The following is a 461,373-nucleotide window of genomic DNA, read 5'->3' as shown; positions in this document are numbered from 1 at the left end:
CCATAACTGGAGCGCGGCCAAGGAGTCCGCCGAATTCGATCATTTCGCCTTCTTCTCTTCCTGGAACCGGAATGACGCGTACGGCTGTTGTTTTCTTATTGATCATACCGATTGCCGCTTCGTCTGCGATGATGCCAGATAATGTTGCAGGTGAAGCGTCACCTGTTAGGGCGATCATATCAAGACCCACAGAACAGACGCATGTCATCGCTTCAAGTTTTGACAAGGAAAGGGATCCTTCTGTTACCCCTTCAATCATACCTTCGTCTTCACTGACTGGGATGAACGCACCGCTTAAGCCACCAACATACGAACTCGCCATGGCGCCACCTTTTTTCACAGCGTCGTTCATAAGAGCGAGCGCTGCGATTGTCCCGTGCGTACCGACACGTTCAAGTCCGATCTCTTCTAATATGCGAGCAACACTGTCGTTTAGCGCATTCGTAGGTGCAAGAGAAAGGTCGAGAATACCGAATGGAACGCCGATTCGTTCAGCTACTTGGCGCCCAACGAGTTCACCAGCGCGGGTGATTTTGAAGACCGTATTTTTAATAACGTCAGATACTTCACCAAGATCAGCTTCCGGGTAACGCTTGAGCGCGCTCAATACAACTCCTGGTCCACTAACGCCAACGTTCAGGACCGCTTCGCCTTCACCTGTTCCGTGGAAAGCGCCGGCCATAAATGGGTTGTCTTCTACTGGATTACTGAAGATCACAAGCTTCGCACAAGCGATTCCGTTTTGATCCTTCGTGCGTTCTGCTGCGTCACTGATGACGTGCCCCATTTGTTTGACTACGTCCATGTTGATTCCTGTACGAGTAGTCGCTACAGAAACAGAACCACAGACACGCTCAGTGACACTTAGGGCTTCAGGAAGAGAGTCAATTAAGGTCTGATCGCCTTTGGTGACACCTTTATGAGTAAGAGCGGAATAACCACCAATAAAATCAACGCCAAGGTCTTTCGCTGCCTGGTCTAATGATTTTGCAACTTCAACAGCTTCTGCGACCGTTGCATTACCGAGAATCTCAGATACAGGCGTAATCGAGATTCGTTTATTGATGATTGGTACGCCGTATTCTTTCTCGACTTGTTCCGCTACAGTTGTTAAGTCTTTTGCGTACGTTGTGATTTTGTTGTAGACATTTTCTTTTAACTTATCGATATTGGGATCGGCACAGTCGCGTAGGCTAATCCCAATTGTAACCGTACGGATATCGAGGTTCTCCATTTGGACCATACGTATGGTTTCTGTTATTTCGTTAAATGCAATATTCATGGGGAGGCCTCCTTAAATGCGGTGCATAGACTGGAAGACTTCTTCTAGCTGCAGACTAATTTGCACGCCTAAGTTCTCGCCAGTTTCTTGTAGTACTTTTCTGATTGCATCAAGATCATGCGCTTCTTTCACATCGATAATCATGATCATGGTGAAGTACTCTTCCACGATCGTTTGGCTAATATCGAGCACGTTTAATTTATATTCTGCGAGTACGTTTGTCACGTTCGCGATAATGCCGACTTGGTCTTTTCCAATAACGCTTACTACTGCTTTACGTTTTTCCATGATGATCCACCTCTGACTTTATTTTCTGTGAACAAAAAAAGAGATCAGCTCTCGCCGACCTCAGACAAACGTACCCATACACGTATTCTGTATGTAGTTCGTTCCTGTCCGGTTGCCTGAGATCATGAACCCTTCGGCGTCGCTTTAAAAGCGATCTCTCCAGGATTGGCTCCAGTTATAGTGTTACCCATAACCTTCACAGCCACTATTCTTTTGAATAAATGTAATGGTACCAATATGCGTATCGTTGGTCAAGGACTATGTTTCATTTAAACCGTTAGCATATCGCTAGATATTTAACTCGATGTATTCAATACTTTGCAAAAGTACTAAGAGGGGCCAGACACCCTTCATCTCTTTAAAGCAACGCCGCGTGCCAGACACCCTTTCACGCTCTAAAGCACTACTGGGTGTCTGACACCCTTCACTGCTCTAAAACACAAAAAAGCAAGTACCTGCTACCAGGTACTTGCTTTCAAGTTTATTTTTGGTGGTAAACGACTGCTTCGTATGGGCGAAGGGTGATACCCTCCTTAGATGCGTCAGGTGAACCGCTATAGTTATGAATCATAACGGAAGCTTGATCAAAGCTTACGTCTTCTGGCCATGGACGTTCAACTGTTTCCCCTGTCCAGTTTGTTACAACGACAAGCGTTTCTCCTTCATGTTCACGCTTATATGCATAGACTTCTTCATCTTCCGGCCAAATGAGGGTGTGATCCCCATTTACGATCACCTCATGTTCTTTACGAAGAGCAATCAGCTTCTTATAGTAATGAAAGATTGAATCCGGATTCTCACGTTCTTTCTCGACGTTAATCTGATCGTAATTCGGATTCACTTTTAGCCAAGGGGTGCCAGAAGTGAAGCCCGCATTGTCAGAAGCATCCCACTGCATCGGCGTACGTGCATTGTCACGGCCTTTTTCATGAATGGCTTTTAAAATTTCATCCGGGTCATGCCCTTTTTCAACGACCATATCCTGCCAAAGATTTCGGATCTCCACATCTTCGTAATCCTCAATGGATGGAAAGTGCACGTTTGTCATCCCGATTTCCTGACCCTGATAGACATATGGCGTGCCTTGCATCATGTGGAGCCACGTTGCAAGCATCTTCGCACTTTCAGCGTGGTACTCTCCATCATCACCGAAGCGAGAAACCGAACGAGGCTGGTCATGGTTCTCCAGATAAAGGGAGTTCCACCCCTTATTAAAGAGCTCAACTTGCCATTTTGACATAATTTCTTTTAACTCAGTTAGCTTCCAGTCTTTCTCTTCCCATTTCCCCATCTGACCACCAGGCTGCGCATCGACATCCATGTGCTGGAACTGGAATAACATCGATAACACGCCTGAATCTTCATTTGTAAACTGCTTCCCTTCCTCAGGCGTTACAAATCCAGTCTCCCCAACGGTCAGAATATCGTAATGGTCAAGCACTTCTTCTTTCATTTCCTGCATAAATTCCATGAAACGAGGACCGTTGGCGAAATAATCGCTCCCCCACTGGAATTCATCATCAGGCTTCGTGACAGGCGCATCCGGTAGTCCTTCCACTTTTGAAATTAAGTTAATAACGTCCATTCGGAAGCCATCGACACCGCGATCTAACCACCAGCGCATCATCTCATATACTTTCTGACGCACATCTGGATTTTCCCAGTTCAAATCCGGCTGCTTCTTCGTAAATAAATGAAGATAATACTCGCCTGTTGGCTCATGGTACTCCCACGCTGAACCACTGAAAAAGGATAGCCAGTTGTTCGGCTCTTTCCCCTCTTCATTAGGTGGACGCCAAATATAAAAGTCACGATACGGATTGTCTTTTGACTTCTTCGCTTCCTGGAACCAAGGGTGTTCGTCAGACGTGTGATTGACAACAAGGTCCATCACAAGCTTCAGTCCTTTCTCGTGCATCGTCGTAATTAACCGATCCCACGTTTCAAGGTCACCGAACTCTGTCATAATGTCCTGATAATCACTAATATCATAGCCGTTATCATCATTAGGGGACTTATAGATCGGTGAGAGCCAGATGACATCAATCCCAAGCTCAACAAGATAATCAAGCTTTTCGATAATGCCTTCTAAATCTCCAATACCATCACCGTTGCTGTCATTAAAGCTTCTCGGATAGATTTGATAGACGACCGAGTTTTTCCACCATTGTGTTGATTGTCCCATTTCTTAAATCCCCCTCGTTTATTCTTTTACAGCACCTGAAGTCAGACCAGATACGATTCGGCGCTGGAATAACAGCACCATAATGACAAGTGGAACCGTCACAATTACCGTTGCCGCAGTGATCTCTCCCCACGGAATTGTGTACTGTCCCTGGAACATGCCAATACCAACCGGCACCGTCTTATGGCTTTCTGCTGTATTAATCGTTAAAGCAAATAGAAACTCATTCCATGCTGCTATGAACACTAAGATTGCTGTTGTAAAAATGCCTGGCACAGCAAGTGGCAGGATAATCTTGAAATACGTCTGCATCATAGACGCACCGTCCATTTTCGCTGACTCTTCTAAATCGAACGGGATCTTACGGAAAAACGTAACGAGTAACCAGATCGATAAAGGTAGTGCAAATGTCGTATATGGGATAATTAACCCGAGATAACTATTCGTTAAACCCAAATTCTTCATAAAAATATAAATCGGCGAAATCGTTGCGATTTGCGGAAACATAGAAACGGATAACACGATGCCTAGAATTACGGTTTTCCCAGGGAAATCGAGACGTGCTATCGCATAAGCTGCAAAAGCCGCTACAAAAACGGTATAAACCGTTGTGATCGTCGCTACGACGGTACTATTCCATAGGTACTTCAAAAATGGATAATTCACAAAGACAGACACATAGTTCTCAACTGTTGGATTACTTGTAAACCAATTAAATGCTTCATCACCAAACAATTCAGCTACCGGCTTGACGGAGCTCAATAAGATCCACAGAAACGGGAACATGATGATGAAAATAAACACCGCTAAGAATAGGTAGAAGCCTACCCCTGCTTTTTTCTGCATCTAGATCACTCCTTATTTTTTCGCTCCGTCTCCAAGTAAGTCTGAGCCTAAGAATTTAATGTAAATCATTGAGATAATCGCTACACAGATAAACACAATAACCGCAAGCGCCGAACCTTCTCCAAAATTCGTTTGAGCAAACATAACTTTATATGAAAAGATTGAGATTGTTTCAGTGGCGTTCGCTGGCCCTCCACCTGTTAATACGTAAATTAAGTCAAAAACACGGAAGGCATCGAGCGTACGGAACAATAATGCGACGAGGATACTCGATTTAAGGAGCGGAAGGGTGATTTGTGTGAACTGCTTCCACTTACTTGCTCCATCAATCGAAGATGCCTCATACAATGAACTTGGAATCGTTTGAAGCCCAGCTAGTAAAAGAAGGGCCATATACGGCGTTGTCTTCCATACATCTGTTAAAATAACCGCTGCCATCGAGCCAAATGGTGTGGTGAGAAGAGTACTCATTTGATCGATCATGCCAATATCAGCAAAGAATTTAGCGATGATTCCGTTTTGCCCATCGTAAAGAAAGCCCCACATTTTAGCGGAAACAGCTGTCGGAATGGCCCACGGTATTAGAATTGCCGCCCTAACCATACCTCGTCCGAAAAATGCTTTATTAATCAGAAGCGCAATCGCCATACCAAGGACGAGCTCAAATCCAACTGAGATGACAGTGAAAACTCCAGTATTCATAAGGGAAACCCACATGCGCTTTTCTGTTAAGCTATTTTTATAATGGTCGAGGCCAATAAAGTTCGACTCGACAACCGTTTTAAGTAAAGCATTCGATAAACCGGTGAGCTTGTCTCCTTGCTGCAAGACGCCTTCATCCTGCAACTCATTTAACTCTTTATTAATGGAAGCGAATTCGTCATCAAACTCTTGTCCGAATGATCGGTCAATCTCAACAAATTTAAGATCCTCACTTGGAACTTTAAAGTTAAATAGGAGTTCATCTACCTCTTCATAAGGACCTGCCACACCATCCTGAGCTTTTAACCGCTCATCAAACTCCGTTAACTCTGCCAACATGCCCTGGAGCTGATTTTGAACATCAGAGGGTGCATCATCGATCTCTTGGTCAAGTGCCGTCACTAAAAAGGGCTGGTTATTTAAGTACCGCTCGAGATCAAGCGTATAATCTAAATGAATGCTAGACTTCGTTGGGTCATTTAATCTGTAATCAAATAAGCTAAAATAAAAGGATTGCATAACAGGCCAAATCGCAATGGCCAATATGAGGATTAACGATGGAGCAACTAAAAGGTAACCCATTCTTCTCTCTTTCTTCTTTGAATCATTTACCTTCGTGGTGACATCCTGTTTTGACGTTTTCAGCCGAGTCGACACGACAACCTCCTCCTTTATTGCCCTAAAGGGTTCAGGAGAGTAGAAAAGGGCACTCCTCCTTCCCACGATATAAACGACTGTCATTTATAAAGTTGGAAGAAAAAGTCGCCCTTCACTTCATCTCTCTGAATGGACTTACTGCATCACTTCTTGTAATTCTTTTTCCATATTCGCTGCTGCTTCTTCTGGAGTAACCTCACCAGCAATCGCTTTTGATACATTAATTTGAATGATCTCAGAAACTTCTGGATAGTTTGGCGCTACAGGACGGGAAACAGCTGCTTCAAGTCCATTCTGGAACCCTTCTTGCTTGAAGAATGGGTTGGCTTCAAGCACTTCTTCGTCTTCAAATAGAGCTGGAAGTGTTGGTGCTAGGCCACCATGAATGGCAGAGATCTTCTGACCTTCTGGACCTGTCATGAATTTAACGAACTCCCACGCTTCTTGTGGATGCTCAGAGTATTTGTTGATCGCTGTCATCCAGCCACCAAGCGCTGCTGCAGAACCTGCATCACCTGCTGGAAGTGGTGCAACTCCGATGTTTCCAACGATGTTAGATTCGTTTTCATCATTTGCCAGATTCCATTGATATGGCCAGTTACGAATGAACGGAGACTGTCCCTCAATGAAAGCAGTATGAGACTCAACTTCAGTAAAGGTCGTTACGTTTCCAGGAACGAAATCAGAAGAAGCGACTTCGACCATCTTTTCAATCCCTTTAATCGTTTCAGGGCTATTTACAACAACTTCTCCGTCTTCATTTAGGATGGACCCGCCATAAGAAGCGATAAATTCAATCGCGTTACACACTAGACCTTCGTATTGCTTCGCTTGCATTAAGTATCCAAATTCTGTACCTTCAGCACCTTTGTTCTCTTTAGCAGATGCAATCAGCTCATCCCAAGTCGTTGGTACTTGGTCTTCTGAGATGATATCTGTACGATAGAATAATAGTCCTGTGTCGATAAACTTCGGCAGTGCCCACTGCTTTCCGTTAAAGGAAGAAGCAGATAGTGCTCCCTGGTTGTAATCATCAGTATTTACACCGTCTTTTTGCAAGAACCGATCAAGCGGCAGCACGTAACCAGCTTGTGCAAACTCGGCCGGCCATACAACGTCTAAGTCCATAACATCAATTTCAGAAGACTCAGCGTTTAGCATCGTTACATATTGATCGTGCTGTTGCCCTGTATCAGAAGGCATTTCACGAAATTCTACTTGAATGTTCGGGTGTTGCTCATTGAAGGCTTCTATGATTTTATCTGTGCCTTCTGTAGAATCTTGCCCACGTGCATAAACAAGTGTTACAACTTCATCAGATTCTGTAGCTTCTTCTTCACTATTGTCAGAAGACGTGTCCGTTTCTTCCGTTGTAGAATCATCTTCATTATTCGTAGACGATGTTGTATCATCATCTCCACCACAAGCTGCAAGGGCTAATACAAACACCAACATAAACGACAACAACCAGTGCTTCATTTTCATTAAAAGACCTCCCCTTAATTTTGAATCCGTTTTCATTAAAGCGATTTATTCAACAGCCCGGATTGGACTGACTGTTGACTCTCTGATAATTAACTCTAATGGATACTCATACACTTCTTGGTCGTTCCCTTTGTGATGAATCCGGTCAACCATAACCTCAACCGCCCTTTTTGCTAAAAAAGGAATGGGCTGTTCCACTGTTGAAATTTTCGGGTCCACCAGTTTCGTAATTACTTGATTGTCAAAACCGATTACAGCTAACGCTTCAGGAACGTTCACCCCGTATTCCTTCGCTCCTGTAATGATCCCTGCTGCCACTTCATCACTTCCTGTAAAAACAGCGGTAGGTGGATCAGACATCTGATTGATGTGTTTAAAAATGCGAATGCCATCTTCAATGGAAAACGCGTCATAGAATCCATGGCGATCATCAAATGATAAGTGAAATTCTTCTAAAGCAAGGTCGAATCCCCTTCGTCGATGGTGGCCCACATTACTTTTCTGCCCGCCTGTACAGTAGGCAATTTTCTTATGCCCCTGCCTGATCAGATGTTTGGTCGCGACATAGCCGCCATGAACCTGATCAAACTTAACGGTTGGGATCCTAGCCTCCTCTTCAAACTCATTACAAAGAATCATTGGACCATAGGATAAATACTCTTTCACTACGCCCCAGTCGTTCTCGATTGACGTTAAGATCATGCCATCCACTTGCCTCATTTTTAAAAGCTCCAGGTGCTTAAGCTCTGTTACTTTCGAGTACATCGTCTGACAGATTAATAGTTGGTAGCCATGTTTCGCTGCTTGTATTTCCATCGATTCTGTCAACTGTCCGAAGAACGGGTTCATGATTCGGGGGACCAGAACTGCAATCATTTGCGTTTTCTTATTTCGCAAGCTCCTCGCCGATGAATTGGGAACGTATCCAAGTTCCTTCATCGCTTCAAACACTTTCTCTTTCTTCTTAATGGATACGTGTGGGTAGTCGTTTATTACTCTTGAAACGGTTGACTTCGATAGCCCGGCCCGCTTCGCCACATCATCAATCGTAACCATAACCACCCCCCTTTCCTTGGGAGAAGACTTTTTTGAAACCGTTTTCAAAAATAACTAGATTAATTGATTCAAAATGCAAGTATATGTACTGAATTGCTTTTTGAAACCGTTTTCAATTTGTTGACTTGATTATATATCACCGCCTATTGACCCGCAACCAAAACCGTGCGACAGTAATCTACAAAATCTTACATTCCCACATGGGTTAGTTCCTCACATATAAATGGTACCAGGACAAGGACATCTGTTATGGTAAAAGAAGCAAATGTCTAACTCTTTATAGAAAGGAAACGTGATGGTCAATGAACGGGATACGTAGCAAAGTAAAGAACCTAATTTCTGAAAAAAATGCCTCTCAAGCAATATTGATCCGCTACCACAATCGCTCTATTATCTCAAAGAATGAAAACATCCCCTTCCGTGCCGCCAGCGTCATCAAAGTTCCCATCATGATGGAAGCTTTCCGTCAACAACAGGAAGGAGCACTTAATCTTGATAAAGTACAAACCATAAATCCCTCCAAAACAGTAGCTGGCGCAGGGGTAATTCACTATTTATCCGGAAAACAAGACTATACACTACGCCAGCTAATTGACCTTATGATAATCGTATCGGATAACACAGCTGCCAACATCGTGTTAAAAGCAGTCGGTATAGAGAATGTAAATATCCTTATGAACCAGCTCGGTTGTCAAAATTCAGTCATGGAGCGCTTCTTCATGGATACTATCGCAACCGACAAAGGCTTCGAAAACCGCACCACAGCCGGGGATATGATGGCCTGTTTACAAGCAATCAACGAACCCCACCCACTTTTTTCAAAAGATGACCAATTGGCAATGAAGCAAATCCTACATAATCAACAGTTTAAAGACATGCTCGGATCTTTTACATCCTCAGAAGAAATCGAGGCCTTTCACAAAACAGGCGAACTCGAAGGCGCCCAACACGACGTGGGTTTTTTTGAATATAAAGGTCAAACCGTCTATGTTGCTGTCTTAACTGATGATCTCACAAGAAACCAGGAAGGACGTGAACTGATTGCCTCTATAGGGCAACTGATTGTGGAAGAGATTGTAAAGAATCATTAATTTGTTCTTGGTCTTATAAAAAAACATTGAACTGATGTTGGCTCTTCTTTTTTATTTGCGAGGCCGTTACTCAAATTAAATCAGGGCAAGCTTTGGGAATGCGAGACTATCGCGGAGGTAAGAAGTCTATCCAGTTCCTGCGTGGAGGCTTGCAAATTTTTTATAGCAATAGCAAATATCGATATCTGCTTTAATAAGAATTTAGAAGTTTCTCAGATCATCCGACTGGAGGATGAGTATTGATTCCATAACGTCTATATTTTATAAAAACGCAGCATTACCTAACTTTCTATCCAATAAAGTATTGATGAGTAAAGAATACAGATGTGCACATACTAAACTAAACCTATAAAGGAGGTTTCATTCATGAATACTGAACATACTTCTCCTTACCTCTGTCCGAGTTGCAAAACGAATAAAACACGCTTCAACCTTATTGAACAAGTCGTTACCCCAGTAAAGAAAAATCCTCAGACAGGAGAGATCGTTGAAGAATATGAAGATCTCACCTCTCAGCCTATGCACATGCAATATCGAGGGCCAGAGATTCGCGTACAATGTGCAGCATGTGGAGTGATCGAAGAAGAAATATCGTTCATTAAACGTGCGGAATACGATAAAAGTTCGTAAATCAAAGAAGGATCAAGTCTCAATAGAGATGTTGATCCTTTTTTATTGTTAATTTCCGAACTATAACAAGAGTTTCCTTTTGACATTCTTACAAAAATGCGTTACATTACATTATGTACGAACGATAACGATTCAAGCGGATTTAAACATTCGCTTTTAGGAGTGTATATGATGGAAAATGTGTTTGATTATGAAGATGTTCAATTAATTCCGGCAAAATGTGTCGTAAATAGCCGCTCAGAATGTGATACAAAAGTGACGTTAGGCAACCATACCTTTCAATTACCTGTCGTACCCGCTAACATGCAGACCATTATAGACGAAACCATTGCAACGTTCTTAGCTGAGAAAGGTTATTTCTATGTGATGCACCGCTTCGAGCCTGAGACTCGCCGTGCTTTCATTCAAGATATGAAAACACGTGGGCTGATCTCTTCTATTAGTGTCGGTGTGAAAGAAGAAGAATACGGATTTATTGAAGAGCTTGCAGCAGAAGGACTTGTTCCAGATTACATTACAATTGACATTGCTCATGGTCATTCCAACGCAGTCATTCAAATGATTCAACATATCAAGAACCACTTACCTTCTACCTTCGTCATCGCAGGAAATGTTGGTACACCTGAAGCCGTTCGGGAATTAGAGAATGCCGGCGCCGATGCTACAAAAGTTGGCATTGGACCAGGAAAAGTATGTATTACGAAAATTAAAACAGGCTTTGGTACAGGTGGTTGGCAACTAGCAGCCCTTCGCTGGTGCGCGAAAGCCGCTTCAAAACCAATCATCGCAGACGGGGGAATTCGTACACACGGGGACATCGCGAAATCCGTACGTTTCGGTGCAACAATGGTAATGATCGGTTCCCTATTCGCCGGTCACGAAGAATCCCCTGGTGAAACTGTCGAGCGAGAAGGGAAGCTTTACAAAGAATACTTCGGCTCTGCCTCTGAATTCCAAAAAGGCGAGAAGAAAAACGTAGAAGGCAAGAAAATGTTCGTCGAGCACAAAGGCTCTCTTGAAGACACGCTAGTTGAAATGCAACAAGACCTTCAGTCTGCGATCTCTTACGCTGGCGGCACAGATCTTGATGGGATCAAACACGTAGATTACGTAGTTGTAAAGAATTCGATCTTTAATGGAGACAAAGTTTACTAAACTACTAAAGTGGAAACGTTTTGTTAGCAAGGTATAGATTGAATTTAAATACAGAAAAAACGAGCCGGGGGGCTCGTTTTTTTAGTTTCTAGTTAATTCTATTCCTTTTTAGTAACTTCTCTGGTCTCTTTGGTAAGTTCTCCGACCTTTTTCGTAACTTCTCCACTTCCTTTCGTAACTTTCCCGCCCTCTTTCGTAAGTTCTCCTCTCTCTTTTGTAAGTTCCCCGCCCTCTTTCGTAACTTCTCCTCTCCCTTTCGTAAGTTCCCCTCTCTCTTTGGTAAGTTCTCCTCTCCCTTTCGTAAGTTCCCGCCCTCTTTGGTAACTTCTCCTCTCTCTTTCGTAAGTTCCCTCTCTTCCTCCGCCCCCCATCTTTCATAAAAAGTCCCACAAACAAAAAAGAGCGGAACCTCAATCGGTTCCGCTCTCAGCTTTTCCAGCCCAAACATCTTTTGCATAAATCCCTTTTTGCTGTAAACCATCTAACCACTCTGATGCTTCTTCACGAGTAACAGAATGAATAACTTCGTAACTTTCCATTAAGACTTCTTCAACAGCAGGCGCCATCTGGCTCCCGTCGCCGCACACGTAAAGACGAGCGCCCCTTTCTAAGAGTTCAATAACATGCTCACGATCTTCACGAAGTAAATCTTGCACATACGTTTTTTCTTCACCTGATAAACGAGAGAAAGCGGTGTGAAGGGTAACGAGTCCCTCGTCCTGATAAGATTCAAGCTCACCTTGATATAAATAGTCTTGTTCAGGATGACGGCAGCCGAAGTAAAGGTGCGCTTCGCCAAGCTTATGACCTGATTCCTTGAGAGCCTTACGAGCTTGCAAGAAGCCGCGATATGGCGCCACACCTGTACCTGGTCCGATTAGGATCATTGGCGTTTCACTCGATTCAGGAAGCTGGAAGTTCGACTGAGGCGTGCTAATGAAGCAAGCTACCTCGTCACCTGGTTCTAAGGAAGCAAGATAATTACTTGCCACTCCTTTGTACTCTCCGTCCCCACTCCAGGAAGGTCCGCGTACAATACTCACGGTGATGCTCGGTGCCGCCTCTTGCACACTAGGCGAGCTCGAAATGGAATAATAGCGAGCTTTTAGTGGTGGCAATAAGGCAACGAAGCGATCAAACGGAAGTTCACAGGCCATATATTTTTCAAGTAACTGAAGCATTGTTGCGCGCTTAGCGAGCACTTCTGTTTTATACACTTCATCTTGTAAGAGATCTTCAAGCTCCACTTTGTGAGGAGGGCACGTTGTGTTTGACGCTAGTTCACGAATTTGAGCACGGGTTGCTGGTTCTTGTAGTTCCACGTAGTGCGTCATTAAGTCAGAAATACTAACAGGATGATCTAATGGAAGATGAGCGGTCTTGCCACCGCTTCCGCTTAAGACCATATACCGATTGCCATTAAGAGAGAAACGGCGAAGGACGCGGTCAACTAGCTCTTGATTGTTTTGCGGGATGATTCCAAGATGATCGCCCTCTTTATAAGAGACGCCCACTGGCAACTTGATATCCAAATGACGTGTACTTCGGTCACTTGTTTCCCCTTGCAACTCTTTATTTTGAGAGACACGTGCCGTGAAGGCTTTGTGGTCTTTTGCAAGAGGTGTACTCGTAACGCCATCGACAAATTCAACCGTTAAGGCATTGGCAGTTTGGCCTGTATCCCCTTTAAGATCGAGATCAAAAGTTTCAGCAAGCTTCCTCCACAATTCTTCTTCCCATGCTTCATACTGGCCTTCGAAGTCATCACTCGCATCCCCTTCACCACGGAAGGCGATGGATGTGGCTCCTTTATTAGTCATCTGCTCATCAATAAGCTTCGGTATGCTTTGATACGTACTCGCCCAGTTACGGTCACCACAACCAAACACTGCATAATGAACACCTTGGAGCTCATTGTCACCTGCTGAATCGAGCCAAGCAACGAACTCGTGGGCATTGTCTGTTGGGTTTCCGTTATAAGAAGCTGAAACGATAATCATTGCTCCTTCTAAAGGCATGAGCCCTGCGTATTCATCAAGGGAGGCAATATGAGTTGAGAACCCTTTCGCTTCTCCGATCTCAGCCAATTCACGAGCAACACCTTTTGCCGTTCCTAAATTCGAACCATATAAAAGAAGAAGTGGCGTACCGTGTTTTGGAACAGTAGCTTCTTTTTTACTTTCTTTTTGATCACTTTCCTGCTGAGGCGCTGTCATTTGAAAGGCCATTTGGGAACGGCGTGGTTGGACTCTCATCGTTAAGCCTTCAGGTTTTAGGGTTAGGGTTTCTTTTACGTCTAACTGGTAGTTGTCATGATCGATGAACCTGAAGTTCTGTAAAAGCATCCCTAACACAAGCGTCGCTTCGTGCATGGCGAACTGCTGACCGATACACGCGCGCTGGCCATTTCCGAATGGTTTAAACGCATGCTGTGGAATGGATTTCATGTCCTCAAAGCGCTCTGGCTTAAAGGCTTCCACATCTTCTCCCCAAACGGCGGGATCTCGGTGTAGCTGAGGTAGAAGCACCATAACTGTTTGACCTTGTTCAATCGGAATATCTCCCCCGATGACGGTATCTTCTTTCGCATGAAGGCCGAATGCAGGTGCTGTTGGCCATAAGCGAAGCGCTTCATTTAAAATCATGCGTACATATTTAAGCTGCTTTGTTTGTTTATAAGACGGCACGCCGCTGTCACCTAGAACTTCGTCCACTTCTTTATATGCTTTTTTTAGGACATCCGGATTCTTCATTAAGTAATGAAGGGCAAACGATAGTAGACCACTCGTCGTTTCGTGGCCCGCAATTAAGAACGTAATAATCTGAAAGCGGATGTTCTCGTCACTTAGCTTTTCCCCTGTCTCAGGGTCACGGCCTTTTAACATATGAGAAAGGAGATCGTCTTCGCCTCGGTCTCCCTGTTCTTTACGATCTTGGATCAGCTGATCAACAAGTGTGAACATACCTTGAATATCTTGCTGGAACTGACGTTTTTTTCGAAGCATCAATTTATCCTGCAGTCCTACGCGTTGCAGTTGATTCATAGCCTCATCTAACCCTCGAACCATATTCTGCACAAAGGGATGAAGTTCTTCCCGATAGAAGCTGTTAAATCTGTAATTAAATCCACATAATCCGATGGTATCAAGAGTAAGTCGTGTCATGTCGTCTGTCACTTGAATACTTTCGTGATCATTTAGACGTGACCATTTCTGCACAAGCTGCACAGCAATATCAGCCATCTTATCATGATAGCCTTTCATCGCCTGCTGACTGAAGCTTGGAAGTAAGATGTTATGAGCTTTCTTCCAATTTGGCTCTGACGTTTCACTTGTGAATAATCCATCCCCACCAAAAGCTTTTACATTTTGTAAGGCTGGTCCAACGGTTTTATCAAATCTTGACTCATCGCTAACTTCTGAAACGAAAGCATGACTCGATACAATCGTACTTACACGGCCTGGAAACTGAAACTGAAAGATCGGCCCGTATTCGTCAGCAAGTTTCATAAAGGATTGCATCATTTTTTCTTTATCAATTAGTGGTAGACTCCCGAGCGGTCCATACGTCTTCGGGGATGGAATCTGTCTAGCATTTGTCATACTCGATCATTCCTTCTTATATAAATTAATAGGAAACATAGGTGTAAAAGAGGTAATATTGGATGTAATGCGGAATGAATATTCATTCCGTTTTCGGTAAAGTGCAGTTTAGAGCCATTAATGAGCTCTAACTGCATCCCAGCAACTTTCTTCATAGTCTCGTAACAACTCTCTCGTTTCATCCACTGCACCTTCACGCACAAGTTGATGTAGTTGAATAAACGCACCAAATACAATGGCAATTAGTGCATTGGCAGGCATCTTCCGAATTTCATTCGCTTCTTTACCCGCTTCGAAAAAGTCACGCGTAAAGTCTAATAGCTCTTGATATAAGGCTAAACTTTCCTCATCGAGCACACGAGGTCGGTTGTGCGTTTTAATAAAATATAGCGCATGTTCGTTATCGAGCGTGAAGCGAACCATACTGTTAAATATATGACTGAACTGTTGCCTACATGTTCCGTTACTCGGAAAACCATTTCGTAAAGTCTCGAGGAATCGTGTTACGTACTGTCTGAAAAGCTGGTTCATTAGTGTTTCTTTGTTCACAAAATAGCGGTAAATCGTACCCGCTCCAACATTGGCTCTTGTTGCAATCATTGGAATGGTTGTCGCATCAAAGCCTCGTTCCGCAAAAAGCACAAGAGCTGCGTCTAAAATATCTTCACGTTTGTTCGTCACTGTTTCCATGATGGTTCCCTCCATTACATCCCAAGCGGAATGAACATTCATTCCCTTCTATGATAAGTATAAAAATGATTGTGTTTCCTAGTCAATTTATGGTGAAACGAATCTAACAAAATCCATCCATAGCACTAGAAAACCCGGGACCAATAGCCCCGGGTTTTCCCCGAAAATTCTATTTATTCTGCTCAACTGTTTCTTTCATTTGATCAAGATGACGAAGCTCATGCCAACCGATAAACTCGGCCCACTGCTCAAGTGACATATCCCCAAATACAGGATGCGGGAAGGAATAGCTTTGAAGGGTTTCCTCTTCTTTGTTGTGAAGGAGGAATAACGTGGCTTCGCGAGATCGCTTCAACCCCTCAAGCGCATCTTGAATGGTTTTGAAATCTCCCTTAGGCTTCAAGCCTTCAGGTGCGTCGACTTTGTGGGAACGATCAGGTGTATGATGGATCGGCTTCTTAGTCGTCTCAACCCGCTCACCACCGCGGATCGTTTTATCAATCTTCTGGATGATGAACCCTTCCATTAAATAAAGGTGTTCCGCTACCTCAAGCACGGACCAAGTATTCTCATCCGGCTTTTGTGATGCTTGTTCATCTGACAGGCTATTTAAATAGTCTAACACTTGTTGACGTTTCTCTTCTAAACCGTACATCCAATCATCCTTTCCTCTAGTCCCCTCCCACTTTACCATATTCCCCTCCCCCAATCACGCAGAAACCCCTTCCCTATCTCGATTCAAAGATAATCTCTGGCAATATGTATGAATTACCAAACAATGTAGAAGCTAACAAGAAAAGCAGAAGCGCCCTGGGTAGATTCGACACGCATAAGACAGAACACGCCGTGGCGACCTTTGCCACAGAGTGGTCTGACTTATGTCGCGAGAATCTGGGCGCTGGAGCTAGATCAAGAAAAGCAGAAGCGCCCTGGGTAGATTCGACACGCATAAGACAGAACACGTCGTGGCGACCTTTGCCACAGAGTGGTCTGACTTATGTCGCGAGAATCTGGGCGCTGGAGCTAGATCAAGAAAAGCAGAAGCGCCCTGGGTAGATTCGACACGCATAAGACAGAACACGTCGTGGCGACCTTTGCCACAGAGTGGTCTGACTTATGTCGCGAGAATCTGGGCGCTGGAGCTAGATCAAGAAAAGCAGAAGCGTCCGTTTATCCTGGCGCTTCAGCCAACTAAAGCGTGCCAGACACCCTGTTACCCTTCAAAGTACTAAAGGGTGTCTGGCACCTTGTGTCACTTTAATGCACTGAAGGATGCCTGACACCCTTCAGTCCTTCACTTCACCAAAGTGTTTAATAAGTCAGCCTTTTATGAGGGATGGTTATGAAAAAGTTATTTCGTTTATTTACGAAAAAAGAGAATAGTGAACAAGCTGAGGAGCGCCCTACGCAGATTGATAAAGATCTTCCTCAAAACCTTACCTTCATTAAGAATTCTTTGGGTGAGAGTACGGATCTTGTTATACGTAAGTTCAAGATAGGAGAAAAACGAACGGTAAAAATGGCGGTCGTTTATACGGATGGACTTGTTAATGAAAGTACAGTCCATGAATCTCTTTTAGAAACGCTCATGTCTGACGTTCGTCAAACCCAATTAAGTAAGCAAGCTTTAGAAAAAGGCATGTATTATACTGTTCGAGATCATGTTTTAACTGCAGGAGAACTCGACGAACTTGATACCTTAGATGACGTCCTCCTCCATGTGCTATCCGGAGATACGGTTTTATTTTTAGAAGATGAAACAAAGGCTTTATGTGTGAGTACCCGCGGATGGCAGGACCGCGGTGTGGAAGAACCAAGCACCCAAGCTGTTGTTCGAGGTCCTAAAGATGGATTTACAGAAACGTTAAGAACCAATACTGCTCTACTGCGTCGCAAGATTAAAGACCCTAACCTATGGATTACAACGCAAGCCATCGGATCTAAGACTAAAACCGATGTTGCCGTTGTTTACATGAATGGCATTGCGAACGACAAAATCGTTAAAGAGGTACATAAACGATTAAACCAGATCAATATAGACTCCTTATTAGACAGCGGGTATGTGGAGGAACTAATCCAGGATGAGACGTATACCCCTTTCCCAACTGTATACAATTCAGAACGCCCTGATAGTATTGCAGCCGGTCTCTTAGAAGGTCGCGTCGCCATCATCGTAGATGGTTCACCTTTTGTCTTACTTGTCCCTGCCCTATTTATGCAGTTCTTTCAGTCACCAGAAGACTATTATCAACGTTCAGACTTTGCAACACTCGTTCGCATCATACGCTTTATCGCTTTCTTTCTAGCTCTTTTAACGCCTTCTGCTTACATTGCGCTTACAACCTATCACCAGGAAATGATTCCAACGTCTCTGCTCATTAATTTATCTTCACAACGAGAAGGCGTCCCCTTTCCTGCGTTAGTTGAAGCGTTGATTATGGAAGTCACCTTCGAGATCTTACGAGAAGCTGGAGTAAGACTGCCGAAAGCTGTGGGGTCGGCCATTTCAATTGTAGGAGCACTCGTTCTAGGGCAAGCAGCGGTAGAAGCCGGGCTTGTTTCAAGCGCGATGATCATTGTCGTAAGTCTGACCGCGATCTCAAGCTTTGTATCTCCAAGCTTTAATTTTGCAATCTCGATTCGCATGCTCCGCTTCCTATTTATGATTCTGGCCGCGACGTTTGGATTATTCGGAATTCTACTAGGTTTAATTGTACTTGCTTTGCACCTTGCGAGCTTACGATCTTTTGGCGTTCCATACTTAAGTCCTTTAGCTCCATACATTACAAGCGACCAGAAAGATACCGTACTTCGCTTTCCACGCTGGGGACTATTTACACGCCAGCGCCTAATTAACCAAAAGAACATAGATCGAGAGGACATGCATAAACCAACTCCAACATCACGACCACCAAAAAAGGGTGATTCATCATGATAAGACGATGGTTTCTCTTATGCTTTACTTTTCTCTTTTTACTCATAAGTTTGACAGGTTGTTGGAGTAAAAGAGAACTGGACGAACTAGCTATCGCTACAGGAATTGGTCTTGATAAAACAGATAATGGGTATAAATTTACCGTCCAGATTATTAACCCAGCAGAAGTGGCAGCTAAAACGATTTCCACTAGAACTGCTGTGACCACTTATACGAGTGAAGGGCGTTCCATGTTTGAAGCCCTAAGAGGCTTGACCGATAAAGCCCCCCGGAAAGTGTATTTGTCTCATATTCGAAAAGTGGTTTTCGGAGAAAGACTGGCGCGGGAAGGAATTAGCGAAACACTTGACTTCCTGACAAGGGACCACGAACTAAGAACGGACTTTCACATTGCTGTGGCAAAGGGAATGGAGGCTCACGATTTGTTAACGATCTTAACTCCAATGGAGAAGATCCCCGCTAACAAGATGTACTTCTCGATGGAAACGTCAAGCGAGTACTGGGCACCTTCTCTCATTATGAAAATACAGCAATTAATCTCAACCATTCTTGAGGATGGAAAGGAGCCTGTAATAAGCGGTGTATACAATGTCGGTAATATCGAAAAAGGGAGTAATCTTAGTAACGTAGAAGATGTTGGGGCCCCGACAGATGTTCGTGTTGATTCACTTGGTGTTTTCAAAGGGGATCAGTTAATTGGCTGGATGGATCAACTCCAGAGTACTGGCTACAATTACATTGAAGGAAATGTAAAGAATACGGCTGAGTATTTCAAGTGTTTAGATGAAGAAGGTAGCATCACGCTCGAGGTTATGAAAGCAACAAGTGACAAAACCGTAACGATTAAAGACGGTGAGCCTCAATTTAACGTAAACGTGTCCGTTGAAGGAAATATTGCTGATGTTGAATGTCAAATAGAACTAATGAAAGTAGACACAATCAAAAGGTTAGAAAAGAACTTCAGCGACCAACTCTCCACCCTTTTAAATGACACGGTCTCTGATGTTCAAGATGATTTCCAAAGTGACATTTTTGGATTGGGTGACCTCATCCATCGAACAAAACCGAAGTACTGGAATACCGTGAAAGAGGATTGGGAAGACCGATTCCCTGAAGTTGAAGTTTCAGTAAAAGCCACCGTTAAAATCAATCGAACAGGAACCATCTCCAACCCTTATCAATTTGAAAAGGAGAAATAGACGATGTGGGTGATCTTGTATGGAGTTATTGTAACGATCAGCTGGATTCAGATTAGCGGATTATGGAAGCAATCACACAAGCGAGACTCCTTTATATATATAGGGACGATGGTTTTTTCGTTAACTTTACTGATCCTTTTCCAACTCGGAGTCCCTGTCCCGAATCCACTAGATGGGATCTCGATTGTTTATGATCCAGTTCATAGCTTATTTCAATAAATTTGATGGGCATACAGATAACACAAATGAGGAAAGGAGAGTATGTAGGTATGAATGGTAAAGAAGAAATTAATATGAGACAGTTTTTGCTGTTTTTATTTCTATTTGTAATCGGTACCTCAATTCTACTCTCTCCTTCAACCCTTGCATATGTAGCCAAAGAAAGTGCCTGGCTAAGTGTTGTGGGGGCAATAATCATTGGTTCAGTTTTTATTCTCTTCTTCCTATTAATCAGTATATGGTACCCGGAACAGAACATTGTGGATTTGAATCGCCTCTTATTCGGCAAGTGGGTTGGAACTGTATTCTCACTCTTATTCATACTATTTGCACTCGTAAGCGCAGCAACGGTACTCTGGACGATTGGTAACTTTATGATCACTCAAATGTTACACGAAACGCCTCAGCCCTTTACTCATATGCTGTTCATGTTTGTCGTCATATATGGAGTCTATTTAGGAATTGAGACCATTGCCAGAGTAAGCGAACTTTTCTTTCCATATGTGGCTCTATTATTGCTAGTTATATTTTTATTCAGTATACCGAGTATTGACCTAAACTACATTAAGCCATTCTTTAACACGGGGACGCAAGAGATTGCAAAAAGCGCTTGGTTTGATCTTAGTGTATCAACATTTCCCCTAGTCGTTTTATTTATGGTCTATCCAAAACTTGTTCAAGATAAAAAGAAGGTAGCTAGAAAAGTAACGCTAGCTTATATCCTTGGAATGTTAACCATTTTAGCAGCCACCTTTATCACTACCTCTGTATTAGGGGTAGCGTACACATCACACCACCTCTATCCAACCTACGTATTAGCAAAAACCTTGAACATAGAAGGTTTGATTCAAAGAGTCGAAGTCATCATCGCTGTCTCTTGGATATTGACGATCTTTTTCAAATTATCTTTATACTTTTACGCCGCCGTCACCGCTCTCTCTCAAGTTCTTAAGATGAAAAGCTACAGATCTCTCACCTTTCCATTAGGGGTTTTCGTCATTGCACTATCGCTAATTGTTTACCCTAGTAGTATCTATGCAACGGAATGGAATCAGACGACCTGGATCTATTACTCAGCAACGTTTGGGGTTCTTTACCCCCTTCTTATTGCAATCGCAACATTCATCAGAAAAATGCTCAAGCGCTATTGAAAGGAGTCACACGATGAAAGAATCCATCACACGCTATCAATTGTTGTCGCTCGTTATTCTGTTTGAATTCGGAAGCTCTATCATCGTGGGTCTTGGATTTGAAGCGAAGCAAAATGCCTGGATGGTTATCTTACTGAGCATGATCGGAGGGATTTTGCTTTACTGGCTATTCACTCGATTCGTTACCGCTTATCCTGACACCCCTTTTCCACAAGTTCTTCAAAAGTTGGCAGGCCCATACTTAGGGTATATATTAATATGGATGTATATAGCATATTTCTTATATATAGCAGCACGTGTGTTAAGGGATTTTACTATGTTAACCGCTCAAACGATCTTGCATGAAACACCTTTATTAGCGGTTTCCCTTTTATTTATGTTTGTCGTTTGTTTCGCTTGTTTCCTCGGGGTTGAGGTTATTGCCAGAACAGGTGAACTATTTCTCCCATTTGCATTACTGATGGGAGGACTATTCTTGATGTTTGTATTCATCATGGACCTACCTAAAATCCATCGCCTTCAGCCTTTTTTCAGTCAAGATATAGGGGAAATTTTATCATTCGTCTTCCCAACGGGGGTTACATTCCCTTTTGGAGAACTAATCGTCTTTGCAATCATATTCCCCCACCTGGAACATCCGTTAAAAAGCTTTCGGTATGGAGTAATGGGTATACTCATTAGCGGGACGATCCTATTAATCATAAGTGTAACAATCTTGATGGTTTTGGGGCCTTCGATTGCTATGAGGTCGGCCGTACCACTCCTTGATACCATTTCGCTCGTTAACTTACAAGGATTTATACAGCGAATGGACCCAATCGTCATCATTATTATGGTCATTACAGGTTTTTTTAAGATTACGATTTTCTTTTATGCGGCCATTGCCATGCTTCAATATTTGTTTAGACTTCCGAGAACACAGAGTAAAGGATTAATTGGGTTTATGGGCATTCTTGTTGTCATTCTCTCCATTCTAATTAGTCCAAATTTCGTCGAACATATGAAGGAAGGGTTGGATATTGTTCCTCTTTATGTACACGTTCCCTTTCAAATGATCATACCTAGCATACTGTTCGTCCTTCTTCTTATTAAAAATAGAAGAAGCACAGCATAAAAAATAGGGGGAAAGGCACGATTTACTCTTATTATGCAGTAAACCGTTCCTTTCCCCCTATTCCATTCCTTTAGACAATTTTCTTAATGAGACGACCAAGCATTCTTGGAATAAATGTAACAATAGCAACGATTTTATCAACTAGTTTATGCAACATGGTAAGTCCCTCCTTTTGTTTGTTAGTTATTCTTTTCACCCTAACAGTCAGCTCTAAACGCTGTTCATTCAATATGAGTCATAGGTTGCATGTTTCGACTATTTCCCCGGTAATATTTCTACGTCATTAGACACCATTCGTTGTGTGGGTGTTATTTGAGCCTAAAATATGACGAAAAAGCAGCCACCTGCATTTGCAGGTGGCTGCTTTTTCAATGCCGAACGGTCCCACATTGTGTGGGGCACATAAAAGCGAGTGATTTCCATTACCATCACACTATCCCAAAACGCTAATAGAAACATTATCTCAACTAAAGTTTTAAGCGATTATTTCCTATCGCTGTCTAGATTGAAACTCTGCTATAACTTCTTGTAACAAGTTATGGTCTGTTAATAAATCCAAACCTGTTAAGGCTAGTGCCTTCGCTCCGGTAATGAGCGCTTGGTCGCCTCCTTCTGATTTTGCCGCTTCTCTAAAGGCATCGGTGTGCGGAACAAGGTCAGAAGGGCCTATTTTTATATAAGGGTGAATGGTCGGGACGACTTGGCTAATGTTACCGGCGTCCGTAGAGCCAATTCCTTCGCGGCCCTCGTTTACGTAATCCTCTCCAAGGGCTATAGCTTTCTCGCGGAAAACGAAGTCAAATCGTTCATTTAACACAAGGTTGTCGACTCCGTTTTGAATAGGTGTTACCTTAACGCTTGCTCCGGTTGTGAGGGCTGCTCCTTCTGCGATCCGTTTCACTTTGGCTGTTACTTCATTACAAGCTTCACGGGTGGCTGCTCGAACGAAGAAGCGAGCTCTGGCGTAATCTGGGACTATGTTCGGTGCAACTCCACCGTCTAAGATCACTCCGTGAAGGCGAACATCGTCTGTAACGTGCTGACGAATCGCATTTACCCCATTAAAGAGTTGGATCACGCCATCTAAAGCGTTGATTCCATACTCTGGTTTAGCAGCCGCGTGAGCCGATTGACCGAAGAACTCAAAGTCTAGCGGGTCAACTGCTAGGGACTCTGATGTTCCGTTTGTCTGATTTGAAGGATGAATCATCATGCAAGCATCTAAATCCTGAACAAGTCCGTGCCTGACAAATGTCCCTTTGGCACTGCCATTTGGTCCCCCTTCTTCAGCAGGAGTTCCAAGTACAACGACTTCACCCCCAGTTTGGTCTAGAACTTTACTGAGCGAGATCGCTGCCGCAACGCTCGTTGTGCCGATAATATTGTGCCCGCACGCATGACCGAGTCCAGGCAATGCATCATACTCAGCAAGGAACCCTATTTTAGGGCCCTTCTCCGTCCCTTTTTTACGGGCAATGAAAGCTGTATCATGTTCTGGGATTTCCCGGGTAACTTCAAATCCTTCTTGCTCTAGCAATCCACATAACGTTTCGCTTGCGTAATACTCTTCATTACCGATCTCTGGATTCTCATGGATTCGGTGACTTACATCCAGGTATACCGCCGCTTGGCCATCCACATACCGCGTGATTTCTTGTTCTAATGTTGTTTCCAAAGTACTCATGCGACTCACTCCTTATTTGAAATTACCAACCAATTTTCTCTAGTGGTACGAATGTTGGAATTAGAGAATCGTTGTATGTTTCACGGATATGCTCTGCAATTTCTTCCGTTTGATAGATTTCTACAATCTTCTGATACGCTTCTTTATCGGCTTCATCTGCTCTTGCCGCAATAATATTGATATAAGGTGTTGCAGTATCTCCTTCAATGAAGACCGCATCGTCGACCGGTACAAAGCCTGCTTCTACAGCAACTCCGTTGTTAATTACACTTGCAGCCACATCCGGCAGCACGCGAGGCGTCTGAGCCGCAACAACTGGTGTGAATTCTATATTTTTTGGATTCTCTTTTATTTTGTCTAAAGAACCATTTCCATCGAAGTCATCCGGAAGTCCAATTAAACCTGACTTTTCAAGTAACAGAAGTGCTCTCCCCATGTTTGTTGCCTCTTTTGGAATCGCGATGGTGCTTCCTTCTGGAATATTCTCAAGATTATCGTATTCTTCTGAGTAAACTCCCATAGGAGCAATAAGCGTCGTTCCAATTGGTTCAAGATCAAGGTCATGCTCTTCAATAAATGAATCGAAGTAGGACACCGTTTGGAAGGCATTTAAATCAATATCACCATCAGCTAGAGCTAAGTTTGGTCTTACATAATCCGAAAACTCAACAAGTTCAATCTCGATGCCTTCTTCTGCAGCTTTTTCTTTAATCGGCTCCCATAACGGAACTCCAGAACCATTTAAACCGATCTTAACGGTCGTTGTCTCCCCTTCTCCTTGAGCCTCTGTACTACCACACCCTGCTAGAGCGGCTCCTACTGTTGCTAATAGTGCTATGAATAGAATGATTTTTTTCTTCATATGTAATCTCCTCCTTTATCGTCTGCGTACAGCTTTTGAAATGTAATTTCCTAACGTTTGAACCGTTTGAACAATGACTACCAATAAAATAACGGTTATAATCATGACGTTTGTTTCAAATCTTTGATACCCATATGAAATAGCCAAGTCACCAAGACCACCACCTCCAACAAAGCCAGCCATTGCTGATGCGCCAACTAATCCAATGGTTGCGATGGTAATATTTAAAACAAGAGAACTTAATGCTTCTGGTAAAAAGACGCGGTAAATGATTTGCCAAGGCGTTGCCCCCATCGATTCTGCTGCTTCCACAACACCTGGATTCACTTCTAGTAAACTACTCTCAACAAGCCTGGCAATATAGGGGGCTGAGAAGAATACAAGAGGCACAACGGCTGCTGCTGTACCGATTGAAGTACCTACGATAAAACGGGTAATCGGTAAGATTGCTACTAATAAGATAATGAACGGGATCGAACGAAAGAAGTTCACTATACCGTTTAATACTTTAAATAAAGGACCGTTTTCAAGAAGTCCGTTCTTTCTCGTTACGACTAGAGAAATGCCAAGGGGTAAACCTATTACAACCGCAAACAGTAAAGCGATGGCTACCATAACGATTGTCTCTTGTGTTGCTTCTAAAATCTTCGGCCAAAATGTGGCTAAATCAACTTGCATCTCGCGTCACCTCTTTCACTGTTACAGATTGCTGGATAGAATGAAGAGCTTTAAAGATCTCTTTCTCTCCTCCAATAAATTCGACGATCAGACTCCCGAATGGTTCGCCTTGCAGTTCGGTAATCTGCCCGTATAACACGTTCACTTCAACCTGATGCTGAGTAGCAGCCCGGTATAGGATTGGCTTTGAAGCTTGTTCCCTTAAGAACGTCACCCTGTATACGTGTCGGGTACTATCTAAGGCTTGTAGAATTGATTCCGGAATCTTATCGTTCATAACCGAGCTGACGAAATTCTTCGTTGTCTGGTGCGCAGGACTTGAGAAGATATCAAAGACGGTTCCTTCCTCAATCACTTTTCCAGCTTCCATAACAGCCACACGGTCGCAAATCTCACGAATGACCTGCATCTCATGCGTAATCATTAAAATGGTAATATGGTATTCTTCACGAATTTGCTTCAAAAGGTCTAAAATTGACTCGGTTGTCTGAGGATCCAGAGCTGAAGTGGCTTCATCGCAAAGTAGCACTTCAGGAGATCGAACGAGTGCTCTTGCAATACCCACTCGCTGCTTCTGCCCTCCAGAAAGCTCCTCCGGATATTTCCCTGCCTGATCTGCTAACCCGACAAACTCGAGGAGCTCCTTCACCTTTCCTTCCACTTGCTTTCCTTTTTGTCCATCGAGCAAAAGTGGAAAGGCCACGTTTTGGTAAACGGTTTTTGATTCTAACAAGTTAAAATGCTGAAAGATCATTCCAATGCGACGTCTCTCTTTTCGTAGTTTTGATTTTGGTAACTGAGTCAGATCCTCACCGTCTAGCTTCACTTCTCCTGATGTTGGACGTTCAATTAGGTTTACGCATCGGAGAAGAGTACTCTTACCCGCGCCACTAAATCCAATGACGCCGTATATTGCTCCTTTATCAATTGATACATTGACGCCGTCAACTGCTCGAATGGTTTGATCGTTTTTCTTGTACACTTTCTCAATATTATGTAACTCGATCATGTTGTTTGCCTCCTTTAATTAAACTAAAACAGATCTGAATACTTGGTTTATAAGCTAAAAATGCCCTTTTTCCTCCTCATCTGGTAAACAAAAAATCCCCTCTTCTTAAAATAATAAGAAGAGGGGATTTACGTATATGTAGATCCGTCTCTTCTCATCTTTCAAGCCTAAGCTTGAAGGAATTGGCACGGTGTTCTAATCGAATAGAATCCGTTGCCGAGGTTTCAAAGGGCCATTCCCTCCACCTCTCTGGATAAGAAGATTGTTTTAAAATGTGTTTTTCGTTAATCCATATACTACAAGGAGCAGTTAGAATTGTCAAAGGATTTTTAATAATTTAATAGTTAAAAATTTTATTAACCTTTTATAAGCTTAACTCACTATCCCCAAATAAACATCAGATAACCATTAAAGGCAGCTAAGCCTACACTTAATAGAAGTGTCAAAATAGGAGTAATCTTGCCTTTCCCTTTCTCTTGGATTACTCCCACACCCCCAACAACAAGGCCAATAATGGCTGTATATCGTGTTAAATGAGAGAAGGTCACAATCGTTAACAGTCCCTCCATAGAACCTACAATAATAAGAGCAAGCAACTGCCCTACAAATATGGCTAACATAAATAATGAAATCTTTCCTGATAATGCTTTTGGCACCGGTATTCCCTCCTACAATGGTTTATGTAAGGGAATACCCTTATCTGTTGAGTATTATTCCTTAAGAGGACAGTTTTTAACAAGTTAATCACCTTCCATAACAAGTCGTACTCACAATCATATCTACAGCTTTAAAGGGGCTCACGATAATAAACCCGTTACCTTGCCTCAGGAGTCAATAATCGATACAATATGATGTATGAAAATACCTTATCATCCACCAATAGAAAGTGTTACACTTACAAAAGTTTTGCAGGCACTTAGCGAACCGAACCGAGCAAAAATTGTTCGATGTCTGCGGGATACACATGAGAATAACTGTACCCACTACACGCTTCAACTTCAATTACCAAAGTCAACTGTATCTCATCATATAAAAGTATTACGAGAAGCTGGTTTAATCCAGGCCAGGATTGTAGGAAAGGAGCATTTTTACTCCATACGAACGGAAGAAATCGAAGGGAAATTCCCTGGATTACTCGATGCGATCGGAAAAGTAAATGAAGAAGATTTGTAGCGTGACTTGAGAACCCCCTTTTTAGGCGGTTCTCTTTTTTTGTTTGCATTCCACTAACCGAGGTGCTATAGTTTAAAACAGTTCGATGGTTTTCGAACAATAAAACTATTAAACAAAGGATGTTAATCATGAATAATATTCTAGTTATCAATGGTCACGAACCATACCCAATTGCTGAGGGCCGTCTAAATAAAACGCTTTTCGATGAAATTGTAACCAAGCTCTCCACAAAATATGACGTTCAAACAACGATTGTAAGTGAAGGATATGATGTAAAAGAAGAGCAAGAAAAATTCAAGTGGGCAGATACCATCGTTTTCCAAACCCCCATGTACTGGTTCAGTCTTCCGGGCGGGACTAAGACATATATTGATTCCATTTATGAACCAGGCGTTTTCTTTGGAGGTGGAGAAAAATACGGAGACGGTGGACTTATGCCAGGAAGAAAGTACATGTTCTCAACAACCTGGAATGCTCCAAAAGAAGCGTTCAGCAATAGCGAAGAGTTCTTTAAAGGGCAAGATCTTGAAGGAGCCATTGACCACCTTCATAACACACAAAAATATGTTGGTATGGAACCACTGAAAAGTTTCGGTGCCTTTGATGTCATTAAAAACCCTGACATTGATACGTATATGACAGAACTTCGCCAGCATCTCGCTGAAGTGTTCGGCGTTTAATGTTTGATATAAAAAAGGAGAGAGGCGCTCAAAGCCTCTCTCCTACACATGTATGATTTTTACAAAGGATCCTTTCATGGCTTTCTTATAAGCCTCTTCCCCCATGAGCTTCACTTTCTCGGATTGTTCAGACACCCTGATAAGATTACCATTGCTCATGATTAAAGGATCAATCAGCCTGACTTTCCCTTTTCTATGTAGATCATATTCCTGGTCATTCTCTATTACAGAAACAGAGTGACGGAGCTGCCTCAACCACATATGCACACTCGCCTCATTACAAGAATGAAGCAGATCCAAAACCTCACGATCTGTCTTTTGAAAATCGTTTAATGTAATAACACCTTTGTCTAAAGCGGCCTTTAATGCACGTGCAAGACGATCGTAACCGAATATGTTCAGAGGATGCATAAAGAAATTGATAACTTCTTTATAGTAAACCTCTACAAACCACTCTGCACATTCGGCATCGGCTACATACATTTTACCCTTATACACATGTAACTTGGTTAGAAACGTATCAATTTCCCCCTTTTCAATATGCCCGTACTGATACATATCTCTTAATGTATAGTCCACACGATCTGCACAAAGATCAGGAGCAGATTGTTCTAGTAACGTCCACTGCTCATCATTCCCAAGAAGATCCAGTGCGCTGTAACCATGTCTCTCTAAGATGTCTGGGATTTCTGAATGTTGAATAATTTGTTCATAAATTTCTTCATGATAGTCCTCCTCTTTATTGTCGATAACAAAGTCAATAACGTGTGAAAAAGCCGTATGAGACACATCATGAAGTAACCCTGCAATCTGTTCCTCAAGGCTCCCTCCTAAACGTCTAATCAGCAGCATTACACCAATAGAGTGTTCATATCTTGTCACGTTCCAACTATCATTAACGAGGACACTTGCTCCTCCTTGATAAATCCCCTTCAAACGTTGAACAAGTGAACTATTGATTAATTCTTCAAGTATCCCTTCAACCACAGCGGTTCCATAAATCTGATCTGTAATCCGCATTCTATCCCTCGCTTTATTTCCGATTAGACTCTTCTAATAATTGGTCAACTTTCTTCTCCAAACGATCTAAGCGCGCCACGAAATTTCTCTTTATGATCCCCTTTATAAACAGTGTTAAAGATACCAAAAACATAACGATCAATAACACCACAACAAACAACATCATAACCCCAGGCAACCCCACACCAGACATCCCTCTCCCCTCCCCCTTTCCTTATTATAGAATACCACCCCTACACCACCATATAAAGCAACACAACGTACCAACCGCGCTTTAATGCTTCAGAGCATTAACGGGTGTCTGACACCCTTTAGTACTGCAGAGAACCACCGGGTGTCTGGCACGCTTTAGTATGTTGAAGTGGATTTGGAGTTTAAATGTGAGGATATTGGTGAATATATATGAGGATACCGTCGGTGCGAAACTTGTTATTTACTAAATATGTAAAAATAACCTTTGATATTAGGTTGAAAACATGTTAAATTTTTGTAAGGTCATAGATTTAAAATCGTGACAATTCTATGAATAAAGGGTACATTTCATAGGCAATTTGGCTAATTTGAGCACTGTTCCCATTGACCTTTCTCAAAATAAATCTATAATGAAATTCTAAAGAATTTGTAAATGTAGGATCTCAAGCACTTTGACTATACAGATAAAAAGCACGATATCCTCAATCAGAATCTATCATGGAACCAGGCGATCAAAGGAGGATCACACATGAATAAAAGAGTAGACCGGTTGCTACAAAGTGGACTATTCTTCTTTCTCATAGCTACCGTACTGCTATGGGCCAAATCTTATTTAGCTTTTAGATTTTCGTTTTCCTTAGACTTAGAAAATACCATTCAAGAATATATTCTGGCTCTTACACCACTAGGGTCCATATTGTTCTTCTTATCACTAAGTTTCATCTTTCCAAAGGCGAAGCGAATTAAAGCATTTCTAACCTTGTACTTCATCATGTCGTTTGTTCTGTTCGCAAACGTCGTGTATTACCGATTCTTTAACGACTTTATTACTATCCCTGTATTAATGCAGTATAAGAACTTCGCTCAGCTTGGCGGAAGTGCAAAGTCTCTTATGAGTTTCACAGACCTCTTGTTCTGGATTGATGTAGTTGCTCTATTTGTTTGGGCACGAATGAAAAAAGGACAGCTTTCACTAAGCGTGAAAAAACGCACAATGGGAGCGATTGTTGCTACATCTCTTCTAGCGATCTCGTTGAACCTGAACTTAGCCAACGAAGAGCGTTCTGAACTGTTAACTCGTACATTCGACCGTGCCATGTTTGTTAAACTAATGGGAGTATACAACTTCCACCTATACGACACGGTTATGACGGCAAATACCCAATCACACCGCGTATTCGCAGAAAGCGATGAGCTAACAGAAGTACGTAACTACTTGTCCAGTCAAAAGGATCCAAAAAGTGAAAACTTTGGCGCTTTAGAAGGTAAGAACGTTGTGCTTATTTCAATGGAATCCTTACAAAACTTTGCTATTGATTACAAAGTAAATGGTAAGGAAGTTACGCCATTCTTAAACGACTTAATTGACGATAAAAACTCTGTTTACTTTAACAATTTCTACCACAACACGGGTCAAGGGAAGACATCAGACTCTGAGTTCCTACTTGCGAACTCCTTATACCCACTACCACGTGGCGCTGTCTTCACAACCAATGCTGGTAACGAATTTAATGGAACTCCTGAAATTCTAAAAGAAAAAGGGTATACATCCGCAGTGTTCCACGGTAATAACGATAGTTTCTGGAACCGTGATGTCATGTATCCAGCTCTAGGGTACGATCGCTTCTTCTCTAAGAAAGATTATGAAGTGACTCCTGAAAACTCAGTAAACTATGGATTAAAAGACATTGAGTTCTTTGAACAATCCATGCCTATGATTAAGAGCTTAGAGAAGCCTTACTACACGAAATTCATTACTCTAACGCACCACTACCCATTCGTTCTAAACGATGAAGAAGATGTAATGATTGACAAGACACAGACTGGTGACGGTACAGTTGACCGTTACTTCCAAACAGCGCGCTATATGGATGAAGCTTTCAAGAAATTCTTTGAAGATATGAAAGCAAACGGTGAATATGAAAACACCGTCTTCATTATGTACGGAGACCACTACGGCATCTCTGAAAATCATAACCGAGCAATGTCTGAAATTATGGGCACAGAGATTCGACCATTTGAGCACACTCAATTACAGCGTGTTCCTCTCATTATCCACTCTCCTGGTTTAGAGGGTAAAACAGTGGATACAGTCGGAAGCCAAGTTGACTTAAAACCAACCATCTTAAACCTTTTAGGTGTTAAGAACGAAAACGACATTCAATTCGGTACCGACCTGCTTGCAAAAGATCGCGAAGACTTAGCCATTTTACGTGACGGTTCCGTTATTACAGACAAATATGTCTACGATGGCGAATCGGAAAAATGCTATGACAAAGCGACAGGCCAAGAAGTAGAAGGTTCACAATGTGATTCTATTGCTCAAAAAGGGCAAACAGAATTGAACCTATCTGATAAGCTTGTGTACGGTGATTTACTTCGTTTCTTAGAAGACGAAGAAGAACCACTTACCAACTCACCAAATAAAGAGAAATAATACGAAGCCGCATAAACGAATGTTTATGCGGCTTTTTTTTACTATTCCTTTATCACTTTGAATTGCTCTCATAGAGCGGTAATGGAATCACCGTTTAAGATGGGAAGCGCTTTTGCAGGTTTGACGTGCTACCCGTATAATTCTCAGAGATTATTAAATCAGGCGGCTCGTTCAGATGCTGCACGCTCCCACTCAGAAGGGAATAAAACAACCTCCCCCACTACTATGATATGGGGAGGTTTCTAATGGATAGATTATTGCTGATCTTTCCTCCGCTGCACGAGTTCTAAAGCCAACTCTACGAATTGTTCGTGCGAGATTTCTCCTAACAAGCTTTTTCGAACAAGCTGTTCATGCTCTTTTGTAATGTAGTATCCCTCTAGCTCAATCGACGCTTTCGCACTCTTCATTGCTTTCTCTATAGATTGTTGATCATTCATGTTTTCACCTGCTTTTATTAATTAACTTGCCCTCGAACCCATTATGCCTTTGAAAAACGATTCCCTTCCTCGTTTTTGCTGCATAGACTAACTCAGAATCCCTGTTTATGTAGGAGGTCATTATCTATGAAACAACCAAAGCTCCCCCTCATCCCCATAGGAAAAGGAGAGAGAACATTCGAACAGGATGCTTTTTGGAACGGCTATCCCTTTCGAGGATTTCCCTTTGGCGCAACAGGGGATATCTTTTGGGGTGTATACGATGCCCTATTTTTCTATCCACCCTTCTACTCTACTACATTTCCCTACTCGCCAAAATGCCCAGGCCCATACCCATACGGATATCCACCTAACGAAGGAAAAGGACCCGCCTTCATCATAGGCGGCCCACCCCTCGGCCAACAAGTTGCTCCCATACCACCAGTACCGCCCATACAAATTAACGCTGATGTGTAGGTCCGTTCATCACATTATTGTCAGGGCTGGATGGGGGACTGCGAGACTCCAGCTGGAAGAGGAGCCTAGGGAAGACCCCCGCAGAGAGCGAAAGCGAACAAGGAGGCTTCCCAGCTCCCCGCAGGAAAGCGAGTTGTCCCCCATCCAGCCCTACCACACATATACGCAACGGACCCCCTACTAACATAAAAAACGCAATCCACACTATTGGTGGATTGCGTTTTTTTGCATCTATAATAAGGGGGAGATGCATTTTTTCCAAAGTCTATCTATTTATAATTAATCCGCATGGTCAATCCAATGCGAATAATCATGTATCGCTGTGCCTCCAAAGCCTTTATTCCCTTTGTAGGCGTCTTCTAAAACCTCTAGTTCTTGGTCCATGGTTCCTGGTTCATCACCATGGAACGTGGTATGAGTTCCTTCTGCACTATCGATAACATTGACCCCGACCACAACGGATTTACCTTCTTTACTAGCTTCATTTACAATCGGCTTTGAAATGGATTGAATACCGTTTGGTCCTTCTGCCTTGTTTCGATAGGCCATCAGCGTCATGGAATCGTAGTGTTCGATCATCCACTCGCTTAATGTCTGGTCCTTATAAGGAACTTTTTTCTCATGAATCCAGAAAGGGAAATCCCCACTGACTTGCAGATGATCCTGTTCTTTTGCTTCTCGAATCAAATGAACAGTATTCATCATCCACTGATTGATTACATTATCAGCATCCTCTTTCCATTGCGATAAGAGATATGGCTCAATATCAACATGAACGCCAGCGAATTTCTGATCCTCACCGACCGTATTATTGTAATCATGAACGATCGAAACAAACCGATCGAGGCTATCCCGATTCTTAATGAGCGCCCAGTTTGGGTCTCCACCTAGCGCATAAACATCAATATCCTCTTTACTGGCATGTTGAATAAAGGAACGATACGGACCTGGCCTAAAGGTTTCAAAATCGATATGGATGTAAACAAGGTTCACCTTTTCTTCTTTTAAAAAGGAAACATCTTGTTCAGGGTTTTCCTCAATTTTAGAGACGTCCCAAATCCAAGTTGCCTTTTTCGATTGATTTTGATTGTCACTAAAGACCATGTAACCCACTCCTAAAATAATCAACACACTCAAGATCATAGTGGAGATCTTGTACGTTTTGATGATCCTTTTCAGCTTGTTCAAAATAAATTTGCACACCCTTTATGAATGAATAGGGATTTTACAAATATCGTTCGTCATTGAGAAGTTCTGAACTCTTGTTTTGTCCCGAACTTCAAGATCTCTTAAGTCAACATCAGGTCCAATTACACAGTAAGAACCAATAACCGATTCCCCTCGTATATGAGCGCGTGGCTCAATCAGCGTATCCTGTCCAATCGTCACATCAGCCTCAACGTAGCTAGAAGAAGAATCGATGAAAGAAACCCCATTCTTCATGTGACGCTCAATGATTCGCTGCTGCATGATTTCTTCTGCTTTAGCAAGTTGGATTCGATCATTGACTCCAAGCCCTTCAGCTACATCTTCTGTTGAGGTGGCTGAGATCGTATAGCCTTGCTCTTCTAATATTTCGATTACATCAGGTAAGTAATATTCGCTTTGATTGTTGTTCGTTCCAACTTCATTGAGTGATTGGAATAGCAACTTATTATCAAAACAGAAGATGCCTGTGTTCACTTCCCCGATGGATTGCTCTTGTGGCGTGGCATCTTTTTGCTCTACAATACGCTCAACGTTTCCGTCTCTGTTTCGTACGATACGGCCGTATCCTGTTGGATCCTCAGGAAGCATCGTTAAAATCGTCGCTGCTGCATTTGTTTCACGGTGATGATCGAGCAAGTTCTGAACGGTGTTGCTCGTAATAAGAGGGGTATCTCCTGTAATGATCACAGTCGTCCCTTCTTGATGAGCAAGCTGGTCTGCGCTCATTTGAACAGCATGTGCTGTCCCTAATTGCTCAGACTGATGTGCATACGTAACAGACTCTCCTAACTGCTCCTTAACCATTTCACTCTTATGACCCACAACGGTTACAATTTCGTTCATCTGTAGGTCCTTTAATAAATCAGTAATATGTTCAACCATCGGCTTTCCGCAAACAGGATGAAGCACTTTCGGAAGATCTGACTTCATTCTCGTTCCCTTACCAGCCGCTAACACAACTGCATATGTACGTTCCATATCCTTCACTCCCTCACTTTTATATGTACTTTAGTGAAGTAAAGGGTGTCTGGCACGCTTCACTTCACTAAAGGGTGTCAGACACGCTTTATCGCTTTATCTTGCTACACGAGTAAAGGGTGTCTGTTAGAGTATGTTATTCGTTGCCTGCTTGTTGGAAATGGGGGCGCAGGTCGTTAATTAGTTTGTTTAAGATCTGGCCATCTTCTGAGATGGTTTGGTCGTTAATCTTTTCTTGGATGCCTAGCATGATTGTCTTCAGGTTTGATTCATCGAGCGTTGTTTGGTGACGTTCCTTTTGCAAGAGGGAACCTCCTTTTAGAATTATTCTACCGTTACACTCTTAGCCAAGTTACGTGGCTTGTCCACATCGTTTCCAAGGGCAAGAGATGTGTAATAAGAAATCAGTTGTAGAGGTAAAACGGATAGTAATGGTGTGAATAGAGAATAAGTTTCCGGAATGAAGCAAGTCTCATCGACGTATTGTGTTACTTTCACATTCCCTCTCATCGTTACTCCTAAAACATTTGCTCCTCGTGCACTCACTTCTTTGATGTTTCCAAGCATCTTATCGTATAGCTTTTCTTGAGTAAGTAGGGAGATGATTGGCGTCCCTTCTTCGATCAAGGCAAGCGTACCATGCTTTAATTCGCCAGCCGCATAAGCTTCAGAATGGATGTATGAAATCTCTTTTAATTTCAATGACCCTTCTAGTGCGACTGCGGTATCGATTCCACGTCCCAAGAAGAACACACTCTTCGCATCTTTAATGGACTCGCCGTACTCTTTAATCGCTTCATTATGGAACAAGATCTCTTCCATTTGCTCCGGTACTCCCTGAAGAGCAGCCATGTATTGAGCATTTTGTTCTGGTGTGATTTGCTTCTTCTTCTGAGCCAAGTAAATACCTAGTAGATAGAACGATAATACTTGAGTCGTGTATGCTTTCGTTGAAGCGACGGCAATCTCTGGTCCTGCTAGTGTTAAAATAACGTCATCAGCTTCACGAGAGATCGAGCTCCCTACAACATTCGTAATGGATAACGTTTTTGCGCCCAGTTCCTTACTTTGGCGCAGTGCTGCTAATGTGTCGGCTGTTTCACCCGATTGACTCACCGCGATGACAAGGGTATTTTCATTTACGATTGGATTGCGGTAACGGAATTCTGACGCCACTTCTACATCAACCGGGGTGCGCGTTAATTCTTCAATAGCCGTTTTGCCTAATAGTCCAGCGTGGTAAGCTGTACCGCATGCTACAATGTGAACTTTATCCCACTTCGCTACTTGTTCTTCTGTCCAAGCAAGCTCAGGGAAATCAACTTCGTTTGTTTCTTTATCTACTCGACCTGCCATTGTCTTTTCAAGAGCTTTCGGCTGTTCGAAGATTTCTTTTAACATAAAGTGGTCGAAGCCGTTCTTCTCCGCTTGTTCCATATCCCAATCAACTCGGAATAGATCGCGAGAGATGGCGTTTCCTGTACGCACATCCATTAAAGAAATGCTTTCTTCTGTTAGTACAGCCATTTCTCCATCTTCTAAAATATACACATCACGCGTATGCTCTAAGACTGCTGGGATATCTGAACTAATGAAGTTCTCGCCGTTTCCTGAGCCAATAATAAGCGGGCTTGCTTGTCGTACAGCGTAAAGTTTCCCTGGTGTATGACGAGATACAACACCTAACGCATAAGCACCGTCTAATTTCTCAACGACTTTCTGAATGGTGGAGACAACATCGCCGTCATATAGCTTCGTAAGTAAATGCGCGATGACTTCTGAGTCTGTTTCAGATGTGAATGTTGCGCCCTCTGCAACAAGTTCATCTTTGAGCTCGATATAGTTCTCGATAATTCCGTTGTGAACGACCGCGAATTCTGTCTCTTCACTGTCTGTATGAGGGTGAGAGTTCTCATCAGAAGGACGACCATGTGTCGCCCAACGTGTATGACCAATTCCGATAGAACCTTGAAGTGGTGCGTCTTCTAGACGAGACGCCAAGTTATCTAATCGTCCTTCTGCTTTCGTTACATGAACTGCTTCTCCGTCGTGGATTGCTACCCCAACAGAGTCATAGCCGCGATATTCGAGCTTCTTAAGACCGTTTGTTAAAATTTCTTGTGTGTGCTGCTGTCCGATATACCCCATGATTCCGCACATGTTTCTCATCTCCCTTGTCTCGTGTGTGTTTGTATAGTCGTTACTAGATCTACTTATAATGCGATAGAATGATCTTTTGTGTGAACTTTAGAAGATGTTCCAAGCTTGTGAATGTGATCACGGTCGAACTCTTCAAATGCGTTACGAGTATCAACAATTGGTACACCAAGATCAGCCAATTCTTGATAATCAAAGTCAGAGTGATTCGTTACAAGTACCATGCAATCATATTTCTTCAACTGCTCTTTGTTGTAAGGAACCGATCTTACTATCTCACCGTCATCATCAATGAAGCTATGAGCATGTGGATCGCAATACTCTACGTTAGCTCCGCTCTCTTTGTAAAGCTCATAAAGATAAAGACCTGGAGATTCGCGAAGGTCACTGATATTTGGCTTGTACGCCATTCCTAGAATCAAGATGTTTGAGCTATTCACAGAACGGCCGTAAACGTTAAGAACTTGTGATGTTTTAGACACAACAACGTCAGGCATGTTGCTATTAATCGATTGCGCCAGATCAATGAACTTGCTGTAGAAACGGAATCCTTTTGCTTTCCAAGAAAGGTACATTGGATCAAGCGGAATGCAGTGGCCGCCAATTCCAGGTCCCGGCTGGAATTTCATGAAGCCGAATGGTTTCGTCGCTGCTGCATCGATTACTTCCCAAACGTCGATGTCCATTCGTTCACACATCATCGCAATTTCATTGACGAAAGCAATATTCACACTACGGAACGTGTTCTCAAGAAGCTTAGACATCTCAGCAACTCGTGGAGATGAAACAGGAACAACATTGCCTACGTAGTTCTGATACAAGCTTGCACCAAGTTCGCTACATTTCGGCGTCACACCGCCAATGACTTTAGGCATGTTCTTCGTGTTAAACGTGTCGTTACCTGGGTCTACACGTTCAGGTGAGTAGCATAGGAAGAAGTCTTCACCAGCTTGGTAGCCTAACTTATTGAACTCACTAAGAATAAGCTCTTCCGTAGTTCCTGGGTACGTCGTACTCTCAAGCGTGATTAATGTCCCTTTTCTCATGCTTGGCTTCACTTTCTCGATTACGCTTGTGATATAAGACGTATCAGGATCTTGGTTCTCACTTAAAGGAGTTGGAACACAGATACTGATGGCATCTAGTTCATTTACAAGATCATAGTCTGTTGAAGGACGGAAACGCCCAGATTCAATTGCTTCTCTAAGATCTTGGTCGGTAATGTCCTGAATATAAGAATCTCCTGCTTTAAGCGCGTCGATTTTATTCGGGTCAAGGTCGATTCCTGTTACGTTGAAACCGGATTTCACCATTTCCACCGCTAGCGGAAGCCCTACATACCCCATACCAATTACACCGATATTTGCTTTTTTCGCTTCTATTTTTTGCGCTAAATGATTTGCATATTTCATGAATAAATCCCCCTAAATAAATTATGAATGTACTGCTTGTAACAACTGAACCATTCGTGACTCGAGTTCCATTAAAGAAAATGGCTTCGTAACATAGTCGGATACCCCGTATTCGAATGTTCGCTTAACATCTTCTTCTAATTGCTTATTGGTTAGCACCATAATAGGCGCAGCCTTTATAGCCTCTACATGTTGAATATGATGAATGAACTGATAACCACCAAGGGCCGATAAATTAATCTCTGTAATCACAAGGCTCGGATGATGCTTCTCGTATTGAGCTACACCCTCTTTACCATCTGTAGCGGTGTGAACGGTGTACCCTTTATGAGTGAAATACGAGGTAACCAGCTCCAACACTTTTTCATCACTATCTACAATTAAGATCGAATCTTTCTTCTTTTTATTTTCTTTCTTGAAGACGCGGATCTCACCTTGAGGTCCGTTCTCTGAAATAATTTCAGATACCATATCAAAGAGCATCTGCTCAGCGAATGGGCTGCTTTCAGGAAAACTCCCAACCAATATGGATCCCGAAAGATAGCCATTCTCTTCTAAGAAGTCTTTCACATATAAGGAATAAAAGTGAGAATACCCAATCGTACGGTTGTCTAGTAAAATCCCAACCAACCCTTCTGTCTGATCATGACTAAACTGAACACCAACCTCTGGCTCGAGGCGTTCCATATGAGTTTTTAGCTTCTCAAGCTCTTTGGCATTAAGATCTGCGCGAGCGATAATCATTCCACAAGCTAAGTTACTTTCCTGATAATACTCTAGAAAATGATGAAACGTCTGAATAATCCGTGATCCCACTTGCTGTTCCACAGCTCTCTACCCCCTTTTTGCATTAAGCTGATTTCTTATCTTCATTAAAACTTGTTCGGACCATCGTTCCCCAGGAGGTCTTCTTACGGAAGAAGTCGATGTGACCTAAGAACCTCCATAGAATACCAAGCTGTCTATAACCAAAGAACATAAGCACTGTATAGATCAACATCTTAAAGAAATCTCGAATTCTCGGATAACGTTGGAAGGCAATCTCTTCAAGAAGCATGGATCCAATTCCGAGTAATGTTCCGTAAAGAATATTGATTAAGCTGAAGACGAGTAAAATCTTCCAACCTGACATATCCATAAGAGCGTATCCAATTAGAGCAAGTAATCCTGTAATTCTGAAATAAGGACTTAACGTTTCGAAAATGATGTTGTAAGGAATCGTTAGCCAACCCATGATCTTATATTTCGGTCGCATAAACATAAAGCGCCCTTCCTCGATCATGTTCTTCAAGTTACCGCGACCCCAGCGTTTACGTTGGCTTCCAAGGATTTTGAATGTATCAGGTGCCTGCGTCCAACAAACAGCGTCAGGGCAAAATGCAACCTTATACGGTAAATTGTTCTCAAGCATGTGACGGTGAAGCTTAATAATAATGTTCATATCTTCACCTGGGTAACCACCTCGGTAGCCCCCTACTTCAACTACATAATCTTTACGGAATACACCGAACGCGCCAGAGACGATAATTAAACCATTTACTGAACTCCAGCCAATACGTCCACCTAAGAAGGCTTTCATATATTCGACTAGCTGCCACATTGGTAGTAGCTTTTTCGGTAGTTTTACATTTTTCACAACGCCATTTTCAATCTTACAGCCGTTTGCAATGCGGACATTCCCGCCAATCGCAACATATTCTTCAGGCTTTTCCATGTACATGCGGGCAATGCGAATCAACGCATCTTCTTCTAATAACGAGTCAGCATCAATAGATGAGATAAGTGGATAACTGGACAAGTTAATCCCTGCATTTAATGAGTCCGCTTTACCGCCATTCTCTTTATCCACGACATAAAGGTTTGGATAATCCGGGTTATAGTAAAGCCCTCTCACCTTCGCCGTCTTAATGACATCCTTGATCGATGTTGGCTTGTAATATTGAAGTTCAAATTCCTTAATTAGAACACCAACCGTGTCGTCACTTGATCCGTCATTCACGACGATAACTTCGTGTTTCGGATAGTGTAGAGCGAGAAGTGAACGAACGTTTTCTATAATCGTTAACTCCTCGTTAAAGGCTGGTACAAGAATCGATATGGGAGGTACGTTGTTCGATCCCGATAACGATTTGTATTTTGAGAATGTCGTGCTTTTTAGAATTTTAGAGATTTCTTTAAATGAGAATAAGATAATCCCGAAGTAGATCGTGTTGATGGTTAAGACATAATACATCGCGAATATGCCGTAACCGAGTAATATTTCTCTCATGCCTCTCCCCTTTCTACCAATTACATGGCGTCAATAAGCTCTTGGTCTTTGCCGAAGTAGGTTTCATAAATCGATAGTTTACGATGGTAATCAGCTACTTTACGATTCGTAGAATAACCAGCAGCGCTTTCTTTCAAGTATTCATGGATCATTTCAAAAGCGATCGTTCCGTTTCGTAAATTGCTTACTGAAAGCTTACAAAGGGTACGGAAACCAGAATCCCCTAGCTGAGAAAGGCTCTTCGCACTCTTCCTTGCAACCTGTTTATTCTCATCTTGAACACCTAGTTCAAGTACTTCTTGATACTTCTTCACGCCTGTCTGGCCAATCCATTCTGCTGTAAATAAGCGAATTTCTTCATCTTTAAACTTCATGAACTGTTCCATTTCTTGCGACGAGGAACCTCCAGAGGCAACCATTAGCTTCGCTGCGTTCGTACGAATATCGTAGTCTTCTGAATTGAGGTGAGGCCTTAGAATGGAATGCATTTCAGCGTCAGGCTGATCTCTTAGCCCAAACAGTCCCACTTTCGTTAGCTCTGGATTTGGTTCCTTTAATAAAGAGATGAATGGCCCGCGTAAATCCAAATCAGACTCTTTGGCAATATCTACAATTAATGGATAGTTATTCTCCTGGTCCTTAGCTAAATAATGAATCATATCATTGATTTGCCCTGTGGATGTTGCGGTTTGAGCAATAGATCTTGCTACGATAAAGCGCGTTGAGTCTTTCTTATTCTTGTAAAGCATTTTACAAAGGTTAGGAACAGCTTCCTCGCATCGCATAGCTCCTAAGTTATAAGCAGCTTCTAAGCGAACGTAATGGCGTCCACTCTTCAAACGTTTTAAATTAAATTCTGTGAGGCCAAGATCGTTGCAAAGCTGGATGAGCTTCTCCCGTTGAGCCCCCGATAGACGCTCGATTCGTTCAACTAACTCACGTTGGAAGACCTTCTTCTCAAATGTTGTTAGTTCTCTTTTTGGAGTTTGTAACGATTCCCTCGCATCCAATTGTTGTGTAATGTACGTAAAGTAGCTTTCATGTTGTTGCATGACTTTTTCTGTTTTCTTATGCGTTTGTTTCTTCCTAACTTTAATGCCGATAATAATGGATGACATCATCGCCATGAGTCCAGCCAGTACATAGATAACATAAAAAGCCGCTTCTAAATTGAAAAACATACTCAGTCCTCCTTTAGTTTGATAAAGCTTCTTTCATATAATAAAAACTACTCTTCTTTCGTTCTGAATACGTTACTTTGTTCCATTCATCCCATGTGTAGGAGAACGATGTTTCCTGTTCTTCTCCTATTAGCGGGAGAAATTCGACCGATTCAACTGATTCAGTCGTAATGCTTGATGATCCCTTTTGACCTGGGTAGCTGACAACCTTTCGCTGACTAGGATCAGAAAAGCCAAGTAACGCCCAAGGAATCTTCATCTCGATGACGTTTCCTTTCATTTCCCAAAAGGCTTGCGGATCGTAATCCTTACTTTTGAATGCTCCTGCGTCTCCTCTCTTTAACCCTCCAACGCCCACATCTTCAAACGGATGGGCATGTCTTGTGTTAGGAGGTTCAAATTTAAGACTTACAGGTAACTTCCATGGAACGAACTCTTGATCTAGAGAAGGTTGAGCAGCTTCTTCGTCTTTATATAAACGGTGATGAGGATCATAGTCTGATGAAAGCTTAACTTCACCCTCTTCACCACTTAGCGTAATGAGCGCCTCGACTCTTGTTTCAGAAGAAACCTCAGAGCCACCAGGCAATGTATTCACTCCTAAGCGAAACGGCTCATTCCCTATTTCATAACCTTCCGATAATCGAGCGTTGATGTAGACATATCCTTCATCATGCGTGAAAGAAATGGTTTCTATAGGATCGTTCTCAACATCGTGTGTTTGAACATCCTTAAGGTCTTTCCACTCCTCATTGCTACCGTCAATTCGAATATCATCTTCTAAGCCAGGGTACATGCCGATAAGTCCGTAAGACGTTTCGCTAGATAGATAGTTAAACCAATACGCTCGCCGACCTTTTTCCACGAAAGGCATGGTGTTCCATGTTTTCTTAAACCATTCATCCTGCCATGTAAAAAGGGCAGCTCCTGCATAGCCTTCTTCAGCGATCAACTCGTACAGCTCAGCGTTCATCTTCCCTTGCTCTTCTTCGCTATGTCCCCCCTGGTCGCGGTTGTACTGACCTAAGTGGGCGACACCGAGCGAAGATGGTAAACCGAACTCGGTAATCATGATGGGCATTTCCTTATGATACTCTTTCAATTCTTTAAGGTATCCTTTGTAAGCGTCTGGATTGCCTTCTTCATTTAACACATCCATATATGCCTTCCCCAGTCTTAAGAAATCGGGGTAGTAAGGATAAGCATGGAAGGATGCAAAGTACCCTCCGTCCCAGTCCTGCTCCTTAATATGAGTCGCATCAATGCTTACCTTGTCTTCCATAATGAGTGGTTCTTCAGGATGTTCTAGCGGGTCTGTCGTTACCCAATTTGTGAAGGTCATTGGATGCTCCCATCCTTTTTCCTTCTCAAGTTGAGCTGTGTAATCCAAGAGTTTAGAGAGCCAAGACTCAAATGGGTTCGCCTCCTCTGTTGCTCTGAACGACTCCCCCTTAAATACGTCCTCACCTTCGTGAGTGTTGTTTGTGTTTTGAACCATCTTAGGATCCCACTCTGTTCCTAAATGCCAGGCGAGTAAATACGGCGCTGCATTTGTATCAAATGTACCACTCGCTTTTCCTGCGTTTTCTTTGATCGTAGTCTCTCCGTAGACAGCTCCAACCGCTCTTTCAATTTCCTTTTTAAAAGCAGCTGTTACTTCAGGTGCTCGCGCATCATCTGTTTCACGTAGTTGTTCCACCGGTGACCATATGCCTTGTATGAAATAAAGAGGATCTTCAGGATGATTGCGGTTGAATTCTACTAGTGATTCATAAAACACCGGCTCGTGAATCGTATAAATGCGGACGGTATTGACTCCCATATCCTTCATGCTTCTAAACCAACGTTTATACGTCTCTTGATCAAGAGGGAGTGATCCGGGATAGTAGCCCGGAAGAGTTGCTCCCAGGTTCACCCCTTTAATATGAAGAGGCGACCAGGATTCGTTTTGATAGATTTCGATTGTTTGTTGTTGGGTACGAAATTTCATCTTTGTGCCGTCTTGCATTGTTTTACTTTCTACGGGCTTACTCGTTGACAACAACATGTAGCTGATCGTTAAAACAACTGCAAGAAGAAAAGCACCTACCCCGATCTTCTTGCCTGAGATGACTCTAGCCCCCTCCTGTGTAAGAAGTGTAGTTACATTTCCTTGTTTTTCTTTGTCTGTTGATTTGTTCTTGAAAATTATCTGACAAACATTTAACTTAAAATTGCTACTTGCCTTAGCACAGTTAATAACGTAACACGGTTCGACAATCACATCTTCGAAAACGCGATTTCGTAATCACGAATTTCCGTTGCGTTGCCCCCCTGATTCAGGTTTCGGTACTCGAATAAGGAGGAACCACGCAGGAAGCTAAAACCCTTGTCATTGCTGGATGTTGGTGATTATTCGGGGTCGTTAAATGGTTCCGAAATGCGGTTTTTACAAAATAGGAGAACGATTTCAGAACTGAAGCGCTTACAATAAAATTTACCGTTTTACGACATTATTTGCGGGATGGAGGAACACAATGAGAAAGTCTTTTTATTTGTTTTTGTTAACAGGGGTCGTCTTCTTTTTACTCGGATTTAAGCATTCACCAGATACAGATCACGCCATGTATGTTCACAAAGAGCAACTTGCGTCCGAAAGTGATCAAGTTCTTAAGGCAGCGAAGGATCAACAAGTCACCGTCCTATACGTTGAACTGGATCAAACCAAGTCTGTTTCCTTCTACCAAAGCTTTAATAAACAAGCTAGCGAAGAAGGAATAGCTGTATATGCATGGGGCGGAAACCCATCTTGGGGACTTTCGACTCATCAGGACATGGTCACCGAATTTGCACAATGGGTCAAATCGTTTAACTCACAATCACAACAAACTTCTAATTTCAAAGGGGTAAACATTGATATAAAAGCGTACCACTTACCTGAGTGGGACGTAGATCAAGAGCGCGTTTTACAGGAGTGGAAAGAAAACATAAACGTCCTTACCAAGGAGCTCAGAGGATCGGATTTAGAGGTCACAGCGACCATTCCTTTCTGGCTTGATGCACTTGTAACGCCGGACACTGATGGACAACCTTTTCACGAATGGATGATCCGCCAATTTGATCAAACGACAATCTTAGCCTTTAGGGAAACGCTTGAAGGAGACAATGGCATAATGTCACTCATTGAAACAGAACTAGCGACAGCAGATGAGATTGGACGTCCTCTTTTGATCGGGGTCACTATGGAAGACACCGGCCTTGATTACGTTTCATTTGCAGAAGAAGGAATTGCAGATATGAATATGCACTTAGGGGTCCTTGAAGAGCACGCTGGCGACTATTCAAGCTACAGTGGCACAGCTTTTCAAAGCTACCAGCATGTGAAAGATCAATTGAATCTTAATCCTGAGGAACCAATAGAGTCAGGAGAAGGACATGAGGCTGTGCGAGGGACTTATATATGGGAAGCAGAACGTTTGATTCAAGAAGGAGACGACATTTTAGCATTTGCGAAAGAACAAGACATCAACTTTATTTATGCACGTCTTGATTTACGTGAACCCTATTCCTCCTATAGTGGATTCGTTCAGAAGGCAAAAGAAGCAGGGATTGAGGTTCATGCAATGGGCGGTCACCCAACTTGGGCCAAGGAGAGCGAACGCTTTCGAATAAAAAAATTAATTGACTACGTAAAAACCTACAATCAAAATGTATCAGCAACATCTAAATTCCAAGGCATCCATTTAGATATTGAGCCATACGTCTTAGACGAATGGGACCAGGATAAGGAAAATCTCTTAGCGCAATGGATCAGTAACTTAGAATACTATGTCGAAGAAACGAGGCTTAATTCCAACCTTGAAGCAAGCATGGACCTTGCGATGTGGTTTGACGAAGAACCCGCTCCAGGTAAAGGGATGCCGTTTAATCGATGGGTCATCGAGACAATGGATCACACATCTGTCATGGCCTTTCGCGATTTCACCGAAGGCGCTGGAGGAATTATGTACATGGCAGAGGAAGAACTTCAGCACGCAGCTGATTTAAACAAAGAAATCTTACTATCGGTTGAGATGAAAGAAAATCCGTACGTGAACCACATTTCCTTTTACGAAGAAGGCGCAGCCTATATGGAACAAGAAATCGATCAACTAAACTCAAAGTTAACAGAACACCCAACCTACAACGGCACACTCGTCCACTCCTACAAATACTGGACAACCGCCAAACCATAAGCTTCACCCAACTAAAGCGTGCCAGACACCCTGCGTTACTTTAACGCACTGATGGGTGTCTGGCACGCTGTGTTGCTTTAATGTAAGAAAGAGAGACAGGCACTTGCACGGTTTTTACTGTGCGAATGGGTGCTTGTCCCTCTTTTTTTAAGGCTTTCTTTATTCGTTTATATCTTCATCCGAAATAATGCCAAGTTGTTTAGACTTTAATACGGCTTCAGCTCTTGATTTCACTTGTAATTTCTTAAAGATCTCAGTGAGATTGTATTCAATGGTGCGCTGACTTTTATAATGATCACTCGCAATTTCACGGTTGCTTTTACCTTTAGCCACTTCAATTAAAATCTTCTGTTCCTTAGAATTAATCGATACATCTTCCTGAATCTCTTCTTGTTGTTCTTCTTCTACTTGCTCTTCCTTAACACCTTGACTTTGGTCTACTTGCACTTCCATACGGCGTAACTGCTTAAACAATTGGATCGGTAAAATAACCTTCCCTTTTAACACCGATCGTATCGAAAGAATCAGCTGATCCCTTGGTTCTGTTTTATTTATGAACCCAGAGGCTCCAGCTTCAATGAGTGTGTTAAAGTATGGCCCAATATCGTACCCTGTGTAAATCAAGATCGGCGCCTCTTTCCCAAGAGCGCGCACTTCTTTAACAAGTTCAATTCCATTCATCCCTCGCATACGAAGGTCAAACAGCATGACATCAAATTCCTGTTCCTGCACAAGCGGTAGCGCCTTCCCAGCGGCATCTACAATCGTCACTTGCATATCTTCTTCTTTCTCGATCATCACTTTCGTACCTTCCCCAACAGAAGGATGGTCGTCTACTAGTAATATACGAATCATGTACGTCTCTCCCCACAAGTTAAGCTTAAACTGTCTATTTTTTTTTGGATTTTTTTAACGGAAATGAGAGATGTTTTCGTTAGCTTGATGGAGTGTAAGGTGGTTCGGGAAATCACTCGCTTTCCGCGGCGAGCTGGGGAGCCTCCTCAATCGCTACGCGCTTTCCGGGGTCTCCCCTAGTCTCCTTCCGCCGCAGGAGTCTCGCAATTTCCCGAACCACCTTGGCCATATGTAATAGAAACGAAAACACACCACATTAGGAAATAGGTGCTATCTCCCAATTCTGCGTAGGCCGAATGCACAACCTATAGTAAGGGGTGTCTGGGGAACGGTGAGACTCCTGCGGGAGAAAGAGGTCGACGAGACCCCACAGAGAGCGCTAGCGAACGAGGAGGCTCGACAGCTCGCCCGCGGAAAGCGAGTCGTTCCCCAGACACCCCAAGCTCTCATCAAAAGTATCGGCCATTTCCCACTAAAATGTCTCGGCTTAGAGTCATATATAATCCTATTCCATAAACAAAGCCATGGAAACTTCCAACCCACCTTCATCAGAAGATAGGAATTCAACATGCCCTTCTAAACTCCTCACACGCTGCTTGATTCCGGTGAGTCCCATACCTTTCGATAAATCTTGCTTATTTTGGTCAGGTAAACCAACACCATTATCTTTATAATTCAACACAATCATACCTCGATCACTCTTCAACTCAAACTCTACAAAATTAGCACCAGAGTGCTTGGAGGCGTTATTCAGCAGTTCCTGAACGACGCGGTAGATGGCGAGGGAGTGTTCATGATCCAAGGTAGCCCGAAATCCATCTGAATGGAAATCGACCTGGTAATCAGACCTCATACGGTAGTAGTCCATAAGCTGACTTAATGCTTCTACTATTCCTGTTTCTCTTAAAAACGGAGGTCTTAGGAACGTACACGTTTCCCGGATCTGTTGCACAACTCCTAGCAAGCCTTCTTTTACTTCTGATAATTCCGCCTCAAACTGATCCGGCATCTCTTTATCATCCATCATCGCTTCTATTTTCCGGTACCACACGAGCTGTTCCTGAAGCGCTTCATCGTGCAGATCAGAGGCTAGGCGGGCACGTTCTTTCTCGGATAAATTAAATAACAAGCGAGATAACCAGAGAGGTGCATCGGTATTTTGATACATCGAACGCTTTAACTCCTCTGTCACCCCTTCAATGAGTTGGAAGTTTTCATACACGATACTTGTATAATGAGCAAGCATTTGAAGCCAGTACCGTTCATCTTCGTTAAAAGGTGTATGGTTTACTTTCTGATCTACCCACAGTAAGTAAAGGGCATCGTTACTCTCACTTACAAGGAAACACATCCCTTGATGGATCTTCACGAAGTCACCGGGCGCTTTCATGCGGATTCGCTTATCTACATTCTCACGTAAAGCAATAACGGAGATCGTCTTATCCCCTTTAACCTCCTTCACATCCCACGTGTCTTTCCCATATTTCACAAGCGATACCCGATTGACAGGCAGAACAGACTTCACTTCCTCAATTAACCGTTCATCAAGCTCATCCCGATTTAACAATTTCGATAAATCTTTCGAGAATCGATCAAGGCTAACCTGATAATTGAACTTCTCCCCAAACAACTTAGGGCGTATATGTAATTTATTCTCTAAGTAAAATAATAAGCCAAAGGAAACATAGAGCAAGATCGCAATACGAATCCACTGCACGACTGTAAACGAAGTGGCGACAACGAGAATGCCAAGTATAAGTACCGTAAAGACAAGCGATAAAAAGGAATAATAACGAATTCTACTATTGATAAAATCAATATCAAATAACCGATTCGATAAAATAAGATATAAGAAGAATAACGGTAAAAATAACAAGAACACCGATGTAATCGAAGCTGGTATAATATCGATTCCAATAATCGCACTCGGCATCGCTGTCAACAAAATAAAGGGAAGGAAAGAGATCACAAGCCCGAAGATCATATTTTGAAAAACAGCTTTATGAGTCGTCTTCCGATAACTAATGTATCGAGTAATTAAAATATATAAACACAAAAAGATCCCAAATGAAAAACCAAACAGCTGCAGCTGTCTGATCAGCGAATACTGATCCCCAACCGGGATAAAGATCGAGTAGGTATCAATCAAAACGATGAGTAAATTAATCGTATAAAGAGACACAAGCATCCTTTTACTGACTAACTTAATCGCATATCGTTTAAAATAATGACTTAAAAAATGCAAAAATACAGCTGGAACTAATAATAAAGACAGGCCATTAATAAAGCGAGCCAAATCATCCGTTCTGGCCGAAGCTCCCGCACTTATATACCCATATCCCACAACAAGCAGAAACGCCGAAAACATCAACGCTGCCCGATCATCTCTTTTTTTCATATAAATAAATGCACTAAACGTAAAGAGAACGATAAACACAAGGGCCGGTATGACCGTATGATAAAGAAGCGTACTTGATAATATGGAATCTTGTTCGTCTGCCTCATACGTCACCGCACCTCCATCTTGCCCCACTGTAATTTTGGAGAAGTTATCAATAACTCCGAACTTTCGGATTGAGCGATGGGCGCCAGGGGAAATACCATTCAGACCTACAATTTTATCTCCCTTTTCAATGCCCTCTTCACTTGCCCAACCAATTGGATCAACATTTGTTACAACCCACTCGCCCTGATCATTTTTCTTAACATTTAAACCAACATAGGGTTCTGTTATCGTTACATAGGACAGATAGAACGCTACAGCAACGATGGCGATCCCTACTAATAGAATGGTGCGAGTACTCTGACGATGAATTTTCATAGAACCACCTTTTTAACGAGAAAAAATAGCCAGAGCATCCCTGGCTATCCCTTCTACAAAATCGATTGTTTCCTTTATTTCCAGAATGACATCTTCATTATTTCGCCTGTATTCCGAGAATCAAATACGTCCGCTAATGCAAGTTCTTCTGTCTGAGACAGACCCTCAAAGCGAACCGTTCCTTCTTTCCATTGCTTAAGAAGATCCGGATTTCCCACTAATTTCTCCACCACTGTTTGTAACATGACATATTCCTCCTATTAATTCCCCTATATTTTATTCAACTCACGAAGCATTCTTCATGAGGTATTCCTATATAGACTGCATAAACTCAACCAGCTGGGCTTTGATCTCTTCTTCTCCATCCACCTGCTGCACCTTTTCAACTGCGCTTAATTGGTAAACCCGCTTTTTCACCATTGAATAGGTTATAGCAGACGATCTGGAAGCCCACTCAAAGATCTCTTTTTTTCTCTCTAAAAAAGCATCTTGCGTAATCGCCCCGTTATAATAGTGCCGAAGCCAGTCTGCTTCGGCTCCCTCATGTTCCAACAACTTTAGTGTGGGAAGTGTTCGCTTCTTGTGCAACATATCATTTGTGGAGTCGAGCCTAAGAGCATCTTCGATATCATTAGCCAGCTGCGCCGCACAGCCAAACTCAATCGAGTAGACTCCCACACGCTCATCATCTTCCCCTTTAGACAAGAGTGTTCCAACCTTACATGCTAAGGCCATAAGAGAACCTGACTTATGCTCAACCATTCGGAAATACGTTTCCTCAGAGCGAATCGATTCTAGCAGATCGTGATGCTGACCTATTACCGCTCGTATTCCTGATTGAGATAGGAGCGCAACCGCTTGTCCCGAGGAATCCACTTTTTGAAGCATAGAATGAGCGAGCATGATAAGTCCTGTTGATCCATTCATTGAAATGGCAACGGGCTCTTCCATCCAACGCTTCTCTGACCCGTCCTGGTCCTCTAAATCATCCAATATATCCAAAGCCAATATAAATGCCTCAATCGCAGCAACAGATTGAAGAGCCACTGAACGGTCCTTACCACCGAAGAGTGCATAATGAAGATGAAGCATGCGACCAAAGGAAAATCCTTCTTCTTGCTTCCAACTCACGAATGTTTTGAGCAATTCAACTAGGTCAGCATCCCCCACCTCTTCATTTATAACTTTAAGAAGATGCTCCCCAATCTCCTCATCTGTAAATAGGTTCATTCTGTATCTTGTCCTTCCTTAAAAAAGGAGCTTGTTGATCCCTGTTTCATATTCTTAAAATTCAAAAATAGATTACCACACCTGTCGAATCATTGAATAGGTATTAAAGTAATAGGGGGTAGCATGAGGGAACATATTCCTAGTTAATTGTAAAGAAACTGCTCACACCACTATTAGGAGCATGCCAAACTAAACTCCCCCCTCAAAAGGTATCGCTTACATTACAATTGTATTTCGAAAAAAAGTACTATTTTCCGAGTTCATTAGATTTAGATTGTCGAATTTTTTTGTGTCAATTCTCTACTCTCTAGTCCACATCAAAAAGTAGACCTCTTATTTATAATAGGTCTACCGGCTATTTGGAGTATTTGTAAACAATCAGGAAGTAATGGATCGCCATTTCCACATCATCTGAAATTTTCCTCTAAAAAACCCAGACCAATCAGGCCTGGGCTTTCCGCTATGAAGACCGCACATTATACGAATAAGCTTGATCCTCATCAATCATTTTTTTCGCTGCATAGATTAAGACAAATTGAATGATAATAACCGGCAGCCCCATCAAGCCTGAGACCACCTCAAGAGGCGCCAATCCCCCAATTCTCATTAAAACGAGTGCTAACGTCGTAATAACAGCGGCGATTATAATACGAAGGTTTTTCGGAGGCTCGTATTTACTCATATCTCTTGTACTAGTGTAAGCTGCTACTGTGTACGTCGTTGAATCAAGAGTAGTGGTTAAGAATACAAGTGCTACAATCATAAAGATTGCAATCGCCACTTCCCCAAATGGAAGAGTGGATAAAATCTCTGGTATCGCAGCCATTCTCTCTTCTTCTTTTACAAGATTCAGAACTTCCATGTTTTCCTTTAAGTAGCGATGCACCCCGAGACCTCCTAACACTCCAGTAGCTACCCAAGAAATAAGAGTCGGAGCTAATAAGTAGGTTAAGATCATCTCTTTAATTGTACGCCCTTTCGAGATCTTGGCAGCAAAAACACTATGAAGCATTGCCCATGTGGCACTATACGCAAACCAGAAAACCGTATTGCTCTGAATATGGGAAGCCTGTCCCTGGTGAACAGAATCTGTGTTCAATGATATATTAAGATAATGGGATAGCAAGAACGAGACGCTATCAGAAAAGTAGTTAAGTATAAAGACACCTGGCCCTGCCACAATAATAAACACAGCAAAAAGACCTGCTAAATACATATTAAAGGTACTCAAACGCTTGATCCCTTTTTCAATTCCTAAGCATGCACTGAGCGAGAACAAGAACACCCATACAATCGTAACGATAATGGTTAATCCAAATGTAACATCCACCCCGAACAACGCGGACAAATTATGTGTGATAATCGGGGCACCAAGCCCTAATGTGACAGAGGCGCCGGCTAGTATACTAATGAGAAAAAGTGCATCAAGCATTTTCCCACCGAAACCGTCTGTAAACCGATCGCCAAACAATACTCGGCAAGCCTCTGAAATTCGCATAAGCGGGCGCTTTTTCACGTGCAAGATGTAGCCCATCGCCGGAGCAATCATAACGAAAATGGCAAAGACCTGAAACCCCCACAGAAACATACTGTACGCATTCCCCCAAAGGATTGCTTGAGCCGATCCAGGCTCCACCCCCGCTGGTGGATCATTCGCAACAGACGTCCACTGCAACATCCCTGTCCGCATAATCGTTGACCCCACTCCCATGGCGATCAAGATCGATGCATACTCAAATAGTGTGAACCTTGGCTTCTCTTTCGGATCCCCTAAGACAACTTGACCATACTTCGAAAACGAGAAATACAGACCCGCCCCAACTAAAAGAATGCCATACCAAAGATACCCCCAGCTAAACATATCCACAATAAATGAAAAGGTCGAATTCAGCATGCTTAGTGATTCCTTTTCGTAAAGAGCAAACGGAATGCTAATAGCTACAATAATAAGTAAGGAAGGAATAAAAATGCTGTAATCAATTAACTTTCTCCGATTCATATAAATCCTCCTATGTAAACGTATTCCTAACCCTCTACCCCAAACAAAAACCAATTAAAAGGAAAATTTACTATTTTTAAATAATTTCTATTTAAAACATTAAAGCAAAAAAGCGTGCCAGACACCCTGCGCTTAAGTAAAGCACTAAAGGGTGTCTGGCACGCTGTTGTTCTTGATAGCGTTAAAGCGATTAGTATGGTTCTGCGTCGTGGCCTTGTTGTTCGGCTTCTTCTACGGCGTCAGCTGCATCTTTGTTTCCTATTGGAGATCCTACTTCATCTGGTAACTTCCCTTTTGTCGGTGCAATGTTTCGACTGAATTCCGCTTCCATTGAGCCAAGGTTGTTAGGATCAAGTCCTAATCCATCGGCTACCCGCTTCCCATAATCCTCATCACACTGCGAGAACAAATGGATCATTTTATTCTGGATATGAGAGGCACATGGCTTCAATGAATTCACAAGGTTCGTAATTAAATCTTCACGCTCCCAGTCTTCAAACAAACGATAACGCTCACCAGCTTGCTTGAAATCATTGCGGCGATCGATTGAGTCCTTAGTTAAATTCCCTTCTGCATATGGCTCATAATAGGATTCTTTTCGTTTTGACTCTTCTAAACCGTTAAGAGAAGAGGGTTCGTAGTTCACATGAGGGTTTGAGCCTTCAGGACGGTCTACATAGTACGCCATCTGTCCACCTTCCATATTAGTCGCCAAGTGTTTTTTCGGAGCATTAACCGGTAGCTGCAAATAATTAGCGCCAACTCGATACCGTTGCGTATCTGAATAGGAGAAGGTACGTCCTTGAAGCATCTTATCGTCAGAGAAGTCAAGTCCATCCACTAGAACCCCAGTCCCAAAGGCAGCTTGCTCAATCTCAACAAAATGGTTCTCCGGATTGCGATCTAGCACCATTTTTCCTACTTTCAAAAACGGGAACTGATCCTCAGGCCAGATCTTCGTATCATCCAGTGGGTCGAAATCAAGCTCAGGATGTTCATGGTCCTCCATAATCTGCACGCACAATTCCCATTCAGGATAGTCTCCACGCTCAATCGCTTCATATAAATCCTGCGTCGCATGATTAAAGTTCTCCCCTTGAATCTTCATCGCTTCTTCCTGGGTTAAGTTTTTAATGCCCTGTTTTAGGGGCTCCCAGTGATACTTCACGAGCACCGCTTCATCTTGATCATTCACCCATCGATACGTGTTCACCCCAGACCCTTGCATTTGACGGTAGTTGGCAGGAATCCCCCAAGGAGAAAATAAGAACGTAGCCATGTGCATCGATTCAGGTGTATTACTTAAAAAGTCAAAAATTCGTTCACTGTCTTGAACATTTGTTACGGGATCTGGCTTAAAGGAGTGAATTAAGTCAGGAAACTTCATCGCATCACGGATGAAGAATACTTTCAGGTTGTTCCCTACCAAGTCCCAGTTCCCATCTTCTGTATAAAATTTAACCGCAAAGCCTCGCGGGTCTCTGAGCGTCTCTGGAGATCCTGCCGAATGCGTTACTGTGGAAAAACGCACTAGCACAGGCGTTTTCTTCCCAGCACCTGAAAAAACTTTTGCTCGTGTATATTTCTCAACTGGCTCTTCGCCTACCTTGCCATACGTTTCAAAAAACCCAAGTGCTCCTGTTCCACGCGCATGAACAACTCGTTCAGGTACGCGTTCTCGGTCAAAGTGTGAAATCTTTTCAATGAATTCATAGTTCTCAAGCGTTGAAGGACCACGTTTCCCTACCGTTCGTAAATTTTGATTGTTTCGTATGGAATGTCCCTGTCTTGTTGTTAGAGTCTTATCGCTCTCCCCTTCGGAAAAACGCTTGTCATTTGCGCCACCTGGGCCATTTCCTTCCGGTTGTTTGTTTCGATCTTGATCCACGTCATCGCCTCCTCGTTATATACAAGAGTACTTTCTCCAAATTTTGGGCGCTTATACGGAATGTGGACAACCTAGAAAAAATAAATAAAGCACCCCCCTTGAAATCTTCTCCCTTACCTTGTAATATAGAGAATACAAATTGATCCCCTCGCTCAATGAGGGAGCCGAGCCCTGCCATGTACGTCATTTCAGTATGTCTCAAACCGATGCTTGAACACAGGGATCTTTACATTTCATACTTGCCAACATGCCCATTCTTTTGGGAAGTTGAATGGTATGATGCGAGAACCCACCTGCCTACGCGGGTTTTGAGGCAACAGAAAGACGGCAGAGCGGGACGGCTACATAACTTCGACCTATACAACCTCTTCACTTTTGTGGAGAGTTTTTTTTGTATGTCGAAATTACTAGAATAGGAAGTCGGTTTCCTACAAATTAAGTCGCTTGCTGCCTACTGATAAGCCAACTCCTGGCGTACTTTGGCCGCTCCCATCAGCTTGAGCCGCTTCTGATCGAGTTGAGTCACTCCCGGCCCAACTTGAGCCATTTTTCCGAAGGCTTGAGTCGCTTATCTTCCTCTTGAGCCAGTTGCACCAAGACTTGAACCGGTTTTTTTGCTTCTTGAGTCAGTTTCAGGTTAGCTTGTGTCACTTCCCATCAACTTGAGTCGGTTTATTCAAGCTTGAGCCGCTCCCCCCGAACTCCGGCCGACGTTACCTGCTTGAGCTAGTTTTCCAGCCGCTTTTTTACTCTTGAGCCAAACTAACAAAAAAGTCGCCGTGCAGCCTTTTGTGCACGGCGACTTTCTTTATTGAATCGTGAATGTCATTTCTACAGGTTCCTCCATCTTCTTACCACCCGATGATATGAGATCTTTCACATAAATGGTATAAGACTCTCCTTTTTTATAAAGTTCTTCAGCATGAACAGTAATCAAGTTATCTTCTACAACGGCATCCTCGACCGATACAGATTGCCCGTCCATTGTTTGAATGTATACATTATCTCGATTTACACTAGTCGGATCGATATGTGTATTCAATTCAATGGTCCACGTTTTATCTTCTTGAATGTCTTTCTTTTTAGGAAAATCCTCAAAGTGAAGTAACGAATCAAACACTTCATTAAGCTCCGGATCGTTTATCGAACAGTTCCGTTTACATTGCTGATACCAACTATAATACTCAATACTTTGCTCTTGAGATAAATCATAGTTTTCCATGATATCTAAGGCTTTCTCATAATACTCATCGATATCCCGAGGAGGAAGAATGGCATTCTCCGTTGCCCGATCGCCTAAAACAACAGGCTGATCACCCGGGGTACGTTCCTGAGATTGTAACTTAATCGATTCATTTGCCATCGCTAAGCCTGCTTCCTTATTACGCCTCCACGTTTCAGGAAATGTGGCCGGATCCACATGTCTTTGCCCTGCGTATAAACCAAGCTCTGGGGTCAGACTAGGACGGTCAAACACCTCATTAATCCAATCCGTGTAGCCAGAACCAGCATACGTTGGCACCATGCGATAGCCACTAAGTGAAGCATACAGTTCGGCAATGCCTTTATCGCGTTTCAAGTCTTCTTGATCCACATTAAAATTCCAATAGATCACTCTACCAGACGTATGATAAGCAAGAGAAACTTCAGCATTTAACAAGTATGTAATATCACGCATTACTTTTGCCTCTGGAGCTTGGAATGGGTATTCACCTTTATAGTTTTTCCACCCTGGACTGGTCGTACTGACTTCTTCCCACCCAGAAGGATATTGTCGATTTAAATCAATCCCTTGAATATTCGCTTTCCAACGATCGAAATTAGAACTTCCATTATTCATTGAAATTAATGATTTATGAATATCTTTTGGAAAAGCCTGCAGCCCTTTTTGTTGAAGAGTCACACCGTCTGGATTCACCATTGGCACAAACCAGAGCGTCCCTTTTTCTAACAATGATCGAACGTCATACCCTTCAATCTTTGTGCCCGCTTCGGCTGCTTCCGCATAAGATTCAATCATCTTCATATTTAGGATCGTTGTTAACCACTCCCTAGCATGATGCGATCCGTTATAAAAGGTATCAGCTTGTCCGTTCCCCAATCGAACAAGAATGATATCTCTTCCATATACCGACTGCCCAATGGTATATAATTCAATGAGATCCCCATATGTTGCATCCAGTTTTTCCAAGTCCTTTTTCATAGTTTCGTAGGTATATGTACTGTTTGTGTCTACGACTGATGCGGATGTTGTTTGATTCGATGCGATGAATACTGTAAGAAAAAACGCCATTATTATTAGTTTCTTTACTATTTGATTCATCATTTCCCCCCTTTACTATAATCCTTTTCTATTATATAAGACTTTAGGGATAGATAGGGGAAAAAATAACAATCTCCACGGAATGTGAGAAAAACATTTGGTGCGAGTAGCTCATAAGACAAAAAAACCCGCTTGGGCCTTTATAGATCCAAGCGGGTTTATAAACCAATTATTAATTCGTTTGCTCTTGTGCTCTTTCTTCGCCTAAAGCACGCAGACGCTCGTTCCACTGCTCATCCGTTAAGTCATGCTCAACTACGTAGCGGTTACGGTGGTGAGAGCGGCACTCCGGGCTACAGCCGCGTACATATTTGTGCTCATTTTCTTCTGAAGTAATAATTTGCTTATTACATTCAGGGTTCGCACAGTTCACATAGCGCTCACAAGGCTCTCCGTCGAAGTAGTCTTTCCCTACAATATTGTGTTCTACTTGGTTAATCGGAACACTAATACGTTCGTCAAAGACATACATTTGACCGTCCCATAGCTGACCTTGAACTTCTGGGTCTTTTCCGTAAGTGGCAATTCCTCCGTGAAGCTGTCCTACATTGTCAAAGCCTTCACGCTTCAACCAACCAGAGAACTTCTCACAGCGAATACCACCTGTGCAATACGTTAAGATCTGCTTGCCTTCAAGCATTTCCTTGTTCTCGCGTACCCAGTCCGGAAGTTCACGGAACGTTTCAATATCAGGACGAACCGCATCACGGAAGTGCCCTAGGTCATATTCATAATCGTTACGTGCATCGATTACGATTGTATTTTCTTCTTGCATACGTTTATAAAATTCTTTCGGCTCCAAATACTCGCCGGTTAAGTCGTGTGGATTAATATCATCTTCTAGACGAAGCGTTACAAGCTCAGGACGCGCGCGGCAGTGCATTTTCTTGAATGCATGGCCATCAGCTGCGTCAACTTTGAACGTAGTGCCTTCGAACAATGGATGATTTTTCATATCTTCCATATACTTTTCTGTTTGTTCGATCGTACCAGAAACCGTACCGTTGATCCCTTCACCAGCAATCAGGATACGACCTTTCAAGCCAAGCTCTTTACAATACTCTAAGTGCTCGGTTGCTACTTGTTCTGGATCATCAATCTGAACATATTTGTAATACAATAATACCTGATAATTTTGTTTTTCCATTTTAATTCCACCTCTATTTATATTTGCAGGATATAAAATTAGGCTACAATGAAACCAATCATATAATCACTACTACAACACTATATTTTATACACCCTCCCCCCTAAAAGTCAATCTCCATTTTCTTGGAAACCCTTTAGCTAAGTGAAGCGTGCCAGGCACGCACCTATTCTTTAAAGCGCTGAAGGGTGTCTGGCACGCGTTCTCGCTTTACCGGAATAAAGCATCCTTGTAGCTTTATGTTTAATAGGGGCTATGGAGCGGGAAGTGTTTAGTAACAAATAGCTTAATAATTATAAAGGAGTTGATCGAATGGGACTGTTATCTAAGGCATATAAGGTTGCGCGTTTAAAGAATGATGCGAGTGCCGTTAAGCAAGGACGTGGCGGTCAACGGATGAAGCATCGTGCAGCTGAGAAAGGGATTCGAAAAGTCGTTAAACGCGTCTTTAAGTAAACATACACAAAAAGCAGGAAGCTCGTTCGATAATGAACGAGCTTCCTGCTTTTTTAGGTTCTTTCTATTTCTGCAAGGCCTTTTGGAAAGATTGCGGGATCTTCGTTTCAAACTTCAATACTTTCCCTGACGTCGGATGCTCAAATACTAGAGCTTTCGCATGCAACCCAAGGCGTCCGATTTGATTAGAAGTCGCACCATATTTCTTATCTCCTACAATCGGATGACCAATGTCTTTCATATGAACGCGAATCTGATTTTTACGACCTGTCTCAAGCTCAAGTTCCATTAAAGAAAAGTACTTATTCCCCTTTAACTTCTTATAATGGGTGACCGCATGTTTCCCGTCATTCTTACGCTGACTTGAATACATTATGAATGTTTTCGTTTCCTTTAACCAGGACTCAATTTTTCCTTCGGGCTTCTTCACATACCCTTCCACCAACGCCACGTACGTACGCTCTTTGACCATGTCTTTCCAGTTATCCTGAAGCTTCAATTTCGCTTCTTCATTCTTCGCGTACACCATAATCCCAGAAGTGTCACGATCTAAGCGGTGAACAATAAAGACACGATTCTTCAGCTGCTCACGTTTCACATGCTCGGTTAATTGTTTATAAGCCGTTTGTTCCTTTTCCTTGTCTGAAGCCATCGATAACAAACCAGAATCCTTCTCAACAACGATGATATCCTCATCTTCGTGAAGGATCTTCAATCCATTAAACGTAACCTTCGAAGGCGCAGGTGTCTTTAACACTTTTACCGTTTGTCCTTTTTTAACCACGGTACTATGCTTTGTCACAGGTTCATCATTTACGACCACTTGGCCTCGGGTCAGGAATGATTTAATTGAATTTCGACTCTTGCTTTTTATAGAATCCATTAAAAATGGTAGTAATTCAGTTGTTTCATGAACGTCAAATGTAAAGAGAGGTCCCTTTTTCTTTCTTGGTGTTGGTCCTTTTTTAGCCACAGTATTCCTCCTCGATGTATCCTTGTAAGCGTACCACGTCCAAGAAGGAGGTGCTACACCAATCTATATTAATCCTGAGACGTACGGTAGTAGAGCCCCATTGGGAAAATTCGCTTTGCTTCGTTTTCCTGCAAGTTCTCATCCTGAAGACCGTACGTAATCATATTAATGCGGCTGTCCATCATATCGATCTGATGCACAACTTCTGCCTCTAGAATCTTACTCTCAACAGGACTTCCGTACTCAAGCTTCCCGTGGTGAGCATTAATCACGTGCATAAGTTCATACACTTCATCAGCTTCCTTACGCGTCCACTGCATCTCATCTTTTAATACCTGCACTTTGCGATCGATGAACATGTTAATAATCGTAATATGTCCCAGGAAATTACCGACTTTAGAATAGTCAGGAGCGAAGTAATTCGTATACTCAACAACTTTCCCCATATCGTGAAGCGCAATACCAGCCATAACAAGGTCCTTCTTCACCTCTTTATACTGACCGGAAATATGATCACCCAGGCGAAGCATCGATACCGTATGATATAGCAATCCACCTGTGAAACAATGGTGATTCGACTTTGCCGCAGGATAGGTAATGAATTTGTCTTTATGCTCATCATACAGACGCTGACAAATCTCCTTCAGAACGGGGCTCTCAATGTTTGCAATATAATTCTCGTACTCTTCTCTTAAGCTTTCAATTGGTTCTGGAGCTGATTCTAAATAATCTTCAACCTGAACCACACCCTCTTCCGGGAAAGCAAACTCATCAATGGTCAACTGAAGCTGATCGCGATATTCACTCAATTTCCCTTTAATGTGAAGCACGTTTCCATTCTCAAAAATTCTCTTAAGCTGCGCCAGATCATGATTGTTAAATTTATTTTCCCAAAGCTTTGTTGAAATACTTTTCTCCTGCTTGCCTAATGTAATATTGAAAAAAGGCACGCCACCTTTTGTTGTTGCTTCTTGCGCTGATTTCACCAGGGCGTAGCCATCAAAATAGAGTCCTGATTCATTTAATTCTTTAAAATCTGTAATCGTCATGTCATTCTCCTCCTCTAGTTCCTATCACGAAGTCATGTGAACCCATTATATCAGGATACACCTTAGACGGATAGAACCGATCTTTCCTCAACCAACTTTTGTTTAGTCTGGAATCTTATGGGTATATGTTTATTAGACAAAGGCCGGCCTTACTAAATCATTCAAGTACGAAAGGAGAAACACATGAAGAAAGTCACATCAGTTTTTTGGATTACATTAGCCATTACACTCGCCGCATCTCTATGGGGTGTTTTAGCACCTAAAAATTTCGAAACAATATCAGGAAATGTCAAAACATATATTTCGATCCATTTCGGATGGTATTATTTATTACTTGTATCGATTTTCGTCCTCTTTTGCCTTTATATGATCATAAGTCCATTTGGCAAAATAAAGCTTGGAAAACCAGGGGACAAACCTGACTATAGCTATTCCACATGGTTTGCGATGTTATTTAGTGCAGGTATGGGAATAGGACTTGTATTCTACGGAGCTGCTTCTCCCGTTTCTCACTACATCTCCACACCGCCAACCGCTGAAGCAGGAACGAATGAAGCGATTCGCGATTCCATGAGAACGACCTTTTTCCATTACGGTGTTCATGCATGGGCCATTTATGCTGTTGTGGCACTAGTTCTCGCCTATTTTAAATTCAGGCACGGTAAACCAGGACTCATTAGCGCCACGCTTGAACCTCTCTTTGGCAAAAAGATGAAAGGTCCACTTGGCAAAACCATCGATGTAATCGCTGTATTCGCGACAATCGTCGGAGTCGCTACAACACTCGGGTTTGGTGCAGCTCAGATTAACGGTGGGTTTACGTACCTTCTTGGAATTGAAAAACAATATTGGATTCAACTTGTCATTATTGCTGTCGTCACTGTTTTGTTTATGCTGTCGGCCTATACTGGCTTGAGCAAAGGAATTAAATATTTAAGTAACGCCAATATGGGAATCGCTGGCGTATTATTTGTTGCCATGCTCATTATTGGACCTACTATGTATATCTTGAATTCGTTTGTCGATACGCTTGGGAACTATGTTCAAAAACTCCCGGACGAAAGCTTACGTATCTCACCAAACAACGAAGAAGAACGTCAGTGGATTATGGACTGGACGGTATTCTTCTGGGCATGGTGGATCGCCTGGGCACCATTTGTCGGGATTTTCATCGCTCGTGTGTCAAAAGGACGCACCATCCGTGAATTCCTATCTGGCGTTCTTCTCGTCCCATCACTAGTCAGTTTCCTATGGATGACAACGTTTGGAATATCAGGCATTCAAGCACAAAAAGACGGTGCCAAAATCGCCGAGCTTCCAGACGAACAAGCCCTTTTCGGGGTATTTGATCAATTCCCATTCGCTGTCGTGCTATCCGTACTCGCTATGATGCTCATCGCAACATTCTTTATCACATCAGCCGACTCAGCCACATTCGTACTCGGCATGCAAACAACAAACGGGTCCCTAAACCCACCCAAAACCGTAAAATTCGCATGGGGCGTTTCCCAATCCACCATCGCAGCTGTCCTCTTATACACCGGAGGACTAACCGCCTTACAAAACGCCCTCATCACAGCAGCTTTACCATTCTCATTCATCATGATTCTAATGGTCTTCTCCCTCTACAAGGCCTTACAACAAGACAAAAAAGAACTCGATCAACAAAAATACAAATCAACATCAAGCAGTTACTCGGCTTAACGAACTAAGGGCACCTAATTGAGGTGCCCTTAGTTTTGCCATGAGAAGGTAATTGTTTCCTTAGCGATAGGCTAGTGGTCCTATGTGATAGAGAAGAAAAGCTCATTGTTCATTTATTTTTTAGAACACACTTAGGTTTCACGCCACTTGATTGAGAAATGTGCACTCGTGTTTTGGCCGATTCGAGCCGTTATCCACTATAACGCCGGGGGTGGCTGGGGAACGGGGAGACTCCTGTGGGAGAAAGAGGTCGACGAGACCCCGCAGGGCATGCCTTTTGCCCAAGGAGGCTCGACAGCTCGCCCACGGGAAGCAAGTCGTTCCCCAGCCACCCCTAGCACCTTCCAAGGTAACGACGTGGTTCCACATCAATCAAATCGAGAAAATTCATCAACTTTTGAAACCTACCCCTCTGAAAATACGTAAAGATGTCATATAATAGAAGATACAAGGAACTTCTTGAAGGAGTCGATAACATGAAGTCTGTATTAATGAAATTCCTCTATGGCGTTTTAGCATTCCACGTGATGGTGATCTCCTGGTTCATCCTTTTTCTCGGAGATCTGGGATTCACTTCATCAAGCTTGTTGTCTACCGTTTTCGCAATAGGGACCTACTTTGCCCTTCAGTACTTGGGCGATCGTAAGAAATTAGCAACCAACCAACTGACGCGGAAAGATTACCAATACATTATGAAGAATATAAAAGAAGCAACGGAAAAGAAAAAACGGCTAAACAAAGCATTATTTAGCGTACGTTCTGTTCATGCGTTAAAAGAAATCGGACAACTTAACCGTTCCGTCTCGCGTGTTCTTAAAGTAGTCAAGAAAGAACCAGCTCGTTTTTATGAAGCAGACCATTTCTTCTTCTACCAGCTCGATTCGGTCGTTCAATTAACGGAAAAGTACACCTTCCTGGCCTCACACTCGTTAAAGGATGAAGAATCAAGTAAAGCGTTACATGAAACTGAAGACCTCATCCGTAAGTTAACGTTTGCAGTAGAGAAAGAGCTAGCCTCTATTCTTTCTAATGACTTCGAAGACTTGAGCGCTGAGCGAGAAATTGCTGAACATTCGATCCACTTACAAGGATCTGTTAAACCAGAGAAGGTCAAGCAACATGACTAATTATTCACTTCAACACGTTAGTGAAACGTTCAAAGAGTTGACAGGACACCAACAACAGAGAGCGATTGAGCTAGCGCGGGAAATGAATCTGGGTAAGGGAACGATTGATTTTGGACAAGACGTACAAGAACAAATTCGTACCTTTTCCCATACCATCCTTGGGCAAGTAAAAGACAGCAATATGTCTTCAGCAGGAACGATCATGAATGAACTGCTTGAGAACCTTGAACACATTGACCCGGACGAGCTTTCGCATAAGAGGAAAGGCTTTTTCTCCAAATGGTTCCGTAAAGGCGATACGGTTCATGCCACTTTATCTAAGTATCAAAAAATCGGCGCGCAAATGGAAAAAACAACTGTCCGATTACGACGCTCTCGGGAAAGCTTGCTACATGATAACGAGGTTCTTGAGCAACTTTATCAACAAAACGAGATGTACTATGAGGATCTATGCACCCTCATTGCTGCGGGCGAAATGAAGAAAGCCGAATGGCTCGAGGAAACACTCCCTAGCTTAAGAGCTGAATTAGAACAGACCGCAAATGACCTGACACCTCAGAAAATTCAGGATCTTGATGACGTTACAGAACAGCTGGACCAGCGTTTATATGACCTGCAAATGAGTCAGCAGATCGCCATGCAAACAGCACCACAGATTCGTATGATTCAAAAAGCGAATCAAACACTAGCTGAGAGTATCGAATCATCCATATTAACAACACTGCCGATCTGGAAACACCAGATCGCCATCGCCCTCTCTCAATATAAACAAAAAGAGGCCGGGCAATCACAACACACGTTAAATCGGAGAACAGATGAACTGTTTAAACGAACGGCTTATTTGTACCAAACTGGAACACAATCAGATCCCGCTTTAAACCAAACCTTACAAGAAACCCAGCAGGACTTTGTTGATCAAATTCGAAAAACAATCCAGCTTCAGCTTACAGAAACCGAACAACGTCAGGTCGCCGAACAGACACTTTCTTCATTGTCTGAATAGAAAAAGCCTGATCACTCGGTGGGATTAACGGGTTCGGTTTGGAGAACAAACAATAAAGATAACACTAGAAATAGAGGTCCAATTCATAGAATTGGATCTCTTGTTTTGCTTGATAGCAATTCTACTCCTAAGAAAAAAGTTGAACCCCGTCGGTGAGACGGGATCCAACTTTACAATGCAAATCCTTTGGTTTCCTAATTAATAATTAACGGCTTCTTCTTGTTGCTGTTTTAGATCCTTCTCAGTCTTTTTAATGTCTAACTTCATAAGAATGGAGACGACAAGTGCTAAGAATATTAAAGCAAGAAAAACGTAAAATACAGCAGTGTAACTATCGGTCCTAGCCCGAATTTGCGAAACCATCATAGGTCCAAATACGCCACCTAGAGACCATGTTGTCAACAAGTACCCATGAATGGCACCGAGTTGTTTCGTTCCAAACAAATCACCAATAAATGCAGGGAGATTCGAAAATCCTCCACCGTAACAAGTAACAACGAGTAAAATGAGAAACTGGAATAAGAAGATGTTTGTTGTAATGGGAAGCATGAAGAAAGCAACACTTTGTATTAAGAAGAAGATCATAAAAACATTAGGGCGGCCAATATAGTCTGAAGCTGTTGCCCAGCCAAGACGACCTCCACCATTAAATACCCCCATAATTCCAACCATCGTGGCAGCAGCACCGGCTGATAACCCTACAACTTCTTGGGCCATCGGTGAAGCAACTGAAATCATCATAATCCCTGCGGTCGTATTAATAAGCATCATTGTCCATAGCAGCCAAAAACGCTTTGTTTTAACCGCTTCTTTAGAAGTCAATTGTTGTAAATCCTTTTTATAAACTTTATTCCCAGAGGCCATATTTCGTTTCATAGAAGCTGGCATCCAGCCCTCTGGAGGCGGGGCTATGTAAGCAGCACCTAATGTAATAAAAATAAAGTAAGCTGCCCCTAATACGTAAAATGTATTAGATATTCCAATTGCAGTCATTAAGTTGGCTGCAACAGGCGCTGTAATGAGAGCTCCTGTTCCAAAACCAAGTACCGCTAATCCAGTTGCTAAACCTCTTCTGTCAGGGAACCATTTCACAAGAGTTGATACGGGTGAAATATAGCCAATACCAAGTCCAAGTCCACTTGCTAACCCGTAGGACAATAGGAAAAATGGAAGTGAATCAATCGCGATCGCAACCCCTGAACCGGCTTGTCCTAATCCAAACAAAACACCAGCCAGAATTGCTGATTTTCTTGGGCCATTTTTTTCAACAAACTTCCCGAACAACGCTGCAGATGACCCGGCCAGTGCCATCATAATGGTAAATGCGATCGTTACTTGAGTTGGGGTCCAGCCCATTTGTTCACTTACGGGGGTGGTATATACGCTATATGCGTAGGCACCTCCGATGGAAAGGTGGATGGAAATAGCTGATAAAGCAATTAACCATCTGTTTTTCATTGCTTGCATATTTTGTACCTCCTTCACTCTTTTGTAAGCGGATACATAAAAGAATACAACGAGCGGCGCAAAAAATCAAACTATTCTAAATTATTAGATATTAATGCAGGGTCCATACTTCTTCAACAGTCCTGCCGTGTTAGTTCAAGTATATTATGCCACAAAGCCCACAAAGATTTTACCATTAAACCCCAAACTCCTCTATTGAAATCATACTAATGGATTCATCAAAAAAACACACAGATAACAAATATCTGTGTGTTTTCGGGTGCGAATTTGGTTGCGATTGTCCTGTTATTTTTAGTGTAAATACGACCGTAAATTTGCTTTTTGTACTCCGAAACCGTTACAAAAGGATCGGGCTTTTTTCATTCATTTATTTTTGCCTCATCAACCTCATACTGTTCAAAATAACAATGAGTGCAGCTCCCGTGTCACTAAGAACGGCCATCCATAACGTCAGGAAGCCTGGGAAAATCAGTAGAAGGGCTGCAAACTTCGTAATAAGGGAGAACCAAACGTTCTGCTTAATAATTGATAAGGCTTTTCGGCTTAGGCGAATGGTGTGTGGCAATTTTTCAAGATTATCTGCCATAAGCACAATATCAGCCGTTTCCATAGCGGAATCTGTACCGGCACCGCCCATGGCAATACCAAGGTCAGACGTTGCAAGGGCTGGAGCATCGTTGATTCCGTCTCCGATCATAGCTACTTGTTTTCCTTCTGCTTGTAACTTCTGAATGGCTGTTACTTTATCCTCTGGTAACAGTTCAGCGAAATAGCGGTCAATCCCTGTTTCACCAGCGATACGCTTTGCTGTTCCTTCATTATCTCCAGTCAGCATAACCACTTCTTCGACCCCAACTCGCTTAAGCGATTGGATGGACTGGACAGTAATATCTCGTATCGTATCAGCTACGGCTATGATGCCTAGAATTTCGTGGCGTGTCCCTACTACAACAAGTGTATTCCCTTCTTGCTGCAGAGCGTCAAGTTCACCTTCCATGTCTCCAAATGAAACGCTCCATTCTTCGAATAACTTTGGTTTACCAGCAAAATAGTCTACACCATCAATGGTCGCTTGTGCCCCTTTTCCAGCAATGGATTTAAAGGCTTCCCCTTTTTTCGCGACAATTTGACGTTCTTTTGCATACGACGTGATCGCTTGAGCAATCGGGTGTGTGGAGTATTCTTCAATGGTCGTTGCAATCGCAACAAGTTCTTCTCTACTCCCCTTTGCCACTTTAACTTCGGCTACTTTCGGCTTCCCTTCTGTTAGGGTGCCTGTTTTATCAAAAGCCATCGCCTTAATAGCGCCAGCTTTCTCTAAGAAGGTTCCGCCTTTAATAAGGACCCCGTTCTTCGCAGCGTTCCCTATTGCTGAAACAATCGCAACAGGCGTCGAGATCACCAGCGCACAAGGACAAGCTACTACTAAGAGGGCAAGGCCTTTATAAAGCCATTCGCCCCAAGATCCCAAACCAACAAGTGGAGGCAGAATCATAACCGCAATCGCTAAACTAAATACAATCGGTGTATAAATACTAGCAAACTTATCAAAAAAGGCTTGCGTCGGCGCTCTCTTTTCCTGAGCTTCTTCCACCAGATGAATGATTTTCGCAATCGCTGTATCTTTGACTAACTTCGTCACTTTCACTTCAAGTGACCCGCTTTCATTGACGGTACCAGCAAAAACCGGGTCCCCTGTTGTTTTGTCAACGGGAAGTGATTCCCCTGTAATCGGAGCTTGGTTGAGACTGGATTCCCCTGCTTCTATATCACCATCAAGAGGTACCTTCTCACCTGGTTTCACGACAATCACGTCACCTATTTGAACGTGTTCGACAGCTTTTTGAACAAGCTGTCCTCCCTCTTTTACCGTTGCTTCAGACGGTGCCAGATTCATTAAACTCCGAATCGATTCTCGAGTCCGTTCAATGGAACGATTTTGAAGGGTATTTCCAAGAGCGAACAACCAAACAACCATGGCTCCTTCAAACCATTCTCCAATAATCGCTGCCCCTATTGCCGCAGACGCCATGAGAACGTTCATATCAAGAGAACCGCTCTTAATCGCATAAAAGGCACTTCTGGCTGGCTTCCACCCACCAATGAGAATAGCCAAAGCGTAAAAGGCCGTTACCCAAAAAGAAGGTAGTGCTATAAAGGATCCAACAAACCCAAAGGCTAACAGAGTACCTGAGAGGGCAGTAGCCGAGAAGGAGAATAAACCTTTTTCCTTTGGTTCAGATGAGTCTGACGATTGTAGCGCTGCGTCAAACCCCGCCCGCTGGACTTCTTTTACAATTTCTTTTGACGTTGTAGAATGGCCGACATTCATTTTCCCTGTCGAGAAGTTCACGTGAATCTCTGTCACATTCTTATTCTTACTAAGGTGTTTTTCAATCGTTTTGGCACAGGAACTGCAATCCATTCCTTCTATTTTATAAGTTTCCAGATGTGTATGTTGGCTTACAGGTTCAGCTTCAAAACCAAGCTTTCGAACTTGCTTTGGAATCTGTTCATACATTTCATTACGCTCAGCTCCAACCGCAAGCTTTCCTGTACTATAGCTAACTTTTGCGAAATGGATGCCTTCTGTTTTCTGCAAGCTTTTCTCAATTGTGGCTGCACAAGATGGGCAATCCATTCCTTTGATGTTGTACTCTTCTATATGTTCATTTGTCGTTGAAAAAGAAGCTGAAGACGCTGCTTCAACTGTAGCTGCTTGTTCTGTTGAACAACAAGTGGATGCAGGTTCCTCCTGCTTCGCACTAGAACAGCAAGGATCTTCTAGTTCAGTTTCTACTGCATTCGTTGAGCAACAAGAAGTCTCTTCGTCCAATTCTGTTTGGCTCAAACAGCATGTGTCTTGTTGTTGCTTCTTCTTTTCCTCCATTTTGAAAGTCCTCCTCTCTTGAAAGCAAGTATATTTATTTTTCGTTCGCGTGGATTAAGGCAATCGATACAAGCTGGTGTACGTGATCATCCGCTAAGGAGTAAAAGACGAGTTTTCCTTCCTTACGAGTTTTAGCCAGGTTCATGTCACGAAGCATCCTCAAATGGTGAGAGGCCGTTGCGGTAGTGGAACCGATAATATTGGCCACATCACACACGCAAAGTTCCTTCTCAAGCGTTAACGCATAAGCTATTTTCATACGCGTTTTGTCAGATAAAGCTTTAAAAAGCTGTTCAACACCTGATGCTTTCTCAATCTGGGGTTGGACACGCTGCACGAGTTCTTCATCGTAACAAAATGTGTCACAGGTATCTGTTTTGTTTGATTTCATTACTTTTTCACTCAAGTGGAAGACACCTCATTCTAATGATTGTTTGAATATGTACTTACAGTCTATGATTCAATTATGAAAACGTCAACACATTTCAATCAAATGGATGTTTGAATGAGAAGCAGAAACGAATCATTTGCTAGGATCACTCGCTTCTGCGACATAAAAAAATTGCCTTGCACGAATGCAAGGCAATTCAATCTTGTTATTTCGTTTCTTGATCTTCCTCTTCGCTCGTTAAATCTGGTTCTGCTTGTGCTTCTACGGAAGTGTGATCTTCTTTGTCTTCATACGAAGGTGCTTCTTCTGATTCCTTCGTAGCCGATGCTTCTTGCTTATGCTGATCTGGGTTCAGGTCAAAGTTGTTCACGTTCCCACGAGATACATAGCTTTCAAGCATCGCTTTTAAATCCATTCCTGTTGTTTCTTTCAGAGATTCCTGGATTCCAAGCATCGTTGACGTTACGCTGTTCGCGACGCGAGAGGAACCGCCTTGGGAATTTGAGCCACCCATGTCGATCACTTTCATGTCTTTAATTTGAGAAAGAGGTGCTGACACTTTCTCTGCGTATTCAGGCAGAACAGAGATAAGCATTTCCATAATCGCTGCTTCGCCGTAGTATTCCATTGCTTTTGCCATGCGTTCTTTCGACTCGGCTTCTGCAATACCGCGCTGGCGAATAACTTCTGCTTCCGATTCACCTTTAATGCGCTCTTGGTCTGCTTCTGCTTGTGCGCGTTTTGTTAACTCATAGGCCTCAGCATCCGCAATCGAGCGACGGCGTTTGTTCTCTTCTTCTTCAAGCTCAACGGCACGCTGTTTCTCGATATACTGAACTTTCAGCTCTTCTTCCTTCACCTGTTGCGCGAGCTTCTGCTTCTCAAGCTCTCCTGCTTGGTCAGCATTCGCACGAGCACGGTTCGTATCTTTTTGGAACTCAGCCTCGCGAATATCTTTCTCTTTTGTTGACTCCGCAACGGCCGTTAGACGACGGTTTTCTTCGTCTTGTGCTTCCTGGTCGTTCTTCGCCTGGTAGATGCGCGTTTCCTTTCGAGCATCCGATTCTGCCATATCCGCATTCTTCTGAACTTCTGCAATATGTGGACGACCTAGAGCATCGATGTAGCCATTCTCTTCATCCACGTCTTCTACATCATTTAGTGCAAAAGAAGTGATTTCAAAACCCATGCCCTTAAGGTCAGCTTCTGCTATGTTTTTCACCTGTGTATTAACTTCTTTAAAGTCATTATAGATCTTCTCAATTGGAAGAGAGGCAATGATGGAACGAAGGTGACCGTTTAATACGTCCTTTAACTCCGATTCACGTTCGTTTTGCTTCTTACCAAGGAATTTCTCCGCAAAGTTCGCCATAATCTCAAGCTCACTTCCGATACTGATAACGGCTGTACTTTGCACACGAACCGGAATACCTTCCTTTGTATAGGCCTTATCAGAATTAACCTGTAGCTGGAATGAAGTCAAATCAATCGGTGTCGCTGTTTGGAACATACGAAGGCGATAACCGCCACCTCGAATGATCTTAACAGAACGCCCATTGTCATCCTCAAATACGTTCTTCTCTTGCTCCGGATCTCCAAGCTTTGGTCCGGTCACAATCAGTGCTTCATTGGAACTAGCTGTTTTGTAACGAACGCGGAAAATAATAAACGTAACGATTCCGCCGATTAACAACAGCGCTCCTAAAATGCCTAGAATAATAAAAATTACTGCTCCTTGTAACATCAAAGTCCTCCCTATTTTTTACTTTTCCTACATTAGTGTAGCAATCCTTTCCAACTCAGTCGACCGGTCATTTGGAAAAATTGTATGTTTCTTAGTAGTATTTACCGAAAAAGGGTGGGCTTTGGTTTCAGGTTTTTTCAAATTTATTAAAATTTTGCTTCAGCAAGCTGATACACGTTATCAGAATAGGGCGTTGCCACAAGAGTGCGAGGGGTTGCTGGGGGACAACTCGCTTTCCTGCGGGGAGCTGGGGAGCCTCCTCAATCGCTACGCGCTTTCCGGGGTCTCCCCTAGGCTCCTTACCCCGCGGGAGTCTCGCAGTCCCCCAGCAACCCCTTGCGTTAAATAGGTTAACGTCCCTATAGCATCGTCCCACCTTAACCTGATTTAAATCTCACGTAAACGTTTCTCACCCTAACGCTATGCAGTATCATCTTGAACCAAGCTAATCAAAAAATAAGTTAACTTCAAGTAATTTACTGGAAATTAATAAAACAGTAGTGTAATATATAAATTGAATAATGTAAGATATACATTACATGACTCACAAGGAGTGAGATGTTAAGTTGAAAAACAATGTAAAGGTCGCTCGTGTGCAGGTTGATTTAACGCAAGCGCAGTTAGCTGAGCAGGTGGGTGTCACACGGCAAACGATTAGTTTAATTGAAAAAGGTAAGTACAATCCTTCGTTAAAGCTATGCCTCGAGATTTGCTATGCAGTTCATAAGACATTGGATGATTTATTTTGGGTTGAAAGGGAGGAGTGATTGGTCATGAAGAAGATTAAAGATGAACGGTTAGTGTTGAAGAATTTGAAGAATATCCGTACGGCTTATGTGATCCAAACGCTTGGAATCATTGGAATACTAGGGTATGACGTTATTCAAGGTGGATTAGACCAAATGAGGTCAAATCCATTGTGGAGTGTTTTCATGATTACTACTGTTATTTCAGCCTATTTGTCCATGAGCATTAGCGTCGACGAATACCCAAGCAAAAAATCGCCCAGAAAAGGATTTTTAATCTCCTTAATTGTCGTAACTTTAATATCAGTAGCAGTGGGGATCGCCATCTCTCTTAGCACAGGCATAGGAACAGGAATTTTGATAGGTGGTGTCATATTCTTGTGTAGCGTTCTCCCTTGCGCTTATTTTTTCTACTTACGGAAACAGCGTCAAGATGAGGAGCTTGATGGGTGAGCACTCAAAGTTCCGCTATAAAAAAAGCGTCGGAAGCTCAAACAAACTTCCAACGCTTTTACTCTTTATTTTACTGTAAACACAATCGCTTCATACGGCTCTAGTTCTACTTCCTTAAGGTCCTCAGCATCAACAACAACCCCTTCTCGGTTCGTTAAGAACACAGAACCGCGCTTACCAGAAAAGTCATCAAGCTGTGCGGTTTGCTTTTCACCTGTGAAGTTACACAATACCAGCAGCTGATCAGATTCAAGCGTACGCGTAAAGGCATAGATGGCTTCGCTTTCTTCTAGAAGGAGATCGTAACGTCCATACACCACAACGTCGTTCGATTTGCGTAATTCGATCAGTTTTTTATAAAAATGGAAGACAGAATCCGGGTCGTTCACCGCTTCTTCTGCGTTAATCTCCGTATAGTTTGGGTTCACCGCAAGCCATGGGGTCCCGTCTGTAAATCCACCGTTCTTATCAGAATTCCACTGGAACGGTGTACGCGCGTTATCGCGCCCTCTGTGGTGAATGCGCTCAAGAACAGAACCAGGATCTTCACCGAAATCATTCACTCGCTCTTCGTACATATTTAAAGACTCAAGATCTTCGTAGTCTTCAATCCGGTCAAAGGCAACGTTGGTCATGCCGATCTCTTCGCCCTGATAAATGTAAGGCGTCCCTTTCATCATATGAAGGCACGTTGCGAGCATTTTAGCAGATTTTTTTCGGTACTCGGCGTCATTACCGAAGCGAGAAACAACGCGTGGCTGGTCATGGTTGTTCCAATACAGACTGTTCCATCCTTTTTCCTCAAGGGCATATTGCCATTTTGAAAGAATAGATTTCAATTCTGTTAGTTTCCAAGGATTAAGCGTCCATTTCCCAAGCTCTCCGCCGCCAATATCCATATGTTCAAAATGAAAGACCATGTTCAATTCGTCACGGTCGTCCGCTGTGTAAAGTTTTCCCTCATCAGGCGTCGCGCCAGGCATTTCACCAACCGTCATCACATCATACTTTGATAGTACTTCCTGATTCATTTCGTGAAGGAACTCATGAATACGCGGACCATTCATGAAGTACTTTCCTCCATCACCGTACTGCTTACCAGGATGAACTTCACCGTCTGGGAAACGTGGGTCTTTTGAGATAAAGTTAATAACGTCCATTCGGAAACCATCAATTCCTTTATCGAGCCACCACTTCATCATATCGTACACATCTTTACGAACGTCTTCGTTCTCCCAGTTTAAGTCTGGCTGTTTTTTAGAGAAAATGTGCAGGAAGTATTCTCCTGTCGTTTCGTCATACTCCCAAGTCGAACCACTAAACGCTGACTCCCAGTTCGTTGGAGGCTGGTCGCCTTTTCCTTCTTTCCAAATATAATAATCGCGCTTTGGATTGTCTTTTGAAGACTTCGACTCGACAAACCAAGCATGTTCATCTGATGTATGATTGACAACAAGGTCCATCACAATTTTGATCCCGCGGTTATGAGCTTCCTCAAGTAACGTATCGAAATCTTCCATCGTTCCGAACTCGTCCATAATGGCTTGATAATCACGAATGTCATAGCCATTGTCATCATTTGGTGAGTCATATACAGGAGATAACCAAATGACATCAATACCTAGTTCTTTAAGGTAATCAAGCTTTTCAATAATGCCCGGGATGTCCCCAATCCCGTCTCCGTTACTGTCATTGAAACTCCTCGGATAGATTTGATAGACGACACTTTCTTTCCACCATTGTTTAGCCATACTAGATTTCCTCCCTTTTATAACGTAAACGTTTACGTTCACTTCTAAAAAATTTTCACCTGCGTTTTACCGAATCACGAACAACCAACTCATGAGGCAAAATCGCCGATTCTGCATCTTCCCCGTTTATTAAATCGACCATCATTTGAACAGCCCGGCTCCCCATACGCTGAAATGGCTGAGCAATCGTTGTGAGCGGTGGCACTGACATTTCAGCCAGAAGTAAATTGTCATAACCAATGATCGATACATCGTCAGGGATATGAATGGACTTGTTGTAAGCTGCTGAAATCGCGCCTATAGCCAGTTCATCACTTGCTGCGAAAATAGCAGTCAGTTCAGAATGACGATTCATTAAAGATGTGAATCCACTCTTCCCATCTTTATATTGAAAGCTTTCACATGGCTCGATAAGGCTATCATCAAGCGATAGTCCTGCTTCGCGCATGGCTAACCTGTACCCTTCTATACGTGGCCAACCGGCAATTAGATCGTCCGGATCTCCTGCCATCATGCCGATGTTCGTGTGACCCTCTTCAATCAAATGCCTTGTAGCCGCATAAGCAGCATGACGATCATCGACCTTCACATAGGGAAGGGGATGGTGATAGGACTCGGTGGAAACGAGCACTACAGGGATGTCCATACGAGAGAATATCTCGTAGTATTCATCTGTAACTGCTTCACTAACAAAGATGAGCCCATCCACTCGCTTCTCCTGTAAAACTTGCAAGTACTTGATCGTCTTTTCCCGGTTTTCGGCTGTATTACACACAATCACACTATTCCCATGTTCATGCGCTTTTGCTTCAATACCATGTAAAATCTCAGCTGATAATAACCCTGATACACTAGGGAATAGAACACCAATTGTACTTGTCTTTCGGTTCACAAGACCTCTCGCGATTGCGTTTGGCTGGTATCCGAGCTCTTCAATCGTCTTAAGCACCTTTTGCTTCGTTTTCTCCGAGTATCCTGGTTGATTATTGAGGACTCTTGAAACTGTCGCAATGGATACATTAGCTAACCTTGCTACATCCTGAATAGTAGGATTCATTCCATCACCCGCTTTTACGTAAGCGTTTTCGTAAATCTATCTCTACTATACATTCAGCTCTAATATGCGTCAACCAATCCTCTTATGAATGGGCGCAACAATTGTGCACAGAAATCTAGTAAATCTATCTTAAAAACTCTAATTTTGTTGTAAAATATAGTAAATTTTATCCTTGTAATACCGCCTCTAATTCTTTAATATAATATTAAAGTTATCTAAAGATTCAGCAAAGGAGTCTATTATGATTTCAAAAGTGAAACAAATGTTCTTCCTTAGAAAAATTGAAAAAATGCTATCGAACTATCAAATTCATGTTAAACATTACATACCAGGACGCGTACGCCTAGCTTCTCCTTATTGGGAAGGTAACTCGAAAATTGTGAATCGCCTCCTCCCCGCCCTTGAAGCAGAAGTCCGGATTCGTTCTGTTCGTCACACACCAGAAACCGGAACATTACTTGTCGAATACGATGCTTCTTCCGATGTTAACGAAAGCCAAATCGAGCAGTGGTTTGAAAAAGTACAGCAAATTCACAACGAAGTGATTACTGAGGAAGTGAGTCAGGCATGATGCAAACGTTAATAGGACTCGGGGCTTCATTTGCAATTCCGGGACTCATGAAACGACTTAAAGATCAGAATGTGCAGGTCATACACGCCATGCCAGGGCGTGTTCGCCTTCAAAGCAATCACTGGAAAGCAGAACCGATCGCGGAAGCATTAGAAGAGCAATTCTCTTGGGTACCCATTGTTCAGAGAGTTGAAGCATCAGGCGTGACGGGTAGCCTCTTACTAGAATTCAACACGCCTCATTTAACTAGTGAGCAATTTGATGAACTACTTCAACTTGCAGTAGACACATCCATTCAAACATACCCAGAAGTGGAAGCTTCAATGAAGACTTCTATGAAGAAAGGTCTATCTTCACTAGATTCTATGATTAAGAAGAAAACAGGAGCTAAAACAGACCTCGATTCCTTACTGGTAGCGGGGCTCCTCTTTAAAGGAGCAACAGGTTTTGCCGCAAATCCAGCATTCGCAAGCAGCCTGCTCTATTGGGCTTACACTATCTTAAAGGAGGACGGTGGACCATCGTGATGAAACATAGGCTATTGCATCACATGCCAGGGCGAACACGGATCAAACTACACACCGACCTCTCCCCTGCTTTAATTGAAGCGACGTACCGATCGATCCCCGGGGTTTGTTCAGCACAATTCACGCATGAGACAAAGACCATTTTAATCCATCACAGTCCGTCCATCCGAGCGCACAACCTCTTATGTATTTTAAAACCGATGCCCATCAAAAATCCCAGCCCGATCAAGACGCATAAACAAGAGCTCCTCTTTACATTGGGAGCCTTCATGATCGATCTTATCTTCCCTGCAAAAGGGTTGCTTGGTTGGAAACAACTCGTTCGACCTGGTGCCGTTGCAAGTATTGCCGCTTCACGTTCCATTATTTCAAATGGAACAACAGGACTCGTTCAACACAGGCGTCCTAATGCCGATACACTTAGCACCACAGCAATCTTTGCTTCTCTACTAAAAGGAAGCCCGAGATCTGCGTTGGTGGTTTTATTTATGTCTACACTTAGCGAAATGATTACGGAGTTCACCGCTCATCAAACGAGAAATTACGTTAGAGATATGATGAACGTTGATGTTCCCTACGTATGGAAAGTAAGTGGAGATTCAGAAAAGAAAGTGAGCATTGAGCATGTGAATGAAGGCGATCACATTGCTGTTTTTGAAGGAGAGAAGATCTCTGCAGATGGAACAGTGACAAAAGGAATCGCCACAGTAGATGAATCCTCCATTACAGGAGAATATATTCCTCGTGATGTTGTTACCGGTGAAACCGTTTATGCCGGGACTATTATTAAAAGCGGAAATATACGTCTTGAGGTTGAGAAAGTTGGCGATGACACGACTGTGAGCCGCATTGTCCAGATGATTGAAGATGCCCAGCAACAAAAAGCACCGATTCAATCCTATGCGGATGAGCTTTCAGAAAAGCTGGTTCCTCTTTCCTTCGGGTTGGCAGGTCTAATCTATCTGACCACCGGAAACTGGAACAGAGTTCTGAATATGCTCGTCATTGATTTCGTTTGCGGCATCAAGCTCTCTACAGCTACTGCCATTTCTGCCTCCATTGGGAAAGCAGCCAGGCGCGGTGCTCTTATCAAAGGTGGAGAGTATTTAGAGAACCTCTCTAAAATTGATACGATCATCTTAGATAAGACTGGAACCATTACAGAAGGAAAGCCCGTTGTAAAGAACATCATCCCTTATAACGGGTACACGGAAGTAGACATCTTGCAGTATGTCGCCTCCGCTGAGGAACATTCCTCTCACCCAATTGCTGAAGCTATTATGGCAGAGGCAAGAGAGAGACACCTTCGTATACCTGACCACGACCATGACCACATTGAACAAATTGTTGGGCACGGAGTTAAAGCTCTAATAGAAGGCAAAACCATTTTAGTTGGCAACAAGAAGTTGTTGATTCAGGAAAAGGTCTCCACGAATAGTCTAACCTTTCTAAATAAGAGAGCCAAATCTGCGAATACCGTTTATGTTGCGATTGATGGTGATTTGGCTGGTGTAATTGTGCTCGATGATCAAATCCGACCAGGAATGAAGCGAACGCTTCATCAAGTTAGAAGAAGTGGCATTGATGAAGTCATCATGCTCACCGGAGACAAGAATGAAGTAGCTAAAGGGGTTGCCGATTCTCTTCGAATTGATGACTATTATGCAGAAGTTCTACCTCATGAGAAAGCAGAGTTCGTAAAGCACTATAAAGCTATGGGCTATAACGTCATGATGGTTGGAGATGGCATTAACGATGCTCCTGCCCTTACTTACGCTGATATCGGAGCTACAATGGGTGGTAAACGAACAGACATAGCGGTAGAAGCAAGTGATCTCGTATTGACATCAGACCATCCTTTACTATTAGCGGATGTTTTAGACCTCTCAAAGCGAGCGATGCATACGATTAAACAAAACTTCACCATGACCATTGTTGTAAACAGTGCTGCCATCTTGCTTGGTGCATTTGGCTTAATAGCTCCAATCGTGGGTGCCGCTATTCATAATGCAGCAACCATTGGCGTAGTTATGAACAGTACGAAATTACTATTCCAGGAGGAGAGAGGTCAATGGAAAGAACCTTTACCATCATCCACGACATACCTGGTCGACTCCGCCTAAATATCCCAGCACTTTATGACAAGCAGGATTATACTCAGATTCGGGATATGTTTTCGTCGATTAAAGGAATTATCAGTGTACGGATTGAACCTCGTATTCAATCCATGATTCTTCAATACAATGACGAGTTAATCAATAAGAAGGTATTGTTGCGGTTTGTTAGTTTGTTTTTTAAACAAACCCGGTTCGATCCTCTTGATAACTTAATGGTCAATATGAAGCCATCTCTTCGCAAGGATGTGTTGCGATCGATGGTTACAGGGTTTCTGCTACTTCTTGCTTACACTCGTAAAAGAAGCAGTGTGCCTGGCCTTCTAGACTATGCAGTAGTCATCTCAACGGCTTATACCGTTTTATCACATGGCGAGCACAAATTCCGCCATCCGGATGTTCTTACGGGAATTGTAAGTATGCTGTCGCTTGGCGTTGGCAACATTTTGCACGTCGCTACAGTAACATGGGCGGTAAACGTTATCGAGATTTTAAATGAAGCTTATAGAAGCAAACATGCTTTTATTATATAAAAAATTAGTTTTACAGGAGGATGATTCGTATGATGAATAAAGATTTCTTAATGGGATTTGTATCCGGTACAGTGGTAGGAGCAGTTGGGTATCGTTTATATGAACAAAACCAAGGTCAGCTGTCTCAGCTTATCCAAAACCCTGGTATGATGAACGCACAGCAACCATCAGCCAACACGTTTCAACAAGTGCAAAGCCAAGACATCTCAGTTGAAGATTTAATCTCTCAAAAAGAACGTTTAGAAGATATGATTGCAGAGAAAAAAGTACACAGCAATTAGTAATCTGAGGTGAAACCATTGGAAGATAACAAGATTTACATCGGGTACTATAAGAACCAATTGAATCTTGAAGCTGTAGGATTATGGAATAAGTCAGGATGGCGCGTCTTCCTTTCAGAAGATGACCAGCCCAAAAAGGATCATTATTTGTTTACTGCCACATCCATTGATGAAGCTTATGATTACTTTTATGAATGGGTGGACCAGTATTTAGTCGGTGCCTGACTAAAAGCCTTCTAACTCCTTTAATAGGGAGTAGAAGGTTTTTTTGTTTGATTTGTTTTAGAAGACTCAAAAGGCCCCTCCTTCGCGGAGGGGCCTTTTTTTAGACAGTGCACCTGTCCCTACTATGCATCTTACTGGCCGGCTTTGTCTGTGATGCGGCCTTCTGTTTCTGGTGAAATAGTGTCACCTAGGGACTGCAGGTAGTCTACGAAGATTTCGTAGTCCATGAATCCTGGCTCACTTACGCGGTTTTCTTCATATGCTTTTTCAAATGTCTTGTAGCCGTCGCCACCTTGGATCGTGAACAGGTTACTTGCGACTTTATACTCTGTGTCGGCTTCAAGTGGAGCGAAACCGTCTTCTGTTTCAACATGAACGTCTACAATACGCTCACCAGCAGGCTTGCTGCTGTCGTATTCGAACTTCATGCCTGCGACAGAAAGGAACGCACCTGATTTCTCAGGAGCCATAGAGACACTGTGCTCAAGAGCTTCTTCCACTTCAGCACCTGTCAGCGTCATAATTCCAAGTGCGTTACCAAACGGCATAACCGTCAGTACTTCACCAAGCGTAATTGGACCTTCGTCGATGGAAGCACGAATTCCTCCGCCGTTTGTTACAGCGATTTGTGTATCTGGGTTTACGCTTTGCGCTTTTGCAAGCATACCGTCAGCGATTAAGTTACCAAGATTTGTTTCCTCTGTACGGACACTTGCGCGCTCACCGTTTAACACAACGTCTGTAGATACGCCGATTTCTTCATTTTTAATTTCATTCACTTGTTTGGTGTAAGGCTTTAGTTTATTTGCGAACCATGCATTTTCTTCTAGGCCTTCAAGTTCAATCAGTTCACCAGCAAAGTTTTTCACAACGCCATTCTCATCAAATTCAACTTCAAGCGTTCCGAGGTTGTCGCTGTATTCTCCTGTTTGAACAAGAACAGTCGGCTCGTCTTTGTCTAGCATCATCGGCTTCAGCTCTGTGTGGGAGTGACCGCCAACGATGATGTCGATGCCGTCAACCTCTTCAGCAAGGGCTACGTCGTTATCGTAGTCGATGTTATCGTTGTAGCCAAGGTGAGTAAGAGCTACAACTTTGTTTACGCCTTGTTCTTCAAAGGACTGCACCATTTTCTCAGCTTTTGCAATGTAATCTTCGAAGGCTATGTCGACTGGACTTGAGATATCTGGCGTTTCTACTGTTGTTAAACCGAAGATCCCAACCTTCTCTCCGTCAACTTCAGTTACGATTCCGCCGTAGATTTCACCGTCTTCTGGAGTAGATGAGACTTCGTCGCCATTATTCATGTCGTCAAACAATGGATCTTTCGAGAAATCTACGTTTGCTGCCACAAATGGGAACTCTGCATTTTTTACAAAATCAGCTAGAGCCTTGTGACCGTTCTCGCTCTTACCGAGGTCGAATTCATGGTTACCAAATGTCATCGCATCATAGTCGAGCAAGTTCATAAATTCAAGGTCAGCCTGTCCAAGGAACTCTTGGAAGTAAAGCGTTCCTGAGAAAACGTCACCTGCGTCAAGAAGTAGAGCTTCAGGGTTGTCTTCACGATACATATCAATGGCTGTTTTCTTCTTGGCGATGTTTTCGATGTGACCGTGGGTGTCGTTCGTGTGCATAATAGGCAGTTCAAACTTGCCGTCCTGCTCGTCCATCACGTCAAATGCTCGTTTTAGGAAAATAGCGTAGTCTCCGCGCTTAGCCATTTGGTCTGTACCGAAAGCTTCTTCTGAAACTCCTTCTGTCACACCGTTTGCCAATAGAGCTTCAACTGCATCTTTATAGCGATCATTTACATCGTTAAAAGGAAGTTGGTGTACCCCTTTTAAGCCAAACCCTTCCTCAATCCAAATGGCAAGTTCGCCGCGGGTGATTTCATCATGAGAACCGAACATTGTTTCAGATTTACCATTTGTGATGCCTGCTGCTTTTAATGCACTAACGGCATCCTTGGCTCGATCTGGTACATCTGTAAAACCGGATGGTTCAACGTCTTCTGTATCAAGCTTCAAAACATTCGCAAGTAAAACCGCTGCATCGACACGTTTGATGGCCATATGCGTTCCGAATTCAGTATCAGAATACCCATTCGTCGCCTCCATCTCGAGCAAGAAGTTCACAGCATCCGTATAACGATCGGATACATCACTGAAATCTTTAGCATCTGCAGAAACTGGAGCCGCCATCGCAGCCGCTACAGCCGTAGTCGCAGCTAAAGACGCGACCATTGTTTTGTGAGTTTTCCCCATGTAACTCTACCTCTCTCATGTTATGTATTTGGCCTTTCAAATCATCATTTCCAAAATTGAAAAGACCATCCAAAACTAGTATATCAAATCGCTTTCACTAGAATCTATGAAATTTACAGAATTATAACAAATTTTACGGAATCGTATACTTTTTGTCTGACACCTTTTAGTTCTGCACAGCACTGATAGGTGTCTGGCACGCTTTAGTTTGATGAAGGATTTTAGGCTGTATGATTGAAGTATAAGTGCAGTGGCTCGACTCATACTAATGGTAAAGGAGTTGATCCTAATGGATTTTGATTACGCTAATCTGCCAAAGGAAAAGCTACAAGAACTGAAGAAACTTGAAGAAGAACTAGATGTCGTGCTTATCGCTTTTGATTCCAAATACTTAGACCAATCTGAAATAAACGAGTAATATACAAAACGTGCCAGACACCCACCTTTGCTTTAATGTAGCAAAGGGTGTCTGGCACGCTTTTGTTCTTTACTGTAGTACAGTCCTTTTATTCCATCCAGTTAATAAGGCTGGCATCGAATTCGGATAGGAAGCGAGATGGTGTCGTTTCGACTTCCACTTTCTCACCGTCTTCGTTCTTTTCTTGTTTTTTCGCTGGATAGGAAAGATACAAATGGTCTTTAGCTCGGGTAAAGGCCACGTAACAAATGCGGCGCTCTTCTTCGATTGCGAATGGACTCGCTGCATACGGAGAAGGAAATCCTTCTTCCTTCATACCCACGACGAATACAACCGGGAACTCGAGTCCTTTTGAAGCATGAACCGTTAATAGCTGCACACGGTCAAAGTCCTCGTCTTCCGTTAATGTTGCATCGACGTCGGTACGCTTCACCCGCTCAATAAAGTCATCTAGCGTAAGAGCCTCTTCGCTTGCTTCAAACTCTCCAGCTAATTCAACTAACTTATCAAGATGGATCCGCTTCTCACGTCGCTGCCCTTCTTCAAGCCCTTCAAGCATCTCGTCATAACCACTCAGTTGAAGACAAGCTTTAAGCCACTTCGCAACGCCAACTTTTGAAACTCCGTCCTGAAGTCTCGCAGCAAGCTTGCCAAAATCACGAGCACGCTCTAATGACTTCCCTTTTACGCCAGGTAAATCTCCATCTACAAGGAGCGAAATAAAATCAACATCCTCTGTCTTCGCCTCTACGATTCGATCAACAGATGCCTTCCCAATTCCCCTTTTCGGAGTATTGATAATCCTCCTTAACGAATACGTGTCGTGAGGGTCGGTGACAAACGAGGCGTAAGCAAGAAGATCTTTTACCTCTTCTCGCTCGAAGAAGCTCCCTTCCTTCACAACGGTAAATGGAATCTCCTCTTCAGGCAGAACCACTTCAAAGAGACTCCCGTCAGAATGGCTGCGATAGAAAATCGCGATGTCCTGATAGCTATATCCTTCTTCATTCACAAGACGTTTAATCTCACCTGACACCCATTTCGCCTCATCTTGAACAGTCTCACCACGATACCCCGTGAGCCGCTCCCCTTCTTCCTGGCCAGTGAATAGGGTCTTCTCCTTCTGGTCCTGGTTATGGGCGATAAGCTGATTGGCCGCTTCTAATATGACAGGCGTCGAGCGGTAATTCTCCTCAAGTCTTACCGTAAAGGCATCAGGATAGTGCTTGTCAAAGTCTAAAATGTTCCGCATGTCACTTCCGCGGAACGCATAGATCGACTGAAAATCATCCCCAACGATCGCTAAATTGCGCGTATGTTCAGATAGCAACTGAGCTAATACATACTGGGCACGGTTCGTATCCTGAAACTCATCGATCATAAAGTACTGAAAACGCCCTTGTAGCTCAGCCAATAAATCCTCACTCTCCGTTAAGAACCAGACGCTTTTTAACAAAATATCATCAAGATCCATCTGGCCATATTCATCTAAAATGTATTGATACGTATGATACACTTTTCGGAACAGATCAAAACGCCCTCTTGTACCGATTTGGTCCCGGATCATACGCTTCACACGACTGCTGTCGATATACTCATCTAACGTCTCCCCATCGTATAAATACGAAGGCAAAACAAGCTCGCTTTTAAACAAAGAAATAAGAGAAAGAAGCTTAGCCGGGCGCGCAAAGTCTTCATCCTCTTCGTCAACGTGCATCCCTTCGACGATCTTCTTTAACACCTGTCGTGATCCAGCAGGGTGAAGGGTCACAAGCGTAGGGTCAGCCTCCCCTGTAATATGGAGCCCAAGACGGTGGAATGTGGATATCCACGCATGACCTGCCGCTTCTTCTCCTACACGCTTTGCCACTTGTTGTTGCAGTCCGCGCACAGCTTTATTCGTAAACGTTAACATCATAATCGAACGTGGATCTACTCCTGTATCGATCATACGCTTCGTTCGATGAGATAAAACGGTCGTCTTTCCACTACCTGCTCCTGCAATAATGAGCATCGGTCCCTGTAAATGCGCCGCTGCTTCTTCCTGTTTGTCGTTTAATCTCATATCCGTTCTCCTTTTACGTAGGGTATTGCTTCTATTGTAAAGGTAGGAAGAGAAGGTGTCTACTTACCTGAGGCACGATGGACCTTTTATCTTTTATTTTCTCCAAAATTCTAGGGCAATAGTTGCGTATTCGATCGTGATCGTTGAAAAAAAAGCCTAACAAGGTGTTACTCCTTCTTAGGCTTAGAAAAAACTTATGACAAAACATGTTTCCTTAGATGGTCTGCCAAATCTTTTCGATACTGCTCAATGTCTGGATGCTTTTTTACATCAAAACAAGAGAAGGTGTCCACCCTCGTCATCCCCGCATACTTATGACTTAAATGGAGATGAAACAAGATGTCATCCACACCTTTCCCTTCGAAAAATTGGTCTTCGTTGTGGAAAGCTTGACGTGGTGCGTTCCATGTTGTTGAGAACATGTAGCGCTTCCCACCTAATAAACCTCCTCCAATTCCATACTCTTTTGTGCCACCGGTAAAGTACACGCCGTGCTCATGTGTAACATCAATATACTTCTTAAAGAGCGCAGGAACGCTGTAATTATAAATGGGCGTTTGATAAATGATAAGATCAGCCCAGAATACTTTATTCTGCTCTTCCTCTTTATCAAAACCATTTTTAAGGATGCTAGTTTTCACCGAAAAGTCAGGCTGAAAGAAATCGGTTAACGCTTCAAACATCGTATCATTCAAACGTCCCTTGGAATGTTCGTAATACTCATGCCCGTTAATAATGAGAACGTTCATCTTCTCCCTCCTCTCATGTTGTTAAAATGCAAACGCCGACTCTTCATCATTCCCTTTCACAAAAGCCAGTAACAGCTGCTCTACAGCCTTCAAATCTTCCATATCTAGTACTTCCACCGGCGCATGGGAATACCGAGAAGGAATAGAGAGAACGCCAGTCGGAACGCCTTTATTCGCAAGCGCCATGGCTCCTCCATCTGTTCCGATGCCTGTGAAGAGTTCTGGCTGGTAAGGAATGCTCTCTTTCTCTGCTATCTGTATAAAATGATCTTTAACAGTTGGATGAGCGATTAAACTCATATCGAGAATCTTAACGCCTGCTCCCTTCCCAAGCTGAAGCGTGTCATCGAGCAAGGCCTCTGGCGTGTCACTCGTCACTGTCGCATCAAGGGCGATTGCAACGTCACATTCAATGGGCGCCATACCAACTTGAGCTCCCCGAAGTCCAACCTCCTCCTGAACGGTAAAGAGAGCGACAACTTCCCCGGCAAAATCACGATCCTCAAGCGCCTCAACCAGTTTCATTATCACAGCACAGCCTGCCCGGTCATCAAGTGACTTTCCAACAAACCGACCTGTCTCTTCATCCCCTAAATACTCAAGTTCTGACGCCCACGTCACCGTACTGCCCACATCAATTCCAAGCTTTGCAACTTCCTCTTTCGAACGAGCACCAACATCAATATACAGTTCATGATGCTTACGCACGCGTCCTGCATCATCAAACTTTTGATAGTGCGCAGGGATTGTCCCAATAACTCCCCGCTTTAACCCATAACGACCTTTGACTCGTACTTTCTGAGCAAGTAAGATCCGGTCATCATGCCCGCCAAGCTTCTCAAACCTTAGAAGACCATTCGGTTCGATCTTCTTCACAATAAAACCAACCTCGTCCATATGAGCCGTCACTAAAACGGTAGGGCCTGGCTTACTCCCCTTCACACGAGCCGTCACATTACCAATGCCGTCCACTGTCACCTCATCAAGCACAGACCTCATCTTCTCTTGTATGTAATACGAAACCTCCTGCTCATACCCACTAGGCCCATGAAGTTCCGTTAACGTCTTCAACAACTTCTCCATACTCTCACCCCTTCACAAATGAATTCGAAAAAAGTATAAACTTTCTGACTACTCACCGCAACACAAACGCCCCACCTCATCACTGCACAGCACTGAAGGGTGTCAGACACCCTGCTTTTCTGCACAGTACTAAAGCGTGCCTGGCACCCTTCTCCCCTGCACAGCATTAAAGCACCGTTTCTCCTGAAAGTAAAAAACTCGTTATGACAAGTGTCATAACGAGTAGGGGAATTCTTACATATTGGCACTGTTGTTGTCATTTGTCTTACCCAGCAGGATGAAGATGAGAACGAGAGACACGACGTACATATATACATTCCAGTCGTCATCCGCGAATTCAAACGCATCTACAAACAATTCAAACGCAAACGCCAGAGCTAGTATGATCACACTGTATGCTAAGCCGATCCATCTCGCAAAATATAAAACTAGCAGTACACCGATAATGAGAGCCGTAAAGGCATTCCACGGTTCTTCTATTTTAATTAGTGTCCCACCAAGTGCCTGGTCTGTATAATAAGTAATAACGATCATCACAATCGGTAACAGTCTAACCGCATAGTAACGAGCAGATTTACCTGCCTCACTTCCCGATGCTTTACGCCCTGCCCATGCAAAGAAAATCGCAGCTAGCGGGTATCCAATACATTCATAGATTGAAAGTTTGATCGTTCCATCAAGCGCCGCGGATACAAACAATATACCAATTACGCCCATAAATACGTTTACAAATTTGGTAAACCAATCTCCCTCATTTGTTAATGCCATAAGCATGTTCCTCCTCAATATAGAACCAGCCATTCCTTTGAAATCCATCAGACTCCCCTTATAAGAGAGTCTCATCCTTTCATTAGAGAGCCAGTCAACCGATACAACCTTATCTATTAAAGTCTGATTGTTAAGGTGTATAACCATCTTTACATAACGATTCTATTAAACAAGGTACATACAAATTATAAAGAGGAAGATCTTGTATGACAAGATCCATTTTTCACCGCTAAATAGTCAGACAACAGGGAAAGCCTTTTCACACTAGCATTAATATCAACCGACCTAAAACACATGTATACTAGGAGACAAAAAACTCCGATTCTAATGTTAGAATCGAAGCTTTCTGTGTGAATGGTAGATTTAATACCTAGTGTTAGAACGTAGAGCACTTTCTTAAGCGTTCAAACTATAGTGGCGGGATACCTGGGGAAGTGGACGGACCACTGACTAGAATGACTGGACAACGCACCAAAGTGGCCGGACCACTATCCAGAGTGACAGGACAACGCGCTAAAGTGGCTGGACTGCTACCCAGAGTGACGGGACAACGCACCAAAGTGGCCGGACCTCTACCCAGAGTGACTGGACAACGCGCTAAAGTGGCTGGACCGCTAGCTAGAGTGACTGGACAACGCGTTGAAGTGGCTTGACCGCCCCCCAGACCGGCGGGACACCACCTAAAAGCGGCCAGACAACCAACGCACTAACTCTTCACTGCCCCAACCCCAACATGCTGCTCAAAAAACTCCAGCACTTTCCGGTACACCATCATTTCATTTTCCTTCTTCGAAAACCCGTGACCCTCATCTTCTAACACAATATACTCCACATTGCGACCCTTCTTTTTCAAGGCAGCCACAAGCTGATCCGATTCAGCTTGTACGACACGAGGGTCCTTAGCTCCCTGAATAACGAGCATAGGTTTTGTCATTGAATCAACATATTTAATAGGAGAATCTTCTGTTAACTTCTCCTTATCCTTCACTGGGTCCCCAACAATTTGAGCCATCGCCGGCTTCCAATGTTCAGGGACAGAATCGATAAAGCTAAATAAGTCACTTGGCCCAAATATATCGACCACAGCTTTAAAATAGTCTCCGTTTCGGCCATGAAGCAATAATGCCATATAACCTCCGTAGCTCCCGCCCATTAACAAGATCTTGTCACGAGAAGCGTAGCCTTGCTCGAGCAGCCACTCTAATCCAGCTACGTTATCAAGACGTGGGCCGTGACCCCAGTCTCCCTCAACTTTTTTCATAAATTCTAGCCCATATCCTGTTGAACCTCTGAAATTAGGAGCAAATAACGTATAGCCAGAATACACAAGGAACGAGAATAAGGAACGGAATTTGGCCTGCTCCGCTGCCTGAGGCCCTCCGTGTGGCCAAAGGATCGTGTGCCCATTATCTACTTCTTTTTTCGGTCGATATAAAAGCGCCTCAATCGGAAGCACGTCAAAGGACGGATAGGTCACAACTTCTGGGGCAACCAATTCTTCTTCTTTTACTCCAGGAACACCGAAATTAGTAAGCGTAACCCAGTTCTCCCCTTCCCTCTTATAGATATTCATAGGAACCGTAGCATCATTCCCGCGCACGTAAATGCTACCGGAACGGGCGACGACGATCTCATCTATAATGCTGACAGGTGCTTCTATTCGCTCTACGCGTTGGTTCTTTATATCGTAGTTGTACAAATAAGTCCTGACACCTTTTTGACTAACGAGATACAAGGAGTCCGTTTTTTGGTCAAACTTCACATCCACTAAATCTTCCTTCTCAAGCTTAAGTACTCTTTCGAAAGTCTTCGTATCTATGTTATATCTACTTAAATAAGAGAAGTCACTATCGTAATTCGTAAGCAGATAAATTTCAGATTCTGACACAAACACGCCTCCAGAGACCGTATGCTGATCTTCTGTTTCTGGTGTAAGAAGTAAGTCCTCTTCGTCAGACTTCACATAGGCAAGGCTATAGGTATTAGCGAAAAATTTAAAATAAAGGAAGCGCTTCTCTGAAGGACTCTTATCAATGAGGGCTGTCGATCCTTTATCCCCGTGTAAAATGATTTCTTCCTTATCTGTGTCAAGATGATACACGTACGATTTCATAAAGGTAGGATCATCTTTGGTCGATGTGTAGTATAGGCGCTTCCCGTCGTCAGAAAGCATAGGGTCAAAATGCTTGGCACCTTCAACACTACGAACCGGCTTAAGCCCTCCCCCTTGTGAGGGGATGGCATAAATCTGACCGTTTTCATCTCCATCTTCATCACTAACGGCCAACATATAGTCTCCATTCCCATCATAAAGAAGCACATCCGTACTTTGATTATGAAACGTTAACGGGTAAGGAAATGTATTCGGTAAATCCATCCCCCATACGTTATACTTACCGTTTAAGTTCGTACTAAAGACAAGCTGCGTTTCATCCGGACTTACAGCAAACGTTTGAATTCCGTACGTTTGAAAAAATTGCTCAACATCTGGCTTAGGGAAATGTAGCATGGTTGATTCCTCCTAAATAATTATACTATCCACTATACTTCTTTCGCTTTTAACCCAAGCTCCACCTGCTTTTAGTAACAATTATCCATTTACCTTTTTTATTTATTATTCTGATAGATAATGTTTTTACTTCCTCTTAAATGCGGTTACATTTCTGAAAGCATCCAGGAATAAAAAAAGCACTCGAAACTAACATTCCGAGCGCTCTATTTTATGATCTTCTATTTTATATTCTTGATATTCTTCTTCAAGCTCAAGACACTATGAACAGTCCTGAACGGTAATACTCACATCTTGTTCAACACCATTTACTTCAGCTGTAATAGTAGCTGTCCCTGAATTTGATTCAGCTGAAAAAGTAGCATTGAATCTACCGTTTGAATCAGTCATCGCAGGGTTTGGAGACACTGAACCTAGCGTTGGGTCATCTACCGTAAATGAAACCATTGCTCCTTCAACAGGTGTACCGTTTTCATCAACAACATAACCGAATAAACTTGTGCTATCAGGAGTTCCAGTACCGTCTTGGCAAATAGTACTTCTACTAGCTCTGTATTGAGTAAAAGCCGCTGGTTCTTGATTACAAGACGGGAAGGTAAACGTAATTTTGATAGTCACAAGAGTGCCACCTCCTGCAGGGTCCTCTCCACAAGGGATATCTTGGATTGATTCAACCACAGCTCTTCCCACAGTCTGTGATAAATCTATACATTCTTCTCGGTCATCAGGTAATACGCATAGATATTGATCTACACAAAGTGTTCCCTGACAACAACGTTCTGCTATTCCTTGTAAAAATCCAATGCCGTTATACGTTCTTATACCATTGCCCCTAGCCCCATAATGTGACACTAAATAAGGGATACAACCTGTCACTCTGATACGTTTAACTTCCATTACACCTTGGATCATCTCTTCCCTATTACAAGGGTTTTCAGCTTCTACGGGTAAGGTACAAGGCTCAAGTCGACAATCTAAACAGTCTGTATTAAACGCTAAATCTGGGGTAGATCCGAGGAAATCGTATCCTGGAGGTACAATGACACTACAACACACCTCTGCTTCAGAACTACATTCTGTCATACTACAATCTTCGCCTGACTCTTGCTGGATTGCTACGCTTCCTTGCCTTTTCATTGGAACCAACTCTTCCTGAACAGCTCCTACTAACTCTTCTCGCATTTTCAGCTGTTCTTCTAGCTTTTCTGAGTCAGATTGCTCAGAATTGATAGAATTGAATAAATTTCTAATAAATTCTTTCATTTTTAACACCTCTTTCATTTTATATTCCAATATATGTATTTAAAGAGGTGTTGGTTGGACAAATCTCCTTCCCCTATTAAAATGTATGTTTACCTCAATTATATAGAGAAGACTCTAGAACAAAGGTTAAATTAGTAGTCTTTCTCGCTTTTAAGGGCAAAAAAAGATCACATCTGCCATAAGGATGTGATCGAGTGCAAAAATGCTTGTTAATTTCTACTTAATGAGAATTACTGGGGCCTGAACCCAAGAAACGCTGTAATAATAACGGACAAACCAACACTAAGTAAAAAGGAAATAGCCCAATGCTTCTTTTTCCGTTGTTTTAAATAAAATATTAAACGAGGACGTTAGAGCAAACAGGATTAAAAACGTAAACAGGACCTCCATCCTCTCATCCTTTTTCATTTTTTTCCATTATAACATACAAAAAACCGGACGAGGCTACCTGCCCCATCCGGAATAACCTTCCATCTTTACACTCTCACAGGCTTCTTCAACCGATCCTTCTCCACTTTCCCGTCTTTCATCACAAACGCAATATTCTCTTGCTTCTCGAGGTTTCGAACATTCTTCAACGGATTTGTCTTCGTAACGATCAAGTCAGCGAGCTTACCTTCTTCTAACGTACCAAGCTCATCGCCCCAGCCCATGCACTCGGCTGCGACTTTTGTTGTTGCTTTAATCGTGTCTTCAGGGGACATGCCCGCATCGACCATGAGGCCAAGTTCGCGCAGGTTCGTTCCGTGACGCATCACGCCAGCATCTGTACCCATCGCGATTTTCACTCCGGCCTGATAGGCTTTTGCGATACTCTCTTTATGCTGCTTGTACACATCTTTGGCTTTTTGAGCTGCATATTCTGGAATTTTATCAGAACGTTCGCTCGCTTCGATCACAGATAGCGGAGCCAGTAACGTTGGTACAAGATACGTCCCGTTCGCTAGCATTAGCTCGATCGCTTCATCATCTAAGAAAATACCGTGTTCAATGGAATGAATCCCTGCCCGAACAGCGTTCTTAATTCCTTCTGCCCCTTGAGCGTGGGCCATCACTTTTGTACCGCGTCGGTATTCACCTTCTTGAACCATAACGCGAAGCTCTTCTTCCGTGTACTGCGTAAATTCAGGATGATCGGTAGGGCTGAATACGCCGCCTGTTGCGTGTACTTTTAGCACATCCGCTCCAGCGCGTAAAATCTCACGCGATTTCTTCCGCACTTCTTCAACACCGTCACAACGACCATCCGGCATGCCAGGGTAGCTCCGCTGCGAATTGTCAATCCCTGACAGCATCCATTTGTCCCCGTGACCGCCTGTAATCGTCATCGGCACAATGCTCAGCTGCATACGGGGACCTTGTGCGAGACCTTTTTGCACCGCATCTTTCACACCCGCATCTGTGAAGCCGCAGTCCCGCACGGTTGTAATCCCAGCGTCTAGCGTTTTCTTCATATTGTGAACCGTTTTGTAAAATTTAAGCGAAAACGGTTCCTCGACCGTATCATTACCGTCCTCTAGCTCGAACATTAAATGAACGTGGGTATCAATAAGTCCCGGAAGAACATAACCCCCTTGTGCATCCACGACATTACCATCACTTGGTTCTGGTAGTTCGCTCGGCTGTCCGAGCGCTTCGATACGATTGTCGCGGATAAGAATGGCTTTCTTTACAGGTTCTCCGCCCGTTCCATCTATGACTGTTCCATTCTTGATTAGCGTTAATTTCATTTCAAGACACTCCCCTTACAGTAATTTCACTAATACACTCGCGATGATGATTGAAGCTGATGACACGGATACAAACCCGCCAATCAACATCGGAGATAAAATATCATCAAAAATTGCATTTTGTTCTTCTTCGGTTTCACCAACACTACGACTAACCTCTTGAGCTAAAAGATAATCCGCCGGGAATCCGTAAAGCGCCGTTAGCGCAACAGAGATCCCTTTGTACGGATGCCATTTCAGGAATTTTGATGCGATAAAGCCACCAACAACAAGTCCTGCCGTACCGATTGCAATAACAGAGAAGATGACCGGAAGCACGTTCCAGATTTGAGCTGGCGTCACGTCAGCCAGTGAACCAAGCACAATTAAAAGTAAGCTCACCATCGCAAGTCCAAATGCGTTCGCGCGCTCTAGCGCTTTTGGCGGGAAGATTCCAAAGTAAGAACCAGCAATACCAATGATCAGGCCATAGATACTTTGGTGAATGCCTGTTACTTCCCCAAGTCCATAAGCGATCGTACCAGCAATTAAGATCATGAATAACAAGATAAACGGACTATCTAAATAATGTTGAGGTAGTAGATAACGTTTAGAAGATTCCTGATCTGTTGCTTCTGCTTCCTCATCTTCATAGCTCGCATCCGCTACAACAGAAGCCGCCATATGACGCTCTGCCGCGCCTGATTCTTTAAAGTGATACGCGTATTTTCTTAATAAGTAAGATGTTACGGGCATGCCCATAATCTTTTGTAAAATATAAACACAGATTGCGATCGTCACTAGATTCTCAAAGCCCATCTCCTTCAGTGCGTCTGACGTGACAAGATAAGCAATTAAGCCGCCTGTCAGAGGCCCCGCACCTGCTACGGCTGATTCAAAGTCAAAGAAGATCGGGATCACAAACAAGATTAAGAGAACCGAAAACACAAGACCTGTCAACGAAATGATAACCGCTTTATATTGTTGCTTTAACCCCTCAAGCGGAACCGTTGTCCCAAGATGCACAAGCAAGATCGGGATCATTACCGTACCGATTGCGGTTAGTGTCGTGGATTCAATAATATTCGATGGAACCACTCCGGATTGAACTAATACATAGAAGAGAACCGATGCCACCAACAAACTCGGAAGCTTTGCCCGTGTCTTAAAGGACACCATCTCTCCAACGGCTAAAACGCCGACCATGATTAAACTTGCTACTACTGCGTTCATTCGTTCCACCTACTTTCAAAATTATGTATAAAGACGTATATGGAATCACCCGCAAGGAAGATTCCGTAAATAGAATGTGATGATGAGTATACGAGTTTTATAGTTGAGTGACAATACATAATTTTCAGAAAAGAAAGAGAAAAAATAAATTTGAGGAGATAGACTGGATTGGGCGGACGGCTCAAGTGGAGGTTCGGACGACTTGAGCGAGAACGCTACGGCTCAAATCAGCAACATAACAGACCAAGTCTAGACCAGCTCCAACTATCCACCCGCGTCACCACTAAAAAAGAGGTGATCCCCACTACGGAATCACCTCTAAAGCTTTTATCTATTCAATTTAGCAATCTCTTGTTCAGCTCGTTTATATATTTTCTCATAATCCAAGTCTACAACCGACTCATCATGAACAATTCGCTTACGAATACCGTCCACTAGTTCTTGCTCTTGCTCACTTCTATTCCGAGGGTCCCATTTCTTTTGAAAAACGGTATAAAGCTCAATATCCCTGAGCTTCAAGAAGTGTGGAATCCTCTTGATCCACTCCAGATCAAGACGGTTTTCCTGAAGGTATCCTACCAAGAAATGATACAGGACCTTCTCTCCGTATTTCGACCTCACAGCAAGAGACTCGCCGCGATGTTTCCACCACACTGGATAGTAAACAGGAATCGCTACATCACTCACATAAAAGTGATACGTACTATCATCAAAATCAAAGATATGAATATGCCCTTCATGATAAAAGAAGTTGCCCGGATGAATATCAGAATGAATCAGGCCGAAGCTCTCTTCCGTTTCAGGCAGGCGTTTTAGCTCCCGGACCACTTTCTCTCCTTCAAGAATAATCGCCCCATCTTTTTCTTCATCTAAGTACTTAGAGAAGTTCAGAAGGTCTTCTTCTTCCCATCTGTCTCTCTTATACTCTCCTGCTTGATAGACCCTCGTCACCTGGTGCATATGCCCTACGGCTCTCCCCCAACTCTTAAACAGTCAGGTCCAAACCGCTCATCATCCATTTTCACCAGTGAACCCGGAGCCTTATCGAATAGACAAATATAGAAGGAAGACCCCTCAACCCGAATCTCTTCCACAAGGACTCCATTAACAGAAGTGTAAGAAACGGATACATGGGCTCCGTTTTTATGTAAAAAGTTCACCCACTCCAACTCTGCCTGAATGTCCTCATGTTTGCGGTGAGAGCTATGAGTTAACCGTAAGATATAAGGCTTGCCGTCTTTATGTACCTCGTAAACATAATTCTCGAAATCCCCAAGCTTTTTCGCTTCAGCACTCGTCGTCCCAAAGCGATTCGCTGCCTCTTCTAGCAGAGGATCACTAAATAATGCGTCAATCCATTGTTCCATCACGATCACCTTTCCCACAAGATTCTTCACTCTACCTATTCGATTCTCTAAAGAGAATTCCTTTTATTCAATGTCTGATAGACGACTGGTTTGATAAAAAAAAGACAACCCCAACACGCTAAAAAGACTCTGCCATCTTCACTAACTGCCTTTTGCTAACTTCTCTTGGAGTCAGCTTAGGATAAAATATGATTTCATAAAACACATCATCTTCCTGCCACGTTAGGATTCTTCTGCCTGAAAGATTCGGAATAAACTTCGCTTGTGAATCTTCCCCTATCACAACTTGTTCACTTGTAACTCCTGAAAACTCAGGTTTTAATTCACTCATTTGGATGTCCAACCTCTCTTTATCAACGTTTATTAACGAAATGACAGCTTGTTGTTTCCCATCAATTTCAACATCCATGACCTTCATTTCTTTAAAAGGCACCTTAGTTGGAGTCTTTACCTCAAATGACAACTTGTCCATTTGTTCAATATCCTCAGCTAAATGAGCGTCATACACCTTCCCCCTGAACGTGTACCAACCAATGGCCAATGCTGTAATCACAGCTAAGATCGTTGCCATGATGACTATTCTCTTTTTAGTCACATTTATCAATCCTTTATACTTGCATACTTTTCATGACAAAAAGCAAAACACCTCTCAAACAGATCGTTCTTATGTATTTTTTCCTTCTGACGCTATCCTTTTTAAAATCACCCTAAAATCAAGCCCAACTAGGACAATGCCCCCTATAAGGAAAAAATACGATAATGCCATATTTTCTCCCCAGTAGCGATACGCTTGCAGAAAGGAAACAATCGTCATAAAAAAACCCACAAAAATTGTTGTTTTAGACACACGCTCCAAACTCTCACCTCTTTTCACTATCATTACGCTTGAACAGTTGTTTACGTTCCTATCAATTTACTTACAGATAGAGTTAAAAAAGCAAAAACGCTCATCCAGGTTAAATATCGGAATAATGTTTCTGTTTTTGAAACTAAAAGGAAGCAGAAACGTAACAAATAATGGATAATTACCAAAATTTAAAAAGGAGGATAACGTTTATGGAAGATAAAAAATGCCTTAAATGTGGAGGTACTGAATTTTCAGAGGGGACAGATTATATGCCCATCAGGAAAAGCAAATCGTCTTTCAAAAGCTCAAATAAAATTTATACATTTTGCATAAAGTGCGGAGAGGTTGAGTCCATACGTATTGAGAACCCATCCATCTTGAAGCAATAAGTAATGTCACACTTTATAATCCTGAAACAACCTCGGGTGATGAGAATACGAAAAAAGGCCAAGCACCTCTCATCACCCAATTCCTTAATCCGTTTCTTTCCCTGTCCCCACAGCCGCTTCACTAACCTTCAGCGTCATCCTCATCCGACTTAACCACTTCTCACTTTCCGTCATACCCCCAAGAACCCCATTCGTATCTTCATGGTATTCAAGCCCTTCTACGAGGCGATGACCAATGGAGAGATGTGCGAATCGGTGAACAATCATAGGCCACTCCGCATCCGTCATGTCAGCATGGGAGTGTTCATTTATGTAGTGAGCACTTCTTTTAGAAAACATACAAGAGCCTGCTGTGACATCGATCTCCTCACCTATCTCAAGGGAGAAGATTTTGTTCGCAATTCGTTCTGTTGCCTTCCACTCTTCTGGGTGGGTCTCAAACGCTCGTTCTGTTCTTCCTAAAATGAGATAATCCGTCTGATACGTTCCCTCTAACAAAGAAGTCAGCTCGTCTGGGTGATTCTCAAGCCACGTTAACAGACGGTCGAGATCACAATAATGAAACAGGTCACTCTCCCCCGTTAACCCAAAACGAACCACCTCACGCCGCGCATGAGCTGCCCCTTTTTTAGGAATCACTTTCACACGGAAAGCGCTATCTTTTAGATCTTCAATGAATGCAGGCTCTGTTTCCTCACTGACGGTTATAAACAACTCTGAGTATAGAGCCTCTAATCTTAATTTCCACTTTTTCCATAGCTGATGATGGTCTCCATTCGGTTCATGGGTTACAGTTACTAGTGCTACATTAGTCATACGAAAGCCTCCTATATTATACTGATAAGGTCTCTACTCCCCCTACCGAGAACGAAAAACAATTTTACTGTTACATCCATTTGCTTCTTATATAACACAAAGATAGATTTAATACTATAAAAGTAAAGGAGATTGTTATGGATATTCAAATAAGACACGAAACCCTTAATAATAGTGAGTTTATATAAAAAAGACCAGCTAAATCACCTTAGCTAGTCTTACATCGTTACACTTTTATAAAAACTTGAATCACGGGGCGGTTTAAGAAAGCACCGGCTGTTGAGTGAGCAGGTTGGTGTAGCGCTCGACTTCGTCCATAAAACCTTCCCATTCAGAAAGATCCATTTGCTGCGCTGAGTCGGAAAGGGCCTCTGCTGGATTAGGGTGCACTTCTGCCATAAGTCCATCTGCGCCAATGGCTAAAGCGGCTTTGGCTGTTGGGGCTAGGATGTCCTTTCGACCGGTAGAGTGAGTGATGTCTACGATAACCGGAAGATGAGTTTCTTGTTTTAATATAGGAACAGCGGAGATATCTAACGTGTTTCTTGTCGCTGTCTCATACGTTCGAATGCCTCGTTCGCATAAGATTACATTCGTATTGCCTTCTGCTAAAATGTATTCTGCTGCTAATTTGAACTCTTTTATCGTAGCAGCAAGCCCTCGTTTCAATAAGACAGGCTTTTGAACTCGCCCTACGGCTTTCAGTAAATCAAAGTTCTGCATATTTCTTGAACCAATCTGGATGATATCGACATATGGCAAAGCTTCCTCCAAAGCTTCTGCGCTCATAATCTCTGTCACCACAGCCATGTCATAGGTGCGCGCCACTTTGGCTAGCATTTTCAATCCTTCCATTCCTAACCCCTGGAAGTCATAAGGCGAGGTCCTTGGTTTGAAGGCACCGCCTCGTAGTATCTTCACACCTCGTTTGGCTAACGATGCAGCTACCTGGTTCATTTGCTCTTCACTTTCAACAGAGCAAGGCCCCATCATAAGGCTTGATTGACCTCCTCCAATCTTTGTACCGTTCACCTGAATGATGGTATCGTCTCTTTGATAGTCTCTTGAATGGAAGGAAGGGGCCTCTTGTTTCGCTTCTTTCACCCGTTGTTGCTCCAGTCCCTTTAGCATGTTCTGAATGGCCTTTGAAGAATAAGGTCCATGATTGAGATTCTCCAATTTTTGAAGCGAAAGGCCAGGCCCGGAGTTCCCCTCCTCTACTAAACGCCCTCTTTCACTTAGCAGCTGTACCACTTCTTTTTCAATATCTTCTAACCTTCTTTTCTCAGACACTCTACTCATCTCCTCTCGCTAAACTTCTTCTATTCTACTGCTTTCTCTTTCACAGCTTTTACATGATAGTAAGCTGACTCACTGCGAATGATATGATCAGGCTTAGGCTGCCCTGCCTTCTTTCGATGACCGGCTAGGTGAGCTTCACTCTTTTCCCACTTCTTCCACTTCTCTTCAGATTCCCACCGAATCATAATGATCACTTCCTCTTCGCCGCGGCGAGCTTTCTTCACCATCACCGATAAGTCTACAAATCCATCTTGCTGTTCAATAATTCCTTCTTTACTGAAACGCTGTACCACAAGGTCTGAACTGCCTTCTGTGACAATCGCTGTTCTCATTTGAATAAACATGTATTCTCCTCCATTTGAATAAGTGAGTCATACTCGATTTCTATAAATCTATCTGGAAGCTGGCTTACCTGTTCCGCACAAACCGTCAACACGTACTCTTCTTGGAATGAATAGGTTCTGCTTCTGTATTCTCTTTCATCGTTTAGCATGTTCACACGCCCATCCTGCTGAAATGCTACTTCAAAAGAAGATAAGGGATAGGATAAGCCCCTTCCATCTGCTTTTACCACACTCTCTTTCGCCGTCCAGGTTTGATAGAAAGCCGATAACGGATCAGGGTGTTCGACGACCCTCTTATATTCATTCTCTGTAAATACACCTTTGGCAAAATCAAACTGGATTGGCTTGATCTCTTCCACATCAACCCCAACGGGCGCATGGTGAATGGCACAAGCTATCCAATCGCCTGCGTGGGATGTATTAAAATGAAATGAAGGATAGTCAGGTAGATAAGGTTTGCCGTATGCTGTACGCTTTAAGCTGTCCCACTCTAGCGTTTGTCCGTATACGTTTGAGAACGCAAATCGGATCAACAAATCGCCAATTGCCGACCGAAACCGGTCATCAGGCTGATGAAGCTTTCTTAACTGTTCTATTCTGTCTCGGCTCAAATAAGGATATAACTCCTCTACCTTTCTCGCTATCCTCTCCTCTTTCAGGTGGCAAACCAATATCTTGACCATTGTTCTCCTCCTTATCCGCTTGCGGCTTTCACTTCATTTTGTTCTGTTGTGTCTTTTCTTTCTTTAAATGTCAGCATCGTTATAAAGCACAATCCAATAAACATGGCTGAGCCACCGAGTGCCCATTGATACGCGACAAGCGAGCTTGCTTCAGATGAGTCTGATCCTATGACACTGGCGAGAATGGCTACACCAATCACTCCACCAAACCGTTTCTGCACATTATGCAGGGTCGTGGCTTGACTCATTTGTGGTTTTGAAATCGTTTGAAACGCCGTAATTTGAGACGCCGTTACCGCATGTCCTAAAAAGATTCCGACTCCAATCATCAGCCCTCGAATGACCCATGGATTCGCTTCAACGAATAGAGCAAGTAGGGTAAAGATAACGATTGAACCAAACAAGGATAAAAGCATCAATCGGCGAATGCCTAACTTTTTCAAAGACCAGGGCATGAGCTGTGATGCCACCATAAGTCCTAACGCTTCTGGGAACATCGTTAAACCTGTCTGAAAAGCCGATACGCCGAGAGCGTTTTGATACATCAATGGAAATACATAAAGCATGCCGAACAATCCAGCAGCTGAAAACATACCAATTAGGCTCATCACACGAAACGACTGATCTTCAAACAACCTCAAATTGAGCATTGGTGCTTGATCTTGAAGCTCTACTTTGACAAGAACAATAAGCAACACTACCCCAACAAGTGCGAGCAAATAAACTTGCGGGTCACTCCACCCTTTGACAGGTGCTTGAATTAACGCATAGATAAGCGTTCCAAGCCCAGGTAAAGAGAGAGCAAAACCTTTTAAATCAAAACGACCAACAGACGCTTCCTTGCGCTCCTTGATATAGATACTCATTAAGACAAGCGCAACCAATCCAATCGGAACATTAATATAAAAGATCCAACGCCACGACAGGGCATCGACCAAATAGCCTCCCACAATGGGCCCTAAGGCTGGTGCAAGGGCGATGGGCACAATAATGACTCGTGAAAGCTTCGGTCGCTCTTCAGGTGAAAACGTGCGGAACAAGATCGACATACCAACAGGGGCGAAAAAACCAGCTCCCGCTCCTTGCAGTATGCGAAATACATTTAGCATCCATTGATTCTCTGCAAATCCACAAAGGACAGAAGCCATAATGAACGTGCTTAAAGCACTCATCAGCACCCGTTTCGATCCGAATCGATCTCCCATCCACCCGGCAATCGGTAACATCATAGCAAGACTCACGACATACCCAATGTTTACAGCACTTGTGGCCGAAGCCGGCACACCAAATTCTGCTCCAATTGTTGAGAGAGCCACATTCACAATCGTGGCATCCATGGCTACCATAAACATCGACATCACATAAACCGTGACGATCATTTTCTTATATAACGACTCACTCATATGAAGTTCCTGCCAACGCTTCGTTTCCCGATTGCACGCGTATATCGCTCCAATGCGTTTCGATATAAGAAACGCAATCTTCACGACTCGCTTCCCCGTAGCGAATGTCCCATCCTTCAGGGATATCTAGAAAAGAAGGCCAGAGGGAGTACTGGCCTTTATGATTTTGTAGTGCGTAAAACGTTCCTTCATTGTGTTGAAATGGATTCTTCATGTTACGACTCTCCTTTCGTTCGTTGCTCTAATGCTTCAAAGATGTGCGCGCCAATTTCAGCTAGCGGCTCAGGCTGACACATATCTTTATGGCGACAATGAACCTCATGCTCTTCAATGTGACCTGTAACATATGGCTTCCATGTATCTGTATAAATCGGATCAAACCAATCTGGAATAATCGTAGAACGGAAGAATAATAGGTCCCCGTGAAACGGCTTCGGTTGATAGGATGTTAAGATCCCGACTGAATTCATATACGTCTCTTTTAGATTCATAAGCGTCTCATGACTTAAGCTTGCAAGCGCACTGCCGTCTTTTTGAAGAAGGTCAATCACGTTATCAAACGTCACTTTTTCATCACTTAAGCCAGCTGGATCATATCCTCCTAATGCAAGCAGTGCATTCAATGCCTCTTCATCATCCGGGGCGGCTTGAATAGGTAAATAACGACTCGGATACGCATCAAGCATAGCCACGAGACCAACCTCTTCTCCCTGCCGCTCAAGCTCTGTTGCCATCGCGTGGATTACGTTTCCACCAAGCGACCATCCAACTAAATGATAAGGACCTTGAGGCTGTACCGTTTGAATATGAGCGACATAATCCTTTGCCATTTCTTCAATGGAATTTGGGAAGTTCCCTTTTTCCGCAATGCCACGAGCCTGAAGGCCATACAGTGGATAGTCTTTGCCAAGTGCCGTCAAAAGCCCTGCATAACACCAGCTCAAACCTCCTGCCGGGTGTATACAAAAGACAGGCGGTTTTGATCCATTTCGTCTAAGTGGCAACAAGATATCTAAAGCACTTTTGGCGTTGCCACCTTCAATTTGCTCAGCTAGCCCAGCAACAGTAGGCGATTCAAACAAGCTACCAATGGTAATCTCAACGCCAAGAGATTGTTTCATTTTGGTCATCAGCTTCACAGCCAGTAAGGAGTGGCCTCCTAAATCGAAGAACCCGTCATCAATCCCTACGCGTGATAGACCAAGCACCTCCTTAAACAACTCACAAAGCACTTCTTCCTGAGGCGTTCGTGGCGCTCGGCTGGATTGACTCCCCTCAAACTGTGGAGCTGGTAACGCCTTTTGATTGAGCTTTCCATTTGCAGTTAGCGGCCAATCCATTACTTTTACAAAAGCAGATGGAACCATGTAGTCAGGTAAATCGGTAGCTACATACGCCTTCCACGCTGAGAGGTCCAGCTCTTCATCGTGACGTGTTTGCACATAAGCAACCAGACGTTGATCCCCTGGCTCATCTTCTCGCACAAGGACAGCGACCTGATCCACATCAGGATGCTCGGCTAGGACCGTCTCAATCTCACCAAGTTCAATCCGAAATCCTCGCACCTTCACCTGATGATCCGCTCGACCGATGTAATCAAGCGTTCCATCTTCTCTCCATCTTGCTAAATCTCCTGTACGGTACATACGAGAGCCGTGTTCTCCATACGGATTGGCCACAAATCTATCAGCCGTCAAATCAGGACGACCATGATAGCCGAGCGCCAATCCGTCACCTGAGACATACATCTCTCCTACAACCCCTGGTGGGACAGGCTGAAGCCTAGCATCTAGCACGTAGACACCGAGATCTGGAATATTCTCTCCAATCGCACTAATGGCGCGGAGATTCACACTCTCGCGATTTAATTCGATATAGCTGACATGAACCGTCGTCTCAGTAATTCCGTACATATTGACAAGCTTCGGCGCATCATCAGCATGACGGTCGTACCATTCTTTCAACCGACCTAACTCAAGCGCTTCTCCTCCGAAGATCACATAACGAAGAGATAACGTTTCTCCAACCTCTTCTTGTTCGCGATCTGCCTGCATGAGCTGATAAAATGCGGACGGCGTCTGATTCAGTACGGTCACGTTCTCTCGAACAAGGAGGTGTAAAAAGTCTTGAGGAGAGCGACTGACTTCATGAGGGACAACGACTAAGCGTCCTCCTTTTAACAACGCTCCCCACATCTCCCAAACGGAGAAATCAAAGGCATAGGAATGGAACAGCGTCCACACATCCCCTTCGTCAAAATGGAACCAGTGGTCCGTTGAACCGAATAATCGGATCACATTCTGGTGAGGGATCACAACGCCTTTTGGATTTCCTGTTGAACCTGACGTATAAATCATATAAGCCGGATTATACGGATTGAGAGGGCGGATGCGCTCTTGATCGGTTACATTTATATACGGTTGCTCTTCTATCACTCGTTCTGTACTCGGCTCATCTAGGATGATGATGAAACCATCTTTCTTCTCTTGTAAACGCTCCGCATGCTCAAGGTCTGTAATGGTACAAACCGGTTCTGAATCCTGTCTCATATAATCAAGTCGCGCAGCCGGATAATTCGGGTCAAGCGGCACATAAGCTGCACCAGCTTTTAGAATAGCCACTAAACCTACCATCATCTCCACTGATCGTGGTAAAGCCAGGGCAACGAATTGGCCAGGGCCAACCCCTTTATGAACTAAAAGCCGCGCAAGACGATTGGACCTCTGATTAAGTTCCTCATACGTGACGGTTTGGTCTTTGAACGTAAGAGCGATCTGTTCCCGGTTCGCTTTTACTTGTTCTTCAAACACCCTAACGATCGTATCCTCCTCAACACGCATCGTAGGAGGGCTCCATTCTTCTAACAAACGAGTACGCTCATCGCGCCCGAGAATGTCTATGCTTGAAATGGGTTGATTCACATCACTTGTGACTTCATCAAAGAACCTCCATAACCGATCCACTAGTTGTTCGATCGTGTCCTTCTTGAACAGATCTGTACTGTATTCCACTAGTCCATGAAGCCCGCCTGAAGCGCCATGCTCAGTAAACTCAAACGTCAAATCAAATTTAGACGTTCCTACACTACGAATATTCACCGTGCTATCAAGTTCTGGTAAATCAAGCGATGATTCCGGTGTATTCTGTAGAATGAGCATCGTCTGGAACAATGGATGTTTAGATTTTGAACGGATAGGATTTAACTCTTCTACTAGCCGTTCAAACGGAAGATCCTGATGCTCATAAGCCCCTATATTTACGGCGCGAACGCGTTCAAGAAGTTCACGGAACGTAGGATCACCTGACGTATCGGTGCGGAGGACTAGTGTATTAACAAACAAGCCAACAAGGTCCTGCAGGGCTTCCTCGTTCCGTCCGGCTACCGGACTGCCAAGGGGGATATCTTCCCCTGCTCCAACTCTTGTTAAAAGCGCGCTTAATCCAGCTTGAAGCACCATAAATAAACTAACCCCATTCTCCCTGGCTATTGTTGTAAGCCTTTGATGGAAGGCAGGTTCAATCGTGAATTCGTAAGTGCCCCCTTGGTGCGAAGGCTCTGCCGGTCTTGGATAATCAGTCGGCAGCTCTAACTGATCAGGTAAGTGAGCAAGCTTTTCTTTCCAATAATCGATCTGACCTGCTAGTAAACGATCAGTCGCGTCTTCACTCAGGAGCTCAGTCTGCCACATCACATAATCACTATACTCAATCGGCAACGCTTCCCACTCAGGTGCTCCTCCATTTAGACGGGCTTTGTACGCCTGTTCTAAATCTCTTGTAAGCGGGTAAAGCGACCACCCATCTCCGACCATATGGTGAATGAGAACGAGCAAGGTATAATGCCCATTTCCCTCATCAAACAGCCTCACCTGGCAAGACGGTTCTTCCTCTAAGCGAAAAGCATACTGGACCGCCTCTTCTAACACACTTTCCATTTGTGACGGTTGAACCGATTCAACTGAAAGTTCAGAGAAGACGTGGTCCGGTTCAACGACTGTTTGCATCCCTTCCCCGTGATCGTCTTTAAACATCGTTCGAAGGGATTTATGGCGACTGATTACATCCAAAATCGCTTCCTGCAGAGCCTGTTGATTAAGTGTTCCCTCTAGCTTGATGACAATCGGGATGTTGTACGTTGGACTCGGTCCTTCTAACTGGTGCAGGAACCAGAGACGATTTTGCGCGAATGATAATGGAATGACGTCTGGTCTCTCCATTTTCGCAATGGATGGTCGTGCTTCCTTGCCTCTGTCTAATTCGTGGACAAGACCCGCTACCGTTGGGCTCTCAAAGATCTTGCCGATCGGGATATCCACTTCAAATACATCTCGTATCCGGTTCATTAACCGACCTGCAAGCAAGGAGTGCCCGCCTAAGTAAAAGAAGTGATCATGGACACCGACTTGAGGAATCCCCAATACCTCTGCAAACAGCTCACATAAAATTTGTTCCTGAGGCGTGCTTGGTTCACGGTGACTCACCGTATGATCTTGCTGAGGTTCAGGCAAGGCTTTCTTATTGATCTTGCCATTTGGCGTCACCGGAATCTCATCTAACTCAACGATGCTTGATGGGACCATATAATCTGGTACGAGTGCGTACGCTAACTCGCGTAACTCCTCAGAAATACCCTCAGTATGAGCCACAACATAAGCCACCAAACGCTTATCTCCGGGACGGTCTTCCCGAACCATAACGGTCACTTGTTTCACCTCGTTATGTCCCGATAACACGGCTTCAACCTCACCTGGTTCAATACGGAACCCTCTTATCTTCACCTGATCATCCGCACGTCCCACATAATGAATCGTTCCGTCCTGTCTCCATAAAGCCCGGTCTCCTGTACAGTACATGCGCTGCCCTGGTGCCCCGAACGGATTGGCTACAAAGCGCTCGGCTGTCAGGTCAGGTCGCTCATGGTACCCGGCTGCAAGTCCTTGACCTCCTATGTACAAATGACCAACCATTCCAGCAGGTACAGGTTGGAGACTAGCGTCTAGGATGAACACGCTCGTATTGAGAATCGGACGTCCAATTGATGGAGATCCCTCTTCTTCTCTGCTGCCAAGCGTCATAGCCGTCGACCAGATCGTTGTTTCCGTTGGACCATATAGATTCGTCACCGTGCAATTCTGTTCCTGGAGCGTATAAGCTAACTGTTTCGGTAAAGCTTCTCCGCCAACGAGGACATGGACGCCTTGAAGCGCATTTCTATCTTCTGACACGACAGACTGCCATAACGTAGGTGTCGCCTGCATCATCGTGATAGACTCTTGTTGGATGGTTCGAATCAGGGCTCTAGGATCTTGAATCGTCTCTTTGTCCGCAATAAGGCAAGTAGCTCCTCGCAGAAGAGGCAGGAAAAGTTCTAAGACTGATATATCAAACGCAATTGTCGTCACAGCTAAGAAGCGATCTTCATCTGAAAGAGTGACTGTCCGTTCCATTGCTGTCAGGAAATTCGTAACGCCCCCGTGTGTAACGACGACTCCCTTAGGATTTCCTGTAGAGCCTGACGTGTAAATCATATAAATAGGATCATCCACTGTCAGCGCTAGTTCACTGAAGAACTGTCCTTGATACTGAGTTAACTCTTTCTTTATAGCGCTCTCGTTCATCACAAGACAAGGAACATCACTGTGTTGAAACATTTGGGTCGTCGTGTCATATGTAATGGCATAAATGGGTTTGGCGTCGTTCAACATATAATCAATTCGATCAGAAGGATAGCTCGGATCAATCGGAACATAGACAGCGCCAATGTTCATCACTGCGAGCATGGCAACCACCATATCTTTAGAGCGTGGCAGCGATAAAGCGACAACATCCCCTTTTCTGACCCCACGGTTATGGAGGACGTAAGAGAACTGGTTCACTTTTTCATGAAGCTCACGATACGAATACGACTGTCCACCGTACAAGAGCGCTTCTGACTCAGGTGTTCTCTCAACCTGGTTCCTAAACCGCGACACGACGGTTTCCATTGGTTGGTCTTCAAACGTATCATTCCATTCCTCTAACACCTTGAGACGTTCCTCTTCTAATAAGAGCGGACGTTTGCCGATCGGTTCCTTCCAATCTGCTTCAGCAAGCTCCTCCAAACTACGAACGATGCGCCTCGCATGTTGATCGACTTCCTCTTCTTCGTATAGATCCTTGTGAAAGTCGAGGTCGATACGCAAGCCTTTCTCGTCTTGCTGGTCATACACATTGACAGACAAGTCTTCAACTGGTCCCGTCGCAAGCTTATGTGTTACACCTTTTGCCTCTCCAAATGTTAATTCGTAAGCGAAAGGCATAATATTTACTTGCGGTCCGAACAATCGACTTTGACCCCCGACCAAACCTAAGTCCCGTCTGATGTCTTCATGACGATAATGCTGATGCTTTCGTACTTGCTTCAGTTGTTCCTGAACGTGACGGACCACCACTTCGAATGACTGATCAGATCGAACGGATAAACGAAGGGGGAGCACGTTCATCACCATCGCAGGAACACGGATGGAAGACGTCCCCATACGGTTCATCACCGGAACACTTAGCACCACATCCTCTGATCCAGTTAACCGATGAGTGTAAAGCGCAACAGATGCCATCATCACCTCAGACCAGTGAGCCATGTGTTGACGCGCCTTTTCTTTCAACTTTTCAAAAGAATCTCGAGCAACGTAAGCCGTACACTGCCCTACTGTTTTTGAGAGCGTTGAGGTCTCTTCTGTTAAACTCGCCACGTCTGGCTGATCTTGAAATTGTTCCATAAAGAACTGGCGATCCTCTTCAAACGTTTCCGATTGACGATACGCCTGGTCATGATCAACGACAAGCTCGAAGGGAGCAAACATCCCCTTATCTTCACTTGCCTCATCCCTATTGATGATAGAAGAATAGCGACGGGCCACACCTTGACTTAGCAAGGAGAACCCATAAGCATCTGTCGCGATGTGATGAATCTTCTGATACCAGTAGTAGTGATCTTCATCTAATTGAAATAATACGTGTGTAAATAACGGATCCTCGCTCAAGTCAAGGGCAACAGAGACCTCTCCACGCATCCATCCTATTGCTTCTTCTTGAGGGTTTCGTTCATTCCGAACATCTTTCACGATAAAGGGCACGTGTCGCTCTGCTCGCTCCGCTTGCTTTGGGCCTTCTTCTGTATCTTCATACCGCATATGAAGCGCATCGGCTTCTAGCATCGTTTCTTTGACCGCTTGTTTAAAAGCTTCAACATCTAATTGTCCCTTAATCTCTACATACTCTGCTGTATTGAAAATAGGATTACTCTGCTCTACTTGTTGGGCGTACCAAATGCCAGCTTGGGCCCCGGTTAAGGGCCACTGCGCTGTCATCAACTTCTCCATACTTGCTCCCTCCTCAGCTCATCATTTAGACGTGTTGTCTGCTCTTCTCTTCTACAATGGCCCACCAACTCGTAAGTGTTGGTTGCTCAGCTAATGTCATAAAATCAATCTCTACTCCTACTTGCCTCAACTCTTCTACAACACTCATCATGCGAATCGAATCAAACCCAAGGTGCATAAGATTCTCCTCATTAGAAAGCTCTTCCGGGGACTGTTCAAGTAGCTCGGCAACCTTAAGGCGTAACCCCTCATAAGAATCAAGGCTTACCTCCCGTTGCACTTGGCTTAGCACTTGTTCGGTCGTTGTCGTAAACCCGCAACGTGTCGCTACATAATCAAGGGCCATCTTATGTTTTTCTTCAGAAAAGTCCGCTACAGCATCAGCCACAAGGAAACTTTGAACATCTTCCATAAAGGCCTCCGTCGCCGTCACCATACAGCCAATGTGAGCATACACCCCAGAAATAATAAGCTGATCGCGCCCTGTTTCTTGAAGGAAGGCTTGAAGGCTCGTCCGTTTAAACGCACTATAGCGCCACTTCGTTAAAACAAGATCCTCCTCATCCGGCTCAAGTCCATCAATCACCTTTGTAACAGACTCATCTTCACGAAGCCCATCTCCCCAGAAATCCTGCAAGAGCGCTCTGTCTTTTGGATCCTGATCACCCGGCTGAGCCGTATACACAACCGGAATCCCTCGCTCTTTACACGCTTCTTTTAACTTAATAATGTTTCGGATTAACTCAGGAATCGGCGCTTGTGTCTCATCGTATGCGTTTAAGAAATACTGCTGCATATCATGAATCAAGAAAACAGCCCGGGCCTCATCCACCTCCCATGACACTCTATTCGCTGGCACGTCCTTACTAGTTGGCATTTCATATGGCTTAATTGCTGGTAATCCCATTCTCTCCACTTCCTTTCCTTTAACTTGTTTATATAATGGTTTTTATTGTTCATAAAATGGACTAATAAATGTCTCAGTTCTAACTAAAACACCATCTACGTTAGCCTGGAGTAAGGTGGCCTGGGAAACTACTCCCTTTTCCAGCACCCCAACCACTTTAAACCAAGAAGGCCCCACTCTCCTTACGCTATTTAATTTACTGCCGTCAGTTTGGCAGCGATTTGTTGGCGTAGGGTTTTTTTGCTGACTTTGCCTAGCGCCGTTAGCGGGAACGCTTCTACCCATTCCACGCGGTCTGGTATCTTATAGGTCGCAAGCCCACGCTCTTGAAGGAACGACCGGATGACAGCACCGGATGGTTGGTTCCCTTTTGAAATGACAAAGGCACAGGCGCGTTCGCCGAGGAATCGGTCTGGCATAGCGACGACAGCTGCGTCATACACGTCAGGGTGGGCTAGTAGATGATTCTCCACCTCTTCTGCTGCGATCTTCTCCCCGCCGCGGTTTATTTGATCTTTGTCCCGACCTTCAACGATGATCGATCCGTCTTGACTCAATCGAACGAGGTCACCTGTTCGATAAAACCCGTCGTCGGTGAAGGCTTTTTGATTGTGCTGTTCGGCTTTGTAATAGCCTCGGATTGTGTAAGGGCCTCTTGTTAAAAGCTCTCCTACTTGTCCGTCCTCTACTTCATGGTCATCTTCATCAACAATTCGAACTTCATCATAAGGAGACATTGGCCTTCCTTGAGAGTGAAGGATGGTTTCTTCTGGGTCGTCTAAGCGGGTGTAGTTCACAAGCCCCTCAGCCATGCCGAATACTTGCTGCAACTGACACCCAAATGTAGGCTTGATGCGCTTGGCACTTTCTGAGCTGAACTTGGCTCCTCCTACTTGCATCACTTGTAAGCTTGATAAATCGTATGATCTTGATTTCACCGCTTCTAGCCACATCATCGCGATCGGTGGTACCATAGCGGTAATTGTGACGCGCTCTTTCTCAATAAGTGGGAACGCCTCATCGGGACTCGGGCCGCTTGATAAAACAATCCGTCCTCCCGCATAAATCGTGCCTAACACACCTGGTGAGCTTAACGGGAAGTTGTGAGCAACAGGCAGGACAGCCAGGTAAACACTTTCTTCGGTTAGTTCACATACTTCATTACTCATTCTTAAACTGTAGATATAATCATCATGCGTACGTGGTATGAGCTTCGAGCGTCCCGTGCTTCCACCTGATAGCTGCAAGAATGCCACGTCAGATGGATGAACAACAGGCTGTTGGAACGTCGATTCTTGATAGACGTCTGCGAGCGGCAAGAAGTCTTCTGTCTCGCCGCTTACGATGACATGTTCTAATCCTGCTACTTCCTCTTTGATCTGCTTAGCCATTGGCCGGTAATCAAAGCCCTCATGTGTATCAGGCACAATAAGTGCTTTTGCTTCTGAGAATTCACAGAAATAATGCACTTCACTATACCGATGGGTCGGCAGGGCAAAAACAGGTAAAGCCCCTAAATTAAATAAGGCAAAAATGACTTCAAAGAATTCTACTTCATTAGGCAACTGCACAACGACACGGTCTTCCTTCTCTATCCCTAGCTGCTGAAAACCAGCGGCTAATTGCTCCACTCTCTCTTGTAATCTCTTATAACTCATCTCTTCTGATCGGGTCGTTAGAACAGGGCGGTCGCCATACTGCTCAGCACGACTTCTTAACATCTCACCGAACGTTTCGCCTTTCCAGCAACCCTTTTCTCTGAAAAAGGCTGCATACTCTTTTGGCCACATTGGACATCCTTCCACTACGATCGCTCCTCTCGAATTCCCATGGCATTTAGCATCGTTTGAAACTTAGCACCTGTCTCCGCTAACTCTTCCTCTGGTTTTGATCCTGCGACAACGCCTGCGCCTGCAAAGAGCTTTATTGCTTGATCGGTTACTTCAGCACAGCGAATGGTTACAATCCACTCCCCATCACCTTGTTCATCGCACCAGCCGACCATGCCAGTGAAGAACTTACGGTCAAATGGTTCAATAGTTTGAATCGCTTCACGAGCTTTTTCCGTCGGATGCCCACAAACAGCAGGTGTTGGGTGAAGGGCTTCGGCGAGGTCTAAAGAGGACGTGTCTTCCTCCCCTACGACACCGTTTATTTCTGTAGACAAGTGCCACATCGCTTCTGTCTTAATTAAGGATGGTTCGCTCGGTACATCAAGCTCCTTGCATAACGGCTCAATCGCTTCTTTGACAGCTTCTACTACAACAGCATGCTCATGAAGATCTTTACTAGATTGTAAGAGTTCGGCTGCTCTTCGCTCGTCTTCTACCGGGTCTTCACTACGAGGACGAGACCCTGCTAATGGATTGGCTGTTACAACGCTCCCTGACTTTGAAACGAGCAGCTCAGGACTGGCTCCAATCAACGTTCGGTGCCTGTCATGTTGCTCCGCCTCTAAATCAAGAGCGAACGTATACCCTTTTGAATTGTGCTTGGCTAGATTGGTTAAGATCGGCTTCACCTGAATAGGTTGTTCTGATGTGATATGTAAAGAACGTGAAAGTACAATCTTATCAAGCTCGCCTTTTGCAATTCGATCTAACCCGTTTTGAACCCCAGTCATATAGGTTTCAGGGTTCGGGACTGGGTGTATGTGATAGGCGACCGGGGGCTGTTCTTCTTCACCTACGTCGGTCCAGTCGATCTTTTCTTTCATTTGCACTTCTTTTGGCACGACTAAGTGCGGTTTGGCTTTAGGGTCAAATGGGATGGCGCCTATGACGACAGGATGAGAATGACCTCCTTCCCTTGCCCGACGCAGTGTGGTTTGGACCTGTTCTGCTAACGACAGTGATTTGAACTCTCCAACCTCCCAGTCTACTGTGGTAAACACCCCACTTCCCTTTAGTGTTTGACCAGGTGAAGCGAGGAAGTAATCTCCGACTTGATAGTGTTCCAGAAGGTGCTTGCCGGTTTGTTCTGAACGTTTTGTCACACTCATAAGCTTGTGACCTCCTTATTGTATTTTGATTACACGCCGAGCGTGGCACCGCCATCGATGCATACATCCTGCATGGTCATATGTCCTGCATGATCCGACGCTAAGAATAGAACCGCCTCCGCAATATCTTCCGCTTGTCCTAATTTCTGTAGCGGTATGCCTAATCGATAAGCTTCCTGTGTTCCCTTAATCGACTGTTCAGCACCGTTTTCGTCTGTCCAAAGTTGCTTTAACATGTCGGTCTCCGTAGAGCCAGGAGAGACAACGTTGCAACGAATGCCATAAGAGGATAGCTCAAGGCCTAAACATTTCGTAAACATGGTAGCCGCAGCTTTTGATGCTGCATAAGCAGCCATCGACATCCGAGGCATGCGACCCGCATTGGAACTAACCGTGACGATCGAACCCTTCTGTCTCTCTTTCATTTTGCTACTTACAGCTTTCGATACGAGGAATAGCCCGGTCGTATTCACGCCAAACGTTTGCTCCCAATCGTCTTTTGAAAGCGTTTCGACCTCTCCTAAGTGAAGCATTCCAGCAACATTCACTAGAATATCGATGGCTCCAATCTCGTCTTCAACGTGGGCGACCATGTCACCGACCGCATGTTCATCCGTAATATCAATTTCAAACGGATAGACCTGACCAACATTTGGTCCCCACTTTTCTAAATGCTCTTTATTATGATCAACAGCAATAACTTTCGCTCCTAGGTCCAGGAAAGATTCGGCAACAACACTACCGATGCCACCTGCAGCTCCTGTCACTAGGACCGTTTTACCTGCCATTCTTTTTTCATTCATGGAATTCTCCTTTCTCAATGAACCCAATCGACGACTCACAAATGATAACGATTATCAATCGCAAGTAACATGGGTCAAATGATAACCGTTCTCAACCAAGAGTGCAATTCTTTTTCCATTTTTTAAAAATAAAGACCTATATTGATTACAAATATTTACCTTTCGTAACGTTTTTTAGGTCAAAATACCTTATTTTCTTCTGAAAAAACCCCTCTTCACAACATTTATCCATAATTTTCTCAAAAAAGTATTGAAAATCATTCTCAATACGTATATCATTATCTCCAGTATTGATAATGATTATCAACCTCATAACACGCGTCACCAAAATGGAGAAGGAGGAAATAGCAAGGTCTTTTAAAGCGTGACACGTTTTACCCACATATTTTGAAGGAGGAGACGGAAATGAAAAAAGGTATACAATTGAAAATGATGGCCATTCTAGCAATCTTAACTCTAGCTCTTGTCGCATGCGGCCAATCTGAAGGGACTTCTAGTGAGGGAGAACAGAAGGAAGAGAAAGAAGCGACTAGTCAAGAAGCTGACCAATCAGGTGAAGATCAAGAAGAACAAGAAAGTGAAGAAACTTCTCAAACGATTACATACTTAGGAGAAGAATACACGGTCCCTTCCCCAGTGGAATCTATTGCTACAGCTAGTTTAGAATCGATGGAAGATGCGGCGGTATTAGGCGTGAAACCGATGGCGACGATTACGTTTGGCGGTAAAATCCCTGATTACGTAGCTGATGAATTAGAAGGTGCCAAGGATATTGGTTCTAAGAGACAACCAAGTTATGAGAAACTACTAGAACTGAAACCAGACGTCATTCTAGGAACCTCTAAATTCCAACCAGAAGTAGTGGAAAATTTAAACAAAGTCGCTCCCATGTTCCCGGTTTCTCACATCTCAACAGATTGGGAAGATAACTTAACGTTAATGGGTCAATTAACTGGTAAAGAAGATCAAGCGAAAGAGGTCATCTCTCAATACAAAGAAGACGCTAAAGCGCTTCAAGGCGATGTGAAAGATGCTGTTGAAGGGAAGAAAGTCATGATGGTACGCATTCGCCGTGGAAGCATTTTCGTTTATCCTGAAGATGTTTACTTCAACCCTGTCCTTTACAACGACTTAGGCATTGACGTACCAGAAGACTTAAAAGCGGTCAAAGCGCAAGAAATGATGACACTTGAGAAACTAGCGGATATCAATCCAGATTACCTATACGTTCAGTTTGCCGAAACGGAAAACCCAGACTCTCCAGAATACCTGGATGAACTACAAAACAATGCGATCTGGAAGAGCATGAACGCTTCTAAAAACAATCAGGTCTTCGTCAATGCGATTGATCCGATGGCGCAAGGCGGAACAGCTTGGAGTAAAACGAACTTCTTAGACGTGGTAGAAGATACCTTAACAAAGTAAGGTGCTGTGTTAGATATGAATCAAAAGCGAAGAACCACCCCTATTATTATTATTATACTTTTATCACCGGTCCTCTTTATGGGGACCATTCTTTTATCAATTTTTATTGGAACAAAGGAAATCGACCTGGCCACGATATGGGAAGCCTTCTTCCACTATGACGCTGGTAATGTCGATCATGCGATTATCATGACCGCCCGTTTACCTAGAGCACTCGGGGCCATTCTTGTTGGAGCGTTCCTCGCTATATCAGGAGCACTTATGCAGGGGATGACGAGAAACTACCTCGCCTCCCCTTCTATTATGGGCGTATCTGACGGCTCAGCATTTGTCATTACGTTGTGCATGGTGTTCGCACCAGGATTATCCTCTTCTAGTTTGATCCTTTTCTCCATGCTTGGCTCAGCGCTCGGGGCAGGAATCGTATTTGGATTCGGCTCGTTATTACGAAACGGCTTATCGCCTGTACGCCTGGCCATAATTGGAACGGTGATCGGAACGTTTCTTAGTAGCTTGTCTGCTGCGATTGCGTCTTACTTTGAAGTGTCCCAGACGATTAGCTTTTGGTACAACGCAAGGCTCCATCAATTGAGTATGGACTTATTTCTGTTAGCGATTCCCTTTGGTGTCATCGGGTTAGTTTTAGCCTTATCCGTTGCTAAATCGATCACGATTCTTTCCTTAGGTGATGAGATGTCCACCAATTTAGGACAGAGACCGGCGATTTTGAAAGCCATTACGCTCCTATCCGTTATCTTCTTAACGGGAACGGCGATTGCGTTAGTAGGGAAGATTGGCTTCGTCGGCCTTCTCATACCCCATATGACGCGTTACATAGTAGGCATTGATTACAAGTGGGTCATCCCGTCGACGGGAATTATAGGAGGCGTATTCTTAGGATTATCAGACGTGTTAAGTCGCCTGATGAATTATCCATTTGAAACGCCAATTGGCGTCGTTACTTCTCTACTGGGTGTTCCGTTCTTCCTATACTTAATTCGGACGAGAGGGGGAAAAAGCCATGTTTAATCACTCTACGTCCTCTTATCGTTGGAGCTTATTCATTATACTCATGCTGACGGTTGTGATGATGGTTGTCAGCTTAATGAACGGGGCGTATACACTCTCAGCCGAAGACGTTCTCAGGACGGTATTTCGATTAGATGAAAACCCCGATCACGATCTGGTCATTTTTGATTTCCGCCTCCCTCGTATTGTACTGGCCGGTGCGGTTGGGTTTAGCCTTGGGATTGCCGGAGCTGTATTACAAGGAATTACAAGGAACGGCCTCGCTGACCCTGGGATTCTTGGTATTAACGCAGGTGCAGGAGCTGCGATCGTACTATTTATGTTTTTCTTTCAATCACAAATGGACTATGGCGGATTGCTTGCGATTATGACCCAGCCGTTATTCGGACTCGTTGGAGGATTAGCTGCTGCTCTCATTATTTTCCTCTTTTCATGGAGAAATGGATCCATTGACTCTCAGCGACTGCTGTTAACAGGGATTGCGATTGGATCTGGCTTTGGGGCGTTTGCTCTTTATCTATCACTGAAGATGAAAGCGTCTGATTTTGAAATGGCAACGGTGTGGATTTCAGGAAGTATTTATAACGCCAATTGGCTGTTCATTCTTTCTATGGTGCCGTGGCTCCTCATCCTCGTACCGATCGTTTATAAGAAGGCATCGCTCCTTGATTACTTTCAACTCGAAGAAGGAAGTATGAAGAGTCTTGGGATTAAAGTGGAACGGGAGAAAGCAATTCTTCTCTTAACCAGTATCGGTCTTGTCAGTGCAAGCGTATCGGTTTCCGGTAGCATTGGCTTTATCGGACTGATGGCTCCTCACATTGCGAAGCGACTTGTTGGCATTAAGCACAGACAAGTGATACCAGTTTGCGGAGCTGTTGGCATGTTGCTTGTGATTACCTCAGACTTCATTGCCAAAACGGTCTTTGCACCTGTTGAGATTCCGGTGGGGATTGTCATATCCATTATCGGGGTTCCTTATTTCCTCTACTTATTAATGAAAGAAAAAGCATAGGAGGTCTTTCCTTTTGAGCATTTTGCGAACAGACGGAATTGAAACAAGATATGAGCATCATACGGTGTTCAAAGATTTACATTTAACGATACCAAAAGGAAGCATTACGACGATTATCGGACCAAACGGCTGCGGAAAATCAACGCTTCTGAAAACGATTGGTCGGATTCTTAAACAAAAGAGCGGGCATGTGTACTTGCAAGAAGAAGACTTAAATACCATCCCGACAAAAGAGATCGCCAAACGTCTCTCCCTCCTTCCCCAGCATCCGACTGCTCCTGGAGAACTTACAGTAGAAGAGCTGATTACCTATGGCCGCTACCCTCACCGTAAGAATGTGAACAAGCTGACGGCAGAAGATCAGGACATGATTGAGTGGGCGATGGAGATGACACGAACGAAGGAATTCCGGTCAAGAAGCATCGGAACACTCTCAGGAGGCCAAAAGCAAAAAGTATGGCTCGCCATGGCGCTGGCGCAACATACAAAGGTTCTCCTGCTCGATGAGCCAACAACGTATTTAGACATGGCTCACCAACTCGAAGTCTTGCAAATTGTCGAAACGTTAAACCGAGATTATGACTGTTCCGTCGTGATGGTCCTTCATGACATTAATCACGCCGCCCGCTTCTCTCATGAAATAGTCGCGATGAAGCAGGGAGAAATTATGGCGACTGGGAAGCCAACTGAGATTATTACAGAACCCGTGCTACGGGATGTATTCGAGATTGAAGCTCGTGTCATGATCGACCCCCACAACGGCGCTCCCGTTTGCTACGGATATGAGCCTTACATGCAACAAGAGAAACAACACGCACATGGATAACAAAGGAGTGAATCATGTATGAAAACAAAGCAAAAGAGGCATCAAGACCCACAAATCGAGGCATGGATCATGGAGGGTGAGAGCGGCGCCTCGTATGAACTTTCCGTCTTCACACCGAACCAATCCGCCCCACCATCCGGCTATCCTGTTCTTTATGTACTGGATGGAAATGCGTTCTTTCAAATGGTAGCTGACGCCATCAAACTGCAATCAAGACGACCAGACGCAACAGGCGTCTCTCCCGCTGTTGTCGTAGGAATCGGCTATCCAGGAGGAGAACCGTTTAACCGCGACCGACGCTTTATCGACTACACCCCACCAGCAGAAACAACCGAACTCCCTCCGATGCCAAACGGGAACTCATGGCCTGAAAACGGAGGAGCTAATCAGTTTCTTTCCTTTATAAAAGAGGAAGTTCAACCATTTGTCATAGACCGATTTGAAATTAATCCGGATGAGCAAACGATTTTCGGCCATTCCCTAGGAGGATTGTTCGCCCTTTATACCTTATTCAATGACCCATCCACATTCAGCGGGTACATCGCAACGAGTCCTTCAATCTGGTGGAATCAACAAGCTGTCTTAGAACAAGAAACACCTTTTTTACATAAGTTAGATACTCACCAGGAACCAATTCGCCTCTTCTTATCTGTAGGTTCTCTTGAAAAAGCACACATGGTAACCGACGCAGATGCCCTTGCTGAACGGTTAGAAACGCACAACTGCTCCACTTTTACCAGTGCCTATGTGAAGGGTGAAGAGGAGAATCATATGTCGATTGTTCCGACCATACTTAGCAAAAGCCTTCGATTTGTCTTGGGTGCTTAACCAAAGGGTCTGTCATAATCGAAAAGAGTGAGACATTCGCAGTCTCACTCTTTTTTTAGCTTTATGTATCTGGGTTCTAACCACATTCCTTTTAATTGTCACGCAACAATAAGCAGGGAACGACGCATATGTAAATGAGTTCACTTAACAGCTCGATCATTGTTTGAGTAATGATTACCGCAGCAACGATACCTCCTATATCCGGGAGAGAAAAATATAGCCTATATCTTAAAGGACAGTTTCCGTTACCTTCTATCGCCCTTTTCACTCTTCTCTAACGTAATCTCAAACGTAGTGCCTTCAGAGGAACTTTCTAAAAGATCAAGATCCCCTCCCTGAGACTGGGCGAGCATCTTACTAAACGAAAGTCCAATTCCTAGACCACGGTGATGATTTTTCTTCTTCTCTCCTCGATAAAACCGCTCAAAAATAAAGGCTTGTTCTTCATACGATATGCCGCTTCCGGTATCCTGAATTCTCACAGCCCCTAGCTCTCTATCTTCTCGCACTTCAACCGTTATAACCCCGTCCCCTTCAATCGCTTGCTGGGCGTTATTTAAGAGATTCGTCATCATCTGATACAATCGATGTGGATCCACATGAACCAACAGATCATGCTCAGGAACTTTCATATCCAACTTAGCCCTATCTTCTTTATGAGCCATTTCCCACTGATGGACAATTTCACCGACAAGACGTGGGAGATTGTGTTCTTCGCACGTAACGTTCATGGCTCCTGTCACGAAGGCATTAAAATCTAATAAGTCCTCCACCATCCCTTTAAGCCGCTGCGCTTCCTGATAGGAGATATCCACAAATTCTTTCGCATCGTCCCCTTGGACAACGTCTTCTTTAACCGCCTGCAACAACCCGCTGATTGACGTCACAGGCGTTTTAAACTCATGAGTCACACTCGCAAGCAGTTCCGTTCTCAAATTCTCCAGTTGTTCAAGCCTTGAGGTCATTTCCTTAAATGAAGAGACAAGTTCACTTAACTCCTTTTCTCTCTGATCCTCCGGTAAATCTACTGTATACACCCCTGCTTCTATAGAGCGGGCCGCTTCTGCCACCTGCTTCACGGGTCGAGAAAGCTGCTTGGTTAACACGTATATGACGCCCCAGCCAAGAACACCAATACTCATTAACAGCACAATGAGAAGCCCATATTCCCGCTGTACGGTAACAAGCTCGTTCTTATCTTGTCCCACAAACACATACCCCGCCGTTTGCTCATTCACCGTAATATCAGACTTCACCAGGTAAAGGTTCTCACCATTCATTGAAACTTGTTCATACCGCTCATCACTTTCAAGTAATGCCTCCGGAACATGTCCTCGTCCCCGATTGGGTTTAGGATCTGCGAGAAACAAGACGTCTCCATTGGCATCAACAACCATGACACGTAATGGTGTGTTAAACTCAAACACCTTCTGCCGATTTTCAATCGATTGCCTAATTGCAGGAGCTACATTAATGCGATCACCATCCTGTGACACCACTCGTTCAGCCACTTCATCCCCGATTGCTTTCATAAAATCGAGTCGTTTATCTAATGTGGACTGTCTAATCCATATCGTCGAGATGACCCCGACCAGAATCAGACCAATCACTAAAACGATGACATAACGGAGCGTCCACGTATAAAGGAGGGACCGCTTCTTTTCCTTATTTCGCTTGAACACAGAACTGATACCCCAATCCGCGGATCGTTTGAATCGAGCCTTCTTCTTCCGGCCAATTCTTTAACGCCTGCCGTATTCGTTTAATCGATAAGTCAACCGCTCGATCGCTCCCATCAAAATCAAGCCCCCACACCCGATCAAGAAGTTGCTCCCGGGTAAACGTATGATTCGGATGTTGAGCTAAAAAGAAAAGGACCGACGTATCGCGTGGGGTTAACGATAACCGGGCACCGTGCAGTACAACACGATGAGATTTAAAATTTAATGAAAGATGGCCGTAACGCCTCACATCTTCCTCAGTCCAGACGTTTGGATTTCGTCTTAATATGGACCTGACTCTGGCGACGACTTCGTTCGCATCAAAAGGCTTCGGAATATAATCATCGGCTCCCTCGTTCAATCCTTTAAGCCTATACTCCACATCTCCAAGAGCCGTCAGCATAATGACCGGGCAAGAGCTTTCCGCTCGAACCTCTTCTAACACCGACCACCCATCTCGGTCCGGTAGCATCACATCTAATATCACGACATGAGGCTCATCTTGACGAAATTGCTTCAACGCTTCTTCCCCTGTAAAAGCCACCATTGTGTCATAATTCTCTTTCTTTAAATAGGCTTGTAACACACGAGAAATTGGAATCTCGTCTTCTACAACCAGGACCTTCTCCTTCACTTTTCACACCTCCAAAGCATGATGTAACTGTTATGTATTTTACTAGAAATTGTTGAATAAATCCTGCCTTCTCATAGGAAAAGAGCAAGGATCCTTTGACCCTTACTCTTCTCAAATTTCTTATAAATCAGAAGAGCCTTCGTCCTCTTCACCGTCTTCTGAAGATCCAAAGCCATGATGACCGAACCCACGTTTACCATGACCACCACGGTGAGGCAAAACATCAAGACCAAGCTCGTCCATCTGAGCTTTCGCTTCTTCCTTTGTCATCTCACCAGCTTCTACCTGGCTTTTAATTTCTTCTAGCTTTTGTTTCGTTTCTTCATCAAGCTCAGGGAATGACTTGTGCTTTGGAAAATCAATCCCTAGCTCTTCCATTTGAGCCTCGGCTTCTTCCTTCGATAATTCTCCTGATTCTACTTGTTCTTTAATGCTTTGAAGCTTTTCTTTTGTCTCATCATCTAAATCAGCAAAAGGCTTCTGTGGAAGCTCAATTCCAAGTGCTTCGATTTTTTCTTGCGCTTCTTCCTTCGTCAGGTCACCTGCTTCCACCTGTTCACGAATGTCTTTTAATTGCTCTTTTGTTTCCTCATCTAGCCCTTCTAAGTGCATGCCTTTATGATGGTGGCCGCCCCTTTTCATCTTTCCTTTACCTAATTCCTTCAACTGTTCCTGAGCCTCTTCTTTTGTAAGCTCCCCAGATTTAATCTTATCGAACAAATCACCAAGCTTTGTTTCAACCTGTTCTTGAACGCTTGATTCCTCACCTGTCGATGGAATCTCAGTCTCTCCCGTTGATGCGAAAGCAATTGTCGGCACCATTAACGCCGCCGCAACTCCTCCAGCTAATACTTTTCCAGATACTTTTTTAAACATAACATTCACCTTCCTGAATCTTTTTTGTACGGTGAGATCACCTTACACGTTGATTGTAATGGGCGAATGTGTCAGGAAGATGTCAGGGACAGACTTTTTTTAAATAAGCTTAAACGGTAATTATATGTAAACAGAAAAAGACCAGCATGAGTGCTACAGCTGGTCCTACATCGTTACACTTGTACAAAAGCTTGAATCACGTGGCAGATTCAGTGGCGTCCTCTCTCATACTGGGCCTTTCTTCCATAAAGTAGAAAAAGCGCCAGAACCGTATTCAGTTCTGGCGCTTTTCCACTTAACTCCCATACCCTTTTTATCCCAAATCCCTTAACCCTTCCTCCTGGCCCATCAGGTAAGAAAGGAGAGTTTGTTTGAGAGGGAGATCGACCTTTCCATTCAGTCCATCGACAGCCGTAATATCATACTGATTGCTGCGGTCTTTAACGTAAACGACCCAGTAGGGAATATAGAGAACGTGCTTATTGATAATTTCGACGCTGATTTTCTCACGACGCTTCTCCCTAGAAAACAACTCCCAGTAAATAACCTTCTTAGCTTCCTCCATAGATGTTTCCTTTCCTATAGCCACAGAAGCTGCTTCGACTTCTTGAATTGGAAATCCTTCCGGAAGAATAGCATTGGTCTCACTTAAGGGTTCAATCGCGATCTTCCCTTCCATTCCTTCCTCAACCGTATGAGTGAAAGCTTTATAGTCAAAGCACCAGCAAGGAACCCACATTTGTTCAATGGAAATCAGTTGGCGTTTTGGAAGCAATCGTTTCCAAAAACCCGCATTCATCTGGGCGCTTGCCTTCTGGATCGCTTCTTGTTTCCCAATTCGAAATTCCAGTCCATCTCCCATCATTCATCCTCCTATAGGTTTTGTAAATAAAGTAAAAAGCCGATGACAACAAAGAAGTAGATGACTAAATAAATTGGCCATTTCTTTGTTTTTTGTTCTTCTTTAATATCTTCTACACTGCTGGCTGATTCAGCACGTGAGGCCAACTGATCTTGCACATCATGGCTGCTTCGATCAATAGTCAGACCTTCAATCTTATCCTTAGAAGGTGCTTTAAAGAAGGAACTTACGCCTACACCTACGACGATCGCTACCACTGCTCCGACTAAGTTATTCCAAAGCCAAGATACATCTGCAAACGCGGTAACTGCCCACACGGATAACATACCAGCAATTACTCCGATAAACGCCCCTGAACCGTTGACACGCTTTGTGAATATCGCAAGAATGAATACACCTAGCAGTGCGCCATAGAAGTAGGACCCAACTTTATTTACAGCCTCAATGACCGGACCAAGGTTTCCAGCGAAAAAGGCGAAGATTGTAGCATAAATGCCCCAAAGAATCGTAGCGTAACGAGAAGCTTTCAGGTAATGCTCTTCTGAAGCATTCTTTTTCACAAACTTTCCGTAGAAATCACGAACCGTTACAGCCGATAATGAATTAAGGGCTGAATCAAGACTCGACATCGCCGCAGCAAACACTCCGGCCATAATGAGACCTGATATTCCGATCGGTAATTCATTTACTACAAATCGAGGGAACAACTCATTCAGATTATTAATATTCGGATCTCCTGCATATTGATAGTAAATGTATAGAAGAACTCCGATTAATAAGAATAAAAGCATCTGTGGAATTAAAAGCACACCACTTAATACAAGAGATAACTTACTCTCACGAATAGATTTACTTGTTAATACCCTTTGGATCTGACTCTGGTCTGTTCCGAAATAGGCTGCATGAAGGAAGAAACCTCCGAGTACCCCAGCCCAAATGCTGTATTCAACAGATAAGTCAAATGAGAAATCAATCGAATCTAACATACCAGTTTGAGAAGCCGTAGACATTACCTCTCCCCAGCCACCTGGTACATCCTGAAAAATGATAAATACACTAAGACCAGCACCAATCCATAACACGACCATCTGAATAACATCTGTCCAGATTACAGCGCTGATTCCACCTAATACCGTATAAGAAATTGCGATAATAGCCATAAGTACGATGGTTACGTTTACATCGAGGCCCGTAACAACCGATAATACAAGTGCCGGTGCGTATAAGACCACTCCTGTAGCTAAGCCGCGTGCAATTAAGAAGAGTGCCGCCGTTAATGTACGCGTTTTCACATCAAAGCGACGTTCTAAGTATTCATAAGCCGTATATACTTCCGTTTTATAGAAGAATGGCACGATTGTTGCAATTAGAAAGGCCATGGCAAGCGGTACGTTGACAAAGGTTGCCATACGTGTCAGACCGCCATCATACCCCCAGCCTGGCGCCCCAATAAATGTGATCGCACTAGCTTGCGTTGCCATAACCGAGAGACCAATGGCCCACCAAGGTATGCTTCTTCCCCCAAGAAAATAATCCTTCGTCGACTGCTGTTTCTTCCCAAACGCAGCCCCTACAAGTGCCGTACCTAATATATACACGACGAATATAATATAATCTATTAACGTAAAGCTACTCATTTTCATCCCCCTTTTGGCTTTTCTGGAGGGGCTCCTTTCGTAGATGCCCCGCCCCTTTGTTTAAAAACTACTTCGACCGTGATTTATCGGTTTAAATGATACACTTCCATGCAGCGCTTGCTAGCATGTTGGAGTAACATAGAACTAGATTGCATAGCTTCTTCTAGCGTAACCGGTTCTTCAACGATTGGAAGAACGCTAAGCAGTCCTTCATCCTTCAATCTGGTTAAGTCCCCTTGCATCTTTCCGGCAAACCCTACACATGGGACGCCGATTTCTTTCGCCAAGCGCGCAATTCCAATCGGACCTTTCCCATATAAGGTCTGTTCATCAATCTTCCCTTCACCCGTTATGACAAGATCCGCATCCCTCATCCTGCTTTCTAGTTCACCGAGTCTTGCCATTAATGTAAATCCACTCTCAACTCTTACATGTTTTAATAGAGCGTATAATGTAAATCCGAATCCCCCTGCTGCACCACTTCCGTCTTTCGATTGATAGGTAGCTCCTGTTGCTGTCTCTAATAGATCCGCGTAATGCTCCATTCCTGTTTCAAAAGCAGGGATATCTTCCTCTTGTACACCTTTTTGCGGTCCAAACACAGAGATCGCACCTTGCTTCCCTAACAAAGGATTGGTTACATCAGAAGCAATGAGCCACTGCACATTTTGAGCCCTTCTGTCTATTTGACTTGTATCAATCTTACTAACATGGCGGAGAGCTCCCCCGTTCATCTTCATTTCGCCGCCTTCTTGATCCAGGAATTTTACACCGAGCGCCTGAAAACATCCGGATCCAGCATCAACCGTTGCGCTTCCGCCAAGACCCAAAATAATTTGCTCAGCACCATGGTCTAAAGCAGCTGTAATGAGTTGTCCTGTTCCATAGGTGGAAGCTTTGTAAGGGTTTAGCTCCCCTTGTTGTAAGAGTGGGAGCCCAGAAGCCGCTGCCGTTTCAACAATGGCCGTTTTCGTTTCCTCAACCCAACCAAAAGAGGCATCTACTGGTCTACCAAGAGGGTCTTCCACTCGTTCGCTTATGAGCTGGCCACCTAGAATGGTGGTAAAAGCCTCGGCTGTCCCTTCCCCACCATCTGCAATGGGAATCGATTGTACTTCAATATCAGAGTCATAAGCATGAATACCAATGGTTACCGCTTCACACACCTCTTTGCCAGATAAGGATCCTTTAAATGAATCAGGTGCTACAATTACTTTCATGCTTAGACCTCCTTAAGCCACATAGCTTGATATGGCTTTAACACCACATCATTTACAGCTGATTCACTCAGGACATCATAGAACTTTTGCCCGTTCGTGGAAATGTTATCTGACTCTACATTCACCTCTTCATCAGATACGTTTACAAGAACGGTAAGGGGCTCACCCGTCTCTTTGTTAACGCGTTTAATCGCAAAGACCCGCTCATCTACAAACAATACTTCCTGCTCTGCATTCGGGTGGAACGCTTGTTGCTGTTTACGCTTTTCAATTCGATTAAGTAAAGCGTTGAAGACTTGCTCACGAACACTCCCTGTTGTTTGTAACTCACTTTCTAGCTCTGTAAGGTCTAGCTTCTCACGATTAATAGATCGATAGCGTCCTGTTGCTTCGACCCCTTTTTGGTCATTCACAGACCCTAGCAAGCTATGAATATAAATACCTGGCACCCCTTTGACAGATAAGAGGATTGTCTGCGCCGCGAGGAACCGGTTCACTTGAAGAGACGTCTCTTCTCCCTCTTTTTCAAGAGCACTCCAATAATTGATGTTTAACTCATAAGGGCTCTTCGTACCGTCTCCGTTATCTTTATAGGAAACGTAACCCCCGTTTTCTTTCACACGTTCAGCCATACCTTCAACTTCTTCAGTGCTCAGAATCCCTTCAACCGGACGGACTCCTACCCCATCATGGCTCGCGAGGAAATTAAAGAACGATGTGTGCTCACTTGTTGGTTCTAAAGCATGAGCCCATTCTGACAAATACTTAGCATTACCGCTTAAGAACGAATGCAATGTAAGGGGCGGTAGTGGGAACTGGTACACCATATGCGCTTCATTATGACCGTTACCGAAATAGCTAATGTTGTCCTTATGAGGGACGTTCGTTTCTGTAATAATAATCGTCCCTGGAGAAATGATCTCTAGAGCATCACGCATGACTTGGACAATGCGGTGTGTTTCATCTAAATGAATACTTGTCGTATTTAACCGCTTCCAAAGGAAACCAATTGCATCAAGACGTAAATACCTCGCTCCATGTTGGACATATTGCGCCAGAATCTCTAACACCTCTAGCAACAATTCTTCACTCTCATAATTCAAGTCGATCTGATCATCACTGAAGGTTGTCCAGACATATTTTGTTCCTTCTGCATGCTCTACTTTCGTTAATAAAGGTAGGGCACGAGGTCTGACAATGGAACTGTAATCAAGAGTTGGGTCTGCCTCCACAAAGTAATTCTGATAAGCTGGATCCCCTTCTAAATACTTTAAGAACCAATCACTTTTACTAGAGATATGGTTAATGACCGCATCAAACATAAGATCATAGTTTTCCGATAGTGTATGTACATCCTCCCAATCTCCAAGCTCTGGGTTCACTTTCATATAATCTTGAACCGAGAATCCATCGTCTGAAGTAAAAGGATAGAATGGAAGAATGTGAACGGAATTAATGGTATCCCCCACATGTTCCTTAAGGAATTGAGATAGCGTTACAAGTGGATTGTTTTCTTGACTGCGTATTGAATCTCCATATGTAATGAGCATGACATCTTTCTCATCAACCCAATCTTTTGTTTGCTGCTTGAGTTGGTAGCGCTCAAAGATTTCTTTCATAGATGCTAAAATTCGTTGGCCTTTTTCAGTGCCGTAAACCGTTTCTAGATTGGACTGTATAGTATCTAAACGTTGTTGTTGAATCACAGGATGTCCCCCTAAAATTTATTGTTAACGCTATCATAATAGAATTTTCAACAGAGATCTATGGTACAGAAATTAAATGCAAACGGTTAATTCTCACCTATTTTTGTTCTCCATAACAAAAGGAGGCATTTTAATGCCTCCTTCCATGAATCTTATAAAATGCTAAGGCGGTTTGGAACAATGTAGAATCATTGAGATCACGCGGATCATACCCGGTGATTTCCCAAATACGCCTTAACCGATATTGCAGTGTATTTTTATGGATATGTAATCGATCAGCCGCAGCATTGATGGACCCTTTTTGACTATAGAATGTATCCAATGTCAGGAAAGCATCAGGCACTGAGGCCAAAGCTTCCGGCTGAAGTATGCGATTCAAAAAGTCCTCCCTTATGTTGACAGGCAAATCATACATAAAAGATTCCAGTCCAAGCTCTTCATAAAAGAAACATGAGTCCCCGTGGTCTCGCGCGTACCTTAATGCCCGATCAGCTTCCTCTACGGATTTCGACATGAAAGAGGGCGTTGAACACATATTCCCAATCCCTGCCACACTGGATTGCTTATACGTTTGAAGGAGAGCATCCTGGATTTTCTTGACTCTCGCAGCCACTCGCTCTTTCCGCTGATCGGGCTCTTCTTTCTCACTGACGGACAATAGAATAATGTACCGTGCGCTTCCATCAGGCACTAAAACGTGTTCATGTTCCTCCGGAAAATACTTGTGAATTAAGCGCTCCACCTGCCTTCTGTAACGTTGCATATTCACTTCTTCATGAACGTCTGCCCGTCCAGATTCAATCTGTCTATACCAATACTCCTGAAATCCAGTCAGCTCCAACAGAACCGCCACTCTGGATTTATAAATATTAATATGAAACATCCATCCTCTGGTCGCCAAGAACTTCTCATCGTCATAGCGATTCAACAGCCATTCATTGACAAACGTCTCTCTGGCCTGATTCTCAAGCTCCAACTGCTCGTCGAGGTGAGCCTCTTTTATTAATATTTCGGTCATACGCTGTAACAGTACTCCGAGTTGTTCAACCTCCGCAGGGTCACCTGTAATGCCAATGACCCCTATAACCTGATGATGAAGACGAACAGGCAAATTCATCCCAGGTTTTGCTCCCCGGTAGGCATTACCAGAGTGGATCACAACACTTTCTTCAGTTCTAATAACCTCTGCAGCCCCTTCATGATAATCACCAATGCGCTCCTCATCCACACTTGCAATAATCCGTCCTTTTGCGTCCATCACATTAATATTCCGATTCATAACAGCCTCAGTTTCAAGTACAATAGACTGAGCCACTTCTTGCGAAATCAACATACCACACCCCTTTAAGTTGTAAGACTACACTCTGTCCCACTTTATATTTATCTCATTATAGACGATTTTGAAGCAGTGTTCTATAAGCTTTATCTGCATAGACATGGGGACAGGTACCTCGTCCCTTGGCCTCTCGATATACTATAGAACCCAAGGGACGGACACTGATCTTCTTCAAATGGTCCCTCTTTATCTTTTCAAAAAAATCATAACCGCCCCTTTTCTCTCCCCCTCACATCAAGTGAACCAAGCATGTTTTCCTGATTTCAGACCAACCTAGAGATTCTATATGCTTGACACTATACTGACCGGTATGGTTATAATTTAAAAGGTAAACCGATCGGTATACTCTTCAAGCATTAACATTTTTATAAATTAAGATTTCTTACTTAAAGGGGATTCATGATGCTTTCTACTAAACAAATCAATTTAATTGCTGCAATTGGATTTGTAGTGATGTGGAGCTCAGGCTTCATTGGAGCACGATTAGGGACAGCTGAAGCAAGTTCGATGACTGTCTTAATGTGGCGGTTTATCGTAGCGGCCATTGTCTTAGGAATTTGGTGGTTGTGGAAGCAAAGAAGACAAATACCAATTAAGACCGTCCTCACTCAATCTTTGATTGGTCTTTTTGCTCAAGCTGGGTATCTCTACTGTGTCTTCTTATCCGTAGAGCACGGGGTGTCTGCTGGTACGTCTAATTTAGTTACAACGCTTCAACCAATTGTGGCTGCAGCTTTAGCCGGGCCAATATTGAAAGAGTCTACCTCTTTCAAGCAATGGATTGGATTATTGCTAGGGATTATAGGAGTATTGTTTGTGGTTTACGAAGATTTAGGTACTAGCGCCCAAGTTCCTTTGTGGGCTTATGGGTTATCATTCTTAGCTATGGTAAGTTTAGTAGGCGCAACATTATATGAAAAAGGGTTAAAAGCAACCGCCGATTTAGGCGATGCGCTGCCTATTCAAACAGGCATCAGTGCACTATTCTTTATCGTGATTGGTTTCCTGACAGACAACGCAACACCTCCTGCCACAACCGGATTTTGGTTTGCTGTGGCATGGGTAGCAGGACTTTCAACTATAGGAGGGTACGGGTTTTATTGGCTGAACTTAAAGCTAGGCAGTGTAACAAGGGTGAGTAGCCTCCTTTATTTAACCCCACCGGTCACGATGCTTTGGGCGTTTCTTATGTTCGGAGATAAGATTGGTTTTCTAACCGTAGTGGGAATGATAATATGTTTAGTAGGGGTGTGGGTGATTCGAAATGGCACACCTGTTAAAGCTTCATAATAGATAAAGAACGCTTGATAAAAGGGTGTGAACGATATGAATGAAACGACTAAAATGACACCAGCTGCTTCAAAAATTCTAGATACAGCTTCTCATTTATTTTATTGGAAAGGGATCCACTCTATTGGTGTTGAAACCATAGCTAAAGAAGCCGGAGTGACCAAGAAAACGTTATATGATCGCTTTGGTTCGAAAGACCAGCTAATCGTTTCTTATCTGAACGATCGTGACACTAAATTCAGAAGCCACATAAACGACTATCTGGATCAGGTTTCTAACCAGGATCCTAAAGAGAAAATCATAAGTATATTTGACGCACTCGAACGTTGGTTAAAAAACCAAAACCAAAGAGGATGCGCTTTTGTAAACGCCTTAGCTGAGCTACCGGAAGAATCTCACCCAGGGAGAGAGGTAATCATCGAAGAGAAAAGATGGCTCAAACAGCTATTTATTTCTCTATTAGAAGAAGCGGGGGTCAAGAATCCTGACGAAGCCGGGGAAAAACTCCTCGTTTTGCATGAAGGAGTTACGGTCACGTATTCCATGAGCCTTTCTACAAATGGGGTAGACCTTGTGAAAGACACTGTGCAACTCATCATAAATGAATCTAAATAAATGTAAGAAGCGCAGGTGTAGTACCTGCGCTTCTTACATTAGTCATGACTTGCAGTAATCTCTGACATTTTATAAAAATAGACAGTCAAAAGGTCAAAGAAGTAACTCTTCAACCATTCACATGCTCTTTTATATAAGTACGACCTTCCTCCGTAATCGTACATCCACGAACGCCTTTATTCACCTCGATCCAGCCCTTATCCTTCAAGGAGTAAATAATCGATTTCACTTTCCCTTCACCAATATAGACTCCCTTTTGCCTCAATCCTTCAACGATTTTTCTTCTTCCGATGCCAAACTTTCGATAAATCATAAACAGAACTTCCTCTTCTTCTGAAAGGCCTGAAGATTGCACGACTTTTTTCAATCCTTGAGACGAAGCACCTTCTCTCTTTAAATACGCAGGTAACTCATCATAGCTAAGTTTTCCACTTACTGAACGCATATTTACGATGTATTCCACCACGTTCATAAGCTCTCGCACATTCCCAGGCCAGGGATGATTCTCCAGGAAAGAAATCGCTCCTTCATCTAAATACTGACTTAAGTCATACACTTCCTCTTCCGCATAATGATTCAAATAATATTGAAGAAGTGGGGAGATGTCTTCCCGCCTTTCTCTAATAGGAATGGTTTCAATCGGCAAGATATTGAGGCGGTAGTATAGATCCTCCCGAAAGGATCCATCTCTCACTTGTTGTTCAAGATCTTTATTCGTTGCGGCGATAATCCTGACATCAACCGGAATCTGCTCGGTTCCCCCTACTTTACGCACAGCTCCTTCTTGAAGCACGCGCAATAATTTCACCTGCAACTCAAGAGGAGCATCACCGATCTCATCCATAAAAATCGTCCCCGTATGAGCTTCTTCAAACAGCCCTTTCTTGCCTCCTTTATGCGCTCCCGTGAACGCACCACTTTCATACCCAAACAACTCACTCTCTAAAATCGAAGAAGACAAAGCTGCAAGGTTCACAGCTACAAAAGGACGCTTCGATCGCGCTGATTCATTATGAATCGATTGAGCCAGGATCTCTTTCCCCGTGCCGCTCTCACCTTGGATCAGAATAGTCGACTGTCCCCGAGCCATTTTCCTAGCCAGTCCAATCATTTCCTTCATCGCACCATTTCGAGTATGGAGGTGCTCGAAATTATACTGCGCTGTATAGGTACTGGACTTCATTTTCTTTCGCAGCTCACGGTCCACCTGTTGAAAGGTGTCATAGTTTTCAATCTCTAATAGATAGGTAATCACTTGTTCATGATCCTCAATCTTCTCAACGGATGTGATCAACGTCTTGTCACGAACATGTACAATATGATCCCTTTCTGAGTAAGCTTCTGTCAGATCAAAGTCTTCCCCGAATAAGTCTTGAATGCCAAACTCCCTCATCTCCCGCTCATGAAAGATGTGAGTCATTTTCTCATTAAAATAGGTAATCTCTCCCGCTTCACCACAGAATAGAAGCGCTTTTGGAAATTTATCTAGAATCGTCATGTTAAGGAAGTTTGAGTAGTCTAAACGCTGGTTCAACGATGAGAGCTGTTTCGTCACGTTCATAATATCTTTCACATATTCAGCAGAAGCGAGCGAACCAGACGTCTCAAGCATCCCCAATTCCACCAGGACTTCGGTAATCGTCGTAATATCCACCTGTCTCGTGCCAATGTCGATTACTCCTTGGACTCGCTTTGGGATAAGATGAGGCTCACCTGGTGTAATCGCTACAGAGCAAGGTGCGTAGTCGCTCATCCCCGGATAATAAGGGTGGTAGGTGAATGAATCAAACCCATGCCTTCTCAATTGATCAATCGCTTCAGCACAACTGTCTTCTGTATCGTTCACAAGAAGGACGTGTTCGTTGTCATTAATCGATAATAGGGGCTCGATAAATTCATATCGGAGCGCTCTTCTAGCGATGATCACTTTCTTAGCCGTTTGGACCCTCTCATATACAAGGCGGTAAATGGTATCTCCGGTCAGCACGACTATGTCATCATCAAACGTTTCATCAAATCCCCTCTCCACAGAGAAACCACGAACGTCGACTTCTTCTCCTAAGTATCTGCGTAACTGTTCTACGACACTATGTAATGTATTCTCCCCTAATGAAATCACGCTGATTGTTCTCATAAGATGCCTGTACCTCCACGCTTTTTCTTATAGTATGAAAGAGCTCCCAAGCTTTGTCTAGTTTCCTAGAAAAAGCTCAGGAGCTCTCCACTACTCAAATGTTCCTTTTCGAACCGTCTCTCCTTGATGGACGAAGGAGACTCCGTTAATGATCACATCTGATATTGATAAATTCTCTTCATTTAGCACCAACAAATCCGCACAACTTCCTTCCTCAAGTAAACCACGTTCACTTAATCCAAGTCCTTGAGCGGGATTCGTTGTAAATGGTTTAATCGCATCTTCTACAGAGATTCGTTCATCTCCAATTAGAGTACGAAGCGCTTCTAGTGTAGGCTCAAAGCCAGCAACTTTCATCCCTGTTAACTGTCCGCCCTCATCAAACACTGGCAAACTTCCATTTGCATCTGAACTTACCGTAATTTGATCAATACTTACTTCTTGATCTAGTAAATAAATGAGGCTCTCAGCTGGGGTTAGGCTCTTGCCATTGCCTTTCATCCCAACATTAGAAGTAATATCTACAAGCCCCCCTCGATTGGCAAATTCAACAGAAGCTTCTAGCAAATCAAAAGTCCGGTTTACGTGAGTTGGGCTAAATAGACTAATAGGTAGATCCGTTTCTTCAAGAATCTGATAGAGCTGTTCATAATGTCCCTTGCCGCTTCCCATATGAAGATGGATAAAGCCTTTCTTCTTCGCAAGCATGGAAGACACGCGCACGTAAGAGGCAAGCCGCTTCAATTCTTCCGTCGTTACATAAGAGGAACGATGGTCTTCAATCGCCAACTTCAACCCAAGAACCTCTTCTATAAATAAAAGATCTTCCCGAACCTCGCCTGTGATCGTATTCGAAGGATAGCCGTATCCTCCTGTAAGCATATACGCATTCAAACCTTCTTCGCGCAAGGCCTTCGCTTTTGCCAACAAGCTCTTAGAAGTTCTCCCGACGTCATTCGTACCGAGCAACCCAACAACTGTTGTTATACCGCTTTCGACAACATGACTCAGCTGAACCTCTGGTGTACTCGACGCGAAGCCTCCTTCACCTCCTCCACCCGTTATATGAACGTGGCGATCGACAAGGCCAGGCATCACAATCGTGTTCGAACGATCGAGAACGTCTACCTCCACTCCCGACACATCAATGGAATCTTTCATTTCTACTATTTTGCCACCGGCAAGAAGAATATCCTTCTTCCCGATAGATTGTGGTGTATATACGTGTGCGTTTTTCAGTAATCGAAGCACGATAGAACCCTCCAGCATCTATTAAACTTTGTATTGTGGTTGATCATGATTTTCTTCTACAGGCTGTTGTTTAGAAGGTGTAATCTTTTCAATGGAGAACCCTGTAAATCCAAAGAGTATGGCAAAAATAAAACCAACGTAACACATAACCGCCCAAGGTAAGTACTCAATAACCGGAACGCCCAGTGTCGTAGACATATAAACCCCCGCTAATGACCAGGGCACAATCGGTACAACCACCGTTCCTGAGTCTTCTAATGTACGGGATAAGTTCTTCGCATGTAGGCCACGCTCCTTGTACACCTTTTGGAACAGTTCACCTGGAACGAGTATGGATAAGTAAGAGCTTCCTGTCGTAATTGCCATCGTTAAACAAGACAGAACTGTTGATAATACAAGGCTACCTGTTGATTTTGCTACTTCATTTACTTTCTCAAGAACGACTTCAAGAGATCCAGTTTTACTTAATATTCCCGCGAATGAGAACGCACAAAAAGCAATCAGCGTTGTCCCCATCATCGATTCCATTCCACCACGGTTCAATAGCCCCGAAACATCCTCTGATATAGAAGAAAGAGATGATGCTCCGCCCATCATCGTCACATCAAATCCACTCACACTCGCTACAAAAGCACTCTCAAGCGTCACACCCTGCATCGTAACCCCGATGATAATGGCCGTAATAACTGAAGCCAACATAACAGGAATGGTAGGGAATTTCATGATCGACCCGGCCAGAACAATAATAACCGGAAGAATTAAAAGAATGTTCCAGTCATATAACGCATTCAACGTCTCTGTCATCATAGCTAATTTCTCATCTGCTCCTGCACTTGCGCTAGCAGCTCCACTTCCTGCAAATAAGTAAATGATGATTCCAACAAGAGCTGCCGGAATGGTTGTGTAAAGCATGTGCTTAATATGTTCATACAAGTTGCTTCCAGCAGCTGCTGGCGCTAAATTCGTCGTATCTGATAATGGAGACAGCTTATCCCCAAAATAAGAACCCGCAACAACAGCACCTGCTGTCATGGGAAGAGACACTCCTTGTACGAGCGCGATTCCCATAATCGCAACACCCATCGTACCTGCTGAGCCCCAAGAAGTACCTGTAAAGACAGAGACAACAGCTGTTACAGCGAACGCCGTTACGACTAAGAAATCTGGATTAATTAATTTCATTCCATAATAAATCATGACAGGGATCGTTCCTGAGATCATCCACGTCCCAATCAGAATCCCAACTGTAATTAAAATTAAAATCGCTGGCAGCGCTTTTGCCGTAGTTTCGACAATCCCCTGCTGCATTTCTTCCCATTTCACGCCAACTTTTAAGCCAACAAGAGCCGCAATAATCGCTGCAATAATCAGCAACGGCTCTGCCTCCATATGGAATACACCATACCCAACACCTAAAAGCAAAAGCATGGATACAATTGGCGTAATCGCTAATAAAAAACTCGGTCTTTGTTTCATCCTTTTTCCCCCTCAATAGTTGTGAAGCTTGTTTGTATCTCTAAATGCAAATTTCATGCCAACTTAAAAATGACTGAATTTTTAGACGCATATAGAGTTTATCACATTTTGTCGGGTAGGGATTGACGGGACGTAACGGGTCATTAATGGGATATTAGTTGTTTAAATCCCATAAAAAAAGACAAACCTCATTTTAGATTTGTCCTCTTCTAGTACCCCAAAAAAACACAGCGTTCGAAAATGAATTATTCAAGCTTTGTTAATCCATAAATACGATCTTTAAATGTAATTAGGAACACGTCTTCTCTGTTCTTTTTATAAAAGATCTCAGCCCACTAATCCTCTTTCTAATCAATATCTCTCTGAAGATTATTTCAAAAATATGTTAGAGAAACAACCATCCTTTTATGCTGTCTAAAAAAAAGGGTTCATTGGGGACAGGTTCCTTGTCCCACAAGACGAGGGATCAGGGCCCTGGTTGCGCTCCTCATTGCTCTCTCTGACCTTTTACAATACAGAGAGATGAAAAAGGGAAGAGGTCCGCTTCCTCTGTGCCATTTCCGCTCCACTAAACAAGAAAAAGGGCACAGATCCCGCGTATCTGTGCCCTTTTCACTTGTGAAAGAGTCAAAAAAGTAAAAGATCTCTTCTATCTATGACATTTCCGGGCCCGAACCCCATCAAAAGGTCACAGGCCCCTCTAACAAAAGCTCGAGAAAGATCCAGTGCTTCTGTTATAACTCTTCTCCATTTCTTTTCACAACCGATTTTGATATAGTTGTAGAAGTATGAACTTGAACGGACATCATAAGGAGGAACGAAGTCGTGCTCATAGCGATTATTATACTGATCTTCGTCTCTGCTTTCTTCTCAGGGAGCGAGACCGCCTTGACGGCAACGAATCGAATGAAGTTGCAGACAAGGGCAAATAACCATGACAAAAAGGCCGAAAAATTATTGTACCTTGTCTCAAGGCCTAGTGAGTTTATCACCACCATCCTAATCGGAAATAACATAGCCAACATTCTACTGCCGACTCTTGTGACCATACTCGCTGTCGAATACGGTATTAACGTTGGAATTGCCTCTGCCGTCCTGACCATTACAATTATTATCTTCGCAGAAGTCATTCCAAAATCAGTTGCGGCCACTTATCCGGATCGTATTGCGACAACGGTGGCTCCCATCATCCGCTTCTTTATTATTATTTTTAAGCCAATTACGATCGTTTTAAATAAACTGACGGACTACTTAAACAACGTGCTCTCAAATGGTCAACAAGAAGAAGCATCGATTTCTAAAGAAGAGCTTCGAACGATGATTGATATTGCTGGATCTGAGGGAACATTTAACGAAGAGGAATCGAACCGAATTAAAGGCGTGTTCGACTTTCAGAACTTGAACGTGAAAGATGTGCTCCAAACCCCACGCGTGGATGTAGAAGCCATCCCTCACACCGCTACATTTGAAGAAGTACGAGAAATTGTTATGCAGCACCCTTATACGCGCTACCCTGTTTACCGGGATGACATGGACGACATCATTGCTGTCTTCCATTCGAAGTATCTCCTGAACTGGGACGCGGATCGTGAACAGTCATTAAAATCATTTTGTTCCAATGAGCCTTTAATTGTGTATGAGTTCCAAAAAGTCGAGTGGGTATTGCGGAAGATGAGCCTTGAGAAGCAGCATATGGCGATTGTGCTTGATGAATACGGTGGCACTGAAGGAATCATTACGCACGAGGACATTATCGAAGCGATGATTGGACTCGAAATCGAGGATGAATTGGACCCAGATGATGACGCGATTGTAGAGAAACTATCTGATACAGAACTCATTTGTGACGGAAAAGCCACATTGTATAAGGTCAACTCTATTTTTGACACTGATATTCCGGAAGATGAGGACGTGCTCGCTGCATACATTTTGAATGAGTTAGATGATCACCCTGAAGAAGGAACCGTACTAGAGCGGAATAATCTAACGTTTAAGATTCTTGAAATGGATGGTCGTTCGATTTCACGAGTTCAGATTATTAAATAAAACTAGCGTTAAAGCTTCCCTTAAAGCGCTAAAAAAAGAAAAATTTAAATCAAGAGGTTGCCTATAAATTGAATTACTGTATAGTAGTTAAAGGAACTGCTGAATGGGCAGACTAATCAGCATTAATGAAATTCTGAAATTAGAGGTGTATATATGAATTTTAACAATATAAAAAGCAAGCTCGATAACTTAGGTGCGATTCATTCGATCACGATCTCTTATCTTGAAACGAGAGAAGACGATGACTCCGCATTTGATGTTTATGTAAACGTCAAACACAACACGAACGCAAAAAACGATTTTGAATCCATTATCGTAAAAGAGGAAGCTTCATTAGAAGAAGCAGAGAGCATCGCTCAACGCCTGACAAACTCTCTAGGTCGTTATTACAAGAACGTTCAATATGTAGGACATGAATTACAGTAGAAAAAAAGCGACTCTAGAGAGAGTCGCTTTTTTTATTTATTATCCAATCGTACCTATTGCCTGTAAGATTATTACACCCATCCCACATGATATAACTCCCACTACAAAGGTTAGTAAAGTGAATCCCCAACCCTTTGATTCGGTCTTTTTAAGATATAAACTATAGACCAGTGACAGAATAATACCTATTATAAGCGCTCCAGAAGTTGTGTTAGGAAGAAATGTCTCCATGCTCAAAAATATCACCTCAGTTCAATCATCTTACTTTATTTGAGCGGGGTCAAGAGGACAGGTACCGCGTCCCGCTCAAGCAGCTGATCTCTGACCTTTTCCAAGCCTCACTAACTAAAAAGGGAAGAGCCCCCGGTATCTGTGACGTTTCTAAGATAGAAATAACCAAAAAGGTCACAGATCCCCTTATAAAGAAAAAAGGACTTAAAGGGAGCGCTCCCTTTAAGTCCTTTTTCTTATCCGACCTTCATTTGTTCGGCTAAATGATGGATGCTCGCCACAAGCATGTCGAGTTTTCCTTCCATTCGATGCAACAGATAAAACGTCACAAGAACCGGAAAGCCAACCTCAGGTACCCACGTCATCCATTCCTCCATCGCTCCTCACCCCTTGCCTTACCCAAAAAGGGAGAGGATCTCCTCTCCCTTTTTCAGATTATAGTTCGATATCCGCTACGTTTCGCTCGACGATTCTGGCCTCTTTCTTACTGACAAGGTCGCCGCCGCTTGATGTAAAGCAATTCTGCGTCACGATCTCATCCATAGCTGCATTTAACGCCACCACATCCACCGGTTCGATCGGGTCATCAAGTGATATCGTAACCGTACGACCGTCCTGGTTTTCAAATTTCATTTCAAGTTTCTTCGCCATCTTTACCTCCCCTTTCGTTTCCGTTTAATCATTAAGCACCAAGAATTAGGCTTGAGTCATTGCGTTCGATGCCAGATAATTTGCGCTGTTGAAGCGGATGAAGAGCATTCGCTACAGCAAATAGCTGATCGGCTGTTGCTTCTGTCTTCACGTTGTTGAAGTTCTTGTTCTTGTAAGTCATGTTGCCCTTCTCATCAAGACCATCTTCTAACACAATCTGTAGCTGAGATCGGAATGTGTTTGTGATTGCCATGTCGATCACCTCCTTTCACTTCTATAATCGTTCAGAAGCGAGCGGGAGGTGCCTATATTTTAGAAAAAATGGGCCGTGGGGACAGGTTCATTGTCCACCGCCAATTGAGGTGCCACCCTCTGCCGTTTAATCTGTGACCTTTCCACCTCCTAAAACACAAAAAAGTCACAGATAACCATATCTGTGACCCTTTTATAGATATAAGACTCCAAAAGGTAAAAGGAACGAAATATCACTGACCTTTTAACTGCAAATAGTCATGAAAAGGTCACTGATAACTTATCTTCTTTCTAAGAGGAGCAGGCACAGACGTACATGGAGAAGAAAAGTTCTGCTCCTGTTCGTATAAAAGATAGTCCCTATTGATATAGGAACAAAGAAGTGCCTTTCTCCTTCTATTTAATAATGACGATGCCAAGGACTATAAAACTGATGAAGATAAACTTTTTTCCACTAGCTCTTTCATTAAAAAGAAGAATTCCAAATAATGTGGTGGCCACTATGGAGGCACCGCCCCATATGGCATAAGCGACTCCAACTTCGATGGTCTGTACACTCATCGTAAGAAAATATAGACACGCGCCGATAAAAACAAACGAAGTAACACTAGGAAATAAACGCTGAAAGCCTGAGGATAATTTCACCGAAATATTGCCCATAGTCGCTAATACTAGGGAAAGGACCAAATAACCCATCGTTATACACTCCTTTCTTTTCTAGGTAAAGTTAATCCCATCATTCCTATTAGGATCAACGCCAGTCCGACAACTTTGGACACGGTCACCGATTCTTGAAATAAACCGATTCCTAATAACATAACAAGAAGCGTACCACCGCCCGACCATAAGGCGTTGATCATACCGATTTCATTGTCTTTTGTAATAAATATATACATAATAATAGCGAAAGTGTAGCAGACAACGACAACTAAGCTGGCCGTGAAATCTGTAAAGCCTTCGGAATATTTCATGGATGTTGCCCCTGCAACTTCGAACAAAATGGAAATCCCTAATAAAAGATAAGTTTTCATGATCTTCCCTCCTCGATTCTTTCTTCTATATTCAGCATAATAGATAATCAAGGAAGATCGGAACAATCCATTTGTCATAACATCATAACCTGAGGTTATAATGGAAGTACCACAATAATTAACAAAAAGGGGGGAGACCGCATGCTTCAGAAATTAAACGCCTTTATCGAAGTAGCTAAACAACAGAGTTTTACAAAAGCTGCTGAAACTTTATACATTTCTCAACCCGCACTGAGCAAACAGATGAGAAAATTGGAAGACGAACTGGGTTTCTCACTTTTCAATAGGGCTTCTTACGGGGTGGAGCTGACAGAGAAAGGAAGAGGAATAGCGGAGGAGCTGACCCCACTATTTGGGCGGATTCACCAAACCGTAAAACAATACCAATTTCACGAAGATAAAATCCGTTTTGGCTCGACACCCGTGCTTACCTCCTATTATTTGCCCACCTATTACGAAAAGCTGGCAAGAGGGAACCTTCATGTGACTGTAGTGAAAGATGATACGGAAGACCTTCTCCCATTACTAGAGGAAGGGGAAATTGATGCGGCAATTATACAGGACACACCTTCTTACCATGCGCTTCTATCTTCCTACTTGTTCACGGATTCTTTTATAGCCGCCATTCCTGTCTCTTCTCCATTGGCAGAAAAGCAGGAAGTCACTTTCAAGGAATGTTTGGAGGAAGCGCAAATTATCCCGACTAAAGGCCCTTTATCAGAGAAGATGCAGGCCGTTATGCGCGAGTATGAATTTACTGGTGAAGTTGTGGAAACCCAGTACCACGCAATCGCAGGATTGGTGGCACTTGGAATGGGCATCGCTTATCTTCCGGAGATGATGGTCCGACAAGTGGAATATCGTGGGGTTGTGTTTGTACCGATTCAAAACAATCCTTTTAAACGAGACATGTACCTTTACGCACGAACGCAAGAGAACCTTGATTACTTGAATGGTCTATTTACAGGGGGATAAGGGGACAGGTACCTTGCCCCGCCCACACTTCTTGGAATGTTCTTTGTACAGGGATGGGATCTCTTACCTTTTACTGTCACCAGAGGACCTAACAGCAAAAGAGCCGCTCAGTGACCTTTTCCTATTAAAAATTGAGAAAAAGGGCAGAGATGTGGCTCATCTCTGCCCTTTTGGCTATAAGTATAGATTGAAATGTAAGAAAGAGCGCTAATCAGTGACCTTTTGATGCCTTTGAACGCTTAAAAGGTCAGAGATCAGCGCTCTTTTTATCAGAGGAAGCACGGAACACCCTCATGCTGTCTCCTCGTCATGGAATAACCAAACGATATGTAACTGCTATCCATTATTTCTACTCCAGGTTCTTAATGAGTCGGATCGCCCAGTATAAAACAATCCACGGAAGAATATACTTCGTCACCCACTCCACCATACCAAACATAAAGATAATGACAGAATAAGGGTTCACTCCAAAATAGGGTGCCGTAACGTAGAGGACCACCACGGCTACCACAACTAACAAAATGTCTTTCCAAGAAAGATCACTTAGCTTCATAGAAATGTTATACACTCCCTTCTAAAAAATTTAACAGGGACGGGTTCACCGGCACTTCCAATCCTGTGCCAAGGGACCCGTCACCGTGGTACAAACACGTTATGTATGATTATATTTTTCCGCTACTTTACGCTCTGCTTTATGGACAATGTAAAAACAAAACTCTGCTACAAGAATTCCAAAGATAGAAACCAAGATATTGCTACCTATGTAAAAGGCTATCGCAGCTAACAAACCATCCATGAATAAAAGGAAACCTACTGTAACAAGAACGGACACTATCAAAATGTGGATAACGTTAAGCATTCTGAAATAGAGTCTTAACAGGATGCTTAACGAAAACACAACAACTTGAGGTAAAAGTAAATACACAAGAGTGAAAAGGCCAACTCCCACTCTTCCACCCCCTTATTTGATCTTTATAATAATCTTATTATTAGTTTAGCACATTGGACATGGGGACAGGTTCCTTGTCCCGCTTCTTCTTCGAGGCTAGGGGTTAGGCACCTCCCCACTTGAATAATTAGTTATGCAATACGGAGGATTATTGGAATATTTATGGTAAAATGAATTAAAAGTTCCTGCTATTTTTCACAACTAAGAGTTGCATTTTGACAATCTTGAAAACCCATAAGGGACATTACATCCGCACTGCGTTTTTGTCGTTGTGTCATCAATACAAACAGGAGGTGAATGCTATGGGTATCGTTATTGAAATTTTATTAAATCTGGGCGTAAATCTCCTTTCTTTCCTTTTCCCAAGTAAGGAAGAAAGAGAAGAAAAAAAGCTAAAGAAAGCGTACTACAAACGGTTGAAAGAGGAACAGGAAGAGGAGCAGAAACGAAAAGACTACTAGGGGATAGACCCTTGCCCCTCCTCCTGAGTTACACCACCCACTTTTTTAATATCTCTAAATTAACTTCCAAAAATGAAGCATTGTCTTCCACTCCTCTACGCTTACACCACCCAATACTATTAAAAGCGTCCGTAAATTGATAGAAAGGCAGCACCTTTTCTAAATCAATCAGCGGTCTCACGGACTTATAACCATCTTGATAAGCCTGGAATAAACGATCTTCACAACTCAAAAAATCTCGATGAAGTTTCGTGAAGTCGATTTCGGTGGAACCAAATCGCACGCTTTCAAAATCAATAACTCCTGACACAGTTTCTTCATCCACTATAATATTGCCCGGTCGAAAATCCATATGTACAAAGCTTGGCCCATATGGTGGTGGGAGCTCGTGCTTCATCTGTTCAAATTTCTTCAACGCTTTACTATATAAGGATTCATCAAGAACGTCACCAACATCCTCTGCAAAACTATAAAACTGCTTTTCGAGAAAAGTGGACAAGTTCGGAAATTCATTTTTAATTCCCTTCAATGACTTTTCAGGAATGTAACAGAGCACCCCCACAATTGACCTGAGGAAGCACTAGTTGCACCCGCCCCCTGCATCACACTCTCTGAATTGAAACCTTTCCCCATCAGTTTCGTACAATAGAAGAGTTGATTGGAGGGAAGTTGATTGAAACAAAAACTAGAAGCAATTGCAGAACGGACGAAAAGGAAGTTTGGACTTGAGGATTACACCCTGGAGCGCACACATCTTCACAGAGAAGTCGGAGCGTTTGAACAAACGCAATATGTATATAACATGGAATGGTTTCCAGAAGGCTCAGGGCCCGTTGAAGACGACTTGAATCCAGAAGGAACGGCATCCATCGATGTTGACTTACATACTGGAGAATTAAGAAGTCTGATTTTTGTAGGTGGTGTAAGTGAGGCAAAGACTCCAACATTGCATGATGAACAAGACGTCATCCATTGGGTGGAAAAGGAGACAGGACTCTCACACGGAGAGCATTTCTTTTTAAAAAGTAAACAGGATCGAACATACATGTTCTCCTCGGGAGTAAACGGAATTCCAACCGATCCATCCGGCATCATTTCAGTTGAGCTGAATGACAAAGACAAGCTCGTGTTCTTCACCATTCACGGCTATTTTCCAGAAGTGCATGACGTACAGGATGAATCTTTTTCTTTATCTCTAGAAGACATTCCTGATCGAATCACGGACCAATTGATGCTTGTAAACTTTCCTATAATGGAATCCAAACGTTTTGAATCGGTCTATGCATTAGAAGAGATCTACATAACGAACGACGGCAAAAAGACTCGTCCTTTTCTCCTGACAGATTCGGTTCATCTTGTTCCCATTGGCGAAAGGATGACCTATGAACCACGTGTAGATGAGCGTTTTCAAGAAGAAAAGATCGACTTAACTGATGAGGTGACCGTTGAACAGGCAGAAAAGCGTGAGCCCCATCCTGATCTGATTCCTATATCAGAAGAAATGGTTGAAAACACACGGGATGCAGTACACCGATTCTTACAAGTGGTGTACCCGGGTGATTCCGGTAACTGGACCTTACAATCTGTGGAACGCGAAAATGGCTATCTACTAGCACGAATTGAAATCGCGAAGAAAACGAATGACTTTTATAAGAGAAAGTTACATCTCTTCCTAAACGGGGACGGCACTAAAGTACTTACCTACGTTGAGAATGATATCTTCAGTGAAATGACAGCTGATTTCGAAGAAGCAGAAGCAGCAACCCTAACAAAACAAGAAGCCTTGAATCTCCTAAACGATAAAATCACGCTCACCCCTGTATACGTATTGGACCACACGAAAAAACAATATACGTTATACGGGAAGCTCGACTGTAAGTATGGAGTAGACGCACATAGCGGTGAAGTAAAACCGTTGTCTGAAGTTGGCGCGGGATGAGGGGACAGGTCCCTTGTCCCCCAACTTCTCACTTCAAAGAAAACGACACCAAGCTCTCTAACCTTTTACGTATCAACGGACGCCCTAAGCATCAACCTGATCAGTCTTTCCATAATCATTTACACACTATACAATAAACCTATTAATCCTAATGAAATCTCAAGGAGGTATGAACACATGGACGCCAACAAAATAACGAACTTCAAACAAGTCAAAGACGTTCACAACCCGAGCACTATCGTATTCTTCGATTTCGACGAGACGTACTACCCCCATGAACTTAACTCACACCGATACGATAAGCTCCGTGAATTAGAAAACTACTTATTGAATCAATCAGAAGAAGGAAAGCTTGTGTTTGGCTGGGTGACAGGGAGCAGCGTGGAATCCGTAATCGATAAAATGGAAACAGGAGGCCTATCATTACTTCCCCACTTTATAGCAAGTAGCTTAGGCACAGAGATCACTTACTTTCATGAAAACTCCTTCAATAAGCAAGATACGGAATGGAAGGGATTCTTAGATCAAACTACATTTTCATCTGCCCTAGTTGACCGTATTGTAAAAAGCCTAGAGGAAGAACACAGCATTTTCTTAAAAGCCCAAACGAATTTGGGCGATGCTCCCTATAAGAAAAACTTCTACTACCAAGAAGAGACTCCATCAGTCGATAAACTCAACCTTGATACGATCCGAAAAAACGCCTATCACAACGGTATCACTGTAAATATAAATAAGTGTAATCCTTTGGCAGGTGACCCCGAAGATAGCTATGATATTGACTTTATCCCTATTGGAACGGGTAAGGAAGAAATTGTGGCATTTATGCTTCGTAAATACCAAGTGAATAAAGCGAATGCATTTGCTTTCGGAGACAGCGGGAATGATCTACGCATGCTCCACGCGGTGGGGAACGGATTCTTAGTTGAAAACGCTACAGAAGAGGCCAAATCGAAGTATTCCAAACAATCGCTCGGCAGCTATTCAGAAGGCATCCTTCACACATTACGCTCGTTGAACTAAACCATAGGAACGGTCACTCATGGTTCGACGAGCCACTACCTCTTCCAATAAAATCAAATTTTTTTGATTAATACAATTGACTTTCCAATCTCTGCATGCAATACTTATATTAATCAAAATAATTTGATTAAGGAGATGGAGCCTCATGAAAGAACTGCCTATCATAGAAGTCAATGAAACTACAGACTTTGCCCCTTATGTTCAAAAGTTTAAAGCCTTAGCCGATGAACAGCGTTTAAAAATCATGAACATTCTCACCACTAACGGCAGATCATGTGTGTGTGATTTAGCTGAAGAAATGCAGTTACCACAATCGAAGCTCTCTTATCACTTGAAAATCCTTTGGAAAGCCAATGTAATCACAAAGGACACCGAGGGAACCTGGAGTTATTATGCAATAAATGAAAACGAAATAGACGCTTTGTTGTCCGAACAATTGTGTTGTTTATTTAAACCTAGTAAATAAGCGAATGATTACTAGGTTTTTAAATACTTAATAAATCAAATTTATTTGATTAAGGAGGAAGATCGTATGTTTTATGAATTTGAATACTATGTCTTAAAAAATCATCAGATGCAGCAAAAGAAACTTCAAAATGTCAGCCCGCCACGTAAAACTCGGAGCTATAATCCCTTCAACTCCATGAAGAACATATTTACATTCGGATCAAAACCATCACCTAAATGTTGCTCTGTTAAATGTTGTTAGGAGGGGAATGAAACATGATCATGGAAACCCTGAAGAGCTTTATTATGATTGGACTTGAATTAGTTGCCTTATTTGTGGGAGTTTCATTTTTAATGAATTACCTGCAAAAATATATTCCTTACGAAAAAATAGACCAATACTTTTCTGGCAGGAATAAGTTGCTAGGTTCTATATTTGCCGTTGTCTTTGCGTTTGTTACACCCTTTTGTTCCTGTTCCACTATACCGCTTGTTGTGAATATGCTTCAGAAGAAACTTAACTTTGGATTCGTTATGATCTTCCTTTTCGCCTCTCCTTTATTAGATCCAACGATCCTCACCGTAATGGGTGTCATTTTAGGATGGAAGGTCACGATTATTTATACGATCATTACCACTGTTTTCTCTATCCTCATTGGGTTGGCTATAGAATATATGAAATTTGATAAATACGTAAAGAATGTGGTGATGACAGGATTCTCCTTGCAAAATAAAATGGACTCTTCCTTTAAATCAGCCTGGAGAGAAACAGTCGGGTTAATGAAGACTGTATTCCCTTATCTTTTTATAGGAGCTCTGATCGGTTCTTTGATTCATGGAGTCGTGCCTACTGAAGTCGTGTCGAATGTATTTGGGGGAGATGCCTGGTGGCTCATTCCAATTGCATCCGTTATCGGTATCCCGCTATATATAAGGTTGTCTAGCATGATCCCTATTTCTCAAATCTTAGTGATGAAGGGCATGGCACTTGGTCCTGTAATGGCCATGTTAATTAGCTCAGCCGGAGCCAGCCTGCCAGAAGTTATCTTACTAAAGTCTATATTCAAGAAACCCTTAGTCATTACGTTTGTCGCATCCGTTATCCTAATGTCCACAGTCTCAGGATTTATTTTCTATATGATATAAGTACGTTCAATTAATCAAAAAAAGTTGATTAATTGAAAAAGGAGGTGATCCCATGAAAAAACTACTCCAAGCCCTAACAGGTAAAAACAAAAAGAAAGGTTCAGACTGCTGTAAAGTTGAAATTAAAGAAACTAAATAAACGGGATGAGGGGACAGGTACCTTGTCCCGCAATGTAAGGCTAACAGAAGTAAGTTCAAGAGAAGGGTTGATTTGAGAAGTCTTTCTATTATTAAACAAGAAAAGGGCCAGGATCTACCGCATCCCAGCCCTTCGTTTTATCACACACGATATTCAAAGATAAGCTCTCCATTCGGATCACGCCACGCTCATGTATGTATTCAAACCCCAAACTTTCATACAAGTACCGTGCCCCTCATGCCCATCCCCCATCATTTCACAAACATATCTCTTAAAATGGCCCCCTGTTCCGGACGCACCACGCCATATCGTCGCCCTTCCTCCTCACTCATGATCACAGCAAACACTGGCTTATCAGTAAACCAAATATCATATTCCACTAATCGCTCCGGCATATCTTCTTCTTGTTCATAGTAATACACCGCCCTCACATCGGCCTTTCTCACCATACTGGCATTTTTATCCTCCCATTGAATCTCTTTCATAACGTCACGAATGGTTTGGATCGAGTCGGCATCTGTAATCATATCTACACCTGCGTTGTCCTCCCCTGGAGTTACGTGTTGAACATCTACCCTCGTGAGCTCCCCGAACTCTCCAGAACAAGCTGTTGTCACGAACAATACAAAAAGAACAAGCAAAATGCGCTTATTCATATTCCATGCACCTCCAAAAATATAGACATTTCGACCGCAGAAAGGTTCAATCCAACAAAGGCGATGATTGAGCCATCTGCCTTGCTTTTTTTGTAAGTCGTTTACTGGATATTTGTGTTAAAATGTAACCATTATACATAAGACCATTGAAAAAAATAAGTAAAAACACAAAGGAGAAATCTAACGATGTACGGTAACCTGAACCTTGCAAGCCTCTTTCTAGGACTCCTTGCTTGGAGCCTTCCCATGATCAGCCTCATGCGTGACCATTCAAAAGCAACGAACAACTGGATGACGTTATCCCTCATAAGTCTTAGCGCTTGCGGAATTTCACTAGTCTGCCAGATTCTTCACACCTATTATAAGGTGACGGTTGGAGATTGGGCCGCTCTTATGGACACCATGTATGCCGTGGCTATTGTCTCTTCCATTCTACTTATTGTAACGATTCTACTAAATGCCATTACACTGAACGTGTATCGCAAAGCAAAAACATTCTAATATTCGATTGGGAGGAAAGTAATGAAGTTTTTAAAAAAGTGGCTCAGACTTGAGTTAATCGTCATTGTAGTCATTGGATTGGCAGCACTAGGGGGCCAGTATATGAACGCGTACTACGAGGACAAAGAAGAAATGGAAACGTTCCTAGATGAGTATTATAATCAGGTCCTCCTCACGTCTAGCTCTGCCTCTTATGTATTATCGAATACAGATGACCCTGAGCAGCTGGAGAAAGGGATAGATGAATTAGCCAAGAGGATCGATAAGCTCGATACCTTGCTCTCCACGGGTCACACCTACGTGGATGACCATATTTCAGTGAAAGGTTTCGCCGAATCTGTTGAGCTACAAGAGGTCGAGAACAGCACACCATCAGAATCACAACTAAACAACATCGAGAATTTGAAAAAAGCTATGGATCACATAGCCGGCGAACTACGTTCAGATGATCCGGCTCGTGACAACAAAACGGTTAGTGTAGAAACGTTTAATGACATTTTGTCTGAGGGTATCGATTACTTATTGTAAGCTCTAAGGAGTAAGAAACAAGGGCTCTGTAACCCTTTGAAGCAAGACGTTTATCCAGGTTACAGAGCCCTTCCTTTCTGGCTATCCCGCTCTTTTCTTGGCCAAATAAAATACGTAATTGCGATCAAAAGGTCAATCCCTAACGCAACGGTCCATATTCGTAGCACGTTCCCTAACGCTTCTGTTCTAGAAGCGTCGTCTATGAAGAAAATCATCCCCAATAAAAGGCCTGCACCAATCATGTAAGAGAAGACATGTCTCCCCCATCCTTTTAAATAATGAATGGAATGCTCATACCCAGTCCGCTTTGTTGGTTTTGACCCTTCTTTTGTTATATAGTATTGAAATCTCTTGTCCGCCCATTCGATCATACTTTTTCCAAAACCAATGGAAAGGCCTACATAAACGGCTGCAACAGCATGTGCCGTTGTGGCGGTCGCTCCTCGGTATAAATCGAACCCGGTCATGAGTAATAACAGTAAATCAATGACAGGTGTCAGGGCTAAAAGAAATAATCCCATCTTATCTTTCTTCAGCACATACCTTGTGAATAAACCTAAACCAATCACGACCCAAAATCCAATTTCACAAGACACGATCATCCAAGCAATAACGTTCAAAAAGCCACCCCCCAAATAGAACGAGAACGTTTTATACGATCTGCACTCTCCCACCGATAAACTACGCTAAGATCATCCACTGTATGACAACAAACCAGTTAATGCAAAACCATCGCCATCATGACAGCGGTCAGAACAGTAACTACAAAAGACCCGACAATCATCCATTGCGGTACGGCTTTGTTTCTCACTTTCGCTATAAATAATTCACTCCCATTAACAAGTAAAAATAAAAGCCACGCTGGAATGCCTAATGAATCAACCGTTATTTCTTTACCCATAACAACCATCAAAGGCACAAACAAGAGCCCATATATAATCGCCATGTTAAACCCGTTGCTCCTCGGACCTAAGACCCCATCCCTAGACTTGTTTACTTTAGGTGTAGCAGATGTTGACACCTTTCATCCCTCCCCTTTCAAATAAACTTAGGGGTAATGTAAGCACTTAACTACCGTAAGAGTCATGATCCCCCTCTTTGCCGTTCGCCTTTTTAGTTTGATTCTTTCTAAGTCTGTAATAGACCACCCAGAATAAAAAAACGATTCCAATACTATAAAAAGCTGCAGATTCCACCGGAAGAAAATAAATAAGTGACATAGCAGCTATTAAAAATGGAGGCATCAGCATCCAGTAAAGTTTGTTTTTTAAATGACTCACCCCAAGCCTCCCCCATTTATCTTAACTAGAATAATTTACCATTATTTTAACACACTCCTATTCAATATGGTGAATACGATATCTTTTTAAAAAAACGAACCTCCAATTAGTATGGAAATTCGCTTCTCTATGATTTCGGATTTCACCAAAGACGTTTATTTACGTTTTCTTATGTAGACCACGCAACTTGCCGTCTTCTTACATAAAATGTAAAACAGAATTTAGCTTTAAGAATGCCGATTTTATAGCCCCTGATCACTCTGCTCTTCTCTTATCAAGCGGGATTCTTCTCTTTTTATTTCCAATTCAATCTTCTTTTCCTCTATCTCTAACTCTTTCTTTTTTAGATCTGCTTCTAATTTCTTCACATACCCATAATAGATCAGTGCCAAGCCCGTCATAATGGTAATATAAAAAAACAAACTCATATGATTCCCTCCTCTAATGGGGACAGGCCCCTTGTCCAGCTGCCATTCAATTAACATGCTTCTTGATATACTTCAATCCTTCACGTCTACTTAATTTTGATAACGAATCGTTCCTATCCATAAAATCCTGCACCCATTCAGCATCTGTTTTCGAATATTCTCTCAAAATCCAGCCAATCGCCTTGTTGATAAAAAACTCATCAGAACCCGTATTTTCTCTAATGATATCCTCAAGTAATTGAAGGTCTGTCTTTTCCTTGTATTTCAACTGGAATAAGATCATCACCCGGCGCAACCATATATTCGTTGACCCTCTCCACTCTTTCCCCACCGTTTGCAAAAGGTGGGGATACTCCGCAAACAATCGAGAAGCATGCTTGCTGGCTATGTGGTCGACCGTGTCCCACCAGGATTTATGAACGGTCATGTATTCAATCAGCGCCGCATCCTCTTCTCTAATGCCGTATTTCTTTATACATTCATCCACTAGCCTCAAGGCTACCATTTGGTATTCCCGCTCATCTTTTGACCACAGAGTCTTTACCACAGGATGAATCTCATCTGGTGAAGGGAGTCCTTCTTGTTTGATATGCTCCTTCACAATCCTTTTCAATGGCTCGGCCTGGATGCCGTAGAATGGAAATTGGTTACGCATGTATTGGGCCATCTTTTGGGCTTTTTCTTCGTTCTGATTGTCTTGCATACGTTCTTGTAGTGGTTCGATTGAATACATTTTGTTCACCTCATTTACGTATTGGCTCAACGCCTCTTAGTTTCATTATAGCACCGATCTGAATCCTGTTAGACATGTCTGCACCAGCACCTGGACGGAAATCTCTCTGCACTGCACTCTATTCTTCTACCTATTGCAATATGGAAAAGCGCTATGAACCTAAGGAAGCACCAGAACCGTCCCCACGCTTCTCCAACCGCCCCATCTTCATCGCTACAATCCCCGTAACAACGAACACAAGAAACACACCAAGCACAACACCTCCCCAATTCATCCAACTCCAGAACGGATCCAAATAAACCGGCCCAATTCCACCGCCAATATAATAAGCAATCAAATAAAGCCCAGAAGCACTAGCCTTACTATATGTCGCTCTTCCACTCACCCAGGAACTAGCTGTGGAATGAGCGAAGAAGAATCCAAAGCAATTACACAATAGCCCGATTATAATCGTCCATGCCGAGGGAATGAGTGTAATTAGAAAACCGGTCATCATAATGCCTATCCCGATCTTAATGCATCCAGACTGGGAGTAGGTTTTCGCAGCGTGTCCTGATAGCTGTGAGCTAATCGTTCCTGCAATATACGTTAAGAACAAAATGCCCACAAGACTCGATGGCAAGGAGAACGGTTCATCCGTCAGTCGATAGGTCATGTAATTAAAGTGCCCGACAAACACTAGGAAGTGTAAGCCACCAATTAAATAGGCATAGCGCATCTCTTTATTTTGTATGTGTCCTTTATAATCCAACATCGCCTGTTTCCATCTGAATGGCTTTGGTTCGAAGTTCTGAGACGGACGTAAAAGGAATATAAAGAGAACAAAACAAAGAACACTAATGGCACTCATGATCATAAAAGCGAAATGCCACCCCTGAAAGTCCGTCAGAACACCACTTAAGACACGACCGAACATCCCTCCAATTGTGTTTCCACCAATAAACACACCGACTGCTAGCGGAAGGGCGTGCTGCGAGTACTCTTCTCCAATGTAGGCAAGGGCTAAAGAAGGCAACCCAGCCAAAAATACTCCCTGCAAAACTCGCATAGCCAGGAAAAAGCTGAACGTAGTTGAGAACGATGCAAGAATCGTCGCAAGCGCACCAAGCCCCATCGCCACAATCATAACCCCTCTTCGACCAAGACTATCAGAAGCTGGTCCGTAAAAAATCAGGGATACCCCGATTGCCAGGATGACGAGCGACAAAGACATGCTCGCAGTCAGCGGAGATACACCGAACTCATCTGACAGAACTGGTAAGATCGGCTGTGTAAAATAGACGTTAGCAAAGACAAACAAGGACCCTATGCTTAAAGCGAGTGTATTCCTCCAGAATTCTTTCGTACTGGCTTCAATCATTCAATCCCTCCTCTCCATAGAAAATAGGAGATGTTGCACATCTCCTATTAGCGTAATCCATATAATAAATCTGGCAACCATAGGCTAATTGCAGGTACGTATGTGACAAGAATCAAGCCGATCACCACAGCGATTAGCCAAGGTAAAGCTGAACGGGTCACATCAATAAGCGGCATTTTCGTAATGCCACTTGCGACATATAAATTCAGTCCAACCGGTGGCGTGATCATACCTACTTCCATGTTCACGACCATAATGATACCGAAGTGAATAGGATCGATACCAACGCTCATCGCAACCGGGAATAGAATCGGTGCAAGAATGGTAATAATCGCAGTCGGTTCCATAAACTGTCCCGCGATAAAGAGCAGAATATTTACAATTAATAAGAAGACAATCGGTCCGACATTCCATCCTGTAATAATCTCTGCTATGGAGTGTGGAATGCGCTCAAGCGTCAGTATGTGCGCAAATGTTTTGGCCATCGCAATGATAAAGAACAGCATCGCTGTCGTCTTCGCTGATTCTTTTAAAATATTTGGGAAGTCCTTCACTTTTAAATCACGGTGAATCAACAAGCCAACAACAACGCCTAGCACAACCGCTACTGCTGCCGATTCCGTTGGAGTAAAGATTCCCGAATAAATGCCTCCTATAACCACAATCGGTAACGACAGACTCCAAAACGCTTCTTTCAGCGCGCCTCCACGCTCTTTCCAGCTTGCTTTCTCCGCTTTAGCGTAATTTTTCTTCCTGGCAATAAGGAAGCTTACCAAAGATAAAAGGAACATAAGCATAATTCCAGGAATGACCCCAGCGAGAAACAAACGCCCGACTGATTGTTCTACGGTTACAGCGTACACGATCATCGGGATACTAGGAGGGATCAGAATCCCCAGGGAACCCGCTGTTGAGACCGATCCTACCGCGTAAGATTTGTCGTAGCCGTGTTTAACCATGGCAGGAATCATAATACCTCCAATGGCTACAACCGTTGCTGGAGAAGAGCCTGAGATAGCAGCGAACAACGTACAAGATACGATACTCGCAACGGAAAGCCCTCCTGGAATGTGACCGACCATCACATTAGTTAAATGAATGAGCCGCTTCGCCACCCCTCCTGATGTAAAGATATTCCCTGCAAGGACGAAGAAGGGAATGGCCATAAGAGGGAAATGATTAAGGCCTGAGAAGACCTTGCCAGCTAAGTCTGGCAATGGGTCGGTCGTGAAGTAGTAGATCGATAGGAACGAAGCAAATCCAAGCGCAATCGCAATCGGTGTTCCTAGTAGTAAGAGTAGAAATAAGAGTGAGAAGAGAGCTAGAGCCATGTTGCTCGTTTGAATAGAATAAATCATCCCTACAACTAAAACTCCAATCAAAAGAAGGGAAAAAACCTTTTTAGGTACGCTTCTCTTAGGCTCCGGGGGATTCGTTACATTTGGTGTTGTCTGTTCAGCATGGGCATTCATTCCGTCGTCCCTCCTTCTGTTTGAAAGATTTTTTCTTTATCCGTTCGAATGATTTGAACCATTTCATTGATAAAGTGAAGAGCCATTAACGCGAAGGAAAGGGGGACCATCAATAATGGAATGTAGAGAGGAATTTCTAATTCTGGTGTCACCTGTCCAAACGCTTGCATATTCAGAACATGCTCGATTCCAAGCATTGTAATAATTACCGTAAAGGCAATGCTGACAACCGTTGTGCCAATCACAATCGCTTTTTGCACCGCTGGCGAGAATTGCTTTACAAGGAGATCAACCCCGAGATGGACCTTCTCCCGCACCCCAATAGCTGCACCAATGAGGCCGGCATAAATTAATAGATACACAACAAGTTCATGGGTAAATCCTAAGCTTTCTCCAAAGAATTTCCGAAGAACCACTTCAACAAATGATAGTAAAACCGCAATCGACATCGCCACGGCAACGGTGACTTCTTCTAAACGATGTAACCAAACTTTAAGCGCCTGCATACACTCACCTTCCTTAGTTTCAAAGAGGAGGGCGAGTCAGATCGCCCTCACTTTGATTATTCTCGCAGATCTTTCACGGCATCAATTAAGTCACTGCCCACTTCATCTTCAAACTGTTCATAAACCGGGTTCATCGCTTCGATCCATGCTTGCTTCTCTTCGTCCGTTAGCTCATGAATCTCTTTAAGCGTGTCGTCTTCTTTGATCTTTTCTAAGTTCTCATCATTTAAACGCTGACCATTTTCACGAACCCACTTCGTTGTTTCATCAAGCGCTTTTTTCATGTTTTTGCGAACATCCTCCGGCAGTCCGTTCCAGAACTCATCATTTGTAATAACTGCATAGCCAAGGTAGCCGTGGTTACTGATCGTCATGTAATCTTGCACTTCGTGGAATTTCTTAGAGTATATGTTTGATAGAGTATTCTCCTGTCCGTTGATAACCCCTTGTTCTAGAGCACTGTACACCTCTGAGAACGGCATTGGCGTTGGGTTCGCTTCAACGGCATCAAATTGAGCTTCTAGCACTTTACTCGACATCACGCGGAATTTCTCTCCTTCGAAATCTTCCGGTTTGATTAAAGGATGAGAATCAAGCGTCATCTGCTTGAAGCCGTTATCCCACATGGACAAACCTAGTAATTCCTCTTCTTTCAGCATCGAGAAAAGCTTGCCACCGATCTCTTCACTTTCCATCGCTTCTTGAACGGCTTTCGTGTCAGGGAAAGCAAATGGGAAGTCAAAGATTTGCCACTCTGGGAAAAGCTTTGATACTTTCGAAGTCGCTGGTGCAGCGAGCTGTACATTGTTTTGCTGAATAGCTGATAGTACTTCATCGTCTGTGTACAACTGGGAGTTTGGGAACACTTGAACATCGACTTTTCCGTCCGTATATTCTTCAGCCAGCTTTTCAAACTTTTGCGCCGCCTGTCCTTTTGGTGTATTCTCCGCCACTACGTGGGAGAACTTCACGACAATCTTATCTTCACCTGAGCCTTCTCCTCCTTCATCACTTGATCCTGATGAACGAGCTCCACAAGCAGCCAACACCCCTACAAGCAATACCATCGTCATGATCCATACGAGCTTTCGTTTCATAAATAAAATCCTCCTTATTGAATGAGTTCTCTTTGTTGAATTCATGATAGCGCTTTCAATAAGAAATAAAAATATTCTGATTATAATGTGCGTTTTGTTCTTTTTGTTCACAAGCCTCTCATAGCTCTGAAAATTCCTTTTAACACTAGCAAGTGCAGTCATTACAGATCATTCCATAAAAAAAGCACCCCGAATTGGGCTGCTGATCTTACCTTTCATGTTTTCATCTGCAAAACTTCCTTTGTGAACAAAATGACCAAAATCATTACTTTCGTACATAACGATTCATCGGACGACCAACACTGCCATATTGCACAGACAAATCAATCTTACCGACTTCTTTTAAATACTCTAAATACCGCCTTGCCGTCACTCTGGCAATGCCTACCTCAACGGCCACCTCTTCAGCAGATTTAGGTTCCTGCTCTTGTTCCATCAACTTCTGAACTTGAGTAAGCGTTTGTTGGTTTAATCCTTTAGGTAAATCATGCCTCGTATCAAGCCCCTCATTATGCGAAGAAGATTGATAGAGAAGTTGATCGACATGATGCTGGGCTAATGGATCTGAGCCCTCTAACTGTCGGCGATGTTTCTTATACTGTTCTAAGGCATGCTTCATGCGCTCAAATTTAAATGGTTTTATGATGTAATCAACCGCTCCATGCTGCAAGATCGTGCGAATGGTTTGCTTATCTGTTGCTGCCGTCACGGCAATAATATCAACGCTTAACCCTTCCTGACGAATATACCGAAGCACTTCAAGCCCATCTTCTCCAGGCATATAGACATCTAAAATGACAAGGTCAGGCATTTGCTCTTTAATCTTCTCTTTGCCTTCCACTCCATTTGATACCATGTCCATTACATGAAAGCCGTCCACACTATTAATAAACTGTTTATTGACCTCTTGCACCATCGGATCATCCTCAAGGAGCAGTACCTGTAGTTGATTCTCCATTCTTTCCCCCACCTTTCTTCAATTGTGCAGCTTGCATGGGAACGGTTAGGATGAAACTCGTTCCTTCTCCTGGCCACGAATCGACTTCAATTTCCCCTTCTGCTTTCTCTACAAGTGATTGGATTAAATGAAGCCCCATACCATGACCACGTTCACCTTTTGTCGTATACGTATCTTTAAAAATGTCCCATTTATTGTCCGCCTGAATACCCTCCCCGTTATCTTCCACGATTATGGTACAGGTCTCATCGGTTTGTTCAATGCTGATCCAAATACGCTTCGATTCATGATCAGATCTCTCTAACGCCGCGAAAGCATTCTCGACTAAGTTCCCAACGATTAACACTAAATCATGGTGATCCAACTGATCCGGGAACTGCTTCAAACGACTATCTTGAGAAATCACGACCTGAACACCCAACTCCTTCCCCCTGCTTACTTTACTCAGAAGCAATCCTATGAGGCTATCATCATGAAACCGACTCCGTAAAAATTGAGTAAGCTCTTCATGCTCTTCTGTAACTTGGAAGACATAGCTGAGGGCCTGGTCTTTCTGATCCAGCTGAATGAGCCCGGCAATGGTATGTAGCTTGTTCATATGTTCATGGTTCTGCACACGAAGCGCCTCAACGAACGCTTTGACCCCCGTTAGCTCCTCAGCTAAATGCTTCACTTCGGTACGATCTTGGAAAATCGCGACCGCTCCCGCTTTCTCCGAGTTCGACTTAATCGGGATACGCGTACTCATAATATTCGTTCCCCTCACCCGAATCTCTTGATTGTAGACAGGAGCATCTTGATAGAGAATCTCCGGAAGTCTCGTATCTGGAATGACCCCGCGAATCGCTTCCCCAATCACATCCCCTTGTACCCCGAGCATTTCTTTCGCCTTTTGGTTAAAAACGGTGATCCGTTCGTGTTGATCAATCGCGATAATGCCTTCGTGCATCGCATGAAACGTGGCCGTTCGTTCTTTTAAGATCCGGACGATTTCATAGGGTTCGAGATTGTACATTTGTTCTTTAATATGAGTAGCCAGAAGAGAAGACCCAAGAGCCCCGAAGAGAAGCGTTAAGACCGCAATAATAATCATTTCTTGCCTAACCGTCGCGAGCATTTCCATAAAGCTTGGCATGATACTCGCAGCAATGACCACTCCGATTTGCTCATGATTGGCATTCAAGATCGGGACAAATGCTCGAACAGCAACCCCCACTTCCCCTTCAGCAAGAGATGTATACGTATGCTCAGCAAAAGCTGGTCCCTCATCCTCACCAGTTGAAGTGGTACCAAGCTTTGATTGGATCGGGTGTGAATAGCGTACACGATCCATGTTCAGTACCGTTATGTAATCCGCATTGTTAATGATGCGAATCTTCTCCACGATCTGGTTGATCTTCGTCCACCCTTCTTCCTCTGTAATCATTTGCTCAACCTCTGGTACCTGAGCGACTGTTCGGGCTGTAATCATCATTCGCTTACGCAGTTCTTCTTCTGTTCCATTTTCAACGTTTCCAATGATGACTACGCCCCCAATTAAGAGGGAGACCATCACAATGAAGAATGATAGAATCGTAATCTTGATCTTTATAGGAAGTGCGTTCATCTTCATTAAAGAAAACCCTTTCATTTTCAATTACTTGTATTGTAGCACGCGAAGAAAACTATGTTACACTATTTTCAGACTTTTCTAATTCCAAGGAGATGGATTCGGTGAAAACGTTGCAATGGACCATCATCATCAGCATGGTAATCGGAATCATCGTGTATTCCTTTTATAGCTTTCAAGTAGACGGAGAACAAGTACAATCAGACGATGAGCAAGAAGGTCTAGAAGATCAAGTCGTTATTAAATTTAGTCACGTCGTCGCAGAGAACACGCCAAAAGGCTTGGCCGCACAGCGCTTCGCCTCCCTCGTTCAGCAGAAAACGGATAATCGAGTGAAAGTAGAAGTGTACCCTAACGGAAGTCTGTACCGGGACGAAGCAGAACTAGAAGCCCTCCAACAAGGCTCGATTCAAATGATCGCACCCGCTAGTACAAAGTTATCAGAACAGTTCCCACCCTTGGCCTTACTAGACTTGCCCTTTGCCTTCTCTTCGCATGAGCACGTGCAAGAAGCGTTAGAAGGTTCGATTGGAGAAGAACTGAAACAACGGGCTCAGAATGACCAAATGCTAAGCCTGTCCATATGGAACAACGGCTTCAAACAAATGACCTCCAATCAAGGTCCATTAATAGAACCAGAAGATTTCAAAGGAGAACGATTTCGCGTCATGCCAGGCGACGTCATCAAGAGTCAATTCCAAGCCCTTGGCGCTCAACCAGAAACCGCCTCCTTCAATGTAACGTATCAAAAGCTCGCCTCCGGAGAACTAACCGGCCAGGAAAATACGCTCTCAAACATCTACTCAAAGCGCTTCTATGAAGTCCAGTCCCACCTGACCCTAAGCAACCACGGCCTGTTAAGCTATGTCGTCCTCATGAACAAAGACTTCTGGGAAGAACTATCAAGCGAGATCCAGCAAGTCATTCAGGAAGCAATGGATGAAGCCACACAGTGGAACTACGACAACGCCATTACTCTGAATGAAAAAGCGAAGGAACATATTCAGGATCAATCGGATATTGAGGTTCATCGTCTTACTGAGGAAGAGAGGGAGCTTTGGGAGAGTGAGGTTGAGGTGGTTTATGAGCAGTTTAGGAGTGAGATTGGTGGGGAGTTGATTGAGATGTTAGCGGGGTTGAGGGAAGAAAATTGAGTTTATAGAAGCCCTGGAGGATGAATCCTTCAGGGCTTTCTACTATTAAGGCTGTTTTCTTCTTTATAGGAGAAAGACCAGATTTGAAGTTTTATAAAAATAAGGTAAAATTAACTAATATTTAGAAAAAAGATTGGAGCTTTAAACATGTCTATCGTCTCGTATTCCAAGTTCAATATTTTCAAAGACAACATACAATCACTATCTACGCCGTTAACAAAAGAACAACTTATCCACCCTGATACTTTCTTCCTTAAAGAAAGCGAAAATCAGAAAATTAGAGTGTATTACGCTCCTTTTGAACACCTCAACAAAAACGCTAAAGTTGTTATTGTTGGCATAACACCCGGTTTCTCCCAAATGCAAAAAACGTATGAAACCGTTCGATCTTTTAAAGGTGAAGAAGCCACTGAAGAAGAGATTTTACAAGAAGTCAAAAACCAATCAAGTTTCCAAGGACCGATGAGAAAAAACCTAGTACGACTTCTGGATAAACTTAACCTACATACTAAACTAGGTTTAGACACCACAAATCAGTTGTTCGATGAACATAGTCACTTGGTTCATACAACCTCCGTCCTTCCTTATCCCGTTTTCTATTGGAGCAAGGGGGGCTGGTCTAACTTCAGCAGCCAATCAGACGTGATCAAAAATCATTTTCTTTATGAAGAGGTAATCAACCATCTACCAAAGGAAATCAATGAAATGGACAATCCCTTGATCATCCCATTAGGAAAGCCAGCAAATAAAGCCGTAACGTACCTCGCCGATAACGGATACATCAAGAATCAATCCATTCTAAAGCGTTTCCCTCACACATCAGGGGCGAATCAAAGATATATGATTCCAGCATTTGAAGAAAACTACGAGGATATGATGAAGACAATTGAGGAGCATTTTAGTTCTAAATAGACTCAAAGAAGGGCTGGGATGCACAACGATCAACACATGTATCCCACACCCTTTATAGAAAGGTGGATTCTGGTTGAACGAAAAATATTTTGGTTTGACTCTTCTTTCTTTTATAGTCATTTTTTCACTAGGCACAATGGTAGTAGAAATATTAGAAGGTACAAAAATTACGACGTCAGAATACGTTGGATTAACCGACGACTCTGGCTTGATTATTTTCTTTGCTTTCTATTGGTTCATTGCATACTTTCTATTCTGCTTAGTTGGGTTCCTAGTCAATCGATACCTTCATTCGTTTATTATTAAAATAGTTTTGTTCGTAGCATTATCCTTAAGCATGGCACATTGGTTTTTCAACCATTTGTATGGTTACGGGGATTACATAACTGAATACAACCTTAACATTGGGACGTTTTATATTATTTTCTTTTTGTGTGGTTTAGTTTATTCATTTTTAGAACATGTAATCTACCTTATACAAACTAGAAATAGGCTACAACTTTAATTAAAGTTGTAGCCTATAAATTAAGAAAGGGATCTTGAACTCTTCAACGCAACTCGTGACGAAGAGATGCATGTACTATTCTTCTTGATCAGGTAAGAAATTCACAACATGATTCATGGAATCGTAGTCGTATTCTACCTCCCAATCACTAATAGATAGCTTTCCATATTTCGTTAAATATTTTTGGACCTCTCTAGGGCTATAGCCACTCTTTGGCTCAATGATGTGAGTGACCGTAGACACAGCCTCAAAGAAACGATTCATATCCACCTTCTCATAATCATCCCCATGAATGGAAATACCTTTCAATCCATTTACCTCTTCATCAAATGCACGTAGTATGTCATAGGAAACAAAGACCCATTCCGAGACCCTATACGTATAGTCATAGTCTTTATAGTAATCTTGAACTTCTTCAAATTGTTGATCAGGTATCGTTAGGATAAACTGATTCTTAGCCGCTTCACTCTTAAATAATTGACCAAATTCATATGTATTAATGCCATCTGATCGATTAACCGAAACAGCAGGTTCTTCATTAGAATCACTAACCTCTTCTTCTAGCGGAACCTCTTTTTGATCTGATGATGTTTTGGCATCTGAATGGTTTAAGAATAGAACCGTTCCTAGTGCAATTAATACAGAAAATGCGAGTGTCGATAATGCAGATAACCCTAATAATTGTTTCTTTGTCATAATCTTATGTAAGTTGTATAACCTACGCCTACCCCCTTTAGAAATAATGTCTATCTATTATTTCGGGCAAAAACGCAAGAAATGAACTCATTCTTAATTATTTTTATGTATAACTAAGAAATAAATTACTGCCAATCCTCTATCTTATTAAGGTAACGCTCTATCTCGTTTATTTCAATAATGTAACATTTCTCTCGGTGCTTAGGTAATTGTTTAATTAACTTATGCACACTTATTAACCTAACATTAGATTGAATGACCTCATCAGATATTTCTCCTCTCTTTCCTCTCATATATATAATAGTTAGGTATCTGCAATGCTCTTTATATCGGTCAATGGTTTTAGAGGCGTAAACAGTCCACTGGCTTAACTTGGCGTCCATCCATACATTGTTATTCAACGTGTAATCAGGATTGTATGTTTTATGATTGTATTTCTCATATGAGATCCCAATTTCTACTAACAATTTATCCAATAGATCTTCAAAGAGACGCCCACAATAAGAAGCATCTCTTGAATCTTCGCGTATGCTCTCATAATCAATACCAGCTGCTTCAATGGCATCTCCCCATGAACCAAATCGGTTCATCGCACCATCATACAGAGACTGGTTATAACTTTGTAAGTGAGATTTATTCATGGGAACTCTTTGTTCATACAGTCTTTTTATTTCTTCAATAACCGCTTCTCTCGTCCACTTCATTTGAACTTCTCTTTGTCTGATCAACCATAATTGCTCTGCTTCTTTTAGTTCTTCTTCGTAACTATACCCAGCAGCCTCAATGGCCTTTTTTATACTTCCGAAGCGATTGTAACAAGCATCCTCTAGTGACCTTTTATGTTCATTAATTGTTTTTTTAGATAAGGGCAGCCCTTTTTCCTTGATCTCCATTAATTTTCCTAGAACATATGCTTTTGTATATAAAGTCGAGTTTTCTGTTGTTTCCTGCCTCTTTAATTCCTTAATTTCTGAATAATCGACACCTACCATATCTAAAGCGCTCCCCCAAGAACCTAGATATTCTACACATGCTCTATATAATTGCCTATGATTATCTATTATATAGGAAGCGTTCAGTGGCTCTCCCTTTTCTATTAGTGCTAGTATTTCTTTCTTAATCGATTCATCCGTCCACCTTCGTCTGGATGTTTCTTTTTTAATTTCAGCATAATCAATCCCTGCAGCGATCATAGCCTCATCTATTGAATTATAATGCTTATATAACATTGATAATAATGCATTATGGTTCTCGTAAAGAAATGAGTAGGTGAGATACGGGTTTTCTCTATGTAATTGTTGCAGAGATTGTGTAGCTTCCCTTTTTTGTTTCTTGAGATACTCTGGACTATTATAATATTTTTGGCGGCCTGCAGAGATTTTCTGAGATCCCTCTCTTTTACCTCTCTGCTTAACCTCTTCATAATCAAAGCCAGCAGAAGTTATTGCTGTCTCCCAACTTCCGAAGTATCGTTTTCCGGCTTTCAAAAGGGCCAGGTTTACTTCAGTTACATTCCTCACATACAATCCTTCACCTGATGCATCTAGCTTCTTGATTTCTTCTATAACTTTTTCTGGCGTCCACTTGATTCTTTTAGAGCCCATCTTCTTCCCACCTTTTCTCCTAGTTCTCTAAGCTGCAACTTAAAAGCCGTTTTATATTCGATTAATATAAAACGGCTTTGAGTTTCTTTTATCTATTCTATTTTTTCTAGTCCATAAGACTTGAATAAACTATCTATTTAACAACTAATAAAAGTATCGTACAAGATCATGCCCTTAAAAGCAACGCCTTAAACTCTCCATTTTTTTCTTCCTCAAGAGTCAAAAACGGAATCCACTCTAGCTGATATTCCTCACCTAAGGACAAAACTTCTTCTCTTGCTACCATTGTTCCCTGAGAAGCCTCCACCTTCCAAGCAAGATCGCCTGTTAGACTTCTCCCTCCATGTATACGAAAATCAGAATCAACCGTATCCGTATTCACTGGTTTCTCCCAATATAATTTATCGTTCGTGATTAATAGCGCATAGGCACGCACGTCACGGTAATCTTTCATTATATTCTCTAACTTGCTGAGGTCACGCAGGTAATCGTACCTCCCTTGATCCTGCGCTCCCTGGTGCTTTAAATCAATATGTATATCATTATAAAGAGTGTTTAGCTTCGCAGTTTTATATCGGAGTTCAATCGCTAAGACGTCTAGGCCTTTTTCCGCCCACAGATCCACCTTTTCATTTCCTACCTGCTTATTCATTTCTACAGAGTATCCGATCGATTCTAAGTGCGCAGCCAATTTACTCGCAAGATCCTGTTGGGAGGTTGGGACCTGTTCTAAATGGGTGAACGAGTTTAACCACTCTTTTTCATCTTTGGATACCTTCTGAATCATATATTGAAAATCTCCACTACGGTTAGGGAATTGACTATAGGAATGCCAGTTCATCATATAATTCCCCTTTAGTGAAAGGGCTTCTTCTCTTCCCTTCATCGTCCCTTTCCCAGTTTGCTCACCCCAGCTCAATGTTCCATCTATCTCTTTTCCTTCATGAATTCTAAACTTACGATCAATAGCATCTACATTCTCATTAATAGAATAATAGGATGAGTCATTGGTAAGGAAGATAAGAAATCCTTCATCTACCACACCTTCCGCCACCATTTTCTCCAACCGCACTAGATCTTTTAACACGTCATACCTTCCCGTATCTTGTGCCCCTTGCGTAATGAGAGAGAATTCTTCCTCTTCTAGCATGTGGTCAAACTGTTTTGTTTTGTACTTTAGTTCAATCGCGTACTTATACCCATCGATAACAGCCAATATATCTAAGTACACTTTAGTGCCCACTCCGTGTACCTTCATTTCTAAACGAATCTTAGCATCAGGATAGCTCTCTTTAATTTCCCAGGCTAACGCATGCTGGAAATCTGCTTCGTTGTGAAATAGAGGTCGTTTTTGGGACAGTTCTTCAATGATATGTTCTATGTTCATGATATCCCCCTATAGATAAATATTACCAGTGCCTATTATACATCATTCCATATAACTAGTCTTTTGGTAATTCCCTCTCTACTTGTAGAATGTTTGAAGATGTAAAGTGAGGTTGAATTGAGCAAAAAAATTAGCCTGCTCACCATCAGGTAAGCAGACTAACATCTTGCATTATGAGTTTTTTTATTTATTGCGCTTCCATGCCATCCTCTTCACGGATACGTTCTAATCGAGCCTGCACATCTTCCTCACTAAGCCCATGCTCTTCCACATAACGATTACGCGGATGTGTACGGCACTCATGACTACAGCTGCGCATATATTTGTGTTCATTCTCTTCTGTCATAATCATACGACGGTCACAATCAGGGTTCCCACAGTTGGCAAAGTGTTCAGCTGGTTCGCCTGTGAAGTAATCCTCACCAACAATGGTATGCTCTACCTGGTTAACCGGTACCGTCAGACGATCGTCAAACACAAACATTTGACCATCCCATAACTGTCCTTTTACTTCAGGATCTTTTCCGTAGGTAGCAATACCGCCTTTCAGCTGTGCTACTTCAAATCCTTCTTTCATCATCCAGCCAGAAAACTTCTCACAGCGGATTCCGCCTGTGCAGTACATCATAACTTTCTTTCCTTCAAACATTTCTTGGTTATCTCGAACCCAATCCGGCAGGTCCTTGAACGTCTCTACATCAGGACGAACCGCTCCACGGAAGTGTCCGAGGTCATATTCATAATCATTGCGTGCGTCAAGAACGATCGTGTCCTCGCGCTGCATTTGTTCCATCCAGTCTTTCGGCTCTAAGTGCTCGCCTGTAATTTCATTTGGATTATGGTTATCTTCTAAACGAAGCGTCACAAGCTCCGGACGATGGCGCACATGCATCTTCTGAAATGCATGATCGTCTGCTGCGTCTATCTTAAATGGCATCTCCGCAAAACGCTCATCCGCATGCATCGCATCCATATACGCTTGAGTCGCCTCAACCGTTCCAGAAACGGTACCATTAATCCCTTCTTCTGCTACGAGAATACGACCTTTTAAGCCTAGCTCGTTACAGAACTTTAAATGATCCTTTGCAAATTGCTCTGGATCGTCGATTGTGACGTACTGGTAATACAGTAGTACACGGTAATTTTGGTTTTCCATATTCATTTCCACCTCTTCTTTATATTTCCCAGATATAAAAAATAAGGCATTGATGTAGCTATAAGAGCTACATTCACTTACCATCATTTATTACAACATATAATTGTAATGGGGATGGGGGTAGGAAATCAAGGCTATTCTTTCTTCCATTTTCGTTCAAAGTAGTACTTCAAACGGTATTCGCATATCTCTTCCGTCATCTTTTTCAAGAGTGCTCGATCTTCAAGAGGAATTTCAAAATTAAGAGAAAACACATTATCTTCGTACTTAAGAAGCCCTTTACTACTCCCGCTCCACTTCGTGAGAGGCATAGTACTAATGAGATTTGCTACTCTTTCTTTGTCATACTCTATGAGTGCCTTCGTATTTTTACTTGTAAAATCAATATTTTTCCTATAAGGCTTTTCTGTTAAATAGGAATGGAAGTAAGGAGCAATCTCCTCTGGTGTAACAGGCTGCGCCCATTCCACTTCACCTCTATCCAACATGTACTTCAGAACAACCATCTTATAACTCTTTGTCATAGGTGTTCGTTCTACTTCTTCTATCCAGTCCTTGTAAGTCTCATAAATCATTCGTTCTTCTATAGTTAGTTCATCAATAGAGCTAAGGAAGCCAGCATAACTTTTCCATATCTGCTTAAATTCCTTAACGGCTACAGTTCCGTTAAGATGCATTTCCCAATAGGTGGGGCGTCTGCCGAGCTGCTCTTTGACTTGTTTATAAGCAACCTTCACGCGCTCTTTCCTCGGACTCCGCTTCCTCAGAAGTTCTTCCAGCAGTTGTACAGCCTTCACGTCGAGGTTGATTTCACAATCAGCTGGAGTAATAGGCTGAACCTGCCCCTTGTTCCCCACCCCTTCATCTGTACCAAGAAGTTTCAGTTTAACATCTGCATTTCGGTAATTCCCGATTAGGTCAATAACCGTACAGTGGGATTTCTCTACATGCTTACGCAACCCACGACCTATTTGTTGTGTAAAGACCACAAGAGATTCCGTTGGCCTTGCGAATAAAAGTGTATCAACTGAAGGAATATCCACTCCTTCATTAAATAAGTCGACAGTAAAGATCACATCAATTTCTTTTCTATCAAGCTTCTCAATCGCTTCTTTACGAGAGATCCCTTCCGTTTTGGAATGGAGACTAATTGTCTGATAGCCATTGTGATTAAAGTATTGCGATAAGAAATTTGCTTGTTTAATAGATGAACAAAAGCCGATTGTCCTTGTTTGTTTATGCTTCTCCCAGTTACTCAGGATATTATAAGCCGTATGTTCTTGAAGCTGGGCTTCTGCCAGTTCCTCTTCATCATAGCGGCCCCCAAGCCATGTGATCTGTGAATAATCAATATCATCATAGACACCGTAGTAATGAAAAGGAGACAACCATCCTCTTTGAATCGCTTGAATAAAGTTCATTTCATAAGCTACGTTCCCATCACAAAGGGCAAAGATATCCTGACCATCAGTACGTTCAGGCGTTGCGGTTATTCCCATGAGGAATTTAGGAGAAAAATAGTCTAACACCTTCTGGTAAGATCGGCTTGAAGCATGATGGAACTCATCAACAATAATGAGATCAAAATCACCTGGATCAAATCTTTGCAAATGGTCCTGAATGCTTAATGTAAAGATCGATGCAAAAATCATATCCGCCTCTTCACTTTTCTCTTTCCCGTTGTAGATCCCACCAAGCTTTCCTTCATTTACATGTTCGAATGAAGCTTTTGCCTGATGCAGAATCTCTTCTCGGTGAGCAACGAAAAGGATTCGGTTAAAATGTTCAGCAAAAAAAGCAGCCAAATATGTTTTTCCTAACCCAGTCGCCATCACAACCATCGCTTTGTCATACCCTTCTTCATAAGTCGTCAGTAATGATTCAAGGGCTTCAGGCTGAGCAAACCTTGGACTGGGTTTTTCATTCTTGGTTATGTAGGGTTCTGGTGGGTCGTTTATTTCTTCTGGAAGAGCATCTGGACCAAGCGTAAGTTCCACCTCTTCTTTCTCCGACCATTTCTGGGCAAGATCAGGGTACTTCTGCCTAAATGTAGCATGTTGCTCCCTGTAGTTTTTAAGCGTCTCGGAGTTTACTTTGATTGTATTCTCTGCATAGAAAAGATGTATATACTGCTCCAGGGCGTCTTTATACACCTCATCTGAAACTTCATTTGGTATGGAAACATTCCACTCAACCCCTGAAGTTAGAGCAGATTTAGATAAATTAGAAGATCCCACGATTAAAGAACCTTGATCATTACCATTAAACAAAAATGCTTTCGGGTGAAAAGATCGACCATTGCTTTGCCAAAGACGGACCTCTACTTGATCAAGAGGTAATTCGCTGAGTAGAGACAATGCCTCTGGCTGGGTAACGTATAAGTAATCTCCCGTCAGAATCTTAATGTCCGCTCCACGGACTGCCGCTTCCTTAAGCGCGGGCAAGACCATCTTAACTCCTGACTTCATAACAAATGCGCTTAAAAGGTAGATTGTAGAGGAATGTTGAATATGATGTAATACATCCTCTATTAAATTACTTGTAAGTAACTTAGGTTCCTGACTAGTCTTCAACACTAATTAAAAACACCTTATCGTAAAATGATCCACGTTTCTCAGCCTTTTCTTGACGCACCTTTTCAACCTCTTCAATGGAAGAACCGTGTTGTTCAGCTAAGACATTCATGAGCTCCAACATGTCAGCTAGTTCTTCAACAGCATCTTGATCATCTTCCGCGTTTAAGTATTCTTCTGTTTCCTCTTGTAATTTCTTTCGAAGTTCAGAATGGTATTGTTCGTCTGAAAGAATGTCCGTTTCAAATGATTTACCCGTTCCCTCAATTACCTGGGGGATTAAGTCTCTTACTAGTTTGTTGTAGGTTGGCATCTAAACACCTCTTGTTATTTTAATTAGACAAAGATCTTAAGAAGAAAAGCCACATATTGCTGTGACTATTCCTCTTTTATTTCAAATATATTTTAAAGTTACGGAACTATAGGTTGATACTTAGGCGTCCTTTAAATAATGATAAAGCTGATAGTCCACAGTGTTTTCAAGCACCATATCCATCTTCACAACAGGAATCTCTTTTCCTTTTGCATTAATCATTTTGTTTTCTTGAATGGACTCCATGTTAGGATTAGCCTTTCCAAAATAATAAAACCCTTTTCCTTCATCATCGTCTTTCTTAATAAAGATATGGATGTCTGACCCCTTTTCTTTAGCATTTATAATTTCTTGTACCTCACCAGATTGCAGAGTTCTATTACTTCTCGTGAACCAACGAAGTGTATCCCTATTAATTAATTCATCTTCATAGTTAACGCTAGACTCTACATCATCGCTTTTATGATAGGTTACGAAAATCGGACATGTATTGTGTTTAGGTTTATATCCGAACATCGTGGCTTGTTCATCATTATCCCAGTTTAATAGTTTGCACACATCTTTCCTCGAATATTTTTTATACAAGGTAAGAGCGTCAGAGTATTCTTCATTTTTCCAACTGGCTACAGCAAGAGCGTCTCTAACCATTCCATTGAAGAAAGAATCTTCTATAAGAGATTCTCGAATAGAAGGATTCAATATAATCCTGTTATCTTCAAATGTAACAATAGGCTCATTCCCATATTTCTTCTGATCTGTTGCAGTAAAGAAATCCAAATTCATGATTCGCTGTAAATGTCTCTTTATCGAGTCAGGGAATGATAGCTCTGCTTCTTTTAGAACTTGTTCAAAGTTGGTAATGGTACTATCACCTTGGTCTAAGAGCATCGTTAGTAACAAAACTTCGTGTTTCCTTTTTCCGTCCAACACTTCTTGAGCCAGGAAGTTTAATATGGAGGTTTTATAATCGCTCATTGTGCCCATGTCCTTTTCTACCCTGTGTAAGAACTCCAAATAATTCTTGTTCTTATCCATAATCACTTCTGGATCAATGGAACCGAATTTCATGAAATCTAGCAGATATGGGACGCGACCAATTTTATTCTTTAAGTGTTTATATTCGTCTTTTAACACCCTCATATCATTTAGTTTACTGTCATCGATCGCTTTAAAGATTTGCTTCTTAGCAATTTCCTCAAAGTTAATAGTAGAAACTCCATTTAAGAAGTTCTTTTCTTTCATATGGCGTCGTATGTTGTCCTTGCTTTGCGACTTGTCACCAGAAAGGGCTATTGGAATTAGATAGTTATTCTTGTAATTACCAATGAAATCAATGACAGATACATACTCCTTGGAGTTGTGCTTCCTTAACCCTCTTCCCAGTTGCTGTACGAAGATAATGCTCGACTGGGTTTGACGTAACATAATAACTTGATTAATCGATGGGATATCAATCCCTTCATTAAATATATCTACAGTCAAGATGTAATCTAATACCCCATTTTCAAGATCTTCGACCGTTTGAAGCCTTTTGGAAGAATCATCATCACCTGTTAATGCTACTGTCTTCAAACCCTTTTGATTCATGAGCAGAGATAACTGGTGAGCTTCTTCCTTTCGACTACAGAAGATCAGTCCTCTTACCTTGTCACCCGAATGACCATAATAGGCTACTTTTTCAAGGATGTGCTCTACCCTTTCTTGATCCACAAGGTTCGCCAACTGAGTTGTATCATCTACAAGTTCACCATGATTCTCGTAGTCTGTTACACCAAAATAATGAAACGGACACAGCATATCTTCTTCCAGAGCTTCTTGGAGCCTGATTTCATAAGCTAAATTATAATTAAATAGCTCATATATGTTCACTCCATCTGTCCTCTCGGGGGTAGCTGTCATTCCTAGCAAGAACTCCGGTTTAAAGTACTCCATAACCTTTTTATAAGACGCAGCTCCTGCTTTATGTACTTCATCGATTAGGATGTAATCAAATTCGTCCTCTTCAAATTGAGACAGAACACCATCCTTCGATATCGTTTGTATGGTAGCGAATAAGTATCTTGCACTGGTATCCTTGCTTGTACCAGAAAGGATACCAAAATCCTCTTCTTTCCCACCAAGCACTCTTCTGAAGTCAGCCATTGCCTTTCTGAGAATCTGTTCTCTATGTACAATGAATAGCATTTTCTTAGGCGCATATCTTCGTACATCAAAGGCAGATAAATATGTCTTACCAGTACCTGTAGCAGATACCACAATCCCTTTTTCCTCTCCATCCTCACGCAACTTTTGAATAGCTTGAAGGGCAGGTATTTGCATATTGTTCGGTTCAATCTCTATAGCCTCTTTGACCGGATTGACCTCATAGGCACTAGGCATCTCTTGGATTTGTTCTTGTTGTTGCTCTAGATTGGCGAGGTATTGTACTTCATAACGGTTAATCCAATCCTCATTTAGGGGTGTGGACTCTTCCCAAACCTCATCAAACTGGTGATTAAAGTGATGAATGATTTCCCCATTGTCATGAGAGGTCAATTTGATATTCCACTCATAGTTTACTTTTAGAGCATGAGCTGTGAGATTGGAACTACCCACGATAAGAGAGTGATAGTTCTCATGTTCAAATATGTACCCTTTGGAATGAAACCCTGGAAGGCTTGTTAACCTAACTTCTACGTTTTTTAATTTAAGCAGTTCTCTAAACACTTTAGGTTTATTAAATTGTAAGAAGGTCGAGGTTAAGATCTTCCCTTTAACCCCTTTGTTATGTAAATCTAATAATTGGGACTTTAACGTAGCAAGCCCACTCTCTGTGATAAAAGCAACTGAAAAGGTAAACGATCGACAGTGCTCAATTTCTTCTAAGATACTAGATAGTACGGTTTCCCCACCTTGTGAACGGTTCACTAATAGCTTCGGTGAATACATTTCTGAATAGCGGTGACGATGATCAATAAAACTTCTATGTAGTGAATCTTCTAAATTACGAACCATATCTCCCACAAACATTCTCCATTCTTTAACACATTTATAGTCTAATTGTATTATGAGGTGCATATTCTTTCAATATTTAACAAAAGCTACTCTATTTCTAGAGTAGCTTTTATCATCTTATAATGTCGCTTGTGATAGTTTTTCAATTGCCGGTATATCAGCTGGTGCCCATTCAAGTGATTTTAGGTCCTTTGGAGAGAGCCATTTGAACTCAATATGCTCTGTTAAAGTTGGAGTTCCTTGTTGAAGCTCACAATAATATGTAGTGAGATGAACTATACCAAAATCATACTCATGAACAGTATGGTCTACTTGTTCACCAACACGTACTTTACAATACATTTCTTCTTCAATCTCTCTTCTTAACGTTTCTTGATGAGTTTCTCCCTCTTCAATTTTCCCACCAGGAAATTCCCATAAATGAGGAAGTGATTTGTCAGGGCCCCGTTGCGCACAAAGAATTTCTCCTTCGCTTACGATCACCGCGCCTACTACATGAATATTTTTCTTTTCCTTCACATTGTTCACCTACTTTCCCATTAAAGGTATTATTACATTCATCATTAAAAAGCACAGCATAAGCCTAATAGCTATTTCACTAGTTCTCTTTAAAATACTCCTCAATTTCCTGCCCCATAACATCCCACTTCGACTTCAGCGAAGCTTTAGGGACATCATAGTGCTTCTCATATTTACACATCTTACAAGAACAATTCATTCTTGCTTTATCCAAACGACCAGGTTCTTTAGCCCATGGGTGGTCTTCATTCCCATCCCCATCCACGGCCCCCCATACGTTTTTCACGATGTCTAATTTTCTTTGAATCACTCTGTTTCGATGATGCCTGTAATACGCTTGACTACGTTCCATGTTTCCACGTCCTCTCCTTGAGATCAATACCATCCCGCAGAGAGACTCAAGGAATTACTACATCTCTACAGGAAGGTATTAAATGACGTGGTTAGAACAACAGGAACAATAATCTTGATTAATTCCATATATTCAAACCTCCCGTGTGTCTATCATATCATTTTGCCCCTATTTAAGTAATGTCTGTTAAGCTGATAGACTCTTCTTGGTCATTAAAATATAGCTATATATGAATCATTCATACTCCTCTAAACCATACCCCTCACACATAGCCCGAACTTCCTCCCGAACCTCTTCCTTCAACTCTTCAGGCGAAACCACCTTCGCCTTCTGCCCCCACTGCATAATCCAAGCCACAAGCCCCGTACTCATCTTCGCCTTCGTTGAAAGAATAAAGTGCTCGTCATCCACTTGCTGGATGGAGGCTTCTAGGCCGAATCGGTCGAGGACGACGTTTAGGAGCGAGGCGTGGAATTGAACCTTGATCCAGGTGTTCTCGCCTGCGAACATGTGGAAGCTTTGGTCGACGTAGTCCTGGACGTTGAAGTCTTCTTTTCTGAAGCGTTCCTCGGAAAGGCGAATGTTTCGTATGCGGTCGAGGCGGTAGTGACGCATTTCTCCTGTGCCGCGAAAACGGCCTATTAAATAGTAGAAATCATTTTGCCAGATCAGGGCATAGGGTTCGACTTCATACGTGCTGCCTTCTCGGTTGTATTCGAACTCTTTCTTCATATTGTATTTTCCGTACTGGTAGTGGAGGACCTTTTGTTCAGCGATGGCTCTATGTACGTGATCGATGTTTAGCTTCACAAGCTGATAGCCATCATCTGCTGATTGGTTGAACAACACAGGGTCGGGTAATTGCTTGGCGATATGTTTACTCGTCAGCTGCTTGATCCGCGGTATTAAATCCTTCTTCTCTTTCTCTGTAATGAACTTGGCTGAGAGAACAGCGTCGATCAACAGACGCAAGTGGTACGTTTCAAAGACTCGGTCCTGGTAGCTGTACATCATCTTGCCGAATTCGCCCTGGTTCTGGATCACTTCGACTCCTGCTTCTGCAAGGACTTCCATGTCACGTTTTAACGTTCGGTTATCAAACTTAGCCTCTGAGCCAAAGACTACCTTCAGTTTTTCTTTAATCTCTTTAATGCTTAGTTCGTGATATTCGTCGGTTTCTTGGGATAGGATCTCTTGAAGCTGCAATAACCTGGTATTGTTGTTTAGTTCCAAATGTGAGACCTCCTCTTTCCTTTTCCAAATTCTATTGTAATGCTCTATTTCTTCCAAAACTACCCTTTGAAAGAGATTCCTTGTTTTGGCAATCCTCTCCCCACTTGTGATCGGCATTTCTTCTTTCAGTGTGTGATTCTACTATTCAATTGTTTTATTTATCCAGATTAGGGTACTAACCTATAACGAATGCGCGCATACACTTGGAAGGATTGCTTCCTTTTTATAGTTTTTCACCTCAGAGCTCTACCTACATACATGTCGATCTTTCATTTAGCTCTTGAACAATTCTGGGAGGGGTAAGATGGTAAATGGTTTGATGCTGGTATTGTCACTGATCGGGCTCTCCATTGTTCTGAATGGGATCGCGATGGTTAAGACTGAGGTGAGAAAGAGTCCCGTGAAGAGTATCATGATGATCTGCTTAGGTGTGTTAACCCTCGTTTTCCTTTATCTCGTTCCTTACAGCTTCTGGCGCCTAACAGGTTCCCACGTCAATTGGGGTGGTATGCTAGCCGTTGCTGCAGCTGGGATCAGTGTTATCGTATATGTTCGCTGGCTTTACATGGTGAGAATCAATAAGACTTCATGATAAAAATAAGCCCGCTCCCGCCACTTGGGAGGAGCGGGCTTTTCGTTAATTCAAATTAATGTTCACACTCTGCGTTCCCCAGAAACCTGCGTCAGCTTTAAGTGTCAGATCACTCATTTGTACGTCAGATCCTACCTCAAATACAATCATTCCTTCTTTCTTTAGCCCTGGGTTGATCTCTTCAAAGAACAACATCTTATCTGTTGGAATAACCATCATAAGATCTCCATCGTTCTTCGGGCTGTATTCTGTTCCATCATTACTTACAAGGGTAAAGAACTCTGAGTCTGTCGTAATGGCTTCGCTCTTGCCGTTGTTAATCGTTACGTCTAACACGATAAACTGATTGTCTGTTGTGACAGGTTCTGTGTACTCATCGCTACCTTCAATCGTTGTTTTAGACTCAGCATTCGTTACCGTGAAGCCAATATCATCGATCGTTGCTGTTTCACCGATTCCGATCGTTTCTGTTTGTTCTTCTTTCGTCTCTTCTTTCGGCTCATCACTCGATGTACCTTCTGTTGATGTCGTTGTGGAGTCATCCCCACCGGTTGCGACGGCGATAATAATTCCAATCACTACAATCGCCCCAATAATTGTTAAGCATCCTGAGAATAGTTTCTTCATCATTCATTCCTCCTGTTTCTTTGTTACCCTCATCATATAAAAAAGGGTGAGCAAAAATATGCTCACCCAACACGTGTTCTCTTTTTTATTCTAGTCGATGGTACTTATCGGCACAGATGTACTTCACCCTGCAGAATAGTTTAGGACTTCGCTGATCTCTGCTCATACTGTATAAATGGAAGATACTATTTGTAGCTTAAGGGGATGGTTAGAGGTCCACCATCATACCAATCACCTACAAACGTGTATATAAGGTTGGTATAGAAGGGGTTTATGGTAAAATAAAGGTGATCATAAACGTATCGTTGTCCGTTTAACACAAACATTTATATTGGGAAGGGAGAAATGGATATGAATGTGTCAAAATGGATGAAACCAATCGCACTGTCAGCAGCAACAATTGTTGCGGGCGTTCTGATCACAAGGGGACAAAAAGATCCAAAAGAAGGCACAGTGATTTCGGATGTGATTCATGAGGGAAAAACGTTTGGCGGACTCACGCAAATGGAGATCAATGAAATTGTCTCGCACACATTTAGGGGTGTGAAAGCCGTCATTGAGGGTGGTGCATTGGAGTACACGTTTTCCTCTGCTTCTGGCAAACAGAAACCCACGGCAAGAATTGAATTCGACTCAGCAGGAGAATTGGACTTTACGTTTCTTTCATTTCCCAATGCGCAATCACCGCGTATTTTCATCAAAAACTTGAGGGAAGCCATGAATAAGGGTGAATAAAATACAAAATTTCCATTCCTTCATCGTTGCATGAACACGTTACCTATCAGTTTCTTTAAAAGAGTTTTTTGTGATCCTCCGAAAACATATAGATATTACTAGCTAAAGGAGTGGTTGTTTTGGAAGATCGTGAGTCTGTTACCGTGAGTGGAACTATTACATTGGATGAATTCAAGAAATACCAGGCCTATCATGTACGGAGGATCAACCTGTCCTTTTTCTTCGTGCTTCTGGTGATGTTTACACTTATGTTCGTAAGTGTGATTGATGCGATATGGTTTGTGAGCATCTGGTTCGCGGCTTTGTTCGCTCTTGTCCCCTCTGGCCTCTTTCTTCTTTCCGTAAAGGTGTTTAACCGGAACCGTGCGAAGAAAGAGTTCGAAAGTGATGCTGTCGCGCATAAGGAGATGACCTACACGTTCAATGAAGAGGGTGTCCATCAGAAAGGGAGACGCTCTGATAATTATTATGAATGGAGTGACTTCTCCTCATTTCAGGAGACCCCTGAGTTGTTCCTCTTGTATGTATCGAAGCGTAAAGCGATTCTTTTGCCGAAGCGATTTTTTGAGAACCAAGAGCAGCAGGAGCAGTTTAAGACAATCGTGCGTGAGCGTAGATCCAGGTAAATAAGGTTTCCAACTTAAGCGGCACAAGAATAGACCCGTGCCGCTTCTCTCTTCCTCTACGATTCTCTCCCATTTTACGTTTCACCGGGATTAAGCTTCATTTAACCAATCAAAGTACACAGAATCACTGCACTGAATCGTTTCCTTCCGCTTCTCTTGACGCAAGGACTCAAGAACACAGCTATACAAATACCCACAGAATTCCTTCTTAATTTTCCCCTGTTTGTAAAGAAAGACCACTTGCTTGAATGCAAGCGTGATGGCTTCGATATACTCCTCTATGCTCTGGCGCATCTGTTCTCTTTTGTAAGCTCTATAAATGCATCCCCATACCCGGTCGACTTCTACAGGGGTGAAGAATGGTTTGGCTACTTCCACAAAGGATGCAGGAATGTAAGAAGGCAAAAAGGTGTAATCCACATCGAACCGTGCGCCGGGTCTTCCTTCGATCTTCTTAGTCATTAAAGGTTGTTTCTCTCCCTGCTTATTCTCTGCTTCCTTGTGAAATTCTGGCGTAGACCCGTTGGGAGACGCGAATTCTGCTTCGATCGGTACCGTATCAACTGCCGTGTCAGGCAGGGTGTCATCGCACGGTGTAAGAAATGCTTCTTGAGGTTGAAAGAGTAAAAGATTCACACCACGCTTCCCGTTTGGACGGATGGTCGCCACTCTTTTAATCAGATTCATGTTCTCAAAACGATTGATCGTCCGAATGACTGTGCTGCGACTGCGACCGGTCGTTGAGACAATCGTGTTTACTTTGGCGAATGAGACGCCAGGATATTTGACCGAATGACGCCATATGTATGTCAGGATCTCGAGATTCCCTTCCGATAGCTCCCATTTATACCGACGAAGAAACCCTCTTACGTGTTGGTCTAATTCATTGACAGATGAGAATGTTTGGTAATTTTTAAGATGATTGATGTTCATAGAATCCACCTACTTTTTCCTTTTACATCTATAATCATCTTCAGGGGGCGGTTCGGTGTCTATTCTTTGAAGTTTTTTTGGAAGCGCGGGGACGGTTCTGAAATGCTTCCTTATGTTAATAGATGGAGGGGCTGTTACCTTTTCAATCCTATTTCATGCAAAAACGTCACAGATAGATCATCCCTTGGGACAAGGGACCTGTCCTTATATCCCATGGAACTGTAATTCATAGTACAAATAGCAAACAAAGACGCTTAGGCAATAGTCACCCAAGCGTCTTTGTATTGTCTTTATTCACAGAGAACCCGTTACTTCAAATAGAAAAGTACTCCTAAAAATAGGATCAATCCAAACCCTAACAAAAATATGGAGTTCTTTTTATTAGTTGACTTATTAGTGTTATTCTTTGAAAACACAATAAAAAGCGTTGTAATTATTATTGAAAATATTGGGATGAAGATAGCAATAATTTTTGACATCTCTTAACTCCTTATATATAGTTATTCAACTCAAGGAAGCGCTGGAACGGTTCTGATGCTTCCTAGTGTTAATATACTGTGGGATCTGTTACCTTTTCCATACTGTTTCATGCAAAAACGTCAGAGATCGATTATCCCTCTTCCCTCTTTGCTATTATGTGATGGGTAAACCTCACAGGTGATTGCCGCGGGACAAGGAACCTGCCCCCCTATCCGATTAAATATAGAACCAAAATGTAAGTATAGAAAAAATAACCACAAAGATAACTTTACTTATAATGAATTCTTTATTACTTATGCCTAACTTCTTTTCCATAAACCTCACATAAGCCCAGACCAGCAACAAACCAAATATTCCAAACGCCTGTCCTTGGGAGTCGTGTATAACAGATATTAGCCTCATTGTTGCTAATCCAATAAGGAGAAGTCCTGTATACCCAAGCGTCATATAGAAATAGAGGCTTTTTTTCTCATCGTTCATACACAACCCCTCCAATTTTTAAACCTTACTGCTCCTTACTTGAACAAGGATAAAATTAAATAAAGCATTCAAGAACCATTAAATTCTTTCCATCGGCCTCTTTGTTAGAAGGCTTGCTGCCTTTACCATTTCTACCCGTGAACAAAGCGACTTAGAAAAGTCCACAAGTTCTTTTTGTTCTTTATTCAATGACAACTTCCTCAGCAAAGCATAATACTGGTAACTACTCTAAACAGCTGTCCTTTACAGAAATACCGATGCTACCAAAACAATAATAACGAGAACAATCCCGATCCAGTCGATCACACTAGTATTCTTTTTCTCTTTCTTGTTGTACCACATGATCTTAATTAGAGACATAATTAGGACCACCGTAAATAAAAGGGGATATAGAACGAACAGAGAAACTTGGAAGACGGTCGTTACATAGAAGATCGCAAACCAAAGGAGTAACAGGATAAGAAATTTCTCTACTCTATACTTTTTCTCATTAAACAAGAACTCAACAACGCCTTGACGCAAAATTCCACTCCTTCATTTACTTAACTAACATTCGTACAACAGCAAAGGAGCTGCCGCTACGACAACTCCTTAACCCCTTTAATTGAAAAGAAAATTACCAACTAACCCAAATAGAAACATTAAGATAACGCCTCCAACCAGAAAATAGCCTATTAGCTTAATAGGTAAAGGTAACTTGCCTCCTCTGGTTTTAGGGAACCCTTCGATATCCTGTTTATGGGCTATAGCATCATTGAACGGTTTATTTTGGTCTTCATGGTTCATAAACGATTTAGCACCTCCGTTGTAGAAGCTTTTTCGTTCACTATTCTGAAAATCCTTATAGTATACCTACGGTTTAAACCACAGTTGGTTTCAAATTCTAGTAACCTCGAATAGGAGCGTGCCACAATGTTCTACTGTTTTATTCTAAAGAAATTAGACGCTCCCACCATCAGTATACCTATCACAATCATGGGAACCGCTAACGTTTCTAACAAATCTGGAGTACCTTCGATCCCCATTAAATCACTAAACGCAAATCCAGCAGCAAAAACCCATATTCCTACATAAGCCAGCACTTTCCCTGCGGTGCTCTTCCCTCTTCCTAACATCTACATCATCCTTCTCAGTTGTTTTTATGTATAACATGCTCGTAAACATACTCTTTTTATCTTTTAACAAATAAAGGAAACCAACTAAAGCATACCAAACCCACACATGCATGGAAACCATAAAAAAAGAAGCCAGGATTCACTTATCCTGGCTTCCTCATCTAACATCTATTATGCGTGCTGTGCTACTTTCCACGTATCAACCATGTTCACGCCAGCTGCTTTCATCATTGTATAAATCGGGCAACGGGCTTCTACTTTTTCTTGTAGTTCTTTCAAACGCTCATCTGATTCGCTCGTTTCAATGTTAGCCTCGATCGTTACTGTTTCGAAGTATGGCTGAACATCCGCTTTGCCCATGAAACCGCTAGGGTCGAACTCTCCTGAGATGTTGAAGGAAATGTCTTGCAGATCAAATCCGATCTCTCTTGCGACCATGCGTGCTGTCACGTTTTCACAAGCAGCAAGGGAACCAAGTACACTTTGAAGTGGGTTTGGCCCAGAATCTTGACCGCCCATGTGTTTGCCTTCATCAATCATAAATTCGTGCTTCCCTGCATTTGCTTTTACAGTAATGCCTTCTGTTTGTGCTGTTACGTTCATTGTCATTTTATTCGCCATTGTAATCTCTCCTCTATAGTATAAATCGATTTTAGTTGTGTTTGAGTTTCTTCATATTTCTTGGAATTTCATTTATATATGCGTTTCTAATCACGCTTCAAATACCCTTAGGGGTACAGAGGATACTATACTAGGTATCTTCGACATTGTCAACGGTTTGGTTTTTCCTTTGATCAAGAAGGAGTTTCAGGCCGCACAAACGAACTTTATTAAGTACTATACATGTTATGAGAGGAGTAACGTTCATAACTTATAGAGCAAAGACGCAAAGATTTCCATTGCTTTTACTCTTATTGTTAATGGTGAGTTCCTTATTAAGTCGGAATAGCCTTTCTATTGAATTTACCGTGTTCGGCATTCTATTTTGCATTTGTATTGCCTTGGCACTTTTTATCCGCTACGAATGTAAAGTTAACCGTGATCATGTAACTTATAGAGTGTTGTTCTTTTCCTGGCCTATTTATAAAAGAACCTTAACCCCTAATGAAATGAAGCAGATCAAGTTCAAACGTGTCGGCTGGAATACCAAGGGGGCTATGATCAAAACGAAAAAAGGGCTCCCTGTCCGAATCATCCATTTTACTCCTGATGACGTCTATACGGATTTAGCAGACTTTGCAAACAAACATAATCTTTCCGTCTACAAGTCCAAGGATTACCTAATTCTAGACAGATAACGCATATAAAAAGGAGAAGAACCGCCAACTGGCTTTTCTCCTCCCATGACTTATGTATGGGTTCTGATTGACTTTTCTGTAACGACTTCCTCTTGATGTTTCCAGTACGTCTTATACCCCTTGTTGCGCACAACCGCTTCTTTTGGTACTTGATTATAAATCATGATCATCGCAAGAAGATCAACACAGGAACATATGGCATTTAGAAAAGCGATATCAAACAAAAATAAGGAAGAAACCCCTGTCACTGCCATGAACACGATCGGCACAACAGATAGCACCAGAAAAGGTGTCATGTAGACAGCCAGCGCCCTGTTCCGACTCATCTCATTTGTATAAAAGGCAAAGAACACCAAGTACTTCCTCAGCACCCCAACATAGATATCATCTGACTTCAGTTTATCCGGAAACACCATCGCATGTAGCCATTCATGAATGGGCACGAGGACTATATAAGCCAAGAGAAGATTCCAGCCAAATCGGAATTGATACAACTCTTCAATCCCTAACACGACGGCTAACGCATATACCAAGAAGATCGCAAACATCCCAATCGGTAAAGCGAGCCATTGAGCAAGGGCTGCCTTTGGTTCCTTGAGCATGGTCCATCCTTCCTCTTCCGGACGGAACTGCTCTAACACGGGAAGCTTTGTCGAAACCTTCACTCGCTCACCTCATCATCACTTGTATAATTTCCTTCATTGAAACCCCACATGGTATAACCGAATAACAGACCACCTAACAGAAATGACCCAATCGCAATGGCAAGCTCAAGTACCCAGCCCCCAGTGAAGTAATCTCTAAACGCCAGCTTATGATCCATCACTTCACCAACCAAGAAGAAGAGTACCCCTGTGGATAATCCCCAGCCAAGCACACCGTAATATAAAATGTAATGCTTCTTGCCTTTCTCGCGAATCTTGCTCCATTTTTGGTTAGCATTCTTGTGACGTTCGTTCATCCAATCCTCTCCTTTTGAACCACCACACATTTTATCATATTTCTTCCAGTATTCTTGTAAAAAATCAATATGGTTCTCTTGTTGAATATGGTAGTCTTGTACCAAATGAATCGATTGGCGGGATTAGAATGAAACACCGTTCAGCTTTGGTGTCTATTGGTGTAGGGGCTGCTTTGTGGGGGATCATCGGGATATTTGTTACATACTTATACGACTTGGGCTTCAGTCCTGTCCAGGTCGTGGCTTTACGTGTGTTGATGGCTGCGGTGTTCATGAGTGTGTATGTCGCTTGGAAAGATCGCCGTCTGTTCCGGATCAAGCTTTCAGATAGCCGTTATTTTGTTGGAACGGGCATTATCAGCATCGTGTTCTTCAACTGGTGCCTCTTTAGCGCCATGGAAGAAACGTCTATATCAATCGCTTTTGTTCTATTGTATACGGCTCCCGCTTTCGTCACGATCTTGTCGAAGTTCTTATTCCAGGAACCTCTCACGACGCGTAAGATCAGCGCCTTATTCACAACCCTTATTGGTTGTACGCTAGTGATTGGTTTATTACCAGATATGAGCGGAACGATTTCCTTGTATGGACTCTTGCTCGGTCTTGGGTCTGGCTTATTCTATGCCCTTTATAGCATCTTTGGAAAATACGCCCTTCAAAAACACAACTCCCTGACCGTTACCGTGTATACATTTCTATTCGCAGCACTTGCTGTTGTCCCGTTTAGCGGTTTAGGGGAAATGCTTCCTGTTCTGTCCGATTGGAAAGTATGGGGATTCATCGCAGGCCTCGGATTCTTGTGTACGATGCTTCCGTTTATCTTGTACACCAAAGGTCTAGAACGCGTAGAATCAAGTCGCGCTTCCATCATTGCCACGATCGAGCCAGTGGTGGCTTCCCTTACAGGATTCTTACTGTTTAATGAGACGTTAACCCTGTGGCAGTATATAGGGATTGCCTTTGTTATTGGTTCGGTTATTATGGTTCAGGAAACGAGAAAGGAAACTAGTGTACAAGGTTTAGAGGAAGCGAAGGTTTAAGTAGTGCATTGTTTAAAGCAAAGTCAAAAGGAGGTTTAAGAATGGGAGCTATAATCGCAATATTGTCTACATTAGCAACCGCAGGGGTTTTGTATTATATGGGTAAGTCTGGTTTTAAATGGGGCGAACAAAAGGATGAAAATGAAGACAAGTAATGAATGGTTTGCCACAAGTTACTTATACAATTCCTTCTCCAATGCATATTGTAATGCCAGTTCAGGAACTAAGTATTTCACACTCATTCCGTTTTCAATGCGAGAACGAATGAGTGTAGAACTTGTTTCCACATTCACACCTTTACTCAAACAATCGAATCGGTGTTCATGCTTAGTCAGAAAAGAATTTCTAGCGATCATTTCAGGCATATCATATCCTTCTCGTCCCATGACAATGAATTTATTGTTTTCGATGAGTTCCTGCCCCTTGTGCCATGTTGTGATGTTGGCTAAATTATCAGCGCCCATCACAAAGAACAGTTCGTCGTTAGGGTATTCTTTTTTTAACTTTTCCATGGTGTTATACGTATACGTCTCCCAAGCATGAGCCCTAAGCTCAATGTCATTAACATGAAAATGAGGATTGTCTTCAATCGCTAATTGAATCATGCTCAATCGATCCTCATTCGGCGATAAGTCCTGAACCTTATCAGCCCTTATATCCGAAGACGGGATCAGGATAATTCCATCTAATCCTCTCCTGTCTCTTACCATTTCCATGGTTACAAGATGACCGATTGTAATGGGGTCAAATGCCGAACCAAACACTCCATAACGTTTTCTCTCCATGTTGACCTTCCTCCCTTAGTTAAAAACTTCTCAACTTTCCTAGGTTCTTTTCCTTTTATAGTTATGTAATCACCTTCCGAGCCATCATTCATCATCTTTACAATACGGTGAACTTTCTTCAGACTCAAAGAAGGCTTGATCCCCACCCTATATACGATGGGTGTTCCTACTCCATAAATAGTCTCTCACAAAATTAAATTCCTTGCTCGCCTAAGCATTTTATTTTTCCTCAAACTCCACCGCACACACCTGCATCGGGTTAATGATGATATCCTCCTCAATTTCAACAAGCCCGCTATCCTCTAACAAGTCTAGAAACTCATCCCTGTCCTGGCACTCAATTACATACGCCTTACTGTTTGTTAAGAAGATCTTTGCATACGTCGTCATCTTAGATTCCACTCCTTTATTGGAACCTATGTAATAAGGCAATTGATTATGTACGAGCCCATGCTGAGAATCTTCTTTACTTTTTTCGTTACTAATGCTACACCTACTTTTCAAAAGTTCGTTTGCCCCGGACTTTATGTTTTTGAAGAAGGACGTAAAAAACATTCATTTTAATGTCTATTTACCCCTTCAAATCCAAATTTTAACCCTCTCTAGGAAGGTTGAACACTCATAAAGAATGGTATATTATCAATAAAAAGAGGAGGTAAAAGAATGGATCAAGAAAAATTGCTTCTGAAATTATCCGAACAAATCGAATCCCTTTCAGACCGAATGGATAGTGGTTTTAAAAGTGTAGATGAGCGGTTTGAAAGTATAGATAGACGCTTTGAAAGTATAGATAGACGCTTTGAAAATATTGATAAACGGTTTAAAAATATTGATGAGCAGTTTGTGAGTATAGACACTCGTTTTAAACGCATGGATCAGCGATTTGACGAAATGGACACTCGCTTTGATAACCTAATCTCTTATATGGACAGACGATTTGACCGTATCGAATATGCTCAGCAGCATGATATTAAAGCTATGTTGGACATTATTGATCAAAAAGTAAGCCGCACCCGAGTTGATATTGATTTTTTAAGTGAAAAGACAGGTGTGCATGATGTAAAGTTGAATAACCTGGCTAAACGACTTGATGAATAAAGAATACCCTCTCCCATTTTCCAACCCACAATAAAAAAGCACCCGGCCCAAGACCAGATGCTTTCTTCATCTATATTAACGTTCAATTTTTTCTCCTGCATATGACTCGATCGCAAGTGGAGCTGTTAAGAATTGTGGTGCTTTCTCAACGAAAGCTGTGAAGTGGCTGCTTTTACCGTGTGCTTTAACGGAAGCCTGATCCCGCCATACTTCAACCATTGTATACGTGTTCTCTTGCTCAGTACTTTTCATTAAGTCATACGAAATGTTGCCGTCTTCTTTTCTTGAGTCCTCAATATGGGAACGGATTTCTTCTAAGAAAGCTTGTTCTTTCTCAGGGTTTACTTGAAAATGTGCGTGAGTAATGATCATGAATAAGCCCTCTTTCTAATGTTTAGTTTATTTCCAGTCTGCGATTGTATCAATCGGAAGACGTACAGACTCGTACCCATCTTCTGCTGCTTTACCAATAGAAATTAGCATCACTGGGTAGTAACGGTCTTTATCTAATCCGTACGCTTCAGCGATTTGATCTTTCTCATAGCCACCAATTGGGTTCGTGTCATAGCCGTGAGCACGAGCTGCTAGCATGAACTGCATCGATACAAGACCACCGTCGATTAGGTTCATCTCACGGTACGCTTCTTCTGAAATCTGACTAATCAAGCCTTGAATGGCAGGAACTTGGCGGTCGCGAACTTCTTGTGGCATTTTGCCCTGTTCCACTGCACTATCAAAAATCTCTTCAAGGTATTCAGTACTGTTCATATCTACAAATACAGCGACTACGGCTGCAGACGTTTCTACTTGAGTTTGGTTAAACTTCGCAAGAGGCTTAAGGGTTTCTTTCCCTTCTTCGCTGTCGATGACAACAAAGCGCCAAGGTTGTAAGTTAACTGAAGAAGGAGCCATTGTTGCTTCTCTTAAAATTTCAGTCATCTCTTCTTTACTGATTTTAACGGATGGGTCGTAGTTACGAATAGAACGGCGACCTGAAATAATTTGGTTGAAGTCGTTGATGGTTGCTTTCGTCATGGTGTATTCTCCTCTACTCTATAGGTTGTTCGTCTTCAATATCCTTCACGTTGCTCTCTACTCTTGATAATAAATCTGATAAGACAGCACGCTCTTGGTCTGTAATTCCTTTGAAGACTTGTGTGATAAAGTTTTCTTTCTCTTTGCAATAACGCTCGATCTTATTTCGTCCGGCTTCTGTGAGCTTGACGAATGTGACCCGGTTATCCTCAGGGTTTTTGCGACGAGAGACGATCCCTTTCTCATCAAGCTGCTTTAGGTGTCTCGTCACGGCAGCACTATCAATGTTGACCTGACGACGGAGCTCAGTCTGATTAATCTCATCAACTTCCATTAATTTATGAAGCAACTCTAGTCGTGACTGGCTTATTCCTGTGCAACGTTCAAATTTCGGGCTCATCTGTCTATAGATCTCATTCAATTGAAGGATGAGCTTCTCTTGTTCCTGATATGAATTCGTCAACAAATCCCCCTCCTCACCTAATTAATTGATGCATCAATAATTGACCCGTCAACTAATTTAGTATAGATCCCTATGCTTTGTCAATCAGAGCGCATCTATTCATTGACCCATCAATCATTGAGGCATCAATTACTATAAAACACAAGATAGTTAGCAGTCAACAAAAGTACATTCTCCTTATTCCCTCTCGACCACCTCTACATTCACGTTCCATTCAAATGTATGCTACAATTGTAAAATTAGATAGGTTATAGAAAGGATTTTTTGATGTGGTATGATGAGGATTTCACTTATTACCATGAGGGGTTCGAAATTAACAAAGCCGGATTCAGTGTTGTAGCGAAAATCCAAGAAGGAATCATTCATATGATTGATTTCGGGTTTGAGGATGTTGCTCCTTTATATCCAACAATGAGTCGCGAATTTATTGATACACTTATGTCTTTTGTACCGAAAGAAGTTGCGAAAGCCCTGCCTCGCTATAGAGGAAAAAATGCGGATTTGGTCTACTACTTTATGAATCGTGAAGGAAAGTGGTTCGAGTTCAATTATCACATGGATCGAATTGATCCAGTTCAGGGCTTAGATAAATACAATATGAACGACACCGAAATGATTCCATGGGTCGGAGAAGCATTGAAGCGCCAAAAGGCAGAACATTGCCCAAGCTGCCGCGCCCTTTATTTAGAAAAAGGTAAAGTCGAATGCTTGCCGTGTAAAACCATCGGCCCTAACCACCCTCACAGAATGGCCGAGGCTGACAAGGTAGAATAGAAATGCTTGAGGACGGGCTGAACCGTCCTTTTTTAATGTCTTATATTCCAGTTAGCGCTGCCTGGCTTGAGCCAGTTCGTCCAGGACTTGAGCCAACTTGTGCCTGCATCGTCAGCTCACCCTTCTTACTTGAGTCAATTCTTTTAAAACTTGAGCCGCTTCCCTCTTTCTTGAGCCAGACTGCTCTGGCTTGAGTCGTCGGCCGCTAGCTTGAGTCGGTTTTTTGATTACTTGAGTCAATTTCCTTCTAACTTGAGCCGCTCTCGCCACAGCTTGAGCCTCTACTCCCAAACTTGAGCCTCTCGCCAGGGGCATGCGCCTGAACCGTCAGCTCACCCTTCTTACTTGAGTCATTTTTTTTTAAACTTGAGCCGCTTCCCTCTTTCTTGAGCCAGACTGCTCTGACTTGAGTCGGTGGCCGCTAGCTTGAGTCGGTTTTTTGATTACTTGAGTCAATTTTCTTCTAACTTGAGCCGCTCTCGCCACAGCTTGAGCCTCTACTCCCAAACTTGAGCCTCTCGCCAGGGGCATGCGCCTGCACCGTCAGCAGCTTGAGCCACTCTCCCCCCAAAATCCCCAAAAATTAGACGCCCCCCCATCATCCAATACATGTCAAGACTAGTAATAACCAGACTTTTTATCTATTATTTTACATATACCTACATCTTAAGGAGTGGCTTTAATGACAACGGATACGAAGGAAATAAGCCAGGAGTGGCTCGAGATACAAAAGACGGTGAAGCAAGATTTTCTGAACCATGTTTCTAAGAAAGAGATGGCGAAAATTGCACAGGTGTTCGACCTAAAAGTACAAGGATTTTCAAAGAAACGATTGGTTTCTGCCCCGCCTCCTATGCTTAAACAGGTGATTACAAAATTTTTGGATTCACTTACCGATTTAAGAATCTTCTTTCGAGGATTTACAGGACCTTTTATAGAGGATATGGAAGAGTACGAGTTTTCTGAGCTGATTTTACAAGCTTCCTTACAAGAAAGCATGACCGATACGCAGAGAATGATGATTGTGGCTGTGCTTTTCCCGGAGCGATATGAAGACAACCGTAAGAAGATGATCGAGAATTTAGAGAACGGAGAAGATGTATTCACGGGTCTACAGGAATTCTCCTTAGAAGAAATCCTAAAAGGCCATGCGCAAAAACACGAAACAACACTCCCTTCTCTCATCGATTCATTCCTTGAGAAGCACACTGACATTGAAGATCTGCCTGAGGAGTTAGATCTTGTAACATTCTTCGAGAAAGAGTATGAAGAGGATCACGACACACAAGCCTTACAAATTGTAAGCGAATACGACCTGAACCATGAGGACTATTCGTCTGAAGAATTGTATCCTTTATACAAACTTGCACTCAATGAACTTCTTAGGCTTGCTGACCGAACCATTACAGAAGCTAACGAAGAGCGTCAGGAAGCACTCCATGAGAAAGCTTCTGCTGAACGGAAAGCGAGTCGGTATTATAAGCGACGCGATGACCTCCTACGTCAGCTGAAAGAGAAAGAACAAGAACGACAAGCTCGTGAAGAGGACCAAAGAGAAGAACGACTAGAGCTTCAAAAACAAAATGAATCGCTTGAACGTGAACTAGAGAAAGTGCGCCAAGAGTATAAAGAGGCTACGAAAAAGCATAAGGAAGCCGAGGTGGATGTGTTCTCAGATGAGGATGATTTTTTGTTTATTACGAACGATCTTGCCGAGCGGTACCAGTCTTTTATCCCTGAAAAGAAGCTGCTTACATACAATACAGACCGATCGTTTTCTGAGCAGTTTAAGTTCATCCCAGAGAACAAGTTAATCTTTATTGACACCAACGCCCTTTCATCTAAGTCGCAACTTGAAGTTCGAAAGTATTTGCAACAGAAACCGTACAGCTATAAATTCGTCAGCGGTTCTCCTCAGAGCGTGTTCCGCAAAATTATTTTCTACCTAGAAGGAGATGCAACCTATGAAGCTATCAACTAAACTCCCACATATCGTAAGAAGACAACTCGATGACAGCATCTTCGTTGGCCGATTAGCTACATCGTCTGAAATTCATACCCAAACGTTTCAAGATTCACCGGTTGTACTTAGCGAACATTCGGACCGGTTAACCTTTTATATCAAGCCGTTATCTCCTATCCCGAACGGACTCACCCGATATTTCGGTAAGATGAGTGATCTCTTAACAGGGAATACCAATTCAATGAACAACGTACGCCTATTAAATGATTTGATCAACTATGATCGTCTTCCCTATCCGGATATTAAGCCACGTGTAGAAGCACTGTTTCAGGACAAGCTTGTTCTCTTCAAGTTGACCCATGCGAATGACAATATTTACGTTGAACTGATTAAGCTTGAGCCCATCCAACCTGAAGAGGGATATGTTGTGATTCCTTCTCCTGACTTGCGTATCGGGGAGACGAATGAGGATCTTGAATCCAAGTTAACGAACGAGAAGCGTCCCATTACATTAAAGAAGTACCCGAATCTTTTCCCGTCTCCATCCATGGTTCTATTCGAGAACACTCTGTATGAAGTTGATCTTGAGTCCAAGAGTAACTCGACAACGTATTTCCAAAAGGATCATGCTTCTGTTCGGTATGCAGCACTTGACCCGGATGAACTGATTGAACATGTCGATGCGGTATACGAACATCACTTGTACTTCTTATCTAAACAAAAGTTTGCTAGTTTGTGTGAGCTTTTTGAAACGAAGAAAAAAGGGCTCGCGATCCAACCACAGCCAGAGGAAGAACCACCTGCAGCGCCTGTTGTTTCAAACGAGGAGCATTCACCAACTCCGGCTCGTGCTACTTCTGAGATGGAATTTCTTCACCGTTTGCTTCATAAAGCAGGGTATGAGCACAAGATGTTTTACCGAGAAGAAGATCTCTATGCATTTCATATGAGTGTGAAGACGAATCCACTTACGATTCTCGGTGGCATGTCTGGTACAGGGAAATCTCAACTCGCTCGCATATACGGGGAAACGTTAGGACTCGTAGAAGGTGAGACGATGCTTTTCTTACCGATCTCCCCTTCTTACCAGGATCCAAATGATATACTTGGGTACTTGAATCCAACAACAGAGCTGTTTCATGAAAGCGATACGGGGCTTGTGAGTCTGCTTCAGCATGCAGCTGAATACCCGGACCAGCTACATATGGTTATCTTTGATGAGATGAATCTATCACAAGTCGAGCACTGGTTTAGTCCTTTCCTTTCCCTTTTGGAGATTAACGGGGATAAGCACTTACAGATCTTTAACGATCACGTGACGGAACAAAGTGGTCGCTATGAGTCTCGTATTAAACTTGGGGACAATTTAATCTTTGTTGGAACCGTGAACTTTGATGAGACGACAAAATCATTCTCTGATCGGCTTCTTGACCGGACGAATATCATTACACCGAAGAAGCCGCCTTTTAAAGATACAATCGCTTTCTATGAAAAGGTTCACCGTTCTGTTCCTGTTTCTCCTGAGGCGAAAAGGGTGAGCGCTTCTCATTTACGCCGAGAATGGCGCTTTGCCCCTCAAGAGGTCGGACTTCATCTGTTGAACGAGTATGAGGTTCATACGCTTGATGCGATTCATACCCTTATGAATGAGAACGATCCCCAAAAGGGAGTCTCATTCCGTGTGGCACTAGCGATTGCGGATTACTTGTGCAACGTACCGCATGATGAGCATGGACTGCCTTTACTTTCTAGACGGGAGCTGTTTGATTTCCAGATCAATCAGAGGATCTTAACGAAAATTAAGGGAATTGATACGTTTGCAGGGCCTATGGTTGGTGAAATGAGTACGCCTATCGATTATGTGGACGGCTCCCTCGCCCAACTCTTTAAATCCGACCGTGCTCAAATGGCTTCTGATTTCACATTGTCTTTGAAGACCCTTCAGAACAAAGCAAAAGAGTTGATGATGTATGGCTTTACCAATTAATGAGCACGGCACGATTGAGCTAACGGCCTTAGGGATCGGGCTTTATTTTCAAACAGGACGAAATGAAGTTAAGGTTCATTCCCTAAGCCCTGACCAGAAACGACATAACCTTATGGAGACCATTGTCGAGGTCTTTGAATATCAGAAGTGGAGTGTGTTATGGATTGACTGGAAGGCAAATCGTTCCGTTACGGTTCGCCTTCCCTCCAAGGACGGGGAAGAGAATTCTCTTAAGGTTTCGTTAGGGAAGCACCAACAAGTACAGCCGTTATTTGATCCGGCTACAGAAGACACCTTCCCTTGGCCATGCGGCACGTTTCTGTACGAAGTCGACATTGAAGGCCAAACGTATTACGGTGCGGTCCGCATCATTCCGCACCACTTCTCGAAGCAGCAGTTCAATAGAATTGCGGAGTATTTAGAAAAGGCACTAGATGGGCTGACCACAAACTACTATCAGGATGTAAGTCTATCTCTGAGTCCTGAACAGTTGATAGGAGAAAGCGATCTGCGCTTTCTTCGTTGGCTAGATCATTCCTTCCGTAAGTTAAAGATAGCACTGGATTGGATTGAGAAAGAAAACCAAATGAACGTTAGGCGCCACTACCAGGTAGAGTCTCATCCAGGAAGGATGGATCAGCAAAGTGTAAAATGGGAGCACTCCTTTAAAGGAGCCGTTATGAGCGGGACGAAGTTCTATAACCGTAAACATCGCCATGATGCCAATCTTCCTGAGAATCAACTCGTTAAATTTCGTACAAAAGCGATTCTAAAACGGATGGACACCCTCATTCAGTCACTCGAACAGGAACGACTCGTCTTCTTAGACGAACAGGATAAACTTAAGGGTGAGATCAGACAAATTCAATCGGATCGAAGCAGCCCTCTTCACCATGTTACTTCTCATGATCAGACGTTATTAAAGAATAAGCAGAAGAGTAAAGAAAAGACTCAAGAAGCACATGGATTAAAGATCTCCAATATGGATCAGATGCTTCAGAAGGTGAAGCCGTATAGACAACAGCTCCGCTACGTCATCCGGCAAGGATTCTGGAATGATGTGGACGATGTGCATCCAAGGGTCCCTCGTTCCGTCCAAAGCCGTGGGTATATTTCGTTCCATAAGCTGTGGCATGAACTAGAAGAATCCGGAGGTCGGAAAGTTGCACCTGCAGCCCCGTCATCAGGCTCTCCTTTGTTTCACTCTACTGGGAAAATGTATGAGTATTACACGCTCTTAACGATCGTCCAACTCATAACGGAGCGCGGCTATAACTTTAAGCAGGATTCGCTAATGGGTCAGTTGCAAAAAGGATATCTTCACTCGGAGCTGCAGGGAGGAACCACTGTCGTTCTAGCAAATGAGGACGCAGAACTCCATGTTGTATACGAACAAGAGCTTGAACACCGCTCCCGGGATGCGATTGCTAATGGCACGTACTTCTTCTCAAAGTTCAGAAGGAAAAAGCCAGATATCCGCATGGACTATTATAAGAAACAAGAGGACGTCCCCCTCTATCATTCATCGATTGCCGTAGAAGTGAAGTATAGCCCCCTTCGTAATATCTACTCGCCTGATGGGAATACGAAAGCTGCTGAGCAAATGAACGAATACGTCGGCATTAAATATTACTGTCCTATACGTAAGTCGTTCTATAACCGAATCCGCGAAGTGCTCTGCGTCTATCCTGGAAGTCGTGCAGAGCCTGCCTTGCTTGATTCGGAGGCCGGTAAATTTATTCAGCTCTATCCTACAGAAGATGGGGCCGTTGGGATGGAGGCGTTAGGTGCGGTGCTTGATGGGTGGTTAGATCCTGAGGTGTGGTGAGAACCAACTATTTAACGAATTCGCATACATCTAGTAAAAAACGGCTCAAGGTTTCGTATGAAACCTGAGCCGTTTTTCTGCTGATTCCTCCTATTCGTGAAGAATTATGCCTTCCTTTTGTAGCGATAAAGAAAGATCGGTTTCCAGTCCCCCCTTACACTGAACTAAATATAAGGAAACATTCTCTCAGTTTCGAGTCTTCAGCAATTTGGCTCCGTTCATTAAATAGGGTCACTGGAACATACCGATAACCCAAACAATCAAATAGATTGGAACTGCGACCATTAGCATTCCTGAGAGTAAATAACTAATCGACCTAATCATAAATTTAAAAATATCATATATAGCACCTGCTAGATCATCCACAAATCTCAACACATTAAACCTCTCCTTACTTACGTACAGTCCTTCACCCCCCCCACGCCTGCTAATCAGCTGATTGTTCCTTCAATTGCTCGTTCAACTGCTTCATTTGTTCAATTAACTGCTCATTTTGCTTAATCTGTGCCTCTGAGTTCTTACTTAAGATGCGCAGCCATCTGAAGATGAACGCGATGGCTAGTACAATGATCATCCATAAAGCTGTTGCGGTTTCCATACAGCGTGATCCCTCCTTTTATCTTTTTGAAACCTATGACCTCTTCACTATGCAAAAACCGATTCAGACCTGCGTCTTCTCAAAATCTCATCTGTCACAAAGAATAGAGCTGCAACGGGTACCGCGTAGACAAAAAAGAAGGGGTTTACTATAACCGGAATGGTAAGACCCATATGAAAGATAAAAGAGAACATTACACGCGCATCTCCAAAGTTTCTGGTCATCTTCTCAATCCCCATTGAGCCTAATCCTCCAAGGAGCGTTCCACCACCAATATAAATCATATAAATGAATACGTTCGATAGGACCCCGTCACTTTCAAATAACGGAAACTGAACACCAAAGAACAAGGAAGTGACGATTGTCGTAATCAGTGCTGCAAAAATTTTTCTAAGTATCATGGCGACCCCTTCTTTTTCTCATAAATAGTTTCGTATTTCTTATCCATTTTTCGAATAAGAGCTCTTACCCCAAAACTGATCAGCATGAACACAGCCAAAAAGAGAGCATGCATACTATTCTCCACCCATGCGATCCCATCAGCCCATAAGAGATCAAGGACTACCCTAATGGAAAACAAGCCAAGGAACACAAAGGCACATACACGAAATACCTGTGACATTCGATCAACTCCCCCCCTGTGTTTGTAACCGCTCACGAAATCCATTTCTTTATCATTCATCTCATTCTATGTAACTTATTTTCCCTTTTTATACGGATTCTAGTTTCTGTAGGTTTCATATCTCAACAAATTACAATGGGTTATTTTTCAATTATGACTCTCTAATCCATTTGAAAACATAACGAACCGTTAATGCTGAGAACGGGAAATTAGCCAACACCGCCACCCAGCTTAAGAAGTACGTAACATGATTTGATGGCAGTATGTTATAAAACAGAAACACGATCACCCGCCAATAAAACACTAAAAAGACAATAAACAAGAAAAAGCCAAGGACCTGCTCTTTATCAGGAAGATATTTATCCGCTGATTTCATCACCCCTCACCCCTATCAGCTTAACTGTAAAATAACCCCAGTAAAATGTAAATATTTTTATACAGTAAAGGAATGAAGGGTGTCTGGCACGCGTTACTCCTTTACTGTATTAAAAAAGCACTTCTGCTTTGAGCAAAAGTGCTTGATAGGGTTAGGGTGTTGTTTGGGTGCGGATTCTTTTCTTCAGTGAGTGGGCGTTCCATGCACAGACAATCGCTGCAACCCCGTCTATGATTGGTATGGTACCTGCCGTAAAGATTGAAAAGAAAAAGGAAATCGCAAATATAGCAGCTAACACAATCATGAGGTAGAATAAGAATTTTATCATAAGTAAACTGGATTCCTCCCTGTCATTTCCTCCCCCAATGGTAACACATCTGCACTTACTCAACTATCGTCTAAAGAACAGAACCCTCACACAAAGTTAGGTAAAATTCCCCCAGGAAGAGAGCACATCCTTTTATTCACTAAAATAATCTTCGAATTCCATTACTAGAATGTTTTTAGTTGATTGTTCCTATAAGGAAATCTATCATAAGAAGTAGGGGGGAAAGACCATGACGACAACAGATATTCAAACAAACATTCATGATTACCACGTGGTACAGGCCATTGAGGACAACCTCGCCACAATCCGGTTTGATTTAAATCGCCGAGTGCAGTTTGTGAACGACAATTTTGCTAAGGGACTTGGATATACAAGAGACGAGATGTATGGAATGTTACATAGCGACCTTTGTTTTCCTGAGTTTAGCCAGGATCGAAGCTACGAAACATTTTGGCGGGACCTTGAGAAGGGGAAGTCTTTTCAAGATAAGATTAAGCGAAGAGATGCGAGCGGAAATGCCATTTGGCTAGAAGCTACGTATATGCCTGTGAGAGATGATTCAAGACGAGTGGTAGGCGTGTTTAAAGTTGCCACAAACATTACATCGCGACAGAAGACGATTCATTCAGTAGCGAGCAAATTGGAAGCGATGTCAGAAGATCTGACTCAAAAATCGCAATTTGGTATTGAACGCAGCCAGGACTTTTTGAAGACGATTGAAAGCATCTCAGAAGTCTCGACTTCAAATATTCAGACACTAAACAATCTCCAACAAGATGCGAAAAGCATTCAAGGAATTGTGAAGACGATTAAAGATATTGCCGCTCAAACTAACTTACTTGCCTTAAATGCTGGTATTGAAGCAGCACGGGCTGGTGAGCATGGACGGGGATTTGACGTGGTGGCGAAAGAAGTAAAGAAACTATCTGAGAAGGTAGACGGATCGATTAAAGAGGTTAAGACAAGTATCGAGTCTATTTCAAATGAGATCAATACCATTACGACCGGCACCGAACAAGCTCAATCGAGTATTCAGGATAGCCAACAGCAAATTCAAGATGCTCTCGAGGACTTCGCTAATATTCTTGAAGCTGCACATACTCTTGAAAATCAAGCCAAGGATTTCTCTACTATTCTATAATAACAAAGCTACCGCATTCGGGCGGTAGCTTTCCGTATAAGAAATGAACTCTATTCACTACCTACGATTTCAGAAGGCTTCACCAAGCGGAAAGCACTTAGAAACACGACAAGACCGTTTACGAAATATGGAACAGAAGCTAGAACTCCAACCGTTCCTGCAAGTCCTTCACTTTTATCCATTAACTGAATCCCCATACTAAGGGCAAACATAAAGAGTGGGGTAGAGAAAATAAACAACATCCCTGCCCAAAGGCGCTTTTTAAAATCGCTTCCTGCATAATGAAAAGCAAATCGATTAACTGCGTAGAACACACCCACAACCATCACAACTAACAGAACCCATGTAAGGATTTCCAAATCCGGTCCCTCCTTTTCAAAATTATCACACCCAAACTCTACCACATCTCTTCTTTTATTATCACGTCAGGATGATTTAGAAGTGTCTGATCTAATTCTTTACGCCCGTTTTTGTATGATTTTACCACTTATAGTGTTACAATGGAACAAGATGAATTGGAACAAAATGGGGTGGAAAGATGATCTATATCCTATATTTGATCCCTATAATCTTAGGAATCTATTATATCGCAAATGGCATCCGCCACATCGGCGTTTCTCGCTTTCTCGCACCTTTAATACTCGGTCCAATCTCCCTTGTTGTTATACTTTGGCGTATTTTTGGTGAATTCGAGAACGATGGGGCCAAAATGCTCCTTTTCGTGATCGCCGTCGTACTCAGCTCTTCTTTTATGTTTACTTCGATGGTCCCCACCGAAAAGGTATTTTCCGCCCAGTCTGAAAATCAAAAGGTCGATTAAAGGAAAAACTCTAAGTGATAGGACTTAGAGTTTTTTCTTGTTTCAATGCCTTATCGTTTTCATATGAAGCACAAACGTTTACCATGATAATAGCTACATAACCAACAAGAAAGGTCGTGTTCGATATGTTTCCACACCACTGGTCTGTGGACAAAATCCCTTCGATGCAGGGGCAAATCGTCATCGTAACAGGCGGGAATAGCGGATTGGGTCAAGAAGCCGTCCGCGTCTATGCCACAAAAGGAGCAACGGTGATTCTAGCTTGTCGATCTCTCGAGAAAGGTCAGCAAGCAGCTCACAACATTCTTTCCATGTTCCCTCAAGCCAACATTGATGTGATGAAGCTTGATTTGGCTAGCCTTCAATCTGTTCATACATTCGCTGATCAATTCAAAACAAAATACAACAAACTAGACATCTTGATAAACAATGCAGGGGTCATGACAACACCATACGGAAAAACAGAAGACGGGTTCGAGCAACAGCTTGGCATTAATCACCTCGGCCATTTCGCCCTCACCTCCCTTCTGTTTGATCACTTGAAAAAAGGAGATCACGCTCGAATCGTGAACATTAGCAGCAATGCTCACAAACAAGGTGACCTTAATTTCGATAACTTAATGTATGAAGGCGGCAAAGGCTACTCTCCTATGAAAGCCTATTCCCGTTCTAAGTTAGCAAATCTATTATTCACGTTCGAGCTCCAGCGCCGCGTTGAACGTGCAGACTTAGATATTAAAGTCCTCGCTGCTCACCCAGGCGGTGCAAATACGAACTTAGCGAGACACATTGAAAATAAGTTCCTATTTAAGATGCTTCGTGGTGTGCTTGAACGGATTACGCAAAGCGCATACGACGGCGCTCTCCCAGGCATTCGCGCCGCAACGGACAAGGACGCAAAGGGTGGCCAGTACTACGGCCCATCTGGTAAGTGGGAAATGAAAGGCGATCCAGTTCTCGTAGAGCCCAAAACGAGAGCTCTTGATGTGAACGATGCTGATCTTTTATGGAAAGAGTCAGAGCGATTGACAGGTGTTCCGTTTACAGTATAATCACATAGGAAAGAGACTTGTTCTTCGTGAACAAGTCCCTTTTTTATACTACTCACCGTAATTAGCAAGCGTAATTGCAATTTCATCTTCAATGTCTTGAGCAGAATCTAAATAGTTGTTTAGGATGATAGAAAAGATTAACTCGTCCCCGTTCTCCGCTGTTACATATCCAGACAAGGACGTCACACCAGTTAACGAACCTGTTTTAGCTTGGACGTTCCCTTCTGCTAACGTGTCGCCCATCCGATAACGCAGCGTCCCACCTTCAAATCGCTCACTGTTACCAGCTACAGGCAAGGACGTTAAATACACATCATCAAACCACTCTTCTTCTCTAACTTTGTATAGGAGGTCTGAGATTTCATTAGCCGGAACCATGTTGACGTGCGACATGCCAGATCCATCGCGGAGGCGCATCGTATCTGCATTAACGCCAATGCCTGACAAGTAGTCTTCTACCACGTTCAACCCTTCTTCCCAGCTTCCTTCATCATGAACCTCTTTCCCCATTTCTTTCACTAAAGTTTCAGCATGTCCATTGTTACTCAGCTTCATAAATGGAATAAGTAGTTCTTTTAGCGGCATCGACTCCTTAGAAACGAGCAAATCAGCTCCATTTGGCGTCTTACCATCCAGCTGTTGCTCCCCTTTCACTTTAATACCCTCATTCGCTAATGCTTGATGAAATAGATCCAGTGCTAGACCAGATGGTTCAGACACCGCCACCCAAGAACGGGAACGACTTCCGTCAATTGGGATCGTGCCTTCGACAACAATTTGATTCGTCCCATGCTCCCGTTCAATCGAAATGTCTTTTTCCTCATCAGCAGCGACCGTTTCTGTTCTATTGACTATTTTAATGTAATCCGTCTTTGGCGTTACTTGAACGTCGGCTTGCTCACCTTCTTCATCAGCCGGATACGCAGCAACAATCACCGTACCAGCATCATAGTCTTCATTAGGTGCTGCTGTTAGCGCGGATACTTGAGCAGCATAGTAGTTCGTTTCATCATTCCAAGAAATATCCTCTGACAATCGTACATCATCGTACCAAGTATCATCGGCAATCACGTCGCCCTTAACTTCACGAACGCCCGCCTCTTTTATAGACTGGGCCATCTCCTCGAAATCTTCCTTCATTAAAGTAGGATCTCCCTTACCTTTCAGATACAAGTCACCGTGCAACTTGCCCCCTTTCATATCCCCATCGGACAGAACCTCTGTTGTAAAACGGTGTTCAGACCCCAACGTGTCAAGCGCGGCCGCAGCCGTCAACAGCTTCATATTCGAAGCCGGCTTCAAGCGAAGATCTTCATTGTATTCATACAACACTTCCCCCGTCTCCGCCGAACGAACACTCACCCCAGCAAGCGCCCCGTCCAAGCTTTCATCACTTAAGATCTCAGTCAGCTTAGAAGACAACGCATCCTCTTCATCCGTCGCGTTAATCTCAGTAACTGGAGCGGGTTGATACGGAGCCATTAACAAAAACGAAGCAAGAAACAGGACGATGACTTGTTTACCTTTTTTCGAAAACATATGTAATTTCATTCCTCCTTGAATCATTTAGTATTCCTAACACTACCAAAGAATACAGAAAATTCAATTATTTATAAGGAGATTTATGGAAAACAGAACCATTGTATGACATTTTTCGTGACTTTAGCCTTATTCAGGATGCCCTGTGGCGTTTAGTTCATGCAGTTAGAAAGATGCATATAAGATCTGGGCGGGGGGCTTGAGCCGATTTTCGCTGACTTGAGTCGGTATGCTCTCTTCTTGAGTCGCTTCCTTCCAACTTGAGTCTCTCCGCCGCCACTCGAGCCAATCCGCCTAGAATCAGACCTCCACCACATGAGTAGCTCGCTGACTTGAGTCGGTTTCTTCTCATCTTGAGCCGTTATGACGTAACTTAAGCCAGTTCTCCCCATCTTGAGCCATTTTCCCTTGACTTGAGCTGTTATTTTCTCGTCTTGAGCCGTTTTTCTCAAATCTTGAGCCGGTACACTCTCTTCTTGAGCCGTTTCCTCCCAACTTGAGCCGCTCCGCCACCACTCGAGCCACTCCACATCCACATCGATCCGCCCCACCAACTCGCACCAAACAAAAAAACTGCAAAGGTCACATAGACCTTTGCAGCTTCAACTCAATCTTCTACTTTAGAATTCTACTAGCGCCTCAATGACTTTCTGTGCTGTGCTTTCAGAAGACATTGGGTTTTGGCCGGTTACGAGTTTGCCGTCGCGGACGGAGTAGTCAGTCCAATCTTCGCCTCTTTCGAATTCTGCGCCTTGTTCGCGTAGTTTGCTTTCAAGTAAGAATGGCATATTGTCTTCTAGTTCCATGCCACGTTCTTCTGAATCTGTGAAGGCGTTGACTTTCTTGCCTTTCACAATTGGGGTGCCGTCTTCGAACGTTGCGTTGACAAGTCCAGCCGGGCCGTGACATACGGAGCCGATCACTTTGTCATTTTCAGCCATTTGTTGAAGAGCATATTGCAATGTTTCGCTATCTGGGAAGTCGAACATCGCGCCGTGGCCACCTGGTAAGAAGATCGCGTCATAGCCCTGGTCGACAATGTCTTTCGTTAATTCTTCTGTATCTTCAAGTTGCAGGCGTGCTTCTGTCCATTTTGGTGTTTCCTCATCAGGTACACTGTTTGGATCAAGCTCGACTTTACCTCCTGAAATAGAAGTTACACGAACATTGTAGCCTTGTTCTCTGAACATATTGTAAGGGGCTGCGAATTCTTCAAGCCATAAGCCTGTTTTATGTTGATCTGTTAATTTAGTGTGATTGGTTACGACCATTAGTATATCTTTAGACATGATTGTTCCTCCTCTAAAAATCTTAATACTTTTATATCGTCTCACATCCTCCTCTATACCCTCTTCATCTCAGAAATACTCATTTTTTATCAAAAAATTTTCTAAGGAAATGCTGAGAGGCGCTTAAAACCCATCTATTGGCGCTTGCAAAATTCCTCGAAAACCTTCATATTTGGAAGAAAAGGAGGCCGAAAATGCGACACGACATACAACAAAATGAACGAGCGTTTTCCACGAAAGAAGTGGCCGAAGAAGTAGGAATCGCTACCACAACCGTACGTCGATATGGCCAAATCCTGGAGCGGAACGGTTATGAATTTTTTAAAGATGGCGACAGACGGATATTCGTAAAATCAGATGTGGAATCGATTCGAGCGATCAAAGAAACCTCCCTCACCCAAGATGAAGCAGCCCAGGAGGTTGTAGCGAAACAAAAGGAAATGTTAAGCGGTTATAATGAACGAGCGATCGCGACGGCAGGTACATACAATCAAAACCTATCAGATCCAAAGCAGACTCAGGAATTGTTGCAACTTCTAGCTACTGAACTAGCAGCATCTCGTGAAATGAATGTGCAGCTTAAGCAAGATATGGATGATTTGAAGACGACTGTCTCCCGCCTCCAGCAGGACCACCACGTGATTAGCTCTGGTGTCGGCAACTTCTCTCAAAAAACCCATACCAAGATGGATAAAATGATTGAAGAACAGAAAACTCAATATGAAACATTACTCGAACAAGAGCGCGAAAAAAGCGAAGCCCTACAGCAAGAACTGCGTCAAATCCGCGAAGATCAGCAAAAGGAATGGGAAGCGCAGAACGCATTTAACCAGCAACTTGAAGTAACGGTTAAGAACTCTAAAAGTCCTCTAGAACGATTGCTCGACTTGTTCCGTAAATAATCCATCCAGACTTCCACATCAGGCGATCGCCTACCTGAGCAGGGAGTCTTTTTTATTTTCTAGATTTTTTTCAAAAACGGGTGATCCAAATCGATTCTTCTCTCGATAGCTATGTGAAAAGAAAAAACAAACCCTCACATACACAACTTAAAAAAGGAGAGAATCGATTAATGAAACTATTGAAAAAAGTATTTGCACTGACGATGACCTTACTCCTTCTCGTGCCATCGGTATCCATGGCCCAAACGAACTCAGGACCAACGGCTAAGACGCCAGCTGCGGATCTACGAGCAACGCTTAGTCAACTTCTATCCAATCACTTTGTCTATCAAACGATTTCTATGACGAAAACGTACGACGGCGCTGAAGATGTCGAGGCAGTTAATGAGGCGCTTGAACGAAATGCGAATGATTTAACGAAAGCCATTGAATCGATTTACGGAAAAGAAGGCGCTCAACAATTCGAGAAAATCTTTGACTCTCAGTACGAAAATACACCAGGGCTTGCTGAAGCTGTAAAGAATGGAAATAAGGAAGCTGCGGAGCAAGCAAGGCAACAGCTCAATCAGGAATTCCCGAAAGAACTAGGGAACTTCTTAAGCGAAGCAACTGGCGGTAACATGCCTGCTGATACGGCAGAAAAGGTATTACGCGCCCATGAACAAGATGTACAAGATGTATTCAACGCTTATGTTGAAGGGGACTATAAAAAGGCCTATCAAACATTCCGCACCGGATTTGATCGTATGTTTGATATCAGTAAAGCTCTATCTGGTGCAATCGTAAGCCAGAACAAAGAGCAATTTAACCATACCATGGTCGACACGAAAGCGGCTGACCTTCGCTCCACTCTAAACCAGCTTGCTTCTGAACACTTTGCATTGGCCACTTTAGAGATGCAAAAAGGGTACGACCAGGCTGAAGATTATGACTTCGTAACGTGGGCTGAAGATCAGCAAACAGCCGATTTCAAAGCAGCTATTGAATCCATTTATGGAGCAGAAGCTGCTGATCAGTTTGAGAAAGTGTGGCAGAAAGATCACATTGCAGCTCAATCGCAAGTTGTAGCAGCTACCCTTCAGGACAATGGAGATGAAAGAAAACAAGCTGAAGAGCGTTTGAAAGATTTCTCACAAGAATTCGGGATGTTCTTATCTCAAGCAACTGAAGGAAAACTTCCAGAAGACAGAGCGAAAGAGACGGTTTGGATGCATGAAGAAGATGTGCTTATGACATTTGACCACTATGTAAATGGAGATTATACGTCCACTTACGAATCATTTGATAAAGGGTTCTCATACATGTACAACGTTGGCGAAACGCTAAGTGAAGCCATTGTAAAGCAAATGCCAGATACGTACAAAATGATGCCATCTGAAATGCCAGATACAGGACTTGGCACGAGTGAGCAAACTGGATCCGCTTGGATTTGGATCGCCTTCGTAAGTCTCGCTCTTCTATCAGGTGGCGTGCTAGCGACTAGAAAGAGTGCATAGTCCCTACACACATCCGGATTTTTTGAGGGGCCAGTCGCCTCTCTTTTTTTCCGTTGTGCTATCCTTTTACTAAATAGGTAACAAAAAGAAAGGTGATGGGTATGAAATGGAAGGTTTACTTTGGAATTGTAGGCATTGCTTTCCTTCTCCTTCTCGGTTATGAAAATAATGTGTTCGCCAATCTTCTTAATCAAGAGAAGCAGATGGAGCAGGGAGAGGAAGTCGAACAGGTAGCGAGTGTTGAAGAATCTTCTTATTTAAACGAGGAAGAGGATAAACAGAAAGACCCGCTCGCACAGGAGTTTACCGTCCTTAACAAAGCTGAAGACATGAACTCTTCAGACGTGAACACTGATGATCCTAAGGAACGAGAGGACAAAGGAATAGTTCCTACTCACCTATCGATCCCAGCTATTGACGTAGACACCAAAATCGAAAAGGTCGGGATTCTCGACAATGGACAAATGGGAGTACCAGACAGTACGAAGACCGTTGGTTGGTTTGAACCAGGTACGAAGCCTGGCAACACGGGTAATTCCGTCATTGCAGGGCATGTTGACAGTTACAAAGGTCCAGCTGTTTTCTTTTATTTAAAAGATCTTCAAAAAGGCGATGAGGTTACTGTTACAGATAAGAATGGAAAAAAGCTAACCTATGTTGTCAAAGCTTTGGAGAGCTATCCGTATGACAATTCCCCGATTGAGAAAATTTTCGGTACAACCGATAAGAAGCGTCTGAATTTGATTACATGTACCGGAACATTTGATCAGGAAACTAACAATCACTTGGAACGCTTGGTCGTCTATACGGAGCTGAAAGAAGAGGAGCAGCAAACGAAGGAAAAACAAGTGGAGAAGGAACTAAAAACTCCTGAGCAAGTCGAAGTAAACGGGACGTTCGTAACGTGGCATGCCGTTCGTGATGAAGAGGTGATTGGGTACCGCGTCTACCGTAGCGCTGACGGGGAAACGTTTGAGAAAGTAGCAAGCGTATCTTCTTTTGAACGTAAAAATTACACAGACCCTGATGCGTCAGAATATACGTATTACGTCACCGCGGTTGATGAAAATGGAAATGAATCAGAGCCTTCAAAGAAAGCAACAGCAAAGTAACCAATAAGCCCATCCCTTTTTTAAACTCTCCCTTAGTGGAGAGTTTTTTTGTTGGATGTGTTAGGCACTCGGGTAAATCTTGCACCTTATATTCGAGAGCCTTATGACCCGTCCAGGCTTAGAGGCCTGGACGTTTTTTGTATGGTGGAGGATTTTTAGGGATGAAGTGCGGGGCTGTTGCTGCGGCGGGGTTGGGGCGTGCGGAGGCTTGAGCCGTTTTTCCTTCAACTTGAGCCAACTCTTCCTCTTTTGAGCCGTTCCTCGCTGACTTGAGCCGTTACGCGCTGACTTGGGCCGTTATTTTTCCCTCTTGAGCCGTTACCTTCTAAACTTAAGCCGTTCTCATCTCAGCTTGAGCCGTCCTGCGCTTACTTGAGCCGTCCCGCCCGAACTTGAGCCATAATTCAAAGCCCCGCCAGAATACCAGCGGGGCTTAAGCCGTTTTTCCTTCAACTTGAGCCAACTCTTCCTCTTTTGAGCCGTTCTGCCCTCGAACTTGAACCGTCGCACCAACAGAAAACGTCTCCCCCCCTCAAAGAACCCGGATCCGATTTAATCTCTCTCCTAACCGCTGAAACCCATTGCCCCTTTCCCTTTCGACTGGTCTGCAAAAGGTGTAATAATCGACTTCACGAAGGAAATAGATAAGCCGGGCGCCTGCAAACAGGAAGGCGGTGGTGGAGCCTAATGCAAAGCCCACCCCGTACCAGTCAATTCCTCCAGGTAGCAGGAGCCATGAGAATAATCCATTCAGCGTGAAGAACAAGCCACTCGTCCATACCGCTCCTTTTTGATCATCGAAATACAACAGCAGCAAAGTAATGACGAGGACCATGGCGTTTGAGAAGGCGCCAATGGTTGTGACCCGGAAGATTTCACCGATTTCACGGTCCATACCTACCCAGGCTACGAACCAGGCGGAGAAAAGGATGGCTAAGAAGGAAACGATGCCTTGACTTCTGAAAAGCCGGGCCATCTCCTGACGCAATACGGAATTCATTTTATCTTTAGCTCGCTCTATTTGGTCATAGGTTCCGCCTTGATTAATAAAACCGTAAAAGGTGCGGTATCGTTCGTAGAAACGCGTTTCCACTGATACGACAAATATAATCAGGGTTGGGATAATCGTTAAATACGACCAGAATATAGCTGTGTCGTAAAGGCGATTAGTCAAAAACGTACCTGCAACAACTGTTCCTCCCTCTCCAAACCAAATGACCCAGTTGCACACCCAGATCCCTGCGTTGTATAAGAATCCAGCCCCAAATAAAGCAGGGAAGCGATCATAGTATTCCAAGTATGAAAACTGATCTTCCCGATTTCGATTTGGAAAGGTAATAAGCATGGCAAATCCCAAGCCAAACAGCGTGATTACCATCCCTAATGTAAAACCGAGAAGCATCAGAAGGGACATCGCGATGCGAAACGATTCGGGGACTAGTGGAATAAACAGAATGGACAATACCCCCACACCCCCACCAACTAAGAAACTGTAGGCTACTGCTTGGTAATACTTAGCTGCACTTAAGAAAATGAACATCACCCAAATTAGGTTAAGGGTCATGAACAATGTTAAAAGAACAAGCTTGTAGCCAAGATGGAGTGGAGAGTAAAACGCAAATCCTAGCCAGACGATTAACGAGAAAAGAATCGTTATTTTGCTAACACCGAGGAAGGTTGGGAAGATCCGGTCATACAATTTTTCATAAAATAAATCTGCCACATATCGGGTTACGACTAAGTGCTGAATGCCTAGAATGACTTGAGAAAAGATAAAACAATACGCAACAGATAGTGTGAAGACTTCTCGTTCAGCGAGGTCTATACCAGACAGGAGAGATGACAGCCATTGAATGAGCGTAATCGCTACAAGGACGATCAGCCACGGTCCAGAGGTGACCAGGCCCGCAAAGGCATAGGCTTTAAATCTAGATGAATAGTAGTCTTCTTGAAAGAGCTTTTGTAATTTAAATCCGATGCCCGCCATAAACGGTCCCCCCTATCTGATAGAGTTCGCGATATTGATCAATCATGTGGTGGTATTGATAAAAAGCTGCCACGCGTTTTCGTCCGTTTTCCCCGAAGTGCTTACGTTCTTTTGGATAATCCATAAGCCATTCGATTCTGTCTGCTACAAGATCCGGATGAACAGGGGGCACGACGAAACCGGCTGGACCAAAGGGGTCATCGTCCCTTCCATAGATAAGCTCAGAACACCCGCCAACATCTGTTACAACAAACGGCAACCCTGCTGACATCCCTTCTAGGACGGCTAGTGGCTGCCCTTCTGAAATACTTGTTAACACCCCGATATCAAACGTTGGTAAATACTCAGCAATATCGACTTTCCCCACAAGTTTCACCTTATTCTGGAGCCCATTTTGCTTAATTAAGATCTGGCATTTGTTCGTATATTCTTCATCTTCGTCGAGAGGTCCCATTATGATCCATTCGAAATCTCGACCTCTTTGCTCTAAAATTTTGGCAGCCGTAATCATCGTCTTCACATCTTTAATAGGAACAATACGTATAATCGCACCAATTCGAAAAGGGCTTTCCGTTTCGTTTACAGGTAGTCGTGATAGCCTTTCATAATCCACTCCATTTGGAATAATAGCCGTCTTCTCTCTATCCGCTCCGATTTCAAGTTGGTGATTCTGATTATTCTCAAACAACGTCAGGATTTGGTGGGCCTCCTTGTATGCTTGCCTTGACAGGTGGTGGAAGAAATTGATCCAATGTTTCTTATAAAAAGATGGAATCCAGGACGCCTTCAAAATCTCTTCCTCTCGCTCGCGGGAATAGATCCCGTGTTCTGTTACGTAAAAGGGAATACGTTGCCTCTTCGCCATATAAGACCCAAGTAGCCCTGCATAGCCTGTTGAAGCGCTATGAACAAGATCGACCTCAGGGACTTCTTGCTGCAAAAGCCTGATAACAGGTTCGAACATCCCCCTCCACATCCATAGAAAATCAATAAAGGATCCGTGGTGCGGTTCAAGGTGGTAGCTCTTTTTCACCATTTCATAGAACGCTCGACTCGTGAAGTAGCGGTCGCTTGAAGGAATAACCTCCCCCATCACGAACAAGGCATTGGTATCGACTTCTTCAAACATCAACCATTTCTCAAGAGAATGAACGTCTCCCTCTTCTAAAACAAATCGTTTCTTGGAGCGCTTCTTCTGATCCTGATTCAGGATAAGGTTATGAAGACCTGTGACATTTGGAGGCAAGCGATACTGCATGTCCTCTTCTGTGTAAGAAGAAGGATTGATGGAGATAATGTGAAATTCATGGTGAGGCATTTGCCTAATGATCGTGTGCACCCAGCTTGAGACCCCGCCGCTTACATAAGGATAACTGCCCTCTACAATTAGGCCAATTCTCATGAACCATCCTCCTTTATCCTGAGCGTGACAGATGGTTGACGAAGCGTTACGATATACAAGTTTGACGACTCTCCCATACCCTCTACTTTCCCAAATGCGAATTCTCCTGTCTCAAGGTGTTTTCCTGCTTGAAGTCGAACAAGAGCAATGGACGGGTCTAACATGTGTTCACCAGATATGGTGATCGCATCCTCCCCGTAGCGAACATCGATTGTAGATTGCTGATAGGTTACTAGTTTCTCCCTTGCTTGTTGCTGGGTTAGACCTTCTAAATAAGGGAAATGGGTGGATAGGAACGAATACATCGCATCCAAATCCTCTCTCATCTCGTCCCAATCTCTTCCTTTTGCACGATCAGCGTCGGTGCGGTCATCCGGATGAATAAAATGAGAGAATACTCCAAGGTTCGCCATCGCATCAGTCATTAAGAAGAAATCCTCCTCCGTGTCCCCATGACCACTCGCCGTCCTAGGAAAGTGATAAAGTTCAGGATATTTCCTATCAAACTCAAACTCCTGAATAAACGACTCTCCGCCTTCCACCCCGTAATAAAGGGAAGCCACCACGTTCACAGATGGCAAAGACTCGACGAGCGCGTCTAATCCAGTCGGCCCTAATATGTTCGAAGGAGGGACGTAAGACTGGAACTCTTTTTCAGGAAAATAATGATGGAAAAGCTCTTCCGTTTGTTCCAGCTTCTTCTTCATAATCGATTTCCGCTTCCACGGAACGTATTTGTGATCTTCATCAACAGGAATCTCATCTTCCTTGACCACGAGTGGTTGGTGATTGTATCCGTGCATCGCAAGTTCCCCGCCTGCATTTAAAATCTGACGGCCGTAGTAAACCATCGGAAACTCTCTCAATTCGATTAACTCTTCCGCCCCTAATCGCTGACGTTTTTCATACGTACCAATGAGCGCCCCTGTATAAACGAGTTCATAGGCATCTTGCAACTCCTGCATACTCTTCCACCAAACGTCTTTTACAAATTCTCCGTACTCCATGTCTTCTACCATTCCATCTTTTATTGGGGAAGGAAAGTCATCCAAGTAGCTAATCTTGATGCCAGCCTGGTGCATGACAAAGGCAGGTGGCAATAGTGATAGAGACTGCAAGAGGAGCCCTCTCGTCCCTTTATCTTTTGTAATGGTTGTGTTCCAATACCCCACTTTCCCTTTTCCATAGTCGTACGTCCACATGACAGGGTGGTCATTCACCGCTAGATAAAGATCCGCTTCTTCTTTTAATGTAATGTCTAATAGACTATGAGAAAAAAGCGTATGGTCCGATGATAGGTTAGGATAGCCCGGGAAAAGTGTCTTCTCAAACGTCAGTCCCTTTTGAGGAGATAGCAGGAACCCGTTGGAATTATCGATTCCTACGAGGTCATTCCACTCCTGCCTGACCCCTCCGTAACGTAACGCTACCATCAGACGCCCGCCGCGGTTTACGAATGATTCGATTACCTGATAAGGCCATCCTCTCGCATGTTCTCCTGCTACGATTAAAATATGATGAGGGCTTGGTTCAAGGGAGGAGAGGTCTTCTTCTTTTATGGTTTGAAAAGGAATCTTCGCATATTGAAGTGCGTAGCGAAGGTTTTCGATGGCTGCCTTTGAGTCGACACTGTCATTCTCTAGCAGACTAATCTTTAACGGGGTTCCTGGTTGTTCTGTCAGATCCGTGCCCATAGTAGGAAACCGTTGCTCTTCTTGATCAGACAGAGGAAACCACTGATAAACAGCCGTTACCCTCCCCCACTGCAAAACCGCAACGCAAAGAAGTAAAACTAGAATAATCGCTGCAAGTGTAGCGTGAATATTTCTCACATCACTTTCCCTCCTAGTACCTGTAGAACAAATAGGTCTTCTTCTGAAAAGTCCTCTACGTCGACGTACTCCTCGCTCAACTGGATAACCCGCTTCATTCCAGACCAATTATGGTTTTCATAGTAAGCCTTTAAAAGCTTCGTATATCCTTTGGCATACGATGGGAAAAGTTCGATTAGCTGCTTGTAGTACAAAACAGCATCATCATGATCCAAAAGGCGATTGCTACAGTCACCAAGTCCTTCATAAATCCATGGTTCATCTGGATATAAAAGAACAATCGAAAGTAAAAAGCTCAACCACATTTGCTCTTTTTGCTTTTGTACAGCCGGAGTGAGTACTTCACTATCAATTAAGCGTGCGTATGCGTGGTGAAGACGCTTTAAGGATTCAAGGTCGTTGGACTGGGCTTGTTCTTTCGCTAACGTTAGCTCCCGTTCATGCTGATCAACGAGGGTATTCATTAGCGTTGCCGAGTAGTGAACCGTCTCATGATCTTCATTCAATAATCCCATCCACAAGTATTTCCCCTGATGACTGACCCCTTCTGAAATGTATTGAAGAATCGAGTTCTTCCGATTCGCAAACGTTCCTAGCGTCAATGATTCTGACAGAGGCAGGAGATCAACACTTCTTTTGGCTTCATGTCGAATGGGTTCAAGATTTAAAACGTCATAGGAAACATATTCATCGTAATCTTCAAAGATTTCTTCGCTTGTAAACCGCTTTGCTAAAAGCCAGGTAAGGATCCCTAACAGCTCTCCTAGTAGAGGCATGAAACAGCTAACTAACCCGATCCAGACCACCACAGCTTGCTCATTTTCATCAAATCGATCTCTTAAGAGAATAAGTAGAATTAGGGCGACTATAGCATGAAGGATAAAGAAAAGTACCCATACCCAGGGAGACAACAAAAGGTCAAGCATCGTAGACGACCCCTTTCTGCCTTAACACGGTTTCAATACGCGGGAAGACGACTTCTCGCGCCGCTGGCTCGGTACCCGGGAACAGAAACCACAATTCATTCTTACCCGCATCATACCCTAGTCGGTCGATTTCACGAATATGAGATCGAATCATCATTTCCGCTTCGATAATGGGAACATCAACCGTGGATTTCAGACGAATCTTGCCGATTAAATAAGGAAGGCCGAACTCTTTGGCTTTCTTTTCTTCCATCTCAATCAGCTCGTTAAAGAACTGCTTTTTATAGACACCCGTACCTGAGAACATCTTCGGCTTTTCTTTCTCTAGCTGCAGTTTATATGCTTTTTGTAAGCGGCTCGACATCCAATCCAATACAAGGGAAAGAACTTGCATTTGATGAGCCGTAATGGAATGAAATTCTATGTCTTCTAATAGGACGACTTCTCTAATCTCCCCCTCAAACGTCAGCGGAGCCAGGAGTACAGGAGAATCTTCATGGTCCTCTACATTTCGGATCGTGATCGTTCTCCCCTCAAACATACGCTTGTACATCGAGGAGGTCTCCTCGACTAAAATGGTTTGCCTTAGCTGATTCTCCTCATCGTGTTTTATAAGAAGACGAAGGGCACGCTGAGACCGGTCCACATGGTAGATTGCCATTTGTTTTGCTTTAAACACTTCACGAAAAACGTTGAGTGCCTCACTCCGGATCAGCTCAGGGTGATCCTGATCAAGTGCGATCCCTACCTGATAAATTCTTGATAAGGAATGGTCTGATTCTAATACTTTTGTTTGCAACATGCGCTGCGTTTCTTCAAGCAAATCTACCGTTTCTTTTAAGTATTCATTCTCATCTTCTATTTCTTCTTTATGAAATTGCAGGCTCTCGTACTTCTCTCTGTATGATGTACTAAATAACCCAGCAAACAATGCAACGTAGAGCAACCACAGAAACGCTATGAGTGAATCGGTCTCATAAAAGAGTAGAAGCACATCTTCTCCAGAAAGCCAACTATAAAACAGTCGATAAATCCCAAGTAATAAAAAGGCTAATAACCCTGTATTTAACCCGTACCGCAAAGCCGCCAAAAGGACAAAAAGAAGCAATATGCCAGGTATCGAGGAAACGATTTCTCCTCCTGTCACCAAGTCTATAAAAACGATTAGAACAAAAACGCCTACTACTTCTACGATCTTCAACCACAATCGATCTTGTCTGTAAAACATCCCCTCACCCCGTTCTCGTGATTATCTCTTCACGTAGCCTGTCGGATTAAGATGTTGCCACCTCCACGCGTCTTTGCACATGTCTTCTATTCCTTTTGTCGACTTCCATCCTAACTCTCTCTCTGCTGCTCTTACATCTGCGTAGGAAACCGCAACATCGCCGCTTCGTCGATCGGCAATCGTAAAAGGAATCGTTGTTTGAGTGACGTGTTCAAACGTATGAAGAAGTTCTTTAACCGTCGTTCCTTTACCAGTACCCAAGTTGTAAACTGCGACACCCGGATCCATGCGCTCTGTCGCTTCAATTCCTTTTACATGGCCATTAGCAAGGTCTGTAATATGGACAAAGTCTCGTATACACGTGCCGTCTCTAGTCGGATAATCATCCCCAAAGATATGAAGAACAGGCAGCCTCCCAATCGCTACCTCTGTGATGTATGGCATAATGTTATTCGGTACACCAGTCGGTTTCTCCCCGATTAAGCCACTTTGATGAGCACCAACAGGATTAAAATAACGTAGAATTACGATTTTTACAGGAAAGTAGGAACGTTGAAAATCTTTTAAAATTTGTTCAGACATATGCTTCGTCCTGCCGTATGGGTTCTCTGTTTTCACTGGGTGGGTTTCTGGTATAGGCACATGTTGAGGTGGTCCATACACCGTTGCAGAAGAACTGAATACAAGTCGATGAACGTGATGTTTCTCTATACATTCACATAAATGGAGAAGCGGGGTTAGGTTATAGCGGTAATATTGAAGTGGGTCGGTTACCGATTCTCCTACTGCTTTTAATCCTGCCAGGTGAATGACCGCATCAATGGTGTAGGTCAGAAAGACTTCATCAAGTGAATCAAGGTCCATCATGTCGACATCCATAAAGTGAACGCGTTCACCTGTGATCGATTCAATCCTCTCTAGTGCTTCTGGCGTACTATTGACGAAATTATCAATCACAACGACTCTGAAGCCTGCTTCTATTAATTCCACACAAACATGCGAACCAATAAAACCTGCACCGCCTGTTACCAGTATCGTCTCCATTCTCTTTCACACCTTCTCTTATGGATTGCCTGTCCTTAACATGAGTATATGTTTTCATAGATTTATATAGGCCTTAATCCTCAATTTTATTTATATAAGACTATTGTATTACAATCTTACAAAAATCGGTAGTTTCACTTGGCTCTCTCACTATTTTTTAGGTTATATGTAAAAAAGCCTTCCTATATGAATAGGAAGGCTAGTAGGTCCACTGATTGTAATAGTTTGGTTCATAGGTGTGAATAAACCCGTGCTGCCTTGCATAAGCGGTGCTTTTCTCCTCATTTTCGTAAGAGACCGTAAATACATGAACACCATACGTTTGGCGTATCTCTATCAATTCTTCAATACGATCTTGACTCCATTCATCTTGAACAACCTCGTATTCGAACCTCTCCCACATGATCCCGTCCACATAGGGAGCAGAAACGTCAGCTAGCGTACCGAACCCCCAGTTCTGAATGATTGGAATGGAACCATACTCCCGCCTAACAAACTTCAACAGCTCGACGTAAGCCTTTCGTTGCGCTGTTAACACGTCTTTATCTTGAGCGTGCTGATCATCAATATCCCCAACCGTATCTAAGAAGATGCCATCGAAACCTTTGTCGATAACTTGAGCTTTCATATCCTGCCTCAAGATAGATTGATAATGGGTCGATGTCAGATCCATCAAATACGAATTCCATTTAGGGAAGAAGACCTTCTCACCGTCTCGATAAAAGAAGTCTTCTGCTTTAAGCTGATCCATTACTTCACGATTCCATTCATCAGCTTCCATTACATTGACGTACCCTAGAACCATCGTCCCATTTTCTCGAATGCGAGAAACTTGCTTTTTCGTAACTTCACGTGGTTCTAATATGACAAGATCATAGCGGTTCATGTCCCTTTCAATTTTCTCAGAAACCGTATCATAATAGATTTGATAGGAGGTTACGCCATCAAAAGCTCGAGAAGAAGCAGGAACAGAACTTGGAACTAGGAGTGAAAACACCAATCCTATAAAGGACAATAACACCTTTCTCACATGTATCCCCCTCCAATCAGGAAACGAGGAATTAGCTCAGACCAGCAATCAATACAGACCTTCTTATCGTAGGCCTGTATTGTACGTCCCTACTATTTCGTTCCTCCTTTTCATCATACAAACTCTTCACACAAATTTCCAACTTCACGCAAACCTTACTGTTCTCATGTATCTAGATAGGAGTTACTTCGCGATAGGCTTGAGCCGTTCATCGGGCCACGTCAGGTGGGGTGGCGGGGCTTGAGCCGTTATGCTTCAACTCGAGCCACTTCTAACCTCTTTTGAGCCGTTTCTAGCTGACTTGAGCCTTTACGCGCTGACTTGCGCCTTTATTTTTCGCTCTTGAGCCGTTATCTCTTTAACTTAAGCCGTTCCACCTTAGCTTAAGCCGTTCCGTCATAAACTTGAGCCGTCCTCGCCGAACTTGAGCCACTCCCCCGCCCCACGTCACCCCCACTCTCACACAACACAGCGCTAAAGGGTGTCAGACACCCTTCACCCCTTTACAGCACAAAAAAGACAGGTCCACCCCTGAAAGGGGTGGGCCTGTCTTTGTTTATTCTTTATAGAATCCCCATTGCTGCAAGAGCGATAACAGCTACGACTGATAGAATCGGGATGACTATAGCTACAACGAAGATATCTTTATAGCTATCTTTGTGTGTCATGCCTGTAATCGCGAACAATGTCAGCACCGCGCCGTTATGAGGCAGTGCGTCTAGTCCTCCGGATGAGAGCGAGGCAATCCGGTGAAAGGCTTCTGGACTTACGCCTGTGTTCATCGCAATCTCGTAATATTTATCACCAAGTGCTTCTAAGGCAATTCCCATACCACCTGAAGCGGAACCGGTTGCACCGGCTAGAATGTTAACCGAAATCGCTTCAGAGATAAGGGGGTGTCCTTTAACGCCCATTAACAGTTCCGTTAAACGGTCAAATCCTGGCACAGCTTTTACCACGGTACCGAAACCTACAGCCGCACTTGTGTTAATGATTGCAAGAACCGATCCACTTGCTCCTGCGTTAATCGCTCCAACGAAACGTTTAACTTTCGAAACATTTAAAATCATAATAAGTAAAATACCAATAATTAATGCCACAATAACATCTAACTCAAATAGATTCAGTGTAATCAATACGGTTAGCAAAGGAAGAAACGATAGAGTCCAGTGAGGAATCACAACGTCCTCCTCTTCCTTTTGTTCTTTCGGTTCTGTAAAGGTTTCTCCTTTTTCCGTCAGCTTCTTCTCTTGTCTGCGCAGGTAGAAGTAACCTCCGCCTGCCATAATGATCGCTGCAATGATCCCCATCACGGGCGCAGCCATGGCATCTGTCTTATAATACTCCATCGGAATCAGGTTTTGAATCTGAGGTGAACCCGGTAGCGCCGTCATCGTAAATGTGAACGCCCCTAAGGCCACTGTTGCCGGTATTAACTTCCGGCTAATATTCGCTTCGCGGAATAAAGATAAAGCTAACGGATAAACCGCAAACACCACAACGAACAAACTCACCCCGCCGTAGGTTAATACAGCCGCAGACGCTAACACACCAAGGATCGCTCGCTGTGATCCGATTACTTTTGTCATGGCAACCGCTACGGATCGTGCCATTCCTGTCTCTTCCATCAACTTCCCGAAAATTGCACCCAGCATAAAGACCGGGAACCAGCTCTTCGCGAAGTTCACGAACCCTCCCATATATGTATCTTTGTAGGCTTCTAATACATCAAGGCCTCCTGTTATAGCAACAACACCTGCCGCAATAGGTGCTACCCATAGGATGGACCACCCTATGTAGGCAAGCACCATTAAAACGACAAGTCCTAAGAAAATCCCAAGCATACTACATCCTCCAATATCAATCTAAGATCGTTCTCTTGCTAGTTAAACTTCAACGACCATCGCAATGCCCTGGCCCCCACCAATGCATAGTGATGCGACTCCGTACCGCTCATTTCGTCGTTTCAGTTCTTTCATTAATGTATATAAAACACGCGTCCCACTTGCGCCAACCGGGTGACCAAGTGCAATGGCTCCACCATTTACGTTTACCTTGTCCCGATTTAGCCCTAGTTCTTTTTCTACCGCAATATACTGAGAAGCAAACGCCTCATTTACTTCAATTAGGCTCATATCCTCTAAGCTCAGGGATGCTTTCTCAAGCGCCTTGCGAATGGCTGGTGCAGGACCAATTCCCATAATGGAAGGATCAACGCCAGCTACGGCCCAGGACACAATGCGACCAAGTGGCTTAAGACCCCTTGACTCAACAAACGATTCACCCGCAAGGACAACAGCACCTGCTCCGTCGTTAATGCCACTTGCGTTTCCACCTGTTACCGATCCGTCCTTCTTGAAAGCAGGCTTCAGACCAGATAGCTTCTCAGCCGTTGTATCTTCCCGAATATGCTCATCCGTATCAACGACTTGAGTCCCTTTTCTGGTTTTCACCTCAACAGGCACAATTTCTTCTGCAAACTTACCTGATTCACGTGCGGCAGCTGCACTTTGGTGACTGCGAGCAGCATAAGCGTCTTGTTCTTCACGAGAAACTTCATACTTATCTGCCAGGTTCTCGCCCGTCACGCCCATACCAGCACCAATATATTCATCTGTTAAAGCAGCCCAGAGCATGTCATCTAGCTTCGGTGCGCCTAACTTTGTTCCGAACCGACTCCCATGTAAAGCATAAGGGGCAAGACTCATACTGTCTACCCCGCCTGCCAATGCCGCTTGTCCTTCTCCTAGTTGGATCGACTGAGCAGCTGAAACGACAGACTGCAAACCAGAACCGCATAAACGGTTCACCGCAAGAGCCGGACTCTCATACGGAAGCCCTGCTTGAAGAGCGATGTGGCGCGCTAAGTAAGGAGCATTTTTCGCAGAATGAATCACATTCCCCATAACGGAAAAATCAAGATCCTCTGCTCGAATCCCACTTCGCTCAATCGCACCCTTACTCGCTGTAACGCCGAGCTGAGTTGGGTCTACATCTTTTAATACCCCGCCAAAACTTCCAAAAGGCGTACGAGCTCCTTCTAAAATATATACATTCTCCATTGTTTCCACTCCCATCTATTATTGTGCCGTATATCCGCCGTCCATTACAACAGCCTGACCGGTTACCCCTTTTGCCGCATCACTAGCTAGAAACGCTGTATAGTCAGCTATTTCTTTCACAGAAAGGAGGCGCTTCTGTGGCACAAGCGGATAAATGACTTCTTCTAATACCTTCTCAAGGGAAACGTCCCTGGTTTTCGCTAAATCTTCTAACTGTCCGCGAACTAGCGGCGTATCCACATACCCAGGACAAACCGCATTGACCGTAACGCCATGTTCCGCCCCTTCTAGAGCTGACACTTTCGTTAGCCCAATCACACCATGCTTCGAGCTGTTATAAGCGGCTTTTCCTGCAAAACCAATCAGTCCATTAATAGACGCCATATTAATAATGCGACCGAATCCTTGCTCTTTCATAATCGGAAACGCATACTTCGTTGCCATAAATGGTGCTGTGAGCATCACTTTGACCATGAACTCAAACTTCTCTGTCGGGAACTCTTCAATCGGTGACACATGTTGAAGACCAGCATTATTAATTAAAACATCGAGTCGGCCGTAATGCTCTACGGCCTGATCGATTGCCCCTTTTAACTCATCTTCATTCGTAACGTCACATCTCACACCCATGCATTCATAACCTTTAGAAGTTAGATCACGCGTAACGTCCTGAACTTTCTCTTCATTAATATCACTGAATACGACCTTTGCCCCTTTTTCAGCAAAATCAACACCGATTTCATAACCAATGCCACTTGCTGAACCTGTGATGAGTACGACTTTATGTTCTACCATTCTCGTGACCCTCCTAGCTTAGTACGCAGTTTCTAATAGATTCGGGCTTACTTTAAGTTCGGCTTCTGTAGACTCTTTAATCTCTTCAACCGTCCATCCATCAGCAAGTTCAACAAGTTCTAACCCTTTATCTGTTACATCAATGACCGCACGTTCTGTAATGATGCGATCGACAACACCTTTCCCTGTTAGAGGAAGGCTACACTGTTTTAAAATTTTAGGCTCTCCGTGTTTGTTAACATGGTCCATAATGATGACGATTTTCTTCGCACCGTGTACGATATCCATCGCACCACCCATGCCTTTAATCATCTTGCCAGGGATCATCCAGTTTGCAAGGTCTCCCGCTTCAGAGACTTCCATCCCACCTAAAATAGCGAGATCCAAATGCTCACCGCGGATCATGCCAAACGATTCTGCACTATCGCAATACGCACTCCCAACCGCTGCTGTAACAGTTTCTTTCCCAGCATTAATAAGATCCGGATTCACTTCATCTTCATATGGGTAACGCCCAATTCCAAGGAGACCATTCTCCGATTGAAGCACCATCTCTTTATTCTCTGAAATATAATTGGCTACCATTGTCGGCATGCCAATCCCTAAATTGACGTAGAAACCGCTTTCAATTTCCTTCTCAGCTCTACGCGCAATTTTCTCACGCTGTGCTGCTTTATCTAATTGTTTAGCCACGATAATTCCTCCTTTTTATGCATTTGCATTTGTCGTTAATCGTTCAATGCGCTTCTCCTGCTGCCCTTCAATCAGTCCCTGAACATACACGCCTGCCGTATGTACGTGATCTGGATCGATGGCACCTGGTTCAACAAGCTTCTCCACTTCAGCAATGGTCACTTTCCCGGCTGCTGCCATCATTGGGTTGAAGTTACGAGCCGTTTTGTTATAGACGAGGTTCCCAAGGCGGTCACCTTTTGCCGCACGGACTAAACTGAAATCAGCCTTCAGTGCATGCTGAAGCAAGTATTCTTTCCCGTCAAAAGTACGCACTTCTTGCCCTTCTGCAATCGGTGTACCCACTCCTGCTGGTGTATAAAACGCAGGGATCCCAGCGCCACCTGCACGAATTCGCTCAGCAAGTGTCCCTTGAGGAACAAGCTCTACCTCTAATTCTCCCTCAATTACCTGACGCTCAAATTCTTTATTCTCCCCGACATAAGAGCCGATCATTTTATCAATTTGCTTATTCTGAAGCAATAAGCCTAGTCCCCAATCGTCAACACCACAGTTATTTGAGATAACCGTTAAGTGTTTTACATTCGACTCGACTAATGCCAATATTAAATTCTCCGGAATTCCAACAAGACCAAAGCCACCTACCATAATTGTGTCATGATCCTTAATGCCTTTCACTGCTTCTTGGAACGATGTATACATTTCTTTCATCATTTCCCACTCCCTTCACCCTATTTATATGCAAAAATCATGCCAACTTTCCAAATCCTGCTACAATGCTTGTTGAAGCCCACTTCCTATTAAAGTGATTCCAGAATTCCAGAATACTTTGGAAAAACATCTGCAAACATTATGTAAGCCCTTACAAAAACCAACTAAAAAAGCCATTCCATTTTACCGGAATGACTTTCCACGATTACGGAATGACTCATAAGCCGTATTTCTTCACTTTTTCATAGAGAGAGGATTTTCCGATTCCAAGCGTCTCGGCAGCCTTCACTTTATCTCCGTTCGCATGAGCCATCGCTTCTTCAATCGCCCGCTTCTCTGCTTCTTCAAGACTTTCCTTTAACGTACGCCCAGCAGAATAACCACTTGATGTCGCACGAATCGAAGAGGGGAGGTCCTCTAGACCAATCGATTCAGAGCGAGTTAAATGCACGGCGGATTCGATGGCATTTTCTAATTCACGCACGTTCCCTGGCCAAGAATAGCGCCTGAAGGCTTCGTGCACAGCCGTGTCAAAATCCTTCACCCGCTTCCCTATCTTATCCGTCACTTTATGAAGGAGAGATCTTGCAAGTACCTCAATATCCTCCTTTCGCTCCCTCAGCGCTGGCACATGGAACTGAACGACATTAATCCGGTAAAATAAATCTTCACGAAAGCGCTGGTCCTGAATCAATTGTTCTAATGGCTGATGGGTCGAAGCAATGATTCGGACATCAACTTTCTTAGGATGTGTCGCCCCTATTGCTTCTACCTCTCCCTCTTGTAAAACACGCAGTATTTTCACCTGAGCATGGATAGGCATGTCCCCAATTTCATCTAAGAAAAGCGTGCCACCATCCGCAAGTTGAAACTTACCTGGTTTGCCGCCTTTTTTCGCACCAGTAAAGGCTCCTTCTTGATAGCCAAACAGTTCTGATTCGAGAAGGTCTTCAGGGATAGCGGCACAGTTTACTTTGACAAACGGTTTATTGCTTCGTTCGCTTAGATGATGAATGCTATGAGCAAACAGCTCTTTCCCCGTTCCACTTTCTCCGCGGAGGAGCACAGAGACATCACTTGGAGCTACTTGTTTAATTTTATCTTTTAACACTTCAACCTCTTGTGACTGACTAATAATATGGTGCAGAGCGTAAGTCGCCCCTGTTTGTTCCCTGCGCTGCGTGCGGTACGCTTTCAACTCAAGAAGCAAATCCCGTATGTGACTGTTCATCTTCAACCATTCTTCTGTATCACGGAACAACACCATTCCGAACGCTCCAACGACTTTTCCATCTGAACGCAGGGGGATTCGGTTGGCAATCATATAGTTCCCTCTTATGTATTGAAGATCTGCCATCTCTTCCTTACCCGTTTCAGCAACTAGGTGCATGCGTGTATTCTCAATCACATCTGTTACATGTTTGCCAATTGCCTCATGTTTATCTACGTTCAAAAATGAGCAGTAGCTTTCATTAATGTAAGAAACGAACCCTTCATGATCAACAACAACGATACAGAAGTTCCCATTCTCAAAAAACGTATCAAATACATCCTGCTTGTGACTATCTCTAATCGATTCCACTAAACCCCACTCCTTGTCACCACAATATGATAACGATTTCATGCTTTTCTATTAGTCTATCATGATGAGTAAAATGCGGTATAGTCTAATCAGTCTACTAATATAAAAAAGCCATAAGGAATGGTTTCCATTATGGCTCTACTTCTTTCCTTCGTTTATATCAATCAGAAACAGATCTAAGATCCATCACCTTGTTTCAGTTCTATACCAGAGCTTTCTCCAAGGTCATCCGCAACAATTGCTACACCCTTTACTTTTGTGCCAGGCTCTACTTTAGGTTGAACGGAAGGGTTCCCTGGATACGTAGTACCATTATACGTTAATCGGGCAAAGAAGGGTTCAATCCCTCCTCCATACACATTCATGATGATGTCTTTATACCCGTTTGTTTTTGTATTGCTTATAATAACAGGGTTATTTACAACACTGAATCTGGTGAGTAGCGAATAGTCTCCGTCTTGTTCTTTAAAGATCGCTGCGCTACACCCACCCGTCCCGCAAAAATATTGTCCTACCAAGTAAACGAACGTTTCCGGTATTCCATCTCCGTTCAGATCCACTTTATTATAATAGTACCTCGCCTTACCTTGATTCGTGTATTCGAACTCTTTCATTAATGCTTTTTCGAGTTGAGGATCTCTTTTCTTTTCAGAAGTGATGTATTGGATAGAGGATAGATCGATATCGTCTTTATTCACGAAAGATTCATAGCTCTCTAGTTGGTTTCGTAACTTCATAAGCTCTTTCTTTATTTTCAAAAGCTCCTCTTTACCCGGATATGGATAGTCAAAGGATAAAGCCTTCTCTATTGACATAAGTGCTTCTTCGTACTTCCCTGTCTTCATTTGAGCATCGGCTAAATAGTACCAATAAGTTGTAGAATCTGTTTCTTGTAGAACCTTTTTATAATATCTTTCTACTTTTTTAAAGTAATCAGGATAAACATCCGGTGCCCATGTGAACTCCTGCCCTGACCACCTGAATACTTCGATCCGGTAAGCGACTCCTGTATCATGCTTCCATAAAGCTAATTCAGAAATCCCATCTTTCTCCCCCATATCTTCTACATCAATCATGCTTATATATTGATTCCCTACAATTAGATCCTGAAGACCATTTTCTGTCCATTCATACACGTTAAGATCGGACCAGTGAGAAGCAACTTGCCACCCTACAATAAGGTTGTTCTCGGAGGGGCTAATGATAGGGGACGCCCCAAAATAAGTTATATTATAGCCTTTTCCTTTAATCACGTTAACAACTTGCCATGTTCCATAAAAGCATTTCAACACAAGGATATAATTCTCCCCGTGCCAATAAAAAGCTCCTACGATCTCAAGCACACCATCCCCGTCTAGATCCACAGCTCCTACTGCTGGTTGTTTTGGGGTTGTTCCTAATTCGACCATTTCGGAGTAAGGTGGCAAAAATGGAAGGATTACGTTCACTAAATAATCGCTATCCCACATAACTAAACCTCTCCATCGCTTTTTGGTTTAGTATATGATGGTTCATTTTTGTATATGTGATGTAAAGCCTGCTTATACTCAAACTATCTGTGTTAAGCCCTCTTTTACATACTAAAAAAGTAGCTCAATTCATTGGGTACAGGTTGTGCTATGTACATCAATAATTGAACTACTTATTCGATTCGTAGTGTTCTATTATAATGGAAATCCTCTGAAGTCATATGTGTCTTCTAACACATTCAACTCGACTTCTTCTCCATCAGCATTTTTGAAAGTAATCGTTTCTTCACCTGTCCACTCGACAGGAACGTCTTCCTTCATCCAGGTTACGTTTCGTACGAACGTGTCTCCTTCATACAAGGCTCCAATGTACGTTAGTTTTTCATTCGCTGGTGCGCCATCCTTTTCTAAGATCCGGATGGTATAGTTACCCTCATCTGCTTGGTACTCAGCCACTTTCTCGAAGCGATCAATCGGCATATCGTCAAATCCGAACGGCCCACGAAACATAACAGCAAATGTATACAGACCTAGTAGTATTAAAGGGATTAGTACAATAATCGTTATATATTTCTTCAAAACTCTACTCCTCCTACACCTTACTTCCATCCTTATCTTATCACGTTCATTATAAAAGCGTAAGCGCCCGATTAGCAACGTTTAGACTGAACTGATCCGGCGGAGAGATCAAGGAAACACGGTGAGCTAAAGAGGAATCGTTGTTAACTGATCGACAGGAGTTATGTTATCCAGCTCCAATCGCCCAGCAACTAGTAAACTTATGTAACTTCAATTTTGATTAGCTTTTTGAATACCAAGATGAAGAATCAAACCTACTGCACTTGTCATATTAAGTATCACAGCCAAAATGATCAATACCCAATGCAGCGGTTCAGGCAGCTGCGCATTTTGACTGATCGTTAATGCACTAAGACCGATTAACAGCATTGATATTAGTAAAGGTACGTTTTTCACCAAATTAATCCACCCCTCTTCCTTATTATCTAATAATAATAATAGTAAGTTCTCCATATTACAAAAAACAACAATTTTTACAAGTTCAACTAAAAAAAGAAGAGAGGCAATATCTTCTCTTTTCGTTATGTATACGTATAAACTTCTGTTTTTGATCGCTTATGCTGGTACATTCTTTGATCAGCTTCAATAAATAAATCATCCATTTCTCCTGTTGAGTGGGTATTGAAAGCATACCCCATAGATAACGCCAAGCGAGAATTTGGGTGACAATCATTGTGATCGTTAACGTGTTTTTGTATTTGATTAAAAACGGATTCGACCTCTTCTGGTGTGGTGTTTGTCAGCAGAATAGTAAATTCATCTCCACCAACCCTTGATACAGCCGCATTAAGAGGAGTAGATTCAAGGAATACTTCAGCAGCCTTCTGAATATAGGAATCTCCATGCTTATGGCCATACTGGTCATTCATATCCTTCAGTTTGTCTAAGTCGCACAAGATCATTCCAACTGCACTTTCGACCTCTTGATCATACTTCTCCATTAGTTGGTCAAAGTAGTCCCGATTATAGAGGCCTGTCAAAGCATCATGGGTGCTTCGATATTCTAAATTTTGCTGTAGTTGAACTTTCTCATCAATATTGCGCAAGATGCCATGCAGCTCTATCAAATCTCCGTCCTCATTATAGACAGGAGAAGCATACTCCTCAAACCACCGGTATTCCCCTATCCGATTGCGCCAACGTTGAATAAACGGCTTTGAATAATCAAGTTGATCTGTGATCTTCTTTTCTAACGTGTCCAGATCATCAGGGTGAATTAGTTTTAAAGGCAGATAAGGATCCTCTAATGACGCTTCTACGATGCCCTTGCCTAAATAAGAATCAAGCGCAGGACTGATGTATATGTGCTTTTGTTCCGGTTGAAGTTGAACAATGTAAATAATGTCTCTTGAATTTTCAACTAGCTGATAAATTTGCTTTTCCTTCTCATTCTTTTCTTTCCAACGATGTTTGACATAAGAGGTATACATACTAAATAAGAAAAGTCCGACGGCGAGACCTGCAACAAAATATAAATTCTCCATCGTATAACCCCTAGCTTTTCGAATATCCTCTTATTTTACTATAAAAGAAGAGACTTTTGACCCATTCGACAGAAAATTCTATTAAATTTTCGAACAATGCTCCTCCAAGTCACCGGCGGAAAGCAAGTCGTTCCGACACCCCCCTCTCATAAAACGGAACGGCCCCAAGCACAGTAAAGCCTCTCAGCTTCGAGTCACCCATAGTACTGCCCTTTTCTTAAAGCACCTATATAAACCCACACTAAACGTTAACAGAGCCAATTAAAAAAAGAGCAGTTCAATAAAGAACTGCTCAAATCAATTGGTGAATTGTGTAATCTTACGAGAAGGAATATCCTTCAAAGACCTTTAACCCTTCTTCATTTAACACGTTCCCGGCAACTTCAGGTTGATTCGGGCTCTTCGCAAAGACTTCTTCACAGGAAATCATAATATTATCTCCAGCAATCTCAGCTAGTTGATCATGGCTTACGCTATAAACGACCTTACCTAAGTTCGCCCAGACCATGCCTCCCGAGCACATCACGCAAGGTTCACAACTCGTATAAAGTGTGTATTCGCTTAAATCAAAAATGTTGTGTTCGGAGCAGAATTTCCGGATTAGACCGATCTCTGCGTGGTGGGTTGGGTCACATAGAGAATTGATCTGATTTTCTCCAATCATCGCAATCTCGTCACCCTTCACAAGAATGGCTCCGAACGGTTCATTCCCTTCTTCACGTGCCTGCTTCGCCATTTCAATTGCTTTTTTCATAAATTCTTCATCCGTATGTTTCATTCAAAATCCCTCCATCCAATGCTACTATACAGCATTAGGATGAGATTCACGAACCAGGATGATACAGCTAATCACTTATTTGAATTGATGAAAGAGTTTGAATCCATGTTCTTAAATTGAAAAGAAGTGCACTCTAACCACCCCGTTAACACTTCAATATCCCTGGCAAATACCCGATCTTCTTCTATTGAAGCTACTACTCCCCTCGCTTTTTGATGCAGGTTCTGTATCGCTTTCGAAGCTTTTTTTACTCCTCTGTACTCTAAAGCCTGTAGTGCACAGATGAGTTCGATTGCGAGCACCTTCTCTGCATTAAGGACAATTTGAAAGGCGTGCCGTGCTCCAATCGTGCCCATACTGACGTGGTCCTCTTGGTTTGCAGAAGAGGGGATCGAATCCACACTTGCCGGATGAGCAAGCGTCTTGTTTTCTGATACGAGAGAAGCCGCCGTATACTGCAAAATCATCGCACCAGACTGCAGACCAGGATCAGGACTTAAGAATCCAGGCAGATCATTCAACTGGGGATTGACGAGACGCTCGATTCGGCGTTCTGAAATATTCGCAAGTTCCGCTACCGCAATCTTCATAAAGTCCATCGCCAACGCAATGGGCTGACCGTGAAAGTTCCCACCTGATACCACCGTTGCTCCATCGTCTAAAATAAGCGGGTTATCCGTGGCTGCATTCATTTCGATCTCGAGCTTTTCTTTTACATAGGTTAAGCTTTGGCGTGATGCTCCATGAACTTGCGGAATGCAGCGTAGAGAGTAAGCATCCTGGACACGCTTCTCCCCTTGTCTTGTGATGAGTTCACTCCCATTTGTAATGGCACGAATTCGTTCTGCGACTTCTATTTGCTCAGGGTACCCCCGAGCTTCATGAATGGCAGGGTGAAAGGCGTCAATAATGCCCTCGAGTGCTTCTAGCGTCATCGATGCAATCCAATCACACTGTTCAATAAGTCGCTCGGTTTTTAAATAATTCAGCACCCCCATCGCCGTCATCGCTTGCGTTCCGTTAATGAGCGCCAATCCCTCTTTTGCCTTTAATTCAAGAGGCTCCATTCCTTTTTCTTCGTATACTTCAGCCGTCGATTTCGTATGCTCCCCATCATAGACCTCCCCCTCTCCCACAAGCACAAGAGCAAGATGAGACAAAGGCGCAAGATCACCAGAAGCACCTAACGAACCTTGTGACGGAATAACAGGAATAATGTCTTGATTGACCAGGTCCCTTAACCGTTCAACAAGACAAGGCCGAACCCCTGACACCCCTTTTAACAAAGCATTTAACCGCAATACTACCATCGCTTTACTAACTAGCTTTGGAAAAGGCTCACCCACTCCGCACGCATGCGACCGAATTAAATGAAGTTGCAATGTATTCACATCTTTCTCATGAATCCGCACATCACTAAACTTGCCAAATCCCGTATTAATTCCATACACCGTCTTCCCATCAGCCACAATTTTCTCCACAACCGCACGACTCTTTTTTACGTTCTCTAAGCTTTCCGGAGCAATTTGAATCTTCTCTCCGTGGAAGCATATATCTCGCATATCTTTTAAAGTTAAAGTTGATCCTGTTAATTCAATCATGCTGACCGACTCCTTTCTTTTGATTGATTTTGTCTTATTTCTATTTGAGGCTGTTGTTTGGGGCGGGGAACTGGCTCATGTTGAGCAAAACCGGCTCAAGCCCGAGCGAGCGGATCTGGCCAGGGCGGGAACTGGCTCAAGTTAGGCATAAGCGACTCATGTCTACCTCGAAACGGCTCATGTTTTTCGAAAACCGGCTCAAGACTTGAAAAAAGCGGCTCTACTTGACCGCGATCGGCTCAAGTTCAAAGTTTGTGGCTCAAGTCCGCTGGTACTGGCTCATGTTTTTCAAAAACCGACTCAAGCACAAGCGAGCGGATCTGGCCAGGGCGGGAACTGGCTCAAGTTAGGCATAAGCGACTCATGTCTACCTCGAAACGGCTCATGTTTTCTTGAAACTGGCTCAAGACTTGAAAAAAGCAGCTCAACTTGACCGTAACCGGCTCAAGTCCAAAGTTTGTGGCTCATGTCCGCTGGTACTGGCTCATGTTTTTCAAAAACCGACTCAAGCACAAGCGAGCGGATCTGGCCAGGGCGGGAACTGGCTCATGTTAGGCATAAGCGACTCATGTCTACCTCGAAACGGCTCATGTTTTCTTGAAACTGGCTCATGACGTGAAAAAAGCAGCTCAACTTGACCGTAACCGGCTCAAGTCCAAAGTTTGTGGCTCATGTCCGCTGGTACTGGCTCATGTTTTTCGAAAACCGGCTTAAGTCCAGCAAAACCTCTCCACACTAAACCATTTTCCAAACAAAAAGAGGCGACAATGGCATAGAAATACCATTGTCGCCTCCTCATAACTAATGACTATAGGCAACGCATTATCCAATATGATTAATACCAAGGCCAAATGCCTCATGCTCTAGCCCTTTTACAGGCGCTCCGATCGTACCGTAAAAGGCCACTGCAATCCATTCGCCTTCTTCTAACTCTTCATAAGGGGACCCTCTTACGATAGCGAACTTCAATCCGACCGTTCGCATCATATCCCCTGCTCCAATTTGCCCGCGCATGACTCCATTTAGAGCTTCTAGAATTGCATGATAAAGAGCGTGGGTTTCGCGGTAAACGTCCTCTACTATAATATGATTTCGCTTCGCTGCTGTTTCCACGGCAGCGATAATTTTTTGCATATTCATGGAGCCGGCTTTCCCTGTGCAGTATTCCACGTCTTTTAACTGATCAGAGAATGGCTCGAGTTCTTCTTCTGTCATGGAGGATACCAATAAAGCTAACTTCCCAATCGGAATCTTTGGACTCATTCACTTCACCTAAATTCTCTATAAACTGATGAATGACAACTAGTTAACTTAAATTGTAAGCGTTTCCTCAATATTCTGTCAATATCATTTCAGTCTATGATCCTCCATATACATCTAGAACACTCCCCCATATGCGCCCTACTTTCCTTATGCTCACTTTAAGCCGATTGCTTCACACTTAATATGGTGATGGTGGCTAAAATCAGACCCATTCCAGCATACTGCATTAGCGTTAACTCATTTCCAAGTAGCACGATTCCGAATAAAGAGGCCGTTACAGGTTCTACCATGGCTATAATCGAAGCTGTGGAGGGAGCTGTTCGTTTAACCCCACGTACATAAAGGATAAACGACAGGCCAGCACCAATAATCCCTAACAGTATAAATAACCCAACATCATTTGAGCCAACGACTGACATGGCTTCTCCAAAGTTTATACGTAAGGCAAGAATTAGAATAAAGAAGAAGAAAGCGACTGTTAATGTAGCTTGAGGGCTGCCTAATTTAGCGGCTTTCTTAAACCCAAATATAAATAAGGCGTAAGATACCCCAGAACCAAGACCCGCGATCACTCCCCTAAACGAGACAGCAGTCCCCGAGCTATAAGCTCCTGTTAGTAAAACAACCCCAACAAGAACGAAAGCAATACTCGCCCATTTAAATAGTGTAGAACGCTCAATCCCTAGTAAAAAGGAAACAAGTAGCACAAAGATCGGGGCTGTATACATCAACGTAGCTGCAATTGCAATCCCTGTTGATTCAATGGCTAGGAAGTAAAACGTGAAGTTCCCCGCTACACTTATTCCAGCAAGTGCTGCCCATGTGTAAAAGTAGGGATTCTTGTTCTTGATCTTAATTTTCCTACGCCTAAATAAGTACCATAATGTAAAGAATATAAACCCTACAAACCCTCGATAAAAGGCAATCGTTGATGGGCTCCAGCCTTTATTCATTAATATTTCTCCAAGTCCGCCTGTAATTCCCCATAACACTGCTGAAGTCAGAATAAATAGTATTCCAGTATAACTCATTAGCTCCCTCCTTTTCGTTTACCTTTCAACAACTCTTTCAATAGTACGTACTTAGAGAATTTTAAAATCCTACTAGTCTACCGCTCTATTTAAGGTCTCACCTACTAATTCCATGTATAAAAGATTATAAAACCTATTTCTTGTTAACATTGAGAAAAAAGGGAATTAAGTTATATTAGTACACCTATTTATCTTACCTATAAAGTCCGGGAAGCGCGGGAAGCGCGGGGACGGTTCTTGCGCTTCCTCAAGATAATTTATGGGGGCATCTGTTACCTTATCGATACTTTTTCATGCTAAAACGTCAGAGGTCAAGCGTTTCTCTGACGTTTTTTTGTGTTTTTTGTATAGAAGGTCATAGATGAGTGCTATCTCTTACCTTTTTATTGTCATGTAAAAACGTCACAGATAGAGGGCGGAACAACGGACCTGTCCCCTTATCCCTACGTTAGTAAAAAGCGATCGTCCATTAAATGATCATTTTCCACATACCACCATTGATTGTGAACTTTTTATCTTGTAACGTTGGCCTCATGCTTTAATAAAAAATTACTGTATGAGGTGAATATATGAATTCAAAATTCTCCCCAGGTGATATCCTCCAAAAAAGGTGTGCGAATTGTTTTCATGATAAGCAAAAAATTATAAAAGTAGATCCTAATGAATTTACTGAAAAAGTAGCAACTCGATTATGGGTCCAATGCGCGAAGTGCGGAACGAACGATAACCAACTTATACTAGAGGATTAACTCTAAATTCCCATACGAAATGATTCGCTTCTTACAACAGCATTCATTTGTATGAAACTGTTTCTTTTACTAAGTAAGCAATCCTTGGTTGCTTACTTTTTCATTTCACATTATGTATCTTTTCCGCACAAAAACCTTATCAACTCATATCCAAGAAAAATATTACTTAATAGCCTTAACCTGTGGCACTTCAATCAGAAATCTTCTTAAGATAAATAACTTTTAAGCTTTTAGTCCATATTAACCTTAAGAATTGTAAGGTTAATATGGTGGAGGGATAACGTTGAAGGATGAAGTATTTAGCGACCAATTAATTATTAATAACTTACATATGGAAAAAAATTTAGAAAAGGTACTAACTGCTGATTTTCTAAAACAACAAAGTCAATACAATAATTTTGAGGAATTTAAATATTACTTTCCCTTCAATATTTCCGAGTTACAAATCCCCTACAAAAACTTTCAAGGAGAAATTTTAGACAATCATATCAATGATACGACAGATTTTTATAACTGGGAGGAATTCATATACGCAGCAGCCCAAATATACAATTTTAAGTTACATTAGTTTAAACTCCCATCACGATTCCTTAATTCTTACTTTAATAACCGCTTCCACTGTACCTTTGAGTGCGAACTGTCATAATAAAATTTATTAGAAAACCAAGTATTGAGAATACAAGCAGTAGCATAGGATTAGCATCTTCCCACAAGAGTTTTACAATTAAGAATGCAATGATTGACCCAAATACTGTTCCTAACCATAATTTGAATCGAAATTCCCTCTTTTTATCTTCCATTTATACCACCATCCCTGTTTAACTATCGCACCCTTTAGTTTAAGTGTAATCCTTCACAAAGGCTTGTGCTCCTGATTATTTTTATTAAGTAAAGACTTAGAAATAAGAAAAGTTATCCCCGCAAAAACTGTATAAAATATGAAGTCATCAAAAGATACGTTTACACCATATTGTCCTGCCTCATAAAAATACCCCCAAAACCAGACATCAAACACTATTAGGTTCAGAACAGTAATCAAAACACCTACTATTACCTTTTTAAAAAATAAAGACGCTAAAATACCTAAAACAATAGCAAAAGGAATTACTAATAAATCCAATGCAAGGGGATGGAATAATGTAGACCAACTTATCATTAAAGCACCTCAATCACTTGAAAGTATATAAATTGCAATTCAACTATTCTGCCCTGTTAGTTTAAGTATATTGGTTCACAAACTCCACAATCATTTTAACATAAAATAACAATTACCTACTTTGGGAATTAGTCTTCCAAACCACATTTCCACACAGGAAATAATAAGGTGCCCATATGTGTTGACCTTAAGCTATTTGAAGTGTGGTGATTTTGTACAATAGTTCAAGTACTACTATCCAACAATCGTTCGTTACGATTAAAAAAAAGACCAAATCTAACCGATTTGGTCTGCCAAGTAGGTTGCTCTATTGAATGTTCCTCCACAAAAACGGAACCACTGAGCGAAGCAATATGGCTTTTTACATCTCCACCGCTTTTCCAGTTGAAGCCGATTCGTATAAAGCCTCAATAATTCTTTGAACAAGGGTTCCTTGATTGGCGTGTACGTTCGGTTCTTTACTAGTAAGAATGGATTCAACAAAGTGATGCACCATTTCTTTATGCGCATTGCCTTTATCCACATAGGGAGCAGTAAGGTCAAGAAGCGTACCGTGCTTTTCCTGATACATGTTCAGTGGAAACACGTCAGCTCCCCCGTGGTCTCCCATTACTTTAAGGACTCTGTCATCCTTCTCGGCAATGTTCGCGGCGAAGGAAGATTCAAATAACAGGGAGGCGCCGTTTTGGAAAGTGATCATGCCGCGAGCCATGTCTTCGACTGAAAAGTTCTCGTGATCCCACTCACCCAGGAGCCCAACCCCTGGCCGCTTCCCAATCTTATCGTATGTAACGCCTAGGACCGTTTTGGGCTCAGGATAGTCCATTAAATAAAGAGCCGCATCAAGCATGTGAATGCCATTATCGATTAATGTGCCTCCACCTTGAAGCTCTTTATTCGTGAAAACTCCCCAACCTGGAATGCCCCGCCTTCTGTTCCATTTTGCTTCAGCTGCGTAGATCTCTCCCATTTCGCCTTCATCTATGAAACGCTTCACCGTTTCTACTTCAGGACGAAAACGAAAGTGGAACCCGTACATTAGATGCTTGCCTGTGTGATTCGCGACTTCTTCCATTCTTTTTGCATCATGCGCTGAGATCGCCGGTGGCTTTTCACATAAAACGTGGCACCCCGATTGCAACGAGTCGATCGCTTGCTCGGCATGGAACGCATTCGGCGTGCAGATACTAACAGCGTCTAGCTCCATTTCACGAAGCATATCCCGGTAGTCTTGGTATGCATGGGGAATCGAGAATTCTTGCGCACAGTCTGCAGCCTTATCTTTATTGTGATTCGCCACCGCAACGACTTCTACCCCATCGCCGTAGTTTTGGTAATTTGGAATATGAGCACTTCTGGCAATGCCACCTGCGCCTATGATCCCGACTCTAAGTTTTCTGTTCATATCTTTTCTCCCCCTTTACCTTTTGTAGTACTCTCGAACCATTTCATCCATAACCCGGTTCGTGCGTAACGCTGAACGCCCCGTGCTCGGCGACTCCCCTTTTCCTAATAGTTCATCGACGATCGTTTGGATCAGCTGCTGTTGAATCGGACTTGGGCGATCGATGTGGAATTCTTCTGTACCGAGTTGGTTGATTAACGTGATTGGTACTTCATCAAACGTGGAGAATACAATCTCCCCTTTTGTCCCAACGATTCGGTTCCGATCTTCATCCTTATAGGAAGAGAAGTTCCATACGCCCGTTCCCATCACGCCATTTTTAAATCGGAAACTACCACTTACGCTATCTTCAGCAGGATAAGAGTCCGAGAGATTGTCTGCATACCCTTTCACATCTTCAATCGGTCCAAGCAAGTAATCAAAGAGGTCGAGCGTATGAGAAGCAACGTCATAAAATAAACCTCCGCCGCTCACTTCAGGACGCACTCTCCAAGGCCATTCTCCATTGTCATCTTTCTCTAATAGCCGTTGCGTCTGCTCCATCGTCACAAAACGAACGTCACCAATCGCGCCCTCATCGAGTAGTTCTTTCACTTTGAGAAAACGCGGTAATCGACGACGGTAATAGGCAACGTATAAAGGCACATCGTGTCCCTCGCAAACGTCAATCATAGCCTGGCATTCTTCTGTGTTCAGTGCCATTGGCTTCTCAACGTATACAGGTTTCCCCGCTTTCGCTGCCATTTCTGTATACTCCTTATGAGAGCCTGGTGGTGTTGCGATGTACACCGCATCCACTTCTGAATCATGGACAAGGTCCTCCGCTTTGTCGTACCACTTTGGAACATTGTGGCGCTCCGCGTAATCTTTCGCAAGCTCTCCGTTCCGTCTCATCACAGCAACGAGTGAACTATTGTCCGCTAACTGAAAGCCTGGTCCACTTTTCACCTCGGTCACATCACCGCAGCCAATAATGCCCCAACGAATGGTTTCCATATGTATGTTCCTCCAATCCCGTTTCTACTTATGTATTCCTACCAAAAAGAAATAGCTCCCCATTATTTCGCCACTTCTTTGATACAGAGCCATTTTAACATACCAACTTTAGGGAGAGGGGACGAAGCGCGGGGAAGCGCGGGGACGGTTCCGGCGCTTCCTAGAGTGAATAGATGAGGAATCTGTTACCTTTTCATTGATTTTTCATACAAAAACGTCAGAGATTATGTGATCTCTGACGTTTCTTTGTGTTTTTTCTACAAAAGAAAAGGGACAAGGCCCCCTTATCCCTCTTTAATAAATCTTCTTCAAAAGTTCGATAACCTCTTCTAAAGTCAGACCAAAGGATTTGTAATACGAAATATCAACAGCCATTTGCTTTTCGATCATTTCGTTACGCTTTTGAAGGATCTCTTCAGATGAGAGTTCGGCTACGAAGCAACCCTTACCCGTTACAGTGTAGATCAACCCACATCGTTCAAGCTCTTCCCAAGCTTTCTTGATCGTTATAATGCTGACACGTAGTTCCTTGGCAGCTTGTCGGATTGATGGTAAGCTATAGCCTTTTTCAATCTCACCTTTAAGGATTTGAGCACTGATTTGGTCAAAAAGCTGTTGATAGATCGGTTTTTCAGAGGTATGTGATATTGCAACATTCATTAGATATCCACTTTCATAAATCGTTTAATGGCTATATGATAAGCAATAATCGTAAATCCTGCAAATATAACAATCCCTGCTAGCAGGATCGGTACGTGAATGGCTAAATTGTCAGCACCACTACCTTTAAAAAGGTCGAATATCATAGAATTTTTGAGTCCTAACCATTCGGCACCTCCCGCAAATAACATAGCAGCTGTAATGGCAGCTATGGTTGGAGCACCAAATTTATAGGCTGTTTTAAAATACATCGAGATAAAAATTAAGTTAAAGATCGCTAGCATGACAAAGCCAAGTCCCCAAAACCCTACAGTTGGCCCAAAGAAGAAGTTGGTAAAATCAGGATATAATTGAGTGTTAATGAAGCCAAAGATTACGGCAGTCAGAATATGCAACAACTCCAAGAGTACAATAACGGCAACTTTCGCTTTTACAATATCCTTTTTAGTGACAGGCATCATAAAAGAGAACTCTAAATCATTCTGAGATTTATAAGCCCCACACATATTAGGTACCGTTATCCAGCAGAAATAGAGGAGTACAATGAAGTATAGCCAACCTGGAATTAACATTAAAGCCCCTGTTAGAAAAGGTAATATATAAAAGAAAGGACTTACTCCTAGCTTTAATTCCTTCAAAAGTAAGTTATACATACAGACCCTCCCTTTTTGAGAAATAGATCATGATTTCTTCAAGGTTAGGACGCGCTGAGTTAATCTCTAACGTTGGATCAAAATCCTGATCATGGATCAATCCTGTAAAGCCAAATGAATTTTCTTTATAAGAAATTAAATCGTCTTTCACCTTTTCAAGTTGACTTTCATTCCCATTCAACAATCGATATGTGTTAATAAATTCTTCTTTCTCAGCACTATTAATGATTTCTCCGTTATGGATATAGGTAATATAATCCGCACATTTTTCTAAATCAGAAGTAATATGAGTCGAGAAAAGAATACTGATTTCGCCTTCTTCCACCAGCTCTTGAAATAGATCCAACAAATTGTCTCTTGCTACAGGGTCAAGTCCACTTGTTGGTTCATCAAGGATAAGTAGCTTTGAACCATGGGATAAAGCAAGCGCCAAATTGTACTTCACTTTCATTCCTTCTGACAATTGAGCGATTTTTTTATTCTCATCTAAGTCAAATCTTTTAAGATAATGGTTATAGGTTTCTTCATCCCAATTCGTATAAAACCTCTTAATCACATTCGTTACGTTTTTGATTTTGCTTCTCGTATAATAATTGACCCCACCGAAGGCATACCCAATCACTTGCTTCATTTCGAGTTCGTGCTCAATGAAATTCTTACCCAACGTACTAATTTCCCCACTATCAAAATGAGTCAGGTTCAAAATTGATTTTATAGTGGTTGTCTTCCCAGCACCATTCGCGCCGATAAATCCCATGATATATCCTTTTTTTAGTTGAAAGGAAACATCTTTTAACTGAAATTGCTCATATTTCTTATTCAGATTTTTGACTTCCAAAGCCATCATAGGAAAGCTCCTCCCCAAAACCGTGTATATTGTATATACACACTATACTCTTAGGATAAGATGAATGTCAATTGAATTTTTGAATTTATTTCACAACCGAGAAGCGCGGGGACGGTTCTGGTGCTTCCTAGGATTAATAGATGATGGATCTTTTACCTTTTCACTGCTTATTCATACAAGAACGTCAGAGATTTACATAATCTCTGACGTTTTTTGTGTTTTATTTTATAAAAGGTCATAGATTCATGCGATCTCTTACCTTATGCTCCGGTAATCCAATGAAAGTGTCATAGATCGAACGTCTATCTCACCTTTTTACTGAGATGTGAAATGAAAGCGACACAGAGGGACAAGGTACCTGTCCCCTTATCCCTAATTCCGCTGATTGCTGATAATACTACGATTTCTTCAACCCTATCCAAACATTCATTACACCGATTGGGATGCCGCCGATCGCGCTAATCCAGGCTAGTGCTAATGAATTTGTAGTGTAAATATGAATAAGCGTTAGGATTAACAAACTAACACCTGTGACTAATGTTAGTTTCTTCTTCAATTTCCACTCCCCCCACCTTGCATGTTAATGAATAGAATATCAAAATAAGTAAACATTTGGAATGTCGAATCTTGCATTTACCACCTAGTAAAATATTCCTCCACTCGTTTTGCTTTCCGCACCCTTCTTTCTAAAGGAGACAGCTATCTCTTCTGTACAATCCATGATAAAATTCGTAAGGACATCTTACGTCGTTTTTATTAAAAAGAAAAAGGAGGAAACGCGTTGAAAACACTCTTTAACAAATACATAGAAACATCTTTCGTGCTTAAGATGTTTATCGGATTTCTAGCAGGTACACTGCTAGCCTTAGCCATCGGCGAACAGGCAACGGCGGTTAAGCCACTTGGAGATCTACTAATCAATCTATTAAAACTCATTGCCATTCCGGTTATCTTCTTAACAGTGGTACTGGCGGTGGATCAGATGAACTTACCTACACTCGGTCGCATGGGTGGAAAATTGATCCTTTACTACATTGCGACAACAGCTGCAGCGGTGTTTATTGGACTGGGGCTTGCTTTCTTAGTCGACCCGGGTAAGAATCTGGAGCTTCCAAATGCAGACGTTGATAAACCAGATACGCCTTCATTTGGCGATGTGTTAATGAATATTATTCCTGATAATATCGTAGCACCGTTTGTGAATGGTGATCTCATGTCGATTCTTTTCTTATCTGTAATCATCGGTATTGCAATCTCGACGATGAAATTCTCTAGTGAAGAGAAGATGAAAGGATACGGTGAGCTGTTAGATCGGTTCTTCCAGGCTCTGAATGAACTCTTTTATAAACTTTTAAATGGCGTTCTTCTATACGCCCCAATTGGGATCTTCGGAATTAGCGCTTCTTCATTTGGTGGCCAAGGTTGGGAGACGCTTCAGTCCTTACTTAGCTTTACGGCTGTCTTTTATGCAGGGGTTGCTGTTCTTTGGGCGCTTGTTTATACAACATTCCTAAAGCTATCTGGTCACCCGTTAAAGCCCTTCTTCTCGGCAACGAAGGACGCTTATACGACAGCCTTCTTCACTTCAAGCAGTGTCGCTACTCTACCAGTTGCGATTGATACGGCGAAGAAAGCTGGTATATCAGAGCGCGTCGCTCACTTCACACTTCCGCTGGGTGCGGTGTTTAACTCCGACGGTGGCGCTCTTCGCATGGGTGTGTCGATCGTGTTCGCAGCGAACATTACAAACTTATCCTTGTCTGTCGGCGACTTCTTCACAATCGTTGTGATTGGTACACTTCTATCTGTCGGGACAGCAGGCGTTCCAGCAGCTGGACTTGTGACACTCTCAGCTGTCTTAACGATGTTCAACTTACCCCTTGAGATTGTTGCACTGATTGCAGGTGTTGACGTTCTGATTGGTATGGCAGGTACAGCATCGAACGTATTTGGCGATATCGTAGGAGCTGCGGTTGTGGATAAGTCGGAAGATAAACAGGATCCTACTAAGAAAACCGCATAATAAGCTAGAAAAAAGCGGCCTCGTCTATTAAACCTGACGAGGCCGCTCTTCTATAGTATTACATGGTTTCTCGAACTACATCGACAATTACTCCCGTTACAAGAACGAGGGAGGTGAAAAAATATATACCACCTCGTAGTTTCTTCCTGTCTCTAAATTCTTCAAGACCAAGAAAAAAATTCATTAATGCTATTAAAGAAAACGTGATTTCAATCGGCCAGTCTATAGGACTAATAATAAAATGATACAAGCATAGACCGAGCACCATAGCCGGCAAAACCATATTCACTTTTCGCAACATATTATAAAGCCCCCTACTCTCCCCAAAGTTCATCCCCTCGCGATATCTATAATAATGAAGAAACCTTCAAGGAGTGTGTTTTCATCCTCATATGTATTCGCTGTATTTACCACTTTACCATCTGTAACATTTTATTGTATCCAAAAGATGGTAAACACAGCTTACCATAACGAATTTTACTTGAGAACACATAGGGCCATATATCTACTGATCCTTCTGCACCAAATCCTCAAACGTCTCCCGCTCAATCACAACACGAGACTCCCCGTCTTTTGCAAACACGACAGCCGGACGCGGAATGCGGTTATAGTTACTTGCCATCGAATACCCGTATGCTCCTGTACTAAAGACAGCCAAGATATCCCCGTAATTCGTAGGTGGGAGCATTAAATCCCAGATTAGCATATCACCTGATTCACAGCACTTCCCGGCTACACTCACGAGTTCCGTCGGCTTTTCATCAGGACGATTGGCTAGCATCGCCTGGTACCTTGCCTGATAAAGGGCCGGACGAATATTATCCGTCATTCCTCCATCGACCGTGATATACGTACGGAGGTCCGGGATGATTTTCTTCGAGCCGACTTTATACAACGTCGTTCCCGCTTCTGCCACCATACTTCTACCTGGTTCAATCCATACTTCAGGGAAGGACAGCTCATGGTCGGTATAGTGCTTTTTCACACTTTCAGAAATAGCTTCAACGTATTCAGAGATGGCCATTGGCTGATCGTCTTCTGTGTACCGAACGCCAAATCCACCACCTACGTTTAGAACCGGTAATTCAAGACCGTATTTCTTTTTCATCTGATAGACAAAACCAGTTAAGATCTGAATCGCCTGGTCGAATCCGTCTGTTTCAAACATTTGTGATCCAATATGAGAATGGATGCCTAACAGGTTATAGTGAGGTTTACGAGTAGCAATCTGGACCGCCGTTTCTGCCTGGCCGTTCGATAAACCAAATCCGAACTTCGAGTCTTCCTGCCCCGTCATAATGTATTCATGCGTATGAGCTTCCACCCCTGGCGTCACTCTTAGCAAAATGTTCACATGTTGCTCGCGCTTGCTAGCAAGGTCATGAAGCATTTCAATCTCTAGAAAGTTATCAACAACAAAGCACCCAATTTCAGCATCAAGTGCCATCGTTAATTCCTCTTCTGATTTGTTGTTACCGTGAAAATGAATGCGACTTGCTGGGAATCCTGCTTGGAGTGCCGTATATAATTCTCCGCCTGAGACCACATCAAGGGATAGCTTCTCTTGTTTAGCTAAGCGCGCCATCTCTTTACACAAGAACGCTTTGCTCGCATAAGCCACCTGGAAATCGAGACCGCTCGACTTAAACGCCCCGCGGAAGGCACGGGCATGACGACGGATCATCCCTTCATCATAAACCATAAGCGGCGTTCCATATTCTTCGACTAACTTCCCTGTACTCACCCCACCGATTTCCATATCCGTTTGTACGTTCACTTCTACTGTTTGCATCTATAAATCTCCTTTTGTCTCCTCTGCAACACAAAAAAACCGTATGAAGCGATGTTCATACGGTTCTTCTAGAAATAGACCTTGAAGATATGTACAACATCTCTTCAATAGTGCTCCACAACCTTAGCATTGCGACAGTCTGGCATTTGTTCAATACCAGCCCAACAAAGAATAGAATGGCTATTCTCTATCTCGGCGATCTGCCTTTCCCTTTCCTTCGCTGGCCCCATTGTCCTCCGGAAAGCTACTCATCATACTCGCGCCTCTATTGTCAGAGAGAGTTATTATTATATTATGGTTAGAAACTATACCATTATTTTTTAACAACTGTCAACAACACGGCTGTCTAGAAGCGTCATCCTACCTTAAGAAATACTCCGTCGCTGCAATAAATAGAACGACCACAACCGCTGTCATCCACACATACCAGTCCGGGACGTATGCCCATTCAAACATCATTCCCACGCCCTTCCCGAATTTCAATCTACTTCCATCATACAGAAAAAGACTTTTCTAAGTAACCTTACTCAGAAAAGTCTTGTTGATTATCCTTCAGCCGGGCGGTCCGATTCCTTAGGATCCTCTAGCTCATCCACATCAATCGAATCGCCGAATAGCTTCTTCACGCGTTCCTTCGCTTGAGCGCGCACATCATCGTTAATATGTGACAACACCTGGTACACTGCGTAAATAATTACGGCACTATCATCAGCAAACCCAACGGCTGGGATTAAATCGGGGATTGCATCAACTGGTAAGATTAAGTATCCAAGCGCACCGGCAATCGTTAACTTCGCCTTCTTCGGTGTATCAGGATTTTTAAATGCGTAGAAAAGGAGCAAGCTGTAGTATACGCCTTTCTTTCCTAGGCGACCGCTGTAGGCGCGTACTTTTTCTCCAAATTCTTTTTCAGAGAAATAAGCTCGGCCTCGTTCTATGGCACGTGCGGGGTTTAAGTTTTTTAGTCGTTGTTGATAGGTCTTCTTTTCCTCCATGGTCCCTCTCCTTTAATCGAATGATCTTGGTTTCTGTTTTCCCTGAATAGGGTGGATTTATTCCTGATCATTCAGTAAGTATGGGGGAATTAACAAGAGGGTTCCAAAATGGGAATATGCTTCCGTTTGCTTAGAATAAGTGTAAGGTGGTTCGGGAAATCACTCGCTTTCCGCGGCCCCACACGACGTGGGGTCGTTCGATGTTGTCACAGGACGTGACGATCTTAGTCGAACTTCCGCTTTCATTTACTAGGCTACTCCTGCCGCAGGAGTCTCGCAATTTCCCGAACCACCTTTGCCATATGTAGAAGTAACGGAAGCATGCCATATAAGGAAAACATTCCCCCCTAATCTAGCTTTGAAAAAACAAACACACACACATTAAATGATCCATAAGAAGACTCCTGTAATAAATGAAGCAAAGATAATAGGGACTAGACATCCGGTACTAATGCAACTTTCTAGGAAGCTATCAATTACTGAGCGTATCTTTCCTTTTTTGTTTTGCTGAGTGGTTTTAAGTTTATCCATGATCGCTTTCACCCATCTTGATACCTGTCTTCTATTCTGGACACCTTATCATCTAGCATCTCTAATGAACAGAAGCAAAGATATCCAAAGTCAAAGCATTTAATACTTTCGCACGAAAACCCCTGGATATTCTGATACGATTCCATCCTCATCTACCGTAATCACGGTTTCATAGTCCCTGCATTGATATCAAAACTTCCTTAGATCTCCTTCGTTCCCTAAAAATGTGTAGTGTTGCTTTACCTTTACTAATTTAAATCCTGGAACTTCAACATAAACCATATCCAATTCCCGCTCTTGTCCTTCATCCCAATTAAAACGATTGATTGGTAAAGTATTAGAAAATGGCGTCATTGAGAGGTCTACATCAATTGCGCCTTGCATTTCTAATAAAGGCTCATCTCCGGCCCGCCAATTCCCTTTACCATCTGAGTATAAGGATAAGACTCGTTGAGTTCCTTCTTCTTTTATATCAACACGTCTAGTAAGCCAATTTTGATCCATTATGATGCTATATGTAATATGATGAATATCTTTTTTTGTTGCAAATAGCACAACCCCTTGAGCCGTAACGTTCTTTTCATCTACACTAATCTTTAAATATTCACTTCCCGATTGTTCGATATGCTCCCACAATATTTTTGTTTCCAAATTATTACCCCTTCTTTTTATTACTTTCTACAAATCTATAGATATTCGTTCCATATCGCAGAAGAAATAACCTTCCTTATTTTTCTAAAAAGATGTAAGCAAGCATTAATTAGATGTGCTAAAATTTTCTATATATTGTTAAATAACCTCAGAAAGGATTGGTCCATTGAAAGCATTATTCTTATTATACGATGGTTATGTCGAATGGGAGATAAGCCCCCTTTCCTACATACTAAGCGTTACAGATTGCGAGGTTGAAACCACGGCTCTCCAATCCGAAGTGAGGCACAGCGGTCAATTTACTGTAAAAGTAACCAAAACGATAGACGAATGCAGCGGGGAAGATTATGATCTTTTAATCATTCCTGGAGGAGATCCTGAGCCACTTTTAGAAGAAAGTAAGATCTCCCAACTTATTCAAGAATTTGATCGGAGCAGCAAGTGGATCGCAGCGATTTGCGGAGCTTCTACTTTCTTAGGGGCCAGCTCTGTTTTACGAGAAAGAGAGTATTCCACCTCTATTGAAATAGAAGAATTCCCGACTTGCTTTAATCCGGCTTATAAAAGTAAAGCTGATGTGACGGTATGCGAGAATTTGATTACAGCTGAAGGAAATGCGTATGTTGAATTTGCAGTTGCTGTTGGGAAAGAGCTTTATTTATTTGAAGATCGGGAGGATGAACTAGAGACTGTTTTGTTCTTTAAAAACCAGTTAAGAAGTTAATACAAAAAACAGGTCTTAGACAGTTTACTGCCTAAGACCTGTATGTTTATAACACTTTTATTCCTCTACATTCTCTTCCGTCACGAGCTTAAGCGGTACAGGAATCGTGTCTTCAACTTCTTTTCCTTGAAGAACATCATCCCCAGCTTGAACCGCTAGTTTCCCAATCTCAATCGGCTGCTGTGCCACAGTTGCGGAGAGGTTCCCATCACGGATACTGCTCATCGCATCGTCATTTCCGTCAAATCCTACAACAAGAATATCGCGACCGGAGCTTTGGATGGCTTGATAAGCGCCTAGTGCCATTTCGTCATTGTGAGCGAAGACGGCTTCTATATCAGGGTTCCCTTGGATCATATTCTCCATCGTTGTTAACCCTTCTGTACGGTCAAAGTTCGCCGTTTGCTTGGCGACAACGTCTAGCTTTTCGTCAGCGATGTTATGGAAGCCTGCTCCACGTTCGCGGGTTGCGGATGCGCCTGGTACGCCTTCTAGTTCAGCGACTTTTGCCCCTTCCCCAACTTGTTCAACGATATACTCTCCAGCGATTTCGCCACCTTTTTCATTATCGGAGCTTACTAAGGTTGCGACTTCTCCTTTTTCAGCGGAGCGATCAAGTGTAACAACTGGAATGCCAAGACTGTTAGCGGATTGAACGGCTGTTGAGATCGCTGCTGAGTCTGTTGGGTTGATGAGAAGAACATCAACACCTTGCTGAATTAAATCCTCTACATCATTTACTTGTTTCGCTGCATCATTCTGAGCGTCAACGACAACGACTTCCATTCCTTGTGCTTCAGCTTCTTGCTCGACTCCTTCTTTCATCGATACGAAGAAAGGATTATTTAATGTCGAAACGGATAGTCCGACCTTCACGTCCCCTTCTCCGCTGCCTGAGCTTGGCTTCGCCCATTCTGGCGGTTGCAGGGAACAGGCGCTAAGGAAAATAAGGACGAGGCTCATCATTAATAAAAGACGTAATTTTCTCATGTTTATCCCCCTATGCTGCTTTCTTTCGATCAATTAGTACGGCGATGATAATAACGACACCCTTCACAACCATCTGGAAGAAGGAAGAAACGCCAAGTAGGTTCAAGCCATTATTCAATGTGCCGATAATAAGTGCACCGATTAGCGTTCCTATAATCAATCCACGTCCGCCTGATAGACTCGTTCCACCTAGTACAACAGCGGCAATCGCGTCTAACTCGTACGCTTCACCTGCTGTAGGCTGAGCAGAATCAAGACGGGATACTAGAATCGCACCTGCAAGGGCAGATAATAAGCCTGCAAGCGAATAAACCATAACCTTAACGCGAGATACATTAATACCTGAAATAAGAGCTGCTTTCTCATTGCCACCAATCGCATATGTCTTACGACCGAATGGCGTTTTGTGTAAAATCACCCAAAGGACCGCGAAAGCAAGAAACATTGTAATCGCTGGTACCGGAATGCCTAGGAAATACCCACGTCCGAACAGCTGGAATGCGTAGCTATCGCCAAGACCTGTTATCGGATTACCATCTGTATACACGAGCGTTAATCCCCGGAACATCGTCATGGTTGCTAGTGTTGCGATAAACGGTGCCATTTTCCCTTTTGTAATAAGAAGACCGTTTACGGCTCCCATTACAGCACCTAGTAAGCAACCAATAATAATCGCTAGAATCGGATCAAGACCAGACACCATCATGCCGGCCATTAAAGCACTCGATAACGCGAGTACAGAACCGACGGATAAATCAATACCGCCTGTTAAAATAACGAACGTCATGCCATAAGCGATCAGCGCATTGATCGCGACTTGTCTTAATAGATTTAATAAGTTCAACGGTTCTAAGAAACTAGAATTAAAAATTGATACAACTACAATAAGAGCGAGCAGCCCGACAAACGGACCTAATTTTTGTGTGATGTTTCCTACCTGTTTTGCCCCTTTGATTGCACTATCCATTTACTTGACCCCCTGTTGCTAATGTCATAATTTTCTCCTGGTCGGCTTCGTCTCGATGGAGTTCTCCAGCAATGGTCCCTTCATGCACAACGAGAACTCTGTCGCTCATGCCCAGAACTTCTGGTAGTTCTGAAGAAACCATAATGATCGCGACCCCGCGGTCTGTTAGTTCATTCATTAACTGATAGATCTCTCGCTTGGCACCAACATCGACTCCGCGAGTTGGTTCATCGAGAATCAGCACTTTCGGGCCGATTCCGATCCATTTGGCGATGACGACTTTTTGTTGATTTCCGCCAGAGAGATTCTTCGCTTCTGTGTTAGAAGATTCCGTTTTAACTGTCAGGCGTTTGATAAGCATTTCAACGAATTCTTGTTCTTCTTTTTCCTGAATCAGACTATTCTTCGTAAAGCTTCGTAAGCTTGGTAAGGCAATGTTGTCTTTAATCGGAAAGTCTAAGACAAGGCCTTCTCCTTTTCGATCTTCTGTGATAAAGCCTAGTCCTAGCTTCACCGCTTGACTCGGATTCTTCACGTCTACTTTCTGGCCGTTTACAAAAATCTCGCCATCATACTTCCCGTCTAAGCCGAAAAGCGTACGCATAATTTCAGTACGACCCGCTCCCATCAGTCCGGCAACTCCGACAATTTCACCAGCGCGAGCGTTGAAGTTTACATCCTGAAAGACTCCTTTTCGCCCAAGGCCTTTCACTTCAAGCACTGCCTCACCAGGATCGGGCGTTCGTTCTGGGAATCGGTCTGTCAGCTCTCTGCCGACCATTTTCCTAACGACATCATCAAAGCTTGTCTCAGGAATCGGTGTTGTATCAACGGTTTGTCCATCGCGCATCACAGTAATCCGGTCGCATATCGTAAAGATCTCTTCCATACGGTGCGAAATATAGACGATTGATACGCCTGAAGCTTTCAACGAGCGAATGACATCAAATAGCTTCTCGATCTCTCGGTCTGTAAGAGCAGCCGATGGCTCGTCCATAATGATCACTTTCGCATCGGTCATGAGTGCCTTGGCGATTTCGATCATTTGCTGTTCCCCGACTGAGCACTGACCGGCTTCTTTATGAAGGGGAATCGAGACCGCTAGTTTCTCAAATTGCTCATTCGCAATCGCTTTCATTTTTTTCGTTTGAATAAGACCGAACTTCGTAACAGGCTCTTTATTTATAAATAAGTTCTCTAAGACGGTTAAATCCGGCCAAACATTTAATTCTTGATGAATAAACGCAATCCCGAATTGCTCGGCTTCTTTTGGATTAGCAAAAGTCTTCTCTCCTCCGTCAATCGTAACGGTCCCTTCGTCTTTTTGATGAAGGCCTGTGAGAATCTTCATTAACGTCGACTTTCCCGCTCCATTCTCGCCCATTAAAGCGTGAACTTCTCCGTGTTTAATTTCCATATCCACACCTTCGAGCACCTGATTGGTCCCGAAGGCTTTGTGGATGTTCTCCATAGAGATCTGCATGTTTCATCCCCCTTTGTTAAAACGTGACGCCAGCGTGCAGGATACAGTTGGCATAAGGTGTAACTTCTCCTGTGCGGATAACGGCTTTAGCGTTTTTCAGTTGTTGTTTCAACGATTCGTGTGATATGTACTCCACCTCATCGAAATATCCCTTAAAACCTATATGCACTTCTTCATTCTGTTCCATTTCGTTTGCGACCGTTGTTTTCTCGACAACCATTTCTTCTTTTAACAATGCGACTACATCTAAGAAACGTGGCACGCCTTGCTGTAAGGATAGGTCGATCTTTGGCACCCCTTCTGGTATAGGGAGCCCTGCATCGGCTACAACGATGGTGTCGGTATGACCAAGATCAGCAAGTACTTTGGCTATATGACTGTTTAGGATGCCGTTACGTTTCATTTGTTCAGCTCCTTTTCTACCTCAGCTCTTGTTGGCATTCCGCCTTGAGCTCCAAATGCTGTGACAGATAAGGCAGCTGCTTGATTGGCGAAGCGCAACGATTCAAAGAGTAACTTCCCTTCGCCAATTGCTGTGGCAAAGGCTGCGTTGAACGTATCTCCAGCTCCGGTTGTATCAACAGCTTCAACTGGGAAGGACGGAACAACGACCTCTTCCTGATTGTTAAAGAAGCGAACGCCCGCTTTTCCTTCTGTGATAAATAACTTATTTGGGAAACGCTTCAGAATAGCTGAAAGAGTTTCTCCCTCAAACAACTGCGCGGCTTCGTGTTCATTTGGTGTAAGATAACTGACTTGTTCGATGACCGCTTCAGGAATCTCTCTCGCAGGTGCCGGGTTTAGTAAAAGCGGAACATCTAACTCCTTGCACAACCTCGCTGTCTCGATCACTGTTTCTTCTGGGATCTCCTGTTGAATGAGAACGAGATCACACTCAGCCAATCGAGCACGAGCTTGATTCACATAGTCTGGCGTAACGTAATCGTTAGCCCCTTTCACAACGACAATGCTGTTATCTCCTTCAGCTAATATAATGTGAGCCGTTCCACTCTTTGCATGTGTAACCGGTTCCACATGATCGGTATGAACGCCTTCGCGTTTCAGGTTCTCCAAAATTTCCGTACCATATGGATCATCTCCTACACGACCAATCATGTAGACGTCAGCTCCAAGTCTAGCCGCCGCAACGGCCTGATTGGCGCCTTTTCCTCCTGGTACGGTTTCAAAAGACTCCCCTAAAACCGTTTCCCCTGCTAATGGTCGTCTGTTCGAGGTCACCACTAAGTCCATAGACGAACTGCCTATAACGGCAATCTTTGGTTTATTCATGATCTTCATTCCTTTCTAGTCGTATCTCGTTCTATAAATTCTACAGGCATCTCGATTTTCGTTTCGATTCCTGGCTCTTTCTTAATCGTTTGTAAAAGTAACTCCGCTGCCGCTTGTCCCATTTCGTAAGCTGGCTGACGGATCGTTGAAAGCGGCGGATAGGATAAACTGCTTTGCGGGATATCATCGTACCCGATAATTTGCAGATCTTCAGGGATTCGCTTACCAAGTCTCAGCGCTTCATGGATAATCGCGATCCCTACAATATCATTACTCGCTATAACCCCATCTGTATTCGGGTATTTCTGAAACAGCTCTTCCGCCCAACCTTTGGCATCTTCAAAAGAATAAGACGTTGTCGCAAGCACTGAAAAATCAATGTCTGCATCACTCAACACGTCAACCGCTCCTTTAAAGCGATCTTGTGCTGGTTTCACGTGAGCAGGCCCTTTCATCAACGTAACTCTTCTGGCTCCCTTGTCGACGAGCGTACGCGCCGCTAGTCTTCCACCTTCCCGGCCATCGCTGTAGACAGAAGGATACTTATCGGTTGTACGGTCTAAAAGGACAAGCGGAATCTGTAAGGCATCGTAAATGTTTTGATCGACATGGTTTGTCGCTGAAATCATCCCAACGACGTTATTCTGTACGAACGTTTGTATATAATCAAGTTCTTTCTCTAACTCCTCATCACTATTTCCAAGCAGCAGGCGATACCCTGACTGATTCACGGTATCTTCAATCCCTCTCGCTAACTGAGGAAAGAATGGGTTCGTTATGTCAGGTAGCAACAGTCCGATCAGTTTCGATTCCCGTTTATACAGGGAGCGAGCCACTTCGTTCGGACTATAGTTTAATGAATTCATGGCCTTGAGGACTTTCTTTTTCGTTTCTTCCCCTACGTAACCATTTTCGTTTAAGACTCGCGAAACGGTGGCGACTGATACACCTGCTTCACGGGCAACGTCTTTTATGGTAATCATGTTTTCACTCCCTGTTATGTGTAACCGGTTACACATAACTTAACACAAGTTTGTAATCGTTTTCAACACTAATGTTTATTTGCTACTAAAAAAATAACATTGGCTTGAAAGCTTGAGTGCATATTGATTTGAGTTGGAGTTGGTTCGGTGCTGAACCACAGTTAATGTAAGATGTAAGTTTTGTTATATGTTAACTTTTGGTAAAATTATGTTAACTTATAGGATAGTTGGTTTTGAATAGGAGGCTTTTATGAGAAAAGGCATCCGATTTGTCATTGGAATTATTGGATGTATCTTATTATTTGGTCTTGGGGTTTATCAGCTTTCTTTTGGTTCTGAAGGTAGCTACTCAGAATGGTTTGCTTGGTTTTGTGTAATCGGTGCTCCCATATCCGCTCTGGGCATGTATAGGAATTATAAATTGGCTACGTCATGATACTTACCTGTTCCACTAAATCACCCGTTAATACTCTAAGGGAAATTTTCTATTAGATAAAATAGTTGCATTATGCTATACTAGTCTAGCGATGAGCTGAATTGCATAAGACGAGATTGACGCGCCTTTATGGCAATGCACTATGTGGAGTGCTGTCTCTCGCCGCAATACGCAAAGACGTCCTTCATAGGACGTCTTTTATTTTTGGAAAAATTTACTGAAAGGGACAAATGCTCTTCTTCTACAATCGCCCCCGTTAGTAGAAGTACTAATCATATAGCATGATAAAAGATGCTGCGCAAACTATTATTAAAGAAATCGCAAGTGTAAGCTGATTTTTATCATTTGAACGTTTCTTTAATGTAATAAAGAACGAAATAAGACCATAAATTATTCCGCAAATAAAAATACCTTGTAAAATCTCCACCATTCCTCCCTCCTTTTAAGGATTTTACTTTTGAACTATCCTGCCGCGTTAGTTTAAGTACAATCGTGCACAAACTCCACACTCATTTTAACATAAAATACCAAATTTCTGTTTTTTATCACAAATTCAATATTGCATATAACATATACTTACAACAGCAATTAGCACGTTTATAATCTATGCACTAAATTATATCTACTTTTAATGCGACAAAAACTATTCGAGTGCTACCATCCAAGGTTCGTTGACAGAAAAAAAGACCAAATCATGTGATTTGGTCTTCTAACTAATATGCAAAGTCGTTTATATCTCCACCGAAATTGAACCATTTCATTTTAAATGAAAAACTTCTCTTCTCTTATTCCCCTGTCTCAGCAAAACGCTTAATACGCTCGCCAATTTCGCCACGGACGCGCTGGAAGAATGCCCATTTCTCCTCTTCTGTTCCTTCTGCTTTGGCCGGGTCGTCAAATCCCCAGTGCTCGCGACGAACGTGAGCTGGTGTCATTGGGCATTTGTCGTTTGCATCGCCACATAGCGTTACGACAAATTCAGCGTTATTAAGAATTTCTGGGTCAATGATGTCTGATGTTTGATCTGTGATATCCATATCGACTTCTTTCATCGCTTTTACCGCATTCGGGTTCAGGCCGTGTGCTTCAATACCAGCACTCTTCACGTCCCACGTGTCTCCAAGGTAGTGTTTACCCCACGCTTCAGCCATCTGGCTGCGGCAAGAGTTTCCTGTGCATAAGAAGTATAGAACGGGTTTTTGGTTAGTCATGTTGATTGCTCCTTTAGTCAAATCTTTTTATAGTAATAACAATGTGAGATAAAGCCCCACTAACGTAATAAATAGCGTCGGCACCGTAAGAATAATCCCAATCTTGAAGTAGTATCCCCACGAGATCTTCACACCTTTTTGCGACAGAACGTGAAGCCATAATAATGTTGCAAGGGAACCGATCGGTGTAATCTTCGGACCTAAATCACTTCCAATTACGTTCGCATAAATAAGTCCTTCTTTCATAATGCCCGTCGCATTCGAATCAGCGATGGCAATCGCATCAATCATGACGGTTGGCATGTTATTCATAACAGAAGAAAGAATGGCTGCAATGAAGCCCATCGCTACTGTACCGACGAATAACCCCTGATCAGCAGCCGCCTCAATGACACTCGCTAACACATCTGTTAATCCGACGTTACGAAGTCCGTACACCACTACGTACATACCAATTGAGAAGAACACAATCGCCCACGGTGCTCCTTTAACGACTTTTCCAGTTTCCACGACAGAACTTCTACGTGCCATCAGTAAGAAGAAGATCGCGACGATCCCAGCGATAATCGAAACCGGCACGCTCATGAATTCACTGGCGAAGTAGCCCACAAGTAAGACACCGAGTACCCACCAAGATAGTCGGAACATGGTGTGGTCTTGAATCGCCTCTTTTGGTTCACGTAACTGAGTGACATCGTATTTACGAGGAATATCTTTTCTGAAGTACAAGAACAGCACAATAATACTGGCTACTAATGAGAAGATATTCGGAATAATCATGCGCGAAGCATATTCAATAAATCCGATATCGAAAAAGTCCGCTGACACAATATTTACAAGGTTACTTACAACAAGCGGAAGTGAAGTCGTATCGGCGATAAATCCACTTGCCATAATGAAAGGAAAGATCTTTCTTTCCTCAAAATTAAGTGCCCGCACCATCGCAAGCACAATCGGTGTTAAGATCAGTGCAGCGCCATCGTTGGCGAAAAGCGCGGCTACTCCTGCTCCAAGTACCGATATTAAAACAAACATTTTCAATCCATTACCGTCTGACAGGCGAGCCATATGAAGCGCGGCCCATTCGAAAAATCCAATTTCATCTAAGATTAATGAAATAATAATAATGGCAATAAACGCTAAGGTCGCATTCCATACAATGCCCGTCACGGTAGCAACGTCACCAAAATTCACAACGCCTGCTACTAATGCCACAATCGCACCCGCACATGCGGTCCAGCCGATACCAAGGTTCTTCGGCTGCCAGATGACAAAGACAAGCGTAATGAGGAATATGGCGACAGCAATTCCTACATCCATTCTCTTAAACTCCTCCTACTCACACACAATACGTTTACCAGATTGCTCAAGAGCGATAATCTTCTCCTTCTGATCCGGCATGTGTTCTAGAATACGTGAGATTAAATTAAAAGCAGCATGGTCCTCATTCAAGGCATAAAACATCCAGTGCCCCTTCCGTTTCTCCTTCACAATCCCAGCATCGCGCAGTTTCCTCAAATGTTGGCTAATGGAAGGCTGAGACATCTCTAGGATCTCGACAAGCTCGCACACACAGCACTCCGTATCCTTAATAAGCCCGACAATCGTAAGACGAGTCTGGTCTCCTAATAACTTCAGCACTCTAGACGTTTCCTCGACCGATAAAAGCGTTTGATTCATGTACCTCACCTCCTGACACCGTTTGATATGTAATTCTTATAACCAACAACATTATATAAGCATCCGTTTATATAAGTCAATGCTTATATACAAATGTAAAATCTTCATATCAGAGGCTAATCCCCCACATTTAACCTTGCCACCCTTTTCAGCGTGGACCGGAGAATGATCGCTGACCTTTTGGAAGAGGTTCTTATCAAAAAGGTCACTGAGCACCCTCCCCCACCATACGACGTCCCAAAAATCCACCCACATAAAAAAACACCCTGGCCGCGAAGACCAGGGTGTTCCTTATTATTCCATCGCTCGGTTCCACACCGACCTCAGCAGCAAAACCTTCGCTTTAAAGCGTTGTATCTATAAGAAAGCTCACATTCCTAATTCTTTAAAGCGGTTTGTTGTTTTCAATTAGTTTAAGTAAATATGGAAAATTAGTGTTGAAGATTTAATATAGGAAGGAGATTTTCGGTAAACAAATTAGCACCAACAACCTGCAAAAGCCTTGTTGAGGGAAGTGTTTGACAGACTCTACTTTTAGATTGTTGATGGTTTGAATGAAGCAGAAGGGGGCCCTTCTTACTTTTTCTTTTTTATATTATTTGCCTTTTTGAACATAAATAATCTGCTTGCGACTCTCTTCTACACTGACAAAATACGGTCTAGCGTCGAAGGGGAAATATTCAATTCGAACAGGCTGAATGTTTAACGTAGAGTAAAGTTGCATATCGTCACTTATATCATTCAAATTGTAATAAATCGGTCTACTCTGTTGATCGTGTACGATCGTCTCGGAGTACCCTTCATCTTTCAAGAACTGAAGTAGTTCCATGGATGAAAACTCCTCTTTTATGTGACGTGTTCCCACTATAACATTATTATACTAAGATAACAAACCAAGTACATTTTTCCAATGTAAAGGGAGGTTGAGCCCTTACCTCCCTTTTCAGCATTTACTTTCCATGCATTTTAGAAATTCACAATTGGGCCGGGATCCCGTAAACATAAACAAACGCACAGTTAACTCATTACTGTGCGTTTACGGTAGGAATTATGAGGGTGTCTCTTTATTAAGGGCGTAAAACGAATTGTAATACCTAATGTCGGGACCCAAAACGGACCCTTTTTACTACAACCATTCCCTGTTATTATAAACTGCTCTCTCGAACAACAAGTTCTGTAGCAATATAAACCGTCTTAGCCACTTTCCTTCCATTTATACGCTCCATCAGCAGATCAATAGCGGACTCACCCATCATTTCTGTGAAGACTTTGACTGTGCTAAGTGGCGGGTAGACATATTTTGCAACGCTAATATCATTCACGCCGATTACTTGAACACGTTCTGGAACCTTTATTCCACTTTCATTCAATGCACGGAGACAACCAACGGCAAGAGAATCGTTGCCGACAAAGAAGGCCTCTGGAAGCTGATCCCCATGATCTTCAATCGCTTGCTTCATCAGCTCATACCCATCCTGAACGGAGAAGGTGCCGCTGTACATCCACTTTTGCTCTAACATTCCCCACTCGTTCATATAAGACTGGAATGTTTCCTCGCGGGGGTCAGCAATGAGGGCTTTGTCATCTTTGTAAGACTCCCTACCTCCGATATAACCGATCTTTGTGATACCTTTGTCTTGAAGATGATCTAACACTTTGCATGTGGCACGCTTAAAATCAATGGCTACATGATCTCCATTTCGATCATCACGCTCATAGTCGTCCACAAAGACAAGATGCGGGGCAAGCTTTTGCAATTCCTGAACCTGTGTATCACTGAACTTACCAATCGCAATAATGCCTTCTATATCTTCTGACTCTAGATTTTGATAGTTATTTTGGAAGTACCTGACGACTTGTATCCCCTGGTCCTGACAGCGCTGTTCTGCACCGATACGGATCGACATATAATACAAGTCCTCTAATTCTTCCTGTTCGGTGTACCAGTGAACGATGGCTACCTTTTTTATCGGTTGTCTCTTAGGTTGCTTTTTCTTATACGATAGCGCTTCTGCTGTTTCAAAGATCTTCTGCTTCGTCTGATCACTTACCGATAATGATTCATCATAATTTAAAACACGAGAAACGGTCGCAATCGAGACGCCCGCTTTCTGCGCGATATCTTTTATAGTCGCCATATGAAACGAACCCTCTCTATATGGTAGGAGAACTCAAGTCATATTTGCCACAAACTCGAGTTCTCGTATCTATCTATTGTAACGTATTTATGAAACGTTTAAAGGCTTCTTGTCCTTGTTCATCACGTTTAAATACACCCGCATGCTGTAAGGCTTGCTCGAACTTCTTCCCAACCGCTTCTCGTACAACGACTTCTACATCTTCTCTGGCAACATTAGAATACATCGATTTTAATTCCTCTGCCCATGGAAGATGAGCCTCTGCTATATCATGAGGTTCGTCGACGATATAGTTCTCTACTTCCTTCAACTCATCCTTAAGACGAGCTGGTAATACCGCTAATCCCATGACTTCAATCAGTCCAATGTTCTCTTTCTTAATGTGATGAACTTCCTTGTGAGGGTGGAAGATTCCCATTGGGTGATCATCATTCGTACGGTTGTTCCTTAGGACAAGATCAAGTTCGTACTCATTACCACGACGACGAGCAATTGGTGTGACCGTATTATGGGGTTCATCCTCCGAGTAAGCGTGGATCTCCACTTCCGGGTCACAATACTCGCGCCAGTGGGCTAGAATCTTCTCAGCTGCCTGGCCTAGTTCCTCTCTACTCTCGCTTCTTAAACGAAGAACAGACATCGGCCACTTCACTACAGAGCCTGTAATCCCAGGGAACGATGCTAGTTCGAAGCGGTCCACCTCTTCAGCTCTCGCCATTGGAAACTCATAATGTCCCGCCTGGTAATGGTTGTGCGACAGAATTGATCCTCCTACAATCGGAAGATCAGCATTCGAACCAATAAAGTAATGAGGGAACTTCTCCGTAAACTCTAACACTTGGTCGAACGTCTCTCGATTAATTTCCATTGGAACATGCTGCTCTGACAAGACAATACTATGCTCATTATAATACACATACGGCGAGTACTGGAGCAACCAGTTTTGGTCTGTCAGATTCACTCTTACTAAGCGGTGGTTCGACCTGGCGGGATGACCGACTCTCCCTGCATACCCTTCGTTCTCAACGCATAGAAGGCACTTTGGATACGCGGCATTCGTTTTCTTCATCGTACGCTCTTTTGCAATTTGTTTCGGATCTTTCTCTGGTTTCGAAAGGTTAATGGTAATATCCAAGTCACCATACTCTGTCTGAGCCGTATAGTTGATGTTCTTCTTCACACGCTTCTCTTGAATATAGTTACTCTTCTTACTTAAATGATAAAAGTAGTCCGTAGCCTCAACCGGATCGTGTTCGTATCGCTTGTAAAATTCCTTATTCACATCACTTGGTCGTGGTAGGAAGACATCCATGACTTTGGCTTGGAACTGTTCTTTCTCATCTAGCATATCTTCGATTAATTCTTGGTCTACCGCATAGTTGATCAACTCTTCTAATACATCAGGGATGGTAAGATCCGCATCTTCATTCTTTCCCTCAGGTGTAAATTCTTCTAGCCCCATTAAAGCTAGCACTTGGTTTCGTGCATAAACAGAATCCTCTCGTTCAATTAACGATTCGCTTACGCTTAGATCGACTAGTTGTTGTATACGATCATGAATGTTCATCCTTACTGCCCCCTGTCGTTATATCCATTTGGATGTTGCTGATGCCAGCGCCAAGCGTCTTCAATAATCTGATGAATAGAGGTTCGTTTTGGAACCCAACCAAGAACGGATTTAGCTTTGTTAGATGAAGCAATTAACTTACTCGGATCCCCAGCGCGGCGAGGCCCCATCTTAGCTGGAATCTCGTGTCCGGTCACTTCACGGGCTGTATCGACGATTTCCTTCACCGAAAATCCTTGGCTGCTCCCAAGATTAAAGACGTTGCTTTCGCCGCCGTTATCTAAATATTCGACCGCATGAATATGAGCATCAATTAAGTCTTCAACATGAATATAGTCACGTACACACGTGCCATCATGAGTATCGTAGTCGTCACCAAAGATCGTGATATGATCTCGTTGCCCAAGAGCCACTTGTAGAACAATTGGAATGAGATGGCTCTCAGGGTGATGATCTTCCCCGATCTCAGCTGTCTGTCTCGCACCAGCCACGTTGAAATAACGAAGGGAAACGAATTGAATCCCATAAGCTTTGTCGCACCACTTCATCATTTTCTCCATTGTTAACTTCGTTTCTCCGTACGTATTGGTCGGATTTGTTACCATGTCTTCTGTAATCGGAACAACATCAGGCTCTCCGTACGTTGCAGCTGTAGAAGAGAAAACGATTTGCTTCACGCCAAATTCGTTCATCACCTGAAGCAACACTTGCGTACCGAACACATTGTTATCGAAATATTTAAGAGGATCTTCCATGGATTCCCCAACTAAAGAATTAGCCGCAAAGTGTATAACAGATTGAATCTCCTCTTGTTGAAAAACCTCTCTTAGCCATTCCCTATTTCGAATATCGCCGTTGTAAAAGGTCGCTTTAGAATGAATCGCACCTCTATGACCTGTTTCTAGTGAGTCTACAACGACAACTTCATATCCACGATCAACTAACTGCGCTACAGCGTGAGAGCCAATGTAACCCGCTCCACCAAGAACTAATATACTCATACAACCACCTCTTCCGATTCTATTTCTCTTGCTCCGTCTCCAATACTAGCAACATAGAAACTCGCCTCATAGCCAATCTTATCCTGGTACACATTCGCTACTCCATCAATAAAGGAAGAAACTTTGTCCGCCTCAACAATAGCAATGGCACAACCTCCGAATCCAGCCCCCGTCATACGAGCACCGATCACGCCTTTTTGATCCCAGGCCGCTTCAACCAATGTATCTAGCTCCTCCCCTGTCACCTCATAGTCATGTTGAAGAGACAAGTGCGAGTCGTTCATCAGTTTTCCAAAACGATCCAAATCCTTCTCCCTCAATGCTTGAAGAGCATTGAGGGTACGCTGATTCTCATAAACCGCATGCTTCGCTCGTTTTCTTACTGTTTCGTTCTGAATCAGGTGCTTATGCTCTTCGAATTGTTCCTCCGTTAACTCACCGAGCGTTTGAATCTCAAGCTGCTCTTGTAGTTTTTGAACTGCTTCGTCACACTCTTGTCTTCTTTCGTTATATTTAGACGAGGATAACTCACGTCGTTTATTGGTGTTCATAATGATTACTTTCTCATTCTCTAACTCTAGCGGGGCATACTCGTACTCTAATGTATGGCAATCAAGCAAAATGCCTGAGCCTTTCTTCCCCATTCCAATGGCGAACTGGTCCATAATGCCACTATTCACACCAATGAATTGGTTCTCGACCTGCTGACCAAGCTTCACCATCTCTACACGATCAATTTGTAAGTCGAATAACCCTTCAATTAAAACCCCTGTCACCATTTCAATAGAGGCAGACGAAGATAATCCAGCTCCGTTCGGAATGTTTCCATAGTATATGACGTCAACGCCACCAGAAAGATTGTGTCCCGCTTCTTGTAAGTAGCGAATCATACCTTTTGGATAGTTCGCCCACTCATGTTCCTCTACGTAATCAAGTTCATCTAAAGAGAAAGAAATGATCCCTTTGTCCTCGAAATTCATAGAATACAAACGCACTTGTCGATCAGAGCGTTTGCTAGCAATCGCATACGTTCCATACGTTATCGTCGCCGGGAACACATTTCCCCCGTTATAGTCCGTATGTTCCCCGATCAAGTTAATACGCCCCGGTGCGAAGAATATGCGAGCTTCTTCCCCACCAAATACTTGTTTATACTGTGATTCTATATCTTGAAAATTCATGTATACCCCTCCCGATGCCTAATCATCCTATATGAAATCTAATTACCGTAATCGCTTTCACATTTAGGATAAAACCTTTCAGTAAATAAATCAATAAATTTTTACTAAAAATTTAACTTAACTTTTTACTCCCTCTCTTTTCTATCCAAAATCTAGTATAATACCCATGTTCAAACAAATTATAAAATGTTTATTAAATTTTAAATAAGCGTGATTAATGCGACTACAATGAAGATGTAAGAGGAGGCACCACACATGAAAGAAGAACGGATTCTACTAGTGGAAGACGACCCTGAGATCGCAAAGATTATCGGGGACCATTTAAGGAGAGCAGGGTACGAAATGACGTGGGCTTCAACCGGGCAAGAGGGTTGGGAGGACTTTAAAAAGGAACGCTACCAATTAGTGTTAGTCGATCTCATGCTCCCTGAAATGGATGGATTCACGTTGTGCAAGAATATTCGCTTAAAAAGTGATGTACCTCTCTTAATCGTAAGTGCCAGACAAGAAGATGAGCAGAAAGTCAAAGGGTTATCACTTGGAGCTGATGATTATGTGACAAAACCATTTAGCCTTAGTGAATTGACGGCTCGAATTGAGTCTCATTTAAGAAGGTATCAGCGATTTCAAGGTCTAAGCGTTCCTTCCTCTGTCACCCTTTACACGGGTGACCTGCAAATCGATGTGACAAAGCGATTGGTTAAAATCGAAGAAAAGGTAATCCCTCTTACTTCAAAAGAATATGAGCTTCTTCTATTAATGGCCGATCACCCACATCGCACATTCTCTAAAGCTGAACTGTACGAACACATCTGGGATCAAGCGGACACCGAAGGAAACAACACTATTAATGTGCACGTGAAGAGTCTCAGAACGAAGCTAGGAGAAAAGGTAAAACAACCCAAGTGGATTGAAACGGTTTGGGGAACAGGGTATCGCTTTATCGGAGAACAAACATGAAGATTAGAACCTGGCTTATGGGTACGTATTTACTTGTTATGATTCTCCCTTTAGCTGCGGCGTATGGGTTTTATCTCTTACTTACACAATGGGATGGCCAACAAAGTTTAGTCGATTCGTTCGAATTAACATCTGAAATCCAAGCCATTGAAGAGCAGCTCGACGATCCTTCTCTCTATAACGTGCAGCCTCGAGAAGAGATAGAAGACCAGTTAGGATCGGTGAGCAAGAGAGACGATTTACAAATCAATCTTTACCGAAGTGACGGGCTGTATGTCTATCGTTCAGATGACCCTGAGCACATGATGATGCTTCAAGACAAATCTCAAGTATTGAAGAATCTCTATCAATATGATTTCAGTTACCAAACGGTTTCAGTGAAAAAGCCTGTCTTTCAAAACGAGATGATGAGAGGGATCTATGAAATTCAGCTGAAACGAACAGACTGGATCGAAGGTGTTGAAGAGCGGCGAATGTGGGTGCTTATGACTCTAGGAGTCTTCTTCCTCACACTCTATAGTTTTGTCATTTGGCTTTTGCATAAACGGTTCACTCGTCCATTGAAGCAGCTTATGACAGGTATGGAGGAGTTTGCATCAACTCAGAAACCAACTATGTTCCAACGTAAGAAACAAGACGAAATCGGAAACCTGATGAAGCACTTTGAAAGAATGCAGATGGATATTGAAGAGGCTCAAGAGAAAACAAAGAAAGCTCAACTCGAAAAACAAACGATGATCGCCTCCCTCTCACACGACATCAAGACTCCCTTAACATCAGTTCGGGCCTATGCTGAGGCACTTACCGATGAAACATCTTTGAGTCAGGAAGAACGACAAACATACGGACGTACTCTCATTGCCAAAACGCATTACCTACAAGAAATGATTGAAGATCTAACGACTTTTGCTCAGCTTCAATCAGCAGGTTACCACTTCGAACGAAGCCCTGTTGATGGATTGGAATTCATTGAGATGTTGTTTGAAGGATACGAAGAGCAGTTACACCAACAATCCATACGATTACACAAGGAGAACCAATTTCACGGAACCTATTGCATGAATGATCGGCAAATGATTCGAGTGATGGATAACCTCATCAACAACGCTTCACGCTATACACCTCATCACGGAACCATATGGATGGGGGCGTATGACACCTCCACCTCTCTTCCTGATTGGATTTTTGAAGATGTGAAGGAGGATCTTTACTCGTGGCGCGAGGGGAAGTCGATGATTCTCGTTCAAAACGAAGGCACCACGATTCAAACCGACCAGCTTGAAAAGATTTTTACTCCTTTCTATCAAGGGGACCCAGCACGATCGAAACAAGAGGATATGAATTCAGGACTTGGCTTAAGCATAGCTAAAATGATTGTTGAACGGCATAACGGGCGTATGAGCGCCTGGTCGGCAGAAGGAAAAGGGACTGTCTTTACAATGACATTCACTGACCGAACTAAAGGAGATGGAAAGCATGAATAAATGGATAAGCTCAATAGGGTTACTACTATTATTCGTATTGGGGGCATGTTCAGTGGAAGATGCAAATGGGTTATCACCAGAAGCAATTGTGGCAAATGCTGTTGAAGAAGGGAAAGACTTGAAGGGATTTCATATGAAAGCTCAGTTTGATGTCTATCAAGGTGATGAGCAGATCGATGATTCTTCCATGGAACAATGGATGGACTATGAAACGATGAAAACAAAAGTCATTGCCGTGGACCAAAGCGGAAAGCAGTCTAAATCTTTAAATGACGGGGAAACGGTTACCCTTTATACCGAGGGAGACAAAGAAGCTTATGAAATGGAAGCCCCTGACCTTTCTAACCCTAACCTAATGGGCTCCAATCAACGTGAACAAATCCAGAACACCTTAAACGAAACAAGGAAGACGCACACGATTGAATTGCTTGGGGAAGAAGAGGTAAATGGGATCGAAACCTATCACATTAAAGCTACTCCAAAAGAAAAAGGAAGCCTTCGAGGTGAGGAGGAATACTGGATTGAGAAAGAAAGTTGGATGATCGTTAAAACCATTTCCAAAAGTGGCGATATGAAAATCGAATATACGGTAACAGAACTTGAGCTCGATCCTTCTTTTAAAGAGAACACGTTTACGTTAGATTTACCTGAGGGAGTTGAAATACTGCCTTTTGACGCTTTAGACCCGACTGAAGCTGTCACACTCGAGGATGCCCAAAAAGGCCTTGGTCAACCTTTCCTTTACTTACCTGAAGAAGAATACAAGATTGATAAAGTTGAAAAATTCGTTGTAGAAAGTATGAATCGGACAGAAATCAGTATTCAATACAAACAAGAAGATGTTATTCAGTTCACCTTAAGCACCTTCCCTACTCCGGAAGAAAGCATGAGTATGGGATTTGAATCTGCCGAAAAAGTTACAGTTCGCGGGGTTGATGGTGAATATACAACAGATGTCATTCAGAGCTTAACATGGGATGAAGATGGCCTTCGTTATTCCCTTCTCAGTCATAACCCTGAATTGTCGAAAGAAGATTTGCTCAAAATAGCAGAGAAATTAGAGCTTCAAGGTACGAATCAGTAATGAAAGACTCTATTGCCCCATCAAAAGAGTATGGGGCTTTTACAACGTTAGAGAGGAGATTTTATATGAGTAAAGCACTCTTCATTAGGGCTTTTATTGTATTCTTCCTGTTTTCACTCCCACCGATCGGTTTTTCTGTTTATCAAGGAAATATGTTGGATGCACTGATTATCGGTACGATTTTAATAGGAATCTTGTCTGTTCTAGCTTTTGGCTTTATTCGAACCCCTTCAAACGAGTAACTGTTCATCAAAAGTTCTTTAAAATATGAATTTTTCTAAACAAAAGGCATTCAAATTTTCATTTAAAGAATATTAAAGGTAGTATAAAGGTAGATGGATTCTTATTGTCGTATAATTAATGAACACAAGGAATCTTTGAATGGAATCGCAATCTACTTTTAAGGGGAGTTTCTTATGAACCAAATGTCGAATCAAATGATGAACCACCTCTCGTTCGGAATACTAGCGATCGACACGGACTATCGCATTACGGCTTTGAACGAAGTTGGGGCATCTTTGCTTGAAGTTAATCAGGAAGAAGCGATTGGACAGAATGTGTATGACCTATTCCCAGACGCACCTGAAGACATTCGACATCTAGAAAGAGCAGCAAAAACAGGAGAAGAGGTTGAGCTAGATGCCATGCCTTATAAATGGGGGAAGTACCGCCTTTACCTGTCACTAAAGACCAAAGCTCTTAAGGAAGGAAATGAACGAATCGGTGCACTAGCAGAATTTCAAGACGTAACCGCTTATCATGAAAAACAACAAGATTTGGTTAAGAATATGGAAGACATGTCCGTTACCATTATTCCCGTTACAAACCAGATTGCCCTCTTCCCTCTGCAGCCGGTTATCGACAACCTGGAATTTCACTACATCCTCGATAAAGGCGTAGAAAATATTTCTAAAATGAACGTTCATGACCTGATCTTAGACTTCTCGGCTATACGGTCAGTTGACCTGGAGTTCTTAAATAAGATTGAAAAGCTAATGGAAACCGTGAAGCTCATTGGCATAAACGTAACGTTAACAGGCATTCAACCAGCTGTAGCTAAAGAATGGAGCACCAGCTACGATAAGCCAAAAGAAATGGCTATCTACTCAACGCTTCAGAACGCGGTAGAAGCGATTTATACGAACTCCAAGAATAATTGATTTAGAAAAAGCCTGTTACAGCTCATGCTGCAACAGGCTTTTCCTTTAGGGAATTATGTACATTCATGCTTGCTAGAACGACAGCACTCGATTAAGACTTAGCCTCTATTCTTTTCTCTGTAATCCTTACATCAGCTTTTTCAAGGTAATCATAAATCGTGTACTGATAATCACTCCAATTCTTGTTGTTCGTGATGGTATAGACCTCTCCATTTTTGGTTACGAAATCAACCTCTTTTAAAGAAAGAGTTCCGTTCTTCTTCTCGTTTTTCTTCACAACTTCCTCTACATGATTCCAGTCGATATTGTGCTCATCAAGAGTCCATGCACCATTTACATGCAACCCATTTGGATCAAAGTAAAAATAGGACCTGACTGATAACAACATAGATAAGCTAAACACTACTACACCAATTGTCATCAGAACGCCTAACGCTTTATTCCCCCACTTGTCATTCCACTTCCCCACTATCAAGTCAACTACAAGAAAAATTGGGATTGATAGAATTGCAACACCACCCCAAATGTATGCTGCTAGTGGCGCTTCAAAGTAAATGTGATCACGAGAAAAATAGAAAATATCCTGCAGGATCGTTACTAGAATAAGCGGAAGAAGCCCCGCACATATAACGCCTACAACAATAATCGCTACTTTCACAATCGTTGGATCAAGATCGCTCGTCTTCCTCAACTATATCTCCCCCTTCCATACACACCACCAAATTATACCAGAAACACTTTAACAAATGTACCATAAATTGGTACAGGGGGACAGGTACGTTGTCCCTTCCAGCCTTTCAAAATTTGTTCACAAAAAAGGGACGAGGAATTGTCCCTACGCCCCTAAAAAAGCCTGACAGAGCGGATCGCTAAGTCAGGCTTTCTATATCATTTATCTTCCATACCAGTTCATATGTTCAGAACTCAAATCCACCCACACATTTTTGGTTTCCGTATACATATCCATCGCCTGCATGCCTAACTCGCGCCCGAACCCACTTTGCTTTGTTCCTCCAAAAGGCGCCGTAGCATCGAGCATGCTAAACGTATTGATGTAGACCGTCCCTGCCTTTATGCCTCTGGCCATTCTGTGACCTCTCTTAATATCATTTGTCCATACTCCTGAGGCAAGACCATAAATGGAGTCATTGGCTTTTTTCAATGCATCTTCCTCATCCTTAAAACGGATGACGGACAAGACCGGACCAAAGATTTCTTCCTTTGCAATAGTCATTTCATTGGTCACGTCCTCAAAAACGGTAGGTGAGTAGTAATACCCACCACTTTCGGTATGTGTTCTTGTCCCACCTGTAGCAAGCTTTGCCCCTTCATCAAGCCCAGCAGCTACGTAATTCTCAATGGTATTCAGTTGTTCCAAAGAAACTTGCGGGCCCATTTGAGTAGTCGGCTTTAGCGGGTCTCCGATTTGAATTTGTTGCGCTTTAGCAATAAAGGAGTCCATGAAGCGATCATATATACTCTCTTGGACAAAGAGCCTCGAACCTGCCGCACACACTTGGCCTTGAGCGAAATATATACCAAACAACGAGCCATTCACGGCATCCTCAACAGTAGCATCGTCAAAGACAATGTTTGGTGATTTCCCTCCAAGCTCTAATGAAACCGGACGTAAATTCTGACTTGCTGCCTGCATAATTAAACGTCCTGTTTTAGTCGACCCTGTAAAAGCAACTTTATCTACCCCCTCATGAGAGGATAAAGCAGCTCCGGCTGTTTCACCGTTTCCATTGACCACATTCACAACCCCATCAGGTAACCCTGCTTCATGCAATAGACGAACAAGCTCTAATACACTAATCGGAGTTTGCTCAGCTGGTTTAATGACCACCGTATTTCCTGCTGCAAGTGCAGGAGCCAGCTTCCACATGGTTAGCATAATGGGGAAATTCCACGGCACGATCGCTCCCACAACCCCTACTGGTTCACGGAGGGTATAATTGAAGCGATTGCCCGGTGAACTAAGCGTTTCCCCTTGAATCTTATTGGCAAGCCCTGCGTAAAACTCCAGTACATCAATGGCCGCTGGGATTGCAATCATCTTCGTTTCATTAATGGGTAAACCGTTATCCTGCGATTCAACTTCAGCCAAGTAACCCGCATTCTCCCAAAGCTTTAATGCTGCTCGGTTTAATAAACGCATTCTGTCACTTGGAGCCATATTCGCCCAAGGTCCATCTTCAAAAGCATTCCTCGCCGCACTTACAGCTATATCAATGTCTTCTGCATCCCCTTCTGCTACTACTCCGTTCACCTCACCTGTAGCCGGGTTATAAGAGTTAAACGTCTTCCCTGATAGAGAATCTCGCATCTGTCCGTTTATAAAATGCTTATACTCATTTGGCATGCTGATCCTCCTTCGTATACGTCTGTTCGAGGAGGTTTAGCACATCTTCCTTTGTCACATCGACAGGATTGAATTGGATGCTGATTTCCTGTAAAGCATCTTCTGCAATTTGATTAAATTGTTCCTTTTCTACTCCCTCTTCCTTGAGGGTAGGTATTTGAAGCGTTTGGCAAAGAGTGGTCACCTTTTTAATCACAAGGTTTGAAGCATCTTTATAGCTTACACCTTCAACATCTAGCCCCACCGCTCTGGCAATGTCCTTGTGTCTTTTTTGAACATGTTGATCTTTGGCGTTAAACTCCATTACAAATGGAAGCTCGATCGCGTTCGCTACTCCGTGAGCGAGTCCGCAATGAGCGCTGAGAGGGTGAGCAATCGCATGAACAAGTCCAAGCACAGCCGAATTAAATGCAAAAGCAGCTAACATACTTCCAAGCAACATACCTTCACGTGCTTTTAGGTCTCCTCCATCTTTGTACGCCTTAACAAGGTTCTCAGATATTAACTCAATGGCTTTTAATGCATTCACATCACTGGCTGGTGATGCGGCCTTAGATACATACGCTTCAATGGCATGCGTTAATGCATCCATCCCTGTTGCAGCCGTAACAGGCGCAGGAAGGCCTTCAGTAAGCAATGGATCGACAAGAGCAATAGTAGCCCCGCAATACGGGCCACCTATCACCATTTTCTTCAAGGCAGTTGTATCTGTAATAACAGTAAACGAAGTCACCTCGCTACCCGTACCTGCCGTTGTAGGTATGGCTATAAGTGGTTTAGTCGGATTCTTTACAAGATTTAACCCATTGTATTGGTGTATGGAACCTGGGTTCGTAAGCAATATATTGATGGCTTTAGCGCAGTCAATCGCACTTCCTCCACCAATGGCAACAATCGCTTCAACTTTTTCGTTTCGAGCAAGAACAGCCCCTTCATCCACAATCAAATCAGGAGGGTTAGGAGAAACCTGGTCAAATTCTACTACTTCAATTTTTAAATCAAGCACATTCTGTAACACGCGATCTACAAGACCAGCTTCCTTCACCCCTTGATCAAAGACACATAGCACTTTCTTTACTTGTAACTCTTGTAGCCTTTCCCCAAGTTGATTAGAAGTTCCATTTCCAAATGTCACATGACTCGGTATACTAAATTGAAATTCCATTTTGACACTCCTCCTTTTTTCATTTCATTCTCATACTTGCAAAAAGCATGCCAAATGAAGAAAAGTTGATTTCAGCGGCAAAAGTGTCCCTTTTATGTCTAAATGTGTCTCAAAATAAGACAATCTCATGTTCTATTTTGATACACTTCGCATAAGTGGTTAAAATTCCCACCCAATCGGAATTGTGTTACGATGAATACACGAAAACGAAAGTAAAGAAGGTGTACTCCAATGCTTCAACCCGTTTCAGATACGTATAAGAAGAAACTACTTGAACAATCTTGGAAGCGCTGTCACAAAAATGGTTTTCACCACAAAGACACACCGGTTACAACATACTTAACTGGCCCCTCTTTAGATCAAAAACTTCATCGTAATAAAAAGTTGATCCACTACGCTCGCTTGATTTTCCAACAATATGAACATTACCTTACCCGCCATAAGATCCAAGCAGACTTACTAGACCAAGAAGGATACCTTCTTTTTTCCGCGAAGCCTACTCCTCACAATCATTCAAACAAGCGTTTCTCTATTGGTTCATGTTGGAGTGAACATGCTGGAGGGACAAATGCGGTGAGCTTGAGTATGCAGCATCATCTCCCCTTTTCAGTCCATGGTCAGGAACATTTTTATACAGCTAATCATTTTTTAACATGCTTTGCCTGCCCAGTTCTTGATACCAGAGGAAATGTTATAGCCATCATTAACTTTAGTTGTAATGTAAGAGACGAGAATGATGAAGGACTTTTCTTATCCTCTGTAGCAGCTGATTCTTTTCAGAACAAATTAGCTCTTGAGCAACTTCAAGGTGGGAATGTAAGCATCCTTTCTGATCCAAAAAGAAAAGCAGCTTCGAGCGGAAATTCATTCGACAAATTAGCAGGAAGTTGTCCATCTTTGTATCACTCTATAAATGTAGCCAAAAAATCAGCACCCCTGAACTTCGCTATTCACATTCACGGAGAAACAGGTACAGGGAAGGAACTGTTTGCAAAAGCCATTCATCAACATAGCAATCGCTCTACCGGGCCATTTATTGCTGTAAATTGTAGCGCGTTATCTCACGATTTAATGGAGAGCGAACTGTTCGGCTATGCCAAAGGGGCATTTACAGGTGCCAATCCAGAAGGGAATAAAGGGAAATTTCGCGCAGCACACAAAGGGACTCTCTTTTTGGATGAAATCGGAGACATGCCCTTAGAAGCGCAAAGCACTTTGTTAAGAGCAATTGAGGAGAAAGAAGTTACGCCAGTCGGTGACTACCATAGTTATCCTGTTGATGTAAGAATTATTACGGCCACCCACCGCAATCTGACAGAAGAAGTTGAAAAAGGTACTTTCCGAGCTGATCTCTATTATCGTATTTCAGAACTAATCCTTCCTCTAACACCACTTCGCAAACGGACAGACATAGAAGAGATCGCTCACTATTTTTTATCTCAATTATCCGATAGGGATATGTATTTCTCACAAGAATCCTTAAAAAAGCTAAGAACACACACCTGGCCTGGAAATATACGCGAATTAAAAAACGTCGTCCTTCAAGCATGCTTTCACGCTGACAGTTCAGTAATTGAAGCACACCACATTCGTTTCACACCCCTTCACACCAACCAAACCCATTCAAATAAAACATTAATGATGACTGAACAAGAAGCTATTAAAGAAGCATTGCAATCTAACAAACATAACATCAGCGCTACTGCAAAGCAGCTCGGCATTACTAGAAACACCCTTTATCGCAAAATGCAAACACACAAACTGAAATAATGGGTAAGGAGGACAGGTTCGTTGTCCCTCTGCCCCACTCAAAAAGAGAAGCCTTAGCTTTAAGCTAAGGCTTCTTTCATCCTAATGACAATCCCAGTTATACAGGACATTTGTAAAGTTTCGTTTTTCCAAGTCTTCTTTCTTAATAAAGAAGTTCGCCACTCCTGCTTCTCCCCACCTAATACTTTTATCATCTTCTGTATCGATCTGTAGGAGGAGAATTTCGTGATCCTTGTAGCGCTTTTCCCCTTCACGAGGGTCACTCTGTGTAAAGTACGGATAGCCCCCCACTTTATGGCCTTCACCAGAAAAGTGTTCAAAGTATACTTCCCACAAATCTTCCCCATAAAGCTCCTCGTCTTGTAGCTCATCTTTAGTTAAAAAGCCTAACCCTTTACGGATTAGGCCATGTAAAATCTTTTTGATAATAACGTTCTTTTAGCTTCGCCAGATCATGTTCCCATTCTGCAATGGCACGTTGATACGTAACAGTCCCATTCTTCTGACCCTTTCGTAATTTAATATTATACGAAATAGTCATGACCACTCTTCTTAAACCGAGTTCCGGGACAGCCTTCTCGAGGATTTTCCACCTTGAGGACGGTGTTAAGCCGATAATTTGGTATCCCATTTCTTTAAGAGCGCTCTTTTCATTCAAGGAATGCTCCTTTGAGGTCGTGTTTTCTGTAAGTTCTGTATGTGGCCAAGCAAAACTATTCTCAGAAATATCATTTATCCTTTCTTTCAGCAATGTGGTTTCCTTTACGTTTAACAAGGACTTAAGGCGATCAATATATCCTTCAACGTCTTCCTCTGAAAGCTTGACAGTTGTCTCTAGAAGCCTGAATAATTTAATTTCATTCTCTTCTCCTTTAGGGAAGTACGAGTCAAGCGATACGATATTAATAAACGCTTCTTCCATCTCAAATAGGTAACTATACCAAAACAAGAAGGCAACGTCCTTCTTCTTTATAACATCCTTAATAAATTCCCACTCTACATCGATCAAATGATGAAGAGACACTTTCAGAAGATCCTTTAAATCATAAGTCATAAGCGCACGTAGATAAATGACCATAATTGAGGGTTCATTCATATAATAGATATTCTCTGTGAGGCTGTCTGCATGATTGATAATAAAATAAGAAATTTTGTCTCGATAAGGCGCTTCATGAAGGCGGATCACAAGATGAAAGATCTCCCAAACCAACGCATCATTTACCACTTCTAACATCTCGTCATCTACAAGAATCTGCTCTAACAAGAATTGAATGCTTTCTTCAATTACAAGATCATTATGGAATAAACTAAAAGGTCTACGGGCAAGTTTGCGGAAAATTGTCGTGACCATTTCAATGTCACCTTTAATCCAAAACTTCTTACAAACTTCTAAGATAAATCGGCCATCCTCTGCTGATGATGCTTCAATCCACTGATCTAAAACACTATGTGTGATTAACGGTTCGAATCTCTCAAATGACTGATCAGAGACTAAGTCTGCTTTTTGTTGATTAGCGGTTTTTTCCATTGCGCGAATTCGTTCTTTCTCTTCTTGTAACGTTTTTATTTCCTCTGACATTTGCTGGAGCTGATGTTTATAGTGATTAATTTGCCGCTTATGCTCCTCACCTAAGTTTGTTAGTTCTTGATCAACCAAATGTAGAACGCGTTCTTTGCTTGCCAGGTTCTTATCTTCCCTACTCATTTCCTAGTCTTCCAAATCCAGCGCGTTTAGCATATGCTTTAACTGCACAAGTTCTTCTTTTGTAAGAGTTAAACCTTTCCCCATCTTTTCATGGTCCGGGGCCCAATCTCTCAGGTCATATTTTGGCTCTCGCCCGTTCCAACTCACCTCATTCAGCTCTTTCTTCCATCCTTTTGGATTTTCAGAGATCGCTCCAATTTCAGAGATGATTTCGTATTTAATATTTGCCATTATGATGCTCCTTTTTTATGTAATCTACTAAAAGTATAGCAGGGTCAGAGGGACAGGTACATTGTCCCTTCAAGTCTCCTAGTATTTAGATAGCTCACGATCATTTCTACTCAAATCAGTTCGGAACACGAAGGGACGAGGACCCTGTCACTCCGCCCCATTATTTGGAGAGTGTTTAGGAACGCCTTCTTTGATGCATATTGGTTAGAGACAGTGCTACAATGATAAGAACAACTCAAGATTCAGGCAGGAGTGAGACAATGCCAAAATTAAGAAGAGTGATTTTACTACTCCTTATTATAGGGGGTATGTGGTATATATATGGTGATACGTTTAACGAGTCTGGCGTGCAGGGTGTGTACGAAGAAATGAAAATGGATGTGGTCGAGATCAGCCAGGACCCTGAGGTTCGCCGGACCGTAAACGCCATTTCTTTAGAAGTGCAGTCCTTATTTGATCGGTTAACCGGAGAAGAACCAACTCCAGGCTCAACCCCTGAAGTTCCAGATGCGGAGAAACCATCGTTAGATGCACCATCTGATCAATCCTTCTCTGTTCACAATATTGAACTTGGAGATACGAGACAAACGGTGGAAGAGCAAGCCGGCGCTCCCAAGCGGGCTTCTTTAAATGAATACGGTGTGAACTGGGTAGCCTATCATGAGAACTATCAAAATTTCTTCATGGTCGCTTACAATGATCAAAATCAAGTTGTGGGTTTATATACGAACCAGGACCTGGTCTCTTCTAAAGAGTCCATCCAAATCGGTAGTTCCAAGCAGTCCGTTCAATCTGCCATGCCTGATTCTCAATCTAGCATCCGCAAAGGATTGACTCGCTATCAAGTCCAGAACAAAGACGAGTATGACTTATTTAATATAGACCAGAGCTATGTGACTGTTTTCTATGATAAACACGAACAAAATACCGTAACAGCTGTGCAAATTATTAGCGAAGAGCTTGAGCAGCAAAAGGAAGGCTTCTTCGGTGAGCCAAGTGCTGCGCTAAAAGAAGGCTTTGAATATCAATTGTTTGATTTAACAAACGCTGCCCGCGTCGAGCACGGCTTAGGCGTCCTCTCTTGGGACGAAGCCGTTAAGACGACTGCTCGCGACCATAGTAAAGATATGGCTGTAAACAACTACTTCAGCCATACCAATCCTGAAGGTCAGTCTCCGTTTGACCGAATGACCGAAGACGGGATTGCTTATCGTACGGCTGGTGAGAACTTAGCGGCAGGACAATCTAGTAGTATCTTTGCACACGAAGGGTTGATGAACTCGATCGGCCACAGGGAAAATATCTTGCACAAGGATTTTGAGCGCTTGGCTGTAGGTGTCGCTTTTAATGAAGAAGCTCAGCCTTATTATACAGAGAACTTTCTAACAAAATAATAAACAAGGGCTGCCGATTACCGGCAGCCCTCTTTTTGTGGGAAAGGGGGACAGGTACACTGTCCCTTTTAACCAAATTTGATTCGGAACACGAAGGGACGAGGGACCTGTCCCTATGGCCCTCCCTCTTCAACCATCAATCTTTCGCACTTGCTCATAAATCTTCTTAAACTGTCCATATTGTTTATCGTATACTCCTTGAACACTCTCATTAGGGTGATATACATTAACATAATGATTTAAGTAATCCTCAACAAACGCTTCATAATCCTCACACCATCTAAGGCCGACAAATGCTGTTGACGCTGCTCCGAACGAGGGCAAGTATTCACCTAATCTCGGAACATGGACCCGAACCTGAAGAACATCCGCAATCACCTGGCACCAGGCTTTGCTTTTACTCCCTCCGCCTATTAATGTAATCCACTCCACTTTTGAAGTGCTAACATCTTCAAACAGTTGTCTAATAGAAAACGAGAGTCCTTCCATAACAGCACGAGCCATATCCCGCCTCTCAACACTCCCTGTTATGCCAATGTAAGCCCCTTTTGCATCAGGATCTTGCACAGGCGATCGTTCCCCGTGTAAATACGGCAGAAACAACACGCCTTTACTCCCTGGATCTGCTCCATCCACCATTTCATCAAAAGCCTTATACCCCTCGTCTGAAACATCATCCGTATACGTTTCTACAGCCCACTGATGTACATTGCCGGCATTAAGTACCGGAGCAATGCTAATTAGACGATCCTCTGCTAAATGCGACAATGTAAACGGAGCTTCTGAAGCCGAATCAGCGCTTGTTGTAGCCACCCAACCGGTCGTACCAAGGTATGCGTACATACTTCCCTCTCGTATATTTCCTGCGCCGATTGTTGTCGCACCTGCATCTCCGACTCCACAGAAAACGGCAACGTCTCTATCTAGTCCGAGGGAGGCTGCTAACTCCTCCATCACCATTCCAGATCGGCCTTCTGGAGCTACTAGTGAAGGCACCCTGGATAGATCGATGCCATTGAATCGCATCCATTCTTCTTCCCAGTCTCGCGTGTGGATGTTCATCATGGCCGTTGTCGCAGATGTAGTTGGATCAGCTACGGCCCTGCCTGTTAATTTATAAATGATGTAGTCTTTTGAACTGAAAAGGAATTTTGAAGTCATGTTATAAAGATTCGTTTCTTTTTCCATCATCCAAGCGATCTTAGCCAAAGGCGTCGTTCCTGTAATGGAATTGACTATGCTATTTCTCCAAGGAGCAAAATGTTCACGTATAGCTTCAGCCTGCTTCACAGCCCTCCCATCCGAATACAAAATCGCTCTTCGAACAGGTGAACCTTCCGCTGTAACCGGAATGACGTCTTCCATTTGCCCGCTAAACGTAATCGCCTTTATTCCTTTAGTAAGACTAGTATTTCGGTCCTTCCACTGTTGAAAGATCCCCCTCACACCATTCCACCAGTCATCTGGACTTTGCTCGACTTCTCCATTTTCTCCTTCATATGTATGAATCGGCTCATAAACCATATTAGACATTTCACCGTCTCTACTCACAAGGCATCCTTTTATTCCCGTCGTTCCTATGTCAAAAGAAGCCACATACTCCATACCGCTCCCACCTTCTCTTCAAATCTTTATGAAAGTGTAGCATAGATTGTCAGGATCAATCACAAAAAAGGATCAAGGTATGTCCTTGATCCTCAGCAATTCTTCTATTCATTTAACGTCAACGGACGTAATTTCTGCTCAATCTGCTCCCGCTGGTCTTCTAAAAATGGAGGTAAAGATAAATTCTGACCTAACGAATCTACTGATTCATCGACATCAAAGCCTGGGGTGTCTGTTGATAGTTCAAACAGAATTCCGTTTGGTTCTCTAAAGTACAGCGCCCTGAAATAAAAACGGTCCACTTTGCCCGAATTCATAAGTCCTGCTTCTTGTATCCTTTCAGCCCACTTGTCATACTCTTCCTCATTTGGTATACGGAAGGCCACGTGGTGCACACCGCCACGACCTATACGTTCTTTTGGTAAATCAGGGCGTTCTTGAATATGAACCTCAGCTCCTACACCACCTTCACCTGTCGAGTACACGTGAACATCTGGCAGTTCGTCTCCATCAACTGAAGGATACGTGCCCACGTGTTCGAAGCCTAATACGTCCGTTAAGACACGAGCGGTCGGTTTCTGATCACGGACACGAAGCAGTACAGCTCCAAGTCCTACAATCCCATGTTCAACTGGCACGTCTGATTCGCTCCACGCTTCACCAGCAGCTACACCATCTTCCCCGTCATCCGCTACTAAAATAAGCTTCGTTCCTTCAAAATCTTCAAAGGCTAACGTATTGCGGTTAGCGCGTTTCTTGATGTCCTCATGTGTCACGCCAAACTCTTCAAAGCGCTTCTTCCAATACTGTAAGGACTCTTCATCCCTTACTCGTAAAGAGGTACTTGAAATACTAGATACCCCAGGGTGCGTAGGTGCGAGCATGGGAATATCGAAGAAAGTAAGCTCTGTACCAGGATTTCCTTTCGCATCTCCATAGAACAAATGATACGAACTAGTATCGTCCTGATTCACACTTTTCTTCACAAGTCGCATTCCTAACACCTTTGTATAAAATTCAAAATTCTTCTCAGCTTTACCCGTTAATATTGAAACGTGATGAATACCTAATAAATTCATATTCTAACCACCTTTTTGGTTTGTTTAACTTATTATCTCGAATTCAAGATAATTATATAACAGAATCAGGAAGAGGTCAACTCAAACGGCACAAAGGGGCGGGTTCCTCGTTCCTTCAATTGCAACACCACCTACCAATCTCTTAGGAATGCACTAACATCCGTCAAACAAAGGCCAAAAGCAAATACAAACAAAAAGCTTACAAGGATCACAAGTCCATCACTTAAAGTAGGTTCACCACCGCCTGAGACTAGTGGCATCCCTATAATAAATGCGAGCAACCCAATCACCATGGCAGCAATGCCTCCATATCTAAATTTCTTCTTCACCCCCACACACCTCCATTACGTCAGTTTGTAAGACTTTTACCATTTGGGTGAGGATTGAAACCTTTAGACTCTATGCAGGTCGAGTAAGACTGAGAGAATGTCAACCACCCGTGGATGTTGAAATGAAAGGGATAAGGGATTTTGTTTTTGATAAAACTGTACATTTGGTAAAATATTGATAAGATTCGTTTAGGAGGGGAAAGGATGTATCAGGTAGGTCCTGATTTCGATAACGGAATATTGCTTTTCACCGGCTTGTTTCTCATAAGTGCGATTATAGCTGCGTTATTTCTCGTCTTGTTTAAGACGTACGCAGTAAAGAGTAAAGAGCGGTTGATGGTTATGGTGGCTATTTTTCTATACTTCTCAATCAGTTCAACTATAAGTGCATTTACACTTTCTATGACTCTTGGATTTATGTATATTGCACTTTATATAGGAGTGGCTGTTGTGATGTATAACACCAGCAGGAAACACATGAATGTGAAGACAAATTAACAAACGAACAAAGCCCCCTATAGTAGGGGGCTTTTGTGTTATGCGATATGTTCGCTCATCGTATTACATGTATGTACCACTCAATCTACTTGTGAACACCTTAGCGCTGACTCTATTAAGAAAACTCACTGCTTCCTCCGTTGAATGAAATTTGAAAGCATACCCGTATTGAATCAGGCTTTTACCGGTATTTTGTCTTTTGGGGAATTGGAGGAACGAGGTATTATGGGTTAACCCCTCAGATTGATCGATCAATTCCTGGTCCGCTTCAACCGTTTTTGGATTAAGAGCGAGTGTCATTTCCTTATATGGAAGCACGTAAGCCACTTCCCCTGTTCTCGCATCCTCAATTTCGATTGATTTCGTCGTCTCCTTTACGATCTTGTATCCATTCTCTCTCAATACATTCATGACCTTCTCCATTTTGGCCTCCTGTGATGTGAAAATTTTTACTAAAATGTTCGCATACATCTTATCACGTTTAGTTGGAATATTCATGAAGGGGCCTCTGCAAATGAACTAAGAATCAAATGGAACTCTATTAATATATAATTTTCATCAACCATTGTATAGTTCCTAGTTTTCGTGTCCCCCCCATATCAAGCGCAACCCCATATCCATCAAACAGTTGATAACAATAGGTTTCATATTGCCTTTTTAGGGTAACCTTCCTTCAGGGGGAATTTAATGGAACTTCTTAAACTTTTAAAAGAAGAAAACTTTACTAGAATAAGTTTTCATGACGAATATAATGTCGTGCAATTCTCTAACCTCCTGGAGTTGACTTCTAATGAACAGCTAATATCTTTCATGGAAATCACCCCAGTAAGATTGGAATACTATCCTTTCGAGATCAAGCCCCATATCATTTGTTATGATGAACGACGTTCTAAGAAGTTCTTTCTTTTCCGTTAGCTACCCAAAACCTGTGGCTAACTTTATTTTTACCGGGACTCTTTAGTTAAGTTTTACGCTTTAGAGTACCGGTTCTCCCTATCATTCTATTCCGCACCGAGATCCTCAATATCAATCCTCTATATACCCGATAAACCCATCAAAAGGGAAGAACTTCCGCTGAAACTCTCCCCGATCCGTTTTCACCTGAAATACATAATACGCCCGATTATAACTCCGGTTGGTATACCAGTCATACTGTTCCTCAGCACCCTTCTCCACATACGTTACGGCTACATTTTCATAACCGTAGCTCGGGTCACGATACAAGTCTTTCATATAGTCATGGGCTGCTTCTACACTAATATCAAGCCCACCCCCACTAAATCTTTCTTCCTTATAATCATCTAACAGCCATTCACCGTCTTCATTCTTAAATGTATAGGTGACAAGCATACCTTCAGATAGATGATTTGATAATTCTGCTGTTTGAAAAATCCGTTCATCATTCGTAGCTTTGATCACTTCAAAATGGAGTTCATGCGCTATGCTATATGGAAACATGGAGGAATCACAAGGGTAGCACATCTCAACCTCAAAGTATGGCTTTAATGTATCTTGAATAAAGCGCTTAGTGGCAACTTCCCTAAGCTCACCTTCTATGTCAGAGAAGTCCCCTGGTGATAAAGTTTCCTGGTCCCATCCGCTTACAAGTATATTTCGAATGGTTGAGTTGGTGGATTCAACTAAATCAATATAAGCTTGTTTATCTTTTGAGGAGGGTTCTTCTATTGTGAATGACATTGTAATGTCGTCTGTCATTTTTACCTTTTGACTTGAAGCGACATCCGCAATGCGCAGCACATAAGATTCACCAGCTGTATACCCTTTTGCGGGCGGTAAAACTTCTATCTTTTCCTCACCGGCCTGCTTAACCGTCACATCAACCTTTGTCCCACTTTGATCCTCAACGGTAATCCCACTGCTATCCTGATCATACACAACAGAAGTATTGAATGTGATCGTCCACTTCTTATCTTCCGGAACGACTTTCCCGCTTCCTGCCCATTCCTTCTCTTCAGCAGCTATAATACCTGCAGACCCAAGTAAAAGAAAAAATAATACACTCATAAACGTGAAACCTTTTAAGCTTTTGTTACGCACAGATCGGTCCATTTATTCCCCTCCCTAAAATTAAACAAGCATAACAAGTGTATGTTTGTTTTGTTTACAGTATGTCTTCAAGACGCACATGAGTAGAAGTTCTTCCTTATTTCAAGATAGGCATCCGTTTCCCCAAGAGTCACTAAGGGTATGTTGTGTAGGGAGATTTAAGTAGAGTTTTATAGAGTTCGTTATTACGTATTGTCTGAAATAAAACCAACATAACCAGACAAGAAAGGATGATGATCAAGATGAATCTTAGAGGTAAAGTTGCACTAGTAACAGGAAGTTCAAAAGGATTAGGAAAGTGCATTGCCGCGAAGCTTGCCGCAAATGGTGCGAAAGTTGTCATCAACTACAATAGTAATGCTAGTAAAGCAGAAAGTGTTGTACATGATATAAAGACAAATGGCGGACAGGCCATTATGCTCCAGGCTGATATAACAGATGAACAAGAAGTGACGAAGCTTGTTCAAAGTGTAGAAAAAGAATTCGGACAACCGGTTGATATCCTAGTCAACAACGCAACAGGCCCCCAACCAGAAAAATCTCTAGAAGATGTAACCTGGCAAGACTATCTCGATCAGCTCCATTTTTCCGTTAAATCACCCCTGATTCTGACAAAGCAAGTGATGAACGGAATGAAAGAGAATCAATGGGGACGCATTATTAACATTGGCAGTGAAGTTGTTGGTTTAGGAAACAGCCACTTCTCCAATTATGTGACAGCCAAATCATCTGTCATCGGCATGACACGCTCATGGGCAAATGACCTTGGTGAATACGGAATCACCGTAAATGCCGTACACCCTGGATTTACCCCAGTTGAACGCCACGGTGACGTTACCGAAGAAAGTGCAAGTGGTTATATTAACCAAGTACCCTTGAAACGGTTAGGTAAACCAGAGGATATCGCCGGAATGGTCCATTTCTTATGTAGCGACGATGCTTCATTTGTGACTGGGCAGAATATGAATGTGAATGGCGGGAATACGTTTGGAAGTTAATTTTAGTTAACGCCATCAACAATATATATAAGCCATAAAAACTAGCCAGTCTTTTGGACTGGCTAGTTTTTTATATCGTAAGACCTTTACATTCCCCATTACCCAAACTGCCTATTTATGGTAAAATCTCACCATGTTATTTTCTACAAGAGGTGGTTTATTTGAAAAAGCCCTACAAAATTTCACTTATGTTAGTTGTACTCTTCTGCCTTATTGTGGCTAGCATCAAAATTAATGAGGCCCTGAAGTTTCACGAACATTATGTTCAAATAAGTAATGGCATCATACACTATGAAACGGATCAAATTGTTCAGGCTCTCAGAGACAGCTTAGATTCCGGAGAAGTGCGTAGCGAATCCATAAAAGAAATCGTGCAAAGCGTAGATAACCTGAACAGTAAAATGACAGAGCTTAGCCCTTATATTGATTTGAGAACAACCAATACCTTTAAGGAATATGAAGGAAAGCTCGATTATATTAAGCATTATTTCTTTAAAATCCAGAAGTCTGACCGCTTAAGTGATGGGAGCTACACTCTTAATCAAGACCAAGAGTCTAAAGAATATTTCCAACGGGTCTTGAATGATTTCGAAAAGCTACTTGCCACCTCAAATCGATACGGAGAATACGATACACTCGAAGCGTATTACAACGAGGTTGAGAGTATGAACACAAGTGCAATACGTCGGTTAGGAGATCAGTTTAAGTTTGCTGACTGACATGGGCCACAGGTCCAGGGGGACAGGTTCATTGTCCCTCAACCTTCATACTCCCTTTCTTAAACGAATAAAAAAGAACCCCCATTAAGATGCTGCACGTAGCGAGTCACTTAAATGGCGTTCTCGATACAAAAAAGAAAGAGGCTCTCCCTCTTTCTTTATAAAAACCGCTTCCGTATATCCTTCGACGGCAGCATGCAGCTGTCTTTCTTACCAAACCACTTATACCGGTTCTTAGCGAATATCTCATAAGCAGCATCCCGCACAAACTTAGGAACGATTGCAAAGAACCGAAATGCTTTCCACGCACCCTTTAAATGCTTACATACACGTAAGGCCGCTGAAGATTTTGTATAAGCACGTCCGTCTTCAATCAGAACAAAACTATCCGTATCAGCCGGGATCTCGTATTTCTTCAACAGATCCTGCCCCACCTCACTCTGCAACGAGGCAAAAGATAAATACCCTTCTGGATCTCGTTTAATGATGAACTGGACGCTTTGGTCACAGAAGTTGCACTCTCCGTCAAATAATACTATACCGCTCATTGGATCACCTCCGGCTGTTTTTTTCATGATAACATATAAAGGAAATCATGTGGAATAGGCCCCTGCTTGATATAAAAACGTAAGAGAATGAAAAGAGATTAATACAGCGAATATTCTTCAATCAACAAATAAGGAGAGACTGGAGGACTGTAATAATATCCTTGCCCAATGGTACACCCATATTCCTTAAGTAGTTCCACATGTTCTTTCGTTTCGACTCCCTCGGCTACCACAGTGAATCCGAGGCTATCACCCATTTGAATGATCGCTTGTACAAGGGAGTCACTTTTTCCATTACCCATTTTTTGAATGAAGGATTGATCAACTTTAAGTACGTCTATGTCCATATCCTGCAAGGCACTAAGGCTCGAATATCCTGTTCCAAAGTCATCCATAGACACCGTGACCCCTAATGATTTAAGTGCTTGGATCACTTTAACGCTCCGTTCCACCTTTTGAACAATTGATTCTGTAATTTCGAATTCAACTAAACGTGGATTAAATCCTAATCGATCAAAAATCGCACTCGCTTTTTTCACGAAATCTACTCGTTCAAATTGTTTAGCTGATATATTGACGGCCACAGGAACTTGCACTTCCCTATTTTCATTAATACGCTGAAGGATTCGGCACGCTTCTTCAATGACCCAATCGCCAATGTCATGAATTAAGCCTGTTTCCTCGGCTACCGGAATGAAGTCAAGAGGCGATATCGTTCCTAATTGTGGGTGATTCCAACGAATCAGCGCTTCATATCCAATTGTCTCTTCAGTTATGAGGTCCACCTTCGGCTGAAACAATAAGCTAAATTGTTTTTCCTTTAAAGCCTTCCTTAACTCTTGTTCTATATGGGCTTCCTTCTCACGCTGCTCTCCGATAAACGTTTCATAGAACCAGTATGTATTTCGACCATTGTCTTTGGCATGATACATAGCTGCATCTGCTTTACGTAGTAATTCTTCACTTGTGACTCCATCTCTTGGGAAACGACTAATCCCAATACTTGGCGTTGTATACACCTCTTGTTCTTTTAAATCAATGGCTTCTGAGAATTGTTCCATCAAATCGTTTACTTTTTGTTCAACTATTCTCCGGTCCCCATCGTTTACAACAACAATGAATTCGTCCCCTCCGTATCGGAATAAGGATTCCTCAGAAGATATCGATTGTTGCAAGCGCTTGGCGATGTGCTGAAGTAGTAAGTCTCCATACGAGTGTCCTAATGTATCATTGACGTTTTTGAACCGATCGAAGTCAATAAATAATAAACTCATTTCTTGCTGCTCACCTTTATTCGTCTCCAATTTATCCTTTAAAAAGCGATTCATCGCATGTCGATTTCCGAGCGACGTAAGCGAATCGTGATAAGCCAGATGCTGAACATCTTGTTGGGACTTAATTTTATCTGTAATGTCATTCCTAATGGAAACATATTGATATGGCTTTTGCTCCTCGTCCAAAAAAGGCACAATGGTCATATCCAACCAATAGAAATTTCCGTACTTCGATCGATTTCGAACAATCCCTTTCCACACTTCCCCAGATGTAATCGTGTCCCACATCTCTTTATAAAAAGAAGCGTCGTGATACCCTGAATTTACGATTCTGTGGTTTCTCCCCAGAATTTCCTTTCTAGTATACTCAGATGATTCCTCGAACCGATCGTTCACATATGTAATTCGCCCCTCAGCATCTGCAATGGAGACAATCGTAGCTTCATCAATCGCAAACTTTAACTCTTTTAATTCTTTCAACGTTTTCTTTAGATCTAATTCTGCTCTTTCTTTTTCTTTCATCACACGTTTGTTTTCGGTGATATCTTTTGCAACCACAAGAAGTACACTTTCTTCCCCGAACAATGTTTTAATACCTGAAAACTCAACGATGATAGATGTATGATGTAAGGTCATTAGCTCATACTCCTTAAAAGGCACATGCTCAATGATCCCTTCCTCTATCTCTCTCAAACATTCTTCGGCTTGCTCCTGATTCTCACTTGTTACAAACTCCAACACGTTTCGCCCTGAAATCTCTTCAAGACACCCTGCCCCTAACATTTGCACAGCATTGGAGTTGGCGTACTCCACTTGGCCATTCTTTATAATGACGTTCGCTACTGGAGAAGCATCAATGATCTTCTTGTATTCTTGATCCTTCTCTTTTTCTTTTGTGATATCAATGGTAACCCCGTTTATTTTCACAACATTCCCGTGATGATCTAGTACAGGGTGACCTACCATCTGCACCCACTTGATATTCCCAGATTGATTATAAATTCGATATCGAACCGTCTCGTCAAATCCATTTCGGGTTCGAGAATCAAAATATAGACCAATCGGCCGATCTTCAGGGTGAATTGTTAAAAACCATAAGTCCGTCTGTCTCTCAAACTCTTTTCTAGTCACCCCATAAATACGCTCGCATCCCTCTGACATAATCACCTTCCCCGTTGCCGCTTCCCATGTCCAGATCATAGTCTGCGTATTGTCGAACACATCTTCTAAACTCTTAGCAAAGTAATTGGCTTTATCGTATTGATAGCCTAAATAATAGACGAAAAATGCAAGTCCTACGGTAACGATCCATTCTGTAGTTTGAATGGCTTCTCCGTTTAATAGAGCCTTTGAGTAAAAATAGGCTTTAATAAATACAAATATAGTAGTGGCTAGGATGCGTCCCATGTATGCCATATCTTTGCCCCTCCTTTTATAAATTATAGTATAACACCCTAGCCTGCTTTATTTTCTGAATCTTTTTTGACTATTTAACCCCTAAATTAAAAGAAGCTTGTAACCGTTAGCTATTATTATAAACTAGCGGTTACAAGCTTCTTTTTGAAATGGTTTCGACTGGGCTCGAATTATTAATAAGACAAGGAACCGCATAATCTGTCTCAGAGCTCCCCGACAAACTTACCCCTTTTTTAAAGATTCTCTTTTTTCTATTCCTTCTTATATCAAACTATCAAATATACACATTACCCCATTTCAAAATAAACACACAAAAGTCCTAGTACGAGCATCTCTTTAAATTCATAAGATATTAAATAAGGAGGTGATATAATTGTTAGGATGTAATTGGGGACACAGTGATTATCCAAGCACTTGCGGTTCCTACACTACCTGTGAACCTTTAACATATTTCAGATCACATCCATGCGAGGGACAAACATATGAAGTTTATAAAGCATATACAACATGCCTGCCTACACTTACAATCCAAGCTCGTGGTGGTGCCGGAACACCGAACTGCCCATATCAATTAGTAGTAAAGCAACTAGATAAAGAGCATACGATTGAAATACAACCAAGAGAATATCGTACGTTTACTTTTGACTGCGTTAAAGAAATAAGTGTTATGTGTGCTGATAACCCTTCAAGCATATGTAACATCTCATTAACAATGTATATTTCAGGATGCATCCCTAGGTGTAAAGAGAAAAGATAAAAGACCCTTAAGTAGATACTCTTGCAGGAAGCACAGGGACGGGTTCACTGGATCAGTAACTTTTGTGCCAAGTACCCGTCCCCGTGGTACTTTATTTGCTCATCATATGTATAATCATTACTTTCTCTCCCTTAGGAAGCACCAGGACGGTTTTGGTACTTCCTTACCTTCATTTCTAAAACATTTTATCTCAAGATCTTCCCTACTAGTAAACCTTTTATATCATTCAGGAATACATATTCCCATTTCTGTCCTGTTCTGTAAAGTAGAACCTTGATTGGTTACAGGACAACAAGAACTGTCACTATGCTCTCAGGAACAAGCTGAAACCCTCCCAAACGAAAATACGGGATGCGATAGTAAGAAGACCATGATGGTAGAACGTAAAACACGCTCAGAAAAATTTCTGAGCGTGTATCTTCTTCGATTACTTTTCACTTCGAAGAGCTGTCCTGTAAGAGAAAACTTCTGCTGTCATGATTCCATGTTTAACAGCAGGGTCTTGATTCATAAATTCTTCTGCCTTTTCGTCATTACCTTCCTTAAAAACCACAATCCCAAAGCCTTTGTCATCTTCTCTGACTGTCTTACCAGCAGTGATGACTTTCCCTTCGTCACAATACTCTTTCAGTCTAACAAAATGGTCACGAACAAGACCTTCATCCTTTTCCGTCCAATTTTTTTCTTCATGTAATCGAGGTATAAGCTTCAATATGTAAATGTATTCTCTCATTTAACCACCCCTTTCATTCCAAATGGTAAAAAAATACTTACTACTATATTAAACAGTATCCATTCAAATCGTACCCCCCCCGGCTGGTACGATTATTTATAAGAAAAGGAAGCGCAAGAACCGTCCCTGTGCTTCTACCTGTGCTTCTAAAAACCATAATTACTCTTCCATTTCATAATATCCACGGTCTTCCCCGTAATACTGGTTATATCGTTGCTTAAACTTATAGAATAGATAAGAACCAATTACCTTTACGATTGCATAGCCCGGAATACCAAGAATCACACCGACAACACCAAATAAATTACCCGCAACCATTAAAACAAGGATGATCGTTAATGGATGAATTTTCATAGTTCTACCCATGATATTCGGAGAAACGAAATTCCCTTCTAAAAATTGGACTGCGATCCATACAATGACTAGCTTTATAAACATAAATGGGGAGCTAACAATAGCAATGATAGCAGCTGGAATAATTGCAATGGTTGGTCCTAAATAAGGCACAACACTTGTTACTGCGGCGATAATGGCTAATGTGAATGCATAATCAAGACCTATGATCAGGTAACCAATGAATAATAGAATTCCAATAACAGTAGCGACAATAATCTGTCCTTGGATATATGAGCCAACTTGAATATCAATATTAGTTAAGATCTGTTTCGTATCATCTCTAAATTTCGGTGGAAATAATTTAATGATAAAACGTCGAAACCTTTTACCATCCTTTAATAGGAAAAATAAAATAAATGGAAAGGTTACAATGGACACAATCGTAGTTGTAATCGTACTAGCGACATTCTGTACCCCTTGAAAACCATTTGAAATATAAGTTCCAATTAATTGTGGCAATTCACTTAACCTTTCCATTACCCAGTTATAACCATCATCATAATATGGACCTAAAAATGAACTTTGTACCCATTGAGTCATCGCATCTCCTAGCTGTTTTAGATAATCAGGGAAGGTTTGAACTAAATCTTTGATCTGCGCTTCGATAGATGGAGCAGTTAACAAGATCATTCCAGTTAAAGCACCACTAAAACCTAGAATAAGAATGATGACTCCCCAAATTCTTTTAATCCGTAATCTCTCGAGCAAATCTACAATTGGATTAAATAGATAGTAGGCTATGAATGCCAGGATTATTGGAGGTACTATAGTAGATAAAATGACCGCTAGTGGATAAAAGATAAATGATATTTTAGTGTATATATAAATGGTTATTCCAACAAGAAGAAAGAAAGCTACTATGTAAAAAAAGGTTTTACCACCAATTAATTTTAAAAATCTATTTTCCTCCATCTTTAAATACAGCTCCTTTAAAAGTAATGTGGAAGCGCAGGAACGGTTCTGGCGCCTTCTATTTTCGTATCTAAACATTTTATCTTACTATCTCACATTATACTGAATCTTTAATACAATCAGGTAGAACAAAATATATATCCCTATTTCTATGCTCTTCTTGAAAAGTAGAACTATAGATCAAAGAAGCACAGGAACCGCCCTCGTACTTCTATGCTCGGCGGTGCTAGTTCTTTAAAGAAGGAGCTGTCTACTTGACAGCTCCTTTTTGTAATAAGTTAAAGCTAAGATAACATATAAGGTAGCAATCCCATACAACCAACTAATATTATGCTTAAAAAAGCGCACTTAATGGGTATTGATTTTATATAACCTTGTTCTTCCCTGATAGTTTTCCCACTCAGCCTTCCTCTAGTTGTTTCTGGTAACATAAGTCCCCCCTTTTCTTTCTCAAAAGTTTGTAAATTAATTTTATGAGGTTCTCTTTAAAAAGTTCAATTAATAAGTTGTATATTCCTCCCAGTGATCCTTTATTTAAACTAGGGAGGCATGGGGACTGTTCCATTGCTTCCTAATATGTGTCGAAAATATGTAACGACCTCACATTCTAAGTCTTCTGCTTTTATACAATAGCTAGGGTAATAGACTGATACTGGTCATCTATTATTCTCAAACATAGATGTATTTTAATCATTTATGAAACAAGACCGTAAACAACCTGTTTCATTAAACCGCCTTACTGGGCGGTTTTTATCTAATGAGAGGTGTTCTTCAAACACGCGTGAATATGAAGAGAGGGAATCTTTGCTCATAAAAAAATCCCCAGAACCATTCAGGCTCTAGGGATCTCACGTATGATTCCGACTGGGCTCGAACCAGCGACCTCCACCCTGTCAAGGTGGCGCTCTCCCAGCTGAGCTACGGAATCCTGGGAATTATGTAATTTTACAATTGTGTCAGACAATTATTATAATACGAAATCTCTTATAGAAAGTCAACTCCTTTTTTCTTCATTTATCCAGTTACTAGCTTGATAAAATCACCCCTTTTTACATAGTTGCATAGATTGCAAGCATTTGTGTCACACCATAACTCCGTCCTGTTTACACTACTACAAAAGGGGTGAGGGGCATGGAAAGGGAAACATTCGGAGCATGGGTCGTTGGAAATGTCCTTCAAGGTACAGGAAGCGCGTTCCTCGCTGATACGGAAGAAACGTTCACACTTAACAAAATCGGAAACATGATCCAGGCTACCGGAAACTCAACCGTTGTGAGCGGATTGTTGTTTCCTGTAAGCAGACAGACGAGCCTCACTCTTCTTATTAAAGGAAACCTGCTCCAAGCCTTGGGAAGTGGGACATCCCTAGCTGATGCCTTGAACGAGGAAAGAGTGCTGAAGGTCGGGAGTTAAAGGGCCGAGATGCTCAAACCCTTGAATCCATCGGCAACTGGATACAAGCAGTTGGCTCTTATTTCTCCCTTCTGGAAACTCGACCAGACCTTTAATAAGCATAAATAAAGAGGAAAGGACAATATACCTGCCCTTTCCTCTCCATTAAGCACTGACTGCCTGATTCGCCTGTCGTTCGTTTCGCGCAGTGCGCAAGCCAATTAACCACGCTGCGACTTGAATCAAAAGCGCGACAATGACAAGAATTCCATCCCAGAAGTAAAGATTTGTGAACGTATGTTGCGTCATATTCTCAAATGCTTGCTGCAACCCATAAAGGGACGGGAGGATCTGGAAGTAAACGAACAAAAAGGTCGCTACAGCTCCTCCAAACATATAGAGCATCGAAAACCACTTCGCATGCTTTTTCTCATGAGGGGCTAAACGCTGCCACTCGTCCTGACGCTTACGAAGAAACACCTTTTGCAAGAGAACAAGACTATGCTCATGAAGCGCCGACGTGTTCACCCAGTTGATCAGTACAAAATACATATCCGTTCTTAAGAAGATAACAAATTGACTGATTACGCCGAATAAGAGAAAGAACGTGACCATCTGGGCAAAAGAAACGATAAAAGCGATCGGCACGAATAGTTGAATTAAAAGACAAGCTAAAATCATAACCCCATCCCAGGCCATTCCCGCCAAATACGGAGTATATCGCTCTTTATTTGCCCTCGACCAAAGTCCCGACATATCTGTTTCTGCTACGAGAAAGATCATGCGCAAGTTTAGCTGAACTTTTGTTTTTACGCCGAGCCTATTGGCAGCTAATACATGCGCAAACTCATGAATGATCGTTGCAGCTGATATGGTAAATAAAATTAAAATTGCACTAAGACCGACTGATTCAAACAAGAAGGCATCTCTGAAACTAGGGAATAAGGAAGGAGAAGAAGCAATGAGGAAGACAGCAGCCACAGCAGACAAGGTGTAGAACACCATTAGTGGCTTACTAAAAAGAATGCTGCCTGCCTTTTGCAGACGAGGATTCACCTCACGATCTACTTCTTCATTTAATACCACACCATTGATCTTCAGGATAAGACCCATCTCAAGAAGCGTTTCAGCAAAATCCAGTACATCGACTTCTTCTCCGTACTTCGCCTCTACGCTCTCTTTCACTTCTTCGATCGCCTTCTCTCCATCAAAACCTCGGACCACATCAGCTGCTACTTCCGGCACACGTATGAACTCCCCCAAAACAGGATCTCCAATCGTGTACTCCTCCCCGTCCTGCTGGATCGATAAATGGGTACAATCCAGACAATGCTCTTTTACCAGGTTACCCATGAACGACCCTCATTTCATTTGCACATTCAATGAGTTCATCTAAAGTTGAGATCTCTTCTATGTGATCTTGACTGCACGTAGGACAAGTCGGCACCCTGGTAAATTCAAAATCGCTCTTATTCAGTTCCATGGTTTCTGTATTTAACTGTGAATATGGCTTTGCCAATTCGGCGTAGCCTGTTAGATGTTTTACAACTTCAGATGTAAAGAAGCCTGTGAGCATCGAAACATGAGGCGCAAATCCAGTATTTCTTCTTGAGAAAACTTTATTGTACACCGCTTTTAATCGGCTTTCTTCAGAATCTTCCTCCGCCAGTCCGTTAATAAGACGGCAATCATAACATGAACCAGAAGCAGGATCGAGCCGTTCCCACATGACGATTTTATTCAGGAACCCTCCTTGATAAAACGGAATTCCTTTTATGTAACAAGCAGCATTCACCCACCTGTTGGCTACGATAGCAGGCGTATCGATCATACTCACAACGATGTCACAGCCATCAATGATATCTAACAAATCGTGATGGGACGTAATTTCTCGGTTATACATTTGTACTTTCACATCAGGATTAATCTTCTCGACTTTTTCCTGTGCGACTTCTGATTTCAATCGGCCAACGTCCTCTTCATTGAAGATAAACTGACGATTCAAATTGCTGCGACTTATTGTATCAAAGTCTACACCACGAATCTCACCTACACCGAGCCCAGCAAAGTAAGCTGTTGTTAAACAACCTCCTCCAAGACCGATAACGGCTACTTTCGCATCCTTCAGACTCCCTTGATACTCATACTTACTTTTCGATAGGTTCGAATAACTTGAATAATAGTTTAAGTTGGCTTCATATCGCTCAAGTTCAGATGCAAGAAAAGAGCCTGGAACTTCAGCAGACTCGAGAAACCCAAGTCCATCAAGTGCCCCTATCGCCTCATTTACTTCTTCTTCTGTAATCCCTAACTGAATCGCAACTTCTTCATTGGTTCGACTGCCATCCAAGAACTCAGTAAGTTTGTAAACCAATCCCTCGGGATCATTGATGATGGTACGCTGTTCATTCATTCCAACCTCTATAGCTTCCTCTAACTGAACCACCGGTCTTAACGTTCTCTTAAACGCTACATTCATTCGAATCCCTCCTATTATAGAAATAGGGCCGTACATTTTCATATACGGCCCCTGTAATCGATCTTCCTATTTAGTACACCTGCCGTTACACAAGGCGGTCCTTAGCCAGCATATGGAGGCGGCACAAGAACAGTTGGCTTGAGCTTTTCCGTCTTTTTCACTTCAATTTTCATGAAGATGACCTCCTTTTCATATAGATTGGTTAAGATAAGTATCCTAAATCTTAGCCAGCATAGTTTTGTACGTATGTCGGCTTAAGTTTTTCAGTCTTTTTCACTTCGATTTTCATGAAGAATACCTCCTTTATGATAGATTGGTGAAGCTGACTACGCTTTACGTTTAGCCACCGTATGGCATGAATGTCGGCTTAAGTTTTTCGGTCTTTTTCACTTCGATTTTCATGAAGAATACCCCCCTTTATGATAGATTGGTGAAGCTGACTACGCTTTACGTTTAGCCACTGTACGGAATGTATGTTGGCTTAAGTTTTTCGGTCTTTTTCACTTCAATCTTCATGAGTACTCCTCCCTTCAAGTAGCAACCTCTTATGTAATGGGCTGTACTTTTGATCTGAGTTAATCGTACACAATATTCTAACTTTTTTGAATAGTTTTACTACTTAACGAAATATTACAGATTTAAGACTAGTAATTACTCTTTATGTTTAAAACTTTTGTCCTCAGACAAAGATTCAGACGTAAAATCACCACTAAATCTACACTTCTAACCCCCTTATTTTCTCCCGAAAACAGAAGAGTCTACCACTACTAGAAAACCAGCAATGATAGACTCAAAGACTTAGAAATATAAAAAAGGGCCTGGCCTCTATCAGAGATCTCACTCTAATTATGAGCCATGGCCCTTTTTGACTTTTTAATTTTTATTATAGAGTTTTAGCTAACAGAGAGACCTTAGCTAACAACCTCTTCATCATTTAACCCAGCAACATCAGTTTCGTCTCCAGCTACATCGAAACCACCTTGAAACATGCTAAAACCTAGCGTTAATAGAATAGCTGCTACTATAGTCGTTAACTTTTTCACGAAAAGCCCTCCTTGATTAGTCTAAACTCATCATACCTAATTATCGGATTATTTTGAATAATTATGGAGCAAAACAAAACATTACAAAAATATATAAAAAAACTGATCATTTCAAAGGAGAGTTTTGCGTCACTTTTATCCTCCCCATAAAGTAAGGCCACATCCTATTCATTAGACAGTACTTAACTGAATCTCTTTCTTCATATAAGAAGCAGCTAATTTATATTTCCTCTTCTTGTAATAATAATCACCTAGACGCTCATAGAGACCTTTTAACTTATTATGATCTTTCCTTCCTTCTAATTCCTTAATTAACTCATTCATACATCGTTCGAAATCTTCAGACCTTCCCTCTTTCTCAAAAATGAATGCTTCTAACTCTTTCAAATAATATTGATCTTTTTGCGACAGGCATTGTTTCCTAGCATGAGAAAGGACAATTTTCGCTTCTTGAATCTTATTTCGATCTATTAAACTACCAACTAATGAGTGATATGGAAGAATAATATTATGCATATCATTAATATTAACCTTAGCTTCTATAGATTTCCTGAAATAATAGATGGCAGCCTCGTAGTCACCAAGTTGTTTATTGATTAATCCACAATTATGATGAATCCGACTCTTTAACTTCTCATTATTTGTCATAGTGACAATTTTTTCTCCTTTGAGAAGATACTCCATTGCCGTTTCACATTCATTCATATCCCAATGTATAGCACCTATCATATTATACGTTTCCCCTAATCGATCCCATTCGAGCTTTTGTTGAAACACTTGAAGGCACTCTTTTGCTGCTTCAATGGCCTTATAATATTCTCTGCTTTGCTTATGAAGCAAAGAGATATTATAGAAGAATAAGCCTTTCTCTAATTCGTCCTGTGTTTGTGAGACAAGCCTATAATAGTGCTTTAGGCTAGCATGTATATGATTGTGTTGAAAGTGATACAAACCATAATAGTAGTCATAGAACGACAAAAACACCTTATCGTCTAGTGTCTCCCCATCTTTTATATAAAGGTTTATTAATAATTGAATTGAAGCCATTTCTTCTGTATTGCAGCCTGATTTCATAAAATGGGCACCTTTAATGAGTGTAAATAACAATTCACTATAGATCCCCTTAGCGACTTGATCCTCCAGAGAATCCAAATGATTCAGCAGACTCTTTACTCTAGCACCATCACCTATAATGACCGCATCTTTCAATTCTATAATCTGGTCGATTAAGGCCGTATCCATGTATTCGTACTCCAACAAGTAAGCCTCATCCACCTCAAGCTTGTCCGCAAAAAGCACAAGAATATCTTTAGACGGGACGTACTTACCAGACTCAATATTGCTAAGATGAGTAGCTGAAACCACCCCAACACTTAGTTCGTTCTGTGATAATCCCCGCAATTGCCTTACGTATTTAATCCTTCTCCCAATGTGCACCCAGATTCCCCCATACCATAGTGGACTAGTTGTATATGCTCAAAAAAAGATGCTGAAAATTCCAAAAATATTTCCTTAGTATTAGTTTAACAAACATTTTGTTCTACCGAATCAGGAAGGAAGACCCCTTTTGCGGTAGGTCAATAGAACCATCACCGATGTTCATCAAATAGGAGCACGCAATTTTAAGGTGAAAGTTTTAACTTACATTTCATTGACAACTCACTCATAAGAGCGTAATATATTCATCAACAAAAAGTTTGAAAATTAACTCTTCTTATCAAGAGAGGTGGAGGGACTGGCCCTTTGAAACCTCGGCAACGGGTTCTGATGTGAATACCGTGCCAATTCCAATCAGGTGAAATCCTGAAAGATGAGAGAGCGGGACTCGTATTCAGAACCCTCTCATCTCGTCTCAAGGACAAGTTGAGGGGGTTTTTTATTACCTTCCTTCATATATATAGAAGGAAATTGGACGCGTAACTTTTAATTCCAAGTAACTTGGGTTGTTTAATCTGATATACTATTATAAAGAGGAGCTGAGTCAAGTGAGGTACGGATATTGGTTACCGATTTTCGGAGGGTGGCTTAGAAATGTTGAGGATGAGAATATGCCCCCGACATTCGATTATGCCAAGAAAGTCATTCAACGAGGGGAACAGTTAGGATTTGATACAACCCTTATTGCGGAGTTGTATTTAAATGATATAAAAGGAACCGATCAGGATTCCTTAGAAGCCTGGACAACAGCAGCAGGCCTGGCAGCTGTGACTGAAACTACAGAAATTATGGCCGCAGTCAGACCTAATTTTCATAATGCAGCAGTAACAGCTAAAATGGCCGCGAACATTGATCAAATCTCAGGAGGCCGCTTCACGTTAAATGTCGTATCCGCCTGGTGGCAAGAGGAAGCCAAACAATACGGAGGGTCGTTCACCGCACACGATGAACGCTATGATCGAACCGATGAATTTCTTTCAGTGTTAAAATCCCTTTGGACAAAAGAAGAACCCGTTAGCTACGACGGGAAGTTTTATTCCATTGAGAATACCCACCTTCATCCGAAACCTATTCAAAAGCCTTATCCAAAGCTTTACGCAGGTGGTGAAAGTCCACGTGGAAAAGAAACGATCGTCAATCACTGCGACGCCTACGTCATGCATGGTGGCACGGTCGATGAAATTAATACGAAAATCAGTGATATGAAAGCAAGACGCAGTGAAGCCGGGCACGAGCCCTTCCAATCTTTTGGAATGGCTGCTTACGTCATTTGCCGTGATACAGAAGAAGAAGCACTCCAAGAATTAAACCGGATTACAGATGTGAAAGACTCAGGCGCTTATGCAGGATACAGTGACTTCACTAGTAAGTCACAGCTTGAACAACAAGTCGATCTACAAGATTACTCCGTTTCAAACCGGGGACTTCGCCCAAAACTGATCGGCACACCAGATCAAATTGCTGAACGTATCTTACAATACGAACAAGTTGGGCTCAACCTACTCCTTCTTCAATGCTCTCCGCAACTAGAAGAGATGGAGCGCTTTAGCCGGGACGTTATGCCACTCGTAGAAGAGAAACGCACACACTTCAAGGAGGTACCACAATGACAAAGATATACGTGTTACATGAAAATGATGAATGGACTGATCACCTAACAGGACGCTTAGAGGAGCTCGGCTTGCCGTTTGAGTTATGGCACTTAGACCAGGGAACGGTTGATCTAACAGAAGAGCCACCAGAAGGAATTTTCTATAACCGAATGAGTGCTTCTTCTCACACTCGTGATCACCGCTTCGCACCTGAATTCACAGAAGCTGTCCTCGCTTGGCTCGAACGCCACGGCCGTACCGTTGTGAACGGCAGCCGTGCTTTGCGCCTTGAGCTAAGTAAAGTGAATCAATATATGGCCTTAAATCAAGAAGGCATCACAACGCCAAAGACCATTACAGCCGTCGGGAAAGACCATATTATTGAAGCAGCTAAAAAGCTTGACCTTGCTCCATTTATTACGAAACACAACCGCGCCGGCAAAGGTCAAGGCGTACAGCTCTTCCACTCCATTAAAGCACTTGAAGAATATGTGTATGGAGACTCGTTTGAAGAACCCGTCGATGGCATCACCCTCGTTCAGCAATATATCGAAGCGCCAAAACCGTATATCGTCCGTCACGAATTCGTCGGTGGCAAATTCTTATACGCCGTAAAAGTAGACACCTCTGAAGGCTTTGAACTATGCCCCGCAGACGCCTGCACCATCGATGATCTCCACTGCCCAACCGGCACAGAAGAAACAGGCGGTGCGAAATTTGAAATTCTAGAAGGCTATTCAGATCCACTCATTGAGTCCTACGAAGCTTTCCTTGCTTCTAACAACATTAAAGTAGCCGGCATTGAAGCGATTCAGGACCACATTGGAAATGTATATACCTACGATGTAAACACAAACACCAACTACAACTCAGACGCCGAAGCCGTATCAGGCGTATATGGTATGCTTCAACTCGCTACCTACCTAGGAGATCGCCTGAAGGAACAATACCCATCCGCAGTCTCTACCTCTTAAGCAAAGCCTTACTGGCTTTGCTTTTTTTGAGAATATGCAACTGAGACACTTTAATAGGAATGGGGCCATTACCGAATGAGGTGTAGGGCTTACTGGGTATACTACCTGTTAGAAGATCGATGGAGGGATGCCTAATGACAAAGCGAGCTGTATTTCTCGACCGGGACGGAGTCATCAACGAAGTCCTGACAGACCGCGTGAAATTCGTAAATAAACGCGAGGACTTGTTTTTCCTCCCTCGCGTGCCAGAGGCTATTCAAATGCTAAATGAATCAGGTCTTTTTGACTTAATCGCTGTCATCACGAACCAAGGTGGCGTTGGGTTAGGGTATATGAAAGAAGAACAGCTACAAGACATTCACACATACATGGTGGAAAAGCTAAAGAAACTAGGAGCAGAAATTGATGAGGTGTGCTACTGCCCCCACAAGCCAAAAGAAGGGTGCGAGTGCCGAAAGCCTGGCAGTAAAATGATTGAGGATATAGCTAAAGAACACAGCATTGATCTATCCGCTTCTTATATGGTCGGTGACCGAGAACCAGACATTGAGGCTGGACAGAATGCTGGAACAAAAACCGTATTTTTAGGGGAAGACTACGGCCTCGCTAACGCTACCTTCCCTACCCTTTACGATGCAGCCCAGTGGATCATAAACGATGCTAAGAAACATTAGAACGGTACCAGGCACGCTTTAGCGAAGCAAAGCGTGTCTGGCACCGTTTATCGCTCTAGCTTAGTAAAGGAGTAACGAATAAACAAAAGTTACCATCATAGTGTAACACTTCTCCCCTTCTATTCGTCTTAACTAATAGAGAGAACGTAGAAGGAGAGTTCGTTATGAGGAAATATGCAATGCTTCCGTTATTACTTTGCTTGATTTTGCTGAGCGCTTGCCAAAATGAAGCTTTTGATATTGAAGCGACATCAATTAACGTTTATGAGAACGAACTGGGATCAGGAACCGGAAAATTGCAGTTCACGATTAAGGATCAAGGTACGATTAACGACCTACTCGCTGACTTAAGAAAGGCCCTTACAGACGATGTTTCAAATGCCGATATGGCCAGTCCTGACTTTTATCTTGATTTTATTCATGATGAAGAGGTTGTGCTTTCGATCGGATATTACACGGAACCTATGGACGGTGCTCGTTATCTTTTTAAGAACAAGTTATATAAAGTGACAACAGAGATTAAATGACCCCAATTAAAAAGGTAGTCAGCGTAAAGTTGACTACCTAACTGGCAAATTTCTTACTTGATGTAAATAAGGCTTTACCCGTTCTCCTTCATCAGACCTTTCAAAACCAAACACATAGGCAACGTGTTCCGAGACTTCCTCAAATAAATCACACATTGTAAATAAGCTTTGCCAGATACGCTCGTACTCTCCATCAGGGTATGTAGCAACCAGTTGGTCCCACTCTTCAGGGTCGAGGTATTTACCAAGATCTTTACCACCTTTTCCTGCACTTACGGTAAAGTCTGTTCGAATCCCTACTTTCCAAGACACCATGCGAATAAGCATATCACGCACAGGCTCTTCCATAATATACTTCGCAAGCGTCAATTCTTCTCTCCACAACGCTTTTGCCACATACGTACTCACCCACCAGAACTCATTCACGCATCTTTCATAGTCTCTTGCCGTAGGTTTTTGTATAAGAAAAGGATCTTCAACTGTATCAACTGACCCCTCAATCCGATCGTCTTTGTCCAATAAAATTTTGCGATAATCTTGGGCTTGAAGAGACTCTTCAAGGTGTTTAAGAGAGACGAGCGTCAAGTCAATCCGGTTGCCGTCCTCAAACAGCATTAAGTACGCAAACCGCTTCCACTCCCCATCTTCAGGAAACCCGTCATTTAAGTCAGGCATTTGCATAATGATCCTATCACCAAAGACATCAATCCAGGAGTGATCCTCTAAATAGGATTGCAGATCTTCTACATAGTAGATGATGTCATAATCTTGGAATCGATCTTCTTCTGCACGAGGGTTTGCTCTTGAGCCATTGAGCTCTACGATTCGAATATTCTCATCTTGTCTTGCTCTCCCTAAAATAAGGTCCATCATCTCTTCGTAACTTCTCACCGACTCCCCTCCTGTTGCAATTGCTTCTGTAATTCTTTCAGCACATAAGTTTCACGCCGAAGCCACCTCGCTTCTCCGTATCCTCTTGCTGCCTCATTTTGTCCAATCGCTTCCTCAAGCGTCACCCAGCGTGGTAGACCAGTAGGATTTTCTCAAGGTTCCCTATCACCGCTCGAACTGCCTTTCGATGACGAATAGGTAAATGACTTTCATCTTCACCCTCTTCACGGTATTCCTTGTAAAACATTGACACAACCTCCTCTATTTCTCCCCTAACACAAATCCATCAAACAACCGTCCTCCAAAAGGCTCCAATACTTCTTCAGTGAGTTGAACGATGCTGTCCTTGCGTCCATATGTATAAAAATGTTCGAACGCATCACTGTATCGAGTTGCAAACTCAGGGTCATACTCTTTTAACGAACGAATGACCCACTTAGAGGATCCAATCCATTTCCTGTTTGTCCGCAAAACAAATTCACTAATCTGATTCGCCAGCGTATAGGTGATACATAACGTTTCAGGCCTGTTGTCACTTCCGATGAAATCTTCTAGCGTATCGGTAAGGAAGTATCGCTTCAGCTGGATCGTTTCATCCGACCACTTCTCCGGTCCCCGGTTTAACACATGATCCGCTTCTGCTTTAATCGGCATGACAACGTCCCATCCTTTTAGAATCTTCCCTTCTGAAACCATACGAGGCAAAGAGGGACGCGCTCGCTCCACATCACTCTTAAAGAATGCCCGATAAGATTCTAAGCTGTGAACAAAGACCTCAACAGGCCATTCATAAGCGATGAACGACTCCCTATAAGAGGAGCAACGACTCTTGTCAAAAATAACGATATCCAAATCCGACTTCTCTGTCTCCTCCCCGCGAACCGTACTTCCAGCTAACAAAGCTCCAGCACATTGGGGAAAATATGCGTCGACAAACAATTGCGCTGCTTTCAATGGTGATAATCGATCAGTCCTCATGTCCTTCATCTCCTGTACAGTTGAAATGAATATCTAATCTTCCTTGCAGACGTGCTCGTGATTATTCTTAAAGAAAGGCATTTCTTGTTCCATTAGTTTAGCATAAATATCCATTAATTCCTCATATTTTCCATAAAAAAAAAGCACCTCCGTGATAAACGAAAGTGCAATGACTGTTATGTGTACAGCGACCTATATTCATCCTGAAGCATCCCCATAATAAACATGTCTTGCCATTCTCCATTTCGGAAGAAGACCTCACGCAGCTGCCCTTCAACTTTAAAGCCCATCCGCTCGTACATGCTCTTAGCCTTCTCATTAAAGGAGAATACCTTTAGACTGATTCGGTGTAAATTGAGTTCCATAAAGACAAAGTTTAAGAATAATAAGAGGGCTTCCTTGCCATACCCTTCACCCCAATACTCTTTCTCCCCAATCATCAGAAGAAACTCTGCATTTTGTTGTTGGTTGTTTTCACGCACGAGCGTAATAGTCCCAACTTCTTTGCCCCCATCCTTCTCTATGATGATGTAGCTTCTCGATTCCTTCATTCTTTCATAGAACTTCTCAACGTCCTCCATACTATATAAATCAATCGACGTGCTCATATTCGTATGAACCGTCGTATCGTTCTGCCATCGGTGAAGTAATTCCATATCATCCTTTTCAAGTTTCCTGAACCTGATTTTCTCCGTTTCAAAGATCATACTATCCACTCCTTTTCGACTGTGTACGTAATGATCTTAACATAATCTTCCACACTAGTTGGAATGAGAGGACTTATTCATCGTGAACGTAATGTTAATGATCATTCTGGTTATACTGTTCAATTAATTCCTTCCATAAGTCATCCCAAGAACCATTATATTCTTTCCATTCCCCGTTCTCTTCTATTTCTAAAACTTCACCTTTTCCTGATATAAACCTAATTGTCCGATCGTCGTCTTTATATGTAATTATTGGAAGTTCAACTTTCATCGAATTGATTTGAGGATGTTTATCTAAAAATCGTGCGTAATCATAAGCATCATCAAGACCTGTTCTGACTTCATCGCCTATCAATGAATATTTTGTTGACCCCCGTAACTCTTGAGCCAATTTCATTTGTTGATACAACGTCTCGAATATTTCATCAAAAGTGATGACTCTTGTTTCGGTTGTAACTTGTTTATTATTGTTGTAAGAATATAGTTTAGCTTGAGCTATTATATTCGGGATATTTGCTAGTATAAAAATTAGAGCAACTACACCTACTATTATAGATACTGTCTTTTTCATAGTTTTACTCCCCTGTTACGTAATAGTCACTTCATTAACAAACTAAATAGCATCAACCTTTCATAACTTTAATTAACAAAAGTATTAATAACACAATTAAAGAAAGCACTATGAATACCATTGAAATAGAAACAAATGGGACATAACTCAAAAGATCCCCTCCTTTATTACTTCATCACTATTATTCTATAAAATCAGATGCTACACCGATTTCTATAGTGATTACCTATACTTGGTTTAGTGCACAATAAGTACTACCACTACAACCACTCTAACTGTTAGATGCTCCATCCCCGAATAAGGTTTCACTTATTTATTATTTAATATCATAGTGGAGAACTAGAGAAAATAGACACGCTAACCCCCAGGAAATTTACGTCATTTCTGTGAGACCTCATCAGGAATAATATTCTTGTAAGTCGTTCTCCAACTATCCACATGTACCTTGGCAATTCCTTCAGCATCAAGATCTACAGCTCTTCGAATATTCATTAAACCCCTCCTCTTTGAAACTATGTAATGGAAAATAAAAACATCTACTCTCTACACTTCAATAAAAATGAATAAATACCTTTTAAAGAAATACATCACAATTAACTAGAAAAAGCGCTTAGAGTTTATAACCCTAAGCGCTATCCATGCTATATTATTCTATTGTTACTGAGCTGGGATACTCCCGCCAGCCGCATCATAACGAGCATAGAACTCTTGCAAGAACTGATTCGTAATCGCTGCATCATGAATGAAAAGCATGTTCTCATCATTGATCTCATTCCCGTTCGTACTCCAGTTCGTTGATCCTACAATCGCTGTCGGATCACTTTCTGGATGAGTAGGGTCAATCAGCATCGTTTTACTATGAAGCTTACGATCTTCATTGTCCTCATAGACAGGAGCTGCATTGTTCCAGCGTACGTTTGGATTATTTGTAGACTCTTGAGAAGCTGTACGCCCTGTCATTTCGATCGAAGCCGACCACCATTGATTCCAGAATCCTTCATCGTAGACGCCTTTTACATCAAAGCCAGTTAAAGAACCTTCTAAATCTGCATAGCTTCCTTCCCATTTGTTCTTCAGCTCATTTACTAGCGCCTGATCTGACCAGGCAAAGATCGTAAAGTAAGCTCCGTAATCCGCTTCGTTTTTCACGACATTTGCCATGTGCCCTACTGCATCGTCACCTGCTGAGAAATAGACTTCTACTTCTTTCCCTCCAACTGTAACGGTGTGCGGGGTGTTGTCGATCTTTCTTCCATGATAGTTGGAAACTGCAGGGTCAGGTGTCATACCGGTTGCTCCCCACATTTCATCAAATTCAGTCTTATAAATCCCCGCTAGTTCACTAGAATGAAGCTCAACAACATGTTGCGTGTTACCGCCTAACACATCATTTTGATAATTTTCATCTGAACCATACAAGCCCGTTTTCGTAAAGTTCCAGCTTCCGGTGAAGACCCATTTTCCATCGATAACAGCAAATTTATTGTGCATTTGATTTCCGGGGGAATAGTAGCTTCCTGGCTCCTTCTCTTCAGCATCTGCTAGCATGTAGCCAGATTCTGTACCTGAACCTACTTCAACCGTCACATAGTCCATTCCGCTAACCGTACTAGGTAAGCCGTATTGATCACGTAACGCTTGGTCTTCAACCGCTAACATAATAGAATCTGAGAATACTTCTACGTCGTCAGCTGTGCCAATCGTTCTGTCCTGCCCTCGGACAAGCTGCTCCATATAAAGACGCATCGTCTGGTAGCGCTCTGTATAATGAGGGTCACTTCCGTCTTTCGCATCTGCAATAACACGCACATCCACGCCTTGAGCCGCTTTCTTAGTAAGTGCATCAATGACTCTAGGCAAGTTGATTTCATATGTAGCCAGGTCAATTGATTCTGTTGCTTCTTCTATACGCTGAATCAATCGGTCTTCAAGATTCACGTTATAGTTCGCTTCGTTCCCGCTCGTTGCATACTGTCCATATGCACATTTATTAAAGTAAACATTAATGGAACCCGCTGTATTCGATACTTGATTTAAGTGCTCTTTCGAATCACAAAGAGGTTCTTCTTTACTTCCTGAAGGAGTACCGTATCCTCCGCTATATGTAGCTGTTGCATCTGCCCAGTTGGTTGCGTTTGTTCCACTTCCACCAAGACTTACACGTTCCATCGTAGATTTCGAATTGTTGTCCCCTGCATACCAGTTATCCACTGAATCGACTAAAGTACCTGATGAATCACGTAACTCCAGAACTTCCCCGCTGTTACTTAAGGAACCTGAATAAATAACATCAGCTGTAACCTCAGTCACAGTAGAATCATCCGTTCGCTCAAGAATAAACGTTCCTCCACTTGAGACATTACCTGCTAAAGAAATACTTGGCGATCCATCTTGAGCCTCTAAAGTCCAACCATCTAAACTCATTTCAGAGCCTGTATTATTTGTAAGCTCCAGCCATTCATCATTGTAACTATTAGTCGTACCCATCCAAGCGATCTCACTAATGACAACATCCTGCTCTGTTACTGCATCCACATCCCCCATCGGTACACATGCGATAAGTAATGTGCAGATTACTGAGATCAATAAACTCTTTTGTCTCTTCAACTTCTCCACCCCTTTTACATTGTTCGAATACAATGTAAAAGTAACATAGATGTCGCTTCCGATTTCCAAATTAATCAATTCTTTACACAAATGCGAACTTTCGGAGGAGTTGATGTAAATTATATGAAATTTTATAATTCAAAGGTTTAATTTGAGAGAACAACATACATACCTACAGTGGCTTAAAGAGAAACTAAGCTAAAAAGGAGTGAACCATATGTCTGAAAGAGATGTTATTAAAACATTAAACACCTTCCTTAAGGGACAATATATGGGGGTTCACGCATACGAACATTATATAAAGAAACTAGAAGACCCTAGTATTAAAAAGGAATTTCAAAGGATCCAACAAGAACATAAACAACATGCTCAGCAAGTAGCTACACGAATTCAGGACCTCAACGGTACACCTGTTGATGATGAAGGGGTAATCGGTTCCTTCCAAGGATTTATCGGTAAATTTATGATGCCAGATGAGACCGATAAGATCATCGACAGCGCCGCTCGGGCTGAAAGTTACTATGCGGTTGAACTTTCTGAGGAGATTGTAAAAGGGGATCTTGACCCGGAATCAAAGGAACTTATTGAACAAATCATTGATGAGGACCGAAGTCATGTTGAATCTCTCCATCGTTTGCTTCATTAGTTAGGGAAGAGTCAATTGTGAGGATAGATGTATGCACTGGGCACGATTGCATGCAACCTATTCAAGCAAACAGTAAGATACTTAAAAAAGCTCAAGGCAGCTACTCTACCTTGAGCTTCTTTCCTTTTCATTCACACATTTCCAAGAGCAAGGTTGTTCTAGTGTACATTGCCGATTACTGTTAAAGCTCTTAATATTAAAATAGACTTCCGCTCATATGGAATTCCATTTTCCTACTCAATCATAGACAACACTACCTTTTCCGCTTCTTCTTTAGATAATCTGTCAGCTAATAATGTGATCTTATATCCCTGACCCGGAACCTTTACCCTCAAGCCCGTTTCCTTATTTTCTTCTGAGTATTTAAAAGTAAATTCATAGCCCTTCAAAGAATAGGAATTTGTATTTCCTAAATTGCCCCAAATATACTCGAAATCATCTGTTTGATTGATTTCCTGTTGATATGTCGTATAGCCAAAGCGCCCTTCACTATAATCGAATGTAACCACTGGTTCATCGCCTTCTTCTTTAATAAAAAAACTTTCCTTCGTTTGTATATATCCTTTTGGAACATATGTTGGTTGTGTAACTGTGTAACTAGAGAGGTGTTGAGCCTCTTTCAAAGCAAATTGATTTTCATAAGAAAACTGTAATCCTTTAATTTCGTGTAACCTAGCGGCTTCTTCTTCATTAGGACTCCTATTCTCCGCTCGTACTCCCCTCCATATCTCAGCCTGTTCTTTATATAAATCACTTAAGTTGGTGAACTCTTCTTCTGTTAAATTTTCTTCCGCGAATTCTAAGTGTTGTTCCATGAAACTAATTTCTTCTGGACTCTCTTCAGGGAATGCTTCCATTACCTTTTCTTTGGACCCAAATAGTTGGTTGAGCAGAGATTCTGCAGCATCTACGATATATGAACCACCCATAGAAGAACCTATCCCAACAATTATAACGGAAGCCACTGCACCCACGACCCAATTCGGATATTTTTTCTTTCCCTTCTTCTCCCTCTTAGCTTGTTGAACTCCCGAAGCAACTCTGCTATTTAGTTCATCAGGGATCTCAATCTTTTCAAATTCTTCTTTGATGTCATTCACAGCTACCAACCTCCCCTAAATCTTTTCGTAGTTTCTCTAACGCCCGATACATAATAGATTTTGCCGTCCCTAAGGGTATATCTAATATACCTGCAATCTCTTTAAAGGTATAACCTTGATAAAATTTTAAGATAATAATACTTTTTTCTTCTTCATTTAACTTATCTACTAATTCTTGTAGAGTAATCGACAAGGAAGTATCATGATACTCTGCCCCTCTTAAGTTTTCATAGCCTGTGTCCATCGTAATGATTTTTTTATTTTTTCGAATTAGATCAATAGAACATGTAATAGCCATTTTAATTAACCATGTCTTGAAATATTCAGGATGCTTTAATGTACCAATTTTCTTAAACGAGCGATATGCTACCTCTTGAACCACATCCAAAGCATCATTTTGATTCTTTACATAAGTATAAGAAATCCGGTAAATGTCTTTTTGATACTGACTAAAGAGTTCAACAAAGGCTTTTTCATTCCCCTTTTGAGCTTTTTTCACTAAGCGAATAATAGTTGTTCACCCTCTCTTTGTTTGTTGTTTACACCCATTAGACGAATTGGTTTTTCATTTGGCTTAAATCGTATAATATTTTTATTCAAAAATAAAAAACCGTCTAAATAGACGATTTTTTATAAGTTATTTATCACCTTAATAACCTCGCAGATTGTCTAGCTTACTTTATTCTCACAACCTAAACTTCCTAACCTCCTCAGACAATTCCTCCGCTAAATAAGCCAATTCCCTAGCACTTCTGGACACTTCTTCCATGGCGCTGCTTGATTGTTGAGAAGAGGCAGCTGCTTGTTCTACCCCCGCAGCAGATTCTTCTGAGACAGAAGCAATCTCTTCAATAGATTCGTTCATTTGATTGTTTTGATCTGCAATATCTCTCATGTTTCCAGATATGCCTCGAATCTTCGTAACCATATCAGAAACCCATGCATTGATTGTATCAAATGTTTCACCAGTGACTTGAATTTGCTTAGATCCTTCTCCAACTTGCTTGTACCCTTTCTCGAGCGAAGCTACAACTGACCCAGATTCTGTTTGAATGCTGCCAACGATTGTGGTGATGTCCCCCACTGATTTAGACACCTGGTCCGCCAGTTTTCTCACCTCATCAGCCACAACGGCAAATCCTTTTCCGTGCTCACCAGCCCTTGCTGCTTCAATGGCAGCGTTTAAAGAGAGTAGATTGGTTTGATCTGCAATATCTCTAATCACGTGTACCAATTCAGATATTTCTTTAGACTGGGCATCTAGGCCTCGCACCTTCTCAACGGAGCCTTTGACGATCGCATCAATTCTTCCCATTTGATCGACCGATTCTTTCATTAGGCGCGCACCTTCTTCTGTCATCGAGAGAACTTCCCCTGACGTAGATGAGATCACTTCAGCACTAGCGCTCGCCTCTTGCACTTTAGATGTGAACGATTCCGTCATCTCCGCTAACGCCTGAGAACTATGAGCTTGCGTTTCTGAACCGTAAGAAAGATCCTGCATCGTTGAAGCGACCTGCTTGCTTCCCTCTTGAACTTCATTAGACGCTTGTTGCAGTTCATCACTCTTATTCGAAACTGAATCCGTAGCCGTCGTAACGTTTTGAATGACGTGACGCAGGTGATGCTTCATATTATTTACGGAAGTTGCGAGTTTCCCAACTTCATCATTTCGTTTAAAAGAGAGGTCTTGAACGTTTAGGTTACCTTCTGAAATCTCGTCTGCTGTTTCAACAACCCTGGCCAGTCCTTTACGAATTTTTCTATTAACCAGCGAGATGAGAACAGTCCCGAGAACACCCGCTCCAATAATCGATGCAAATAAGACGATTACACTGCGCGCTAAGTTCTCTTTCGCACTCTTCACCGCCTGAGCCCTTTCCTCATTCACAACCTCTTCTAGTTGTACAATAGATTCAACAGCAGATAATCTCGAGTTGCTCACATACCGTCTAGATCGATTTGCCACACCCAACTCCTCTGCTTCAACCGCAGGAACAATTTCATTTAATAGGCGTTCTTCCATATCCCCTTGATCTTCAACAATTCGTTTAAATAACTTCTCCTGGAACACCGTCCCCATCTTAGGTTCTACTTCTTCTTTTAACGCATTGAATTTCTTACGACTCTCTTCAAACTCTTCTAAAGACTTTCCATTTGGCAATTCAATATAATCTGTAATGCTAATATCCATTGAACGTATAAGTGATCCCATCTTGGCAATATCAAGCGCCCGATCTCCTCTTCTTTCAATGGCTGAAACATTTTCCTGAGCTTGTTGCATCTCTTGTAAAATGATCACGCCTGAAATAATGAACAGTACCACACTCGCTAAAAAAGCGGACATATATTTTCTGCCAATACTCATATCTCTCCATTTAAACACCCTCAACCACCCCTAATCAGATCTTCACCAATTATGTAAACCCTTTCACTTCTATGGTTCTTTTATCGGTCAAAAGTCACAAATCTTTACATTTTTCACAAGAATAGATTGACTATTTCTCTAGGGTGATGACATAGGTATGAACCTCATTTAAACTCACAAAAAAAGAGCGAAATCAAAAGATGATTTCGCTCTCATGTTTCTTAGCTATTATTATGCACGACTTCTTTGTGGCATTGGCTTCCCAATTAGCTCTCGTTTAATCAAGAACTGAGCTCCTAAAATGCCTCCGAATAGGACAAGTCCAATCGTATCCGAGTAGCCTCCTGGATAGATAAGCGCTAGTCCGCCACCGACAGCAAGGATTCGTTCCACCCAGTACACTTTACGGAACCAATATCCAATCATGCCAGCACCGATTGCAATCATACCCGCAATTGCTGTGAACAAGATCCAGATCAGACCCCAGAACGTGGCGTCGATCATTAATAGTTCAGGCTGCAGGACGAACATGTACGGAATAATAAAGGCCGCAATGGCAAGTTTCGCCGCGTTGACCCCGGTCCGTATCGGTTCGCCTCCTGACACCCCGGATGCCGCAAAGGCTGCAAGTGCAACTGGAGGTGTTATGTCTGCGATAATACCGAAGTAAAATACAAACAAGTGAGCAGGTAATTCCATAACACCTAACGCTATAATCGCTGGTGCTGCAATCGTTGAGGTAATAACATAGTTCGCCGTTGTCGGAGAACCCATACCTAGTATAATTGCTGCTACCATAGTAAAGAACAAGGTTAATAGAATCTGCTCGTTTGCAAGCGATACTAAGCTGTTGGCCAATTTAAGACCAAGACCTGTCTTCGTTACAACTCCTACAATCATACCAGCAGCAGCTGTAGCAGCTACAACGCCTAGGGCTGTTCTCGCACCTTGAACAAGGGCATCAATTGTATCAGCAAAGTTTCCATCAAAGAAGTAACTCACTACAATCGTAACAATCGTTCCTGCAATGAGACCGCCAACGAACCAACCGTCTACAAGTCCACCATTTACGATCGCTTTGTAAATGATATAAGCAATTCCACCAACCGCAAATGCGATCGGATAAATCTTACGGAACTTCTCTTCACGCATTAGGCCAACTAAAATCGTTGTGAAAATGCCATAAAGAGCAGATAAAATAATACTTAAACCAGAAGCTAAGAAGAAAACAATCGCTACAATAGGAAGTAGAAGATAAAGCTTCTTCAGCACTTCTTTCTTATCTGGAACCTCTTCATCATCCAGACCGCGAAGTCCAATTCGTTTTGCTTCAAAGTGCGTCATAATCCAGATCCCTGTGAAGTAAAGAACAGCTGGAATGGCCGCTGCCTTAGCAATAGACCAGTAATCAATCCCAATGAATTCAATCATTAAGAATGCAGCCGCACCCATAATAGGTGGCATAAGCTGACCACCTGTTGAAGCCGCCGCCTCAACTGCACCAGAGAACTCTTTACGATAACCAAGACGTTTCATCATTGGGATCGTGAAGGAACCTGATGTTACAACGTTCGCTACTGAGCTTCCGCTGATTGTCCCTTGAAGAGCACTGGAGAAAATGGCTACCTTCGCCGGACCACCTGTACGCTTACCCGCTAAGGCTACCGCCAGGTCATTAAAGTATTGACCAACGCCTGTTTTGACAAGGAAGGCGCCGAATAGTAAGAATAAGAAGATAAAAGTGGATGATACCGCAAGCGGCGTCCCAAAAATTCCTTCTGTTGTAAAGAACATCGTTTGTACAATCGTATCCACATCCAAGCCACGATGAATTAGGAAGTCAGGCATCTGACGTCCCCAATACGCGTAAGCGAGGAATAGGGATGCGATGATCGTAATTGGAAGTCCCACAGCACGCCTTGTCGCTTCAAGAACAAGTAAGATCGCAAGTCCACCGACATAGAAATCAACTTGTGTCATTTCTCCGGCACGCGCAATAATTTGGTCGTAATTAAGAGGCCAATAGGCACCTACCCCGACACTCAATAAGGCTAATAGATAATCATACCAACCTAGCTTTCCTCGCTCTAAGTTCTTCTTTCTTGCTGGGAAAAGCAAGAAGATCAGCATTAACGCAAACCCTAAGTGGATGGATCGGTGCATTTGGGCTGGTATTTGATAGATGACAGTAAAATAAACTTGATAAAGAGAAAAAGCTAACAAGGTAAAGAATACAAATTTTCCTACAAATCCTGATAAATCTCGGACGCTTGATTCAACATCGTACTTCTTAACCAGTGCGTCCTGGTCTTCCTGTGAGAGTGTATGATCTTGGTTGTTCTTATCACTCACTCATCTTCACTCCTTTCCACATCTGCCAAATACTCATGTCACGGGCTTCGATTTTTATACTCGTCCCGGCACCCACAAAATCCTTCAATAAGTATGACTCTCCATCGTAAACAATTTTATGCTCCGATCGGACTTGCCCCACAGACAAATTAATAGAAGGTAATGTTTTCGTGTTTGGACCCTTAGTGATTATATATTTTTCGTCTTTCATTTCGAACGTATCTTCCCCGTAGGCATTCGAAGGCATGCCAATTGCCGTGTCTTCATAAATGAGCTTCCTTGGTTGAATAGAATAGTCGTCCTGAAGCTCAAATTCTTCAATAACCTCTGAAAGGTGAACAGAATGAATGTATCTGATCTGAAAGTGTTTTTTCTGATGAATCGGAAGATAAGCTAACTCTTCTTCCGATTTTATATGTTGGAAGGTGATAACCGTGCGGTTTGGATAAAAGATAAGAACGGACAGTGCCGTAACCGCGATGAGGGAAATGGCAACTACGAGTTTGTATCTGCGTTTCTTCAAGTTCATCCCTTCTTTTCATGAAGAAAGATAGACCGAACAATTCGGTCTATCTTATCTCCGTGGTGACTATGGTTGCTTACTTGCTAACACCTTTTTCATCAAAGTACTTCTGAGCACCTGGATGAACGTCAATTCCAACACCATCTAGAGCACTTTCAGCTGTGATGAATTCACCTTTAGCATGAGAAATGGCATCTGTATTTTCGAATAATGCTTTCGTCATATCATATACAACATCTTCACTTAAATCTTTAGAAACAACTAGCATCGCCTGAACAGCTACTGTCGTAACAGCTTCGTCTACTTTGCTATACGTTTCTGCTTTAATTTCATCTTTAGCGTAGTAAGGATACTCGCTAATCAGCTCTTCAATCTTATCTTCTGCAACCGGTACAATCTTAACGTCTGTTGTAGCCGCCAAGCTTTCAACTGCACCAGTTGGTGTTCCAGAAGTAATGAATGCTGCATCAATTGAACCATCCTGGATTCCACTTGTAGATTCACCAAAAGCAAGGTCGCGTTTCTTAATATCTTCTAGAGAGATTCCGTGAATATCTAAGATATTCTCAGCATTTGCTGCTGTACCAGAACCAAGAGCTCCAATAGAAACCGTTTTTCCTTTCAGATCTTCAACTGATTCGATACCAGAATCTTTAGTTGTAACGATTTGAATCGTTTCTGGATAAAGCGTTCCAATTGCTTGAACATTATCAACTTTGTTATCTTCGAACATTAACTTACCTTCAGCTGCATAAGCTGCGATATCTGTTTGAACAAAAGCTAGCTCAGCATCACCTTTTGATAAGGACTTCATGTTCTCAACCGAAGCACCAGCAGATTGAGCTGAAACCTCTACGCCATCAACATTTTCGTTCATAACCTGCGCGAACGTACCACCTAACGGGTAGTATGTACCAGTTGTTCCACCAGTTAGTAAGGAGACGAACTTCTTACCACCATCATCGCCTTCACTACCTCCGTCACCAGAGTCGTCGTCAGCACTTCCGCCGCCACAAGCAGCCAACACCATAGAAAGCGCTAACATAAGGATTAAGGCTAATAAACTTCTTTTCTTTGTCATCTTTATTTACCCCCTAAAAATGAATATAATTTGCTAATTGTATTTTAGCAGGATTTAATTGGAAAGACAATCACTAATTTTTTGACAATAATTTTATGTAAAGACTCCTCATCTTCACGTAATAAGTTAGCTTTCCTAACATCATTATACCATCTTTTATTCACTATTTCGAAATGATGATTTCTATCGTCTATTAAAATAGGCCTTTAGTCTCAACAGCAATAAAATCCTTCCTATTCTTTACCCGGCCCCCGAGTTGTTAAATCCGCTTTTTTCATCAAATATGATACACTTAATGCATTGTTGTTTATTTCTTCCTTCACGGGGGAATCGATGAGGATAGTTTCCTCTTTCATCATTATAGGAGGTGTTTAAATGGGCAGAAAAGGAACCATGACAGATCAAACCATTGATAGCGAATATTTGAACGAAACATTAACTGTGAAGATCTACAAACCAGAAACGTTCTCTCCATTATATAAATACAACATTTGTATAATGCAAGACGGAGATGATTATATGCAGCTCGGAAGGGTGGCCACATTGAGCGACCGCTTTCACGGTGACCAAACGATTGAGAACACGATCTTCGTTGGCATCCATTACAAAGATAAGTATGATCGCCGTGAGAAATATCATCCAGAAGGCAAGAATTTCACATCTTATATGAAGTTTCTCGCTATGGAAGTCGTACCTCTGCTAGATGTAGAACTTCCTACATATCACATGGGTGGCAGCCGCGCTCTAATGGGAGATTCACTTGGTGGCACGATGGCACTCATGACGGCACTTAGATATCCCCATACGTTTGGGAAAGTGATTATGCAGTCTCCGTATGTTGATGAAACCGTATTACAAGAAGCACAGGATAGTGATGCATTATCAACTATGGAAATCTACCATACGATTGGGACAAAAGAGACTGAAGTTTCTACAACAGACGGGAATATCCAAGACTTCCTTACACCAAACCGAAAGCTTTATGACATTTTAGAAGAGAAGTGCCAATCTTACACCTATCACGAACTTGACGGTGAACACACGTGGAAATATTGGCAAAAAGATTTAAAACGGGCGCTTCCTACTATGTTCGGAAGCGAAAATCCTTAAACTACCTCAAGAATAATTTCAGAAAATTTGATATAATGTATAATACGATCATTCTATCAAGGTGAAACGATTCATCTTTATTGTTAAATTATGAAATGGGAGGTTCAATCATGAAGTACGGTATTGCTTTATTTCCATCTAAGCAAATTCAAGACATTGCAAATTCTTATAGAAAACGATACGACCCACACTACGCGTTGATTCCACCGCACGTAACATTAAAAGAAGCTTTTGAAGCAGAAGAAGATCATATCGAAGAAGTCGTACAAGAACTCTCTAAAGTAGCAAAAGAAACACAACCTTTTTCTCTAATGATCAACAAACTAAGCACCTTCTCACCGGTAACAAATACTATCTATATGAAAGTAGAACCGGCAGATGGGCTAATGGAGCTTCATCAGAAACTTCACCAAAGCGACATCCCAAATGGACAGACTTTTTCCTTTGTCCCTCACATCACCATCGCACAGAAGCTTTCAGACGATGAACATTCAGATGTGTATGGCAGCTTACGCATGATTAGCCATGAGTTTGAGGAAACGATTGATCGTTTCCAGTTGCTCTATCAGTTAGAAAATGGATCTTGGACCGTTTATGAAACGTTCCGCCTTGGGAAGGGATAATTCGTACATGAGAATTGAACAAGTTACAACCGATCAGCAGTTAAAAGATGCCTATTCTGTCCGAAAAATCGTTTTCGTAGAAGAACAAAATGTATCCATAGAAGAAGAAATGGATGATTTCGATCAAATAGCGACGCACTTTGTTGGGTACGAAGAGGATCAACCTATATCTGCAAGCCGCTTACGATTCGTTGATGAATATGCAAAACTCGAGCGCATCTGTATAATAAAGTCTTCTAGAGGGCTAGGGCTTGGAAAACAGATGATTCTTCACATGGAAGGCCACGCTAAAGACAAGAGTTACCTTAAGAGTAAGCTAAACGCCCAAACTCAAGCACTTGGCTTCTACGAATCACTTGGTTACAGAGTGGTTTCAGAGGAATTTATGGACGCTGGCATTCCACACGTCACCATGATTAAAGATTTATAATTTTATAGTAACGAAAAAGCTCAAAGTTATAACTTTGAGCTTTTTTGTATTCCTCTATAGTGCAGGCAGTACATATTGGAATGCGATCAATCCAAGCAATAGTAGAGCGGTTACCGTAAGCAGGAATTTCCCTACTTTAATTAGGAATGTTAGTAAGATTGAAGCTACAAATCCCCCGATTGCAATAGTAAGCAACACATCCTCATCTACTAGTTGATTTCCTGTCCAAGCATAAAGCGCAAGTGCAATAATACTAACTATAAATAAAAGTTTATGGATCAATGAGGCCTATCCCCCTCGCATAGTGTTCAGGTTTCATCTTAACGGGCGTCGACTTCTTTGTATACCCTCCCCCTCTTTTGGCAAAAATGGTTAGAGGAATAAAGAAAGGATGAGGGGAGATTGATGTATAGTTCCATACTAGTTGAAACCATCATTGGATTCTTGTGCTTATTCGTCTTAACTAAAGTACTAGGGAAATCTCAAATTACCCAGATTACTGCTTTCGATTTCATCGCTGCACTTGTCCTTGGAGAACTTGTCGGTAATGCGCTTTATGATAAAGATGTCGGCATATCTCAAGTCCTTTTCGCTGTGTTCTGCTGGGGAATTCTTATTTATGTAACAGAATGGATCACCGAGAAATTCAAAGGTTCGCGCGCTTTGCTTGAAGGGCGACCTACGATTATTATATATGAAGGAAAAATTCAGAAAGAACTCATGAACAAAGGAAAGCTTGATATTAATCAGTTACAGCATTTGCTCCGCTCAAAAGATGTTTTTTCCATACAAGAAGTGGAGTATGCCGTACTTGAAACAGATGGAACAGTATCGGTGTTAAAGAAATCACTCGAACAATCCCCAAGCCGCGGAGATCTCAATTTAAAACCAGAACGTGTCTACTTGCCTCGTACACTCGTTAGCGATGGAGAAATTCTATGGGATAATCTGGAGGAAGCTGGTTTGACAGAGGATTGGTTAAATCAAGAACTACGAAAACAAAACATTCAGTCCGCTAAAGAATTAATGTATGTAGAATATAAAGAAGGAGAAGCCTTGTATGTGGTCCCATACTAAGCTTCTCCTTCTTTTATATAGAACATCCACCGGTAGTCTTGAATCTTATAACCAACTTGATCTTGTTTCAATAAAGCAATTAAGTATGCCGTGACAGCTGTACGGAATAAGAGCCATTGAGGAAGTTGGTCCACCTTCACTTGATACGTATTACACATATACGCGATAAGTTCTTCATGCGATACAAGCTTTTCTGCCTCAATATAAGCCCATAACATATGAATCAGTTCATGGTGATAAGCAATATTGGCATCAACCGTATCATGGAAATCCTCTTCATATTCTCCATGACCAGGAATTGCCCCTTTTGTATGAATTTCTTTTAGCTTGTACAACGATTGAATAGCAAGGTGAGCGTCCGTTAGGAAAGGGATCTTATGCTTATGCAGCTGCTCTTCGCTAAAGTAGGCGTCTCCTACATACAAACAATCATGAATTTTGATCCCAAGCTGGTAATAGCTATGCCCCGGCAACAAATACGTCGTAAAATTGAAGCCATCTCTCTCGTAGACTCCTTCTTGCAATACCTCATCTACAAAAATGGAGTTTCCCTCTAAAAATTTATTCCGTAGTTCCGGTAATGGGTCATTCCCACCGAATAAGTATAAGGGCTCGATGGAAGGATTACGTAAAATGGCTTCCTCATAATAAGGAGCAAACGTATAAATTGCTCGATCCTGTTGTAAATAAGACCCGCCTCCATAATGATCGGAGTGCGCATGGGTAATAAAAAGGTGCGTAACAGGCAATCCTTCATGATCTAGTTTCTTTAATACTTTCTTCATCGTTTGGGAGTCGATTCCTGCATCCACAATCATTCCCGACTCCCCTTGATTAATGTACCCTATATTGACAGATCCGCTAAAATAATAGCAGTTTGAATTAATTTGAATCAGCTGCATGATTTCGACTCCTTAGGCATTTCTAAATACTTTCGTTAAAATGCCGCCCAATTCCTGTTAAGTCAGAATAAATTCTGTGCGTCTTCCGCGTCTTCCCAACATGTACAGAACCCGGCGCATATAAATCAGGCTTATGCTGCTTCGTTAGTTGTTCGTTATAAAACTGGTAATCTTTCCGATCCTCTTCTTTTGGCTCTGGGTTATCTAATTGTTGATCTAAATCTAATTTAAATACTCGGTCAATCGGGAATGGATCACGCTTCGTGCGTTCAACTCGCTCACGATAATCGCTATATTGGTAGTGCGGTATTGGTAAAATGTATCCCATATCCTATCACTCCTTTTTAGATCCTTACGTTACTCTACCCGTTTCTTCCATATAATATGCCTGTTTAACTAGTTGTTTCCATTTACTTTAAATGAGAGTAAGGTGGCTCCGGAAATCACTCGCTTTCCCAGAACACCCAAGCATTCATAAGAGCAGGGGCCCCACGCTAGCATAAATACAATATAAAAAAGGTCCCTATCCAGAGACCTAGCCTTCCATCTTTTTCTCTAATTCGTTCATCGCCTTTTCAATCTCGTTAATTCCTTCTTGGAATGATTTATGCCATTCGTCATGGGATGTATGAAAAGACTGAAAATCTTTATCAAATTTAGCTTTTTTCTTTTCTGGAAACTGAAACCAAGACTCCTTTAGATCCATATGCTTATTAACATCGTGGAAAGGTTTCATCCAACGGGGTTCGAAGATTCGAATTCTAGGCATTTACTTCGACTTCTTCTTTCCACAACCGCAGCCTTTCTTTTTCTTCGGGGATACGGGTTTTGGTTTCAATGAGGCATTCTGTGAAGCTGTTTTTTTACTCTTCAACTTCTCCACCACCCTTTCTAATAAACTATGCCCTCGTCTTAGTATATGAAAGAAGCAATTTATTTGTATGGGTAGGTACCTCTCTCTAGTCAAAAAGTTTAAATAATAGTGCAGTTCCGCCACTTATGGCAAATATAATCCACAGAGGGATGAGTATAGGGAAAAATAGAAAAGTGCCGTACACAAGTGCAGACACCCAAACCCCTGTACACCAGTGACAACTAAGTAATTCGCCAACGAACCTTTGCAATCCTTTTCCTTTCACTTCAATAAAGACCTCAGTCTCTCCGTTTTCACTTACTTGTTCGACTTCCTTATGAAATGGCTTTCTGATCCAATCTGTAATCGTGTCATAGACAAGCAATCTTGTAACTCGAAAGCTGGCTAATACTAGAATCAATAATTCCATCCACGTTAACCCCATATGCCTCACGTCCTTTAATGAAGTATATGAATAGAGGGTTGTCCATTTGATTATCAAAATAAAAAGTCCTTTGCCCCTAAAAAGGGAAAAGGACCATTTATCAGTGATTAGATCCAGGAGAACGGAGGGCGACGATCTTCGCCTTCTTCTCCCTCTTCATGAACTTCTTCAACTTCTTCTTCTAGCTCTACATGCTCTTCTTCCGTTTCACTTTCAACCTGGGCACGGCGAGGGCCGAAGAATGGGTCAAAACGATCTTCATCGTTACGGTCTCTGCGATGAGGGCGTTGTGGTTCAATGACCACGTTTTCTGCTTTAATGATCACTTCATCTACATGGATGACTTTTTTTCTTTTCTCTGACACAGTTGGTCCACTCCTTTATAAATCTTTACTCGCTAGTATCCTATGTATGATGGATTGGGTGTGTTTGGGCTAATGCCCTGTTTATTAAGAAAAGCGCCCTGGATTTTTTCATCAAGCCTTTCAGAAAAATACAGGCTTCTGCCCACACACATGGAGGCTCCCGACATATTCTATTAAAGACAATAAGTCAAAACGTCCAGAAAGGGGAAATGACACATGGGTTGTGGAAAGAACAGAGTTGAGTCAGCTTCTGAAGGTTGTGTATGTGACATCCTTAAAGAAATCGTTGACGCACAGAACGACGTATCGAATGATTGTAATTCTAGCTGTGAAGAGTCAATTAGTGATTTAATGGGGGACCGCGGTAACACAAACAGAGACACGGTACCTGTAATTCTTTATTGCAAAGATTGCAAACCATTTAAAGGCTTCGGCGCTCGTCGCAACGAAATCGATAAGATCCGCGAAAGCTTCATCTTCCGCGTTAAAGAGGTAGACGAAGATTGCGAGTGCGCACTTCTTGAGCTACTTGTTACACCTCATTCTTCTGAAGAGTGCCACATCAAATCACCAAGCGACCAGGACACAAGTAACCTGCGCGCAACTGGTATCTGCATCACAGTTGACCTAAACTGCTTCTGTCACATCACTTGCCTTCCTGCGATCAACGCAAGAGCTTAGTGAATAAAAGCGGAAGCCCCCGATTAGCAACGTACAGACTGGACTGAACCGGAGTTAGTTGCTGAGGGGCTGAAGCTTGATGTAAAAAAGTCAGGTTCCTTTAAAGGAGCCTGGCTTTTTGTGTATAAAAAAAGAGCTGCTTTTAGCAGCTCTTTAAAACCCTCTCAACACAATGTCGTTAATGTCTTCAAACGGAACTTCTACGCGGAACGGTCGCTGAAGGATTTTCATATATACAGTTCCTTCTTCATAATCTTCAATCCATCCCTTATATCGCTCTTCATCCGTAATAACCTCACACTTCATCCTCGGAACTTGAGAAGGCAAGTTAACGAAATAATCTACTCTATCTTCTAGACTCATATCTTTAAATCTGCTGCGACGGTTCCTGTTGGTAAAGGATACGCGCCGCTTATTCTGGCGCTCTTTTGTTTCCGTATCTTGAGTTCCTTCACTGAGTGATTCAGGTTCTGAGAAATCATCTAACGATTTGGACTGTTTCTGTTCAACACTTGTTGAAGCTTCCAATTCTGACTCCTGGTCTTTCTGGGGCTCCTGAAGATCAATCTCACTCTCTTGCTCCCCCTCAACATGATCTTCTTTAGATACTGCAAAAGGATCTGGACGGCCTAAAAATGGATCATACCCTGCCGGCCTAGAGCGATCAGGTTCCCCAAGCCCTAGCGAATAACGTTTACGGCGCTGTTGTCCCCGTTTAGATCTTTCTTGAGCAGGGGGATCTTGTGAGTTAGACGCTTTTTCTTTTTCTGCTGCCTCCGCGCTCGCCTCAAATTGCGACTCGGAGTCTTGTGTTTCTTCACTCTTCTTTGTTAACGACTTCCTCTCCGTACGATACACAGACTGCATATTCGGCGACGCCTTCTCAAAGTCAGGCTGTGTAATATACAACATCGGCTGCTTTACACGTTCCTTTTTCTTCTTAGCCATATATACACACTCCCCCTATATAATCATTAATCTACACTATAGCCTATGCAAAAGACATGGGGGATGTGCCTAGTTTTTAAGACTCATTTTCTTACGGAAGAAATAAGGGATCTAGTTAGCCGCTTCATAAACTGCTTTGCTCTTTTCGTAAGTTTTCTTCTGTTTTTGGTAACATTACTTTCATTTAAGCAACTTCCCACCCAACTTTGGTAACTTCTTAGGCTCTTTCTGTAACTTCTCAGCTTCATTTCGTAAGTTCTCCTCTGTTTTTGGTGAATTTACTTTCGTTTTAGCAACTTCCCACCCGACTTTAGTAACTGCTATGCTTGTTTTCGTAACTTCTCTCAACTTCTGGCAGACATTATTCCCATACAAAAAAGCCCAAGGCAGAGCCTTGGGCTTTTAAACAAATTCGTATAAGTTTAGCGTCCGATAATGTGGAAGCCAGAGTCAACGTGAATCATCTCGCCTGTTACACCGCGGGAGAAGTCACTTAGTAGGAAGTAAGCTGTGTCGCCCACTTCATCTTGAGTCGTTGGACGACGTAGTGGCGCGCGCTCTTCAATGTCTTTTAGGATCGAATTGAAGTCGCCTACACCTTTAGCAGATAGCGTACGGATTGGGCCAGCAGAAATCGCGTTGACGCGAATGCCGTGTTTACCAAGACTTTCAGCAAGGTATTTCACGCTCGCATCAAGACTTGCTTTCGCAACACCCATGACGTTGTAGTTCGGTACAACGCGCTCACCGCCTAGGTATGTTAAGGTTACAATCCCGCCGCCTTCTGACATAAGAGGTTGTACAGCACGAGATACAGCTGTTAAGGAATAAGAGCTGATATTGTGAGCTGTTAAGAAGCCATCACGGCTCGTATTTAAGAAGTCACCTTTTAGTTCATCTTTGTTAGCAAAAGCAATACAATGAGCTAATCCGTGGATGACACCAACATCGTTTTGAATCTGTTGGAACGTTTCCATGATGTTCTCATCATCTGTTACATCACACTGATAGAAAAGGGATTCTTCTCCACCTTCTAGAGTTGCAGCCAGGTCACGGACTGATTTCTCGAAACGCTCTGCAGCGTATGTGAAGATCAAGCGTGCTCCTGCATTGTGTAGTGACTGAGCAATACCCCAGGCGATGCTTCGCTTGTTGGCCACTCCCATCACAACATATGTACGACCTTGTAATGACATATTCATTCTTTCGTCCTCCTCGGAGAAAATGTGTCTATAGTTATTACTTGTTATTAGTACCTGCTACTATTCTAAACAAAATCAAACAAAAACACAATTCCTTTCTAGTATCCCCATCCTTAGACCCATTCAAAACCTTTTCACGAAAAAAGGTGCTCCTTTAATCGGAGCACCTTATTTATGATTTTGTCTCAATCTTTTCTGTCGTTACAACGGAGCCGCTATAATCAACAGAGAGCCGCTTCCACTCAAAGTTTGGATAAGCTCTTTGAGAGCTTTCTGTAATGAATGCCCCTTGCTCAGTTGGAATCAGACTCATAACCGTTGGCCCTGCTCCACTCATAAACGTCCCGTAAACACCTTGACGATTTAAGTAGTTTCGCAGTTCGTCATAATGTGGTATCAACGCCCCGCGATATGGCTGATGATAGCGATCTTTCTCCATCATCTTCCCAGCAAGTGCCCAGTCTCCTTTCGCTAAAGCAGCGACAAGAACATTAGCGACAGCACTTCCTTCTACTGCTTTTTTATACGAAAGTTCTGAGGGCAGAACGTCCCTTGCTTCACTTGTTTTCAGATCAAATGAAGGAATAGCAGCTAGAAAGCATACGTCTTGAAATGGAACAGTCGTCCAACTGACATCTTCTCCTTCTTGATAGGCGATGACCCCGCTCCCTGTGACAGAGGGCACTACGTTATCTGGATGCCCTTCTATCTGAGAAGCGTACGAGACCTTTTCTGTTTCAGAAAGATGCAGATCTAGTATATGATCAGCTAATTCAATACCCGCCACAATCGCCGAGGCACTACTGCCAAGCCCCCTCGCTACAGGGACCTCACTTGCAACTTCAACCCTGTGAGGAGGTAAGTGTTCATACCCTCGTTTAGTAGCGGAAAATTGAGCAGCTTGATAAATGACATTTTGAGTATCCTTAGGCATCCCTTTAACAGACTCAGAAGTCGCTTCAAAATACCATGCATCTGAAGGTTCTGCCTGTACTTCAAGATACAGATTTAAAGCAACGCCAATGGAGTCAAAGCCTGGTCCTAGGTTGGCACAACTGGCTGGTACACGAATGCGTATCATGAGACCACTCCGTTTTGGATGGCATCTGTTACTTTTTCAAGATCGTTAGGAAGAACGGTTGGCTGGATGGTACTTTTCTCGATTGCGGTTGTCGGATCCTTCAATCCATTTCCGGTTAACACGCATACGACTTGTGAACCTTTTGAAACGTTCCCTTGTTTAAGAGATTTAAATACTCCAGCGATGGACGCACAGGAAGCCGGTTCAGCAAAAACCCCTTCGTTTTCAGCCAACCATTGATAAGCTTCTACGATCTCTTCATCCGTAACTTCGCCTATAGCACCATGAGATTCACTCGTTGCTTTTAAAGCATGATCCCAGCTAGCCGGATTTCCGATCCGAATAGCTGTGGCAAGGGTTTCCGGCTGATCAATGACCTTTCCCCTAACAATGGCAGCAGAGCCACTCGCTTCAAATCCTCGCATGTTCGGTAAACCTGTATGATAGGCTTTATGGTACTCCTTGAACCCTTTCCAATACGCTGTAATATTACCAGCGTTGCCGACTGGAATAAGCAGATGGTCAGGTGCCTTCCCTAACACATCGCATACTTCAAAAGCGGATGTCTTTTGTCCTTCAATACGGTACGGATTAATCGAGTTCACCAGTGTGAAGTTATCTGTTTCAGCCAGGTGCTTTACGATTTTCAAAGCTTCGTCGAAATTCCCTTCAATGGCGTACACTTCAGCCCCATACATCACGGCTTGAGCAAGTTTGCCTTGTGCAATTTTGCCATCTGGAATTACGATGATACAACGTAAGCCGGCCCGCGCTGCGTAGGCAGCCGCCGCTGCTGACGTGTTTCCTGTTGAGGCACAGATGACCGCTTCAGCCCCCTCTTCAACAGCTTTCGCCATGGCCATAACCATCCCACGATCTTTAAAAGAACCAGTAGGATTGGCGCCTTCAATCTTCACATAGGCCTCAATGCCATATTCTTTTGACAGCTTTTCAAGTGGAAGTAAAGGTGTATTCCCCTCTAGTAACGTAAGCTTTGGTGTTTCTTCTGTTATAGGTAATAGAGATTCATAATGTGATAGAAGACCTTTCCAAGCCATGGTTAATTCCCCTCTCCTTCAACTCGATACACGCTATGGATGGATCGAACCGCTTCAATTTCTTCTAATGCATGAAGGATAGCATCCATCTGGAATCGACTTGCATTGTGCGTAATTAAAATAATATCAGCAGCGTCATGCCCTTCAACTGGCATTTGCAAAATTTTATCCAGGGAAACACCACTATTTGCGAATTCTTGTGTAATGGCGAGGAATGTGCCCGCTTCATCTTCTCCTTCTAAACGTACGAAGAATTTCGAGAAGATCTCATCCTTCGTTTTCATTTGTTTATCATAGTGAGGAGAAACAGATGACTCACCTGTTACACCAAGGCGAACGTTTTTCACAACATCCATTAAGTCAGACACAACAGCTGTTGCAGTTGGGAGTTTACCAGCACCAGGACCATAGAACATCGTCTCTCCAACTGCGTCCCCGTACACGTATACTGCATTATATTCATCTTTAATACCTGCAAGAGGATGGGCATTCGGAACAAGTGTTGGCTGCACACTCATTTCTACTTTTCCATTCTCACGGCTTGCAATGCCTAATAGCTTCATTGTATAGCCAAGTTGAGCTGCGTAAGAAAGGTCTTCAGAAGAAATGCCACGAATTCCGCTTACTTCAACGTCATCTAGAACGGTTTGCATTTTAAATGCCAGCGTTGAAAGTAGACTGATCTTACGCGCAGCATCTAACCCGTCTACATCTGAAGTCGGGTCTGCTTCTGCGAATCCAAGATCCTGTGCTTCTTTCAATACGTCCTCGAACGTGCGCTTCTCATCAACCATCTTTGTTAAGATATAGTTCGTTGTGCCGTTCACAATCCCCATCATCTTATTAACACGGTCTGAAGCTAGCCCGTTTGTAAGAGATCCAATAATCGGAATCCCACCTGCCACACTTGCTTCATAGCGAATATCACAATGTTTCTCCTTGGCAAGTTCCATTAACTTGCCACCGTGTACAGCCATCATATCTTTATTCGCTGTAACAACATGTTTACCGTTCTGGACAGCTCGCTCAAGAACGTGATACGTATCTTCTATACCACCCATAACCTCTACAATGATGTCGATGTCAGGGTCATTTACAAGTTCATCTACTTGATCGGTTAATAAAGAAGGATCAACCGATGCCCCACGTGGTTTGCTAAGATTGTTTACAAGAATGCGCTTTACATCAATCGAGCATCCCACCTGGTGTACAATGTCTTCCTGGTGGTTCTGTAAAATCTCTACAACACCTGTTCCTACTGTTCCTAGTCCACATAATCCTACGTTTAATTTCTTATCTTGCATCGCTTTCCCCTCCTTATTGTCTATACAAAACGTACATATGTACTTCTATTAAAGACATTATAAAGAGGCTCCCTACTAAACACAACCGTTATCGGAAAATTCATAATTAACTAAGAATGCACCTCTCACCTAACAAGCCTCGAAAAACGAACACCCTCAACATGTTAACCGCTTACATAAAACCAAAATAAAAAAATGAAAAAAAGTATCTTGAATCGCTTTTACGCATTAGAGAGGTAATGGGTGTCTGACACCCGTTATCTCTCTAATGCGTAAAAGCTTGTTTGACATTATGTACTGCTTTCGTTTTTGTGTGTCTCGTCTCGACACTTTTGCTGTGCGTCCTGGCGCTTTCGCTACTTGTCTCGACACTTCTGCCACGCGTTCCGACACTTACGGCGCTCGTCCCGACACTCTTACTGCGCGTCTCGACACTTACGGCGCTCGTTCCGACACTCTTGCCACGCTTCCCGTCACTTACGGCGCTCGTCTCGACGCTCTCACCACGCGTCCCGTCACTCCCGGCGCGCGTCCCGTCACTCTCACCGCCATACATTGCACTAAAACCAAAAAAGCTTCGGTCCGTAACGGACCGAAGCTTTTTTGGTTTGATTAGCACAGTTCACAGAATTCGAGGTCAAAGCGAAGTTCTTCAACGTACTCAGAAGATCCTGTAACAACGAGTTGGTCACCGGTCTTCAGTTCTGTATCTCCGTGCGGAATGATGGATTCATTATTGCGGAATATGCGGACCATGATGACATCTCCTGTGAACGGGAAGTTTCGGATGTACATGCCGTCATATTCATTGTTATTCATCTCAATCTGATACAAGTAACTCTCTTGATTGGTTAAGATGTCCACAACGTTTGGTGCGGTAATAAGTGCTTTTAACAATGCTTTCGATGATAAGAATACAGAGAATACTTCGACTCCATTTTCACGAAGCTTCTGATCAAGTTCGGGGGATTCAGCTCGTGCGATGACACGTTCAACGCCTTGTTCTTTTGCATAAAGGGCAATCTCTGTGTTCAGTTGTTCATCACCTATTGATGCAACAAGAAGATCCACATTGAATACCCCTTGACCCTCCAACAATGCTGCGTCGTATTCTTCTACTTCATTAATATCAAAGCAAGAACGGCTTACTTTTTCATCGATTTTATCGACTTTTGTATGATACAGATGCGTTTTGTAAAGCTTAGGATCAAGCTCACGCACAACCGGTAATGTCATTCGATTCGAACCGATGAAAGCCACTTGCTGAACATGCTCTGTTTCCTCTTCATGAGAATAAAGCTTCTTAAAGATAACAGGGGCTACTAGACAAGATACAACAGAGACAAGAATGAGCGCTCCTTCCATTCTCGTACTGATGAGTCCCATCTTCTCTCCGATGGTAGCAGCAGCAATGACAAGTGAAAGTTTCGCAGTCAGAATGGATCCAGTCGCAAAGACTTCTTTCCACGAATACCACTTTCTTAGGATAAGCGCTGGAATCATTTTAGCAATCACGAGCGCCACGAACAGTAATGGCATAAGCAGTAGAATCTTAGGATCTTGGAACAGTTTCGGAATATTGATTCCTACACCGACCATCACGAAGAAGATCGGAATTAAGAAGCCATAGCCGAAACTATCAAGCCGCTTGACCATTTCCTGATTAGGAGATAATAAAGCGACAACAACACCCGCTAAGAATGCACCAAGAATATTCTCAGCACCTACTGTTTCTGAAATTCCGACCAAAATGAGAATGATCGTGAACACGGCGCGGGTATCAATTTGGATGGTACCTTTCGACATCGTCTCCACAAAGGAGCGATTTTGAAAGTATTTTCCGACAAAGTAAATGGCTACACCGGCTCCGAACAGAATGAGAAGAAGCCACATACTGGAGCTTTCCTCTCCTCCATAAATCGATACGAATACAGCGAGCAAAATCATTGTCGTTAAGTCAGCAATTACCGTTACGAGTAACACAATTTGACCAATGTTGCTCCGTAGCATTTGCGAATCTTTTAGCGTTGGTACAACGACTCCCAATGAGATCGTTGAGATAATCAATGTCATTAGAAAGACATTATCGATAAAACCAGCCAGAACAAATAAATAGGATAGTCCAAGTGACAGCACAAGAATGAATAAGAACATACCAGAAGCCACGACTAATGTGTTCGGGGCTTCTCCACCGCTTGGGAGGGTTTCTTTCTTTTTCTTTCCCGCGAAGGCAGAGAAATCAATCTCAAGTCCACTAAGGAACATGAGGAAGATAAACCCTAAAGTGGACAAGGTTTCAAGCCACATGCCTTCATTTACTAAGTCAAAGCCACTCTGACCAATGATCAGTCCAACGATAATTTCCGCCACCACAACAGGGATGGTCTTTAAACGAAAACGATGAAGGATGATGGGCGTCAAGAATGCTGCGATGACAACAATCACAAGTGATGTAACAGATGCAGAACCGTGTTCCATTCACTTAGCCCTCCTTTACTTCTAGGAAATCAATAAGTGCAAACGTAAAAACGTCGTTGCCATACCGAAATAGATTAAGATTGAAATAATATCGTTAATGGTCGTAATAAATGGACCTGAAGCTACAGCTGGGTCTACATTTAATTTGTGCATGAGTAAAGGAACTAATGCACCCGCAAGTGTCGCGACAATAAGCGTCGACATAATGGAAATTCCAACGAGTAATCCGAGGTAAAAATCACCTTGCCAGAAATACACAATGAACGTAACCAGTACACCGCATGTAAGACCGGTAATCACACCTGTTCCAGCTTCTCGGAAGACAAGCTTAATAATCCCCTCTTTCTCATGTTCCCCCGTTGCAAGACCTCGTACAGCAACCGCCAACGCTTGCGTTCCTGTATTACCAGCCATACCAGCAATAAGCGGAATAAAGACAGCAAGTATGGCGACTTGATTTAATGTTTCTTCAAATCGACCAATCAAGCTCGCGGTCATCATCCCTAAGAATAGTAGGATTACAAGCCAGGGCAACCTTTTCTTAGCCGCTTGTAATGCATTCTCATCCGGACGATCCAAATCAGATACACCAGCAAGCTTTGAATAGTCATCACTCGCCTCTTCTTCCATAACGTCCATGATGTCATCGACTGTGATAATACCTAGCATGTGATTCTGAAAATCAACAACAGGAAGCGCCAGAAAGTCATAGTCACGCATTAATTGAGCTACGTCTTCCTGATCTTCGCCAACTTGCACCGAAACAACTCGGTCACTCATCACTTCAGAAATATACCAATCTTCTTCTGCTATAATAAGATCTCTTAAGGATATAACACCAACTAAATGCTTGTCCTCATCAATAACGAACACATAGTAGATCGTCTCAGCATCAGGTGCTTCACTTTTTAAATGAAGCATGGCTTCCCGTACGGTTTGATTCGCGCGGACCACAACGAATTCTGTGGTCATAATACTACCAGCCGTTTTCTCTTCATAGTACAGAAGTTCTTTGATATCAGAAGCCGATTCCTTATCCATTATGGTCAGGAAGCTAGCCACTTGGTTTTTATCAAGCTCATTTAAAATGTCAGCAGCATCATCCGTTGAAATCTCAGCCAAGATTTGCGCGGCGAATCGTGGGTCCATCTCTGTGAAGTACTCTTCTATATCATCCACGTCAATATGCTCCATGACTTCAGCAATCTCTTCAGGTGATAAATACGTATAGATCTGCATACGCACATCTTGCGTTTGCTCTTCGAAGATCTTCGCCTGGTCATAAGGGTGAATTTCAAGGAATTCAGCTCGGAATTGGTCAATTTGGTCATTAAATAATGCATCTTGAATGTTGTCCCATAATTCGCGTCGTTCATGGTCTTCAAGATATTCCATGGATAAACCCTCCTTTTCGCCGTTTAACCAGAAGTGGTTCAAATAGTCTCTATATATACAGTCTTTTCCACGGTACCTAGTCATTTGACCGTTTTATCGTAAGGTCCACATCTTTTTTTGTCAATGTTCCATTAGTATCCCTCTAAAGACACAAAATGAATCCGATGGAAGAAGTTCTTAAAAAACAGCTCAGAATAGTGTAAACTTTCATATGGGAACATATATTAATTCGGAATCTATGGAAAGAAGAAAGGGATCCTTCATGAACAACAATCAAGGTCTTAAAATAGACTTTACACTCATCATGATTTTAGTCGCGATCGCTGCTGTAAGTTGTTTCACGCTTTACACCATTCAGCCGACGCTTCCTTCTAAGTATGACTACACCAATTTCTTTACGAAACAACTGCAATGGTACGCACTAGGAACCATTGTTATTGGAGTAGTGATGTTATTTGATTATGACCGTTTCCGACAGCTTGCATGGGTTTTCTATGGTATTGGCATTATGATGCTACTAATGCTTGAATTCAACGTCCCTTCTAGCCTTGTTCACGAAAATAACGGGGCACGCAGTTGGTTTAAAATTGCAGGGAACACGATTCAACCTGGTGAATTCATGAAAGTGTTTCTCATCATTTTACAAAGTCATCTTATTGTTCGACACAATGAAAAACGCCCAACTGAACGAAGCCTGAAGTATGACCTATGGCTTCTTGTCAAACTCGTCGGAGTGGCTCTACCTCCGATGGCTCTCATTGCTAAACAACCTGACTTAGGAACGTTCCTTGTATTAGCTGCTATTACAGCTGCACTCATTCTTGTATCAGGAATTCGGTGGAGAATTTTATTAAGTATCATCGGCATCATTAGTATGGTTACCCTTGTCCTTATAGGATTGTTTCAATTCTTCCCTGTGGCGATGGAAAAATTACTCGTTGAATCTGACTTTGGACACGTAACGGGACGCTTTTATGGTTGGCTTCAGCCTGAAGAATACGAGGATTATGGTTATCAACTTGTCCGTGCTATGATGGCCATTGGCTCCGGACAATTGATGGGTAAAGGGATCAACGAAATGCAGGTTTATATCCCAGAGCGCCACACGGATATGATTTTTACAGCCATTGCCGAACAGTTCGGATTCATTGGTTCAAGCGTCGTGGTCACGCTTTTCTTCCTATTAATTTACCGCATGATTACAACAGCACTTGAGAGCAATGAACCGTTCGGAAGCTATTTAACCGTTGGATTAATTGGAATGTTTACGTTCCAAATCTTCCAAAACATCGGCATGTCGATTCAGCTTCTTCCAATCACAGGCTTGCCACTTCCGTTCATTAGCTACGGTGGTAGTTCTTTAATCACTTACATGCTCGCCATCGGGCTTGTGCTTAACATTCGCTCCCGAACGAGAACCTATATGTTTGATTCGTAAAAAAGGTGGAAACGCTAAACAAGCGTTCCCACCTTTTTTCGTTCTGGTGAAGTTTAATGTAGGTAGTGTTTATAATATGGGTAGCTAAGTGAAGGGGGAATAGTTAATCCGGGGACGTCCGTTGCCAAGAAAGTGCTTGGGATGGAGGGGGGACAACTCGCTTTCCTGCGGGGAGCTGGGGAGCCTCCTCGTTCGCTTTCGCTCTCTGTGGGGTCTCCCCTAGGCTCCTTTTCCCGCGGGAGGCTCGACAGCTCGCCCGCGGAAAGCGAGTAATTTCCAGGACCACCTTACTCTCAATTTCAATCAACGGAAACGTTCCTCTAGCTAACATTCCACTCTAGGAGGTTTACTACATGAAAAAGATCGATTGTATTGGAGATGTGCACGGTTGTTATGATGAACTCATCGAACTGTTTGAGAAACTAGGATATAGCACCACAGATGGTATACCTCGCCATCCTGAGGGTCGTATTCCTGTATTTGTAGGAGATCTAACAGACAGAGGGCAGGCTTCTCTTGATGTGATTCGCCTTGTATATAAAATGGTTGTAGACAACAAGATGGCGAAATATGTCCCAGGAAATCACTGCAATAAATTGTACCGCTTTTTTCAAGGGAACCCAGTCAAACAGAAGCATGGTTTAGAGACAACGGTGGCGGAATATGAGGCTTTATCTGAACAAGAGCAAAAAGATATAAAGGAGCAGTTCATGATGCTTTATGAAGAAGCGCCATTGTACCTTGAGGAGCCTGAAGCTAATGCAGTCGTTGCTCATGCTGGGATCCGTGAAGATATGATTGGGAAGTCGTTTAAGAATAAGAAAGTTCATACCTTTGTTTTATATGGTGATGTAACGGGTGAGTTCGATGAGTTAGGGCGGCCCGTGAGACGTGACTGGGCGTATGATTACGAGGGAGATCGGTGGATTGTTTATGGCCATACACCTGTTCTGGAACCTCGTTTCAAACATAAAACCGTTAATATTGATACAGGGTGTATTTTTGGCGGAGCTTTAACGTGCTTTCGTTTACCAGAAGAAAAAATCATCAGCGTTCCTTCTAAACAACCCGAAGTACCTGAGAAATTCCGATCATTTGATGATTAAAAAAGAGGTTGAGGCCAATCGTGCACTCAACCTCTCATATTATTTCTCTATCATGTAATCAGGTTTTCCATATCTTCAGGTAAAGGAGCCTCCACATAAATCTCATGTCCACTAATCGGATGAGGAAATCGAATCGAGCTGCAATGTAACGCCTGTCTATTGATACCTTTTATTATTCCACCATATAAAGAATCACCACGTAAGCTATGCCCTATATAGTTAAAGTGAACTCTAATCTGATGTGTCCTGCCCGTTTCTAAGCGTATGTGAACGAGACTTGTTTCGCGCGTTTCTTTTACCACCACATAATGAGTAACCGCAGCCTTCCCTCTAGGGTCAACACACCGTTCAATAATTGAACCAGGTGCTCGGTCAATGGGAGCATGGATGGTTCCCTCATTCTCCTCCAAATGACCTTCTACCACGGCTTGATACGTCTGGTGGATCTCCCCCTCTTCTTGCTTCCTAGCTAACAGGGAGTGAACAAATCGATTCTTAGCCACAAGAACAACTCCTGAAGTGTCAGCATCAAGGCGTGTTACGACGTGTAAGGTAAAAGGAATATTATGTTGATCATAATACGCCATGAGCCTGTTCCCCAGTGTATCATCTAAATGATGTACAGAAGGGATCGTTGCTAGAAATGGGGGCTTATTGAGAATAATGACTTCATCATCTTCATAAAGAACAGAAATGGGTTTATGGACCGATGCTAAGTGCGGCCCACGCTCTTCAGCAGGGAAGTGAACAAGTAACTCGTCCCCTGCTCTCACCTTAGCCCTTACCGTAACAGGGGAACCGTTGATCAGGATTCCTTGATCGTACTTAATGACCTTTACCATACGACGTGAAAAAGCTCGTACGTGATATAAATAATCTCGTACGAGCATTCCGTCGTGCTTCGGGTCGATTTTGAATTTCATTTCAAAACACCTCTATTTCTATCGTTCGTCTGCTATGAAGGAATCATGGACACGCTTCCAGAATGGGAACGGACGGAAACGAGCGAAACGCACTTTCTCTTTCGCTACACGGCACTGTATGGACTTCACGTCTGAATACTTCCGCGTAATATGATCAAGCGTAATCATAAAACTCTTGTCATTCTGCGGCTTAAGCATGGCTGTATGATGCTTTGGCAAGATCAGCGGAGAACCTACTGTACGGAATACGCGATTATTAATCGACGCCATCTCGGCAATTTGAATCGCTTCAAGAGAAGGATGAATAATCGCTCCCCCAAGTGCTTTGTTGTAAGCTGTACTTCCAGATGGCGTTGAGATACACAACCCATCGCCTCGGAAAGTTTCAAAGTGCTCTCCTTTTATTTCTACATCAAGCACCACAGAGCCTTCAGCTGTCTTAACTGAACATTCATTTAACGCAAGGTACTTATCTTCTGGCTCGTCGCCTTTTGGACGAATGATAATCTCTAGTAAAGGATACTCCACAACTTGAAAAGGTGTCCTTGCAATCTCAATGATTAACTTCTCTAACTCTTTTGGCATCCAGTCTGCATAAAATCCTAAGTGACCTGTATGAACCCCGATAAAGGCTGTCTCTTCAAGACGATGTATATATGTATGGAATGCTTCAAGTAAAGTACCGTCTCCCCCGATTGATATAACAAGATCTGGCTCATCATGGTCCAATTCCAGGTTAAATTCCGTTAAGTAATTTTTCATCTTGGACAGGAATTCATCTGACGCACTGTCCCCTTTTGACAAAATCGCAAATTTCACTTGAGTTCTCCCCCTTTAAAATTAGGAATCAATCATCATCTGTACCCTTTTGATCATGCTTCTGACGGAAGATCGCTTGTGCTTCTTGAATCTCGCTTTTTATTTTTGACATTTCTTCATCTAAACGAAATGCTGCCTCAGAAGCGTTTTTTAAACGGCTCTTCACTTCAGCCGGGATTTGGCCGCTATATTTATAGTTTAATGAATGTTCATTTGTCGCCCAAAAGTTCATAGCCAGCGTACGAATTTGAATCTCTGCAAGCAGTTTCTTCTCTCCCTCAATGGTTTCAACAGGGTATTCAATAATAATATGGTAGGATCTGTAGCCACTCTCTTTTTTCTTCGTAATATAGTCTTTTTCCTCTAAAATATCAAAGTCATTGCGCATTCGAATCATGTTCACGACTGTGTAAATGTCATCTACAAACTGACAAACGACCCGAATGCCTGCTATATCTTGAATTTCATCTTCAAGATTGGAGTATGGTATATCCTTTTTTCTTGCTTTATCAAGGATACTTGTTATAGGTTTTACCCTACCTGTGACGAACTCAATCGGGGAATGCATGGCACCATATTCATACTGTGCTCTCATCCCCTTTAATTTCACCTTCAGCTCATCTACTGCTTGCCTGTACGGAGCTAAAAACGTTTCCCAATTCAATTCTTGCACCACCTTTTATCCAATCATCGTCTATGTAAATGGGTCACGATATTGGCTTGTGATCTATTGTATCATAAATGATTTCATGATTAATATTTGCAATCTTTATCCCATTCATCAATAATAGAAATGGCAAATAAGCCGCATTAATGGAGGAATTTGTATGTCACAAGAAATCGAAATTGAATTTAAGAATTTGCTTACAGAAGAGGAATATGAAGCACTCGTTACCGCTTTAGCCTTTTCCACTGAAGATCGCTTTACCCAGACGAACTATTACTTTGAAACCGATCAGTTTGATCTTAGAGAAAAGCTTGCCGCCCTTCGCATTCGTAAAAAAGGCGATACCTGGACAGCAACATTAAAAGAACCACATGTTGACGGTCTTCTCGAAACGCATGATACGCTGACAGAAGAGGAAGCTTATAAGTGGATGAATGAACAGCCGACATCCGCTCCTAATATAGAAGGTCAGTTAGCATCACTTGGTATCCCGTTCAATAACTTAAGCTTCAAGGGTGCATTAACGACTGAACGCATGGAGAAAGAGTACAACGATACACTAGTCGTTCTTGATCGGAGCCACTTCAATAACGTTACTGATTACGAATTAGAGCTTGAGGCAAATGAAGCCAAACACGGACAAGCTACTTTTGAACAACTATTACAAGAGCACAACATCCCATCACGAGAGACTCCTAATAAAATTCAACGTTTTTTCCAATCTCTACTATAAACAGATTTGTTGAAGTTTTGAACATCCCGTTGCTACAATAAAACCAAACAAATAGGCGGTTCCCCTTATATAAGGGGACGGATCGCCTTCGTTATGAAAGTGGCGAATTCTGCCGCTAAAATAAAAGTAAATGAGGCATTCTTATGAATGATAATCCTGGTACGCTTTATGAAGCAATTGGTGGCCCTTCTGCTATTACAAAACTTGTAGAAGCCTTTTACAGTAGAGTTGCCAAACACCCAGATTTACAACCCATTTTTCCTGATGATTTCACAGAAACAATCCGTAAACAGGAACAATTTTTATCCCAGTTTCTCGGTGGACCTGCATACTATACGGAAGAACACGGGCACCCTATGTTAAGAGCCCGCCACCTACCTTTTGAAATTACACCAACACGAAAGAATGCGTGGTTGTATTGTATGGATGGTGCGCTAGAAGAAGCTGAGATCGAAGAACCTTATAGAAGTGCCATCTTTGAACGCTTAACACACACAGCAAATCATATGATGAACACACCAGAAACAAGGAAAGGAGAATCGACGTGAGTTTTAAGGCAACTGGGGAACACAACAACACGAACCAAACTCCACAATCCCAGTATGGTTTTGTCGACCTTTTAAAGAAGCCGGTTGAGATCTATGTTTTTATCGATCCACTATGCCCTCAATGCTGGTCTTTAGAGCCATTTCTGAAAAAACTTACGCTTGAATACGGGAGATACTTTACCATTCGACCTATTATTAGTGGTAAGCTAACTTCTCTTAATGCAGAAGCCTTTCAAAAACCTGAAGACCTAGCGAAAGTATGGGAAAAGGTCGCTTCTAGAACCGGGATGAGCTGCGACGGTGATTTATGGTTCGAAAACCCTGTCTCCTCTCCTTGGATGGCCGCTTTATCAATCAAAGCCGCAGAGCTCCAAGGCAAGAAAGCAGGCATGCGTTTCTTACGAAAAATACAAGAAAACTTGTTCTTAAATAAACAAAACATCTCAAAAGAAGAGGTCCTGCTTCGCTGTGCTGAAGAAAGCAACCTTGACGTTGAAGAGTTCAAGCAAGACCTTCATTCTGATTCTGCCAAGCGCGCACTTCAATGTGATCTCAAACTAACGCGTGAGATGGAAGTTGAGGAAATTCCAGCCATTGTCCTCTTCAATCAGGAAGAGGAAGACGAAGGCATCAAAATTACAGGTCTATATCCTTACAACGTGTACGTGAATGTACTCCAAGAAATGATGCAAAAAGAACCTCCTGCCGCCACAAAACCGGCTCTTGAAGAATTCTTAAAGCATTATCGCTTCGTAGGTACACACGAGATATCCGTCGTTTTCGACTGGAGCGAGTCGAAAACCGAGTGCGAGATGAAAAAGCTTCAACTCAAACAAAAAGTAGAAAAACATCCCGTAAAATACGGTACGTTTTGGCGTTATGTAAAATAATCACGAAAACCTTCTTTCTAATGATAGAAAGAAGGTTTTTTGTGTTCTATTTGTTTTTAATCAACTATCTATTTATATTAAAATATTTAACTAAGATAAAATTCAACACCAAATCCACCATTTTCTTTCCGTACAAAAAAATAAGCCAGGCGGGGTAGGCCTGGCTCGATCTATGTCTTTATCTTTAAGACAAAGGGGGATGGGAGAAAGTTTCACGGTCAAACAAAGGGGTTATTGTTTGAATGTGATCCTTTTCACATATAAATATATCAAGTATCCCTCTCGATATCAATATTTTTTTATCACCTTCACAAAAACGTCACATCTATCACCTATTGCTTGGAAAGTATGGGACATTCCTTACATAGACTAGAATAATACGTCACCGGAGGTGCACTCATGAACTTATTCCCTTTATTTTGGATTATCGTTACTCTACTTGCTTTTGGGTTCAATTTATTAGGCCTTATGCGCCTCGTTCCTATACTCATTTCCATGCCCTTGTTGTTTATAGCGATCTACTTCACCATCTTCAGCTTCACCCACCGCCGGTCTTTTAGAGGTTTTAAATAGTTTTTAGGGATTAACTATTTCCGTTAACTTGTTTTGAGTGTAAGGTGGGCCGGGAAACAACTCGCTTTCCTGTGGGGAGCTGGTGAGCCTCCTCAGAGAGCGATAGCGAACGAGGAGGCTTCCCAGCTCTCCCGCAGGAAAGCGAGTGGTCCTCCAGCCAGCCCAAACGCCTAATACAGTAACGGACCCCCTCCCTTTCTAATCTCCTTTGGAGATATGCTACCCTTATTAAGAAGTCTTCTGTGGACCAATAAGAATTATACATAACAAAAGGCGACTCCTTTGGGGAGTCGCCTTTGTTTTTTATTTTTGCTTGATTAGTTTTTCGAACTCGTCAAGTTTTTCTTCGAAGACGTCTAGTGCTGCTTCGATTGGTTCTTTTGACGTCATGTCAACGCCTGCTTGTTTTAGGACTTCAATTGGGAAGTCGCTGCTTCCGGCTTTTAGGAAGCCTTTGAAACGCTCAACAGCTGGTTCGCCTTCTTTTTGGATCTGAGAGGCTAGGGCTGTGGCTGCTGAGTAGCCTGTGGCATATTGATAGACGTAGTAGTTGTAGTAGAAGTGTGGGATACGGGCCCATTCTAATCCGATTTCATCGTCTACGACTACATTCTTGCCGAAGTACTTTTCATTTAGGTCATGATACAGTTCTGTTAAACGATCAGCCGTTAGGGACTCACCGTTCTGGGCACGTTCATGAATGTCATGTTCAAACTCAGCAAATTGAGTTTGTCTGAAGACTGTACCACGGAATCCTTCTAGGAAGTGATTCAGTAAATATAGTTTATGCTTCTCATCATTTGTGTTTTGTAGTAGATAATCATTTAACAACGCTTCATTTGCTGTTGAAGCGACTTCAGCTACGAAAATGGAATAGTTTCCATATCGAAACGGCTGAGTACTTGTTGTGTAGTAACTATGCATAGAGTGCCCTAACTCGTGAGCAAGTGTAAACAGGTTATTTAAATTGTTTTGCCAGTTCATGAGGATGTATGGGTTTGTTCCATAGGTTCCGGAAGAATAAGCACCACTACGCTTCCCTTTGTTTTCATCCACATCAATCCAGCGATTTTTGTAGCCTTCTTGAATGATATTGGTATACTCTTCACCGAGAGGAGCTAGTCCTTTTAATACCGTTTCTTTCGCTTCCTCATAAGGGATATCCATATCCACATCCTGGACAAGATCAGCATATAGGTCATACATATGAACATCTTCTAAATCTAATATCTCTTTACGTAGCTCCACATAGCGATGCAAAGCTGGTAAACGATCGTTAACAGCTTCCACTAGGTTATCATACACCTTTTCAGGGATATTGTTAGAATCTAATGCAGCCTGTCGTGCAGAATCATAGTTGCGAACTTTAGCACTAAAATTGTGCTTTTTCACAACACCACTTAATGTTGAGGAGAACGTATTCTTGAAATTGCCATACGTATCGTACATAGCTTCAAATGCCTGTTTACGTACGGAACGATCTTTAGACTTCAAGAAACGAAGATAGCGACCTTGAGTAAGATCTACTTCATTCCCTTCCTCGTCTGTAAGAGTTGGGAATGTAAGGTCAGCATTGTTAAGCATTCCAAATGTTTGTTGAGGGTTAGACATTACCTCAGAAGCTTGTGCAAGCAACTCTTCTTCTTTCTCAGAGAGAGTGTGTGGGCGAGAGCGAGTAATTTCATTTAACGCGTGCTCATACAGCTTCAGTTCCTCTTTTTCATTAAGGTATTTCTCTACAGTCCCCTCTTCCATTGCAAGGATCTCAGGATCAATATAACTCATCGCGCTACCTACTTGCGTAAGCAGACTCTCTGCACGGGTATTCATATCTTGGTAATGTGAGTTCGTCGTGTCTTGATCATAACGCATATGCGCATATGTAAATAATTTCCCTACACGATTCGCCACTTCATCCTGTAACTTTAATAAGTTATATAATGTGTCCGCAGATTCATGTAATTTTCCTTTATATTCTTTAATTTGTGGCGTTAATTGCTTAACAGCTTCAAATTCTTCATTCCATGCTTCATCTGTTGAGAAGATATCTTCGAGTTTCCAGGTCCGTTCTTCTGGTATTTCATCTCGTTTTGGTAGTTCTTTAGCCAATGGTATTCCTCCTTCAATTCTTCGTCTATCTTACATTTCTTTTTCGCGTCTCGAAAAACCTTTAAATATTCAGAAAAATTATTGTTTTTCCTACTAACCATTATACCCGAAACCTTTTTGATCATGCCAAGATGTTGCGTAGAGTATCCACATCCACAGTATATGGATTGCCCGAAGCTAAGAGAATGTTTCCGTTTATTTTAGTCTAGTGTAAGGAGGTCCTGGAAACCACTCGCTTTCCTGTGGGGAGCTGGTGAGCCTCCTCAGCCGGCACGCCGGCCTCCGGGGTCTCACCTAGATTAGAAAGTGCAGGCGTGGTGTCCAGGACCGTACGGACAAGACAGCTTTTTGGAAAAGGCGATAAGCCTTTGTAAAAAAGATGACTTGTCACGCTAGGTCCTCCACGCCGGAACTAGACTGGCTCTTCTGCCCACGGGAGTCTCGCAGTTTCCAGGACCTCCTTTTCCATATTGGGACGAACGGAAACTGACGCATGTAGTTTTTAAAGATACAATACGCTTAAACAATGGAAGGGCTGTGAATAAAAAAGAGAAGGACAAAATAAGTTTTGGTTTCATCCTTCTAATGGCCTTGAACTGTTGATAATCCGTTTATAGTAGTGATCGATTTAAGAGTTCTTTTAAAACCCACTCGTCTTGTTGCATTGCTTCATGTGCATTCTTGGGAATTGAAAGGTTTACTAGCTTCACATATTGTCCTGTCTTTAGTTTTTTCACGTAACCTATTTCGCATAATACGTCTAGGTAGTGTTGGATTGGGTTTGGTTCGTTTCTAAATAAAGGGGCTTTTAGATCTGGGGGGTGGTTGAAAGGGTAAACAGGTAAGGAGAAGGGTTCGCCTATGGCTTGAGGCTCGATCTCGTCGATTATAATTTTCGCTTGCCACTGATAGGATGGGAGGTCGTATAAGAAGGCAAAGGGTACAGGTAGGTGGATAAGAGAGGGTAAAGTGCTTGGGTGTAAGCGTCTGAGATAAAGCCATTGCCTCCAAGGAAAGTCTGTGCTGCTTTTCATCTTTCCTGGCACTTGCTTTCTGAGCTTTTTCTTTTCTTTTAACCAAGATTGATAAACATACGAGGGCGAAACAGATTTAGGAGAAGATAAGATAGAAGCTAATGTACAAGTAGTATTAGTGAAGAAAGAGAGCTTTCCAATCGTTTTTCGGTTGCTCAGCAGTGTAGGGTGTGAGAAACGTGCAAACTGTTTTGTAGTGGAGCAATAAAACAATAGCATAGGATGCGGGGATGTCTTAAATTGTTGGAAGAAGAGTTTTTCAAATGAGGTTAGCGAGAGCATATTGGTGTGTAACCGTTTAAGTCGATTCCCACCTAAAATCCAGAGCGGGAGGATGCCTTCGGATTTATAACCTTCTGTACGCAATTTGATCATTTCCGGGGAAATACGACAACATTGATACTCAATTGCGACACGTTTCTTCCCAATCGTTAACAAAAGATCAGGCCGCTGTTGTATAGAGGGGAGATAAGACTCAAGCTCTACATGATAACCCTGCAAGCGAAGCCACTCATATAATTGCCACTTCCCCGCTTCATGATAAGCCCCCTCTCCTACATCATAAACACTACATTCCGATCGAGGTTTGTGTGCATAATGGGGAATCATTTTAGCACCAGCCTTCAGAATCACTTCTTCAGAACAAGCTGGGCAATAAAATGGCTGACGCCTTAATTCATGAATCTCCTCCTTTGTATATTTTGCTAACACATGTGATACACCACTTTTCGTAATGGCACTTAACATAAATCACCTCCAGGTTATTCTATTCTTCATTTATTCTCAGAATCCTTCTAAAAAGCTGGATACTCCAAAGTGATGGGTATCGGTTGGCTTTAATTGAGACTAAGGCGGTTGGGGAAATCACTCTTGACCTGACGCTAATTAGGTGGACGGACCAGCTTATTATAGTTGCTCTTAAGCTCCCTGCCTCATAAATATGGCTCGTTTCCGTCTCTCCCCATTCGGCAAAGGTGGGCCTGGAAATTGCGAGACTCCTGCGGGAGAAAGAGGTCGACGAGACCCCGCAGGGTGGGTTTCCCGAGGAGGCTGTTAAAAGATAGAGGAAGTTCGACTAAGACCGTCACATCCTGTGACAACGTCGAACGACCCCACGTCGTGCGGGGCCGCGGAAAGCGAGTGATTTCCAGGCCCACCTTACGCTCCATTATAGCTGACGGAAACCTCTCCGCAGTATAAAGAAACCCTGATCCTCAATGAGAATCAGGGTTATAACGGTTATAGGAGTGGCGACAGGAGGCGTGCGGTGGATTCCATAAAGCGTTTAGCTAAGGCGCGCTTACGGAATTCCTCTAGGATAATTTGATTTGATGATTGAATATCAAGCTCATAATCGTCTACCAAGGTTTTCGTACTCTTTGTGCGATACAAGAACGCATTTACCTCAAAATTCAAATGGAAACTTCTCATATCCATGTTTGATGTACCAATTGAAGCAAGCTCCTGGTCAATGATCATAATCTTACTATGCATGAATCCTTTATGGTACTCGTATATATTTACACCAGCTTCAAGAAGTTCAGGAAAATAAGAGCGGGAGGCGTGGAAGACAATGCGCTTGTCTGGACGGCTGGGCATTAGAATTTTTACATCTATACCACTTAGCGCAGCTGCTTTTAGTGCTGTGAGAATATCTTCATCCGGTATAAAATAGGGTGAGGCGATCCAGATGGAATGCTTAGCCGAGACGATCATCGAAAAGAATACGTGCTTAATCACTTCCCACTCATTATCTGGTCCACTGGCGAGCATTTGCACGCCGCCTAAATTATCACGCTCCACCAGTTGCGGCGATAAATACTCATTCGTAAGAAGCGCTTCATCTGTCATGTAGTACCAATCTTGCAGGAAGATCAACTGCAAACTTCGTACTGATTCCCCTTGAACGAATAAGTGGGTATCGCGCCAGAAGCCGTAGTATTCATGACGACCTAAATATTCATCACCAATATTTAAACCACCAACAAAAGCGGTGTTGCCGTCTACCACGATAATCTTGCGATGATTACGGAAATTAATCTTATTGTTTAAAAAGGGTAATTTAACAGGAAGAAATGGCTTCATTTCAACGCCTGCTTCTTTTAACTCCTCTTTATACTGACTTGAAAGTTTCCAGCTCCCTACAGCATCGTATAAGAAACGGACTTTCACACCACTCCGAGCCTTATCCATAAGGATTTGCTTAATTTCATTCCCAATGTGATCATGCCTGACAATGTAATATTCGATGTGAATATGATGAGTAGCCTTCTTTAATTCTTTAAGAATTTCATCAAAGGTTTCATCTCCATTTGTTAATACTTTCGTTTCTGTTCTAAATGTAATCGGTGAATGCCCTAATCGTTGAGCGAGACGAACCAACAGTTTTTGGTGATCCCCCATCTGTTCAACCTGATAAGGCATAATATCAGTTTCGCCCTCAATCTTACGAAAGGCTTCCTCATCCAACGCTCCCTTTTTACGAAACATCTTTTTCTTACGATAATTTTGCCCAAAAAGGATATAAAAGAAAAAACCGAATATGGGCAAGGCTGCTAAAACGAGCAACCAGGTTAGAGTTTGTGTGGGATGACGATTTTCAAAGAAAATGAGTAAGCCAATAAAGATAGCCGAAATCGTAAACAAGATTGAAATGGCTCCAATAAGCCATCCTTGCCACAATTCTTTTGTTACATAGAATACTCCAATTAATATCCCCATAAATACGAGAACCTGAATCCGTTTGAACATAAGCTTCGATTCCTTTCTCCAACTGAAATCCCTTTTGCCCTTTTATATACGAAGGTTCTTCTTCACTTGTTTCAATTATATGTACATAAAATGAAGGTCTTCCTTATATTTTTTACTTAATAGCAAACCTTCATCCAAAAGAATGCTGTATAACGTATAAAAGAGCGGCTCCTTATAAAAGGTGCCGCTCATTGTTTACTTCGCCGGAAAGTAACTACTAATATGCTCTAGTGCATTTTCACTGAAGATCGTTTTACCGTATTCTTCTAAGCGATGAACAGTAAGTGGCGATTCATGGCCAAACTCTAGTAGTTGACTCAAAATATTTTCTTGAGATTCGTCACTTAACTGCCCATCCGCAAATTGAACGTATAGATAATAAGATCCATCAAAGTGATACAACTGATCTTCTACATATTGTTCATTCAAGAAGTAATGACTTAACTGGATGACATCTTCAAAGTCACGGAAGCCAATAACAAATGATAAATTGTCGGACTCCACTGCTTCGTCTTCGCCATCCTGGTCCCCTTCTTGATTAGCGTTTACTTCTTGATCAAGAAGTGATTCAAGCTTCTCATCGACAGGCATATCTAATGTCTTACCGTCCTCTGTTGGCAATTCAAGTTTGTGACCATCTTTTGATACTTGAGCTTTCGTTACAACAATTTCTAGCCCTTTATCCATGGCCTGTACTTGAATCCACAACGGACCGTCTATATTAAAGTCTGCTTCATCGTTTACTTCGTCCATCATTTGCCAGAAGAGCTGTTCACTTCTATCTCTATTGTACCAAATCTCTTCGCGGTCAAAACCTCGATCTTCAATATCAATGTAGGAAACATAGAACTTTACTGTGTTTTCATTAATGCGTTCGATTTCCATGGAACTCGCTCCCTTCTGTTGATTAGTTAAAGGTGGAAGGGAAAACTTCACCCTTTCAATATTGCTATTACTTTACCTTACCCTCATATGACTATTCTCAATCATTTGATGTGCTTTTGCTACGTTTAATACCATTTTATGATACTACCCTGCTAATTGAAAACAGAATTGCTCATAAAATTAAAAACAAACGAATGACCTAGACGAGATCCGTAATCATGATCTCCCATGGTTGTACATATAAGTAATAGTAGAGGGTTAGTTAATTAAACATTGTAGCTTATTTGGGCAGCTTTGTCACTAGAAGTGGGAGGTTTTTTTGTGGATTTTGAGATCATTCAATCTATTCTTATTATCGTTGGAATTGACTTGGTTCTTGGAGGGGATAACGCTATTGTCATTGCCCTTGCAAGCCGGAATTTACCTACTAGCCAGCGCAACAAAGCGATCTTACTTGGTACAGGCCTTGCTGTAGGACTAAGGATTATCATGACAGGAATAGCTGTCTTCCTGCTACAGATCCCATTCCTACAATTTGTCGGTGGTGTCCTACTTGTTTACATCGCTATGACCCTAGTCACAGAGCAGGAAGATGGCCCTGAAATTCAAGCTCACACAAGTCTTATGGCAGCTGTCAAAACCATTGTATTCGCTGATCTCGTAATGGGATTTGATAATGTGTTAGCAATAGCCGGAGCTGCCAGAGGAGAAGTATACCTAGTTGTATTTGGCTTGCTTATTTCAGTCCCCATTATTATTTGGGGAAGTAAATTGATTCTTGCCCTGATGGAAAGATTCCCTTTACTTATATACATAGGGGCAGCTGTACTTGCCTATACAGCTGCAGAAATGATATTGGGTGAAGCAACGTTACAATACTTCTACAGCGGCTTCCCACTCCTTCACTGGATTATACCTCCCCTTACCATTGCAATCGTTATGGCTACTGGGGTTTGGTACAACCTCCTGAAAGAACGTTCATCATAAAAAAATAAACCTGCATTCCTTTTTATGAGGACTGCAGGTTTTTGTTTAATTGACTAAGCGCTGAGCTTCTTGTAATTGAAATGTACGTACTTTTCTTGGAAGGAAACGACGGATTTCATCTTCATTGTATCCAACTTGGAGACGTTTCTCATCTACAATAATAGGTCTTCTAAGTAATCCGGGATGCTCTGCAATCATATCAAACAGCTCTTTCATTGGAAGCTGATCCAGATCCACATTCATTTTTTGGAAAACCTTAGAGCGAGTTGAGATAATTTCATCCGTGCCATCTTCTGTCATTCGTAAAACTTCTTTAATCTCATCAATTGTCAAAGGTTCTGAGAAAATGTTACGTTCTTGAAACGGGATTTCATGCTCCTCTAACCATGCTTTCGCTTTACGACATGATGTACAGCTTGGAGAAGTATAAAGTGTTACCATACAAGCTTCACTCCTCAATAGATTTATTACGAAAAAAGTACTTTTAATCGTTTATTAAATTAAAATTAGTTTAAATAAGTATCTAGATTAAGTATACTATAGATGTTTTAAATTGGATAGATGCTATATATAAATGTTTATTAAATTCCACAAAACTTATACAATGTCCTCTGTTATTAGGGATATTCCACCTCTTTAATAGTATTAAACGTATTAGAAGCAGAAAAGTTTCAAAAAAATTAAAGTTAGTGTATTTTTTTGGATTACGCTTTTTATACCCAAGTTAGAGGAATCTGCTTTCTAAACCAGGAGCTTGTAAAAAAGAATTCATCTTACTCATATAAAAATAAAGCAAGCAGATTCAATCATTCTCTGCTTGCTTTATTTTAAAGTTAAGCGTTTTCAGGCTTTTTTAAAGCATTTAGAATGTTGTCCATATCTCGGTCTTCATCAAGCGTTAGCACTTCATCGACAGGCTGATAAGACTTCCCATACAGCTCTTTATCTTTGTACGTGTGGATTTTTTGATACATTTCTCTCATTTTTTCGTAAATGGAAGCTTCGGATTCGTGCTCAGGGGACCAGAAGAGGATTTCCATTTCGTTTAACTCATTTGTCGCAAGGGAACGACGAGCATAACCAATGGATTTTGCGTGTTCGAATCCTTCTTTTTGATAAAAGCGGAGGCGTTTTTCGGTGTCAGTATCTTCATAATCGACCGGTTCAACCTCAAGGATGATCGGCTTACCTTTTTCTTTCAGTTTCTGAATTAATTTATGCCCAATTCCCTTCCCGCGCGTTTTCGCAGAAACCCAGACATAATCAATAAAGATGAAAGAATCAAACTCTGCATACATGAGGACATGTTCGTCACTCTCGTCCTTTTTGTAGACATCGCCTTGTTCTTTCAAAAGTCTCTCCATGTGTTCTCTAGACTTCATTTCTTCGATAGGAAAATACTTATTAAGCTTTTCATACCAATTCATTGATCTACTCCTTATTTTGTAGTCTTCTCTATTATAACGAATATTCTCCATTTTGTTAAATTTATCTTGGTCATACCCCACGATATTTGAGTACCCTTCGCTGATTATTATGAAACATCAAATTGGTAATCATGCACAAAAGGGCTGTAGAGATGTTTGTTGTTAGGAAAGGCAGCAATAATTTACATCCAATACGTTTAAATCCAAACCATATCGAAATATACACCCCATACATAAAGGCTTGTGCGAAAGCTATTCGACCCACAATCAACATAACAGAGTCAAAAAGTTAGAAGATTAGCTTTATTTTAATAGAATTTTGTGCTAACATAATGCTCAAATGATTAAATTTTCTCACAATTAAGAAAAAAGCTGTTTGAACGATGTTCGTCTACTTTTCGAATGTCGATTTTCTTTTTTTGCATCCTTTTTCACTTTAATGTACTAAGTTACAAAAACGAGAAAAAGCCCATCTATTCAAAAGATGAGCTTTTCTATTATTGAGTTTGAAGTTGTTGTTTATAGGCTTCAAATTCTTTCTTAGTACAAGAAACCCAGTGGTCAGGACTTACTTCACGCCATTCTGGTTCCTCCCCGTCCATCTCTCTTCGATGCTCTTCTACATCGTACGTAACACGCTTACGGTTACGTTCATAATCTGGATCAGGGTGAGGAATTGCAGACATTAGTGACTTCGTGTAAGGGTGGAAAGCATTTCGGTATAAATCATCACTGCTAGCTACTTCTACTAGCTTACCGAAATACATAACTCCAATTCGGTCACTGATGTATTTAACCATCGATAAGTCGTGTGCGATGAATAAATACGTCAAGTTCTTTTCCTCTTGAAGTTCTTTCAACAAGTTTACAACCTGGGCTTGAATCGAAACGTCAAGTGCAGAGATTGGCTCATCGGCGATTATGAAGTCAGGGTCTACGGCAAGGGCCCTGGCAATTCCGATACGTTGACGCTGTCCTCCAGAGAACTCGTGCGGATAACGGTTTGCGTGTTCACGGTTTAGACCAACCGTTTCAAGAAGTTCCACAACACGCTCTTTACGCTCTTTCTTATCCTTTGTTAGTCCGTGGATATCAATTCCTTCTGCAATGATATCAGATACAGTCATTCGTGGGTTCAGCGATGCGTAAGGGTCCTGGAAGATCATCTGCATTTTACGGTTGAACTTCTTCATGTCAGCTTTTGATTTCTTACCATGAACGTTCTCTCCGTCGAAGATGACTTCACCATCTGTAGCATCATAAAGGCGAATAATCGTTCTTCCCGTGGTTGACTTTCCACAACCAGATTCGCCTACAAGTCCAAATGTTTCACCGCGATAGATATGAAAGTTCAGGCCATCTACAGCTTTGACCTTATGATCTCCTCTACCGAAGTGTTGTTTTAGATTTTTTATGTCTACTAATACTTCTTGGTTATTGGCCATTAACGTTCACCAGCCTTTTCCTTAAAATGCTCAATACGCTTTTGTACCACTGCAGGCGGTTCCACTTTAGGTGCATCTTCGTGAAGAAGCCACGTTGCAGCATAGTGCGTATCACTTACTTTGAACATTGGTGGTTCCATTTCAAAGTCGACCTTCATTGCATAGCTGTTACGAGCAGCAAATGCATCACCTTTAGGAGGGTTCGTCAAATCAGGTGGAGAACCAGGAATCGCTTGAAGCTCTCCTTCTTCAGCGTCTAAGCTTGGCATAGAAGCAAGTAGTCCCCATGTATAAGGGTGTTGAGGGTTGTAGAACACTTCATCAACAGAACCTGTTTCAACAATCTTCCCACCGTACATGACGGCTACACGATCGGCTACGTTTGCCACAACTCCAAGGTCGTGTGTAATAAAGATAATCGACGTGTTCGTCTTCTTTTGAATATCTTTTAATAATTCTAAAATCTGAGCTTGAATGGTTACATCAAGAGCGGTAGTCGGTTCGTCCGCAATTAATAATTTAGGATCCGAAGCTAAAGCTACAGCAATCATAGCACGCTGTCTCATACCACCTGAGAATTCATGGGGGTATTGATCGACACGTTGTTCAGGCTTCGGGATGCCAACAAGATCAAGAAGTTCAACCGCGCGTTTTTTTGCATCGGTCTTTGCAATTTTACGGTGCTTAATCATGCTTTCCATAATCTGACGCCCGATTCTCATTGTAGGGTTAAGAGAAGTCATGGGATCTTGGAAAATCATCGCAATATCTTTTCCACGGACCTTTTCCATTTGCCTGTCAGACTTTTGCACGAGATCCGTGCCTTCAAACAAAATTTCCCCACCTTTAATTTCTCCTGGTGGCATCGGAATCAGACGCATAATCGATTGAGTCGTTACACTCTTACCAGAACCCGACTCACCTACGATTGCAAGCGTCTCACCTTTTTTTACGTGAAAGTTCACTCCGCGAACCGCCTGTACTTCTCCTGCGAACGTATTAAATGAAACTTTCAAGTCGTTTACTTCTAGGATATTTTCCATTGATTATTTTTCACTCCTTCTACTTACGAAGTCGCGGATCTAGCGCATCACGCAAACCGTCTCCAATAACGTTAAATGCAAAAATGGTCAAACTGATAAATAAGGCTGGGAAGAATAGACGCCATGGATAATATTGAAGCGCTGCTACACCTTCACTCGCCATCGTTCCCCAACTTGCTAGCGGCTGAGGCACACCAAGACCAAGGTAGCTCAAGAACGCCTCTGTAAAGATTGCGTTTGGAACTGTTAGTGTCATGGTAATCAAGATTGGTCCCATTGTGTTCGGGATTAAATGTTTAGCCATAATTCGAGATGTGTTAGCTCCTAGAGTTTGAGCTGCCATAACGTACTCTTGACTCTTCAATTGGAGAACTTGTCCACGTACAATACGAGCCATGTTAATCCAACCTGTAATTGTCATAGCTGCAATCATTGTACCAAGACCTGGTTCAAATACGACCATTAATAAGATAACCATTAGTAGGTAAGGAATCGCCCATAGAATATCTGCAAAACGCATCATATACTCATCTGTACGTCCACCGATATAACCACTAAGTCCTCCCCAGATTACACCAATAGCCAAGTCAATCAATGCTGCTGCTATCCCGATGAATAAGGAGATTTGTGCACCGTTCCATATACGTGTGAACACATCACGTCCAAGTTCATCTGTTCCAAACCAGTGTTCACCTGACGGCGGCTGGTTGGCACTCATTAAATCATTTGTACGATAATCATACGGAGTTAAATGTGGTCCGACAAGAGACATAATAGCCAACATAATAAGAAGCACAATGCCAGTCATCGCTAATTTATTTTTCTTAAATCGCATCCAAACGTCTTTCCAGAATGAAATGCTTGGGCGCGATATCCTTTCAGAATCAGTAGTATTTCCACCAACTTGCTCAAAGAGTTCCTTGGGTATCTTTTGTTGTTGCATCGATTACTCTCCCTTCTTATCCGCTAACTTGATGCGCGGATCAATTAAGCTGTATGCAATATCGACAAGAAGGATGGATACTAGTAAAAGCACACTAAAGAATACAGTAACTCCCATAATTACGGAGTAGTCACGGTTTGTAATACTAGTTACAAAGTGCATTCCAAGTCCCGGAATACCGAAGATCTTCTCAATTACGAAACTTCCTGTTAAGATCGCAGAGATTAATGGTCCCATGTATGAAACAACAGGCATCATGGCGTTTCGAATCGTATGTCGTACTGTAATCTCAGTCGAATTTAATCCTTTCGATTTTGCAGTCTTAATGTAGTCGTTGCTCAATACTTCTAACATACTTGAACGGGTTAAACGAGCGATAAATGCCATCGGAGTAGAAGCAAGTGCAAGCGCTGGTAAAATCGTGTGTGCGAAAGATTCCCAACGAGCAACTGGTAATACACTCCATTTAATAGCTAAAACATATTGTAAAGCAGAAGCCATAATAAAGCTTGGTACAGAGATACCTAACACGGCAATAATCATTGCTGTATAGTCTTGCCATCTGTTATGTTTTAAAGCTGCAATAGCGCCTAACAGAACACCTAAAGCAAGCGCTAAGAAAATAGCTTCCATACCTAGCGCAAATGATACTGGGAAGCCTTCACTAATTAAATCATTAACGGACTGTCCTTTATACTTTAAAGACGGACCGAAATCCCATTTAACAACGGAAATAAGATAATCGACATACTGCATAAATAGTGATTTATCCAGTCCGTAGTATGCCTCTAAGTTTGCTTGAATGGCTGGCGGTAATTCCTTTTCACCTGAAAACGGTGAACCAGGCGCTGCCCTCATGAGGAAGAATGTTACTGTAACAATTACCCATAGCGTAAGCACCATGTAAAGGAGCCGCTTGCCGATATACTTTAACACGTTGGATACACCTCCAAAATATTACATAAAACCTCTAAGAAGAAGAGAAGGTATATGAGGAAGACCCTCATATACCTTACAAATCTTTCAAAAAATTACTCGAAGTGAGCCCATTTAAGCTGAACATCACCAAGACCAGACATAACTACATCTTTAAGGTTCTCATCTTGAACCCATGCATTTGTGTAGAAGTAAATTGGTGCGATTGGCATTTCATCCATTAGGATGCCTTCAGCTTCTTTAAGCATTTCTGTACGTTTCTCAGAGTCAGTTTCTGTTTGAGACTCTTCTAGAAGAGAAGCGAACTCTTCACTGTGCCAGCGAGTATCGTTGTTACCGCCTTTTTCTTTGTAAAGCTCAAGGAAGTTAATTGGATCGTTAAAGTCACCTAACCAACCCATACGGCCGATCTGGTAGTCACCCTGGTGAAGCTGGTCAATGTATACTGCCCACTCAGAGTTACTAAGTTCAACGTCAACACCTAAGTTCTTCTTCCACATGTCTTGAATCGCTTGTGCGATTTTAGCGTGAGATTCACTTGTATTGAAAGAAAGTGTAACAGCAGGCATGTCTTCTACGCTATCGTAACCAAGTTCATCCATACCTTTTTGAAGAAGTTCTTTCGCTTTTTCTACGTTAACAGCATCGAAGTAACCTTCTTCGTTATCAGAGAACATTGTCGGAGGTACAGCTGCCATCGCTGGAACCTGACCTGCTTTTGTGATGTTCTCTACAATACCTTTACGGTCAATTGAATAAGCAAATGCTTTACGGATGTTTGCATTGTTGAATGGTTCTTTCTCAGTGTGGAACTTGTACCAGTAAGTACCAGCAATTGGTTCAACGTTTAGGCTACCATCATCTTTAAGAGATGGAATTGCTTCTGTTGGTAGAGAACCGAATGGAGAACCAGCCCAGTCAAACTCACCTTGTTTAAAGCTGTTTAGCTCTGTATTGAAGTCGTTAATCATTGCGAATTCAATACGGTCTAACTTAACTGCTTCTTTGTCCCAATACTCTTCGTTTGGCTCAAGTGTGATTGAGTCGTTGTGACTCCACTCTGTCATTTTGAAAGGTCCGTTAGATACGTAGTTCTCACCAGCATCTGCGTACCATTCAGGGTTTTCTTCAGCAATTTTGCTGTTTACCGGGAAGTAAGTATAGAAAGCAGTTAGCTCTAGGAAGTATGGAGTTGGGTTTTCAAGCTCAACTTTTAGAGTTTTTTCATCAACTGCAGTAACACCAACATCTTCTAGGTTACCTTCACCAGTGTTCGCTGCTTCAGCGTTCTTTACATAGTAAAGCTGGTATGCATATTGAGAGTTATTATTTGGATCAAGAGCCCATTTCCAAGCATATTCGAAGTCCTGAGCCGTTACAGGGTCTCCGTTTGACCATTTCGCACCATCACGAATTGTGAATGTGTATGTTTTAAGGTCATCAGAAGTTTCGATTTCAGAAGCCATTGCTTCTTGTGGCTCACCTTCAGGTCCGATACGAGTTAAACCTTCAAATGTTTGAAGTAGGACAGATGAAGAAGTCGCATCGTTTGCTAAACTTGGGTTAAGTGAGAATGGCTCACTCGCAATGTTCGCTTTAAATACTTGCTCTGCGGAGCTTTCGCCGCCGTTATCACTTGTTGATTCACCGTTGTCACCGGAGTTGTCGCTTGTACCTTCTTCACCGCTGTCATCATCGCCACCACATGCAGCAAGGATCACTGAGAAGACAAGCAAGATACTAAACAATAATAGCTTTTTCTTCATAATTTTTTCTCCCCCTATTGCGTTTTAAATTTCATTCCAGATTTTTCGATCCGCTGGGTCGGATCCGCAGTTGAAGAACCACCTCCTTAAATTTCTACGTTTTCTCACATTCACAATCCCCCGATAATGAGAAATCTTCTGACAATTTGAATTGCAAGAAAATTAAATGTGTTCGTCTGCCAGGTCTATGTAAGAGAACGAATCCTTATAGTCTTTTAGTTCAAGAAACACGTCTGTGGCTTCAATTCCATCCACCTTTGATAAGTACAAATCTGTGAATTCTATTAACCTATCATTACTAGGAAAATAGGCTTGTATCATAATTTCGTACTTTCCAGCGAAGGCACCGACGAATCGCACCTCTTTGCAATCTGCTAATTCCATTGCAACTTTGTCCCTGTAACCAACCTTTGTCACGATCCCGATGATTGCTTGTACATGAAGACCAATTTTACTTGGATTCGTGTGGATTACAAATTCAAACACTCCACTTTCCATCATACGGTTAATGCGAAAGCGAACTTTCCCTTCACTAATACCATATTGTTTAGCAATCTCTGTGTATGGTCTGCGGCCGTCTGCTTGCAATGATTGCAAAATTCGCAAATCTGTTTGGTCTAGTTTGAGCAATCCGATCATTCCCCTGCGATTTACGTAAGAAGTTAACAATTTGTTTACGATTTGTTAACAAATTTGACTGTTTTCATTATACACACATTTTTCTGATAGTTTCAACAGATTTTTTGATCCTTTCGTCTCTCTAAAAATTATTGTAAGCGCTGTCATTGTCGTAAATTGTAGAAAAATGCGGTTTCGAAATTCGCAAAAAATTATGCGAATTAAGCATTATTCATCAGCTTTTTCATATACATGACAAGAAAACACAAGACTTAAAACGACTTATAACGTGTATAGTCTAATGATGTGTCATATAAGAAAGAAAAATATTTTATTTATTATATAAAGAACAAAAAAGCGACCCAGCTATGAACTGGGTCGCTTCACCTTTTTAAGGTGTATAGTCTACATTTTCTGTATAGGAATTACCTGCGTTCCATAGAAGGAACTCTTTAATCCCGTTTTCATTTAAGGCCCTGATTTGTGCTTCTACTTCCGCTTTACCATATTGCTTGGTAGGACCGCTATACAACCACGGTGCTTCAAAGTCTTGAATCCAAGGACGTGAAGTTGGTGGGTCCTCAAGTTTGCCTAATACTTCATTTTCTACTTTTGCATATTCTGAAACTAACTTATATGGTTCTTTATCCGGGAACGAAATACCAAAGTAAGACGTCCAGTGAGACGGATAGATCATAGATGAGATGACATCAACATTCGATGCAATCTTAGAGAAGTTCTGACCAATTCCAGGAGCTTCTTTAATTGTAGCAGAATATCCGAAGATATCGACGGAGACATCAACATCATATCCACTCAATTCTTCACGTGCATATTCAACAAAGTCTGTAACTGCTGTTACACGCTTTTGAACATTGTCTCCTTCTAGGTCCGCATAGTCTCCTTCATTATAAGAGAGGATATCATCTCTTCGTTCAAATCCTTCTGGGAAACGTACATAGTCAAACTGGATCTCCTGAAAGCCCATCTCAGCTGCTTTCTTCGCAAGCTCAACGTTATAATCCCAAACTTCTTTCATAAATGGATTTACGAAAGATTCCCCTTTTCCGTTTTTCCACACCTGACCATTTTCCGTGAAGGATAAGTCAGGTCGCTTTTTAGCTAACTTTGAATCTTTGAAAACAACAATACGTGCAATTGGATAAATCTCTTCTTCTTCTAATGTTTCTAAGAGTTTACGAGGATCATCAATGTAATTCGTCCCCACATCTTCATAAGGAGTTCCTTCTTCTGGCTGATACGTAATAATACCAGCATCCTCCTTAATATCGATTACCATACTGTTTAAATCAGTCGTTTGAATTAAGTTAACTAGCTTATCAAAACGAGCTCCACCAGCACTTGGTCCTGTTACATAAATGCCGCGAACAGCATCTGGGTATGTAAAATCTAAGCCTGAATCATATACAAAACGTGGCAATCTTTCTGGCAATTCAAGTGTCTTCATGGTCATTTCTCGCTCGGTATGGAACTTTGCTTTTTGTCCGCTTTCCTCTTCGCCATCAGCATGTGCCTTGGCAGCTGGAATAAAACTGAGCAGGAGAATACCAATGAGGAATAAAATCTTAAGTTGTTTGTTCTCCATCAACATCGACTCCTAAATGTGTAGTTATCTCTATTATAAAAGAGAACTTGCATCTTTTGGGAGCCTTTTTTAAATTTTTCCTTTTTTGTCATGAAACTTCCCTCCATTTCAAGTAACAACAAAGAAAATTTTCCCATTTTTTTAAGTCACGAAACCTGATTATTACAGATTCACCATTCTTTTTCTTTCTGCTATACTATGACTAACTTATGAAGAGGATGAACGGTATGCTTTCATTTCTAAGAAACAAGTGGAATTTCTTAGCTCTTAATGTTTCACTTAGCTTTGTTCTATGGCTACTCCTTTCCCCTTTGCAAGACCTTTTTCACTACATTAATGTATTGTTCTACCTTTCTTTTATTTACATTTTAGTAGCAACGATCCTTATTGTGGTTCGTGGTCGATTATTTGATGGTATTCTCAAAAGAAATAAGGAAGTGAATCATTCTATAAACAACGCTCCAACACCATCGATTACTTCGGCCATGTTTATCCGGTCCTTCTTGTTTCAAGGAGCCATGTTAGGTCTTGCAATGGCTATTACCTTAGCTGTTTATTATCAACTTTCATGAAGAAGCTTGCATTTCGTACGATTTTTAACTATAATTCTTACACAATGTATATGAAGCGATGAGAAAGAGAGTACGATTCTCCCTCTGCATACAGAGAGTCTGTGACGGTGAGAGCAGACAGCACGTTGAATTGGAAGTGGACTTTCGAGCTGTGTTTCAGAACCCCAGTATGAAACACCGTAGCCTTGGCGATAACAGGTTAAGAGATCTTAAAGAATTTCTTTAAGATAATTAGGGTGGCACCACGGTTCATTCGTCCCTACGTGAATAGACGTAGACGAATGGACCTTTTTTTATTGTCAGAAAAAATTAGATGAGGTGAACAATGATGAAAACAATCTTTTCAGGAATTCAGCCAAGCGGCACACTTACTATTGGAAACTACCTGGGTGCTTTAAAGCATTTCCCGGAACTTCAGGAAGAAAATAATGCATACTTTTGTATCGTCGATGAACATGCGATTACAGTCCCGCAGGATCGCTTAAAGCTACGTGAAAACATCCGATCCCTTGCAGCGCTATACATTGCAGTCGGCATTGCCCCGGAGAAGTCCACTTTATTTATCCAATCTGAAGTGCCTGCACACACGCAGCTAGGATGGATGTTACAGTGCGTTGCTTACATTGGTGAGCTTGAGCGTATGACTCAATTTAAAGACAAATCTCAGAAAGCTAGCCGTGAAGGGGTATCTGCCGGTCTCCTTACGTACCCACCACTTATGGCTTCAGACATCTTGCTATATGGAACAGATATCGTCCCTGTAGGAGAAGACCAAAAACAACACCTTGAGTTAACACGAAACCTAGCTCAGCGCTTTAACAATAAATACAACGATATCTTCACGGTTCCTGAAGTCAGCATTTCAGAAGTGGGTGCTCGTATCATGTCTCTTCAAGATCCAACGAAGAAAATGAGTAAATCCGATGAAAACACAAAAGGGTTTATCTCTATGCTTGATACCGAGAAACAAATGGAAAAGAAAATTAAAAGTGCTGTTACAGACTCAGAAGGAATCGTTAAATACGACAAAGAGAACAAACCTGGTATCTCAAACCTTCTAACCATTTACTCAAGTTTCAGCGGAGAAAGTATTGAAGCTCTAGAAGCTAAATATGATGGAAAAGGCTACGGCGACTTTAAACAAGGTTGCGCAAATGCCGTAATCGAAGGCATGCGGCCGATCCAAGCGCGTTATTATGAACTCATTGAATCAGATGAATTAGACGAAATCCTGGACCACGGTGCTGACAAGGCTAATTACGAAGCATCTAAGATGATTCGTAAAGCGAAGAAAGCTATGGGATTAGGCAGAGTCAAAAAGAAGAAATAAGATATAAGAGGGCTCCACTTGATGGGCCCTCTATTTTTATGCTGAAAGGATCGATGGAAGTACACGAACTGTTTTTTGGCCTTGTGTTGACTCTTTCAGACCGTTCGCCTCCTATACACAAAAAAGTATCCGTTCCTACTTGTAGGAACGGATACTTTAATTAAACGCCTTTATTCACTTCTTGGTTCTGTTCTAGTTCCCATAACTTCTCAAAGAATGGTTGTCCTTTTACGAGCTTACGGCAAAGGTCTTCATGATTCTTCGACCATCCTTCACTTAAGCCGTTATATAGAAGCTGCCAAGTCTGATCAAAGCTTAGGTTATTCATGACCCCGTATTGACCTGGGTCCCATTCTGTTAACCAGTACCGAACTTCAGATAAATTCTGTGTCGTTTGTAGTTGATCAAGTGCCATCATTAACAGCTGCTTTAATTGACGTTCTTTCCGAGTTAGCCCAACCATTGTTACTGGATGCGGGGAAAGAATGTGATATTCTTTATCGTCATTACAAGCGAAGTTATACGTTTCTGGCTTTTGCTGATCAATCATGTCATAGACCAGGCGTTCTTGACGTGGAATCAGTCGACTCTTACGAACAGGCAGGTTATACCCCATCGTATCAACAGCTAGTACTGATGAACCGTCTGTCACCACGAAGGCATATTCTACGGAAATTCGTTCTTGGTTTTTGCGTAGGTACGCTCGTTTATATACCGCGTCTAGTAAGTCTTTAGGTAGGTCTTGGAGGTCGTTTTCTACGTAGTGGTATAGTGCTTGATGTACATACAACAGAGGTACCTGGTCCAAGAGCTCGATTCCGTCTTCTTTACGCCATTCATGAAATGGACAAACGTTATACCCATTCTCTTCACCTTCAAACCAATTGACCCATACATCGTGTAGATATAGCATACGAAACCCTCACTTTATTAACGTTTTCTTCTGTAGAAATCAGTATGAACCAAGCACCACCGTTTTATTCGAAAAACACCAACATTTAACAAGAATCTTGTGGGAATAGATAAACGGCAATCGTGATGAAGAGAATGCCAAAGGGTAAAAGGTAACATTCAGGTCGCTCTTTAATGAAGATTAAATAATCCATCCAACTAAATCCTGCGGGTAAGAAATTCAAATATGCAATGATGGTTACACCACCAGATACAGCAAATCCAAAGCCAACTAAAAACAAAAATAACGGTACCATCTCATCGCCTCCACAGCCCGTCCCCATCATTTTCTACTATATATATGCACCCACCTACCCCCTCATACCAGCTTGTCCTGTCGAATATTGTGGCATAAAATACGCTCTTTACTTCACATTAAAGAAAGAGTACATTAATAAATAAGTGGTTTTTGGAGAGGAGGTACGAGGATGGCAGAAACTCGTCGAATTATCAGAAGACGTAGAAAGAAAAAACGTAAAAGAAGAATTCTGTCTTCCATCGTTGTTATACTTTTCTTAAGTACGGTTGCCTACACAACTTCTCAGTACATTGCAGGGCAAGATCTTGGCAGTGAAGCTGGAGGTGGGTTCGATAAAGATAAAACTGAAAAGACGAAAGAAGAATTCGAAGAACGTGATCAACCCGAAAACAGCGAAGAAAAACAAGAAGATGAAAAAGTAAATGTTCTCCTTGTTGGAAGTGATTCAAGAGGAGAAGGGGATACTGCTCGTACCGATACGATTATGGTCGCCCAATATGATACCGAAAAAGGGACAATGAAGCTTGCTTCCATTATGCGGGACCTATGGGTAGAAATCCCAGGCATGGGGTATAACCGCATCAACGCCTCTTATTCAGAAGGCGGGATTGCCTTACTAACCGAAACAATCGAAAAAAACTTCGGGTTACACATCGACGATTATGCTGTTGTCAATTTCGATGGTTTTAAGGAAATCGTAGACATCGTAGCGCCGGAGGGTGTTGAAATAGATGTCGAGAAACGGTTGTATTATCAAGATAACGCTGGCACAGTCAGCATTGATATCCAGCCAGGTGTACAGAAGTTAAATGGGGAAGAATTATTAGGCTATGCTCGCTTCAGAAATGATGCAAAAGGTGACTTCAACCGAGTATTACGTCAACAGAAAGTGATCTCCGCATTGAAAGAAGAGCTTGTATCCATGACAAGCGTGACAAAGCTTCCTAAAACAGTAGGAGCCCTCACGCAATATGTCAATACGAGCATGTCCACAAACGAAATGGTTCTTAATTACGGACGTAAATTCTTACTTGATACACCTCAAAACATTGAAACCATAAGGATTCCAGCTGAATGGCATCCGATGACGACCCAAGCTGGCGCGAAAGTATTAGGTCACAATGAAAAACAGACGCGCGAGACTGTTCAGGAATTCTTTAATAGTGAACAAGATTCCTCACAGACAGCTGAAAAGAATAATAACGAAGAACCATCTTAATGGTTCAGGCATACAAAAAGCCTGTCTCTCTAAAATAGAGAGACAGGCTTTTATATTAGTCTTGGTATTGTTTAAAGATTAATGTAGCGTTATGGCCACCAAAACCTAGAGAGTTACTGACTACCGTATTTACATCACTCTCACGTGATTGGTTCGGCACGATATCAAGATCACAATCTGGATCTTCATTCTCATAGTTCGTCGTAGGAGGCAAGATATTATTTAAAATACTCTTGATTGAAATAACCGCTTCAATGGCTCCTGCTGCTCCAAGAAGGTGACCGGTCATGGATTTGGTAGAACTCATTGCTAGCTTATACGCATGATCTCCAAACACATTTTTAACCGCTTCTGTTTCAAACTTATCATTAAGGGCTGTGCCTGTACCGTGTGCGTTCACATAATCAACAGCATCTGGAGTTAGACCCGCATCTTCTAACGCCTGGTTCATTGCGCGTGTAGCGCCTTCTCCATTTGGAGCAGGTGCTGTGATATGGTGTGCATCTCCTGTAGATCCATACCCTACGATTTCTGCATAGATTTTTGCTCCACGTTTCTTAGCTGATTCTAATGTTTCCATCACTAATATGCCAGAACCCTCGCCCATTACAAAGCCAGAACGTTCTTTATCAAACGGACGGCTTGCTTTGTTCGGGTCTTCAACTGGAGATAGTGCCTTCATTGAAGAGAATCCTGCGAATGACATCGGAGTTAGAGGTGCTTCTGCGCCACCTGCGATCATGTAGTCAGCATCTCCGCGTTGGATCACTTTAAATGCATCACCAATTGAGTTAGCACCAGATGCACAAGCTGTTACTGTACAAGAGTTAATGCCTTTCGCTCCAGTAGCAATGGAAACCTGGCCAGCTGCCATATCTGGAATTAACATAGGAACGAAGAATGGACTGACGCGGCGCGCCCCCTTGTCCATATATTTACGGAACTGTTCATCATATGTCGTCATACCACCAATACCAGAACCGATCCATACACCTGTACGATGAGCGATCTCTTCGTTAATGTCTAATCCAGCATCTTTCACAGCCATTAGAGAAGCAGCTAACGCATACTGCGTGAATGGGTCCATCCGCTTTGCTTCTTTCTTGTCAAAGTAATTTCCAGGTTCGAAATCTTTAAGTTCTCCCGCTACATTTGCGCTAAATTCGCTAGCGTCTACTTTTGTGATAGGTGCAATACCCGAATTTCCTTCGACAATGTTATTCCACATCGTTTCTACATCATTTCCTACAGGGGAGACGACTCCCATCCCTGTAATGACAACTCGTCTTGAATCCATAAACATGTCCTCCTTGAATTAAACTCCGTATCTTAGTGCAACAGCGCCCCATGTAAGGCCGCCACCAAACCCGACAAGTACAACTACATCATTATCTTTTATTTTACCGTTTTTTACGTTCTCTGATAAGGCAATTGGAATAGAAGCTGAGGAAGTGTTTCCGTAACGCTTCACCGACGTCGCCATCTTCTCTTCAGGAATCTCTAATCGTTGGCGGGCTGCTTCCATTATGCGAATGTTCGCTTGGTGAGGAACGAGAAAATCAACGTCCTCTTTCGTAAGTCCTGCTTTCTCAAGAACTTTTATGGAAGATTCAGGCATTTGGCGAACCGCAAATTTAAATACTTCCCGCCCGTTCATTTGTAGAAACTCACCTTGGTTTTGGTAAAGATAAGGGGCCCCAGAACCATCGGATCCAAGTTCAAAGGAAAGAACACCTTTGCCTTCACTTACTGGTCCCATAACAGCTGCTCCTGCTCCATCACCGAATAGAACACATGTATTACGATCTTCCCAGTCAGTTATCTTGGATAGCTTCTCAGCACCAACAATAAGAATATTTTTATAAGCACCTGTTTGAATAAACTGTTGTGCGCTAATCATGCCATACATAAATCCAGCACATGCTGCAGCTAGGTCCATTGAAGCTGCGTTCTTAGCACCCAAACGATGTTGCAGTCGATTTCCTACCGATGGGAATAATGTCTCCCCTGTTACGGTAGCTATAAGAATCAAATCAAGATCCTCCGCTTTAATATTGGCATCTTCTAATGCGTTCACAGCAGCTTCGTACGCAAGATCTGATGTATCCATCTCATCTGAAGCGATGCGACGCTCTTCAATACCAGTACGAGTGCGAATCCATTCGTCATTGGTCTCGACGATTTTTTCCATATCAGCGTTAGTTAGAACGCGTTCAGGGACATAGTGTCCGATCCCTAAAATACCTGCACTCTTCATATATTCATCCCCTTAAAGGTAGTAATATTATCTATTCTTATGACTTGGTACTAATAATAAGACATCTCTAGTCCACATGCAAGCACAACACGTCGTCACATTTAGACAGAAGCCCTCCCAAAACAACCCTCAATTCCATATGGTAGGAATAGGAGGTGATTGACCTATGACGAAGAGAACTTCACATGAACAAGGAGACTTCGAGGCATTTATGTTTGGAAGGCAGCCCCGGCCAAAGCAGAAGGAAGAAACTTCTGAAGAGAAAAAAGCAGACGACACATCATTTGACTTCGTTGATACAACCGAGACCCTTATGCAAACCTATCGACAGCTTTCACCATATATCAAGGAACTATCCGCCTTGTTTAAAAAAACAAAATAATAATCATAAAAAAAAGCTATCTACATGAGAGGGCCATGCCCTAGCCCTCTATGAATGATAGCTTTTTTATGATTCGTCTGGATTATTTACTTCATTTGGCAGTAGTCCCGTTTCCTTATACTCTGCTACTGCAGATGTGATAAGGTTCTTAATGTCCTCAGGAACGTGATCTCCAAATTCACCAAGTGTTATAACGTTATCTTGAAAATCAAAGTTTAGAATACCATCTGGTAAATTCCCTTTGTTATATTTCTCAGCAGCTAATACGTATAACTTGTCCACATGTTGCACTGTGCTTGTTAGAACAGTGGAGGATCCTATATTAGATTGGTCTGACACATATCCAATAGCTTTTACACTATTCGATTTAGCCTCTTCGATAATAGGTACACTAAACCCATCACCGGCCGGATAGAATACGTCGACTCCCATACGTCGCATTCGTTCATAATAGTAGAGAGCCCGGTCTGTATCATTCCAGCTATTCACATACTGAATGTTTACCTCAGCTTCCGGATTCACGTAATTAACGCCTTCATAAAACCCTTCTATTTCAGGTTGCCATTCGAACGCAGCTATAATACCAACTTGATTAGATTCGGTCATTTTAGCAGACAACATTCCTCCAAAGAACCCCATGGCGTGAGCATTGAAGTTTAAACTCGTCATATTCTTTCCCTTTACGCTTCCATTAAAATAAACAAAGCGAATATCCGGATACTCCTGGCGCAACTCTTGAAAATATTGCCCGTAACGACTCCCATGTCCAAATATCAAATTAACCCCTTTGTCTGCAAACTCTTCAATGGCTTGCTGGGTTTCTAATTGCGACTGTACACTTTCTTTAAAATAAACGTCTACATTCAGCTCTTCCTTGATCTTCAAAAGCCCTTCATAACCCTTCTGCCCCCAGGCTTGGTCGTGAACTGTACTTTCAACTAGCATACCTACTTTTTGGACCTTACCCTGCCCAAATGTTTTGGTACAACCAGTTAGTGCAAGGACAAGGATACCCATATAGACCAACCACCGTAACTTCACTTAGAGCACCCCATTTACATCTTCATACCATTCCAATATATATTTAGTGATATTGTACCGTTAATCCTCTAATACGTAAACGACCGGGGATCATTGTTCAATAAAACTCTATAATTTATAATAAATCGAAAATTTCTCTTCATGATCAAGAACCAGTTTCCATCCTTCTTCTTGCTTTATGCTTTGTTTTACATACCAAATATGTTGGTGTTGGCCCTTCTTTCCATCGTTTGAAGGTTTAACTTCAATCCACGTTTCCCCTACTTTATGTTCGATGATGTCTTGAATGCCACTAACAAAGTCATCAATATAAAGAGCCTCTACAGAAGTGGGTTTAACTAGTTCGGTCATCCACGGACCATACACTTCAGAAGCATAAATCACCGAACCTTTTACTGTAACATCATCTCTTGTTTTTATTGTCCATTCATCCTTTATAGAGAGATTAGGGTCTACTCCGGTTACCCTCTCCTCTATATGAATAAGAGTAACTTCTTTATCCGTCTTGTTCTTTACTTCGTGTATAGAGTCAACTAAATGGAAAGAAGCATTTCTTCCAACATACAGAGATAGCCAATCCTTCTGTTCATTCCATTCCTTATCGATCCCTATTACAGTATGACCGGCGTTAAGAAATGCTTCGGTTAAATGAAAACCGATCCACTCAAAACATCCTGAAATGATATATGCCATTTTTCATCGCCCCCTCTCCTACAGTTTATGAAGGGGTTGGGTGTTCATATGACTTTCTAACAGTTCTGTATGAAAGTTTGGCTCATAGTTCCCAGACACTCCTAACCTAAAGTGAATAAACGTATTAAATCCTCGATATTCAAGGATCTAATACGTTTTTGCTCAGCTTAAGGTTAAATGGGATCGGATATACTCTTTTCATAACTGTTCATAAATTTAATGATCTTTGAGTTGATTCTTGGGAAAATGGGTTGGATCACGAGTTTTAATTCTATGTGATGTTGGTGAGCTTGTTGTTTTTCCTCTAAGCGCCTTGCATGCTCATGAACTGTATAATGAGGATTGGCCATATCATGAAACAGAAGTATAGGAGATTGGGCCTTAGGTAACCCACTTGTAATGACTTGGTCTACTTCTTCCTCTTTGCACTTGTATGCGTTAGAAATTTCTTTTTTTAATCGTTTAAAATATAGCTGATTTGTGCGTTCTTGAGCATATAAAGCCTTCATGTCTACACACGGGGTCAGCAGAACGAACGACCTTATTGAAACTTCGTATTGCTCATGCCAGCGTAGCGCAGCCAGGGCTCCCATTCCTTCTGCTACGACGTGGATATGGGGGTTTAAAATCTCTTGGCGAATGACATAATGATAAACCCGATTTAATAAGTTAACAGCCTGCTCGCTCCCCCAATGATTCCCGTAAATACCACTTGTATATAAGGTGTATCCCTTGTCTAATAACGCTTGCAGCAAGGTTGCTCTCCCTCTATGCTCCCCCCAAAAAGAACGATCTTCCTCCACATAATGTCCCGCATCCCCTAAATACAGTATTAGATATCCATTAGGCTGTTCTGGTATATGCAGTAAACAATTTTCTCGATCTAATTGGAAAGAACGCGTAATTGCATTTTGCATGTGTTCTCATCCTTTATTTCAGGGTCATATCCACTATAATGTATGTAGTAGCATTAAATTTGTATAGTTAGATGCCTTCATTTCATAAGTTCTTTCATGAAGATTGCGTTTTATATTTATTTTATTGTAAACGTTTGATAAACTAAGATCAGAATGTCAAAGTTGAGGTGAAGAACATGCGTTTAATTTGGTCTATTTTCTGGGCGTTCCTACTGAGCTGCATGACTGTATACGTTGTAAACAGTATGGACGGACTAGCTTTTAACATGACTCAAGCCGTTGTCCTTACAATCGTATTCACCGTCGCTGTTGTTTTATTAGGTGAAGGTGCATTAGCCGAAGATAAGGAATAAAAAAATCCTCCTTCCTGGTTAAGGAAGGAGGATTTTCACGTTTATTTTACGGCTTACGTTTAGGAGACCAGACGCGATCTTGATTTGAGTTTGACGGAAACTTATCGCCAGCATTCAAACGAATTTGTTTAGGTTCTTTCACCATACTGCCTGTTTCTCCAATTTCTACATAGATTCCATTATTCGGTGCTTTGTCACCGTGTTTAAATTGATGTCTTTGTCCCATGTGCTTAACTCCTTTACACGAGTGATAAGGATAGTTTGGCACAGACAGATGGTTTTATACATCTAATACCACGGCAATGCACTGATCGCAACAAGGGCTGCAAGAGGGAGAATAAGGCGACGAAATCTCGGAGGTGGCGTGTAACCATATCCATATGGTGCACCAGTTCCATAGCCACCTGCATATGGAGGACCATACCCATACTGTCGCTGATTAGGCTCTGATACAGGTTGCGGAGATCCATCTTCTAAGGTGTCACTGCCTGACAATGGGATAGCTAAATAAACGTAATCTCCATCAACACCTGTCACAATTCCATCAATATTCTGACCATCCACCAACTCTGCTAAGACATATTGATTCATATGTTGATTGCACAGTGAATACATATGGTGATAATTCGTGGATGGATTTTTTTTGCTTCGCTTCTTCACCTGGGCCACCTCCTCTTTACTAGTAGGATATTCACCCACATAAAAAGTGTGAAGAGCGAGAATAGATTTATGTATTTCCTTTAGGGAGGATTATGAACATGCTCGATCAATTATGGACGCTTATTCAATACTTATTTTTAGGGATTTTCCAAGGGTTCACAGAACCCATTCCGATTTCATCAAGTGGCCACCTTATTATGGTCAAAGATTTATTTAATATTGTAGGACAAGGCTTAACGTTTGAGGTGCTTGTTAACTTCGGCTCTCTTCTTGCGGTTTTTATTGTGTACAGAAATGACTTAGCACGATTAATCGCAAGCGGCTTTGGATTTTTGTTTCAAAAGAAACGAGATGACGCAACCACACGTGATTTTCGTTTTATCATTTACTTAATAATCGGTACCATCCCTGCTGGTGTCATCGGTGTCTTATATGGAGATGCGATTGAGGGAACATTTGGAGAGAGTGCTAGCATGGTCGGGATTACACTAATCGTGACTGGTATAGCTCTTTGGATCATTCGTAACTTGCGCGGTAGCCGTGGAGATGGGGATATGACCATTAAAGATGCGCTGATTATTGGACTAGCTCAGTCTGTAGCATTGATACCCGGGATTAGTCGCTCTGGAGCAACGGTTGTCGCTGCTATGCTACTTGGATTAAAGCAAACGACAGCGCTTCGCTTTTCCTTTTTACTTTATGTGCCTGTTAGTCTAGGGACCGTAATTCTAAAAGGAGAGGCGATTATGAATACACCGTCTAGCCTTTACATTCCTTACGTCCTCGCTTTCTTAGGTTCTATTGTAGCGTCTTACTTTGCTCTGAAATGGTTTATTAACGTTATGAAGAACAACAATCTTAAATACTTTGCGTTCTATTGTTTCATTGTGGGAGCGCTAGCGATTCTATTCTTATAAGTGAGAGATTGAAGCAGTTCCGTTTCACTGAAGTACAACTGAAGTTATGCTTCTTTAGCGGGATTGCTTTTTTCTATACTAATTTATAAAAGAGTTGACGCTTACCGACTTTAAAGATATACTGAAAATAATTCTCATTGATAATGATTATCATTTCCCGTTACCCCCCTAACGGAATTCAATGACCCCGAGAAAAAGAGGCCGTCTCAAGTGTGAGATGGCCTCTTTTTCAATCGTTCAAACTCAAACGATTTCTATACCTCATCCGCAATGGTTCGTATAATATGAGCGGCCATCTCATTTTGAGAAGGATGAGCCGCGAATAGGGATTGCAAATTGCTTACCGACTGCTTCAGCTTGATGGGAATGGCTAGTATAGAAATGATCCCCTTAGCCCCTTCTCCAACTGCAGAGGCACCAAATAAAATTCCTTGCTCATTGTAGACGACTCTGACCCAACCTTCACTCCCCTCTTCAACCATATGGACATAATTCCGGCTTTTTATAGAAAAGGTTCGAACCTTTAACTTAGAGCTTCCCGGCTTTGTTAACCCCATACTCGCTACCTCCGGCCATTGATGAAAAGATAAGGGTAAGTCTTCCAATAATAGAGGTGCTTCTTGTTTTCCATCCATATGTAATACAGCCTGTCTCGCCTTAGCTTGTGCATAGACAGCCGCTACACTTAGATCCGCATCCCCGACAACATAGATATGACTTTGATTGGATTGGCCAGTAGACGCATCTATTGAATGCTCGTCCACCTCTGCATTTGCTAATGTCAATCGATCTAGATTAGAGAGGAATGATGGGACGATATAAGCGCATTGGGCTGCAACATGCGAGCCATCCTCTCTTGAAATGTGCAAACGCCCTCTCTCTTCCTTAATGCTTGTTGCAACAGGCCCGCGAAAAATGTGCACGCCTCTTTTTTGATAATGGCTCAATAAGGAATCAGAGAGGTCCTCTTCAAAGATTCTCGCGCTTGGTCCATCTTCTGGTACAATCCAATCTACTTTCACCTGAGCCAAACTGAACAAATTAACTGCTTCAAACCCAATTGGTCCGTCACCAACAACGACAATAGATTCTGGCCATGACTTCAATTGGTGCAAAGAATGAAACGACATCACTTTGTCCCCGTATGGATGAAGAGGTTGTGGAAAAGCTGGCCGAGATCCAACAGCTAAGATGAAATAATCCCCTTCGATGGTGTCATTCTTTTCACCGTTCTCTATATTGATCTTATAAGGAGAAAGAAACGTCACCTTCCCTAACTTCGTCCGAACACCTGAATGCTGTAAGAGATCGATTTGCTCTGACATCCACTTTGTATGTATTGACTGCGCGTACTCATTTAACTCTTGAGGAGTACGATCTCTATTCTTTCCTAATACGGATTGCCAAACAGCGGTGTCGTTCATTTTCCACGCACCAGCTGGCTGTTCTGATACAAGAAAAACTTCCTTAAAGCGAGAACTCGCGGTAAGGGCAGCTTCGATTCCAGCTGGACCTCCGCCAATGACGATGACTCGTCCCTTCTTCATAAAACTTCCTCCTTTATTGTTTACTCTTTATGATACGAAAGCCATTCAATCCTTACAACCTAAGAGGAATATGGGGGGAAGCGTTTGAAAGTAAAGATTTCAGGGCAAATTACAATCATAAGGAGGGATGACACATGCTCTGGACGATCTTAGTAATCTTGCTGATCCTTTGGTTATTTGGTTTCTTATTCGAAATCGCAGGCGGTATCATTCATATTCTGTTAGTTGTCGCTCTGGTCGTACTGATCTATCGATTGATTAAAGGGCGAAAACCTTAACATTGCACCACAACTAATATACACAACAAGAGTGAACTCCAATTAGGGGTTCACTCTTTTTAGTAGTGGGCCCAATACGATTGTTGAGTGCCCTAACTTTTTTCAATACAAAAAAGTCTCCCTCTAAAACTAGAGGGAGACTCCTTCATACTTACGATTGTGGTGGAATAAATGCGACCGTGTCACCGTCGCTAAGTTGTGTATCCATGTCTTTGTATTCATCATTTACCGTTACTTGTGCGTGATCTAGATCAAGCACGTTGTAGTTTTCTTTTAATGTGGATTTTACGTGAGACACCGTTTGGCCCCCTGCTTCAATCTCTACACTTTCACGACCTGCCGCTTCTTGGAATTGAGCGAATAGTAATACTTTTACCATGATGAGTCCTCCTTAAAAGGGAGATTGATTCTCCACTAATTTTTATTGAATGGCTATAATTGTGTATTTTCCCATCACCGTTAAGTGAAAGGTTAACTTACAATTCAATGTACCACTTTGTTCCAACCCGTAAACTTACAAAAGCGCAAGCGCCCGTTTAGCAACGTATAGACTGGACTGAGCCGCAGCGAGATCAAGGAATCACAATGAGCCTCAGGCGAATTGATGATGACTGATCGACCGGAGGTGAGGGAAGTCTACTAGTTGCTGGGCGCTGGAGCTGGATGTAACAAAAGCGCAAGCGCCCGTTTAGCAACGTATAGACTGGACTGAGCCGCAAAAAAAAGAACCCTCTGCTAGCCAGCAAAAGGTTCTTTTGATTAAATCAATCTGGAATGCCTAGCGCGATTTTCGCGTAGCGGGACATTTTATCCTTTGTCCACGGTGGACTCCATACAATATTAACGTTTACGTCTTTAAGCTCTGGAAGATCTGCTAATACGCGTTTAACGTCAGCTTCAATTGTTCCAGCAAGCGGGCACCCCATAGCTGTTAGTGTCATCGTAACTTGTCCAACACCTTCGTCGTCAATATCAACGCCATATATCAAGCCAAGGTTGACAATATCAATGCCAAGCTCGGGGTCAATTACATTCTCAAGTGCACCCATCATGTTATCGTGCAAAGTCTGATCCATGAAACTCGTTCCCCTTTCATCTAATCTATTCTCATTATAACGAAAAACCAATCATTTTAAAACAGGACCGTTTAGAGATGCATATCGAACCAGTTAACGGTCTCAGTAATTGCATAAATGGATACCTTATGATCGCGGCCTATTTCCCTACGGAAGCGAATGTTTTCAGGGTTTTTATAATGAGCTATTGCATCGTTATAGAAACTATAAGAGTGGTCAAACGGAACAACGTTATCTTCTTCCCCGTGCCAGAAGAATAACGGACGACCAAATAACTTTTCAACTTGTTTACTTAAGTCAATAGAACCGAGATCCCTTATTAGCTTGTGTTGTTCTTCTTCAGAAATTGGTAAGTCCATATTCATCTCTTTTAACGTTGCTACTTGCTCTTCTGCAAATCGAACAGGTTGCGGAGATCCCATTAACACCGCAGCCACCTTGATCCAATCGTACTGAGTAAGGGCAGCACTTGTTGTGATGCCTCCCATACTTGTACCAGCTAAACCAAAGCGTCCATCAAGAAGTAACCCTTCTTGGTCAAGCGTTTCTTTTATAAGGGGAAGTTCTTTAAGGTTTTCTGCAACAACTTCCCATAATCGATACGTAATTTGTTGATTGTTTAACCCTTCTTCTCGCTCTCCATGTAGCATACAGTCAGGAAGTACAACGCGGAAGCCTTTTTCAGCTAAGAAGTACGCGAAGGATAGGTTCTGTTCTTTCCGACTCGTAATGCCATGAATATAAGTTACAACAGGTAATGGCTTGTTTTCTTTCTCAGAATCGACAACGACTAGTGCAGGTATGTGTTCAAATCTCTTTCTGTAAATGCCAATCACGATGTTTTCCCTTCCTTTGTGCATAAAATATGTATAGCATTTCTTTCCGTATTTTACTAATTTATATGGTTTATCGTAACACTTTCCTTTTTGATTGAAAAGAAAAACGGACCCCATAGTTCTTTACAGATCATAGAATCAAGATATACACTTAAATTCAGATGAGGTGGTGAACACAATGGAAAAACATTTAATCGCTCTAGACTTAGATGGAACACTGCTAAGCGATCAGAAAACTATTAGCGAACGAAACAAACAAGCGATTCAAAAAGCTCGCGATGCGGGTCATATCGTGTGTATCGCAACTGGACGTCCACATAGGGCCAGTATTGATTATTACCATGAAATGGAACTCGACACACCTATGGTGAACTTTAATGGTGCGTTAATTCACCATCCCTTAAATCATAACTGGGATTCCATTCATTCCCCGATGTCCATTCGAACAGCTCGCGAAATTATACATACGTGTCATGAAGTTGGGGTGAGAAACATCCTTGCTGAAGTTCGGGATGAAGTATACCTGGATCAGTATGACCAGGAAATTTTGAATATTTTCCATACGACAGATACACCTATCACAATCGGAAGCATTAAGAATCATCTAAAAGAAGATCCTACCTCGATTCTTATTCATCCGAGTGTGGAACAGGTTAAACACATTAGAGATCACCTGGACGAAAAGCATGCTACAATGATTGAGCACCGTAAATGGGGAGCGCCATGGCACGTTATTGAAATCGTACGTGCAGGATTAAATAAGGCTGTAGGTCTCAATAAGATTGCTCACTATTATCACATCCCTGAAGAGCGTATTATTGCGTTTGGAGATGAAGATAACGATTTAGAAATGCTTGAATATGCTGGAGTTGGGGTCGCGATGGACAACGCCCTTAGCGAGCTTAAGGATGTTTCTAATCATGTCACAAGTTCTAATGAGCAGGATGGCATTGCTGTCTTTTTAGAACAGTATTTAAATTTAAAATAAGGGTTTCTCCAGATTTTTCAATACATGCAACAAGCTCCTTTGCTCATACTAAGCTTGAACACAGCAACACGTTGTGTTCGAGCTTTTTTAATCCGCGAGGTGATGAGTGTGAGCAAGAAAAGTAAATCGAAACGATTTGTTCAGCAAGGAAAAGATTCTGTTAAAAAGCACGATGAGCGTTTTCCATATCGACAAACATTTGCCGATGTAGAACGCGAGAGTGAAGAAGACGATCATAACTCTGTGGGAGGTCTTTAATGATGCAGAATAACTTATTCCAGCAAGCAAAAAGTGCCGTAAATAACATCACTAACCGCAATGGTGAAGCGAAGGAGAAAAACATCCAAACAGCGAAGAACTGTATTAACTCAGCTCGCGCTAACGCTTCCCAAGAAGAACAAGCTCAACTTCAGCAGCTCGAATCAGAAATCGAGCGTCACCAGGGATTAAAATAACACAGCTCAAAAAGAGCCTGCCCTCTAATCAGAAGGCAGGCTCTTTAACGCTGAGAAGTATTACAGGGTGCCAGACACCCTTCAGCGCTCTAAAGCAAAGATGCGTGCCAGACACGTTTTATCTCGATAAAGCATTAAAAGGAGCCTCCTGTGTTTCAGGGGCTCCTTTTTCAGGTGGAGTATTTTGTGTTTTCATTTGTGGGTGGTGTCATTTGAAGGAGCTTAAAGACGTAAACGTAGCCGATTACGGTAACGCCTGTTAATACCCAACTCATCACTTGCCTTAATACAAGCGCTTGATCAAACGCTTCTATACCATATTGCGTCACTAGCCAAGCCTTCCATCCAGCGAAAACGAGCTCGCGAAAGACAAAGACAAACGTAATTAGCTGAAACACAAAGAACACTTTCTTCTGCATAAATTTCGCTTTCAAACCTTTTCGATTCTGCCCTTGCATTTCCATGACGTCTAGCATCAAGTAAAGGGCAATTGGCTTTCGGATCAGCATACTACCTAAGAAAATGCCGCCTCCTAATAAAGCAAAATATACCCGATTCCATAAGAGCTGTATAGCCGATCCTGCTAATACGTCAAATAAGGTTCCCACTACCAAATTAGCCAGCATGAAAATTCCGAAGAACTGAACCTTCTTCACCGCTTTAAATCGGATGAAGGTATAGATAATTCCAGGAACAGAAGACAAGAGCATGGCGTAGTAATCTCCAATGTCATCACGTATAAAATTCCAAACCACAAGGGGGAATACGATGTAACAAATCAGATCCCATACTACTATATTTTTTTGATTCATCTTGCACCTACTTTTTACGTTTTGTCCACTCATCTAGTTTAACAAGTGATACTCCAAAAGCAAGATGTCCGACTAACCAATATGATAGGGCAGTCAAATCATCGAAAGCTGGCGTTTCTTTAATCGCAAGATCTGTAAGCGGAAAATACGTTAATGCTGCCAAAGCCGTTAATACGAGAGCTGTTGCCCACCTGGAATTTGCTCTTCCATCTGTTTGATACTTGATCCAAGCTAAATAAACAATCCCAATCGACCAGGCAATGATCAGATGGAAGAACCACTCCATATAAATCGGCCAATCAATATCTCCAATAACCGGTATGAAATCCACATTTAATAGTAACGTATAGACTCTCTTTCCTGTCCCATATTCAAAAATCCATAGTACCAAACCTAAAATAAAACCTGTTGCCGTCCCGAGCCAGAGTCCCTTCTTAATCATATCTCTCCCCCATTTCTCTCATTAACTGAATACGTTCATTATATGAGGAATATACCCTTTCTACTTCAAACAATCGGCTCAATTAGCCCATTCAACTACCTTCATTGTAGCAAAACCCTCACCTTAAATTTCACGATAGTTGTGAGCGTTCCATGACGAATAGCTCTTCCTTTTGTGCGAACTGAATGTTTCGTGCTAATATGAGTATGGATACTATACAGAGGAGGTATTCCTTATGAGTGTACAGGCAAAAGAAACCCCTAACCCAAATGCCGTTAAATTTGACAGCGACCGAATGATTTTCGAAGGAAATGGAAGTGTATCGGTCATGCCAGGTCAAACAAGTGACCACAGCATTTTAAATGACTTAATGTCACTAAATGGTGTTGATAACGTATTTGGATTCCAAAACTTTATCACAGTTAACAAGAAGAACGATGCATCATGGGATGAACTTAAACAACAAGTCATTGATACAATTGAAAACCATGGGTATTAAATCTTATCCTTCATGATGAGATACGAAAAAGGCTGTCCCCTGAGGGACAGCCTTTTTTAAGTATTATTTAAATGATTCTAGTTTTACAAACTTTTGATTCGTTACTGACCCATCTTTAGCGCTGATCTCATACAACATAAGCGTCAAGGTACCGCTTGTTGGAAGTTGATCTTCTGAAATCTCTACAGTAAATTCAAACTCACCCCAACCTGGTGCCCCTTCACTTACTTGAACGGGTGTATCCGACACTAACACTTGATGTCCATCCTCTACATTGTACATAAAGCTTCCTTCGAACACACGAGCTTCACCAGAAACCGTATATTGACCATTCTCACCTTCTACCTTCACATTACGGAACGCTTGGTTTTCTGAAGGAATTTCAAAGGCTTTTTCTGCTTGAAACGGCTTCGCCTCAATGGTTTGACCATTCATCTTCATTGGTAATAATGTAACCTCAGCACTATAAGTCCCCGGTTGTACACGCTCACCAGCTTGGTCATAGTTCCATGATGATGTAAACGTTAACTCTTTTGAAGGCTTGATTTCTTCACTAACTACCGCTTCTGTGAATGATTTCCCTTCTGAATAACGGTAAACTTCTTCACCCTTAGCATTTTTTACGATAATTTCATACTGTTGACCAGAAGAGAAATGAAGATTAACACCCTTTTTACCGTTGTTCTTCAAACTAAATTCAAACGTTACTTTCTCCGTTTCTGGGTTTACAGTAGCTGTCATTTCGACTTGTTCTAGTAGCGTTTGTAAGTCAACCTCTTCAGTAGAGTCTTGCTCGGTGTCCTCTTCTGATTGGTCGGACTCTTCTGAGGCTGTTTTCTCTTTTGTTTCCTCATTCGTTTCCTCGGTTGTTTCCTCGCTACTTACATTCTCTGTCTCCTCGTTGTCTTTAGCTTTAGACTCACCAGAGCTAGCACAACCAGTAGCAATAATCAACATTGCCATGACCATAACAAGAAATTTCTTCATCCTTGTCACTTCCCTTTCGATTAAATTCCACCCTGTTCATTACATTAGTCGTTCTAAATAGTCATTTCGTTACACATTTACTCATCTCTTCTGAAGAATCCGAATATACCTGTTGTTTGCACGATATTTGTAAAGGCATGTGGATCAACATCTTTAATCGTATGTTCTAGATCGTACAATTCATAACGTGTTATAACCATAATCAGCATGTCCTTTTCTTGATTGGTAAAAGCCCCTCGTGCTGGAACTTTTGTAATGCCTCGAACCATTCTTGAATGAATAGCACGTTGCAAGGCTTCTGCCTCGGTTGTAATGATCATAGCTGTCAGTTTCTCATGTCGCGTATGAATGGCATCAATAACACGGGTCGATACATAAAGTGTTACAATGGTATAAAGAGCTTTTTCTTCATCATATAGCAAGCCTGCTAATATAATAATTAATCCATTAAGAAAGAAGAAATAAGTCCCTATTGGGCGATCTTTTATACGGGATAACACCATCGCCACAATATCCATACCACCTGTTGAAGCACCCCACTTCAATGTGAGGCCGACACCTAATGCTCCAATTACACCACCAAATACTGAATTTAATAAAATATCAGTTGATAGTTGTTTAACAGGAATGACTTCAAGGAAGAACGTGGTAAATACAACTGAAATGATACTATAAATTGTAAACCCTTTTCCTACTTTATACCAACCTAAAATAATAACCGGTATATTTAAAATGAAGAGTAGCACACCGGTCGTAATTCCAAACCCTATATAATCCTGCATGACACTTGAGAGCAACTGGGCAACTCCTGTAAACCCGCTTGCATAAACATTTGCCTTAATAAGGAAGAAGTTTAGTGAGATGGAATTTAGTATAGCCCCTAGTATAACAATAATAATTCGTTTGATTTCTGGAAGAAACATGACGCCCTCCTAATCTCTGGATTTCTGTTTTGTTTCGTGCAAGGATTAATACTATGATGAGTCTCTCTTCTCTATATATCATAAAACCCCTACCCTTTAAACCACTTTTTGCTAAATGCTTTGACTATCCTGTCTGCTACGATTACACTTATGACAATAGGACCACGGTCTAAACCACATTAATCTAGTATTCATTATATATTACAGAAAAGGGTGAAAGTATGTCTGTACGAATTATTGCTGATTCTGCTTGCGACTTGCCTACATCGGTTATGGAGGAACATGGTATAACACGCCTTTCCCTAACGGTTCACTTAGACGACCAAGACTATAAAGACGGCGAAACGATTCAGCCTAAAGAAGTCTATGACGCGATGCGGAACGGGAAAGCTCCTAAAACATCACAAGTCTCTCCTCAAAGTTTCAAAGAACTATTTGAGCACTTTGCGAGAGAAGGACAGGACTGTCTTTATCTTGCCTTCTCTTCCGAATTATCAGGAACGTACCAAACAGCTAAGATGATGCAACAAGAAGTACAAGAAACGTATCCAGGTTTCAATCTTCACGTCGTTGATACGCATTGTGCTTCTCTTGGGTATGGACTTGTTGTCCTTCGTGCTGCAGCGCTCGCCAAAGAAGGAAAGTCACTCGATGAAATTAAAGAGCTCTCCGGCTACCACTTTGAGCACATGGAACACATTTTCACGGTAGACGATTTAGAATACTTAAAACGCGGAGGCCGTGTCAGTAAAGCTGCAGCGTTTTTTGGAACCATGTTGAAGATCAAGCCACTTCTTCATGTTGAAAACGGCCAACTCATTCCACTTGAGAAGATACGCGGCGCGAAAAAAGTACTTAAACGAATGACTGAAGTTATGGAAGAAAGAGGCGTCAATTTGGCGAGCCAGCCTATTGCCATCAGTCACGGTGATGATCTCGAACGAGCTGAACAACTTGCCGAAATGATTCGTGAACAGTTCGGAACAAAAGATATTCATATTCATCAAGTAGGAGCCTCTGTCGGCGCGCACGCTGGACCTGGCACAATTGCTTTATTTTTCTTAAATGCTCCTTATAAATAATCTACCCTCTTTTCACACAATCTAATGATGTGTTCTTACCATTAGAAAAAAGAGGTGTCTGATATGGCTACAAGGAATACTGGTGACAACAACAAGAAAGCATTAGATAATAATGCAAAACGAGCTCGGAAGAACGAACAACGAGAAGCAGCTCGTCAAAACGGCGAGCGTCAATTCTCAAAGAAAACCGATCATAAATAAAGAACGAAAACGCCTGAGGGAAAGCTCCTCAGGCGTTTTTTCGCCCAAATCCCCTCATAACATGAAACTTTTTCCTCCTTAAGACGACTAAGTAAGAAACCAAGTGAAGAGGGTGAATGATTATGAAGCGAATGGTTATAACAGGGATTGCTTTGGTGGTGTCTCTTTTTATCATCTTATATGGAGTTGCAAACTGGGGCGTTTCTGCAGAAGTAAAAGAAGAAAGTGAAGTCGTTCCTATACACAAAGACTGGACGATTGTTTTTTCTAAAGAAATGAACAAAGAAAGCTTCACAGATGAAACGATTCGAGTGATTAACAAGAAGACAGGAGAAAAAGTACCTACCACCTTTGAAATCAGCGGGAACGGAGAATCGTTGAATATTTTTGCACCTAAAGATGGGTACGAAGTGAATCAAGACTATACCTTAACGATCTCAAAAGGCGTAACCTCTGTCCGAGACGTTGAATTGTCTAAAGATTTCACGTATACCTTCACCACCTCAAAGGAACTCCCTACGATTGGTTCTGAAGAAGAATTGAAGGCGATTTTAAAGAAGTTCCAAAATGAACGATCATCTATGCAATTTGAAACTGTTGAAGAAAGCGCGGATGTTAGTGCTTCTTCAGAGGATTCTGCAAGCAGTTCATCCGAGACGAATGTTCAAGTGAATGGTGTCGACGAAGCAGATCTCGTTAAGAATGACGGTGAACACATTTACTATGCCAGAAACGATGACATTGTCATTGCAAAAGGCTCTCCTATTGAGGAAGCCAAAGTCCTCTCCAAAATTAATGATGAAGACTTTATACCAAATCAACTATTTCTATACAACGATCGACTCGTTGTCCTTGGCCATCAACAGCAATCGCTTCCACGAGATCCAAAAGAGGAAGCATCAGCAGCAGAGTCTATGATTATGCCAAACTTTAGAAGTCATATGGCCGTCCGTGTTTATGATGTTTCGGACCCTGCCTCTCCTGAAAAGATGAGGGATCTTAACGTTGAGGGGAACTATTTGACTTCTAGAATGATTGACGGTCAAGTTTATGTCCTGTCCAACGAGTACACATCCATCCACCGTTTAGAGGAAAAGAAGCAGAATGATCAAGAAGTTCGACCACTTTTTAAAGATTCTGCCGTGAGTGAAGACTTCCAACCCATTCCTTACGGGAAGATGCATCAGCTTCCAGGGAGTAAAGACTCGTCATTCCTAACAATTGCAAGTTTTGATGTTACAGACGACGGTACACCCGCAAATGTAAAGACGTACCTTGGTGCTGGAGATACCGTTTATATGTCTAAAGATCACTTGTACGTAGCCACACACTCTAGGAATTTTCGAGTCGAGCCATTTTTTGCAACATCCTCATTCCCAGAAGACCTTGAACAAAGCACTAGAATTTATCAATTCAACGTAAAAAACGGCGACCTTATCTACAACGGTGAAGCTGATGTACCAGGCCACTTAATCAATCAATTTGCTATGGATGAGCGAGATGACTCCTTCCGCGTCGCAACAACCACTGGACAATTTTGGGGAGATGAGAATCCGTCGTTCAATAATTTATATACGTTCGATTTATCCATGACTCCAATTGGTAAAGTTGAAGGGTTAGCAAAAGGAGAACGAATTTATAGCGTCCGCTTTATGCAGGATAGAGCTTATATGGTTACATTTAAACAAGTTGATCCACTGTTTGTAATTGACCTTAAAGAACCTTCTTCCCCTGAAGTACTCGGAGAACTTAAAATCCCAGGCTTCAGCGATTACCTGCACCCCCTTGGAGAAGACCATTTAATTGGTATTGGCCAGGATACTGAAATCGTCAAGTCAGATGGAAGGGAACGGGTTGTGACAAAAGGGGTAAAACTTTCTCTATTTGATGTAAGTGACGTTTCAAATCCAGTTGAAAAAGATGTAGCGATTATCGGTGGAAAGGGCAGCTACACGGATGTCAGCCACGATCACAAAGCCCTTTACATTCACCCAGAAGAAAACTTATTTGGTCTCCCGGTCCAAGTATCCGAAGAATATGAGCGAAAGGCTCAGGGAGCTTACCTTTATAAGATCACACCAGAAAATGGATTTGAACTTCAGACAACGATCACAAACGAGGATGGTGATCGTCCACATGTGCGCTATGAATCTCGCATCACTCGTTTAATCTCCATCAACGACACTTTATTTACACTTTCTCATAACGAGTTGAAGGGCGTCGATTTAAATACCATGGAAGAAGTAAAGACCATCTCTTGGCGTAAACAACAAGAAAATGAATAAGGTGATAAAGCTCCGAGAAAATCTCGGGGCTTTTTTTATTCAAAAAAAAAAGCATTGATTAGAGTAACTATTATCATCCTCTAAATTGTCACAATCTTCGTCAAAACCGTATTTACTTTCTTCTCATCCAGGAATAAAATACGGGTAAGGGTATACAAAAGAGAGGATGAGTTCATGATGAATCGTAAAATTGTCATTGTTGGTGGAGTAGCAGGAGGCGCTACAGCTGCTGCGCGCCTTCGTCGTATAGATGAACACAGTCATATTGTAATGTTTGAACGCGGGGCTTACATTTCTTATGCCAATTGCGGGCTCCCTTACTATATCGGCGGTACCATTAAGGATCGAAGCAAATTACTTGTTCAAACTGTAGATGGGATGACGGCTCGCTTTGGTTTAGACATACGTACTTTAACAGAAGTTGTCCGTATTAATCGTGAGCAGAAGACGGTAACTGTCCGACACCTACCATCTGGAGATGAATACGAAGAGAGTTATGATACACTCATCCTCTCTCCAGGCTCAAAGCCGATCGTCCCTCCAATCCCAGGCCTAGCAGAGTCCAACTATTTCACTTTGCGAAATATACCGGATACGGATAAAATTTATACATTTTTAGAAGATCAACAGCCTCAAAGTGCTACGATTATCGGTGGTGGTTTTATTGGTTTAGAACTAGCGGAGAATCTTGTTGATCGGGGGCTTAATGTTACTCTTGTTGAAAAGTCTCCACAAGTGATGGCTCCTATCGACAGAGAAATGGCAGCACTTGTCCATACAGAGTTAAAACGAAAAGGAATAACTCTCTATTTAAATGACGGTGTGAAAGCTTTTGAGGAGCAAGGGAAACAAATTATACTCGAAAGCGGTACGTCTATTTCAACAGACCTTGTTGTACTTTCTATCGGTGTTACACCTGAGAATACGTTAGCTACCCTGGCGGGTCTTGATACAAATGAGCGAGGCGGTATTATCGTCGATGATCATTTGAAAACAAACGATCCATCAATCTATGCAGTTGGTGATGCCGTTCAAGTTAAAGATTATCAATTTGGGCAACCAACCATGATCCCGCTTGCATGGCCTGCTAACCGCCAGGGACGTCTTGTAGCTGATCACATTTACGGGAAAGACGTTCGATATAACGGCACACTCGGCACATCCATTGCCAAGATTTTTGACCTTACTGTTGCGGCTACAGGCAAAAATGAAAAACAACTGAAAGCGATGCGGCTTCCATATGAAGCTATTCACATCCATCCAGGTTCCCATGCTGGTTATTACCCAAATGCAACGCCACTTTCCATGAAGCTATTGTTCCATCCTATTGAGGGTACCATTTACGGAGCACAAATCATTGGCAAAGAAGGTGCTGATAAACGAATCGATGTGTTAGCTACAGCGATTAAAGGTGGATTAACCGTTATGGATCTGCCTGATCTTGAATTAGCCTATGCTCCTCCATACTCATCTGCCAAAGATCCTGTTAACCTACTTGGCTACGTCGCTTCAAACATTGTTGAAGGTGAGGTTGAAGTGGTTCACTGGGATGAAATGGACGGAATTGCGAATGCGGCGGGTATGATTCTAGATGTTCGAACTTCTAAAGAATTTAGTAATGGTGCAATTCGAAATGCCGTAAACATTCCCCTTGATGATCTCAGGGATCGCTTGGAGGAGTTACCAAAGGGTGAGCCAATCACCGTCTATTGCCAAGCGGGGTTACGCGGATATGTGGCAACGAAGTTACTTAATCAGCACGGCTTCCTTATTAAAAATCTAGAAGGTGGCTATAAAACCTATTCTTCCGTTATGAACGATCTAAAGGAACTGCAAGCAGAACAAGCATAAGAACTGTGCCATCTTCACATCCTAAACGTGGAGGTGGATCGCATGAGCAAACGAAAAAACAACAACCGCGGCAAGACTGGCGGAGCTAACATTAATCCGCAAGGCTATACAGAAGACAAAGCGGACCAACAACCTAAAACAGAACTACAACAAAGAGCCAAAACCAAAAACACAAAAATCTAAACCAAAAGGGACAGACCCACTTCACCACACTATTGACCTGAAGCGTGTCTGTCCCCCTTTATTGCATTGGAGAACGAAAGGGTGTCTGACACCCTTTCGTTCTGCAGTGTGATAAAGGTATTTTTCTGAATATTTATACTTTGTTCAGACCTCTTTTATCTCCTTAAATGTGTGTTACCATATACTGTAACAACACATGAGGAGGAATATGATATGCACCTGGAAGAACTGCTTCAATCGTATGTTAAGGAGTTCAACCAACAGCCTGATTCACCCAATGAATTATTGGACTATTGTCAACGCATGTATGTAAATGGAGAACTGGACTTTCACTCGTATCGTCAATTGTTTCAACACTTACACGAAGAAGGTGCTACATCCTCACACAATGAAATCGAAACGGTCTAACCGATGCTTTTGCATCGGTTTTTTTATTGTTTCTAGTCCCCTTCATCACTTCCACCACATACTTCCAATTGATATCTTCTCTTAATTTTCATTCATTAAGGAACCTCTGGACATGATAAAAGTAAATGCACACCAGGAGGAATGACGATGCCACAACAACATCAACAAGCTCAGCAACAGCCCCCTCAACATCAAAATCATCAGCCAGGTTATGAATACGAAATGCAGCCTTTACCTGAATTTATTGACCCAGAGTATAAACCGAGCGAAAAGCTTAAAGGAAAAGTTGCCGTTATTACAGGTGGCGATAGCGGGATAGGCAGATCGGTTGCCGTCCATTATGCAAAAGAAGGCGCCGATGTTGCTATTATCTTCCTTAATGAAAAACAAGACGCAAATGATACAAAGACAATCATCGAACGAGAAGGCAGAAAATGTCTGTTAATTGGAGGAGATATTGGGAATGAATCCTTCTGCCAAACAGCTGTGAACGAAGTTATGCAGTCCTTTAACCAGATTGATATTCTTGTGAATAATTCTGCAGAACAACACCCTCAGCAAAACTTTGAAGACATTACAGCTGAACAATTGGAAAAAACGTTCCGGACAAACGTATTTGGTTATTTTCATATGACGAAGGCTGCTCTTCCACATATGAAAAAAGGAAGTACAATCATTAATACTTCTTCTATTACAGCGTATCAAGGTTCCAAAGATTTAGTGGATTATTCAGCAACAAAAGGTGCTATTACAGCACTTACGCGTTCGTTATCTGAACAACTGGTTGGGAAAGGAATCCGAGTAAACGGAGTCGCACCAGGTCCAATCTGGACACCCTTAATCCCTGCCTCATTTGACGCTCAGAAAGTCTCTCAATTTGGATCTAATACTCCTATGAAAAGAGCCGGACAACCAAGAGAAGTCGCACCCGCCTACGTCTACTTAGCAAGCCAAGACTCCTCTTATATCAGTGGCCAAATGATTCACATAAACGGCGGCATAATCGTAAACGGATAAAACTTTACCAAACTAAAGCGTGTCAGATACCCTTCGTCTCGCTAAAGCATGAAAGGGTGTCTGACACGCTTTACTTCTATGCAGTGTTAAAACCGACTGATAGGTTTGATAATGAGACATGGCGGTTAAAGTCAATAGAGAAACTGCAAATTTAGGATAGAGAAATCATAATTTCGTTAAAGCGAGGGATTATTACATGAGCCAATACAGCGCATTATTTGAATCAGGAAAGCTTGGAAATGTGGCAACTTCAAACCGATACATCGTTGCTCCCATGACCCGTGTTTCAGCAGAAAGTGACGGCCGCGCTAATGACCGTATGCGTGATTATTATGAACGCTACGCCAAAGGTGGTTTTGGTACTATCATTTCTGAAGGGATCTATATTGATGAGAAGCATAGCCAAGGATACTTCAATCAACCTGGCTTAGCTACTGATGCGCATGTGGATGCCTGGAAACCGATTGTAGATACATTGCATAACCATGGAACAGCCTTTATTGCCCAGCTCATGCACGCTGGTGCTCAGACCCAGGGCAATGCTTATACAGATGAAACGATTGCTCCTTCGGCTGTAGCCCCTAAAGGAGAGCAACTAGGATTTTATGGTGGGTCAGGTCCGTTTAAGACAGCTAAAGAAATGACCGCTCATGATTTCGCACAAGTTCAAGAAGCATTCGCTCTCACCGCAACCCAGGCAAAGAAGGCCGGTTTTGATGGTGTAGAAATTCATGGCGCTAACGGCTACCTTCTTGATGAATTCTTAACCAATTACATGAATCAGCGCACCGATCGTTACGGTGGTCTAGAAGGTGGGTTAACGTTTATTCAAGAAATTGTGAATGCTGTGCGCGAAGCAGTCGGACCAGATTTCATGGTCGGCATTCGCTTATCACAAGGCAAAGTCGCAGACCAAGAATATCGCTGGCCAGGTGGTGAAGAAGATGCGAAACACATCTTTTCAACACTAGGTGATCTGCCGCTTGATTATATTCACGTTACAGACGGTGACGGCACTGCCCCTGGATTCGGCGAAGGGACTCGTTCAATGGCAAAAGCCGCTAGTGAAGAGTCGAACCTGCCCGTTATGGCCAACGGTAAGCTCGGTGATCCAGACCAAGCCTTAGAAGCTGTCACAGATGAGAAAGCAGACTATGTGACCCTTGGTACAGGCGCGCTCGCTAACCCTGACACTCCTAACCTTGTCTCAAAAGGTGAATCTTTACGAGAATTTGATGCGGAATCCATTTTGTTCCCAGAGGCGTATATTAAAGATCACGAGTTATCTTTAGATATTCAAACAAAAAAGTAATTGATGCATTTTAGTGATGGAACAAAACGCTCAGACCTCTAATCTGAGCGTTTTTTCTTGAGTTGCTTTCTGCTGTACTTGAGCCGGTTTTGTTAAGGCTTGAGCCGATTCCACTTTTCAAAATCTCTCTACATCCACTCCTCAAAGAACAACGTCATCATCTTGAGTCACTTTCCGAGGATCTTGAGCCAGTCCCTATCAATCTTGAGCTATTCTCTTCGATCTTGAGCCGTTCCTTCTCAACTTGAGCCGAAATTTTGACCACTTGAGTCACTTTTTCTGAATCTTGAGCTGCTTCGCCCGGAACTTGAGCCAGACCATCCGAACTTGAGCCGCTCCCACCCACTCACACTAAAGCACGAAAGCGTGTCTGACACCCTGCTCTCCTCTAAAGCACGAAAGCGTGCCTGGCACCCTGCATCTTGCTAAAGCACAAAAGCCCCCTCCTTAAGGAGGGGGCTTTTGCATGTATTGTTCATTAGGGGGTAGCGACTTTTGGTGCTTCGATGGTGCGTGTTTCTTCATTTAGTACGAGTTGAAGTGGTGTTCCTTCTTCTTGCTCGATGAGGGTTTCATCGTGATTTACCGTGATTTTCAGAAGGTGCCCGCGGAAGTTAATCTTGAACGAGTAATCCTTCCACTCTTCTGGAATCATCGGATTAAAGTGAAGGATGCCGTCAACGACACGCATGCCAGCGAAACCATGTACGATCGATAACCAGGATCCTGCCATACTCGTAATATGAAGGCCATCCTCTGTATCGTTGTTATAGTTATCCAGGTCCAAACGAGCTGTGCGTACATACATTTCATACGCTTTTTCCTCGTACCCAAGCTCTGCTGCCAAGATTGAATGAACACAAGGTGAGAGGCTTGATTCATGGACCGTCATTGGTTCATAGAAATTATAGTTGCGTTTCTTCTCTTCTTTAGAGAATTTATGATTTAAGAAGTATAGTCCTTGAAGAACATCCGCCTGTTTAATAAAGCAAGAGCGAAGAATGCGATCCCAGGACCAATTTTGATTTAACGGAAGGTGCTTTTCATCAAGGTCTGCGACTGGCATGATCTCTTTATCTAAGAACCCATCCTGTTGAAGGAAGACACCTGCATCCTCATCATACGGATAATACATTTTTGAAATGATGTCTTTCCATTGATCAAATTCACTAGATGATAACCCCAGCCGGTCTAGAAGTTCATAGTATCGAGCACCATGTTGGCGTTCGATAAATAGTGCCACACCTAGTGTATACTCAAGCGTCCACGCTGCAATGCGATTGGTATACCAGTTGTTATTCACGTTGTTCTCATATTCATTCGGCCCAGTCACACCAAGGATCATATAGCGATCTTTACGTGGGTTATAGTTGACGCGGCTCGCCCAGAAACGACTGAGCTCAGCTAGCACTTCAAATCCATAGTCAGCCAAGTAAGCTGTGTCTCCAGTGTAATTCGTATAATTCCAGATTGCATGAGCGATGGCTCCGTTACGATGGATTTCCTCAAACGTGATTTCCCACTCATTATGAGACTCTTCTCCGTTCATCGTCACCATCGGGTATAGAGCGCCTTCTAATCCAAGCTTACGAGCATTCGCACGAGCTTGATCTAAATGATTATACCGATAGATTAAAAGGTTTCTGGCAATCGCCGGGTCAGCCGTACCTAAAAAGAACGGTAAGCAGTAAGCTTCCGTATCCCAATACGTGCTTCCGCCATACTTTTCACCCGTGAACCCTTTCGGACCGATGTTTAAACGCGGATCGTCACCTGTGTATGTGTTATACAGTTGGAAGATGTTATAGCGAATGCCTTGTTGTGCTTCCGCGTCGCCACCTACCGTTACATCAGCTTTTTTCCAGCGCTTCTCCCATGCTCCTTGATGTTCTTGAAGCAACTGGTCGAATCCTTTTTCAAAGGCTTCTGTTACAAACCCTTGAGCTTTGTCAGCTAGCTCAGCAGAATCATAGTCTCTGCTTTGAGTAACGGCTACATATTTATAAAACGTAACGGGTTGTCCTTCTGTTACCGCTACATCCATTACATTATCAATATATTCTTCCTGGTCATCCATCGCCTGAATGGTAACGTCTGCTCCTTCCACTGCTGTTCGCATTGCGGCTGAGACTTCAAATTCCGTCTTACGGGTTTTCATCGTTAACACACCCGCTTGTTCTGAGACCTCATGATGGACAGGCTCCCAGAAATCTTCATCATAGTTCGCGTCTTCGTTTCGTACATCTCCGTTTAGGAATGGTTGGAAAGAGATTGTACCACTAAAGTTAATCGGGGTTACTTCATACCGAATCGCTACAAGTTCAGGATGAGCAATAGAGAAGAAACGTGTAACGTTCACTTGAACATGCTCTCCATTTCCATTTTCAGCTGTAAAAGAACGGCGCAAGAGGCCATGACGCATATCGAGCTCTCGTTTAAATTCCATCACGTTCCATGTGTTTAAATCAAGTTCTTCATTCTGAACGACAACCCGAATACCTGTAACATTAGGAGCATTCAATACCTTAGCAAAATATTCAGGGTATCCATTCTTCCACCAGCCAACTCGGGTTTTATCAGGATAGTATACGCCTCCGATATAGGTGCCTTCGTGCGTTTCACCTGTGTACGTTTCTTCAAAATTGCCGCGCATGCCCATGTGGCCATTCCCGATACTCATTAAACTTTCGGCTAAACGATTTTCTTCTGGATGGAGACTTGTTTCAACGACTTTCCATGGATCTACTTCAATAATACGTTTCATATTGGCTCACCTCTGCCCTTCTTAAAATATATGGAACCGTTTGGAACAATGTTATCTCTACGAGGTAGAAGCACCGTTAAGGCTTATGTGTTGACTCGATTGACGACGAACTAGCTCGTAAGGAACGATAATCCGTTTCGCAGGTTCATCTTGATTATTCACTTTTTCAATTAAACATTTCGCTGCCTGGTTCCCTAGATTATAAATCTGTATATCTACCGTAGTAAGGGAAGGTCGCGTGATCTCTGAAATATACAAATTGTTAAAGCTTACAATGGATACATCATCAGGTACACTTATGCCGTTTTCTTCTAGCATTGTGACAACTCCAATACTCATTAAATCATCGACGATTACAAGACCAGTAGGGGGCTCTTCAAGCTGGAATAATTGATGAACCGCTTCTCGTCCACCTGATTTTAAGAACTCCTTATGGATTTGATAATCTTCACGAACCGGAAGTCCTGCTTTCTCTAAAGCCATCTCATAACCGCGCATGCGATCCTGTGTCACAACTAAATCAGTATCCCCACCGATAAATGCAATTCTCTCATGACCTTGGTTAATGAGTTCGTTTGTTATATCAATGGATGCGTTCACATTATCGTTATCCACATGTGTAATACGATCAATATGCTCACACGGTTTCCCCACTAGCACAAATGGGAAATCTTTTTCTAGTAAAAAGTTAATCACGTTATCGTCTACCCTGGAATATAGCAGGATAATTCCATCTACGCGATTGCCATAAACCATACGTTGTACACCTTCATAGACTTCTTCTTCCGTTTCGCCCGTTGAGATGTATAACGAATAATCTAATTCATGCGCAACAGCACTAATCCCTCGTAACACTTCAGGAAAGAATGGGTTTTGAAGCGCTTTATCCGCTGATGACTTCATGACAATTCCAAGAGCTTGTGTAGAGCGATTGGCCAAACTTCTTGCGTTCACATTCGGATGATACCCTAACTCTTTCATCGCTCTTCGCACACGCTTCTTGGTGTCCAAACTAATTCTAGGATGATCAGCTATGACCCTTGAAACGGTAGAAGGAGCAACATTTGCTGCTTTTGCTACATCTTTAATTGTAATTCCCATTTTTCTCACCTTCTTAACATCGATTCAGGGTTAAATCGTAACCTCTACTCTCAAACCCCGGTCGGTCCAAACTCCCGATTGTCTCTCTCCGTTCACCAACACTTCTTGCCCCTCTTCTAAACCATGGAAGATGAAGGAACATTGTTTATAAGGTAACGGCCACTCCATTTCATTGTGACAGGAAATGGCTAGTTGACGATCTTCACATTGTATGGATACGTTGAGCTTGACTGATTCACCTGAGCGATAATCCGTCGTCTCTCCATCATCATCATAAACTTGAGTGTTATAACTCCCATTTATATGAGCATAAACGTGAAGCTCTAATTCTTTTTGGTCGGTAATGGCCCGTTGTTGTTTTGGGCTCTGAGCAATCAAGGTACCTTTTTTAATAAATAGCGGCAATGTATCAAGTTCTGCATGGACTAAATGTGCTGTTCCACCTTGATAAACTTTGCCACTAAAGTAATCAACCCATTCTCCTTCTGGAAAATAAACAGCACGGTCTGTGACTTCAGGCTGCATGATTGGTGCAATTAACGTATTATCTCCGATCATAAATTGATCATGTAAAGCATAAGTTTTCGCATCCATTGGGTACTCTAGCATGAGCGGCCTCATAACGGGGAGCCCTTTCGAATGAGCTTCATGGAATAACGAATATAGTTGAGGAAGCCACTCATATCGAAGTTCTATATAACGTTTAATAATCGCTTCATATTCTTCGCCGAATTGCCAAGGCTCCTGGTACAATGTGCCGATCGCCGAATGATTACGGAAGTAAGGAGTAAACGCCCCTACTTGCGTCCAGCGAGCCAGCAACTCTCCATTTGAATCATGCGCGAATCCACCTACATCTGGTCCTGTAAAAGCAACTCCCGATAATCCAAGATTCATACACATGGGTAACGACATCTGTAAATGTTCCCAGAAACTTCGATTATCGCCAGTCCATACTGACGCATACCGTTGCACGCCTGCAAAACCAGCTCTTGTTAAAAGGAATGGTCGTTTTCCATTTAGGTTTCTTTCCATCCCTTCATACGTTGCTTTCCCCATCAAAAGGCCATATAAGTTGTGAAGCTGTCTATGTGTTTTAGGATCACCTTCATTTTTATGAATGACGCTCGTATCCATCGTTTTCGTCTCATTAAATACAGCTGGTTCATTCATATCATTCCATATGCCTTCAATTCCAAGCTCCGTATAGAACTCATGCATTTTCCCCCACCAATTTTGTGTCCGTTCCTCTGTGAAATCAGGAAAAGCACTCGTTCCAGGCCAGACATCACCAAAGTAAAGGTCGCCTTCAAGATACTTACAGAAGTGATCGTTCCGGACACCTTCTTGATAGGTTGAATATTCCGGATCTTTCTTAACACCCGGGTCAACTATGGGAACAATTCGGATCCCTTCTTCTTTCAAGTCTTGCACCAATTTCTTGGGATTAGGAAATCGATCTTTATCAAATGTGAAAACTCGGTATTCATTCATATAGTGAATATCGAGATAGATCACATCAAGAGGGATTCCTTTTTCCTTAAAAGTATTAGCTAATGCTCGTACCTCTTCTTCACTCTCGTAACTATAACGGGATTGGTGATAGCCAATTGCCCATTTCGGAGGGAGAGGCATTCTTCCTGTTATATGAGTGTACTGTTCAATCACTTCTTTTGGACCTTCACCAGCAAACACGTAATAATCAAGCTTCCCACTATCACCTTTAAAAGAGTAAACCTCTTGTTCTGTTTTCATATCAAATGTTGTCTTAGACGGGTTATCAAAAAAGATCCCATAAGCGCGTCCGTTTCGTAATGCCATAAAGTAAGGAATGGATTGATACAGCGGGTCTGTCTCCGGGTTATGAGGGGCATACACATCTGTATTCCACATGGTGTAAGACTCTCCACGCTTATCCAAGAACCCAGACTTCTCACCAAACCCATAAAAACGATCCTCTGGCTCCATTTTCTTGTAGCAAATCACTTCACCGTTTTCTTTAAACCCGATCCCCTTGTCTCCTTCAGACACAATAACTTGACCCTCAGGAGTTAAAACAGACAAACGAAACTGCTGTTTAGAGACGGAAACAACAAGACGATCGGTCTTTACTAAGACCCTTTCATCCGTCTCCTCAACACCAACGTTCACTGATTCAAGAGCAGCTACAACCGCTGGAGTAGAAGCTAAATCAGAAACACCCTTCTGATTCATAATCACCCTCACAATATCCGAACGATAAAACTGAAGGTGAATGTCCGCTCCATCGCAAATGAACGTCACGCCTCCATCCCTTTTCTTAATGGATTGTACCGTTCCAACATCACGGTAAGAACCGTTCACCATTGCCTGATTCTGACCGGGGTGTATTGCAAAACTCGTATCTTCAAGCACTCCATTCCCTCCTTTGCACCATTACTCTGGTTTAAGATTTCTTATTCTTACGGCTTACAAGAACAACGAAAGCGACGAAGCTTCCCATGACAAGAGCTAATACGCCAAAGAATATCCAGTTCATTCCAGTATCTTCTTCAACGATATAAACATCAGCTGTTTCACGGTCAAGTCCAATTTCATATTCGCCATTTCCATTATCTCGAACAATCGAATCATGAATGAGCCCTCTAAGCTGCTCTCCTTCGACTACTTCGCCTAGTACTGCCGACTTTGTTTCTTTACTATTATTAATCGCAATGTACGCGACTTCATCCTCATATGTTCGTTTAAACACTCCAAATGGTCCTTCATCAATGACTTGCTCAAAGCTTCCTTGAGTAAGTACAGGGAATTTCTTACGGATGGCTGCGAGTTGTTCAATGTGTTGCTTAAGCTCCTCGTCACCCGCTTTAAAATTCATAATTCGGCGATTATCAGGGTCTTCGCCGCCATCAAGTGGAACTTCAGATCCATAATAAACAATAGGCATTCCTGGAGCTGTATACATATACGTTAAAGCTAATTTCCAGCGTGTAATTGGATTTTGCTTCGCTTCATTCGCAAGCCTTGTAAAACGTTTATTATCGTGGTTATCTAAAAATGTCCCAAGCGAATGAGGATCTTCGTAGAAGGCTTCATTACGCTGCCATACTTTCCTAAGTTCAGCTACGGATTGTCCTGGTTGTTTAAAGACTTGTGTAGCGGTTTCAAAAAAAGGATAGTCAACAAACGAATCGATCCCTACCTCTTCATATCCAGCAATATACCGAGGGTCTTCACTCCAGACTTCCCCCATTAAGAAGAAATCAGGGTCAATGCTTTTGACGTGATCGCTAAACTCACTCCAAAACTCTTTCGGCACATGCTTAACCGTATCTAATCGAAACCCATCTACACCCGTTTCATCTATCCAATATTCAGCTGCATCAAATAAGTACTCTTTTACTTCTGGGTTTTCTGTGTTTAAATCAGGAAGCCCAGCAAGCCAACCATTCTCTAACTGATCCTGTGAGTTTCCTACCATACGCGATTCCTCATGAAACCAGTCTTCTTTAGAAGGATCTGTTAACCATTCATGCTGGTACCCTGTATGATTCACAACGAAATCAAAGACAACTTTCATATCACGTTTGTGCGCTTCGTCTACAAGTCGCTTAGCATCTTCCATCGTTCCGAAGTGTTCTTCAACTTCTTTAAAATCACTAATCCAATACCCGTGGTACCCTTTTGGTTCGTTCTCCATAATCGGTGTAATCCAAATCGAAGTAAATCCCATGTCTTTAATGTAATCTAGCTTTTCGATAATCCCTTCTAGATCACCACCATGATACGCTTTAGGATCTTCTGGATTTACACTGTAATCGTTAGAAGCATCCCCATTGTTAAACCGGTCTACCATAATAAAATACATTAACTCATCTTGCCAGCTTCCTTCTTCTTTTTCCGCAGCTTCGGCTCCGAAGGCGTAAAAAAGAAGAAACGGAATCATGACGAGCGTAGTCAACACGCGCTTTTTCATTTTCCGCTCCTCCTTTAGATTATCGTATTCTCTCAATCTCTAGAATACATGAAATAGTAGCCTTCTGCCATTACCCTTTTGTTGCACCAGATGTTAATCCGGAGATGAGATAACGCTGTAAGAATAAGAATACAAGCGCAATTGGAATGGCAATTAAAATAGACCCAGCCGCAAATCGAGTAAAGTTATTGGCAAACTGGTTGTTGATGAAGTTAAATAATCCAAGAGCTAGTGTAAAGTTCTCAGGACTTGAAAGAACGATACGCGGTAACAGGAAGTCCGTAAATGGTGCCATGAAGTTGAACAAGGCAACAACTGCTAAAATCGGCTTCGCAAGCGGAAGCATGATTTTAAAGAATACCTGGAAGTGTCCCGCACCATCCATGCGCGCTGCTTCATCTAATTCACGAGGAATCGTGTCAAAGTAGCCTTTAACTAGCCATGCGTTAAATGGAATTTGTCCACCAACGTAGATTAAGATTAAGCCCCATAAGTTATCTAATAAGCCAATTAGGTTTAATAGAATGTAAAGGGCAACCATCCCCATTAGAGCCGGAAACATTTGCAAGAGTAGAAATGCGTATAATCCATTCTTACGTCCAACGAACTTGTAACGAGAGAACGCATACGCTACAAATGATGTGATAATAACCGATGCTACAGAGTTTACTACGGCTACAAACACACTATTCTTATACCAGATCAAGTAGTCACTGCTTGGATCTGTGAACAACCATTTGTAATGTTCAAATGTGATATTCTCAGGAATCATAGAAGATGAGAACATGTTTGTTCCTGGATTTAGGGAAATACCGATTGTCCATAATAGCGGATAGGCGATTATGATGAACATGAACAAAATAAATGCGTATATGAATCCCATCTCAATGCGAGATTTTGTCTTTTTATTCATTACATCTCACCTTCCTCTTTATAGGCTGCAGTTTTTCTAAACTGATAGAATGCAAATATGGAAACGACAAGTCCCATAATAATTGTTATGGCCGCAGCCATGTTGTAGTTATTCGTATCAAACGTTAATTTGTAAACCCAAGATATTAGAATGTCGGTACCACCTGCGTTTTGACCACGAACAGCTGGTCCACCTTCGTTAAACAGATAGATAATGTTAAAGTTGTTAAAGTTCTGTGCATACTGCATGATAAGTAACGGTGCCGTTGCAAACATAATGTGTGGAAATGTGATAAAACGGAACTTCTGAAACCTTGTTCCACCGTCTACGTCGGCTGCTTCGTACATGTCTCTTGGGATACTTTGTAGGACCCCTGTAAATAAGGCGAATACAAATGGGAAACCAAGCCATGTTTGAATCATAATTAACGCTACTTTTGTCCAAGTTGGATCAGTTAACCAAGGAATCATCAAGCCGAACTGACTTAATATATCTTTGTTAATCGCACCGAACGTATCATTGAACATCGCAGAGAAGATTAGGATCGTAACAAAAGCTGGTACTGCCCAAGGTAAGATTAAGAACGTACGAATCGTTCTCTTGAATTTAACACGCTCATCGTTTACAAGAAGCGCTAGGAATAGACCAAGTGCGATTTGTAATGTTGTCGCAACGACTGTCCATACTAGTGTCCAACTTAATACATTTAAGAAGGATTTCTTCCAAATAGAGAGCGTTACAAGATCAACAAAGTTTTGGAATCCTACCCAACTAAGTAAGTTTCTCGGCGGTGAATTGTATAAATTGTAGTCGGTAAAAGCTAATGAAATCATAAAGGCAAGTGGTAATACAACAATGAATACAAGCATAACCAGACCAGGTCCAACCATCATGTATGGGAAACCTGCATCGTAGGCATCTTTAATTTGTTTACGAACAGATGGTACTGGCTCTCCTTGAGCTAACAGGCGTGCATCGCGTTTTGCATCAATGACGTTGTACACATAAAGTGTAGCGGCAAATGCAATCACGATTAAACTAACGAGCCCTTCTATTAATAAGATAATAGAGTGGTCCTCACCTTTAACCTCACCTAGCGTGATGAACCCCCAAACACCGTGAATAATAAAATTCAACATCGTGATTAGGAAAGCGGATTCGAAAATGAGGAAGATGATTCCCTTTAGTAGTCTCTTATTATAGATTTGCCCTAAACCTGCAAATACAAGTGAGAGGATTGTAGCCAATTTGACGTTGTGATTCTTTTGCTTCACATCTTTAGTAGCTGGTGATGTTTGTGGCATACTCGTTTCCCCCTTATTGCTTCATGGTCTCCTTATACATGGAGATATACGGCTCATCGCTGTGCAAGCGTTTGCTCAAATGTTGAATAATAAGTGGATAGGAGATCCCTCCTATCCACCCCTACTATTACTGACCGCTCGCTGCGATCTGGTCTTTAATAATTTGTACAGTTTCTTCCATAACGTCTTTCGGATCGTCACCTTGAGCTAGGAATTGAAGAGCGTTACCAGCTGGTTCCCAAACTTGTTGCATAGCTGGTACAGATGGCATTGGCTCACCATAGTTTGTTTGCTCAGCAAATGCAGCTGTAATTGGGTCCTCTACGATTGCAGAATCTTCAAGTAAAGCTGTACGTGGAGGAATTTCTCCCGCCATTTCATAGTAAGTCATAGCATTTTCTTCGTTTGTCATAAATGTCATAAGGTCTGTCGCCCACTCTTTGTTTTCAGAGAAAGAAGAAAGCATCCAAGCTTTAACCCCTACGAATGATTGCATGTGCTCTCCATCAACTTTTGGAAGTGGAGCTGCGCCTAAGTCATCGCCAAGAGCTTCTTCATAACCAGGACGTGCCCATGGACCCGTCATAACAACAGCAGCTTTTCCGTCGTTAAATAAACCGTTCATGATATCAGGGCTAACTTCCTTAGGAATGTAACCTTCTTCAAAGAAAGTTTGAATATTCTCAGCACCTTTAACAGCACCTTCATTTGCTAAACCAATGTCACTTGTATCATAAGTACCATCTTCTTTACCAAATACATATCCACCAGGACCTGCGAAGAATGGATACGCAAAGTAGAAGTTGTTCAATTCACCCAAGAAACCATAGCTACCGCCACTAGTTTGCTCTTTTGCAATAGCCATAAGCTCGTCCATTGTTTCAGGAGCTTTGTCAACTAGGGATTTATTGTAGAAAAGACCATATGTTTCGATTACGGCTGGTGCACCCCAGATGTCGCCATCGTATGTCATAGCACTAATCGCTGTATCTGTGTATCCATCTTTCGCATCGCCAAGATCAACTGGCTCAGCAAGACCACGTACAACTAGGTTCCCTAAACGGTCATGAGGTTGGAAGAATAAATCCGGACCGTTACCAGTAGGACCATCTAAATCTAGCTTCTCTACTTGGTCTGTCATATTAATACGAGTCATTTCAATATTAATACCTGTTTCGTCTGTGTATTTATCTGTAATTGTCTTAATAGCTTCAACCTGCTTGTCATCATCGTTAACCCAAAGCGTCAGTGTGTCAGGCTTGCCAGATTCTCCATCAGATGACTCCTCGCCATCACCGGATCCTCCCTCAGCTGTTTCGTCTGTTGAACCACCGCTTTCAGAACTGTTGTCCCCGCTACATGCAGCAAGAACTCCAACGGCTAGTATCATAGTAAGCAAAAGCATCAGAAACTTTTTCATAACAATTGACCTCCCCTTATGATCTAATTGCAACCGTTTGCATTAACTTCAAAAAAATATAGTTTCAAAGTTTAATTGATTGTTTGTGTAAGCGGTTGCACTTGTCTTACCTTTATTATACATATAATTTTACAAGACACAAATACTTTTTTTAATTTTTTCATAATTTTTGTGTCAAACCTATGAACTAGAGGCTTTAACATTCTTTTCACCTATTAAAAACATTCTAGTTATCTCTTACTTTCTAATTGACAACTTTATCCGATTAAAATAGCCTTTAAGTATTACAGCTTCATGCAAGCGCTTGCTTATAATAAGTAAAATTAATGGAGAGGGGTGGCTTTATGCTACGAGAAGCAATTTACCATCGTCCCAAAAATAACTTCGCCTACGCGTATACAAAAGAAGAACTTCATCTTTACGTACGCACGAAAAAAGGGGACGCGAAAGAAGTCCAATTGATTCATGGAGATCCTTATCACTTTGAAAAGAAGAGTGGATGGCAATATAAAAAGGCTCCTATGCGCTTATCAGGTACAGATGCGCTTTACGATTACTGGTTTACATCTGTAAAACCTCCCTTCCGTCGCCTTCGATATGGATTTGAGCTAACAGACGGAAACGAAACAACCATTTATGGAGAAAAGGGATTTCGTGACGAACCTACGTCAGAAGATATTGGTTTTTATTTCGCTTTCCCATTTCTTAACGGCATCGATGTCTTCACTCCACCTGAATGGGTAAAAGATACAGTCTGGTACCAAATCTTCCCTGAGCGATTTGGGAATGGTGATCCATCCCTAAATCCAGAAGGTACGGTCCCATGGCGCAGCGAAGATCCGAAAGTTGATAATTTCTTCGGAGGGGATTTCGAAGGGATTATTGAACACCTTGATTACTTAGTCGAGTTAGGTATCACGGGCATTTATATGACTCCAATTTTCAAAGCCTACTCGAATCATAAATACGATACGATTGATTACTATGAAATCGATCCTCAATTCGGAGATAAGGAGACGTTCAAAAGATTAGTGGACACATGCCACGAAAAAGGCATCCGAGTGATGCTTGATGCAGTCTTCAATCATAGTGGCTACTACTTCCCGGCCTTCCAGGATGTCTTAGAGAACGGGGAAAACTCCATCTATCAAGACTGGTTCCACACGCGTGAGTTCCCTCTCCAAGAAAGACCAACTCCGAATTATGATACGTTCGCATTCGAGAAATCTATGCCTAAGTTAAACACAGAGAATCAAGAAGTAAAAGATTACCTTCTCGGTGTAGCCCGCTACTGGGTAGAAGAATTTAATATCGATGGCTGGCGCTTAGATGTTGCAAACGAAGTGGACCATCAGTTCTGGAGAGAATTCCGATCCGTCGTGAAGACAGCTAAAGAAGACGCCTATATATTAGGCGAGATCTGGCACGATTCTATGCCATGGCTTCTAGGAGATCAATTTGATGCCGTCATGAACTATCCGTTTACGGAAGCTTCTCTAAATTATTTCGCCCGTGGCAAAATGAACGCACGTGAATTCTCAGATGAACTAACGAAAGTGCTTCATATGTACCCAGATAACGTAAATGAAGTTCAATTCAATCTGCTTGGAAGTCACGACACACCGCGCATTTTAACGGAGAGCATGGAAGATAAAAATAAAGTAATGCAGCTTTTCCTCTTCCAGCTATCTTTCATTGGTACACCTTGCATTTACTACGGAGATGAAATCGCCATGACAGGTGACCATGACCCAGGCTGTCGTAAATGCATGATTTGGGATGAGGAAGATCAAGACCAGGAGATGTTTTCTTTTGTAAAGAAACTAATTCAATTACGGAAGGACATTCCGGCTTTTGGTAATCATGGAGACTTCCGCGTATTACACGCAGATCCGGATGAGAATACGCTTATTTATAAAAAATCAGACGAGACTACAACGCTATTGTTTATTTTGAATCCGACACAGTCCTCCCAGTCCATTCCACTTCCTAAGGAATTCCAAGATCAAAAAGGGACGGACGTATGGAGCAAAGAAACATTAGATCCTTCTGCGTCTTGTACACTAGAACCTTACCAGTTTCAGATCATTCAATATTAAGGCAGACAAAGAGGTATCCATTAAGGGTACCTCTTTCCTTCTGCTTATGAGGAGCACCAATCATGAAAGCACAATCTAAAACCAAAATGACACTTTTCTCCTTAACATGGCCAATCTTTATTGAAATCATGCTGCACATGTTAATGGGGAATGCGGATACGCTTATGCTCAGTCAATATTCTGATCACTCTGTTGCTGCAGTTGGAGTCTCAAACCAAATTCTTTCTGTCGTTGTCGTGATGTTTGGTTTTGTTGCCACAGGAGCCGGCATTTTAGTTGCCCAACACCTAGGAGCCGAGAAGGAAGAAGAAGCAGGCTCCATTGCAATCAGTTCCTTAAGCTTAAACTTGTGGTTTTCCTTAATGATGAGTGTTAGCTTGTACGTGTTCTCTGAACCGATTCTCAAGCTTATGGATCTCCCTCCTGAACTTATGGATGAGGCTAATCTCTACCTAACCATTGTCGGTGGCTTGATTTTTGTACAGGCGCTCATTATGACAACAGGAGCAGTGCTTAGAAACTATGGTTTCACAAAAGATGCCATGTACGTCACGATCGGAATGAACATTATAAATGTAATCGGTAACTATTTTGTCATTTTCGGTCCGCTTGGATTTCCGGTCCTTGGTGTTGAAGGAGTTGCTTATTCTACTGCGTTTAGCCGCTTTATTGGTTTCCTTGTTTTACTAGGGTTGCTGATTAAACGAAGCAACGGTGAGCTCCCGATGATTTCGTTTTTCCGATACCAGAAGAAGCATGTCCTTGGACTTCTCCGTATCGGTGTCCCTTCTGCAGGAGAACAGCTTTCTTACAATGCCAGTCAAATAGCCATCACCTATTTTATTGCTCAGATGGGGACAACAGCTATTACAACGAAAGTATATGCTCAAAATATTATGATGTTTATATTTCTCGCCGCCATTGCTATTGGGCAAGGCACTCAAATTTTAATAGGTCATCACATTGGAGCCAAAAGACTAGATGAGGCGTATACACAAGGATTCAGAAGCGCCAAACTAGCTATTATGATATCCGTAGGAATGTCGATTGTTGTCTATTTCTTTAGCGATTCTTTACTTAGCATTTTCACATCCAACGATTCTATTATTGAACAAGGATCACTCTTACTTTTACTCACAATCCTTTTAGAACCTGGTCGAGCTATCAATCTCACTGTCATCAGCTCCCTACGAGCAGCAGGTGATGTACAATTCCCAGTCTTCGTCGGAATTTTATCCATGTGGGGCATTAGCGTAACATTCGGCTGGTTCTTCGGATTGTACTTAAACATGGGCCTCGCAGGAATATGGATCGGCTTCATAACCGACGAATGGCTCCGCGGCCTCCTTATGACAAGGCGTTGGTATAAGAGAAAATGGAGACAAAAAGCTTTTGTATAACAAAAGCGGAAATGCCCCGGGTAGGCCCGGCAGGCATAAGCGGGGGATCGGAATGAAGTGCCCTTCCTTCATGCAGATCAACCGCTTATGTCCCGAGGGCCTGGGGCATTGCAGCTGGATGATAACAAAAGCGGAAATGCCCCGCTTAGGCCCGGCAGGCATAAGCGGGGGATCGGAATGAAGTGCCCTTCCTTCATGCAGATCAACCGCTTATGTCCCGAGGGCCTGGGGCATTGCAGCTGGATGATAACAAAAGCGGAAATGCCCCGCTTAGGCCCGGCAGGCATAAGCGGGGGATCGGAATGAAGTGCCCTTCCTTCATGCAGATCAACCGCTTATGTCCCGAGGGCCTGGGGCATTGCAGCTGGATGATAACAAAAGCGAAAATGCCCCCGTGTAGGCCCGGCAGGCATAAGCCTATAAGAAACACAAAGAAGCTACACCAACTATCTGGAGTAGCTTCTTTTACGCTCTACCGCACCAAAGGGTGTCTGGCACCCTGCTTTTCTTTACAGCGCTAAAGTGCAATTTAAGCGTCGATCTTAACGTTGTAGGCTTTAAGCCAGTGGTTAATCTGACCAAGGTGTGCGAGTAGCTGTGGTCCTGTCATCAGCTGACCAAACCATGGTGTATCAATGGCTTTTCCTTCGCTGTCGACGAGTTCTTTAATTCTTTCTTTCTTAAAGAGGTTAAAGAGTGGTGCATTGGGATCATCTAAAATTTCTCCAAGCCAGCTGACTACAGCTCTTGTGTAAACAGGATTGTGCGTCTTTGGATATGGACTCTTCTTCCGGTACAAGACGTCATCAGGCAACAATCCTTCTAACGCTTTCCGCAAGATCCCCTTCTCTCTGTCCCCGTATCGCTTCATTTCCCACGGCACATTCCACACATACTCGACCAAGCGATGATCACTAAATGGAACACGAACTTCAAGACTGGCTCCCATACTCATGCGATCCTTACGATCCAGTAACGTTGTCATAAACCAGAGCTGATTTAAATAAAAGAGTTGGCGTCGCTTTGCTTCTTCTTTAGAGTCGCCGCTAAACGTTGGCGTCTCTGCGATCGTATCCTGATAGCGCCCCATCATGTACCCATGCAAGTCAAGCTTTTGACTCCACTCATCTGTTAGAAGTTCATTGCGCACACCAGAAGAGCGAATCCAAGGAAACCCTTCTCGAGACAAGTCTTCCTGACGATAAAACCAAGGGTACCCGCCGAATATTTCGTCTGCACATTCTCCAGATAGCGCCACGGTTACATCCTTTTTAATCTCACGGCAGAACCATAATAACGAAGAATCCACATCAGCCATACCTGGGAGATCACGCATATTGACGGCTTCTTTTAAAAGCCCTGCCAATACATCATTATTCATTACAGAAGATGAATGCTTCGTGCCGAACGTGTCTGACATCAATTGAATAAAATCCCCGTCGCTATTCGGTTGGAACGTATTTGCTTTAAAATACTTCTGATTCCCGTCAAAATCGATCGAGAATGTTTGAAGTGGATCTTTCCCCTCTGCTTTCATATGGTTCGCGGCAATGGCTGTAATCGCACTTGAATCTACGCCACCTGATAAAAACGTTCCGACCGGCACGTCAGATACGAGCTGACGAGTGACGGCATCTTCAAACAATTCCCGAATGGTTGCGGCCGTTTTCTCTACTGAATCCGTATGTTCATGACTCTCTACGTTCCAATACCGGGTGATCTTGAGTCCATTACGACTGTAGACTCCTACATGCCCTGGCCGAAGTTCTTTTACCCCTTTGAAAACACCGTGACCGGGAGTACGAGATGGCCCGAGCGCCAGAATTTCACTCAGCCCTTCTTCACCAAGAACAGGATCAATATCCGGATGAGCAAGGAGTGCTTTTAACTCTGAAGCAAATACGAGTCCCCCTGCGTTCTCGGTGTAAAAGAATGGCTTCACTCCTAAACGGTCGCGAGCGATAAAGAGCGCTTCTCTTTCACCGTCCCAGATTCCAAAAGCAAAGATTCCATTTAACCGATCCACACACGCTTCTTTCCACTGCATATAACTCTTAAGTAAGACTTCTGTATCAGAATGAGACTGAAAGCTCCAGCCGAGACTGGCTAGCTCTTTCCTTACATCTTCTGTATTGTATAACTCTCCGTTGTAACAAATGGTATACGCATGGGAACCATTCTGAAAGGTCATCGGCTGTCTGCCACCCTCAGGATCCACGACGATTAAGCGCTGATGACCAAATGCAACGTGAGGCTTAATCCAGGCATTGGATTCATCAGGACCGCGGTAGTGAAGTGTTTTCGCCATTTTTTCAACGGTGCGTTCGTGCTGCGTCAGATCCTTTTTATAATCAACCCATCCACTAATGCCACACATCTACACTCATCCTTTCTATGCTAGAGCTTGCGATTCAATTGTCTTCCTTCCCTAACATATGCCCAGATGAAAAAGATGTGATTTTATCAATAAAGTATGACGATTTTGTTTGCTTTGAAAGAGAAAGGTGGTCCTTTGAAAACACTCGCTTTCCTGCGGACGAACTCCAGAGCTTCCTCAGTCGCTTCACTCCCTGCGGGATCTCTGAAGCACGTCTTTCCGCGGGAGTCTCGCATTTTCAAAAGACCACCTTCGCCGTAAAAGGGTTAAACAAAAACGTCGCCGTATTATTAGGATTTGCTGAAGTGAAAGAGAAGACCATTTACCCCATCATACAAATACACAGAAAAAGCGTTGAATTGGTTTACAATTCAACGCTTTTACATTCGTGATTAGATGATTAGTTTAAAGGTAAAATTCCCATTGGTAGACGGCCAAATCCTAGTACTAGTGCGATAATGATGGCGATGAAAAATTGGATCCAGGCGCTTTTTGCGGATACGCGTTTTTTGGCGCGGACGGCGATCATTTCCATTGCGAAGATTACCCATAAGCCAGCTAAACTTTTCACAATCGCTTCTCCTAGAATGGCGCCTCCACCGTTTGCGAAGTACACTGCTATAAGGCTACCACCAGAGTACAAGATTAATAAGTAATCCAGACGTAGAATCATGTGAAAGACTTTACCGACCTTTGGCTTTCCTAATCGATCAAACCATACCGTCAGGCCAAGCAGAATTAGCGCTAACACCCATGACGTAATATGTAAGTGCGTTTGTCCATCCATACTTTTTCCCTCCTTTACATACAACTTACCACCGATATCATACCAAAAAAACATAAGAACTGCGAATGTTTACTCTTTATCGGCCTATATAACAAAAAATTCTGAAAAGCTGTTATACTATTCATAGATTCTTTAAATGATGGAGGGATACAATGACACATACAAGTGAACAAATTATTGAACAAACACAGGAATATGGGGCAAAGAACTATCACCCGCTTCCAATCGTCATCGCTAAAGCAGACGGTGTATGGGTAGAAGATCCTGAGGGTAATCGTTACATGGATATGTTAAGTGCTTATTCAGCGGTTAACCAGGGCCACCGTCACCCAAAAATCATTGATGCGCTAACTGAGCAGGCATCCCGAGTAACTCTTACTTCTCGTGCTTTTCACAATGACCAGCTTGGTCCTTGGTATGAAAAGATTTGTAAACTAACCAATAAAGAGATGGCTCTTCCTATGAATACAGGAGCAGAAGCTGTTGAGACGGCTATTAAAGCTGCACGCCGTTGGGCTTATGATGTAAAAGGCGTGGCCGAAGACCAGGCTGAGATCATTGCGTGTGTAGGGAACTTCCATGGCCGTACGATGACAGCGGTTTCCTTATCTTCTGAAACAGAATATAAACGCGGGTTCGGACCAATGTTACCAGGTATTAAAGTAGTGCCTTACGGTGATGCAGAGGCATTACGTGAAGCAATCACTGAGAACACTGCCGCTTTCTTATTTGAACCTATTCAAGGAGAAGCCGGTATCGTCATTCCTCCAGAAGGGTTCTTAAAAGAAGCTTATGATATTTGTAAAGAAAACAACGTTCTTTATATTGCCGACGAAATTCAAGCTGGACTTGGACGTACAGGTAAAATGTTTGCGTGTGATTGGGAAAACGTTTCTCCTGACATGTTTATCCTTGGTAAAGCACTTGGCGGGGGTGTCTTCCCAATCTCTTGTATCGTTGCGAACAAAGATGTGCTTGGCGTATTTAACCCTGGTTCACACGGTTCAACATTTGGAGGCAACCCACTAGCATGTGCTGTATCCGTTGCAGCTCTTGAAGTATTAGAAGAAGAAAAATTGGCCAGCCGTTCGCTTGAACTTGGCGAATATATGATGAGTGAGCTTCGTTCCATCGACAATCCTAAGATTAAAGAAGTGCGCGGAAAAGGGCTCTTCATCGGCGTTGAAATGACCGAACCTGCTCGTAAATATTGCGAAGAACTGAAAGCAAAAGGGCTTCTTTGTAAAGAAACCCACGAAAGCGTCATCCGCTTCGCTCCCCCTCTTGTAATTGATAAAGAGGACCTGGACTGGGCTATTCAGCAGATTAAAGATGTATTGTCACCAAAAGCGTAAGCGACCGCTTAGCAACGTACGTATAGCCTAAAACCAAAAGGAGCGCTCGGTCTAATGCACCGAGCGCTCTTTTTTATCCATTATTAAAGTTTCTTGATCTCTTCATCAGTTGGCATAACGCTTGCTGCGACTATATAAAGCAACAACACGAATCCGCTTGTAACGAAACATAATATCACCGCCAGGATTCGCAAAAGGCTTACGTCAATATTATAAAGTTCGCTTAATCCACCGAGAACACCTGATATTTGTTCATCTTGCGTGGAACGATAAAGTTTTTTCATAAGCGTTCCTCCTGTATGATTCTATACCCATACTACGAATCAGGGTACTACGATGCTTCAACTTTTTACAATATCACAACGCCTTCACGTATCCCCCGTCCACAACAAATGCTTGCCCTGTTACATACGTATTGGCAAAAGAAGCTAAGAAAACAGCTGTGCGCGCAAATTCCTCAGGCGTCCCGTACCGTCCTGCAGGGATCCTGGTTTCCATCTCGGCCTTTACTTCCTGAACAGAAAGCCCTCGTTTTGTTGCCACTTTCTCATCCAGTTCCTCAACACGCTCTGTTTCAATACGGCCTGGTCCAAGCGTATTCACAAGGATGTCTTCTCCGGCGAACTCATTAGCCATTGATTTCGCTAATCCAACAATCCCTGTTCGGAACGTATTGGACAATATCAATCCATCGATTGGCTGTTTAATGGAGGAAGAAGCGATGTTTAAGATCCGTCCTCCCCCTGCATCTTTCATATGAGGAATGGCTAAACGGCTCGCACGAATAAAGCTTAATAAATTCAGCTCAAATGCTTTTTGCCAATCCTCATCAGACATGTCCATAAAACTTCCTGCGGGAGGTCCCCCTGCATTATTCACAAGAATATCCACCCCTCCAAGCTTATCTATAGCCGATTCAAATAAAGCTTCAAGACTTGCTGAATCTGTAATGTCACACACTTCAGTGTGTGGAGCGATGCCTGATGTGCCTGCTTCCTGGTGAATCTCCTCAGCTGCCTGCAGAAGATGCTCAGCATTGCGACTAGAAATCAGTACTTTAGCTCCTTCACGTACAAATTCCGTTGCGATCGCTTTCCCAATCCCTTTACTTGATGCTAATAAAACGACCCGCTTTCCTTTTAACCCTAAGTTCACCAAAACCCCTCCTTCATACTATTACCTTTATTGTACTGAAAAAGAGGGACGTTTTTCCAAAAGGAACGTTTACGGATTACTCAAGCTTACAATTTTCTTCTGCCCCCAAGGAGCAACCGCAACTTTGGCAATTCGTTCAGACTCGTTCCCTTCGAAAGCTTCACCCGTATTCTCTTCAACATAAAAACGCTCAATTCCGTAGCGAATACGAAGCTCCCCTCCATTGCCACCTTTATATTGGCCCGTGATTAAAACTTCACCATTTTCTGTACGTAATGCCTGATGCGACACGGCTTGTGCTCTATAAACATCTCCGTCTTTCCTCAACTTTACATACACCTTCTCGTTGTACTGAGGTTCATCCCCGATCCATTTTTGTTCTGAAATTGTAGAGATTTCATAGTTCACTACTACATAATCTCCGTAAAAGAGGTCACGCGGATCAACAGGAGCGGTTTTTAACTCAATCGTATCTCCAAACAGATCCATTGCATAGTACGCCCCGGCCAACCCAACTAGATACAAGACTTGTAGACTTACGATCAATGGAAATAACCAACGCTTCACCTACCTCCGCCCCCTTTTTCATTCCCAGATAAACGGCGACGTTCCCGGTTTAACACATAACTTAGTCCAAACAGAAGAACGCCTCCAATGAAGAAAAAGACCGATTTGTTAAGGAAATCCCAAGCTAACTGGACATATGCAATTAAGGTGCTAACTAGAAAAGCACCTGTTCCCAAATTGACCAGACTAAACGCTTCCCGCTTCGTGCCAATGATTAGATATCCAATCGACAATACATATAATAGGATTAACGCGATCACCCCTGAATTCCCTCCTAGATACACGATCGGAAGAAACAGCAAGAGATTCAGAACACCAATAACACGGTCTTTCACTAATAAAACGAGTAGTCCTACTAATACAATATGGGAAATGAGAAACATCATATTTATGTCCAGTCTTTCCATCACCCATAAATCGAGCAGAAAGACCTCAATGGCTTTTAATAAAAAGGCAACACCGATACTTGTGATTTGCAATGAAGTGAAACGAAGGAATGAGAGATTAGACGCAACATAAAGGAGTAACCATAGGAAAAGCAACCAAACATAGTCATGGCCACCCGCAAAAACAAGGACAAGGGACTGAAGAACATACCCAAACCCATATAACAATGCCAGGAAGTCACGACGCAATCGAATTAGCTCAAAGCCTCCGCCAATCACGAATAAAAGAAAGATCCCTAAATGGGCTTCTCCGTATGTCATCCAACTATACATTTGCCCCACCGTTAAGATCGCAAAGGTTAAATATAGGAGAGGCTGTTCCCTTCTAGCACCGTACACCAATAGACCAGCCACTCCCCATAAGAAAAAGGTCGTCGCACTATAGGCCATGTAATGATACATTTGTCCGGTCAAAATCATTGATGCCCCGAAATTCAGAACTCCTATGGCATAAAATGATGTACCTAGCGTTCTAGCTCCTTTTTGATAAGCGCGTTCTCCGAAGAAGTAAAAGCCAAGGAGTGACACAATCAAAATCGCCATCTTTAAGATGTTTGGCAAGAAAGACCAGTTTGAAGCAACAAAAGTCAGGAACCCTAATCCAATAAACAAACCACCAAAAATCGTTAGCAATCCCCTTGAGTTCCTGTTTGGATACCTTTTGATGATTTGTTCATATTGCTCTCTAGATATGATTCCTTCTTCTACCCAGGATGCTGCTTCTTTCTCCAACCAAGATCGTTTCACACACCCTCACCTCATCTTTTCTTTAGATCGTTTAAGAGGTTGGATCTGTCTGTATGTAAAAGCTCGCCAGATCCACTCCAATAACCCGTACCGAAAGACCTTCAACCAAAGGAAGCTTCCAAAGACTTGAAGTGTGTAAATGACGACGACAAGAACCACGTTCCACACGGGAGAAACATCACCATACAATCCTAAACCTACACCGTAAAAGAGTAGGAAACATAATACAGATTGGAAGATATAATTACTTAGTGAAAGTTTCCCAACATATTGAAACGGGATTAAAAGTTTTTCTTTTTTGTTCCAAAGGAGCGTTGTCATCGTCATGTAAAAGATTGCTGAAGCTGTTCCGCCAATATTATCCTGCGCAGTACTAAACCACTCAGGATTCCCATACAAGTATGGTCCGATTTTAAAAACGACAAATAGAATGAAACTTATTCCCCCTATTTGCTTGAGCGTTTTCTCATGCGTTATGGGTTCGTGCAGCCATCGCTTCTTAGCAGCAATGACACCAAGTACCATCACAGGCCATATTGATGCCGCCAAAAATACCCACTGGTACACAGAAGCGTATACGAGTTGCCATGTTTCCCAGTTTTCTGACCAAATCGAAAGCAAACTTTCTGACTGATAAGCAGCAAATGCTTTATCAATAAGAAACTGATTCGCCTGCCCAAGCTGATCGCGAAAACTGTAATACCCAAAAGTGACATACGTCGTGAATACCAACAAGATCGCAAGCGCCAACCAACTCATTACTTTAACAGACCATTTCAGCATTGGAAGAAGCAAGAATCCCAACACACCGTATGTTAATAAAATATCACCATACCAGATCAAGATCCCATGAATAAGACCAAACACAATTAAGACACTCAACCTACGTGTAAGCACTCTTGAATAGTGAAGACCCTTACCTTCTAAGCTTTCCTTCATCATATACAAACCAAATCCAAATAAGAACGAAAAAAGCGTATAAAAGCTTGCCTGGAAGAACATATCAACACCCGACTGAACAACCTCGTTCAGCTGGCCTGTCCAAGCCTCTTCCCCACCAAACATAAAGTATGGAGCGTTAAATGAAGGCATGTTTACCATAAAAATTCCGAATATCGCTAATCCTCTTGCCGCATCAATCCACGGCAATCGCTCACCCTTCACGAATTCCCACCTCCTAATCATCAATGTACCTTAACTTTACGTTAACCTCGCCGGTAGAAGCAATTCTTTTTAGACGATTAACACGTTCTCTCTCCTCTCTCATAAACTAATCATAAAGGAGGTATGCCTATGCCAGCTCAGGTGGGAGCCGTTAAGGTAGTAAACATTTCAGGCTCTGCGATATTTAATATCGGCGATGTCTACGCCATGGCTCCCCAGAGTTCCGCGAAAACCTTTGCTGGGGGTGGATCCTTTAACACAGGTGATGGCATTCATATTGATTTATCTGAATCCACTACAACGGTTTATGATCAAGATGTGGTTGACCAATCTACAATCGACGACATTGAACAATAAGGAGGAACGGCTATGAATTACACGATCCATCAGTCTATTAATATTCACTTTTTAAAAGTGGGATCTGTATCTAACTCCTCAGTTTTTCAAATTGGTAGTGCAGGCGTTATCCAGGCGCGCTCTAGCCTTTACAATACAGGCGGTTATACTGAACCTGCTGAGGAAGCTGAGCCGGTTGGAGAAGAACCAACAGGAGGTACAGGAGGAGAAGAAGGAGCCCCCCTTGTTCCTCTATCGATATCCTAACCTTCACACTTTCCCAGAATGATGCATAGAGTATTCTAGGTAAATGCCTAGAAAGGGGGAGATCAAGTGCAGTATATGGATTCATGGACCCAGTATTTAGAGAAACTTCACAAGCTTGTTGAATCGCAGACAGAGAAAATGAAGGAGTTAGAGAGGCGAGTTGGAGAGCTTGAGAAGAAGGCAGAAGAAAACCAGCGCCCATCGACCAATATCGAAAAAATCGAATACAACTTTGATCAACTAAAGATCGAAACCCTGGAAGGGACGCTTAATATTGGCTTAACCCCCCAGAACGGAAAAGACTTTGGTATTGAAGACCTCGCTATAGAAGAAAAGCCGTTTCCTCCAAAATTAAGCGGCAGTCAGGCCGTTAAAGATAAGATTATTAATGATTTACAAAATTACCTAACCAATCAAGGACCACGCGATCTTCAACAAATTGCAGGACAATACGGACGTCATTATGATTCAACATACCAGCAATTCATTCTGCAAGATATACAAAAACAACTTGATGACCGCGTCTCCCATTACCTTGAGCAAGCAAATGCGTCGAACGGGATGATGGACGACGCAAAGATCCAATCTATTTCCCAACAGGTCAAACAAGAAATCTATGAATCCCTCCATCATTTCATCCAAAACCAAAGCCACAAAGGAGATGAACCGGGTGAAGTTTGAAGTGCATAACTGCGGACTAAATGTGGGGAACATCAGAGTCCAAGGTGTTTCCTCATCTTCTGTTTTTTTAATTGGGGACAATGAATCGATTGCCCTCTCGTCTATCTTTGACACACCACCTGAATCTGTAATCGTCGGACCTCTTGTCCCCCTCACAGAACGAAAGCGTAAGAAAGACAAGAGAGAAAAAGATGTATAAACGTACTTCGTGTGTGAATCAAGTAAAAATCAACTCACTTACGCTTAGTTCCATTTTTGAAATTGGGGATGCAGAAGAAGCAACACCTCGCTCCAGGGCCTTAGCTGTTCAAAAGGAAGGCGCCTTATTCACAGATCGAGACTTCCCATTCAGCGACTTTCCCATCTATTCAGCCCAACTACCCGGCTTTGATCGTCAACTTATGATCGATCAAACAAGAGTACCGTGCGATCCCTATATCCACGTAGACTCCATTCATATTGAAGGGGTGTCTTCTGCATCCGTCTTTCAAATCGGTAACCTCGATCACATTGAATCCGAAGTCCGCATTAAACATTTCCGTATTTTAAAAGAAGAAGATGACGAACAATAAGGCATAGGGTGCATACCCTATGAAGAGAGACTTCTTATAAGGAAGGTGATCATCATGCCATCCATTGTCGGACCTATAAAGATTAACAGCGTAGGCGGAGGCGTTATTAACTTTGGAGATTCATTCTACATTTCTCCAAAAAGCTCCTCAAAATCAAATACTGGTTCAGGAAGTGCCAACACGGGTGACTTCATCAATACAAACAACGGCATTAGCTCAACGAACCCATTTGATCCCGATGGCGTTGACCAGCCAACAGTTGCCACCTAGATGGGTAAAGACGAAATTACATGATGTAATTTCGTCTTTATTTGTTAATCAAACTGGGAGAACGTTTCCGTTAACCTTGATTGAGAGGAAGGAGGGCCTGGAAACCACTCGCTTTCCTGTGGGGAGCTGGTGAGCCTCCTCAGCCGGCTCTGCCGGCCTCCGGGGTCTCACCTAGGCTCTTCTGCCCACGGGAGTCTCGCAGTTTCCAGGCCCTCCTTTTCCATATTTGGAGAAACGGAAACGCACCATATTTGGGCGCTAAAAACTTAAGAGCGTTTGTGGGCGTCCGTCCCTCCCCTTAATCACAAGGGAATGTGCCTATCAAACCCTGAAATAAATAAGATAAACGTACCGCGAATCATAGCAGGAGAGCTCTCTTCTTCCACAAATCGCACGTTTCCGTTCACTCTAATTTTGAAAAGGAAACACGCCAAGGGGATTAATCCTCCCCTCCCTCAAGCACCAGCTGTGGGGCCGTTTCTCCAACTTCTGATAAGGGGTGTCTGGGGAACGGGGAGACTCCTACGGGAGAAAGAGGTCGACGAGACCCCGGAGCGAACGGAGTGAGTGAGGAGGCTCGACAGCTCGCCCGTGGAAAGCGAGTCGTTCCCCAGACACCCCTTGCTCTCAATAACATAACGGCCCCAGCCACAAAATTGAGCAAAAAAACGGCCAAAGAGTTTCCTCCTTGGCCGTTTTACTGGTTATTTTTTGCGGTTGGCTTTCTTAATCGTAATTTTCTTTTGTGGATCTTGTTTCTTTACCCATTTAATATATTTCTCCATATCAGGATGGTCACGTAGGCGTTCGATCGTGTTGTAAAATCCAGCTAATTCTGCATTGGTGAATAATGCATGAATTTGCTTGTGACAGGCTTTGCACAATTCAGCGGTTGGGCCTTCTGCGCCTCCGTACTGCCTCGGTACTAAGTGGTGCTCGGTTGTTTCTATAGGACCACGTCCACATAACTCACACGATTCCTGCTGGGCCATTTCATCACCTCTCGTCTACTCGTGTTAACAACGATGCATCAAAGAAATACAGGTACTGGGCTGTAATGGGTCTCTGCCAAATACGACTTAATGCTTCTGCATAAAGAGAGAGCTGGGTTCTGTAGCGCTCTTTTAACGACTCTTCACTTTGCCCTTCTTGAATTTTATCGGTTTTATAATCAAGAATGACCCACCCGTTCTCACCAGGGATGATACAATCGATGACACCTTGGACAAATACTTTCTCATCAGTTTCTTCTGTCCAGTCCGCATACACTTCGTGAGCGGGTAACGTCAAGGTAAACGGCACTTCGCGATGGACTTCTGCAGAATTCATAATCATCTCGCCCATTTCGCTTTCAAAGAATGCTTCGATGGCTTCCACGTTAATCGCATCGGCTTCCTCTCTTGTGAGGTGTTCTTTTTCTACGTAAAGTTCCACATACTCTTCAATTTCAGCGGCTGTTAATTTCCTTATAAACGGCAAGAGCTGCATGACCGTGTGCATGGCGCTACCTGCTTCCGCTGCTGTTAAGGAGCGGTTTTCCTGCATAAAGCGAGGACGCTGAACTATGGGTGCCTTGAATTCACGAATTAACGAGTCGGCACTATATTCATCAGGTACTTCACGCTGACGCTTCAGTTCTGTCACCGACTGCTTTGCACGATGGTGGATCGCATTTTGGTGCGGGTAAATAAAGGACAAGCGCCGGTTTACTTCTTCCTCTTCACCTCTTGTTTCATCCACCTGCTTCCACTCTCGAATCGCTTCTTCTAGTGCTTCACTTTGTTTCTCTTCCACGCGATTTGGATTCGCATACGCACTGCTATGAAGAAAACTAACGCGCCACGTGGATTCATCGTTCACAATGGCTTCAGGTACACGCATGATTGAACCAGCACCACGCAATTCCTCATTTTGCTCATGGCGAATAAGGGCCGGAGCTACCCAATCTAAATAAGACTTCGATTCTAACCTATAATGAGCCGGGAGTACCCAGTGTGGATGTTCGACCCATTCTCGCCATTTATCAAGCTTCTTCTCAAGAGAAGCCACGTTCCCAATCATAACGAGCTTTTCCTTCGCACGTGTTAACGCTACATACAACACGCGCATCTCCTCAGCAAGGAGCTCACGCTGCTTCTCTTTTTTCAAAGCATGGTAGGCAAGCGTCGGATACATGATCCGCTTCTCTGGATCTATAAACTTACTTCCGAAACCATGATCCTTATGGAGTAAGTATTTCGACATTAAGTCCTGTTGGTTGAATTGTTTATCCATACCACCAAGCAGAACGGCTGGAAACTCAAGACCTTTACTCTTGTGTATGGTCATAATACGGACGACGTCCTCTTGCTCACCAAGAGCTTTCGCTGCACCGAGGTCTTCTCCTCGCTCTTCAATTCGTTCAATAAAACGAAGGAAGCGGAACAAACCTCTGAACGATGTAGCTTCATAACTGCGCGAACGGTCATAGAGAGCACGAAGGTTAGCCTGACGTTGACGTCCGCCCGGAATGCCTCCAACAAAGTCATAGTAACCGGTTTCCCTATAAACTTGCCAAATCAGCTCTGATAAAGACCCTTGCCTTGCCCGTACCCGCCACGTTTCAAGCCTCATAAGGAAATGTTCGACTTTTTCAATTAAGCTAGCGTCATCCCCTACACGCTTGTAAGCTTTTAGAGCTTCATAATAAGACGCTTTCCGCTTTGCTAAACGAACATTTGTAAGCTCATCCTCGTTCAATCCAACAATCGGAGAGCGAAGGACAGAGGCAAGCGGAATATCTTGTCTAGGATTATCGATCACTTTCAAGAGACTTATCATGATTTTGATTTCAATCGCTTCAAAATATCCGGAAGACAACTCAGCATAAACTGGGATCCCTTGTTGCTTTAGCTCTTCAACAATGGTCGGCGCCCATGTCATGGAACGCATGAGGATCACGATATCGCGGAATTGGATACTTCGCTTCATCCCAGTCGCTTTATCCACAACCTGAAGCGCATCTTCATCGCCGTGGCCAAGCCATTGTTTAATCTTTTGGGCATAAGCACGAGCTTCAATTTGAGCTTTTTCAAGATCCTGAAAGCCTTCTTCTCCCGCTTCAAGTTCAGAAGGATCTTCAGGTGCCTGCCGGTCAATGACCATCAATTCTGCATCAGCATCCGTTGAAGTCAGTTCATCGTAAATCGTATTGCTATAAATAAGCTCGGCATCTTTGTCATACGTCATCTCTCCAACTTCTTCATCAAGAAGCTGACGGAAAATATAGTTCGTCCCGTGAAGAACTTCCTTTCGACTACGGAAGTTACGCGCTAAGTCAATGCGTTCTGAAGGATGGTCTTGTGCCGCGAATTCTTTATATTTTTGTAAGAACAGCGTCGGTTCAGCGTGACGGAAGCGATAAATACTTTGCTTTACGTCTCCTACCATGAAGAGATTCCCCGCATGCTCCCCATCTGTCACCATTCGTAAAATGGTTTCTTGAACAAGGTTCGTATCCTGATATTCGTCTACTAACAGTTCCGTGAACTGAGACTGGTACCCCTTCGCTACTTCTGAAGGTTGAATATCCCCAGGTGTCGACTCATCATCCATCAACACTTGTAAGCAGTAGTGTTCAAGGTCGGCAAAGTCAACAAGTGCTTGCTCTTTCTTCTTCTTTTGGAAACGTTCGTGAAACTCTTTCACAAGCACCATAAGCTGGTCAACAACAGGGGCAAGTGTCTGCATATCACCTAAATGAGCAGCAAGAGAACGAGCAAACCAATCCTCTTTAAGAGAAGTAAAGCGTTTCTTGTAGCGGTCACGAAGTGCCTTCACCTGATCTTTTAACTCATCAGAACACTCAACCTTTTTACGAGACAGGGCTTTAAATCCACCTGAATTCTCCATGAACTGCTGGAGGTCGTGCCAGGAAATGTCCACGAGACCTAGTGCGTTTTGCATTTTCTCCCGGTCGTCATCAATAGCTTCAGCATAATGATAAGGACCATCAGGCTCACGGGTCAGGTTCAGGGCTTGTTCTGAATCAGCAAACATGGCTGTAAGCTGACTTTTCACTTCACGTTTTAAAATATTAAGCCACTCAATATCCTCTTCAGGTGTATCTTCTGAAACGTGATACATCGCAGAAACTTTCTCCATCCACGTCTCTGGCCACGGATTTTGCATGGCGAAGTTATACACAGAAAGCATGAGCGATTCAACTTCCTGGTCACTCCTGTCCCCTGAGAAGCGATTGACCACTTCAAAGAAAGCATCCCGTTCTTCTCCGTCTTTCCCGTACCATTCTTCAAACAGATCCTCTAAGATCTCCTGACGAATAAGGTCTCCCTCTACTTCATCAGCAATCCGAAACTGAGGGTCTAAATCAAGCTGATAAGCGTAACGGCGTACGACGTCTAAACAGAAAGAGTGAAGCGTCGAGATGGAGGCGCGCTGCAAGAGTGAAAGTTGTTTCTTCAAATGCATGGAGCCAGGGTTCTCTTCAAGAGCTTTCTCCAGAGCTTCCCCTACACGGTTTCTCATTTCCTGTGCAGCGGCATTGGTGAATGTCACAACAAGCAAGGTATCAATGTCTGTTGGGTTATCCTGATTCAAGAGTTTCTGAATAATACGTTCAACGAGAACAGCGGTTTTCCCTGATCCGGCAGCTGCTGATACGAGAACGTCTTTCCCACTTGTGTATATGGCTTGTTCTTGTTCTGGTGTCCAGGATGGCATTATTCATCATCCTCCTCTTGCTTCACAATTTGTTGCAATATATCTTCATCCTTCATTGGCTTTATCGTTCGGTACTGGTTCTCTTCAAGCGTCGGGTCGAATTGACAAACAGAACGGAATTCACAGAATGTACAAGCGACCTGCTGATTCTTCTGGAATGGATTTAAATCGACTTTTCCGTTTGTAATCGATTCACCTGCAGATTTCATCATATCTCGTACATAACTTTGCAAGTGCTTGAATGCTGCTTCTTCTGCCGTCTGCGACCCTTTCCGGAACCCGCCGGCCTTCTTTAAACCAGCCGGCACAATCTTACTCATTCCAGTGTCTAAATTCGTATCCATCATCTTCACGATTTGCTCATCTTCTACAAGAAGTCCTTGCATCTTAAACTTCTTAAAGAGCTCGTCTTGAATTTCCGTGTCTTTAAGAAGCTGAGAGCCTGAAATCATTGGGTTATGCACGTGGAAATATAACACCCCAGCAGGAGTTGCCTGTGTACCAAGCCACGTGTCTGAATGGGAAAGCACCACGTCTAAATACGCGAGCATCTGCAAAGCCAAGCCGTAGTATACTTCAACAAGATCAAGCCCCTTCGCACTAGACTTATAATCAATAATTCGAAGTAAAAGCCCTTCGTCTCCTTGAGCACGGTCCACTCGGTCAATCCGTCCTCTTAGCATTAACTCAAACCCATTCGCAAGATCGAGCGTCATCGGCGGAATCTTATCTTCAGGGCCAAAACCGACCTCTAGCCCTACTGGCGCAAACTGACTTTGTTTGGCTTGTTCACTTAGCATGTATGCGGCACGCGCCACTACGTCTTGCAGTTTCTGTTGAATGTACTGATAACGATTTGAGCTATAAAGAATCTGATGCTGCAGAATAGGTGAAAGTTCGTGAACAGCTCTTTTTGCATACTGGTTCGTATCACTTTCCGTAATGCTATTCCATTCGCGTCCTTCAACCTGAATCCACTCGGTAATTTGTTTCAAAGCTTCGTGGAATAACTGTCCAATATCTGGTGCATCAAGCTTGTAGACAGACCGTTCTTGTAAACCTAGCCCATATTTCGCAAAATGCTGATACGAACATCGATAGTACGTCTCTAAACGTGAAACACTTGCTTTCACTTGTTTCGGATACAAGTCATCCGTTGTATTACGTCCTAAGTTAGATGGTGTATTCTTATAGAATAAGCTTAATAGGACACGCTTCGTATCAATTGAATTGGTGTCATGAGCGATAAACCAATCGAGCACATCCCACCAAATATCTTTCATCGGATACCCTCGCAGGTAACGAGAAAGCTGTGCCGTTAAAACAGAACGTGTTTTCTGAGGAGTTGTAATGAATCGCTCCGTCTCCTCGTGATCGTCGCCCTCTTCAAGGAGCGATTTCTCTTCACAATATGGGAATAATTCCTTCATACGTTTTACCATAGAAGACGGAACCTTCGCCTTCCCTTCCTCGTTACTAAGGGGATAACTTACCCATAAGTAGTCAGAAGCTGCCGTGAAGGCAAGATACACGTAAAAATGATCATCAAGAAGCTGACGTTTGCTGCTATCGGCAAGCTGGACACCATGTTCAGACAGCAATTCTCGCTCTTGTTCTGAAATCATCCCTTCGGCTTGAGGCTTCATCGGCCACAAGCCTTCATTTACTCCGAGAAGAAACGCACTCTTAATCCCTGTAATACGTGAGCGATCTACGCTTCCGACAATGACATGATCCATGCTAGGTGGGACATGGGAGAAATCTAATGATTCGAGCCCCGTCTCCATCGTTGTTCGGTAAAGCTGTAATGAAATCTTATCGTTACCGATCATCTCAACCATCTCATCAAATAGTCCAATGACCGCATCCCATACTTGTTCTTGTTCGCGGGACTTCTCAATTTGACCACGTTCGTCATACCAATCGCGCCAATGATCTAACGTACTTGGTACCCGCAGTTCTTCTAGCCACTGAAACAAGACTTGAGAACGTTCTTTAACGGTAGATGCTTCCCGAATTTGTTCATCGAAAGGAAGAAGGATCTTTACGACCTGGTTGCGAAGGCGATTAATGCGCTCTTCTTTCTTCTTCTCTTCATCCGTCTGAGATAAATGATCAAACCCTCTGAAGCGCTGAAATCTCCAAGGCTCTTCACTAATCCAGCGTTTTTTCGTCCTGACACCATACTCGAGGCAATAATTCTCAAGTTCATCAATGGCATCCTGAGTAAGCGGATGCTCTCTGTCGCCTAAAGGGAAGAAGTCTGTTTTTAATAAGCGAAATATAGCCTCATAGCGCCAGTTCCCTTCAATAACATCAAGGGCTGACCTTACCAATTCAACGAGGGGATGATTTAGCATCGTCCGCTTCTCATCGATAAAGACCGGAATGCGGTAATCCTCAAAGACGGTTTGAATGAGATCATGATAGACGTCAGGCTCACGAATTAAAACCGCCATATCTTGATAGCGGTACCCCTTATCACGCACAAGCTCCATAATTTCCTGGGCGACCCCTTCAACTTCAGCACGAGGATGGACCGCTTGGGCTACCGTAATCGGAGCCTTATCTTGATACCCTGGGGCTGGTCTCGTTGTAAAATAATGCTCAAGATGTTCAAACGCCGGTCTACGCTCAAATCGACCTTCGCCGCCATAAACATATTTCACCTCGTCAACCGGAACATTTACTTCTTGTGCCGTACGTTCTAAGTCTTGGAACGTGTGAGCGGTCTGATGGAAGAGATCAAGTTCATCAATCTCTCCGTAGCGAGGCTGATCTAACGTAAGAGCAATCGTTACACGTTTCGCTTTCTTCATAAGAGCTTGCAACACTACAAGTTCTTGAGGCGTGAACCTGTGGAAGCCATCTAAATAAATTTCAGCTCCATTTAATGAATCAGCTTCCTCGATCTTCTCAGCAAGAAGCTGAAGTTGGTCCTCACTATCAATATATTGTTCCCGAAGGGCCATCATAAGCTGTTCGTATATGTACGATAAGTCTTCTAATTTATGCTGCAGAGCCTCTTCACCAGGGTATGGATGTTTATAATCTCCCATGGAGCCAATGTATTCATTTAACGAATCAGGCGTAATCCGATACCGCTTAAATTCTGTGATCATCGTTTCTAGTTGTTCAATAAACCCTTGCTTTTCGATCGCCTTTTGAAACACATTCCAGTCTGATTTTCGTTCTTCAGTGATTTTACGAAGCATCATTTGAACGCCTGTAGAGCTAATCATTTTCTTCGTTCCCCCACCTGTTTCCTGAAGCACACGCCAAGCAAGACGGGAGAAGCTAAATACTTGTGCACGAATACTCCCTTCAATTCCTTCCTGCTTCAAAAGAGCATATTCCTGCTGGAACGTCATCTGATCAGGAACCATATAAAGAATGGGAGCCCCTTGAGGGGATTCTTTCAAACTTTCTCTTATTTCTTCAAGACACTGTGTACTCTTCCCAGCACCAGCTCTTCCTAATAAAAATCGTATACTCATTCCTTACCTCCACTCCATGAACGTTTTTTAGAGTTTTGCATACAGTACGACTACGATTGTATAGAGGAGTGATCCCTTGCTAAAACCAAAGCTAATGGCAGGCGCTTTAGTCTTTACCGGTATCTTCATCGCAAGCAACCTCTACACCATGCTTCCTCTCCATTCAGAAATCGCACAGTTGTACGGTGTGTCCGACTCCGTAGTGTCTCTAGCCAGTTCAATGTTTATTTTCCCTTATGCGGTCGGATTGTTCTTCTTCGGGATGCTCGCTGACAAATTGCCTCACAAAAAAGTCCTTCTAAGCGGTATGACGGCTCTTGCCATTGTCACTTTACTCGTTGGACTTATGCCGACCTTTTGGCTGTTTATCATTCTGCGCGCTGCTCAAGGGGTCCTTGCTGCAAGTTTCGCACCCACTGCATTTGCCTATTCCTTCGAACACTTTGAAGGCAAAGAGCAAGCCTTCGTCATCGCGATGATTAATACGGGCTTTTTGTTCGCTGGGATCTTTGGGCAAATGATCGCAGTTGAACTAGCTAGTTATGGATCGTATCATACGGTCTTTTTTGGCTTTTGCATCCTATATGTCATCTGCTTATTGTTTTTGAAACAATTTCTAGTTCCCTCAAAACCCAAAACCTTTCAAACGTTATTTTCATTATCTCCTATTTTATCATTTTTTCAGTTCAGACCCTTGCAAAAACTATATGGAATTACCTTTTTCCTTCTTTTCACCGTCATGTTGTTTTACGGAAGCTTTGAATGGTTAATTGCCCGAGGAGAAATTGATATACCCTTTTCCCTGCAAGGTTTCCGGGTAATTGGACTAATCGGAATTGGCCCTGCCTTCTTCGCAGGCCCACTGCAGCAACGCTACGGAGCACCATTTGTATTAGGCATGAGCCTTCTTGCAGTTACAATCGGCTTTTCTCTTCCATTACTGGTTCTCAATACATGGACACTTCTAGCCGCTTCCATCTTCATGATTGCCTCTACTTCCTTAACCATCCCAATGGTCATCTTGCTCGTTGGACAATGCAGCCAACAAGCACGCGCTAGTGCGGTGTCGATATACTCATTCACACTATTAACAGGCGCTAGCATCGGAAGCTTAGGAGCAGCCATTGTCCCTTTCCAAGCCGTGCTCATCAGTTGTGCAGTATTGTATATGGGCTTGGCTTATATAAGCTTTCGGATAAAAGTTAGTTTGGATAGGGCCGTCATATAATTTAGTGGTAGGGGTGTCTGGGGAACGGCCATGCAGCTTAAGAGCGACAGAAGTTAGAGGTCAGCTATATATAGTATGTTTCCACTTCTCTCAATTTGGCAAAGGTGGGCCTGGAAACTGCGAGACTCCCGTGGGCAGAAGAGCCAGTCTAGTTCCGGCGTGGAGGACCTAGCGTGATAAGTCATCTTTTTTACAAAGGCTAGTCGCCTTTTCCAAAAAGCTGTCTTATCCGTACGGTCCTAGGCACCACGCCTGCACTTTTCAATCTAGGTGAGACCCCGGAGCCCGGCTCTGCCGGGTGAGGAGGCTCACCAGCTCCCCACAGGAAAGCGAGTGGTTTCCAGGCCCACCTTACTCTCAATCAAAGCTAAAGGAAACATTCTCTCAACTTGGAATGTCCCACAATAGCCCACAAAAAAGAGCACTCTAGCCAGGGGCTAATGGGAGTGCTCTTCTATGTTCTATATGATGTTTATGACTCATCTACCCTCTAAAATTTAAGAGCTAGCTTATTAATCGGCCAGTAGCGAACATCCACTTTTCCTACAATCGTATCAATAGGGACAAAGCCAAAATAGCGACTGTCTAAACTTTCTCTTCGGTTATCTCCCATTACGAAAATATGGCCTTCTGGTACTTCTTTAGCTCCCTCCTCAATTTCCTCGAGGGTGAAGGATTCAGTTAACGGCTTTCCATCATTGACCCGATAAGGATCTAGGTAGGGCTCGTCTATCTTTTCTCCGTTTAAATATAATGTATCATCTTCATACCGAATGGTGTCACCAGGTAAACCAATTACACGTTTCACGTAATCTTCTTTTTCATTGGCATGAAAGACAATTACGTCCGTATGATTGACATCCTGTAAATCATAAACCACTTTATTGACCATTAATAGATTCCCATCGAAAAGCGTGGGTTGCATGGATTCCCCTTCAACTACATAGCTTGCAAACAAAAACGAACGAAACATAAGAGCGAGAACAATAGCAAATACAATGGTCCGAAGCCATCTCCAGGCACTTTTCATATTCATGATTTCTCCTCCAGAAGTGTACTACTATCATTCTACCCATATTCGTTTTCGCCTAATCGTTTGCGCTTACGTTTTCATGAGAACGTTGTTGCAATTTGCGTTCAATCACCTTTCCGATTACCCAAAAGATTGCTATACAGATTCCTACTACTACAGTTTTCATAGGTTTCTGAGCAAATTCCGTAATGCTGTGACCTACATAAGAGATCGTAAAGATCATTACCGCTTTCCCCATAACGACAGCTAACACAAACTGCTGAAAGCTCACTTTCGACAATGCCCCGACGACATTTATAATAGCGGATGGAGAAAACGGGAAACACATTAACAAGAATAAGGGACCAAATCCGTGACGCTCAAGCCATGAGGTTACACGCTGCACTTGCTTATTCCGTCTTATAAACTGAAAGAATTTCTTCTCTCCAAGCTTTCGAATTACCCAAAAGACAAATACCGCACCAAGAACTGCTCCAAGCCAGGAAAATAAAAACCCCTTCAATAATCCGTATGCGATCGAGTTCCCTACCACAAAAATAAACAAAGGTAGAAAAGGTAAAATTGCCTCTAACAAAGGAAGCAAGATTCCTGGTAATGGACCTAACGCTTCATATTCTTGCAGCAACTGCATAATAAAATCATCAAACGTATCGTTTTTAATCATTTCTTTTAGCGCTTCATAATCTAAGTCTTGAATATTCATCCATCTGACTCCTAACAGAGATATAAACTCACACCGACTCTTCCGTCTCCATACGACTTTTTTATCCTATTCACCTTTCTATTATAAATGGTAGCCACATCGTTGTGAAAAGAAACCCATTCCCCGGGCTTTAAGTATGTTTTTTTTCAACATGGAGACCATTTCCATCATACACCTATTTGTTTCTTCATAAAATTACGTTATAATAGAACATATGTTCTCATTACAGGAGGGAACGAACATGCGGTACTTAAGTGAAGAAGATCGAGAACTCGCCTCAAGGTTTCTCTTCTTATCCATGGCTATACTCGTAATTGAAAAAGACATCCACACGATTGAGCAAGGTTCTTTCAAAATTAAAGAACCGTATATGGAATTATTGAGAAAGATGGCCCATAAGGCAAAATCAGAACGAAGATATCTGAGAGGAATTATGAAATCACGTCAACTGGACGTCATGCTTTTATCAAAAAATGAATCCTTCTCCTCCTATCTTTTTGTATCAGGAGGTCATGAAGAAAAAAGAAATTACTTTAATCCTGCGATCCGTAAACATGTAGAAACCATTATGTATGAACTCATGCGCAAAGTGCTTCAACCTTCCCAAGGGAAATTAGCCTCAAGCGGTATGGAAGACTTGCCATAGTTATCCCCATTTTCTCCTCAAATAAAGGAGACGCCAAAAAGCGTCTCCTTCTCATTTTTCTTATGATTTTGGATGAAACATAACTGATTCAGCAACATGATCAAAACTAGGCTTCGTCACATACTGAAGCCGCTCATTCAATTTATAGCGGAACTGTGCTGTGCGCTGAATTTGGTTCCAAATCGTCCCCTTTGACACGTCCAATATTACAGATCGTTGGTTTTTGAAGACTAAGCGCGTTTGCTGATGACCTGCTGCTTCGATTACATCAACATGGGAGTGAGCGACCCAGGAGCAATACACATTTTGAGGGGAAATAGTTGGGAAGAAATACATGCCACTCATTGGATCAATGGCAATCGGGGCTTTGTGTGTAATACCAGTAACATCTCTCGTACCAGCTTGTCGTCCTTTCAGGCTTGACCCAAAGTATTTACAAGCATGATCAATCATGCGCTTTGGAGATTGATTGACATAAAAAGATTCCTCTCCCTCCATAACAAGTGAGATAATCTTTCCATCTGCCCGTTCATCAGCCAAAATCGCTTGCGTAAACGGAGAAACTTCAAACCTATCTTTCCACATATCCATACATTCATCCTCTCTTCTAAATTAAGGTGCTCCTTCATTATACTAAAATTATCCAAAATAGAAGGGGATAAATGAAAATCAGACAGAAATTGAATTTCTGCATGGCCCTATATGGTAAAAATTTCTGTTATACTAAAAACTACACCCCTATTTGATGAGAATCTGTGGGCACATCCCACTCATCCACATCCTTAACATGAAATAAGAACCCATCATCATTCATACCAAAATCCGGATTTAGTGCCGTGTTAATCTCAAGCTCCGTAAGAGGGCTTTCTTCCATAACGCGCACCTCCTTCCTCTCCCTCTTAGGTTGCGCGATCCAAAAACAATTAACCAAATTGGAGTGACACAAAATGTGGTGGAATAAGAAAAAGAAGAAACAAGAACAGCTTGAAATAAAGGATTTACCGCTCTCACAAGTACGAAAAGCGATCCATGAATTCACAGATCATTTGCCTGACGGAGTCGAATTACGTACCGTCATCAACGAAGACCTCACACTCGATTACAATCTCTTAGCCCCTTACCTTAAAGGCATCCCTAAGAACACGTACTACATGTCTAAAGAAACGTACGAACTATTTGAAGAAAAAGATCATCAGCTCGCCCTCGACCTTGATCATATCCAACGTGCGGTCGATCATTACATCAAGCAAAACAAGGAACTTCCGATTATTGAAAACGACCCGTACTTTAAAGTGAATTACTTCAAACTCGAAAAAGCCGGCCTCATACACGAAAGACCAGAACGAGATTTTTATATTACCGATGACGAACACATGATTACGTACAAGCGCCCGGAGAAATAGAATTTCTGTCATGAGATGGTCCGTTACGATACAAGTGCTTGGGCTGGCTGTGGGACAACTCGCTTTCCTCCGGAGAGCCGGGAAGCCTCCTCGTTCGCTACGCATAGTTTGAAAAGATATGAACGGTACCAGTTACCTTTCATTACCAATCTTAAAAATATCTATAAAGAACTTTTTATGTATAAACTCATCCATTAAGGGATAACCTTTATAACATCTAGCTCCATTCGTATTATAGCTCTGGTCTGGGTTGTTTATTCTTAAACAGGTACCCGACTAACCTAAGACGTTACGAATTGGAGCTATTTTACGTTTATAAAACTCTTTTTACCAACCCTCTTTAACGCAAACCACAACCCTTCGCACCTTCTTCATCACAAAAAGACCACCCATAAAACTAATAGCCCCTATTACCCCAAAGTATATATAAAACAATCAACAGAAAACTCCATAAAGTTTCCCACCTTTTTAGAACAAACAGCATGTCTATAAGTCTCCAAAACGATAAACTCGCTCTTTTTAATGTGTATTGATCCCTTAATTTCTAAGCTGTTCCTCGGGTCCATTCCCCAGCAACCCCATGCACTTCTGAACATAACGGTCCCCACATGGCCACACCACAAATCAAAAAAAGCATAAAAAAAGGGCCAATGCGATCGAGGCATTGGCCAAAAAGAGACGACTGGTTAACTTTTGAGTGAGGGAATTACTTGTGAACGATTAGTCCATGACGACAAACCTCGTTCACTTTGCATGTAAGCTCAACAACAAACATGCAACAAGACGCCATAAACGAGCCCCGAGATTTGAGAGACAACGAATGTCCTACAAAAGTGCGGTGTCGTTTAATTTGTCTTGAGTCTATTTTAATATAATCTTAGTCAAAAGTAACCGAAAAACATTTGCGGTATCACGCAACCGTTTGCGGTTTTCACATAATATTCCAACAATTATACCCCGGGCGGTTAAAAGAACAGAACCTTTTCTATGTAAATTTTTTTCATTTTTATAAATGATTTACAAGTTATAATAATATAACGAATTATAAAAATCAATTGTTCCGCTCCTGTTGTTCCATTTCACTTTGAATACGCTCAATCCTTTCTCCAAGCGGTGGATGAGTATATCGAAGCCAAACAATCCATTTATATGGGGAGAGGTCGCTTTTTGATTCCTTGGCTAAGGCCTGATAACTTTCAAGGGCTGGTTGCAAATCATCCGTATGCTCAATAGCATAACGGTCCGCTGCACGTTCCATAACCCTCGAAACATACAAGTTTATTGGTTGGGTGGCAAACATTAGTAGCGTGACAACCAACAACAAAATCGGCACACTGCGAAGATCAGAACGTTCACGTAAACCGAGACGCTCCTTCCCATTTCGATAGACAAACGAATAAATGCGAGCAAGGCTCCATAAAAGTACAAAACTCAATAACAAATAGCCAGCTACCCCTATATAAACATGGTGTTTCACATAGTGAGCAATTTCGTGAGCCAGGATAAATAAGACTTCATTTTGACTCATCCCATTTAGCATTGTATCCCATAATACAATTCGCTTCTGCCCGCCTATTCCGGTCACATAGGCGTTGAAAGTCCTTGTCTTCTCACTCATATTCACTTGAAAAATATGATCCTCCTCAATCCCTGCTTCACCAGCTAGTTCTACTATAGAATCTTTTAAGCTTCCTGCTTCAAGCGATGTAAAATCTTCAAATAAGGGATCAATCCAGATCGGCTGCACATAAATGATGAAAAAAGCGATCGGGAGAGAAGTCAGCCACAAAACAAGCCACCATTTATGCGGGAACTTCGAGACAATACTGCGAAAGACCGCAATCAATACCGCTATTACCACAATAAAAAGCGCGCTTTGGATACACCATTCCACCAGCCAATCTCCTATGGGCTGATGACTAATTGAAGCAGCTTTAGCCATGGTATAACCAATTCCATCAAGGGGGAAAGCAATGAGTTGAAGAGCAGTCATAAATACAACACCAAAGACAAAAGATTGGATCCATTTCTTCTTAAACCGGTTTTCTATACGGTCCAAGATTCCTTTGTGCCAGTCCATTATGATAAAAGACATCAAAACGATCCACGGGAACGTTAATTGGGTGAATGAATAGGCATGACGGTAAGCTGCATATCTAGAATCAGCGTACGTATCCAGTTCATAAAACCAACCAAAGTAGATCCATAACACGACTAAAAAGAAAACATAAACTCCAAGTAACTTCTTCAAAACATCCTCTCCCATTCTAAACTCTATTGTACAAACATCAGTCCAAAAAATTCAAATTGTTGCCATAATATTGTAACCAGTTGTTCACCTAAACCCCTATTACCACCGTAGTTACTCTTGTAATATAAAAGTAAGCAGAACGGTTACAGGGGGAATGGATATGAAAAAGAAATGGTATATTGTCTTTATTTCTTTATTAGTGATTGGAATCGGCCTTGGAATCTCATATTTACAATTTTGGCGTGACGCAGGGGTACAACTACCTACAGATGTGCGTATGAATACCGCACAAGGTGAAGAATACAACATGGCTTCTATGGATGAAAAAGTGCGTATTGTTGAATTTATGTACACCAAGTGCCCGGATGTATGTCCACTCACCACCCAACGTATGATGCATTTAAAAGAACAGTTTAAAGACGACGGAGTATACGGAGATCAAGTTGAATTTGTCACCATCACCATCGACCCGGAAGATGATACAAATGAACGCCTACAACAGTATATGAAAAGCTTTGGCGCAGAAGAAGACCCGTCCTGGATCTTTTTAAGAGGATCAGTAGAAGACACCAAAAAATTAGCAGAACCTTTCCGTTTCCTATTCAAAGATAACGGCACAGACTACCTTGTCCACACATCTTACGCTTACCTCCTCGACAAGGACAATTACCTCGTTGGCAAATTCCCAATGGGCGAAGCCTTTAACAAAGATCAAGTGTACAACACCGTAATGGACCTAGTGAACTAACCTCGAAAGGGTCATTTTCCTTGTTGGAAAATGACCCTTTTTTCAATTCTGAAGGGTAGGAGCTGAGACATCTAATGTGGATGGGACCGTTATGCTTATTGAGTGGTTGGGGTGTCTGGGGAACGACTCGCTTTCCACGGGCAAGCTGTCGAGCCTCCTCGTTCGCTAGCGCTCTCTGTGGGGTCTCGCCTACCTTTTCTTCCCGTAGGAGTCTCCCCGTTCCCCAGACACCCCTGCCTTATATTGTAGTAACGGACCCGCTTCTTTAGCCTTGAAAGGTGAAATACAGGTCCATGATCCCCCCTGCAGCATGTTTTCGTTTCTTCTAATACGGAAAAGGTGGGTCTGGAAACTGCGAGACTCCCGTGGGCAGAAGAGCCTAGGTGAGACCCCGGAGACCGGCTTTGCCGGTTGAGGAGGCTCACCAGCTCCCCACAGGAAAGCGAGTGGTTTCCAGACCCACCTTACGCTCAATCTAAGCAAACGGAAACATTCTCTCAGTATGTATCCTTGCTCATGTTTGTCAACGTTTCGGGGATGATAAGGAGCAGCATATTGGTAAGGGAGTTTTGGCAGATGGAGCTACAGAGCTTTAAGGGGTCATGGTTTATAAATACGAAAGGAGACCTCTTGTCAGGTACTGTTGTGGCGCTTGCGCTTGTGCCAGAGGCGATTGCTTTTTCTATTATTGCAGGGGTCGATCCGATGGTTGGGTTGTACGCTTCTTTTATCATAGCAGTGGTGATCGCTTTCGTTGGTGGACGTCCTGGGATGATTTCTGGTGCTACTGGGGCTATGGCTTTACTCATGGTCGATCTTGTTGCCGGTTACGGTCTTTCTTATTTATTGGCAGCAACCATACTAACAGGGATTTTACAAATCGCGTTTGGTATAGCCAAGCTTGCTCGGTTCATGAGGTTTATTCCTCGTTCTGTTATGGTCGGGTTTGTGAATGTTCTGGCTATTCTGATTTTTACGGCTCAACTCGAACACTTCTCAGGGGCTGGGTGGGTGATGTATGCGATGGTCATTGGGACGCTAGCTATTATTTATCTGTTGCCTCGTGTAAGTACGGCCGTTCCTTCTGCACTCGTTGCAATTGTTGTCATTACTGCGATCGCATTCCTTACAAATACGACGGTCAGTACTGTGGGAGATATGGGTGAAATTACGAAGGCCTTTCCTTCCTTCTTCCTCCCTGCTGTTCCACTTACATTTGAAACGCTACGTATTATTTTTCCTTATGCGCTTGGATTATCTATTGTCGGCCTCGTTGAATCGCTTTTAACCGCTAGCATTGTCGATGAATCAACCGGTACCTATAGCAACAAGAACCAAGAATCAAAAGGTCAAGGAATCGCCAATATTATAACAGGATGTTTCGGCGGCATGGCAGGATGTGCGATGATTGGTCAATCCGTCATTAACGTCAAATCAGGCGGACGAGGAAGACTATCTTCCCTTACAGCTGGTGTTGTACATATCTTATTAATTGTATTCCTCGGAGATATCGTTTCCCAAATTCCGATGGCCGCACTAGTTGGCGTCATGATTATGGTGTCGGTTGGGACGTTTGACTGGAATTCCATTAAGACCATTCCGATTGTTCCGCTAACAGATAACATCGTGATGGTCGTCACAGTCGTAACCGTCATCCTTACCCATAATCTAGCGATCGGGGTATTAACCGGAATTCTGCTTAGTTCCATGTTCTTCGTCCATAAAATATCAAAAGTTCATGTGCGTCGTTCGATTCATGGAAGCCGAATGATGATCTACTTCAAAGGAGAACTGTTCTTTGCATCGGTTACGGATCTGTTTCATGAATTTGACTACACGATGGACGGAGCTAAAGAAGTGGTGCTTGATTTTAGTGAAGCTCGGATATGGGATGATTCCGCTGTCGCTGTACTTGATAAAATTGTGCGCCGCTTTGAAGAGCAAGGGATAAACGCATATATTATCGGGCTTAATAAACTAAGTTCAGACATAAATCAAAAATTAGCACGAAAATTAGATAACCATTAAGAGCTTGATTAAGCGAAACGAGTGCTTAAAAATGCTTTCTTACGTTCCCATAATAAAGATCTGCCCGTTTCATTCGAAATGGGCACATCTCCTTTCTTTCATAATTCTTGCAACAACGTTTTATCATCTGCCAAGGATTTACCACGAGCCTTTTGGAAGTCTTCTAGCAGGTCTGCCACGGTTAGCTTTTTCTTTTCTTCCAACTGTATAATCGTATGATTCCTCTCTCTCATTTCCTTCTAGTTACGTTTTATGTCGAACGGACCCACTATTTGACGGCCCTATTCACATTAGAACGGGTTCTTTTCAATAAAAAACGAGCATAAAACCCAAAATGGATTTCATACTCGTTTAGGACTTATTCGATTACTTCGAGGCGGCATTATTGCGTAACCCGGTCACGCAGGTTCTTTCTTAAGATTTTACCAGTTGTGTTCTTTGGTAGTTCTTCTAAGAATTCAATCACGGTTGGCAGTTTATACTTGGCTAAGTGCTCTTTACAGTAAGCCAGTAGCTGCTCCTCAGTAATAGCCTCATTCACAACTACAAAGGCTTGTACCGCTTCTCCGAGATTTGGGTCTGGGGCGCCTACTACGGCGACTTCTGTTACGTACGGGTGCTGATAGAGAACTTCTTCTACTTCACGCGGGTAGACGTTGTAGCCTCCTACGAGGATCATATCTTTCTTTCGGTCAACAATGTAGAAGTAGCCTTCCTCATCAACCTTAGCCATATCACCAGTGTAAAGCCAGCCATCACGTAACGTTACAGCTGTTTCTTCTGGGAGCTTGTAGTAGCCCTTCATGACGTTAGGTCCACGAACGACAAGTTCGCCTACTTCTCCGACAGGAACCTCATCTCCCAATTCATCTACTACCTTATTTTCTACGTTCCATATATTTTGCCCAATGGAACCAGCTTTTCTGGGACGATCGAGAGGGTTGAAACAGGTAACCGGAGAAGCCTCTGATAACCCATACCCTTCTGAAACAATGACCTGAAAGGCCTGCTCAAATTGCTTCAACAGTGCAACAGGCATAGAAGCCCCTCCCGAAATACACAAGCGTATACTTTCGAAGTCTGTTCTATGCGCCTCTCCTCCCTGAAGCAAATAGTTGTACATCGTAGGCACTCCTGCAAACACAGTAGCCTCTTCATCGTTCGCCACCTTAAACACGTCCTCTGGAGAGAACTTTGGAAGGATTAAAACAGTTCCCCCGTTCATAAGAGGAGCGTTTAAAGCTACGGTGAAGCAAAATACATGAAACATAGGAAGAGTCGCAATGACTTTATCTTCAGGACTATACTTCAAGTAATCAGCTACATCCTTGGCATTAGAGAAAACATTCTTATGGGTAAGCATTGCTCCCTTTGGCTTCCCTGTCGTGCCAGACGTATACAAGATGATCGCAACGTCTTCATCATCAATCGTCGGTCTCTCCAGTGAAAGTTCAGCTGTCCTTATCAAACCTGTAAACGATTTCATTTTATCGTTTAACAATTCCTGAGCATTTGAGACATCTGCCCCTGTGTCTCCCACGATATAGTGGTGAATCTCTGGAAAGTCTGAAGCCAAAGCCAAGAACTTGTCCATAAACAAATCCATTGTAATAACACCTTTTACATCGCCATTCTTTAAAATGTACCGCATCTCTTCCACTGTATAAATCGGATTAATCGGGATGACTGTAAGTCCCAAACGCAAAGCCCCATATAAGCCTATAACATAATAAGGGCTATTTCCCGATACAAGTGCAATATGATCCCCTTTTTCATACCCTAACTCTTTCAAACTGGACGCAAACTTCGTAACTGCACCTTCTAACTCCATGTAGCTCGTTTTCTCACCTTGAAAAATGTAAGCCGTCTTTGATGGATTCCCTTTTGCTGTTATCGACAGTTGATCACTTATGTTCAAAAAAGCCCACTCCCCTTCATCATGAATGAATAGTCATTCATTTTTAAGTAAAAAAACAGTCACACTTATTATAAAATACTGACAATTTTTGAGCAAGCCTATACTTTTATAATCTATAAGATTAAATGCCCCGTATAAAGTGGTATAGCTTAAATGGAGAAAACAAGGAGGTAGTATTGCTATGAGTCAGGAACAGCAGCAAGCTAACGCTCAAACCCAAAACAAAGAAGACTACGTTGACCTAAAAGTTGGCAAGCATGATTTATTTTTCAAGAAGCCTTATCAAATCCTTTATACATTAAACGACTTTCTACTGGGTCTTTGGTTCCTTATCGGGAGTATTTGCTTTTATTTTGAAGGGGCTGTTAAGACTTGGGGGGTTACATTATTCGTCTTAGGAAGCTTTCAACTATTAATCAGGCCCTCTATTCGCCTGGCACACCGGATTCATTTAAAAAAATACTACAGGGAAGAATATGAACAAAAGCAAGAATAAAACCGCTTGAGCACCGATCCCAAGCGGTTTTATTCGTTTTAGTAGATTAATGATAAGAAATCTTCTTTTGAAATGCGTCCAAGATAATGTGAAATGTCTAGGTCCTGAATCGCTTCGTCAATGGCGCTACGCTCATAGCGTGTGCCAATTAAGCGATTTTCAATTTCACTTACATCGCCTACACCGAAGAAGTCACCATATATTTTCGCGTTTTCGATCATACCTTTTTTCACATCAAGACGTACATCAACTGTACCTCCGTCGAAACGATGGGAATGTTGGATATTTGATGCTGGGGATTTCCCATAGTTCCAATCCCACTGCTGGTAACGCTCTTCTGAAAGAGCGTAAATGTTCTTCCAGTCTTCTTCTGTAAGTTTATATTGAGGTACATCTTCTACATTTTCCACATCGAAAATATAACGAAGAATCATCGCTTTAAAGTCTTCCATTGATAGATCTTCTGTTACGTATTCTGAAATATTGGCTACACGGCTTCGGATTGATTTTATTCCCTTAGAACGGATTTTTTCTGATTTCACACGTAAAGCCGAAACAACGTTTTCAATCTCTGAATCAAACATTAATGTCCCGTGGCTAAACATTCGGCCTTTGGTAGAGAACTGAGCATTCCCTGAAATTTTACGGCCATCTTCTAGCTGGATATCATTACGCCCTGATAGCTCTGCCTTAACACCAAGTTTCTGTAAAGCATCTGTTACAGGCTTTGTGAACTTAGCAAAGTCATTAAAGCTGTTCCCATCATCTTTCGTTAAGAAGCTAAAGTTCAAGTTCCCAAGATCATGGTACACAGCCCCGCCACCAGAAAGGCGTCGAACGACATGAATACCATTGTTCTCTACATAATCAGTGTTAATCTCTTCAATGGTATTCTGGTTCTTACCAATGATAATAGAAGGCTCATTGATATAGAACAGCAGGTAGCTTGTTTCATCATCAATCTCTAAATTCTTAAGTACATATTCTTCGATCGCTAAGTTAATGCGCGGATCGTTAATTCCCTCATGGTCTACAAAAAGCATCATAGTCTGTTCCTCCTATTCGTCTCTATCGACTTTATTGTAATAGATTCGTCTTCTCTATTCAATTCTATTGGCTAAGCCTAGGACTCAAAGTTCAATCCTTCTTGAGCTAACTCAATCTCTCCCCCGTACTGTTCAGCAGCCTCATCTTTTAAGTCCTGGACATTACCAAAGTGCGGAAGATGACTGAGCCATAGCTTACCCACACCCGCTTCATGAGCAATCTTCCCAACTTCTTCACTTGTCATATGACCTGGGTTCGTCCCATCCATACCTTTATAAAAGTTAGAGTCGGTAATAAGCAAGTCTGTCCCTTTACTAAATGAAATAAATTCATCTAAATAGCTTGAGTCTGCTGTATAAACAAACGAAGACGTTCCATCAGATATACGCATCGCATAACACGGCACAGGGTGAGCGGTCTTCATAAATTGAATGGTAAAAGGCCCAACCTCAAGTGTTTGCTCTGGATCATACCCAATCCCTTCAGTACGGTCATGTGTAAGCGCCTCAAAGCCAGCTTGATCTTCTTTATGTCCATAGATCGGCAGAACTTCTTCTGTTTCTCTCAAAATGTTCTGTACCTTCCACGCATACTGCATCACACCGATATCAGCTACGTGGTCAAAATGATAATGAGACAGGATCACAGCATCGATATCCATAACATTTACTTTAGACTGCAAGCGTGCTAACGCCCCACTTCCACAATCAACAAGCAGCGTGAAATCTCCAGATGTAACGAGATAACTTGAAGTTGCACTGTTTACAGCAGGGTATCCACCCCAAAATCCATTTACGGTTACTTTCATGTTTATAGATCCTCCTATAGGGTATTTAAAAAAAGTACAAGTTGTTATAAAACAAAGTGTTGTATTATTCCATCTGTTATAATACAATAAAGGTACACAAACTAACTGGAGGGATTTTCCGATGATGAGCCCAATCGAGTTTTTCAAGACACTTCCTGAAAAGAAATGCACAGCATGTGGTAACGCAATCCAAGAGCAAGCTGACTGCTATGGCGATGTTTGTGAAGAATGCGACGATCCAGCTCGCTAACTCCAAGAACCTCTACACTTAATGTACCTCACGATTCACAACCTAAACAAACAATAACAAACTCTACTCTAGTGAACAGCAACCGCTGTTCTTTTTTCTTGCCAAAATGTAAAACAGTACTAGTACAGAAGAGGGGGTGTTTCCCCACAAAAAAAGCACTCCAATTTTTGGAATGCTTTTTCATTATCTCATGTATTAAAACAGAAAGGTACACCCTCCTTAAAGAGGTACTAAGCTAGAATGACGGCTTGTCGAAACTCTCGATTGAAGACGGTGGGGAAAGACATGCTCTTCGTGCTTTAAATTATACCCTTGTTCCACCTGCTGTACTAAAAGTTCTACACAGCGCCCAGCCATTTCCTGAAAGGGCTGTTCAATACTCGTAATCGACGGATTCATCAACATAGAAATGGCTTGATTATCAAACCCGATGACAAGAACCTCTTCTGGTACCTTAACCCCTGCCTTAACGGCTTCATATATAAAGCCTGCTGCCATTTCGTCCGAGCCTGCAAATACCCCGTTAATCGATGGGTAATGAGCTTTTATTTGATGAAACAACTCTCGTCCACTTTTTACATCGACAGCGGAGCTAAACAACTCAGTATCAATCGGCAATATACCATGCTCATTAAGCGCTTTCAAAAATCCTTTTTCACGATCACGAAAAACATAGCTATCGTGCCCTCCTTGTAAGAAGGCTATTTCTGTTGCACCATTTTCAATTAGATGAGTCGTTGCCTCATACGCTGCTTCCTCTTGATCAATATGAACAACAGGAACAGGGGCCGTACTTACATTTTCATTACACAATACAATCGGACCAGATTGTAAGTACTCCTCAACAACCTCCCATTCGTTTTCGAGAGAGGTCATAATTATTCCATCCACCTGTTTTGTCCGAAGAAGTTCTAAGTAATCTCTTTCTTTATCTGGTAAGTTATGAGTTTGACAAATGATGACTTGGTATCCCCATTCTGAGGCTTTCATTTCCATAGATTCTATTAAATGATTAAAGAAAGGATTCGTAATTCGTGGGAGTAACACGGCAATTGTTTCAGTCTTTTGACTGCGAAGACGCCTTGCAGAGGAATTCGGCACATATCCTAAAGCCTTCATGGCATCCTCTACTCTTACACGCTTATCTTCTGATACATACGGCTGATCATTAATCACTCGAGAAACGGTTGTTCTAGACAACCCTGCAAATTTTGCAACATCCTCTATTGTTGCCACTGTAAACGCCCCCTGATGATAATATCCGAGCTATCGATTTCACTTAAATGAAATCGTTTTCATATATGTAATTCTACTAGTCTTTGGAATTTCTTGCAACATCAGAATAAAGTGCAACCGTTTGAATCTTATTAAATGCCTTCCCCTCTACTATAGATATAGAGAAGTTTCCGTCATCTTTTATGTAGCGTAAGGTTGGCCTGGAAATCACTCGCTTTCCGCGGGCGAGCTGTCGAGCTTCCTCGTTCGCTACGCTCTCTGCGGGATCTCGTCTAGCTCTCTCTCCCGCAGGAGTCTCGCAATTTCCAGGCCAACCTTTACCGAATTGGGGAGGAGACGGAAACGCGCGATATGGCAAGCAAGGCACTTAAAAGCACTTACAATACTAAAGCGGTCCGTTCAGCCATTTAACATCAGGGCTTGCTGTGGGACGACGAGACTCCCGCGGGGTGAGGAGCTTATCCAGCTCCCCGCAGGAAAGCGAGTTGTCCCACAGCAAGCCCTAGCCCCAATCTGGTAACGGACCCATCCCCTCCCCCATTATTAATATAAAAAACAGGGCAGCTCATTATAATGAGCTGCCCTGTTGAGAGTTATTTAGCTTTTAAATAGTCCAATACGTTTTCTACAGCTTTTTCACCTTGGTCGATACAGTCTGGTATGCCGAGGCCTTCGTATGAGGCTCCTGCTAGGTAAACGCCAGGTAGTTCATCGGCCATGTCAGCTTGGATTTGTTTCAGGCGATCTTTATGACCTACTGTATATTGGGCTCGGGAATCTCTCCAGCGTGTTACTACGGTGAACTCTGGCTTTTGAGTAATATTCATCGTTTTATTTAAGTCTTGTAAAACGATGTCAGCGATCTCTTCATCTGATAGATCGACTGCTCCCTGATCGCTAGGTTTTCCTACATAAGCTCGTAGGAGCGCTTTACCATCTGGTGTTGTATGTGGCCATTTCTTATGGGTCCACGTACAAGCTGTAATTCGATAATCGCTATTTCTTGAAACGAGGAAGCCTGAACCATTAATGTCTTGTTGAATAGCGGATTGATCAAAGGCCATTGCGACGTTCGCGACAGATGTAGCAGGCATATCCTTAAAGGAATCCATAAAGGAATACTGGCTTAACATCGACTGAGCAGGATAGTGCGGGGTAGTAATGACTATACTATCCGCGTGCATGATTTCTCCGTTATGGAGCTTTAACTCATACCCTTCTGCTTTTTTCTCAATTTGAGTGACGCTTGTCTCTAATTGAACAGAACCTTCTTCTAGTGAATCGGATACAGCTTCCACAAGTGAACCTAGCCCATTTTGAAGGGTTCGGAATGGACTCGGTTTTTTGCCTGCTACTTTGTTGGAAGGTTTCGGTACGGTTTTTTGAAGACCTCTTACGATTCCGCCGTACTTTTGTTCTAATTGATAGAAGTTCGGGAACGTAGCCATTAAGCTTAAGTTGTCAATATCCCCTGAATAGATCCCGGATAACAACGGTTCTATTAGATTTTCAACCACTTCATCCCCAAGACGATTCCGGAAGAAGTGTCCTAATGATTGATCTGTTTGAGGCCTACTCTTTGGCTTAATGAAGTCACCCGCTGCTCGCAATTTGCCTTGTGGGGAGAAAAGACTTGAGAAGACAAATGGACGAACTTGAACAGGAATCCCCATAAAAGATCCACTCGGAATCTCGTGAAGTTTTTCGTTTGCTAACACGTATGATTTCCCTGTTGAAACCGTCACAAGGTCACTTGTTAGTCCAACTTCATCAATTAACCTGAAGACACTTGGCTTACGTGCCAATAGTGAATCAGGACCGCGTTCAATCGTGAACCCTTGCTTTTTCTCTGTTTTAATCATTCCACCTAGACGGTTACTTCCTTCAAGTACCTGCACGTTTAACGGCAAGTTATGCTCTTTTGCTTCTTTCTGTAAATAATAGGCTGTCGATAATCCTGTAATCCCTCCGCCTATTACAACAACTTTTTTCTGTTCAGACATCGCTATCCCCTACTTTTTAGCTTGTTTTAAAACGACTTCCGCTAATGTGCTAATAAATAATGGATGAGTATTCGGCATTTCTGGACGGTAATAAGAAGCTCCTAGCTCATCGCATACCACTTTACACTCATAATCGTTGTCATATAGTACCTCTAAGTGATCAGATACAAATCCAACCGGTGCATAGACAAATGTGCGATAACCTTTTTCGTGATAGAGGTCTCTTGTTAAGTCTTGTACGTCTGGACCAATCCACGGATCAGGTGTATTCCCTTCACTTTGCCAACCAATTTCATAGTCTTGAATTTGCAGCTGGCCTGCGATTAGATCAGCTGTTTTCTTAAGTTGATCTGGGTATGGGTCGCCGTTTTGAATAATCTTCTCAGGAAGACTGTGCGCAGAAACAATCAGAACCGCTTTCTCGCGCTCTTCTGCCGTCATTTCTTCGTATACTTTACGGAGGGATTCTGTCCAGTACTGGATAAATCCTTCCTCGTCGTACCAGCTCTCAACAGAAGTGATGTTTGTTACACCATGCTTTTCGGCTTCTTCCTGAGCACGACCGTTATATGATTTCACGCTAAACGTAGAATAGTGAGGAGCCAGTACAATCGATACAGCTTCTTCAATTCCATCGTTTGCCATTTGCTCGACGGCGTCTTCAATAAATGGATCAATGTGTTTCAGGCCTAAATATAGCTTAAATTCAACGTCATCTTGTATTTCGTTTAGCTTAGCTGTTAAGGCGTCCGCTTGTTCTTGCGTGATTCGGGCAAGTGGAGAGATCCCTCCAATGGCTTCATAACGCTCGCGCAATTCGTCGATCATATCTTGAGAAGGAGTTCTTCCTCGACGAATATGCGTGTAATAACGTTCTAAATCGTCTTCTTTATAGGGTGTACCATATGCCATCACAAGAAGTCCCATTGTTTTCTTTGCCATTCGTTAACACCTCTTTTAAAAAGTTTGTTGTCTCTTACGACCTCTTAGAATACTCGTGAATAAACTGCGTCAATCGCTGTAGTGTTTCAGGTTTCACGTCAGGGAAAACGCCATGGCCAAGATTAAACACAAATCCTGGCTGACTCATTCCCTGATCTAGTATAGCCTTTGTGCGCTCTTCTATCGTCTCCCAATCGGCTAACAATAGGGTGGGATCAAGATTTCCTTGTACCGTTTTGTTTATTCCCATATCGCGCGCTTCATTTATAGTGGTACGCCAGTCAAGGCCGACAACGTCTAGTGGAAGGTCATTCCAATCTTTTGCAAGGTGAGTTGCACCGACACCGTGCATGATGAGCGGTACATTCTCCTCGCGAAGTTCTGAAAAGATACGCTCCATTACTGGCTTAATATACTGACGATAGTCTCGTACACTTAACGCTCCTACCCAAGAATCAAAGATTTGGATGGCTTTAGCACCTGAATGGATCTGAGCTCGGGCATAGCGAATGACAAGGTCAGCAAGTTTGTCCATTAATAAAAACCATGCTCTCGGATCTGTGTACATCAACGCTTTAGTCTTATGATAATTCTTAGATGGTCCACCTTCAATCATATAGCTTGCCAGCGTAAATGGTGCTCCGCTAAAGCCGATTAACGGAACATTTAGCTGCTCTTCTGTTAGTAGTTTGATGGTATCTAAGACGTAAGGAACGTCGGATTGTGGATCAATTTCGCCAAGTTTCTCTACATCAGCCAGGGAACGAATTGGGTTGTGGATCACTGGCCCAATTCCTTTTTTAATTTCAACATCCACCCCAATTGCCGGTAACGGTGACATAATGTCTTTATAAAGAATTGCCGCATCAACGTTATAGTTTTCCACTGGTAAACGGGTTACGTAAGCGCATAACTCTGGTTGATGAGTAATCTCAAATAAAGAGTATTTCTCTTTCAATTTGTTGTATTCAGGTTGGGAACGTCCCGCCTGTCTCATATACCACACAGGTACATGATCTGTTTGTTCTCCTCTGAAGGCTTTTAAAATCGTGTCATTAAATGAATTTGTCATACCGTTCTCACCTTTCACATTGATCATTTGCACGTCGACAGTGATCAATTGTCTATCTACCAATATACCCAGTGACGGTTTTTATGTATAGATTATGAAGCAGATTGTCATGATTTTGTCGATTACTTAATTATTTCCTATCCCTATTTTACACAATATTGATGCGAAATGAAAAATATTGTCGAACGTTTTCATAAAGGAAGCCACATCAAGAGGCAATAATGCCCTGATGTGGCTTCTCGATTCGCTACCGCTCTTCGTGTTTCCTTGATCTCACGCCGGCTCAGTCCAGTCTGTACGTTGCTAAGCGGGTGACTTGCGCTTTTGATTCGGCTAGCTCCTGTCACCCAGCAACTAGCAGACTTCCCTCACCTCTGATCGATCAGTCAACATCGATTCGCTACCGCTCTTCGTGTTTCCTTGATCTCAAGCCGGCTCAGTCCAGTCTGTACGTTACTAAACGGGTGACTTGCGCTTTTGATGTTACCATTCAACTCTTACTTGATTAGAAGGTGATCCTTCTGTATTCGTTAGTGGATCGTATGGAACGACATAATAGGTTTCGTCATGGAATAACGTCAGTCGTTTAATCGTATAACGACCTCTTCCTTCTACTTCACCGATTCGTTCGTCTTGTCCTTCTTCTTCTCTATAAATGCGATAGACGACACGGTCATCTCTTGCTGGTGTCCATGTTAGTTCTGCTTGGAGAAGAGTTAAGGAGCCAAACGAAAGGTTTCCATCAAAGTCATCTATGATAGGTAGATCAATCGGTGGTGGTACGTCTTCTACTCCATCAGGCTGTGTGAATGAGTCTTCTAGTTGCTTTATCTGATCGACTCGACTAAATACTTCTTTCATTACCTTTGTAGGATAGGCACTTCCTCCATTTAAATAGTGCTTCTCATCAGATTGGTCATAGCCAATCCATACAGACCCAACATATTCAGGGGTGAAGCCAACAAACCAGGCATCTTTTGTTTTCTTATCCGCATAAGGGTGCTGGGTAGAACCGGTTTTGCCAGCTAAAGCTTTCTCATACGTACCGCTTCTCCCTGTCCCTTCTGTTACAACGGATTCTAGCATCCTTGTAATGGACCAGGCTGTTTGAGGATTGAAGATTTGCTCAGGCTTTGGCTCATACTTGTGGACCAATTCCCCGTCTTTGTCGTAAATTTCTACAATGGAATGAGGATCTATCATTTCCCCGTCGTGAATAAACGTTCTGTAAGACCGAACCAGATCTACTGGTGTCACGCCTTTTTTAAGACCACCTAGTGCAATGGATAATCCATTGTCTTCAAGATCCATCCCTAGCTTCTCTATATAATTCTTTGAGTAATCAATTCCAATCTCATTTAGTAGCCAAACGGCTGACGCATTTTTCGATAACATCAGTGACTTATAAATGGATATATAGTCGTCATACTTGTCATCGTAATTAGTAGGAGTGTAATCTCCATATGACAGCTTTTGATCCACCAACAGGGAGTATGGTGTATATTGTTCCAGATCAAGAGCAGGACCATATACAGCCAGTGGCTTCATGACAGAACCTGGCTGACGTTTTTCTAACAAACGGTTTAAGTCTCCTCGCTCATTATTACGCCCCCCTTGCGCGGCCAGAATCTCCCCTGTTTCCTGATCCATTAACAGAAACGTTCCTTGGACTCCTTCAGCAGAGCCGGGAAAGTACTGATCAATTTGCATCACTTCGTGTGATATACGTTGAATGTCTTCATCTACGCTCACAACAATGCGATAGCCTCCCTGATACAATTCATCTTCGCTGAGTCCATATTCTTCTTTAGCTTCTGTTACGACATAATCAAGATAGCTATTCAGCCACGGTTTCTCTTCAGGACTGCCATGATTGATACCGAGATTCTTGCGTTGCAACTGCACAGCTTCCTCTGATGTCACAAAACCTTCGGCATGCATGCGGCTAATAACGATATCGCGACGCCCCTTCGCACGTTCTGGGTGATCAATGGGGTCATAGTAATTCGGCCCTTTCGGCAAGGCTGCTAGTAACGCTCCTTCTGTTAAAGAAAGTTCTGAAACAGGTTTATTGAAGAAGTATTGAGAAGCAGATTCAATACCGTATAACCCGTTACCAAAATAGATCGTGTTTAAGTAGTATTCGAGAATTTTCTTCTTCGGCACGTTTCGTTCTAAGTACAAGGATGCCATCACTTCTTTGATTTTTCGTGTCCACGTCTTGTCATGGGTTAAGAATAAATTTTTCGAGAGTTGCTGGGTAATCGTACTCCCGCCTTCCACCTTTTTCATTGCGATTAAATCACGGTATAACGCCCTGGCTGTTGCGATAACATCAACACCTGCGTGTTCATAAAACCGTCCATCTTCAATTGCTATGAAGGCATTCTCCACATGATCAGGTATATCACCAATCGGGACAACTGTTCGATTCTCTTTATATAATTTTGTTAATTCATCACCGCTTCTTGTTTCGATCACAGATGCTTCATCTAGTACTAGCAGACGCTCATCTACGATCCTCTTCCCGCCAATTAGTAGAGTAAAATAACCAGCGAAAGCTAGTACCACCATGCTTGCTACAACAATGATGAGCCAGCGCCATCTCTTTACCCAGTCCGGGATTTTTATTTCTCTCCAATTCATAACGTTCACCTCGTCCTATTGTACATTGGAGTGCTTCTTGCTTTACCAATATTATACGCTAACACAAAGTTTTAGAAAAAGGCTTCCTTCTTGCTTGCTTTTTAAATTCTTTCGTTGCTAAACTTAACTTAATAGAAAGGAGACGTTTTCATGAATGTATATATGACACTTGGCACCTATGATTACCTGGCTTCTTTAACTGAAAAGCACGACCAAAAGATCTTTCTTATGCAGGGTGAAAGTTCTGCCCTTGCTTATACAGAAGGGGAAAACATCTTCCAAGAGCCACGCTCTTATGAAACTGTTGATCACCAAGGAGAGCTTCAAGAAGAAGGATTTGTTGTCATGAACAACATCCCTGTAACAGATGAAGGGCGCCCACTCTTTGAAGATCGCTTCAAAAACCGTGCAGGCGCAATCGAAGATTCACCTGGGTTTCAGGCGATCCGAATCTTACGTCCAGAAGAAGGCAATACGTACGTTGTCTTCACTCAGTGGAAAGATGAATCAAGCTTTGAAGACTGGAAGAATTCCCAAGCCTTCCAAAAGGCTCACAAAAATTCAGGACCTCAAAGCACAGAAAAACCATCCTTCTCAGCAGGACCAGCCTACTTAACGAAATATCATATGACAAAACCAGACTAAACATACACAAAGCCAGCAAAAAGCTGGCTTTTTCTATTGCCAAACACTCTCAAACTCTAAAGCAAAGAAGCGTGCCAGACACCCATTAATGCTTCACAGCACGAAAAGGTGTCTGGCACGCTTTAACTGTGTAATAGGCTGACGCGTGTCTGACACCCTTTAATCTTGTACAGCAGTGGTGCGGAATTTGTGAGAATTGTAAATTTCTTTCTTTTGAAATTGAGAGATTATGTTGTTATAGTTAGATAGGTTTTTATATCTAATTAACATGAAGGGAACGAGCAACTATGAAAAAACAACTTATGTTTGTAGTAAGTTTGGCTTTTGTTTTCATCTTAGCCGCTTGTGGTTCATCTGAGGGCAATGAGAAGGAAAAAGAAACGACTACTTGGGATAAAGTACAGGAAGAAGGAGAGATTGTAGTCGGGACATCCGGCACCCTAGTAGCAACCTCTTACTATCCTAAAGATTCTGATAAACTATCAGGCTATGACGTCGAAGTTATGCGTGCGATTGGAGAAAAGCTTGGCGTTGATGTGAAGTTTCAAGAGATGGGATTTGACGCTCTATTTGCTGCTATGAACAGCGGACGCATCGATGCAGCGATTAACGACATAGAGGTAACCGATAAACGTGAAGAAAAATATGCGTTTACGACGCCTTATAAATATTCATATACGACATTGGTTGTCCGTGAAGACGGGTTAAGCGGTATTGAAACACTTGATGACCTAGAAGGCAAGCGTGCCGGTGGTGCGGCTACCTCTGTATTTAGTGATATTGCACGTCATTACGATGCTGAAGTCGTAACATACGATAACGCCACGAACGACGTCTACCTTCGTGACGTAGACAGAGGAGAGACAGACGTAATCATTAACGATTACTACCTATCCAAACTAGGAATTAATGCTTTTCCTCAGTTTGATCTAGTCCTTCACCCAGACATTAAAGTTCACCCTACGAAACAAGCGATTCTACTCGAGCAAGAAGACACTGAAATTCAAAAGAAAATGAATGAAGCGCTTGAAGAATTACGTGAAGACGGGACACTTACAGAGCTGTCGAAGAAATTCTTCCTTGGGGAAGACGCTTCTAAACAGCCTGAAGGTGAGATCACTGAAATCGAAGGCTTAGACTCTTAAAGGCGTTGATCATTTATGATAAGTCCTACTTTTTTTCTAGAAATGGAACTAGATAAGCTTTTCAACCCGCGTCTTGCGTGGGAGAGCTTACCTACTGTTCTAGAGGGACTCCCTTACACCATTGCCATCTCCTTAGCCGGGATGGCAATTGGTCTCTTACTAGGGTTCTTTCTATCATTAGGCCGCTCTTCCTCTGCTTTTTACTTGCGCTGGCCATCCAGGCTCTATATTTCCTTTATGAGAGGGACACCCATTCTTGTCTTTCTCTTTCTATTATATTTTGGCTTTCCTTTCATTGGAATTTCCATGTCGGCCGTTACCTCAGCTGTCGTAGCGTTCGGTTTAAATAGTGCTGCTTACAACGCAGAAATCATACGCGCTTCATTGAAAAGTGTTTCAAATGGACAGTGGGAAGCCTCGAGAGCACTAGGGCTCAGTTACTGGCAGACGGTACGATTTGTCATTGTCCCTCAAGCTACTCGAATCGCCTTACCGCCTCTTACTAATGTAATGCTTGATTTAGTCAAAGCAACATCCCTGGCAGCAATTATTTCTGTTCCTGAAATGATTCAACACGCCAAAATTGTGATTGGACGCACAGGAGATGCCATGACGCTTTACCTGCTGGTAGCCTTTATATACTGGCCTCTTTGCATCATCATCGCCACATTCCAAGAACGCTTAGAAGCTCGCTATGATTTTCACAAAAAGTAATTGAAAAATAAAATGGCCCGTGCCTCAAAAAGCACAGGGCCATTTCTTATTTATTGTTGCGCACCATCCACATGTGGCAAACAAATATAATTGTAAAAGCTGTAAAGGATAGTAGAGGGATCGTAATAAATCCTCCCCAATTAATATACGTACTTCCACAAGAGACGACGTTACATCCATCCCCTGCATCCTTTAAAAACGGTAGCTTTTGCATTCCATAGTGATAGGCTGCCACTAAAATACCTAAACCACTCATGAACAACCCGGCAGCTCCATACCTAAGATCCTTACGAGCCAAGGCGATTCCATATAACAATACGAGCGGATACATTAAAATCCGCTGGTACCAACATTTCTCACAAGGAATAAAGTCCATCACTTCTGAAAAAAATAGACTCCCAAATGTCGCTAAAACGGACGTTAACCAGGTAATAAAGAGCACCTTCTGCACACGTTCACTCATCATCAAAACATCCCCAATTCAAAACATTCTCCCTTCAGTATAATAAAGGTGAATCACGGATTCTAGTAAAAAAGAGATGAAGGTCATCCTTACCACTCAACATTTCTTGTATCAACGAAAAAATCGAGTACAAAATCATGGCGATTTTGTACTCGACTCTTCTTTATGAATCTTTTGAACGAATGAGCCCATTCTTATGCGCATAGACCGCTGCTTGAGTACGGTCTTGCACAGCTAATTTACTTAAAACATTGCTTACGTGTGTCTTAACCGTTTTAATTCCGATAAATAGCTTTTCGCTAATTTCTTGGTTCGTTAATCCATCACCAATACACATCAATACCTCTAGCTCCCGCCCAGTCAGGTCATCATGGAGCTTCTTTTCTTTAGAACGGAAACGTGTCATCATTTTGTTAGCAACTTTAGGTTCAATGTGTGTCTCACCTTTGGCAGCCTTCTTAATCGCCGAAGCAATCTCATCTGCTGAAGATGTTTTTAACATATAACTGAATGCCCCTGCTTCAAGCGCTGGGAACACTTTCTCATCATCATAATAGCTCGTGAGAATAATAATTTTACAATCAGGGAGCTCACTCATAATCTGCTTTGTAGCTTCAATGCCATCCCCATTTTCCATCATAAGGTCCATCAGCACTACATCAGGTTTTTCTTTAAGAACTAGTTTAGCGCCCTCATTTCCACTTGAAGCTTCGCCAACAATATCAAACATCGGCTCTGTCATTAAATAGGCAATAACGCCTTTACGAACCACATCATGGTCATCTACAACCACCATTCTAATCGCCTCACTCATCCGCAACCGCCTCCTGAATTGGAATTCTTATATCAATGTAAGTCCCTTCTCCTGGCTTAGAACGAAGTGCAAAGGTACCACCAATTTCTTCGGTTCGTTCCTGCATGGTTTTTAAGCCATACGAGGTTTTCTTATCTTGGTTTACATGGAACCCTTTCCCGTTATCACTAATATGTAAAAACACTTGGTCACTCATGCCCTTTAACGAGATTTGAACATCGGACGCTTCAGCATGACGCAAAATGTTTGATAAGGCCTCTTGTACGATACGAAAGAGGTGCTCCTCTGCCCCATCAGATAAGGCAATGGTGTCATCTAGATCGACAGAAAACTCGATTTGACATTTCTCTTGTAATTCATGAATGAGCGTCTGGATTCCTTCATGCAAGGACTCACCAGACAAATGAACGGGCCTTAAATGTAAAAGCAAGGCTCTCATTTCTGTTTGAGCCTGAAGCGACATAGAGGTGATCTCCCCAAGCTGCGCTTTTGCTCGATCAGGATCTTGATCAAATAAACGCTCGGTGGCTTGTGCCATCATGGTTAATGCAAACAACTGTTGGCTTACTGCATCATGAAGATCACGTGCTAAACGTTGTCTTTCTTCAATCGTGGCTGCTTTATGAGCGGTCTTGGCAAACTCTGATTTCTCATCTGCCATTCGCTGAAGAGATTTTACTTGGCTTTGCAATTTGCCTGCTAACTCATTTAATTCTTCCGCAATATGTTCAAATTCATCATCTGTATTCAAATAAATTTTGGCGGTGTAGCTTCCTTGAGCTAATGCACGGATCATCGTTGTCATTCCATCAAGCTTTTCTTTAATGCCACCGCTTGACTGAAATCCAACATAAATTGATACAAGTCCTGAAACTACAATAAACAAACCAATAAAGAAAAAAATGGATCCCTGACTTAGCCAACTAGGTTCACTTAGCACATAAAAACCTAATAAAACTGACATTAAAATGAGCACCGTTAGAAACATCCCATAAAAATGAGATCGAATAAAGCAATAGCGAACACTACTCAGTCGTTTTAACATTCTCATCACCTACACTCGGTCCAGGCGTATATTGCCCACTTTTAAGTTAATATAGAATGTAACTTTACGTGTTGAAGTTTCATAATCAGGTGTCTGGTAACTCATGACACGGTTTAATCCGTCTGCCTTTTGGTCAAGGATTCGTATGTCTCCAGTCTTCACATTTGCCTCTACTCGAAAGGCCACGTTCTCAGGCATTAGAATCTTCACATCCCCAACAATTCCTGAAAGCTTAAAGGGAGTGTCCTTCTCAGGAATAAACGCCTTTGTAAAATCGAACTTGTAATCTCCAACCGCATTCCATAAGTTCATTGGTTCCACTGCCCAATCACTGTTCGTGAAAGAGTAGTCTCCAATCGCACTCTTCTTTCTTTTGAAACTTTCATCTTGATGATCGTCATCAAATATGATTTCAACTTTGGGTTTCGTCCCTTTTGAAAGGAAGATTCTAAAACCAATAATGACTAAGATTAATGGCCATAGTAACCAGATATCTCCCGCTGTAAAGGTAATCCATTCAAAACGATCCATCATAAGAAGAGTCGCAAACACAGAAGTTAAAATTCCTAACCCCCAATGGTCATCTCTTTTAAGTATACTATCTAGGATGAACTTTAGCCCAACAACAAGGAGTATGAAAGGATAACTATAAGAAAATAATTGCCACATTTCCAGGGAAATAACGTCAAGATTCGCCAATAATATAAACGTTCCACCAACAATCAATGCCAATGCAAGGATAAAATTTGTAAAACTAACGCGTTTCATTTTAACCACCCTTTTCCTAAGTAAGCCCTATCTCTATAATTATCTTAGCGCTTTCCCTTATCTTTTAGAACATGCTACGGGTGGTCTTCTCCTCCGCCTCTAGACGGAGATTGGTTCTCTTCTCCATCCATTCGTACATTACAATCCAAACGCCTGCAAAAACAAACCCAAACGTAAAGCCCGCTAATACATCTGAGAAGTAGTGAGCTCCTTCAAATACTCGACTGATTCCGATTAAGAATACAAGGGTAAAACCCACAACGGAACTTGTCGCAACCATTACCTTTGAACGTGCCTTTCTACTCAGGAAATAAAAAGCCAGCACAGCACAAATCAACGAAACCATTGCGTGGCCACTAGGAAAACTAAATCCCTCAACCCCTTCATTTATAACTGGGCGCTCTCTTGCAACCATACTCTTCAATACGATATTAAATCCATATCCCACTAGTACACCTATAAACATCATACCGGCCTGGATCCAGTCTTTCTTAACGATTCCAATTAAGGTAACAAATAAAAGTGCGACAGGACCAAGTACTTTACTAGAACCAAGCGGTGTGAGTGCAGAAAAGAATTGGTGCATCCCCTCCCCTGATCCATCAACAAACTGGGCCGCCCAATCGTCCATCAAACCAGCCTGCCCTGTCAAAACAAGGACCATTAACATGAGCGACAACCCTAGTATGCCTGCTCCTGAAATACACAAAGACTTTTTAGAAAAACTTGAATATGATTCCACTCTATTCCTCTCCTTTCTCATCTATTTTACTAAGGCTTGAGCCATATGTTTAGTTTTTTTTGAGCAGGGTACATTGATATTGTGCGACATGATATACACAACGAACAAATCTAAACAGGGGTGATTATGATGGATCAAAAAGTACAAAATCTAATTGACGGCTTAAACGAAGACTTAGCACACGAATATGCAGCAAGCATTATGTACACATACAATGCTGCTACCGTTCAAGGACTTTACTATCAAGTGTTAAAACCATTCTTCGAATCTGAAATTGGTGATGAACAAGGTCATGCACTTTACCTAGCTGAGAAGATTAAAACTCTAGGTGGTACACCAACTACTAAACCAGCTGAAGTTAAACAACTATCAGACGTTAAAGATATGCTTGAAGAAGCAAAACGCGCTGAACAAGACACAATCCGTCGTTACGAAGAGCGCAAAGAACAAGCCGAAGAACTTGGTTACACAGAACTTGTTGTCAAATTAGACGACATGATCGCAGACGAAACGGGTCACATGGAAGAAATGGAACGTCTATTAGCAGACCCTCGTTTGCAATAAGGGTTATTCTTTTTAGTAAAAGAGCCGTACCGCTTAATAAGCGGTACGGCTCTTTTTTTATGCAATATATTTACCTTTATTATAGTGATTGAGGAGGTTCGACTACAACCGTCACGTCAATAGCCAACGTCGAACGCCCCCACATCAAGCGGGGCCGCTGGATAGCGAGCCTTTCCCGGACACCCCCTACCACTCAATATAAAAAGACAACCTCCAAGTTGTCTGTATATTCATAGTTTTTCGTCTTTGTTATAATATGGCTAACACAAGGAGGGAAATCCATGGACTTACAAAAAATCTTACAAGACATCGATGCTCATTACGACGAAATGGTTGATATTCGCCGTTACCTGCATCAACATCCTGAATTATCATTCCAAGAAACAGAAACATCCAAGTATATATCAAATTTTTATAAAGAATTAGGAATTCCTCACCAAACAGGAGTCGGAGGAAACGGAATCCTGGCTACATTAGAAGGCGGGAAACCTGGTAAGACGGTTGCGTTACGCGCTGACTTTGATGCGCTTCCTATACAAGATGAAAAAGATGTTCCCTACAAGTCAACAGTCCCAAATGTGATGCATGCTTGCGGTCATGACGGACACACCGCTTCTTTACTGTGCCTTGCCAAAGCCCTAACATCTCATCAGGACGACATCCCTGGCACGATCATTTTCTTACACCAACATGCTGAGGAAACCCCTCCAGGTGGCGCCAAGCAGATGGTAGAGGCCGGTGCTCTTGAAGGCGTTGATGCTGTATTTGGTACACACCTTTGGAGTAATACACCAGTAGGAACCATTGAAACCGCTCCTGAAGCTTTCTTTGCAGGAGCAGATGCTTTTGAAATTACGATTCAAGGTCAAGGTGGCCACGGGGCCCAGCCTCACCAAACGAAGGACTCCATCGTTATCGGCTCAGAACTCGTAACTTCTCTCCAACAAATCGTGAGTCGTAAGCTCGACCCTTTGAAATCAGCCGTTGTCACAGTCGGCACATTTGAAGCAGGAACTACCTTTAACGTTATCGCGGATACAGCTACATTAAAAGGAACGGTACGTACGTTTAGTCCTGATGTGCAAGAGCTCGTCATTCGTGAGATGGAAAAACACATTAAAGGGGTTTGCACGACTCACGACGCAAGTTATGAATTTAATTATATGAAAGGGTATCCTCCAGTCGTGAATCACCCTGAGGAAGCCGCGATGGTCATTGAAGGTGCCACTAACACACCAGGCGTTAATCAGGCCCATTATGTTGAGCCCGTTATGACTGGAGAGGACTTCTCCTACTATATTCTCGAGCGACCAGGTGCCTTTTTCTTTACAGGCGCACAAAAAGAAGGACATGTTTATCCTCATCACCACCCGAAATTTGATATCGATGAACGCGCCCTTCCTATTGCTGCAAAAACACTATTCCAGTCTTACGTTGTCTATCAACAAAATCATCAGTAACCCATTATGCGGAGACGGTAGGCGTTTTGAGCCGTCTCCGCTAATTGTTTCAACAATTTCGTATTTGCCCATGCTCCTACAATTGCCCCAAAGCCAGGGATTAGCTGTAACATTTTAACGAAATCAATCGAGTCCCGGTATTCTAGTTGCAATGTCTTCCAGTCCACATCTTTTACCGCTTCTTTTTCATGCTCCCAGTTCAACACGCGCCTTAGAATCTCCTTACGCTTCTCATCGCTTGAGAAAGCAAGCATAAACACGTGCAGGACGAACAGTCTCTCTTCATAATCTTCAACCGAAAACCCATAAATTCTAGCCGTATCGAAAAGAAACTTCATTTTTATACCTAGGAGTAATGGAAAATCGGCAACCCCTAACACTATGCCACCAGCTCCTGTTCCGGCTCCTTCTAGTGCAGCGGTACGCTTATAATCCCTAAGCCTTGCTTCAACTTGCTCCTCTCGCTCCTTCAGACTCCACGCATCATTCACTTGAATCGGATAGATATAATGAGAACTCGTTAACGACAGTTCAATCATTTGCTTTACACTACCTGATACTACTTTATGAATACGCTCAGGCACCCAATTGTTCATAGTTGTTTGTATTCCTTTCGATTTCCTCTGCACAATCGAGCTCCTCTTCTCCATCCCTTTTACCCAGCGGAGAGCTTCCTGATGCTTCCTCTCTTCATAAGGCGTTTTCATTAATCCATCCTCCTATACAAAAAGCCGACCCAATCATGTTTCAAGGGCCGGCAACGTGTTATGTTAATCGTTTTGTTAAATACTTATGAGACATAAAGTAACTAAAGAGTGCCCCGCCAACTAATACGATGGCTAAACCCATTAGGTTCCCTAGAAACAGAAATACAAGACCTAATAACGCCGTCTTTACAATCAACAGTTGGAATAGCCATTTCGTAAGGGCTCTTCTCCTCGATTCGATTCGTAAAGGGTAAAGGTCAAGCCACAGTACGTCTCTATGATGCTGCCATAGTGTAACCATCTGAAAGCCGCTTAGATAAATAAACAAGAAACTAAACGCAATTTTCATCCATATGTTCGGTATGAAATAGACGAACGCTCCAGCAATGAGAACAAGTCGAATGTATAACCCAAGGTAATCACTACTTCTGATAAACGTAATTCTATACAAGTAATCAAATGTCTTATCACTTGAAAACGGAATCGGTTTTTTAATCAAACGAACGAGCCAATGTCGCTTCTTCACACTATTCTTTAGGTGTGGTACATCAGTGAACATATTGGCAATTCGATAAAACACTTGCATGCGCTGCTGGTCTTTTTGAATTAACAAGTCCCAAGCAATGCCTTTACGCTTCTTAGCTAAGCTGTAGTCATACATCATCACAGCGAAGAAAAGAGTGGTGGTTGCACCAGCAAATATCCAGTCTCCTCGAACGAAGAAGAAAATCGTCAGCCCATTTAATAAGAAGCGCAAGATCGGGTCAATGTATCCACTCATTCCAAATCGGCTGTTCAATTCCCACCAATGAGAGAGCGTGTTCCATCCCTTTAGAATCAAAATCACAATTCCAAATAAAACAAATTCAGACGTCGCTCTTCCTGAATACGTTGCAAAGTAAAGCGGACCAAAAGCGACCACGACGAAAAACAATCCAAAGACTTGTAAGAAGAAGCTATAAAGAATTCCACTTCTAAAAAAGCTCGCCAACCGATGTTCTGCCGGGAGTAAAAAGACTAAGTCTGCTTCCCTTAGAAAGGTACGAATTGGACTGTACGTTAAAAGGCTAGAAAACACGATCCCCATCACAAGGGCCGTTGGAAAACTTGAGTCTAACGTAGCCAACCACTGTTGGTAATTATAGGTCATACCCGCTAAGAAGAAAAACATAGCAAAAGAAAAATGATCATTGAACATTAATCGTAAATAACGACCCATCTCTTTTGTATGAGAGTCAAGTCGTCCCCGCCACAGCTCTTGAGGATCAATCTTAAGCATGATCATCTTCCTTCGTAAGCTGGACGTAGAGATCATCTAACGTCGCATCTGGCATAGAGAAGGACTTGCGCAGTTCTTCAAGCGTTCCTTTTGCACGAATTTCCCCGTCATGAAGAATAACAAATCGATCACAATAGCGTTCCGCTGTGGCTAGTATATGTGTCGACATGAGTACACCTGCTCCCTGGTCTTTCATCTCATTCATTAACTGCAAGTACGATTGAATACCTAACGGGTCCAACCCAACAAAAGGCTCATCCACAATATATAAAGAAGGCTCCACCAAAAAGGCACACATAATCATGACCTTCTGACGCATCCCTTTAGAGAAATGAACAGGAAAGAAATCCAATTTCTTCTCTAAACGAAATTCCTTCAGCAATGGCTGTAAGCGCTCTTCAAAAACCTCTTCTGTTAATCCGTAAGCCATTGCGGTTAAACGAAGGTGTTCCCGCAGTGTTAACTCTTCATAGAGAATTGGCATCTCCGGAATATAGGTGAATTGGCTTCTGTACCCCTCAGGGTCTTCCTGAAACGTTTTTCCGTTTACTGTGACACTCCCTTGTTTCGCCTGCATTAACCCAATAATATGTTTAATCGTTGTACTTTTACCAGCTCCATTTAATCCAATTAAGCCTACAATTTCACCCGGCTGTATATCAAATGAAATGCCGTGTAAAACATTTTTGTGCGTGTATCCACCTACAAGATCTTGAATATGTAATAGTGATTTCATTTGTATCCCTCTCTTCTTCTCCAAATTTTATCATTCCCCTGACACTTTGCCAAAAAAATCGTTACTTTTTTGTATAAGACCTGTCCATTCTGCCCATAATACTCTTGAAGGCAACGGGAGACGTTGTCCAGGAGCAAATCACTGTTCACTGCGTTCAAGGTTTAAGTTCTTCTTAAAATTTGAAATGAGGTGTCTGTGAAAGACCACGCTGAGATAAACTCCACCATCTGGTAAGAGCTTTATAAAAACACGCATTCACTAAATGAGGTGTTGACAGCAGGTATATTCGCGAGCTTTAGACACGATTCTACAGAGTCCATTCCGATGATCTCTGTACACTAGTGGCAACCCCACGCGTGTCAAAGTGTTTCCCAAACATCCGTTAAGGATACCAACGTCTCCCAAACCTTCTTACAGGCAGGGTGTCTCTTATGAGGCACTCTGCTTTTTGGTTTTTATAATGCTAAGGTCCGTTACTGTAAAAGTGCTAGGGCAGGCTTTGGGACCACCTTACACCCAACCATGGCAAACGGAAACATTTGCTCAATTTAAATTCACGTCTTGCAAATTGGAACTTGTCCTATTTTCTGATACGATATATACACAATATAGCCATGGGCTGAAATGGAGGAGATTAGATGAGCCAAGATTGTATCTTTTGTAAAATTCGTGATGGAGAAATTCCTTCTGCGAAAGTGTATGAGGATGAAGATGTGTATGCTTTTCTAGACATTAGCCAAGTCACAAAGGGACATACACTTGTCATTCCTAAAGATCACGTCAAAAACGTGTACGAAACGTCTTCTGATGTAGCGGAGAAAGTGTTTTCTCGTGTTCCAAAGATTGCTAATGCGATTAAAGCAACTTATGAGCCGGTTGGATTAAACATACTTAACAACAACGAAGAAGCGGCAGGACAGTCTGTATTCCACCTACATATTCATCTTATTCCTCGATACGGGAAGAATGATGGATTTGCCGCGAAGTGGGAAGAGCATGCTAACGCCTATACGCCTGAGCAACTTCAAACAATTGCCGGAGAAATTGCCACCCATATTGAATAGAACTTAAACTGTAAGAATCTGAGATGTTTAGCTTTCGAGAGAGTTTTGTTATAATTGAATCAGACTTTCGCAGTTGGTCAAAAGGACACAACTGGAAGGTAAGTTGAGACTAGTTTAGAAGAGGAGAGATGTAACGTGAAGAGTCGTCTAGACACGCGTGTGTTGGTATTGTTGTCGTTAATTGTTGGGATTGGTGCTGTATTGCATATTTTCGCTCCACCTATTGTGAATGGGATGAAGCCTGATATGCTCTTGATTATGATGTTTCTAGGAATTATCCTATTTCCTAAGTTCCAATATGTTATGCTTTTATCCCTTGTTACAGGAGCAATTGCTGCTTTAACAACAGGATTACCTGGAGGTCAGATTGCAAACTTAATCGATAAGCCTTTAACAGCGCTTGTCGCTTTCGGAATTGTCCTGGCTGCAGGTAAATTTATAAATAGGAAAGTCCTTGCTGCAAGTGTAACGCTTGTAGGTACGCTAATTAGCGGAGCTATATTCCTATTTGTAGCTGTTAACATTATTGGTCTTGTAGAAGGAAGCTTTATGATCATGTACGCAACCATTGTCCTTCCGACAGCTGCATTCAACACAGTAGCCATGACGGTTATTTACCCGATCGTTGAAAAGATTTCAAAACGATCCCGCATCGCAACTGCATAAAACGTTAAGAGTGTGTTCCTTACAAGGAGCGCACTCTTTTTTGATTACAGAGAACCACTTTACCTTCGGACCATTCACACGGACGTTCGTAAATTCAAATTCTTCTTTAATCACTTCAGTCTCTTCTTTCGTAACTCCTCGCTCGCTTTAGTCAGTTCGATCCTCTCTTTCGTCACTACGCACTCGTTTTTAGTCACTTCGACCTCTTCTTTCGTAACTCCGCACTCGTTTTAGTCACTTCGATTCCCTCTTTCGCAACTCCACGCTCGCTTTAGTCACTTCCCCTAATTCCTGCCCTTTTCCCGCCTTAGTTCCTGCATTGTTATGACTTTTCTGCAAGAAATAAAGTTTATACCTCAACACAAAAAGGAAAAACGGATATAATAGAGGATAGTAAGGAAAGGAGTTGTGGTTATGGGAAAAGGGAAATCATTACTACTTGGATTTGTCGTAGGAGGAGTCGTAAGTGCATCAGCTACACTATTGTCTGCTCCTTCATCCGGAACGAGAGTACGGCAACAAGTTAGAGATTCTAGCGACCAACTCAAAACTACGCTTGCAAACTTGCAAGGTGAAGGCAAACAACTGACAGAACAAATTGCGAAAACATCTAAAGAAGGTGCTTCGTTACTACGAGAACTCTCAACGGAAGTAAAACAATCAATCGAAAGCTGGAAGCAAACGATTGAACCCCATCAAAAAAACATTCAAAAACACTTACAGGAAATTGAAGAGAGCTTGAAAGAGCTCGAAGAGAAGGCTAAACAACAATAGCTTTTATCTAAACGTAAAAAGGTGTACTCCCTACTTTGGGAGTACACCTTTACTTTTACATTATTCTTTTGGCTCTAGGTCTTCAATTGATTCAACATCCATGTAATCTGGTACAACTAAACCAATTTTAGCGCCTTCAAGATTTGCTCCTAAATCAACGAACTCTTCTTCGAAGCTTTCATAATGATCACCGTGGGTACGTGGTAACCATGCAGAGGTCATCGCATCAGAATCACCTTCAGCAATAGCTTGGAACATTGGTCCGATTCCCGCTTGAGTTAGATCTGTTTCAAACCCTTTTTGTTTTAGCACTTCAGAAATGACATGTGTTGAACTGATCTCTGATTGCCATGGTACATAAGCAAGTTTAACTGTGCCACTTCCATCTTCAATACCTTTTGTCCACTCGTCCACTTGATCCTGGTTATTTTCAATCCAGTTTTGAGCTGCTTTGACAGGTTCTGTACCTTCCTGAAGTTCAAGCATCACGCTTTGCATGTCATCAGGAGACCATTTAAAGTTATCAAGAATTTTTGCAGCATCCGGCATATCCTTCTCGAATCCTTTACGTACAATCGTATTAATATGTTCAGTACCACCGTATACTTCCTTAGGGTCTTCTAAGTACTTCAAATCGTATTCAGCAAATTTCCAGTGTGGCGTCCAACCTGTTACGATGATCGGTTCTTCGTTATCAATAGCATTTCCAAGCTGTTCTGTCATAACGGCTGAGGAGCTTGAAGAGACTTCCCATCCTTCTAGATTCTCATAGTCCTTTAATGCATTATCTGTTGCGACCATAATACCAGCACCTGACTCGATTCCTGTAAGGGTGTACTCGAGTTGTTCACCTACTGAAGCCTTTGTATCACCTGAGTCCCCGCTAGAGTCGTCCTCTGTTGAACCACAGGCAGCTAGTGCCAACGACAATGATAAACCTGCTGTTATTCCGAGCTTTTTCCAATTCATGATATAACCCCTTTGATATGTATTGTGTGTATAACATTTTAAAAAGACAGCCCACCTACAAGAGTAGGCAGGCTATGTGTTACTAAAAATTCTTATTCTGCTTGAAGATCTTCAATTGATTCAACGTCCATGTAATCAGGAACGACTAAACCAATCTTAGCACCTTCAAGGTTCGCTCCAAGATCTTCTAATTGATCTTCATAAGACTCGTAAAGGTCTCCGTGTGTTCCAGGTAACCAAGCTGCTACCATTCCATCAGCTTCGCCTTCAGCTACAGCTTTCCACATAACACCGTTATCTAATTGGCTAAGTTCTACCTCAAAGCCTTGCTGGCGAAGAACTTCACCGATAACGTTTGTAGAGGCAATTTCAGAGTCCCAAGCTACATAGGCAAGCTTAGCTGTTGTACCGTCAACTTCTTCAGTACCCTTTGTCCACTCATCAACTTTATCTTGGTTTTCATCAATCCAGTTTTTCGCTGCTTCTTCTTCTGGAGTACCGTTACGGATTTCAAGCATTACAGACTCCATATCAGCTGCTGTCCAGTTAAATTGGTCTAGAATTTTATGAAGATTTGGCTTCTCATCTTTCAGCCCTTGCTTCGCCATTGTTTTGATTTGTTCTTCACCACCGAATACACCTTCTGGGTCTTCAAGATAGTGTAGGTCATACTCAGCGAATTTCCAGTGCGGGGTCCAACCTGTAACGATGATCGGTTCTTCATCTTCGATTGCTTGTGTAAGTGCTTGTGTCATCGCACCACTAGAAGACGTTTGAACTTCCCAACCGTCTAATCCGTAAGTCTCAATAGCATCGTTAGCAGCACCTACAACGCCAGCCCCTGCATCGACACCTGTAATGGTATAATCAAGCTCTTCACCATAATTAACGGCTTGCTCAGTGTTTTCACCGTCGCCACCTGATGTATTTTCTTCTTCTGAACCTTCATCTGATCCACAACCTGCAGCAACTAGAGACAATGATAGTCCCGCCGCAATACCTAAACGTTTCCAATTAAGATTAAACATACTAATAAAACTCCCCTTTTATAAAATAGTAACTAATTGTACTCTATTGAACTTCTTAACTAAGAAGTAACAAACTGAAATTATTCACCTTTTTGTGTATTCAAACTTTGCGTAAAGCGGTCAATGACAATCGCAAGGATTACAATTGATACACCCGCTACGAAACCAAGACCTACATCATTACGCTGTAAGGCTGTGATTACTTCTTTTCCAAGACCTTCTGCTCCGATCATGGATGCGATAACTACCATGGAAAGAGCTAGCATGACTGTTTGGTTAATACCTGCCATGATTGTCTTTTTCGCCATTGGCAACTGAACTTTAAATAACTTTTGGATACCAGTTGTACCAAAGGCATCGGCAGCTTCGATTAATTCGGTCGATACCTGACGAATTCCTAAGTTTGTAAAACGAACTGTAGGTGGTACTGCGAAAATAACAGATGCAAATACACCGGGAACCATTCCAATACCAAAGAATGCAACGGCTGGAATTAAGTAAACGAATGCCGGCATTGTCTGCATAAAGTCTAAAATCGGTGTAAGGATTGCCTGTACAATGTTACTCTTAGCCATCCAAATTCCAAATGGAACTCCGATTATGACAGAAATCAGACTGGCGGTTATCACAAGAGAGAACGTATCCATTAGCTGTTCCCACATCTCTTGGTTGAGAATAAACCACAAACCTACAATGGAGAATGCAGCAAGACCAATTCTCTTTCCTGTTACAAAGAAAGCAATAAGGGCAATAACTGCTATAAACACCCATGGGTTAATCATTTGCAACGTTTCACTTAAAAACTCAATAAAGGTATCTAAATTATTCTTTATAGGATCAAAGACAAATTCGAATGTGTCTGTAATCCATTCAACAGATTGATCGACCCATGTCTTTACCGGAATCATTGGCAATAATGTATTACTCATTGATCGACACCTCGCTTCCTGCTAGTGCTCCAATGACGGCTCCGCGAATGATAATACCGCGTAACTTTCCGTCCTCTACCACTGCAATCGGTACAGGTGAATTATGGATCATATCAAAGATGTCATTCATTGGTGTGTCAAGATCACAAGTTGGTACGTTTGTTTCGATTACGTTAGTTAAATCTTTCACATTCTCTTCTATTGCTTGAGATGCATTTTCAGCTGTTACATAACCTTTTAAATTACGAGATCGATCTGTCACATAAATACTAGAAAGACCTTCTTCACGCATGCGCTCTAGGGCTACGCGTGGACCATGTTTCTCGATGTTTACCGTTTCAGGACGCTTCATAATGTGTTGCGCTGTTAGAACCTTTGAACGATCTACATCTTCAACGAATTTCTCTACATAATCGTTTGCCGGGTTTACCAGAATGTCTTCCGGGGTACCGATTTGTACAATGGAGCCATCTTTCATTAGCGCAATACGATCACCAATACGAAGTGCTTCATCAAGATCGTGTGTAATGAAAAGAATGGTCTTCTGCATGCGTTCTTGTAGATCAAGAAGCTCATCTTGCATTTCTTTACGAATAAGTGGATCCAAAGCAGAGAACGCTTCGTCCATTAGTAGAACTTCAGGGTCATTCGCAAGAGCTCTTGCAAGCCCAACACGTTGTTGCATTCCCCCAGAAAGTTGGCCTGGGAATTGGTTAATAAAGCTTCCTAGCCCTACAAGTTCTAAAGATTCTTTTGCTTTTTTAGAACGTTCTGTTTTATCAATCCCCTGTACTTCTAGACCAAACTCAGTATTTTGAAGCACGGTGCGATAAGGGAACAAAGCAAAACGCTGGAATACCATACTCATTTTCTCGCGACGTACACGACGTAGGTTTTTACTATCCATTGTAGCTAAGTTCTCATCGTTAATGTATACACTGCCTTCAGTCGGTTCAATTAATCTATTAATCAATCGAACTAGTGTTGATTTACCACTTCCTGAAAGTCCCATGATGACGAATATTTCGCCTTGCTCAACTTCAAAGGAAGCTCTATTAACACCGACTGTATTTCCTGTTTTCTTTAAAATTTCTTCTTTCTTTAGTCCTTGATCAAGCAGCTCTTGCGCTTGAGAAGGATTCTTACCGAAAATCTTTGACAAGTCTTCTACCTTGATGATCGGCACCTAAATTCACCCCTCTAAAACATTTTTACTATTTCTAATGAACTATTTTTCTGTTGTGTTTCGTTCAATCACTCACCTTTTATACTATATACTGTCTGTTTGTTTAGTACAAACGATAAATTCTTTGATTTAAGAACATATTTTTCGTACAGTTTAAACTGAACATACTGACATGAATAATACCTTTAAATTACTCCATTTTACTCCGAAATGCTACCCAATCTGATATTTCCAAATTTTATCGCAATAGTGTAATGTGTTGGGTAGTAAACGAGAAGGAGGTTCCTTCATGTCTGAAACTGAGAACAACAGTATAATGAGTGAAGTTCAGTATCATGCAATAACAGAATTCTCTAAAACCATTGAGATGTTTAGTCTTACACCTTCAGAAGCGTTACTGTTTAGTACCCTTTATATAGAAGGCGAACCGATGACTCTTGATGAAATGAGTGAAGCACTGGCAAAAAGCAAAACGTCGATGAGCACAGGTATTAGAAGCTTGCTTGACCTCAACTTAGTTGAACGTGTCTGGAAGAAGGGCGTGCGCAAAGACCTCTATACCGCAAACTCTGACTTGTTCAACAAATTTATGTCCTCATACATCCACAAATGGCTAGACGCTGCCAATCGCCAAAAACATTCATTAGAAGAAACGAAATTACTTTTAAAGAAAGAGAGAAAGGAAATTAAAAGTGGGGAAGCAGATCATTTAGAGGAAAAATTAAACGAGATGATCGATTTTCATTGTTTGATTTCGAAAGCCTTTTCAGAACTAGACCCGTCTAATTCTGATTCATAAAAATTTCCCCCGGTTCCGCGAAAGAACCGGGGTCTTTATTTACTAAAAAAAATTTTTTTACGTAATTTCAAAAAACTTTACTTTAAAATACCCCTTTGTGACGGGATTAAACGCTTTTTTATGCTATATTTCCTATTTTGAGTGCACATTATATCTTCTCTTATAAGGGTTTTCTTGCGATAATAATGGTGAATACTGTCCATATGAAGCTAAAAATCTAGTAATCATCAAGAGAGGGGGAAGGCTATGAGAGATGATACTACAATCCAAGAAGCCATTCTTTATAGTCATAAAATGGCACAACTTAGCAAGGCCTTATGGAAAATGATTGAAAAAGATTGGCAACAATGGATCAAGCCGTTTAATTTAAATATAAATGAACATCATATATTGTGGATTGCCCATCATCTGAAAGGGGCAAGCGTTTCTGAAATCTCTAAATTCGGGGTTATGCACGTCTCTACTGCCTTCAACTTTTCCAAAAAGCTTGAAGAGCGTGGCTTACTCTCATTTTCCAAACGGGAAAATGATAAGCGCAATACGTACATTGAGCTCACAGCAGAAGGAGAAGAGCTTCTTTTAGAAACGATGAAATCTTATAATCCAGAGAACAATTCCGTTATTCGTGGCAGTATGCCGTTAAAAGACATTTACGGGAAATACCCTGAATTTATAGAATTAATTTCAATGGTTAGAGAGATATACGGAGATGAATACATGGAAATTCTCGATCGTTCTATGATGAATATCGAATCCGAATTTCAAAAAGAAAACAACTTTACCGAATCCGTTAAGGGTGGAGAAGATCACGAGGAGAACTAATCCCCCTTCGGAACATTTTCAAATGCGATCATAAGATCAATATAATATCCTTCTTTTTTTATGGCCAAAATGGCCTCATCCGGATGAAGTTTCATGTTTAGCATCCCCGCAAAATGAATCAGGAGGTCCGTAAAATCTAGCAAACCTTCTTCTACTTCTTCTTTAAAAGAAGTGTCTAAGGTAGCTAGTAACATCATTACCTCCTGCCATTCTTCTTCTGTTAATCCTCGTTCAATTACCATTCTTGTAAAAGGATAGTCTTTCATTTGCTCACTGTTCGTTAACAACTGCACTTGAAAGGCTATTTTTTTTATGTTTAAATCCATTTCGTACATTAGGACTCCCCCCTCTGTTCACCGATCATTCTAACCCTTTTCAAGTCACATCCCCCAAGGCTTTGGGTACTTTTTTATTTTTTTGCAAAAAGCCTATTGATTTCTTCTATAAAACATCGTATCATTCGATATGCCAATCTTATTTGAGCGATTCATTCACTATAAAAATTTTACTATACAAGACTAGATCTTGTCACAAATAAGGGGGTTATTGATTATGAATCTTAACTGCTGGAAATCCTTTAACATCACGAAAGAATTTGGCTCTAACCGAATTTACTTATTGAGCTTAATTCTTGGGGTCATATCCTTTATCCTGCTTTATGTACCATTGGCTATGGTTCATCAAAGTCATCAAGTTCATGATTACGGCTTACTTCCGTTAGCAGCTTCATTGTTCTTGTTGCCTGCGATTCATAAATTGATGCATATGATTCCACTTGTACTATTGAACAAACGCGTTCGTGTTCGCTGGAAATTAAAAAAAGGCGTTATTCCGACGTTTTCCTATAGAAGCTGCTCAACGCTATCGAAAACGACGTCCATTATGGTGGCTCTAGCACCAACTGTCCTATTGTCTGTACCAGGATTGATTACAAGCTTTGTATTCCCAAATTATTTCGCTTATATCATCTTGTTCACAGCCGTTAATATTGGACTATCCTTCACAGATTTCTTGTGCGTTAACCAATTTATGCGCGCACCAAAACAATGCATTATTGAGAATGTAAGAGATGGGTATGATATCTTAATTGACAAATACAAAAAGTAACCCCAGTAAACCCTTTTAGATGCAGGGAATGAAGACTATTCCAAAATGGTACTCATTGCTAATGCATTTAAAAGGGTTTTTCTATACATATAAGCATTTTTACTGTTCAACTTTTTGTTTTTTTGATACAGTAATTCCATAGGTGCAAAAGGAGGTTTCTATTTATGTCAGTATTCTTTGTACCATTTGCGCTTTTTATATTATTCGTCTTTAACTCTTTAACCCATTCCCTTTGCCTTAAAACGGAAATGGCTGTTGAAAAACAACCAAAAGTGTTTCGTACGATTAACATTTTAATCACCATACTATTGATTTCGTCTTATGTCGAAATCCTGTATACCTAAAACAACGTCTCTTGCATAGAAGACGTTGTTTTTTTGTTTGAATACCTTTTCGACTCAAAAGGTATCCTTCTACCGGGATAGGTCCGTTACAGAGTTAGTGCTTGGGCTGGCTGGGGGACAACTCGCTTTCCTGCGGGTAGCTGGGAAGCCTCCTCGTTCGCTTGTGAACTTGCCCCATAAATTTGGACACAAATTCTTAAACTGCTTCTAGTATTTTTTGGCGATATTTGGTAGGGCTTTGCCCGTTTAATCTCTCTTTAATTCGTTTTGTATTGTAATAATGAATATACGTATCCATTTGTCTTTCAAAGTCTTTCATATTTTCAAATGACTTTCTATAGAGGAATTCAGCCTTAAAGATACCAAAGAAGTTCTCCATTACAGCGTTGTCATGACAGTTCCCTTTACGCGACATACTTTGGACAACGCCTTCTCGTTGTAAACGGCGTACAAATTGGGGCATTTGATAATGCCATCCTTGATCAGAGTGTAAGAGGAGATCATCGGATTCAGAAAGGGACTCAAAAGCGCTCTCCAACATGGTTTCCACAAGGGCATACGTCGGTCTGTATCCCCATGTATACGTTATGATTTCACCATTAAATAAATCTTGAACGGGAGAAAGATAAATCTTCTGTCCGAACAGCTTGAACTCTGTGATGTCAGTTGCCCACTTCTCATTTGGTTTTTCAGCCTTAAATTCGCGGTTTAACACGTTATCAGAAACCGTTCCTACTTTACCGCCATAGGAATAATATTTGCGTGCACGAACCTCGCATTTAAGATTGTCTTCCTTCATAATCCGAAAGACTTTTTTAGGGTTAACGAGATAGTTTCTATTTCGAAGTTCCATGTGGACGCGACGGTAGCCGTACAGACCATCATGTTCCTCAAAAATTTCATGAATCTCGGTTCTGATCTCCTCATCTGGATCTGTTTCATTCATCACCTTAACCTGATAATAAAACGTACTACGCGGGAGCCCGGCTATTTTACACAAGCGATCGGCAGAGTAGCCTTGTTTACGCCTCAGTTCGTCGATCGCTTCTACTTTGAATCGTTTCGAATGTTTCGGGTGTCGTGTTTTTGAACTAAGGCTCTCAACTTTTTTAAATAAGCAATTTCCATGTGAAGGAGTTCGTTTTCTTCCTGTAAATCCTCATAGCTCTTAGGCTGTTCGTTTTGAGAATCATGCTTCTTGTTAGTCATTTCTGGTTGCCCCTTTCCAGACCGATCAAGGGCTTCAGCTCCTCCTTTATCCCACTTCTTTTTCCACCTGGCGACCATTGAGTAGTCTGGGATTCGGAAGAGGGCTGAGGCCTCTCGAATGGAGTAATTCATGGTTTCGATAAATTGAATCACCCTCATTTTAAAATCTGGAGAGTAGCTTGGATAGACGGGAATAAATGCTTTTTCTTCATGATATTTGTAAAGTTTGACCCAGTAACGGATGACAGAATCATCCACGCCCACTCGGCCGGCTAACTGTCTGTAGCTCGTACCTCCATCTAAATATCTTTGAACCACATCGTGTTTAATGTATGGAGTAAATTTTTTCATTTTCTCACCTCATATTCTCGGATCAACTGTGTCCAAAAATATGGGGCAAGCTCACTTGCGCTCTCTGCGGGGTCTCCCCTAGGCTACTCTTCCCGCGGGAGTCTCGCAGTCCCCCATCCACCCCTGGCGTTAGTATGGTGAACGGACCCGCGTTTAGAACTGGATAGTCCACCCTCTAGCAAAGCGTGTTTCCGTTATTTCTAAATATGGCAAGGTGGTTCGGGAAATTGCGAGACTCCTGCGGCAGTAGGAGCCTCGGGGAGACCCCGGAAAGCGCGTAGCGATTGAGGAGGCTCCACAGCTCGCCGCGGAAAGCGAGTGATTTCCCGAACCACCTTACACCTAACCAAAGCTAACGGAAACCTTATCTCATCCAAAGAAAAACCTCTGCCTAATGGCAGAGGTTTTTCTTTTATATCCGATCTCAGGGATGATTAGTACAACCAAGATGCACCAACGATGATTAACAAAATGAATAGAACGACGATTAAAGCGAATCCGCCGCCGTAACCTCCTTTGCTCATGAAGTCACCCCCTTTTCTAACTTACTACCGTATCATATGCAGGGGGGGCTTGGTCTGGATAGGCGAATGACCCGGTTTTGAAAAGTTTTCCTCCAATTCCCTATAGCCCTAGTGTTTTATACCCTCAGTATGTTATATTATTTCAAGGATTAGGTTGTCTAAGAGCTACTTTCTCGAAGCTTAAAAAAACGCCTCATGAAGAGCACTTAAATGGCTCTAAACTTTTGACACAATTAAATGATTAGGAGTGTTTACCTGATGAAAAAGATTGCTTTGGCAACGACGCTTACAGCAGGTGTATTAGCTTTATCCGCATGTTCCGGGACACAAGGAGACGATGAAGCGAGCAAAGATTTAGTCGTTGAATCCAAGAACGGAAATATCACGAAAGATGAATTTTACCAAGAGCTGAAGGATCGCTATGGTGAACAAGTTCTTCATGAAATGGTTGTGACAGAAGTTCTTGATGATAAATATGAAGTAACGGAAAAAGAAATTGAAAAAGAAGTAGAAAAATACAAAGAGCAAGTTGGCGGTCAGTTCGACCAAGCTCTATCTCAAATGGGCTTCAAATCTGAAGAAGACTTCAGAAAAGTAGTAGAACAAAGCCTTATGCAACAAAAAGCTGCAAAAGCTGAGATCAAAGTTTCAGATGAAGAAGTTCAGAACTACTATGATCGTATGAAAACAGAAATCCGTGCTAGCCACATTCTTGTAAGCAGTGAAGAAAAAGCTCAAGAAGTTAAACAGAAAATTGAAGAAGGTAACAAAGACTTTGCAGCACTAGCTAAAGAGTATTCAGAAGGACCTTCTGCTTCAAACGGAGGCGATCTTGATTACTTCGGTCCAGGTAAAATGACTCCAGCTTTTGAAGATGCTGCCTATGATCTTGAAAAAGGTGAAGTGAGTGAACCTGTGAAGACAGAGTTTGGCTTCCACATTATTAAAGTTACGGATAAGCGTGAGAAAGAAGACGTGAAGCCTCTAGAAGAGATGAAAGACCAGATTAAAGAAGATCTTAAGGCGAACCAGCTTAACCAAGAAAATGCGAAGAAAACAATCGATAAGCTCATTGAAGAAGCTGATGTAAAAGTTAAAGCTGAAGGCTTAGAGGATATTTTAGACAAGAAAGCTGAAGAAGAATCAACTTCTGAAGATACAGAATCAAATTCTGACCAAGGATAATTTCATATAAAAAAGGCTACACCCATAAAGGTGCAGCCTTTTTTAATATCTATTTCTAACTAGAAGCCGACTGCTTCCTCTTCTTCGCATCATCAATTCGATCCATGTACTTCTTCCCCTCTTGTTCGATAAACTTTTGTTCCATTTCTTGTTCAGCTTTCATCGCTCGAAGTGCCATATATCCACTAAATAAAATAAATACAACCATTGCTAACACCCACCATGGAATTCCTGCAATCATGGAATCTCCCCCTTGTCCCCTTTTGATACAAGCCTATGCGGAGTTGAAGGTGAATATTCCAGCCCACTCTACTAGCTTGTTCAAGAATAAGGCAGGATTGTTGAAGACTCAAAGCTGAGACACTTTATTGTGAGTTGGGACGTTACGTTTATTAAGTGGTAGGGGGGCTGGGGAACGACTCGCTTTCCGCGGGCGAGCTGTCGAGCCTCCTCGGGAAACCCACCCTGCGGGGTCTCGTCGACCTCTTTCTCCCGCAGGAGTCTCCCCGTTCCCCAGCCCCCTATCAGAAGTTGTATAACGTCCCCTTAGCCCGAGCGTGACGGGACTTCAACAATATGCCCTCTCATATGTGGCATGCTTCCGTTCCCTCATATATGGCAGAGGTGGTTCGGGAAATTGCGAGACTCCTGCGGCAGTAGGAGCCTAGGGGAGACCCCACAGAGAGCGTAGCGAACGAGGAGGCTTCCCAGCTCGCCGCGGAAAGCGAGTGATTTCCCGAACCACCTTATACTCAATTTGAGAAAACGGAAGCATTCTCTCAACTCCAAGTGTTCCAAATAAGGGGGCTTATATGGAATAAAAACAACTCTAAGCATTAACATAGTCATAAAAAAAAGCATGTCCTTTTATAGACATGCTCCTTCCAATAGGGAGACTTAGTCTCCCTTTGGTACGTATTTAAAGATTTCGCCTGATTCAACAACACGAATAAACTTCATGAGCCAGCGGTAATATTCTTTCGCATACTCTAATCGGTCGATATCGCGTTGGATCATGCCTTGTAATTCTTCGTCGTCTGTATCATTCATAATGGCACGAAGTTCGGAGATCGCTTCATCAGCTTCTTCGATGTTCGTTTCAGTATGATGTCTCCAGCGGTTACCAAATAACGATGTGAAGGATTTATACCAATCTTCTTCAGATTTATATAGATCTTTTCGTACACCCTTTCGGAATGCTGGTTCGACCATCTTCATCTCTGATAAAGATCTAACACCAGTCGACATACTTGTCTTACTCATTTCAAGCGCATCACGCATATTATCTAGCGTCATTGGCTGATCTGCAAAGTAAAGCGTTCCGTACAATCGACCAACAGAAGAGGTGATTCCGTACAGGCTCATATTTTTGGCGATCACTTGAATAAATTTTTCTATTGTTTCTTCATATTCTGTCCATTCTTGACTTCTTTCTTTATCTACCAATGGACGACCCTCCACTAGCTTTATTCGACATTGTCCTCAAGTATTTTATCACTATTATTCCAAAAGTGCGAGGTCATGACAAATAAAAACTTAATTTTTATAAAAAAATTTTTTTACGTTCTGTTATTTTTTGATTAATTGTATCACTACACGTGAACAGAATGACTTGTTGATCCTGTGCAATTTGTTGTAAAAGCTCTAGTACCTCACAGGTTCGTTCATCGTCAAAATTCACAAACGCATCATCAATAATAAACGGTAAAGGATGTTCATCTCTAATGGTTTGACTTAAAGCAAGCCTTAGAGCGACATACAACTGTTCTTTTGTTCCTTGAGACAACGACTCAACAGAGAAACGTACTCCATCCTTTCTTTCGACCGTCATCATTTCTTCTTCCCCTGGAAGCCATACACGTATATAGGTATCTCTTGTTAGGATGGAGAAAAAGTGACTACAATATTCAACTACTGCAGGCATTCTTTCTTCCTGATACACTTCTTTCGTCTGCTTCAATAAACTATGCGCTACTTTATATACTGTCCATTCTTTAGCTATTTGTTTGCTTTTGTCTTTCTCTAACCTCACTTCATGCCTTTTCATTGAGTAGCGTTCATCTTTTTCAAGTAGCTGTATGTTGGACCTGAGGTCAGCCAATTGCTGACGTTTACCTTCTATTTCACTCTCTGTATTCTCCAAATCTTCTGTCGCATGCGCCAGATCTCGTTTTATAGATGGCTCATCTATATGGGAGAGAATTGCTTGTGAGGATGTAGATTGATTCATATAAATCGTATCGATCTGTTTCTTAAGCTGGCATAGTTCATCTTCTAATTCTTCTACTAGACGTGCTTGTTCACCTTGCTTAATGAAAGAATCTGAGTTTGAAACATTCGCTTTTTCATACAACTGACGCAACTCTTCTTGAATGGGTAACTGTTTTTGCTCTAATTGTTTCATTTGACTGCGCAAATTGTTCAAGCGCTCATCTAATTTATGAAGATCTCGCTTATGCTCCTCTGCCTTATTAACGTATTCTAATGCATCGTTCCATATGGACTCTATTTCCCCTTCACGCTCGATTCGTAAACGGTCTGCAAATAAAATTAATTGATTTTCTATTGTTTTTTGTCGCGCGGCTAGTGTTTCAATTTGTTCTTGTTTTTTCAACCATTCTTGCTGCCTTAATTGAACACTTGAAAGACGTTGATACACTTTGGGCCAATAAGACACAGATACTTGGTTTAGGAAAGGATAATGATCGGTTTGCTCACCTATAATTTGATTGATTCTTTCTTGACGCTGTTTTAAGCTATGGAGCTGTTCTTCAATTTGAATTTCACGCATATTGCACTGTTGGATGCTTTGTTCGTATCGCATAACCTCTTGAGCTTTTTGATCCTGTTCTTGCAACTGCCTTTCTAACTCCCATACATACCCAATCGGCTCTTCTGTGTGTTGTTCTTCTTCATTGTAAGGGACATTTGATTTGCTGTTAAATGAACTTTGTTTAAGCTGTCGAACAATAAACCATGTTGCAAGTAATAAAAAAGCACTGAATATAAACCAAAAAGGTTCTGAGAGTACCCAACCACCAGCTGCTCCTATCACCGATAGAAAAACCCCAACTAAAAAGATTTGATTGGCAAAATTTGATTGTTGATGCACCATATGGCGACGATTCTTCGATTGTTCCTCTTCTACTTCTTTTTTCCATTCTTTTTCTCGAGCACGTTCTACGGAAGTTCTTAACTGCGCTTCATCATCTTCTGATAACATTTGACCTTTCACACGATTCCGCTGGCCTTGAAGCTGCCTTTGCTCTTCGTCATTAAGTCGTAACTCCTGCTCTAATCGAGCACGTTCTTCCTCAAGCGTTTCTTTCTCATGCCCAATTCGTTGCCATTCTTCTTCCATATAGAATGGTAACGAGAGCTCTAATACATCTTCAAAAGTAAGATGAATGCCTAGTTCTTCTATTTTTTTGGCCAATCGTTCTTGTTCTTGTCCAGATTCGGCTAGAAGACCTTCTAAGCGTGCATGGTTAATATCATATTCTTGTTTATGGTCAATCCACTCTGTTAGCTCTTCAACACCCTCTTCATCGTAAGGGGGCACTTCCCCCTTCTTTGATTCTTCTCTTTGCAGTTCCTGCTTAACAACCTCTTTTTCACTACGTATCGGCATCTCTTGTTCTTTAAGCTTGTAGTACCGTTCTAGTCCTTGTTCGGGGAACTGAAGTGTTTCTGGTAAGGATGAGCGCTCCTCTTTAAGTTGTTGGTAACGAAAAATTAAATGCGAGGCTTGATGATGCTTCTCTAGCAGATCCTTCCTCACCATATATGTTTGGCGCTTCTCTTGTAATTGGTGAAGCTCATCTTGCACTTCTTGCTCCTCCAATTTTAGATCTTCATACTTTTGTTCTTCTTGCTTAAGAAAAGACAAAGTCTGTTCCATTTCTTTCACATGAGCGAACTGCTCATTTAGGACCGGCTTCCTCCCTTGTTTCTTGAAGAGACGATCAATTTCCTTTTCAAGCTTCGTTTCCAGTTGATAGATCTGTTTAGATCCCGTCATACCTACTCCGAATAAAACATCCCCAATAGCTTTAGAACCTACTGTGTGAATATGCTGGATATCATGTAAATCAAAAGAAAAAATGGCTTCAAACGTGTTCTTATCCATTCCTTTTAAATAATGTCGAAGCCACTCTTCAGATTGTTCAGATCCGTCATCAAAGTAACACCTAGCCTCTCCATTGTTCTGATTGTAATCACGTTCAATGTACACTGTCCCATAACGAACGTCAGAAATCATTAAACGCCCTCCAACCGTTCCACCCATCTTCGGTATATAGGCTTTCACTTTTTTTGGTGGGAGATTAAATAGAACGTACAAGATAAACTGCCTTAGAGTTGATTTACCGGCTTCATTTTTGCCATAGAATACGGTTAACCCCTCATCTTGGAAATGAATTGTTTTATGATGCCACTTGCCAAAACCATAAATCAATGCTTGTTTGAGTTTCACTCTGATCGCTCCTCCTCCAATAAGGACTTGAGCAAATAAGCTTCAGCTTCACTTACTATTTCTTTCTTCTCTTCATCTGAAAAGGTCCCTACATATTTTCGACCTTGCTTATGGGTTGTGAGTTCGGCTAACATCGGGTCAATCTCATCACTCTCATCAATTCGACGAATTAAATCAGCGACGAAATGAGAGCCTTGCTTTAATTC

Annotated in this window: 452 protein-coding genes, 1 tRNA gene, 1 other RNA gene, 1 pseudogene, 4 riboswitches and 1 other annotated feature (2 of these 460 only partly in view); of the genes and pseudogenes, 144 read left to right on the top strand and 311 right to left on the bottom strand. The window is 42.4% G+C overall.

Annotated elements, in window-relative coordinates; translation table 11 throughout:
* From IMZ31_RS06045 to IMZ31_RS06015, 7 genes are all read right to left on the bottom strand, one after another.
* Positions 1–1,282: the 5' portion of a PFL family protein gene (locus IMZ31_RS06045; RefSeq protein ID WP_207529665.1), read on the bottom strand. Its footprint begins 80 nt before the window's first position; only the first 1,282 of its 1,362 coding nucleotides appear in the window; the start codon lies at positions 1,280–1,282; its stop codon lies beyond the left edge, outside the window.
* Positions 1,283–1,294: 12 nt separating this feature from the next.
* Positions 1,295–1,570 (bottom strand): ACT domain-containing protein, encoded by a 276-nt coding sequence (locus IMZ31_RS06040; RefSeq protein ID WP_188652622.1) that lies wholly within the window; start codon positions 1,568–1,570, stop codon positions 1,295–1,297.
* Positions 1,571–1,664: 94 nt separating this feature from the next.
* Positions 1,665–1,743: riboswitch (glycine riboswitch) on the bottom strand.
* A 308-nt stretch (positions 1,744–2,051) separates the two neighbouring features.
* On the bottom strand, positions 2,052–3,755 hold the full coding sequence (locus IMZ31_RS06035) for a glycoside hydrolase family 13 protein (RefSeq protein ID WP_207529664.1): 1,704 nt from the start codon (positions 3,753–3,755) through the stop codon (positions 2,052–2,054).
* Between the two features lie 18 nt (positions 3,756–3,773).
* Entirely contained in the window at positions 3,774–4,601 is an 828-nt protein-coding gene (locus IMZ31_RS06030; protein ID WP_207529663.1) for a carbohydrate ABC transporter permease, read from the bottom strand.
* Positions 4,602–4,613: 12 nt separating this feature from the next.
* Positions 4,614–5,885, bottom strand: coding sequence for a carbohydrate ABC transporter permease (locus IMZ31_RS06025; protein ID WP_207530317.1), 1,272 nt, complete (start codon positions 5,883–5,885; stop codon positions 4,614–4,616).
* Between the two features lie 210 nt (positions 5,886–6,095).
* The gene (locus IMZ31_RS06020; RefSeq protein WP_207529662.1) at positions 6,096–7,445 is read right to left on the bottom strand and encodes an ABC transporter substrate-binding protein; all 1,350 of its coding nucleotides are present in this window, start codon (positions 7,443–7,445) and stop codon (positions 6,096–6,098) included.
* A gap of 45 nt (positions 7,446–7,490) precedes the next feature.
* Positions 7,491–8,501: a LacI family DNA-binding transcriptional regulator gene (locus IMZ31_RS06015; protein WP_207529661.1), complete on the bottom strand. Its 1,011-nt coding sequence runs from the start codon at positions 8,499–8,501 to the stop codon at positions 7,491–7,493.
* Positions 8,502–8,803: 302 nt separating this feature from the next.
* Here IMZ31_RS06015 and IMZ31_RS06010 point away from each other — a divergent pair, with 302 nt between their 5' ends.
* The 3 genes from IMZ31_RS06010 (at position 8,804) to guaC (ending at position 11,377) form a co-directional block, all read left to right on the top strand.
* Entirely contained in the window at positions 8,804–9,592 is a 789-nt protein-coding gene (locus IMZ31_RS06010) for a serine hydrolase (protein WP_207529660.1), read from the top strand.
* A gap of 366 nt (positions 9,593–9,958) precedes the next feature.
* Positions 9,959–10,222 carry a DNA alkylation repair protein gene (locus tag IMZ31_RS06005; protein ID WP_207529659.1) on the top strand — a complete coding sequence of 88 codons (264 nt, stop codon included), beginning with the start codon at positions 9,959–9,961 and terminating at the stop codon, positions 10,220–10,222.
* 171 nt (positions 10,223–10,393) lie between these two features.
* Complete coding sequence (gene guaC, locus IMZ31_RS06000) at positions 10,394–11,377, top strand: GMP reductase (RefSeq protein ID WP_305849402.1); 984 nt, start codon at positions 10,394–10,396, stop codon at positions 11,375–11,377.
* Positions 11,378–11,787: 410 nt separating this feature from the next.
* Here the strand turns inward: guaC and IMZ31_RS05995 are convergent, their stop codons facing one another.
* From IMZ31_RS05995 to IMZ31_RS05985, 3 genes are all read right to left on the bottom strand, one after another.
* Positions 11,788–14,979, bottom strand: a complete 3,192-nt coding sequence (locus IMZ31_RS05995) for a bifunctional cytochrome P450/NADPH--P450 reductase (RefSeq protein ID WP_207529657.1) — start codon at positions 14,977–14,979, stop codon at positions 11,788–11,790.
* A 117-nt stretch (positions 14,980–15,096) separates the two neighbouring features.
* Complete coding sequence (locus IMZ31_RS05990; RefSeq protein ID WP_207529656.1) at positions 15,097–15,669, bottom strand: TetR/AcrR family transcriptional regulator; 573 nt, start codon at positions 15,667–15,669, stop codon at positions 15,097–15,099.
* A gap of 169 nt (positions 15,670–15,838) precedes the next feature.
* Positions 15,839–16,363, bottom strand: coding sequence for a DinB family protein (locus tag IMZ31_RS05985; protein ID WP_242705654.1), 525 nt, complete (start codon positions 16,361–16,363; stop codon positions 15,839–15,841).
* A 648-nt stretch (positions 16,364–17,011) separates the two neighbouring features.
* On the opposite strand from IMZ31_RS05985, the gene IMZ31_RS05980 reads away from it, so the two are divergent.
* From IMZ31_RS05980 to IMZ31_RS05960, 5 genes are read left to right on the top strand one after another with little or no spacing between them, the layout of a single operon-like run.
* Positions 17,012–18,604, top strand: coding sequence for a spore germination protein (locus IMZ31_RS05980; protein ID WP_242705653.1), 1,593 nt, complete (start codon positions 17,012–17,014; stop codon positions 18,602–18,604).
* Positions 18,601–19,803 carry a Ger(x)C family spore germination protein gene (locus tag IMZ31_RS05975; protein ID WP_207529654.1) on the top strand — a complete coding sequence of 401 codons (1,203 nt, stop codon included), beginning with the start codon at positions 18,601–18,603 and terminating at the stop codon, positions 19,801–19,803. The genes IMZ31_RS05980 and IMZ31_RS05975 overlap by 4 nt, the downstream gene beginning before the upstream one ends.
* 3 nt (positions 19,804–19,806) lie before the next feature.
* On the top strand, positions 19,807–20,022 hold the full coding sequence (locus IMZ31_RS05970; RefSeq protein WP_207529653.1) for a hypothetical protein: 216 nt from the start codon (positions 19,807–19,809) through the stop codon (positions 20,020–20,022).
* Positions 20,023–20,072: 50 nt separating this feature from the next.
* Positions 20,073–21,173: a GerAB/ArcD/ProY family transporter gene (locus IMZ31_RS05965; protein ID WP_207529652.1), complete on the top strand. Its 1,101-nt coding sequence runs from the start codon at positions 20,073–20,075 to the stop codon at positions 21,171–21,173.
* A 13-nt stretch (positions 21,174–21,186) separates the two neighbouring features.
* Positions 21,187–22,287, top strand: a complete 1,101-nt coding sequence (locus IMZ31_RS05960) for a GerAB/ArcD/ProY family transporter (protein WP_207529651.1) — start codon at positions 21,187–21,189, stop codon at positions 22,285–22,287.
* 490 nt (positions 22,288–22,777) lie between these two features.
* Here IMZ31_RS05960 and IMZ31_RS05955 read toward each other — a convergent pair whose 3' ends face one another.
* From IMZ31_RS05955 to IMZ31_RS05935, 5 genes are all read right to left on the bottom strand, one after another.
* On the bottom strand, positions 22,778–23,971 hold the full coding sequence (locus tag IMZ31_RS05955; protein ID WP_207529650.1) for a M20 family metallopeptidase: 1,194 nt from the start codon (positions 23,969–23,971) through the stop codon (positions 22,778–22,780).
* 22 nt (positions 23,972–23,993) lie between these two features.
* Positions 23,994–24,833, bottom strand: a complete 840-nt coding sequence (locus IMZ31_RS05950; protein ID WP_207529649.1) for a MetQ/NlpA family ABC transporter substrate-binding protein — start codon at positions 24,831–24,833, stop codon at positions 23,994–23,996.
* A gap of 15 nt (positions 24,834–24,848) precedes the next feature.
* Entirely contained in the window at positions 24,849–25,511 is a 663-nt protein-coding gene (locus IMZ31_RS05945) for a methionine ABC transporter permease (protein ID WP_207529648.1), read from the bottom strand.
* Positions 25,501–26,520 carry a methionine ABC transporter ATP-binding protein gene (locus tag IMZ31_RS05940; RefSeq protein ID WP_207529647.1) on the bottom strand — a complete coding sequence of 340 codons (1,020 nt, stop codon included), beginning with the start codon at positions 26,518–26,520 and terminating at the stop codon, positions 25,501–25,503. The genes IMZ31_RS05945 and IMZ31_RS05940 overlap by 11 nt, the downstream gene beginning before the upstream one ends.
* Positions 26,521–26,671: 151 nt before the next feature.
* A riboswitch (SAM riboswitch) is annotated at positions 26,672–26,780 on the bottom strand.
* Between the two features lie 120 nt (positions 26,781–26,900).
* Positions 26,901–27,176 (bottom strand): hypothetical protein, encoded by a 276-nt coding sequence (locus IMZ31_RS05935; RefSeq protein ID WP_207529646.1) that lies wholly within the window; start codon positions 27,174–27,176, stop codon positions 26,901–26,903.
* Between the two features lie 199 nt (positions 27,177–27,375).
* Between IMZ31_RS05935 and IMZ31_RS05930 the strand changes: the two genes are divergently transcribed.
* Both IMZ31_RS05930 and IMZ31_RS05925 read left to right on the top strand, forming a co-directional pair.
* The gene (locus IMZ31_RS05930) at positions 27,376–27,693 is read left to right on the top strand and encodes an ArsR/SmtB family transcription factor (protein ID WP_207529645.1); all 318 of its coding nucleotides are present in this window, start codon (positions 27,376–27,378) and stop codon (positions 27,691–27,693) included.
* A 128-nt stretch (positions 27,694–27,821) separates the two neighbouring features.
* Positions 27,822–28,373 (top strand): NAD(P)H-dependent oxidoreductase, encoded by a 552-nt coding sequence (locus tag IMZ31_RS05925; protein WP_207529644.1) that lies wholly within the window; start codon positions 27,822–27,824, stop codon positions 28,371–28,373.
* 42 nt (positions 28,374–28,415) lie between these two features.
* Here IMZ31_RS05925 and IMZ31_RS05920 read toward each other — a convergent pair whose 3' ends face one another.
* Entirely contained in the window at positions 28,416–29,393 is a 978-nt protein-coding gene (locus tag IMZ31_RS05920) for an HD domain-containing protein (RefSeq protein ID WP_207529643.1), read from the bottom strand.
* A 13-nt stretch (positions 29,394–29,406) separates the two neighbouring features.
* Complete coding sequence (locus IMZ31_RS05915) at positions 29,407–29,586, bottom strand: DUF4083 family protein (protein WP_207529642.1); 180 nt, start codon at positions 29,584–29,586, stop codon at positions 29,407–29,409.
* 528 nt (positions 29,587–30,114) lie between these two features.
* Here IMZ31_RS05915 and IMZ31_RS05910 point away from each other — a divergent pair.
* Positions 30,115–32,022, top strand: coding sequence for an LTA synthase family protein (locus IMZ31_RS05910; RefSeq protein ID WP_207529641.1), 1,908 nt, complete (start codon positions 30,115–30,117; stop codon positions 32,020–32,022).
* 254 nt (positions 32,023–32,276) lie between these two features.
* On the opposite strand, the gene IMZ31_RS05905 is transcribed toward IMZ31_RS05910, so the two are convergent.
* Positions 32,277–32,462: an antitoxin VbhA family protein gene (locus IMZ31_RS05905; RefSeq protein WP_207529640.1), complete on the bottom strand. Its 186-nt coding sequence runs from the start codon at positions 32,460–32,462 to the stop codon at positions 32,277–32,279.
* Positions 32,463–32,588: 126 nt separating this feature from the next.
* Between IMZ31_RS05905 and IMZ31_RS05900 the strand changes: the two genes are divergently transcribed.
* The gene (locus IMZ31_RS05900; RefSeq protein ID WP_207529639.1) at positions 32,589–32,918 is read left to right on the top strand and encodes a hypothetical protein; all 330 of its coding nucleotides are present in this window, start codon (positions 32,589–32,591) and stop codon (positions 32,916–32,918) included.
* 279 nt (positions 32,919–33,197) lie between these two features.
* On the opposite strand, the gene IMZ31_RS05895 is transcribed toward IMZ31_RS05900, so the two are convergent.
* From IMZ31_RS05895 to IMZ31_RS05855, 9 genes are all read right to left on the bottom strand, one after another.
* Positions 33,198–34,022, bottom strand: coding sequence for a hypothetical protein (locus IMZ31_RS05895; RefSeq protein ID WP_207529638.1), 825 nt, complete (start codon positions 34,020–34,022; stop codon positions 33,198–33,200).
* Between the two features lie 102 nt (positions 34,023–34,124).
* Positions 34,125–35,105, bottom strand: a complete 981-nt coding sequence (locus IMZ31_RS05890; RefSeq protein ID WP_207529637.1) for a sugar phosphate nucleotidyltransferase — start codon at positions 35,103–35,105, stop codon at positions 34,125–34,127.
* Between the two features lie 136 nt (positions 35,106–35,241).
* A complete protein-coding gene (locus IMZ31_RS05885; RefSeq protein ID WP_207529636.1) occupies positions 35,242–35,409 on the bottom strand; it encodes a hypothetical protein in 168 nt (55 codons plus the stop codon).
* 20 nt (positions 35,410–35,429) lie between these two features.
* Positions 35,430–37,265 carry a glutamine--fructose-6-phosphate transaminase (isomerizing) gene (gene glmS, locus IMZ31_RS05880; RefSeq protein ID WP_207529635.1) on the bottom strand — a complete coding sequence of 612 codons (1,836 nt, stop codon included), beginning with the start codon at positions 37,263–37,265 and terminating at the stop codon, positions 35,430–35,432.
* A gap of 53 nt (positions 37,266–37,318) precedes the next feature.
* Positions 37,319–38,674, bottom strand: a complete 1,356-nt coding sequence (locus IMZ31_RS05875) for a nucleotide sugar dehydrogenase (protein ID WP_207529634.1) — start codon at positions 38,672–38,674, stop codon at positions 37,319–37,321.
* A gap of 21 nt (positions 38,675–38,695) precedes the next feature.
* Positions 38,696–39,502: a response regulator transcription factor gene (locus IMZ31_RS05870; protein WP_207529633.1), complete on the bottom strand. Its 807-nt coding sequence runs from the start codon at positions 39,500–39,502 to the stop codon at positions 38,696–38,698.
* Between the two features lie 22 nt (positions 39,503–39,524).
* Positions 39,525–40,943 (bottom strand): glycosyltransferase family 2 protein, encoded by a 1,419-nt coding sequence (locus IMZ31_RS05865; RefSeq protein ID WP_084599517.1) that lies wholly within the window; start codon positions 40,941–40,943, stop codon positions 39,525–39,527.
* A gap of 20 nt (positions 40,944–40,963) precedes the next feature.
* Positions 40,964–42,124 carry a HEAT repeat domain-containing protein gene (locus IMZ31_RS05860; protein WP_207529632.1) on the bottom strand — a complete coding sequence of 387 codons (1,161 nt, stop codon included), beginning with the start codon at positions 42,122–42,124 and terminating at the stop codon, positions 40,964–40,966.
* A 13-nt stretch (positions 42,125–42,137) separates the two neighbouring features.
* Positions 42,138–44,114, bottom strand: a complete 1,977-nt coding sequence (locus IMZ31_RS05855; protein WP_242705652.1) for a hypothetical protein — start codon at positions 44,112–44,114, stop codon at positions 42,138–42,140.
* A 526-nt stretch (positions 44,115–44,640) separates the two neighbouring features.
* Here IMZ31_RS05855 and IMZ31_RS05850 point away from each other — a divergent pair.
* Positions 44,641–46,338 carry a hypothetical protein gene (locus IMZ31_RS05850; protein ID WP_207529631.1) on the top strand — a complete coding sequence of 566 codons (1,698 nt, stop codon included), beginning with the start codon at positions 44,641–44,643 and terminating at the stop codon, positions 46,336–46,338.
* Between the two features lie 159 nt (positions 46,339–46,497).
* On the opposite strand, the gene IMZ31_RS05845 is transcribed toward IMZ31_RS05850, so the two are convergent.
* From IMZ31_RS05845 to IMZ31_RS05820, 6 genes are all read right to left on the bottom strand, one after another.
* The gene (locus IMZ31_RS05845; RefSeq protein ID WP_207529630.1) at positions 46,498–47,193 is read right to left on the bottom strand and encodes a response regulator transcription factor; all 696 of its coding nucleotides are present in this window, start codon (positions 47,191–47,193) and stop codon (positions 46,498–46,500) included.
* A 505-nt stretch (positions 47,194–47,698) separates the two neighbouring features.
* Entirely contained in the window at positions 47,699–50,014 is a 2,316-nt protein-coding gene (locus tag IMZ31_RS05840) for a sensor histidine kinase (RefSeq protein WP_207529629.1), read from the bottom strand.
* Between the two features lie 74 nt (positions 50,015–50,088).
* Positions 50,089–50,259: a competence pheromone ComX gene (gene comX / locus IMZ31_RS05835; protein ID WP_207529628.1), complete on the bottom strand. Its 171-nt coding sequence runs from the start codon at positions 50,257–50,259 to the stop codon at positions 50,089–50,091.
* A gap of 67 nt (positions 50,260–50,326) precedes the next feature.
* Positions 50,327–51,244: a polyprenyl synthetase family protein gene (locus IMZ31_RS05830; protein WP_207529627.1), complete on the bottom strand. Its 918-nt coding sequence runs from the start codon at positions 51,242–51,244 to the stop codon at positions 50,327–50,329.
* A 460-nt stretch (positions 51,245–51,704) separates the two neighbouring features.
* Positions 51,705–53,243, bottom strand: a complete 1,539-nt coding sequence (locus IMZ31_RS05825; protein WP_207529626.1) for a BCCT family transporter — start codon at positions 53,241–53,243, stop codon at positions 51,705–51,707.
* A gap of 190 nt (positions 53,244–53,433) precedes the next feature.
* A complete protein-coding gene (locus IMZ31_RS05820; protein WP_207529625.1) occupies positions 53,434–55,131 on the bottom strand; it encodes a catalase in 1,698 nt (565 codons plus the stop codon).
* Between the two features lie 165 nt (positions 55,132–55,296).
* Here IMZ31_RS05820 and ssrS point away from each other — a divergent pair.
* Positions 55,297–55,474, top strand: a non-coding RNA gene (gene ssrS / locus IMZ31_RS05815) — 6S RNA.
* A 465-nt stretch (positions 55,475–55,939) separates the two neighbouring features.
* On the opposite strand, the gene IMZ31_RS05810 is transcribed toward ssrS, so the two are convergent.
* Both IMZ31_RS05810 and IMZ31_RS05805 read right to left on the bottom strand, forming a co-directional pair.
* A complete protein-coding gene (locus tag IMZ31_RS05810; RefSeq protein WP_207529624.1) occupies positions 55,940–57,454 on the bottom strand; it encodes a M14 family zinc carboxypeptidase in 1,515 nt (504 codons plus the stop codon).
* A gap of 172 nt (positions 57,455–57,626) precedes the next feature.
* On the bottom strand, positions 57,627–58,601 hold the full coding sequence (locus IMZ31_RS05805; protein WP_207529623.1) for an oxygen-dependent tRNA uridine(34) hydroxylase TrhO: 975 nt from the start codon (positions 58,599–58,601) through the stop codon (positions 57,627–57,629).
* A 312-nt stretch (positions 58,602–58,913) separates the two neighbouring features.
* On the opposite strand from IMZ31_RS05805, the gene IMZ31_RS05800 reads away from it, so the two are divergent.
* Positions 58,914–59,057 carry a hypothetical protein gene (locus IMZ31_RS05800; protein ID WP_207529622.1) on the top strand — a complete coding sequence of 48 codons (144 nt, stop codon included), beginning with the start codon at positions 58,914–58,916 and terminating at the stop codon, positions 59,055–59,057.
* A gap of 64 nt (positions 59,058–59,121) precedes the next feature.
* Here IMZ31_RS05800 and IMZ31_RS05795 read toward each other — a convergent pair whose 3' ends face one another.
* Together IMZ31_RS05795 and IMZ31_RS05790 are read right to left on the bottom strand one after the other, a co-directional pair.
* Positions 59,122–60,030, bottom strand: coding sequence for an RluA family pseudouridine synthase (locus IMZ31_RS05795; protein WP_242705651.1), 909 nt, complete (start codon positions 60,028–60,030; stop codon positions 59,122–59,124).
* Positions 60,031–60,098: 68 nt separating this feature from the next.
* Positions 60,099–61,079, bottom strand: a complete 981-nt coding sequence (locus tag IMZ31_RS05790) for a 3'-5' exoribonuclease YhaM family protein (RefSeq protein ID WP_207529621.1) — start codon at positions 61,077–61,079, stop codon at positions 60,099–60,101.
* A gap of 183 nt (positions 61,080–61,262) precedes the next feature.
* Here IMZ31_RS05790 and IMZ31_RS05785 point away from each other — a divergent pair, with 183 nt between their 5' ends.
* The 3 genes from IMZ31_RS05785 to IMZ31_RS05775 all read left to right on the top strand — a co-directional run bounded on the left by IMZ31_RS05785 (position 61,263) and on the right by IMZ31_RS05775 (position 64,913).
* Entirely contained in the window at positions 61,263–62,783 is a 1,521-nt protein-coding gene (locus IMZ31_RS05785) for a glycine betaine uptake BCCT transporter (RefSeq protein WP_207529620.1), read from the top strand.
* Between the two features lie 476 nt (positions 62,784–63,259).
* Entirely contained in the window at positions 63,260–63,910 is a 651-nt protein-coding gene (locus tag IMZ31_RS05780) for a 5-bromo-4-chloroindolyl phosphate hydrolysis family protein (protein ID WP_207529619.1), read from the top strand.
* Positions 63,903–64,913: a toxic anion resistance protein gene (locus IMZ31_RS05775; protein WP_207529618.1), complete on the top strand. Its 1,011-nt coding sequence runs from the start codon at positions 63,903–63,905 to the stop codon at positions 64,911–64,913. The genes IMZ31_RS05780 and IMZ31_RS05775 overlap by 8 nt, the downstream gene beginning before the upstream one ends.
* Before the next feature lie 198 nt (positions 64,914–65,111).
* Here the strand turns inward: IMZ31_RS05775 and IMZ31_RS05770 are convergent, their stop codons facing one another.
* From IMZ31_RS05770 to IMZ31_RS05755, 4 genes are all read right to left on the bottom strand, one after another.
* Entirely contained in the window at positions 65,112–66,380 is a 1,269-nt protein-coding gene (locus IMZ31_RS05770) for an L-lactate MFS transporter (RefSeq protein ID WP_207529617.1), read from the bottom strand.
* Between the two features lie 367 nt (positions 66,381–66,747).
* Positions 66,748–69,270, bottom strand: coding sequence for a heavy metal translocating P-type ATPase (locus IMZ31_RS05765; protein ID WP_207529616.1), 2,523 nt, complete (start codon positions 69,268–69,270; stop codon positions 66,748–66,750).
* Positions 69,271–69,304: 34 nt separating this feature from the next.
* Positions 69,305–69,661 carry an ArsR/SmtB family transcription factor gene (locus tag IMZ31_RS05760; protein ID WP_207530313.1) on the bottom strand — a complete coding sequence of 119 codons (357 nt, stop codon included), beginning with the start codon at positions 69,659–69,661 and terminating at the stop codon, positions 69,305–69,307.
* A gap of 205 nt (positions 69,662–69,866) precedes the next feature.
* Positions 69,867–71,405, bottom strand: coding sequence for a flotillin family protein (locus tag IMZ31_RS05755; protein ID WP_207529615.1), 1,539 nt, complete (start codon positions 71,403–71,405; stop codon positions 69,867–69,869).
* Positions 71,406–71,971: 566 nt separating this feature from the next.
* Here IMZ31_RS05755 and IMZ31_RS05750 point away from each other — a divergent pair.
* Positions 71,972–72,172, top strand: a complete 201-nt coding sequence (locus tag IMZ31_RS05750) for a helix-turn-helix transcriptional regulator (protein WP_207529614.1) — start codon at positions 71,972–71,974, stop codon at positions 72,170–72,172.
* Positions 72,173–72,178: 6 nt separating this feature from the next.
* The gene (locus tag IMZ31_RS05745) at positions 72,179–72,604 is read left to right on the top strand and encodes a hypothetical protein (protein WP_207529613.1); all 426 of its coding nucleotides are present in this window, start codon (positions 72,179–72,181) and stop codon (positions 72,602–72,604) included.
* Between the two features lie 65 nt (positions 72,605–72,669).
* Here the strand turns inward: IMZ31_RS05745 and IMZ31_RS05740 are convergent, their stop codons facing one another.
* Complete coding sequence (locus tag IMZ31_RS05740; protein WP_207529612.1) at positions 72,670–74,355, bottom strand: glycoside hydrolase family 13 protein; 1,686 nt, start codon at positions 74,353–74,355, stop codon at positions 72,670–72,672.
* Between the two features lie 55 nt (positions 74,356–74,410).
* A complete protein-coding gene (locus IMZ31_RS05735) occupies positions 74,411–75,412 on the bottom strand; it encodes a LacI family DNA-binding transcriptional regulator (RefSeq protein WP_207529611.1) in 1,002 nt (333 codons plus the stop codon).
* Between the two features lie 241 nt (positions 75,413–75,653).
* Here IMZ31_RS05735 and IMZ31_RS05730 point away from each other — a divergent pair, with 241 nt between their 5' ends.
* From IMZ31_RS05730 to IMZ31_RS05705, 6 genes are read left to right on the top strand one after another with little or no spacing between them, the layout of a single operon-like run.
* On the top strand, positions 75,654–75,983 hold the full coding sequence (locus tag IMZ31_RS05730; protein ID WP_207529610.1) for an HMA2 domain-containing protein: 330 nt from the start codon (positions 75,654–75,656) through the stop codon (positions 75,981–75,983).
* Positions 75,980–76,510, top strand: coding sequence for an HMA2 domain-containing protein (locus IMZ31_RS05725; protein WP_207529609.1), 531 nt, complete (start codon positions 75,980–75,982; stop codon positions 76,508–76,510). Before IMZ31_RS05730 ends, IMZ31_RS05725 begins: the two co-directional genes overlap by 4 nt.
* Positions 76,510–78,633 carry a heavy metal translocating P-type ATPase gene (locus tag IMZ31_RS05720; protein WP_207530312.1) on the top strand — a complete coding sequence of 708 codons (2,124 nt, stop codon included), beginning with the start codon at positions 76,510–76,512 and terminating at the stop codon, positions 78,631–78,633. Before IMZ31_RS05725 ends, IMZ31_RS05720 begins: the two co-directional genes overlap by 1 nt.
* Positions 78,582–79,157, top strand: coding sequence for an HMA2 domain-containing protein (locus tag IMZ31_RS05715; protein ID WP_207529608.1), 576 nt, complete (start codon positions 78,582–78,584; stop codon positions 79,155–79,157). Before IMZ31_RS05720 ends, IMZ31_RS05715 begins: the two co-directional genes overlap by 52 nt.
* A gap of 29 nt (positions 79,158–79,186) precedes the next feature.
* Positions 79,187–79,438 (top strand): hypothetical protein, encoded by a 252-nt coding sequence (locus tag IMZ31_RS05710; RefSeq protein WP_207529607.1) that lies wholly within the window; start codon positions 79,187–79,189, stop codon positions 79,436–79,438.
* A gap of 18 nt (positions 79,439–79,456) precedes the next feature.
* Entirely contained in the window at positions 79,457–79,663 is a 207-nt protein-coding gene (locus IMZ31_RS05705; RefSeq protein ID WP_207529606.1) for a DUF3986 family protein, read from the top strand.
* Positions 79,664–79,794: 131 nt separating this feature from the next.
* Here the strand turns inward: IMZ31_RS05705 and IMZ31_RS05700 are convergent, their stop codons facing one another.
* Positions 79,795–81,930: a 5'-nucleotidase C-terminal domain-containing protein gene (locus IMZ31_RS05700; RefSeq protein WP_207529605.1), complete on the bottom strand. Its 2,136-nt coding sequence runs from the start codon at positions 81,928–81,930 to the stop codon at positions 79,795–79,797.
* Positions 81,931–82,219: 289 nt separating this feature from the next.
* Between IMZ31_RS05700 and IMZ31_RS24610 the strand changes: the two genes are divergently transcribed.
* Entirely contained in the window at positions 82,220–82,348 is a 129-nt protein-coding gene (locus IMZ31_RS24610) for a hypothetical protein (RefSeq protein WP_256438022.1), read from the top strand.
* 88 nt (positions 82,349–82,436) lie between these two features.
* Here IMZ31_RS24610 and IMZ31_RS05695 read toward each other — a convergent pair whose 3' ends face one another.
* The 4 genes from IMZ31_RS05695 to IMZ31_RS05680 form a co-directional block, all read right to left on the bottom strand.
* A complete protein-coding gene (locus IMZ31_RS05695; protein ID WP_207529604.1) occupies positions 82,437–84,413 on the bottom strand; it encodes an ATP-dependent helicase in 1,977 nt (658 codons plus the stop codon).
* 194 nt (positions 84,414–84,607) lie between these two features.
* A complete protein-coding gene (locus IMZ31_RS05690; RefSeq protein WP_207529603.1) occupies positions 84,608–85,162 on the bottom strand; it encodes an NAD(P)H-dependent oxidoreductase in 555 nt (184 codons plus the stop codon).
* Positions 85,163–85,183: 21 nt separating this feature from the next.
* On the bottom strand, positions 85,184–86,245 hold the full coding sequence (locus tag IMZ31_RS05685; RefSeq protein WP_207529602.1) for a M42 family metallopeptidase: 1,062 nt from the start codon (positions 86,243–86,245) through the stop codon (positions 85,184–85,186).
* Positions 86,246–86,479: 234 nt separating this feature from the next.
* The gene (locus IMZ31_RS05680; RefSeq protein WP_207529601.1) at positions 86,480–87,013 is read right to left on the bottom strand and encodes a hypothetical protein; all 534 of its coding nucleotides are present in this window, start codon (positions 87,011–87,013) and stop codon (positions 86,480–86,482) included.
* A 434-nt stretch (positions 87,014–87,447) separates the two neighbouring features.
* Between IMZ31_RS05680 and IMZ31_RS05675 the strand changes: the two genes are divergently transcribed.
* Positions 87,448–87,666, top strand: coding sequence for a hypothetical protein (locus IMZ31_RS05675; RefSeq protein WP_207529600.1), 219 nt, complete (start codon positions 87,448–87,450; stop codon positions 87,664–87,666).
* A gap of 53 nt (positions 87,667–87,719) precedes the next feature.
* On the opposite strand, the gene IMZ31_RS05670 is transcribed toward IMZ31_RS05675, so the two are convergent.
* The 19 genes from IMZ31_RS05670 to dhbA form a co-directional block, all read right to left on the bottom strand.
* On the bottom strand, positions 87,720–89,522 hold the full coding sequence (locus tag IMZ31_RS05670) for a S9 family peptidase (protein WP_207529599.1): 1,803 nt from the start codon (positions 89,520–89,522) through the stop codon (positions 87,720–87,722).
* A 261-nt stretch (positions 89,523–89,783) separates the two neighbouring features.
* Positions 89,784–90,785, bottom strand: coding sequence for an Ig-like domain-containing protein (locus tag IMZ31_RS05665; RefSeq protein ID WP_207529598.1), 1,002 nt, complete (start codon positions 90,783–90,785; stop codon positions 89,784–89,786).
* 476 nt (positions 90,786–91,261) lie between these two features.
* A complete protein-coding gene (locus IMZ31_RS05660) occupies positions 91,262–92,515 on the bottom strand; it encodes a metal-dependent hydrolase family protein (protein ID WP_207529597.1) in 1,254 nt (417 codons plus the stop codon).
* Positions 92,516–92,530: 15 nt separating this feature from the next.
* Complete coding sequence (locus IMZ31_RS05655; protein WP_207529596.1) at positions 92,531–93,727, bottom strand: hypothetical protein; 1,197 nt, start codon at positions 93,725–93,727, stop codon at positions 92,531–92,533.
* 327 nt (positions 93,728–94,054) lie between these two features.
* Positions 94,055–94,687, bottom strand: coding sequence for a phosphotransferase enzyme family protein (locus IMZ31_RS24605; RefSeq protein ID WP_256438021.1), 633 nt, complete (start codon positions 94,685–94,687; stop codon positions 94,055–94,057).
* Between the two features lie 5 nt (positions 94,688–94,692).
* Positions 94,693–95,094, bottom strand: a complete 402-nt coding sequence (locus tag IMZ31_RS24600; RefSeq protein WP_256438020.1) for a phosphotransferase — start codon at positions 95,092–95,094, stop codon at positions 94,693–94,695.
* 118 nt (positions 95,095–95,212) lie between these two features.
* Entirely contained in the window at positions 95,213–95,665 is a 453-nt protein-coding gene (locus tag IMZ31_RS05645) for a hypothetical protein (protein ID WP_207529595.1), read from the bottom strand.
* Between the two features lie 93 nt (positions 95,666–95,758).
* Positions 95,759–95,941, bottom strand: coding sequence for a hypothetical protein (locus tag IMZ31_RS05640; RefSeq protein WP_207529594.1), 183 nt, complete (start codon positions 95,939–95,941; stop codon positions 95,759–95,761).
* 473 nt (positions 95,942–96,414) lie between these two features.
* A complete protein-coding gene (locus IMZ31_RS05635; RefSeq protein WP_207529593.1) occupies positions 96,415–97,146 on the bottom strand; it encodes a hypothetical protein in 732 nt (243 codons plus the stop codon).
* Positions 97,147–97,407: 261 nt separating this feature from the next.
* The gene (locus IMZ31_RS05630) at positions 97,408–98,448 is read right to left on the bottom strand and encodes a bifunctional 3-deoxy-7-phosphoheptulonate synthase/chorismate mutase (RefSeq protein WP_207529592.1); all 1,041 of its coding nucleotides are present in this window, start codon (positions 98,446–98,448) and stop codon (positions 97,408–97,410) included.
* 20 nt (positions 98,449–98,468) lie between these two features.
* Positions 98,469–98,792 (bottom strand): antibiotic biosynthesis monooxygenase, encoded by a 324-nt coding sequence (locus IMZ31_RS05625; protein WP_207529591.1) that lies wholly within the window; start codon positions 98,790–98,792, stop codon positions 98,469–98,471.
* Positions 98,777–99,475, bottom strand: a complete 699-nt coding sequence (locus tag IMZ31_RS05620) for a 4'-phosphopantetheinyl transferase family protein (RefSeq protein ID WP_207529590.1) — start codon at positions 99,473–99,475, stop codon at positions 98,777–98,779. Before IMZ31_RS05620 ends, IMZ31_RS05625 begins: the two co-directional genes overlap by 16 nt.
* Positions 99,476–99,486: 11 nt before the next feature.
* On the bottom strand, positions 99,487–100,878 hold the full coding sequence (locus IMZ31_RS05615) for an MDR family MFS transporter (protein WP_207529589.1): 1,392 nt from the start codon (positions 100,876–100,878) through the stop codon (positions 99,487–99,489).
* Positions 100,871–101,092 carry an MbtH family protein gene (locus IMZ31_RS05610; protein WP_207529588.1) on the bottom strand — a complete coding sequence of 74 codons (222 nt, stop codon included), beginning with the start codon at positions 101,090–101,092 and terminating at the stop codon, positions 100,871–100,873. Before IMZ31_RS05610 ends, IMZ31_RS05615 begins: the two co-directional genes overlap by 8 nt.
* Before the next feature lies 1 nt (position 101,093).
* The gene (locus IMZ31_RS05605) at positions 101,094–108,239 is read right to left on the bottom strand and encodes an amino acid adenylation domain-containing protein (RefSeq protein WP_207529587.1); all 7,146 of its coding nucleotides are present in this window, start codon (positions 108,237–108,239) and stop codon (positions 101,094–101,096) included.
* Positions 108,240–108,264: 25 nt separating this feature from the next.
* On the bottom strand, positions 108,265–109,146 hold the full coding sequence (locus IMZ31_RS05600) for an isochorismatase (protein ID WP_207529586.1): 882 nt from the start codon (positions 109,144–109,146) through the stop codon (positions 108,265–108,267).
* Between the two features lie 191 nt (positions 109,147–109,337).
* Entirely contained in the window at positions 109,338–110,936 is a 1,599-nt protein-coding gene (locus IMZ31_RS05595) for a (2,3-dihydroxybenzoyl)adenylate synthase (protein WP_207530311.1), read from the bottom strand.
* A gap of 14 nt (positions 110,937–110,950) precedes the next feature.
* Positions 110,951–112,147, bottom strand: coding sequence for an isochorismate synthase DhbC (dhbC, locus tag IMZ31_RS05590; protein WP_207529585.1), 1,197 nt, complete (start codon positions 112,145–112,147; stop codon positions 110,951–110,953).
* Positions 112,148–112,176: 29 nt separating this feature from the next.
* The gene (dhbA, locus tag IMZ31_RS05585) at positions 112,177–112,950 is read right to left on the bottom strand and encodes a 2,3-dihydro-2,3-dihydroxybenzoate dehydrogenase (RefSeq protein WP_207529584.1); all 774 of its coding nucleotides are present in this window, start codon (positions 112,948–112,950) and stop codon (positions 112,177–112,179) included.
* A 405-nt stretch (positions 112,951–113,355) separates the two neighbouring features.
* On the opposite strand from dhbA, the gene IMZ31_RS05580 reads away from it, so the two are divergent.
* From IMZ31_RS05580 to IMZ31_RS05560, 5 genes are read left to right on the top strand one after another with little or no spacing between them, the layout of a single operon-like run.
* A complete protein-coding gene (locus IMZ31_RS05580; RefSeq protein WP_207529583.1) occupies positions 113,356–114,375 on the top strand; it encodes an ABC transporter substrate-binding protein in 1,020 nt (339 codons plus the stop codon).
* A gap of 15 nt (positions 114,376–114,390) precedes the next feature.
* A complete protein-coding gene (locus IMZ31_RS05575) occupies positions 114,391–115,404 on the top strand; it encodes a FecCD family ABC transporter permease (protein ID WP_207529582.1) in 1,014 nt (337 codons plus the stop codon).
* 58 nt (positions 115,405–115,462) lie between these two features.
* Positions 115,463–116,419 (top strand): FecCD family ABC transporter permease, encoded by a 957-nt coding sequence (locus IMZ31_RS05570; protein WP_371825494.1) that lies wholly within the window; start codon positions 115,463–115,465, stop codon positions 116,417–116,419.
* Between the two features lie 13 nt (positions 116,420–116,432).
* Positions 116,433–117,245, top strand: a complete 813-nt coding sequence (locus IMZ31_RS05565; protein WP_207529580.1) for an ABC transporter ATP-binding protein — start codon at positions 116,433–116,435, stop codon at positions 117,243–117,245.
* An 18-nt stretch (positions 117,246–117,263) separates the two neighbouring features.
* Positions 117,264–118,073 (top strand): alpha/beta hydrolase, encoded by an 810-nt coding sequence (locus tag IMZ31_RS05560; protein WP_207529579.1) that lies wholly within the window; start codon positions 117,264–117,266, stop codon positions 118,071–118,073.
* A gap of 245 nt (positions 118,074–118,318) precedes the next feature.
* Here IMZ31_RS05560 and IMZ31_RS05555 read toward each other — a convergent pair whose 3' ends face one another.
* The 8 genes from IMZ31_RS05555 to IMZ31_RS05520 all read right to left on the bottom strand — a co-directional run bounded on the left by IMZ31_RS05555 (position 118,319) and on the right by IMZ31_RS05520 (position 128,062).
* A complete protein-coding gene (locus tag IMZ31_RS05555; protein ID WP_207529578.1) occupies positions 118,319–119,755 on the bottom strand; it encodes a HAMP domain-containing sensor histidine kinase in 1,437 nt (478 codons plus the stop codon).
* The gene (locus IMZ31_RS05550; RefSeq protein WP_242705650.1) at positions 119,739–120,428 is read right to left on the bottom strand and encodes a response regulator transcription factor; all 690 of its coding nucleotides are present in this window, start codon (positions 120,426–120,428) and stop codon (positions 119,739–119,741) included. Before IMZ31_RS05550 ends, IMZ31_RS05555 begins: the two co-directional genes overlap by 17 nt.
* Before the next feature lie 120 nt (positions 120,429–120,548).
* Positions 120,549–121,304: a hypothetical protein gene (locus IMZ31_RS05545; RefSeq protein WP_207529577.1), complete on the bottom strand. Its 756-nt coding sequence runs from the start codon at positions 121,302–121,304 to the stop codon at positions 120,549–120,551.
* A 313-nt stretch (positions 121,305–121,617) separates the two neighbouring features.
* Positions 121,618–122,166 carry a hypothetical protein gene (locus IMZ31_RS05540; protein WP_207529576.1) on the bottom strand — a complete coding sequence of 183 codons (549 nt, stop codon included), beginning with the start codon at positions 122,164–122,166 and terminating at the stop codon, positions 121,618–121,620.
* Positions 122,167–122,177: 11 nt separating this feature from the next.
* Complete coding sequence (locus tag IMZ31_RS05535) at positions 122,178–123,803, bottom strand: sodium:solute symporter family protein (RefSeq protein WP_207529575.1); 1,626 nt, start codon at positions 123,801–123,803, stop codon at positions 122,178–122,180.
* A gap of 83 nt (positions 123,804–123,886) precedes the next feature.
* Positions 123,887–125,023, bottom strand: coding sequence for a glycerate kinase (locus IMZ31_RS05530; protein WP_207529574.1), 1,137 nt, complete (start codon positions 125,021–125,023; stop codon positions 123,887–123,889).
* A 2-nt stretch (positions 125,024–125,025) separates the two neighbouring features.
* Positions 125,026–126,729: a sugar phosphorylase gene (locus tag IMZ31_RS05525; protein WP_207529573.1), complete on the bottom strand. Its 1,704-nt coding sequence runs from the start codon at positions 126,727–126,729 to the stop codon at positions 125,026–125,028.
* 130 nt (positions 126,730–126,859) lie between these two features.
* Positions 126,860–128,062, bottom strand: a complete 1,203-nt coding sequence (locus tag IMZ31_RS05520; protein WP_207529572.1) for a CdaR family transcriptional regulator — start codon at positions 128,060–128,062, stop codon at positions 126,860–126,862.
* 405 nt (positions 128,063–128,467) lie between these two features.
* Here IMZ31_RS05520 and IMZ31_RS05515 point away from each other — a divergent pair, with 405 nt between their 5' ends.
* Together IMZ31_RS05515 and IMZ31_RS05510 are read left to right on the top strand one after the other, a co-directional pair.
* On the top strand, positions 128,468–129,355 hold the full coding sequence (locus tag IMZ31_RS05515; protein WP_207529571.1) for a DMT family transporter: 888 nt from the start codon (positions 128,468–128,470) through the stop codon (positions 129,353–129,355).
* 36 nt (positions 129,356–129,391) lie between these two features.
* A complete protein-coding gene (locus IMZ31_RS05510) occupies positions 129,392–129,970 on the top strand; it encodes a TetR/AcrR family transcriptional regulator (RefSeq protein ID WP_207529570.1) in 579 nt (192 codons plus the stop codon).
* 109 nt (positions 129,971–130,079) lie between these two features.
* On the opposite strand, the gene IMZ31_RS05505 is transcribed toward IMZ31_RS05510, so the two are convergent.
* The 3 genes from IMZ31_RS05505 to nhaC form a co-directional block, all read right to left on the bottom strand.
* Positions 130,080–132,104, bottom strand: coding sequence for a sigma-54 interaction domain-containing protein (locus IMZ31_RS05505; RefSeq protein ID WP_207529569.1), 2,025 nt, complete (start codon positions 132,102–132,104; stop codon positions 130,080–130,082).
* A 90-nt stretch (positions 132,105–132,194) separates the two neighbouring features.
* The gene (iadA, locus tag IMZ31_RS05500) at positions 132,195–133,355 is read right to left on the bottom strand and encodes a beta-aspartyl-peptidase (protein ID WP_242705649.1); all 1,161 of its coding nucleotides are present in this window, start codon (positions 133,353–133,355) and stop codon (positions 132,195–132,197) included.
* A gap of 21 nt (positions 133,356–133,376) precedes the next feature.
* Positions 133,377–134,831: a Na+/H+ antiporter NhaC gene (gene nhaC, locus IMZ31_RS05495; RefSeq protein ID WP_207529568.1), complete on the bottom strand. Its 1,455-nt coding sequence runs from the start codon at positions 134,829–134,831 to the stop codon at positions 133,377–133,379.
* Between the two features lie 825 nt (positions 134,832–135,656).
* Between nhaC and IMZ31_RS05490 the strand changes: the two genes are divergently transcribed.
* Entirely contained in the window at positions 135,657–136,877 is a 1,221-nt protein-coding gene (locus tag IMZ31_RS05490; RefSeq protein ID WP_207529567.1) for a hemolysin family protein, read from the top strand.
* Positions 136,878–137,030: 153 nt separating this feature from the next.
* Positions 137,031–137,303 (top strand): hypothetical protein, encoded by a 273-nt coding sequence (locus tag IMZ31_RS05485; protein WP_207529566.1) that lies wholly within the window; start codon positions 137,031–137,033, stop codon positions 137,301–137,303.
* A gap of 467 nt (positions 137,304–137,770) precedes the next feature.
* Here IMZ31_RS05485 and IMZ31_RS05480 read toward each other — a convergent pair whose 3' ends face one another.
* The 5 genes from IMZ31_RS05480 to IMZ31_RS05460 form a co-directional block, all read right to left on the bottom strand.
* Positions 137,771–137,911 (bottom strand): YvrJ family protein, encoded by a 141-nt coding sequence (locus IMZ31_RS05480; protein WP_084599526.1) that lies wholly within the window; start codon positions 137,909–137,911, stop codon positions 137,771–137,773.
* Between the two features lie 58 nt (positions 137,912–137,969).
* Positions 137,970–138,185, bottom strand: a complete 216-nt coding sequence (locus tag IMZ31_RS05475) for a DUF2922 domain-containing protein (protein ID WP_036783602.1) — start codon at positions 138,183–138,185, stop codon at positions 137,970–137,972.
* A 31-nt stretch (positions 138,186–138,216) separates the two neighbouring features.
* Positions 138,217–138,438 carry a DUF1659 domain-containing protein gene (locus IMZ31_RS05470; RefSeq protein ID WP_036783604.1) on the bottom strand — a complete coding sequence of 74 codons (222 nt, stop codon included), beginning with the start codon at positions 138,436–138,438 and terminating at the stop codon, positions 138,217–138,219.
* Between the two features lie 395 nt (positions 138,439–138,833).
* On the bottom strand, positions 138,834–139,133 hold the full coding sequence (locus tag IMZ31_RS05465; protein ID WP_207529565.1) for a DMT family transporter: 300 nt from the start codon (positions 139,131–139,133) through the stop codon (positions 138,834–138,836).
* 2 nt (positions 139,134–139,135) lie between these two features.
* Positions 139,136–139,468: a DMT family transporter gene (locus IMZ31_RS05460; RefSeq protein WP_242705648.1), complete on the bottom strand. Its 333-nt coding sequence runs from the start codon at positions 139,466–139,468 to the stop codon at positions 139,136–139,138.
* Positions 139,469–139,609: 141 nt separating this feature from the next.
* Between IMZ31_RS05460 and IMZ31_RS05455 the strand changes: the two genes are divergently transcribed.
* Positions 139,610–140,443, top strand: coding sequence for a LysR family transcriptional regulator (locus IMZ31_RS05455; protein WP_207529564.1), 834 nt, complete (start codon positions 139,610–139,612; stop codon positions 140,441–140,443).
* 349 nt (positions 140,444–140,792) lie between these two features.
* On the opposite strand, the gene IMZ31_RS05450 is transcribed toward IMZ31_RS05455, so the two are convergent.
* Together IMZ31_RS05450 and IMZ31_RS05445 are read right to left on the bottom strand one after the other, a co-directional pair.
* The gene (locus tag IMZ31_RS05450; protein WP_207529563.1) at positions 140,793–140,996 is read right to left on the bottom strand and encodes a hypothetical protein; all 204 of its coding nucleotides are present in this window, start codon (positions 140,994–140,996) and stop codon (positions 140,793–140,795) included.
* Between the two features lie 99 nt (positions 140,997–141,095).
* The gene (locus IMZ31_RS05445) at positions 141,096–141,392 is read right to left on the bottom strand and encodes a hypothetical protein (RefSeq protein WP_036783612.1); all 297 of its coding nucleotides are present in this window, start codon (positions 141,390–141,392) and stop codon (positions 141,096–141,098) included.
* Positions 141,393–141,694: 302 nt separating this feature from the next.
* Here IMZ31_RS05445 and IMZ31_RS05440 point away from each other — a divergent pair, with 302 nt between their 5' ends.
* A complete protein-coding gene (locus tag IMZ31_RS05440) occupies positions 141,695–141,853 on the top strand; it encodes a hypothetical protein (RefSeq protein WP_207529562.1) in 159 nt (52 codons plus the stop codon).
* A 28-nt stretch (positions 141,854–141,881) separates the two neighbouring features.
* Here the strand turns inward: IMZ31_RS05440 and IMZ31_RS05435 are convergent, their stop codons facing one another.
* Positions 141,882–142,352, bottom strand: coding sequence for a phosphotransferase family protein (locus IMZ31_RS05435; RefSeq protein WP_242705647.1), 471 nt, complete (start codon positions 142,350–142,352; stop codon positions 141,882–141,884).
* 174 nt (positions 142,353–142,526) lie between these two features.
* Between IMZ31_RS05435 and IMZ31_RS05430 the strand changes: the two genes are divergently transcribed.
* From IMZ31_RS05430 to IMZ31_RS05415, 4 genes are all read left to right on the top strand, one after another.
* Positions 142,527–143,792 carry a hypothetical protein gene (locus tag IMZ31_RS05430; RefSeq protein ID WP_207529561.1) on the top strand — a complete coding sequence of 422 codons (1,266 nt, stop codon included), beginning with the start codon at positions 142,527–142,529 and terminating at the stop codon, positions 143,790–143,792.
* A 177-nt stretch (positions 143,793–143,969) separates the two neighbouring features.
* Entirely contained in the window at positions 143,970–144,815 is an 846-nt protein-coding gene (locus IMZ31_RS05425; protein ID WP_207529560.1) for an HAD-IIB family hydrolase, read from the top strand.
* A 145-nt stretch (positions 144,816–144,960) separates the two neighbouring features.
* Positions 144,961–145,281 (top strand): ArsR/SmtB family transcription factor, encoded by a 321-nt coding sequence (locus IMZ31_RS05420; protein ID WP_036783618.1) that lies wholly within the window; start codon positions 144,961–144,963, stop codon positions 145,279–145,281.
* 257 nt (positions 145,282–145,538) lie between these two features.
* Positions 145,539–146,408 carry a permease gene (locus IMZ31_RS05415; RefSeq protein WP_207529559.1) on the top strand — a complete coding sequence of 290 codons (870 nt, stop codon included), beginning with the start codon at positions 145,539–145,541 and terminating at the stop codon, positions 146,406–146,408.
* A gap of 230 nt (positions 146,409–146,638) precedes the next feature.
* On the opposite strand, the gene IMZ31_RS24595 is transcribed toward IMZ31_RS05415, so the two are convergent.
* Positions 146,639–146,770 (bottom strand): hypothetical protein, encoded by a 132-nt coding sequence (locus tag IMZ31_RS24595; protein WP_256438019.1) that lies wholly within the window; start codon positions 146,768–146,770, stop codon positions 146,639–146,641.
* 28 nt (positions 146,771–146,798) lie between these two features.
* Positions 146,799–147,203, bottom strand: coding sequence for a hypothetical protein (locus tag IMZ31_RS05410; RefSeq protein WP_207529558.1), 405 nt, complete (start codon positions 147,201–147,203; stop codon positions 146,799–146,801).
* 186 nt (positions 147,204–147,389) lie between these two features.
* On the opposite strand from IMZ31_RS05410, the gene IMZ31_RS05405 reads away from it, so the two are divergent.
* Both IMZ31_RS05405 and IMZ31_RS05400 read left to right on the top strand, forming a co-directional pair.
* Positions 147,390–147,704 carry a hypothetical protein gene (locus IMZ31_RS05405; RefSeq protein WP_207529557.1) on the top strand — a complete coding sequence of 105 codons (315 nt, stop codon included), beginning with the start codon at positions 147,390–147,392 and terminating at the stop codon, positions 147,702–147,704.
* Between the two features lie 21 nt (positions 147,705–147,725).
* Positions 147,726–148,232: a hypothetical protein gene (locus IMZ31_RS05400; RefSeq protein WP_207529556.1), complete on the top strand. Its 507-nt coding sequence runs from the start codon at positions 147,726–147,728 to the stop codon at positions 148,230–148,232.
* Positions 148,233–148,291: 59 nt separating this feature from the next.
* On the opposite strand, the gene IMZ31_RS05395 is transcribed toward IMZ31_RS05400, so the two are convergent.
* The 11 genes from IMZ31_RS05395 to IMZ31_RS05345 form a co-directional block, all read right to left on the bottom strand.
* On the bottom strand, positions 148,292–148,852 hold the full coding sequence (locus tag IMZ31_RS05395; RefSeq protein WP_207529555.1) for a hypothetical protein: 561 nt from the start codon (positions 148,850–148,852) through the stop codon (positions 148,292–148,294).
* Positions 148,853–148,950: 98 nt separating this feature from the next.
* Positions 148,951–149,253: a hypothetical protein gene (locus IMZ31_RS05390; protein ID WP_207529554.1), complete on the bottom strand. Its 303-nt coding sequence runs from the start codon at positions 149,251–149,253 to the stop codon at positions 148,951–148,953.
* Positions 149,254–149,299: 46 nt separating this feature from the next.
* On the bottom strand, positions 149,300–149,512 hold the full coding sequence (locus IMZ31_RS05385; protein WP_207529553.1) for a hypothetical protein: 213 nt from the start codon (positions 149,510–149,512) through the stop codon (positions 149,300–149,302).
* A 242-nt stretch (positions 149,513–149,754) separates the two neighbouring features.
* Complete coding sequence (locus IMZ31_RS05380; RefSeq protein WP_207529552.1) at positions 149,755–149,940, bottom strand: hypothetical protein; 186 nt, start codon at positions 149,938–149,940, stop codon at positions 149,755–149,757.
* A 46-nt stretch (positions 149,941–149,986) separates the two neighbouring features.
* A complete protein-coding gene (locus IMZ31_RS05375) occupies positions 149,987–150,673 on the bottom strand; it encodes a DNA alkylation repair protein (protein WP_207529551.1) in 687 nt (228 codons plus the stop codon).
* A gap of 151 nt (positions 150,674–150,824) precedes the next feature.
* Positions 150,825–152,033: an MFS transporter gene (locus tag IMZ31_RS05370; protein ID WP_207529550.1), complete on the bottom strand. Its 1,209-nt coding sequence runs from the start codon at positions 152,031–152,033 to the stop codon at positions 150,825–150,827.
* A 47-nt stretch (positions 152,034–152,080) separates the two neighbouring features.
* Positions 152,081–153,505 (bottom strand): TRAP transporter large permease, encoded by a 1,425-nt coding sequence (locus IMZ31_RS05365; protein ID WP_207529549.1) that lies wholly within the window; start codon positions 153,503–153,505, stop codon positions 152,081–152,083.
* Positions 153,502–154,011 (bottom strand): TRAP transporter small permease, encoded by a 510-nt coding sequence (locus IMZ31_RS05360; protein ID WP_207529548.1) that lies wholly within the window; start codon positions 154,009–154,011, stop codon positions 153,502–153,504. Before IMZ31_RS05360 ends, IMZ31_RS05365 begins: the two co-directional genes overlap by 4 nt.
* Before the next feature lie 56 nt (positions 154,012–154,067).
* Positions 154,068–155,108: a TRAP transporter substrate-binding protein gene (locus tag IMZ31_RS05355; RefSeq protein ID WP_207529547.1), complete on the bottom strand. Its 1,041-nt coding sequence runs from the start codon at positions 155,106–155,108 to the stop codon at positions 154,068–154,070.
* Positions 155,109–155,373: 265 nt separating this feature from the next.
* The gene (locus IMZ31_RS05350) at positions 155,374–156,066 is read right to left on the bottom strand and encodes a response regulator (protein ID WP_207529546.1); all 693 of its coding nucleotides are present in this window, start codon (positions 156,064–156,066) and stop codon (positions 155,374–155,376) included.
* Positions 156,035–157,672 carry an ATP-binding protein gene (locus IMZ31_RS05345; protein WP_207530307.1) on the bottom strand — a complete coding sequence of 546 codons (1,638 nt, stop codon included), beginning with the start codon at positions 157,670–157,672 and terminating at the stop codon, positions 156,035–156,037. The genes IMZ31_RS05350 and IMZ31_RS05345 overlap by 32 nt, the downstream gene beginning before the upstream one ends.
* Before the next feature lie 107 nt (positions 157,673–157,779).
* Between IMZ31_RS05345 and IMZ31_RS05340 the strand changes: the two genes are divergently transcribed.
* The 3 genes from IMZ31_RS05340 to IMZ31_RS05330 all read left to right on the top strand — a co-directional run bounded on the left by IMZ31_RS05340 (position 157,780) and on the right by IMZ31_RS05330 (position 160,246).
* Entirely contained in the window at positions 157,780–158,829 is a 1,050-nt protein-coding gene (locus tag IMZ31_RS05340) for a DctP family TRAP transporter solute-binding subunit (RefSeq protein WP_207529545.1), read from the top strand.
* A gap of 147 nt (positions 158,830–158,976) precedes the next feature.
* The gene (locus tag IMZ31_RS05335; protein WP_207529544.1) at positions 158,977–159,741 is read left to right on the top strand and encodes a uracil-DNA glycosylase family protein; all 765 of its coding nucleotides are present in this window, start codon (positions 158,977–158,979) and stop codon (positions 159,739–159,741) included.
* Between the two features lie 73 nt (positions 159,742–159,814).
* Positions 159,815–160,246 carry a hypothetical protein gene (locus tag IMZ31_RS05330; RefSeq protein ID WP_207529543.1) on the top strand — a complete coding sequence of 144 codons (432 nt, stop codon included), beginning with the start codon at positions 159,815–159,817 and terminating at the stop codon, positions 160,244–160,246.
* Positions 160,247–160,321: 75 nt separating this feature from the next.
* On the opposite strand, the gene IMZ31_RS05325 is transcribed toward IMZ31_RS05330, so the two are convergent.
* From IMZ31_RS05325 to IMZ31_RS05280, 10 genes are all read right to left on the bottom strand, one after another.
* A complete protein-coding gene (locus IMZ31_RS05325) occupies positions 160,322–160,942 on the bottom strand; it encodes a hypothetical protein (protein ID WP_207529542.1) in 621 nt (206 codons plus the stop codon).
* 125 nt (positions 160,943–161,067) lie between these two features.
* The gene (locus IMZ31_RS05320; protein ID WP_207529541.1) at positions 161,068–162,546 is read right to left on the bottom strand and encodes a homing endonuclease associated repeat-containing protein; all 1,479 of its coding nucleotides are present in this window, start codon (positions 162,544–162,546) and stop codon (positions 161,068–161,070) included.
* A gap of 166 nt (positions 162,547–162,712) precedes the next feature.
* Complete coding sequence (locus IMZ31_RS05315; protein WP_207529540.1) at positions 162,713–163,933, bottom strand: hypothetical protein; 1,221 nt, start codon at positions 163,931–163,933, stop codon at positions 162,713–162,715.
* Between the two features lie 187 nt (positions 163,934–164,120).
* A complete protein-coding gene (locus tag IMZ31_RS05310; RefSeq protein WP_207529539.1) occupies positions 164,121–165,089 on the bottom strand; it encodes an oxygen-dependent tRNA uridine(34) hydroxylase TrhO in 969 nt (322 codons plus the stop codon).
* 134 nt (positions 165,090–165,223) lie between these two features.
* Positions 165,224–167,665 (bottom strand): DEAD/DEAH box helicase family protein, encoded by a 2,442-nt coding sequence (locus IMZ31_RS05305; RefSeq protein WP_242705646.1) that lies wholly within the window; start codon positions 167,663–167,665, stop codon positions 165,224–165,226.
* Entirely contained in the window at positions 167,652–167,975 is a 324-nt protein-coding gene (locus IMZ31_RS05300; protein WP_207529538.1) for a nucleoside triphosphate pyrophosphohydrolase, read from the bottom strand. The genes IMZ31_RS05305 and IMZ31_RS05300 overlap by 14 nt, the downstream gene beginning before the upstream one ends.
* A 120-nt stretch (positions 167,976–168,095) precedes the next feature.
* Positions 168,096–170,978 (bottom strand): DEAD/DEAH box helicase, encoded by a 2,883-nt coding sequence (locus tag IMZ31_RS05295; RefSeq protein ID WP_207529537.1) that lies wholly within the window; start codon positions 170,976–170,978, stop codon positions 168,096–168,098.
* A 108-nt stretch (positions 170,979–171,086) separates the two neighbouring features.
* The gene (locus IMZ31_RS05290; RefSeq protein WP_207529536.1) at positions 171,087–171,488 is read right to left on the bottom strand and encodes a (deoxy)nucleoside triphosphate pyrophosphohydrolase; all 402 of its coding nucleotides are present in this window, start codon (positions 171,486–171,488) and stop codon (positions 171,087–171,089) included.
* Between the two features lie 79 nt (positions 171,489–171,567).
* Positions 171,568–171,840: a hypothetical protein gene (locus tag IMZ31_RS05285; RefSeq protein WP_207529535.1), complete on the bottom strand. Its 273-nt coding sequence runs from the start codon at positions 171,838–171,840 to the stop codon at positions 171,568–171,570.
* A gap of 234 nt (positions 171,841–172,074) precedes the next feature.
* On the bottom strand, positions 172,075–173,073 hold the full coding sequence (locus IMZ31_RS05280; RefSeq protein WP_207529534.1) for a helix-turn-helix transcriptional regulator: 999 nt from the start codon (positions 173,071–173,073) through the stop codon (positions 172,075–172,077).
* Between the two features lie 304 nt (positions 173,074–173,377).
* On the opposite strand from IMZ31_RS05280, the gene IMZ31_RS05275 reads away from it, so the two are divergent.
* Positions 173,378–173,665, top strand: coding sequence for a hypothetical protein (locus IMZ31_RS05275; protein WP_036783669.1), 288 nt, complete (start codon positions 173,378–173,380; stop codon positions 173,663–173,665).
* 45 nt (positions 173,666–173,710) lie between these two features.
* On the opposite strand, the gene IMZ31_RS05270 is transcribed toward IMZ31_RS05275, so the two are convergent.
* Positions 173,711–174,292: a DUF4352 domain-containing protein gene (locus IMZ31_RS05270; protein ID WP_207529533.1), complete on the bottom strand. Its 582-nt coding sequence runs from the start codon at positions 174,290–174,292 to the stop codon at positions 173,711–173,713.
* A 351-nt stretch (positions 174,293–174,643) separates the two neighbouring features.
* On the opposite strand from IMZ31_RS05270, the gene IMZ31_RS05265 reads away from it, so the two are divergent.
* Positions 174,644–175,027 carry a hypothetical protein gene (locus tag IMZ31_RS05265; RefSeq protein ID WP_207529532.1) on the top strand — a complete coding sequence of 128 codons (384 nt, stop codon included), beginning with the start codon at positions 174,644–174,646 and terminating at the stop codon, positions 175,025–175,027.
* A gap of 119 nt (positions 175,028–175,146) precedes the next feature.
* Complete coding sequence (locus tag IMZ31_RS05260; protein ID WP_207529531.1) at positions 175,147–175,653, top strand: YcxB family protein; 507 nt, start codon at positions 175,147–175,149, stop codon at positions 175,651–175,653.
* Positions 175,654–175,743: 90 nt separating this feature from the next.
* On the opposite strand, the gene IMZ31_RS05255 is transcribed toward IMZ31_RS05260, so the two are convergent.
* From IMZ31_RS05255 to IMZ31_RS05235, 5 genes are all read right to left on the bottom strand, one after another.
* Complete coding sequence (locus tag IMZ31_RS05255; protein WP_207529530.1) at positions 175,744–176,586, bottom strand: hypothetical protein; 843 nt, start codon at positions 176,584–176,586, stop codon at positions 175,744–175,746.
* A 696-nt stretch (positions 176,587–177,282) separates the two neighbouring features.
* Positions 177,283–177,546 (bottom strand): hypothetical protein, encoded by a 264-nt coding sequence (locus IMZ31_RS05250; protein ID WP_207529529.1) that lies wholly within the window; start codon positions 177,544–177,546, stop codon positions 177,283–177,285.
* 243 nt (positions 177,547–177,789) lie between these two features.
* Entirely contained in the window at positions 177,790–178,068 is a 279-nt protein-coding gene (locus IMZ31_RS05245) for a hypothetical protein (RefSeq protein ID WP_207529528.1), read from the bottom strand.
* Between the two features lie 395 nt (positions 178,069–178,463).
* Positions 178,464–178,661: a hypothetical protein gene (locus IMZ31_RS05240; RefSeq protein ID WP_207529527.1), complete on the bottom strand. Its 198-nt coding sequence runs from the start codon at positions 178,659–178,661 to the stop codon at positions 178,464–178,466.
* Between the two features lie 171 nt (positions 178,662–178,832).
* The gene (locus IMZ31_RS05235) at positions 178,833–179,282 is read right to left on the bottom strand and encodes an OsmC family protein (protein WP_207529526.1); all 450 of its coding nucleotides are present in this window, start codon (positions 179,280–179,282) and stop codon (positions 178,833–178,835) included.
* A gap of 536 nt (positions 179,283–179,818) precedes the next feature.
* On the opposite strand from IMZ31_RS05235, the gene IMZ31_RS05230 reads away from it, so the two are divergent.
* Positions 179,819–179,959 carry a hypothetical protein gene (locus tag IMZ31_RS05230; protein WP_207529525.1) on the top strand — a complete coding sequence of 47 codons (141 nt, stop codon included), beginning with the start codon at positions 179,819–179,821 and terminating at the stop codon, positions 179,957–179,959.
* 50 nt (positions 179,960–180,009) lie between these two features.
* Here the strand turns inward: IMZ31_RS05230 and IMZ31_RS05225 are convergent, their stop codons facing one another.
* Both IMZ31_RS05225 and IMZ31_RS05220 read right to left on the bottom strand, forming a co-directional pair.
* Entirely contained in the window at positions 180,010–180,624 is a 615-nt protein-coding gene (locus IMZ31_RS05225; protein WP_207529524.1) for a DUF3267 domain-containing protein, read from the bottom strand.
* A complete protein-coding gene (locus IMZ31_RS05220; protein ID WP_207529523.1) occupies positions 180,621–180,920 on the bottom strand; it encodes a hypothetical protein in 300 nt (99 codons plus the stop codon). Before IMZ31_RS05220 ends, IMZ31_RS05225 begins: the two co-directional genes overlap by 4 nt.
* Positions 180,921–181,048: 128 nt before the next feature.
* Between IMZ31_RS05220 and IMZ31_RS05215 the strand changes: the two genes are divergently transcribed.
* The gene (locus IMZ31_RS05215) at positions 181,049–181,960 is read left to right on the top strand and encodes a DMT family transporter (RefSeq protein WP_207529522.1); all 912 of its coding nucleotides are present in this window, start codon (positions 181,049–181,051) and stop codon (positions 181,958–181,960) included.
* 173 nt (positions 181,961–182,133) lie between these two features.
* On the opposite strand, the gene nadD is transcribed toward IMZ31_RS05215, so the two are convergent.
* Both nadD and IMZ31_RS05205 read right to left on the bottom strand, forming a co-directional pair.
* Complete coding sequence (nadD, locus tag IMZ31_RS05210) at positions 182,134–182,745, bottom strand: nicotinate-nucleotide adenylyltransferase (protein WP_207529521.1); 612 nt, start codon at positions 182,743–182,745, stop codon at positions 182,134–182,136.
* A gap of 219 nt (positions 182,746–182,964) precedes the next feature.
* The gene (locus IMZ31_RS05205; protein ID WP_207529520.1) at positions 182,965–183,135 is read right to left on the bottom strand and encodes a hypothetical protein; all 171 of its coding nucleotides are present in this window, start codon (positions 183,133–183,135) and stop codon (positions 182,965–182,967) included.
* 273 nt (positions 183,136–183,408) lie between these two features.
* Here IMZ31_RS05205 and IMZ31_RS05200 point away from each other — a divergent pair, with 273 nt between their 5' ends.
* On the top strand, positions 183,409–183,843 hold the full coding sequence (locus IMZ31_RS05200; RefSeq protein WP_207529519.1) for a hypothetical protein: 435 nt from the start codon (positions 183,409–183,411) through the stop codon (positions 183,841–183,843).
* A 75-nt stretch (positions 183,844–183,918) separates the two neighbouring features.
* Here IMZ31_RS05200 and IMZ31_RS05195 read toward each other — a convergent pair whose 3' ends face one another.
* Genes IMZ31_RS05195 through IMZ31_RS05185 form a run of 3 tightly spaced genes read right to left on the bottom strand, consistent with a single transcriptional unit; the run spans position 183,919 to position 185,341 of the window.
* Positions 183,919–184,215: a putative quinol monooxygenase gene (locus tag IMZ31_RS05195; protein ID WP_207529518.1), complete on the bottom strand. Its 297-nt coding sequence runs from the start codon at positions 184,213–184,215 to the stop codon at positions 183,919–183,921.
* Between the two features lie 27 nt (positions 184,216–184,242).
* A complete protein-coding gene (locus IMZ31_RS05190) occupies positions 184,243–184,878 on the bottom strand; it encodes a nitroreductase family protein (RefSeq protein ID WP_207529517.1) in 636 nt (211 codons plus the stop codon).
* Between the two features lie 13 nt (positions 184,879–184,891).
* Positions 184,892–185,341 carry a MarR family winged helix-turn-helix transcriptional regulator gene (locus IMZ31_RS05185; RefSeq protein WP_242705645.1) on the bottom strand — a complete coding sequence of 150 codons (450 nt, stop codon included), beginning with the start codon at positions 185,339–185,341 and terminating at the stop codon, positions 184,892–184,894.
* A gap of 267 nt (positions 185,342–185,608) precedes the next feature.
* Between IMZ31_RS05185 and IMZ31_RS05180 the strand changes: the two genes are divergently transcribed.
* Positions 185,609–186,115: a hypothetical protein gene (locus IMZ31_RS05180; protein WP_207529516.1), complete on the top strand. Its 507-nt coding sequence runs from the start codon at positions 185,609–185,611 to the stop codon at positions 186,113–186,115.
* 111 nt (positions 186,116–186,226) lie between these two features.
* Here the strand turns inward: IMZ31_RS05180 and IMZ31_RS05175 are convergent, their stop codons facing one another.
* Positions 186,227–186,406 carry a hypothetical protein gene (locus IMZ31_RS05175; RefSeq protein WP_207529515.1) on the bottom strand — a complete coding sequence of 60 codons (180 nt, stop codon included), beginning with the start codon at positions 186,404–186,406 and terminating at the stop codon, positions 186,227–186,229.
* 69 nt (positions 186,407–186,475) lie between these two features.
* Entirely contained in the window at positions 186,476–186,622 is a 147-nt protein-coding gene (locus tag IMZ31_RS05170) for a hypothetical protein (protein ID WP_207529514.1), read from the bottom strand.
* Positions 186,623–186,797: 175 nt separating this feature from the next.
* Between IMZ31_RS05170 and IMZ31_RS05165 the strand changes: the two genes are divergently transcribed.
* The 3 genes from IMZ31_RS05165 to IMZ31_RS05155 are packed head-to-tail and all read left to right on the top strand — an operon-like array spanning position 186,798 to position 191,893.
* Positions 186,798–188,096 carry a hypothetical protein gene (locus tag IMZ31_RS05165; protein WP_207529513.1) on the top strand — a complete coding sequence of 433 codons (1,299 nt, stop codon included), beginning with the start codon at positions 186,798–186,800 and terminating at the stop codon, positions 188,094–188,096.
* Positions 188,080–190,065: an McrB family protein gene (locus IMZ31_RS05160; protein ID WP_207529512.1), complete on the top strand. Its 1,986-nt coding sequence runs from the start codon at positions 188,080–188,082 to the stop codon at positions 190,063–190,065. Before IMZ31_RS05165 ends, IMZ31_RS05160 begins: the two co-directional genes overlap by 17 nt.
* Positions 190,049–191,893, top strand: coding sequence for a hypothetical protein (locus IMZ31_RS05155; RefSeq protein ID WP_207529511.1), 1,845 nt, complete (start codon positions 190,049–190,051; stop codon positions 191,891–191,893). The genes IMZ31_RS05160 and IMZ31_RS05155 overlap by 17 nt, the downstream gene beginning before the upstream one ends.
* 231 nt (positions 191,894–192,124) lie before the next feature.
* Here IMZ31_RS05155 and IMZ31_RS05150 read toward each other — a convergent pair whose 3' ends face one another.
* The 6 genes from IMZ31_RS05150 to IMZ31_RS05125 all read right to left on the bottom strand — a co-directional run bounded on the left by IMZ31_RS05150 (position 192,125) and on the right by IMZ31_RS05125 (position 193,817).
* Positions 192,125–192,271 carry a hypothetical protein gene (locus IMZ31_RS05150; protein WP_207529510.1) on the bottom strand — a complete coding sequence of 49 codons (147 nt, stop codon included), beginning with the start codon at positions 192,269–192,271 and terminating at the stop codon, positions 192,125–192,127.
* Positions 192,272–192,320: 49 nt separating this feature from the next.
* Positions 192,321–192,491 (bottom strand): hypothetical protein, encoded by a 171-nt coding sequence (locus tag IMZ31_RS05145; RefSeq protein ID WP_207529509.1) that lies wholly within the window; start codon positions 192,489–192,491, stop codon positions 192,321–192,323.
* A 47-nt stretch (positions 192,492–192,538) separates the two neighbouring features.
* Complete coding sequence (locus IMZ31_RS05140) at positions 192,539–192,892, bottom strand: hypothetical protein (RefSeq protein WP_207529508.1); 354 nt, start codon at positions 192,890–192,892, stop codon at positions 192,539–192,541.
* Positions 192,889–193,113, bottom strand: coding sequence for a hypothetical protein (locus tag IMZ31_RS05135; RefSeq protein ID WP_207529507.1), 225 nt, complete (start codon positions 193,111–193,113; stop codon positions 192,889–192,891). Before IMZ31_RS05135 ends, IMZ31_RS05140 begins: the two co-directional genes overlap by 4 nt.
* Before the next feature lie 151 nt (positions 193,114–193,264).
* Complete coding sequence (locus IMZ31_RS05130; RefSeq protein ID WP_207529506.1) at positions 193,265–193,489, bottom strand: hypothetical protein; 225 nt, start codon at positions 193,487–193,489, stop codon at positions 193,265–193,267.
* Between the two features lie 151 nt (positions 193,490–193,640).
* Positions 193,641–193,817 carry a hypothetical protein gene (locus tag IMZ31_RS05125; RefSeq protein WP_207529505.1) on the bottom strand — a complete coding sequence of 59 codons (177 nt, stop codon included), beginning with the start codon at positions 193,815–193,817 and terminating at the stop codon, positions 193,641–193,643.
* Between the two features lie 229 nt (positions 193,818–194,046).
* On the opposite strand from IMZ31_RS05125, the gene IMZ31_RS05120 reads away from it, so the two are divergent.
* On the top strand, positions 194,047–194,958 hold the full coding sequence (locus tag IMZ31_RS05120) for a methyl-accepting chemotaxis protein (protein WP_207529504.1): 912 nt from the start codon (positions 194,047–194,049) through the stop codon (positions 194,956–194,958).
* A 50-nt stretch (positions 194,959–195,008) separates the two neighbouring features.
* Here the strand turns inward: IMZ31_RS05120 and IMZ31_RS05115 are convergent, their stop codons facing one another.
* Positions 195,009–195,317, bottom strand: coding sequence for a hypothetical protein (locus tag IMZ31_RS05115; protein ID WP_207529503.1), 309 nt, complete (start codon positions 195,315–195,317; stop codon positions 195,009–195,011).
* Between the two features lie 179 nt (positions 195,318–195,496).
* On the opposite strand from IMZ31_RS05115, the gene IMZ31_RS05110 reads away from it, so the two are divergent.
* Positions 195,497–195,778, top strand: a complete 282-nt coding sequence (locus tag IMZ31_RS05110) for a hypothetical protein (RefSeq protein ID WP_207529502.1) — start codon at positions 195,497–195,499, stop codon at positions 195,776–195,778.
* Positions 195,779–195,903: 125 nt separating this feature from the next.
* On the top strand, positions 195,904–196,830 hold the full coding sequence (locus IMZ31_RS05105; protein WP_207529501.1) for an oxidoreductase: 927 nt from the start codon (positions 195,904–195,906) through the stop codon (positions 196,828–196,830).
* A 48-nt stretch (positions 196,831–196,878) separates the two neighbouring features.
* On the opposite strand, the gene dacB is transcribed toward IMZ31_RS05105, so the two are convergent.
* The 3 genes from dacB to IMZ31_RS05090 form a co-directional block, all read right to left on the bottom strand.
* Positions 196,879–198,369: a D-alanyl-D-alanine carboxypeptidase/D-alanyl-D-alanine endopeptidase gene (gene dacB / locus IMZ31_RS05100; RefSeq protein WP_207529500.1), complete on the bottom strand. Its 1,491-nt coding sequence runs from the start codon at positions 198,367–198,369 to the stop codon at positions 196,879–196,881.
* A gap of 152 nt (positions 198,370–198,521) precedes the next feature.
* Positions 198,522–198,920 carry a hypothetical protein gene (locus IMZ31_RS05095; RefSeq protein ID WP_207529499.1) on the bottom strand — a complete coding sequence of 133 codons (399 nt, stop codon included), beginning with the start codon at positions 198,918–198,920 and terminating at the stop codon, positions 198,522–198,524.
* A gap of 69 nt (positions 198,921–198,989) precedes the next feature.
* Positions 198,990–199,658 carry a type 1 glutamine amidotransferase domain-containing protein gene (locus IMZ31_RS05090; protein WP_207529498.1) on the bottom strand — a complete coding sequence of 223 codons (669 nt, stop codon included), beginning with the start codon at positions 199,656–199,658 and terminating at the stop codon, positions 198,990–198,992.
* 194 nt (positions 199,659–199,852) lie between these two features.
* Here IMZ31_RS05090 and IMZ31_RS05085 point away from each other — a divergent pair, with 194 nt between their 5' ends.
* The 3 genes from IMZ31_RS05085 (at position 199,853) to IMZ31_RS05075 (ending at position 203,168) form a co-directional block, all read left to right on the top strand.
* Positions 199,853–200,560 carry a winged helix-turn-helix domain-containing protein gene (locus IMZ31_RS05085; protein ID WP_207529497.1) on the top strand — a complete coding sequence of 236 codons (708 nt, stop codon included), beginning with the start codon at positions 199,853–199,855 and terminating at the stop codon, positions 200,558–200,560.
* Positions 200,561–200,730: 170 nt separating this feature from the next.
* Complete coding sequence (locus IMZ31_RS05080) at positions 200,731–202,056, top strand: copper amine oxidase (RefSeq protein WP_207529496.1); 1,326 nt, start codon at positions 200,731–200,733, stop codon at positions 202,054–202,056.
* 101 nt (positions 202,057–202,157) lie between these two features.
* Positions 202,158–203,168, top strand: a complete 1,011-nt coding sequence (locus tag IMZ31_RS05075; RefSeq protein WP_207529495.1) for a class F sortase — start codon at positions 202,158–202,160, stop codon at positions 203,166–203,168.
* Positions 203,169–203,700: 532 nt separating this feature from the next.
* Here IMZ31_RS05075 and pelG read toward each other — a convergent pair.
* The 21 genes from pelG to IMZ31_RS04970 form a co-directional block, all read right to left on the bottom strand.
* Positions 203,701–205,155, bottom strand: coding sequence for an exopolysaccharide Pel transporter PelG (pelG, locus tag IMZ31_RS05070; RefSeq protein ID WP_207529494.1), 1,455 nt, complete (start codon positions 205,153–205,155; stop codon positions 203,701–203,703).
* A complete protein-coding gene (gene pelF / locus IMZ31_RS05065; protein ID WP_207529493.1) occupies positions 205,136–206,557 on the bottom strand; it encodes a GT4 family glycosyltransferase PelF in 1,422 nt (473 codons plus the stop codon). The genes pelG and pelF overlap by 20 nt, the downstream gene beginning before the upstream one ends.
* Positions 206,554–208,389, bottom strand: coding sequence for a DUF2194 domain-containing protein (locus IMZ31_RS05060; protein WP_207529492.1), 1,836 nt, complete (start codon positions 208,387–208,389; stop codon positions 206,554–206,556). The genes pelF and IMZ31_RS05060 overlap by 4 nt, the downstream gene beginning before the upstream one ends.
* Positions 208,386–209,315, bottom strand: a complete 930-nt coding sequence (locus tag IMZ31_RS05055; RefSeq protein ID WP_207529491.1) for a hypothetical protein — start codon at positions 209,313–209,315, stop codon at positions 208,386–208,388. The genes IMZ31_RS05060 and IMZ31_RS05055 overlap by 4 nt, the downstream gene beginning before the upstream one ends.
* Complete coding sequence (locus IMZ31_RS05050; RefSeq protein WP_207529490.1) at positions 209,308–210,543, bottom strand: tunnelling fold family protein; 1,236 nt, start codon at positions 210,541–210,543, stop codon at positions 209,308–209,310. The genes IMZ31_RS05055 and IMZ31_RS05050 overlap by 8 nt, the downstream gene beginning before the upstream one ends.
* A gap of 21 nt (positions 210,544–210,564) precedes the next feature.
* Entirely contained in the window at positions 210,565–211,587 is a 1,023-nt protein-coding gene (galE, locus tag IMZ31_RS05045; RefSeq protein ID WP_207529489.1) for a UDP-glucose 4-epimerase GalE, read from the bottom strand.
* 199 nt (positions 211,588–211,786) lie between these two features.
* Complete coding sequence (locus IMZ31_RS05040; RefSeq protein WP_242705644.1) at positions 211,787–212,617, bottom strand: glycoside hydrolase family 191 protein; 831 nt, start codon at positions 212,615–212,617, stop codon at positions 211,787–211,789.
* A gap of 563 nt (positions 212,618–213,180) precedes the next feature.
* Complete coding sequence (locus tag IMZ31_RS05035; RefSeq protein ID WP_036786407.1) at positions 213,181–214,461, bottom strand: GntP family permease; 1,281 nt, start codon at positions 214,459–214,461, stop codon at positions 213,181–213,183.
* 42 nt (positions 214,462–214,503) lie between these two features.
* Positions 214,504–215,679, bottom strand: coding sequence for a thiolase family protein (locus IMZ31_RS05030; protein WP_207529488.1), 1,176 nt, complete (start codon positions 215,677–215,679; stop codon positions 214,504–214,506).
* 18 nt (positions 215,680–215,697) lie between these two features.
* Positions 215,698–216,474 (bottom strand): 3-hydroxybutyrate dehydrogenase, encoded by a 777-nt coding sequence (locus IMZ31_RS05025; protein ID WP_207529487.1) that lies wholly within the window; start codon positions 216,472–216,474, stop codon positions 215,698–215,700.
* Positions 216,475–216,492: 18 nt separating this feature from the next.
* A complete protein-coding gene (locus IMZ31_RS05020; protein WP_207529486.1) occupies positions 216,493–217,167 on the bottom strand; it encodes a 3-oxoacid CoA-transferase subunit B in 675 nt (224 codons plus the stop codon).
* Between the two features lie 15 nt (positions 217,168–217,182).
* Positions 217,183–217,878, bottom strand: coding sequence for a CoA transferase subunit A (locus IMZ31_RS05015; RefSeq protein ID WP_207529485.1), 696 nt, complete (start codon positions 217,876–217,878; stop codon positions 217,183–217,185).
* Between the two features lie 217 nt (positions 217,879–218,095).
* The gene (locus IMZ31_RS05010) at positions 218,096–219,460 is read right to left on the bottom strand and encodes a sigma-54 interaction domain-containing protein (RefSeq protein ID WP_242705643.1); all 1,365 of its coding nucleotides are present in this window, start codon (positions 219,458–219,460) and stop codon (positions 218,096–218,098) included.
* Positions 219,461–219,636: 176 nt separating this feature from the next.
* On the bottom strand, positions 219,637–220,929 hold the full coding sequence (locus IMZ31_RS05005; protein ID WP_207529483.1) for a tetratricopeptide repeat protein: 1,293 nt from the start codon (positions 220,927–220,929) through the stop codon (positions 219,637–219,639).
* A 195-nt stretch (positions 220,930–221,124) separates the two neighbouring features.
* Entirely contained in the window at positions 221,125–221,508 is a 384-nt protein-coding gene (locus IMZ31_RS05000; protein WP_207529482.1) for a DUF5412 family protein, read from the bottom strand.
* A gap of 210 nt (positions 221,509–221,718) precedes the next feature.
* Positions 221,719–221,907, bottom strand: coding sequence for a hypothetical protein (locus IMZ31_RS04995; protein ID WP_207529481.1), 189 nt, complete (start codon positions 221,905–221,907; stop codon positions 221,719–221,721).
* A gap of 122 nt (positions 221,908–222,029) precedes the next feature.
* The gene (locus IMZ31_RS04990) at positions 222,030–222,992 is read right to left on the bottom strand and encodes a sensor domain-containing diguanylate cyclase (RefSeq protein ID WP_207529480.1); all 963 of its coding nucleotides are present in this window, start codon (positions 222,990–222,992) and stop codon (positions 222,030–222,032) included.
* A 319-nt stretch (positions 222,993–223,311) separates the two neighbouring features.
* Positions 223,312–223,770 (bottom strand): nucleoside deaminase, encoded by a 459-nt coding sequence (locus tag IMZ31_RS04985; RefSeq protein ID WP_207529479.1) that lies wholly within the window; start codon positions 223,768–223,770, stop codon positions 223,312–223,314.
* Positions 223,771–223,841: 71 nt separating this feature from the next.
* Entirely contained in the window at positions 223,842–225,371 is a 1,530-nt protein-coding gene (hutH, locus tag IMZ31_RS04980) for a histidine ammonia-lyase (protein ID WP_207529478.1), read from the bottom strand.
* 822 nt (positions 225,372–226,193) lie between these two features.
* On the bottom strand, positions 226,194–226,634 hold the full coding sequence (hutP, locus tag IMZ31_RS04975) for a histidine utilization transcription antiterminator HutP (RefSeq protein ID WP_207529477.1): 441 nt from the start codon (positions 226,632–226,634) through the stop codon (positions 226,194–226,196).
* A gap of 158 nt (positions 226,635–226,792) precedes the next feature.
* Positions 226,793–227,665: a DMT family transporter gene (locus IMZ31_RS04970; protein ID WP_207529476.1), complete on the bottom strand. Its 873-nt coding sequence runs from the start codon at positions 227,663–227,665 to the stop codon at positions 226,793–226,795.
* A 1,032-nt stretch (positions 227,666–228,697) separates the two neighbouring features.
* On the opposite strand from IMZ31_RS04970, the gene IMZ31_RS04965 reads away from it, so the two are divergent.
* On the top strand, positions 228,698–228,982 hold the full coding sequence (locus IMZ31_RS04965; protein ID WP_207529475.1) for a hypothetical protein: 285 nt from the start codon (positions 228,698–228,700) through the stop codon (positions 228,980–228,982).
* Between the two features lie 285 nt (positions 228,983–229,267).
* On the opposite strand, the gene IMZ31_RS04960 is transcribed toward IMZ31_RS04965, so the two are convergent.
* The 7 genes from IMZ31_RS04960 to IMZ31_RS04930 all read right to left on the bottom strand — a co-directional run bounded on the left by IMZ31_RS04960 (position 229,268) and on the right by IMZ31_RS04930 (position 234,687).
* Positions 229,268–229,570, bottom strand: a complete 303-nt coding sequence (locus IMZ31_RS04960) for a hypothetical protein (protein ID WP_207529474.1) — start codon at positions 229,568–229,570, stop codon at positions 229,268–229,270.
* Between the two features lie 361 nt (positions 229,571–229,931).
* Positions 229,932–230,975: a Gfo/Idh/MocA family protein gene (locus tag IMZ31_RS04955; protein ID WP_207529473.1), complete on the bottom strand. Its 1,044-nt coding sequence runs from the start codon at positions 230,973–230,975 to the stop codon at positions 229,932–229,934.
* A 15-nt stretch (positions 230,976–230,990) separates the two neighbouring features.
* Positions 230,991–231,971, bottom strand: coding sequence for a Gfo/Idh/MocA family protein (locus tag IMZ31_RS04950; protein WP_207529472.1), 981 nt, complete (start codon positions 231,969–231,971; stop codon positions 230,991–230,993).
* 294 nt (positions 231,972–232,265) lie between these two features.
* Positions 232,266–232,631, bottom strand: coding sequence for a GntR family transcriptional regulator (locus IMZ31_RS04945; RefSeq protein ID WP_207529471.1), 366 nt, complete (start codon positions 232,629–232,631; stop codon positions 232,266–232,268).
* The gene (locus IMZ31_RS04940) at positions 232,631–233,284 is read right to left on the bottom strand and encodes an ABC-2 transporter permease (RefSeq protein ID WP_207529470.1); all 654 of its coding nucleotides are present in this window, start codon (positions 233,282–233,284) and stop codon (positions 232,631–232,633) included. Before IMZ31_RS04940 ends, IMZ31_RS04945 begins: the two co-directional genes overlap by 1 nt.
* A complete protein-coding gene (locus tag IMZ31_RS04935; RefSeq protein WP_207529469.1) occupies positions 233,277–234,131 on the bottom strand; it encodes an ABC transporter ATP-binding protein in 855 nt (284 codons plus the stop codon). Before IMZ31_RS04935 ends, IMZ31_RS04940 begins: the two co-directional genes overlap by 8 nt.
* Positions 234,132–234,528: 397 nt before the next feature.
* Positions 234,529–234,687, bottom strand: coding sequence for a hypothetical protein (locus tag IMZ31_RS04930; protein WP_207529468.1), 159 nt, complete (start codon positions 234,685–234,687; stop codon positions 234,529–234,531).
* Between the two features lie 225 nt (positions 234,688–234,912).
* Here IMZ31_RS04930 and IMZ31_RS04925 point away from each other — a divergent pair, with 225 nt between their 5' ends.
* Positions 234,913–236,154: a dicarboxylate/amino acid:cation symporter gene (locus tag IMZ31_RS04925; protein WP_242705642.1), complete on the top strand. Its 1,242-nt coding sequence runs from the start codon at positions 234,913–234,915 to the stop codon at positions 236,152–236,154.
* A gap of 58 nt (positions 236,155–236,212) precedes the next feature.
* On the opposite strand, the gene IMZ31_RS04920 is transcribed toward IMZ31_RS04925, so the two are convergent.
* The 4 genes from IMZ31_RS04920 to IMZ31_RS04905 form a co-directional block, all read right to left on the bottom strand.
* Complete coding sequence (locus IMZ31_RS04920) at positions 236,213–236,455, bottom strand: hypothetical protein (protein WP_207529467.1); 243 nt, start codon at positions 236,453–236,455, stop codon at positions 236,213–236,215.
* Positions 236,456–236,659: 204 nt separating this feature from the next.
* Complete coding sequence (gene lysA / locus IMZ31_RS04915) at positions 236,660–237,946, bottom strand: diaminopimelate decarboxylase (protein WP_207529466.1); 1,287 nt, start codon at positions 237,944–237,946, stop codon at positions 236,660–236,662.
* A 100-nt stretch (positions 237,947–238,046) separates the two neighbouring features.
* A riboswitch (Lysine riboswitch) is annotated at positions 238,047–238,222 on the bottom strand.
* Between the two features lie 269 nt (positions 238,223–238,491).
* Complete coding sequence (locus tag IMZ31_RS04910) at positions 238,492–238,941, bottom strand: YkvA family protein (protein ID WP_036786361.1); 450 nt, start codon at positions 238,939–238,941, stop codon at positions 238,492–238,494.
* A gap of 720 nt (positions 238,942–239,661) precedes the next feature.
* On the bottom strand, positions 239,662–240,123 hold the full coding sequence (locus IMZ31_RS04905; RefSeq protein WP_207529465.1) for a putative glycolipid-binding domain-containing protein: 462 nt from the start codon (positions 240,121–240,123) through the stop codon (positions 239,662–239,664).
* A gap of 166 nt (positions 240,124–240,289) precedes the next feature.
* Here IMZ31_RS04905 and IMZ31_RS04900 point away from each other — a divergent pair, with 166 nt between their 5' ends.
* Positions 240,290–240,847 (top strand): DJ-1/PfpI family protein, encoded by a 558-nt coding sequence (locus IMZ31_RS04900; protein WP_207529464.1) that lies wholly within the window; start codon positions 240,290–240,292, stop codon positions 240,845–240,847.
* 57 nt (positions 240,848–240,904) lie between these two features.
* Here the strand turns inward: IMZ31_RS04900 and rbsB are convergent, their stop codons facing one another.
* The 6 genes from rbsB to IMZ31_RS04870 are packed head-to-tail and all read right to left on the bottom strand — an operon-like array spanning position 240,905 to position 246,560.
* Positions 240,905–241,837 (bottom strand): ribose ABC transporter substrate-binding protein RbsB, encoded by a 933-nt coding sequence (rbsB, locus tag IMZ31_RS04895; RefSeq protein ID WP_207529463.1) that lies wholly within the window; start codon positions 241,835–241,837, stop codon positions 240,905–240,907.
* A 10-nt stretch (positions 241,838–241,847) separates the two neighbouring features.
* Positions 241,848–242,804, bottom strand: a complete 957-nt coding sequence (gene rbsC / locus IMZ31_RS04890; protein ID WP_052115123.1) for a ribose ABC transporter permease RbsC — start codon at positions 242,802–242,804, stop codon at positions 241,848–241,850.
* Positions 242,797–244,287, bottom strand: a complete 1,491-nt coding sequence (locus IMZ31_RS04885; RefSeq protein WP_207529462.1) for a sugar ABC transporter ATP-binding protein — start codon at positions 244,285–244,287, stop codon at positions 242,797–242,799. Before IMZ31_RS04885 ends, rbsC begins: the two co-directional genes overlap by 8 nt.
* A gap of 16 nt (positions 244,288–244,303) precedes the next feature.
* Entirely contained in the window at positions 244,304–244,690 is a 387-nt protein-coding gene (rbsD, locus tag IMZ31_RS04880) for a D-ribose pyranase (protein WP_036786354.1), read from the bottom strand.
* Positions 244,687–245,577, bottom strand: a complete 891-nt coding sequence (gene rbsK / locus IMZ31_RS04875) for a ribokinase (RefSeq protein ID WP_207529461.1) — start codon at positions 245,575–245,577, stop codon at positions 244,687–244,689. Before rbsK ends, rbsD begins: the two co-directional genes overlap by 4 nt.
* 5 nt (positions 245,578–245,582) lie before the next feature.
* Positions 245,583–246,560, bottom strand: coding sequence for a LacI family DNA-binding transcriptional regulator (locus tag IMZ31_RS04870; protein WP_207529460.1), 978 nt, complete (start codon positions 246,558–246,560; stop codon positions 245,583–245,585).
* Between the two features lie 250 nt (positions 246,561–246,810).
* On the opposite strand from IMZ31_RS04870, the gene IMZ31_RS04865 reads away from it, so the two are divergent.
* Positions 246,811–246,996, top strand: a complete 186-nt coding sequence (locus tag IMZ31_RS04865) for a hypothetical protein (protein WP_036786348.1) — start codon at positions 246,811–246,813, stop codon at positions 246,994–246,996.
* A gap of 268 nt (positions 246,997–247,264) precedes the next feature.
* Here the strand turns inward: IMZ31_RS04865 and IMZ31_RS04860 are convergent, their stop codons facing one another.
* The 9 genes from IMZ31_RS04860 to IMZ31_RS04820 form a co-directional block, all read right to left on the bottom strand.
* Positions 247,265–247,423, bottom strand: a complete 159-nt coding sequence (locus IMZ31_RS04860) for a hypothetical protein (protein ID WP_207529459.1) — start codon at positions 247,421–247,423, stop codon at positions 247,265–247,267.
* A 358-nt stretch (positions 247,424–247,781) separates the two neighbouring features.
* Positions 247,782–248,207 carry an arsenate reductase (thioredoxin) gene (arsC, locus tag IMZ31_RS04855; RefSeq protein ID WP_207529458.1) on the bottom strand — a complete coding sequence of 142 codons (426 nt, stop codon included), beginning with the start codon at positions 248,205–248,207 and terminating at the stop codon, positions 247,782–247,784.
* 27 nt (positions 248,208–248,234) lie between these two features.
* The gene (locus IMZ31_RS04850) at positions 248,235–249,527 is read right to left on the bottom strand and encodes an arsenic transporter (protein WP_207529457.1); all 1,293 of its coding nucleotides are present in this window, start codon (positions 249,525–249,527) and stop codon (positions 248,235–248,237) included.
* 15 nt (positions 249,528–249,542) lie between these two features.
* The gene (locus tag IMZ31_RS04845) at positions 249,543–249,887 is read right to left on the bottom strand and encodes an ArsR/SmtB family transcription factor (protein ID WP_207529456.1); all 345 of its coding nucleotides are present in this window, start codon (positions 249,885–249,887) and stop codon (positions 249,543–249,545) included.
* Between the two features lie 595 nt (positions 249,888–250,482).
* Complete coding sequence (locus IMZ31_RS04840) at positions 250,483–250,716, bottom strand: hypothetical protein (RefSeq protein WP_036786336.1); 234 nt, start codon at positions 250,714–250,716, stop codon at positions 250,483–250,485.
* A gap of 316 nt (positions 250,717–251,032) precedes the next feature.
* Entirely contained in the window at positions 251,033–252,025 is a 993-nt protein-coding gene (locus IMZ31_RS04835; protein ID WP_207529455.1) for a LacI family DNA-binding transcriptional regulator, read from the bottom strand.
* A gap of 73 nt (positions 252,026–252,098) precedes the next feature.
* On the bottom strand, positions 252,099–253,592 hold the full coding sequence (gene galT, locus IMZ31_RS04830; protein ID WP_207529454.1) for a UDP-glucose--hexose-1-phosphate uridylyltransferase: 1,494 nt from the start codon (positions 253,590–253,592) through the stop codon (positions 252,099–252,101).
* Positions 253,593–253,594: 2 nt separating this feature from the next.
* Positions 253,595–254,593: a UDP-glucose 4-epimerase GalE gene (galE, locus tag IMZ31_RS04825; RefSeq protein WP_207529453.1), complete on the bottom strand. Its 999-nt coding sequence runs from the start codon at positions 254,591–254,593 to the stop codon at positions 253,595–253,597.
* Complete coding sequence (locus tag IMZ31_RS04820) at positions 254,590–255,774, bottom strand: galactokinase (protein WP_207529452.1); 1,185 nt, start codon at positions 255,772–255,774, stop codon at positions 254,590–254,592. The genes galE (IMZ31_RS04825) and IMZ31_RS04820 overlap by 4 nt, the downstream gene beginning before the upstream one ends.
* A 255-nt stretch (positions 255,775–256,029) precedes the next feature.
* Between IMZ31_RS04820 and IMZ31_RS04815 the strand changes: the two genes are divergently transcribed.
* The 5 genes from IMZ31_RS04815 to IMZ31_RS04795 all read left to right on the top strand — a co-directional run bounded on the left by IMZ31_RS04815 (position 256,030) and on the right by IMZ31_RS04795 (position 260,462).
* A complete protein-coding gene (locus IMZ31_RS04815) occupies positions 256,030–256,734 on the top strand; it encodes a response regulator transcription factor (protein ID WP_207529451.1) in 705 nt (234 codons plus the stop codon).
* Positions 256,731–258,218, top strand: coding sequence for a sensor histidine kinase (locus tag IMZ31_RS04810; protein ID WP_207529450.1), 1,488 nt, complete (start codon positions 256,731–256,733; stop codon positions 258,216–258,218). Before IMZ31_RS04815 ends, IMZ31_RS04810 begins: the two co-directional genes overlap by 4 nt.
* Positions 258,211–259,302, top strand: a complete 1,092-nt coding sequence (locus IMZ31_RS04805) for an outer membrane lipoprotein-sorting protein (RefSeq protein ID WP_207529449.1) — start codon at positions 258,211–258,213, stop codon at positions 259,300–259,302. Before IMZ31_RS04810 ends, IMZ31_RS04805 begins: the two co-directional genes overlap by 8 nt.
* A gap of 65 nt (positions 259,303–259,367) precedes the next feature.
* A complete protein-coding gene (locus tag IMZ31_RS04800; protein ID WP_207529448.1) occupies positions 259,368–259,544 on the top strand; it encodes a hypothetical protein in 177 nt (58 codons plus the stop codon).
* A 174-nt stretch (positions 259,545–259,718) separates the two neighbouring features.
* Positions 259,719–260,462, top strand: a complete 744-nt coding sequence (locus IMZ31_RS04795; RefSeq protein ID WP_207529447.1) for a PAS domain-containing protein — start codon at positions 259,719–259,721, stop codon at positions 260,460–260,462.
* 91 nt (positions 260,463–260,553) lie between these two features.
* Here the strand turns inward: IMZ31_RS04795 and IMZ31_RS04790 are convergent, their stop codons facing one another.
* The 3 genes from IMZ31_RS04790 to IMZ31_RS04780 form a co-directional block, all read right to left on the bottom strand.
* Positions 260,554–261,153, bottom strand: coding sequence for a hypothetical protein (locus tag IMZ31_RS04790; RefSeq protein ID WP_207529446.1), 600 nt, complete (start codon positions 261,151–261,153; stop codon positions 260,554–260,556).
* A 201-nt stretch (positions 261,154–261,354) separates the two neighbouring features.
* Positions 261,355–262,827, bottom strand: coding sequence for an aldehyde dehydrogenase family protein (locus tag IMZ31_RS04785; protein ID WP_207529445.1), 1,473 nt, complete (start codon positions 262,825–262,827; stop codon positions 261,355–261,357).
* Positions 262,817–263,992 carry an iron-containing alcohol dehydrogenase gene (locus IMZ31_RS04780; protein WP_207529444.1) on the bottom strand — a complete coding sequence of 392 codons (1,176 nt, stop codon included), beginning with the start codon at positions 263,990–263,992 and terminating at the stop codon, positions 262,817–262,819. The genes IMZ31_RS04785 and IMZ31_RS04780 overlap by 11 nt, the downstream gene beginning before the upstream one ends.
* A gap of 231 nt (positions 263,993–264,223) precedes the next feature.
* Here IMZ31_RS04780 and IMZ31_RS04775 point away from each other — a divergent pair, with 231 nt between their 5' ends.
* Complete coding sequence (locus tag IMZ31_RS04775) at positions 264,224–265,762, top strand: sigma-54-dependent Fis family transcriptional regulator (RefSeq protein ID WP_207529443.1); 1,539 nt, start codon at positions 264,224–264,226, stop codon at positions 265,760–265,762.
* Positions 265,763–265,843: 81 nt separating this feature from the next.
* Here IMZ31_RS04775 and IMZ31_RS24420 read toward each other — a convergent pair whose 3' ends face one another.
* From IMZ31_RS24420 to IMZ31_RS04760, 3 genes are read right to left on the bottom strand one after another with little or no spacing between them, the layout of a single operon-like run.
* Positions 265,844–266,164 (bottom strand): DUF1963 domain-containing protein, encoded by a 321-nt coding sequence (locus IMZ31_RS24420; protein ID WP_371825493.1) that lies wholly within the window; start codon positions 266,162–266,164, stop codon positions 265,844–265,846.
* Complete coding sequence (locus IMZ31_RS04765; RefSeq protein WP_207529442.1) at positions 266,157–267,467, bottom strand: hypothetical protein; 1,311 nt, start codon at positions 267,465–267,467, stop codon at positions 266,157–266,159. Before IMZ31_RS04765 ends, IMZ31_RS24420 begins: the two co-directional genes overlap by 8 nt.
* Positions 267,468–267,470: 3 nt before the next feature.
* The gene (locus IMZ31_RS04760; protein WP_188653464.1) at positions 267,471–267,698 is read right to left on the bottom strand and encodes a YdbC family protein; all 228 of its coding nucleotides are present in this window, start codon (positions 267,696–267,698) and stop codon (positions 267,471–267,473) included.
* A 260-nt stretch (positions 267,699–267,958) separates the two neighbouring features.
* On the opposite strand from IMZ31_RS04760, the gene IMZ31_RS04755 reads away from it, so the two are divergent.
* Positions 267,959–269,092 carry a CAP domain-containing protein gene (locus IMZ31_RS04755; RefSeq protein WP_207529441.1) on the top strand — a complete coding sequence of 378 codons (1,134 nt, stop codon included), beginning with the start codon at positions 267,959–267,961 and terminating at the stop codon, positions 269,090–269,092.
* A gap of 129 nt (positions 269,093–269,221) precedes the next feature.
* On the opposite strand, the gene IMZ31_RS04750 is transcribed toward IMZ31_RS04755, so the two are convergent.
* The 3 genes from IMZ31_RS04750 to IMZ31_RS04740 form a co-directional block, all read right to left on the bottom strand.
* Complete coding sequence (locus IMZ31_RS04750; RefSeq protein WP_207529440.1) at positions 269,222–270,697, bottom strand: xylulokinase; 1,476 nt, start codon at positions 270,695–270,697, stop codon at positions 269,222–269,224.
* Between the two features lie 104 nt (positions 270,698–270,801).
* Positions 270,802–271,776 carry a ring-cleaving dioxygenase gene (locus IMZ31_RS04745; RefSeq protein ID WP_207529439.1) on the bottom strand — a complete coding sequence of 325 codons (975 nt, stop codon included), beginning with the start codon at positions 271,774–271,776 and terminating at the stop codon, positions 270,802–270,804.
* Between the two features lie 131 nt (positions 271,777–271,907).
* Complete coding sequence (locus IMZ31_RS04740; protein ID WP_207529438.1) at positions 271,908–272,105, bottom strand: hypothetical protein; 198 nt, start codon at positions 272,103–272,105, stop codon at positions 271,908–271,910.
* A gap of 204 nt (positions 272,106–272,309) precedes the next feature.
* Between IMZ31_RS04740 and IMZ31_RS04735 the strand changes: the two genes are divergently transcribed.
* Complete coding sequence (locus IMZ31_RS04735; protein WP_207529437.1) at positions 272,310–272,603, top strand: hypothetical protein; 294 nt, start codon at positions 272,310–272,312, stop codon at positions 272,601–272,603.
* Positions 272,604–272,666: 63 nt separating this feature from the next.
* On the opposite strand, the gene IMZ31_RS04730 is transcribed toward IMZ31_RS04735, so the two are convergent.
* Both IMZ31_RS04730 and IMZ31_RS04725 read right to left on the bottom strand, forming a co-directional pair.
* Positions 272,667–273,101 (bottom strand): hypothetical protein, encoded by a 435-nt coding sequence (locus IMZ31_RS04730; protein ID WP_242705641.1) that lies wholly within the window; start codon positions 273,099–273,101, stop codon positions 272,667–272,669.
* A 528-nt stretch (positions 273,102–273,629) separates the two neighbouring features.
* On the bottom strand, positions 273,630–274,673 hold the full coding sequence (locus IMZ31_RS04725; protein WP_207529436.1) for a hypothetical protein: 1,044 nt from the start codon (positions 274,671–274,673) through the stop codon (positions 273,630–273,632).
* Between the two features lie 239 nt (positions 274,674–274,912).
* Here IMZ31_RS04725 and IMZ31_RS04720 point away from each other — a divergent pair, with 239 nt between their 5' ends.
* Both IMZ31_RS04720 and IMZ31_RS04715 read left to right on the top strand, forming a co-directional pair.
* Entirely contained in the window at positions 274,913–275,668 is a 756-nt protein-coding gene (locus tag IMZ31_RS04720) for an SDR family NAD(P)-dependent oxidoreductase (RefSeq protein ID WP_242705640.1), read from the top strand.
* A 161-nt stretch (positions 275,669–275,829) separates the two neighbouring features.
* Entirely contained in the window at positions 275,830–276,387 is a 558-nt protein-coding gene (locus IMZ31_RS04715) for a hypothetical protein (RefSeq protein ID WP_207529434.1), read from the top strand.
* Between the two features lie 158 nt (positions 276,388–276,545).
* Here the strand turns inward: IMZ31_RS04715 and IMZ31_RS04710 are convergent, their stop codons facing one another.
* Positions 276,546–276,935, bottom strand: a complete 390-nt coding sequence (locus tag IMZ31_RS04710; protein WP_207529433.1) for a thiol-disulfide oxidoreductase DCC family protein — start codon at positions 276,933–276,935, stop codon at positions 276,546–276,548.
* A gap of 98 nt (positions 276,936–277,033) precedes the next feature.
* Positions 277,034–279,625, bottom strand: a complete 2,592-nt coding sequence (locus IMZ31_RS04705; protein ID WP_207529432.1) for a sensor domain-containing protein — start codon at positions 279,623–279,625, stop codon at positions 277,034–277,036.
* 373 nt (positions 279,626–279,998) lie between these two features.
* On the opposite strand from IMZ31_RS04705, the gene IMZ31_RS24740 reads away from it, so the two are divergent.
* Positions 279,999–280,382 carry an S-Ena type endospore appendage gene (locus tag IMZ31_RS24740; RefSeq protein ID WP_371825484.1) on the top strand — a complete coding sequence of 128 codons (384 nt, stop codon included), beginning with the start codon at positions 279,999–280,001 and terminating at the stop codon, positions 280,380–280,382.
* Positions 280,383–280,809: 427 nt separating this feature from the next.
* On the opposite strand, the gene IMZ31_RS04700 is transcribed toward IMZ31_RS24740, so the two are convergent.
* The 3 genes from IMZ31_RS04700 to IMZ31_RS04690 all read right to left on the bottom strand — a co-directional run bounded on the left by IMZ31_RS04700 (position 280,810) and on the right by IMZ31_RS04690 (position 283,351).
* Entirely contained in the window at positions 280,810–281,115 is a 306-nt protein-coding gene (locus IMZ31_RS04700; RefSeq protein ID WP_207529431.1) for a YciI family protein, read from the bottom strand.
* Positions 281,116–281,274: 159 nt separating this feature from the next.
* Complete coding sequence (locus IMZ31_RS04695; RefSeq protein WP_207529430.1) at positions 281,275–282,423, bottom strand: AI-2E family transporter; 1,149 nt, start codon at positions 282,421–282,423, stop codon at positions 281,275–281,277.
* A gap of 855 nt (positions 282,424–283,278) precedes the next feature.
* A tRNA-Val gene (locus IMZ31_RS04690) sits at positions 283,279–283,351 on the bottom strand.
* A 203-nt stretch (positions 283,352–283,554) separates the two neighbouring features.
* On the opposite strand from IMZ31_RS04690, the gene IMZ31_RS04685 reads away from it, so the two are divergent.
* Entirely contained in the window at positions 283,555–283,836 is a 282-nt protein-coding gene (locus tag IMZ31_RS04685) for a DUF6944 family repetitive protein (protein ID WP_207529429.1), read from the top strand.
* A gap of 144 nt (positions 283,837–283,980) precedes the next feature.
* Here the strand turns inward: IMZ31_RS04685 and IMZ31_RS04680 are convergent, their stop codons facing one another.
* The 4 genes from IMZ31_RS04680 to IMZ31_RS04670 form a co-directional block, all read right to left on the bottom strand.
* Positions 283,981–285,168, bottom strand: a complete 1,188-nt coding sequence (locus IMZ31_RS04680) for a hypothetical protein (protein WP_207529428.1) — start codon at positions 285,166–285,168, stop codon at positions 283,981–283,983.
* Positions 285,161–286,294, bottom strand: a complete 1,134-nt coding sequence (locus IMZ31_RS04675) for a HesA/MoeB/ThiF family protein (RefSeq protein ID WP_207529427.1) — start codon at positions 286,292–286,294, stop codon at positions 285,161–285,163. The genes IMZ31_RS04680 and IMZ31_RS04675 overlap by 8 nt, the downstream gene beginning before the upstream one ends.
* 911 nt (positions 286,295–287,205) lie before the next feature.
* Positions 287,206–287,337 carry a hypothetical protein gene (locus IMZ31_RS24590; RefSeq protein ID WP_256438018.1) on the bottom strand — a complete coding sequence of 44 codons (132 nt, stop codon included), beginning with the start codon at positions 287,335–287,337 and terminating at the stop codon, positions 287,206–287,208.
* A gap of 171 nt (positions 287,338–287,508) precedes the next feature.
* Positions 287,509–288,774, bottom strand: a complete 1,266-nt coding sequence (locus IMZ31_RS04670) for a helix-turn-helix domain-containing protein (RefSeq protein ID WP_207529426.1) — start codon at positions 288,772–288,774, stop codon at positions 287,509–287,511.
* Positions 288,775–289,048: 274 nt separating this feature from the next.
* Positions 289,049–289,154: riboswitch (SAM riboswitch) on the top strand.
* Positions 289,155–289,322: 168 nt separating this feature from the next.
* Here IMZ31_RS04670 and IMZ31_RS04665 point away from each other — a divergent pair.
* The 4 genes from IMZ31_RS04665 to IMZ31_RS04650 all read left to right on the top strand — a co-directional run bounded on the left by IMZ31_RS04665 (position 289,323) and on the right by IMZ31_RS04650 (position 292,541).
* Positions 289,323–290,384, top strand: coding sequence for an LLM class flavin-dependent oxidoreductase (locus IMZ31_RS04665; protein ID WP_207529425.1), 1,062 nt, complete (start codon positions 289,323–289,325; stop codon positions 290,382–290,384).
* Complete coding sequence (locus IMZ31_RS04660) at positions 290,381–291,340, top strand: ATP-grasp domain-containing protein (protein WP_207529424.1); 960 nt, start codon at positions 290,381–290,383, stop codon at positions 291,338–291,340. Before IMZ31_RS04665 ends, IMZ31_RS04660 begins: the two co-directional genes overlap by 4 nt.
* 134 nt (positions 291,341–291,474) lie before the next feature.
* Complete coding sequence (locus tag IMZ31_RS04655; protein WP_207529423.1) at positions 291,475–292,014, top strand: D-glycero-alpha-D-manno-heptose-1,7-bisphosphate 7-phosphatase; 540 nt, start codon at positions 291,475–291,477, stop codon at positions 292,012–292,014.
* Between the two features lie 164 nt (positions 292,015–292,178).
* Positions 292,179–292,541 (top strand): hypothetical protein, encoded by a 363-nt coding sequence (locus tag IMZ31_RS04650; protein WP_207529422.1) that lies wholly within the window; start codon positions 292,179–292,181, stop codon positions 292,539–292,541.
* 33 nt (positions 292,542–292,574) lie between these two features.
* Here IMZ31_RS04650 and IMZ31_RS04645 read toward each other — a convergent pair whose 3' ends face one another.
* The 7 genes and pseudogenes from IMZ31_RS04645 to IMZ31_RS04620 form a co-directional block, all read right to left on the bottom strand.
* The gene (locus tag IMZ31_RS04645; protein ID WP_207529421.1) at positions 292,575–293,432 is read right to left on the bottom strand and encodes an aminoglycoside 6-adenylyltransferase; all 858 of its coding nucleotides are present in this window, start codon (positions 293,430–293,432) and stop codon (positions 292,575–292,577) included.
* Positions 293,433–293,553: 121 nt separating this feature from the next.
* Positions 293,554–293,679: a hypothetical protein gene (locus tag IMZ31_RS24585; RefSeq protein ID WP_256438017.1), complete on the bottom strand. Its 126-nt coding sequence runs from the start codon at positions 293,677–293,679 to the stop codon at positions 293,554–293,556.
* Positions 293,680–293,693: 14 nt separating this feature from the next.
* A complete protein-coding gene (locus IMZ31_RS04640; RefSeq protein WP_371825483.1) occupies positions 293,694–294,410 on the bottom strand; it encodes a nucleotidyltransferase domain-containing protein in 717 nt (238 codons plus the stop codon).
* 176 nt (positions 294,411–294,586) lie between these two features.
* The gene (locus tag IMZ31_RS04635; RefSeq protein WP_207529419.1) at positions 294,587–295,117 is read right to left on the bottom strand and encodes a GNAT family N-acetyltransferase; all 531 of its coding nucleotides are present in this window, start codon (positions 295,115–295,117) and stop codon (positions 294,587–294,589) included.
* Positions 295,118–295,211: 94 nt separating this feature from the next.
* Positions 295,212–295,688 (bottom strand): hypothetical protein, encoded by a 477-nt coding sequence (locus tag IMZ31_RS04630; protein WP_207529418.1) that lies wholly within the window; start codon positions 295,686–295,688, stop codon positions 295,212–295,214.
* Positions 295,689–296,069: 381 nt separating this feature from the next.
* Positions 296,070–296,180: pseudogene (locus IMZ31_RS04625) on the bottom strand (GNAT family N-acetyltransferase); the annotation flags it as partial.
* Positions 296,181–296,345: 165 nt separating this feature from the next.
* Positions 296,346–298,304, bottom strand: a complete 1,959-nt coding sequence (locus IMZ31_RS04620) for a phospholipase D-like domain-containing protein (RefSeq protein ID WP_242705704.1) — start codon at positions 298,302–298,304, stop codon at positions 296,346–296,348.
* A 208-nt stretch (positions 298,305–298,512) separates the two neighbouring features.
* Between IMZ31_RS04620 and IMZ31_RS04615 the strand changes: the two genes are divergently transcribed.
* Positions 298,513–298,941 (top strand): ferritin-like domain-containing protein, encoded by a 429-nt coding sequence (locus tag IMZ31_RS04615; RefSeq protein WP_207529417.1) that lies wholly within the window; start codon positions 298,513–298,515, stop codon positions 298,939–298,941.
* A gap of 233 nt (positions 298,942–299,174) precedes the next feature.
* Here the strand turns inward: IMZ31_RS04615 and IMZ31_RS04610 are convergent, their stop codons facing one another.
* From IMZ31_RS04610 to IMZ31_RS04585, 6 genes are all read right to left on the bottom strand, one after another.
* On the bottom strand, positions 299,175–300,041 hold the full coding sequence (locus IMZ31_RS04610; protein WP_207529416.1) for a hypothetical protein: 867 nt from the start codon (positions 300,039–300,041) through the stop codon (positions 299,175–299,177).
* Positions 300,034–300,540 (bottom strand): RNA polymerase sigma factor, encoded by a 507-nt coding sequence (locus IMZ31_RS04605; protein ID WP_242705639.1) that lies wholly within the window; start codon positions 300,538–300,540, stop codon positions 300,034–300,036. The genes IMZ31_RS04610 and IMZ31_RS04605 overlap by 8 nt, the downstream gene beginning before the upstream one ends.
* A gap of 186 nt (positions 300,541–300,726) precedes the next feature.
* Positions 300,727–302,427 (bottom strand): methyl-accepting chemotaxis protein, encoded by a 1,701-nt coding sequence (locus tag IMZ31_RS04600; protein ID WP_207529415.1) that lies wholly within the window; start codon positions 302,425–302,427, stop codon positions 300,727–300,729.
* 213 nt (positions 302,428–302,640) lie between these two features.
* Complete coding sequence (locus tag IMZ31_RS04595; RefSeq protein WP_207529414.1) at positions 302,641–304,761, bottom strand: TRAP transporter permease; 2,121 nt, start codon at positions 304,759–304,761, stop codon at positions 302,641–302,643.
* On the bottom strand, positions 304,754–305,284 hold the full coding sequence (locus IMZ31_RS04590; RefSeq protein WP_207529413.1) for a DUF1850 domain-containing protein: 531 nt from the start codon (positions 305,282–305,284) through the stop codon (positions 304,754–304,756). The genes IMZ31_RS04595 and IMZ31_RS04590 overlap by 8 nt, the downstream gene beginning before the upstream one ends.
* A gap of 76 nt (positions 305,285–305,360) precedes the next feature.
* Positions 305,361–306,365 (bottom strand): TAXI family TRAP transporter solute-binding subunit, encoded by a 1,005-nt coding sequence (locus IMZ31_RS04585; RefSeq protein WP_207529412.1) that lies wholly within the window; start codon positions 306,363–306,365, stop codon positions 305,361–305,363.
* Positions 306,366–306,740: 375 nt separating this feature from the next.
* Here IMZ31_RS04585 and IMZ31_RS04580 point away from each other — a divergent pair, with 375 nt between their 5' ends.
* The 3 genes from IMZ31_RS04580 (at position 306,741) to IMZ31_RS04570 (ending at position 308,528) form a co-directional block, all read left to right on the top strand.
* The gene (locus tag IMZ31_RS04580) at positions 306,741–307,475 is read left to right on the top strand and encodes an alpha/beta hydrolase (protein ID WP_207529411.1); all 735 of its coding nucleotides are present in this window, start codon (positions 306,741–306,743) and stop codon (positions 307,473–307,475) included.
* Positions 307,476–307,585: 110 nt separating this feature from the next.
* A complete protein-coding gene (locus IMZ31_RS04575) occupies positions 307,586–308,098 on the top strand; it encodes a YjcG family protein (protein WP_207529410.1) in 513 nt (170 codons plus the stop codon).
* Between the two features lie 7 nt (positions 308,099–308,105).
* Complete coding sequence (locus IMZ31_RS04570; RefSeq protein ID WP_207529409.1) at positions 308,106–308,528, top strand: GNAT family N-acetyltransferase; 423 nt, start codon at positions 308,106–308,108, stop codon at positions 308,526–308,528.
* Between the two features lie 54 nt (positions 308,529–308,582).
* On the opposite strand, the gene IMZ31_RS04565 is transcribed toward IMZ31_RS04570, so the two are convergent.
* Positions 308,583–308,810: a hypothetical protein gene (locus IMZ31_RS04565; protein WP_207529408.1), complete on the bottom strand. Its 228-nt coding sequence runs from the start codon at positions 308,808–308,810 to the stop codon at positions 308,583–308,585.
* Between the two features lie 123 nt (positions 308,811–308,933).
* Here IMZ31_RS04565 and IMZ31_RS04560 point away from each other — a divergent pair, with 123 nt between their 5' ends.
* The gene (locus IMZ31_RS04560) at positions 308,934–309,605 is read left to right on the top strand and encodes a DUF421 domain-containing protein (protein WP_207529407.1); all 672 of its coding nucleotides are present in this window, start codon (positions 308,934–308,936) and stop codon (positions 309,603–309,605) included.
* On the opposite strand, the gene IMZ31_RS04555 is transcribed toward IMZ31_RS04560, so the two are convergent.
* The 5 genes from IMZ31_RS04555 to IMZ31_RS04535 form a co-directional block, all read right to left on the bottom strand.
* A complete protein-coding gene (locus IMZ31_RS04555) occupies positions 309,602–310,507 on the bottom strand; it encodes an MBL fold metallo-hydrolase (protein WP_207529406.1) in 906 nt (301 codons plus the stop codon). The two genes, IMZ31_RS04560 and IMZ31_RS04555, sit on opposite strands and share 4 nt — an antisense overlap.
* 22 nt (positions 310,508–310,529) lie before the next feature.
* Complete coding sequence (locus IMZ31_RS04550; protein WP_207529405.1) at positions 310,530–310,835, bottom strand: hypothetical protein; 306 nt, start codon at positions 310,833–310,835, stop codon at positions 310,530–310,532.
* Positions 310,836–311,042: 207 nt separating this feature from the next.
* On the bottom strand, positions 311,043–311,276 hold the full coding sequence (locus tag IMZ31_RS04545) for a hypothetical protein (protein WP_242705638.1): 234 nt from the start codon (positions 311,274–311,276) through the stop codon (positions 311,043–311,045).
* A gap of 190 nt (positions 311,277–311,466) precedes the next feature.
* Complete coding sequence (locus tag IMZ31_RS04540; protein ID WP_207529404.1) at positions 311,467–311,805, bottom strand: DUF1360 domain-containing protein; 339 nt, start codon at positions 311,803–311,805, stop codon at positions 311,467–311,469.
* Between the two features lie 107 nt (positions 311,806–311,912).
* The gene (locus IMZ31_RS04535; RefSeq protein WP_207529403.1) at positions 311,913–312,170 is read right to left on the bottom strand and encodes a hypothetical protein; all 258 of its coding nucleotides are present in this window, start codon (positions 312,168–312,170) and stop codon (positions 311,913–311,915) included.
* 216 nt (positions 312,171–312,386) lie between these two features.
* Between IMZ31_RS04535 and IMZ31_RS04530 the strand changes: the two genes are divergently transcribed.
* Positions 312,387–312,851, top strand: a complete 465-nt coding sequence (locus tag IMZ31_RS04530) for a CotY/CotZ family spore coat protein (RefSeq protein ID WP_207529402.1) — start codon at positions 312,387–312,389, stop codon at positions 312,849–312,851.
* Positions 312,852–313,004: 153 nt separating this feature from the next.
* Here IMZ31_RS04530 and IMZ31_RS04525 read toward each other — a convergent pair whose 3' ends face one another.
* The 8 genes from IMZ31_RS04525 to mgtE form a co-directional block, all read right to left on the bottom strand.
* On the bottom strand, positions 313,005–313,799 hold the full coding sequence (locus IMZ31_RS04525; RefSeq protein ID WP_207529401.1) for a CotO family spore coat protein: 795 nt from the start codon (positions 313,797–313,799) through the stop codon (positions 313,005–313,007).
* Between the two features lie 422 nt (positions 313,800–314,221).
* Complete coding sequence (gene fabI, locus IMZ31_RS04520) at positions 314,222–315,001, bottom strand: enoyl-ACP reductase FabI (RefSeq protein WP_036784842.1); 780 nt, start codon at positions 314,999–315,001, stop codon at positions 314,222–314,224.
* Between the two features lie 172 nt (positions 315,002–315,173).
* The gene (gene thrB, locus IMZ31_RS04515; protein WP_207529400.1) at positions 315,174–316,082 is read right to left on the bottom strand and encodes a homoserine kinase; all 909 of its coding nucleotides are present in this window, start codon (positions 316,080–316,082) and stop codon (positions 315,174–315,176) included.
* Complete coding sequence (thrC, locus tag IMZ31_RS04510; protein ID WP_207529399.1) at positions 316,079–317,140, bottom strand: threonine synthase; 1,062 nt, start codon at positions 317,138–317,140, stop codon at positions 316,079–316,081. The genes thrB and thrC overlap by 4 nt, the downstream gene beginning before the upstream one ends.
* Before the next feature lie 2 nt (positions 317,141–317,142).
* Positions 317,143–318,444 (bottom strand): homoserine dehydrogenase, encoded by a 1,302-nt coding sequence (locus tag IMZ31_RS04505; protein ID WP_207529398.1) that lies wholly within the window; start codon positions 318,442–318,444, stop codon positions 317,143–317,145.
* Positions 318,445–318,709: 265 nt separating this feature from the next.
* The gene (locus IMZ31_RS04500; protein ID WP_207529397.1) at positions 318,710–319,063 is read right to left on the bottom strand and encodes a hypothetical protein; all 354 of its coding nucleotides are present in this window, start codon (positions 319,061–319,063) and stop codon (positions 318,710–318,712) included.
* Positions 319,057–320,922, bottom strand: a complete 1,866-nt coding sequence (locus IMZ31_RS04495) for a monovalent cation:proton antiporter family protein (RefSeq protein ID WP_207529396.1) — start codon at positions 320,920–320,922, stop codon at positions 319,057–319,059. The genes IMZ31_RS04500 and IMZ31_RS04495 overlap by 7 nt, the downstream gene beginning before the upstream one ends.
* Positions 320,923–320,943: 21 nt before the next feature.
* Entirely contained in the window at positions 320,944–322,317 is a 1,374-nt protein-coding gene (mgtE, locus tag IMZ31_RS04490) for a magnesium transporter (RefSeq protein WP_207529395.1), read from the bottom strand.
* A 262-nt stretch (positions 322,318–322,579) separates the two neighbouring features.
* On the opposite strand from mgtE, the gene IMZ31_RS04485 reads away from it, so the two are divergent.
* Together IMZ31_RS04485 and prpE are read left to right on the top strand one after the other, a co-directional pair.
* Positions 322,580–323,755 carry an FtsW/RodA/SpoVE family cell cycle protein gene (locus tag IMZ31_RS04485; RefSeq protein ID WP_207529394.1) on the top strand — a complete coding sequence of 392 codons (1,176 nt, stop codon included), beginning with the start codon at positions 322,580–322,582 and terminating at the stop codon, positions 323,753–323,755.
* Between the two features lie 353 nt (positions 323,756–324,108).
* Positions 324,109–324,861: a bis(5'-nucleosyl)-tetraphosphatase PrpE gene (gene prpE / locus IMZ31_RS04480; protein ID WP_207529393.1), complete on the top strand. Its 753-nt coding sequence runs from the start codon at positions 324,109–324,111 to the stop codon at positions 324,859–324,861.
* A 50-nt stretch (positions 324,862–324,911) separates the two neighbouring features.
* Here prpE and IMZ31_RS04475 read toward each other — a convergent pair whose 3' ends face one another.
* The 3 genes from IMZ31_RS04475 to IMZ31_RS04465 are packed head-to-tail and all read right to left on the bottom strand — an operon-like array spanning position 324,912 to position 327,267.
* Complete coding sequence (locus IMZ31_RS04475) at positions 324,912–325,784, bottom strand: RluA family pseudouridine synthase (RefSeq protein WP_207529392.1); 873 nt, start codon at positions 325,782–325,784, stop codon at positions 324,912–324,914.
* Between the two features lie 18 nt (positions 325,785–325,802).
* Positions 325,803–326,603: an NAD kinase gene (locus IMZ31_RS04470; RefSeq protein ID WP_036784872.1), complete on the bottom strand. Its 801-nt coding sequence runs from the start codon at positions 326,601–326,603 to the stop codon at positions 325,803–325,805.
* A 28-nt stretch (positions 326,604–326,631) separates the two neighbouring features.
* Positions 326,632–327,267 (bottom strand): GTP diphosphokinase, encoded by a 636-nt coding sequence (locus tag IMZ31_RS04465; RefSeq protein WP_305849401.1) that lies wholly within the window; start codon positions 327,265–327,267, stop codon positions 326,632–326,634.
* 163 nt (positions 327,268–327,430) lie between these two features.
* On the opposite strand from IMZ31_RS04465, the gene IMZ31_RS04460 reads away from it, so the two are divergent.
* From IMZ31_RS04460 to IMZ31_RS04450, 3 genes are all read left to right on the top strand, one after another.
* A complete protein-coding gene (locus IMZ31_RS04460) occupies positions 327,431–328,003 on the top strand; it encodes a CYTH domain-containing protein (RefSeq protein WP_207529390.1) in 573 nt (190 codons plus the stop codon).
* A 143-nt stretch (positions 328,004–328,146) separates the two neighbouring features.
* The gene (locus IMZ31_RS04455) at positions 328,147–328,551 is read left to right on the top strand and encodes a globin domain-containing protein (RefSeq protein ID WP_207529389.1); all 405 of its coding nucleotides are present in this window, start codon (positions 328,147–328,149) and stop codon (positions 328,549–328,551) included.
* Positions 328,548–329,441 carry a ClpXP adapter SpxH family protein gene (locus IMZ31_RS04450; RefSeq protein ID WP_207529388.1) on the top strand — a complete coding sequence of 298 codons (894 nt, stop codon included), beginning with the start codon at positions 328,548–328,550 and terminating at the stop codon, positions 329,439–329,441. The genes IMZ31_RS04455 and IMZ31_RS04450 overlap by 4 nt, the downstream gene beginning before the upstream one ends.
* Positions 329,442–330,317: 876 nt before the next feature.
* Here the strand turns inward: IMZ31_RS04450 and pepF are convergent.
* From pepF to mecA, 4 genes are all read right to left on the bottom strand, one after another.
* On the bottom strand, positions 330,318–332,123 hold the full coding sequence (gene pepF / locus IMZ31_RS04445) for an oligoendopeptidase F (protein WP_371825482.1): 1,806 nt from the start codon (positions 332,121–332,123) through the stop codon (positions 330,318–330,320).
* Positions 332,124–332,734: 611 nt separating this feature from the next.
* The gene (locus tag IMZ31_RS04440) at positions 332,735–333,904 is read right to left on the bottom strand and encodes a competence protein CoiA (RefSeq protein WP_207529387.1); all 1,170 of its coding nucleotides are present in this window, start codon (positions 333,902–333,904) and stop codon (positions 332,735–332,737) included.
* 492 nt (positions 333,905–334,396) lie between these two features.
* Entirely contained in the window at positions 334,397–335,908 is a 1,512-nt protein-coding gene (gene cls / locus IMZ31_RS04435; protein WP_207529386.1) for a cardiolipin synthase, read from the bottom strand.
* Between the two features lie 195 nt (positions 335,909–336,103).
* Positions 336,104–336,793 carry an adaptor protein MecA gene (mecA, locus tag IMZ31_RS04430; protein ID WP_036784890.1) on the bottom strand — a complete coding sequence of 230 codons (690 nt, stop codon included), beginning with the start codon at positions 336,791–336,793 and terminating at the stop codon, positions 336,104–336,106.
* A gap of 321 nt (positions 336,794–337,114) precedes the next feature.
* Between mecA and IMZ31_RS04425 the strand changes: the two genes are divergently transcribed.
* Positions 337,115–337,780: a TerC family protein gene (locus IMZ31_RS04425; RefSeq protein ID WP_207529385.1), complete on the top strand. Its 666-nt coding sequence runs from the start codon at positions 337,115–337,117 to the stop codon at positions 337,778–337,780.
* Between the two features lie 45 nt (positions 337,781–337,825).
* On the opposite strand, the gene spxA is transcribed toward IMZ31_RS04425, so the two are convergent.
* From spxA to IMZ31_RS04380, 9 genes are all read right to left on the bottom strand, one after another.
* Positions 337,826–338,221: a transcriptional regulator SpxA gene (gene spxA / locus IMZ31_RS04420; protein WP_207529384.1), complete on the bottom strand. Its 396-nt coding sequence runs from the start codon at positions 338,219–338,221 to the stop codon at positions 337,826–337,828.
* Between the two features lie 392 nt (positions 338,222–338,613).
* A complete protein-coding gene (locus IMZ31_RS04415; RefSeq protein ID WP_207529383.1) occupies positions 338,614–339,207 on the bottom strand; it encodes a GNAT family N-acetyltransferase in 594 nt (197 codons plus the stop codon).
* A gap of 497 nt (positions 339,208–339,704) precedes the next feature.
* Entirely contained in the window at positions 339,705–340,652 is a 948-nt protein-coding gene (locus IMZ31_RS04410; RefSeq protein ID WP_207529382.1) for an ABC transporter ATP-binding protein, read from the bottom strand.
* Positions 340,652–341,695 carry an ABC transporter ATP-binding protein gene (locus IMZ31_RS04405; protein WP_207529381.1) on the bottom strand — a complete coding sequence of 348 codons (1,044 nt, stop codon included), beginning with the start codon at positions 341,693–341,695 and terminating at the stop codon, positions 340,652–340,654. Before IMZ31_RS04405 ends, IMZ31_RS04410 begins: the two co-directional genes overlap by 1 nt.
* A gap of 19 nt (positions 341,696–341,714) precedes the next feature.
* Positions 341,715–342,638 carry an ABC transporter permease gene (locus IMZ31_RS04400; protein WP_207529380.1) on the bottom strand — a complete coding sequence of 308 codons (924 nt, stop codon included), beginning with the start codon at positions 342,636–342,638 and terminating at the stop codon, positions 341,715–341,717.
* A gap of 3 nt (positions 342,639–342,641) precedes the next feature.
* Positions 342,642–343,574, bottom strand: a complete 933-nt coding sequence (locus IMZ31_RS04395) for an ABC transporter permease (RefSeq protein WP_207529379.1) — start codon at positions 343,572–343,574, stop codon at positions 342,642–342,644.
* Positions 343,575–343,669: 95 nt separating this feature from the next.
* The gene (locus IMZ31_RS04390) at positions 343,670–345,340 is read right to left on the bottom strand and encodes a peptide ABC transporter substrate-binding protein (protein WP_207529378.1); all 1,671 of its coding nucleotides are present in this window, start codon (positions 345,338–345,340) and stop codon (positions 343,670–343,672) included.
* A gap of 162 nt (positions 345,341–345,502) precedes the next feature.
* The gene (locus IMZ31_RS04385) at positions 345,503–345,970 is read right to left on the bottom strand and encodes an Lrp/AsnC family transcriptional regulator (protein ID WP_036784913.1); all 468 of its coding nucleotides are present in this window, start codon (positions 345,968–345,970) and stop codon (positions 345,503–345,505) included.
* A 379-nt stretch (positions 345,971–346,349) separates the two neighbouring features.
* Positions 346,350–347,564 (bottom strand): putative glycoside hydrolase, encoded by a 1,215-nt coding sequence (locus IMZ31_RS04380; protein ID WP_207529377.1) that lies wholly within the window; start codon positions 347,562–347,564, stop codon positions 346,350–346,352.
* Positions 347,565–347,791: 227 nt separating this feature from the next.
* Between IMZ31_RS04380 and IMZ31_RS04375 the strand changes: the two genes are divergently transcribed.
* On the top strand, positions 347,792–348,136 hold the full coding sequence (locus tag IMZ31_RS04375) for a DUF3899 domain-containing protein (protein WP_207529376.1): 345 nt from the start codon (positions 347,792–347,794) through the stop codon (positions 348,134–348,136).
* A gap of 49 nt (positions 348,137–348,185) precedes the next feature.
* Positions 348,186–348,400 (top strand) — a binding site (T-box leader).
* A 64-nt stretch (positions 348,401–348,464) separates the two neighbouring features.
* Entirely contained in the window at positions 348,465–349,466 is a 1,002-nt protein-coding gene (gene trpS / locus IMZ31_RS04370) for a tryptophan--tRNA ligase (protein ID WP_207530297.1), read from the top strand.
* Between the two features lie 160 nt (positions 349,467–349,626).
* Here trpS and IMZ31_RS04365 read toward each other — a convergent pair whose 3' ends face one another.
* Both IMZ31_RS04365 and IMZ31_RS04360 read right to left on the bottom strand, forming a co-directional pair.
* Positions 349,627–350,379 carry a YjbA family protein gene (locus IMZ31_RS04365; protein ID WP_207529375.1) on the bottom strand — a complete coding sequence of 251 codons (753 nt, stop codon included), beginning with the start codon at positions 350,377–350,379 and terminating at the stop codon, positions 349,627–349,629.
* A gap of 85 nt (positions 350,380–350,464) precedes the next feature.
* A complete protein-coding gene (locus IMZ31_RS04360) occupies positions 350,465–350,674 on the bottom strand; it encodes a YuzI family membrane protein (protein ID WP_036784923.1) in 210 nt (69 codons plus the stop codon).
* 171 nt (positions 350,675–350,845) lie between these two features.
* Between IMZ31_RS04360 and IMZ31_RS04355 the strand changes: the two genes are divergently transcribed.
* A complete protein-coding gene (locus tag IMZ31_RS04355; protein WP_207529374.1) occupies positions 350,846–351,895 on the top strand; it encodes an LCP family protein in 1,050 nt (349 codons plus the stop codon).
* Between the two features lie 55 nt (positions 351,896–351,950).
* Here IMZ31_RS04355 and fabF read toward each other — a convergent pair whose 3' ends face one another.
* Positions 351,951–353,192, bottom strand: coding sequence for a beta-ketoacyl-ACP synthase II (gene fabF / locus IMZ31_RS04350; RefSeq protein ID WP_207529373.1), 1,242 nt, complete (start codon positions 353,190–353,192; stop codon positions 351,951–351,953).
* Between the two features lie 18 nt (positions 353,193–353,210).
* Positions 353,211–354,152, bottom strand: a complete 942-nt coding sequence (locus IMZ31_RS04345; RefSeq protein WP_207529372.1) for a beta-ketoacyl-ACP synthase III — start codon at positions 354,150–354,152, stop codon at positions 353,211–353,213.
* A gap of 166 nt (positions 354,153–354,318) precedes the next feature.
* Here IMZ31_RS04345 and IMZ31_RS04340 point away from each other — a divergent pair, with 166 nt between their 5' ends.
* Entirely contained in the window at positions 354,319–354,534 is a 216-nt protein-coding gene (locus tag IMZ31_RS04340; protein ID WP_207529371.1) for a hypothetical protein, read from the top strand.
* A 66-nt stretch (positions 354,535–354,600) separates the two neighbouring features.
* Here the strand turns inward: IMZ31_RS04340 and IMZ31_RS04335 are convergent, their stop codons facing one another.
* From IMZ31_RS04335 to IMZ31_RS04325, 3 genes are all read right to left on the bottom strand, one after another.
* Positions 354,601–355,575, bottom strand: a complete 975-nt coding sequence (locus IMZ31_RS04335; protein WP_242705637.1) for a BMP family ABC transporter substrate-binding protein — start codon at positions 355,573–355,575, stop codon at positions 354,601–354,603.
* A 108-nt stretch (positions 355,576–355,683) separates the two neighbouring features.
* Positions 355,684–356,268 (bottom strand): hypothetical protein, encoded by a 585-nt coding sequence (locus tag IMZ31_RS04330; RefSeq protein WP_207529370.1) that lies wholly within the window; start codon positions 356,266–356,268, stop codon positions 355,684–355,686.
* Positions 356,269–356,441: 173 nt separating this feature from the next.
* Positions 356,442–357,185 carry an alpha/beta fold hydrolase gene (locus tag IMZ31_RS04325; protein ID WP_207529369.1) on the bottom strand — a complete coding sequence of 248 codons (744 nt, stop codon included), beginning with the start codon at positions 357,183–357,185 and terminating at the stop codon, positions 356,442–356,444.
* A gap of 176 nt (positions 357,186–357,361) precedes the next feature.
* Between IMZ31_RS04325 and IMZ31_RS04320 the strand changes: the two genes are divergently transcribed.
* Positions 357,362–357,538 carry a YjzD family protein gene (locus tag IMZ31_RS04320; protein WP_207529368.1) on the top strand — a complete coding sequence of 59 codons (177 nt, stop codon included), beginning with the start codon at positions 357,362–357,364 and terminating at the stop codon, positions 357,536–357,538.
* A 46-nt stretch (positions 357,539–357,584) separates the two neighbouring features.
* On the opposite strand, the gene IMZ31_RS04315 is transcribed toward IMZ31_RS04320, so the two are convergent.
* Both IMZ31_RS04315 and IMZ31_RS04310 read right to left on the bottom strand, forming a co-directional pair.
* Positions 357,585–357,764, bottom strand: a complete 180-nt coding sequence (locus IMZ31_RS04315) for a YjzC family protein (protein WP_036784941.1) — start codon at positions 357,762–357,764, stop codon at positions 357,585–357,587.
* 62 nt (positions 357,765–357,826) lie between these two features.
* Entirely contained in the window at positions 357,827–358,198 is a 372-nt protein-coding gene (locus IMZ31_RS04310) for a hypothetical protein (protein ID WP_242705636.1), read from the bottom strand.
* A gap of 92 nt (positions 358,199–358,290) precedes the next feature.
* On the opposite strand from IMZ31_RS04310, the gene IMZ31_RS04305 reads away from it, so the two are divergent.
* Positions 358,291–359,115: an undecaprenyl-diphosphate phosphatase gene (locus tag IMZ31_RS04305; protein ID WP_207529367.1), complete on the top strand. Its 825-nt coding sequence runs from the start codon at positions 358,291–358,293 to the stop codon at positions 359,113–359,115.
* Positions 359,116–359,369: 254 nt separating this feature from the next.
* Here the strand turns inward: IMZ31_RS04305 and IMZ31_RS04300 are convergent, their stop codons facing one another.
* The gene (locus IMZ31_RS04300; protein WP_207529366.1) at positions 359,370–360,662 is read right to left on the bottom strand and encodes an FAD-dependent oxidoreductase; all 1,293 of its coding nucleotides are present in this window, start codon (positions 360,660–360,662) and stop codon (positions 359,370–359,372) included.
* A 134-nt stretch (positions 360,663–360,796) separates the two neighbouring features.
* Here IMZ31_RS04300 and IMZ31_RS04295 point away from each other — a divergent pair, with 134 nt between their 5' ends.
* Entirely contained in the window at positions 360,797–360,940 is a 144-nt protein-coding gene (locus IMZ31_RS04295) for a lmo0937 family membrane protein (RefSeq protein ID WP_156969177.1), read from the top strand.
* Between the two features lie 151 nt (positions 360,941–361,091).
* On the opposite strand, the gene IMZ31_RS04290 is transcribed toward IMZ31_RS04295, so the two are convergent.
* From IMZ31_RS04290 to IMZ31_RS04280, 3 genes are all read right to left on the bottom strand, one after another.
* Positions 361,092–361,319: a MoaD/ThiS family protein gene (locus tag IMZ31_RS04290; RefSeq protein ID WP_036784948.1), complete on the bottom strand. Its 228-nt coding sequence runs from the start codon at positions 361,317–361,319 to the stop codon at positions 361,092–361,094.
* A gap of 385 nt (positions 361,320–361,704) precedes the next feature.
* A complete protein-coding gene (locus tag IMZ31_RS04285) occupies positions 361,705–362,016 on the bottom strand; it encodes a metal-sulfur cluster assembly factor (protein WP_036784950.1) in 312 nt (103 codons plus the stop codon).
* A gap of 71 nt (positions 362,017–362,087) precedes the next feature.
* Positions 362,088–362,852 carry a prolyl oligopeptidase family serine peptidase gene (locus IMZ31_RS04280; protein ID WP_207529365.1) on the bottom strand — a complete coding sequence of 255 codons (765 nt, stop codon included), beginning with the start codon at positions 362,850–362,852 and terminating at the stop codon, positions 362,088–362,090.
* A gap of 178 nt (positions 362,853–363,030) precedes the next feature.
* Between IMZ31_RS04280 and IMZ31_RS04275 the strand changes: the two genes are divergently transcribed.
* The 3 genes from IMZ31_RS04275 (at position 363,031) to IMZ31_RS04265 (ending at position 364,295) form a co-directional block, all read left to right on the top strand.
* Positions 363,031–363,840: a Cof-type HAD-IIB family hydrolase gene (locus tag IMZ31_RS04275; protein WP_207529364.1), complete on the top strand. Its 810-nt coding sequence runs from the start codon at positions 363,031–363,033 to the stop codon at positions 363,838–363,840.
* 108 nt (positions 363,841–363,948) lie between these two features.
* Entirely contained in the window at positions 363,949–364,098 is a 150-nt protein-coding gene (locus tag IMZ31_RS04270; RefSeq protein WP_198135862.1) for a hypothetical protein, read from the top strand.
* Complete coding sequence (locus tag IMZ31_RS04265) at positions 364,098–364,295, top strand: DUF3813 domain-containing protein (RefSeq protein WP_052115069.1); 198 nt, start codon at positions 364,098–364,100, stop codon at positions 364,293–364,295. The genes IMZ31_RS04270 and IMZ31_RS04265 overlap by 1 nt, the downstream gene beginning before the upstream one ends.
* Positions 364,296–364,465: 170 nt before the next feature.
* Here the strand turns inward: IMZ31_RS04265 and IMZ31_RS04260 are convergent, their stop codons facing one another.
* Together IMZ31_RS04260 and IMZ31_RS04255 are read right to left on the bottom strand one after the other, a co-directional pair.
* The gene (locus IMZ31_RS04260) at positions 364,466–365,107 is read right to left on the bottom strand and encodes a VC0807 family protein (protein WP_207529363.1); all 642 of its coding nucleotides are present in this window, start codon (positions 365,105–365,107) and stop codon (positions 364,466–364,468) included.
* A gap of 7 nt (positions 365,108–365,114) precedes the next feature.
* Positions 365,115–365,549 (bottom strand): hypothetical protein, encoded by a 435-nt coding sequence (locus IMZ31_RS04255; protein ID WP_207529362.1) that lies wholly within the window; start codon positions 365,547–365,549, stop codon positions 365,115–365,117.
* Between the two features lie 235 nt (positions 365,550–365,784).
* On the opposite strand from IMZ31_RS04255, the gene IMZ31_RS04250 reads away from it, so the two are divergent.
* On the top strand, positions 365,785–366,048 hold the full coding sequence (locus IMZ31_RS04250; protein WP_207529361.1) for a NifU N-terminal domain-containing protein: 264 nt from the start codon (positions 365,785–365,787) through the stop codon (positions 366,046–366,048).
* 63 nt (positions 366,049–366,111) lie between these two features.
* Here the strand turns inward: IMZ31_RS04250 and IMZ31_RS04245 are convergent, their stop codons facing one another.
* Positions 366,112–367,035, bottom strand: a complete 924-nt coding sequence (locus tag IMZ31_RS04245; RefSeq protein ID WP_207529360.1) for a BsuPI-related putative proteinase inhibitor — start codon at positions 367,033–367,035, stop codon at positions 366,112–366,114.
* A 77-nt stretch (positions 367,036–367,112) separates the two neighbouring features.
* Entirely contained in the window at positions 367,113–367,958 is an 846-nt protein-coding gene (locus IMZ31_RS04240; RefSeq protein ID WP_207529359.1) for a YitT family protein, read from the bottom strand.
* A 221-nt stretch (positions 367,959–368,179) separates the two neighbouring features.
* Between IMZ31_RS04240 and IMZ31_RS04235 the strand changes: the two genes are divergently transcribed.
* The 8 genes from IMZ31_RS04235 (at position 368,180) to IMZ31_RS04200 (ending at position 376,297) form a co-directional block, all read left to right on the top strand.
* Positions 368,180–369,040: a DegV family protein gene (locus IMZ31_RS04235; protein ID WP_207529358.1), complete on the top strand. Its 861-nt coding sequence runs from the start codon at positions 368,180–368,182 to the stop codon at positions 369,038–369,040.
* A gap of 63 nt (positions 369,041–369,103) precedes the next feature.
* Entirely contained in the window at positions 369,104–369,241 is a 138-nt protein-coding gene (locus IMZ31_RS04230; RefSeq protein ID WP_207529357.1) for a DUF3941 domain-containing protein, read from the top strand.
* Positions 369,242–369,363: 122 nt separating this feature from the next.
* On the top strand, positions 369,364–371,526 hold the full coding sequence (locus tag IMZ31_RS04225) for a beta-propeller domain-containing protein (RefSeq protein ID WP_207529356.1): 2,163 nt from the start codon (positions 369,364–369,366) through the stop codon (positions 371,524–371,526).
* Between the two features lie 177 nt (positions 371,527–371,703).
* Positions 371,704–373,377 (top strand): CoA-disulfide reductase, encoded by a 1,674-nt coding sequence (locus IMZ31_RS04220; RefSeq protein ID WP_207530294.1) that lies wholly within the window; start codon positions 371,704–371,706, stop codon positions 373,375–373,377.
* Between the two features lie 42 nt (positions 373,378–373,419).
* Positions 373,420–373,560, top strand: a complete 141-nt coding sequence (locus IMZ31_RS04215; protein WP_207529355.1) for a small, acid-soluble spore protein L — start codon at positions 373,420–373,422, stop codon at positions 373,558–373,560.
* A 213-nt stretch (positions 373,561–373,773) separates the two neighbouring features.
* Entirely contained in the window at positions 373,774–373,968 is a 195-nt protein-coding gene (gene yppF, locus IMZ31_RS04210) for a YppF family protein (RefSeq protein WP_036784979.1), read from the top strand.
* A gap of 147 nt (positions 373,969–374,115) precedes the next feature.
* Positions 374,116–374,985 carry an SDR family oxidoreductase gene (locus tag IMZ31_RS04205; RefSeq protein WP_207529354.1) on the top strand — a complete coding sequence of 290 codons (870 nt, stop codon included), beginning with the start codon at positions 374,116–374,118 and terminating at the stop codon, positions 374,983–374,985.
* A gap of 196 nt (positions 374,986–375,181) precedes the next feature.
* On the top strand, positions 375,182–376,297 hold the full coding sequence (locus IMZ31_RS04200) for an oxidoreductase (RefSeq protein WP_207529353.1): 1,116 nt from the start codon (positions 375,182–375,184) through the stop codon (positions 376,295–376,297).
* A 478-nt stretch (positions 376,298–376,775) separates the two neighbouring features.
* Here the strand turns inward: IMZ31_RS04200 and IMZ31_RS04195 are convergent, their stop codons facing one another.
* The 7 genes from IMZ31_RS04195 to IMZ31_RS04165 all read right to left on the bottom strand — a co-directional run bounded on the left by IMZ31_RS04195 (position 376,776) and on the right by IMZ31_RS04165 (position 387,754).
* Complete coding sequence (locus IMZ31_RS04195; protein ID WP_207529352.1) at positions 376,776–379,061, bottom strand: glycoside hydrolase family 65 protein; 2,286 nt, start codon at positions 379,059–379,061, stop codon at positions 376,776–376,778.
* A 57-nt stretch (positions 379,062–379,118) separates the two neighbouring features.
* Positions 379,119–380,186, bottom strand: a complete 1,068-nt coding sequence (locus tag IMZ31_RS04190; RefSeq protein ID WP_305849407.1) for a LacI family DNA-binding transcriptional regulator — start codon at positions 380,184–380,186, stop codon at positions 379,119–379,121.
* A 6-nt stretch (positions 380,187–380,192) separates the two neighbouring features.
* Positions 380,193–382,556 (bottom strand): glycoside hydrolase family 31 protein, encoded by a 2,364-nt coding sequence (locus tag IMZ31_RS04185; protein WP_207529350.1) that lies wholly within the window; start codon positions 382,554–382,556, stop codon positions 380,193–380,195.
* A 31-nt stretch (positions 382,557–382,587) separates the two neighbouring features.
* On the bottom strand, positions 382,588–384,117 hold the full coding sequence (locus tag IMZ31_RS04180; RefSeq protein WP_207529349.1) for an alpha-amylase family glycosyl hydrolase: 1,530 nt from the start codon (positions 384,115–384,117) through the stop codon (positions 382,588–382,590).
* Positions 384,118–384,187: 70 nt separating this feature from the next.
* Complete coding sequence (locus IMZ31_RS04175) at positions 384,188–385,030, bottom strand: sugar ABC transporter permease (RefSeq protein WP_036784994.1); 843 nt, start codon at positions 385,028–385,030, stop codon at positions 384,188–384,190.
* The gene (locus IMZ31_RS04170; RefSeq protein WP_207529348.1) at positions 385,030–386,334 is read right to left on the bottom strand and encodes a sugar ABC transporter permease; all 1,305 of its coding nucleotides are present in this window, start codon (positions 386,332–386,334) and stop codon (positions 385,030–385,032) included. The genes IMZ31_RS04175 and IMZ31_RS04170 overlap by 1 nt, the downstream gene beginning before the upstream one ends.
* Before the next feature lie 127 nt (positions 386,335–386,461).
* The gene (locus IMZ31_RS04165) at positions 386,462–387,754 is read right to left on the bottom strand and encodes a sugar ABC transporter substrate-binding protein (RefSeq protein WP_207529347.1); all 1,293 of its coding nucleotides are present in this window, start codon (positions 387,752–387,754) and stop codon (positions 386,462–386,464) included.
* A gap of 344 nt (positions 387,755–388,098) precedes the next feature.
* Here IMZ31_RS04165 and IMZ31_RS04160 point away from each other — a divergent pair, with 344 nt between their 5' ends.
* Positions 388,099–389,853 carry an alpha-glycosidase gene (locus IMZ31_RS04160; protein WP_207529346.1) on the top strand — a complete coding sequence of 585 codons (1,755 nt, stop codon included), beginning with the start codon at positions 388,099–388,101 and terminating at the stop codon, positions 389,851–389,853.
* 62 nt (positions 389,854–389,915) lie between these two features.
* Positions 389,916–391,253 carry an MATE family efflux transporter gene (locus tag IMZ31_RS04155; RefSeq protein ID WP_207529345.1) on the top strand — a complete coding sequence of 446 codons (1,338 nt, stop codon included), beginning with the start codon at positions 389,916–389,918 and terminating at the stop codon, positions 391,251–391,253.
* Positions 391,254–391,782: 529 nt separating this feature from the next.
* Here the strand turns inward: IMZ31_RS04155 and asnB are convergent.
* Positions 391,783–393,630, bottom strand: a complete 1,848-nt coding sequence (gene asnB / locus IMZ31_RS04150; RefSeq protein ID WP_207529344.1) for an asparagine synthase (glutamine-hydrolyzing) — start codon at positions 393,628–393,630, stop codon at positions 391,783–391,785.
* 400 nt (positions 393,631–394,030) lie between these two features.
* Positions 394,031–394,417 carry a YisL family protein gene (locus IMZ31_RS04145; RefSeq protein WP_207529343.1) on the bottom strand — a complete coding sequence of 129 codons (387 nt, stop codon included), beginning with the start codon at positions 394,415–394,417 and terminating at the stop codon, positions 394,031–394,033.
* 152 nt (positions 394,418–394,569) lie between these two features.
* Here IMZ31_RS04145 and IMZ31_RS04140 point away from each other — a divergent pair, with 152 nt between their 5' ends.
* A complete protein-coding gene (locus tag IMZ31_RS04140; RefSeq protein ID WP_207529342.1) occupies positions 394,570–395,772 on the top strand; it encodes an ornithine--oxo-acid transaminase in 1,203 nt (400 codons plus the stop codon).
* An 83-nt stretch (positions 395,773–395,855) separates the two neighbouring features.
* Here IMZ31_RS04140 and IMZ31_RS04135 read toward each other — a convergent pair whose 3' ends face one another.
* The 5 genes from IMZ31_RS04135 to IMZ31_RS04115 form a co-directional block, all read right to left on the bottom strand.
* Positions 395,856–396,056, bottom strand: coding sequence for a PspC domain-containing protein (locus tag IMZ31_RS04135; RefSeq protein ID WP_207529341.1), 201 nt, complete (start codon positions 396,054–396,056; stop codon positions 395,856–395,858).
* 73 nt (positions 396,057–396,129) lie between these two features.
* Complete coding sequence (locus IMZ31_RS04130) at positions 396,130–396,927, bottom strand: SDR family oxidoreductase (protein WP_207529340.1); 798 nt, start codon at positions 396,925–396,927, stop codon at positions 396,130–396,132.
* Between the two features lie 69 nt (positions 396,928–396,996).
* Entirely contained in the window at positions 396,997–397,494 is a 498-nt protein-coding gene (locus IMZ31_RS04125; RefSeq protein ID WP_207529339.1) for a GDYXXLXY domain-containing protein, read from the bottom strand.
* Positions 397,491–398,687 (bottom strand): DUF2157 domain-containing protein, encoded by a 1,197-nt coding sequence (locus tag IMZ31_RS04120; protein ID WP_207529338.1) that lies wholly within the window; start codon positions 398,685–398,687, stop codon positions 397,491–397,493. The genes IMZ31_RS04125 and IMZ31_RS04120 overlap by 4 nt, the downstream gene beginning before the upstream one ends.
* Before the next feature lie 6 nt (positions 398,688–398,693).
* A complete protein-coding gene (locus tag IMZ31_RS04115; RefSeq protein WP_242705635.1) occupies positions 398,694–399,851 on the bottom strand; it encodes a DUF418 domain-containing protein in 1,158 nt (385 codons plus the stop codon).
* 129 nt (positions 399,852–399,980) lie between these two features.
* On the opposite strand from IMZ31_RS04115, the gene IMZ31_RS04110 reads away from it, so the two are divergent.
* The 6 genes from IMZ31_RS04110 (at position 399,981) to IMZ31_RS04085 (ending at position 401,977) form a co-directional block, all read left to right on the top strand.
* Positions 399,981–400,208 (top strand): spore germination protein, encoded by a 228-nt coding sequence (locus IMZ31_RS04110; RefSeq protein ID WP_207529336.1) that lies wholly within the window; start codon positions 399,981–399,983, stop codon positions 400,206–400,208.
* 12 nt (positions 400,209–400,220) lie between these two features.
* Positions 400,221–400,454, top strand: coding sequence for a spore germination protein GerPB (locus tag IMZ31_RS04105; RefSeq protein WP_207529335.1), 234 nt, complete (start codon positions 400,221–400,223; stop codon positions 400,452–400,454).
* 75 nt (positions 400,455–400,529) lie between these two features.
* Positions 400,530–401,135, top strand: coding sequence for a spore germination protein GerPC (gene gerPC / locus IMZ31_RS04100; RefSeq protein WP_242705702.1), 606 nt, complete (start codon positions 400,530–400,532; stop codon positions 401,133–401,135).
* On the top strand, positions 401,116–401,334 hold the full coding sequence (locus tag IMZ31_RS04095) for a spore gernimation protein GerPD (RefSeq protein WP_207529333.1): 219 nt from the start codon (positions 401,116–401,118) through the stop codon (positions 401,332–401,334). The genes gerPC and IMZ31_RS04095 overlap by 20 nt, the downstream gene beginning before the upstream one ends.
* Positions 401,327–401,707: a spore germination protein GerPE gene (locus IMZ31_RS04090; protein WP_207529332.1), complete on the top strand. Its 381-nt coding sequence runs from the start codon at positions 401,327–401,329 to the stop codon at positions 401,705–401,707. Before IMZ31_RS04095 ends, IMZ31_RS04090 begins: the two co-directional genes overlap by 8 nt.
* A gap of 54 nt (positions 401,708–401,761) precedes the next feature.
* Positions 401,762–401,977 (top strand): spore germination protein, encoded by a 216-nt coding sequence (locus IMZ31_RS04085; RefSeq protein WP_036785040.1) that lies wholly within the window; start codon positions 401,762–401,764, stop codon positions 401,975–401,977.
* 704 nt (positions 401,978–402,681) lie between these two features.
* Here the strand turns inward: IMZ31_RS04085 and IMZ31_RS04080 are convergent.
* From IMZ31_RS04080 to addB, 3 genes are read right to left on the bottom strand one after another with little or no spacing between them, the layout of a single operon-like run.
* Entirely contained in the window at positions 402,682–402,969 is a 288-nt protein-coding gene (locus tag IMZ31_RS04080) for a hypothetical protein (protein ID WP_036785042.1), read from the bottom strand.
* 4 nt (positions 402,970–402,973) lie between these two features.
* Positions 402,974–406,699 (bottom strand): helicase-exonuclease AddAB subunit AddA, encoded by a 3,726-nt coding sequence (gene addA / locus IMZ31_RS04075; RefSeq protein WP_207529331.1) that lies wholly within the window; start codon positions 406,697–406,699, stop codon positions 402,974–402,976.
* Complete coding sequence (addB, locus tag IMZ31_RS04070) at positions 406,699–410,196, bottom strand: helicase-exonuclease AddAB subunit AddB (protein WP_207529330.1); 3,498 nt, start codon at positions 410,194–410,196, stop codon at positions 406,699–406,701. Before addB ends, addA begins: the two co-directional genes overlap by 1 nt.
* A gap of 76 nt (positions 410,197–410,272) precedes the next feature.
* Between addB and IMZ31_RS04065 the strand changes: the two genes are divergently transcribed.
* Positions 410,273–411,424 (top strand): MFS transporter, encoded by a 1,152-nt coding sequence (locus IMZ31_RS04065; RefSeq protein WP_207529329.1) that lies wholly within the window; start codon positions 410,273–410,275, stop codon positions 411,422–411,424.
* Between the two features lie 490 nt (positions 411,425–411,914).
* Here the strand turns inward: IMZ31_RS04065 and lepB are convergent, their stop codons facing one another.
* On the bottom strand, positions 411,915–412,460 hold the full coding sequence (gene lepB / locus IMZ31_RS04060) for a signal peptidase I (protein ID WP_207529328.1): 546 nt from the start codon (positions 412,458–412,460) through the stop codon (positions 411,915–411,917).
* A 52-nt stretch (positions 412,461–412,512) separates the two neighbouring features.
* Positions 412,513–413,160, bottom strand: a complete 648-nt coding sequence (locus IMZ31_RS04055; protein WP_207529327.1) for a TVP38/TMEM64 family protein — start codon at positions 413,158–413,160, stop codon at positions 412,513–412,515.
* Between the two features lie 241 nt (positions 413,161–413,401).
* Here IMZ31_RS04055 and IMZ31_RS04050 point away from each other — a divergent pair, with 241 nt between their 5' ends.
* Positions 413,402–413,806 carry a YhjD family protein gene (locus IMZ31_RS04050; protein ID WP_207529326.1) on the top strand — a complete coding sequence of 135 codons (405 nt, stop codon included), beginning with the start codon at positions 413,402–413,404 and terminating at the stop codon, positions 413,804–413,806.
* Between the two features lie 60 nt (positions 413,807–413,866).
* Here IMZ31_RS04050 and IMZ31_RS04045 read toward each other — a convergent pair whose 3' ends face one another.
* Positions 413,867–414,397, bottom strand: coding sequence for a competence protein ComK (locus IMZ31_RS04045; protein WP_242705634.1), 531 nt, complete (start codon positions 414,395–414,397; stop codon positions 413,867–413,869).
* A gap of 139 nt (positions 414,398–414,536) precedes the next feature.
* A complete protein-coding gene (locus IMZ31_RS04040; protein ID WP_207529325.1) occupies positions 414,537–414,680 on the bottom strand; it encodes a hypothetical protein in 144 nt (47 codons plus the stop codon).
* Between the two features lie 73 nt (positions 414,681–414,753).
* Here IMZ31_RS04040 and IMZ31_RS04035 point away from each other — a divergent pair, with 73 nt between their 5' ends.
* Complete coding sequence (locus IMZ31_RS04035; protein WP_207529324.1) at positions 414,754–415,209, top strand: DUF3939 domain-containing protein; 456 nt, start codon at positions 414,754–414,756, stop codon at positions 415,207–415,209.
* A 1,051-nt stretch (positions 415,210–416,260) separates the two neighbouring features.
* Here the strand turns inward: IMZ31_RS04035 and IMZ31_RS04030 are convergent.
* Positions 416,261–417,460: a M48 family metallopeptidase gene (locus IMZ31_RS04030; protein ID WP_207529323.1), complete on the bottom strand. Its 1,200-nt coding sequence runs from the start codon at positions 417,458–417,460 to the stop codon at positions 416,261–416,263.
* 160 nt (positions 417,461–417,620) lie between these two features.
* On the opposite strand from IMZ31_RS04030, the gene IMZ31_RS04025 reads away from it, so the two are divergent.
* Together IMZ31_RS04025 and IMZ31_RS04020 are read left to right on the top strand one after the other, a co-directional pair.
* Positions 417,621–418,208: an SCO family protein gene (locus IMZ31_RS04025; protein WP_207529322.1), complete on the top strand. Its 588-nt coding sequence runs from the start codon at positions 417,621–417,623 to the stop codon at positions 418,206–418,208.
* A gap of 576 nt (positions 418,209–418,784) precedes the next feature.
* Positions 418,785–420,236, top strand: a complete 1,452-nt coding sequence (locus tag IMZ31_RS04020) for a SulP family inorganic anion transporter (protein WP_207529321.1) — start codon at positions 418,785–418,787, stop codon at positions 420,234–420,236.
* Positions 420,237–420,334: 98 nt separating this feature from the next.
* On the opposite strand, the gene IMZ31_RS24580 is transcribed toward IMZ31_RS04020, so the two are convergent.
* Positions 420,335–420,469 carry a hypothetical protein gene (locus IMZ31_RS24580; protein WP_256438015.1) on the bottom strand — a complete coding sequence of 45 codons (135 nt, stop codon included), beginning with the start codon at positions 420,467–420,469 and terminating at the stop codon, positions 420,335–420,337.
* Between the two features lie 149 nt (positions 420,470–420,618).
* Entirely contained in the window at positions 420,619–422,154 is a 1,536-nt protein-coding gene (locus IMZ31_RS04015) for a fatty acid--CoA ligase family protein (protein ID WP_207529320.1), read from the bottom strand.
* 181 nt (positions 422,155–422,335) lie between these two features.
* Between IMZ31_RS04015 and IMZ31_RS04010 the strand changes: the two genes are divergently transcribed.
* The gene (locus IMZ31_RS04010; protein WP_207529319.1) at positions 422,336–422,650 is read left to right on the top strand and encodes a YrhK family protein; all 315 of its coding nucleotides are present in this window, start codon (positions 422,336–422,338) and stop codon (positions 422,648–422,650) included.
* Between the two features lie 38 nt (positions 422,651–422,688).
* On the opposite strand, the gene IMZ31_RS04005 is transcribed toward IMZ31_RS04010, so the two are convergent.
* Both IMZ31_RS04005 and IMZ31_RS04000 read right to left on the bottom strand, forming a co-directional pair.
* Positions 422,689–423,693, bottom strand: a complete 1,005-nt coding sequence (locus IMZ31_RS04005) for a lipoate--protein ligase (protein ID WP_207530292.1) — start codon at positions 423,691–423,693, stop codon at positions 422,689–422,691.
* An 80-nt stretch (positions 423,694–423,773) separates the two neighbouring features.
* On the bottom strand, positions 423,774–424,505 hold the full coding sequence (locus IMZ31_RS04000) for an MBL fold metallo-hydrolase (protein ID WP_207529318.1): 732 nt from the start codon (positions 424,503–424,505) through the stop codon (positions 423,774–423,776).
* A gap of 121 nt (positions 424,506–424,626) precedes the next feature.
* Between IMZ31_RS04000 and yhfH the strand changes: the two genes are divergently transcribed.
* Entirely contained in the window at positions 424,627–424,755 is a 129-nt protein-coding gene (gene yhfH / locus IMZ31_RS03995; RefSeq protein ID WP_084599712.1) for a protein YhfH, read from the top strand.
* 219 nt (positions 424,756–424,974) lie between these two features.
* Here yhfH and IMZ31_RS03990 read toward each other — a convergent pair whose 3' ends face one another.
* From IMZ31_RS03990 to IMZ31_RS03970, 5 genes are all read right to left on the bottom strand, one after another.
* On the bottom strand, positions 424,975–425,991 hold the full coding sequence (locus IMZ31_RS03990) for a LacI family DNA-binding transcriptional regulator (protein WP_207529317.1): 1,017 nt from the start codon (positions 425,989–425,991) through the stop codon (positions 424,975–424,977).
* Positions 425,992–426,584: 593 nt separating this feature from the next.
* Positions 426,585–427,994 carry a protoporphyrinogen oxidase gene (hemY, locus tag IMZ31_RS03985; protein WP_207529316.1) on the bottom strand — a complete coding sequence of 470 codons (1,410 nt, stop codon included), beginning with the start codon at positions 427,992–427,994 and terminating at the stop codon, positions 426,585–426,587.
* Between the two features lie 9 nt (positions 427,995–428,003).
* The gene (hemH, locus tag IMZ31_RS03980; RefSeq protein ID WP_207529315.1) at positions 428,004–428,936 is read right to left on the bottom strand and encodes a ferrochelatase; all 933 of its coding nucleotides are present in this window, start codon (positions 428,934–428,936) and stop codon (positions 428,004–428,006) included.
* A gap of 34 nt (positions 428,937–428,970) precedes the next feature.
* Positions 428,971–430,008, bottom strand: coding sequence for a uroporphyrinogen decarboxylase (hemE, locus tag IMZ31_RS03975; protein ID WP_207529314.1), 1,038 nt, complete (start codon positions 430,006–430,008; stop codon positions 428,971–428,973).
* A gap of 483 nt (positions 430,009–430,491) precedes the next feature.
* Positions 430,492–432,654 carry a transglycosylase domain-containing protein gene (locus IMZ31_RS03970; protein ID WP_207529313.1) on the bottom strand — a complete coding sequence of 721 codons (2,163 nt, stop codon included), beginning with the start codon at positions 432,652–432,654 and terminating at the stop codon, positions 430,492–430,494.
* A 150-nt stretch (positions 432,655–432,804) separates the two neighbouring features.
* On the opposite strand from IMZ31_RS03970, the gene IMZ31_RS03965 reads away from it, so the two are divergent.
* From IMZ31_RS03965 to IMZ31_RS03955, 3 genes are all read left to right on the top strand, one after another.
* On the top strand, positions 432,805–433,299 hold the full coding sequence (locus IMZ31_RS03965; RefSeq protein ID WP_207529312.1) for an antibiotic biosynthesis monooxygenase family protein: 495 nt from the start codon (positions 432,805–432,807) through the stop codon (positions 433,297–433,299).
* A 287-nt stretch (positions 433,300–433,586) separates the two neighbouring features.
* A complete protein-coding gene (locus tag IMZ31_RS03960) occupies positions 433,587–434,444 on the top strand; it encodes a transporter substrate-binding domain-containing protein (RefSeq protein WP_207529311.1) in 858 nt (285 codons plus the stop codon).
* 15 nt (positions 434,445–434,459) lie between these two features.
* Positions 434,460–435,158, top strand: a complete 699-nt coding sequence (locus tag IMZ31_RS03955; RefSeq protein ID WP_207529310.1) for an amino acid ABC transporter permease — start codon at positions 434,460–434,462, stop codon at positions 435,156–435,158.
* A 46-nt stretch (positions 435,159–435,204) separates the two neighbouring features.
* On the opposite strand, the gene IMZ31_RS03950 is transcribed toward IMZ31_RS03955, so the two are convergent.
* The 5 genes from IMZ31_RS03950 to IMZ31_RS03930 form a co-directional block, all read right to left on the bottom strand.
* Entirely contained in the window at positions 435,205–435,621 is a 417-nt protein-coding gene (locus IMZ31_RS03950; protein WP_207529309.1) for a disulfide oxidoreductase, read from the bottom strand.
* A 163-nt stretch (positions 435,622–435,784) separates the two neighbouring features.
* Positions 435,785–436,435 carry a response regulator gene (locus IMZ31_RS03945; RefSeq protein WP_207529308.1) on the bottom strand — a complete coding sequence of 217 codons (651 nt, stop codon included), beginning with the start codon at positions 436,433–436,435 and terminating at the stop codon, positions 435,785–435,787.
* Positions 436,428–437,480 (bottom strand): sensor histidine kinase, encoded by a 1,053-nt coding sequence (locus tag IMZ31_RS03940; protein WP_207529307.1) that lies wholly within the window; start codon positions 437,478–437,480, stop codon positions 436,428–436,430. Before IMZ31_RS03940 ends, IMZ31_RS03945 begins: the two co-directional genes overlap by 8 nt.
* 9 nt (positions 437,481–437,489) lie before the next feature.
* On the bottom strand, positions 437,490–438,248 hold the full coding sequence (liaF, locus tag IMZ31_RS03935) for a cell wall-active antibiotics response protein LiaF (RefSeq protein ID WP_207529306.1): 759 nt from the start codon (positions 438,246–438,248) through the stop codon (positions 437,490–437,492).
* A 64-nt stretch (positions 438,249–438,312) separates the two neighbouring features.
* A complete protein-coding gene (locus IMZ31_RS03930; protein ID WP_207529305.1) occupies positions 438,313–438,990 on the bottom strand; it encodes a phosphatase PAP2 family protein in 678 nt (225 codons plus the stop codon).
* 129 nt (positions 438,991–439,119) lie between these two features.
* Between IMZ31_RS03930 and IMZ31_RS03925 the strand changes: the two genes are divergently transcribed.
* Positions 439,120–439,554 (top strand): ferritin-like domain-containing protein, encoded by a 435-nt coding sequence (locus IMZ31_RS03925; protein ID WP_207529304.1) that lies wholly within the window; start codon positions 439,120–439,122, stop codon positions 439,552–439,554.
* 281 nt (positions 439,555–439,835) lie between these two features.
* Positions 439,836–441,014: a M20 family metallopeptidase gene (locus IMZ31_RS03920; protein WP_207529303.1), complete on the top strand. Its 1,179-nt coding sequence runs from the start codon at positions 439,836–439,838 to the stop codon at positions 441,012–441,014.
* Here the strand turns inward: IMZ31_RS03920 and IMZ31_RS03915 are convergent.
* The 3 genes from IMZ31_RS03915 to IMZ31_RS03905 are packed head-to-tail and all read right to left on the bottom strand — an operon-like array spanning position 441,008 to position 443,736.
* Entirely contained in the window at positions 441,008–441,721 is a 714-nt protein-coding gene (locus IMZ31_RS03915; protein ID WP_207529302.1) for an EcsC family protein, read from the bottom strand. The genes IMZ31_RS03920 and IMZ31_RS03915 overlap by 7 nt on opposite strands.
* A 58-nt stretch (positions 441,722–441,779) precedes the next feature.
* Positions 441,780–443,000, bottom strand: coding sequence for an ABC transporter permease (locus IMZ31_RS03910; protein ID WP_207529301.1), 1,221 nt, complete (start codon positions 442,998–443,000; stop codon positions 441,780–441,782).
* Positions 442,993–443,736 carry an ABC transporter ATP-binding protein gene (locus tag IMZ31_RS03905; protein WP_207529300.1) on the bottom strand — a complete coding sequence of 248 codons (744 nt, stop codon included), beginning with the start codon at positions 443,734–443,736 and terminating at the stop codon, positions 442,993–442,995. The genes IMZ31_RS03910 and IMZ31_RS03905 overlap by 8 nt, the downstream gene beginning before the upstream one ends.
* Positions 443,737–444,374: 638 nt before the next feature.
* Between IMZ31_RS03905 and IMZ31_RS03900 the strand changes: the two genes are divergently transcribed.
* The 3 genes from IMZ31_RS03900 to IMZ31_RS03890 all read left to right on the top strand — a co-directional run bounded on the left by IMZ31_RS03900 (position 444,375) and on the right by IMZ31_RS03890 (position 446,240).
* Positions 444,375–444,800: an HIT family protein gene (locus IMZ31_RS03900; protein WP_207529299.1), complete on the top strand. Its 426-nt coding sequence runs from the start codon at positions 444,375–444,377 to the stop codon at positions 444,798–444,800.
* 135 nt (positions 444,801–444,935) lie between these two features.
* Positions 444,936–445,466: a tryptophan transporter gene (locus IMZ31_RS03895; protein ID WP_207529298.1), complete on the top strand. Its 531-nt coding sequence runs from the start codon at positions 444,936–444,938 to the stop codon at positions 445,464–445,466.
* Positions 445,467–445,880: 414 nt separating this feature from the next.
* Positions 445,881–446,240 carry a YtxH domain-containing protein gene (locus IMZ31_RS03890; protein WP_207529297.1) on the top strand — a complete coding sequence of 120 codons (360 nt, stop codon included), beginning with the start codon at positions 445,881–445,883 and terminating at the stop codon, positions 446,238–446,240.
* A 60-nt stretch (positions 446,241–446,300) separates the two neighbouring features.
* On the opposite strand, the gene IMZ31_RS03885 is transcribed toward IMZ31_RS03890, so the two are convergent.
* The 4 genes from IMZ31_RS03885 to IMZ31_RS03870 all read right to left on the bottom strand — a co-directional run bounded on the left by IMZ31_RS03885 (position 446,301) and on the right by IMZ31_RS03870 (position 450,352).
* Positions 446,301–447,209, bottom strand: a complete 909-nt coding sequence (locus IMZ31_RS03885; RefSeq protein WP_207529296.1) for a glycine betaine ABC transporter substrate-binding protein — start codon at positions 447,207–447,209, stop codon at positions 446,301–446,303.
* 92 nt (positions 447,210–447,301) lie between these two features.
* The gene (locus IMZ31_RS03880) at positions 447,302–448,237 is read right to left on the bottom strand and encodes a glycine betaine ABC transporter substrate-binding protein (RefSeq protein WP_207529295.1); all 936 of its coding nucleotides are present in this window, start codon (positions 448,235–448,237) and stop codon (positions 447,302–447,304) included.
* 80 nt (positions 448,238–448,317) lie between these two features.
* Positions 448,318–449,166 (bottom strand): ABC transporter permease, encoded by an 849-nt coding sequence (locus tag IMZ31_RS03875; RefSeq protein WP_207529294.1) that lies wholly within the window; start codon positions 449,164–449,166, stop codon positions 448,318–448,320.
* Positions 449,159–450,352, bottom strand: coding sequence for a quaternary amine ABC transporter ATP-binding protein (locus IMZ31_RS03870; RefSeq protein ID WP_207529293.1), 1,194 nt, complete (start codon positions 450,350–450,352; stop codon positions 449,159–449,161). The genes IMZ31_RS03875 and IMZ31_RS03870 overlap by 8 nt, the downstream gene beginning before the upstream one ends.
* Before the next feature lie 289 nt (positions 450,353–450,641).
* On the opposite strand from IMZ31_RS03870, the gene IMZ31_RS03865 reads away from it, so the two are divergent.
* Together IMZ31_RS03865 and IMZ31_RS03860 are read left to right on the top strand one after the other, a co-directional pair.
* Complete coding sequence (locus IMZ31_RS03865; protein ID WP_242705633.1) at positions 450,642–451,151, top strand: GbsR/MarR family transcriptional regulator; 510 nt, start codon at positions 450,642–450,644, stop codon at positions 451,149–451,151.
* A gap of 246 nt (positions 451,152–451,397) precedes the next feature.
* Positions 451,398–451,973 carry an HTH-type transcriptional regulator Hpr gene (locus IMZ31_RS03860; RefSeq protein WP_207529292.1) on the top strand — a complete coding sequence of 192 codons (576 nt, stop codon included), beginning with the start codon at positions 451,398–451,400 and terminating at the stop codon, positions 451,971–451,973.
* On the opposite strand, the gene IMZ31_RS03855 is transcribed toward IMZ31_RS03860, so the two are convergent.
* Positions 451,970–452,308, bottom strand: a complete 339-nt coding sequence (locus tag IMZ31_RS03855; RefSeq protein ID WP_207529291.1) for a DUF1878 family protein — start codon at positions 452,306–452,308, stop codon at positions 451,970–451,972. The two genes, IMZ31_RS03860 and IMZ31_RS03855, sit on opposite strands and share 4 nt — an antisense overlap.
* A 217-nt stretch (positions 452,309–452,525) precedes the next feature.
* Between IMZ31_RS03855 and IMZ31_RS03850 the strand changes: the two genes are divergently transcribed.
* Positions 452,526–453,080 carry a DUF3267 domain-containing protein gene (locus IMZ31_RS03850; RefSeq protein WP_207529290.1) on the top strand — a complete coding sequence of 185 codons (555 nt, stop codon included), beginning with the start codon at positions 452,526–452,528 and terminating at the stop codon, positions 453,078–453,080.
* Between the two features lie 164 nt (positions 453,081–453,244).
* Positions 453,245–453,424 carry a hypothetical protein gene (locus tag IMZ31_RS03845; protein ID WP_036786836.1) on the top strand — a complete coding sequence of 60 codons (180 nt, stop codon included), beginning with the start codon at positions 453,245–453,247 and terminating at the stop codon, positions 453,422–453,424.
* A gap of 196 nt (positions 453,425–453,620) precedes the next feature.
* Here the strand turns inward: IMZ31_RS03845 and IMZ31_RS03840 are convergent.
* A protein-coding gene (locus tag IMZ31_RS03840; protein ID WP_371825481.1) for an IS3 family transposase occupies positions 453,621–454,984 on the bottom strand; the annotation gives its coding sequence in 2 pieces (ribosomal slippage) (positions 453,621–454,522 and positions 454,522–454,984; 1,365 coding nt in all).
* A 434-nt stretch (positions 454,985–455,418) separates the two neighbouring features.
* Positions 455,419–455,508 (bottom strand): YjcZ family sporulation protein, encoded by a 90-nt coding sequence (locus IMZ31_RS03835; RefSeq protein WP_036786834.1) that lies wholly within the window; start codon positions 455,506–455,508, stop codon positions 455,419–455,421.
* 258 nt (positions 455,509–455,766) lie between these two features.
* On the opposite strand from IMZ31_RS03835, the gene IMZ31_RS03830 reads away from it, so the two are divergent.
* Positions 455,767–456,693, top strand: coding sequence for a peptidylprolyl isomerase (locus IMZ31_RS03830; RefSeq protein ID WP_207529288.1), 927 nt, complete (start codon positions 455,767–455,769; stop codon positions 456,691–456,693).
* Positions 456,694–456,748: 55 nt separating this feature from the next.
* Here the strand turns inward: IMZ31_RS03830 and IMZ31_RS03825 are convergent, their stop codons facing one another.
* The 4 genes from IMZ31_RS03825 to IMZ31_RS03810 all read right to left on the bottom strand — a co-directional run.
* Positions 456,749–456,934 (bottom strand): sporulation YhaL family protein, encoded by a 186-nt coding sequence (locus IMZ31_RS03825; protein WP_036786830.1) that lies wholly within the window; start codon positions 456,932–456,934, stop codon positions 456,749–456,751.
* A gap of 656 nt (positions 456,935–457,590) precedes the next feature.
* Positions 457,591–458,139, bottom strand: a complete 549-nt coding sequence (locus tag IMZ31_RS03820; protein WP_036786828.1) for a GbsR/MarR family transcriptional regulator — start codon at positions 458,137–458,139, stop codon at positions 457,591–457,593.
* Positions 458,140–458,236: 97 nt separating this feature from the next.
* Positions 458,237–461,167, bottom strand: a complete 2,931-nt coding sequence (locus IMZ31_RS03815; protein WP_207529287.1) for an ATP-binding protein — start codon at positions 461,165–461,167, stop codon at positions 458,237–458,239.
* Positions 461,164–461,373 carry the 3' end of a metallophosphoesterase family protein gene (locus IMZ31_RS03810; RefSeq protein WP_207529286.1) on the bottom strand. It continues 1,029 nt past the right edge of the window, so the window shows 210 of its 1,239 coding nt (coding positions 1,030–1,239); its start codon lies off the right edge, out of view; the stop codon is at positions 461,164–461,166. Before IMZ31_RS03810 ends, IMZ31_RS03815 begins: the two co-directional genes overlap by 4 nt.

This window comes from Pontibacillus sp. ALD_SL1 (assembly GCF_017355605.1).
The sequence above is the reverse complement of the archived record's forward strand: the minus strand, read 5'-3'. Positions and strand labels throughout refer to the sequence as shown.

Bases quoted from the DNA above. Each gene is read 5' to 3' on its own strand.
- IMZ31_RS06040 (WP_188652622.1), bottom strand. From the start codon at position 1,570: ATGGAAAAACGTAAAGCAGTAGTAAGCGTTATTGGAAAAGACCAAGTC.
- IMZ31_RS06035 (WP_207529664.1), bottom strand. From the start codon at position 3,755: ATGGGACAATCAACACAATGGTGGAAAAACTCGGTCGTCTATCAAATC.
- IMZ31_RS06030 (WP_207529663.1), bottom strand. From the start codon at position 4,601: ATGCAGAAAAAAGCAGGGGTAGGCTTCTACCTATTCTTAGCGGTGTTT.
- IMZ31_RS06025 (WP_207530317.1), bottom strand. From the start codon at position 5,885: ATGGGTTACCTTTTAGTTGCTCCATCGTTAATCCTCATATTGGCCATT.
- IMZ31_RS06020 (WP_207529662.1), bottom strand. From the start codon at position 7,445: ATGAAAATGAAGCACTGGTTGTTGTCGTTTATGTTGGTGTTTGTATTA.
- IMZ31_RS06015 (WP_207529661.1), bottom strand. From the start codon at position 8,501: ATGGTTACGATTGATGATGTGGCGAAGCGGGCCGGGCTATCGAAGTCA.
- IMZ31_RS06010 (WP_207529660.1), top strand. From the start codon at position 8,804: ATGAACGGGATACGTAGCAAAGTAAAGAACCTAATTTCTGAAAAAAAT.
- IMZ31_RS06005 (WP_207529659.1), top strand. From the start codon at position 9,959: ATGAATACTGAACATACTTCTCCTTACCTCTGTCCGAGTTGCAAAACG.
- guaC (WP_305849402.1), top strand. From the start codon at position 10,394: ATGGAAAATGTGTTTGATTATGAAGATGTTCAATTAATTCCGGCAAAA.
- IMZ31_RS05995 (WP_207529657.1), bottom strand. From the start codon at position 14,979: ATGACAAATGCTAGACAGATTCCATCCCCGAAGACGTATGGACCGCTC.
- IMZ31_RS05990 (WP_207529656.1), bottom strand. From the start codon at position 15,669: ATGGAAACAGTGACGAACAAACGTGAAGATATTTTAGACGCAGCTCTT.
- IMZ31_RS05985 (WP_242705654.1), bottom strand. From the start codon at position 16,363: ATGGTAAAGTGGGAGGGGACTAGAGGAAAGGATGATTGGATGTACGGT.
- IMZ31_RS05980 (WP_242705653.1), top strand. From the start codon at position 17,012: ATGAAAAAGTTATTTCGTTTATTTACGAAAAAAGAGAATAGTGAACAA.
- IMZ31_RS05975 (WP_207529654.1), top strand. From the start codon at position 18,601: ATGATAAGACGATGGTTTCTCTTATGCTTTACTTTTCTCTTTTTACTC.
- IMZ31_RS05970 (WP_207529653.1), top strand. From the start codon at position 19,807: ATGTGGGTGATCTTGTATGGAGTTATTGTAACGATCAGCTGGATTCAG.
- IMZ31_RS05965 (WP_207529652.1), top strand. From the start codon at position 20,073: ATGAATGGTAAAGAAGAAATTAATATGAGACAGTTTTTGCTGTTTTTA.
- IMZ31_RS05960 (WP_207529651.1), top strand. From the start codon at position 21,187: ATGAAAGAATCCATCACACGCTATCAATTGTTGTCGCTCGTTATTCTG.
- IMZ31_RS05955 (WP_207529650.1), bottom strand. From the start codon at position 23,971: ATGAGTACTTTGGAAACAACATTAGAACAAGAAATCACGCGGTATGTG.
- IMZ31_RS05950 (WP_207529649.1), bottom strand. From the start codon at position 24,833: ATGAAGAAAAAAATCATTCTATTCATAGCACTATTAGCAACAGTAGGA.
- IMZ31_RS05945 (WP_207529648.1), bottom strand. From the start codon at position 25,511: ATGCAAGTTGATTTAGCCACATTTTGGCCGAAGATTTTAGAAGCAACA.
- IMZ31_RS05940 (WP_207529647.1), bottom strand. From the start codon at position 26,520: ATGATCGAGTTACATAATATTGAGAAAGTGTACAAGAAAAACGATCAA.
- IMZ31_RS05930 (WP_207529645.1), top strand. From the start codon at position 27,376: ATGAAAATACCTTATCATCCACCAATAGAAAGTGTTACACTTACAAAA.
- IMZ31_RS05925 (WP_207529644.1), top strand. From the start codon at position 27,822: ATGAATAATATTCTAGTTATCAATGGTCACGAACCATACCCAATTGCT.
- IMZ31_RS05920 (WP_207529643.1), bottom strand. From the start codon at position 29,393: ATGCGGATTACAGATCAGATTTATGGAACCGCTGTGGTTGAAGGGATA.
- IMZ31_RS05915 (WP_207529642.1), bottom strand. From the start codon at position 29,586: ATGTCTGGTGTGGGGTTGCCTGGGGTTATGATGTTGTTTGTTGTGGTG.
- IMZ31_RS05910 (WP_207529641.1), top strand. From the start codon at position 30,115: ATGAATAAAAGAGTAGACCGGTTGCTACAAAGTGGACTATTCTTCTTT.
- IMZ31_RS05905 (WP_207529640.1), bottom strand. From the start codon at position 32,462: ATGAATGATCAACAATCTATAGAGAAAGCAATGAAGAGTGCGAAAGCG.
- IMZ31_RS05900 (WP_207529639.1), top strand. From the start codon at position 32,589: ATGAAACAACCAAAGCTCCCCCTCATCCCCATAGGAAAAGGAGAGAGA.
- IMZ31_RS05895 (WP_207529638.1), bottom strand. From the start codon at position 34,022: ATGGTCTTTAGTGACAATCAAAATCAATCGAAAAAGGCAACTTGGATT.
- IMZ31_RS05890 (WP_207529637.1), bottom strand. From the start codon at position 35,105: ATGGAACGTACATATGCAGTTGTGTTAGCGGCTGGTAAGGGAACGAGA.
- glmS (WP_207529635.1), bottom strand. From the start codon at position 37,265: ATGTGCGGAATCATGGGGTATATCGGACAGCAGCACACACAAGAAATT.
- IMZ31_RS05875 (WP_207529634.1), bottom strand. From the start codon at position 38,674: ATGAAATATGCAAATCATTTAGCGCAAAAAATAGAAGCGAAAAAAGCA.
- IMZ31_RS05865 (WP_084599517.1), bottom strand. From the start codon at position 40,943: ATGAGAGAAATATTACTCGGTTACGGCATATTCGCGATGTATTATGTC.
- IMZ31_RS05860 (WP_207529632.1), bottom strand. From the start codon at position 42,124: ATGTTTTTCAATTTAGAAGCGGCTTTTTATGTTATCTATGTACTGGCT.
- IMZ31_RS05855 (WP_242705652.1), bottom strand. From the start codon at position 44,114: ATGAAATTTCGTACCCAACAACAAACAATCGAAATCTATCAAAACGAA.
- IMZ31_RS05850 (WP_207529631.1), top strand. From the start codon at position 44,641: ATGAGAAAGTCTTTTTATTTGTTTTTGTTAACAGGGGTCGTCTTCTTT.
- IMZ31_RS05845 (WP_207529630.1), bottom strand. From the start codon at position 47,193: ATGATTCGTATATTACTAGTAGACGACCATCCTTCTGTTGGGGAAGGT.
- IMZ31_RS05840 (WP_207529629.1), bottom strand. From the start codon at position 50,014: ATGAAAATTCATCGTCAGAGTACTCGCACCATTCTATTAGTAGGGATC.
- comX (WP_207529628.1), bottom strand. From the start codon at position 50,259: ATGTTACAAACAGTGGTGGAGAAATTAGTGGGAAATCCGGATCTTCTT.
- IMZ31_RS05830 (WP_207529627.1), bottom strand. From the start codon at position 51,244: ATGAACCTATTTACAGATGAGGAGATTGGGGAGCATCTTCTTAAAGTT.
- IMZ31_RS05825 (WP_207529626.1), bottom strand. From the start codon at position 53,243: ATGAATCGGAGAAAGTTAATTGATTACAGCATTTTTATTCCTTCCTTA.
- IMZ31_RS05810 (WP_207529624.1), bottom strand. From the start codon at position 57,454: ATGAATCAAATAGTAAAGAAACTAATAATAATGGCGTTTTTTCTTACA.
- IMZ31_RS05805 (WP_207529623.1), bottom strand. From the start codon at position 58,601: ATGGAAAAACAAAATTATCAGGTATTATTGTATTACAAATATGTTCAG.
- IMZ31_RS05800 (WP_207529622.1), top strand. From the start codon at position 58,914: ATGGGACTGTTATCTAAGGCATATAAGGTTGCGCGTTTAAAGAATGAT.
- IMZ31_RS05790 (WP_207529621.1), bottom strand. From the start codon at position 61,079: ATGACGATTACAGATTTTAAAGAATTAAATGAATCAGGACTCTATTTT.
- IMZ31_RS05785 (WP_207529620.1), top strand. From the start codon at position 61,263: ATGAAGAAAGTCACATCAGTTTTTTGGATTACATTAGCCATTACACTC.
- IMZ31_RS05780 (WP_207529619.1), top strand. From the start codon at position 63,260: ATGAAGTCTGTATTAATGAAATTCCTCTATGGCGTTTTAGCATTCCAC.
- IMZ31_RS05775 (WP_207529618.1), top strand. From the start codon at position 63,903: ATGACTAATTATTCACTTCAACACGTTAGTGAAACGTTCAAAGAGTTG.
- IMZ31_RS05770 (WP_207529617.1), bottom strand. From the start codon at position 66,380: ATGCAAGCAATGAAAAACAGATGGTTAATTGCTTTATCAGCTATTTCC.
- IMZ31_RS05765 (WP_207529616.1), bottom strand. From the start codon at position 69,270: ATGGAGGAAAAGAAGAAGCAACAACAAGACACATGCTGTTTGAGCCAA.
- IMZ31_RS05760 (WP_207530313.1), bottom strand. From the start codon at position 69,661: ATGAAATCAAACAAAACAGATACCTGTGACACATTTTGTTACGATGAA.
- IMZ31_RS05755 (WP_207529615.1), bottom strand. From the start codon at position 71,405: ATGTTACAAGGAGCAGTAATTTTTATTATTCTAGGCATTTTAGGAGCG.
- IMZ31_RS05745 (WP_207529613.1), top strand. From the start codon at position 72,179: ATGAAGAAGATTAAAGATGAACGGTTAGTGTTGAAGAATTTGAAGAAT.
- IMZ31_RS05740 (WP_207529612.1), bottom strand. From the start codon at position 74,355: ATGGCTAAACAATGGTGGAAAGAAAGTGTCGTCTATCAAATCTATCCG.
- IMZ31_RS05735 (WP_207529611.1), bottom strand. From the start codon at position 75,412: ATGAATCCTACTATTCAGGATGTAGCAAGGTTAGCTAATGTATCCATT.
- IMZ31_RS05730 (WP_207529610.1), top strand. From the start codon at position 75,654: ATGATTTCAAAAGTGAAACAAATGTTCTTCCTTAGAAAAATTGAAAAA.
- IMZ31_RS05725 (WP_207529609.1), top strand. From the start codon at position 75,980: ATGATGCAAACGTTAATAGGACTCGGGGCTTCATTTGCAATTCCGGGA.
- IMZ31_RS05720 (WP_207530312.1), top strand. From the start codon at position 76,510: ATGAAACATAGGCTATTGCATCACATGCCAGGGCGAACACGGATCAAA.
- IMZ31_RS05715 (WP_207529608.1), top strand. From the start codon at position 78,582: ATGGAAAGAACCTTTACCATCATCCACGACATACCTGGTCGACTCCGC.
- IMZ31_RS05710 (WP_207529607.1), top strand. From the start codon at position 79,187: ATGATGAATAAAGATTTCTTAATGGGATTTGTATCCGGTACAGTGGTA.
- IMZ31_RS05700 (WP_207529605.1), bottom strand. From the start codon at position 81,930: ATGGGGAAAACTCACAAAACAATGGTCGCGTCTTTAGCTGCGACTACG.
- IMZ31_RS24610 (WP_256438022.1), top strand. From the start codon at position 82,220: ATGGATTTTGATTACGCTAATCTGCCAAAGGAAAAGCTACAAGAACTG.
- IMZ31_RS05695 (WP_207529604.1), bottom strand. From the start codon at position 84,413: ATGAGATTAAACGACAAACAGGAAGAAGCAGCGGCGCATTTACAGGGA.
- IMZ31_RS05690 (WP_207529603.1), bottom strand. From the start codon at position 85,162: ATGAACGTTCTCATTATTAACGGGCATGAGTATTACGAACATTCCAAG.
- IMZ31_RS05685 (WP_207529602.1), bottom strand. From the start codon at position 86,245: ATGGAGAAGTTGTTGAAGACGTTAACGGAACTTCATGGGCCTAGTGGG.
- IMZ31_RS05680 (WP_207529601.1), bottom strand. From the start codon at position 87,013: ATGGCATTAACAAATGAGGGAGATTGGTTTACCAAATTTGTAAACGTA.
- IMZ31_RS05670 (WP_207529599.1), bottom strand. From the start codon at position 89,522: ATGCTACATTTCCCTAAGCCAGATGTTGAGCAATTTTTTCAAACGTAC.
- IMZ31_RS05665 (WP_207529598.1), bottom strand. From the start codon at position 90,785: ATGAAAGAATTTATTAGAAATTTATTCAATTCTATCAATTCTGAGCAA.
- IMZ31_RS05660 (WP_207529597.1), bottom strand. From the start codon at position 92,515: ATGAAATTAACGCTAATCAAGAATGGAACAGTCATAGATGGAACGGGC.
- IMZ31_RS05655 (WP_207529596.1), bottom strand. From the start codon at position 93,727: ATGAACGCAGTAGTAGCAAGTTTAATCATGGTCGGCGTTTTAGCCGTT.
- IMZ31_RS24605 (WP_256438021.1), bottom strand. From the start codon at position 94,687: ATGCACCAGGTGACGAGGGTCTATCAAGCAGGAGAGTATAAGAGAGAC.
- IMZ31_RS24600 (WP_256438020.1), bottom strand. From the start codon at position 95,094: ATGGAACAATGGATTGACGCATTATTTAGTGATCCTCTGCTAGAAGAG.
- IMZ31_RS05645 (WP_207529595.1), bottom strand. From the start codon at position 95,665: ATGGCAACGATCTTAGCTGTGATTACAGCATTGGCCATTGGTTGGTAC.
- IMZ31_RS05635 (WP_207529593.1), bottom strand. From the start codon at position 97,146: ATGACTAATGTAGCACTAGTAACTGTAACCCATGAACCGAATGGAGAC.
- IMZ31_RS05630 (WP_207529592.1), bottom strand. From the start codon at position 98,448: ATGAGTAGAGTGTCTGAGAAAAGAAGGTTAGAAGATATTGAAAAAGAA.
- IMZ31_RS05625 (WP_207529591.1), bottom strand. From the start codon at position 98,792: ATGTTTATTCAAATGAGAACAGCGATTGTCACAGAAGGCAGTTCAGAC.
- IMZ31_RS05620 (WP_207529590.1), bottom strand. From the start codon at position 99,475: ATGGTCAAGATATTGGTTTGCCACCTGAAAGAGGAGAGGATAGCGAGA.
- IMZ31_RS05615 (WP_207529589.1), bottom strand. From the start codon at position 100,878: ATGAGTGAGTCGTTATATAAGAAAATGATCGTCACGGTTTATGTGATG.
- IMZ31_RS05610 (WP_207529588.1), bottom strand. From the start codon at position 101,092: ATGAAGAATCCATTTCAACACAATGAAGGAACGTTTTACGCACTACAA.
- IMZ31_RS05605 (WP_207529587.1), bottom strand. From the start codon at position 108,239: ATGGAGAAGTTGATGACAGCGCAGTGGCCCTTAACCGGGGCCCAAGCT.
- IMZ31_RS05600 (WP_207529586.1), bottom strand. From the start codon at position 109,146: ATGGGATTACCAGCAATTAAGCCATATGAAATGCCAACTAGTAAGGAC.
- IMZ31_RS05595 (WP_207530311.1), bottom strand. From the start codon at position 110,936: ATGTGGCCAAAAGAGTATGCAGCCTTTTTCAGAGAAAAGGGTTGCTGG.
- dhbC (WP_207529585.1), bottom strand. From the start codon at position 112,147: ATGAGTGTGACAAAACGTTCAGAACAAACCGGCAAGCACCTTCTGGAA.
- dhbA (WP_207529584.1), bottom strand. From the start codon at position 112,950: ATGAATGAAAAAAGAATGGCAGGTAAAACGGTCCTAGTGACAGGAGCT.
- IMZ31_RS05580 (WP_207529583.1), top strand. From the start codon at position 113,356: ATGAAAAAAGGTATACAATTGAAAATGATGGCCATTCTAGCAATCTTA.
- IMZ31_RS05575 (WP_207529582.1), top strand. From the start codon at position 114,391: ATGAATCAAAAGCGAAGAACCACCCCTATTATTATTATTATACTTTTA.
- IMZ31_RS05570 (WP_371825494.1), top strand. From the start codon at position 115,463: ATGATGGTTGTCAGCTTAATGAACGGGGCGTATACACTCTCAGCCGAA.
- IMZ31_RS05560 (WP_207529579.1), top strand. From the start codon at position 117,264: ATGAAAACAAAGCAAAAGAGGCATCAAGACCCACAAATCGAGGCATGG.
- IMZ31_RS05545 (WP_207529577.1), bottom strand. From the start codon at position 121,304: ATGTTTAAAAAAGTATCTGGAAAAGTATTAGCTGGAGGAGTTGCGGCG.
- IMZ31_RS05540 (WP_207529576.1), bottom strand. From the start codon at position 122,166: ATGGGAGATGGACTGGAATTTCGAATTGGGAAACAAGAAGCGATCCAG.
- IMZ31_RS05535 (WP_207529575.1), bottom strand. From the start codon at position 123,803: ATGAGTAGCTTTACGTTAATAGATTATATTATATTCGTCGTGTATATA.
- IMZ31_RS05530 (WP_207529574.1), bottom strand. From the start codon at position 125,023: ATGAAAGTAATTGTAGCACCTGATTCATTTAAAGGATCCTTATCTGGC.
- IMZ31_RS05520 (WP_207529572.1), bottom strand. From the start codon at position 128,062: ATGTTGATTTCGCAAGAAGTGGCTCAGTCTATTGTACTTGAAACTGAG.
- IMZ31_RS05515 (WP_207529571.1), top strand. From the start codon at position 128,468: ATGCTTTCTACTAAACAAATCAATTTAATTGCTGCAATTGGATTTGTA.
- IMZ31_RS05510 (WP_207529570.1), top strand. From the start codon at position 129,392: ATGAATGAAACGACTAAAATGACACCAGCTGCTTCAAAAATTCTAGAT.
- IMZ31_RS05505 (WP_207529569.1), bottom strand. From the start codon at position 132,104: ATGAGAACAATCAGCGTGATTTCATTAGGGGAGAATACATTACATAGT.
- nhaC (WP_207529568.1), bottom strand. From the start codon at position 134,831: ATGAAACAAAGACCGAGTTTTTTATTAGCGATTACGCCAATTGTATCC.
- IMZ31_RS05485 (WP_207529566.1), top strand. From the start codon at position 137,031: ATGAATTTTAACAATATAAAAAGCAAGCTCGATAACTTAGGTGCGATT.
- IMZ31_RS05480 (WP_084599526.1), bottom strand. From the start codon at position 137,911: ATGGAGGAATGGATGACGTGGGTACCTGAGGTTGGCTTTCCGGTTCTT.
- IMZ31_RS05475 (WP_036783602.1), bottom strand. From the start codon at position 138,185: ATGGCGAAGAAACTTGAAATGAAATTTGAAAACCAGGACGGTCGTACG.
- IMZ31_RS05470 (WP_036783604.1), bottom strand. From the start codon at position 138,438: ATGGCAATCACAAACACATTCCGATCTCAGCTACAGATTGTGTTAGAA.
- IMZ31_RS05465 (WP_207529565.1), bottom strand. From the start codon at position 139,133: ATGGGTTATTTGGTCCTTTCCCTAGTATTAGCGACTATGGGCAATATT.
- IMZ31_RS05460 (WP_242705648.1), bottom strand. From the start codon at position 139,468: ATGAAAACTTATCTTTTATTAGGGATTTCCATTTTGTTCGAAGTTGCA.
- IMZ31_RS05455 (WP_207529564.1), top strand. From the start codon at position 139,610: ATGCTTCAGAAATTAAACGCCTTTATCGAAGTAGCTAAACAACAGAGT.
- IMZ31_RS05450 (WP_207529563.1), bottom strand. From the start codon at position 140,996: ATGAAGCTAAGTGATCTTTCTTGGAAAGACATTTTGTTAGTTGTGGTA.
- IMZ31_RS05440 (WP_207529562.1), top strand. From the start codon at position 141,695: ATGGGTATCGTTATTGAAATTTTATTAAATCTGGGCGTAAATCTCCTT.
- IMZ31_RS05425 (WP_207529560.1), top strand. From the start codon at position 143,970: ATGGACGCCAACAAAATAACGAACTTCAAACAAGTCAAAGACGTTCAC.
- IMZ31_RS05420 (WP_036783618.1), top strand. From the start codon at position 144,961: ATGAAAGAACTGCCTATCATAGAAGTCAATGAAACTACAGACTTTGCC.
- IMZ31_RS05415 (WP_207529559.1), top strand. From the start codon at position 145,539: ATGATCATGGAAACCCTGAAGAGCTTTATTATGATTGGACTTGAATTA.
- IMZ31_RS05410 (WP_207529558.1), bottom strand. From the start codon at position 147,203: ATGAATAAGCGCATTTTGCTTGTTCTTTTTGTATTGTTCGTGACAACA.
- IMZ31_RS05405 (WP_207529557.1), top strand. From the start codon at position 147,390: ATGTACGGTAACCTGAACCTTGCAAGCCTCTTTCTAGGACTCCTTGCT.
- IMZ31_RS05400 (WP_207529556.1), top strand. From the start codon at position 147,726: ATGAAGTTTTTAAAAAAGTGGCTCAGACTTGAGTTAATCGTCATTGTA.
- IMZ31_RS05380 (WP_207529552.1), bottom strand. From the start codon at position 149,940: ATGAGTTTGTTTTTTTATATTACCATTATGACGGGCTTGGCACTGATC.
- IMZ31_RS05375 (WP_207529551.1), bottom strand. From the start codon at position 150,673: ATGTATTCAATCGAACCACTACAAGAACGTATGCAAGACAATCAGAAC.
- IMZ31_RS05370 (WP_207529550.1), bottom strand. From the start codon at position 152,033: ATGATTGAAGCCAGTACGAAAGAATTCTGGAGGAATACACTCGCTTTA.
- IMZ31_RS05365 (WP_207529549.1), bottom strand. From the start codon at position 153,505: ATGAATGCCCATGCTGAACAGACAACACCAAATGTAACGAATCCCCCG.
- IMZ31_RS05360 (WP_207529548.1), bottom strand. From the start codon at position 154,011: ATGCAGGCGCTTAAAGTTTGGTTACATCGTTTAGAAGAAGTCACCGTT.
- IMZ31_RS05355 (WP_207529547.1), bottom strand. From the start codon at position 155,108: ATGAAACGAAAGCTCGTATGGATCATGACGATGGTATTGCTTGTAGGG.
- IMZ31_RS05350 (WP_207529546.1), bottom strand. From the start codon at position 156,066: ATGGAGAATCAACTACAGGTACTGCTCCTTGAGGATGATCCGATGGTG.
- IMZ31_RS05345 (WP_207530307.1), bottom strand. From the start codon at position 157,672: ATGAACGCACTTCCTATAAAGATCAAGATTACGATTCTATCATTCTTC.
- IMZ31_RS05335 (WP_207529544.1), top strand. From the start codon at position 158,977: ATGTCTATCGTCTCGTATTCCAAGTTCAATATTTTCAAAGACAACATA.
- IMZ31_RS05325 (WP_207529542.1), bottom strand. From the start codon at position 160,942: ATGACAAAGAAACAATTATTAGGGTTATCTGCATTATCGACACTCGCA.
- IMZ31_RS05320 (WP_207529541.1), bottom strand. From the start codon at position 162,546: ATGGGCTCTAAAAGAATCAAGTGGACGCCAGAAAAAGTTATAGAAGAA.
- IMZ31_RS05315 (WP_207529540.1), bottom strand. From the start codon at position 163,933: ATGAACATAGAACATATCATTGAAGAACTGTCCCAAAAACGACCTCTA.
- IMZ31_RS05310 (WP_207529539.1), bottom strand. From the start codon at position 165,089: ATGGAAAACCAAAATTACCGTGTACTACTGTATTACCAGTACGTCACA.
- IMZ31_RS05300 (WP_207529538.1), bottom strand. From the start codon at position 167,975: ATGCCAACCTACAACAAACTAGTAAGAGACTTAATCCCCCAGGTAATT.
- IMZ31_RS05285 (WP_207529535.1), bottom strand. From the start codon at position 171,840: ATGGAACGTAGTCAAGCGTATTACAGGCATCATCGAAACAGAGTGATT.
- IMZ31_RS05275 (WP_036783669.1), top strand. From the start codon at position 173,378: ATGGTAAATGGTTTGATGCTGGTATTGTCACTGATCGGGCTCTCCATT.
- IMZ31_RS05270 (WP_207529533.1), bottom strand. From the start codon at position 174,292: ATGAAGAAACTATTCTCAGGATGCTTAACAATTATTGGGGCGATTGTA.
- IMZ31_RS05265 (WP_207529532.1), top strand. From the start codon at position 174,644: ATGAATGTGTCAAAATGGATGAAACCAATCGCACTGTCAGCAGCAACA.
- IMZ31_RS05255 (WP_207529530.1), bottom strand. From the start codon at position 176,586: ATGAACATCAATCATCTTAAAAATTACCAAACATTCTCATCTGTCAAT.
- IMZ31_RS05250 (WP_207529529.1), bottom strand. From the start codon at position 177,546: ATGAACGATGAGAAAAAAAGCCTCTATTTCTATATGACGCTTGGGTAT.
- IMZ31_RS05240 (WP_207529527.1), bottom strand. From the start codon at position 178,661: ATGTTAGGAAGAGGGAAGAGCACCGCAGGGAAAGTGCTGGCTTATGTA.
- IMZ31_RS05235 (WP_207529526.1), bottom strand. From the start codon at position 179,282: ATGGCGAATAAAATGACAATGAACGTAACAGCACAAACAGAAGGCATT.
- IMZ31_RS05230 (WP_207529525.1), top strand. From the start codon at position 179,819: ATGATCAAAACGAAAAAAGGGCTCCCTGTCCGAATCATCCATTTTACT.
- IMZ31_RS05220 (WP_207529523.1), bottom strand. From the start codon at position 180,920: ATGAACGAACGTCACAAGAATGCTAACCAAAAATGGAGCAAGATTCGC.
- IMZ31_RS05215 (WP_207529522.1), top strand. From the start codon at position 181,049: ATGAAACACCGTTCAGCTTTGGTGTCTATTGGTGTAGGGGCTGCTTTG.
- nadD (WP_207529521.1), bottom strand. From the start codon at position 182,745: ATGGAGAGAAAACGTTATGGAGTGTTTGGTTCGGCATTTGACCCCATT.
- IMZ31_RS05205 (WP_207529520.1), bottom strand. From the start codon at position 183,135: ATGACGACGTATGCAAAGATCTTCTTAACAAACAGTAAGGCGTATGTA.
- IMZ31_RS05200 (WP_207529519.1), top strand. From the start codon at position 183,409: ATGGATCAAGAAAAATTGCTTCTGAAATTATCCGAACAAATCGAATCC.
- IMZ31_RS05195 (WP_207529518.1), bottom strand. From the start codon at position 184,215: ATGATCATTACTCACGCACATTTTCAAGTAAACCCTGAGAAAGAACAA.
- IMZ31_RS05190 (WP_207529517.1), bottom strand. From the start codon at position 184,878: ATGACGAAAGCAACCATCAACGACTTCAACCAAATTATTTCAGGTCGC.
- IMZ31_RS05180 (WP_207529516.1), top strand. From the start codon at position 185,609: ATGTGGTATGATGAGGATTTCACTTATTACCATGAGGGGTTCGAAATT.
- IMZ31_RS05165 (WP_207529513.1), top strand. From the start codon at position 186,798: ATGACAACGGATACGAAGGAAATAAGCCAGGAGTGGCTCGAGATACAA.
- IMZ31_RS05160 (WP_207529512.1), top strand. From the start codon at position 188,080: ATGAAGCTATCAACTAAACTCCCACATATCGTAAGAAGACAACTCGAT.
- IMZ31_RS05155 (WP_207529511.1), top strand. From the start codon at position 190,049: ATGGCTTTACCAATTAATGAGCACGGCACGATTGAGCTAACGGCCTTA.
- IMZ31_RS05145 (WP_207529509.1), bottom strand. From the start codon at position 192,491: ATGGAAACCGCAACAGCTTTATGGATGATCATTGTACTAGCCATCGCG.
- IMZ31_RS05140 (WP_207529508.1), bottom strand. From the start codon at position 192,892: ATGATACTTAGAAAAATTTTTGCAGCACTGATTACGACAATCGTCACT.
- IMZ31_RS05135 (WP_207529507.1), bottom strand. From the start codon at position 193,113: ATGTCACAGGTATTTCGTGTATGTGCCTTTGTGTTCCTTGGCTTGTTT.
- IMZ31_RS05130 (WP_207529506.1), bottom strand. From the start codon at position 193,489: ATGAAATCAGCGGATAAATATCTTCCTGATAAAGAGCAGGTCCTTGGC.
- IMZ31_RS05125 (WP_207529505.1), bottom strand. From the start codon at position 193,817: ATGATAAAATTCTTATTCTACCTCATGATTGTGTTAGCTGCTATATTT.
- IMZ31_RS05120 (WP_207529504.1), top strand. From the start codon at position 194,047: ATGACGACAACAGATATTCAAACAAACATTCATGATTACCACGTGGTA.
- IMZ31_RS05110 (WP_207529502.1), top strand. From the start codon at position 195,497: ATGATCTATATCCTATATTTGATCCCTATAATCTTAGGAATCTATTAT.
- IMZ31_RS05105 (WP_207529501.1), top strand. From the start codon at position 195,904: ATGTTTCCACACCACTGGTCTGTGGACAAAATCCCTTCGATGCAGGGG.
- dacB (WP_207529500.1), bottom strand. From the start codon at position 198,369: ATGTTTTCGAAAAAAGGTAAACAAGTCATCGTCCTGTTTCTTGCTTCG.
- IMZ31_RS05090 (WP_207529498.1), bottom strand. From the start codon at position 199,658: ATGTCTAAAGATATACTAATGGTCGTAACCAATCACACTAAATTAACA.
- IMZ31_RS05085 (WP_207529497.1), top strand. From the start codon at position 199,853: ATGCGACACGACATACAACAAAATGAACGAGCGTTTTCCACGAAAGAA.
- IMZ31_RS05080 (WP_207529496.1), top strand. From the start codon at position 200,731: ATGAAACTATTGAAAAAAGTATTTGCACTGACGATGACCTTACTCCTT.
- IMZ31_RS05075 (WP_207529495.1), top strand. From the start codon at position 202,158: ATGAAATGGAAGGTTTACTTTGGAATTGTAGGCATTGCTTTCCTTCTC.
- pelG (WP_207529494.1), bottom strand. From the start codon at position 205,155: ATGGCGGGCATCGGATTTAAATTACAAAAGCTCTTTCAAGAAGACTAC.
- pelF (WP_207529493.1), bottom strand. From the start codon at position 206,557: ATGAGAATTGGCCTAATTGTAGAGGGCAGTTATCCTTATGTAAGCGGC.
- IMZ31_RS05055 (WP_207529491.1), bottom strand. From the start codon at position 209,315: ATGCTTGACCTTTTGTTGTCTCCCTGGGTATGGGTACTTTTCTTTATC.
- IMZ31_RS05050 (WP_207529490.1), bottom strand. From the start codon at position 210,543: ATGTTTTACAGACAAGATCGATTGTGGTTGAAGATCGTAGAAGTAGTA.
- galE (WP_207529489.1), bottom strand. From the start codon at position 211,587: ATGGAGACGATACTGGTAACAGGCGGTGCAGGTTTTATTGGTTCGCAT.
- IMZ31_RS05035 (WP_036786407.1), bottom strand. From the start codon at position 214,461: ATGCTTGGGATTTTCTTAGGACTTGTCGTTTTAATGGTGCTTGCCTAC.
- IMZ31_RS05030 (WP_207529488.1), bottom strand. From the start codon at position 215,679: ATGGAGAATGTATATATTTTAGAAGGAGCTCGTACGCCTTTTGGAAGT.
- IMZ31_RS05025 (WP_207529487.1), bottom strand. From the start codon at position 216,474: ATGGTAGAACATAAAGTCGTACTCATCACAGGTTCAGCAAGTGGCATT.
- IMZ31_RS05015 (WP_207529485.1), bottom strand. From the start codon at position 217,878: ATGAAAGAAATGTATACATCGTTCCAAGAAGCAGTGAAAGGCATTAAG.
- IMZ31_RS05005 (WP_207529483.1), bottom strand. From the start codon at position 220,929: ATGTGGGATAGCGATTATTTAGTGAACGTAATCCTTCCATTTTTGCCA.
- IMZ31_RS04990 (WP_207529480.1), bottom strand. From the start codon at position 222,992: ATGGAGAATTTATATTTTGTTGCAGGTCTCGCCGTCGGACTTTTCTTA.
- IMZ31_RS04985 (WP_207529479.1), bottom strand. From the start codon at position 223,770: ATGAAACATACGGATGAAGAATTTATGAAAAAAGCAATTGAAATGGCG.
- hutH (WP_207529478.1), bottom strand. From the start codon at position 225,371: ATGATTGAATTAACAGGATCAACTTTAACTTTAAAAGATATGCGAGAT.
- hutP (WP_207529477.1), bottom strand. From the start codon at position 226,634: ATGAGTCCAAAGATTCCGATTGGGAAGTTAGCTTTATTGGTATCCTCC.
- IMZ31_RS04970 (WP_207529476.1), bottom strand. From the start codon at position 227,665: ATGAGTTATACTGGAATACTATTTATTCTGACTTCAGCAGTGTTATGG.
- IMZ31_RS04960 (WP_207529474.1), bottom strand. From the start codon at position 229,570: ATGATAAGTTGGTCTACATTATTCCATCCCCTTGCATTGGATTTATTA.
- IMZ31_RS04955 (WP_207529473.1), bottom strand. From the start codon at position 230,975: ATGAACAGAAAACTTAGAGTCGGGATCATAGGCGCAGGTGGCATTGCC.
- IMZ31_RS04950 (WP_207529472.1), bottom strand. From the start codon at position 231,971: ATGGAAACCATTCGTTGGGGCATTATTGGCTGCGGTGATGTGACCGAG.
- IMZ31_RS04945 (WP_207529471.1), bottom strand. From the start codon at position 232,631: ATGAATGTTGCAATATCACATACCTCTGAAAAACCGATCTATCAACAG.
- IMZ31_RS04940 (WP_207529470.1), bottom strand. From the start codon at position 233,284: ATGTATAACTTACTTTTGAAGGAATTAAAGCTAGGAGTAAGTCCTTTC.
- IMZ31_RS04935 (WP_207529469.1), bottom strand. From the start codon at position 234,131: ATGATGGCTTTGGAAGTCAAAAATCTGAATAAGAAATATGAGCAATTT.
- IMZ31_RS04920 (WP_207529467.1), bottom strand. From the start codon at position 236,455: ATGTTGCGAAAAGTGAATATGGTTTTGCCGGCTATGGTGCTCGGTCTA.
- lysA (WP_207529466.1), bottom strand. From the start codon at position 237,946: ATGCAAACAGTAGAAGTGAACGTACAAACGGATATGGAAATCGGTGGG.
- IMZ31_RS04910 (WP_036786361.1), bottom strand. From the start codon at position 238,941: ATGGAGGAAAAGAAGACCTATCAACAACGACTAAAAAACTTAAACCCC.
- rbsB (WP_207529463.1), bottom strand. From the start codon at position 241,837: ATGAGAAAATTACGTCTTTTATTAATGATGAGCCTCGTCCTTATTTTC.
- rbsC (WP_052115123.1), bottom strand. From the start codon at position 242,804: ATGGATAGTGCAATCAAAGGGGCAAAACAGGTAGGAAACATCACACAA.
- IMZ31_RS04885 (WP_207529462.1), bottom strand. From the start codon at position 244,287: ATGCAGATCTCTATGGAGAACATCCACAAAGCCTTCGGGACCAATCAG.
- rbsD (WP_036786354.1), bottom strand. From the start codon at position 244,690: ATGAAACGTAACGGCATCCTAAACAGTCATATAGCCAAAGTACTTGCT.
- rbsK (WP_207529461.1), bottom strand. From the start codon at position 245,577: ATGAATAAACCAAAGATTGCCGTTATAGGCAGTTCGTCTATGGACTTA.
- IMZ31_RS04870 (WP_207529460.1), bottom strand. From the start codon at position 246,560: ATGATTACCATAAAAGACGTTGCCCGTGAAGCAGGTGTATCAGTCGCC.
- IMZ31_RS04865 (WP_036786348.1), top strand. From the start codon at position 246,811: ATGAGAAAAGGCATCCGATTTGTCATTGGAATTATTGGATGTATCTTA.
- arsC (WP_207529458.1), bottom strand. From the start codon at position 248,207: ATGACTAACCAAAAACCCGTTCTATACTTCTTATGCACAGGAAACTCT.
- IMZ31_RS04850 (WP_207529457.1), bottom strand. From the start codon at position 249,527: ATGGATGTAGGAATTGCTGTCGCCATATTCCTCATTACGCTTGTCTTT.
- IMZ31_RS04845 (WP_207529456.1), bottom strand. From the start codon at position 249,887: ATGAATCAAACGCTTTTATCGGTCGAGGAAACGTCTAGAGTGCTGAAG.
- IMZ31_RS04840 (WP_036786336.1), bottom strand. From the start codon at position 250,716: ATGGAACTACTTCAGTTCTTGAAAGATGAAGGGTACTCCGAGACGATC.
- IMZ31_RS04835 (WP_207529455.1), bottom strand. From the start codon at position 252,025: ATGGCGACTATAAAAGATATCGCGCAGAAAGCGGGCGTCTCGATTGCG.
- galT (WP_207529454.1), bottom strand. From the start codon at position 253,592: ATGAACATTCATGATCGTATACAACAACTAGTCGATCTAAGCGTAAGC.
- galE (WP_207529453.1), bottom strand. From the start codon at position 254,593: ATGAGTATATTAGTTCTTGGTGGAGCGGGTTACATTGGCTCTCACGCT.
- IMZ31_RS04820 (WP_207529452.1), bottom strand. From the start codon at position 255,774: ATGAATTTTCAAGATATAGAATCACAGTATAAACAAGTATTTGGTGGG.
- IMZ31_RS04815 (WP_207529451.1), top strand. From the start codon at position 256,030: ATGAAAGAAGAACGGATTCTACTAGTGGAAGACGACCCTGAGATCGCA.
- IMZ31_RS04810 (WP_207529450.1), top strand. From the start codon at position 256,731: ATGAAGATTAGAACCTGGCTTATGGGTACGTATTTACTTGTTATGATT.
- IMZ31_RS04805 (WP_207529449.1), top strand. From the start codon at position 258,211: ATGAATAAATGGATAAGCTCAATAGGGTTACTACTATTATTCGTATTG.
- IMZ31_RS04800 (WP_207529448.1), top strand. From the start codon at position 259,368: ATGAGTAAAGCACTCTTCATTAGGGCTTTTATTGTATTCTTCCTGTTT.
- IMZ31_RS04795 (WP_207529447.1), top strand. From the start codon at position 259,719: ATGAACCAAATGTCGAATCAAATGATGAACCACCTCTCGTTCGGAATA.
- IMZ31_RS04785 (WP_207529445.1), bottom strand. From the start codon at position 262,827: ATGCCAAATGAGTATAAGCATTTTATAAACGGACAGATGCGAGATTCT.
- IMZ31_RS04780 (WP_207529444.1), bottom strand. From the start codon at position 263,992: ATGGAATTTCAATTTAGTATACCGAGTCATGTGACATTTGGAAATGGA.
- IMZ31_RS04775 (WP_207529443.1), top strand. From the start codon at position 264,224: ATGCTTCAACCCGTTTCAGATACGTATAAGAAGAAACTACTTGAACAA.
- IMZ31_RS04765 (WP_207529442.1), bottom strand. From the start codon at position 267,467: ATGAGTAGGGAAGATAAGAACCTGGCAAGCAAAGAACGCGTTCTACAT.
- IMZ31_RS04760 (WP_188653464.1), bottom strand. From the start codon at position 267,698: ATGGCAAATATTAAATACGAAATCATCTCTGAAATTGGAGCGATCTCT.
- IMZ31_RS04755 (WP_207529441.1), top strand. From the start codon at position 267,959: ATGCCAAAATTAAGAAGAGTGATTTTACTACTCCTTATTATAGGGGGT.
- IMZ31_RS04750 (WP_207529440.1), bottom strand. From the start codon at position 270,697: ATGGAGTATGTGGCTTCTTTTGACATAGGAACGACGGGAATAAAAGGA.
- IMZ31_RS04745 (WP_207529439.1), bottom strand. From the start codon at position 271,776: ATGAATTTATTAGGTATTCATCACGTTTCAATATTAACGGGTAAAGCT.
- IMZ31_RS04735 (WP_207529437.1), top strand. From the start codon at position 272,310: ATGTATCAGGTAGGTCCTGATTTCGATAACGGAATATTGCTTTTCACC.
- IMZ31_RS04730 (WP_242705641.1), bottom strand. From the start codon at position 273,101: ATGAATATTCCAACTAAACGTGATAAGATGTATGCGAACATTTTAGTA.
- IMZ31_RS04725 (WP_207529436.1), bottom strand. From the start codon at position 274,673: ATGGACCGATCTGTGCGTAACAAAAGCTTAAAAGGTTTCACGTTTATG.
- IMZ31_RS04720 (WP_242705640.1), top strand. From the start codon at position 274,913: ATGAATCTTAGAGGTAAAGTTGCACTAGTAACAGGAAGTTCAAAAGGA.
- IMZ31_RS04710 (WP_207529433.1), bottom strand. From the start codon at position 276,935: ATGAGCGGTATAGTATTATTTGACGGAGAGTGCAACTTCTGTGACCAA.
- IMZ31_RS04705 (WP_207529432.1), bottom strand. From the start codon at position 279,625: ATGGCATACATGGGACGCATCCTAGCCACTACTATATTTGTATTTATT.
- IMZ31_RS04700 (WP_207529431.1), bottom strand. From the start codon at position 281,115: ATGAGAGAATACATTTACATATTGAAGCTTATACCTCGATTACATGAA.
- IMZ31_RS04695 (WP_207529430.1), bottom strand. From the start codon at position 282,423: ATGGAGGAAAATAGATTTTTAAAATTAATTGGTGGTAAAACCTTTTTT.
- IMZ31_RS04685 (WP_207529429.1), top strand. From the start codon at position 283,555: ATGGAAAGGGAAACATTCGGAGCATGGGTCGTTGGAAATGTCCTTCAA.
- IMZ31_RS04680 (WP_207529428.1), bottom strand. From the start codon at position 285,168: ATGGGTAACCTGGTAAAAGAGCATTGTCTGGATTGTACCCATTTATCG.
- IMZ31_RS04675 (WP_207529427.1), bottom strand. From the start codon at position 286,294: ATGAATGTAGCGTTTAAGAGAACGTTAAGACCGGTGGTTCAGTTAGAG.
- IMZ31_RS04660 (WP_207529424.1), top strand. From the start codon at position 290,381: ATGACAAAGATATACGTGTTACATGAAAATGATGAATGGACTGATCAC.
- IMZ31_RS04655 (WP_207529423.1), top strand. From the start codon at position 291,475: ATGACAAAGCGAGCTGTATTTCTCGACCGGGACGGAGTCATCAACGAA.
- IMZ31_RS04650 (WP_207529422.1), top strand. From the start codon at position 292,179: ATGAGGAAATATGCAATGCTTCCGTTATTACTTTGCTTGATTTTGCTG.
- IMZ31_RS24585 (WP_256438017.1), bottom strand. From the start codon at position 293,679: ATGTTTTACAAGGAATACCGTGAAGAGGGTGAAGATGAAAGTCATTTA.
- IMZ31_RS04640 (WP_371825483.1), bottom strand. From the start codon at position 294,410: ATGAGGACTGATCGATTATCACCATTGAAAGCAGCGCAATTGTTTGTC.
- IMZ31_RS04635 (WP_207529419.1), bottom strand. From the start codon at position 295,117: ATGATCTTTGAAACGGAGAAAATCAGGTTCAGGAAACTTGAAAAGGAT.
- IMZ31_RS04630 (WP_207529418.1), bottom strand. From the start codon at position 295,688: ATGAAAAAGACAGTATCTATAATAGTAGGTGTAGTTGCTCTAATTTTT.
- IMZ31_RS04615 (WP_207529417.1), top strand. From the start codon at position 298,513: ATGTCTGAAAGAGATGTTATTAAAACATTAAACACCTTCCTTAAGGGA.
- IMZ31_RS04585 (WP_207529412.1), bottom strand. From the start codon at position 306,365: ATGACAAAGAAAAGAAGTTTATTAGCCTTAATCCTTATGTTAGCGCTT.
- IMZ31_RS04580 (WP_207529411.1), top strand. From the start codon at position 306,741: ATGGGCAGAAAAGGAACCATGACAGATCAAACCATTGATAGCGAATAT.
- IMZ31_RS04575 (WP_207529410.1), top strand. From the start codon at position 307,586: ATGAAGTACGGTATTGCTTTATTTCCATCTAAGCAAATTCAAGACATT.
- IMZ31_RS04570 (WP_207529409.1), top strand. From the start codon at position 308,106: ATGAGAATTGAACAAGTTACAACCGATCAGCAGTTAAAAGATGCCTAT.
- IMZ31_RS04560 (WP_207529407.1), top strand. From the start codon at position 308,934: ATGTATAGTTCCATACTAGTTGAAACCATCATTGGATTCTTGTGCTTA.
- IMZ31_RS04555 (WP_207529406.1), bottom strand. From the start codon at position 310,507: ATGCAGCTGATTCAAATTAATTCAAACTGCTATTATTTTAGCGGATCT.
- IMZ31_RS04550 (WP_207529405.1), bottom strand. From the start codon at position 310,835: ATGGGATACATTTTACCAATACCGCACTACCAATATAGCGATTATCGT.
- IMZ31_RS04545 (WP_242705638.1), bottom strand. From the start codon at position 311,276: ATGCCTAGAATTCGAATCTTCGAACCCCGTTGGATGAAACCTTTCCAC.
- IMZ31_RS04540 (WP_207529404.1), bottom strand. From the start codon at position 311,805: ATGGGGTTAACGTGGATGGAATTATTGATTCTAGTATTAGCCAGCTTT.
- IMZ31_RS04530 (WP_207529402.1), top strand. From the start codon at position 312,387: ATGGGTTGTGGAAAGAACAGAGTTGAGTCAGCTTCTGAAGGTTGTGTA.
- IMZ31_RS04525 (WP_207529401.1), bottom strand. From the start codon at position 313,799: ATGGCTAAGAAGAAAAAGGAACGTGTAAAGCAGCCGATGTTGTATATT.
- fabI (WP_036784842.1), bottom strand. From the start codon at position 315,001: ATGAATATGTCATTACAAGGTCGTACATATGTTGTGATGGGAGTGGCC.
- thrB (WP_207529400.1), bottom strand. From the start codon at position 316,082: ATGATACGCATTCGTGTACCAGCCAGTTGTGCCAACCTAGGACCAGGC.
- thrC (WP_207529399.1), bottom strand. From the start codon at position 317,140: ATGGCTTGGAAAGGTCTTCTATCACATTATGAATCTCTATTACCTATA.
- IMZ31_RS04505 (WP_207529398.1), bottom strand. From the start codon at position 318,444: ATGCAAGATAAGAAATTAAACGTAGGATTATGTGGACTAGGAACAGTA.
- IMZ31_RS04495 (WP_207529396.1), bottom strand. From the start codon at position 320,922: ATGGAACACGGTTCTGCATCTGTTACATCACTTGTGATTGTTGTCATC.
- mgtE (WP_207529395.1), bottom strand. From the start codon at position 322,317: ATGGAATATCTTGAAGACCATGAACGACGCGAATTATGGGACAACATT.
- IMZ31_RS04485 (WP_207529394.1), top strand. From the start codon at position 322,580: ATGAACAACAATCAAGGTCTTAAAATAGACTTTACACTCATCATGATT.
- prpE (WP_207529393.1), top strand. From the start codon at position 324,109: ATGAAAAAGATCGATTGTATTGGAGATGTGCACGGTTGTTATGATGAA.
- IMZ31_RS04475 (WP_207529392.1), bottom strand. From the start codon at position 325,784: ATGAAATTCAAAATCGACCCGAAGCACGACGGAATGCTCGTACGAGAT.
- IMZ31_RS04460 (WP_207529390.1), top strand. From the start codon at position 327,431: ATGTCACAAGAAATCGAAATTGAATTTAAGAATTTGCTTACAGAAGAG.
- IMZ31_RS04455 (WP_207529389.1), top strand. From the start codon at position 328,147: ATGAATGATAATCCTGGTACGCTTTATGAAGCAATTGGTGGCCCTTCT.
- IMZ31_RS04440 (WP_207529387.1), bottom strand. From the start codon at position 333,904: ATGTTAAGTGCCATTACGAAAAGTGGTGTATCACATGTGTTAGCAAAA.
- cls (WP_207529386.1), bottom strand. From the start codon at position 335,908: ATGTTCAAACGGATTCAGGTTCTCGTATTTATGGGGATATTAATTGGA.
- mecA (WP_036784890.1), bottom strand. From the start codon at position 336,793: ATGGAAATCGAACGCATTAATGAAAACACAGTAAAGTTCTATGTTTCC.
- spxA (WP_207529384.1), bottom strand. From the start codon at position 338,221: ATGGTAACACTTTATACTTCTCCAAGCTGTACATCATGTCGTAAAGCG.
- IMZ31_RS04415 (WP_207529383.1), bottom strand. From the start codon at position 339,207: ATGAATTGGTATGAAAAGCTTAATAAGTATTTTCCTATCGAAGAAATG.
- IMZ31_RS04410 (WP_207529382.1), bottom strand. From the start codon at position 340,652: ATGGCCAATAACCAAGAAGTATTAGTAGACATAAAAAATCTAAAACAA.
- IMZ31_RS04405 (WP_207529381.1), bottom strand. From the start codon at position 341,695: ATGGAAAATATCCTAGAAGTAAACGACTTGAAAGTTTCATTTAATACG.
- IMZ31_RS04400 (WP_207529380.1), bottom strand. From the start codon at position 342,638: ATGCAACAACAAAAGATACCCAAGGAACTCTTTGAGCAAGTTGGTGGA.
- IMZ31_RS04390 (WP_207529378.1), bottom strand. From the start codon at position 345,340: ATGAAGAAAAAGCTATTATTGTTTAGTATCTTGCTTGTCTTCTCAGTG.
- IMZ31_RS04380 (WP_207529377.1), bottom strand. From the start codon at position 347,564: ATGGAGAACAAACAACTTAAGATTTTATTCCTCATTGGTATTCTCCTG.
- IMZ31_RS04375 (WP_207529376.1), top strand. From the start codon at position 347,792: ATGCTTTCATTTCTAAGAAACAAGTGGAATTTCTTAGCTCTTAATGTT.
- trpS (WP_207530297.1), top strand. From the start codon at position 348,465: ATGAAAACAATCTTTTCAGGAATTCAGCCAAGCGGCACACTTACTATT.
- IMZ31_RS04365 (WP_207529375.1), bottom strand. From the start codon at position 350,379: ATGCTATATCTACACGATGTATGGGTCAATTGGTTTGAAGGTGAAGAG.
- IMZ31_RS04360 (WP_036784923.1), bottom strand. From the start codon at position 350,674: ATGGTACCGTTATTTTTGTTTTTAGTTGGCTTTGGATTTGCTGTATCT.
- IMZ31_RS04355 (WP_207529374.1), top strand. From the start codon at position 350,846: ATGGCAGAAACTCGTCGAATTATCAGAAGACGTAGAAAGAAAAAACGT.
- fabF (WP_207529373.1), bottom strand. From the start codon at position 353,192: ATGGATTCAAGACGAGTTGTCATTACAGGGATGGGAGTCGTCTCCCCT.
- IMZ31_RS04345 (WP_207529372.1), bottom strand. From the start codon at position 354,152: ATGAAGAGTGCAGGTATTTTAGGGATCGGACACTATGTCCCTGAACGC.
- IMZ31_RS04340 (WP_207529371.1), top strand. From the start codon at position 354,319: ATGACGAAGAGAACTTCACATGAACAAGGAGACTTCGAGGCATTTATG.
- IMZ31_RS04330 (WP_207529370.1), bottom strand. From the start codon at position 356,268: ATGGCATATATCATTTCAGGATGTTTTGAGTGGATCGGTTTTCATTTA.
- IMZ31_RS04325 (WP_207529369.1), bottom strand. From the start codon at position 357,185: ATGCAAAATGCAATTACGCGTTCTTTCCAATTAGATCGAGAAAATTGT.
- IMZ31_RS04320 (WP_207529368.1), top strand. From the start codon at position 357,362: ATGCGTTTAATTTGGTCTATTTTCTGGGCGTTCCTACTGAGCTGCATG.
- IMZ31_RS04315 (WP_036784941.1), bottom strand. From the start codon at position 357,764: ATGGGACAAAGACATCAATTTAAACACGGTGACAAAGCACCGAATAAT.
- IMZ31_RS04305 (WP_207529367.1), top strand. From the start codon at position 358,291: ATGAACATGCTCGATCAATTATGGACGCTTATTCAATACTTATTTTTA.
- IMZ31_RS04300 (WP_207529366.1), bottom strand. From the start codon at position 360,662: ATGAAGAAGGGACGAGTCATCGTCATTGGCGGAGGTCCAGCTGGAATC.
- IMZ31_RS04295 (WP_156969177.1), top strand. From the start codon at position 360,797: ATGCTCTGGACGATCTTAGTAATCTTGCTGATCCTTTGGTTATTTGGT.
- IMZ31_RS04290 (WP_036784948.1), bottom strand. From the start codon at position 361,319: ATGGTAAAAGTATTACTATTCGCTCAATTCCAAGAAGCGGCAGGTCGT.
- IMZ31_RS04285 (WP_036784950.1), bottom strand. From the start codon at position 362,016: ATGGATCAGACTTTGCACGATAACATGATGGGTGCACTTGAGAATGTA.
- IMZ31_RS04275 (WP_207529364.1), top strand. From the start codon at position 363,031: ATGGAAAAACATTTAATCGCTCTAGACTTAGATGGAACACTGCTAAGC.
- IMZ31_RS04265 (WP_052115069.1), top strand. From the start codon at position 364,098: ATGATGCAGAATAACTTATTCCAGCAAGCAAAAAGTGCCGTAAATAAC.
- IMZ31_RS04260 (WP_207529363.1), bottom strand. From the start codon at position 365,107: ATGAATCAAAAAAATATAGTAGTATGGGATCTGATTTGTTACATCGTA.
- IMZ31_RS04255 (WP_207529362.1), bottom strand. From the start codon at position 365,549: ATGATTAAGAAGGGACTCTGGCTCGGGACGGCAACAGGTTTTATTTTA.
- IMZ31_RS04250 (WP_207529361.1), top strand. From the start codon at position 365,785: ATGAGTGTACAGGCAAAAGAAACCCCTAACCCAAATGCCGTTAAATTT.
- IMZ31_RS04245 (WP_207529360.1), bottom strand. From the start codon at position 367,035: ATGAAGAAATTTCTTGTTATGGTCATGGCAATGTTGATTATTGCTACT.
- IMZ31_RS04240 (WP_207529359.1), bottom strand. From the start codon at position 367,958: ATGTTTCTTCCAGAAATCAAACGAATTATTATTGTTATACTAGGGGCT.
- IMZ31_RS04235 (WP_207529358.1), top strand. From the start codon at position 368,180: ATGTCTGTACGAATTATTGCTGATTCTGCTTGCGACTTGCCTACATCG.
- IMZ31_RS04230 (WP_207529357.1), top strand. From the start codon at position 369,104: ATGGCTACAAGGAATACTGGTGACAACAACAAGAAAGCATTAGATAAT.
- IMZ31_RS04225 (WP_207529356.1), top strand. From the start codon at position 369,364: ATGAAGCGAATGGTTATAACAGGGATTGCTTTGGTGGTGTCTCTTTTT.
- IMZ31_RS04220 (WP_207530294.1), top strand. From the start codon at position 371,704: ATGAATCGTAAAATTGTCATTGTTGGTGGAGTAGCAGGAGGCGCTACA.
- IMZ31_RS04215 (WP_207529355.1), top strand. From the start codon at position 373,420: ATGAGCAAACGAAAAAACAACAACCGCGGCAAGACTGGCGGAGCTAAC.
- yppF (WP_036784979.1), top strand. From the start codon at position 373,774: ATGCACCTGGAAGAACTGCTTCAATCGTATGTTAAGGAGTTCAACCAA.
- IMZ31_RS04205 (WP_207529354.1), top strand. From the start codon at position 374,116: ATGCCACAACAACATCAACAAGCTCAGCAACAGCCCCCTCAACATCAA.
- IMZ31_RS04200 (WP_207529353.1), top strand. From the start codon at position 375,182: ATGAGCCAATACAGCGCATTATTTGAATCAGGAAAGCTTGGAAATGTG.
- IMZ31_RS04195 (WP_207529352.1), bottom strand. From the start codon at position 379,061: ATGAAACGTATTATTGAAGTAGATCCATGGAAAGTCGTTGAAACAAGT.
- IMZ31_RS04180 (WP_207529349.1), bottom strand. From the start codon at position 384,117: ATGAAAAAGCGCGTGTTGACTACGCTCGTCATGATTCCGTTTCTTCTT.
- IMZ31_RS04175 (WP_036784994.1), bottom strand. From the start codon at position 385,030: ATGAATAAAAAGACAAAATCTCGCATTGAGATGGGATTCATATACGCA.
- IMZ31_RS04170 (WP_207529348.1), bottom strand. From the start codon at position 386,334: ATGCCACAAACATCACCAGCTACTAAAGATGTGAAGCAAAAGAATCAC.
- IMZ31_RS04165 (WP_207529347.1), bottom strand. From the start codon at position 387,754: ATGAAAAAGTTTCTGATGCTTTTGCTTACTATGATACTAGCCGTTGGA.
- IMZ31_RS04160 (WP_207529346.1), top strand. From the start codon at position 388,099: ATGCTACGAGAAGCAATTTACCATCGTCCCAAAAATAACTTCGCCTAC.
- IMZ31_RS04155 (WP_207529345.1), top strand. From the start codon at position 389,916: ATGAAAGCACAATCTAAAACCAAAATGACACTTTTCTCCTTAACATGG.
- asnB (WP_207529344.1), bottom strand. From the start codon at position 393,630: ATGTGTGGCATTAGTGGATGGGTTGATTATAAAAAGGATCTGACGCAG.
- IMZ31_RS04145 (WP_207529343.1), bottom strand. From the start codon at position 394,417: ATGGATGGACAAACGCACTTACATATTACGTCATGGGTGTTAGCGCTA.
- IMZ31_RS04140 (WP_207529342.1), top strand. From the start codon at position 394,570: ATGACACATACAAGTGAACAAATTATTGAACAAACACAGGAATATGGG.
- IMZ31_RS04135 (WP_207529341.1), bottom strand. From the start codon at position 396,056: ATGAAAAAACTTTATCGTTCCACGCAAGATGAACAAATATCAGGTGTT.
- IMZ31_RS04110 (WP_207529336.1), top strand. From the start codon at position 399,981: ATGCCAGCTCAGGTGGGAGCCGTTAAGGTAGTAAACATTTCAGGCTCT.
- IMZ31_RS04105 (WP_207529335.1), top strand. From the start codon at position 400,221: ATGAATTACACGATCCATCAGTCTATTAATATTCACTTTTTAAAAGTG.
- gerPC (WP_242705702.1), top strand. From the start codon at position 400,530: ATGGATTCATGGACCCAGTATTTAGAGAAACTTCACAAGCTTGTTGAA.
- IMZ31_RS04095 (WP_207529333.1), top strand. From the start codon at position 401,116: ATGAACCGGGTGAAGTTTGAAGTGCATAACTGCGGACTAAATGTGGGG.
- IMZ31_RS04090 (WP_207529332.1), top strand. From the start codon at position 401,327: ATGTATAAACGTACTTCGTGTGTGAATCAAGTAAAAATCAACTCACTT.
- IMZ31_RS04085 (WP_036785040.1), top strand. From the start codon at position 401,762: ATGCCATCCATTGTCGGACCTATAAAGATTAACAGCGTAGGCGGAGGC.
- IMZ31_RS04080 (WP_036785042.1), bottom strand. From the start codon at position 402,969: ATGGCCCAGCAGGAATCGTGTGAGTTATGTGGACGTGGTCCTATAGAA.
- addA (WP_207529331.1), bottom strand. From the start codon at position 406,699: ATGCCATCCTGGACACCAGAACAAGAACAAGCCATATACACAAGTGGG.
- addB (WP_207529330.1), bottom strand. From the start codon at position 410,196: ATGAGTATACGATTTTTATTAGGAAGAGCTGGTGCTGGGAAGAGTACA.
- lepB (WP_207529328.1), bottom strand. From the start codon at position 412,460: ATGAATATGAAAAGTGCCTGGAGATGGCTTCGGACCATTGTATTTGCT.
- IMZ31_RS04055 (WP_207529327.1), bottom strand. From the start codon at position 413,160: ATGAATATTCAAGACTTAGATTATGAAGCGCTAAAAGAAATGATTAAA.
- IMZ31_RS04050 (WP_207529326.1), top strand. From the start codon at position 413,402: ATGCGGTACTTAAGTGAAGAAGATCGAGAACTCGCCTCAAGGTTTCTC.
- IMZ31_RS04045 (WP_242705634.1), bottom strand. From the start codon at position 414,397: ATGGATATGTGGAAAGATAGGTTTGAAGTTTCTCCGTTTACGCAAGCG.
- IMZ31_RS04040 (WP_207529325.1), bottom strand. From the start codon at position 414,680: ATGGAAGAAAGCCCTCTTACGGAGCTTGAGATTAACACGGCACTAAAT.
- IMZ31_RS04035 (WP_207529324.1), top strand. From the start codon at position 414,754: ATGTGGTGGAATAAGAAAAAGAAGAAACAAGAACAGCTTGAAATAAAG.
- IMZ31_RS04025 (WP_207529322.1), top strand. From the start codon at position 417,621: ATGAAAAAGAAATGGTATATTGTCTTTATTTCTTTATTAGTGATTGGA.
- IMZ31_RS04020 (WP_207529321.1), top strand. From the start codon at position 418,785: ATGGAGCTACAGAGCTTTAAGGGGTCATGGTTTATAAATACGAAAGGA.
- IMZ31_RS24580 (WP_256438015.1), bottom strand. From the start codon at position 420,469: ATGAGAGAGAGGAATCATACGATTATACAGTTGGAAGAAAAGAAAAAG.
- IMZ31_RS04010 (WP_207529319.1), top strand. From the start codon at position 422,336: ATGAGTCAGGAACAGCAGCAAGCTAACGCTCAAACCCAAAACAAAGAA.
- IMZ31_RS04005 (WP_207530292.1), bottom strand. From the start codon at position 423,693: ATGCTTTTTGTAGACCATGAGGGAATTAACGATCCGCGCATTAACTTA.
- IMZ31_RS04000 (WP_207529318.1), bottom strand. From the start codon at position 424,505: ATGAAAGTAACCGTAAATGGATTTTGGGGTGGATACCCTGCTGTAAAC.
- yhfH (WP_084599712.1), top strand. From the start codon at position 424,627: ATGATGAGCCCAATCGAGTTTTTCAAGACACTTCCTGAAAAGAAATGC.
- hemY (WP_207529316.1), bottom strand. From the start codon at position 427,994: ATGTCTGAACAGAAAAAAGTTGTTGTAATAGGCGGAGGGATTACAGGA.
- hemH (WP_207529315.1), bottom strand. From the start codon at position 428,936: ATGGCAAAGAAAACAATGGGACTTCTTGTGATGGCATATGGTACACCC.
- hemE (WP_207529314.1), bottom strand. From the start codon at position 430,008: ATGACAAATTCATTTAATGACACGATTTTAAAAGCCTTCAGAGGAGAA.
- IMZ31_RS03970 (WP_207529313.1), bottom strand. From the start codon at position 432,654: ATGAATTGGAGAGAAATAAAAATCCCGGACTGGGTAAAGAGATGGCGC.
- IMZ31_RS03965 (WP_207529312.1), top strand. From the start codon at position 432,805: ATGAATGTATATATGACACTTGGCACCTATGATTACCTGGCTTCTTTA.
- IMZ31_RS03960 (WP_207529311.1), top strand. From the start codon at position 433,587: ATGAAAAAACAACTTATGTTTGTAGTAAGTTTGGCTTTTGTTTTCATC.
- IMZ31_RS03955 (WP_207529310.1), top strand. From the start codon at position 434,460: ATGATAAGTCCTACTTTTTTTCTAGAAATGGAACTAGATAAGCTTTTC.
- IMZ31_RS03950 (WP_207529309.1), bottom strand. From the start codon at position 435,621: ATGAGTGAACGTGTGCAGAAGGTGCTCTTTATTACCTGGTTAACGTCC.
- IMZ31_RS03945 (WP_207529308.1), bottom strand. From the start codon at position 436,435: ATGAGTGAGGCGATTAGAATGGTGGTTGTAGATGACCATGATGTGGTT.
- IMZ31_RS03940 (WP_207529307.1), bottom strand. From the start codon at position 437,480: ATGTTAAAACGACTGAGTAGTGTTCGCTATTGCTTTATTCGATCTCAT.
- liaF (WP_207529306.1), bottom strand. From the start codon at position 438,248: ATGAAACGCGTTAGTTTTACAAATTTTATCCTTGCATTGGCATTGATT.
- IMZ31_RS03925 (WP_207529304.1), top strand. From the start codon at position 439,120: ATGGATCAAAAAGTACAAAATCTAATTGACGGCTTAAACGAAGACTTA.
- IMZ31_RS03920 (WP_207529303.1), top strand. From the start codon at position 439,836: ATGGACTTACAAAAAATCTTACAAGACATCGATGCTCATTACGACGAA.
- IMZ31_RS03915 (WP_207529302.1), bottom strand. From the start codon at position 441,721: ATGAAAACGCCTTATGAAGAGAGGAAGCATCAGGAAGCTCTCCGCTGG.
- IMZ31_RS03910 (WP_207529301.1), bottom strand. From the start codon at position 443,000: ATGCTTAAGATTGATCCTCAAGAGCTGTGGCGGGGACGACTTGACTCT.
- IMZ31_RS03905 (WP_207529300.1), bottom strand. From the start codon at position 443,736: ATGAAATCACTATTACATATTCAAGATCTTGTAGGTGGATACACGCAC.
- IMZ31_RS03900 (WP_207529299.1), top strand. From the start codon at position 444,375: ATGAGCCAAGATTGTATCTTTTGTAAAATTCGTGATGGAGAAATTCCT.
- IMZ31_RS03890 (WP_207529297.1), top strand. From the start codon at position 445,881: ATGGGAAAAGGGAAATCATTACTACTTGGATTTGTCGTAGGAGGAGTC.
- IMZ31_RS03885 (WP_207529296.1), bottom strand. From the start codon at position 447,209: ATGAATTGGAAAAAGCTCGGAATAACAGCAGGTTTATCATTGTCGTTG.
- IMZ31_RS03880 (WP_207529295.1), bottom strand. From the start codon at position 448,237: ATGTTTAATCTTAATTGGAAACGTTTAGGTATTGCGGCGGGACTATCA.
- IMZ31_RS03875 (WP_207529294.1), bottom strand. From the start codon at position 449,166: ATGAGTAATACATTATTGCCAATGATTCCGGTAAAGACATGGGTCGAT.
- IMZ31_RS03865 (WP_242705633.1), top strand. From the start codon at position 450,642: ATGTCTGAAACTGAGAACAACAGTATAATGAGTGAAGTTCAGTATCAT.
- IMZ31_RS03860 (WP_207529292.1), top strand. From the start codon at position 451,398: ATGAGAGATGATACTACAATCCAAGAAGCCATTCTTTATAGTCATAAA.
- IMZ31_RS03855 (WP_207529291.1), bottom strand. From the start codon at position 452,308: ATGTACGAAATGGATTTAAACATAAAAAAAATAGCCTTTCAAGTGCAG.
- IMZ31_RS03850 (WP_207529290.1), top strand. From the start codon at position 452,526: ATGAATCTTAACTGCTGGAAATCCTTTAACATCACGAAAGAATTTGGC.
- IMZ31_RS03845 (WP_036786836.1), top strand. From the start codon at position 453,245: ATGTCAGTATTCTTTGTACCATTTGCGCTTTTTATATTATTCGTCTTT.
- IMZ31_RS03835 (WP_036786834.1), bottom strand. From the start codon at position 455,508: ATGAGCAAAGGAGGTTACGGCGGCGGATTCGCTTTAATCGTCGTTCTA.
- IMZ31_RS03830 (WP_207529288.1), top strand. From the start codon at position 455,767: ATGAAAAAGATTGCTTTGGCAACGACGCTTACAGCAGGTGTATTAGCT.
- IMZ31_RS03825 (WP_036786830.1), bottom strand. From the start codon at position 456,934: ATGATTGCAGGAATTCCATGGTGGGTGTTAGCAATGGTTGTATTTATT.